The sequence below is a fragment of the Bradyrhizobium sp. 199 genome, from assembly GCF_023073355.1.
Lineage (GTDB): Bacteria > Pseudomonadota > Alphaproteobacteria > Rhizobiales > Xanthobacteraceae > Bradyrhizobium.
Genome location: NZ_JADPJI010000002.1, coordinates 619,345 through 1,073,922 on the forward strand (window position 1 = coordinate 619,345; position 454,578 = coordinate 1,073,922).

At 64.3% G+C, this 454,578-nt stretch carries 424 protein-coding genes, 2 tRNA genes, 1 other RNA gene and 5 pseudogenes (2 of these 432 cut by a window edge); 245 read left to right on the top strand and 187 right to left on the bottom strand.

All coding sequences use genetic code 11. The features are described from left to right. From IVB28_RS02990 to IVB28_RS03005, 4 genes are all read right to left on the bottom strand, one after another. Positions 1-346 carry the start of a long-chain fatty acid--CoA ligase gene (locus IVB28_RS02990; RefSeq protein WP_247524568.1) on the bottom strand. Its footprint begins 1,340 nt before the window's first position, so only the first 346 of its 1,686 coding nucleotides appear in the window; its start codon is at positions 344-346; its stop codon lies off the left edge, out of view. Positions 347-530: 184 nt separating this feature from the next. Continuing rightward, positions 531-2,054 (bottom strand): D-alanyl-D-alanine carboxypeptidase family protein, encoded by a 1,524-nt coding sequence (locus IVB28_RS02995; RefSeq protein WP_247524569.1) that lies wholly within the window; start codon positions 2,052-2,054, stop codon positions 531-533. A gap of 188 nt (positions 2,055-2,242) precedes the next feature. After that, the gene (locus IVB28_RS03000) at positions 2,243-4,051 is read right to left on the bottom strand and encodes a glucan ABC transporter ATP-binding protein/ permease (RefSeq protein WP_247524570.1); all 1,809 of its coding nucleotides are present in this window, start codon (positions 4,049-4,051) and stop codon (positions 2,243-2,245) included. A gap of 90 nt (positions 4,052-4,141) precedes the next feature. Next, positions 4,142-5,191 carry an ABC transporter substrate-binding protein gene (locus IVB28_RS03005; RefSeq protein WP_247524571.1) on the bottom strand — a complete coding sequence of 350 codons (1,050 nt, stop codon included), beginning with the start codon at positions 5,189-5,191 and terminating at the stop codon, positions 4,142-4,144. 224 nt (positions 5,192-5,415) lie between these two features. On the opposite strand from IVB28_RS03005, the gene IVB28_RS03010 reads away from it, so the two are divergent. The 7 genes from IVB28_RS03010 to IVB28_RS03040 all read left to right on the top strand — a co-directional run bounded on the left by IVB28_RS03010 (position 5,416) and on the right by IVB28_RS03040 (position 11,153). After that, entirely contained in the window at positions 5,416-5,784 is a 369-nt protein-coding gene (locus IVB28_RS03010; RefSeq protein WP_247524572.1) for a hypothetical protein, read from the top strand. Positions 5,785-5,900: 116 nt separating this feature from the next. Then, on the top strand, positions 5,901-6,305 hold the full coding sequence (gene hisE / locus IVB28_RS03015; RefSeq protein WP_247524573.1) for a phosphoribosyl-ATP diphosphatase: 405 nt from the start codon (positions 5,901-5,903) through the stop codon (positions 6,303-6,305). A 165-nt stretch (positions 6,306-6,470) separates the two neighbouring features. Then, complete coding sequence (locus IVB28_RS03020) at positions 6,471-7,073, top strand: YqaA family protein (protein ID WP_247524574.1); 603 nt, start codon at positions 6,471-6,473, stop codon at positions 7,071-7,073. A gap of 46 nt (positions 7,074-7,119) precedes the next feature. Beyond that, a complete protein-coding gene (locus IVB28_RS03025; protein ID WP_247524575.1) occupies positions 7,120-7,638 on the top strand; it encodes a hypothetical protein in 519 nt (172 codons plus the stop codon). A gap of 36 nt (positions 7,639-7,674) precedes the next feature. Beyond that, positions 7,675-9,075, top strand: a complete 1,401-nt coding sequence (locus IVB28_RS03030; protein WP_247524576.1) for an aspartate ammonia-lyase — start codon at positions 7,675-7,677, stop codon at positions 9,073-9,075. A gap of 184 nt (positions 9,076-9,259) precedes the next feature. Next, on the top strand, positions 9,260-10,228 hold the full coding sequence (locus IVB28_RS03035) for a nitronate monooxygenase family protein (protein ID WP_247524577.1): 969 nt from the start codon (positions 9,260-9,262) through the stop codon (positions 10,226-10,228). Positions 10,229-10,373: 145 nt separating this feature from the next. Further along, entirely contained in the window at positions 10,374-11,153 is a 780-nt protein-coding gene (locus IVB28_RS03040; RefSeq protein ID WP_247524578.1) for a thioesterase family protein, read from the top strand. 335 nt (positions 11,154-11,488) lie between these two features. Here IVB28_RS03040 and IVB28_RS03045 read toward each other — a convergent pair whose 3' ends face one another. After that, positions 11,489-13,051, bottom strand: a complete 1,563-nt coding sequence (locus IVB28_RS03045) for an AMP-binding protein (protein ID WP_247524579.1) — start codon at positions 13,049-13,051, stop codon at positions 11,489-11,491. A gap of 122 nt (positions 13,052-13,173) precedes the next feature. Here IVB28_RS03045 and IVB28_RS03050 point away from each other — a divergent pair, with 122 nt between their 5' ends. The 4 genes from IVB28_RS03050 (at position 13,174) to IVB28_RS03065 (ending at position 16,167) form a co-directional block, all read left to right on the top strand. Then, positions 13,174-14,148, top strand: coding sequence for a nitronate monooxygenase (locus tag IVB28_RS03050; RefSeq protein WP_247524580.1), 975 nt, complete (start codon positions 13,174-13,176; stop codon positions 14,146-14,148). Positions 14,149-14,288: 140 nt separating this feature from the next. After that, positions 14,289-14,537, top strand: a complete 249-nt coding sequence (locus tag IVB28_RS03055) for a hypothetical protein (protein WP_247524581.1) — start codon at positions 14,289-14,291, stop codon at positions 14,535-14,537. 136 nt (positions 14,538-14,673) lie between these two features. Next, positions 14,674-15,393 (top strand): hypothetical protein, encoded by a 720-nt coding sequence (locus IVB28_RS03060; protein WP_247524582.1) that lies wholly within the window; start codon positions 14,674-14,676, stop codon positions 15,391-15,393. Positions 15,394-15,477: 84 nt separating this feature from the next. After that, entirely contained in the window at positions 15,478-16,167 is a 690-nt protein-coding gene (locus IVB28_RS03065; RefSeq protein ID WP_247524583.1) for a hypothetical protein, read from the top strand. A 127-nt stretch (positions 16,168-16,294) separates the two neighbouring features. Here the strand turns inward: IVB28_RS03065 and IVB28_RS03070 are convergent, their stop codons facing one another. Then, positions 16,295-17,854 (bottom strand): winged helix-turn-helix domain-containing protein, encoded by a 1,560-nt coding sequence (locus IVB28_RS03070; protein WP_247524584.1) that lies wholly within the window; start codon positions 17,852-17,854, stop codon positions 16,295-16,297. A 379-nt stretch (positions 17,855-18,233) separates the two neighbouring features. Here IVB28_RS03070 and pcaB point away from each other — a divergent pair, with 379 nt between their 5' ends. Both pcaB and IVB28_RS03080 read left to right on the top strand, forming a co-directional pair. Continuing rightward, entirely contained in the window at positions 18,234-19,595 is a 1,362-nt protein-coding gene (pcaB, locus tag IVB28_RS03075; protein WP_247524585.1) for a 3-carboxy-cis,cis-muconate cycloisomerase, read from the top strand. 113 nt (positions 19,596-19,708) lie between these two features. Continuing rightward, entirely contained in the window at positions 19,709-20,965 is a 1,257-nt protein-coding gene (locus IVB28_RS03080; protein WP_247524586.1) for an aminopeptidase, read from the top strand. Between the two features lie 173 nt (positions 20,966-21,138). On the opposite strand, the gene IVB28_RS03085 is transcribed toward IVB28_RS03080, so the two are convergent. Next, on the bottom strand, positions 21,139-21,687 hold the full coding sequence (locus tag IVB28_RS03085; RefSeq protein ID WP_247524587.1) for a hypothetical protein: 549 nt from the start codon (positions 21,685-21,687) through the stop codon (positions 21,139-21,141). A 233-nt stretch (positions 21,688-21,920) separates the two neighbouring features. Here IVB28_RS03085 and IVB28_RS03090 point away from each other — a divergent pair, with 233 nt between their 5' ends. Then, complete coding sequence (locus IVB28_RS03090) at positions 21,921-22,376, top strand: cupin domain-containing protein (protein WP_247524588.1); 456 nt, start codon at positions 21,921-21,923, stop codon at positions 22,374-22,376. Between the two features lie 75 nt (positions 22,377-22,451). Here the strand turns inward: IVB28_RS03090 and IVB28_RS03095 are convergent, their stop codons facing one another. The 5 genes from IVB28_RS03095 to IVB28_RS03115 form a co-directional block, all read right to left on the bottom strand. After that, the gene (locus IVB28_RS03095) at positions 22,452-23,504 is read right to left on the bottom strand and encodes an amidohydrolase family protein (protein WP_247524589.1); all 1,053 of its coding nucleotides are present in this window, start codon (positions 23,502-23,504) and stop codon (positions 22,452-22,454) included. Between the two features lie 294 nt (positions 23,505-23,798). Beyond that, entirely contained in the window at positions 23,799-24,320 is a 522-nt protein-coding gene (locus IVB28_RS03100; protein WP_247524590.1) for a hypothetical protein, read from the bottom strand. A 65-nt stretch (positions 24,321-24,385) separates the two neighbouring features. Further along, complete coding sequence (locus tag IVB28_RS03105) at positions 24,386-25,198, bottom strand: MBL fold metallo-hydrolase (RefSeq protein ID WP_247524591.1); 813 nt, start codon at positions 25,196-25,198, stop codon at positions 24,386-24,388. 101 nt (positions 25,199-25,299) lie between these two features. After that, a complete protein-coding gene (locus IVB28_RS03110; RefSeq protein WP_247524592.1) occupies positions 25,300-26,826 on the bottom strand; it encodes a permease in 1,527 nt (508 codons plus the stop codon). Next, complete coding sequence (locus tag IVB28_RS03115; protein WP_247524593.1) at positions 26,823-27,572, bottom strand: ABC transporter ATP-binding protein; 750 nt, start codon at positions 27,570-27,572, stop codon at positions 26,823-26,825. Before IVB28_RS03115 ends, IVB28_RS03110 begins: the two co-directional genes overlap by 4 nt. Before the next feature lie 263 nt (positions 27,573-27,835). Between IVB28_RS03115 and IVB28_RS03120 the strand changes: the two genes are divergently transcribed. From IVB28_RS03120 to IVB28_RS03145, 6 genes are all read left to right on the top strand, one after another. Further along, complete coding sequence (locus IVB28_RS03120; protein ID WP_247524594.1) at positions 27,836-28,711, top strand: branched-chain amino acid ABC transporter permease; 876 nt, start codon at positions 27,836-27,838, stop codon at positions 28,709-28,711. Between the two features lie 5 nt (positions 28,712-28,716). Further along, entirely contained in the window at positions 28,717-29,868 is a 1,152-nt protein-coding gene (locus tag IVB28_RS03125) for a branched-chain amino acid ABC transporter permease (RefSeq protein ID WP_247524595.1), read from the top strand. Continuing rightward, complete coding sequence (locus IVB28_RS03130) at positions 29,865-30,623, top strand: ABC transporter ATP-binding protein (protein WP_038948840.1); 759 nt, start codon at positions 29,865-29,867, stop codon at positions 30,621-30,623. The genes IVB28_RS03125 and IVB28_RS03130 overlap by 4 nt, the downstream gene beginning before the upstream one ends. Before the next feature lie 4 nt (positions 30,624-30,627). After that, positions 30,628-31,416, top strand: a complete 789-nt coding sequence (locus IVB28_RS03135) for an ABC transporter ATP-binding protein (protein WP_247525329.1) — start codon at positions 30,628-30,630, stop codon at positions 31,414-31,416. Between the two features lie 96 nt (positions 31,417-31,512). Next, positions 31,513-33,351 (top strand): AMP-dependent synthetase/ligase, encoded by a 1,839-nt coding sequence (locus tag IVB28_RS03140; protein WP_247524596.1) that lies wholly within the window; start codon positions 31,513-31,515, stop codon positions 33,349-33,351. Positions 33,352-33,432: 81 nt separating this feature from the next. Then, positions 33,433-34,632 carry an ABC transporter substrate-binding protein gene (locus tag IVB28_RS03145; RefSeq protein ID WP_247524597.1) on the top strand — a complete coding sequence of 400 codons (1,200 nt, stop codon included), beginning with the start codon at positions 33,433-33,435 and terminating at the stop codon, positions 34,630-34,632. A gap of 136 nt (positions 34,633-34,768) precedes the next feature. Here the strand turns inward: IVB28_RS03145 and IVB28_RS03150 are convergent, their stop codons facing one another. After that, positions 34,769-35,893, bottom strand: a complete 1,125-nt coding sequence (locus IVB28_RS03150; protein WP_247524598.1) for a DUF1311 domain-containing protein — start codon at positions 35,891-35,893, stop codon at positions 34,769-34,771. Between the two features lie 95 nt (positions 35,894-35,988). Further along, complete coding sequence (locus tag IVB28_RS03155; RefSeq protein ID WP_247524599.1) at positions 35,989-36,720, bottom strand: transglutaminase-like cysteine peptidase; 732 nt, start codon at positions 36,718-36,720, stop codon at positions 35,989-35,991. Positions 36,721-37,448: 728 nt separating this feature from the next. Between IVB28_RS03155 and IVB28_RS03160 the strand changes: the two genes are divergently transcribed. Both IVB28_RS03160 and IVB28_RS03165 read left to right on the top strand, forming a co-directional pair. Next, the gene (locus IVB28_RS03160; RefSeq protein ID WP_247524600.1) at positions 37,449-43,871 is read left to right on the top strand and encodes a VCBS domain-containing protein; all 6,423 of its coding nucleotides are present in this window, start codon (positions 37,449-37,451) and stop codon (positions 43,869-43,871) included. Between the two features lie 77 nt (positions 43,872-43,948). Then, entirely contained in the window at positions 43,949-46,180 is a 2,232-nt protein-coding gene (locus IVB28_RS03165) for an adenylate/guanylate cyclase domain-containing protein (RefSeq protein ID WP_247524601.1), read from the top strand. A gap of 74 nt (positions 46,181-46,254) precedes the next feature. Here IVB28_RS03165 and IVB28_RS03170 read toward each other — a convergent pair. Continuing rightward, a pseudogene (locus IVB28_RS03170) lies at positions 46,255-46,430 on the bottom strand (ABC transporter substrate-binding protein); the annotation flags it as partial. Between IVB28_RS03170 and IVB28_RS03175 the strand changes: the two are divergent. The 10 genes and pseudogenes from IVB28_RS03175 to IVB28_RS03220 form a co-directional block, all read left to right on the top strand. After that, a pseudogene (locus tag IVB28_RS03175) lies at positions 46,425-46,790 on the top strand (oligopeptide/dipeptide ABC transporter ATP-binding protein); the annotation flags it as partial. The pseudogenes IVB28_RS03170 and IVB28_RS03175 overlap by 6 nt on opposite strands. Continuing rightward, positions 46,787-46,984, top strand: a complete 198-nt coding sequence (locus tag IVB28_RS03180) for a hypothetical protein (protein WP_247524602.1) — start codon at positions 46,787-46,789, stop codon at positions 46,982-46,984. The pseudogene IVB28_RS03175 and the gene IVB28_RS03180, both read left to right, overlap by 4 nt. After that, a complete protein-coding gene (locus tag IVB28_RS03185; RefSeq protein ID WP_247524603.1) occupies positions 46,981-48,396 on the top strand; it encodes an amidase in 1,416 nt (471 codons plus the stop codon). The genes IVB28_RS03180 and IVB28_RS03185 overlap by 4 nt, the downstream gene beginning before the upstream one ends. Continuing rightward, positions 48,393-49,101: pseudogene (locus tag IVB28_RS03190) on the top strand (oligopeptide/dipeptide ABC transporter ATP-binding protein). The gene IVB28_RS03185 and the pseudogene IVB28_RS03190 overlap by 4 nt, the downstream one beginning before the upstream one ends. Positions 49,102-49,209: 108 nt before the next feature. Next, entirely contained in the window at positions 49,210-49,479 is a 270-nt protein-coding gene (locus tag IVB28_RS03195; RefSeq protein ID WP_212245815.1) for a GlsB/YeaQ/YmgE family stress response membrane protein, read from the top strand. A 252-nt stretch (positions 49,480-49,731) separates the two neighbouring features. Continuing rightward, positions 49,732-51,480: a type I secretion system permease/ATPase gene (locus tag IVB28_RS03200; protein ID WP_247524604.1), complete on the top strand. Its 1,749-nt coding sequence runs from the start codon at positions 49,732-49,734 to the stop codon at positions 51,478-51,480. Continuing rightward, positions 51,477-52,811, top strand: a complete 1,335-nt coding sequence (locus tag IVB28_RS03205; protein WP_247524605.1) for an HlyD family type I secretion periplasmic adaptor subunit — start codon at positions 51,477-51,479, stop codon at positions 52,809-52,811. The genes IVB28_RS03200 and IVB28_RS03205 overlap by 4 nt, the downstream gene beginning before the upstream one ends. Positions 52,812-52,839: 28 nt before the next feature. Beyond that, positions 52,840-53,127, top strand: a complete 288-nt coding sequence (locus IVB28_RS03210; protein ID WP_247524606.1) for a hypothetical protein — start codon at positions 52,840-52,842, stop codon at positions 53,125-53,127. Positions 53,128-53,188: 61 nt separating this feature from the next. Then, positions 53,189-54,667 carry an AMP nucleosidase gene (locus IVB28_RS03215; RefSeq protein WP_247524607.1) on the top strand — a complete coding sequence of 493 codons (1,479 nt, stop codon included), beginning with the start codon at positions 53,189-53,191 and terminating at the stop codon, positions 54,665-54,667. An 82-nt stretch (positions 54,668-54,749) separates the two neighbouring features. Continuing rightward, entirely contained in the window at positions 54,750-55,025 is a 276-nt protein-coding gene (locus tag IVB28_RS03220) for a DUF1488 family protein (RefSeq protein ID WP_247524608.1), read from the top strand. A gap of 121 nt (positions 55,026-55,146) precedes the next feature. On the opposite strand, the gene IVB28_RS03225 is transcribed toward IVB28_RS03220, so the two are convergent. Further along, the gene (locus IVB28_RS03225; RefSeq protein WP_247524609.1) at positions 55,147-55,647 is read right to left on the bottom strand and encodes a CinA family protein; all 501 of its coding nucleotides are present in this window, start codon (positions 55,645-55,647) and stop codon (positions 55,147-55,149) included. A 141-nt stretch (positions 55,648-55,788) separates the two neighbouring features. Between IVB28_RS03225 and IVB28_RS03230 the strand changes: the two genes are divergently transcribed. From IVB28_RS03230 to IVB28_RS03240, 3 genes are read left to right on the top strand one after another with little or no spacing between them, the layout of a single operon-like run. Continuing rightward, positions 55,789-56,847, top strand: a complete 1,059-nt coding sequence (locus IVB28_RS03230; RefSeq protein WP_247524610.1) for an amidohydrolase family protein — start codon at positions 55,789-55,791, stop codon at positions 56,845-56,847. Between the two features lie 24 nt (positions 56,848-56,871). Continuing rightward, a complete protein-coding gene (locus IVB28_RS03235) occupies positions 56,872-57,981 on the top strand; it encodes an amidohydrolase family protein (RefSeq protein ID WP_247524611.1) in 1,110 nt (369 codons plus the stop codon). Continuing rightward, positions 57,981-58,394, top strand: coding sequence for a Rieske (2Fe-2S) protein (locus tag IVB28_RS03240; RefSeq protein ID WP_247524612.1), 414 nt, complete (start codon positions 57,981-57,983; stop codon positions 58,392-58,394). The genes IVB28_RS03235 and IVB28_RS03240 overlap by 1 nt, the downstream gene beginning before the upstream one ends. A gap of 123 nt (positions 58,395-58,517) precedes the next feature. On the opposite strand, the gene IVB28_RS03245 is transcribed toward IVB28_RS03240, so the two are convergent. Then, positions 58,518-59,417 (bottom strand): transcriptional regulator GcvA, encoded by a 900-nt coding sequence (locus tag IVB28_RS03245; protein ID WP_247524613.1) that lies wholly within the window; start codon positions 59,415-59,417, stop codon positions 58,518-58,520. Between the two features lie 110 nt (positions 59,418-59,527). Here IVB28_RS03245 and IVB28_RS03250 point away from each other — a divergent pair, with 110 nt between their 5' ends. Together IVB28_RS03250 and IVB28_RS03255 are read left to right on the top strand one after the other, a co-directional pair. Further along, positions 59,528-59,731: a DUF1127 domain-containing protein gene (locus tag IVB28_RS03250; protein WP_247524614.1), complete on the top strand. Its 204-nt coding sequence runs from the start codon at positions 59,528-59,530 to the stop codon at positions 59,729-59,731. A 68-nt stretch (positions 59,732-59,799) separates the two neighbouring features. Beyond that, positions 59,800-60,423 (top strand): GNAT family N-acetyltransferase, encoded by a 624-nt coding sequence (locus IVB28_RS03255; protein WP_247524615.1) that lies wholly within the window; start codon positions 59,800-59,802, stop codon positions 60,421-60,423. A gap of 124 nt (positions 60,424-60,547) precedes the next feature. Here the strand turns inward: IVB28_RS03255 and IVB28_RS03260 are convergent, their stop codons facing one another. Continuing rightward, positions 60,548-61,378 carry an enoyl-CoA hydratase gene (locus IVB28_RS03260; RefSeq protein WP_247524616.1) on the bottom strand — a complete coding sequence of 277 codons (831 nt, stop codon included), beginning with the start codon at positions 61,376-61,378 and terminating at the stop codon, positions 60,548-60,550. Positions 61,379-61,446: 68 nt separating this feature from the next. Continuing rightward, positions 61,447-62,148 carry an SDR family oxidoreductase gene (locus IVB28_RS03265; protein WP_247524617.1) on the bottom strand — a complete coding sequence of 234 codons (702 nt, stop codon included), beginning with the start codon at positions 62,146-62,148 and terminating at the stop codon, positions 61,447-61,449. Between the two features lie 229 nt (positions 62,149-62,377). Here IVB28_RS03265 and IVB28_RS03270 point away from each other — a divergent pair, with 229 nt between their 5' ends. Continuing rightward, positions 62,378-64,162 carry an acyl-CoA dehydrogenase family protein gene (locus IVB28_RS03270; RefSeq protein ID WP_247524618.1) on the top strand — a complete coding sequence of 595 codons (1,785 nt, stop codon included), beginning with the start codon at positions 62,378-62,380 and terminating at the stop codon, positions 64,160-64,162. 45 nt (positions 64,163-64,207) lie between these two features. Further along, complete coding sequence (locus IVB28_RS03275) at positions 64,208-65,296, top strand: Zn-dependent alcohol dehydrogenase (protein ID WP_247524619.1); 1,089 nt, start codon at positions 64,208-64,210, stop codon at positions 65,294-65,296. 55 nt (positions 65,297-65,351) lie between these two features. On the opposite strand, the gene IVB28_RS03280 is transcribed toward IVB28_RS03275, so the two are convergent. From IVB28_RS03280 to IVB28_RS03315, 8 genes are all read right to left on the bottom strand, one after another. Beyond that, a complete protein-coding gene (locus IVB28_RS03280) occupies positions 65,352-65,705 on the bottom strand; it encodes a nuclear transport factor 2 family protein (protein WP_247524620.1) in 354 nt (117 codons plus the stop codon). Positions 65,706-65,847: 142 nt separating this feature from the next. Further along, the gene (locus tag IVB28_RS03285; protein WP_247524621.1) at positions 65,848-67,320 is read right to left on the bottom strand and encodes an amidase; all 1,473 of its coding nucleotides are present in this window, start codon (positions 67,318-67,320) and stop codon (positions 65,848-65,850) included. 141 nt (positions 67,321-67,461) lie between these two features. Next, positions 67,462-68,433 carry an iron exporter MbfA gene (gene mbfA, locus IVB28_RS03290; protein WP_247524622.1) on the bottom strand — a complete coding sequence of 324 codons (972 nt, stop codon included), beginning with the start codon at positions 68,431-68,433 and terminating at the stop codon, positions 67,462-67,464. Between the two features lie 67 nt (positions 68,434-68,500). Next, positions 68,501-69,646 carry an alpha/beta hydrolase gene (locus tag IVB28_RS03295; protein WP_276576208.1) on the bottom strand — a complete coding sequence of 382 codons (1,146 nt, stop codon included), beginning with the start codon at positions 69,644-69,646 and terminating at the stop codon, positions 68,501-68,503. A 127-nt stretch (positions 69,647-69,773) separates the two neighbouring features. Then, a complete protein-coding gene (locus IVB28_RS03300) occupies positions 69,774-70,643 on the bottom strand; it encodes an MBL fold metallo-hydrolase (RefSeq protein ID WP_247524623.1) in 870 nt (289 codons plus the stop codon). Between the two features lie 104 nt (positions 70,644-70,747). Further along, a complete protein-coding gene (locus IVB28_RS03305) occupies positions 70,748-71,359 on the bottom strand; it encodes a glutathione S-transferase family protein (RefSeq protein WP_247524624.1) in 612 nt (203 codons plus the stop codon). A gap of 139 nt (positions 71,360-71,498) precedes the next feature. Continuing rightward, complete coding sequence (locus IVB28_RS03310; RefSeq protein ID WP_247524625.1) at positions 71,499-72,341, bottom strand: fumarylacetoacetate hydrolase family protein; 843 nt, start codon at positions 72,339-72,341, stop codon at positions 71,499-71,501. A gap of 86 nt (positions 72,342-72,427) precedes the next feature. Further along, positions 72,428-73,276 carry an MBL fold metallo-hydrolase gene (locus IVB28_RS03315; protein WP_247524626.1) on the bottom strand — a complete coding sequence of 283 codons (849 nt, stop codon included), beginning with the start codon at positions 73,274-73,276 and terminating at the stop codon, positions 72,428-72,430. A 112-nt stretch (positions 73,277-73,388) separates the two neighbouring features. Between IVB28_RS03315 and IVB28_RS03320 the strand changes: the two genes are divergently transcribed. Next, on the top strand, positions 73,389-73,865 hold the full coding sequence (locus IVB28_RS03320; protein WP_247524627.1) for a DUF3775 domain-containing protein: 477 nt from the start codon (positions 73,389-73,391) through the stop codon (positions 73,863-73,865). Positions 73,866-73,924: 59 nt separating this feature from the next. Here the strand turns inward: IVB28_RS03320 and IVB28_RS03325 are convergent, their stop codons facing one another. The 4 genes from IVB28_RS03325 to IVB28_RS03340 form a co-directional block, all read right to left on the bottom strand. Then, positions 73,925-74,707 (bottom strand): SDR family oxidoreductase, encoded by a 783-nt coding sequence (locus tag IVB28_RS03325; RefSeq protein WP_247524628.1) that lies wholly within the window; start codon positions 74,705-74,707, stop codon positions 73,925-73,927. A 201-nt stretch (positions 74,708-74,908) separates the two neighbouring features. Continuing rightward, positions 74,909-75,421 carry a CvpA family protein gene (locus tag IVB28_RS03330; protein WP_247524629.1) on the bottom strand — a complete coding sequence of 171 codons (513 nt, stop codon included), beginning with the start codon at positions 75,419-75,421 and terminating at the stop codon, positions 74,909-74,911. A 277-nt stretch (positions 75,422-75,698) separates the two neighbouring features. Then, positions 75,699-77,291, bottom strand: a complete 1,593-nt coding sequence (locus IVB28_RS03335) for a choline dehydrogenase (protein ID WP_247524630.1) — start codon at positions 77,289-77,291, stop codon at positions 75,699-75,701. A gap of 116 nt (positions 77,292-77,407) precedes the next feature. After that, entirely contained in the window at positions 77,408-78,841 is a 1,434-nt protein-coding gene (locus IVB28_RS03340) for a coniferyl aldehyde dehydrogenase (protein WP_256466976.1), read from the bottom strand. Positions 78,842-79,155: 314 nt separating this feature from the next. Here IVB28_RS03340 and IVB28_RS03345 point away from each other — a divergent pair. Further along, a tRNA-Met gene (locus IVB28_RS03345) sits at positions 79,156-79,232 on the top strand. A 431-nt stretch (positions 79,233-79,663) separates the two neighbouring features. Here the strand turns inward: IVB28_RS03345 and IVB28_RS03350 are convergent. Then, on the bottom strand, positions 79,664-80,869 hold the full coding sequence (locus IVB28_RS03350; RefSeq protein WP_247524632.1) for an ABC transporter substrate-binding protein: 1,206 nt from the start codon (positions 80,867-80,869) through the stop codon (positions 79,664-79,666). A gap of 162 nt (positions 80,870-81,031) precedes the next feature. Here IVB28_RS03350 and IVB28_RS03355 point away from each other — a divergent pair, with 162 nt between their 5' ends. Then, positions 81,032-81,799: an FCD domain-containing protein gene (locus IVB28_RS03355; protein ID WP_247524633.1), complete on the top strand. Its 768-nt coding sequence runs from the start codon at positions 81,032-81,034 to the stop codon at positions 81,797-81,799. Between the two features lie 69 nt (positions 81,800-81,868). After that, positions 81,869-83,482: an acyl-CoA synthetase gene (locus tag IVB28_RS03360; protein ID WP_247524634.1), complete on the top strand. Its 1,614-nt coding sequence runs from the start codon at positions 81,869-81,871 to the stop codon at positions 83,480-83,482. An 87-nt stretch (positions 83,483-83,569) separates the two neighbouring features. Here IVB28_RS03360 and IVB28_RS03365 read toward each other — a convergent pair whose 3' ends face one another. Next, complete coding sequence (locus IVB28_RS03365; protein WP_256466974.1) at positions 83,570-84,772, bottom strand: MFS transporter; 1,203 nt, start codon at positions 84,770-84,772, stop codon at positions 83,570-83,572. A 157-nt stretch (positions 84,773-84,929) separates the two neighbouring features. On the opposite strand from IVB28_RS03365, the gene IVB28_RS03370 reads away from it, so the two are divergent. The 3 genes from IVB28_RS03370 (at position 84,930) to IVB28_RS03380 (ending at position 87,864) form a co-directional block, all read left to right on the top strand. Next, positions 84,930-85,733, top strand: a complete 804-nt coding sequence (locus IVB28_RS03370; RefSeq protein WP_247524636.1) for an MBL fold metallo-hydrolase — start codon at positions 84,930-84,932, stop codon at positions 85,731-85,733. A gap of 157 nt (positions 85,734-85,890) precedes the next feature. After that, the gene (locus IVB28_RS03375; RefSeq protein WP_247525331.1) at positions 85,891-86,901 is read left to right on the top strand and encodes an alpha/beta fold hydrolase; all 1,011 of its coding nucleotides are present in this window, start codon (positions 85,891-85,893) and stop codon (positions 86,899-86,901) included. Positions 86,902-86,916: 15 nt separating this feature from the next. Continuing rightward, positions 86,917-87,864: a fatty acid desaturase gene (locus IVB28_RS03380; RefSeq protein ID WP_247524637.1), complete on the top strand. Its 948-nt coding sequence runs from the start codon at positions 86,917-86,919 to the stop codon at positions 87,862-87,864. Between the two features lie 158 nt (positions 87,865-88,022). Here the strand turns inward: IVB28_RS03380 and IVB28_RS03385 are convergent, their stop codons facing one another. Together IVB28_RS03385 and IVB28_RS03390 are read right to left on the bottom strand one after the other, a co-directional pair. Beyond that, the gene (locus IVB28_RS03385; protein WP_247524638.1) at positions 88,023-88,271 is read right to left on the bottom strand and encodes a hypothetical protein; all 249 of its coding nucleotides are present in this window, start codon (positions 88,269-88,271) and stop codon (positions 88,023-88,025) included. A 135-nt stretch (positions 88,272-88,406) separates the two neighbouring features. Continuing rightward, on the bottom strand, positions 88,407-89,387 hold the full coding sequence (locus tag IVB28_RS03390; protein WP_247524639.1) for a YafY family protein: 981 nt from the start codon (positions 89,385-89,387) through the stop codon (positions 88,407-88,409). Positions 89,388-89,474: 87 nt separating this feature from the next. On the opposite strand from IVB28_RS03390, the gene IVB28_RS03395 reads away from it, so the two are divergent. Together IVB28_RS03395 and IVB28_RS03400 are read left to right on the top strand one after the other, a co-directional pair. Next, positions 89,475-90,122, top strand: a complete 648-nt coding sequence (locus IVB28_RS03395; protein WP_247524640.1) for a glutathione S-transferase family protein — start codon at positions 89,475-89,477, stop codon at positions 90,120-90,122. A gap of 18 nt (positions 90,123-90,140) precedes the next feature. Continuing rightward, the gene (locus tag IVB28_RS03400; protein ID WP_247524641.1) at positions 90,141-90,575 is read left to right on the top strand and encodes a DUF6157 family protein; all 435 of its coding nucleotides are present in this window, start codon (positions 90,141-90,143) and stop codon (positions 90,573-90,575) included. On the opposite strand, the gene IVB28_RS03405 is transcribed toward IVB28_RS03400, so the two are convergent. From IVB28_RS03405 to IVB28_RS03420, 4 genes are all read right to left on the bottom strand, one after another. Next, positions 90,576-91,361, bottom strand: a complete 786-nt coding sequence (locus tag IVB28_RS03405) for an enoyl-CoA hydratase/isomerase family protein (RefSeq protein ID WP_247524642.1) — start codon at positions 91,359-91,361, stop codon at positions 90,576-90,578. It lies immediately after the preceding gene. Between the two features lie 13 nt (positions 91,362-91,374). Continuing rightward, on the bottom strand, positions 91,375-92,481 hold the full coding sequence (locus tag IVB28_RS03410; RefSeq protein ID WP_247524643.1) for a cyclic nucleotide-gated ion channel: 1,107 nt from the start codon (positions 92,479-92,481) through the stop codon (positions 91,375-91,377). Between the two features lie 171 nt (positions 92,482-92,652). Next, on the bottom strand, positions 92,653-92,871 hold the full coding sequence (locus tag IVB28_RS03415; protein WP_247524644.1) for a hypothetical protein: 219 nt from the start codon (positions 92,869-92,871) through the stop codon (positions 92,653-92,655). Between the two features lie 241 nt (positions 92,872-93,112). Further along, positions 93,113-94,558: a TAXI family TRAP transporter solute-binding subunit gene (locus tag IVB28_RS03420; RefSeq protein ID WP_247524645.1), complete on the bottom strand. Its 1,446-nt coding sequence runs from the start codon at positions 94,556-94,558 to the stop codon at positions 93,113-93,115. 416 nt (positions 94,559-94,974) lie between these two features. Between IVB28_RS03420 and IVB28_RS03425 the strand changes: the two genes are divergently transcribed. Both IVB28_RS03425 and IVB28_RS03430 read left to right on the top strand, forming a co-directional pair. Beyond that, on the top strand, positions 94,975-95,322 hold the full coding sequence (locus IVB28_RS03425) for a DUF3307 domain-containing protein (RefSeq protein ID WP_247525332.1): 348 nt from the start codon (positions 94,975-94,977) through the stop codon (positions 95,320-95,322). 220 nt (positions 95,323-95,542) lie between these two features. After that, a complete protein-coding gene (locus IVB28_RS03430; protein ID WP_247524646.1) occupies positions 95,543-95,941 on the top strand; it encodes a hypothetical protein in 399 nt (132 codons plus the stop codon). A 54-nt stretch (positions 95,942-95,995) separates the two neighbouring features. Here IVB28_RS03430 and IVB28_RS03435 read toward each other — a convergent pair whose 3' ends face one another. Together IVB28_RS03435 and IVB28_RS03440 are read right to left on the bottom strand one after the other, a co-directional pair. Further along, the gene (locus tag IVB28_RS03435; RefSeq protein WP_247524647.1) at positions 95,996-96,313 is read right to left on the bottom strand and encodes a YkgJ family cysteine cluster protein; all 318 of its coding nucleotides are present in this window, start codon (positions 96,311-96,313) and stop codon (positions 95,996-95,998) included. A gap of 16 nt (positions 96,314-96,329) precedes the next feature. Next, entirely contained in the window at positions 96,330-97,028 is a 699-nt protein-coding gene (locus IVB28_RS03440; protein WP_247524648.1) for a YafY family protein, read from the bottom strand. Between the two features lie 126 nt (positions 97,029-97,154). On the opposite strand from IVB28_RS03440, the gene IVB28_RS03445 reads away from it, so the two are divergent. Both IVB28_RS03445 and IVB28_RS03450 read left to right on the top strand, forming a co-directional pair. Beyond that, positions 97,155-97,430 (top strand): hypothetical protein, encoded by a 276-nt coding sequence (locus tag IVB28_RS03445; protein ID WP_247524649.1) that lies wholly within the window; start codon positions 97,155-97,157, stop codon positions 97,428-97,430. A gap of 36 nt (positions 97,431-97,466) precedes the next feature. Then, positions 97,467-98,195 (top strand): glutathione S-transferase family protein, encoded by a 729-nt coding sequence (locus IVB28_RS03450; protein WP_247524650.1) that lies wholly within the window; start codon positions 97,467-97,469, stop codon positions 98,193-98,195. 79 nt (positions 98,196-98,274) lie between these two features. Here IVB28_RS03450 and IVB28_RS03455 read toward each other — a convergent pair whose 3' ends face one another. From IVB28_RS03455 to IVB28_RS03495, 9 genes are all read right to left on the bottom strand, one after another. Further along, on the bottom strand, positions 98,275-99,426 hold the full coding sequence (locus tag IVB28_RS03455; RefSeq protein ID WP_247524651.1) for an ABC transporter substrate-binding protein: 1,152 nt from the start codon (positions 99,424-99,426) through the stop codon (positions 98,275-98,277). Positions 99,427-99,504: 78 nt separating this feature from the next. Then, entirely contained in the window at positions 99,505-99,924 is a 420-nt protein-coding gene (locus IVB28_RS03460) for a thioesterase family protein (RefSeq protein WP_247524652.1), read from the bottom strand. 10 nt (positions 99,925-99,934) lie between these two features. After that, positions 99,935-100,696, bottom strand: a complete 762-nt coding sequence (locus tag IVB28_RS03465; RefSeq protein WP_247524653.1) for an SDR family NAD(P)-dependent oxidoreductase — start codon at positions 100,694-100,696, stop codon at positions 99,935-99,937. A gap of 25 nt (positions 100,697-100,721) precedes the next feature. After that, the gene (locus IVB28_RS03470) at positions 100,722-102,605 is read right to left on the bottom strand and encodes a feruloyl-CoA synthase (protein ID WP_247524654.1); all 1,884 of its coding nucleotides are present in this window, start codon (positions 102,603-102,605) and stop codon (positions 100,722-100,724) included. Next, positions 102,602-103,411: a crotonase/enoyl-CoA hydratase family protein gene (locus IVB28_RS03475; RefSeq protein ID WP_247524655.1), complete on the bottom strand. Its 810-nt coding sequence runs from the start codon at positions 103,409-103,411 to the stop codon at positions 102,602-102,604. The genes IVB28_RS03470 and IVB28_RS03475 overlap by 4 nt, the downstream gene beginning before the upstream one ends. A gap of 280 nt (positions 103,412-103,691) precedes the next feature. Beyond that, entirely contained in the window at positions 103,692-104,153 is a 462-nt protein-coding gene (locus IVB28_RS03480; RefSeq protein ID WP_247524656.1) for a DUF3237 domain-containing protein, read from the bottom strand. An 11-nt stretch (positions 104,154-104,164) separates the two neighbouring features. Further along, on the bottom strand, positions 104,165-105,484 hold the full coding sequence (locus IVB28_RS03485; protein ID WP_247524657.1) for a TRAP transporter permease: 1,320 nt from the start codon (positions 105,482-105,484) through the stop codon (positions 104,165-104,167). 2 nt (positions 105,485-105,486) lie between these two features. After that, positions 105,487-105,996 (bottom strand): TRAP transporter small permease, encoded by a 510-nt coding sequence (locus IVB28_RS03490; protein ID WP_247524658.1) that lies wholly within the window; start codon positions 105,994-105,996, stop codon positions 105,487-105,489. 133 nt (positions 105,997-106,129) lie between these two features. Then, complete coding sequence (locus IVB28_RS03495) at positions 106,130-107,146, bottom strand: TRAP transporter substrate-binding protein (RefSeq protein WP_247524659.1); 1,017 nt, start codon at positions 107,144-107,146, stop codon at positions 106,130-106,132. A gap of 263 nt (positions 107,147-107,409) precedes the next feature. Here IVB28_RS03495 and pobA point away from each other — a divergent pair, with 263 nt between their 5' ends. After that, positions 107,410-108,579 carry a 4-hydroxybenzoate 3-monooxygenase gene (gene pobA, locus IVB28_RS03500; RefSeq protein WP_247524660.1) on the top strand — a complete coding sequence of 390 codons (1,170 nt, stop codon included), beginning with the start codon at positions 107,410-107,412 and terminating at the stop codon, positions 108,577-108,579. 215 nt (positions 108,580-108,794) lie between these two features. Continuing rightward, on the top strand, positions 108,795-109,211 hold the full coding sequence (locus IVB28_RS03505; RefSeq protein ID WP_247524661.1) for a PaaI family thioesterase: 417 nt from the start codon (positions 108,795-108,797) through the stop codon (positions 109,209-109,211). Positions 109,212-109,286: 75 nt separating this feature from the next. Here IVB28_RS03505 and IVB28_RS03510 read toward each other — a convergent pair whose 3' ends face one another. Then, positions 109,287-110,171 (bottom strand): LysR family transcriptional regulator, encoded by an 885-nt coding sequence (locus IVB28_RS03510; protein ID WP_247524662.1) that lies wholly within the window; start codon positions 110,169-110,171, stop codon positions 109,287-109,289. Positions 110,172-110,294: 123 nt separating this feature from the next. Between IVB28_RS03510 and IVB28_RS03515 the strand changes: the two genes are divergently transcribed. Beyond that, positions 110,295-110,930, top strand: coding sequence for a pyridoxamine 5'-phosphate oxidase family protein (locus IVB28_RS03515; protein WP_247524663.1), 636 nt, complete (start codon positions 110,295-110,297; stop codon positions 110,928-110,930). A gap of 38 nt (positions 110,931-110,968) precedes the next feature. Here the strand turns inward: IVB28_RS03515 and IVB28_RS03520 are convergent, their stop codons facing one another. The 3 genes from IVB28_RS03520 to IVB28_RS03530 are packed head-to-tail and all read right to left on the bottom strand — an operon-like array spanning position 110,969 to position 114,514. Then, complete coding sequence (locus IVB28_RS03520; protein ID WP_247524664.1) at positions 110,969-111,700, bottom strand: ABC transporter ATP-binding protein; 732 nt, start codon at positions 111,698-111,700, stop codon at positions 110,969-110,971. After that, entirely contained in the window at positions 111,697-113,466 is a 1,770-nt protein-coding gene (locus tag IVB28_RS03525; protein ID WP_247524665.1) for a branched-chain amino acid ABC transporter ATP-binding protein/permease, read from the bottom strand. Before IVB28_RS03525 ends, IVB28_RS03520 begins: the two co-directional genes overlap by 4 nt. A gap of 7 nt (positions 113,467-113,473) precedes the next feature. Continuing rightward, positions 113,474-114,514: a branched-chain amino acid ABC transporter permease gene (locus IVB28_RS03530; protein ID WP_247524666.1), complete on the bottom strand. Its 1,041-nt coding sequence runs from the start codon at positions 114,512-114,514 to the stop codon at positions 113,474-113,476. Positions 114,515-114,694: 180 nt separating this feature from the next. Between IVB28_RS03530 and IVB28_RS03535 the strand changes: the two genes are divergently transcribed. Further along, the gene (locus IVB28_RS03535; RefSeq protein ID WP_247524667.1) at positions 114,695-115,216 is read left to right on the top strand and encodes a MarR family transcriptional regulator; all 522 of its coding nucleotides are present in this window, start codon (positions 114,695-114,697) and stop codon (positions 115,214-115,216) included. A gap of 60 nt (positions 115,217-115,276) precedes the next feature. Here IVB28_RS03535 and IVB28_RS03540 read toward each other — a convergent pair whose 3' ends face one another. The 11 genes from IVB28_RS03540 to IVB28_RS03590 form a co-directional block, all read right to left on the bottom strand. Further along, entirely contained in the window at positions 115,277-117,373 is a 2,097-nt protein-coding gene (locus IVB28_RS03540; RefSeq protein ID WP_247524668.1) for an EAL domain-containing protein, read from the bottom strand. 220 nt (positions 117,374-117,593) lie between these two features. After that, the gene (locus tag IVB28_RS03545; protein WP_247524669.1) at positions 117,594-118,877 is read right to left on the bottom strand and encodes a glycerate kinase; all 1,284 of its coding nucleotides are present in this window, start codon (positions 118,875-118,877) and stop codon (positions 117,594-117,596) included. 189 nt (positions 118,878-119,066) lie between these two features. After that, entirely contained in the window at positions 119,067-120,296 is a 1,230-nt protein-coding gene (locus IVB28_RS03550) for an ABC transporter substrate-binding protein (RefSeq protein WP_247524670.1), read from the bottom strand. A gap of 178 nt (positions 120,297-120,474) precedes the next feature. Next, a complete protein-coding gene (locus IVB28_RS03555; protein WP_247524671.1) occupies positions 120,475-121,704 on the bottom strand; it encodes an ABC transporter substrate-binding protein in 1,230 nt (409 codons plus the stop codon). A gap of 258 nt (positions 121,705-121,962) precedes the next feature. Then, entirely contained in the window at positions 121,963-123,189 is a 1,227-nt protein-coding gene (locus IVB28_RS03560; RefSeq protein WP_247524672.1) for an ABC transporter substrate-binding protein, read from the bottom strand. Between the two features lie 122 nt (positions 123,190-123,311). Beyond that, complete coding sequence (locus IVB28_RS03565; protein ID WP_247524673.1) at positions 123,312-124,547, bottom strand: ABC transporter substrate-binding protein; 1,236 nt, start codon at positions 124,545-124,547, stop codon at positions 123,312-123,314. Positions 124,548-124,575: 28 nt separating this feature from the next. Continuing rightward, positions 124,576-125,595 carry a branched-chain amino acid ABC transporter permease gene (locus IVB28_RS03570; protein WP_247524674.1) on the bottom strand — a complete coding sequence of 340 codons (1,020 nt, stop codon included), beginning with the start codon at positions 125,593-125,595 and terminating at the stop codon, positions 124,576-124,578. 2 nt (positions 125,596-125,597) lie between these two features. Then, entirely contained in the window at positions 125,598-126,476 is an 879-nt protein-coding gene (locus tag IVB28_RS03575; RefSeq protein ID WP_247524675.1) for a branched-chain amino acid ABC transporter permease, read from the bottom strand. Positions 126,477-126,488: 12 nt separating this feature from the next. Beyond that, positions 126,489-127,202: an ABC transporter ATP-binding protein gene (locus tag IVB28_RS03580; RefSeq protein WP_247524676.1), complete on the bottom strand. Its 714-nt coding sequence runs from the start codon at positions 127,200-127,202 to the stop codon at positions 126,489-126,491. After that, complete coding sequence (locus tag IVB28_RS03585) at positions 127,199-127,996, bottom strand: ABC transporter ATP-binding protein (protein ID WP_247524677.1); 798 nt, start codon at positions 127,994-127,996, stop codon at positions 127,199-127,201. The genes IVB28_RS03580 and IVB28_RS03585 overlap by 4 nt, the downstream gene beginning before the upstream one ends. Before the next feature lie 66 nt (positions 127,997-128,062). Next, positions 128,063-128,929, bottom strand: coding sequence for an IclR family transcriptional regulator (locus IVB28_RS03590; RefSeq protein ID WP_247524678.1), 867 nt, complete (start codon positions 128,927-128,929; stop codon positions 128,063-128,065). Between the two features lie 131 nt (positions 128,930-129,060). Here IVB28_RS03590 and IVB28_RS03595 point away from each other — a divergent pair, with 131 nt between their 5' ends. From IVB28_RS03595 to IVB28_RS03615, 5 genes are all read left to right on the top strand, one after another. Next, positions 129,061-131,157 carry a 3-hydroxyacyl-CoA dehydrogenase NAD-binding domain-containing protein gene (locus tag IVB28_RS03595; protein WP_247524679.1) on the top strand — a complete coding sequence of 699 codons (2,097 nt, stop codon included), beginning with the start codon at positions 129,061-129,063 and terminating at the stop codon, positions 131,155-131,157. 214 nt (positions 131,158-131,371) lie between these two features. Beyond that, positions 131,372-133,033 (top strand): dicarboxylate--CoA ligase PimA, encoded by a 1,662-nt coding sequence (pimA, locus tag IVB28_RS03600; protein WP_247524680.1) that lies wholly within the window; start codon positions 131,372-131,374, stop codon positions 133,031-133,033. A 25-nt stretch (positions 133,034-133,058) separates the two neighbouring features. Continuing rightward, positions 133,059-134,249, top strand: a complete 1,191-nt coding sequence (gene pimC, locus IVB28_RS03605) for a pimeloyl-CoA dehydrogenase large subunit (RefSeq protein ID WP_247524681.1) — start codon at positions 133,059-133,061, stop codon at positions 134,247-134,249. A 123-nt stretch (positions 134,250-134,372) separates the two neighbouring features. Next, complete coding sequence (pimD, locus tag IVB28_RS03610) at positions 134,373-135,515, top strand: pimeloyl-CoA dehydrogenase small subunit (protein ID WP_247524682.1); 1,143 nt, start codon at positions 134,373-134,375, stop codon at positions 135,513-135,515. Positions 135,516-135,641: 126 nt separating this feature from the next. After that, positions 135,642-136,415: a glucose 1-dehydrogenase gene (locus IVB28_RS03615; RefSeq protein WP_247524683.1), complete on the top strand. Its 774-nt coding sequence runs from the start codon at positions 135,642-135,644 to the stop codon at positions 136,413-136,415. Between the two features lie 14 nt (positions 136,416-136,429). On the opposite strand, the gene IVB28_RS03620 is transcribed toward IVB28_RS03615, so the two are convergent. Both IVB28_RS03620 and IVB28_RS03625 read right to left on the bottom strand, forming a co-directional pair. After that, positions 136,430-137,407: a hypothetical protein gene (locus IVB28_RS03620; protein ID WP_247524684.1), complete on the bottom strand. Its 978-nt coding sequence runs from the start codon at positions 137,405-137,407 to the stop codon at positions 136,430-136,432. After that, positions 137,337-138,695 (bottom strand): MBOAT family O-acyltransferase, encoded by a 1,359-nt coding sequence (locus tag IVB28_RS03625; protein WP_247524685.1) that lies wholly within the window; start codon positions 138,693-138,695, stop codon positions 137,337-137,339. The genes IVB28_RS03620 and IVB28_RS03625 overlap by 71 nt, the downstream gene beginning before the upstream one ends. 249 nt (positions 138,696-138,944) lie before the next feature. On the opposite strand from IVB28_RS03625, the pseudogene IVB28_RS03630 reads away from it, so the two are divergent. The 4 genes and pseudogenes from IVB28_RS03630 (at position 138,945) to IVB28_RS03645 (ending at position 144,451) form a co-directional block, all read left to right on the top strand. After that, positions 138,945-139,337, top strand: a pseudogene (locus tag IVB28_RS03630) (endonuclease domain-containing protein). A gap of 351 nt (positions 139,338-139,688) precedes the next feature. Then, on the top strand, positions 139,689-141,194 hold the full coding sequence (glpK, locus tag IVB28_RS03635; protein WP_247524686.1) for a glycerol kinase GlpK: 1,506 nt from the start codon (positions 139,689-139,691) through the stop codon (positions 141,192-141,194). A gap of 116 nt (positions 141,195-141,310) precedes the next feature. Next, positions 141,311-143,758 carry a penicillin acylase family protein gene (locus tag IVB28_RS03640; RefSeq protein ID WP_247524687.1) on the top strand — a complete coding sequence of 816 codons (2,448 nt, stop codon included), beginning with the start codon at positions 141,311-141,313 and terminating at the stop codon, positions 143,756-143,758. Positions 143,759-143,857: 99 nt separating this feature from the next. Next, entirely contained in the window at positions 143,858-144,451 is a 594-nt protein-coding gene (locus IVB28_RS03645; protein ID WP_247524688.1) for a GNAT family N-acetyltransferase, read from the top strand. Between the two features lie 172 nt (positions 144,452-144,623). On the opposite strand, the gene IVB28_RS03650 is transcribed toward IVB28_RS03645, so the two are convergent. Together IVB28_RS03650 and IVB28_RS03655 are read right to left on the bottom strand one after the other, a co-directional pair. After that, positions 144,624-145,046, bottom strand: a complete 423-nt coding sequence (locus tag IVB28_RS03650) for a DUF6636 domain-containing protein (RefSeq protein WP_247524689.1) — start codon at positions 145,044-145,046, stop codon at positions 144,624-144,626. A 10-nt stretch (positions 145,047-145,056) separates the two neighbouring features. Next, positions 145,057-146,004: a threonine/serine dehydratase gene (locus tag IVB28_RS03655; protein ID WP_247524690.1), complete on the bottom strand. Its 948-nt coding sequence runs from the start codon at positions 146,002-146,004 to the stop codon at positions 145,057-145,059. Between the two features lie 62 nt (positions 146,005-146,066). Between IVB28_RS03655 and IVB28_RS03660 the strand changes: the two genes are divergently transcribed. Then, a complete protein-coding gene (locus tag IVB28_RS03660) occupies positions 146,067-146,369 on the top strand; it encodes a winged helix-turn-helix domain-containing protein (protein WP_247524691.1) in 303 nt (100 codons plus the stop codon). A 141-nt stretch (positions 146,370-146,510) separates the two neighbouring features. Further along, on the top strand, positions 146,511-147,140 hold the full coding sequence (locus IVB28_RS03665) for a glutathione S-transferase family protein (protein ID WP_247524692.1): 630 nt from the start codon (positions 146,511-146,513) through the stop codon (positions 147,138-147,140). A 217-nt stretch (positions 147,141-147,357) separates the two neighbouring features. On the opposite strand, the gene metH is transcribed toward IVB28_RS03665, so the two are convergent. Further along, positions 147,358-151,215: a methionine synthase gene (metH, locus tag IVB28_RS03670; RefSeq protein WP_247524693.1), complete on the bottom strand. Its 3,858-nt coding sequence runs from the start codon at positions 151,213-151,215 to the stop codon at positions 147,358-147,360. A gap of 6 nt (positions 151,216-151,221) precedes the next feature. Further along, a complete protein-coding gene (metF, locus tag IVB28_RS03675; protein WP_247524694.1) occupies positions 151,222-152,142 on the bottom strand; it encodes a methylenetetrahydrofolate reductase [NAD(P)H] in 921 nt (306 codons plus the stop codon). A gap of 393 nt (positions 152,143-152,535) precedes the next feature. Here metF and IVB28_RS03680 point away from each other — a divergent pair, with 393 nt between their 5' ends. Further along, a complete protein-coding gene (locus IVB28_RS03680; RefSeq protein ID WP_247524695.1) occupies positions 152,536-153,552 on the top strand; it encodes an LLM class flavin-dependent oxidoreductase in 1,017 nt (338 codons plus the stop codon). A gap of 112 nt (positions 153,553-153,664) precedes the next feature. Here IVB28_RS03680 and IVB28_RS03685 read toward each other — a convergent pair whose 3' ends face one another. Both IVB28_RS03685 and IVB28_RS03690 read right to left on the bottom strand, forming a co-directional pair. Beyond that, a complete protein-coding gene (locus IVB28_RS03685; RefSeq protein ID WP_247524696.1) occupies positions 153,665-154,525 on the bottom strand; it encodes a prephenate dehydratase in 861 nt (286 codons plus the stop codon). A gap of 38 nt (positions 154,526-154,563) precedes the next feature. Continuing rightward, complete coding sequence (locus tag IVB28_RS03690; RefSeq protein WP_247524698.1) at positions 154,564-155,304, bottom strand: 3-deoxy-manno-octulosonate cytidylyltransferase; 741 nt, start codon at positions 155,302-155,304, stop codon at positions 154,564-154,566. A 218-nt stretch (positions 155,305-155,522) separates the two neighbouring features. On the opposite strand from IVB28_RS03690, the gene IVB28_RS03695 reads away from it, so the two are divergent. The 6 genes from IVB28_RS03695 (at position 155,523) to IVB28_RS03720 (ending at position 164,037) form a co-directional block, all read left to right on the top strand. Then, positions 155,523-156,077, top strand: a complete 555-nt coding sequence (locus IVB28_RS03695; protein ID WP_247524699.1) for a c-type cytochrome — start codon at positions 155,523-155,525, stop codon at positions 156,075-156,077. A 210-nt stretch (positions 156,078-156,287) separates the two neighbouring features. Continuing rightward, on the top strand, positions 156,288-158,204 hold the full coding sequence (locus IVB28_RS03700; RefSeq protein ID WP_247524700.1) for an extracellular solute-binding protein: 1,917 nt from the start codon (positions 156,288-156,290) through the stop codon (positions 158,202-158,204). A gap of 14 nt (positions 158,205-158,218) precedes the next feature. Further along, positions 158,219-160,105, top strand: coding sequence for an extracellular solute-binding protein (locus IVB28_RS03705; RefSeq protein ID WP_247524701.1), 1,887 nt, complete (start codon positions 158,219-158,221; stop codon positions 160,103-160,105). A 2-nt stretch (positions 160,106-160,107) separates the two neighbouring features. Next, complete coding sequence (locus IVB28_RS03710; RefSeq protein ID WP_247524702.1) at positions 160,108-161,217, top strand: microcin C ABC transporter permease YejB; 1,110 nt, start codon at positions 160,108-160,110, stop codon at positions 161,215-161,217. Next, a complete protein-coding gene (locus IVB28_RS03715) occupies positions 161,217-162,395 on the top strand; it encodes an ABC transporter permease (protein WP_247524703.1) in 1,179 nt (392 codons plus the stop codon). The genes IVB28_RS03710 and IVB28_RS03715 overlap by 1 nt, the downstream gene beginning before the upstream one ends. Before the next feature lie 4 nt (positions 162,396-162,399). Next, positions 162,400-164,037 (top strand): ABC transporter ATP-binding protein, encoded by a 1,638-nt coding sequence (locus IVB28_RS03720; RefSeq protein ID WP_247524704.1) that lies wholly within the window; start codon positions 162,400-162,402, stop codon positions 164,035-164,037. Positions 164,038-164,043: 6 nt separating this feature from the next. On the opposite strand, the gene IVB28_RS03725 is transcribed toward IVB28_RS03720, so the two are convergent. Then, on the bottom strand, positions 164,044-164,886 hold the full coding sequence (locus IVB28_RS03725; RefSeq protein ID WP_247524705.1) for a C40 family peptidase: 843 nt from the start codon (positions 164,884-164,886) through the stop codon (positions 164,044-164,046). After that, the gene (locus IVB28_RS03730; protein ID WP_247524706.1) at positions 164,879-166,252 is read right to left on the bottom strand and encodes a leucyl aminopeptidase family protein; all 1,374 of its coding nucleotides are present in this window, start codon (positions 166,250-166,252) and stop codon (positions 164,879-164,881) included. Before IVB28_RS03730 ends, IVB28_RS03725 begins: the two co-directional genes overlap by 8 nt. Before the next feature lie 198 nt (positions 166,253-166,450). Here IVB28_RS03730 and IVB28_RS03735 point away from each other — a divergent pair, with 198 nt between their 5' ends. The 3 genes from IVB28_RS03735 to IVB28_RS03745 all read left to right on the top strand — a co-directional run bounded on the left by IVB28_RS03735 (position 166,451) and on the right by IVB28_RS03745 (position 169,362). Further along, complete coding sequence (locus IVB28_RS03735) at positions 166,451-166,654, top strand: hypothetical protein (RefSeq protein ID WP_247524707.1); 204 nt, start codon at positions 166,451-166,453, stop codon at positions 166,652-166,654. 291 nt (positions 166,655-166,945) lie between these two features. After that, positions 166,946-168,448, top strand: a complete 1,503-nt coding sequence (locus IVB28_RS03740) for a metallophosphoesterase (protein ID WP_247524708.1) — start codon at positions 166,946-166,948, stop codon at positions 168,446-168,448. A 98-nt stretch (positions 168,449-168,546) separates the two neighbouring features. Beyond that, on the top strand, positions 168,547-169,362 hold the full coding sequence (locus tag IVB28_RS03745; RefSeq protein WP_247524709.1) for a tetratricopeptide repeat protein: 816 nt from the start codon (positions 168,547-168,549) through the stop codon (positions 169,360-169,362). A gap of 51 nt (positions 169,363-169,413) precedes the next feature. Here IVB28_RS03745 and IVB28_RS03750 read toward each other — a convergent pair whose 3' ends face one another. The 10 genes from IVB28_RS03750 to IVB28_RS03795 form a co-directional block, all read right to left on the bottom strand. Next, a complete protein-coding gene (locus IVB28_RS03750; RefSeq protein ID WP_247524710.1) occupies positions 169,414-170,388 on the bottom strand; it encodes a type II secretion system F family protein in 975 nt (324 codons plus the stop codon). Between the two features lie 9 nt (positions 170,389-170,397). Continuing rightward, positions 170,398-171,375, bottom strand: a complete 978-nt coding sequence (locus tag IVB28_RS03755) for a type II secretion system F family protein (protein ID WP_247524711.1) — start codon at positions 171,373-171,375, stop codon at positions 170,398-170,400. A gap of 16 nt (positions 171,376-171,391) precedes the next feature. After that, a complete protein-coding gene (locus IVB28_RS03760) occupies positions 171,392-172,861 on the bottom strand; it encodes a CpaF family protein (protein WP_247524712.1) in 1,470 nt (489 codons plus the stop codon). Between the two features lie 21 nt (positions 172,862-172,882). Beyond that, a complete protein-coding gene (locus IVB28_RS03765; RefSeq protein WP_247524713.1) occupies positions 172,883-174,151 on the bottom strand; it encodes an AAA family ATPase in 1,269 nt (422 codons plus the stop codon). Next, positions 174,148-174,882 carry a CpaD family pilus assembly protein gene (locus IVB28_RS03770; protein WP_247524714.1) on the bottom strand — a complete coding sequence of 245 codons (735 nt, stop codon included), beginning with the start codon at positions 174,880-174,882 and terminating at the stop codon, positions 174,148-174,150. The genes IVB28_RS03765 and IVB28_RS03770 overlap by 4 nt, the downstream gene beginning before the upstream one ends. Positions 174,883-174,901: 19 nt before the next feature. Continuing rightward, complete coding sequence (locus tag IVB28_RS03775; RefSeq protein ID WP_247525333.1) at positions 174,902-176,377, bottom strand: type II and III secretion system protein family protein; 1,476 nt, start codon at positions 176,375-176,377, stop codon at positions 174,902-174,904. An 11-nt stretch (positions 176,378-176,388) separates the two neighbouring features. Continuing rightward, positions 176,389-177,186, bottom strand: a complete 798-nt coding sequence (gene cpaB / locus IVB28_RS03780; protein ID WP_247524715.1) for a Flp pilus assembly protein CpaB — start codon at positions 177,184-177,186, stop codon at positions 176,389-176,391. A gap of 127 nt (positions 177,187-177,313) precedes the next feature. Then, positions 177,314-177,838 (bottom strand): prepilin peptidase, encoded by a 525-nt coding sequence (locus IVB28_RS03785; RefSeq protein ID WP_247524716.1) that lies wholly within the window; start codon positions 177,836-177,838, stop codon positions 177,314-177,316. Positions 177,839-177,960: 122 nt separating this feature from the next. Continuing rightward, positions 177,961-178,101 (bottom strand): hypothetical protein, encoded by a 141-nt coding sequence (locus tag IVB28_RS03790; RefSeq protein ID WP_247525365.1) that lies wholly within the window; start codon positions 178,099-178,101, stop codon positions 177,961-177,963. A 74-nt stretch (positions 178,102-178,175) separates the two neighbouring features. Next, positions 178,176-178,340, bottom strand: coding sequence for a Flp family type IVb pilin (locus IVB28_RS03795; protein ID WP_027544253.1), 165 nt, complete (start codon positions 178,338-178,340; stop codon positions 178,176-178,178). A gap of 270 nt (positions 178,341-178,610) precedes the next feature. Between IVB28_RS03795 and IVB28_RS03800 the strand changes: the two genes are divergently transcribed. The 4 genes from IVB28_RS03800 to IVB28_RS03815 all read left to right on the top strand — a co-directional run bounded on the left by IVB28_RS03800 (position 178,611) and on the right by IVB28_RS03815 (position 181,534). Beyond that, a complete protein-coding gene (locus IVB28_RS03800) occupies positions 178,611-179,438 on the top strand; it encodes a sterol desaturase family protein (protein WP_247524717.1) in 828 nt (275 codons plus the stop codon). Between the two features lie 156 nt (positions 179,439-179,594). Beyond that, complete coding sequence (locus IVB28_RS03805; RefSeq protein ID WP_247524718.1) at positions 179,595-180,092, top strand: pilus assembly protein N-terminal domain-containing protein; 498 nt, start codon at positions 179,595-179,597, stop codon at positions 180,090-180,092. Between the two features lie 222 nt (positions 180,093-180,314). Further along, complete coding sequence (locus IVB28_RS03810) at positions 180,315-180,896, top strand: TadE/TadG family type IV pilus assembly protein (RefSeq protein WP_247524719.1); 582 nt, start codon at positions 180,315-180,317, stop codon at positions 180,894-180,896. 23 nt (positions 180,897-180,919) lie between these two features. Continuing rightward, positions 180,920-181,534 carry a TadE/TadG family type IV pilus assembly protein gene (locus tag IVB28_RS03815; protein ID WP_247524720.1) on the top strand — a complete coding sequence of 205 codons (615 nt, stop codon included), beginning with the start codon at positions 180,920-180,922 and terminating at the stop codon, positions 181,532-181,534. A gap of 102 nt (positions 181,535-181,636) precedes the next feature. Here IVB28_RS03815 and IVB28_RS03820 read toward each other — a convergent pair whose 3' ends face one another. From IVB28_RS03820 to IVB28_RS03830, 3 genes are all read right to left on the bottom strand, one after another. After that, a complete protein-coding gene (locus IVB28_RS03820; protein WP_247440128.1) occupies positions 181,637-181,849 on the bottom strand; it encodes a cold-shock protein in 213 nt (70 codons plus the stop codon). A gap of 262 nt (positions 181,850-182,111) precedes the next feature. Next, on the bottom strand, positions 182,112-182,399 hold the full coding sequence (infA, locus tag IVB28_RS03825; RefSeq protein ID WP_148755275.1) for a translation initiation factor IF-1: 288 nt from the start codon (positions 182,397-182,399) through the stop codon (positions 182,112-182,114). Positions 182,400-182,423: 24 nt separating this feature from the next. Further along, positions 182,424-184,007, bottom strand: coding sequence for a DEAD/DEAH box helicase (locus tag IVB28_RS03830; protein ID WP_247524721.1), 1,584 nt, complete (start codon positions 184,005-184,007; stop codon positions 182,424-182,426). A 478-nt stretch (positions 184,008-184,485) separates the two neighbouring features. Between IVB28_RS03830 and urtA the strand changes: the two genes are divergently transcribed. From urtA to IVB28_RS03910, 16 genes are all read left to right on the top strand, one after another. Next, a complete protein-coding gene (gene urtA / locus IVB28_RS03835; RefSeq protein ID WP_247524722.1) occupies positions 184,486-185,814 on the top strand; it encodes an urea ABC transporter substrate-binding protein in 1,329 nt (442 codons plus the stop codon). Between the two features lie 83 nt (positions 185,815-185,897). Continuing rightward, entirely contained in the window at positions 185,898-187,505 is a 1,608-nt protein-coding gene (gene urtB / locus IVB28_RS03840) for an urea ABC transporter permease subunit UrtB (protein WP_247524723.1), read from the top strand. Beyond that, entirely contained in the window at positions 187,502-188,671 is a 1,170-nt protein-coding gene (urtC, locus tag IVB28_RS03845) for an urea ABC transporter permease subunit UrtC (protein ID WP_247524724.1), read from the top strand. Before urtB ends, urtC begins: the two co-directional genes overlap by 4 nt. A 4-nt stretch (positions 188,672-188,675) precedes the next feature. Next, positions 188,676-189,437, top strand: a complete 762-nt coding sequence (gene urtD / locus IVB28_RS03850; RefSeq protein ID WP_247524725.1) for an urea ABC transporter ATP-binding protein UrtD — start codon at positions 188,676-188,678, stop codon at positions 189,435-189,437. Between the two features lie 3 nt (positions 189,438-189,440). Further along, on the top strand, positions 189,441-190,136 hold the full coding sequence (urtE, locus tag IVB28_RS03855; RefSeq protein WP_247524726.1) for an urea ABC transporter ATP-binding subunit UrtE: 696 nt from the start codon (positions 189,441-189,443) through the stop codon (positions 190,134-190,136). 30 nt (positions 190,137-190,166) lie between these two features. Continuing rightward, positions 190,167-190,997, top strand: coding sequence for an urease accessory protein UreD (locus IVB28_RS03860; RefSeq protein ID WP_247524727.1), 831 nt, complete (start codon positions 190,167-190,169; stop codon positions 190,995-190,997). 37 nt (positions 190,998-191,034) lie between these two features. Next, positions 191,035-191,337, top strand: a complete 303-nt coding sequence (locus tag IVB28_RS03865) for an urease subunit gamma (RefSeq protein WP_007605424.1) — start codon at positions 191,035-191,037, stop codon at positions 191,335-191,337. A gap of 9 nt (positions 191,338-191,346) precedes the next feature. Then, complete coding sequence (locus tag IVB28_RS03870; RefSeq protein WP_061880972.1) at positions 191,347-191,652, top strand: urease subunit beta; 306 nt, start codon at positions 191,347-191,349, stop codon at positions 191,650-191,652. Between the two features lie 68 nt (positions 191,653-191,720). Then, entirely contained in the window at positions 191,721-192,188 is a 468-nt protein-coding gene (locus IVB28_RS03875; protein WP_247524728.1) for a DUF559 domain-containing protein, read from the top strand. A 2-nt stretch (positions 192,189-192,190) separates the two neighbouring features. After that, the gene (locus tag IVB28_RS03880) at positions 192,191-192,730 is read left to right on the top strand and encodes an HD domain-containing protein (protein WP_247524729.1); all 540 of its coding nucleotides are present in this window, start codon (positions 192,191-192,193) and stop codon (positions 192,728-192,730) included. Between the two features lie 34 nt (positions 192,731-192,764). Continuing rightward, positions 192,765-194,480, top strand: a complete 1,716-nt coding sequence (gene ureC / locus IVB28_RS03885) for an urease subunit alpha (protein ID WP_247524730.1) — start codon at positions 192,765-192,767, stop codon at positions 194,478-194,480. Positions 194,481-194,634: 154 nt separating this feature from the next. Then, positions 194,635-194,934, top strand: a complete 300-nt coding sequence (locus IVB28_RS03890) for a putative quinol monooxygenase (RefSeq protein ID WP_018318764.1) — start codon at positions 194,635-194,637, stop codon at positions 194,932-194,934. A 14-nt stretch (positions 194,935-194,948) separates the two neighbouring features. Next, positions 194,949-195,572 (top strand): urease accessory protein UreE, encoded by a 624-nt coding sequence (locus IVB28_RS03895; RefSeq protein WP_247524731.1) that lies wholly within the window; start codon positions 194,949-194,951, stop codon positions 195,570-195,572. Next, positions 195,553-196,281: an urease accessory protein UreF gene (locus tag IVB28_RS03900; RefSeq protein ID WP_247525334.1), complete on the top strand. Its 729-nt coding sequence runs from the start codon at positions 195,553-195,555 to the stop codon at positions 196,279-196,281. Before IVB28_RS03895 ends, IVB28_RS03900 begins: the two co-directional genes overlap by 20 nt. A gap of 41 nt (positions 196,282-196,322) precedes the next feature. Beyond that, positions 196,323-196,946, top strand: coding sequence for an urease accessory protein UreG (gene ureG / locus IVB28_RS03905; protein WP_247524732.1), 624 nt, complete (start codon positions 196,323-196,325; stop codon positions 196,944-196,946). A gap of 295 nt (positions 196,947-197,241) precedes the next feature. After that, positions 197,242-198,900, top strand: a complete 1,659-nt coding sequence (locus IVB28_RS03910; protein WP_247524733.1) for an HWE histidine kinase domain-containing protein — start codon at positions 197,242-197,244, stop codon at positions 198,898-198,900. A gap of 11 nt (positions 198,901-198,911) precedes the next feature. Here IVB28_RS03910 and IVB28_RS03915 read toward each other — a convergent pair whose 3' ends face one another. From IVB28_RS03915 to IVB28_RS03935, 5 genes are all read right to left on the bottom strand, one after another. Then, the gene (locus tag IVB28_RS03915; protein ID WP_247524734.1) at positions 198,912-199,526 is read right to left on the bottom strand and encodes a TetR/AcrR family transcriptional regulator; all 615 of its coding nucleotides are present in this window, start codon (positions 199,524-199,526) and stop codon (positions 198,912-198,914) included. A 142-nt stretch (positions 199,527-199,668) separates the two neighbouring features. Then, the gene (locus IVB28_RS03920; RefSeq protein WP_247524735.1) at positions 199,669-200,811 is read right to left on the bottom strand and encodes an OpgC domain-containing protein; all 1,143 of its coding nucleotides are present in this window, start codon (positions 200,809-200,811) and stop codon (positions 199,669-199,671) included. Positions 200,812-200,994: 183 nt separating this feature from the next. Further along, positions 200,995-201,450 carry a hypothetical protein gene (locus IVB28_RS03925; protein ID WP_247524736.1) on the bottom strand — a complete coding sequence of 152 codons (456 nt, stop codon included), beginning with the start codon at positions 201,448-201,450 and terminating at the stop codon, positions 200,995-200,997. 93 nt (positions 201,451-201,543) lie between these two features. Beyond that, positions 201,544-201,915, bottom strand: coding sequence for a DUF883 family protein (locus IVB28_RS03930; protein WP_247524737.1), 372 nt, complete (start codon positions 201,913-201,915; stop codon positions 201,544-201,546). Positions 201,916-201,992: 77 nt separating this feature from the next. Then, entirely contained in the window at positions 201,993-203,105 is a 1,113-nt protein-coding gene (locus tag IVB28_RS03935) for an AI-2E family transporter (protein ID WP_247524738.1), read from the bottom strand. A gap of 207 nt (positions 203,106-203,312) precedes the next feature. Here IVB28_RS03935 and IVB28_RS03940 point away from each other — a divergent pair, with 207 nt between their 5' ends. The 3 genes from IVB28_RS03940 (at position 203,313) to IVB28_RS29390 (ending at position 205,304) form a co-directional block, all read left to right on the top strand. Next, positions 203,313-204,086 carry a L,D-transpeptidase gene (locus tag IVB28_RS03940; protein ID WP_247524739.1) on the top strand — a complete coding sequence of 258 codons (774 nt, stop codon included), beginning with the start codon at positions 203,313-203,315 and terminating at the stop codon, positions 204,084-204,086. A 16-nt stretch (positions 204,087-204,102) separates the two neighbouring features. After that, positions 204,103-204,756, top strand: coding sequence for a DUF2865 domain-containing protein (locus IVB28_RS03945; protein ID WP_247524740.1), 654 nt, complete (start codon positions 204,103-204,105; stop codon positions 204,754-204,756). A gap of 392 nt (positions 204,757-205,148) precedes the next feature. Further along, positions 205,149-205,304 carry a Thivi_2564 family membrane protein gene (locus IVB28_RS29390; protein WP_007599832.1) on the top strand — a complete coding sequence of 52 codons (156 nt, stop codon included), beginning with the start codon at positions 205,149-205,151 and terminating at the stop codon, positions 205,302-205,304. A gap of 94 nt (positions 205,305-205,398) precedes the next feature. Here the strand turns inward: IVB28_RS29390 and IVB28_RS03950 are convergent, their stop codons facing one another. The 3 genes from IVB28_RS03950 to cysD all read right to left on the bottom strand — a co-directional run bounded on the left by IVB28_RS03950 (position 205,399) and on the right by cysD (position 210,563). Further along, complete coding sequence (locus tag IVB28_RS03950) at positions 205,399-207,564, bottom strand: malate synthase G (RefSeq protein WP_247524741.1); 2,166 nt, start codon at positions 207,562-207,564, stop codon at positions 205,399-205,401. A 265-nt stretch (positions 207,565-207,829) separates the two neighbouring features. Next, on the bottom strand, positions 207,830-209,746 hold the full coding sequence (cysC, locus tag IVB28_RS03955; protein ID WP_247524742.1) for an adenylyl-sulfate kinase: 1,917 nt from the start codon (positions 209,744-209,746) through the stop codon (positions 207,830-207,832). 22 nt (positions 209,747-209,768) lie between these two features. Continuing rightward, positions 209,769-210,563 carry a sulfate adenylyltransferase subunit CysD gene (gene cysD / locus IVB28_RS03960; protein WP_247524743.1) on the bottom strand — a complete coding sequence of 265 codons (795 nt, stop codon included), beginning with the start codon at positions 210,561-210,563 and terminating at the stop codon, positions 209,769-209,771. Positions 210,564-210,806: 243 nt separating this feature from the next. Between cysD and cysG the strand changes: the two genes are divergently transcribed. From cysG to IVB28_RS04020, 12 genes are all read left to right on the top strand, one after another. Beyond that, positions 210,807-212,231, top strand: a complete 1,425-nt coding sequence (gene cysG, locus IVB28_RS03965; RefSeq protein WP_247524744.1) for a siroheme synthase CysG — start codon at positions 210,807-210,809, stop codon at positions 212,229-212,231. After that, positions 212,228-212,545: a DUF2849 domain-containing protein gene (locus IVB28_RS03970; protein ID WP_247524745.1), complete on the top strand. Its 318-nt coding sequence runs from the start codon at positions 212,228-212,230 to the stop codon at positions 212,543-212,545. The genes cysG and IVB28_RS03970 overlap by 4 nt, the downstream gene beginning before the upstream one ends. An 11-nt stretch (positions 212,546-212,556) precedes the next feature. Next, positions 212,557-214,212 (top strand): nitrite/sulfite reductase, encoded by a 1,656-nt coding sequence (locus tag IVB28_RS03975; RefSeq protein ID WP_247524746.1) that lies wholly within the window; start codon positions 212,557-212,559, stop codon positions 214,210-214,212. Then, entirely contained in the window at positions 214,199-214,714 is a 516-nt protein-coding gene (locus IVB28_RS03980) for a DUF934 domain-containing protein (RefSeq protein ID WP_247524747.1), read from the top strand. Before IVB28_RS03975 ends, IVB28_RS03980 begins: the two co-directional genes overlap by 14 nt. Next, positions 214,711-215,442: a phosphoadenylyl-sulfate reductase gene (locus IVB28_RS03985; RefSeq protein ID WP_247524748.1), complete on the top strand. Its 732-nt coding sequence runs from the start codon at positions 214,711-214,713 to the stop codon at positions 215,440-215,442. The genes IVB28_RS03980 and IVB28_RS03985 overlap by 4 nt, the downstream gene beginning before the upstream one ends. A 112-nt stretch (positions 215,443-215,554) precedes the next feature. Then, positions 215,555-216,568, top strand: a complete 1,014-nt coding sequence (locus tag IVB28_RS03990; protein ID WP_247524749.1) for a sulfate ABC transporter substrate-binding protein — start codon at positions 215,555-215,557, stop codon at positions 216,566-216,568. Between the two features lie 87 nt (positions 216,569-216,655). After that, a complete protein-coding gene (gene cysT, locus IVB28_RS03995; RefSeq protein ID WP_247525335.1) occupies positions 216,656-217,441 on the top strand; it encodes a sulfate ABC transporter permease subunit CysT in 786 nt (261 codons plus the stop codon). A gap of 10 nt (positions 217,442-217,451) precedes the next feature. Further along, on the top strand, positions 217,452-218,363 hold the full coding sequence (gene cysW / locus IVB28_RS04000; protein ID WP_247524750.1) for a sulfate ABC transporter permease subunit CysW: 912 nt from the start codon (positions 217,452-217,454) through the stop codon (positions 218,361-218,363). Beyond that, positions 218,353-219,387, top strand: coding sequence for a sulfate ABC transporter ATP-binding protein (locus tag IVB28_RS04005; protein ID WP_247524751.1), 1,035 nt, complete (start codon positions 218,353-218,355; stop codon positions 219,385-219,387). Before cysW ends, IVB28_RS04005 begins: the two co-directional genes overlap by 11 nt. A gap of 198 nt (positions 219,388-219,585) precedes the next feature. Beyond that, positions 219,586-220,089, top strand: coding sequence for a CAP domain-containing protein (locus IVB28_RS04010; RefSeq protein ID WP_247524752.1), 504 nt, complete (start codon positions 219,586-219,588; stop codon positions 220,087-220,089). Positions 220,090-220,166: 77 nt separating this feature from the next. Then, positions 220,167-221,342, top strand: a complete 1,176-nt coding sequence (locus tag IVB28_RS04015; protein ID WP_247524753.1) for a patatin-like phospholipase family protein — start codon at positions 220,167-220,169, stop codon at positions 221,340-221,342. Between the two features lies 1 nt (position 221,343). After that, on the top strand, positions 221,344-222,132 hold the full coding sequence (locus IVB28_RS04020) for a 3-hydroxybutyrate dehydrogenase (protein WP_247524754.1): 789 nt from the start codon (positions 221,344-221,346) through the stop codon (positions 222,130-222,132). Between the two features lie 112 nt (positions 222,133-222,244). Here IVB28_RS04020 and IVB28_RS04025 read toward each other — a convergent pair whose 3' ends face one another. The 3 genes from IVB28_RS04025 to IVB28_RS04035 all read right to left on the bottom strand — a co-directional run bounded on the left by IVB28_RS04025 (position 222,245) and on the right by IVB28_RS04035 (position 226,064). Continuing rightward, a complete protein-coding gene (locus IVB28_RS04025) occupies positions 222,245-223,069 on the bottom strand; it encodes a sulfite exporter TauE/SafE family protein (RefSeq protein WP_247524755.1) in 825 nt (274 codons plus the stop codon). Between the two features lie 197 nt (positions 223,070-223,266). Continuing rightward, the gene (locus tag IVB28_RS04030; RefSeq protein ID WP_247524756.1) at positions 223,267-224,634 is read right to left on the bottom strand and encodes an oligosaccharide flippase family protein; all 1,368 of its coding nucleotides are present in this window, start codon (positions 224,632-224,634) and stop codon (positions 223,267-223,269) included. A 590-nt stretch (positions 224,635-225,224) separates the two neighbouring features. Beyond that, positions 225,225-226,064 (bottom strand): protein-disulfide reductase DsbD domain-containing protein, encoded by an 840-nt coding sequence (locus IVB28_RS04035; protein WP_247524757.1) that lies wholly within the window; start codon positions 226,062-226,064, stop codon positions 225,225-225,227. Positions 226,065-226,206: 142 nt separating this feature from the next. Between IVB28_RS04035 and IVB28_RS04040 the strand changes: the two genes are divergently transcribed. Then, positions 226,207-226,851 carry a YqgE/AlgH family protein gene (locus IVB28_RS04040; protein ID WP_247524758.1) on the top strand — a complete coding sequence of 215 codons (645 nt, stop codon included), beginning with the start codon at positions 226,207-226,209 and terminating at the stop codon, positions 226,849-226,851. Positions 226,852-227,008: 157 nt separating this feature from the next. Here the strand turns inward: IVB28_RS04040 and IVB28_RS04045 are convergent, their stop codons facing one another. Both IVB28_RS04045 and IVB28_RS04050 read right to left on the bottom strand, forming a co-directional pair. After that, positions 227,009-227,896, bottom strand: coding sequence for a TauD/TfdA family dioxygenase (locus tag IVB28_RS04045; protein WP_247524759.1), 888 nt, complete (start codon positions 227,894-227,896; stop codon positions 227,009-227,011). A 153-nt stretch (positions 227,897-228,049) separates the two neighbouring features. Next, positions 228,050-228,829 carry an SDR family NAD(P)-dependent oxidoreductase gene (locus IVB28_RS04050; RefSeq protein WP_247524760.1) on the bottom strand — a complete coding sequence of 260 codons (780 nt, stop codon included), beginning with the start codon at positions 228,827-228,829 and terminating at the stop codon, positions 228,050-228,052. Between the two features lie 99 nt (positions 228,830-228,928). Here IVB28_RS04050 and IVB28_RS04055 point away from each other — a divergent pair, with 99 nt between their 5' ends. Then, the gene (locus tag IVB28_RS04055) at positions 228,929-229,666 is read left to right on the top strand and encodes an SDR family oxidoreductase (protein ID WP_247524761.1); all 738 of its coding nucleotides are present in this window, start codon (positions 228,929-228,931) and stop codon (positions 229,664-229,666) included. 81 nt (positions 229,667-229,747) lie between these two features. Further along, positions 229,748-230,116: a CsbD family protein gene (locus IVB28_RS04060; protein ID WP_247524762.1), complete on the top strand. Its 369-nt coding sequence runs from the start codon at positions 229,748-229,750 to the stop codon at positions 230,114-230,116. Between the two features lie 173 nt (positions 230,117-230,289). Here IVB28_RS04060 and IVB28_RS04065 read toward each other — a convergent pair whose 3' ends face one another. Beyond that, positions 230,290-231,981, bottom strand: a complete 1,692-nt coding sequence (locus tag IVB28_RS04065) for a DUF459 domain-containing protein (RefSeq protein ID WP_247524763.1) — start codon at positions 231,979-231,981, stop codon at positions 230,290-230,292. A gap of 170 nt (positions 231,982-232,151) precedes the next feature. Beyond that, on the bottom strand, positions 232,152-233,549 hold the full coding sequence (locus IVB28_RS04070; RefSeq protein WP_247524764.1) for a lytic murein transglycosylase: 1,398 nt from the start codon (positions 233,547-233,549) through the stop codon (positions 232,152-232,154). A gap of 216 nt (positions 233,550-233,765) precedes the next feature. Between IVB28_RS04070 and IVB28_RS04075 the strand changes: the two genes are divergently transcribed. Then, on the top strand, positions 233,766-234,641 hold the full coding sequence (locus tag IVB28_RS04075; RefSeq protein WP_247524765.1) for a UTP--glucose-1-phosphate uridylyltransferase: 876 nt from the start codon (positions 233,766-233,768) through the stop codon (positions 234,639-234,641). Between the two features lie 105 nt (positions 234,642-234,746). Here IVB28_RS04075 and IVB28_RS04080 read toward each other — a convergent pair whose 3' ends face one another. Next, positions 234,747-236,243, bottom strand: a complete 1,497-nt coding sequence (locus IVB28_RS04080; RefSeq protein WP_247524766.1) for a diguanylate cyclase — start codon at positions 236,241-236,243, stop codon at positions 234,747-234,749. 143 nt (positions 236,244-236,386) lie between these two features. Between IVB28_RS04080 and IVB28_RS04085 the strand changes: the two genes are divergently transcribed. Continuing rightward, positions 236,387-236,650, top strand: coding sequence for a hypothetical protein (locus IVB28_RS04085; RefSeq protein ID WP_247524767.1), 264 nt, complete (start codon positions 236,387-236,389; stop codon positions 236,648-236,650). Between the two features lie 149 nt (positions 236,651-236,799). On the opposite strand, the gene IVB28_RS04090 is transcribed toward IVB28_RS04085, so the two are convergent. Together IVB28_RS04090 and IVB28_RS04095 are read right to left on the bottom strand one after the other, a co-directional pair. Next, the gene (locus tag IVB28_RS04090; RefSeq protein WP_247524768.1) at positions 236,800-239,676 is read right to left on the bottom strand and encodes an EAL domain-containing protein; all 2,877 of its coding nucleotides are present in this window, start codon (positions 239,674-239,676) and stop codon (positions 236,800-236,802) included. A gap of 163 nt (positions 239,677-239,839) precedes the next feature. Next, positions 239,840-240,838, bottom strand: a complete 999-nt coding sequence (locus IVB28_RS04095; protein WP_247524769.1) for an NAD(P)H-quinone oxidoreductase — start codon at positions 240,836-240,838, stop codon at positions 239,840-239,842. A 110-nt stretch (positions 240,839-240,948) separates the two neighbouring features. On the opposite strand from IVB28_RS04095, the gene IVB28_RS04100 reads away from it, so the two are divergent. Both IVB28_RS04100 and IVB28_RS04105 read left to right on the top strand, forming a co-directional pair. Beyond that, positions 240,949-241,140 (top strand): DUF1192 domain-containing protein, encoded by a 192-nt coding sequence (locus tag IVB28_RS04100; RefSeq protein ID WP_247524770.1) that lies wholly within the window; start codon positions 240,949-240,951, stop codon positions 241,138-241,140. 498 nt (positions 241,141-241,638) lie between these two features. Beyond that, a complete protein-coding gene (locus IVB28_RS04105) occupies positions 241,639-242,148 on the top strand; it encodes a DUF1465 family protein (protein WP_247524771.1) in 510 nt (169 codons plus the stop codon). 94 nt (positions 242,149-242,242) lie between these two features. Here the strand turns inward: IVB28_RS04105 and rpmE are convergent, their stop codons facing one another. Continuing rightward, a complete protein-coding gene (gene rpmE / locus IVB28_RS04110) occupies positions 242,243-242,470 on the bottom strand; it encodes a 50S ribosomal protein L31 (protein WP_007599895.1) in 228 nt (75 codons plus the stop codon). Between the two features lie 244 nt (positions 242,471-242,714). Between rpmE and IVB28_RS04115 the strand changes: the two genes are divergently transcribed. Next, positions 242,715-244,553: an ABC transporter ATP-binding protein/permease gene (locus IVB28_RS04115; protein WP_247524772.1), complete on the top strand. Its 1,839-nt coding sequence runs from the start codon at positions 242,715-242,717 to the stop codon at positions 244,551-244,553. Between the two features lie 135 nt (positions 244,554-244,688). Here the strand turns inward: IVB28_RS04115 and IVB28_RS04120 are convergent, their stop codons facing one another. The 4 genes from IVB28_RS04120 to IVB28_RS04135 form a co-directional block, all read right to left on the bottom strand. Continuing rightward, positions 244,689-244,895 (bottom strand): hypothetical protein, encoded by a 207-nt coding sequence (locus IVB28_RS04120; protein WP_247524773.1) that lies wholly within the window; start codon positions 244,893-244,895, stop codon positions 244,689-244,691. 93 nt (positions 244,896-244,988) lie between these two features. Then, complete coding sequence (locus IVB28_RS04125) at positions 244,989-245,429, bottom strand: GNAT family N-acetyltransferase (RefSeq protein ID WP_247524774.1); 441 nt, start codon at positions 245,427-245,429, stop codon at positions 244,989-244,991. 123 nt (positions 245,430-245,552) lie between these two features. Then, positions 245,553-246,581, bottom strand: coding sequence for a peptidoglycan -binding protein (locus IVB28_RS04130; RefSeq protein WP_247525336.1), 1,029 nt, complete (start codon positions 246,579-246,581; stop codon positions 245,553-245,555). Between the two features lie 153 nt (positions 246,582-246,734). After that, positions 246,735-247,751, bottom strand: coding sequence for a flagellar motor protein MotA (locus tag IVB28_RS04135; protein ID WP_247524775.1), 1,017 nt, complete (start codon positions 247,749-247,751; stop codon positions 246,735-246,737). 168 nt (positions 247,752-247,919) lie between these two features. Between IVB28_RS04135 and IVB28_RS04140 the strand changes: the two genes are divergently transcribed. The 4 genes from IVB28_RS04140 (at position 247,920) to IVB28_RS04155 (ending at position 254,824) form a co-directional block, all read left to right on the top strand. Continuing rightward, a complete protein-coding gene (locus IVB28_RS04140) occupies positions 247,920-248,933 on the top strand; it encodes a cyclopropane-fatty-acyl-phospholipid synthase family protein (protein WP_247524776.1) in 1,014 nt (337 codons plus the stop codon). 233 nt (positions 248,934-249,166) lie between these two features. Beyond that, positions 249,167-250,360, top strand: coding sequence for an efflux RND transporter periplasmic adaptor subunit (locus IVB28_RS04145; protein ID WP_247524777.1), 1,194 nt, complete (start codon positions 249,167-249,169; stop codon positions 250,358-250,360). Between the two features lie 6 nt (positions 250,361-250,366). After that, positions 250,367-253,525 carry a multidrug efflux RND transporter permease subunit gene (locus tag IVB28_RS04150; protein ID WP_247524778.1) on the top strand — a complete coding sequence of 1,053 codons (3,159 nt, stop codon included), beginning with the start codon at positions 250,367-250,369 and terminating at the stop codon, positions 253,523-253,525. A gap of 171 nt (positions 253,526-253,696) precedes the next feature. Next, positions 253,697-254,824, top strand: coding sequence for an AAA family ATPase (locus tag IVB28_RS04155; RefSeq protein WP_247524779.1), 1,128 nt, complete (start codon positions 253,697-253,699; stop codon positions 254,822-254,824). A 32-nt stretch (positions 254,825-254,856) separates the two neighbouring features. On the opposite strand, the gene IVB28_RS04160 is transcribed toward IVB28_RS04155, so the two are convergent. From IVB28_RS04160 to tkt, 8 genes are all read right to left on the bottom strand, one after another. Then, the gene (locus IVB28_RS04160) at positions 254,857-255,642 is read right to left on the bottom strand and encodes an inositol monophosphatase family protein (protein WP_247524780.1); all 786 of its coding nucleotides are present in this window, start codon (positions 255,640-255,642) and stop codon (positions 254,857-254,859) included. A gap of 84 nt (positions 255,643-255,726) precedes the next feature. Further along, the gene (locus IVB28_RS04165) at positions 255,727-256,803 is read right to left on the bottom strand and encodes a tetratricopeptide repeat protein (RefSeq protein ID WP_247524781.1); all 1,077 of its coding nucleotides are present in this window, start codon (positions 256,801-256,803) and stop codon (positions 255,727-255,729) included. A gap of 8 nt (positions 256,804-256,811) precedes the next feature. Beyond that, positions 256,812-257,501 (bottom strand): thiamine phosphate synthase, encoded by a 690-nt coding sequence (locus IVB28_RS04170; protein ID WP_247524782.1) that lies wholly within the window; start codon positions 257,499-257,501, stop codon positions 256,812-256,814. A gap of 3 nt (positions 257,502-257,504) precedes the next feature. Continuing rightward, positions 257,505-258,530: a class I fructose-bisphosphate aldolase gene (locus IVB28_RS04175; RefSeq protein WP_247524783.1), complete on the bottom strand. Its 1,026-nt coding sequence runs from the start codon at positions 258,528-258,530 to the stop codon at positions 257,505-257,507. A gap of 277 nt (positions 258,531-258,807) precedes the next feature. Then, complete coding sequence (gene fba / locus IVB28_RS04180) at positions 258,808-259,875, bottom strand: class II fructose-bisphosphate aldolase (RefSeq protein WP_247524784.1); 1,068 nt, start codon at positions 259,873-259,875, stop codon at positions 258,808-258,810. A gap of 56 nt (positions 259,876-259,931) precedes the next feature. Beyond that, entirely contained in the window at positions 259,932-261,128 is a 1,197-nt protein-coding gene (locus IVB28_RS04185) for a phosphoglycerate kinase (RefSeq protein WP_247524785.1), read from the bottom strand. 142 nt (positions 261,129-261,270) lie between these two features. Next, positions 261,271-262,278, bottom strand: coding sequence for a type I glyceraldehyde-3-phosphate dehydrogenase (gene gap, locus IVB28_RS04190; RefSeq protein WP_247524786.1), 1,008 nt, complete (start codon positions 262,276-262,278; stop codon positions 261,271-261,273). A 149-nt stretch (positions 262,279-262,427) separates the two neighbouring features. Continuing rightward, entirely contained in the window at positions 262,428-264,413 is a 1,986-nt protein-coding gene (gene tkt, locus IVB28_RS04195; protein WP_247524787.1) for a transketolase, read from the bottom strand. A gap of 401 nt (positions 264,414-264,814) precedes the next feature. Here tkt and IVB28_RS04200 point away from each other — a divergent pair, with 401 nt between their 5' ends. The 5 genes from IVB28_RS04200 (at position 264,815) to IVB28_RS04220 (ending at position 267,345) form a co-directional block, all read left to right on the top strand. Further along, positions 264,815-265,105 (top strand): DUF4164 domain-containing protein, encoded by a 291-nt coding sequence (locus IVB28_RS04200; RefSeq protein WP_011084341.1) that lies wholly within the window; start codon positions 264,815-264,817, stop codon positions 265,103-265,105. Next, complete coding sequence (locus IVB28_RS04205; RefSeq protein WP_247524788.1) at positions 265,102-265,485, top strand: cell division protein ZapA; 384 nt, start codon at positions 265,102-265,104, stop codon at positions 265,483-265,485. Before IVB28_RS04200 ends, IVB28_RS04205 begins: the two co-directional genes overlap by 4 nt. Positions 265,486-265,597: 112 nt before the next feature. After that, positions 265,598-265,758, top strand: a non-coding RNA gene (gene ssrS, locus IVB28_RS04210) — 6S RNA. A gap of 188 nt (positions 265,759-265,946) precedes the next feature. After that, positions 265,947-266,543, top strand: a complete 597-nt coding sequence (locus IVB28_RS04215) for a 5-formyltetrahydrofolate cyclo-ligase (protein WP_247524789.1) — start codon at positions 265,947-265,949, stop codon at positions 266,541-266,543. Continuing rightward, positions 266,521-267,345, top strand: coding sequence for a TIGR00282 family metallophosphoesterase (locus IVB28_RS04220; protein ID WP_247524790.1), 825 nt, complete (start codon positions 266,521-266,523; stop codon positions 267,343-267,345). The genes IVB28_RS04215 and IVB28_RS04220 overlap by 23 nt, the downstream gene beginning before the upstream one ends. A gap of 492 nt (positions 267,346-267,837) precedes the next feature. Here the strand turns inward: IVB28_RS04220 and IVB28_RS04225 are convergent, their stop codons facing one another. Together IVB28_RS04225 and IVB28_RS04230 are read right to left on the bottom strand one after the other, a co-directional pair. Continuing rightward, positions 267,838-269,262, bottom strand: coding sequence for a methyl-accepting chemotaxis protein (locus tag IVB28_RS04225; protein ID WP_247524791.1), 1,425 nt, complete (start codon positions 269,260-269,262; stop codon positions 267,838-267,840). Positions 269,263-269,370: 108 nt separating this feature from the next. After that, positions 269,371-271,119, bottom strand: a complete 1,749-nt coding sequence (locus IVB28_RS04230) for a methyl-accepting chemotaxis protein (RefSeq protein ID WP_247524792.1) — start codon at positions 271,117-271,119, stop codon at positions 269,371-269,373. Between the two features lie 199 nt (positions 271,120-271,318). Here IVB28_RS04230 and IVB28_RS04235 point away from each other — a divergent pair, with 199 nt between their 5' ends. The 7 genes from IVB28_RS04235 (at position 271,319) to IVB28_RS04265 (ending at position 276,591) form a co-directional block, all read left to right on the top strand. Further along, positions 271,319-272,065, top strand: a complete 747-nt coding sequence (locus IVB28_RS04235; protein ID WP_247524794.1) for a YebC/PmpR family DNA-binding transcriptional regulator — start codon at positions 271,319-271,321, stop codon at positions 272,063-272,065. 213 nt (positions 272,066-272,278) lie between these two features. Then, entirely contained in the window at positions 272,279-272,806 is a 528-nt protein-coding gene (ruvC, locus tag IVB28_RS04240) for a crossover junction endodeoxyribonuclease RuvC (protein WP_247524795.1), read from the top strand. Continuing rightward, on the top strand, positions 272,803-273,420 hold the full coding sequence (ruvA, locus tag IVB28_RS04245) for a Holliday junction branch migration protein RuvA (protein WP_247524796.1): 618 nt from the start codon (positions 272,803-272,805) through the stop codon (positions 273,418-273,420). The genes ruvC and ruvA overlap by 4 nt, the downstream gene beginning before the upstream one ends. Before the next feature lie 20 nt (positions 273,421-273,440). Further along, positions 273,441-274,478 carry a Holliday junction branch migration DNA helicase RuvB gene (gene ruvB / locus IVB28_RS04250; RefSeq protein WP_247525337.1) on the top strand — a complete coding sequence of 346 codons (1,038 nt, stop codon included), beginning with the start codon at positions 273,441-273,443 and terminating at the stop codon, positions 274,476-274,478. A 128-nt stretch (positions 274,479-274,606) separates the two neighbouring features. Then, complete coding sequence (locus IVB28_RS04255) at positions 274,607-275,527, top strand: metallophosphoesterase (protein ID WP_247524797.1); 921 nt, start codon at positions 274,607-274,609, stop codon at positions 275,525-275,527. Between the two features lie 70 nt (positions 275,528-275,597). Further along, complete coding sequence (gene ybgC / locus IVB28_RS04260) at positions 275,598-276,047, top strand: tol-pal system-associated acyl-CoA thioesterase (protein ID WP_247524798.1); 450 nt, start codon at positions 275,598-275,600, stop codon at positions 276,045-276,047. Between the two features lie 76 nt (positions 276,048-276,123). Further along, positions 276,124-276,591 carry a nuclear transport factor 2 family protein gene (locus IVB28_RS04265; protein ID WP_247524799.1) on the top strand — a complete coding sequence of 156 codons (468 nt, stop codon included), beginning with the start codon at positions 276,124-276,126 and terminating at the stop codon, positions 276,589-276,591. Positions 276,592-276,700: 109 nt separating this feature from the next. On the opposite strand, the gene IVB28_RS04270 is transcribed toward IVB28_RS04265, so the two are convergent. Then, complete coding sequence (locus IVB28_RS04270) at positions 276,701-277,420, bottom strand: type 1 glutamine amidotransferase (protein WP_247524800.1); 720 nt, start codon at positions 277,418-277,420, stop codon at positions 276,701-276,703. Positions 277,421-277,472: 52 nt separating this feature from the next. Continuing rightward, on the bottom strand, positions 277,473-278,399 hold the full coding sequence (locus tag IVB28_RS04275) for a LysR substrate-binding domain-containing protein (protein ID WP_247524801.1): 927 nt from the start codon (positions 278,397-278,399) through the stop codon (positions 277,473-277,475). Positions 278,400-278,656: 257 nt separating this feature from the next. Here IVB28_RS04275 and IVB28_RS04280 point away from each other — a divergent pair, with 257 nt between their 5' ends. The 17 genes and pseudogenes from IVB28_RS04280 to IVB28_RS04360 all read left to right on the top strand — a co-directional run bounded on the left by IVB28_RS04280 (position 278,657) and on the right by IVB28_RS04360 (position 296,266). Further along, positions 278,657-279,691, top strand: coding sequence for an ABC transporter substrate-binding protein (locus IVB28_RS04280; protein WP_247524802.1), 1,035 nt, complete (start codon positions 278,657-278,659; stop codon positions 279,689-279,691). Positions 279,692-279,715: 24 nt separating this feature from the next. Further along, a complete protein-coding gene (locus IVB28_RS04285; protein ID WP_247524803.1) occupies positions 279,716-280,756 on the top strand; it encodes an ABC transporter ATP-binding protein in 1,041 nt (346 codons plus the stop codon). Further along, on the top strand, positions 280,753-281,628 hold the full coding sequence (locus IVB28_RS04290; protein WP_247524804.1) for an ABC transporter permease: 876 nt from the start codon (positions 280,753-280,755) through the stop codon (positions 281,626-281,628). The genes IVB28_RS04285 and IVB28_RS04290 overlap by 4 nt, the downstream gene beginning before the upstream one ends. Then, positions 281,625-282,431 (top strand): ABC transporter permease, encoded by an 807-nt coding sequence (locus IVB28_RS04295; protein WP_247524805.1) that lies wholly within the window; start codon positions 281,625-281,627, stop codon positions 282,429-282,431. The genes IVB28_RS04290 and IVB28_RS04295 overlap by 4 nt, the downstream gene beginning before the upstream one ends. A gap of 8 nt (positions 282,432-282,439) precedes the next feature. After that, positions 282,440-283,576 carry an FAD-dependent oxidoreductase gene (locus IVB28_RS04300; protein WP_247524806.1) on the top strand — a complete coding sequence of 379 codons (1,137 nt, stop codon included), beginning with the start codon at positions 282,440-282,442 and terminating at the stop codon, positions 283,574-283,576. Positions 283,577-283,595: 19 nt separating this feature from the next. Beyond that, positions 283,596-283,892, top strand: a complete 297-nt coding sequence (locus IVB28_RS04305) for a (2Fe-2S)-binding protein (protein ID WP_247524807.1) — start codon at positions 283,596-283,598, stop codon at positions 283,890-283,892. After that, a complete protein-coding gene (locus IVB28_RS04310) occupies positions 283,889-285,307 on the top strand; it encodes an NAD(P)/FAD-dependent oxidoreductase (RefSeq protein ID WP_247524808.1) in 1,419 nt (472 codons plus the stop codon). The genes IVB28_RS04305 and IVB28_RS04310 overlap by 4 nt, the downstream gene beginning before the upstream one ends. Continuing rightward, positions 285,304-286,425: an FAD-dependent oxidoreductase gene (locus tag IVB28_RS04315; RefSeq protein ID WP_247524809.1), complete on the top strand. Its 1,122-nt coding sequence runs from the start codon at positions 285,304-285,306 to the stop codon at positions 286,423-286,425. Before IVB28_RS04310 ends, IVB28_RS04315 begins: the two co-directional genes overlap by 4 nt. 15 nt (positions 286,426-286,440) lie before the next feature. After that, positions 286,441-286,788: a RidA family protein gene (locus IVB28_RS04320; RefSeq protein WP_247524810.1), complete on the top strand. Its 348-nt coding sequence runs from the start codon at positions 286,441-286,443 to the stop codon at positions 286,786-286,788. A gap of 480 nt (positions 286,789-287,268) precedes the next feature. Then, positions 287,269-287,627: pseudogene (locus tag IVB28_RS04325) on the top strand (solute carrier family 23 protein); the annotation flags it as partial. Positions 287,628-287,700: 73 nt separating this feature from the next. After that, the gene (locus tag IVB28_RS04330; protein ID WP_247524811.1) at positions 287,701-288,537 is read left to right on the top strand and encodes an SDR family oxidoreductase; all 837 of its coding nucleotides are present in this window, start codon (positions 287,701-287,703) and stop codon (positions 288,535-288,537) included. Between the two features lie 43 nt (positions 288,538-288,580). Continuing rightward, positions 288,581-289,402: an NAD-dependent protein deacetylase gene (locus tag IVB28_RS04335; protein WP_247524812.1), complete on the top strand. Its 822-nt coding sequence runs from the start codon at positions 288,581-288,583 to the stop codon at positions 289,400-289,402. 141 nt (positions 289,403-289,543) lie between these two features. Further along, complete coding sequence (locus tag IVB28_RS04340; protein WP_247524813.1) at positions 289,544-291,625, top strand: hydantoinase/oxoprolinase family protein; 2,082 nt, start codon at positions 289,544-289,546, stop codon at positions 291,623-291,625. A gap of 2 nt (positions 291,626-291,627) precedes the next feature. Further along, positions 291,628-293,286 carry a hydantoinase B/oxoprolinase family protein gene (locus IVB28_RS04345; RefSeq protein WP_247524814.1) on the top strand — a complete coding sequence of 553 codons (1,659 nt, stop codon included), beginning with the start codon at positions 291,628-291,630 and terminating at the stop codon, positions 293,284-293,286. 38 nt (positions 293,287-293,324) lie between these two features. After that, positions 293,325-294,326, top strand: coding sequence for a TRAP transporter substrate-binding protein (locus tag IVB28_RS04350; RefSeq protein WP_247524815.1), 1,002 nt, complete (start codon positions 293,325-293,327; stop codon positions 294,324-294,326). A 10-nt stretch (positions 294,327-294,336) separates the two neighbouring features. Beyond that, positions 294,337-294,930: a TRAP transporter small permease gene (locus IVB28_RS04355; protein ID WP_247525338.1), complete on the top strand. Its 594-nt coding sequence runs from the start codon at positions 294,337-294,339 to the stop codon at positions 294,928-294,930. A 31-nt stretch (positions 294,931-294,961) separates the two neighbouring features. Continuing rightward, entirely contained in the window at positions 294,962-296,266 is a 1,305-nt protein-coding gene (locus tag IVB28_RS04360) for a TRAP transporter large permease subunit (RefSeq protein ID WP_247524816.1), read from the top strand. Between the two features lie 920 nt (positions 296,267-297,186). Here IVB28_RS04360 and IVB28_RS04365 read toward each other — a convergent pair. Further along, a complete protein-coding gene (locus IVB28_RS04365; RefSeq protein ID WP_247524817.1) occupies positions 297,187-297,831 on the bottom strand; it encodes a glutathione binding-like protein in 645 nt (214 codons plus the stop codon). Between the two features lie 103 nt (positions 297,832-297,934). Between IVB28_RS04365 and IVB28_RS04370 the strand changes: the two genes are divergently transcribed. Then, positions 297,935-298,579: a TetR/AcrR family transcriptional regulator gene (locus tag IVB28_RS04370; protein WP_247524818.1), complete on the top strand. Its 645-nt coding sequence runs from the start codon at positions 297,935-297,937 to the stop codon at positions 298,577-298,579. A 40-nt stretch (positions 298,580-298,619) separates the two neighbouring features. Here IVB28_RS04370 and IVB28_RS04375 read toward each other — a convergent pair whose 3' ends face one another. Then, on the bottom strand, positions 298,620-299,585 hold the full coding sequence (locus IVB28_RS04375) for a glyoxylate/hydroxypyruvate reductase A (protein ID WP_247524819.1): 966 nt from the start codon (positions 299,583-299,585) through the stop codon (positions 298,620-298,622). A 139-nt stretch (positions 299,586-299,724) separates the two neighbouring features. Between IVB28_RS04375 and IVB28_RS04380 the strand changes: the two genes are divergently transcribed. From IVB28_RS04380 to IVB28_RS04395, 4 genes are all read left to right on the top strand, one after another. Continuing rightward, the gene (locus IVB28_RS04380) at positions 299,725-300,093 is read left to right on the top strand and encodes a YciI family protein (protein ID WP_247524820.1); all 369 of its coding nucleotides are present in this window, start codon (positions 299,725-299,727) and stop codon (positions 300,091-300,093) included. Beyond that, positions 300,090-301,373: an RNA polymerase sigma factor gene (locus IVB28_RS04385; protein ID WP_247524821.1), complete on the top strand. Its 1,284-nt coding sequence runs from the start codon at positions 300,090-300,092 to the stop codon at positions 301,371-301,373. Before IVB28_RS04380 ends, IVB28_RS04385 begins: the two co-directional genes overlap by 4 nt. Before the next feature lie 170 nt (positions 301,374-301,543). Then, entirely contained in the window at positions 301,544-302,083 is a 540-nt protein-coding gene (locus IVB28_RS04390; RefSeq protein ID WP_247524823.1) for an SRPBCC family protein, read from the top strand. A gap of 30 nt (positions 302,084-302,113) precedes the next feature. Further along, complete coding sequence (locus IVB28_RS04395) at positions 302,114-302,527, top strand: VOC family protein (RefSeq protein WP_247524824.1); 414 nt, start codon at positions 302,114-302,116, stop codon at positions 302,525-302,527. Positions 302,528-302,650: 123 nt separating this feature from the next. Here the strand turns inward: IVB28_RS04395 and IVB28_RS04400 are convergent, their stop codons facing one another. From IVB28_RS04400 to IVB28_RS04410, 3 genes are all read right to left on the bottom strand, one after another. Beyond that, positions 302,651-303,007 (bottom strand): hypothetical protein, encoded by a 357-nt coding sequence (locus tag IVB28_RS04400; protein ID WP_247524825.1) that lies wholly within the window; start codon positions 303,005-303,007, stop codon positions 302,651-302,653. Positions 303,008-303,459: 452 nt separating this feature from the next. Further along, on the bottom strand, positions 303,460-303,897 hold the full coding sequence (locus IVB28_RS04405) for a hypothetical protein (RefSeq protein WP_247524826.1): 438 nt from the start codon (positions 303,895-303,897) through the stop codon (positions 303,460-303,462). 139 nt (positions 303,898-304,036) lie between these two features. Further along, positions 304,037-304,825, bottom strand: coding sequence for an SDR family oxidoreductase (locus IVB28_RS04410; RefSeq protein WP_247524827.1), 789 nt, complete (start codon positions 304,823-304,825; stop codon positions 304,037-304,039). 156 nt (positions 304,826-304,981) lie between these two features. Between IVB28_RS04410 and IVB28_RS04415 the strand changes: the two genes are divergently transcribed. From IVB28_RS04415 to IVB28_RS04435, 5 genes are all read left to right on the top strand, one after another. Beyond that, positions 304,982-305,347 (top strand): nuclear transport factor 2 family protein, encoded by a 366-nt coding sequence (locus tag IVB28_RS04415; RefSeq protein ID WP_247524828.1) that lies wholly within the window; start codon positions 304,982-304,984, stop codon positions 305,345-305,347. Positions 305,348-305,479: 132 nt separating this feature from the next. After that, positions 305,480-305,884 (top strand): YciI family protein, encoded by a 405-nt coding sequence (locus IVB28_RS04420; protein ID WP_247524829.1) that lies wholly within the window; start codon positions 305,480-305,482, stop codon positions 305,882-305,884. A gap of 61 nt (positions 305,885-305,945) precedes the next feature. Further along, the gene (locus tag IVB28_RS04425) at positions 305,946-306,308 is read left to right on the top strand and encodes a hypothetical protein (protein ID WP_247524830.1); all 363 of its coding nucleotides are present in this window, start codon (positions 305,946-305,948) and stop codon (positions 306,306-306,308) included. A gap of 90 nt (positions 306,309-306,398) precedes the next feature. After that, positions 306,399-307,139: a TetR/AcrR family transcriptional regulator gene (locus IVB28_RS04430; RefSeq protein ID WP_247524831.1), complete on the top strand. Its 741-nt coding sequence runs from the start codon at positions 306,399-306,401 to the stop codon at positions 307,137-307,139. Between the two features lie 121 nt (positions 307,140-307,260). Next, complete coding sequence (locus IVB28_RS04435) at positions 307,261-307,746, top strand: DUF2852 domain-containing protein (RefSeq protein ID WP_247524832.1); 486 nt, start codon at positions 307,261-307,263, stop codon at positions 307,744-307,746. A 159-nt stretch (positions 307,747-307,905) separates the two neighbouring features. Here IVB28_RS04435 and IVB28_RS04440 read toward each other — a convergent pair whose 3' ends face one another. Beyond that, the gene (locus IVB28_RS04440) at positions 307,906-309,069 is read right to left on the bottom strand and encodes a fatty acid desaturase (RefSeq protein WP_247524833.1); all 1,164 of its coding nucleotides are present in this window, start codon (positions 309,067-309,069) and stop codon (positions 307,906-307,908) included. A 319-nt stretch (positions 309,070-309,388) separates the two neighbouring features. Here IVB28_RS04440 and IVB28_RS04445 point away from each other — a divergent pair, with 319 nt between their 5' ends. After that, positions 309,389-310,156: a serine acetyltransferase gene (locus IVB28_RS04445; RefSeq protein ID WP_247524834.1), complete on the top strand. Its 768-nt coding sequence runs from the start codon at positions 309,389-309,391 to the stop codon at positions 310,154-310,156. A gap of 87 nt (positions 310,157-310,243) precedes the next feature. Here the strand turns inward: IVB28_RS04445 and IVB28_RS04450 are convergent, their stop codons facing one another. Next, positions 310,244-310,762, bottom strand: a complete 519-nt coding sequence (locus IVB28_RS04450) for a DUF2231 domain-containing protein (protein ID WP_247524835.1) — start codon at positions 310,760-310,762, stop codon at positions 310,244-310,246. Positions 310,763-311,309: 547 nt separating this feature from the next. Here IVB28_RS04450 and tolQ point away from each other — a divergent pair. The 11 genes from tolQ to IVB28_RS04505 all read left to right on the top strand — a co-directional run bounded on the left by tolQ (position 311,310) and on the right by IVB28_RS04505 (position 325,314). Further along, a complete protein-coding gene (gene tolQ, locus IVB28_RS04455) occupies positions 311,310-312,026 on the top strand; it encodes a protein TolQ (protein WP_247524836.1) in 717 nt (238 codons plus the stop codon). 43 nt (positions 312,027-312,069) lie between these two features. Next, positions 312,070-312,519 (top strand): protein TolR, encoded by a 450-nt coding sequence (tolR, locus tag IVB28_RS04460; protein WP_247524837.1) that lies wholly within the window; start codon positions 312,070-312,072, stop codon positions 312,517-312,519. Between the two features lie 3 nt (positions 312,520-312,522). Next, positions 312,523-313,482: a protein TolA gene (locus IVB28_RS04465; protein WP_247524838.1), complete on the top strand. Its 960-nt coding sequence runs from the start codon at positions 312,523-312,525 to the stop codon at positions 313,480-313,482. A gap of 41 nt (positions 313,483-313,523) precedes the next feature. Beyond that, positions 313,524-314,870 (top strand): Tol-Pal system beta propeller repeat protein TolB, encoded by a 1,347-nt coding sequence (gene tolB / locus IVB28_RS04470; protein ID WP_247525339.1) that lies wholly within the window; start codon positions 313,524-313,526, stop codon positions 314,868-314,870. A gap of 239 nt (positions 314,871-315,109) precedes the next feature. Then, positions 315,110-317,431, top strand: a complete 2,322-nt coding sequence (locus IVB28_RS04475; protein WP_247524839.1) for an EAL domain-containing protein — start codon at positions 315,110-315,112, stop codon at positions 317,429-317,431. Between the two features lie 191 nt (positions 317,432-317,622). Then, on the top strand, positions 317,623-318,360 hold the full coding sequence (locus tag IVB28_RS04480) for a hypothetical protein (RefSeq protein ID WP_247524840.1): 738 nt from the start codon (positions 317,623-317,625) through the stop codon (positions 318,358-318,360). Between the two features lie 340 nt (positions 318,361-318,700). Further along, on the top strand, positions 318,701-319,189 hold the full coding sequence (gene pal / locus IVB28_RS04485) for a peptidoglycan-associated lipoprotein Pal (protein ID WP_247524841.1): 489 nt from the start codon (positions 318,701-318,703) through the stop codon (positions 319,187-319,189). A 201-nt stretch (positions 319,190-319,390) separates the two neighbouring features. Then, positions 319,391-320,437 carry a tol-pal system protein YbgF gene (gene ybgF / locus IVB28_RS04490; RefSeq protein WP_247524842.1) on the top strand — a complete coding sequence of 349 codons (1,047 nt, stop codon included), beginning with the start codon at positions 319,391-319,393 and terminating at the stop codon, positions 320,435-320,437. Positions 320,438-320,555: 118 nt separating this feature from the next. Continuing rightward, positions 320,556-321,614 (top strand): tRNA lysidine(34) synthetase TilS, encoded by a 1,059-nt coding sequence (tilS, locus tag IVB28_RS04495; protein ID WP_247524843.1) that lies wholly within the window; start codon positions 320,556-320,558, stop codon positions 321,612-321,614. A gap of 290 nt (positions 321,615-321,904) precedes the next feature. Further along, a complete protein-coding gene (gene ftsH / locus IVB28_RS04500) occupies positions 321,905-323,830 on the top strand; it encodes an ATP-dependent zinc metalloprotease FtsH (RefSeq protein ID WP_247524844.1) in 1,926 nt (641 codons plus the stop codon). Between the two features lie 167 nt (positions 323,831-323,997). Next, complete coding sequence (locus IVB28_RS04505) at positions 323,998-325,314, top strand: serine hydrolase (RefSeq protein WP_247524845.1); 1,317 nt, start codon at positions 323,998-324,000, stop codon at positions 325,312-325,314. Positions 325,315-325,369: 55 nt separating this feature from the next. Here the strand turns inward: IVB28_RS04505 and IVB28_RS04510 are convergent, their stop codons facing one another. Together IVB28_RS04510 and IVB28_RS04515 are read right to left on the bottom strand one after the other, a co-directional pair. Beyond that, positions 325,370-327,175 (bottom strand): hypothetical protein, encoded by a 1,806-nt coding sequence (locus IVB28_RS04510; protein WP_247524846.1) that lies wholly within the window; start codon positions 327,173-327,175, stop codon positions 325,370-325,372. Between the two features lie 11 nt (positions 327,176-327,186). After that, positions 327,187-328,689: a hypothetical protein gene (locus IVB28_RS04515; RefSeq protein ID WP_247524847.1), complete on the bottom strand. Its 1,503-nt coding sequence runs from the start codon at positions 328,687-328,689 to the stop codon at positions 327,187-327,189. Between the two features lie 292 nt (positions 328,690-328,981). Between IVB28_RS04515 and IVB28_RS04520 the strand changes: the two genes are divergently transcribed. Next, positions 328,982-329,146 carry a Flp family type IVb pilin gene (locus tag IVB28_RS04520; protein ID WP_027545569.1) on the top strand — a complete coding sequence of 55 codons (165 nt, stop codon included), beginning with the start codon at positions 328,982-328,984 and terminating at the stop codon, positions 329,144-329,146. A 122-nt stretch (positions 329,147-329,268) separates the two neighbouring features. Here the strand turns inward: IVB28_RS04520 and IVB28_RS04525 are convergent, their stop codons facing one another. Further along, positions 329,269-330,186, bottom strand: a complete 918-nt coding sequence (locus tag IVB28_RS04525) for a phosphatase PAP2 family protein (protein ID WP_247524848.1) — start codon at positions 330,184-330,186, stop codon at positions 329,269-329,271. A 358-nt stretch (positions 330,187-330,544) separates the two neighbouring features. Between IVB28_RS04525 and IVB28_RS04530 the strand changes: the two genes are divergently transcribed. Continuing rightward, positions 330,545-331,225 (top strand): TetR/AcrR family transcriptional regulator, encoded by a 681-nt coding sequence (locus IVB28_RS04530; protein ID WP_247524849.1) that lies wholly within the window; start codon positions 330,545-330,547, stop codon positions 331,223-331,225. 149 nt (positions 331,226-331,374) lie between these two features. Here IVB28_RS04530 and pyk read toward each other — a convergent pair whose 3' ends face one another. Together pyk and IVB28_RS04540 are read right to left on the bottom strand one after the other, a co-directional pair. Then, entirely contained in the window at positions 331,375-332,811 is a 1,437-nt protein-coding gene (gene pyk, locus IVB28_RS04535; protein ID WP_247524850.1) for a pyruvate kinase, read from the bottom strand. After that, entirely contained in the window at positions 332,808-333,401 is a 594-nt protein-coding gene (locus tag IVB28_RS04540) for a DUF1036 domain-containing protein (protein WP_247524851.1), read from the bottom strand. Before IVB28_RS04540 ends, pyk begins: the two co-directional genes overlap by 4 nt. Positions 333,402-333,578: 177 nt before the next feature. Here IVB28_RS04540 and IVB28_RS04545 point away from each other — a divergent pair, with 177 nt between their 5' ends. Both IVB28_RS04545 and IVB28_RS04550 read left to right on the top strand, forming a co-directional pair. After that, positions 333,579-333,884 (top strand): DUF1244 domain-containing protein, encoded by a 306-nt coding sequence (locus IVB28_RS04545; RefSeq protein ID WP_247524852.1) that lies wholly within the window; start codon positions 333,579-333,581, stop codon positions 333,882-333,884. A gap of 202 nt (positions 333,885-334,086) precedes the next feature. Next, positions 334,087-334,359, top strand: coding sequence for a DUF2312 domain-containing protein (locus IVB28_RS04550; protein WP_014492426.1), 273 nt, complete (start codon positions 334,087-334,089; stop codon positions 334,357-334,359). Positions 334,360-334,431: 72 nt separating this feature from the next. Here IVB28_RS04550 and IVB28_RS04555 read toward each other — a convergent pair whose 3' ends face one another. The 3 genes from IVB28_RS04555 to IVB28_RS04565 all read right to left on the bottom strand — a co-directional run bounded on the left by IVB28_RS04555 (position 334,432) and on the right by IVB28_RS04565 (position 340,382). Beyond that, positions 334,432-336,093, bottom strand: coding sequence for a DUF882 domain-containing protein (locus IVB28_RS04555; RefSeq protein ID WP_247524853.1), 1,662 nt, complete (start codon positions 336,091-336,093; stop codon positions 334,432-334,434). A 242-nt stretch (positions 336,094-336,335) separates the two neighbouring features. Then, positions 336,336-338,540, bottom strand: coding sequence for a L,D-transpeptidase family protein (locus IVB28_RS04560; protein ID WP_247524854.1), 2,205 nt, complete (start codon positions 338,538-338,540; stop codon positions 336,336-336,338). A gap of 345 nt (positions 338,541-338,885) precedes the next feature. After that, positions 338,886-340,382 carry a sigma-54 dependent transcriptional regulator gene (locus IVB28_RS04565; protein WP_247524855.1) on the bottom strand — a complete coding sequence of 499 codons (1,497 nt, stop codon included), beginning with the start codon at positions 340,380-340,382 and terminating at the stop codon, positions 338,886-338,888. 127 nt (positions 340,383-340,509) lie between these two features. Here IVB28_RS04565 and IVB28_RS04570 point away from each other — a divergent pair, with 127 nt between their 5' ends. From IVB28_RS04570 to IVB28_RS04615, 10 genes are all read left to right on the top strand, one after another. After that, positions 340,510-342,432, top strand: coding sequence for a M3 family oligoendopeptidase (locus IVB28_RS04570; RefSeq protein ID WP_247524856.1), 1,923 nt, complete (start codon positions 340,510-340,512; stop codon positions 342,430-342,432). Positions 342,433-342,631: 199 nt separating this feature from the next. Next, the gene (locus tag IVB28_RS04575; RefSeq protein ID WP_007596280.1) at positions 342,632-342,784 is read left to right on the top strand and encodes an aa3-type cytochrome c oxidase subunit IV; all 153 of its coding nucleotides are present in this window, start codon (positions 342,632-342,634) and stop codon (positions 342,782-342,784) included. A 137-nt stretch (positions 342,785-342,921) separates the two neighbouring features. Then, positions 342,922-344,049, top strand: a complete 1,128-nt coding sequence (locus IVB28_RS04580; protein WP_247524857.1) for a Re/Si-specific NAD(P)(+) transhydrogenase subunit alpha — start codon at positions 342,922-342,924, stop codon at positions 344,047-344,049. A gap of 11 nt (positions 344,050-344,060) precedes the next feature. Next, positions 344,061-344,378: a proton-translocating transhydrogenase family protein gene (locus tag IVB28_RS04585; RefSeq protein ID WP_024337650.1), complete on the top strand. Its 318-nt coding sequence runs from the start codon at positions 344,061-344,063 to the stop codon at positions 344,376-344,378. Positions 344,379-344,417: 39 nt separating this feature from the next. Beyond that, positions 344,418-345,815, top strand: a complete 1,398-nt coding sequence (locus tag IVB28_RS04590) for an NAD(P)(+) transhydrogenase (Re/Si-specific) subunit beta (protein ID WP_247524858.1) — start codon at positions 344,418-344,420, stop codon at positions 345,813-345,815. A 212-nt stretch (positions 345,816-346,027) separates the two neighbouring features. Next, positions 346,028-346,825 (top strand): alpha/beta hydrolase, encoded by a 798-nt coding sequence (locus IVB28_RS04595; protein WP_247524859.1) that lies wholly within the window; start codon positions 346,028-346,030, stop codon positions 346,823-346,825. 97 nt (positions 346,826-346,922) lie between these two features. Then, positions 346,923-348,257 (top strand): sodium:proton antiporter, encoded by a 1,335-nt coding sequence (locus IVB28_RS04600; protein ID WP_247525340.1) that lies wholly within the window; start codon positions 346,923-346,925, stop codon positions 348,255-348,257. A gap of 49 nt (positions 348,258-348,306) precedes the next feature. Continuing rightward, on the top strand, positions 348,307-349,404 hold the full coding sequence (locus tag IVB28_RS04605; RefSeq protein ID WP_247524860.1) for an ionic transporter y4hA: 1,098 nt from the start codon (positions 348,307-348,309) through the stop codon (positions 349,402-349,404). A 20-nt stretch (positions 349,405-349,424) separates the two neighbouring features. Next, the gene (locus IVB28_RS04610; RefSeq protein WP_247524861.1) at positions 349,425-349,709 is read left to right on the top strand and encodes a cupin domain-containing protein; all 285 of its coding nucleotides are present in this window, start codon (positions 349,425-349,427) and stop codon (positions 349,707-349,709) included. Positions 349,710-349,801: 92 nt separating this feature from the next. Further along, a complete protein-coding gene (locus IVB28_RS04615; protein ID WP_247524862.1) occupies positions 349,802-350,755 on the top strand; it encodes a hypothetical protein in 954 nt (317 codons plus the stop codon). Positions 350,756-350,781: 26 nt separating this feature from the next. Here IVB28_RS04615 and IVB28_RS04620 read toward each other — a convergent pair whose 3' ends face one another. Then, entirely contained in the window at positions 350,782-351,450 is a 669-nt protein-coding gene (locus IVB28_RS04620; protein WP_247524863.1) for a tetratricopeptide repeat protein, read from the bottom strand. Between the two features lie 251 nt (positions 351,451-351,701). Continuing rightward, positions 351,702-352,010 carry a 30S ribosomal protein S21 gene (gene rpsU, locus IVB28_RS04625; RefSeq protein WP_007596265.1) on the bottom strand — a complete coding sequence of 103 codons (309 nt, stop codon included), beginning with the start codon at positions 352,008-352,010 and terminating at the stop codon, positions 351,702-351,704. Positions 352,011-352,270: 260 nt separating this feature from the next. Between rpsU and aqpZ the strand changes: the two genes are divergently transcribed. Together aqpZ and IVB28_RS04635 are read left to right on the top strand one after the other, a co-directional pair. After that, a complete protein-coding gene (aqpZ, locus tag IVB28_RS04630; RefSeq protein WP_247524864.1) occupies positions 352,271-352,993 on the top strand; it encodes an aquaporin Z in 723 nt (240 codons plus the stop codon). Positions 352,994-353,079: 86 nt separating this feature from the next. Next, positions 353,080-354,033 (top strand): hypothetical protein, encoded by a 954-nt coding sequence (locus tag IVB28_RS04635; protein ID WP_247524865.1) that lies wholly within the window; start codon positions 353,080-353,082, stop codon positions 354,031-354,033. Positions 354,034-354,139: 106 nt separating this feature from the next. Here the strand turns inward: IVB28_RS04635 and IVB28_RS04640 are convergent, their stop codons facing one another. Both IVB28_RS04640 and purE read right to left on the bottom strand, forming a co-directional pair. Continuing rightward, the gene (locus IVB28_RS04640; RefSeq protein ID WP_247524866.1) at positions 354,140-355,246 is read right to left on the bottom strand and encodes a 5-(carboxyamino)imidazole ribonucleotide synthase; all 1,107 of its coding nucleotides are present in this window, start codon (positions 355,244-355,246) and stop codon (positions 354,140-354,142) included. Beyond that, entirely contained in the window at positions 355,243-355,731 is a 489-nt protein-coding gene (purE, locus tag IVB28_RS04645; protein ID WP_247524867.1) for a 5-(carboxyamino)imidazole ribonucleotide mutase, read from the bottom strand. Before purE ends, IVB28_RS04640 begins: the two co-directional genes overlap by 4 nt. A gap of 141 nt (positions 355,732-355,872) precedes the next feature. Here purE and IVB28_RS04650 point away from each other — a divergent pair, with 141 nt between their 5' ends. After that, positions 355,873-356,598 (top strand): GGDEF domain-containing protein, encoded by a 726-nt coding sequence (locus IVB28_RS04650; protein ID WP_247524868.1) that lies wholly within the window; start codon positions 355,873-355,875, stop codon positions 356,596-356,598. Here the strand turns inward: IVB28_RS04650 and IVB28_RS04655 are convergent. From IVB28_RS04655 to IVB28_RS04665, 3 genes are all read right to left on the bottom strand, one after another. After that, positions 356,595-356,846: a hypothetical protein gene (locus IVB28_RS04655; RefSeq protein ID WP_247524869.1), complete on the bottom strand. Its 252-nt coding sequence runs from the start codon at positions 356,844-356,846 to the stop codon at positions 356,595-356,597. The two genes, IVB28_RS04650 and IVB28_RS04655, sit on opposite strands and share 4 nt — an antisense overlap. A gap of 23 nt (positions 356,847-356,869) precedes the next feature. Next, positions 356,870-357,088 (bottom strand): hypothetical protein, encoded by a 219-nt coding sequence (locus tag IVB28_RS04660; RefSeq protein ID WP_247524870.1) that lies wholly within the window; start codon positions 357,086-357,088, stop codon positions 356,870-356,872. A 128-nt stretch (positions 357,089-357,216) separates the two neighbouring features. After that, the gene (locus IVB28_RS04665) at positions 357,217-357,423 is read right to left on the bottom strand and encodes a DUF465 domain-containing protein (RefSeq protein ID WP_008546179.1); all 207 of its coding nucleotides are present in this window, start codon (positions 357,421-357,423) and stop codon (positions 357,217-357,219) included. Positions 357,424-357,753: 330 nt separating this feature from the next. Between IVB28_RS04665 and IVB28_RS04670 the strand changes: the two genes are divergently transcribed. Continuing rightward, a complete protein-coding gene (locus tag IVB28_RS04670; protein ID WP_247524871.1) occupies positions 357,754-357,933 on the top strand; it encodes a DUF465 domain-containing protein in 180 nt (59 codons plus the stop codon). A 106-nt stretch (positions 357,934-358,039) separates the two neighbouring features. On the opposite strand, the gene IVB28_RS04675 is transcribed toward IVB28_RS04670, so the two are convergent. Further along, positions 358,040-359,143, bottom strand: coding sequence for an NAD(P)/FAD-dependent oxidoreductase (locus IVB28_RS04675; RefSeq protein ID WP_247524872.1), 1,104 nt, complete (start codon positions 359,141-359,143; stop codon positions 358,040-358,042). A 202-nt stretch (positions 359,144-359,345) separates the two neighbouring features. Between IVB28_RS04675 and IVB28_RS04680 the strand changes: the two genes are divergently transcribed. The 5 genes from IVB28_RS04680 to IVB28_RS04700 all read left to right on the top strand — a co-directional run bounded on the left by IVB28_RS04680 (position 359,346) and on the right by IVB28_RS04700 (position 366,555). Continuing rightward, the gene (locus tag IVB28_RS04680) at positions 359,346-362,033 is read left to right on the top strand and encodes an EAL domain-containing protein (protein ID WP_247524873.1); all 2,688 of its coding nucleotides are present in this window, start codon (positions 359,346-359,348) and stop codon (positions 362,031-362,033) included. Positions 362,034-362,069: 36 nt separating this feature from the next. Further along, the gene (locus tag IVB28_RS04685; RefSeq protein ID WP_247524874.1) at positions 362,070-363,527 is read left to right on the top strand and encodes a glycerol-3-phosphate dehydrogenase; all 1,458 of its coding nucleotides are present in this window, start codon (positions 362,070-362,072) and stop codon (positions 363,525-363,527) included. A gap of 127 nt (positions 363,528-363,654) precedes the next feature. After that, positions 363,655-364,827, top strand: a complete 1,173-nt coding sequence (locus IVB28_RS04690) for an ABC transporter ATP-binding protein (RefSeq protein ID WP_247524875.1) — start codon at positions 363,655-363,657, stop codon at positions 364,825-364,827. Beyond that, complete coding sequence (locus IVB28_RS04695) at positions 364,824-365,738, top strand: ABC transporter permease (RefSeq protein ID WP_247524876.1); 915 nt, start codon at positions 364,824-364,826, stop codon at positions 365,736-365,738. The genes IVB28_RS04690 and IVB28_RS04695 overlap by 4 nt, the downstream gene beginning before the upstream one ends. Before the next feature lie 4 nt (positions 365,739-365,742). Further along, positions 365,743-366,555 carry an ABC transporter permease subunit gene (locus IVB28_RS04700; RefSeq protein WP_247524877.1) on the top strand — a complete coding sequence of 271 codons (813 nt, stop codon included), beginning with the start codon at positions 365,743-365,745 and terminating at the stop codon, positions 366,553-366,555. Here the strand turns inward: IVB28_RS04700 and IVB28_RS04705 are convergent. From IVB28_RS04705 to IVB28_RS04725, 5 genes are all read right to left on the bottom strand, one after another. Beyond that, positions 366,494-367,480 (bottom strand): hypothetical protein, encoded by a 987-nt coding sequence (locus tag IVB28_RS04705; RefSeq protein ID WP_247524878.1) that lies wholly within the window; start codon positions 367,478-367,480, stop codon positions 366,494-366,496. The two genes, IVB28_RS04700 and IVB28_RS04705, sit on opposite strands and share 62 nt — an antisense overlap. A 113-nt stretch (positions 367,481-367,593) precedes the next feature. Continuing rightward, complete coding sequence (locus IVB28_RS04710) at positions 367,594-368,460, bottom strand: carbohydrate ABC transporter permease (protein ID WP_247524879.1); 867 nt, start codon at positions 368,458-368,460, stop codon at positions 367,594-367,596. After that, the gene (locus IVB28_RS04715; protein ID WP_247524880.1) at positions 368,457-369,329 is read right to left on the bottom strand and encodes a sugar ABC transporter permease; all 873 of its coding nucleotides are present in this window, start codon (positions 369,327-369,329) and stop codon (positions 368,457-368,459) included. The genes IVB28_RS04710 and IVB28_RS04715 overlap by 4 nt, the downstream gene beginning before the upstream one ends. A 93-nt stretch (positions 369,330-369,422) precedes the next feature. Continuing rightward, positions 369,423-370,808, bottom strand: coding sequence for an ABC transporter substrate-binding protein (locus IVB28_RS04720; protein WP_247524881.1), 1,386 nt, complete (start codon positions 370,806-370,808; stop codon positions 369,423-369,425). A gap of 206 nt (positions 370,809-371,014) precedes the next feature. Further along, complete coding sequence (locus IVB28_RS04725; protein ID WP_247525341.1) at positions 371,015-372,907, bottom strand: AsmA family protein; 1,893 nt, start codon at positions 372,905-372,907, stop codon at positions 371,015-371,017. Positions 372,908-373,194: 287 nt separating this feature from the next. Here IVB28_RS04725 and IVB28_RS04730 point away from each other — a divergent pair, with 287 nt between their 5' ends. The 4 genes from IVB28_RS04730 to IVB28_RS04745 all read left to right on the top strand — a co-directional run bounded on the left by IVB28_RS04730 (position 373,195) and on the right by IVB28_RS04745 (position 377,159). After that, a complete protein-coding gene (locus IVB28_RS04730) occupies positions 373,195-373,902 on the top strand; it encodes a CoA transferase subunit A (protein WP_018317833.1) in 708 nt (235 codons plus the stop codon). Positions 373,903-373,917: 15 nt separating this feature from the next. Next, the gene (locus IVB28_RS04735; RefSeq protein WP_247524882.1) at positions 373,918-374,568 is read left to right on the top strand and encodes a 3-oxoacid CoA-transferase subunit B; all 651 of its coding nucleotides are present in this window, start codon (positions 373,918-373,920) and stop codon (positions 374,566-374,568) included. Positions 374,569-374,590: 22 nt separating this feature from the next. Beyond that, positions 374,591-375,226 (top strand): GNAT family N-acetyltransferase, encoded by a 636-nt coding sequence (locus tag IVB28_RS04740; RefSeq protein WP_247524883.1) that lies wholly within the window; start codon positions 374,591-374,593, stop codon positions 375,224-375,226. Positions 375,227-375,482: 256 nt separating this feature from the next. Next, the gene (locus IVB28_RS04745) at positions 375,483-377,159 is read left to right on the top strand and encodes a mucoidy inhibitor MuiA family protein (protein ID WP_247524884.1); all 1,677 of its coding nucleotides are present in this window, start codon (positions 375,483-375,485) and stop codon (positions 377,157-377,159) included. Positions 377,160-377,429: 270 nt separating this feature from the next. Here IVB28_RS04745 and IVB28_RS04750 read toward each other — a convergent pair whose 3' ends face one another. The 5 genes from IVB28_RS04750 to IVB28_RS04770 form a co-directional block, all read right to left on the bottom strand. Then, positions 377,430-377,579, bottom strand: a complete 150-nt coding sequence (locus tag IVB28_RS04750; RefSeq protein WP_247524885.1) for a hypothetical protein — start codon at positions 377,577-377,579, stop codon at positions 377,430-377,432. A gap of 36 nt (positions 377,580-377,615) precedes the next feature. Then, positions 377,616-378,515, bottom strand: coding sequence for a carbohydrate ABC transporter permease (locus tag IVB28_RS04755; protein WP_247524886.1), 900 nt, complete (start codon positions 378,513-378,515; stop codon positions 377,616-377,618). Beyond that, positions 378,508-379,464: a sugar ABC transporter permease gene (locus tag IVB28_RS04760; protein ID WP_247524887.1), complete on the bottom strand. Its 957-nt coding sequence runs from the start codon at positions 379,462-379,464 to the stop codon at positions 378,508-378,510. The genes IVB28_RS04755 and IVB28_RS04760 overlap by 8 nt, the downstream gene beginning before the upstream one ends. Positions 379,465-379,631: 167 nt before the next feature. Further along, positions 379,632-380,975, bottom strand: coding sequence for an extracellular solute-binding protein (locus tag IVB28_RS04765; RefSeq protein WP_247524888.1), 1,344 nt, complete (start codon positions 380,973-380,975; stop codon positions 379,632-379,634). An 86-nt stretch (positions 380,976-381,061) separates the two neighbouring features. Next, the gene (locus IVB28_RS04770; protein ID WP_247524889.1) at positions 381,062-382,105 is read right to left on the bottom strand and encodes a C-terminal binding protein; all 1,044 of its coding nucleotides are present in this window, start codon (positions 382,103-382,105) and stop codon (positions 381,062-381,064) included. A 258-nt stretch (positions 382,106-382,363) separates the two neighbouring features. Here IVB28_RS04770 and IVB28_RS04775 point away from each other — a divergent pair, with 258 nt between their 5' ends. Then, positions 382,364-384,049, top strand: coding sequence for a methyl-accepting chemotaxis protein (locus IVB28_RS04775; protein WP_247524890.1), 1,686 nt, complete (start codon positions 382,364-382,366; stop codon positions 384,047-384,049). Between the two features lie 157 nt (positions 384,050-384,206). On the opposite strand, the gene IVB28_RS04780 is transcribed toward IVB28_RS04775, so the two are convergent. After that, positions 384,207-385,184, bottom strand: a complete 978-nt coding sequence (locus tag IVB28_RS04780; protein ID WP_247524891.1) for a tripartite tricarboxylate transporter substrate binding protein — start codon at positions 385,182-385,184, stop codon at positions 384,207-384,209. A gap of 101 nt (positions 385,185-385,285) precedes the next feature. Next, positions 385,286-386,221, bottom strand: coding sequence for a DMT family transporter (locus tag IVB28_RS04785; RefSeq protein ID WP_247524892.1), 936 nt, complete (start codon positions 386,219-386,221; stop codon positions 385,286-385,288). A gap of 105 nt (positions 386,222-386,326) precedes the next feature. Here IVB28_RS04785 and IVB28_RS04790 point away from each other — a divergent pair, with 105 nt between their 5' ends. Continuing rightward, entirely contained in the window at positions 386,327-386,716 is a 390-nt protein-coding gene (locus tag IVB28_RS04790) for a DUF1330 domain-containing protein (RefSeq protein ID WP_247524893.1), read from the top strand. A 105-nt stretch (positions 386,717-386,821) separates the two neighbouring features. On the opposite strand, the gene IVB28_RS04795 is transcribed toward IVB28_RS04790, so the two are convergent. Continuing rightward, entirely contained in the window at positions 386,822-387,754 is a 933-nt protein-coding gene (locus tag IVB28_RS04795) for a DMT family transporter (RefSeq protein ID WP_247524894.1), read from the bottom strand. A 422-nt stretch (positions 387,755-388,176) separates the two neighbouring features. Here IVB28_RS04795 and IVB28_RS04800 point away from each other — a divergent pair, with 422 nt between their 5' ends. Beyond that, a complete protein-coding gene (locus tag IVB28_RS04800; RefSeq protein ID WP_247524895.1) occupies positions 388,177-389,469 on the top strand; it encodes an adenylosuccinate synthase in 1,293 nt (430 codons plus the stop codon). A gap of 37 nt (positions 389,470-389,506) precedes the next feature. After that, positions 389,507-391,099, top strand: a complete 1,593-nt coding sequence (locus IVB28_RS04805) for a hypothetical protein (protein ID WP_247524896.1) — start codon at positions 389,507-389,509, stop codon at positions 391,097-391,099. A 160-nt stretch (positions 391,100-391,259) separates the two neighbouring features. On the opposite strand, the gene IVB28_RS04810 is transcribed toward IVB28_RS04805, so the two are convergent. From IVB28_RS04810 to IVB28_RS04820, 3 genes are all read right to left on the bottom strand, one after another. Then, complete coding sequence (locus IVB28_RS04810) at positions 391,260-391,526, bottom strand: hypothetical protein (RefSeq protein WP_247524897.1); 267 nt, start codon at positions 391,524-391,526, stop codon at positions 391,260-391,262. A gap of 256 nt (positions 391,527-391,782) precedes the next feature. Next, on the bottom strand, positions 391,783-392,013 hold the full coding sequence (locus tag IVB28_RS04815) for a hypothetical protein (protein ID WP_247524898.1): 231 nt from the start codon (positions 392,011-392,013) through the stop codon (positions 391,783-391,785). 37 nt (positions 392,014-392,050) lie between these two features. Further along, complete coding sequence (locus IVB28_RS04820; protein WP_247524899.1) at positions 392,051-392,293, bottom strand: hypothetical protein; 243 nt, start codon at positions 392,291-392,293, stop codon at positions 392,051-392,053. A 142-nt stretch (positions 392,294-392,435) separates the two neighbouring features. On the opposite strand from IVB28_RS04820, the gene IVB28_RS04825 reads away from it, so the two are divergent. Together IVB28_RS04825 and IVB28_RS04830 are read left to right on the top strand one after the other, a co-directional pair. Further along, on the top strand, positions 392,436-392,864 hold the full coding sequence (locus tag IVB28_RS04825; RefSeq protein WP_247524900.1) for a DUF5413 family protein: 429 nt from the start codon (positions 392,436-392,438) through the stop codon (positions 392,862-392,864). 62 nt (positions 392,865-392,926) lie between these two features. Further along, entirely contained in the window at positions 392,927-393,466 is a 540-nt protein-coding gene (locus tag IVB28_RS04830; protein WP_247524901.1) for a DUF4112 domain-containing protein, read from the top strand. 141 nt (positions 393,467-393,607) lie between these two features. Here IVB28_RS04830 and IVB28_RS04835 read toward each other — a convergent pair whose 3' ends face one another. From IVB28_RS04835 to msrA, 4 genes are all read right to left on the bottom strand, one after another. Continuing rightward, positions 393,608-393,898, bottom strand: coding sequence for a hypothetical protein (locus IVB28_RS04835; protein WP_247524902.1), 291 nt, complete (start codon positions 393,896-393,898; stop codon positions 393,608-393,610). A gap of 213 nt (positions 393,899-394,111) precedes the next feature. Beyond that, the gene (locus IVB28_RS04840; RefSeq protein ID WP_247524903.1) at positions 394,112-394,276 is read right to left on the bottom strand and encodes a DUF3309 family protein; all 165 of its coding nucleotides are present in this window, start codon (positions 394,274-394,276) and stop codon (positions 394,112-394,114) included. 109 nt (positions 394,277-394,385) lie between these two features. Next, positions 394,386-394,805 carry a peptide-methionine (R)-S-oxide reductase MsrB gene (gene msrB, locus IVB28_RS04845; protein WP_247524904.1) on the bottom strand — a complete coding sequence of 140 codons (420 nt, stop codon included), beginning with the start codon at positions 394,803-394,805 and terminating at the stop codon, positions 394,386-394,388. 30 nt (positions 394,806-394,835) lie between these two features. After that, on the bottom strand, positions 394,836-395,552 hold the full coding sequence (gene msrA / locus IVB28_RS04850) for a peptide-methionine (S)-S-oxide reductase MsrA (RefSeq protein WP_247524905.1): 717 nt from the start codon (positions 395,550-395,552) through the stop codon (positions 394,836-394,838). Between the two features lie 265 nt (positions 395,553-395,817). Between msrA and IVB28_RS04855 the strand changes: the two genes are divergently transcribed. Then, positions 395,818-397,500 carry a tetratricopeptide repeat protein gene (locus IVB28_RS04855; RefSeq protein WP_247525342.1) on the top strand — a complete coding sequence of 561 codons (1,683 nt, stop codon included), beginning with the start codon at positions 395,818-395,820 and terminating at the stop codon, positions 397,498-397,500. A gap of 141 nt (positions 397,501-397,641) precedes the next feature. Here the strand turns inward: IVB28_RS04855 and IVB28_RS04860 are convergent, their stop codons facing one another. Beyond that, on the bottom strand, positions 397,642-398,757 hold the full coding sequence (locus IVB28_RS04860) for an ATP-dependent RecD-like DNA helicase (protein ID WP_247524906.1): 1,116 nt from the start codon (positions 398,755-398,757) through the stop codon (positions 397,642-397,644). A 390-nt stretch (positions 398,758-399,147) separates the two neighbouring features. Here IVB28_RS04860 and IVB28_RS04865 point away from each other — a divergent pair, with 390 nt between their 5' ends. The 5 genes from IVB28_RS04865 to IVB28_RS04885 all read left to right on the top strand — a co-directional run bounded on the left by IVB28_RS04865 (position 399,148) and on the right by IVB28_RS04885 (position 403,586). Further along, the gene (locus IVB28_RS04865) at positions 399,148-400,353 is read left to right on the top strand and encodes an LLM class flavin-dependent oxidoreductase (protein WP_247524907.1); all 1,206 of its coding nucleotides are present in this window, start codon (positions 399,148-399,150) and stop codon (positions 400,351-400,353) included. Positions 400,354-400,689: 336 nt separating this feature from the next. Next, a complete protein-coding gene (locus IVB28_RS04870) occupies positions 400,690-401,760 on the top strand; it encodes a DUF3618 domain-containing protein (RefSeq protein WP_346730707.1) in 1,071 nt (356 codons plus the stop codon). 10 nt (positions 401,761-401,770) lie between these two features. Beyond that, complete coding sequence (locus IVB28_RS04875; protein ID WP_247524908.1) at positions 401,771-402,451, top strand: hypothetical protein; 681 nt, start codon at positions 401,771-401,773, stop codon at positions 402,449-402,451. Beyond that, positions 402,448-402,864: a phage holin family protein gene (locus IVB28_RS04880; RefSeq protein WP_247524909.1), complete on the top strand. Its 417-nt coding sequence runs from the start codon at positions 402,448-402,450 to the stop codon at positions 402,862-402,864. The genes IVB28_RS04875 and IVB28_RS04880 overlap by 4 nt, the downstream gene beginning before the upstream one ends. Further along, positions 402,861-403,586 (top strand): hypothetical protein, encoded by a 726-nt coding sequence (locus tag IVB28_RS04885; protein ID WP_247524910.1) that lies wholly within the window; start codon positions 402,861-402,863, stop codon positions 403,584-403,586. Before IVB28_RS04880 ends, IVB28_RS04885 begins: the two co-directional genes overlap by 4 nt. 92 nt (positions 403,587-403,678) lie before the next feature. On the opposite strand, the gene IVB28_RS04890 is transcribed toward IVB28_RS04885, so the two are convergent. The 4 genes from IVB28_RS04890 to IVB28_RS04905 all read right to left on the bottom strand — a co-directional run bounded on the left by IVB28_RS04890 (position 403,679) and on the right by IVB28_RS04905 (position 406,307). Next, positions 403,679-403,942 (bottom strand): GlsB/YeaQ/YmgE family stress response membrane protein, encoded by a 264-nt coding sequence (locus tag IVB28_RS04890; protein WP_247524911.1) that lies wholly within the window; start codon positions 403,940-403,942, stop codon positions 403,679-403,681. A 42-nt stretch (positions 403,943-403,984) separates the two neighbouring features. Beyond that, positions 403,985-404,440 (bottom strand): YidB family protein, encoded by a 456-nt coding sequence (locus IVB28_RS04895; RefSeq protein ID WP_247524912.1) that lies wholly within the window; start codon positions 404,438-404,440, stop codon positions 403,985-403,987. Between the two features lie 113 nt (positions 404,441-404,553). Beyond that, positions 404,554-405,033 carry a DUF2269 domain-containing protein gene (locus IVB28_RS04900; protein WP_247524913.1) on the bottom strand — a complete coding sequence of 160 codons (480 nt, stop codon included), beginning with the start codon at positions 405,031-405,033 and terminating at the stop codon, positions 404,554-404,556. Then, positions 405,033-406,307 carry an SDR family oxidoreductase gene (locus IVB28_RS04905; protein ID WP_247524914.1) on the bottom strand — a complete coding sequence of 425 codons (1,275 nt, stop codon included), beginning with the start codon at positions 406,305-406,307 and terminating at the stop codon, positions 405,033-405,035. Before IVB28_RS04905 ends, IVB28_RS04900 begins: the two co-directional genes overlap by 1 nt. Before the next feature lie 763 nt (positions 406,308-407,070). Here IVB28_RS04905 and IVB28_RS04910 point away from each other — a divergent pair. Together IVB28_RS04910 and IVB28_RS04915 are read left to right on the top strand one after the other, a co-directional pair. After that, positions 407,071-407,277 (top strand): hypothetical protein, encoded by a 207-nt coding sequence (locus IVB28_RS04910; protein WP_247524915.1) that lies wholly within the window; start codon positions 407,071-407,073, stop codon positions 407,275-407,277. Between the two features lie 415 nt (positions 407,278-407,692). Continuing rightward, complete coding sequence (locus IVB28_RS04915) at positions 407,693-408,493, top strand: helix-turn-helix transcriptional regulator (protein WP_247524916.1); 801 nt, start codon at positions 407,693-407,695, stop codon at positions 408,491-408,493. Positions 408,494-408,600: 107 nt separating this feature from the next. Here the strand turns inward: IVB28_RS04915 and IVB28_RS04920 are convergent, their stop codons facing one another. After that, positions 408,601-409,251, bottom strand: coding sequence for a uridine kinase (locus tag IVB28_RS04920; protein ID WP_247524917.1), 651 nt, complete (start codon positions 409,249-409,251; stop codon positions 408,601-408,603). A 223-nt stretch (positions 409,252-409,474) separates the two neighbouring features. On the opposite strand from IVB28_RS04920, the gene IVB28_RS04925 reads away from it, so the two are divergent. The 9 genes from IVB28_RS04925 (at position 409,475) to IVB28_RS04965 (ending at position 417,576) form a co-directional block, all read left to right on the top strand. Continuing rightward, the gene (locus IVB28_RS04925) at positions 409,475-410,326 is read left to right on the top strand and encodes a L,D-transpeptidase (protein WP_247524918.1); all 852 of its coding nucleotides are present in this window, start codon (positions 409,475-409,477) and stop codon (positions 410,324-410,326) included. A gap of 92 nt (positions 410,327-410,418) precedes the next feature. Further along, on the top strand, positions 410,419-411,582 hold the full coding sequence (locus tag IVB28_RS04930; RefSeq protein WP_247524919.1) for a cytochrome P450: 1,164 nt from the start codon (positions 410,419-410,421) through the stop codon (positions 411,580-411,582). A gap of 345 nt (positions 411,583-411,927) precedes the next feature. Next, positions 411,928-412,878 (top strand): sulfonate ABC transporter substrate-binding protein, encoded by a 951-nt coding sequence (locus IVB28_RS04935; protein WP_247524920.1) that lies wholly within the window; start codon positions 411,928-411,930, stop codon positions 412,876-412,878. A 38-nt stretch (positions 412,879-412,916) separates the two neighbouring features. Next, positions 412,917-413,870 (top strand): sulfonate ABC transporter substrate-binding protein, encoded by a 954-nt coding sequence (locus tag IVB28_RS04940; RefSeq protein WP_247524921.1) that lies wholly within the window; start codon positions 412,917-412,919, stop codon positions 413,868-413,870. Between the two features lie 8 nt (positions 413,871-413,878). After that, the gene (ssuD, locus tag IVB28_RS04945) at positions 413,879-415,045 is read left to right on the top strand and encodes an FMNH2-dependent alkanesulfonate monooxygenase (protein WP_247524922.1); all 1,167 of its coding nucleotides are present in this window, start codon (positions 413,879-413,881) and stop codon (positions 415,043-415,045) included. Beyond that, positions 415,042-415,848 (top strand): aliphatic sulfonate ABC transporter permease SsuC, encoded by an 807-nt coding sequence (gene ssuC, locus IVB28_RS04950; RefSeq protein ID WP_247524923.1) that lies wholly within the window; start codon positions 415,042-415,044, stop codon positions 415,846-415,848. The genes ssuD and ssuC overlap by 4 nt, the downstream gene beginning before the upstream one ends. A 20-nt stretch (positions 415,849-415,868) precedes the next feature. After that, positions 415,869-416,705 carry an ATP-binding cassette domain-containing protein gene (locus tag IVB28_RS04955; protein ID WP_247524924.1) on the top strand — a complete coding sequence of 279 codons (837 nt, stop codon included), beginning with the start codon at positions 415,869-415,871 and terminating at the stop codon, positions 416,703-416,705. Between the two features lie 33 nt (positions 416,706-416,738). Then, a complete protein-coding gene (locus tag IVB28_RS04960; protein WP_247524925.1) occupies positions 416,739-417,320 on the top strand; it encodes a flavin reductase family protein in 582 nt (193 codons plus the stop codon). Between the two features lie 97 nt (positions 417,321-417,417). After that, complete coding sequence (locus IVB28_RS04965; RefSeq protein WP_164718287.1) at positions 417,418-417,576, top strand: hypothetical protein; 159 nt, start codon at positions 417,418-417,420, stop codon at positions 417,574-417,576. Between the two features lie 112 nt (positions 417,577-417,688). Here IVB28_RS04965 and IVB28_RS04970 read toward each other — a convergent pair whose 3' ends face one another. The 9 genes from IVB28_RS04970 to IVB28_RS05010 all read right to left on the bottom strand — a co-directional run bounded on the left by IVB28_RS04970 (position 417,689) and on the right by IVB28_RS05010 (position 427,448). Continuing rightward, complete coding sequence (locus IVB28_RS04970) at positions 417,689-418,837, bottom strand: M20 family metallopeptidase (RefSeq protein WP_247524926.1); 1,149 nt, start codon at positions 418,835-418,837, stop codon at positions 417,689-417,691. 283 nt (positions 418,838-419,120) lie between these two features. Beyond that, on the bottom strand, positions 419,121-420,506 hold the full coding sequence (locus IVB28_RS04975; protein WP_247524927.1) for a sigma-54 dependent transcriptional regulator: 1,386 nt from the start codon (positions 420,504-420,506) through the stop codon (positions 419,121-419,123). 58 nt (positions 420,507-420,564) lie between these two features. Continuing rightward, entirely contained in the window at positions 420,565-420,915 is a 351-nt protein-coding gene (fliN, locus tag IVB28_RS04980) for a flagellar motor switch protein FliN (protein WP_247524928.1), read from the bottom strand. 3 nt (positions 420,916-420,918) lie between these two features. Continuing rightward, entirely contained in the window at positions 420,919-421,542 is a 624-nt protein-coding gene (locus tag IVB28_RS04985) for a FliH/SctL family protein (RefSeq protein WP_247524929.1), read from the bottom strand. After that, complete coding sequence (fliG, locus tag IVB28_RS04990; RefSeq protein WP_247524930.1) at positions 421,542-422,639, bottom strand: flagellar motor switch protein FliG; 1,098 nt, start codon at positions 422,637-422,639, stop codon at positions 421,542-421,544. Before fliG ends, IVB28_RS04985 begins: the two co-directional genes overlap by 1 nt. 18 nt (positions 422,640-422,657) lie before the next feature. Then, on the bottom strand, positions 422,658-424,268 hold the full coding sequence (gene fliF, locus IVB28_RS04995) for a flagellar basal-body MS-ring/collar protein FliF (protein WP_247524931.1): 1,611 nt from the start codon (positions 424,266-424,268) through the stop codon (positions 422,658-422,660). A 192-nt stretch (positions 424,269-424,460) separates the two neighbouring features. Continuing rightward, entirely contained in the window at positions 424,461-424,736 is a 276-nt protein-coding gene (locus tag IVB28_RS05000; RefSeq protein ID WP_002714638.1) for a DUF1153 domain-containing protein, read from the bottom strand. Between the two features lie 381 nt (positions 424,737-425,117). Beyond that, complete coding sequence (locus tag IVB28_RS05005; protein WP_247524932.1) at positions 425,118-425,825, bottom strand: flagellar hook capping FlgD N-terminal domain-containing protein; 708 nt, start codon at positions 425,823-425,825, stop codon at positions 425,118-425,120. Positions 425,826-425,834: 9 nt separating this feature from the next. Continuing rightward, positions 425,835-427,448, bottom strand: a complete 1,614-nt coding sequence (locus IVB28_RS05010; RefSeq protein WP_346730708.1) for a flagellar hook-length control protein FliK — start codon at positions 427,446-427,448, stop codon at positions 425,835-425,837. 378 nt (positions 427,449-427,826) lie between these two features. Here IVB28_RS05010 and mnmA point away from each other — a divergent pair, with 378 nt between their 5' ends. The 11 genes from mnmA (at position 427,827) to IVB28_RS05065 (ending at position 437,027) form a co-directional block, all read left to right on the top strand. Beyond that, positions 427,827-429,008 carry a tRNA 2-thiouridine(34) synthase MnmA gene (gene mnmA / locus IVB28_RS05015; RefSeq protein WP_247524934.1) on the top strand — a complete coding sequence of 394 codons (1,182 nt, stop codon included), beginning with the start codon at positions 427,827-427,829 and terminating at the stop codon, positions 429,006-429,008. A gap of 211 nt (positions 429,009-429,219) precedes the next feature. Further along, positions 429,220-429,858, top strand: a complete 639-nt coding sequence (locus IVB28_RS05020; protein ID WP_247524935.1) for a class I SAM-dependent methyltransferase — start codon at positions 429,220-429,222, stop codon at positions 429,856-429,858. 46 nt (positions 429,859-429,904) lie between these two features. After that, positions 429,905-430,261 carry a hypothetical protein gene (locus IVB28_RS05025; protein WP_247524936.1) on the top strand — a complete coding sequence of 119 codons (357 nt, stop codon included), beginning with the start codon at positions 429,905-429,907 and terminating at the stop codon, positions 430,259-430,261. A 293-nt stretch (positions 430,262-430,554) separates the two neighbouring features. After that, positions 430,555-430,631, top strand: a tRNA-Met gene (locus IVB28_RS05030). Positions 430,632-430,853: 222 nt separating this feature from the next. After that, complete coding sequence (locus IVB28_RS05035) at positions 430,854-431,015, top strand: DUF2934 domain-containing protein (RefSeq protein ID WP_247524937.1); 162 nt, start codon at positions 430,854-430,856, stop codon at positions 431,013-431,015. Beyond that, positions 431,012-431,197: a hypothetical protein gene (locus IVB28_RS05040; protein WP_247524938.1), complete on the top strand. Its 186-nt coding sequence runs from the start codon at positions 431,012-431,014 to the stop codon at positions 431,195-431,197. Before IVB28_RS05035 ends, IVB28_RS05040 begins: the two co-directional genes overlap by 4 nt. A 201-nt stretch (positions 431,198-431,398) precedes the next feature. Further along, a complete protein-coding gene (locus IVB28_RS05045) occupies positions 431,399-431,686 on the top strand; it encodes a DUF2934 domain-containing protein (protein WP_247524939.1) in 288 nt (95 codons plus the stop codon). 1,013 nt (positions 431,687-432,699) lie between these two features. Continuing rightward, positions 432,700-433,524: a BTAD domain-containing putative transcriptional regulator gene (locus tag IVB28_RS05050; protein ID WP_247524940.1), complete on the top strand. Its 825-nt coding sequence runs from the start codon at positions 432,700-432,702 to the stop codon at positions 433,522-433,524. 88 nt (positions 433,525-433,612) lie between these two features. Next, on the top strand, positions 433,613-434,662 hold the full coding sequence (locus IVB28_RS05055; protein ID WP_247524941.1) for a hypothetical protein: 1,050 nt from the start codon (positions 433,613-433,615) through the stop codon (positions 434,660-434,662). Positions 434,663-434,722: 60 nt separating this feature from the next. Beyond that, positions 434,723-434,953, top strand: a complete 231-nt coding sequence (locus tag IVB28_RS05060) for a hypothetical protein (RefSeq protein ID WP_247524942.1) — start codon at positions 434,723-434,725, stop codon at positions 434,951-434,953. A gap of 46 nt (positions 434,954-434,999) precedes the next feature. After that, on the top strand, positions 435,000-437,027 hold the full coding sequence (locus tag IVB28_RS05065) for a S8 family serine peptidase (protein ID WP_247524943.1): 2,028 nt from the start codon (positions 435,000-435,002) through the stop codon (positions 437,025-437,027). 165 nt (positions 437,028-437,192) lie between these two features. On the opposite strand, the gene IVB28_RS05070 is transcribed toward IVB28_RS05065, so the two are convergent. Further along, on the bottom strand, positions 437,193-438,980 hold the full coding sequence (locus IVB28_RS05070; RefSeq protein WP_247524944.1) for a peptide ABC transporter substrate-binding protein: 1,788 nt from the start codon (positions 438,978-438,980) through the stop codon (positions 437,193-437,195). Between the two features lie 364 nt (positions 438,981-439,344). Here IVB28_RS05070 and IVB28_RS05075 point away from each other — a divergent pair, with 364 nt between their 5' ends. The 8 genes from IVB28_RS05075 to IVB28_RS05110 all read left to right on the top strand — a co-directional run bounded on the left by IVB28_RS05075 (position 439,345) and on the right by IVB28_RS05110 (position 447,228). Continuing rightward, positions 439,345-440,139, top strand: a complete 795-nt coding sequence (locus IVB28_RS05075) for a MetQ/NlpA family ABC transporter substrate-binding protein (protein WP_247524945.1) — start codon at positions 439,345-439,347, stop codon at positions 440,137-440,139. Positions 440,140-440,280: 141 nt separating this feature from the next. Beyond that, positions 440,281-441,315, top strand: coding sequence for a putative FMN-dependent luciferase-like monooxygenase (locus tag IVB28_RS05080; protein ID WP_247524946.1), 1,035 nt, complete (start codon positions 440,281-440,283; stop codon positions 441,313-441,315). Between the two features lie 35 nt (positions 441,316-441,350). Further along, entirely contained in the window at positions 441,351-441,953 is a 603-nt protein-coding gene (locus IVB28_RS05085) for a CMD domain protein (protein ID WP_247524947.1), read from the top strand. A 15-nt stretch (positions 441,954-441,968) separates the two neighbouring features. Further along, positions 441,969-442,547 (top strand): alkylhydroperoxidase domain protein, encoded by a 579-nt coding sequence (locus tag IVB28_RS05090; RefSeq protein ID WP_247524948.1) that lies wholly within the window; start codon positions 441,969-441,971, stop codon positions 442,545-442,547. 59 nt (positions 442,548-442,606) lie between these two features. After that, positions 442,607-443,764, top strand: coding sequence for an ABC transporter substrate-binding protein (locus IVB28_RS05095; protein ID WP_247524949.1), 1,158 nt, complete (start codon positions 442,607-442,609; stop codon positions 443,762-443,764). Positions 443,765-443,825: 61 nt separating this feature from the next. Next, complete coding sequence (locus IVB28_RS05100; RefSeq protein WP_247524950.1) at positions 443,826-445,649, top strand: ABC transporter permease; 1,824 nt, start codon at positions 443,826-443,828, stop codon at positions 445,647-445,649. Then, on the top strand, positions 445,649-446,491 hold the full coding sequence (locus IVB28_RS05105) for an ABC transporter ATP-binding protein (protein WP_247524951.1): 843 nt from the start codon (positions 445,649-445,651) through the stop codon (positions 446,489-446,491). The genes IVB28_RS05100 and IVB28_RS05105 overlap by 1 nt, the downstream gene beginning before the upstream one ends. Then, positions 446,488-447,228, top strand: coding sequence for an ABC transporter ATP-binding protein (locus IVB28_RS05110; RefSeq protein ID WP_247524952.1), 741 nt, complete (start codon positions 446,488-446,490; stop codon positions 447,226-447,228). The genes IVB28_RS05105 and IVB28_RS05110 overlap by 4 nt, the downstream gene beginning before the upstream one ends. 27 nt (positions 447,229-447,255) lie before the next feature. On the opposite strand, the gene IVB28_RS05115 is transcribed toward IVB28_RS05110, so the two are convergent. From IVB28_RS05115 to IVB28_RS05125, 3 genes are all read right to left on the bottom strand, one after another. Beyond that, complete coding sequence (locus tag IVB28_RS05115; protein ID WP_247524953.1) at positions 447,256-448,767, bottom strand: ATP-binding protein; 1,512 nt, start codon at positions 448,765-448,767, stop codon at positions 447,256-447,258. Between the two features lie 103 nt (positions 448,768-448,870). Beyond that, a complete protein-coding gene (locus tag IVB28_RS05120; RefSeq protein ID WP_247524954.1) occupies positions 448,871-449,689 on the bottom strand; it encodes a YkgJ family cysteine cluster protein in 819 nt (272 codons plus the stop codon). Positions 449,690-449,893: 204 nt separating this feature from the next. Beyond that, positions 449,894-450,958 (bottom strand): 2-dehydropantoate 2-reductase, encoded by a 1,065-nt coding sequence (locus tag IVB28_RS05125; protein ID WP_247524955.1) that lies wholly within the window; start codon positions 450,956-450,958, stop codon positions 449,894-449,896. 519 nt (positions 450,959-451,477) lie between these two features. On the opposite strand from IVB28_RS05125, the gene IVB28_RS05130 reads away from it, so the two are divergent. Beyond that, positions 451,478-452,365 carry a dienelactone hydrolase family protein gene (locus IVB28_RS05130; protein WP_247524956.1) on the top strand — a complete coding sequence of 296 codons (888 nt, stop codon included), beginning with the start codon at positions 451,478-451,480 and terminating at the stop codon, positions 452,363-452,365. A 54-nt stretch (positions 452,366-452,419) separates the two neighbouring features. Here IVB28_RS05130 and IVB28_RS05135 read toward each other — a convergent pair whose 3' ends face one another. After that, positions 452,420-453,688, bottom strand: coding sequence for a serine hydrolase domain-containing protein (locus IVB28_RS05135; protein ID WP_247524957.1), 1,269 nt, complete (start codon positions 453,686-453,688; stop codon positions 452,420-452,422). A gap of 125 nt (positions 453,689-453,813) precedes the next feature. Continuing rightward, positions 453,814-454,578: the 3' portion of an SDR family oxidoreductase gene (locus IVB28_RS05140; RefSeq protein ID WP_247524958.1), read on the bottom strand. 84 nt of this gene lie beyond the right edge of the window; 765 of the gene's 849 nt are visible here — the last part of the coding sequence; its start codon lies beyond the right edge, outside the window — the gene reads right to left on this strand; it ends in the stop codon at positions 453,814-453,816.

Consider the following 454,578-nt stretch of genomic DNA (forward strand, 5'->3'; position numbering starts at 1 on the left):
GCTGATGCTCGAGCTCACGCGGGGTGTAGAGCGGGTTGACGTTGACGACCGCAAGACCGGCCCGCAGCACGGCGGCAGTCGCAACCGGATATTGCAGCACGTTCGGCATCATGAGGGCGACGCGCGCGCCGCGCTGCAGTCCTTGGCCCTGCAAATAGCCGGCGAGCGCGACCGACATCTGGTCGAGGTCGCGGTAGCTGATCGACTTGTCCATGCAGATGAACGCCTTGCGGTCGGCGAACTTGGTGAAGCTCTCCTCCAGCAGGTCGACCAGCGATGCGTATTGGGTCGGCTCGATATCGGCAGGCACGCCGGACGGATATTGCTTGAGCCAGATGCGCTCCATGGAAAACTCCCCTCATTGACCAGAGCCCGTTGTGTCTCGGGCTTGCCTCATTGCCGCCAGTATCGAACCTGCCGGAACGGGTGGCAAGCCGAGGCTTAGGGCAAAGGTTGGGGAGGAGCTACTGGAATCCGGCAGACAGCGCTGCCGCAGGTGCGAAGCGCCGGCTCTCGCGGGAGGAGCGCCGTTAACCGTTGTTGGCCGGCTTGGCCGGCTTGGTCGCGGCCTTGGGCTTGGCGGGCTTCGGATCGCCGCTTGCCGCAGGCTTCTCGGCGGGTTTTGCCGCCGTATCGTGCTTGGCGGCAGCATGCTTGGGCGCCGCCGGCTTCGCTGCAGTCTTGCTGTCGCTCTTGCCGTCGTTCTTGCCGGTGTTCTTGGCCGCAGCCGGCTTGGCCTCCGGCTTGGCCGCAGCCGGCTTGGCCTCCGGCTTCGCCGCGGCCGTTTTGGTGTCCTTGTTGGCGTCCTTGCCCGCGTCTTTCGGCCTGTCGGCCGCGTCGGGCTTCCTGGCCACGCGCGACTTCTTGCCACGCGGCTTGGACGCCGTCTGCTGGTCGGCATCCGCTGCGACCGCCGCGATCAGGGCGGTGCCGGTGCGGGTTGGACCGGTATAGACCAGCACGGGCTCGGTCGGCGCCGGAGCCGAGGCCATCAGCTCGGAGGCCCTCATCAGGGGCGGCTGGAGGCCGGCCGTGAAGAAAGTGACCTGGGCTTCGCCGCCGGTGGCCGAGGCCGATCCGGTCGAGGCGCCACTGGCTGCGATCAGCGCATCGTCGTCGTCGCTGGCCGGCCGCTTGCGATGGCCGCCGCACATTTGGTCGCGCAGGTTCGGCGGCGAGGCGTCGACCGGCACGAGGTTGTCGACCGTACCGAGCGAGGGGCGCAGCCAGGTCAGATTGTCCTGGCCGAAGCCGCGCTCGAGCAGTTGCGCCGCCTTCACCGCGCGCGCGGTGCCGGAGCTCGCACCCAGCACCACCGCGATCAGCCGGCGGCCGTTGCGCGTCGCCGACGCCACCAGATTGTAGCCCGAGGCACAGATGAACCCGGTCTTGAAACCGTCGGCGCCGGGATAGCGGCCGATCAGCTTGTTGAAATTGCCGGTGACGCGCTTGCCGAAACGCATTGCCGGGATGTGCACGAAATATTCGTATTCCGGCAGGTCGCGCAGGAACGAGCGCGCCAAGATGCCGAGGTCGCGGGCCGAAGTGATCTGACCGTCGGCGGGCAGGCCGTTCGGATTGACGTAGCTGGTCTGCGTCATGCCGAGCTTCTTGGCAGTGTCGTTCATCATCGCGGAGAAGCCGTCGATCGAGCCGCCGACGCCTTCGGCAAGCACCACGGCCATGTCGTTCGCCGACTTGACCATCATCATCTTCAGCGCGTTGTCGACGGTGAGCTGCGTTCCCGGACGGAACCCCATCTTCGAGGGCGATTGCGAGGCCGCCGTGGGCGATACCGTCAGCAGCGTATCGAGCGCCAGTCTGCCGTCCTTGACCGCCTTCAACGTCACATAGGCGGTCATGATCTTGGTGACGGAGGCCGGATACCAGGGAATGGTCGCGTTCTCCGCCTGCAGCACCTTGCCGCTGTCGGCCTCGATCAGCAGCAGCGCTTCGGCGCTCGCCGCGCGGGGCGCGAGCAATGCGGCGCATGCGAAGCTCGCAGCGAACAGGTTGAACAGGGATTTGCGAAGCAGCGGGCGTAGAGCGTGCACTATCCGATTCCGGTCCTTGGAGACCCGCCGGTTCCGGACGGTTCTCGTGATCTGATGTTCGGTTTTGAAATCCAGCGCCGCCGCTTGCGGCGTCGCAACCTATACCGGCTGGTGCGTCGAGAATAGGGGCATCAGCGGGGTATTCCGCAATGAAATAGGCCGAATTTCGACGATGTTATGAGGAGTTGCTACGGGGATTTGGCAGCCGTCGCGGCAGCCTCAGCCGCCGTCATGCTGGCCCGTGTGCTCGCTTGAGCGGTTTCATGGACCATAAACTGGGCCCTGGCGAGCTCGGCAAAATGGCCGCCTTTTGCCACGAGTTCATCGAAAGTTCCGGTTTCGATCACGCGTCCATTCTCGAACACGAGGATCCGCGTGGCGTTGCGGATGGTGGAGAGACGGTGGGCGATCACGAAGGTGGTGCGGCCCTTCATCACTTCGTCGAGAGCGGCATTCACCTTGGTCTCGGTGACGGCATCGAGCGCGCTGGTGGCTTCGTCCAAGATCAGGATCGGCGGATCCTTCAGCAGCGCGCGGGCGATTGACAGGCGCTGCCGTTCGCCGCCGGACAACATGCGGCCGCGCTCGCCGGCATTGGTCCCGAAACCGCCGCTGCGCTCGATGAAGTCGAGTGCCTGCGCACGCTCGGCCGCCTTGCGCATCTCGGCTTCGGTCGCGTCCGGCTTGCCCACGCGCAAATTCTCCTCGATCGAGCGGTTGAACAGCAGCGCTTCCTGGAACACGACTCCGATATTACGCCGCAGCGACGTCAGCGTCACGCCGCGCACGTCCATGCCGTCGATCCTGATGAAGCCGGATTGCGGGTCGAAGGCGCGATGCAGCAGCGCGATCGCGGTCGATTTGCCGGCGCCGGTCGGGCCGACCAGTGCGATGGTCTGGCCGGGCAGCGCCGTGAAGGTGAGGTCCTCGACCGCCGGCCGCTTGCCGTCATAGGAGAAGGTGACGTCGTTGAACTCGACGAGGCCGGAGAGCCTGCCGGCATCGATCGCGTCGGCTCGGTCGTGCACCGCGGGCACGGCATCGAGCACGCCAAAGAACTCGCGCAGGCGCGGCGCTTCCATGAACACGTTGTTGATGAAGCTGACGACTTGTTCGAGCTTCTGGATCAGCAGCGTCGCAAAGCTCACGAACATCACGATCTCGCCGATCGAGGTGAGCCCCTGGTCGTGCAGCGCGATACCGAGCGTGAAGATCGCGAGCACCGTGATGGTGGTGGACGCGCGCGTGATGACAGTCACGAGCGCCCACCACGACAGCACCGGCATCTGCGCTTCGAGCAATTGATCGGCGACGGAGCGCAAGCCCTTTACCTCGGATTCGACGCGCACGAAACTCTGCACCAGCGCGACGTTGCCGAGGGCGTCGGAAGCGCGCGCCGACAGCTCGCTGTAGTGCTCCTCCACCTCCATCTGCATGCCGAAGGTTCTGCGCACCACGAAGGTCGTCAACCCCGTGAAGACGATGCAGAGCACGAACAGCAGGATCGCCAACCGCCAGTTCAGGTAGAGCGAGAGCGGCAGCAGTACCACGACCGAGAGGATCGCGGCAAAATGCTCTCGAAAGAAGCCGACCCATAATCGCCAAAGCGCATCTGTGCCGTTGAGCATCACCTTCATCAGCCGGCCCGAATGGGTGCCCGAGTGGAAGGTCAGCGGCAGTTGGAGGATATGCTCGAAATAGTCGGTCAGGACCGCCTGACGCTGGCGGTGCGAGAGCCGGTCGGCTTGCAAGGCCACGATCGCGCTGCACATGATGGTGAAGAGCCCGAATGCGACCCAGGCCACCAGGAACGGCCAGGCCGAGTTCGAACCGGCCACCGTCTTGCCGGAGAGCACGTCGACGATCCGGCCGAACAGCACGGGTTCGGCGAATTGCGAACCTGCCAGCAGGAGATTGACGACCGCGAGCAGCCAGCCCAGCCGTGCCTCCTTGCCGAGCAGCTCGAGAACACGGGTGTAGAGACGGAGGATGGACATGGGACGACGAGCTCGGGCGGCTGGAACGGAGTGAGCGCATACTCTAAGCAGGGATCGCCCGCGAGATATAGCGGAAGCTGTCGGTTTTGCTCAGTTGATCAGCCGCCCTGCGACCGGCGGCAGGAAGCTGTCGTCGAAGATATCGCCCGCGGTAGGCCGCTTACGGAATTTGAAGTCCTGCGCGATCTGGCCGATCGAGCGCTCCAGGCGCGCCGGATCGATGCCGCCCACGCCGTTGCGCCTGACCTCGTCGGTCAGGACGTTGTCGGCGAGGACGGTGTGCAGGCGGTCCAGCTCCAATTTGCGGTCGCCGTCGTCGATGCGGCTCGCGGCCTCGTCCGCCGCACGCGTCGGCTCCTTAACCGTCCCGGCGATGCCGGCGATCAAGGCGCGGACGAAGCCCTTCACGGCGTCCGGCTTTGCTGCGGCGAAGGCGGGATTGACAACTACAGCGAAGCCATAGGCCTCGCAGCCGTAGTCGGCATAACGCAGCACGACGAGATCGGCTCCGGGCACGCCGCGGTCGCGCAAGTTCACCGCGGAGAGATAGTTGAAGCCGGCGACCGCATCGACCTGTCCTGCGGACAGGATCGGCTCGCGCACCGCCGCGCCGATCTTGTGAAATTTGGTGCGCGATGTCTTGATGCCGTTCTGCTGCGCCAGCGCCGGCCACAACCGCATCGACAGATCGCCGTCGGCTACTCCGACGGTCTTGCCATCGAGATCTGGCAACACTTGGATGCCTCGGCTCCTGCGCGCGACGATCGCGTAGGGCGCGCGGTTGAATAGCACGAACACCGCCTTGACCGGCGCCGCATCTTCCTTGTCGCGAAAGCGGATCAACTCGTTGATGTCGACGAGCGCAAGCTCGCTGTCGCCCTTGGCGACACGTGCCAGCGCCTCCGGCGATCCGGTTGCGCTGCTGAAGGACACGTTGAGACGCTCGGCGCTGAAGCTGCCGTCTTTCGCCGCAAGGAAGAACGGCGCCATGCTCGCGTCGAGCGGGCGGTCAAAGCTGAAGTGGATCGCAACGGACGGCGCAGCAGTCTCGGCCGCACCGACACCGCGTGCAACGAGCGTTGCAAGCGAGATCGAGAGAGCCAGCAGGCAACGGAGGGCGGTCGTCTTGAATCCTGACATCGATGCGCCGGTCCGTATTGTTATGGTTTCGTGACGCTCGCGGCGCCGGCTGCGGCCAGTCTCTCCGCGCCAATATGAACGGCGGATGAGTGGCGGTTGCGTCACGATCACGCAACCCCGTTCAGCTTGTGTTGGGGTTGGGGAACCCAACATGAGATGCAGGTGTTTGAGAGACATGAGCCTGTCTGCAGGCACCATTCTAGGTCCCAAGGAGGGTCCAGACCATGTTTGAGAGCTTTTCGAAGTTTGCCGGCCGCAAAGCCGTTCTCGCCACCGCCGCGGTGCTGGCGCTGACCTCGGTCGCCCCTACCGCGTCGTTCGCGGGAGGCCGCCACTGGCATGGTGGAGGTGGCGCGGCTCTTGCCGGCGCGGCCATCGCCGGCGCCATCGGCACCGGCCTTGCGATCGCCGCCACCCGTGATGCCTACGCCTACGATGCCCCGGCTTACTATGGCGGCGGCCCGGTCTATTACGACGAGGGTCCGGTCTATTACGGCGGCGACTCCTATACCGGCCCGCGCCCGTTCCACCGTTGCGGTGGCCCGTACCGGTCCGCGCAGGGCGGCCAGGGCAACCTCTCGACCTGCTACTGAGCGGGGCTCCCCAGCTTGACCTGAACAGGCCGTCGCGCTTGCCGCGGCGGCCTGTTTTCTGCTTTATTGGCGCGCGTTAACGCGCTCGACATTGCTTTAGAGTAGTTTTGAGTACCATGAGTGATTCGCTTGAGCGGCTATATCTGGCTGTGCTCGCGGCCAGAGATCTTGATCCGGCAACGTCGCGTACGGCCCGGCTGTTTCAGCGCGGGCCTTCCAAAATGGCGAAGAAGCTGGCCGAAGAGGCCATCGAAGTCGTGATCGATGCGGTCAACGGCGATAGCGATGCCGTGATCCGGGAAAGCGCCGACCTGCTCTACAATCTCACCGTGCTTTGGGCCTCTGCCGGCGTGCGCCCTGAGGATGTCTGGCGCGAGATGACGCGGCGGGAAGACATGCTTGGCATCGCCGAGAAGCTGCCGAAATCCTCGATGAAGCTGCCCAAAGTCGCGTCACCGCGCGTGGCCGCCAGGCGGCCAATTGTCGCGCACGAGGGCCGTGCGGTGCGCAAGCGCCACTAAAGCGCGATGAGACCAGCGTGAATGGTCATCACGCGTTAGCCTCTTGTTTGAGCATGGTCTTTTCGGAAAACCGCGGAACACTTTGCGCTGGCGCGGCCCTTCGGGTCCGGATCATGCTCGAAACGTCATAATTCGCCTCAATCTCGGCATGGACAAATCCATCCCATGGTGCTTCATCGCGGCGCCATGCTGAAACGTATCTACGATTGGTGCATCGACGCCGCCCACAAGCCCTACGCGCTCTGGATCATGGGCGTCGTGTCTTTCGCCGAAAGCTCGTTCTTTCCGGTCCCGCCGGATGTGATGCTGATTCCGATGTCGCTGGCCCGCCCGCAGCGCGCCTGGCTCTATGCAATGGTCTGTACCGTCACCTCGGTGCTCGGCGGCGTCGTCGGCTACGCCATCGGCGCATTGCTGTTTGACTCGGTCGGCCAATGGCTGATCCAGGTCTACGGCCTCGGCGGCAAGGTCGAGGCCTTCCGCGCCTCCTATGCGGAATGGGGTGCGGTGATCATCCTGTTGAAGGGGCTGACGCCGATCCCCTACAAGCTCGTGACAATTACGTCGGGCTTTGCCGGCTACAACATCGTCCTGTTCATCCTGTGCTCGATCGTCGCGCGCGGCGGACGCTTCTTCATCGTCGCGATCCTGCTCAACCGCTACGGAGACTGGATCCGCGTGAAGATCGAGAAGCATCTCGGTCTTGTGGTGGCGGTCGGTGCTGCCGTGCTGGTGCTCGGCTTCGTGGTGGCGATCAAGCTGATCTAAACCTCCGCGCTTTGCCGCAGGGTCGGCTTCGGCTACGGTTGCCGTCATGATGGTTCGATCCGGCAATCCGGCTCTGCGGCTTGTGACGCTGATGTCAGCAGTGCTGATCCTGCTCGCTGCCTGCGGGACCGGGTGGGCGCAATCGGCGCCGCCCTCGCTTGGCTTGCAGGAGCAAGGGCCGCAGGCTCCGCCGCCGCCCTCGACGCCCGCACCCGCAGAAAATTCCGGACTGATCAATGAAATGGGCAAGCTGTTCGACAAGCTGCCCTCGATCCTGCCGCCGATCAAAAGCCCCAGCGAAACCATGAATGACCTGTCGCGGCTGGCAAAGCCCTCGACCATGGTGTCGGGTCGCGTGGCTTGTCCAGCCTCGTCCAACGGTGCGCCCGACTGCAAGCAGGCCGCCGACCAGCTCTGCCAGAGCAAGGGCTACAAGGACGGCAAGAGCCTGAATGCGGACTCCGCGGAGAAATGCTCGGCCAAGGTTCTGATCCCGGGCCGGACCCGCAAACCTGACGATTGCCGCACCGATACTTTCGTGACCAGCGCGCTGTGCCAGAACTGACGTGAAAGCCTCGCACGCATGCAGCAAGGAGCGCCCATGAGCCGTACGGAGCAGGACTTCCTCGGACAGCGTGAGATCGCCGACGACATCTATTACGGCGTTCAGACCATCCGCGGGAAGGAGAACTTCCACATCACCGGCATTCCGATGAACCAGGAGCCTTACTTCGTGAAGGCGCTCGGTTACGTCAAGAAGGCCGCCGCCATGGCCAATCGCGATCTCGGCGCGGTGGATACCAAAGTCGCGGAAGCTATCATCGTGGGCTGCGATCGCGTCATCGCCGGCGACATGATGGATCAGTTCGTGACCGACTTCATCCAGGGCGGCGCCGGCACCTCCACCAACATGAACGCCAACGAGGTAATCGCCAATCTTGCGCTGGAATCGCTCGGCTTTGCCAAGGGCGACTACCAGCATGTCAGCCCCAACGATCACGTTAATTACGGCCAGTCGACCAACGACACCTATCCGACCGCCTTTCGGCTGGCGCTGATCCTGCGGCTCGAGAGCTACATGACGGCGCTGCGCCAGCTCCAGGAGGCCTTCTTCGCCAAGGGCAGGGAGTTCGATCGCGTGCTGAAGATGGGCCGCACCCATTTGCAGGACGCGGTGCCGATGTCGCTGGGCGCGGAATTCCGCGGCTGGGGCACCACCATGGGCGAGGAGGTCGATCGAATTTCCGAGGCCCGCGCGCTGCTGCGCGAGATCAATCTCGGCGCCACCGCGATCGGCACCTCCGTCACCGCGGCGCACGGCTATCCCAAGCTCGCGGTCCGGCATCTGAGCGCGCTCACCGGCGTCGACTTCATCCTCGCAGGCGATCTCGTCGAGGCGACCTCGGACACCGGCGCCTATGTACAGCTCTCCGGCGTCCTCAAGCGCACGGCGAGCAAGCTGACCAAGATCTGCAACGACATCCGCCTGCTCGCCTCCGGCCCGCGCGCCGGTTTCAACGAGATCAACCTGCCGCAGCTGCAGCCGGGATCCTCGATCATGCCCGGCAAGGTCAATCCTGTTATCCCCGAGGTCGTCAACCAGACCAGCTTCCTCGTCATCGGGCTCGACACCACGGTGACGCTCGCGGCCTCGGCCGGCCAGCTCCAGCTCAACGTGATGGAGCCGGTGATCTCGTTCGCGCTCTTCTTCTCGATCCGCACCATGGAGCGCGCGGTCAACAGCCTGCGCGAGAACTGCGTCGTCGGCATCACCGCCAACGATGAGCATACCCGCAACATGGTGCTGAACTCACTCGGCATCGTGACCGTGCTGAAGCCGCTGCTGGGCTACAAGCAATGCGCCGAGATCGCGCGCGAAGGCTACAAGAGCGGCAAATCGCTGCACCAGATCGTCGTGGTCGAGCGCAAGCTGCTGACGCAGGAGAAGTGGGACGAGATGTTCTCGTTCGAGCGGCTGATCAATCCGGATCTGCTCGGGTGACGGCGCTGCCGCGTTGAAGGTGCCACCTCTCCCAACGGCAGAGGTAAAGGTCGAATTCCGCCGGTTGGAATTGCGGTAGCCGATCCGCCACGACTGCAAAACGCAATACTTGACAGTGGAAAGATTGCCTTGTTGGTATGGTGTCCAACCTTCCATTGACCGGCCAACATAGGATCGTCTCGCAATGTCCATGCCTGCCTTGTTCAAGGGACGCCTGTCGATCCCCGTGATCGGCTCGCCGCTCTTCATCATCTCGGTGCCCGATCTTGTGATCGCGCAGTGCAAGGCGGGGGTGGTCGGCTCGTTTCCGTCGCTGAACGCCCGGCCGCCGGAGCTGCTCGACGAATGGCTGGCGCGGATCACGGAAGAACTCGCGGCCTATGACCGCGCCCATCCCGACAAGCCGTCGGCGCCGTTTGCGGTCAACCAGATCGTGCACAAGTCGAACAACCGGCTCGACCACGACATGCAGCTCTGCGCCAAGTACAAGGTGCCGATGATCATCTCCTCACTCGGCGCCCGCGAGGAGCTGAACCAGGCCGTGCATGGCTGGGGTGGCATCGTCTTCCACGACGTGATCAACCAGAAATTCGCGCACAAGGCGATCGAGAAGGGCGCCGACGGCCTGATCCTCGTCGCGGCCGGTGCCGGCGGCCATGCCGGCACCATCTCGCCGCTGGCCTTCGTCGCCGAGACCCGCAAGTGGTTCGACGGTCCAATCGCGCTGTCGGGGGCGATCGGCAACGGCAAGGCGATCCGCGCCGCACGCGTCCTCGGCGCCGACTTCGCCTATATCGGTTCGGCCTTCATCGCGACCAAGGAAGCCAACGCGGTCGAGAAGTACAAGGAGATGATTGCCGGCTCGAGCGCCGACGACATCGTCTATTCCAACCTCTTCACCGGCGTGCACGGCAACTACCTGAAACCTTCGATCCTCGCTGCCGGCATGAATCCAGAGGATCTGCCCACCTCCGATCCCTCCAAGATGAATTTCGGCACCGACGCTTCCGGCGAGCGCGCCAAACCGAAGGCCTGGAAGGAGATCTGGGGCTCGGGCCAGGGCATCGGCAGCGTCGACGGCATCTTGCCCGCCGCCGAACTGATCGCGCGCTTCAAGAAGGAATACGACGAAGCGATCGATCCACCGTTGTAATTCTCATGTCCCGGACGCGGTGCAATGGCTAGCATTGCTCCGCAGAGCCGGGACCCGTCGCCGCAACGAATCGACCCGGATCAGCAGCGCACCGCTACGCGCTGCGCAGCCTCCGGGGACCGTCAACTGAGACTGCTTTGAAACGATGACCGCCATCTACCGCGTCGACCGCAATAGCGTCGTCACCAGCCCTGATGCCGCCGGTCCCTGGGACCAGCGCATGCAGCACGGCTCGGCGCCAGCCTCGCTGGTGACGTGGGCGGCAGAACGCATCCCGACGCCGGTCGCGATGAACATCGCGCGCGTCACCATCGATCTGATGCGCCCGGTACCGGTGGGGCCGCTCACCATCGAGACCGAGGTCCTGCGCGAAGGTCGCAAGATCCAGCTGTGCGAGATCAAGCTGCTCGCCGATGGCGTGCAGGTCGTCGGCGCCACCGTGCTCAAGATCAAGCAGCAGAAGCTGCCGTTGCCCGACGACGTCAAGGATACACCCGTCGAGTTGCCGTCGCCTGAAGATTCCTTCGTCGAGGACGGCCCAGCCGTCACCAGCCCGTTCGTGAGAATAGTGTCGATGCGCGCCGCGCGCGGTCGCTTCGGCCAGGCCGGCCCCGGTGCGATCTGGTTTCGCGTCGACCATCCGCTGATCGCAGGTGAGGCGATTTCGCAGGCGATGCGCGCCGTGGTCGCCGCCGATTTCTCCAACGGCACCGCCTCGATGCTCGACTTCCGCGCCTGGACCTACATCAACGCCGACCTCACCGTGAGCTTCGCACGTCAGCCGATCGGCGAGTGGATCCTGCTCGACGGCGAATCCTGGATCGGCGCTGACGGTGCCGGGCTCGCAATGTCGCGCCTCGCCGACCGCCATGGCTATTTCGGCCGCGCGGTGCAGAGCCTGGTGATAGAGAAGCGGCAGGCGTGACGGCAAGCGCCGCGATTGCTCTTGAAGCCAATTGAACGGCAGGCTTCCGCCGCCGCGGAAGGCATGCTCGGTGGTGTTCGAAGAGGCATCCTGCTGTTCAGATTCCGTAGAAGATCTTGATCTCCCACAGCACCACGATGATAGCCGTGATCAAGGTGACCGCGGCGACTGCACTTTCGAGGGAAGCGACTCTCATCTTACTCTCCGCTTCCCAGCCCTATCAGCGGTCTAGATGATTCTCCGATTCGCCGGCAATTCCGCGGGCGTCACCGCCTGACACTCCGTTGCGCGTTGTGGTGTCGGGGCAACAACGACACCGTAGAATCCCGGGATATTCATCCCACCATCCGATCCCGGCCGCTCCAGAAGCCCGCACGCAGCACCTTCTTGTCGACCTTGCCGACGCCGGTCATTGGCAATTGCTTGACGAACTGGATCTGCTTGGGCGCATGCGCAGAGCCTTTTCGGGTCTTGACCAGGTTGATCAGCTCGTCCGGATCGGGCCGTGCGCCCTCGCGCGGCACCACGATGGCGGTGACGGCTTCGCCCCATTTCTCGTCGGGGATGCCGACGACCGCGACCATGGCGACATCGGCATGTTGCGACAGCACGTCCTCGACCTCGCGCGGGAAGATGTTGAAGCCGCCGGACACGATCATGTCCTTCTTACGGTCAAGGATGAACATGTAGCCGCGCTCGTCCTTCCGCGCGATGTCGCCGGTGTGGACCCAGCCGTTCTTCAGCGTCTCGGCGGTGATGTCAGGCCGCTTCCAGTATTCGGCCATGACATGCGGGGCGCGCACGCAGATCTCGCCGGCCTCGCCCGTTTTCACCTCCTGGTCGTTATCATCGAGGATCTTGACCTCGCAGGCCGCGATCGGGAAGCCGCAGGACAGGAACAGCTCGGGCGTCTTGAGATCGTGATCCGCCTTGCGCAGCACCGAGACCGGGTAGCATTCGGTCTGGCCGTAGAGCTGCGAGAACACCGGTCCGATGCGCTCGATCCCCTCGACCAGCCGGCTCGGCGACATCGCGGACGCGCCGTAGAGCACCAGCTCGAGGGAGGACAGGTCGGTCTTGTCAATCGCGGGGTGGTCGAGCAGCACGTAGATCATGGTCGGCACGAACAGCGTGAAGTTGATGCGCTCGCGCGCGATCGTGGCCAGCACGGCCTCGGGATCGAATCCCTTCAGCATGTGCACGGTGCCGCCGCGCATCAGGGTCGGCAGCACTTTCGTGCCGGCGACATGACTGATCGGGGCGACCGTGAGGTAGCGTGCCGCATCGGGGATCTCGAAATCGGCGAGGATCGCGGCGGCAGCTCCGGCATTCTCGCGGTGATAGCGCAGCGCGCCCTTGGATTTGCCGGTGGTGCCGCCGGTGTAGTTCAGCGTGGAGAGATCGTCGAGGCCGGCGAGGCACTGTGCGCTGGCGTGTCCCGCGCTCTCGATCGCCGCCAGCAGATCGACACCGTAGCCGGCCGGCCCCATGGTGAAGACCGCCTTGAGCAGGCTCGCTTTCGCGGCGAGCTCGCCGCCACGGTCGCGGAAGGCAGCCGCATCCACCACCAGCATCTCCGCTTCGGAATCCTCGAGCTGGAAAAGCTGGTCCTCCAGCGATCCCAACGGATGCAGCCAGGTGATGCAGAGCCGCGATAATTGCGCGGCAACGCCGGCGCACCAGGTGTCGGCACGGTTCGCGGTGAGGAAGGCGACGCGCGCGCCTGTCTGCAGTCCAAGCCGCATGAACACGCCCTGGATGCGTCCGATCAGGTCGATGGTGCCTTGGTAGCTCAGCGATCCCTCAGGCCATGCGAAAGCGGTGCGGCCGGGATAGCGCGACAGCGCCCGTAGCGCCTGAGCGCAAGTCGGGGACGATGCGTGGAGCGGATCGGACATATGTTTCCTCGTTGCTTGTCACCGGCTTGTGGCGTGCCAATGTTGCTGATGACGCTAGCACAGGGACCGCGGCATGAAACGACAAAGCCCGCGCGGGAGCCATGAGTGACAGGGAGATTTGAGTGACATCCGATCGACTGCAACGCTTTCGCGAACGTCTCGCTCTGCCTTTGATTGCAGCACCGATGTTTCTGGTGTCGGGCGTCGAGCTCATGATCGCGGCCTGCCGCAACGGGGTGATCGGCAGCTTCCCCACCGTGAATTGCCGCAGCACGGAGCAGCTCGATGAATGGCTCAGCGCGATCGAGACGCGGCTGCGCCAGCACGAAGATCAAACCGGCCGCAAGCCAGCGCCGCTCTGTCCGAACCTGATCGTGCACCGCTCCAATGCGCGGCTGGAGCAGGATCTCGCCGTGCTGCTGCGGCATAGACCGGAGGTCGTCATCACGTCGGTAGGCTCGCCCGCGCCCGTGTTGAAGCCGCTGCACGATGCCGGTGCGCTGGTGCTGGCGGATGTCGCTTCCATCCGCCATGCCGAACGCGCGGCGGAAGCAGGTGCCGACGGGCTGGTGCTGCTCACCGCGGGCGCCGGCGGCCAGACCGGCTGGCTCAACCCGTTCGCTTTCGTCCGCGCGGTCCGTACATTCTACGACGGCGTCGTCGTGCTCGCAGGCGGCATCAGCGACGGCCATGCGCTGCATGCGGCCGAAGTGCTCGGCTGCGATCTCGCCTATATGGGAACGAAGTTCATCGCGACGCGCGAGAGCATGGCAGACGAACGCCACAAGCGGATGCTGGTCGAGAGCAGCGCCGACGACGTTCTGCTCACCACCGCCTTTACCGGCCTGCAGACCAGCATGCTGAGGCCCTCGATCGTCGCCGCCGGGCTTGACCCCGACGATCTGCCGGCGCGGGGCAGGATCGACATCGCTGAGGATATCGACGTCGCCGCGCGCGAAAACCGGCCGAAGCGCTGGCGCGACATCTGGAGCGGCGGGCACTCCACCTCGGGTGTCACCGATGTGCTCCCTGTCGACCATCTCATTGCGCGGACGGCGCTCGAATATCGAGAGGCGAGAGCACGCCTCTCCCCGTAAAAATGCGGAAACGCCGGGGCTGCTTGTCCCGATCCCAGTTAATCGAGCGCTCGCTCGATAGGCCTCCCTTAACGGCAGATTAACCAAGGCCGGCCAAGAATCCTCTCGCGGTTGCCGATCGGGGCCGAGAGGGACAGGCGATGGACTTCGATTATCTCAACAGCAAGACCGCGGCTTCGTTGGACGAAATCCGCGTTCGGGTCGCTCATGCCCTGGCGCGCCACCCGCTGTGCCGCAACGTTCGTTTCGACATCCTCAGCGTCCCCCGTACCCGGCGTGGCGGCAACTGGACGGTGACGTTGCAATCGGTCGAGCCGCGCGCGGTCTGGGAGGCCTCGGAGATCGTCGCCGACATCCAGGACGCCTACGAGCTGGCCGTAGCTGCCTGATTTCCCTGGATTTTTACGGGGTATGTCGCGCCAAACACACTGATTGTCGCAACGATGGCACACTCAAGCCTTAATTCGTGCCCTTTTCCTCGGCAACGTTAACAAACTCGTGAAGCGTCCGTTCCCGGAGAGACGTTTGTCCAAAGCCATCACCATCGTTGTGCTCACCTGCTTCCTCGTCCTGGGTGCCGCCACAACCGCCATTCTTGGCCGCGACAGCGTGCCCAGTGTCAGCGAAGAGATGATCTCGCAGACCCCTCAGCCCAAGCCCCTCGCAACCAACCGCGCCGCCAAGGCGGACCGCCTGGTCCCGACCCTGGCCCTGGCTTCGGCCGCGATTGAGCCGGTCCAGGTGCCGGCCGACAGGCTTTCGCAGGCGCCCGTGCTGACCGAGCCGCTAAGGCAGGCCTTTGCCGCTGCAACGCCGTCCGATTTCCCGATGCCCAAGGCGTCGAGTTTGTCCGAAGCGCCCGCCACTGCGCAGGTTCCCGCGGTCGAAGTCCCGGCGGCCAAGCCAAAGCTTGTGGCCAAGCCGCAGCCGCAGAAAAATTATTCGCTGCTGTCCGACGCTCAGATCGCAGGTATCAGGGATCGCCTGAAACTGTCGTCCTCGCAGGAATATTATTGGCCCTCGGTGGAGAGTGCGCTCCGCAACGTCGTGCGCAAGATCTCGGCTAACAAGCTCTCCAATCCGAACGCGCCACCCAGCGCGCAGATCGATCCGAATTGCGACGAGGTCCAACAGTTGAAGTCGGCCGCTATGCCGCTGCTGTTCCAGCTGCGTGACGATCAGAAGGAAGAAGTGCGCAAGCTCGCCCGGCTCATCGGGCTTGAGAAGGTCGCGCAGCAGATCTGACCTAAGTTCCTTCGGGAACTGCTTCGACACCAGGAACATCCGGCAATCAACGCGCGTTGCTCGCTCCAAAGAGGGAGTGGATCAATGCGCGCCTCGACAGCCTATTTCGTCGGTGCCGGAACCATCGTCGCAGCCATCGCCATTGGTTTGGGCGGCGGCATCGTTGCCGGCAACATCATGAATCCGGTCGCGTCCAAGCAGGGCCCGGACACCAGCAAATTGGCGCAGCGCGCCGAAACCGCCGGCGCGCCACCGGCCACAAATGCGCCCTCGGAACGCGTCAATTATCTCACCGGTTCGCAAGCCTTCGGCGCGATCGCTGCCGCGCCGGCGCAGGCCGAAGCAAAGCCCGAACCCGCAAAGCCTGACACGCAGTCCACCCAGGCGAACGCCGAACCGGCGGCACCGCCACCTGCGCAGGCAGCCGCGGTCGAGCCGCCCAAGGAGCAGGCCAAGCCAGCAATCGCGTCGTCCTCGAAGGCCATAAAATCGACCGACCAGCAGGCCTCGGCCGATCCGTCTTCTTCCCCCGAGAACGCCTATGCCAAGGCCAGGGAGCCCGACGTGAAACGTGCGGCGTCCGAACGGCGCCGGACGGAGCGCCGTGAGCGCTGGGCCGAGCGCCGCCACTACGACTCTCGCGAGCAGCGCGGCCGGCCCGATTGGGACGATGTCGCACGCAATATCCGCGAAGATTCCGATGCGCGCGATTACGCCGGCCGCCCGCGCGGCGGCTTCCCGCAGATCAGGCTGTTCGGGCCCGACGACGATTAAAAGCATGAGCCGGAAAAGTGCGCAGCGGTTTTTCGGAAAAGATCATGCTTAAACAACAACCTAAAGCGCGATGGGGATTCACGCTTTAGCGCCAGACCGAAGCTGCGCCGTCATTGTTGCGGCGCCGTCATTTCAGTCCCGCGCGGCGAAATCCCTCGAGATAATGCGCACGATCCTCGTCCCGCAGCATCGGCAGCTCGCGCGTGATCCAGGCGAGTGAGACCGCGGGCTGAGCGCGGCGTAGACCTTCCAGGGCGGAGGCCGCGAGCGCCGGATCTCCTGACATCCCGGCGGCGGCCGTCAACACGCGGTGCGCGCCGACGAAATCGCCGCGTTGCCGCATCGACTCCCGCGCCATCTGCACGGCTCCCTCGTAGTCGCGGCCGACGAACCGGGCGTAGGCCGCAACCCCGCAATAGATCGCCGCGAGCGGGTCGCGCGGGCTGAGCCGCAGCGCGCGACGCGCGGCGGCATCGCCATCCTGCCATCGTCCCGCGTAGCACAGCGTCACGCCGTAAAAGGCGTGCGCCATTGCGAAATTTGGATTGAGCTGCAGCGCCAGTTCGAACTCCGCCAGTGCGTCGTCGAAGCGGCGGCGGAACAGATAGGTGTAGGCGAGGCCGTGATGGGCCCAGGCATCCTCGCGATCGGCCTCCACCGCCGCGAGCGCCGCGCGCTCGGCGATCGGCACCGTCGCGGCCATGTCGGTCCAGCCCATATGCGCGCCGAAGATATGGCTGGTCGCGAGCAGGCCCAGCGCCTTGCCATAGGCGGGGTCGATCGCGACGGCCTTTTCGAGCAGCCCTTGCGCGATTGCATTGTCCTCACGCGTGCTGCGCCAATGATGCGACAACGCGCGCATCACGAGGTCCCAGGCGTCGAGACTTCCCGGCGGCTTCTGCTGGGCGCGAAAGCTTTCGGCGGCATAGAGCTGAGGCTCGATCGCAGCGACGATCGCCTCGGTGATTTCGTCCTGCACGGCGAAGATGTCGGCGAGCTCGCGATCGTAGCGCTCGGCCCAGAGATGGCTGCCGGTCGAGACATCGTTCAGCTGGGCCGAGATGCGCAGGCGATCGCCGCTCCGCCGCACGCTGCCTTCGACCACGTAGCGCACCCCGAGCTCGCGCGCGACCTCGTGGATGTGCACGGCCCGGCCCTTGTAGACGAAGGAGGAGTTCCGTGCGACGACGAAGAACCAGCGCAGCTTCGACAGCGCGGTCATGATGTCCTCGCTGATGCCGTCGGAGAAATAATCCTGCTCGTCCTCGCCGCTCATGTTGGTGAAGGGCAGCACGGCGATCGCGGGCCGTTCGGGAAGCGCAAGTGCAGCGCGCGGCACCCAGGCGGCGTGACCAGGTTCCGGCGTGATCGCGCCCCCCTTGGCCTCGACATCGCCGACGAAGCGAAAACCCTTGCGAGCGATGGTGCGGATCAGTGCCTGGTTCGCCCCACTGTCACCGACCGCCTTGCGCGCGGCGTTGATCCGACTGGTCAGGGTGGATTCGGAGACGCTGCGCCCGTGCCAGATCTTGTCGATCAACTCGTCCTTGCTGACCACCCGGTCGCGGTTCTGCACGAGGTGGACGACGAGATCGAAAACCTGCGGCTCCACGGCAACGGGAACCTGCTCGCGGCTCAACTCGCGCAGGTCGGTATCGAGCAGGTGGTCCCTGAACAGAAACTGCACGTCGAAAACTCAGGCCTCGTTACGAAATCGGGCAGGCAAAATGACAAAAATGAAATATGGGTCGAAAGTTGTGAGTCTGCCGAAGGGGATGCTTGGTTCATCGTTTCGCGTGATGGCAGCCATGCCCTTCGCGGAGGGAATACAACCGCGACCGGAATGTTGCGGTGGGCCGATTGCCAACGAGATGATGTTCGCCCATCCAAAGCCGTTATCCTGAGGCGCTGGAGCGTAGCAGAGCCCTAAAGATGACGGAGCACCACGAGACGTGCCGTCATAATGCCGCCGCGCGGTAGATCTGACGAGTGGTGAAGGTCCTTTGCCGAACTGGGCCGACTGCGTAAGCTATCGCCACACAAACACCAACCACGAAGAAACGCCCATGCCCGCCTTTTCCGCATCCACCACCGTGCTCGATTCCATGCTGTTCCGGGACGCCTTCGGCACGCCCGAGATGCGCGAGGTGTTCTCCGACGTCGCGCTGGTGACGCGCTATGCCGAGGTCGAGGTGGCGCTGGCGAAGGCGGAGGCGAGGTGTGGCGTGATCCCGCAGCAGGCGGCCGAGGCGATCGCGGCGCGGACCGACGTCGCCGCGCTCGATTTCGACCTGTTGCGGCAGGAGACCGAAAACGTCGGCTATCCGATCCTCCCCTTGGTGCACCAGATGGTGAAGCAATGCGGCGAGGCCGGCCGCTACGTGCATTGGGGCGCGACCACGCAGGATATCATGGACACCGCCGTGGTGCTGCAGCTGCGCGCTGCGCTGGAGATCGTCGCGCGCGACATCGACGAGCTGCGCGGCATCCTGGCGAGCCTCTCCAAGCGCCATCGCGACACGCCCATGGCTGGCCGCACCCACCTCCAGCAGGCGCTGCCGGTGACCTTCGGCTACAAGACCGCAATCTGGCTTGCCATGTTCGACCGCCATGCCGAGCGGCTGGCGCAGCTGAAGCCGCGCGTGCTGGTCGGCCAGTTCGCCGGCGCCGCGGGCACGCTGGCCTCGCTCGGCGACAAGGGCTTCGAGGTGCAGGAGGCATTCTGCGCCGAGCTGAAGCTCGGCGTTCCCGCCTCGACCTGGCACGTCGCGCGCGACGGCTTTGCCGAGGCCGTGAACTTCCTCGCACTCGTCACCGGCTCGCTCGGCAAGATCGCGCTCGACATCATGATCATGGCCTCGACCGAGTTCGCCGAGGTCTACGAACCCTTCGTCAAGGGGCGCGGCGCCTCCTCGACCATGCCGCAGAAGCGCAACCCGATCTCATCGGAACTGATGCTGGCGGCCTCCAAGGCGGTGCGCCAGCACGCCGGGCTGATGCTTGATGCCATGGTGCAGGATTTCGAGCGCGCCACGGGTCCCTGGCACGCCGAATGGATGGCGATCCCGGAAAGCTTCGTGTTGACCGCCGGCGCGCTGTACCAGGCGAAGTTTGCCCTCGCAGGCCTTATCGTCGACGCGAAGAAGATGAATGACAATCTCGCCATCAGCCGCGGCCTGATCGTGGCCGAGGCGGTCATGATGGGGCTCGCGCCGCAGCTCGGCCGGCAAGAGGCCCATGACGTGGTCTATGACGCCTGCCGTCAGGCCAACGACAAGGGAATGAGCCTGGCCGATGCGCTGTCCGCCGATTCGCGGATCACGAGCCGCATCGATCGCGCCACAATCGAGGCGCTCACCTCACCAAAAAATTACCTCGGGCTTGCGCCTGCCATGGTTGACCGGGTGCTGAAATCGGCAACGCGTTGAAAACCAATATGCGTGAAACTGCGTATCTTCCCAGTGTCGCAAGGTGCTCGCGCACTTGCGCCGCGCGATGCTAGCCTTAGATTGAACGAGAGACTTTCGGCAGAGGGCCCCGCATGACTGATCACCGCAATTCCACCGCTCCCATTGATCCCGCGAAGCTCGACCGGTTGGCCGAGGTGGCGGTGAAGGTGGGCCTGGGCTTGCGGCCGGGACAGGATCTGCTGCTGACGGCGCCCGCGATCGCGCTGCCGCTGGTGCGGCGGATCGCCGTGCATGCGTACAAGGCCGGCGCCGGTATCGTGACGCCGATCCTGTCGGACGAGGAAATGACGCTGGCGCGCTACCGCCACGGCCACGACAGCAGTTTCGATCGTGCCGCCGGCTGGCTCTACGAGGGCATGGCCAAGGCGTTCTCGGACAACACCGCGCGGCTCGCCATCGTCGGCGACAATCCGATGCTGCTGTCGGACCAGGATCCTTCCAAGGTGGCGCGCGCCAGCAAGGCGAATTCGATGGCCTATCAGCCTGCGCTGGAAAAGATCGTCAATTTCGACACCAACTGGAACATCATCGCCTATCCAAGCCCGTCCTGGGCCAAGCAGGTCTTCCCTGATGATCCCGAGGACGTCGCGGTCGGCAAGCTCGCGGATGCGATCTTCGCGGCGTCCCGCGTCGACCGCGAGGACGCGATGGACAATTGGGCGAGCCACAATGCGGTGCTGCGCGAGCGCACCAATTGGCTGAACGGCCAGCGTTTCCGCGCGCTGCAGTATTCGGGGCCGGGCACCGACCTCACCATCGGCCTGGCCGACGGCCATGAATGGGAGGGCGGCGCCTCGCTCTCCAAGAACGGCATCAGCTGCAACGCCAACATCCCGACCGAGGAGGTCTTCACCACGCCGCATTGCCGCCGGGTCTACGGCCATGTCGTGAGCTCGAAGCCGCTGTCCTACCAGGGCACGCTGATCGACAACATCGCCGTGCGGTTCGAGGACGGCAAGATCGTGGACGCAAAAGCCTCGCGCGGCGCGGAGGTGCTGAACAAGGTGCTCGACACCGATGAAGGCGCCCGCCGCCTCGGCGAAGTGGCGCTGGTGCCGCATTCATCGCCGATCTCGCAGAGCGGGCTGTTGTTCTACAACACGCTGTTCGACGAGAATGCAGCGTCTCACATCGCGCTCGGCCAGTGCTATTCGAAGTGCTTCGTCAACGGCGCCCAGCTGAGCCCGCAGCAGATCGCGGCGCAAGGCGGCAACCAGAGCCTGATCCATATCGACTGGATGATCGGTTCGGCCGAGACCGATATCGATGGCATTTTGCCCGATGGCAGCAAGGTGCCGGTGTTCCGCAAGGGTGAGTGGGCGAAGTAAGGCTTCCTGCAGCCATCCTTCGAGACGCCCGCCGCTGGCGGGCTCCTCAGGATGAGCAGGAAGTGCGCGGCAGTCGCTTCAGCGGGCATCGATGTCGATCAGCCTCATCCTGAGGAAACCGCGAAGCGGCCGTCTCGAAGGACGAGGCGCGCGCTCGATCTCTGTCGAACGACTCACGTCGCCGCGTTGCGCAGCCTCGGATTGTTGTCGATGCTGAAACGGTTGAACAGTGTCGTGAACGGGCTGCCGTCGGTGGCCCGCACGACGGCGTCGGAAGCAGCGATCGCTTCGTAGAGCGCGCCGACAGGATCGTCCGCCTCGCCGAGGCGGAGGCTCTTGCGGATCTCTGCGCGGGCTTCGTTGATCTCGTCGTGGAGCGTCGCCTCGAGCGCCTCCGCCGCGCGCCGCATCTCCTGGAGGTCGCCACCACCGGAAAATTTCAGGATGTCGAGCCAATAGGGGCGGGCGACGACGAGCTGGATGAACGACTCGAACGTAGCAGCGATAATTCCCGCGCGGCCCTCCGATGAGACGTAGAGTACATTCTGCGACGGCAGCAGCACGAACGCGCCGCCAGAGCCGTGACTGCCGATCTGCCGTGGGTTTTCAGTGCCGTCGATGGTGAACCAGGGCTCCTCGTCCGGCACGAAGGAGACATCGAGGCTGATGAGCCGGGTGACGACTGCGCGATCGGCTGTCACAACCTCGGGCGTGAGGGGCATCGGCGTGGCTCCGCTTGGTGTTCGCGCACTTTGTCGCACCCCGGAAAGGATCGGTTCATGTGCACGAATTTGCAGGGAAATCGCCGCATTAACCGCGTTGCGTCCGCAACTTCCGGCTGATTTTCGGGGCCGGCGTAAGAAAGAATTAAAAACCGGTGACTAGCGTTCCCGGCATCTTTCTAAATAATCCGGGCCGAGACCCGGCCATATTTATTATATCGCTGGGGAAGAAGATGTCGCGCGCATTGATCGAAATCGGTAGCTGCAATGTCGACCTCGAGCTGCGGCCGATCGAGCCGTCCTGGATCATCGAGGGTAATCCCGTATCGCGCTCGCACATCTTGTCCACCAGCGCCGACGGCACCGCCTCGACCATCATCTGGCAGTGCACCGAAGGCCGCTTCAACTGGTACTACGACATCGACGAGACGATCATGATCATGGAAGGATCGATCGTGCTCGAGAGCGACGGTATGCCGCCGAAGCGCTACGGCCCCGGCGATGTCATTTTCTTCCGCGACGGTGCGCACGCCAAATGGCATGTCGAAGGCCACGTCAAGAAGATCGCCTTCTGCCGGAAAACCAATCCCGTGATGATCGGCTTCCTGATCCGCGTGGTCAACAAGCTCAAGAAGATATTCGCTTTCGGCGGCGAGCGCCGTCCGGCCTCGCTGATGGGTGCCGGCTAGTCTCTAATTCAACGACGCTTCCCAGCGGCTACGACGGAAGAGGGGGCGGGATCAACATCCCGGCTCCTCTTCTCGTCATGACGGCGCCGCGAGCCGGTAGACATCGATTGCGGTCTGCGAAAACAGCGCCGTCTTCTCGGCCTCGCTCAGAGACGAGCTGATGCGCTTGAAGGCGTTGAAGATCACCTGATAGCTGCACTGGCCCTTGTCCGGCGGGAAATTGCTCTCGAACATCGCGCGTCTGGGGCCGAACGCCTCGATGCAGGTCTCGACATAGGGCCGCCAGGCCGTGGCAAGCTCCTCGGACGATGGCGGCCTCTGGCGCAAATGGAAGTCGTAGCCGAGCAGGCACATTGCGAGCCCGCCGAGCTTGACCACGACGTTCTCGCATGTCGCGATCTTGCGGATCGAGGCGCGCCATTGCGCAAACACCTCCTCGCGCCGCCCTGCAAAGCGGCCGATTCCGGCCGGGCCGCCGCAATGGTCGAGCACGATCCTGGTGTCGGGAAAGGCGCGCGCAAGCTCGGTGAGCTCACCGATCTGCGGATGGAATAGCCAGGCATCGAAGCTGAGATTCAGCGGTGCAAGGCAGGCAAATCCCTTGCGGAAGGTCGGGTCCTGCAACAATCCCCTCGGCCTGTTCGCATACATGCCGGCGACGATGGGATCCTCGTCCCAGGCCGAGGAATGCCGGATGCCGCGGAAGCGGCCATTGCCGGCCGCGATCTCGGCTTCCAGCACCCCCTTTGCGCTATCGCCGAGCAGCAGATTGGCGTGGCTGACGATACCGGCGCAGATCGCGGCCTTGCCGTAAGCACCGCTCGCGCTCATCGCGGCAACACCGTTGGCGAACTCGACTTCGCCGACAGGCCGGAATGCCTCGGGCCCATGCGCGCGGTACATCGAGCGGCAATCGACATAGACGGTGGCGACGATGTTGTGGCCGGAAGCGATGTCCGCGGCCATCTCCTCGATCAGATAACGGTGCCCGCGATTCCAGAGGTGGTGATGGGGGTCGACGATCGGCCGCAAGGGATCGATGATTTCCTCCTGCTGCAGCGCGAGCCAGTCCTCGCGCGGCTCGACGAACAGCCCGCTCGTATTGGCGGGCATACCGCTTGCAGCCATCGGCGTTCGCTCCCTTTAGGCTTCTTGTGCCGGGAGCTTAGCACCTCATAATCATGCGCAGCAGCGCGCGTTGTTCAGAGCGCCATCACCGCGGCGCAGGAGGTGCGCTCCCTCTCCCGCTTGCGGGGGAGGGCTGGGGTGGGGGTGTCTCCGCGTCGGGGTTGTTTGAGGTTACAGAGAATGTCCCTAAATGGAGAGAGCCCCCACCCGGCGCTTCGCGCCGACCTCCCCCGCAAGCGGGAGAGGTTGATGGAGCTCGTGGCCCGATTCGATTCAACCAATATTCATCTTGCTCTAAGCTGCCCGCCGCTTCGCCTTCACATCGACGACCAGCCGCCAATCGGTTGCATCGGCCGGTTTGACCTCGCCGAGCCAATGGAAGGAGCCCCTGGTGATCTCCGTAAAGCTCCAGCGCGTCAGCTCGCCCGTTTCGGTCGTGCCTTCCTGCACGATATCCTGTCCATGCGGACGGCCGATCTGCTGGCGGAAGACGCAGCGTGCGGGGTCGAACCAGGAAATCCGCCACGCGTCGATGGTCGGATCGTAAACGCGCATCGTCGTGCCGTACCAATTGCCGGCGATCGGAAAGGCCTGAGAGCCTGCCCGGCGGGGAATGATCCAGACGTCCTGGACGGCGCGGCCTTCCAGCACCCAGCCAAAATGGATCTCTCCGGGCGCGGTATGTTTCGCGCCATCGGAGCCGTGGGCGGTGATCTCGGCCTCCCAGTCGCCGACGAAGCGACCATAGAGCTGGAGCGCCGCCGCATGCTCGGGATTTGGTCCGTCCGCGTGCAAAAGTCTGCCAAACTCGCTCATGTCGGTCTCCTGTTGCGAGGAGATCAGCACGACCGGCCGGCGGCCGGCTTGGAGAAAATTGCGCCTCAGACCCCGTCGAGGATGATCACGGTCGGCTTCGAGGGCAGCGCATCCCGCGACATCCGGAAGGAACGCTCGGCGCGCCGGTCGATCTCGAACTGCTGGCCGATCCGGCGCATGAAGTCGTCGAGCGGGGTGGCGAAGCGGTGCATCGGCAGCACCACCGAGGCCCGCAGGCGCTTGGTGATTTCGGAGACGCCGTCCAGCGACATGGTGTAAGTGCCGTCGATCGGCACCATCACGATATCGAGCCGTCCGATCTGGGCGAAATGGCTGTCGTCGAGCTTGTGATGGAGGTGGCCGAGATGGCCGATGCAGAGGCCCGCGACCTCGAAGATGAAGACCGAATTGCCGTCACGGATCATGTCGGCGCCGGCATCGTCGCCGAAATAGCGGCGGATGTCGGTCGTGACATTGCGGACGAAGGTGTCACTGATACGCTCCGACACGATCGCCGGCTTGCCGTCCTCGCTCCAGCCGTGCAGCACGTGGGGAATGCGCCTGTCAGGAAAGAGAGTGTAGTGGGTGCTGTGGGCCCGGTTCATGGTGGCGACGTCGGGCAGCCGGCCGACCTGATAGGCGCCGCTATAGTCGGTGGCGATGCGCAAGCCCGCGGGCGTGTCGATGTAGTAGGTGGAATGGCCGGCATAAGTGATCTCGACCTCGGCGGAGCTGGCCGCCCGCCGAAATGCGACCGGCATCGCCCGCGGCGCGGTATGGGCCATCGCCAGGCACTCGCTGCGCTGCGGCTGCTGGGCCAGAGCAGGTGCGAAGGATACGCAGAACAGCGCCAGAGCCGCCGAAACCAGTCGCCGCATGTATCCGTCCCCGATGACTTCGGCGGAAGTCTAGCGCGCACGTAGCGCGAGGCCAACAGCTCGCGTTCAACAGCGCGTCAGGTCGCAGCTCCTACTCCCCCTCATTCCCGCCTTGGGCTGAACTTCCAGGTGATAGCAACGAGGCTCGCGGTGATCAGGCCGCTGATGAGGCCCGCGATGGGGAGCGCAAGCAGCAGCGCTGCCGTTGCGGCCCAGCCGATCGAGGAGAAGGCTTCGGCGAAAGTCGCGAGCCGCGACGAGGTCTGGCGGCGGCGGAACTGACTGCGCCGGGCCTGCACCCGGAACCAGAGCTGGATCGCGGTCGCGGAGGCCGCGCTGACGATGACCGTGCCGGCGCTGATCGCGGCCTGGTAGAGCGAGGCGAAAGCGAGCGCGGCGACCAGCGGGCAGAAGATGACCGCGATCGCGATCAGCACCACCTCGATCTTGGCGCGGGTGACGTTGGATGGCGTCAGCGGTGCGGTTGCGACCAAATCGGGGGCGTCCTCGCCCGAGATCGTCAGCCAGGCAAGTCCGCCGGCAAGCTGTCCGGCCGCCATCACGATGACCGGAGTGATCAGCGTCAGCGCGGCGGAGCTGTCGGCAAAATTGCGCCACAGCAGCAGCGCCGGCGGCACGAGATAGAGCAGCTGCATCAATGTCTGCGAGATCAGCCAGGGATCGCGCCAGAGCAGCGAGAATTCCTTGCGCCGCAGCGCCTGCTGCCGCGACCCGCTGCGGAAAGGGCGCGCCTTCGCGCGCTTACTGCCGGAGGTGCCATAGGCTGCGGCGTCGATCGCCGTGTCGGCAAAGCGGTGCGAGAAGATCGCCATGACGCTTCCGAGCAGCACCAAAGCGAGCGCCAGGAGCAGCAGTAGCGCTTCGCTGTCGCCCATCACCGCCCGCGCCGGCCACCACCAGATGCTGTCGACATCGGGAGCATGAGCAGCCACGCTACCCGAGGTCAGGATGGTGAAGCGCGACAGCGTGCCGTAGGACATGATCGCGGCGACTTGGAGCGCGATCACGAAGCCGGCGCCGATGATGGCGGCGAGAATCTGGGCAATGAGGCGCGTCCGCGCCGGGCCGATCAGACGAAACAGCAGGATGGTGACGGCGATCGCGATCGCCGCGGCCGACAGGCCCATGGCGACGACCACCCCGAATGCCGCGAGCCAGCGCGCGCCGCCGCCGATTACGAGCACGTCGACGAAGGGTGTCGAGAACAGCAGCGCCATCACGGTGACGGTCAGCGCGATCGCGGCGATGCGGACCGAGAACAGATTTGCCAGCCTCGCCGGCGAGGACATGATCAGGTCGAGATCGGCGCGGGCGTAGAACACCCGCGTCACCGATTCGATCGCCTGCGACAGCATCAGCGTCCAGGCGAGAAATATCGTCGCCGAGATCACGATCAGCGAGGATTTGTCGAGCGGCAGTTGCAGATCGGCGAAGCGGCCGATCACCGCCCATGCCGGCAGGTGCAGCAGCGCGGCGAAGCAGATCAGGCCGATCACAGCGACGCGCGTCCGCTTGCGGCGTCCGCCGGTCATCATGGCCAGCCATTCGCGCCAGGCGAGCCGGAGCTCGTGGCGGGCAAACCAGGACAGCGCAGTTGCCGAGCTCATGCCGCTTCCGGAAGCGTCACCAGCGCGATGAAGAGATCCTCCAAGCTGGTGTCGGCATGACCGTTCTGCTGGCGCAGCTCGGTCAGCGTGCCTTCGGCGACGAGGCGGCCCGAGGCGATCACGCCGATGCGGTCGGCCATCCGCTCGGCCACTTCGAGAATATGCGTGGTCATGATGACGGTGCAGCCGGCGCGGACGCGCTCGCTGAGAAGACCCTTCACATGGCGGGCAGAGACGGCGTCGAGCCCCGTCAGCGGCTCGTCAAGGATGATGAGGCGGGGATCGTGCACCAGCGCGCCGGCCAGCGCTACCTTCTGGCGCATGCCCTTGGAAAAGCCCTCACAGCGCTCGTGCCGGTGCGGCTCGAGGCCGAGCGAGCCGAGCAGGTCCTGCGCAACCGGTTCCGAGGCCGATGGCGCGATGCCCCAGAGGCCGGCGACGAATTCGAGATATTCGAGCGGGGTCAGCTTGTCGTAGATCATGGGCTCGTCGGAGACCCACGCCATCACCTGCTTGGCGGCGACGGGGTTTTGGAGCGCATCGATGCCGAAGATCGAGACCGCGCCGGCGTCGGGGCGCAGCAGGCCCGCAACCATGCGCAAGCTGGTGGTCTTGCCGGCGCCGTTGGGGCCGACCAGGGCGTAGAATTCGCCGGCGCGGATGGTGAGATCGAGGCCGTCGACCGCCAGCCGGTCAAAACGCTTCGTTAACCCCACCACTTCCAGCGCCGAGCTGTCCGGCTTCATGACGGCCACACCATCCGGTTTTGTATCGCGCCGCGACCATGACTTGAAGATGTTTCGGCGCCGTGAATCGCGCTGCCGCAAATTCCGTCATCCGGATTGGACTAAACGGAAGTCATCGTTTGTTGACAGCGCTGGGCGGTTCAGGCTGAATTGGTTCCGGACAAATGGCGCTAACGCGGCGAAACGACTGCGTAGCGGCTGGACACAAGATGCGGCAAGGCGGTCGGAAAGAGCCGCCGGTTGTATCGGGAGGACGCGCGTCGATGCTGGATTTCGTTCAGCAGCTGGTCAGCGGTGTCGCGCTCGGCTGCGTTTACGGCCTGATCGCGCTCGGTTTCGTGCTCGTCTACAAGGCCACCGAGGTCGTCAATTTCGCCCAGGGCGATCTGATGATGCTCGGAGGTTTCTTCGCCTTCACCTTCATCGGCATGATGGGCCTGAACTACTGGATCGGCTTTGCCGGTGCAGTGGCCGCGATGGCGCTGTTCGGCATGCTGGCGGAGCGCGTGGTGGTGCGGCCGATCCTCGGCTATCCGCAATTCTCGATCATCATGGCCACGATCGGGCTCGGCTATTTCCTGCGCTCGATCGCCGGCATGATCTGGGGCACCGACGATCTGAAGATCGAGACTCCCTTCAGCCAGGGAGTGCTGCGGATCGGGTCGCTGGTGCTCGCCTACGACAAACTGTCGGTGATCGCGGCGACGATGATCCTGTGCACGCTGCTCTATCTCTTCTTCAACAAGACCATCCTGGGCACTGCGATGCGCGCAAGTTCCGAGAACATGCTCGCCGCCTACTACATGGGCATTCCGGTCAAGCGCGTGGTCTCGATCGTCTGGGCGATCAGCGCGGCGGTCGCGACCTGCGCCGGCGTGCTGCTGGCGCCGATCACCTTCATCCATTCCAATGTCGGCCTCGTGCTTGGCCTGAAGGCGTTTCCCGCCGCGGTGCTCGGCGGCTTCGGCTCGATCCCGGGCGCGGTGGTCGGCGGCGTCCTGATCGGTGTGATCGAGAGCATGGCCGGCTTTTACCTGCCCGAAGGCTGGAAGGATGTCGCGCCGTACCTCGTGCTGCTCGCCGTGCTGCTCTTGAAGCCTGAAGGCCTGTTCGGCCATCACGTTCGCAAGAAGGTCTGAACGCCATGCGCTTCCTGTTCAAGACCGACTATGAGGACGACATCAAGCTGTTCCCGCATTCGGGCTATCTGGTCTCGTACGGCATCCTGCTCGCGCTGCTGTTGATCGCGCCGTTCGTGCTCTCCAGCTATGTGATGAGCCAGCTCGTCTTCGTCTGCATCTATGCAACCGTTGGCGTCGGGCTTTTGATCCTGACCGGCTTCACCGGCCAGGCCTCGCTCGGACATGCCGCATTCCTCGCCATCGGGGCCTACACGGCAGCCTATTTGCAGAAATACAACGTGCCGTTCCCGGTCTATTTTCTCGCAGCCGGCGCGTTGACCGGCTTGATCGGCGCTCTGGTCGGATTTCCCGCCCTGCGCCTGACCGGCATCTATCTCGTCATCGCCACCATCTCGTTTGCCCTGATCGTCGAGGAGATCCTGGCGCGCTGGGAAAGCGTTACCCACGGCAACGAGGGCATGCGGGTCAAGACGCTGTCGCTGCTCGGCGTCGCTGTACCGCGCGACAGCCCGACTTTCTATTTCCTCTGTCTCTCGGTGCTGGTGCTGACCATCGTCGGGACGCTGAACCTCTTGCGCTCGCCGACCGGACGCGCCTTCGTCGCGATCCGCGACAGCGAGACGGCGGCGCGCAGCATGGGCGTCAATGTCGCGCTCTACAAGGTCAAGTCCTTTGCGATCTCGGCGGCAATCACCGGCTTTGCCGGCGTGCTGTTCGCCCACAAGCTCTCCTTCATTTCGCCGGAGATGTTCACGCTGCAGCTGTCGATCGAGTTCATCATCGTGATCCTGATCGGCGGCTCATTCAGCCTGCACGGCGCGGTGCTGGGGGCGATCTTCATCGTGATGATCGATCCGTTCCTGACGTATCTGAAGGACGACATGCCTGGCATGATCGCCGGCATCGCCGCGACGTTCGGCGCCGGCACGGCCACCGCAGGAAACATCCAGTCGAAGGTCGCAGCTTTCGCCTCGCTCAACGGCCTGAAGGGCGCGATCTACGGCATCATCATCGTAATGTTCGTGCTGTTCGAGCCGCTCGGGCTCTACGGCCGCTGGCTGAAGATCAAGCTCTTCTTCCAGCTGTTCCCACTCTACAAGCGCGCCACCTTCAAGCGGCAGAAGATCTACGTGAAGTCGGAGCGGAACCGATGAGCTATTTCCGCGCCGAGAACCTGTCGCTGCATTTCGGAGGCCTCAAGGCCGTCGATGCGGTGTCCTTCGCGGTCGAGAAGGGCGAGATCCTCTCGATCATCGGGCCGAACGGCGCGGGCAAGAGCTCGATCTTCAACCTGATCTCGCGCATCTACCGGCCGACCTCGGGCCGCATCTTCTTCGAGGACCAGGACATCACGGAGGAGCCACCCTACGACATCGCAAAACTGGGCATCGCACGGACCTTCCAGAACATCGAGCTGTTCGAGAATGCGACCGTGCTCTCCAACCTCCTGGTCGGCCGCCATCGGCACTCGACGACGCAGCTCTGGCAGGAGCTGCTGTTCCTGCCGAGCGTGCGGGCCAACGAGAAGGTGCATCGGCGCAGGGTCGAGCAGGTCATCGAATTCCTCGATCTCGAACCCTATCGCGACAAGCTGATCTCCGGCCTGCCTTACGGCGTGCGCAAGGTGATTGAGCTGGCACGCGCGCTTTGCTCGGAGCCGAAGCTGATCCTGCTCGATGAGCCGTCGTCCGGCCTCAATGTCGAGGAGACGGACGACATGTCGTTCTGGATCCGCGACATGAAAAGCGAGCTCGGCGTCACCGTGCTGATGGTCGAGCACGACATGTCCCTGGTCAACCGCGTCTCCGATCGCGTCATCGCACTGAATTACGGAAGGGTGCTGGCCATGGGGTCGCCCGCCGACGTGCAGCAGCACCCCGATGTCGTCGCCGCCTATCTGGGAGCCTGAGGCGATGGATGCGATCGCGACACCCGAGACTATCCTGAAGCTCTCCAACATCGAGAGCTATTACGGGCCGATCATGGCGATCCGCGGCATCTCGCTGGAAGTGCCGCGCGGCCGCATCGTCACGCTGCTGGGGGCCAACGGCGCCGGCAAGACCACCGTGCTGAAGACCATCTCGGGCATTCTCGATCCGCAGAAGGGCTCGATCGAATTCCTGGGCAAGCCGATCCAGCGCATGGAAGCCGACAGGATCGTGCGGCTCGGCCTCAGCCATGTGCCGGAAGGACGCGAGGTCTTCCCGTTCCTGTCCGTGCGCGAAAACCTGATGATGGGGGCCTATCCGCGCAAGGATCGCGACGGAGTCGCAGAGGATATCGATCGCGTTTACGGCTATTTCCCGCGCCTGAAGGAGCGCATCAACCAGCCGGCCGGCCAGCTCTCCGGCGGCGAGCAGCAGATGCTGGCGATTGGGCGCGCCCTGATGAACCGGCCGACGCTGCTCTTGCTCGACGAGCCCTCGCTCGGCCTGTCGCCGCTGCTGGTGAAGGAAATCTTCGCCATCATCCGCCGCGTCAATGAGGAGCAGGGCATGTCGATCCTGCTGGTCGAGCAGAACGCCAAGGTCGCGCTGGAGACCGCGCATTACGGCTATGTGCTGGAGATCGGCCGCATCGTGATGAACGACAGCTGCGACCGCTTGATGCATTCACAGGACATCCAGGAGTTCTACCTTGGTGCCAAGGAAGCGGGCGCGCGGGGCGAGCGGCGCTGGAAGAAGAAGAAGACGTGGCGGTGAGGAAGAGCTGGCAGTAAGATGAGATTGCCCATCCGCAAGCAAAGACCGCCGGCAAGGCAGGCAGCGGAGGGCAGAAGCGACAAGGAGGAGAGACGCATGGCCCGGCCGGCGGTGCTGACGGTCGCTGACACGATCGCAAAGAGCTTTTTGCGCGCTACGGAGACGCGGGGCGAGCGGCCGGCGATCCGCGAGAAGAAATTCGGGATATGGCAGCCGACGAGCTGGCGCGAGTGGCTGGAGATATCGAAGGAGATTGCCTACGCGCTTCGCGCCTCCGGCTTCATGCCCGGCGACGTCGCCTCCATCATCGCCAACGCCGTTCCCGAATGGGTCCATGCCGACATGGGCATCCTGTGCGCCGGCGGCGTGGCCTCGGGCATCTACCCGACCGATGCATCGTCCCAGGTTGAATATCTCGTCAACGATTCCAGAACGAAAGTGATCTTCGCCGGGGACGAGGAGCAGCTTGACAAGATCCTCGCCTGCCGCGCTCGCTGCGCGAGCTTGCAGAAGATCATTGTGTTCGACATGGAGGGCCTGAGCGGCTTCTCCGACGACATGGTGATGTCACTCGACGAATTTCGCGCGCTCGGCCGCAATCACATGGTCGGCCGCGAAACGTTGTGGCAGGAGATGATCGACAGCCGCGGCGCCGGAGATCTCGCGATCCTCGTCTATACGTCCGGTACGACCGGTCCGCCCAAGGGCGCGATGCACGCCAACCGCAGCGTCACGCATCAGATGCGGCACGCCAACGACTTCATTCCGGCGCGGGACGACGATGAGCGGTTGCTCTTCCTGCCGCTGTGCCACGTCGCCGAGCGCGTCGGTGGCTACTACATCTCGGTCGCGCTCGGCTCGGTGATGAATTTCGCCGAAAGCACGGAGACCGTGCCGGACAATCTGCGCGAGGTGCAGCCGACCATTTTTCTCGCGGTGCCGCGCATCTGGGAGAAATTCTATTCCGCCATCACCATCGCGCTGAAGGATGCGACCCCGCTCCAGCAATGGGTCTATCGCCGCGCAATGGACATCGGCTATCGCATGGTCGATTGTCGGCTCGAGTGCAAGGCGCCGCCACTGTCGCTGCGCATCGCCAACCGTCTCGCCTATCGCATCGCATTTCGCAACATTCGCCGGATGATCGGGCTCGACCGTTGCCGCGTCGCCTTCACCGGCGCGGCGCCGATCGCGCCGGAGCTGATCCGCTGGTATCTCGCGCTCGGAATCGACATTCACGAAGTCTACGGCCAGACCGAGAATTGCGGCGTGGCCACCATGATGCCGGCGGAGCGGATCAAGCTCGGCTCGGTCGGGACGGCGGTGTCCTGGGGCGAGGTCGCGCTGTCGCCCGACGGCGAGATACTCATCAAGGGCGACTTCCTGTTCATGGGCTATCTGAATCAGCCGGAGAAGACCGCCGAGACCATCGATTCCCGAGGCTGGCTGCACACCGGCGATGTCGGCAGCATCGACAATGAAGGCTTCGTCCGGATCACCGACCGGATGAAGGACATCATCATCACCTCCGGCGGCAAGAACATCACGCCGTCCGAGATCGAGAACCAGCTCAAATTTTCGCCCTACATCTCGGACGCCGTGGTGATCGGCGACAAGCGGCCGTACCTGACCTGCCTCGTGATGATCGACCAGGAGAATGTCGAGAAGTTCGCGCAGGATCACGACATCCCCTTCACCAACTATGCCAGCCTGTGCCGGGCGACGGAGATCCAGGACCTGATCTGGCGCGAGATCGAGCAGGTCAACGGCAATTTTGCCCGCGTCGAAGCCATCAAGAAATTCTACCTGATCGAGCGCCAGCTCACGCCGGAAGACGAAGAACTGACCCCGACCATGAAGCTGAAGCGCGGTTTCGTGAACAAGCGCTACGCTGCCGAGATTGAAGCGATGTATCGCCAGCGCGCGGTGGCGTGAGGCGTCGGACCATTCGGGAAAGCGAAGGAGCGATGGCCCCCGCCCTTCGCGTGACACGGGCCTTTAGGAGAGGAGACGTCAATGTCGAAATCGTTCAGCGCATTCGGCCTCGCTGTGGGTGCCGTGGTGCTCACCTGTCTGCCGGCCACAGCGCAAACCAAGGTCACCAATGACGGTATCTCGGCAACCGAGATCGTCCTCGGCTCGCATCAGGACCTGTCGGGCCCGATCAAGGGCTGGGGCGTCCCGGTCGCAAATGGCATGAAGATGGCAACCGAGGAGGTCAATGCGGCGGGCGGCATCAACGGCCGCAAGATCCGGCTGGTCATCGAGGACAGCGGCTACGATCCCAAGAAGGCCGTACTGGCATCGCAGAAGCTGATCGAGCGCGACAAGATCTTCGCGATGGTGGGACCGATGGGGTCGCCGACCGTACTGGCCGCGCAGGACATCCTGCTCGACGCCGGCGTGCTTCAGCTCTTCCCGCTGACGGCGGCCGAGTTCACCTTCAAGTTCGACCCGGCCAAGCCGCAGGAGCGGCTGAAGTTCAACAACCTCCTGCCCTATGTCGAGAGCACGCGCGCAGCGCTCAAATACATGATCGAGGCAAAGAATTTCAAGAAGCCGTGCATCATGCATCAGGACGACGAGTACGGAAAAAACGTGCTCGATGGTTTTAACCAGCAGCTCGCCGCCATGAAGGTGCAGCCGGCGTCGATCACGAGCTACAAGCGCGGCGCCTCCGACTTCTCGGCGCAGGTCGCCAAGATGAAATCCGACGGCTGCGACCTCGTCGTGCTCGGCGCCGTCCTCCGTGAGCCTATCGGCACCATGGCCGAGGCCAAGAAGCTCGGCTGGGAGGTCACCTTCCTCGGTGCCACGCCCGTTAACGTGCTCGAAGTGCCGGCGCTCGGCAAGGAAGTGGTGGAAGGCTTGTATGCCGCTTCGAACTTCGAAATTCCTTACGAAGACACTGCGAAGGGAAAGGTGAAGGACTGGCTCGTCAATTATAAGAAGACGTTCAACGCCGACGCCAACACCCAGGCCATCATTGGCTACAATGCGGTGATGACGTTCGCGCATTATGCCAACAAGGCTGGCAAGGATCTCACTGGCCAGAAGATGCTCGACGCGCTCGAGTCCGGTGACAAGTTCCAGGATATCTTCAATTCGCCGCCGACCGTGTTCTCGAAGACCAACCATCTCGCCACGACCGTCACCCAGGTGCAGCAGGTGAAGAACGGCCGCTGGGTGCTGGTGAAGGACAATCTGATGTTTTGATGCTTCTGCGCCTCTCCCCGCGTGCGTCCGCGTGCGGGGAGAGGCGGGAATTTGCGATACAATTCCGGGTAAGGGGGAGTATCCGCGAGTCCGTCTTTCACCGTCTGCCCCGTAAGAGCGGGGAGAGAGAGGGAGCCTACGATCCCCCGCTCGCAGTGCCTGAATTCACGGGGGCCAGCTCGTCCTCGCGGCAACGCCAGCCATCGGCGGCTTTCACGAAAGCAAATGTCCGCTGGATCCGGAGCCGGCGCGTGACATTGAAGGCTTCCGCGGAACGCTCCTTGTTGCCGGCTCCCGGCTGCGGACGACCTGTCCTGGCGTCCCAGCAGGTGCCGGTGCAGCTGGAGGCGACCTTGCTGCACATGGTGAAGGGCGCCAGCACGGCCATCTCGATCTCACCCGTGACCTGCGCCTCCTGCTCGGTGACCTGGCTGTCGATCGCGTAGACGCGGTTGATGCGGAGGAAGTTGCCGCACGAATTGGCCGCGTGGATGCGCGCCGCGCAGAAGTCGACCGCGTCGGTGTCGGGGATGCGGGCCGCGACCTGCCGGCCGAACACCTTCTTAGAGTCGCCCTTCGCCGCACGGATCTCGTCCGTCTTGCGCTTTAAATGGTCCGCAAGGCACTCCTCCGCGGTTTCGAGCTCGTGGAGCGGCACATTCTCCTTGTCGACCAGATTGCATTTGCGGTCGCGCTCGCGGGTCCACCTGTCATATTCGGCGAACGCAAAGCGCGCCGCGGTGGGGTCCAGCTTGCCGATCAGGCCGAGCACCTGGCCGTTGAGCTCGGTTTCGGCCAGCGCCAGCGACGGATCCGCACAGATCAGCGCGCCCGCTGCGGTGTTGGTTGCGAGGCAGTCGAAATCAGGATCGCGCAGGATCGCGGCGCGCTCCTCGGTCACCTTGAGCAGGCAGGCCTTCACCTGATCGAAATCGTCCGTGCGGATCGCGGTCTGGCCGACGATGCCGCAACTGAGGTTGCGCTGGCGGATCCAGATCGCATTTTCCTCGATCGCAGGCAGACGATCGGGTAGACGGGCGAGCCGACCCTCGATCGCCGAGCTCAGCTTCTCGGCGGCGGCGGCGAGCGTGACGTCACCGCAGAACATTTGATTGCCGGGATCGCGGATCTGCTGGCAGTTGTTCCTGGCAAACAGCGGCAGCCTGTCGGCCACGGTGCGGTCGGATGGGCCGGATTGCGCCAAGCCCGGAGCCGCCGGCAAGACCAGCAGCGCAAGCACAGTCGGCACGATGAACCGCATTCCAGTCGCCCCCGCATGGAAGGCGCCATGCTAGCGGTTCGGGTCGCGCGGTGGAATGGGTTTGTGACGGACGGTTGGCTACCAGAACGCTACAATCAACGTGCCTCGGGGGCGACCATCGAGAACCGCGCGGGTTCGTCGACATATTTCATCACGGCCGACTGGTACAGTGTGAACAGCGGTTGGTAGCCCCGCACAGCGTCGTCCTCGACCATCGCCATGCGGCGGTTGTCGAGCATCAGCCAGTGCCCGTCGAGCTTTGCGGCGACGACCGCATGCTCTTCGCCGGCCCTGACGTCGCGCACCACGACGATGCGGAGGTCCTCAGGCAGAATGCCGGCAAGCCGCAGCGCGGCCAGCTTGGCAACGGCGTAGTCCTCGCAATCGCCGGCGCCGCGGGCGAAGGTCGCAAGCGGCGAACTCCAGACGTCGTCGATGCCGTCATTGGCGGCCCGAATGGCAAGGTTGATGGCGCGGTTGGTCTCGCCGAGCCGCGCGCGGCCCTCGCGGGCGCGGGCCTGATCGACGATGGCGAGCAGTTTCACGGCGGCAGGCGATGCGCAATTGTCCCGGTCGCCGTCGCAGAGCGCAAGCTGCACCATGTCGTCGTCGAGCCTGTTCTTCAGCGCGGACCATTTCTGCTGCAGGCTGCCGGTCGAGATGGCAAAGGCGAACACGCCGAACGGCTCGGCGGATTTGCGTACGAGAAGGCCTGCTCCAGGCGACAGCAGCGTGCCGGCGCGAAGCTCGGCGGCCGATCCGAGCAGGACCAATCCGCACAGGATAAGGATCGCGCGCCAAGCGCGCGAGCGAGCAGTCGTCTCCATCTGACATCCCCTTCCCGGGCTTCGCCAGGTCCCCCTCGACCTCGACGCGCCGGGCTTTGTTGCTTTCGTGGAGATAGTGCGAGACGGGCCGTTTTGTTCTGCTTAACGCGCCGGGAGGGGTTCCCAAAACCGGGGAATAGGCTGAAACGGGCCTCCCCATATTGCGTAAAATTTTACGATCCGGAGGCTAGGAGGTGTCTGATGCCGCCTAAAGGGGGCAATTGCAGACACAGGTTGTAGGAGAGCCGAATCTGCGTTCCATGGCTAATGACCCCCTATTTCATGGGGTTCTGTTAGTTAGGTCACAGATTTAACTCCGTATTTGCCGCAGGATGCTGCGAGCCCTCGCGAAGGAAAGATGGCACAAGTATCTGCCCGGCGACTATACAGCAGGATACTCTGGATGACTGGAAATGCGTGGAAACAGACCGGATTCGACTTCACAATATTTTAGGTATTACTTTGGTTTCTCTGGACTGGTTCCGACCCGCGGGGCCTTCAGAAGCCAAGTGACGCGAAATCACACAAGCAATAGATGGTATCGCTAAGGACTTGCTAATGGTATGCAAGCATAGACCGTCGATACTTACTTAAATTTTAACCCTTTTTACGGTGCCCGGTTGAATTACGCTGGCCAATTTGACGCCGCGATTCCTTTGGACGGCCAAAGTTCCCGTTCGCTTGGCGATGCGCATGTCGATTCGTTTACAGCGAAAGCGCATGGCCATGTGCCTGAGGGCGCGTTCGTTGTTCCCGACCCCCATCTGATCTTCAACGGCGAGTTCAAGCGCACAGGTCTCGATCTAGTGCTGTCCCACGAGGGGCACGAGTTCGTCGTTCACGATTATTTCAGGGGCGACAAGCGCGCCGCGCTCGCCTCCCCCGATGGCGCCCACCTCAGCGGTGACGTCGTCAACGCGCTCACGGGCTATGTCCAGGTTGCGCAAGCCGCGCCCGGCGCGGCCGCGGCCCAGGTCATCGGCCACGTCACCAAGCTCGTGGGCAGCGCGACCGCGATCCGCAACGGCGTCTCGGTCATCCTGAACAACGGCGACAACGTCGAGAAGGGTGATGTGGTCTCGACCGGCGCCGATTCGACGCTGGGCATCACCTTCATCGACGGCACCGTGTTCGGCCTGTCCTCCAATGCGCGGATGGTGCTGAACGAGATGGTCTACGACCCCAACGGGTCGAGCAATTCCTCTCTGCTCAGCCTGGTCGCGGGCACCATCACCTTCGTCGCCGGCGAGACCGCCAAGCACGGCGACATGAAGATCGACACGCCGGTCGCCACCATGGGCATCCGCGGCACCGCCGTGCTGACCCAGATCAACTTCGTCGTTCCCGCCGGCGGCGGCGATCCGCAGCCGCAGGCGAGCTTCCAGGTGTTGGTCGAGCCGAACGGCACGACGGGCTCCTACATCCTGTTCGACAAGGTCACGCTGCTGCCGATCGCGACGGTCAACCAGGCCGGCCAGATGATCCAGATCAGCGGCGGCAACGTCTCGATCTCCAACGCACTGATGTCGCCGGACGTGCAGAAGCTGATCACCGACGTATTCACGCTGAAGTTCACCGACAACAATACCAACACCAAGCTGACCACGAACTTCACCGACACGCTCACGCCGATCGGCCAGGAGGTGCTGTTGAAGTCGGCGTCCGGCGCCGTCGTGACCGCAACATTCGTCAACCTCAATCCGCAGGGACAGGACAATCCCACCACTTCAACGCCGCTCGTCACCCGCATGCCGGGCCAGCCGCTGGTGCAAAGCCTCGATCTCGGCGGCAATGTGAAGACGGCGTTCGCGCTGACCGAGCGCGCTGACACCACGGGCGATACGGCGCATACCGACACCGTCTCCGGCCGGATCACCTTCGTCGATCAAAATCTCGGCGATCGGCCGACGGTAAGCATCAGCCTCGCCGACGCGCCGAACTATGTCTACAAGAATGCCGGCCAGCAGGACGTTACCGGCTCGCTCTCCGCGCTCCAGAAGCAGGATATTGCGGCGACGCAGATCCAGATCGGCGTCGCCGCCGACGGCGGCAACAACAACAACGGCTCGGCGGTCTGGACCTACACGATCCCAGACAACGTCTTCGACTTCCTCGCGGCCGGCGAAACCCTGACGCTGACCTACATGGTCCGCGTCGACACCAATTTCGCAGTCAACCCGGAGAGCAAGTTCGTCCCGATCACCGTCACGATCACCGGAACGAACGACAAGCCCACGGTGGCGACGTCAGGCGGCGCCGTCATCGAGCAGGTCGGGACCGGCAACGAGGCGCTGGACGTCATCACGGGCACGGTCACCTTCGCCGACGTCGATCTGACGGACCGGCCGATCGTGAGTGCGGAGCTCTCGTCCGTCCAGCCGTTCAAATATCTCGACGCCGAGGGCAACGACATCACGGCGACGTTGACCCCGACGCAACTCGCCGCGATCTCCGCCGTCAAGGTGCCGCTGACGGTGATTCAGGGCGCCGGAAACGGCAACAACGGCTCGGCCACCTGGACCTACAGCGTTCCCGACCATCTGTTCGACTTCCTCGGCGAGAACGAGAAGCTGATCCTGAACTACGTGGTGCAGGTGGATGACGGGCACGGCGGCGTCGTCAGCACGCCGCTCACCGTGTCCATCGACGGCGCGGACGTCAATGTCGAGGGCACCAACGACGTGCCGACCATCGTCGAGGACTCGACCACGCCGACCGGCGCCGTGAAAGAGGACGCCGCGGCGACCCTGCTAGCCAGCGGCACCATCGCCTTCAACGACCCCGATCTCACCGATACGCACGGCGCGAGCTTCGTCCTGAAGTCGACGACGTCGAACGCACATCTGCCCGGCTTTGGCAACGGCACGTCGCATATCGGCACTTTCGCGCTGACGGGAGTGAGCGAGAGCCCGGGTGTCAGCACGCGCGGATCCGTAGGCTGGACCTTCACGCTCAACGACACCGATCCGGTGCTCCAGTCGCTGGCCGAAGGCCAGACCATCACGCAGGTATACACAGTCAAGGTCGACGACCATCACGGTGGCACAGTTACCCGGGATGTCACGGTCACCATCACCGGCACCAACGACGCGCCGACCATCACCAGCGATGCCGACGCTGCAAAGGGGGGCGTCACCGAGGATGCCGGCGCGACACTGTCGACCGGCGGCACGCTGGTGATCCAGGATCTCGACCTGATCGACACGCACACCGCGCAGGCCGTGTTCAAGTCAGCGACATCAAACGCGCATCTGCCGGGCTTCGACGGCAACACGCCGCTCGGGACTTTCACGATCGATCAGTCGGTGACCGAATCCAACGGCGACACCAGCAACGGCGCGACGCTGGGCTGGCACTTCGTGCTCAACGACAACGACCCGGTGCTCCAGTCGCTGGCCGAGGGCCAGACCATCACCCAGGTCTACACCGTCACCTTCACCGACGACCACGGTGCACAGGTTTCGCAGGACGTCACGATCACCATCACCGGCACGAACGATGCGCCGACCATCACCAGCGATGCCGACGCTGCAAAGGGGGGCGTCACCGAGGATGCCGGCGCGACACTGTCGACCGGCGGCACGCTGGTGATCCAGGATCTCGACCTGATCGACACGCACACCGCGCAGGCCGTGTTCAAGTCAGCGACATCAAACGCGCATCTGCCGGGCTTCGACGGCAACACGCCGCTCGGGACTTTCACGATCGATCAGTCGGTGACCGAATCCAACGGCGACACCAGCAACGGCGCGACGCTGGGCTGGCACTTCGTGCTCAACGACAACGACCCGGTGCTCCAGTCGCTGGCCGAGGGCCAGACCATTACCCAGGTCTACACCGTCACCTTCACCGACGATGACGGTGCACAGGTCTCGCAGGACGTCACGATCACCATCACCGGCGCGAATGATGCGCCGATCATCACGAGCGATGCCGACGCTGCAAAGGGGAGCGTCACCGAGGATAGCGGCCTGACACGCTCGATCGCCGGCACGCTGGCGATCCAGGATCTCGACTTGGTCGATACCCATACGGCGCAGGCGGTGTTTACCTCGTCGTCCGTCAGCTCGGCGTTGCCGGGCTTCGGTGCCAACGCGAACATCGGCACCTTCACGATCGATCCGTCGGTCCTGGAATGCAGCACTGACACCAACAACGGCGCGACGCTGGGCTGGCACTTCACGCTCGACAACAACAACGCGGTGCTGCAGTCGCTAGCCGAAGGGCAGACCATCACGCAGGTCTACACCGTCACCTTCACAGACAATCACGGTGCCCACGTCTCGCAGGAAGTCACCGTCACGATCACGGGCGTCAACGACACGCCGATCGTCACCAGCAGCGGGGCGGCGGCAACTGGTCATGTCATCGAGGACGCTGGCTCGACGTTGACGGTTGACGGCACCCTGGCGATCCAGGACCTCGACCTGATCGACACCCATAGCGCGCAGGCGGTGTTCACGTCGTCGTCCGTCAGCTCGCCTCTGCCGGGGTTCGGCGCCAACGCGAACATCGGCACCTTCACGATCGATCCGTTGGTGCTGGAATCCAACACGGACACCAACAACGGCGCTACGCTCAAGTGGCACTTCAGCCTCGACAACAGCAATGCGGTGCTGCAGTCGCTGGCGCAGGGCCAGTCCATCACCCAGGTCTACACGGTCACCTTCAAGGATAATCACAACGCGACTGTCGCGCAGGACGTCACCGTCACGATCACAGGCGTCAACGACGGTCCCACGATCACCAGCGATGCCGACGCGGCAAAGGGAGCGGTCATCGAGGATGATTGCGCAACGCTGACGGCCAGCGGCACGGTGGCGATCCAGGACGTCGACCTGATCGACACCCACACGGCGCAGGCGGTGTTCAAGTCATCGTCGATCAGCTCGGCTCTGCCGGGCTTCGAGACTGATTCGCATATCGGCACCTTCTCGATCGGCTCGCTGTCCGAATCCAACACCGACACCAGCAACGGTGCGTCGCTGAACTGGCAGTTCACGTTGGACAACAGCAATCCGGTGCTGCAGTCCCTGGCCGAAGGCCAGATCATCACCCAGGTCTACACCGTCACCTTCACCGACAATCACGGCGCGCAGGTCTCGCAGGACGTCACGGTCACCATTGCTGGCACCAATGATGCGCCCGCCGTCTCCTATGTCACCTCGGATTACATGAACTTCGATGGTGCGACCATCGCGGTCGGCGAGGTGCCGACGGTCGCCACCGATGACGTGACGCTGGACGGCTGGGTGAACTGGAACGGGAACTCTGCGTCCGCCAGCCAGGTCTTGTTCTACAATGGCAATACCTCGACCGCCGGTTTCGGCCTCATGGGCACCGTCATCACCGGCAAACTGGAGATCGCAATTCTCGAGGGAGGCGTCGAGATCCAGGATACCGGCTTCGCCCTGTCGGCAGGGGAATGGCATAACCTCGCGCTGACGCGCGACGACGGCATCTTCACGCTTTATGTCGATGGCAACGCCGTCTATTCCCACACTGGAGGCGTGAACTCGATCGGTTACGGTGGGGAGCCGTCCTACATGATGATCGGGGCGGCGAGCGACAGATACGCCCCGGGCTTTGGGGCGCAGGGCTTCACCGGCTCTATCTCCGACGTCAGCGTCTGGACCACCGCCCTCACGCAGGCACAGATCCAGTCGATCGACTTCACCGCACTCGCCGGCAACGAAGCGAACCTTGCCGGCTACTATCAGCTGGCCGACGGCAGCGGATCCACGGCCGCCAATGCGGTCAACTCCGCCCAGAGTCTCACCATCCAGGGCGATGCGGACTGGGCCAGCAGCACCGTTGCAAACCTTGTGGAAACCGATGCCGGCCAGCTTGCGCATGCGGTGCTAACGGTCTCCGACGTGGACGCGACCGATCACGTGTTGGTGTCGGTCGACGATGTCCAGGTTAAGCTCGACGGCGTGACGCAGACCGGCAGCGTCGGTGGACTATCGCATGCGAATCTGGTGAGCTATCTCACCGTGCCGTCCGGCGACATCCTCAATGGCGCGGCCACCCACGCCCAGTTTACGTGGCAGTTTAATTCGGCCGACCAGGCCTTCGATTTCCTCGCCGCCGGGCAGACGCTGTCGCTGCAATACACGATCATTCCGTCGGATGCTCACGGAGCCGGCACGAGTGCAATCGTCACCGTCAACATCGCCGGCACCAACGACGCGCCGACGCTGTCCGATCTCCACATCGGTCCGCTCACGGACACCGCCGCGGCAGATACCTTCTCCGATCTCACCGGCCAGTTGGCCGGGACCGACGCCGACAGCGGCGAGACGGCGACCTTGACCTACGCCGTCCTGAATTCGGACCACTACGCGGCGACGACGGTTGCGGGACTCTATGGCTCGCTGACGGTTAACCCCAACGGCAGCTATAGCTACGTTCCGAACGTCCCCGCGATCAACGCGCTGGCGCACGGATCGTATGTCGATACGTTCACCGTCCAGACCAAGGACGCGCATGGTGCGACCGACACGGCAACGCTCACGGTGGACCTGACCGGCACGAACGACGCGCCGGTCATCGACATCACCGAGATCACCGTTGGCCAGGAAGGCGATCAGGTCTTCGTTCACGGCATTTCCGTCGGCGATGCCGACGCGTCGGCCGACGAAACGTTCACGCTCACGGCGACCGCGGATTCGGGCACCTATGTGGACCCCGCATCGACCTCCGACACATTGGACAACGTCAATTCGGCGCTCCAGACGCTGACTTACACCGATGCGAGCCAGAGCGCGTCCACGACGGACACCGTCGCGATCACCGTGACCGACCGCGACGGGGCGACCGATACGGTCAACCTGATCTTCAACCTGAGCGAACAAGGCCCGGTGACCCTCGCGGGCACGCCCGGTAAGGACGTGCTGTTCGGGACCGGGTATCAGGATCAGTTCCTCTTCGCGGCCAATTCAAACCACGACACGATCGTGAACTTTACCTCCGGCACCGACAAGATCGACCTGCCGGCCGTCGTCACGGCTTCCAATACTCAAGATTGGCTGGATGATCACGCGGCTCTGTCAGGCTCAGACACCCTGATCACGATCAATGCGACGGACACCATACTCTTGAAGGGCGTCGCAAGCGTCCAGGCGAACGACTTCATCGTCCACGCCTGATCGCAGCGCGAGGTGCTGCGGTCGCCGTGCACCGATCGGAGCTGCCGCCTGCGACGAAAGCGTGATATTCCACTAGCATGAAGCGTCTGAAAATCCTGCGGCGGTGGTTTGCACGCAAGCTGGGCTTTGCGCGGCTGATGTGCCTTGCGCTGCTGGTCGTGTTCGCCGCCGCTCGGCTCTGGGATCCGCCGCCGATCCAGGAATTGCGGCTGCGTACCTTCGACATGTTCCAGCTGATCGACCCGCGCCACAAGGCGGCGCGGCCGGTCGTTATCGTCGACATCGACGACAAGAGCCTTGCGAGGCTCGGCCAGTGGCCGTGGCCGCGCACACGGATCGCCGATCTGATCCAGAACCTCACCAGCAGCGGCGCGGTGGCGATCGGCTTCGACGTGGTGTTCTCCGAACCCGACCGGCTCAACCCGGATCTGGTTGCGAGTCAGATGCGTTATCTGGATGACGCCACCCGCACCAAGCTGCGCGAGCTGCCGAGCAACGACCAGGTCCTCGCCGATGCCATCAAGCGCTCGCGCGTCGTGCTGGGCGAGACCGGGCTTCCGGAGGTCTTGTCCGAACTCGATAAATCGCTTCCGTTCACGGGGGTGGCGACTCTCGGCGAGGACGGGGCTGAGCGCTTCCTGTTCGAATTCCCCGGCCTGCTCCGCAACGTCCCTGTGATCGAGAAGGTTGCCGCCGGCCGCGGCCTGTTCTCGATCAGGACCGAGCGTGACGGATTGATCCGCCGCGTGCCCATGATCATGCGCGCCCAGGGCAACATCATGCCCTCGCTTAGCCTCGAGATCCTGCGGGTCGTCACTGGCACGCCGACATTGCTTGTCCGCACAGACAAGGCGGGCATCAGGTCGATCCGCCTCAAAGGCGTGGAAGTTCCGACCGACAAGAACGGTCAGCTTTGGGTGCACTATGCGCGCCGGGACCCTTCGATCTACGTTTCCGCGGCCGACGTGCTCGACAACAGCGTGCCGCCTTCCAAGCTTGCCGGCAAGCTGGTGCTTGTCGGCACCTCCGCGGGGGGATTGAACGACATCAAGACCACGCCGGTGTCCCGGGCCATGCCGGGGGTCGAGATCCATGCCCAGGTCCTCGAAAGCGTGCTGAGCGGCGCTGTGATCTCGCAACCGAACTACGCGCTTGGCGTCGAATTACTGGCCGCACTGGTCATCGGCCTGCTCGTCATCATCTTCACGCCGAACCTCGGACCGGTGCGCCTGGTGCTCGTGGGTGCGACCTTCGCCGCCATCCTGGTCGGCGTATCCTGGTTCTTCTATGCGCAATACCGCTACCTCATCGATTTCACCTATCCGCTGCTCTCGACCACGGCGATCTATTTGACCCTGATCTTTGCCAGCTTCGTGCGCGAGCAGCGCCAGCGCGTCCAGATCCGCGGGCAGTTCGCGCAATATATGTCGCCGGTTTTGGTCGAGCAGCTGGCGCAGTCGCCGGAAAAGCTCGTGCTCGGCGGCGAAGAGCGCCAGATGACGATCATGTTCTCGGACGTGCGCGGCTTCACTACGATCTCCGAGAGCTACAAGCACGATCCGCAGGGTCTGATCGCGCTGATGAACCGCTTCCTGACGCCGCTGACCGACGTGATCATCGATCAGAAGGGCTATATCGACAAATACATGGGCGACGCCATCATGGCGTTCTGGAATGCGCCGCTCGACGATGCCGAGCACGAGATCAACGCCTGCGAGGCGGCGATCCAGATGCTGGAGCAGATCGATGCGGTCAACAAGGAGCGCGAGGAGGAGGCCGCCGAGGGCGGCCATGTCTATATTCCGCTCAATGTCGGCATCGGCCTCAACACCGGCATTGGCGTCGTCGGCAACATGGGCTCCGATCTGAAGAAGAACTATTCGGTGCTTGGCGATAGTGTGAACCTCGCCTCACGCCTCGAAGGCCAGTCGAAGGAGTACGGCTTTCCCATCATCGTGGGATCCAGGACCGCGCTCGCCGCCAAGGACAAGTTCGCGATCCTCGAGCTCGACTTCATCATGGTCAAGGGCAAGACCGAGCCGGAGGTGATCTATGCCATCGCCGGCCGCGAGGACGTGATGCATTCGGCCGCCTTCCAGCGCCTGCGCAACATCACCATCGAGATGCTCGGCTGTTACCGCGGCCGTGACTGGCAGGGCGCGCTGGATGCGATCGAACGCGGCCGTTGCAGCGAAGACGCCGACACGCTGGAAAAGCTGTTCAGGCTCTATGAGGCCCGCATCAAGGATTTCCAGCTCGATCCGCCGGCCGAGGGCTGGACCGGAGCGTATGCGCTGCTGACGAAGTAGGGCGGGTGTGGGGTTGTAGGGTGGGTTACGCCTTCGGCCGACCCGCGCTGCGATGAGCCCCCCTCACTCCATCCGGCGTTGATCTCGTCGGCCGCGCCCTTGCGCCAGTGCGTGTAAAGCGTCTCGAGCTCGACGATCTCGAAGCCGATCTCGATGCCCATCTCCTTGAAGCTCTGCTGCAAAATTCGTTCATCCGCAGCGACAGCATCTGGCCGGTGCCGCCTTGCGCAATGATGAAGGTGGCCTCAACATCGTCCGCTACATCAGCGATCGCGTGCTGGTGATGTATCTCGGCGCGGTCGTCGAGCTCGGCCCGGTCGACCAAGTTTGTACCGGCCGGCGCATCCCTACACGCGCGCTTCTAGCTGCGATGCCGTCTTCCGACCCTGACAGGCGCACCGAAACACCGCCGATCACGGGCGATCCGCCCAATCCGATCGATCGGTCCCCGGGCTGCCGCTTCCATACCCGCTGCCCGTTTGCGGAGCCGCTCTGCGCAAATGCAACACCAAAGCTCACCGCGCTCGATAGAATGGGCCACGACGCCGCGTGCTACATGGCTGTGCCGGGTTCGGCTCATAGCCGCGCGCCCAGGGAGAAGACCGCATGACGAGACCGTTGCCCAAAGAGATCAAGTCCATCGCGCAAATCGCCGGTGTCCCCGTGGATGACGAGATCGCCACCCGCATCTCCAATTCCATCGGACCTGCCTTCGAAGGCTTCGCGACGATCGCCGGCACGCTGCCGTTCGACCTCGAGCCCGCGCTCTATGCGATCGCGCAGACTGCGAAGGTCTCGAGATGAGCACGGAACCGGAATTGATGACGCTTACCGAGGTCGCGCGCGCGATCGCGATGAAGCAGATGTCCTCGCATGAGGTGACGCGCGCGCTGCTGCACCGCGTTGCGCAGTGGCAGCCGCATCTCAATGCTTTCATGTCGATCGAGTCGGAGAAGGCTCTGAAGGCCGCCGATGCCGCTGATGCCGAGCTGGCCAAGGGCGAAGTCCGCGGCCCGCTGCATGGCGTGCCGCTCGCGCACAAGGATATGTATTACGATGCCGGCCACGTCGCGACCTGCGGCTCGTTGATCCGCCGGGATTTCGTGCCGACCGTCACCTCCACCGCCTTGCAGCGGCTGAAGGATGCCGGCCAGGTCCGCCTCGGCACGCTGCATCTCGCCGAATTCGCCTATGGCCCGACCGGCCATAACGCCCATTACGGTCCGGTTCGCAATCCCTGGAACGTCGCGCACATCACCGGCGGCTCGTCGTCGGGCTCGGGCTCGGCGGTCGCGGCACGATTGACCTATGCCGCGCTCGGCTCCGACACCGGCGGTTCGATCCGCATGCCCGCGCATTTCTGCGGCGTCACGGGATTGAAGACCACCGTTGGCCGCGTCAGCCGCGCCGGCGCAATGCCGCTGTCGCAATCGCTCGACACCGTCGGCCCGCTCGCCCGCACCGCCGAGGATTGCGCGCTGCTGCTGGCGCTGATGGCAGGCCCTGATCCCGAGGATACCACCTGCAGCCACGAGCCGCTGTCTGACTATGTTGGCGCGACCAAGGGCTCGCTGAAGGGCCTCAAGATAGGCGTGCCTGCGTCTTACTATGTCGATGATCTCGAGGGCGAGGTCGCGCGCGTGCTGGACGAGACCATCGCGGTGCTCAAGCGCGAGGGCGCCGACATCGTCACGGTTGAGCTGCCTGACCAGCGACAATTGTCCGCAGCCAACCTGCTTGTGCTTGCGGCCGAAGCCGCCGCCTTCCACAAGCGCTGGATGATCGAGCGGCCGCAGGATTATGGCCCACAGGTGTTGATGCGGCTTCAGAACGGGCTCGCGGTCCCCGCGATTACCTATCTCGAGGCAATGCGCTGGCGCGGACCTGCGCTCGCCGCCCACAACGCTGCGACATCAGGCGTCGACGCGGTGATCGCGCCGGCGTCCCCGGTGCCGGCGCCGACGATCGAGGAGAGCGACGTCGGTGGCGGGCCAAACGCGCCGGCGCTGTTGCAGCGGCTGACGCTGTTCACCCGTCCGGTGAACTACCTCGGCCTGCCGTCGCTCACGGTACCCTCTGGCTTCACCAAAGGCGGTCTTCCGATCGGCATGCAGCTGATCGGCCGGTCCTTCGATGAGGCGACCTTGCTCACCATTGGCGCCGCGTTCCAGCGCGCCACCGATTACCACGACCGGGTACCAAAACTGCCGGCATGACAAAGCTCGTCGAGATCTCAGGCCTCAACATCCGCTTCACGAGCGAACGCACAGTCTCTGCCGTGAACGACCTCAGCTTCTCGCTCGCTGATGGCGAGGTGTTGGGCCTGCTCGGCGAGTCCGGCTCGGGCAAGAGCGTGACCTTGCGCGCGCTGATGCGGCCATTGCCGAAGAAGCGCACGCAGATTTCGGGCGAGGTCAACGTCATGGGCCGCGACATGCTCGCCATGAACGACGAGGAACCGTCGTCCTTCCGCGGGCAGGCCGTCTCGAGGATCTTCCAGGAGCCCGCGCTCGCGCTCGACCCGGTTTATGCCAGCGCGCGCAGATCGCCGAAGGCGTCGTGCGCTACGAAGGCAAGAGTTGCGCGGGGAGCAGGGCGAGTGCGTTGGAGACCGCGTCGCAGTGATCTATGTCGGCCAGATCGTGGAGCAGGGCAGCTTGCGCGATATCGTCCGCTCGCCCGCGCACCCCTACGCCAAGGGCCTGCTCGCCTCGACCATCCACGGCGCCAAGCGGGGACAACGTCTCGAAACCATCCCCGGCACGCCGCCCTCGCTTGGCGAAAAGCCCCACAACTGCTCCTTCGCCCCTCGCTGCGCCATGACGCAGCCCCGCTGCCTGGAGCAATTGCCTGCCAAGGTCGAAGTCGGGCCGGGCCGGGCCGCGCGATGTGTGCTGGCCGAGCAGGCGTTCGCGAGGTAGCCGGTGCGCTCCCTCCCGGCTCTTGGAGCCGGGCGAAGTGGTGGCATTCACACCTCATTCATCCCGGTTCCCGTTCCATGGCTCCGTTCACGGAGAGGGACTTCACTTATGCACATTTCCAATGAAGGCCTGCTTGTCATCCTGTTCGTCGGCCTGGTTGCCGGCTGGCTCGCCGGCAAGGTGGTGCGCGGGACCGGGTTCGGGATCATCGGCGACATCGTGGTCGGCATCGCCGGCGCGCTGGTGGCGAGCTTCCTGTTTCCGAAGCTCGGCATTCGTATCGGCACGGGCCTGGTGTCGGAGATCGTCTATTCCGCCATCGGAGCGGTCATCCTGCTGCTGGTGGTGCGGCTGGTGCGTGGCGGGGGCCGGTTCTAGCCCGCGCCCGGACTGGAACTTTCGGGCTCTCGCTTTTCCGGGAAGAGCCTGAAACCCCGCAAGAAAAAGCCGCAAGCCTGTGAAATTCCGGACTTGCGCGCGAGGCCATCAGGGGTAGATGTGGCTCATGGAGGCCTGGATTAGGTCGACCGCGTTGGACGAGCGGAAAACGCGATATTAATCCGGGTCAAGTACTCCTGATTCGCCTTTGAGATCAGGGGCTTTGCCTCTCACCGGAAAGAGATCAGACTGATGGCAGCCATCCCTGGCGTCCGCCGTTCAGAGCTCGGTGACGCCTTGCGCGCTTGTCGCACGGCGTTCGTCGGCGTCGGCTTGATGAGCTGCATGATCAACCTGCTCTATCTGACCGGGTCGATCTTCATGCTGGAGGTCTACGATCGGGTGCTGCCGAGCCGCAGCATTCCCACCCTGATCGGCCTCATCATCCTCGCCAGTTTTCTCTATATGGCGCAGGGCGTGCTCGACATGATCCGCAATCGGATCCTGGGGCGGGTCGGTACCGCGCTGGATGAAGCCCTCAACAGGCGCGTGTTCGACACCATCGTGCGCCTGCCGCTCCTGGTCGGCAGCCGCAACGAAGGGCTCCAGCCGCTGCGTGATCTCGACAACGTCCGCTCCTTCCTCGGCGGCATGGGTCCGAGCGCGTTCTTCGACCTGCCCTGGCTGCCGCTCTATCTCGCCATCTGTTTCGCGTTTCACGTCATGATCGGCGTCACCGCGCTGGTCGGCGCCATCATCCTGGTCGGCCTGACGCTGGTCACCGAATTCATGTCCCGCCAGCCGGCGCGCGAGGCGATGGGCCTTGCCGCCCAGCGCAACGATCTCGCCCAGGCCAGCCGCCGCAACGCCGAAGTCATGGTGTCGATGGGCATGGCCGGCCGGATGAACCAGCGCTGGAGCGAGGCCAACGAAAAATATCTCGCCGGCAATCAGCGTGCGAGCGACGTTGCCGGCGGTCTCGGCGCGGTCGCAAAGGTGCTGCGCATGATGCTGCAATCGGCGGTGCTCGCGGTCGGCGCCTATCTCGTCATCCACCAGGAGGCGACCGCCGGCATCATCATCGCCGGTTCGATCCTCTCCGCCCGCGCGCTTGCCCCGGTCGATCTCGCCATTGCGCACTGGAGATCCTTCGTCGCCGCACGGCAGAGCTGGCATCGCCTCACCCGGCTGCTGGAGCAGATGCCGGCGCAGACGATGCCGACCCAGTTGCAGCCGCCCACGAGCCGGCTCTCGGTCGAAGGCGTCGCCATGGTGCCGCCCGGCGACCAGCGCCTCATCGTGCAGGACATCACTTTCGCGCTCGCCGCGGGCAACGGACTCGGCGTGATCGGCCCGAGCGGCTCCGGTAAATCGTCATTGATCCGCGCGTTGGTCGGGGTCTGGCAGCCGGTGCGCGGCAAGGTGCGGCTCGACGGCGCGGCGCTCGATCAATGGTCGTCCGACATGCTGGGCCGCCACATCGGCTATCTGCCGCAGGACGTCGAACTGTTCGGCGGCACCATCGCGCAGAACATCAGCCGGTTCGACCCCGAGGCGACCTCCGACGGCATCATCGCGGCGGCGAAAGAAGCCGGCGTGCACGAGATGATCATCAAGATGCGCGAGGGCTACAACACGCAAGTCGGCGAGCAGGGCGCTGCGCTTTCCGCAGGCCAGGCGCAGCGTGTGGCGCTGGCGCGTGCGCTCTATGGCAACCCGTTCCTGATCGTGCTCGACGAGCCCAACTCCAATCTCGACACCGAAGGCGACGAGGCGCTGACCCGCGCCGTCCGCGCGGCGCGCGAGCGCGGCGCCATCGTCGTCGTGGTGGCGCACCGCCCGATCGGAGTCGAGGCGGTCGACCAGGTCCTGGTGCTGCGCGACGGCCGTATGCAGGCGTTCGGGCCGAAGGAGCAGGTGCTCGCCCAGGTGCTGCAGCCGCGCGTGACGCCGCCGGCACCGATCAAGATCGTCAGCGAAGGCGGAGTGGCCAAGCCATGAGTACGATGGCCATCGGCGGCCCGAAGCCTGCCGCGAAGAAGACCGTGCGCGAGTCCATCAAGTTTCACCTGATCCTCGGTCTCGTGATCGTGCTGGTCCTGGTCGTCGGTCTTGGCGGCTGGGCGTCCACGGTTTTGATCTCGGGCGCGCTGATTGCGCCGGGGCAGATCGTGGTCGAATCCAACGTCAAGAAGGTGCAGCATCCGACCGGCGGCGTGGTTGGCGAGGTGCGCGCCCGCGACGGCGACCTGGTCAAGGCCGGCGATATCGTGGTTCGGCTCGACGACACCGTCACCAAGGCGAATCTTGCCATTGTCACCAAGAATCTCGACGCCGCGCAGGCGCGCGCAGCGCGATTGCAGGCCGAGCAGCGCGGTGTCGACAGAATCGAATTTCCGCAGGTCCTGCTCGATCGCGCCGGCGATCCCGACGTCAAGCTGCTGCTCTCCGCCGAAACCAAGCTGTTCGACGTCCGCGTCAACGGCCGCACCGGCCAGAAGGCGCAGCTCCGCGAGCGCATCACGCAGCTCAACGAGGAAATCTCCGGCCTCAGCGCCCAGGAGAAGGCCAAGGACCAGGAGATCGCGCTGGTGCAGAACGAGCTCACCGGCGTGCGGGAGCTCTACGACAAGCGCCTGGTGCAGATCTCGCGCCTGACCCAGCTCGAACGCGACTCGGCGCGCCTCAACGGCGAGCGCGCGCAGTACATCGCCTCGCGCGCCCAGGCCAAGGGCAAGATCACCGAGATCGAGTTGCAGATCATCCAGGTCGACAAGGACGTGGTGAGCGAAGTCTCCAAGGACCTGCGCGAGACCAACGACAAGATCGGCGAACTGATCGAACGCAAGGTTGCCGCCGAGGACCAGCTTCGGCGCATCGACATCCGCGCGCCGCAGGACGGCATGGTGCTGCAATCCAACGTGCACACCGTCGGCGGCGTCGTCACCGCCGGTGATGCGCTGATGCTGATCGTGCCGCAGGCCGACGATCTCCAGGTCGAGGCCAAGGTCAATCCGGTCGACATCGACAAACTGCAGATCGGCCAGAAGACGCTGCTGCGCCTCTCCGCCTTCAACCAGCGCACCACGCCCGAGCTCAGCGGCCTCGTCAGCCGCGTCTCGCCCGACGTCACCACCGACCAGCGCACCGGTCAGAGCTACTACACCATCCGCGTCTCGATGCCGGCCGCAGAGATCGCCCGCCTCGGCGACGTCAAGATGATTCCCGGCATGCCTGTGGAAGCCTTCGTCCAGACCGGTGACCGCACCATGCTGTCCTATCTGATGAAGCCGCTGCACGACCAGCTGATGCGGGCGTTCCGCGAGAAGTGACGGGCGGTGCTATTCCTAGGCTGTCGAAATGCTGCAGACTGTCTTGTCGGTGCTGACGAGCATTCTCTTCTTGGCCGCAATCCCAGTCTTTGTGGTCGGAGCTTACCAGCAACACAAGTTTTTCGAAGAATGGCGTGAGCATCACGCTCAATCGCTGGATTGGTTCACCAAGGGTCAACGCTCTGTTGTGGCCGTTCTATCGAACAAGCTCTCGCACCGATGTCGCGACCGTCGTCGTAAGCTCTTCATGGCCGTGGGAGCATTTTTCGGACTTCTTCTAGCCATGGCTCTCCTGATTGCTTTTCAGCGCTCGTAATGACGACCTGTTTCTGTTCTTGTTATAATCGGAGTCAGCCCCAGCAACCCGGCGTCCAATCATGCAATCCACCCAGACCCCGCCCCCCATCGCCACCGACTCCTTCGCCGATGCGGCCGCGGCCGTTGCCCGCCTTGAAGAGATCTACGAGCGCAACACGAAGTTCCTGCGCGGTCGGTTCGAAGCCTATGTGGGCGGCGAGGTGATCACGACGCGGGTGCGGTCCTATTATCCGTTCGTCCGCGTCACCACCGCGACGCATGCGCGGCTGGATTCGCGTCTCGCCTATGGCTTCGTCGCGGGCCCCGGCGTGCACGAGACCAGCGTCACGCGGCCGGATCTGTTTCGCAGCTATCTCATCGAACAGATCGGGCTGCTGATCCAGAACCACGGCGTGCCCGTCGAGATCGGGGAATCGTCCGAGCCGATCCCGATCCACTTCGCCTACCGCCGCGACATCAACATCGAGGCCGCCATCACGACCAGCGAGAATTCGCTTGTGACGCGGTCGCTGCGCGATGCGTTCGACGTGCCTGACCTCGCAACAATGGACGATTCCATCGCCGACGGCACGTTTGAGCTCCAGCCCGGCGCGCCCGAGCCGCTGTCGCTGTTTCGGGCGGCTCGCGTCGATTACTCGCTGCGCCGGCTCTATCATTACACCGGCACCGACCCCGAATATTTCCAGAACTTTGTGATCTTCACCAACTACCAGTTCTATGTCGACGCATTCGCGCAATCCTGCCAGCAGCGGCTCCAGTCCGGCGAGACCGGCCTCGAAGCCTTCGTCGGGCCCGGCAACGTCATGACGCGCAGCGGCGGCGCGATCAGCGGCGCCGCCCCTGTACGCACGCCGCAGATGCCGGCCTTCCACCTGGTCGCGCCGGGCTATCGCGGCATCAGCCTGATCAATATCGGAACCGGTCCGTCCAATGCGCGCAACGTCACCGACCACGTTGCGGTGCTGCGTCCGCATGCCTGGTTGATGCTCGGCCATTGCGCGGGCCTGCGGAATACGCAGCGGCTCGGCGACTACGTGCTCGCGCATGGCTATGTACGCGAGGACCACGTGCTGGACCGTGAGCTGCCGCTGTGGGTGCCGATCCCGGCGCTGGCCGAGATGCAGGTCGCGCTCGAGGAGGCAGTCGAGGACGTCACCGGGCTCGAAGGCTTCGAGCTCAAGCGCCTGATGCGCACCGGGACCGTGGCGAGCGTCGACAACCGCAATTGGGAGATCTCCGGGCCTGAGGTGATCCGCCGGCTGTCGCAGTCGCGCGCGGTCGCGCTCGACATGGAATCGGCCGCGATCGCCGCTAACGGCTATCGTTTCCGCGTTCCCTACGGCACCCTGCTCTGCGTCTCCGACAAGCCGCTGCACGGCGAGATCAAGCTCGCCGGCATGGCCAGCGAATTCTACCGCCGCCGCGTCGGCCAACATCTCGAGATCGGCCTGAAGGCGCTGGAGCGGCTCAAGCAGCAGGAATCGGAGCGGCTGCATTCGCGAAAGCTCCGCAGTTTCGCCGAAGTCGCGTTCCAGTAGGACGCATCCCCCACTCTTTGCTGCTGACAAGGCGGCGGATTTTCAGCATTGTCGGCGCGGGGGGCGACCGGATCGTTTTTCAATGCCGCTGATGCGTGACAAGATCATTGGCCATGATCTCGAACGGCTGGCCTTTCGCTTCACCATGCTGAGCGAGACCGAGTCCGTGCAGTGCCAGATCAGCGACGCCGCGATGGACGAGCTCGCGGGCATGCAGGGCACCGAAAGCAGCGCGCGGCAGGCGCAGTTCCTGTCGCTGCGCGAGACCATCGAGCGGATCGCGTCGGATCTCTACGACGAAGCACCGCGTTTCCAGGGCTACGTGGTGCGGATCTTCATGCGCCATCTGGCGCGTTGACGTCGCGATACCCTCCGCTGCAATGCCTCACTCTCTGCTGTCATTCCCCGCGAATGCGGGGGGATCCAGTACGCCGCGGCCTATGATCTCTTCACGGCCGCCTCCGACTGCCCCGTCTCATTCAGGTCGCGTCGGCCAGCTCACCCCCCAGCTTCCTCAACAATAATCTCAGCGCCGTCGCGGCAAACACCTGCATGTTGGCGAATCGGTCGTTGCTCCCCGTCTCCAGCGTCATCACCTCCGCGGCGGGGCCTGCGACTGCCATGCAGCTATGCCCCGCGGCGTCGCCATAGCGGTTGCCGGTGGGGCCGGCTGCGCCGGTCTCGGACAGGGCCCAGTCGCTGTTGAAGCGGGTTCGCATCTGCTCGGCGAGCAGTTGCGCGTAGGGCTCCGAGGAGGAGCGAAAGCCCTTCATTCCTTCATCCGAAATATCCATCAATACGCGTCTGGCATCGCGGGTGTAGACCACCGCGCCGCCGAGGAAATAGGCGGAGGCGCCGGGCACCGCGAGCAGGCTGGCCGCGAGCAGGCCGCCGGTCGAGGATTCCGCTACGGCGATGGTCTGTTTGCGTGCGATCAGTCTGGCAGCGATCTGTTCCGCAATGCCGACGAGCTCTTTCATGTCCTGAACCTCTCATGTCCCCGCAACTAAGCTCAGCCTTCCTAGCATATGCCAGCGGCCCTGGCCGAGTTGCGGGCGGCGGGCAGGCCTGCTTGAATGGCGGGCGCGAGACAAAAGCGACGATGAAACCAAGGAGACGTCATGGCGTCCCTGATCGCGGGCGGGGTGGATTGCGATGTGCATCCGGCCGTGCCGCATCTGACCAGCTTGCTGCCGTATCTGAACGATTACTGGCGCGATCAGGTGACGACGCGCGGCATGGTCGATCTCGTCTCGCAATCCTATCCCGAGAGGTCGCCGATCGTGGCGCGGCCCGATTGGCGCCCCGAAAGCGGCAAGCCGGGCGAGAGCCTGGCGGATATGCAGCGCCATGTGCTCGATCCCTTACAGCTCGAGCTCGCCATCTGCAATCCGCTCTACGGTGTGCAGATGATCTTCTCCGAGGATATGCAGGCGGCCTTCTGCCGCGCGCTGAACGATTGGCTCGCCAAGGAATGGCTCGATCGCGACAAGCGGCTGCGCGGCTCGATCGTGATCCCGACGCAAAGCGTCGAGAAGGCCGTCGCCGAGATCGAGCGCTGCGCGCAGGACAAGCGCTTCGTTCAGGTGCTGATGCTGGTCATGGGCGACACGCCGCTGGGCAAGCGCGCGCTGTGGCCGATCTATGAAGCCGCGCAGCGGCTCGGACTGCCGGTCGGCATCCACGCAGGTTCCGCCTATCACAATCCGCCGACCGCCGTGGGATGGGGTTCCTATCACATCGAGGATTATGTCGGGCAGGCCCAGGCATTCCAGACCCAGCTTACCAGCCTGATCGTCGAGGGGGTGTTCGCTAAATATCCGCGCCTGAAGATGGTGATGCTGGAGTCAGGCGTCTCCTGGATCTCCCCCTATCTCTGGCGGCTGCACAAGTTCTGGCGCGGGGTGCGGATGGAAACGCCTTGGGTCGATCGTGCGCCGCTGGAGATTGTGCGCAGCAACATCCGCTTCTCGTTGCAGCCATTTGATGCACCGCCAGATGACGCGACATTAATTCGCCTGTTTGATCATATGCAGTCGGACGAATTGGTCCTATTCTCCACGGACTATCCGCACTGGCAGTTCGACGGCCAGGACGCGCTGCCCGAAGGTCTGTCCCCCGATCTCGTGCGCAAGATCATGATCGACAATCCGCATGCGACCTATCCCCGCCTGACTTAGCCCGCTGCCAAAGGAGGCAAGGCGATGAATATCCAGTTCCGCGAGAACCAAGAAGCCGCGTCCCCCCTGACCGTCAAAACCGCGATTGCGGATTGCGACATCCATCCGGCCCGCGCCACCCGCACCGAACTTTACCCCTATCTCGCCAAACGCTGGCAGCATCATCTCGAAGTCTACGGCGTCCATGCCTATCAGGGCATGATGGACGGCCCGCCCTATCCCAAGGCCCAGCCCAATGCCTCGCGCCGCGATGCCTATCCGCCCGAAGGCGGGCCGCAGGGCTCCTCGCTTTCCTTCATGCAGAAGCAGCTGCTCGACCCCAACAATGTGCAGTTGGGGGTGCTCAATCCGCTCAACACCGGGCAGGGCATCCGCAATCACGAACTCGCGGGCGCCTTGTGCTCGGCCATCAACGACTGGCAGATCGACAAATGGACCAGCAGGGACAAGCGGCTGAAGGCGTCCATCGTCGTCGCTAACGAGGATGGTTTGTCGGCCGCCGCCGAGATCCGCGAGCGCGCCGGCGACAAGAATTTCGTGCAAGTGCTGCTGCTCAGCCGCAATGTCGAGCCGCTCGGCCAGCGCCGCTACTGGCCGATCTATCAGGCCGCGGAAGAAGCCGGGCTGCCCGTCGGTGTCCACGCCTTCGGCTTCGGCGGCAACCCGATCACGCCCTCGGGCTGGCCTTCTTATTACATCGAAGAGATGGTGGGGCATTCGCAGTGCCAGCAATCGGCGCTGGCCAGTCTTGTTTTGGAAGGCGTGTTCGAGCGCTTCCCGAAGCTGAAGATGGTGATGATCGAGGCCGGCTTCGGCTGGGCGCCGTCGCTGGCGTGGCGGCTGGACAAGGTGTGGCAGCGCCTGCGCAGCGAGGTGCCGCATGTGAAGCGTCGGCCGTCGGAATATATCCGCGAGCAGGTATGGTGGACCACACAGCCGATGGAGGATCCGGAGCGGCGCGAAGATCTGTTCGACGTCATCAACTGGATCGGCTGGGACCGCCTGCTGTTCGCCACAGACTATCCGCATTGGGATTATGACGAGCCCTCGCGCGTCCTGCCGGCCGGTGTCAGCGAGGCCAATCGCGAGGCGTTCTATCTCGGCAATGCGAAGAAGCTTTACGGGCTGGCTTGATGGCGCGGCATGTGATCGCCGCGGTCGACGAGCTTCCGCCGGGCACGCGAAAACTCCTCGAGATCGACGGGCGGCCGATTGCGGTCTTCAACATCAAGGGCGAATATTTCGGCCTGATGAACCGCTGCCCGCATCAGGGCGCCGCGCTGTGCGAGGGTCCGCTGATCGGGCTCGCGCAATCCAGGGAACCTGGCGAGATTGAGTACACCAAGTTAGGGGAGATCATCCGCTGCCCCTGGCACGGCTGGGAGTTCGACATCCGCACCGGCCAGTCCTATTGCGACCCCCGCCGCTTCCGCGTGAAGGCTTATCCCGCCCAAGTCGAGCCGGGTGCCAGCGTGGTGAAGGGGCCGTATGTCGCCGAGACCGTTACGGTCAGGATCGAGAGCGATTACGTGGTGGTGGAGCTGTAGTCCCCCTGTCATTCCGGCAGCGGCAGGGCTTCCATCGTGCAACAGGAATGCTGGGAATGGACTCCGGGCTCGCCTCCTCAAGGCACTCCGGAAAGACATCCGGGCGCGGGACGCTGTTGATTGTCAGGCTTTATTTTGCGTTGCAGCGATCATCCAGTCGCGGAACGCGACCAGTTTCGGTGCCTCGCGGCGCCCCTCCGGCGAGACCAGGTAGAAGCCGGCATCCGCCGGCAGCGCGATCTTGAAGGGGACTACGAGGCGCCCCTTGGCGATGTCGTCCTGGACGTAGGACGTCCGCCCCATCGCCACGCCGATGCCGTCGATCGCGGCCTGGATGGTCATGAAGATCATGTCGAAGGTGATGCCGGGATGCCTGGCAATGTCGGCCGGCAGGCCCGCCGCGGTCAGCCACAGCCGCCAATCGTCGCTGTTGGCGTTGGAAGTGTGCAGCAGCGGATGGTGCCGCAGGTCTTCAGGCCGGCGCAGCGGCTTGTCGCCGCGTAGCAGCGACGGGCTGCACACCGGAAACAGCTCATCCGCCATCAGCCAGTCGGCGCGCAGGCCGGGCCACTGGCCGCGGCCGTAGCGGATCGCCGCATCGACATTGTCGCGCTGGAAATCGACGAGGGTAGTGGAGGTGGTGATGCGGACATCGATGCCCGGATGCTGCTCCTGGAAATCCGTCAGCCGCGGCAGCAGCCATTTCGCCGCGAGCGAGGCCAGCGTCGAGACCGTCAGCACCTTGTCATCGTCCTTGCGCAGCAACCGGTCGGTCGCGAGCCGGAGGTCATTGAAGGCGGCACGGACGCCCGGCAGATAGTCGCGGGCTTCCGGCGTCAGCGCCAGCGCGCGGTTCTGCCGGATGAACAGGCGGATGCCGAGCTCCTCTTCGAGCCTTCGGATCTGATGGCTGATCGCGGTCTGCGTCACGTTCAGCTCGCTGGCGGCCAGCGTGAAGCTGAGATGGCGCGCGGCGGCCTCGAATGCCCGCAATCCGTTCAGGGAGGGCAATCTGGCAGTCATTTGGCAGCAGGATACATGACGTTATTTCATGCGAAAGGGTACAAATTGTCGTTTGTCGCGGTGCACTAGGAAGCAGATATTGGCGGTCAAGTTAGCTCCAGGAGCTTAAAATGTCTACTTTGACCCACAACTCGATGACAAATCATCATGCGCCAGGCCTGCTCCAGCAGGTCGGTGAGATGCTTCACGTCTGGCACGAGCGCTACCGCACCCGCCGCGAGCTCACGCACTGGACCGCCCGGGATCTCCAGGACGTCGGCCTGTCCTGGTCCGACATCGCCTATGAGGCCGACAAACCCTTCTGGCGGGCCTGATTGGCCGCCAGGCCGGCGCCGCCTGACTGTGGGGGCGCCGGCGGTCCTTTTTTCGCTTGGCATGTGTCATGAGCACTCTTCGCCTCGAAGACCTGAAGCAATATTCGGACAGGCTGCGCACCCGCCGCGGCGAGGCGCTCAACGTGCGCTTCGTCGGGCCGCGCGATGCCGACGAACTCCAGCACTATTTCCGCTCGCTCTCGACGCGCTCCCGCTACAACCGCTTCTTCGGCGCGATCAGCGAGCTGCCAAAGGGACTACTGCACGACTTCCTCGAGGTCGGTGAGCGCCAACGCTTTACCGTGGTCGCGACCATGATGGTCGACGGCTTCGAGACCATCGTGGCCGAGGCGCGCTATGCGCTGCACGCCGAATCCGCGACATTGGAATTCGGTCTGTCGGTCGATGATCGCTGGCAGGGCCACGGCATTGCCACGGCGCTGCTGAAGAACCTCGAATGCCGCGCCGCAGCGCTGGGCGCCGAGCACATCTTCGGCGACACGCTGCGCTCCAACGAAACCATGCTCTCGCTCGCGCGCAAATCCGGTTTCGCCTTCGTCAATCATCCTGATGATTGGAAGCTGGTGCGCTTCGACAAGGAGATCTCGGTCGCACCGAATGACATTCCGTGCGCGAGCTGGCGCCTCGCCGCCCTTTCCCGTCAGGCCGATAGCCCCTCAGCCTCGGTCTGACACAACTGCAAGCCCGGCTCTGGTGAAACAGCGCCGGGCTTTTTTTTATTCTCCGCGGTCTCTTTCCCAAGTCACTCCGGCGCGCGTAGCGCGAACCCGGAATGACGCCGTGAGCGTTTAGTTGCTACTTCCCCGCAAACACCGCTTTGCGCTTCTCGATGAAGGCCTGCACAGCTTCCTTGTGATCGGCGGTTGTGGTGAGGCGGATCAGCCGTTCGGCCTCGTGGTCACGCGCCGTCTCGAAATCGAACAGCACGGCTTCGTCGAGATTGTCCTTCATGTAGCGCAGCGCCAGGCGCGGGCCATCGGCGAGCGATTTCGCAAGTGCAAAGGCTTCGGCTTGAAGTTTGTCGTCAGGCACGACGCGATTGACGAGGCCGATCGCCTCGCACCTGGCAGCATCCACCCGATCGCCCGTGAACATCAATTCGCGCGCCCGCGCGGTGCCGACCAGCCGCGTCAACAGCCAGGCGATGCCGTAGTCGCCGCTGAGCGCAATGCGGGCATAGCCGGTGGAGACGAAGGCAGATTGCGCTGCGATGCGGATGTCGCAGGCCATGGCGATGGCGAGCCCGGCGCCGACCGCGGGGCCGGGCAGCGCGGCGATAGTCGGCTTGCGCACCGACATCAGCGCGCCGGTGAGCAGTCGCTGCCGCTCCTGGAGGTCGGCGACTTTGTCCTCAAAGGGCATCTCGAGCTTCGCCTTGTCGCGATGCGCACCCATGCCCTTGACGTTGCCGCCGGCGCAGAACGCCTCGCCTGCGCCGGTCAGCAGCAGCGCGCCGACATCGGGATTTTCACCGCAGGTGCGGATCATTGTGCGCAGCGCCGGGGTCAGTGCGTCCGACAGAGAATTGCGCGCCTCCGGCCGGTTCAGCGTGATCACCGCGACGCGGTCGCGGATGACGCAGAGGAGTTCGTTGGTGCCGGTATCGATGGTGGTTTCCATGGTCATGTCGCTCCCCGTTTTTGCTGTCATTCCGGGGCGGTGCGAAGCATCGTACCCGGAATGACGAACTGAACTCAAAACTTCTCTACCCAGGGCCGCAGCTCGAGCTCCCAGCTCCAGGCGCTGCGCGGCTGCTGCAACACGTTCCAGTAGCTCTCGGCGATCGCATCGGGATCGAGCATCGAGTCCGGCTTGTCATCCGGCTCACTCCGCACAGCGCTGCGAATGCCGCCATCGATCACGAAATGCGCGATATGGATGCCTTGCGGCGACAGCTCCCGCGCCAGGCTCTGCGCCAGTCCCCGCAACGCGAACTTGCCCATCGCGAACGAGGCCGATTGCGCATAGCCCTTGACGCTGGCGGAGGCGCCGGTGAACAGGATCGCACCGTGTTTGTTCGGCAGCATGCGCTTGGCCGCCTGCTGCGCCACCAGGAAGCCGCCATAGGCACTGACCGCGATCGCTTGCGCCACATCGGCCGGAACGAGATCCACGACCGGCCCGCGGGTGCGGCCGCTGGCGTTGTAGACGACGAGGTCGGGCGTGCCGATCTCGCGCTCGACGAGACCGAACAGGCGTTCGACCTCGTCGGGTTCGGTGGCGTTGCAGGAATAGGCTTTCGCGCCCGTCTCAGTGCAGAGCGCGCCAAGCTTCTCGATCTTTCGGGCGGCCAGCGCAACGCGAATGCCTTGCGCGGCGAGCAAGCGCGCCAGCGAGGCGCTGAGGCCCTCGCCGGCACCGACGATGAGAGCGATCTTGTATTTCGGATGTTCCATGGCGTGATCTCTTGGGACAGGGAGAGCTTGATCTATGCACGGGCCGCGCGGGCAACCAGCCGGCGCGGTCACAATTCCGCAGGGCGAATTGCTCCCTCACGGCGGTCATGCCTCCCTGACAATTTGCGGCTTTATCGCGATCCGCGGCTGGAGCATGATCGACATCATCCAACGCGGCAAGCGCCAAATCAGCGCAAAGTCCGCATGGCGGGAACGATAGAGGACGATCATGCACAAGCCGGTCACAGCACAGCCGAAAAACGTCGCGGCCGAGCAACCCGGCCTGCTGGCGCCCGATACATCGGGTATGAATTTCTACCGCGCCGATCCCGCGCTCGCCGACCTCCTGCGCATTCATCTGCCGGACGCGCTATTCCGCCACATCGAGCCGCATCTCGACCGTCTCGGCGAACTCGCCGGTGGCCGTCTCGACGAGTGCGCGCGCCTCGCAGACCGGCACACGCCGATGCTGCACCAGCGCGACAAGTTCGGCCGTGACGTGCAGTGGATCGAGTATCATCCGGCCTATCGCGAGTTGGAGAATGCAGCGTTCGGCGAATTCGGCATCCATGCGCTCTCGCTCCGCAAGGGCATCATGGGCTGGCCGGACAAATACCCTGTCGTGGCCAAACACGCTTTCACCTTCCTGTTCAACCAGACCGAATTCGGCATGGGCTGTCCGATCAACGTCACCGACGGTTGCGCCAAGCTGCTGGCGAATTTCGGCAGCGAGGCGCTGAAGGCGAAATATCTCGACGGCCTGACCTCGACCGACATGAGCAAGCTGACGCAGGGCGGCCAGTTCATGACCGAGAAGGAGGGCGGCTCCGATGTCGGCACGCTGACGACGCGAGCGGTGCAGGAGGGCGATCATTGGCGCCTCACTGGCGAAAAATGGTTCTGCTCGAATGCCGATGCCAAGGTCGTGATGCTGCTGGCCCGGCCCGAAGGCGCCGGCCCCGGCACGCGCGGCGTCGGCCTGTTCCTGATGCCGCGCTTCCTCGACGACGGCTCGCAGAACCACTACCGGATCGTCCGTCTCAAGGACAAGCTCGGGACACGTTCGATGGCCTCCGGCGAGATCAAGCTGGAAGGCGCGATCGCCTACGCCGTCGGCAAGCTTGACCGGGGCTTCGTGCAGATGGCCGAGATGGTGAACTCGTCGCGGCTCTCCAACGGCGTCAAGTCCACCGCGCTGATGCGCCGCGCCTATCATGACGGGATGACGGTCGCGACCAACCGTGTCGTGTTCGGCCAGCGCATCATCGACCTGCCGCTCGGCCGACGGCAGATGCTGAAAATCATGCTGCCGGTCGAGCAAGCGCTGTCGATGAGCTTTCTCACGGCCGATGCGCTCGATCGCGCCGAAGCCGGCAGCCAGGATGCGGCAGCGCTGTTGCGCATCCTCACCCCGACGCTGAAATTCCGCGCCACGCGCGATGCCCGGAAGGTCTGCGGCGATGCGCTCGAGATGCGCGGCGGCATCGGCTATATCGAGGAGTTCGCCACGGCCCGCCTGCTGCGCGATGCGCATCTCGGCTCGGTCTGGGAAGGCACCGGCAACATCGTCGCCATCGATGCACTGCGACGCGCGGTCGGCCGTCACGGCGCCGAATCCGCGCTAACGGCCGATCTGCACGCCCGGCTCGACGACAGCGCCTCCGTGCCGCAGGCCTGGCGCGACCGTTTGCGCGGTCTGGTCGACCGCGCCGTCGGCTTCGCACGCGAAGTGGCGGGCAACGCCGACAACGAGTCCGATGCGCGGCGTGCCACCAGCCTGCTCTATCATGTCGCAAGCGCGGTCGCGCTCGCCTGGGAGGCGCACCGTATCGACGAGATGCGCGGCGATGCGCGCCGGCTGCTTTTGTCGCGGCTGGTGGTTGATCACCGGGTGTCAGCGAGCGATCCGTTCCGGCTCACGGAAAATGTCGTGCAGCAAGAGATCGCGGCGCTGCTGCTCGGCGATCGCGCCGCAGGCATGAGCGAGGTTGGCGAACTGGTCCTGGCGGCGTAGGCTGCTGCCACGCTCAAACCAAAGAAGCGCGATAGGGAGTGCTCGATGAAGGCCGCCGTCCTCTACGAAGTCAACCAGCCGCTGGTCATCGAGGATGTCAGCCTGCCGAAGCCGGGGCCACGCGAAGTGCTGATCCGCACGGCGGTCGCCGGGCTCTGTCATTCCGACCTGCACTTCATGGAAGGGCTCTACCCGCATCCGCTGCCGGCGGTGCTCGGCCACGAGTCAGCCGGCATCGTCGAGCAGGTCGGCTCCGACGTCACTTACGTCAAGCCGGGCGACCATGTCGTGACTTGCCTTTCGGTCTTTTGCGGCACTTGCGACAACTGCACCACGGGCCGTACTGTGCTCTGCACCGACACCACCGTGAAGTTGCTGCCGGGCGTCTCCAACCGGATGCAATGGTCGAGGCCCGAGAAGCTGCACCAGTTCCTCAATCTCTCGTCCTTCGCCGAGCAGATGCTCGTGCACGAAAATGCGATCGTCAAAATCCGGAAGGAGATGCCGCTCGATCTCGCCGCGCTGATCGGCTGCGGCGTCATCACAGGCTACGGCGCGGTGGTGAACACCGCCAAGGTGACGGCCGGCGAGACCGTCGCCGTGATCGGCTGCGGCGGCGTCGGTATGGCCGCGATCAACGGTGCGCAGATCGCAGGCGCCGGCCGCATCATCGCCATCGACACCAATCCGGCAAAGCTCCAGCTCGCAACCAAGCTGGGCGCGACCGACATCATCAATCCCGCCGACGGCGACGTCGTGAAGCAAGTGCGCGACCTCACCAATGGCGGCGTGCATCATTCCTTCGAGGTGCTCGGCCGCAAGGAAACCGCGGAGCAGGCGTTCGCCATGCTCGCCTCCGGCGGTACCGCCACCATCGTCGGCATGATTCCGTTCGGCCAGAAGATCGAGCTGCACGGCTTCGACTTCCTGCGCGAGCGCAAGATCCAGGGCTCCTCGATGGGCTCGAACCACTTTCGCGTCGACATGCCGCGGCTGGTCGATTTCTACCTGCGGGGACGGCTGCACCTGGAAGACTGGATCTCGGCCAAGCTGAAGCTGAGCGAGATCAACGACGGCTTTGCCAACATGAAAGCCGGCAAGACGCTGCGCAGCGTGATCATGTTTGACAGTTGAGCGCTTTCACCTCTCCCCGCATTGCGGGGAGAGATGAAAACCTCACCGCGACACCTCACCGCGACACGTGGGCCGATACCGCGAGCCATCTGCCGTTCAGCTTCGCCCAGCAATCGGTATACCGTCCCGTAGCCTGCTGCCCGTCCGCCGTGGTGTAGCTCGTCGCTGCATGAATGATCGCGAAGTCGCCCATGATGCGGATGACGACGTCGTGCTCATGTAAATTGCGGATCGCGATCGGCCGCGCCGTTTGCTGGAGGAAGGCTGCGCGGTCGACCAGCGTCTTGTCGGGATTGGAACAGTAGAACTCCGGCGCCAGGATTTCGTCGAAACGCTCGACGTCGCGGTTCTGCACGGCGGCGACGTAGTCGCGGTTGAGTGCGGTGAGTTGATCGAGGTCGTTTCTCATGGTGTTCCTTCCTCCCTGTCACTGCGAGGAGCTCGCGACAGATTGTGCAGCAATTTGCGCTGATGCGACCAAGCACTCCAGATGGTTCCGCGGCGACAGTCTGGATTGCTTCGCTGGCGCTCGCAATGACGCGCGGCGAAAGCTAATCGTCAAACATCTTTGGCGGCACGAACCCGCCGAGCTCGCGCTCGATCAGCTCGGCGAGTTTGAGCGGCGTGCGGTCCTCGAGGAAGGGCCCGATGATTTGCACGCCCACCGGCAGGCCGTCCTTCGACAAACCGAGCGGAATAGCCGTTGCCGGCAGGCCGGTCAGGGTGGCGATGCCGGGCCAGGCAAGCTGGTCCGGATAGGCAAAGTCCTTGCCGTCGATGTTGATCCGGCGCGCCTCCTGCTGGGGCGAATGATCATGCGGATAAGCCGGCGTGGGCATGATCGGGCAGATCACCGCGTCGAATGTCCTGAACAAGTGCCGCCATTGCGCGCGCAGGCCGGCGCGAGCGCCCTCGTCGAACACCCAGGCCTGATGTGTGCTGGTCATGCCGCGCAGCCGCTCGGCAGACAGGCTCTTGTCCTCTGGCGAGAGCTGCGCCGCCCCGGCACGCGCGCCGGCGAGAATGTCCGGCGGAAGGAAGGCGCCGAGAAAGCCCATCAGCATGCGCATGTAGAGGCGAGAGGCCTCCGTGAAGTCGGGAAACAGCGGGCTTACGCGGGCTATGCTTGCACCTGCGCGCGACAGTTGTTCCGCCAGCTGCTCAATCCCGCTGCGAATGTCGGCATTCGCAGGCAGCAACGGATGGTTGTCGATCACCAGAACGCGGAAATCCTTCAGCGCGCGGTGTCGCGCCTCTGGCAGCGCGAGCTTGTATCCGATGCCCAGATCCAACGGATCGGGGCCTGCCATCACGTCCAGGAGCAGGGACAGATCTGCTGCACTCCGCGCCATCGGACCGATCACTGCCATATCGCGCTCCATCGGGATGGCTGGGAATGGCGGCGGCGTGTGGCCACGTGTTGGACAGAGATTGTAGGTCGGCTTGTGCGCATAGACCCCGCAATGGAAGGCGGGGACGCGCAGCGAGCCGCCGATGTCGGACCCGAGCGAGAGCGGTCCGTAGCCTGCTGCGAGCGCTGCAGACGAGCCGCCCGACGAGCCACCAGGCGTGCGGCCGAGATCGAATGGATTGTTGGTCGTGCCGTAGATTTCGTTGTAGCTCTGCCAATCCCCGAGCCCAACGGGAACGTTGGTTTTGCCGAGGATAACGCCGCCCGCGTTCTTCACCCGGGTGATCGACAGCGCGTCCTCCGCCGGCTTGAAATCCTTCTGCGGCGTCCAGCCCCAGGTCGTGGGCAGGCCGGCGACGTTGTAGGATTCCTTCACCGTGATGGGCAGGCCGAGCAGCGGTTTGCGCTCGCCGCGCGCCAATGCGGCGTCCGCCTCGCGCGCGGCGCCAAGCGCGCGATCAAAGTCCCGGACGCAGATCGCATTGACCTTGCCGTCGTGACGTTCGATGCGGTCGATCGCATCCTGGGTGAGCTCGACCGCGGAGACCTTCTTTGCGGTCAACGCGGCCGACAGCTCGACCGCGCTCTTGAAACTCCATTGCGATTTGGCCACGGCATGCTCCTGGTCATATTGCCGGAGGATGATGCGCAGTTTGGCCGAACCTCGCAACCGCCGTTTGACGTGTCAGCTATGTCTCCGAACACCTGTCAGTGATCTGTCCCGGCTAAATACTTCACGGGGCATGACAGCGACCTACGCCGCTCCGATCAAGATGCCCACCGCCAGCACGATCGCGCCGCCGAGCACGATCTGGAACACGGCCTGGAGGAATGGCGTGTCCATGTAGCGTGAGCGGATAAAAGCGATCGCCCACAACTCGAAGAACACGACGATTCCGGCGATTCCCGTCGCGATCCAGAATGCGTTCGGCCAGCGATCCGGGACGAGATAGGGCAGAGTGTGTCCAAGCCCGCCGAGCGTCGTCATCAAGCCGCAGGTGAGTCCGCGCAGCCAGGGCGAGCCGCGGCCGGTCAGCGAGCCGTCGTCCGACAGTGCTTCTGCAAAGCCCATGCTAATGCCGGCGCCGATGGAGGCGGCAAGACCGACCAGAAACGTTTGCCAGTTCTGATGCGTGGCGAAGGCCGCGGCAAACAGCGGCGCCAGCGTCGAAACCGAGCCGTCCATCAGACCTGCGAGGCCGGGCTGCACATACTGCAGCACGAACATGCGGCGGTTGGTGCGATCCTCCTCGGCGCGGACGTCGGAACTCAGGATCTCGCCGGTCAGCTTTGCGGCGGTCTCCTCGTGACCTTTCTCGGCTTCGGCGAGATCGCCGAGCAGGCGGCGCACGCCGACGTCCTCGGCCTGTTCGGCGGCCTTCACGTAGAAGCGCTCCGCCTGCATCTCCATGGTCTCGACTTCCCTGCGGATGGCATCGAGCGACAGGTTCTTGGTCAGCCAGACGGGGCGGCGGCGCAGGAATCCCTTGACGTCCTCGCGGCGGATTGGCGGCAGATGCGGGCCGAAGCGCTGCTCATACAATTCCAGCAACATGTGCCGGTGGCCGCGCTCCTCCTCGGCCATCTGCTCGAACAGCTTTGCCGAGTCCGGATAGCGCTCCTTCAGGTCCTCGGCGAAGCTCATGTAGATGCGGCTGTCCTCCTCTTCGGAGGAGATCGCGACCGCAAGCACCTCGCGCTCGGTCAGATCGGCAAAATTCTTCACAGCAGCCCTGTCTATATAGTTTAGAATAATTCTAAACTATATAGAGCGCCGAAGTTTCCGGGTCAAATCACGCGCGGCTCTTCGCAAGGAAATCCAGCAGCAGACGGCTCACCTCGGCCGGCTGCTCCTGCTGCACCCAATGACCGGCGCCGTCGACGAGATGGCAGCCGAGCAGCGTCGTGCAGGTCCGCGCCTGCATCGCTTCGAACACGCCGGGACGCTGGTAGGTGCCCCAATCCTGCTTGCCCGAGATGAAGCAGGAGGGCACGTCGATGCTGCGGCCGGAGAACAATTGCAGTTCAGGGTGGAAAGCGCCTGAGGTGCCGCAGCGATACCATTGCAAGCCGCCCTGGAATCCGGTGCGGCCATATTCGGCGCTGTAGTAAGCGAGCTCCCGGTCCGGCAGCCATTGGTTGGCTGCGATCGCAGCCGGCGACGGCATTTCCTTGGCGACTGTCTGCGCCATCGTCTCATTCAGGTCCATCACATAGTAGGTCGGCAGCTTTGCCAGCTCGTTCGCCGACCACGATGCCAGCGGAGTGGGCTTGTTGTCGGTCCAGTCCGCGCTTTTGTGATGATAATAGGCGCGCAGGAAATCATGCACGCCCTGCGGCGCGCGGTGCATGTCGGCGTTCGCCGCGCGCGTCGCGTAGTACCATTGATAATGTTTTCGCGGCTGCGGCAGCGCGGCGAGCTCGCGATGTACGGGGTCTTCGGCGGGGGGCTTTGCCGGCGTGTCGACGGTGCCAAACGGCAGCGGCGGCGGTCCGCCGAACGGCGCGCTCATCATCGTCACCGAACGAAACACGTCAGGCCGTATCAAGGCGCACCAGGATGCAACCGGGCTGCCGAAATCATGCCCGACCACGTCGACTTGCCTGTAACCGAACGCTGACACCAGGGCGAGCGCATCGCGCACCAGGTTGAGGAGCGAGAACGGCGCGAGATCGCCGTCGTAGTCCGCGGTCCACCCCGTGGTCCGTCCGTAGCCGCGTTGGTCCGGCGCGATCACGTGATAGCCGGCCGCGGCGAGCGTCGGCATCACCTTGCGCCAGGAGAAAGCCAGCTCCGGAAAGCCATGCAGCAGCAGGATGCAGGACCGGCCCGGGGTCTCGAAGCCGGCCTCGAGCACATGCATGCGCAGGCCGTTGATGCCGTCGACATAACGCGAGCGGATGCCGGCGGGGAGCGGAATGTCCGGGAGATCGGCCATGATGTTTCCTCGTCATGGCCGGGCTTGTCCCGGCCATCCACGTTCTTTGTTGCCGTGGATTGTAAGAACGTGGATGCCCGGGACAAGCACGGGCATGACGAAAACCGAGAGCGTTGATCGCGATGCGTTAAACCGCCGCGCACACGAACGCGTTGCCCTTGCGCCGGATCTTGCCGACCGACGGCGAGGGGAAATGCGCGGTGCAGCACAGCGTGTCGGTGTCGCAATAGCGTTCGAGGAAGCCGCGGCGCGTCGTCGCCGCCCTGGCGGGATCGACGTCGAACTTGATCGACAGCTCCGGATAGAGCGTCTGCAACGGCGAGTGCATCAGGTCGCCCGAGAACACCGCGTCGTCCTTGCCGCGGCCCATCGTAATGGCGATATGGCCCGGCGTATGGCCGGGCGTCGGCAGGATGCGGACGTGGTCGCCGATCTGATGATCATTGCCGACGAGCTCGTGGCGTTTCGCCTCGACCACCGGCAGCACGCTGTCGGCAAAGGGTGGGATCTCCGCTTTCGCATTCTGCGCGAACCAGTGATCGTATTCCTGCCTGGCGAACAAATAGCGCGCCTTGGGGAAGGTCGGCACCCAGCGGCCGTTCTCCAGCCGCGTGTTCCAGCCGACATGGTCGACATGCAGATGCGTGCACATCACGAAGTCGATGTCGTCGACCGAGAACCCAGCGGCGTTCAACGCGTGCAAATAAGTGTCGTCGGTCTTCATGTTCCACTTGGGGCGTTGCGGCCGCGGCTTGTCGTTGCCGATGCAGCTGTCGATCAAAATGGTGTGGTGCGGCGTCTTCACCACATAGGACTGGAAGCACAGCAGCAGGACATCCTGCTCGTCCAGCGCCTTCGCTTCGCGCATCCATGCGCGGTTCTCGGCAAGCACGTCGCTCGTCAGTCCCGGCAGCATCTCCAGCGCTGGGACGAACGAGGTTTCCTGCTCGATGACGCGATGGATGGTGAGATCGCCGACCGAGAATTTGAGGCTCATGAGAACTCCCGCGATTACAGCACGATCCGGAAAAGTGTGCTGCGGCTTTCCGACAAGATCATGCTCAAACAACAAGCCTAAAGCGCGATGATCTTCATCGCGTTTTAGCCGGCCGGCGGCACCGAGATCTTGACCGAGGGCCGCTCCAGCATCTTCTGGTGGAAGGCGTCAAGCTTCGGGTGGGCCTTGCGCCAGCCGCAATCGGCGAAGCGGAAGTCGGCATAGCCGAGCACGCAAACGAGGCCGATCTGCGAGATATCGAACGGGCCGTCCAGGACCTCAGGCATGTTCTCGAACCGCGCCATGCCGGTCCAGGCCCGGTTCCAGTGATCGTCGGACCATGCCTGCCATTGCAAGCCTTGCGGCCGCACCATCTTCTCGTAGCGGCACAGCAGCATGGAATCGAGCATGCCGTTGATCAGGGAATGATTGGTCTTGGCCTTCCAGCGCCGCGGGCCGTAATCCGGGACCAGGCTGCCGCCGGCCATCTCGTTGAGATATTCGACGATGACGTAGGAGTCCAAGATGACGTCGCCGTCATTGGTAATCAGCACCGGCAGCTTCTTCAGCGGCGTGATCTTCGAATAGTCCTCGTTGGCCGTGCCCGGCGCGACGGTCGCGGGCGTGAGCTCGATTTTGTCGATCAGCCCAAGCTCGATCGCAGCGATGCGCACCTTGCGGGCGAAGGGCGAGGCGGGGGAGAAGGTGAGCTTCATGGCGGAATGTCCTACGGGGTGACCGGCAATTGGTTTCCGTCATTGCGAGCGAAGCGAAGCAATCCAGTCCCTCTCCTTGGAAATAGTCTGGATTGCTTCGTCGCTTCGCTCCTCGCAATGACGGGGAGAGGGCAACGGCTTATGCCGCCACGATATCCTGGCGCTGCTCGCCGAGGCCCTCGATGCCGAGCGTGATGACGTCGCCGACATTGAGGAAGGTCGGTGGCTTCATGCCGAGGCCGACGCCGGGCGGGGTGCCGGTGGTGATGACGTCGCCGGGCAGCAGCGTCATGAATTGCGAGACATAGGAAATGCACTTGGCCATGGAGAAGATCATGGTCTTGGTCGAACCGGTCTGGCGACGCTGGCCGTTGACGTCCAGCCACATCGACAGGTTCTGGACGTCCTTGATCTCGTCCTTGGTGGCGAGCCACGGTCCGAGCGGGCCGAACGTGTCGTGCGACTTGCCCTTGGTCCATTGTCCAAGGCGCTCGATCTGGAAGGCGCGCTCGGAGACGTCGTTGCAGACGCAATAGCCGGCGACGTGGTTCAGCGCGTCGGCTTCCGAGACATATTTCGCACGGCTGCCGATGATCGCGGCGATCTCGACCTCCCAGTCGAGCTTGGTCGAGCCGCGCGGCTTCTCTACTGCGTCGTTCGGGCCGGACAGCGATGTGTTGGCCTTCATGAAAATGATCGGCTCGCTCGGAATATCGGCGCCGGTCTCCTTGGCATGGTCGGAGTAGTTGAGGCCGATCGCGACGAATTTCGAAATGCCGGTGACGGGAGCGCCGAAGCGCGGCTTGCCGGAGACCGCGGGCAGCGAGGCGGGATCGAGGCTTGCCAGCTTCTTCAGGCTCTCCGGCAAATAGGCCTCGCCCGTGAAGTCCTTCACATGCGCCGACAGGTCGCGCAACTGGCCGGATTTGTCGATCAGGCCGGGCTTTTCCGCACCCTTCTCGCCATAGCGAACAAGCTTCATTTTCGTTTCTCCCTGAGAATGGACCGATCGGTTGAATAGCTTCATGGAACAGGGCGGCAGGAAATTCAACCGCCCAAAAACGGAGATCACCCCAGCGCCACGAACCTGAACGCGTCTCCGTCCCGCCTGATATGCCCGGCCGAGAAATGGCCGCCGATCACCAGCGTCGGCGTGTCGGCAAAGCGGGCGAACAGTTCGCGCCGCGTCGCGGCAGACTGCGTCTGGTCGGAATCCGCCGTCGAGGACCAGTCGAGATGCGCCATCTGGCAGGGGTGATGGGCGACGTCTCCGGTGAGCAGACCCTGTTCGCCGTCCGATCGGATGAGAATGCTCATATGGCCGGGACTATGGCCCGGGGTCGGGATCATGCTGATCTCTTCGCAGAGCCGGTGGTCGCTCGGGATCAGATCGGCCCTGCCGGCATCGACGATTGGTTTGACGGAATCGTCAAACACGGCCCGCTTGTCCGGTTCGGTCGAATTCGCCTGCCAGTGCTCGTATTCGGTCTCGCCGAAGACGTAGCGTGCCTTGGGAAATGTCGGCACCCATCGACCGTCGACCAGCTTTGTATTCCAGCCGACATGATCGACATGAAGATGCGTGCACAACACCGTATCGATGCTGTCGGGCGCAAAGCCTGCCGCCATCATCGTCGCCAGAAACGGGCTGGTGCGGTTGTTCCAGGTCGGAACGTTGCGGCCCTGCTTGTCGTTGCCAAGACCGGTGTCGACTAGGATGCGTCGCGAAGGCGTCTCAACCACCAGCGAGTGGATCGACATTTTCAGCCGGCCCTCTTGGGTTGCGAAATGCGGAATAAGCCAGGGCAGCTTCTGGATCTCTTCATTGCCCGCGAGCGGCAGGATGAAACGGGTCGATCCGACCGTCTCCAGCTCTACCATTTTGGTGATTTTGACCTGGCCGACCTTCCACTGCATGCCGCGCGTTCCCATGTGCTTTTTTCGTGGCGAAACATGCGGTTTTCCGCCCTCGAGCGCAATGGATCATCTGACGCAATGCGGCGTTATCGCGGGAACTGGAGGAGGAGCCATGCCAGAGCTTGCGATTTCTGCGGAGAAAGTCGCCTTCATCATCGAGAAGGCGCGCGAATTCGACGTCAAGGAGGGGGATTCCGATCCGGATTCCGGCTCGAACCCCTCCGACGACGATGCGGTTGACGTCCTCTCCGATGACGGCTCCGATCCTGTCGTCAACGAGCTTGGAAGCTTCATGATCGCGTTGAACGAGGACGAGCAGATTGATCTCGTCACGCTGACCTGGCTTGGTCGCGGCGACGGCACGATCGATGACTGGAACGATTTGCGCGCACGCGCGGCCGAGGCGCGCACCGAATATCGCAGCCCGCGCCGCGAAACGGTGCACTACCTGCTCGGCGAGCCGATGCTCGGCGATCTGCTCGCGGACGGGCTCGACGAATTCGCCATCGACTGGGCCGGTGAGCGCACGACGGCCGATTCCTCCGGCCCGAGTCAGCAGGACGAAGACGAGCCGACCAAACAGCGGTGACCCCCATTTGAGAGTTCTTCGCCTCTCCCCGTAAGGACGGGGAGAGGGAGAAGACCAATCTACAACGTCCCCGGGAACGCACCCCCATCCAGCAGAATGTTCTGCCCGGTGATGAAGCCGGCCTTGGCGCCGCACAGGAAGGCGCAGGCATAGCCGAACTCGTCGGGCTGGCCGAAACGGCCGGCGGGGTTGAGCTTGGCGCGCTCGGTCAGGATCTGCTCCGCCGAGACGCCGCGCTTGTCGGCCTCGGCCTTGGCGGTGCCGGTCAGACGATCGGTTTCGAACGGGCCCGGCAGCAGGCCGTTGATGGTGACGTTGTTGATCACGGTCTTGCGCGATAGGCCGGCGATGAAACCGGTGAGGCCGGCGCGCGCACCGTTGGACAGGCCGAGGATGTCGATCGGCGCCTTCACCGCGGCCGAGGTGATGTTGACGATGCGGCCGAACTTGCGCGCCATCATGCCGTCCACGGTCGCCTTGATCAGCTCGATCGGCGTCAGCATGTTGGCGTCGATCGCCTTGATCCAGTCGTCGCGGGTCCAGTTGCGGAAATCGCCGGGCGGCGGGCCGCCGGCATTGTTGATCAGGATGTCGGGCTCGGGGCACGCCTTCAGCACGGCTTCGCGGCCCGCCGGCGTCGTGATGTCACCGACGATCTCGGTGACCGTCACCTCGGGAGAAGCCTTGCGGATGTCGTCCGCCGTCTTCTTCAGAGCCTCGGCGCCGCGCGCGGTCAGCGTGACGTGAACGCCGGCGTCGGCGAGCGAGATGGCGCAGGCACGGCCGAGGCCCTTGCTGGATGCGCAGACGATGGCGCGGCGACCTTTGATCCCAAGATCCACTGTTTCACTCCCGTAATGTCAGGCAGGTTTTGAATAGCGGCATTCTAGCCAATCGTGGCGTTGCTGATAAGGGACGGGCTCGCATCAAAATGCATGCGCAGGGCGCTAGCGATGCAAATGCGCAGGCATGATCCGGAAAAGTTGCGCGGCGGTTTTCCGAAAAGACCATGCCCAAACCAAAAAGCGCGGTCTTATCGCGCTTCAGATTCGCCGTTCCTGCTTGAGGCGGTCGATCGCGGAGGCCGCTTCCGGCGGCAGCGACTTGAACCCCATCTGGCCTGCCGTCGAGAACAGCGGCCGCAGATGCGAGCCGGCGAGAAACGGCGGCTGGCGATTGACCGGCACGATCTGGTCGAACACCAGGACCAGCGTGGTGGCGACGAGCCCGACCCTGATGGCGCCGAGCGCCGCGCCGCCGAGCCGGTCGCCGATGCCGGCCTCGCCGATGGTGTCGTTCAGCGCGATGCGGCCGATATGCCCGAACAGCATGCCGACAACGACGAAGATGCCGAAGAACCAGGTCCAGTTCTGCAACTGCGGTGAATTCGGGTTGCCTGCAATTTGCGGCGCGATCAGCGGCATCAGCGCAACCGCGATCGGGGCGGCGAGGAGATAGGCGAGGATGGTCATGGCGCTGCGCAGCAGGCCGGTCCTGAAGCCGAAGCCGACCGCGATGGCGAGCGCGGCATAGACTGCGAGATCGAAACTGTTCATGCGCAAAAGCCCTGCCTCGATGGAACGAATGAACGCCGGACCGATCATTCGGTTTCAGATCGATAAAATCGTCTGTACTGGTGTCTCCAGGAGCTCAGGGTTGCGCCCAGGGAAAGGCCAGGGGATCGTCATGCCAGACCTATTCGATGTCAGTAAAGAAACTGTCCTCGTCACTTTGCCTATAGGTCCCGGATCGGCGCTTATGCTCGTCCGGACCGACAGCGCAGAATGAGGTCGCGGCTGCTCTCTTGCGACAGTGGACAATGACGCGGCGGCGCTACCTTTTCTCCGTCCTGATCATATCCGCCGCCTTCTCCCCGATCATGATGGTCGGCGCATTGGTGTTGCCGCCGATCAGGGTCGGCATGATGGAGGCATCGACGACCCGCAAAGCTTCAACCCCGTGCACCTTCAGTGCGGAATCGACCACGGCCATCGCATCCGTCCCCATCTTGCAGGTGCCGACCGGGTGATAGACGGTGTCGACGCGCTCGCGAAGGATGGCGCGGATGTCGTCGTCCGTTTTGACGTTCGCCGTGAACATGTCCTTCTTTTGCAACGCGCGTAGCGCAGGCGTTTCCATCAGCCGCTGCGTGGTCTTGAAGCCCGCGACCAGGGCCTCGAGATCCTCCTCCTCGCCCAGAAAGTTCGGATCGATCATGGGCGGTGCGAGCGGATCTGCGCTTTTGAGCCAGACGCTGCCACGGCTCTTCGGTCTGAGCAGGCAGACATGGCATGAAAATCCCGCCTCCTTGTGCTTTTTGCGGCCATGGTCGTCGAGCATGGCGATGACGAAGTGCAATTGAATGTCGGGCACATCGAGGTCGGGCCGGGTTTTCAGGAAGCCGCCACATTCGGCGAAATTGGTGGTCATCAGGCCGCGTCGCTCGCGGCGGTACCGCTGGATGGCGCGGAGCAGAGATGGCAATCGACTGATCGACGAGTGCACGAGATGCGGATAGTCGGAGGCGTAGACGAAAACGAAGTCCGGATGATCCTGCAGGTTGCGCCCGACGCCCGGCAAATGATGCATGACGCCAATGCCGTGCGAACGAAGTGCATCGCCATCGCCGATGCCCGACAGCATCAGCAATTGCGGTGACTGGAAGGCGCCGGCAGCGAGAATCACCTCGCGCCGGGCACGCAGCTGCTTTGTCTGCTTCCCCTGCACATATTCGATGCCGACCGCACGGCCAGCTTCGAACAGGATCTTCGTGGCCTGTGCTGCCGTCTCGACGCACAGATTGGGACGTTTGTTCATGTAGGGATGCAGATAGGCACGCGCTGCGCTCCAGCGCTCGCCATTGTGCTGCGTCACCTGGTAACTGCCGAGCCCTTCGTGGTCCTCCTCATTGAAGTCCTCGCGGACCCGGAACTGCGCCTCGCGCGCGGCCTGATGGAAGACGTCATGGATCGGATTATCCGAGCGCAGCTTGTTGACATGCAGGGGGCCGCCCTTGCCATGATGCGCGCCGTCGAAATCGGCGTTGTTCTCGGAAGCCTTGAAATAGGGCAGCACGTCCGCATACGACCAGCCGGTGTTGCCGAGGGCAGCCCAGTGATCGTAGTCCCATTTGTTGCCGCGGATGTAGACCATGGCGTTGATCGCCGAGGAGCCGCCGAGACCCTTGCCGCGCGGCTGATAGCCGATGCGGCCGTTCAGTCCCTTCTGCGGCACGGTATCGAAGGCCCAGTTGGCCGCGCTGTAGGGCAAAGCGAGCCCGAACGGCGTGGTGATCCGCCAATGGTCGTTCCGTCCACCCGCATCGAGCAGCGCGACCGACGTCGCCGCATCCTCCGAGAGCCGGCCCGCGATGGTGCAGCCGCCGGAGCCCGCGCCCACGACGATGAAATCGAATGTGTCAGTCAATGTTGCCCCTTGCATTTTCCTTTCGTCATTGCGAGCGCAGCGAAGCAATCCAGACTGTCACCGCAACGGGATTCTGGATTGCTTCGCTGCGCTCGCAATGACGGGTGTTTGACGATCTACGACATGAACCGCATCAACTTCTCCAGCCGCGCGATCTTGCCACCATAGGGCGGATAGAGGTCGGCGAGGCGGTTGAACTTGGAGCGATAGAACACCGGCTTTAGCTTGCTGAAGGTGCGAAAGCCCCATTCGCCGTGATAAGCCCCGGTGCCGGATGCACCGACGCCGCCCATCGGCTGGTTGATTTGCGTGAAGTGAAACAGGCAGTCGTTGATTGTGACGCCGCCCGAGGTGGTGCGCGCCAGCACCTCGTCGCGCGCGGCGCCGTCCTTGCCGAACCAGTACAGCGCCAGCGGCCGGTCGCGGTGGTTGATGAAGGCGATAGCCTCGGCGGGATCGCGATAGCCCAGAATGGGGAGCACCGGGCCAAAGATCTCCTCCTGCATCGCCGCCATCGGTTCGCTCGCACCGACGATCAGCGTCGGCGGGAACTTGCGGTGTGCTTTCCAGTTTGGATCGTCCGCCTTCGCGGGCTGCAGGATCTTCCCGCCGCGCTGCGCCGCGTCCGCGACGAGGCCTTCGAGTCGCGCATAATGCCGGTCCGAGATGATCGAGGTGTAGTCCTTGTTGGCGGGATCAGTGCCGAACATCCGCCGCATCTGGGCGCGCAGTTTTTCGGCGAAGGCCTGCAACGAGCGCTCCGGCACCAGCACGTAATCAGGCGCAATGCAGGTCTGCCCTGCATTGAGCAGCTTGCCGTAGGCAATGCGCTCGGCCGCTTCATGGAGATCGGCCGAGGCGTCGATGATCGCGGGGGACTTGCCGCCGAGCTCGAGCGTGACAGGCGTCAGGTTGCGCCCAGCGGCCTCCGCGACCAGCCGCCCGACCCGGGTCGAGCCGGTGAACACGAGGTGATCGAACGGCAGGTGCGCAAAGGCCTCGGCGATCTCCTCTTCGACACCGGTGACCCGCATTTCCGTGGCCTCAAATCTCGCGGCAACCGCCTCCTTCAGCAGCGCCGAGAGGTGCGGCGTGAGCTCGCTCGGCTTGATGAGGACGCGATTGCCGGCGGCGATCGCGCCGATCGCGGGTGCGAGCGTGAGCTGGAGCGGATAATTCCAGGGCGCGATGATGCCGACAACACCGAGCGGCTGCGGCATCAGCCGGTTGCGGGCGGGGAGGAATTGCAGCGCGGTGGCGACCCGCTGCGGTGCCATCCAGCTCTTCAGGTGCTTTGTGGCATGCCGGATCTCGGAGAACAGCAGCATGGTCTCGGCGATTGTGGTCTCCACGGCCGAGCGGTGGCCGAAATCGGCCGAGATCGCCTGCCGGAAACGCTCTTCGTTGTCGGCGACGACGCTGCGCAGCCGCGCCAGCCGGTCGAGCCGCTCGGCAAGGCCGGCCGCCGGCTCGTCCCGCGACCGCGCGACCATGGCGTGGAAGGCCTCCTCCAGCGCCTGCAGCGGGGCGCTCCTCAGGGATTTGTCCAGGGGCGTTCCTCCCTCAAGGGCGCGTTTTCGGCCTCAAGCTTGTTGCCGCAAGCTGGCCCTTTGTGGAACTTCTGGCAAGACCGCGCGGAATGGCGCCGAAATCGGTCGCTTCTCCTGTCATAAAGTCGAAAAAAACGTTCCCGCAGCCCTTTCCAAAGCCGACTTGCCTTGATACATACGCCCCGCACCCGATGGGCTTTGTCCCGGGGTTGCCTTCCAAGGAAGCCTTTGGGACGGACGAGGAAAGCCACGCGAACAGCGCCGGCCTCAACCGATCGTCCCCAGAGATCTAACGGAAGGCGTGCAAGTGTTAACGCGGGGTGGAGCAGCCCGGTAGCTCGTCAGGCTCATAACCTGAAGGTCATAGGTTCAAATCCTATCCCCGCAACCAAATTCGGACCTTACCGGTTCCGATACGAAAATGGCCCGCGCTAAGCGGGCCATTTTTGTTTGGCCCGCGATCGCGCGTGCTTACCGAGCAATTCACCGTGGTCTGCGCCGATCTTGGCAGATATGGGCGCAGCGCTTGCTTGGTGCGTTGCATGTTGGCGATGGTGTAGTCGATCGCTGCGCCGACGAATCCGAGAATCGGGGACGGGCGCCAGGGCAAAGAGGACGGCGATGTTGCCGCGATCGTCGCGGCGGAACGCGCGGAGGACGCTGAAATGCGACGGGCAGAACTCACACTGGTAGGAAATTAAATCTGCGCGTGCGTGTGTCGTCCGCACGCGCAGCTCATACCTAAGGCATGTTTGAATTTGGAACGCTGCACTATCCCCGTATGAAGTATGTTACCGGCACCGGTGCCCATTCCAGTGCCCGTTATTTTACCAGCGGGCAGCCGCCATCCTTCAGCGGCCGAAATGCCTGGTCGGCGGGCACCTCGGCGAGCAACTTATAGTAATCCCAAGGCCCCTTGGATTCCTCCGGCTTCTTCACTTGAAACAGGTACATGCTGTGCACCATCCGGCCGTCCTCGCGCAGGGTGCCGTTGTCGGTGAAGGCGTCGCGCACCGGCAGCTCGCGCATCTTCGCCATCACCGTCTTGGTGTCCTTGGTGCCGGCAGCCTGCACGGCCTTGAGGTAATGCAGGGTCGCGCTGTAGGTCGCGGCCTGGTTCATCGTCGGCATGCGCTTGACGCGCTCCATGAAGCGCTTGCCGAAGGCGCGGGTCTTTTCGTTGAGATCCCAGTAATAAGCCTCGGTGATGATCAGGCCTTGCGCGAGCTTCAGGCCCAGGCTGTGCACGTCGGAGATGAACATCACGATCGCAGCCAGGTTCTGGCCGCCGGCGACGATGCCGAACTCGCCGGCCTGCTTGATCGCGTTGATGGTGTCGCCGCCGCCATTGGCGAGGCCAATGATCTTGGACTTGGACGCCTGCGCCTGCAGCAAGAATGACGAGAAATCCGCCGTATTCAGCGGATGCTTGACGCTGCCGAGCACCTTGCCGCCCGCGGCCTTCACGACATCGCCGGTGTCGCGCTCGACCGAATGGCCGAAGACGTAGTCGGCGGTGAGGAAGAACCAGCTGTCGCCGCCGTTCTTAACGATGGCGCTGCCGACGGTGTGGGCGTTGGCGTAGGTGTCGTAGGTCCAGTGCGCGGTGTAGGGCGAACAGGATTTCCCCGTGATGTCGGAGCTGGCCGCATCCGTCACGATCATGATCTTCTCGTACTGCTTCGACAGCTCCATGACGGCGAGCGCGGTCGCCGACGTCGGCAGGTCGATGATCATGTCGACGCCTTCGGTCTCCCACCATTTGCGGGCGATGGTGGAGGCGACGTCGGGCTTGTTGAGCACGTCGGCCGAGACCATGTCGATAGGCTTGCCGAACATCTGGCCGCCGAAATCCTCGATCGCCATTTTGGTCGCCTCGACATTCCCCATGCCGCCGATGTCGGAATAGACGGAGGAGAAGTCGGAGAGCACGCCGATCTTGAGCGGCGCCTGCTGGGCGGAAGCGGGGATGGTCAAGGCAGCCGACAGCAAGCCGGCCGCGGACACGAGCGCTGCGATAGGTCTCATGGATACGTTTCCTCTATTAGGGACTATTCTGTCCCTTGTCCGACAAAGTTAGAGCTCGGTTCCAGAGGAGTCAATTTCTTGCCAATCAGGCCAAATTGCCGTAATTGACGCGTCCTGGGACGGCTCCTATAGTTTGTCGGACAATCGCCATTGGAGGCCGATTTGCCCCTCGCGCCGCTCTTCCGACCGATCGATGTCGCGCCGGCCTATCAGAAGGTCGCCGACGCCATCGAACGCGAGATCGTCAATGGCCGCATCAAACCTGGCGATCCCATTGGCACCGAGCACGATTTGGTCCGCCAGTTCGGCGTCAATCGCTCGACCATCCGCGAGGGCATCCGTGTGCTGGAGGAGGGCGGACTGATCCGGCGCGATTCCTCGCGGCGTCTGCACGCCTGCCTGCCGCGCTACAGACAGCTCGCGAGCCGTCTCAGCCGTGCGCTGGTCCTGCACGAGGTCACCTTCCGCGAGCTCTACGAGGCCTCCATGACACTGGAGGTCGCGAGCATCGAGGGCGCCGTGGAGCGAGGGACCGGGGAGAATCTCGCCGAACTCGCCGACAATCTTGCACGCAGCGAGGCCGTGGTCGGCGATCCCGCGATGCTCGCCGAATGCGACGCCGAATTCCACGTTCTGATCGCCAAGGCCTCGCAGAACCGCGTGCTCCAACTCGCGCGCGAGCCGGCAGCGCAATTGTTCTATCCAACCACCGAAATGATCGTGACCGGTGTCGCCGAAGGCGGTCCGCGTCTCGTCGCAGCGCATCGCCATCTCATCGACGCGATCCGCCATCGCGACCGCGAGGCCGGCGTGCTCTGGACGCGCCGGCATTTGCAGGACTGGCGCCGGGGCTTCGAGAAGATCGCCTCGCTCGACCGTTCGGTCGAGCACATGTACATGGAGCACGCACAGGCGGCTCGCCGCAGATAGCGCAAACAAACAAGACGCAAGATACCAAGCAATAAATCCAGCAAACAAAGACATTACATGGAGGGACACATGACCGGCGAGACCTCAGCCACCATCGCGAAAGCCCGCGAGCATTCCATCGGCGACCTCCTGCGCCGCTCGGCAGGCCGCGAGCCGAACAAGCTTGCGGTGAGCTGCGGGGACGTGAGCTGGAGCTTCGCCGAGATGGACGCGATCTGCAACCGGCTCGGCCGCGGCCTGCTCGGCCTCGGCGTCAAGAAGGGTGATCGCATCGCGGTGCTCTCGCGCAATTCGCACGCCTTCGCCGCGCTGCGATTTGCGGTGGCGCGGATCGGCGCGGTGCTGGTGCCGATCAATTTCATGCTCAATCCGGACGAGATCAATTTCATCCTGAAGAGCTCCGGGGCAAAATTGCTCGCGACTGGTCCGGATTTCGTCGAGCCCGCGCGCGCAGCCAGCGCCAAGGATTGCGCGGTCGAGAAGATGATCTGGCTGCCGGGCGAGGATCCTGCGTCCGCGCCTGCGGGCCTCACCACCTTCAACGATCTGCTTCATGCCGACCGCTCGTTCCTGGAAGCGTCGGTCGACAGCCGAGACCTCGCCCAGATCGTCTACACCAGCGGCACGGAATCGCTGCCCAAGGGCGCGATGCTGACCCATGAAGCCGTGATGTGGCAGTATGTCAGCTGCATCATCGATGGCGGCATGAGCGTGGAGGACAAGTTCCTGCACGCCCTGCCGCTCTATCACTGCGCCCAGCTCGACGTCTTCCTGGGGCCGCAAGTCTATCTCGGCGCCTCCGGCGTGATCACGGGCAAGCCTACGGCGGACGGCATTTTGGCGCTGATCCAGGCGCACAAGATCACGTCGTTCTTCGCGCCGCCGACGATCTGGATCGCGATGCTGCGCTCGCCGAATTTCGACAAGACCGATCTGTCGACGCTGGAGAAGGGCTATTACGGCGCCTCGATCATGCCGGTGGAGGTGCTGCTCGAGCTTCAGCGCCGCCTGCCCAACGTCAAGTTCTGGAACTTCTACGGCCAGACCGAGATCGCGCCGCTCGCGACCGTGCTGCGGCCGCAAGACCAGCTGCGCAAAGCGGGCTCGGCGGGCAAGCCCGTGCTCAATGTCGAGACGCGCGTGGTCAACAATTCGATGGAGGACGTGAAGGTGGGGGAGGTCGGCGAGATCGTGCACCGCTCGCCGCATCTGCTCTCCGGCTATTACAATGATCCCGTGAAGACCGCAGCCGCGTTCTCGGGTGGCTGGTTTCACTCCGGTGATCTCGCCACCGTCGACGAGGAGGGCCACATCACGGTGGTCGATCGCGTCAAGGACATGATCAAGACCGGCGGCGAGAACGTCGCGAGCCGCGAGGTCGAGGAGATGGTCTACCGCATCCCCGCCGTCTCCGAGGTCGCCGTGGTCGGCCTGCCCGATCCGCGCTGGATCGAGGCGGTCACCGCCATCGTCGTCGTCAAGAGCGGTGAAAAGCTGGACGAGGCCGCCGTCATCAAGCACTGCGCCGGCCAGATGGCGCACTTCAAGGTGCCCAAGCGCGTCATTTTCGTCGACGCCTTGCCGAAGAATCCGAGCGGCAAACTGCTCAAGCGCGAGCTACGCCAACGCTTCGTCGGCGACGAGACGCTGGACAAGGCGATCCAGAAAAATTTTGCGACATAGAACCGGGTGGCGTTTCGGCAGCGTCGCCGCGAAGACGACTGCTTGCAGCCTACGTCGTCGCCGTGACATCCGTGACGGCGATGAAGTTCAATACTTCTTCACCGTCGCCCCGAACGCGAACCACAGCGCCATCGATGCGAGCCCGAAGCTGCCGAGCAGCAGGAAGGTCGGACCGTAGCCGATCCATTGCGCGATCCAGCCGCCGAGCGCGGGACTGAGGCTGGCGCCGACACCCTGCACCGTGATCACGGCGCCCTGGCCGAGATTGATGCGGCCGCTGCCGTTGAGCGCGCGCGCGACCATGCCGGGAACGGCAACGGTCTGCAGACCCGTGCCGATGCCGTCGAGTACCTGCATTGGCACGACGCCCCACCATCCCGTGACGAAAAACGCGAGCACGCCGCGGATGGGCAGGAACATGAAAGACACCAGGATCACCGGCCAGTAATTGCGCTTGCTCGCGGCTTTCATCGCGATCAGCGACGTCACCACCATCACGCCTTGTGCAATCACCACGGTGGTCGCGACGAAGCTCGGGCCGTTGGCCTGTCCCTCGGCTACCGCCGCAAGCCCGTAGAGTGGAACGATCGCGGCATTGCCGAGGTGGAATAGAGCCAGCGCGAGCGCCAGGACGAGCAGTGGCTTGTGCTTGAGCAGCATCGTCATCGCATCCGGCGCAGCCTTGGAGTCATCCTCCTTGCTGCCGCGCGCGGCCCGGTCATCGATCGCCTTGGCCGGGATCATCAGCACGCAAGCGATCGCGATGGCACCGAACACGGCCGCCAGCACGAACACGGCGACATAGCCGTATTTGTAGCCGAGGTAGCCCGACAGCGCGGCGCCGACCATGTTGCCGGCGTGGTTGTACGCCTGGTTGCGGCCGTTGAGTGCGTTGAAGCCCTTCTGCTTGGCGATGCCCAGCGTGATTCCCGTCACCGCCGGCACGATCGCGGCGCTCGCCAGCGATTGCGCGACTTGCGAGAACGTCACCGCCCAGAAATTTTGCGAGATCAGGATGATGGCGGAGGCGAGAACGACGCAGATGCCGGGAATGACGACCCACATTCGTTTGTTGCGGCTGGCATCGATGAAGCCGCCGATCGGCGTCGTGATCAGCATGCCCGCGACATTGCCGATCGTCAGCGCAGTGCCGATCAGCCCGGTCGCCCAGCCGCGCTCCTGGAGGAATACGCCGACGAACGGACCGATGCCCGACTGCATGTCGGCCATGAAGAAGTTAAGAGCGAACAGAGGCCAGATTCGGGACGAGGAGGGGGACCGCGATGTCATCGATACCTAAACACGCTCCACGTGACACTTTAGCCAATCGCTTCCGCGTGGACCTGAACGTAACGGGCGCTCGCCGCGTTGGTTCCCTCCCGCCACCGACCTTGCCGAGCGCTTCTTCGCGATGTCATCCTGCGATCGTCCCCACGGAGCTCGAGTCATGCCTCTCTGGACCTGCGAAACCTGCGGCGCACAATTCCCGAATGGCGGAAATCCGCCCGCCTCCTGCCTGGTTTGCCAGGACGAGCGGCAGTTCGTGAACTGGAAAGGACAGAGCTTCCTCACGCGCGAGGAGCTCATGCGGGGGCACCGGTTGGTTGGACGTGACGATCTTGGCCTCACCGGCATCGGCATGGAGCCGAGCTTCGCCATCGGGCAGCGCGCGCTGTTGGTGCCTCAAGGCGACGGCTGCGTGATGTGGGATTGCGTTCCCCTCGCGACCGATGAAGCCATCCAATACATTGCAGCACTCGGCGGACTGAAGGCGATCGCGATCTCGCATCCGCACTACTACGGCGCGGTCGCAGACTGGAGCGACGCCTTCGGCGGCGTGCCGGTGTATCTGCATGCCGATGATCGTGCCTTCGTCACCCGGTCGCATCCCTCGATCGTGCACTGGACCGGCGATAGCCACCGCATCTCCGACGATTTGCTGCTGCTGCGCACCGGTGGTCATTTTGCCGGCGCCACCATGCTGCACGCTGCGCGGGGCGCGGACGGCAGGGGCGCGCTGCTCACCGGCGACATTGCTCAGGTGACGATGGACCGCCGCTTCGTCAGCTTCATGTACTCCTACCCCAACTACATGCCGCTCAATGCCGCCGCGGTGCGGCGGATCGCGGCAGCCGTCGAGCCGCTCGCCTTTGATCGGATCTATGGCGCATGGTGGGGACGCAACATTGCCACTGGGGCCAAGGCCGCCTTCGCAGCGTCGGTGGAGCGTTATATCGCCTCCATCGTCTGAGCCGGTAAGGTCGTTGGATTTGTCTTGCCGGCCTAAAATAACTGTACTAAAAGTACAGTTATTGAGCGCGGCGCAACGGCGCGTCTGTGGGCTCGGCATGATCGATGCATCGTCGCGTCAGCCGCGCATTCTGGGCCGCGAGCGGGAGTTTCGGTTCATGACGGCGCAGTACGACATCTTCGAGGCCGGCGACGTTACCCTCCAGTCCGGGACCGTCTTCTCCTCCCTGAAGCTCGCCTACAAGACCTACGGCACGCTGAGCCCGGCGAAGGACAACGTCATCCTCTATCCGACGTCGTTCAGCGCGCAGCATTTTGACACCGAGTGGCTGATTGGCCTGGACGGCGTGCTGGACCCCAAGCGCTACTTCATCATCATCCCGAACCTGTTCGGCAACGGTCTGTCGTCCTCGCCGTCGAATACCGCGGCGCAGTTTCCCGAGCTGACCTATCACGATGCGATCGCGGTCCAGCACCGGCTCCTCACCGAGCGCTTAGGCATCGCAAAGCTTGCCCTCGTCTACGGCTGGTCGATGGGCGGCATGCAGGCGTATCATTGGGCGGCGCTGCATCCCGATATGGTCGCGCGCGCGGCCGTGGTCTGCGGCAGTGCACGTTGCGCGCCCTACAATTGCGTCTTCCTTGAGAGCGTCAAGGCCGCGCTCGCCGCCGATCCCGCCTTCCGCGACGGCCGCTTCGCCGAGAAGCCCGTCGCCGGCTTTCGCGCCATGGGGCGCGTCTATGCAGGATGGGCGATGTCGCACGGCTTCTATCGCGACGAACTCTGGCGCGAGGCGGGGTTCACCTCGCTGGAGGACTATCTTGTCCGTGTCTGGGACGCGACGTTTGCCCGGCGCGACGCCAATGATCTCCTGGCGCAGATCGGCATCTGGCAGCGCGGTGACATCAGTCGCTGCCCGGCATTCGGCGGCAATCTCGATCGGGCGCTGGCGGCGATCGAGGCGCACATGCTGCTGATGCCGGGGGCGACCGATCGCTATTTTGACGTCCGCGACAACGAAGACGAGCTTGGCCGGCTGACCAACGCGAAATCGGCCGTGCTGCGTCCGATCCCGTCCCTGCACGGCCATCGCGCCGGCAACCCCGCTGGCAATCCGCGCGATCAGGCCTTCATCAAGGCTGAGATCGCAGCCCTTCTCGCCAAGTGACATAGGCATCCGACCATGACTGACGCGACCGTTTCAGACACCGGCCACCGCCTGAAGCCCCTGACGCCGGCGATGCTGCGCGAACTGTCGGTCCGTTCCGATCTCAGGGGCGCGGCGCAGAGCCTCGGCCATTATGGCGCGATCGTGCTGGTGGGCGCGCTGATCTGGACGGTCGCTTCCCGCCATGGCGTGCTCTGGGCGCTGCCACTGATCGCAGTGCAGGGCTATGTCGTCGCCTTCCTGTTCATGGCGGTGCACGAGACCGCGCACAAGACCGCCTTCAGGAGCCGCGGCTTCAATCTCGTCGTCGGCCATCTCTCGGCCTTCATCATCGGATTGCCCTACGAATATTACTGCCTGTTTCACTGGGACCATCACCGCTACACCCAGGATCCGGACAAGGATCCCGAGCTGATCGTGGGGGTAAAGCCGACATCCGACACGCAGCTCGCGATCGCCTATAGCGGCCTGCTCCAGGTCGCCGGGCGGCTGCGGCTGATGCTCGGCCATGCGGTCAGCGGTAAGGTTACCATGCCCTGGATCCCCGAGGGCAAGCGCGCCACCATCGTCGTCGAGGCGCGCGCCTATGTCGCGCTCTATGTTCTGCTGCTCGCGCTCTCGCTGTGGTTCTCGTCGGCGTTGCTGCTTTGGGTCTGGATCGTTCCGCTTGTCATCGGGCAGTTCTTTCTGCGGCCCTATCTCTATGCCGAGCATACCGGCTGCGACCGGACCCGCAGCGCGTTTCAGAACACCCGCACCACCTACACCGGCGCGGTCGTCAAATGGTTCGCGTGGAACATGCCCTACCATGTCGAGCACCACGCCTATCCCTCGATCCCCTTCCATGCGCTGCCGAAGCTGAACGAGATCGTCGACGGCGAGATCGTCCACCGCGGCCGCGGCTACATCAGAACGACGCGCGAGACCTGGGCCTGGTTTCGCCGGCAGCGGCAGGCCGGCTAAAGCATGATCCGGAAAAGTGCGCAGCGGTTTTCCGAAAAGAACATGCTTTGAACAACAACCTAAAGCGCGATGGCGATTCATCCTGATCGCATCCCGCTTTAGTCAAATGCAAAGCCCCGATCGCGGTGCGATCGGGGCTTTTTGGAAGCGGCGAGATATCAGTACATCCCGTAGGCGCAGACGTTCACGACGCGCACGCGCAGGCCGTGACGAGTCTGGATCAGGCGCTCCTGGTAGCAATTGCTGACGCCGGTGTTGAGGTAGATGCCGCCAACGCCCCAGCCGGGACCCCAGTGGTGATGACCGTGATGGTAATGGAAACCACCGGCCGAGGCGGCGGTGGGCGCGAGAGCGGCAACGCCGAGCGAACCGGCGGCGATCAGGCCAAGAGCAAGCTTACGAAACATTTTCATTCTCCAGTATGGCGTTAGGGCCGTTGTTGTGTCCCTGCATCTCGGTCGAGCCGAGATGCGATCGCGTTCACCTGGGATGAGGAGAATCGTGTTTCAGGATTGTTTCGTGGCGTGCGAAATGTGTCGTCGTCAGGCTTTTGGCACAGCGGGATAGCGCGCGGCCATTGCCTGCGTCAGCTCCATCATCTTGTCGCGAAGATCGGCCGGCTCCAACACTTCGGCCTCGGGCCCGAGCCGCAACAATTCGGCGGCGGCGTGCCAGGATGTCTTGCCAACAGGCACGCGCGCAATGCGCCAGCCGTCAGTATCAGTGCTCTCTTGGAGCTGCGTGCGTGCCTTAACGTAAGGCTGGCTCAGCGCATCGAGCAGCTTGACACCGAGCGGCGACAGCCGCACGACCGCGACATTGGGATGCATCTCGGCCTCGAGGCGAAGTGTCGCGGCCTGCCAATAGGCGGCGAGATCGAAATCGGCGGGGCGATCGAAGCGATCGTCGAGCGCTGTACAGTCGAGCACGCGCGCGACGCGATAGGTGCGTACGCTGGCGTCGACCTGGCCCGCGAGATACCAGTTCCCACCCTTCAGCACGAGGCCGAGCGGCGCGAGGCGGCGCTGCTTCTCGGACCGCCAGCTCTGGTAGCGGATCCTGATCAGCGTCCCCCGCAGCAGCGCGTCGGCAATCGCGCGCAGATGCTTCGGCTCTTCCGCCTCGCCGAACCAGCCCGGCGCGTCCAGATGAAAGCGCTCCTGCATCCGGCTGGCATCCTGGCGCAGGTGGACTGGCAGCGCCGCCATCAGCTTGTTTCGGGCGGCGATCATCGCCGCATCGAGCCCGAGCGCCGCGGCGGGGCCCGGCAATCCGGCCAGGAAAAGCGCGCCTGCCTCGGTCTGCGACAGGCCGTTCAGCCGCACGCGATAGCCGTCGAGCAGCCGGTAGCCGCCCTCCGCGCCGCGATCGGCGTAAACGGGAATGCCGGACGCGGCGAGCGCATCGATGTCGCGATAGATCGTGCGCACCGAGACCTCGCAGGCCTCCGCGAGCTCGGGCGCGGTGACCTGTCCCCTGGCCTGTAGGGTGGTGAGGATCGACAGCATCCGGCTCGCGCGCATGATTGCTTAAACCATACCTGACACAAGATGTCAGGTATGGTTAACTACAAGATGCACCCAGCAGACGGCGCCTGAGGGAGACCTGCCATGACCGATCCGAACCGCATCACGCTGTATTATTCGCCGCAAAGTCGCGCCACCGGCACGCGCGTGCTGCTGGAGGAGCTGGGGGCGCCCTACGATCTTCATGTCCTCAACATGAAGGCCGGGGAGCAGCGTCAGTCCGACTATCTCGCTATCAATCCACTCGGCAAGGTTCCGGCGGTCCGTCACGGCGACGCCCTGGTGACCGAACAGGTCGCGATCACCATCTATCTCGCCGATCTGTTTCCGCAGGCTGGGCTGACGCCCGCGCTGAACGATCCCTTGCGCGGCCCTTATCTGCGCTGGATCGCCTATTACGGCTCATCTTTCGAGCCCGCGCTGATCGACAAATTCATGCAGCGCGAGCCGGCGCCGATCACGCAGTCGCCCTATGCCGACTACGACACCATGCTCGGCGCGCTCGAAGCCCAGCTGTCGAAGGGGCCGTATCTGCTCGGCGAGCGCATGACAGCTGCCGATGTGCTATGGGGCGTCGCGTTCAACTGGACCATGATGTTCGGCATCGTGCCGAAGAAGGACGTCTTCGTCCGCTATGCCGAGCGCATGACCGCGCGGCCGGCCTTCCAGCACATCACTGCGGCGGACGCCGAGATGGCGGCGCAGCATGCCGCGGCGGCTGGTGGAGGGTGAGTGATCGAGGGTTTGCAGATGACCAAGCCGATGCACACGACCAACTGCTTCAATACTTTCATCCAGGTTGCTGAAGATTGTCCTGCGCGCACCGGGGAAGAGCCGCCGCTCCGCGCGGGAAAGCCGACAGTGGCGTACCTGCAATACGAGATGATCGCCAAGGCGCCTTACAAATATAGGTCCGACGACGTGATCTTTGCGACGTCTGCGCCGGGGCGGGAGCTCGATGGGAAGACGACGAAAGCGGAGCAGCAAGCGGCCCGTGAAGCGTTCTTCTCCCGGGGACGGGCATGCATGAGGGCGTCGAGCCTGGGCAAGCGCTTCGGCTGGGGCGTTCATGCCGATAATGAGGGCCGTATCGCGATCCACGCGATCGATAGCAAACGTTACCAGGCGCTCGCCCGCGATCCCAAGCTGACGCAGGTGCGCGCGATGAGGTCGAAGCGGGCGTGATCAGAATTTTGGCGGCCGTTTCTCCGCGAACGCCTTGATGCCTTCCTTGATCTCGTCGCCGCGCATGCTGTCCCGATGGCGCTGGTCGGTGGCGCGATCATCGAGCTCGCCGCGGGCGAATTCGTTGATCGCACGCTTCATGCCGCGCATGGCCTGCGGCGCGTTGCCGGCGAGGACGCCAGCGAGCTTGTCGACTTCCTCGTCCAGAAATTCCACTGGTACCATCGCGGTGAGATAACCGATGCGCAGCATCTCCGGCGCGCTGATCTTTTGCGCGGTCAGGAACAGCTTTTTAGCGTTGTCGAGGCCAAGCCGGGTGACGTAGCGTTTGATGCCGCTCCGGTAATAATGCAGCCCGAGCCGTGCCGCCGGCATGAACATCTCGGCGGTGTCAACACCGATGCGGAAATCGCAGGCGAGCGCGAGGTCGGTCGAGCCTCCGTAGACGCCGCCGTTGAGCCGGCAGATCGTCGGCACGCCCAAATCCTCCAGCCGGTTGACGACCACCTCGAAGGCGGAGCCCGCGCTCTGCTGCTCGTTTGCGCTGACGGCGCGCTCGGCGACGGAATTGAGGTCATAACCGGCGGAGAAGGCACGGCCGGTGCCGGTCAGCACCAGCACGCGGATGGCTGCATCCGCCTCGATCAGGTCGAACAGCTTGACGAGCTCGTCGAGGTCCTCGGCCTGGAGCCGGTTGAGATACTTGGGCCGGTTGAGGCGGATAGTGGCGCGTGCGCCGTCGCGTTCGAGCAGGGGGCCGCTGGCTGCGTCGGTGAGGTCCGACATTCTTTGTCTCCATTTAGCTGTTTTCGCGCGCGCGGCGTTTCGCTTCGGCGTCGATGGTCTCGGCGAGATCCGGGTGCCGTGCCATCAGCACGCGGAAGTCGACGAGGTCGAGCACCAGAAGCCGCGATACTTTCGTGGTCGAAACATTGGCGCCCCGCTTGTTGTTGCCGAGCAGCGCCATCTCGCCGAAGAAGGCGCCTTCGCCGAGCTGAACCTTCTTGCCGGGCAGGTCGACCTCGACCTCGCCGGCGGCGATGAAATACATGCAATCGCCCTGCGCCCCCTTGCGGATGATCATGGTGCGCGCCGGCAGCTCCATGCTCCGCAGCATGTGGGTGACATCGGCAATGGCGGCGGGTCCGAGCGCCGCGAAGAACGGCACCTTGCTGACGGATTCCCAGGTCTTGAGGAAATTGTCCCGCCGGGTCTCGGCGGCAAATCCGGTGGCCAGAATACCGGTCCAAAGGCCGAACACGCCGAGGCCGGAGATCATCACCGCAGCCGCAACCAAGCGCCCGAGCGGCGTGACCGGCACGACGTCGCCGTAGCCTGTCGTCGTCAGGGTCACCACCGCCCACCACAGCGCGGCAGGCACGCTGCCGAAGGTCTGCGGCTGCACGTCCCGCTCCAGGAGATATTCGGCGACGGAGGCGAGGAAGACCACCGTCAGGAAGATCACGAGCACGCTGACCAGCGGCCCCGATTCGAGCACCAGCACGCGGCGGAGCTGCCGCAGGCCGGGAATGCCGGGAATGACCTTCAACACCCAGAGCACGGTGAGTAACCAGGCTGTCTTGGGCTCGACGCCGAGAACCAGCGCGACCGGCACCGCCAAGGCCCCGATCGCGTCGACCAGCCCGGCAGAGGAGGACATGTAGAGCGAAAGCCGCCCCTGCTGCGCCATGTGGCGCAGCCGGACCAGCCATTCGAACGCAAAATAGACGAGGCAAGCCCAGAGCAGACCGTTGATCCAGCCGTGCGCGTCATAGGCCCGCTTGTCCGTCAGCAACACCATGCCGAGCAGGCCGACGGTCACCGCGACGTATGCCGCCTTGGTCATGTTGCGGCCGGCCGTGGCGGCCGCGAACTGGGCCAGAGCAGAAATCGGCGGCTTGGACATGCGGGAAAGCGGCTCGGGATTGGCACAAGTCTTCGGGGTCCCGGCTGGGACGTCGGCACAAAGTGCCCGCCCGCGCGGGGGCCGTCAACGACGGGGCGAGGGGGCGGGTAGCTTCATCGGCGCTGCTGCACGGGCCCCGCGGATCGGCGCGGCTATCGCTGGCGAGCTTGTCTACCGGAAATGCGGCGGCTCGTCGTAACCGCGGCGGCTGCTGAAGAACAGCAGCACCATCAGCCCGACGCCGACAATGATGGAAAACCCCGCGCCCAGTGCCAGCGCCACATAGCCTTGCGTCGGAATCGCCTCATCTTCGATCGCAATTGCGGAATAAGCGAAGTAGCCGGCCGCCGCCAGCATTCCCAGGAGGAGGATAATGAGGAGTGCACGCATGCGGCGGTCTCCGGTTGTAACCTGGAACCAACGGTTGCAGATCGCGCCGGTTCCCGAGGATCGGACGTCGATCCGGGTCTCGTGCCCCGGACGCAAGCGCAGCACGCAGTGGTGCGCTGCAGAGCCGGCGCCCATGGAGCAGCGCTTCGTGCGGCTTCCTGGGGTCTGGCTCAGCGCTGCCACGCCTTGGCATTGCAACTTGTCCGGCACACGAGAGCGGTGGGTTGCTCAGCCGACCCCGTCAGGCGCTCTGGGCGGTCTTCACCACCACGACATTGCTGTCGTCGTTCTGGGCAGGGCTCACCTCGCACGCGGCCTTTTCGATCTCGCCGGCATGACGTTTCAGATAGTCGCGGCGCATGCCGATCTCGTCGCGGACGAGTTCGTAGCCCAATTTGAAGGTGTCGAGCCCGTCGGTACTGATGGTGCCGTCTCGCAGCCCGATGACAGCGCCACGCAAGATGCCCTCCAGCTCGTCCTGGAGACATTCGAGCTGATCCAGAGATTGGGCGTGCTCGATCCGCTCGCCGATGTCGAGGATGGCGGTGGAGAGCTCGCTCGCCTTCTCTGGCGCGATGCGGGTGATCTTGGCGTAGATCGCGGCGAAGATCGAGCCGATGACGCTGAGCGCGGCGGCGCCCAGATACATCAAGTCGCTGTACTTATCCATGAACGACTTGGTGTCGTCGTTGATGTAGTCGGCCGCGCCCTGGTGCGCCATCACGAAGGCGTCCTTCTCGACGGAGGCCGGCTCTATCCTGGTGGCAAAGCTGTTGTCGAGCCCGAGCGCTGATTTGTTCTCATAGACGGTGCGTGCCAGCTCGCCTGCCGTGCTCGGGGACATTCTGGATTGCGCGACCAGCAGCCATTCGAGCCCGATCGTGTCGAGATCGTCGTCGGGAATTTGCGGCGAGGTCGACAGCGTGCCCGCCGTTAGCGTCTCGCTGGAAATGCCCGGGACTCTGCGCGCCAGCGCCTTGGCCTCGTCGATCGCGTTGAGCGTGAAGCCGCTGCGTTTGGCGACTTGCTCATAGGTCTTGTCCCGCACAGCCCTGGAGGCATGGACGATGGCGATCACCGCGCCGAAGCCGTTTGACGGCGCAAACAGCTTGTCGAGCGTTGCGCCCTGCGGCGCCATCTGGATTCTGGCGGCGTCCGGACCGTCGGGAATGTCGAGGATGCTGCGGACGAAGGCGAGGGAGGACTCGTTCTCGGCGAGAACGGCGACCTTCTTCTTCTTCAATTCGGCGATTGATTTGATCTTCTTGTTGCCGGGACCGAGCAGAAGCACGAGATCATGATCCAGGATCGCGAGTGTGCGCGCTCGCAGCGGTACCTTTGCGTCGGTGCGCAGGACGGTAAGGTCAGCCTGCTTGCGGTCGAACTGTGCGAGCGCCTTGGCGTTGTCTGCGTTGTTGACGATCTTGATTCGGAAGCGCGAGGCGTTGGTCTTCAGCACGGTGGCGAGCTTGGCCGCGAACAGCGCCTCGTCGCTGTTGGGGGTGCCGACGGCGAAGGTCAGCGTTTCCGAATTGTGCAGCATGGCGCGGCCGCCCCAGACGGTGGCGAGCGACAACAGCAGGGTCAGCACGACGTAAAGCAAGACCTGCTGCTGATTGGTCTTGATCACCTTGGGGCGCCGGGGCGGCGGCTCGGTCGGAGATGAAACGGGGCCTTCAGTACTCATGGCAGCACTCTGGCCTTATTCTTGGGGGGACGGGCTGCTCGCGGAAATGATCGCGGCGGGCGCCCTGCAATTCCTAAACGTCTGAAAAAAGAACGATATTCTCTGCGGGCAATGATAGCGCGAAGGTCACGGAATGCAAATTCCGAGCCGGAGGTAACCTTACGCGATGCGGCCGCGGTGATCGGTCGTCCTATCACCGGTTAGCCACAGTTGGCGATTTTCCGGTTCCCCCCGGCTGCATTCCGCCGCGGGAGATGTCATAAATCGTAGTCCCGGCGATTTGACCGGTCCAAGAACCGGTCCAAGAAGAAGTTGCGCTGAACGCTCCAATTTTTCTTGTCACGTCAATGAGGGCGTCAGCTTTGTCGTTTCCAACCATGTCATCGGCGGTTCCGGCCGAAGCGCTTATTGGCTGGATGTTGCTGCTCACCTTCAAGCACATCATCGCCGATTTCGTCCTCCAGACCGCCTGGATGGCGCATGGCAAGGACCAGAAGCACGGCTGGGCCCTTCCGCTGCTGGTGCACTGCCTCGTTCACCTTGCGGTTGCGCTGCCGTTGATCCTGATCGTGGCGCCCAAATTCTGGTTTGTGGCGCTGATCGACTTCGTGATCCACATCACGATCGACCGCGCCAAAGGGTTCGTCTCGGCCAATTTCGGGGTCGATCTTGCGCATCCCTGGTTCTGGACCTTGATCGGCATCGACCAGGCCCTCCACCATCTTACCGGCTTCGGCCTCTCCATCTTCATGGCGGCGAACTGACTGCTGCGCAGTCATTCCGTGGCTCGCCAAGCGAGAACCCGGATTCTCGAGATTCCGGGTCGGTCTGCGGACCGTCCCGGAACGGGGGCACACAGACTAAGTCCCGCCGTGCCCCCTGATTCGCGGCAAGGGCGCAATGACCCCGGGTGACTACCGGGCAGCGTGGTTAACCTTTCATTAGAGAATTGCACTGCATCTTCCCGCATGAGGGAGAACTGCAATGTTTTCAAGCCGCGATACCTTTGAAGGCGATTTGTGCCCGGTCCGCGACGAACTCCTTGGCGAGATGTATCGCGCCAGCGAGAGTGGCCTGCCGAGATTGGTTGAGAGTGTTTCCCCTGACGCGCGCGCCAGGTTGGCGCTGTTCTGCTATCGCCGCAGCCATTTGCACTCGCTGGCGGTCGCGATCGCCGGAAGCTGTAACGAGCGCGACCTGATCGAGAACGGCGGCCGCGTCGGTTCGACGCTCTATGCGTTGTCGCGCGAAGGCGCGGCGAAATCCTCGCCGTCGCTGTCGGGCGGGCGCAAGCCGATCACGCTGTCGACCAAGCCGCTCTCGGTGCTCGCGCCGCTGGATGACGAGATCGACGACGAGATCGGCGAAGTCGTTCCGGCCTAAGCGCAATTTGTCGGCGCATGATCTTGACGGAAAACCGCTTCACGCTTTTCCGGATCATGCGCTAGCGATCACCGGCAGCCCGAACTTCCGCCGCGCCATCGCGCATTCGGCATCGCCCGGCATGCAGGTGCGGCACACCTCCGGCCGCATCGCATAGATGCCGCACGCGGTCGCTTTCCCAATTTCCCCCTGCAAGGCGGAGCAGCGATCGCCCTCGCAACGCATGCCGGATTGGCGTTCGTTGACCAGCGTCTCCGGAATCGCGGCAAGCTCCTCGTCGCTCTCGATCGAGAAGCGCGGCCAGTTGGCCGAATAGCCACAGCACGCGCCGCAATTCTGGCAACAGCTCGACGGATCGGTGCTCTCTTCCATCATCGTCACCTGTTCTTCAGGTATCTTTGGGAGTGCCCCAGACCAGGCTCTGCCGCCATCTTGCGCGCAACACGTCGCGTCGTTCCGGATATTTCTCGTCGAGATAGTTCGCCTCCACGACGCGGTCGGTGCGGAAGCTGCGGAAGTCGCCGCGTAGCTCGCACCAGGCTGCGAGCAGCCGCACGGCTTCGAGATAGCCGACCGAGATCGGCCAGATCATGCGCTCGCTGGCGCGGCCCTGCTCATCGCGGTAGCGCAGCATGATCTTTCTGCCCTCGTGGATCTGAGTGCGGGTGCGAACCATGTCCAGACGGTCCGGCTCCCTGTTCCAGCTCGGCCGCGCACGGCTCGCCGGCTCCAGCACGAAGGGACGCAGGCGCTCAGGCACGGTGTCGGCGATCTTGGCCATCAGGTCTTCCGCCGCGCGTGCCAGTGCCGAATCGGCATGGCCGGCAACCCATTGTGCGCCCAGCACAGCCGCCTCGATCTCGTCGGGTGTCAGCATCAGCGGCGGCAGGTCAAAACCCTTTTCCAGGATGTAGCCCATGCCGGCTTCACCGCGGATCGGTACGCGTTGACCGATAAGCGTCGCGATATCGCGATAGATCGTGCGCTTCGAGGTCTCGAGTTCGGCCGCGATGGCATCCGCCGTCAGCGGCTTACGCGTGCGCCTCAGCACCTGGATGATTTGAAACAGCCGGTCGGCGCGTCTCATGAGGGGTCCCTTGTCGCTGCTTTTTTCTCAGGGTCTTTTCAGAAGGCGGCCGGCGGCTGCTGACAGGATGCTGGCAGCAGGGGGGTTCTATACCGGGACAACACATCGACTGAAGAGGATTTGTCCATGATCATTCCAACCCATTTCGGCCCGGCCGTTCCGTTGTGGCGCGCCCAGATGTGGCAGGCCCAGATTTGGCAAGCATTGGCGCTCAGCCGCCTCGTTTCGCTCGATCTCATGGCCATTGACCTCCGATTGGCGCTCGCAAGCGTGGTGACACGCTCACTGGTCCAGGCCGCGGACGCTCTGGTCCGCCATGTGATGGGCCGTGCCTGGCAGGGGGCCCGCTTCGCAGAAGATATCACGGCTGCTGCCACCATGGTGGCAGCAGCCGGTCGCTAGGTTCCGTCAACTTTCGAGAGGTCCAGGAGAGCTCGCATGATCACGCTTTACGGCTTTGGCACCGGCTTTGGCTTGCCTGAAATCAGCCCCTTCGTCACCAAGACGGAGGTGCAGCTCAAGATGGCGGGACTGCCCTACCGGAAGGAGCGGGCGATGCCGCCGGCCTCCCCCAAGGGGCAGCTGCCTTTCATCGACGACGGCGGTGAGGCGGTGGCCGATTCCACCTTCATCCGCGCCCATATCGAGCGCCGCTACGGCTTCGATTTCGACGCAGGCCTGTCGCTGGCCGAGCGTGCGCAGGCCTGGGCGTTCGAACGGATGCTCGAGCACCACGTCTACTGGGGACTGGTCGGGGCGCGCTGGGTCGATCCGGTCAATTTTGCCAAGGGTCCCGCGCATTTCTTCGATGGCGCACCGGAGCACAACCGGGAGAAGCTGCGCGAGGACGCGCAATTCCGCGTCGCCGAGAACTATTTGCTCTCGGGCCTCGGCCGCCACGCGCCCGACGACGACGTCGACCTCGCCGTGCGCTCGCTGTTCGCGCTCTCGGTGCAGCTCGGCGACAAGTCCTATCTGATGGGCAACAAGCCCTGCGGCGTCGATGCCACCGCCTTTGGTATGCTCGCCGGTATCCTCTCGCCCTTCTTCGAATCGGCCTTGCGCCAGCGCGCCGAGGGATTTCCGAACCTCACGGCTTACGTCGACCGCATGATGGACGCGTATTATCCGGAGTTCGCCTGGATTCCGCTGCGGCAGGCGGCTTAGGACGGCTCATAAGCATCGCCAAAACGAAAGAGCCGGCCCATCTGGCCGGCTCTCGTCGTCTTAATCCTGGCTGCTGCGTCTACTTCACCAGCGTGTACTTGCCGTTCTTCACCGTGAGCAGGATGCGCGAACGGTCGTCGACGCCGTAGCGGTCCTTTTCGGTGAAATTGTAGACGCCCTGGCTTGCCGCCAGCTCCCTCTCCGTCAGGAGCGCCTGGCGGATCGCTTCGCGGAATTCCGGCGTGCCGGGTTTTGCGGTCTTCAGGGCCGCCGGGATGATGCGCTTCAGAATCTCGAACGCGTCATAGGAATGGCCGGCGAACTGACTGCGGCTGTTCGGACCGTACTTGCCTTCATAGGCGGCGTTGAGCGCGAGGCCGGGCTTCTTGGTGGCTGCCTCGTCCGGCTGGTCTTCCGGATCCATCACCGGACCCGCTGCCATCAGCACGCCCTCGGCGGCCTTACCCGCGATGCGGATGAAGTCCATGCTGGCCGCGCCATGGGTCTGGTAGATCAGGCCCTGATAGCCACGCTCACGCAGCTCAGTCTGCGGCAGCGCGGCCGCGGTGCCGGAAGCGCCGACCAGGATGGCGTCGGGATTGGCGGCGACGAGCTTGAGCACCTGACCGGTCACTGACGTGTCAGGACGGGCAAACCGCTCCTCATCGGCGATGGTCATGCCCATCGGCACGCCCTGGGCCTTGAAGTCGTTGAACCAGAGGTCGCCATAGGAGTCGGAATAGCCGATATAGCCGACTGTCTTCACGCCCTTCGACTTCATGTGCTCGTAGAGCACCTTGCCCATGATCGGGATCGGCTGCGGCATCGCCACCGACCACTTCATGCGTTCCGGAGTGATCGGGAAGGGTGCGAGGCCGAAATGCGGAATGCCGGCTTCGTTGGCGACGTTGGACACCGCGATGGTCGGCGGCGTCAGCGCCGAGCCCATGATGATGTCGGCCTTGGATTCGGTCACGAAGCGGCGGGCGTTGGTGGTCGCGGTGGTGGGATCGCCGCCGTCGTCGAGCACGATCACCTTCAGCGGCACGCCGCCGATCTCCTTCGGCACGAATTCCAGCGCATTGCGCTCGGGAATGCCGAGTGCTGCGCCGGGGCCGGTCGTGGTGGTGGTGATGCCGATCGTGACTTCGGTGGTCTGGGCCAGTGCTGGCAGGGCCGGCAGCGCAAGCGCGGCCGCGGTGACGGCAGCGGTCAGGTAAAAGCGTTTCATCTATTCCTCCCTTTACGTGTTTCTTTGAAAGCAGAAATCGGGGGGTAATTCAGCCCCCTCTTTTGGTGATGCGGCGATTTAGCTTCCCGTGAGTTTGGCTACCATTTCCGCCGGGAATGGTGCCGATTTCAGCTTGTCGGGGTTAACGGGATCGCGGCCGACCAGCACGCGGGTCTCGAAACCCTCGAGAGCCAGCGCCTCACCCTTGTAGACGCTGTGCTTCACCTCGAAGCTCGAGCGCTTGATGCTCTCGATCTTCGTTTCGATGGTGATCCAGTCGCCATAGGTCGAGGGGATGTAGAACTTGGCCCGCGTGTCCACCATCGGGATGCCCACGAGGCCGTATTTGCGAACCAGATCCTGCTTGGAGAATCCGGCGACCTCGAACAGGGTCGAGGTCGAATCGTCGAACATCGCGAAATAGCGCGGGTAGTAGACGATGTTAGCGGGGTCGCAATCGCCCCACTGGATCTGTACGTCGCGCCGGTTCACGAACATGTGTCGCGTCCTATTTCGGCGCCATGCGCAGCGAGCCGTCGAGGCGCACCACCTCGCCGTTCAGGTACGTATTCTCGACCATGTGCAGCGCAAGCGCGGCGAACTCGTCCGCTTGGCCGAGCCGGCGCGGGAACGGGATCGCGGCCGCGAGCGAGTCCTGGGCTTCCTGCGGCAGGTTCGCGAGCAGCGGCGTCAGGAACAGGCCGGGCGCGATCGTCAGCACGCGGACGCCGAACTGCGCCAGCTCGCGCGCGATCGGCAGCGTCATGCCGACGATGCCGCCCTTCGAGGCCGAATAGGCGGACTGGCCGATCTGGCCGTCATAGGCGGCAACGGATGCGGTGTTGATGATGACGCCGCGCTCGCCGGTCGCCTGCGGCTCCAGCTTCGACATTTCGGTGGCGGCAAGGCGCAGCATGTTGAAGGTGCCGATCAGATTGACCTTGATCACTTTGTCGAAATCGGCGAGTGCCATCGGGCCGTCGCGGCCGACCACGCGCTTGGCAACGCCGATGCCTGCGCAATTGACCAGCACGCGCGCCGGGCCGTGGGCTTTTGCAGCCTGCGCGACCGCGGCCTCGGCGGAGGCGGCATCGGAGACGTCGCAAGTCACGGCGACGCCCTTGATCTCGGCCGCAACGGTTTCAGCGAGCTTGGCATTGAGATCGCACACCGCGACCTTGGCACCCTGCGCCGCCAGCTTTCGCGCGGTCGCCGCGCCCAGTCCCGATGCGCCGCCGGTGACGATGACTGCCTGATCCTTCAACAACATGGCGTTCTCCCTTGGCGATGATTTCTTAAGCGACCGATATCACACGGTCCGACGGATTGGCAGCGTAGAGCTCTTCGATCAGGAGGCTGCGATGCTCGAGCACCGCGCGCTGGTTGATCGAGCCCTTGTCGGTGACTTCGCCCTTATCGATCGAGAGCGGCGCGTCCATCAGGATCGCGCGCGTGATCCGCGTCGACGATCCCGTGGCTTGGCTGAGGAAAGCGGTCAGGCGCTCGCGAAACGCTTCGCGCACCAGCCGGTCACGCGTCGCGGCGACGAGGTCGTCGGTCGGCAGCGTCGGATTGATCAGCCGGCAACCGTCGAGGTCGAGCACGACCAGCGCGGAGACCTCGTCGCGGTTGATGCCGGCGATGACGACGTCGCGCACCAGCGGTGCGCAGGCTGCTGTGAGGCGCGCGCGCAGCGGGCCGACGCTGACCCAGGTGCCGCTGGCGAGCTTGAAGTCTTCACCGACACGGCCGTCGAAATCGAACCCTGCGTTTAGATCGTCAGGATCGGCAGGCTTGAGCGCATCCCCCATCATATAAAATCCTTCCTCGTCGAAGGATTTCGCGCTGATGTCGGGCTGGCGCCAGTAGCCGGGCATCACGTTCGGCCCCTTGGCGCGCACTTCCAGCTTGCCGTTGTTCGGCACCAGTTTTGCGTCGTTACCCGAAACGGGCAGGCCGACATGGCCGGAACGGCTGGTGCGCGGATTGACCGACATGAAGAACGGCGCGGTCTCGGTTGCACCTAAGCCGGTCAGCATCGGCACGCGATAACCCTTTTCCTTCACGGCGAGTTCGTCGAGGCTGTCCCAGATGAAGGGCGACAGCGCGGCGCCCGAGAAGAACATCGCGTGCAGCCGGTCGAAGAATTTTGCGCGCAGGCCCTGATCGTCGCGCAAATAGGGCAGCAGCGATTCATAGCCCTTGGGCACGTTGAAATAGACCGTCGGCGAGATCTCCTGGAGATTGCGCACGGTCTCCTCGATGCCGCCGGGCATCGGCTTGCCGGCGTCCAGATACATCGAGCCGCCATTGTAGAGCGTCAGCCCGACATTGTGGTTGCCGCCGAAGGTGTGATTCCAGGGCAGCCAGTCGATGATGACCGGCGGCTCGTCTTTGAGGAAGGCGAGCGTCTCGCGCAGCATCACCTGGTTGGCGCAGATCATGCGCTGGGTGTTGATGACGGCCTTGGGATTGCCGGTCGAGCCCGAGGTCAGCAGGAATTTCGCGATCGTGTCGGGGCCGATCTTGCCGTGCACCGCGTCGAGATCGCTGCGGATCGGGGTCGCCATCAAGTCGGCGAGCAGGGTGACATCGCGGCCCGGTACCTTGCCAAAGGATACGGCGATCTCGGTGCCGAGCGAGACATTGGCGGCGAGCGCATCGGCGAACTTGTCGGCGTCCTCGGCGAAGACGAGGCCGGGCGTCAGCAGCTTCATCAGATGGGACAGCTTGCCGTAATCCTTCGACACCAGCGAATAAGCCGGCGACACCGGGCAGAACGGAATGCCGGCATAGAACGCGCCGAACGCGAGCAAAGCGTGGTCGATCGAATTACCGGAGAGGATGACGACCGGCCGCTCCGCCGACAGGCCGCGCGCGATCAGGCTTGAAGCGATGTGCCGGCTCGCGACGAGCAGCTCGGCGTAAGTGATCTTGCGCCAGCCGCGGCCGCCTTCGCGCTCGGCCATGAAGACGCGATCGGGTGTCGTCGTCGCCCAGTGATGCAGGCGATCGGTGATGCGGACGGGATAGTCGCCGAGCGGCTGCTTTGGTCGCAGGTAAATCGTGCCGTCGTCGCGCCGCTCGACGTTGACGACGGGATCGCCGAACGAAATGGGCCGCAGCGGAAAAGTGCTCGCGCCGCGCTCCATGCTGAAAGAGGACGGCTGCGCGCTCATGATTTCGGTTTTACCTTTGCGGTCTTGTGTTCGAGGAATTCGCGGATCCTGCGTTTTGCCTCTTTGTCGCTCTGCGCCACGGTCGCCATCAGCGATTCCATCAAGAGGCCGGTCTGCGGATTGGCCTCTGCGATCATCGGCAGCGCCTGGAGCACGGCGAAATTCGTCAGCGGCGCGTTGGAGGCGACCTTGGTTGCGAACTCCAGCGCCTTGCCGAGCGCGTTGCCGGCTTCCGTCACATATTGCGCGAAGCCGTAGGAGGCACCTTCGGTCGCGCTATAGACGCGACCCGTCAACATCATGTCCATCATTCTGGCGACGCCGATCAGCCGCGGCAGCCGCACCGAGCCGCCGCCGCCGACGAAGATGCCGCGCTGTCCCTCCGGAAGCGCGAAATAGGCCGAGGGCTCCGCGACGCGGATATGCGCCGAGCAGGCAAGTTCCAGCCCGCCGCCGATCACCGCGCCGCTGAGGGCTGCGATCACAGGCACGCGGCTGTACTGGATGCGGTCGAACACCCGGTGCCACATCTGGGAATGGAGCAGGCCGCCAGTGGCGTCATGCTCGGTCAGCTCGGAGAGGTCCAGGCCACTGGAGAAATGATCGCCGATGCCGTGGATGACGACCGCGCCGATATCCTCGGGCAGGTTCGCGAAACACTCGCCGATTTCCAGGATGATGCCGTCGTTGAGCGCATTACGCTTGGCCGGCCGGTTCAGACCCACGGTCAGAACCCGGTCCGCCCGCTCGATCTTCAATAGCCCGGAGGTACCCGCGTCAGCGGTCTCGGCGTTTCCCTGTCTCATTTGCGTCCTTGTCAGAATAGTTATGTTGTATAACGAATTTGGAGGGAGTCAAGATGGGGCGGGCAGCGAGTTGCGGATGGGCGGAAAGGGGCCAAGATCGTTCCAGACCCGGTGTCGTCCCTACGCACGCAGGGATCCAGAATCCCCGGGAGTAGTTTGGCAAAGACTCGCGGTTCGGTACTCCTACCGGCCGCAATTGACAGATGACGCGGTATGGGTCCCGGCGTTCGCCGGGAGGACGAGCGGAGTTTGCGGAGCCGGCGGAGATTTGCAGCTGCCCTTACATCACCTGATGCACGTCGATGACCACCCGATCCGCATGCCGTGCCGCTGAGCCGACGAAAATGTGCTCCATCAGCCAACGATACTTGTCGTGCCCGGTTTCGAATTTCGGCACGGTGCGAAAATAGATAAGCTTCGGATCGACCGGCTCGCCGCGCTTGAGCTTCTGCAGCAGCTCGACCGGCCCGAAACGCATGCCCTTGTTCTCGACATAGACGATTGCGCCGTCACCGGTCTCGAAGGCGTACTTCGCCTCGAGGTCGATCAGCTCGTTCGGACGGATGGTCTGGAAATCGGCCCCGAACGGCAGCACCTTGCCTGATATCGCGCCCGTCACCTCGCCGCCGATGATCGGAATGATGCGGCGGACGCCGATCCCGGTCTCGCCGGCGGTGACGACCTCGCCGATGCGGGCGGTGACGGTGAAGACGTATTTGGTCTGGAGCGTCGGTGTGGTCATCGTTTCACCGCTCAATGCGCCATCATGCGGGTCGGCAGCCATGTCGCCAGCAGCGGGAAGGCGATCAGGATCACGAGGCGGATCAGGTCCGTGACGACGAACGGAATTACGCCCTTGAAGATCGTGGAGAAGGAGACGTCCTTCACTACACTTTTTATGACGAAGACGTTCATGCCGACCGGCGGGTGGATCAGGCCGAGCTCGACCGTCATCACGATGATGACGCCGAACCAGATCGGGTCGAAGCCGAGATGCGTGATCACGGGGAAGATGATCGGCACGGTGAGGATGATCATCGCCATGGCGTCCATCAGGCAGCCGAGCACGAGATACATCACCATGATCAGCGCCAGCACGCCATAGCTGCCGAGGCCCAGGCCGGTGAGGAATTCGGTCACTTTCTGCGGCGTCTGCGTCACCGTCAGGAAATAGCCGAAGATCAGCGCGCCGATCAGCACGGTGAAGACCGCGGCCGCGGTGCGCGTCGCCTGCAGCAGCGAAGCCAGGATCTTCTCGCGGTCGAGGCGGCCTGTGAGCACGCCGATGATGAACGCGCCGGCGGCACCGACGCCGCCGGCTTCCGTCGGCGTGAAGCGCGGCAGATAGGGCAGGCCGTAGAGACCGCCGATCACGAACACGAACAGCAGCACCGGTGCCCAGATCTCCTTCAGCCCGGCGAAGCGCTCGCGCCACGGTGTCACCTTGCCCTTGGGCAGGAAATCGGGGCGGAAATAACCGATCAGGAAGATCGTGATCATGTACATGCTCATCGCCAGCAAACCCGGAATGATGCCGGCGATGAAGAGCTTTCCGATGTCCTGCTCGGTGATGATGCCGTACACCGCGAGCACGGTGGAGGGCGGCAGCATCGCGCCCAGCGTGCCGCCGGCCGCAATCACGCCGGTGGCAAAGGACTGCGGATAGCCGAAGCGGCGCATCTCGGGATAGGCCACGGCGGAGAAGGTTGCGGCGGTCGCGACCGACGAGCCGCAGATCGCGGCAAAGCCGCCGCAGGCGCCGACCGTCGCGATGCCGAGCCCGCCGCGCAAGTGTCCGACGAAGCCGTTGGCGGCGCGGAACAGCTCGCGGCTCATGCCGGAATTGCTGACGAACGAGCCCATCAGCAGGAACATCGGGATGACGCCGAAGGTGTAGTCGGTCACCGTGCGCATCGAGGTCTGGCCGACCAGCTTCAGCGCCGCGTTCCCGTTGACGAGATAGGCGAAGCCGGAGACGCCGACGAGGCCCATGGCCATGCCGACCGGCACGCGCAGCAGCATCAGGGCGAACAGGGAAACGAAGCCGATTACGGCGACGGCATCGGTGCTCATGATTACTCCGTCGCCTTCAATTTGGGGTCATGCATCTCTTCGGGATGGAAGATCAGCCGGTAGGTGCGGATCGCGATCAGCAGCACGGCGCAGACGTCACCGATCCAGGCGACCGCGAAGAACGGCCAGGTCGGCATGTGCATGTCGAAGGTCTGGACGTTGTCGTTGTAGGTGCCGCGCACCTTGTCGAACAGCGTCCAGGTCTGCACGGTCACGACGAACAGCAGCACCAGAGTTGCGAACACGTCGATCCAGCGCTGATGGCGCGGTCCGACATTGCCCCAGACCAGATCCACCGTGATGTGGGTGCCGCGATAGGAGGTCGCCGCGATGCCCCAGAAAATGAGGATGCCGAGCAGCATGCGGCCGATGTCGAAGCTGTCGGGGATCGAGTAGTTCAGCGTGTTGCGCAGCAGCACCGACAGGAAGATGTCGAGCGCGACGATGCCGACGAAGCCGGCCGCGATCCATTCGATCGTGTCGATCACGCGATCCATCCAGCTGCGCTTCATGGGAGCTTCCTAAAACATGTCATCCTCAGCGGCGAGAGGGGGAGAACGCGCGGTGCGCTCCTCACGTCTCGGCCCGCTTGCAGAACAACGGCGGCGAGATGTATCCCGCCGCCGCATGTGTTTCGACGAAGAGCTACTCCGCCAACGCGTTGTACTTCTTCAGCGAGGCCTTGAGCTCCGCGAGCGCGGCGTCAGCATCGGCGCCGGCCTTCTTGGCGCCCTCACTCCAGGTCTTCACCAGCGGCTCGGCGGCCTTCTTCCATGCGGCGGTCTGCTCCGGTGTCAGCTTGTAGACCTCGTGGCCGGATTCCGCCTTCACCTTGTCGATGCCGGCATCCTCGAACTTGCCCCAGTGCTCGCCGACCACGCCCGCCGTTTCGACCGAGCAGTTCTTGTCGATCGCGGCCTTCTGCTTGTCGGACATCGCGTTGTACTTGTCCTTGTTGATCACGAACACGAATGTCGTGGTGTAGAGCGGCGCCTCCATGTCGTATTTGGTCACCTTGTCGATGCCGAACAGCACCAGGGAGCCCCACGGGAAGGTAACGCCGTCAGCGACGCCGCGCTCGATGATGTCGCGCACTTCCGGCGCCGAGGACTGCACATTGGTGCCGCCGAGCGAGGTAACGAAGTTCGCCATGGTGGCGTGAGCCGGGCGGATCTTCATCCCCTTCACGTCCTCAGGGCTGACGATCTTCTTGGTTTTGGAATGGAAGGAGGAAGGCGAGTGGACGAAGGCGAGGCAGTATTTGACGTCCTTCATCTCCTTCTCGGCATATTTGCGATACCAGGCGTCCAGCCCCATCGAGCCGCCCTTGGCGTCGGAGATCAGGAAGGGCAGCTCGCCGGCGCCGACGATCGGGAAGCGGCCGGGCTGATAGCCGGGATTGACGTAGGTGACGTCGGCGATGCCGTCGCGTGCCATGTCGTAATGGTCGAACGCCTTGCCGAGCTGCTGGGCCGGAAACACCTTGCCCTTGATGGTGCCGCCGGAATCCTTCTCAACCGCCGCGGCCCAGTCTTCCAGCGATTTTTGCAGGGGATGCGAGGCCGGCACCCAGTGCGAGATCTTCAAATCGAAGGTCTTGTCCTGCGCGACGGCAGGCGTCACGCTCGCGGCCAGCAGCAATGCCAGACAGGCTTTTCTCATCACGCGTCTCTCCCTGTTTTCGACGGCGGGCTTCGATCGCCCGGTCTCGTTAATTAACATGTTATCTAATTGGCCGGCGCGTTCAAGCCGGAACTGGCGCGCGCCTCGTCGCGCCGTCTACGTCAGCCATCCTGCATGGATTTGTCGCTGCCCGGGCGACGACCGCTCCCTTTTGCCCAAACGTTATATGATATAATTATCGTCTACGGGCCGGTGCGGCAACCAGCCCGCGCGGAAGCCTACAGGATCGGAAGGAGCAAGTATTGCGGACAAAAGTCGCAATCATCGGGGCCGGGCCCGCCGGATTGTTGCTCGGGCAACTGCTGCATGTTTACGGCATCGACAATGTCATCCTGGAGCGGCAGAGCCCGGACTATGTGCTCGGCCGCATCCGCGCCGGCCTCCTGGAGGAGGGAACTGTCGCGCTGCTCGACCAGATCGGCGCCGGCGCGCGGGCGCATGCCGAGGGCCTCGTGCATGAAGGCATCGAGCTCGCCTTTTCCGGGCGCCGTCACCGCGTCGACATGAAGGGCGCGACCGGCAAGACGGTGATGATCTACGGCCAGACCGAGGTCACGCTCGACCTGATGAACGCGCGCAAGGCCGCCGGTCTCGTCTCGGTCTATGAGGCCAGCGACGTGCAGCCGCATGATTTCGACGGCAGTCACCCGCGCGTAACCTACTTCAAGGACGGCGTCACCCACACGATCGACTGCGACTTCATCGCCGGCTGTGACGGTTTTCACGGCGTCAGCCGCGCCAGCGTTCCGGCCACGTCGATCGAGGAATTCGAGCGGGTCTATCCGTTCGGCTGGCTCGGCATTTTGTCCGATACGCCGCCGGTCAGCCACGAGCTGATCTATTCCAACCACGCGCGCGGCTTTGCGCTCTGCACCATGCGCTCGACCAGACGCAGCCGCTACTATGTGCAGTGCGCGCTCGACGACCATGTCGACCAATGGCCCGACGACCGCTTCTGGGACGAATTGAAACGCCGGCTCGACCGGGAGGCGGCCGAAAGCCTCGTCACCGGACCCTCGATCGAGAAGAGCATCGCGCCCTTGCGCAGCTTCGTCGCCGAGCCGATGCGCTTCGGCCGGATGTTCTTGTGCGGCGACGCCGCGCACATCGTGCCGCCGACCGGCGCCAAGGGCCTGAACCTCGCTGCTTCCGACGCACACTATCTGTCGAGCGCGTTGCGCGAGTTCTACGACGAGAATTCCAGCGCCGGGATCGACGCCTATTCCGCCACCGCGCTGGCGCGGGTGTGGAAGGCCGTGCGCTTCTCCTGGTGGATGACATCGATGCTGCACAAATTTCCCGACACCGGCACCATCGGTGCCCGCATCCAGCTCGCCGAGCTCGACTACGTCACCCGGTCGCAGGCCGCGATGACGTCGCTGTCGGAGAATTATGTCGGGCTGCCGTTTTAGGACGGTGTCGACGCCATATGCTCCGTCATTGCGAGCGAAGCAATCCAGGAGTCCCTCCGCGGTGACAGTCTGGATTGCTTCGTCGCAAGGGCTCCTCGCAATGACGGCGGAGGCCTTATTCAAACACCCGCGCAAATTCCGTTTAAAACTTTGTAGGTGGTGCATCTGTTGCGCTCGGCGCGTTCAATGGCGGCAGCCAGCATCGTGAGACAGTCATGACCAGCTCCGACATTCCTCCCGGCTTCGAGCCGCATTTCCGCAAAGCTCCGCTCACCGATCCCTGGGAGCCGCTCTACTCCAGGAAGACCGACAAGGGCGTCACCGTGGGATTGCGGCTGGCGACGCCGCACACCAATGCGCGCGGGCTGATCCATGGCGGCCTGATCGCGGCGCTGGCCGATGCTGCCATGGGCTACAGCTGCGCGCATGCGACGGGCTGGACGACCTCGCTCGTCACGATCTCGCTGTCGGTTGATTATGTCGGCGCGGCGGAGATCGGCCAATGGCTCGCGGTCGAGGGCGAGGCGATCAAGACCGGCTCTACGATCTGTTTCGCACAATGCCTGGCGAGGGCCGACGACGCCGTGATCGCGCGGGCGAGCGGAACGTTTCGTGTGGTGCCGAAGAAGTAGTTGTCTCGTGCCCCGGACCCAGCGCAGCGCCTCTTCGGCTGTGCGCCGCTCCGCGGCGCGTCCGGTAACACGCACCTAGCCAAACCGCCACGCGGTCGTCTCCACCACGAGGTCGATGAACGCGCGGACCTTGGCCGAGAGCAGGCGCGACGTCGGATAGACGATGTGGATCGGAAGCGCCGGCTGTTCGTATGCCGCGAGCACGATTTTGAGCCGCCCGCGCTTTAGGCCGTCGGCGGCCTGATAAGCCAGCACCCGCGTTACGCCCCCGCCGGCCTCGGCATATTGCAGCGCCGCGTCGGCGCTGTTGCTGATGAAACGGGGCGACGGCTTCACCTCCATGTCGCGGCCCTCGCGCAGGAAGCGCCATTCGGACCAGGGGCCGAACTGGATGGTCTGATGTGCGGGGAGGGCTTCCGGCGTTTTGGGCTCGCCGTGGCGCTTGAGATAGCCGGGCGAGGCCACCACGATCCGCCGCATTTCGCCAACCTGGCGCGCCACCAGGGAGGAATCGGCGAGGTGACCGATCCGCACAGCGGCGTCAACGGCGTCCTCCACGAGATTGACGAGATGGTCGGAGAGCCGCAATTCGCAGGCGACCTCGGGATAGCGCTTGAGATAGGCCGTCATGACCGGCCCGACATGCAGACGGCCGAAGCCGACCGGGGCCGATACCACGAGCCGTCCGCTCGGCCGGTTGCGCTCGTCCCGCGCGGAGCCGTCGGCCTCCTCGACATCGGCGAGGATGCGCCGCGCGCGTTCCAGATAGCGCGTGCCGACATCGGTCAATCTCACCTGCCGCGTGGTCCGCTGCAGCAGCCGCGCGCCGAGATGCTCCTCCAGCGCCGCGATCAGCCGCGTCACTGCCGACGGCGACAGCCGCAGCTTGCGCGCCGCCGGCGCAAAGCCGCGCAGATCGGCGACGGCGACGAACACGTGCATGGCTTCGAGGCGGTCCATAGCACTATTGCATATACTGCAACAATGAAGTGTCAAGCCGAATGATTGTTCGAGGCTCGTTGCAAGCCCATATTGGCTAGCGAAAGACGCAGCAGTGCGCCGGAATTTTCAGGAGACGTTCCGATGACGACCGCATCCCACATCTATGCGAGTGACGTGGCCTTCTCGCCCGCGGTGAAGGCGATCCAGGGGCGCAAGGGTTCGCGCGAGGCTTATGCGGGCAACGAGCAGCGCGGCTGGCGCACCGAGGTCGACGAGAACCTCGAAACCTTCCTCACCGAATCCAACAGCTTCTATTTCGCCACCGCATCAGGGGACGGCCAGCCCTATATCCAGCACCGCGGCGGTCCCAAGGGCTTTCTCAAGGTGCTGGATAAGCAGACGCTTGCCTTCGCCGACTATGCCGGCAACCAGCAGTTCATCACCCAGGGGAATCTCTCGGAGAATCCCAAGGCGTACATCTTCGTGATGGACTACGCCCATCGTCGCCGCGTGAAGATCTGGGGCGAGGCGCGCGTCGTTGAGGACGATGAGGCGCTGACGATGTCGCTGATGCCGAAAGGCTATCGCGCGCGGCCCGAGCAGGTGATCCTGTTCAAGATCGCCGCCTGGGACACCAACTGCCCGCAGCACATCCCGCAGAAGTTCGAGGCGGGCGACGTTGCCGCGGCGCTGGCGATGAGGGATGCGAGGATTGCGGAGCTGGAGGCGGAACTGGCGTCGCTGAAGGGCGAGCAGGCAGTGCGTGTAGCTCCGTAATGCGCGGCTCGCTTACCCTCCAGGGGAGGGTAAGAGCATCAGATCGCGCTCTCGCCTTCGTGCTGGAAGCCGAGATAGCTCGCCGCGACCCGCTCATTCGCCGCGATGTCGCTGGCTTTGCCGCTGAGCACGAACTCGCCGAGCTCCATGACATAGGCCTGGTCCGCGATCTTCAGCGCGGCCTGCGCGTTCTGCTCGACCAGCAGGACGGAAACGCCGCTGGCGCGCAGCTCGGTGACGATACGGAAGATATCGGCGACGATGATCGGCGCGAGGCCGAGGCTGGGTTCGTCCAGCATCAGGAGCTTCGGCTCGCCCATCAGCGCGCGGCCCATCGCGAGCATCTGCTGCTCGCCGCCGGAGAGCGTGCCGGCGAGCTGCTTGCGGCGCTCCTTCAGCCGCGGGAACAGCGCGTAGACGCGCTCCATCGAGGCTTTGGCCTTGCTTCGCTCGATGCGGAAGGCACCTAACTCGAGATTGTCCTCGACATTCATGGTCACGAACAATTCGCGGTGCTCCGGAACGAGGCCGAGCCCCATCGCGACGCGATCCTCGATGTCGAGCCGGGCGAGATCCTGGCCGGCAAAGCTGACGCGGCCCCTCAGCGGCAGGATGCCGATGATGGCGGAGAGCAGTGTGGTCTTGCCGGCGCCGTTGGCGCCGACGATGGTGACGATCTCGTTGGCGCCCACCTCGAGCGAGACCGAGCGCACGGCCTCGACCTTGCCATAGGCGACATGGGCGTCGCTGACCGACAACAGCGCGCTCATGCTGCCACTCCGAGATAGGCCTTGATCACTTCAGGGTTGGTCTTGATCGTGGCGGGGGTGCCTTCAGCGATCTTGGTGCCGAAATCCAGCACCACGATGCGGTCGGCGAGGTTCATCACGAAGCCCATGTCGTGCTCGACCAGCAGCACGCTCATGCCACCGTCGCGCAAATCCCGCAGCAACTTGGCGAGCTGCTGTTTTTCCATGTGGCGCAGGCCGGCGGCCGGCTCGTCGAGCAGCAGCAGCATCGGATCGACGCAGAGCGCGCGGGCGATCTCGACGATGCGCTGCTGGCCAAGCGAGAGACTGCCCGCGAACTGATGCATCTGCTCAGTGAGGCCGACACGCTCGATCTGGCGGGCGGCCTCCGCGAGCAGTTTGGCTTCATCAGCGCGGTCGAGCCGCAGCATCGAGGCGATCGGCCCGGAATGGCCGCGCAGGTGCGCCCCGATCGCGACGTTTTCCAGCACGGTCATGTCAGGGACCAACTTCACATGCTGGAAGGTCCTGCTGATACCGAGCTTGACGATCTCCTGCGGCGGCGCCTTGTCGACCTTCCTGCCGAGCACCGAGACCGAGCCTGACGAGGCCGACAGCACGCCGGTGATCAGGTTGAACGTCGTGCTCTTGCCGGCGCCGTTCGGGCCGATCAGCGCGACGATCTCGCGGGTCTGGACGTCGAAGGAGACGTTGTTGACGGCGACGACGCCGCCGAACTGTTTTCGCGCTTTATCGACCTGGAGCAGGATGCTGGACTGGCCGGCCGAACGGGTGCGCTGCTCCAGCTTCAGCGAGGTGTCCGGCTTCCTGCCACTGGTACGCTCCGGCAGGAACGACATCAACCACGGCCAGAGGCCGCCGGGCGCGAGCTGCAACAGGGCCACCAGCATGATGCCGAACACGATGGTCTCGACCTGTCCGGAGCCGGGCAGGATCAGCGGCAGGTAGCTTTGCAGCACCTCCTTCAGGACCACGACGATCGCTGCGCCCAGGACCCCTCCCCAGACATAGCCGGCACCGCCGACCACCGCGATGAACAGATATTCGATGCCGGCCTGGGCGCCGAACGGCGTCGGGTTCACCGCGCGCTGAAGATGTGCGTAGAGCCAACCGGAGAGGCCGGCGAGCACCGCGGCATGGATGAACACCAGCAATTTGGCGCGCGGCGTGTGCACGCCGAACGCTTCGGCGGCGACATGACCCCGGCGCAGCGCACGGATGGCGCGGCCGGTGCGGGAATCCAGCAGGTTCATCGTCAGCAGCGCCGACACGATCACGGCGACCCAGATCGCGTAATAGATCGAGCCGGGCGAGAGCATCTTGAATGTGCCGATCGACAGCGGCGGGATCGCCGAGATGCCGTCGTTCCTCCCCAGGAATTCCAGCTTGCTGAAGAGATAGAACAGCCCGAGCCCCCAGGCGAGGGTGCCGAGCGGCAGATAATGGCCGGAGAGGCGGACTGTGATCAGCCCGAGCAGTACCGCCAGCGAACCGCTGACGACGAGCGACAGCGGCAGCGTCAGCCAGGGCGACAGGCCATAGGCCGTCGACAGCACCGCGGTGGTGTAGGCGCCGAAGCCGACGAAGGCTGCCTGTCCGAACGAGGTCAGGCCCCCGACGCCGGTCAGCAGCACGAGGCCCATCGCAACCAGGGCCGCGAGACCGACATTGTCGAGCAGCACGATCCAGAACGGCGGCATGCCGGGGACGAACGGGATCGCCGCCATGACGAGTGCGAAGACGAGAATGGGAAGCCGGCTCTGCATCTTGGCGTCAGTCCTTGTCTTCCTCGACCGCCGGCGCGGCGAGCGAGCGCAGCAGCAGCACGGGGATCAGCAGCATGAAAACGATCACCTCCTTGTAGTTGGAGGCATAGAAGGACGAGAACGCCTCGACGAGGCCGACGACCAGCGCCGCGACGGCGGTCAAGGGGTAGCTGACTAGGCCGCCGATGATCGCGGCGACGAAACCCTTCAGGCCGATCAGGAAGCCGCTGTCATAGTAGAGCGTCGTGATCGGCACGATCATGATGCCCGACAGCGCGCCGATGACGGATGCCAGCAGAAAGGCGATCTGCCCCGACAGCGTGGTGCGGATGCCGACGAGCCGCGCCCCTAACCGGTTCACGGCGGTCGCGCGCAGCGCCTTGCCGTAGAGCGTCAGGCCGAAGAACAGCCAGAGCCCGACGATGAAGGCGATGGTGATGCCGTAGACGGTGAGGCTCTGGCCGGTGAAGCGCAGCGAGCCCGCGGTGAAAGCGCCGGACAGCACGGCTGGTCCACGCTGGCCTTCGGCGCCGAAGAACAGGAGGCCCAGCCCCTGCAGCGCGAGATGGACGCCCACGGATGCGATCAGCAGCACCAGCACGGAGGTGTGGGCCAGCGGCTGGAATGCGACGCGATAGAGATAGAGACCGATCATCGCCACGATCACCAGCGACAGCGCGATGCTGACGACGACCGGCGGCTTCTGGGCGGTGAAATACACGGTCAGCGCCAATACGATGGCCGGCAGCGCGATGTTGGTGATAGCGCTACGCAGGATCAGCCGCCCGTGCAGCGCCTTGCGCGCCACGAACAGGTCGAAGGCGAAGGCGCCGATGCCCAGCGCAAGCGCGAGCTTTGCCGTGCCCGGCATCTGGCCCGCGGCCAGCGAGGCATAGGTCAGCGCGCCGTAGGTGACGAATTCGCCCTGGGGAATGAGGATCACCCGGGTGACGGCGAACACCAGCACCAGCGCGAGGCCGAGCAGGGCATAGATCGCGCCATTGGTGATGCCATCCTGCACCAGGAACAGCATGATGGTGGTATTCAAGACTGGACGCTCCCCCTTAAAGATTACGGACCGGTCCCCTCGATTGCGGTGGACGGTCCGCTCACAGCCATTGAAAAACGCATGCGAGATTTGATATGGTCCATAACAATTATCAAATATAACATCAAGGGCGGGACGGACGACCTGTCCCGAATTTAGCGGGATTACGAGCACGAGGCGATGACCGTTTCCAAAGCCGCTGGAAAGTCCTCTGAAAAGCCTGCCGAGACGGCCAAGGGCCGCAAGGACGTGGCCGAGGCGCAACCGGAGGCGCTCCAGCTCGGCGAGCTCTCCGAACAGCTCGGCTATATCCTGAAGCGGGCGCAGCTCAAGGTGTTCGAGAACTTCCTGCGCTGCATGGCCTCGCTCCAGCTGACGCCGGCGCAATTCTCCGTTCTGCTGCTGGTCGAGAAGAATCCCGGCCGTAACCAGACCGAGATCGCCTCCACCCTCGGCATCCTCAGGCCGAACTTCGTGGCAATGCTCGACAATCTCGAGAGCCGCGACCTTTGCGCCCGGATCCGCTCCACCAACGACCGCCGCTCGCACATCCTGGTGCTGACGGACAAGGGCAAGGCCGTGCTGGCCCGCGCTAGGAAGCTCGCCGCCACCAAGCACGAGGCCCGGTTGAACGATTTGCTCGGCCAGGCCAACCGCGAAGCCCTCATTGCGATGCTCTCGAAGATCGCCAGCGAATTCTGAGAGGTTTCCTGAGCGGACGGCGGCACATCGAAGCCGGAAGCCCGCGCAGGCCGAAGGCAGCTAAGCCGCAGCGAACCGATCCGGCATGGCAGGCGCTTCCGCGCTCAGGAAGCGGCGCTCGATCTCTGCTGCGGGCAGGGGAGGGCTGAACAGGTAGCCCTGCATTTCCGTGCAGCCTTCCGCTGCGATCCGATCCCGTTGCTCCTCGGTCTCCACGCCTTCCGCCGTGGTGGTCATGCCCATCCCGCGCGCCAGCGCCGCCACCGCCCGCACGATGCTGAGAGATCCCGCGTCGTTTGCCACGCCGCTGACGAATGACCGGTCGATCTTGATCTTGTCGAAGGGGAAGCATTGCAGATAGGTCAGCGAGGAATAGCCGGTGCCGAAATCGTCCATCGCGATCCTGATGCCCAGCGCGCGAAGCTGATGCAGCGTCGCCAGGGTGGCATTGCGGTCCTGCAGCAGAACGCTTTCCGTGATCTCGATCTCCAGCCGCTGCGGATCGAGGCCGGAGGCGGCCAGCGCGCCCACGATCACCTCCGTCAGGCCGGGCTGGCGGAATTGCACCGCCGAGATGTTGACGGCGACCTGCAGATGGCACGGCCACCGGCTCGCGGTGGCACACGCCTGCCGGATCACCCATTCTCCGATCGGCACGATCAGGCCGATCTCTTCGGCCAACGGGATGAAGCTGCTCGGTGCGACCAGTCCGCGCCGTGGATGTCGCCAGCGGATCAAGGCTTCGACCCCACAGATCTCGCGGCCGCTGGTCTTCACGATCGGCTGGTAGTGCAGCTCGAACGCGCCCGCCGCAAGGCCCTCGCGCAGATCCTGCTCCAGCGCGCGACGGCTTTGCGCCTCCGCATCCATGGCCGGTTCGAAGAAGCGGTGCATGCCGCGACCGTCGCTCTTGGCGCGATACAAAGCGAGATCGGCATTGTGCAGGAGCTGCTCTGGCGTGGACCCGTCGCCCGGCGCAATGGAGATCCCGATGCTCGCGCTGGCAACGGCCTGGTGTCCACCGAGCCCGAATGGCGCACCCAGTCCGCTCACGACGCGATGCGCCAGCAGATCCGCTTCGCTCCGGTCGGAAATCGGCGTCTGCAGGATGACGAATTCATCGCCGCCCATGCGGGCGATCGTGTCGCTGTCGCGCGTTAGCTGCCTGAGGCGGCGAGCGACATCCTGCAGCAGGATGTCGCCGGCCTGGTGGCCCAGCGTGTCGTTGACCGCCTTGAACTTGTCGAGGTCGATGTGATGGACCGCGAACATCCAGCCCTGTTCGAACGCCTGCTTGAGGCGCTGGCCGAGCAGGGCGCGATTGGCGAGGTCCGTCAGCGCGTCGTGGTGCGCCATATGCGCGATCCGCAATTCCGCCTTGCGCTGCTCGGTGATGTCTTCGTGGGTCGCGACCCACCCGAGATCCGGCATCGGCCGGTGCCTGATCTTGAAAGTCCGCCCGTTTCGCATCTCGACGATGCTATCCATGGCCTCGGCTGACGTGGCGACATCGGTACGCCATTTGGCGTATTCCTCCCGAGACATCGCGGGCACGCTGCCGACTTCGAAACGCAGGTCCAGGATCTCCTGGAGTGGCGTGCCCGGACGAACGCGGTCCGGCGGCAGGCCGTACATCTCGATGAAGTGCGTATTGCAGACCAGCAGCCGATGGCCGGCGTCGAAGAAGCAGAGCCCGTGCGACATGTTGTTGATCGCGATGTCGAACTGGAAATTGCGCTCCTGAAGCCGCGCACTGAGCTCTTCGCGCTCGGTAATGTCCTCGTGGGTCGCCATGCCGCCGCCGCCGGGCAGGGGATGGATGGTGTAGGCGATGATCCTTCCGTCCGCGAATTGCTGCACCGTCTTTTCGCGGGCGACCGCACCTTGCGTGCGTGCGCGCACATAGGCACCGGCGTCGCCGCGGACGCTCAGTCCCAATTTGAGCCGATGCTCGATCAGATCCTTGATCGGCGTGCCCGGCCGCACCTGCTCGGGCGAGAGCGCGTACATCTCGATGTAGCGCGGATTGCAGAAAATGACCTTGCGGTCGCTGCCAAAGAGGATGATCCCGAGCCACAGATTATTGGCGGCGCACTTGAGCAGCTCGCCGAGCACGAGCGGATCAATGCCTGCGACCTCCTGATCACTCTGCGCCATGCGCGTTGCCTCCGGAACGACGCGATTAGAGCAGGCGGTGGTGAATGAGCCCAATAATTCGCCCAATTTCGGGGCACATTCCTGAAAGTGCGGCCAACGCGAGGTTAAGGCGCGGCCATGCCGCTCCCGGAAAAACAAGGGCGTCGGTGCGACTTCAGGAATCGTTAACCATGGCGTCCGGCGGAGCCGTGCGCGGAGCCGGCGGAGTGCTGCCGCCGTGTCAGTCGACCAGGATGACCCTGATGTCGTTCACGTTAGTCAGCGTCGGGCCCGGCAGCAGCAGGTCTCCCGTCGCCTCGAAGAACGCGGTGGCGTCGTTGTTGTCCAGATACGCCTGCGGCTGGAGCGCCAGCGTCTTCATCTTCGCGAACGTCGCCGCGTCGATCAGCGCGCCGGCGGGATCGGTGGGGTTGCCGGCGCCGCCGTCGGCACCATCGGTATCGCCAGCCAGCGCCGAGATATCCGGCGTGTCCTTCAGCAGGCTGGCGAGCGCCAGCGCGTATTCCTGGTTCGGCCCGCCGCGCCCATTGCCTCGCACTGTCACCGTGAGCTCGCCGCCGGAGAGGATCGCCAGACGCTTGCCTTGCGCGCGCGCTTGCAGCGCCAGCCTGGCGTGCGCGGCGGCGACCTCGCGCGCCTCCCCTTCCAGATCGGCACCGAGATCGATCGTCTCGTAGCCGGCCTCGCGCGCGAGCTTCACCGCGGCGTCGAGCGATTGCTTGGGCCGCGCGATCAGTTCGAAGGACGCGCGCGCGAAGGCGGCATCATCGGGCTTGCAGCTTTCGTTGCGTTCGTCCTCGAGCGCGCGGCGCACGGCGTCGTCGATGTCGAGCTTGCATTTCGCAACGATCGCGCGCGCATCGGCCAGCGTGGTCGGATCGGCGACCGTGGGACCGGAGGCGATGGCGGAGGGATCGTCATGCGGCACGTCCGAGATCGCGAGCGTCACGATCTCGGCGGCATTCCTGCCGGCGCGGGCAAGACGGCCACCCTTGATCCGCGACAGATGTTTCCTCACCGTGTTCATTTCGCCGATCGGTGCGCCCGAGCGCAGCAGCGCCTTGTTGACCGCCTGCTTCTGCGCGAAGCTGATGCCGTCGCTAGGCGCGATCCAGTTCGCCGAGCCGCCGCCGGTCAGCAGCACCAGGAGCAGATCGTCCGGTCCCGCCTCGCATGCAAGCGCGAGCGTGTCGGCCGCGCCTTTCAGGCCAGCCTCATCCGGCACGGGATGTCCGGCTTCGACCACGCGGATGCGGCGCGTCGGCACGCCGTAGCCATGGCGGGTGGTGGCGATGCCGACGATGCGTTCCGGTGCGAGCTGGAGCGTGTCGAGATAATGCCGCTCGGCCGCTGCGGCCATGGCGCCGGCGCCCTTGCCGGCCGCGAGGCAGATCACGCGTCCTTTGGGCGCGCGCGGCAAGTGCGGCGCCAGCACCACATTGGGATGGGCGGCGGCGACGGCAGCGTCGTAGAGCGCGCGGAGCAGGGGACGACGGTCGGTCATGACGATGGCCTTCGGCAGACAGAAGAAACTGGCGGCGAACGCCGCCGCTCACCTGCCTACCGCATCGGGCGTCAAAGCGTAAGCCGGCTTTGCCATCATTCGATTATGCAATCGCGTGATCACAATAGGCGGGCAAGCAAAAGCCCCCTGCGAGGGTCTCGCAGGGGGCTGGTTTCTTGCTCGAGACCGCTAGCCGCCGGCTTCGGCGTTGATCACGTCGCCGAACAGCTCCCATCGCTCGCCCTTGAAGCGCTGCAGCTGCAGTGAGCTGATCGGTGCGAAATCGGTCGGCGAGGTGTTGATCATGATGCCGGGCAGCAGCACCTCGGTGCGGAAGTCCTTCAGGCTGGCCGCCTGCTTCATGACGTTCGCGCGCGTGAGGTCGTCGCCGCAGTTCTTGAGCACCTGGACCAGTGTCTGCGCCACGCCGTACCCGACGATCGTGCCGTTATCGGTCTTGTCGCCTTCGGGGAAGTATTTCGTCATGAACTCGACGAATGTCTTCATGCCTGCGTCATTGGCCCATTGCGCGTCGGTAGTGTCTTTCAGATACGCGGCCGAGATGATGCCTTGTGCATTCTCGAATCCGGCGGGCTTGATCACGCTGCCGACCGAGGCCGAGACGTTGTTGAGGAAATGAATCGGCTTCCAGCCGATCTCGGCATTCTTCTTGATCGCCTGGGCCGCAAACTTCGGAGTGGTGATATTGACGAAGACGTCTGCGCCCGTCGACTTGAGCTTTACGATGTGGTTGTCGATCGTCGGCTCGGATGTCTCGTAGCTTTCCTCCATCACGATCATGCTGGCGGCCTTTGCGCCCAGACCGTCTTTCAGACCCTTGAGATAGTCCTTGCCGTAATCGTCGTTCTGGAACAGCACGGCGATCTTCGCGTTTGGCATCTCCTTCAGGATGTATTTCGCGTAGATCTGCGTTTCACTCTGGTAGTTGGGCTGCCAGCCCATCGTCCATGGGAAGTCCTTCGGATCGTTCCACTTGGTGGCGCCGGTGGCGACGAACAGCTGCGGCACCTTCTTGGAGTTCATGTACTTCTGGATCGCCGAGTTCGGCGGCGTACCCAGCGAATTGAAGATCAGCAGCACTTCGTCGCTTTCGACCAGCTTGCGCGCCTGCTCGACGGTCTTCGGCGGCGAATAGCCGTCGTCATAGGAGATGAAGTTGATCTTGCGGCCGTTGATGCCGCCCTCTTCGTTGATCTTCTTGAAATAGGCGGCCTCGGTCCGCCCGATGATGCCGTAGGCGGAGGCCGGTCCGCTGTAGGGCATGATGTTGCCGATCTTGATCTCGGTATCGGTCGCGCCGGTATCGTATTTCTTCTGGGCCGACGCAGTGGAGGTCGTGGCCGCAATGAGGGCGAGCGCCAGTGAGGCGACCGCAAGCTTGCCGGTGACAGCGGGCATTCCTATCTCCCTATTTTTCTTGGTGTATGCGTCCTTGTTCTTGTCTTGATGGTTTTGTTGACGCGGGCGCAATTCAATACGATTTGCTCGAGAGCTTCAAGGAAAAGCCCCTGCGACAGGGCCGCAGGGGCTGCGTCTTTAGTCGATTGAGGCGAACATCTTTAGCAGCTGTTCAACGTCAACCGCCGACGTCCCCGCTCAGGATTTCTCCAAATCGCTCCCAGTGCTCACCCTTGAAGCGGATCAGTTGCAGCTGCGAGAGCGGCGCGAAGTCCGTGGCCGAGGTATTGACCTTGATGCCGGGAAGCAGGCCGGCCGGGTCGAAATCCTTCAGGTTGGCCGCCTGCTTCATGACGTTTTCGCGGGTAAGATCGTCACCGCAGGCCTTGAGCACCTGCACGAGGCCCTGGCTCACGATGTAGGCATACATCACGGAGGCATCTGCGCGATTTGCTTCGGGATAGTACTTATCCAGGAACTGATTCCAGGCGATCATCGCCGGGTCATTCTTCCATTGCGCATCGGTCGGATCTTTGAAGTATTGCGACGAGATGATATCCTGCGCGTTCTCGAACCCGGCCGGCTTGATGACGCTGCCGATCGACGCCGAGACGTTGTTGAGGAAATGCAGCGGCTTCCAGCCGAGTTCGCCGTTCTTCTTGATCGCCTGCGCCGCGAATTTCGGCGTAGTGATGTTCATGAAGACGTCGGCGCCTGAGGCCTTCAGCTTCACGATGTGCGAATCGATGGTCGGCTCGGAGACTTCATAGCTGTCCTCGACAACGATCAGCGAGGCCGCCTTGGCGCCAAGCCCGTCCTTGAAGCCCTTCAGATAATCCTTGCCGTAATCGTCGTTCTGATAAAGCACCGCGATCTTGGCGTCGGGTTTGTTCTTCAGGATGTACTTGGCGTAGATGACGGTCTCGCTCTGGTAGTTCGGCTGCCACCCCATCGTCCAGGGGAAGCTCTGCGGATCGTTCCACTTGGTGGCACCGGTGGCGACGAACAGCTGCGGCACCTTCTTCTGGTTCATGTATTTCTGGATCGCCGAGTTCGGGGGCGTGCCGAGCGGATTGAAGATCAGCAGCACCTCGTCGCTCTCGACCAGCTTGCGCGCCTGCTCCACGGTCTTCGGCGGCGAATAGGCGTCGTCATAGGAGACGAAGTTGATCTTGCGGCCGTTGATGCCACCTTCCGCGTTGATCTTCCGGAAAAACGCTTCCTCGGTCTTGCCGATCACGCCGTAGGCGGAAGCGGGTCCGCTGTAGGGCATGATGTTGCCGATCTTGATTTCGCTGTCGGATGCGCCGGTGTCGTATTTCTTCTGCGCGAACACCGCCGTGGACAGCGTGGCGGCCAGCACGAGGGCAGCCGAGAAGGCCCCCAATCGCACATGCATTGCAGGCATCTTGATCTCCCTGGGTGGGTTTGAATGTGTCGCGTTCTTGATTGGGAGCGATCATTGCGCGTCGCTCCGGCACGCATTGAACACCCTTCCCGGGCGGGCAGCAAGGAAAACGCCGCGCGGGTGCTGTCGCAGCAAGGCGCTCTTTTTTCGAGAGGATGCGGAATATTCCGGCGCGCGAGATGAGACGTGCCCGCACTCAGCCGCGGAGAAGTTGTCTGGTGAGATGCCGCTATTTTGAATTGCGCGCTTGCGCGGGGTTCAATGCCCGATCTCGCTGGAGATGATGTCGCCGAACAGCTCCCATTTGCGACCCTTGAAACGCATCATCTGGAGCTGCTCGATCGGGGCAAAATGATCCGGCGCGGTGTTGATCTTGATGCCCGGCAGCAGCGTGTCGGTTTCGAAATCCTTCAGGCTGGCGGCCTGCTTCATGACGTTCTCGCGGGTGAGATCGTCGCCGCACATCTGCAGCACCTTCACCATGGTTTGAGCTGCGGCATAGCCGAACACGACGCCGGCATCGAGCTTGTTGGCCTTGGGATCGTATTGCGCGAGGAAGTTATAGAACCTCTTCATGCCGTCGTCGGCATTCCACTGCGGATCGGAGCCGTCCTTGAGGTAGCTCGCCGACAGGACGCCCTGGGAGATCTCGAGCCCGGCCGGCTCGATCACGCCGCCGACCGAGGCCGAGACGTTGGACACGATGTGGACCGGATGCCAGTTGATTTCCGCCGCCTTCTTGATCGCCTGCGCGGCGAACTTCGGCGTGGTGATGCTGATGAAGACGTCGGCGCCGGAGGCCTTCAGCTTCACGACGTGCTCGTCGATCGCGGGCTCGGAGGTGTCGTAGGCCTCCTGCAGCACGATCATCGAGGCCTTGGCGCCGAGACCGTCCTTCAGCCCCTTCAGATAGTCCTTGCCGAAGTCGTCGTTCTGGTAGAGCACGCCGACCTTTCCGCCGGGCTTTTCCTTCATGATGTACTTGGCGTAGATGCGCGCCTCGCTCGCGTAGCTCGGCTGCCAGCCCATGGTCCACGGATATTGCTTGGGGTCATTCCACTTCGAGGCGCCGCTCGCCACGAACAATTGCGGCACCTTCTTCTCGTTCATGTATTTGCGGATGGCGCCGTTGGTGGACGTGCCGAGCGAACCGAAGATCAGGAGGACTCCGTCGCTCTCGACCAGCTTGCGTGCCTGCTCCACGCTCTTCGGCGGTGAATAGGCGTCGTCATAGGAGATGAACCTGATCTTGCGGCCGTTGACGCCGCCCTCGGCATTGACCTTGTTGAAGTATGCTTCCTCGGCCTTGCCGATCGCGGCATAGGCCGAGGCCGGGCCGCTATAGGGCATGATGTTGCCTATTCTGATCTCGGTATCGGAGGCGCCGCTGTCGTACTTCTTCTGCGCCAGTGCCGGGTTGCTTATCGCAGTGCACAAGGCGAGCGCGGTCCAGAGGGCCGCAACCTGAAAACGAACGGCGGTCATTGTTCTCCTACCCCGGAGGTGGATCGGCGCCGCATTGAACAAGATTGACGCCAGCCGTCAACAAAAAGCCCCCGCGATCGCTCGCGGGGGCTTCTCGAGGGCCGGACTATTGCGTCAGCGTGTCACTCGGACTTGAGGTCGCCGCTGATGATCTCGCCGAACAGTTCCCACTTCTCGCCCTTGAAGCGCATCATCTGGAGTTGCGCAATCGGTGCGAAGTCGGTGGCGCTGGTGTTGATCTTGACGCCGGGCAGCAGCGTGTCCGGCTCGAAGTCCTTCAACGAGGCCGCCTGCTTCATGATGTTGGCGCGGGTGAGATCGTCGCCGCACATTTCCAGCACTTTGGCGAGCGTCGAGGCGGCGCCATAGCCATAGACCATGCTGGTGTCCGACTTGTCGGCGCCCGGCATGTACTTGTCGACGAACTCGTTCCACTTCTTCATGCCGGGGTCGTTGGCCCACTGCGGATCCGTCGAATCCTTGGCATAGGCCGCCGACAGCACGCCCTGCGCGTTCTCGAAGCCGGCCGGCTTCATCACGCTGCCGACCGAGATCGACACGTTGGTGAGGATCTGGAGCGGCTTCCAGCTGAGTTCGGCGGTCTTCTTGATGGTCTGGGCTGCGAACTTCGGCGTGGTGTAGATCAGCAGCACGTCGGGATTGGCGGCCTTGATCTTGACGATATGGCCGTCGATCGAAGGCTCGGACACCTCGTAGCTCTCCTCCATGATGATCATGGACGAGGCCTTGGCGCCGAGGCCGTCCTTGGTGCCCTTGAGGTAGTCTTTGCCGAAATCGTCGTTCTGGTAGAGGATCGCGACCTTGGCGTCCGGCTTCTCCTTCAGCAGCCATTTCGCGTAGATCTGCGCTTCGCTCTGGTAGGAGGGCTGCCAGCCCATGGTCCAGGGGAAGTTCTTCGGGTCGTTCCACTTGGTGGCGCCCGTCGCGACGAAGAGCTGCGGAATCTTCTTGGCGTTGAGGTATTTCTGGATCGCGGTGTTCGAAGGCGTGCCGAGCGGATTGAAAACGACCAGGACCTCGTCGCTCTCGACCAGCTTGCGGACCTGCTCGACGGCCTTCGGCGGCGAATAGCCGTCGTCATAGGTGACGAAGTTGATCTTGCGGCCGTTGATGCCGCCCTTGTCGTTGATCATCTTGAAATAGGCTTCTTCGGTCTTGCCGATGATGCCGTAGGCCGACGCCGGACCGCTGTACGGCATGATGTTGCCGATCTTGATCTCGGTATCGGAGGCGCCGGTGTCGTATTTCTTTTGGGCGAGTGCAGCGCCGGAGGTGAGCACAATGGCCGCCGTTGCCGTGACCAGCGCGGCGGCTCGCAGTGTTCTTCCAAATCGCAATTCGATCTCCTTGGTTAAAGTAGGGGGTTCAGTTTTTCCTGAGTTTACCGACGAATTGCTGGCCCAGGATCGCGATCTGCCTCGCGCCATGCGGCACGAGGTAGATAACGAGGAACAGCAGCACGCCGAATACTGCGCCGGAGAGGCCCTTGGAGATGCTCTCCGCCATGTTCGGCACGAAGATGATGAAGGCAGCACCGACGAACGAGCCGGGCAGCCAGCCGACGCCGCCGACGACCATGCCGAGGAACAGCGAGATCGCCAGGGTAATGGTGTAGCTGTCGGGCGCGACGAACTGCACGGCGATGGCGCCAAGCGAGCCGGCGACGCCGGTGATGCCGGCGGACACGCCGAAGGCAAGCGTCTTGTAAAGCGAGACGTTGACGCCCATCGAGGAGGCCGCGATCTCGTTGTCGCGGATGGCCATGAAGGCGCGGCCGGAGCGGGAGCGCAGCAGGTTGACCGAGAAGATGTAGATCGCGAGCGTGACGGCGAGCGTGAAATAGTACAGCCACATGTCCTGCGACATCGGCAGGCCGAACGGCGCGTCCGGCTTGGTAACAACGAGGCCCTGCACGCCGCCGGTCCAGTGCTCGAGGAAATTGAGCTTTAGCAACTGCGGCATCGCGGTGGCGAGCGCGAAGGTTGCGAGCGCGAGATAGACGCCCGACAACCGCAGCGCCGGCTTGCCGAACAGGTAGCCGAATCCGAAGCAGACCGTCGCGGAAATCGGAATTGTGAGCGCGTAATTGACGTTGAAGTACTCCATCAGCACCGCAGACGTATAGGCGCCGACGGCGTAGAACGCGCTCTGGCCGAGCGAGAACTGGCCGGAACCGCCGGTCAGGATGTTCAGCGCCAGCACCGCGAGCCCGTAGATCAGGAGCATCGTCATCTGGAAGATGATGAAGTTCTTGACGAAGACGGGCGCGATGAGCAGGGCCGCGAGCACCACCAGCGAGGTGCCCATGCCGAGCGTCATGGCCCGCTTCGGAACCGCCTCGACCGCCTGGTGGCCTTCGCCAACGACTTCTTCTGCAGCGCTCATGATCAAACTCGCTTGACGATTTGCCGGCCGAACAGGCCAGCGGGTTTGACGACCAGGACGGAGATGATCAGCGCGAGCGCGATCGGGAGTTTCAGCTCGTTGCCGACGCCGGGGATGTAGGTGCCGGCGAGGTTCTCGAAGACGCCGACCAGGAAGCCGCCGACCACGGCGCCGAACGGGCTGGTGAGGCCGCCGAGCACCGCGGCGGCGAAGCCGTAGATCAGCACGCCACCCATCATGTTGGGCTCGAGAAACACCACCGGCGCGATCAGCATGCCGGCGATCGAGCCGATCGCGGTTGCCATGCCCCAGCCTAGTGCGATCATCCAGCTCGTGTTGATGCCGACGAGGCGGGCCGATTCAGGCACCGAGGCGGCCGCGCGCATGGCGAGACCGATGCGGGTGTATTGGAAGAAGAAATAGAGCCCGAGCAATAGGAGCACGGTGACGCCGATCATGCCGGCCTGGTGGGTCGAGATCAGCTGGCTGCCCAGGAACGGCGAGGAGCCGAACGGGGTCGGATACTGCTTGATGGTGAAGTCCCAGATCAGGCCCGCCGAGGAGTTGATGATCGCAAACAGCGCGATGAAGCCGGCGACGTTGGTCAGCACCGGTGCCTTGACGAGCGGCTTGAACAGGATGCGCTCTATCGCGATGCCTGCGACAAAGGAGAATGCGAGCGTGATGATGAAGGCGGCCCAATAGGACACGCCCCACTGCATCAGCTGCCAGGAGATGAAGGTCGAGAACATCGCCATCTCGCCTTGCGCGAAGTTGAGATGGTCGATGGCCTGGTAGATCATGACCACGGCGAGCGCCATGCAGGCGTAGATCGCGCCCGTGGCGATGCCGGCCAGGACCTGGTTGGTGAACAGCTCCATTGTCCGGCTCCCTCAATAACCCAGATAGGATTTGCGGATTTCTTCGTTGTTCGCGATGTCCGTGGCTTTGCCCGACATCACGATGCGGCCAGTCTCGATCACATAGGCCTGGTCGGCCAGCTCGAGCGCGAGCTGGGCGTTCTGCTCGACCACCAGGATCGACACCTTGTCCTCGCGGTTGATCTTGCCGAGGATGCCGAACAGGTCGCGCACCACCAGCGGCGCGAGGCCGAAGGACGGCTCGTCCAGCAACATCAGCCGCGGCCGCAGCATCAGCGCGCGGGCAACCGCAAGCATCTGCTGCTCGCCGCCGGAGAGCGTGCCGGCCTGCTGGGTGTGGCGCTGCTTCAGCACCGGGAAATGCGCGTACATCCGCTCGATGTCGGAGACGATGCCGGCGCTGTCCTTGCGGGTGATGGCCCCGAGTTGGAGGTTCTCCTCCACCGTCATGGTGGTGAAGGTGCCGCGGCCCTGCGGCACATGGGCGATGCCGAACCGTACGATGTTCTCGGTCGAGCGGTTGTTCAGCGGCTTGCCGTCGAACTCGATCGCGCCGGTCGAGCGCACCATGTTGCAGATCGCGCGCAGCGTGGTGGTCTTGCCGGCGCCGTTGGCACCCAGCAGCGTCACAAGCGAGCCCTCGTTGAGCGAGAAGGACAGGCCATGGAGCGCCTGGACCTGGCCGTAATAGGCGCGCAGGTCCTTGACGTTGAGCAGCGTCGTCATTGGTCCTTGCTCCCGAGATAGGCCTTGATGACGTCGGGGTCGGCCTGCACCTGGGCGGGCGTGCCTTCCGCGAGCTTCTTGCCGAAATTCAGCGCGACGACGTGGTCGGCGATCGACATCACCAGGCCCATATGGTGCTCGACCAGCAGCACGGTCATGTGGCGCTCGTCGCGGATGCGGCGAATGAGGTCGCCGAGCACATGGACTTCCTCATGGTTGAGGCCGCCGGCCGGCTCGTCGAGCAGCAGGATCTTCGGATCCGCCGCGAGCGCGCGCGCCAGCTCGACGCGCTTCTGCGTACCGAAGGGCAGGCCGGACACAACGGTGTGTGCGACGTCCTCGAGATCGAGATAGGCGAGGATCTCGTGCACCTTCTTGTTGATGCTGGTCTCGCTGCGCCGGACCCAGGCAAGCTTCAGGGAGTCGCTGATGATGTCGCTGGAGGTCTTGGAATGGGCGCCGACGCGGACGTTGTCCATCACCGACAAGTTCGGAAACAGCGCGACGTTCTGGAATGTGCGGCCAATGCCGATCTCGGCGATCCGGTGCGGCGGCCGCGTCAGGATGCTTGCGCCTTCCATCAGGATGTCGCCGGACGACGGCTGATAAAGCCGCGAGAGGCAGTTGAAGAGCGTGGTCTTGCCGGCGCCGTTGGGGCCGATCAAGCCAAGGATCTGGCCCTTGTGCATGTCAAAGGACACGCCGTTGAGCGCAATGATGCCGCCGAACACGACGCTGACGTCGCGAACCGCGAGCAGGGGCGATGTCCCCTGCGCGAGCTGTGCCTGCGTCATCTCGTCTCGCTCACATCGTTCAGTGAGCGAAGGAGCGATGCGAACCGCTCCCGATGATGACAAAGGCTATCTGAATCCCTCGGCCACACGCGCAACTTTCCCTCCTGATTTCAGCTTTTTGCTGACTTCTTTTTTGGAATGCGGCATCAGACCCCCGAGCGCCGCTTCGATGTTCCTTACCATCGCCAAGAGACGCGGTCCAATGTCGTTGATCAAATGCTCTTCCGTGAAACGGAATGCGGGCGCGCCGCAATTGAACGCGTAAGGACCGGTTCCGTCGTTGAGCCTGAGCGCGACCCCGGCGGCGCCGATGTCGTCGTGCCAATCGCCGACGGAAATCGCAAAGCCGTATTTCGCGACGGTGTCACCGGAACGTTCCAGCCCTTCGCGCATCTTCGGCCAGCGGCTGCCGTAATGCTCTCGCAGCATACGGGAGAGCTCTGCGCGATCTGTGTCGTCGAGCGCCCAGAAATAGGCGCGACCCATCGCACTGGTTGCAATCGGCACACGGGAGCCGACGTCAAGTTGAACGCCGACCGTCTCGCTGCCGCGGCTCTGGCCGAAATAGATCATGCTGTGACGGTCGCGGCCGCCGACGGCGACGGCGCCGCCGGTCGCACGCATCACGTCCTCGCGAAACGGTTCGGACAAATGCCGAACGCCGAGATTGGCGAGCGCTGCGTAGCCGAGCGACATTGCGGCAGGCGTGAGCTGGTACTTCTCGAAGCGAGGAACCGGCGTCAGATAGCCGAGCTTGGTCAGCGTATAGGTCAGCCGCGATACGGTCGGCTTCGGCAGGTTGGTCCGCGCCGCGATCTCCTGATTGCCGAGAAGGCCGTCATTGGGTTCGAATGCGCGCAATACGTCCAGTCCGCGGGAAAGCGCGACGACGAAGTTCCGATCGGTCGCGGTCTTCTTTCCTGTACGCTTCATCCCTGATCTGCTTCTTGCGCGGAGTCGTTGACAACGTGCGTGCTTCAAAATAACCCTGCCGTCAAGATGCGGAATTAAATTCCGCACCGCGAAATCGACAAAAGTATATAGCCCCACCAAGGAGGGACACCGTGAGCGAAGTGGTCAAGCTTGAGCGTCATGACGAAGTCGGGATCGTCACGGTCAACAGCCCTCCGGTCAATGCGCTGAGTGCCGCAGTCCGCGGGGGCATCCTGGAATGCGTCAAGGCCGCAATCGCCGATCCCGCCATCAAGGGCATCGTTCTGACCTGTGCCGGCCGCACCTTCATTGCGGGTGCCGACATCACCGAATTCGGCAAGCCGCCGAAGCCTCCCGGCCTCAACGATGTGCTGTCCGAGATCGAGAACTCGCCGAAGCCGGTCGTCGCTGCGATCCATGGCACGGCGCTCGGCGGCGGCCTCGAGGTCGCGCTCGCCTGTCATTTCCGCGTCGCCGTCAAGGAAGCCAAGCTCGGCTTGCCGGAGGTGAAGCTCGGTCTTCTGCCGGGCGCCGGCGGCACCCAGCGTCTGCCGCGCGCGGTTGGTCCTGAACTCGCGGTCAAGATGATCGTCGGCGGTGACCCGATCGGTGCCGCGGAAGCGCTGAAGCACGGCCTGATCGAGGAAATCGTCGAGGGACCGGCCTCCGGTGGCGAAGCCTTCGTGCGAAAACTGCTTGCAGAGAAGCGTCCGCTGCGCCGCCTGCGTGATGACGATTCCAAGATCGCGGCGGCCAAGGCCGACCGTTCGATCTTCACCAATGCGGTCGCAGCCATGACCAAGAAGTCGCGCGGCCTGGAGGCGCCGTTCGCCGCCGCCGACGCGGTGGGCTACGCCATTGACCTACCTTTCGATGAAGGCTTGAAGAAGGAACGCGAGGGCTTCCTGAAGCTTGTCGCCAGCGACCAGTCCAAGGCGCAGCGCTATGCCTTCTTCGCCGAGCGCGAAGCCAGCAAGATCGCCGGCGTCCCTGAAGGCACCAAGTCGCGTCCCGTGAACCGCGTCGCCATCCTCGGCGCCGGCACCATGGGCGGCGGCATCGCGATGTCCTTTGCCAATGCCGGCGTTCCGGTCACCCTGATCGAGACCGGTGAGGAGCAGCTCAAGCGCGGCATGGGTATCATGCAGAAGAACTGGGAAGCGACAGCGGCGCGCGGCGGCATCCCGGCTGACGCGCCCGCCAAGCGCATGGCGCTGATCAACGGCGTCGTCGGCATCGAGAATGTCGGCGATGCCGACCTCGTCATCGAGGCGGTGTTCGAGACCATGGCGGTGAAGAAGGAAGTGTTCGGTAAGCTCGACCAATACGCCAAGCCGGGCGCCGTGCTCGCCTCCAACACCTCGTACCTGAACATCGACGAGATCGCGAAGTCGACCAAGCGTCCGCAGGACGTGCTCGGGATGCACTTCTTCTCCCCGGCCAACGTCATGAAGCTGTGCGAGATCGTGCGCGCCGACAAGACCGCGCCCGATGCCCTGGTCACGGCCGTGACCATCGCGCGCAAGATTGCAAAAGTGCCGGCCGTGGTCGGCGTCTGCGACGGCTTCGTCGGCAACCGCATGCTGGCGCAGCGCGGCAAACAGTCGGAGAAGCTGTTGTTCGAAGGTGCCCTGCCGCAGCAGGTCGATGCCGTGGTGACGAAGTTCGGCATGCCGATGGGCCCGTTCGCGATGAGCGACCTCGCCGGCCTCGACATCGGCTGGCGCTCGCGCAAGGATCGCGGCATCAAGTCGGAGATCGCGGACGCGCTCTGCGAAGCCGGCCGGTTCGGTCAGAAGACCGGCAAGGGCTACTACAAGTACGAGGCAGGCTCGCGCTCGGCACTGCCCGATCCCGAGGTCGAGAAGCTGATCGACGAGACGCTGCTGCGTCTCGGCCGCAAGAAGCGCGTCGTCAGCGACGACGAGATCCTCGAGCGCATGATGTATCCGATGATCAACGAGGGCGCGAAGATACTGGAAGAGGGCATCGCCGCGCGTCCGTCCGACATCGACGTGGTCTGGCTCTACGGCTATGGCTGGCCGATCTATCGGGGCGGCCCGATGTTCTGGGCCGACAGCGTCGGCCTCAAGCACATCGCCGACCGCCTGGCCTTCTACGCCAAGGAGACCAACGACCCCAGCCTCGAGCCCGCCCCGCTGCTGAAGAAACTCGCGGCCGAAGGCAAGACGTTCGCCTCGCTGGCGGCGGCGTCGAAGGCGGCGTGAGGGAGGCTGCCTTCATGGGCATCATTCCGGGAATGCTCCCTCCATTCCCTCCCCCCTTGTGGGGGAGGGGCAGGGAGGGGGGTAGCCCCGGGCGAGGTCCGAGTTCGTGGCGCCCCCTTCCCCAACCCTTCCCCACAAGGGGGACGGGAGCCTGTCCGTTCGTGCCCGCGTTACAGGGAAATGCTGCCCAGGCAGCGCAGAGCATCGATCGTCAATGACCCATCCCGGTGAACAGTTTTATCCCGAAGGCGTGCGGTGGGACGATACCATCGTCCAGGGCACGCTGCCTGACCTGCTGTCGAAAGCCGCGGCCGACTACGGCCCGCGCACCGCGCTGGAATTCCGGGATCGTCCGATCACCTACACCGAGCTCGCTGCGATGGCCGAGCGCGCCGCGGCGGCGTTCCTGCGTGCCGGTTGCGGCAAGGGCACGTCAGTCGCGCTGTTCCTGGGCAATTCGCCGGATCACCCCGTCAACTTCTTCGGCGCGCTGAAGGCCGGCGCCCGCATTGCGCATCTATCGCCGCTCGACGGCGAGATCGCACTGACGCACAAGGTCTCCGACTCCGGCTCGCGCCTGCTCGTCACGTCCAATCTCGCCGCGCTGCTGCCGACCGCGCTGAAATTTCTGCAGAAGGGGCTGATCGATAGGCTCGTCGTCTGCGAGGACGATGATTGGGGCAAAGTCGGCACGCCGCAGGCGGCGATCCCCAATGATCCCCGCATCATGACCTTCAAGTCCTTCGTCGAGGGTGCGCCCGCGCCGGCGGAATGGCCTGCCGTGACGGCCGACGATGTCGCGCTGCTGCAATATACCGGCGGCACCACCGGCCTGCCCAAGGGCGCGATGCTGACGCACGGCAATCTCACCTCAGCAGTGTCGATCTACGATGTCTGGGGCAAGCCGTCGCGCGCCGCGCGCGGCGACGTGATCGAGCGCGTGATCTGCGTGCTGCCGCTGTTCCACATCTATGCGCTCACTGTCGTGCTGCTGTCCTCGCTCAGCCGCGGCAACCTGATCTCGCTGCATCAGCGCTTCGACGTCGAAGCCGTCATGCGCGACATCGAAGTCAAGCGCGCGACGTATTTTCCGGGCGTGCCGACGATGTGGATCGCGATCGCGGCGCTCCCTGATCTGGACAAGCGCGACTTCTCCTCCCTCGCTGTGATCGGCTCCGGCGGCGCACCGCTGCCGGTGGAAATCGCGAATTTCTTCGAGCGCAAGGTCGGCAAGAAGCTGCGCAGCGGCTGGGGCATGACCGAGACCTGCTCGCCCGGCACCGGCCATCCGCCCACGGGTCCCGACAAGCCGGGCTCGATCGGCCTGATGCTGCCCGGCATCGAGCTCGATGTGGTCGCGCTGGACGATCCGACACGCGTGTTGCCGCCAGGCGAGGTCGGCGAGATCCGCATCAAGGGCCCGAACGTCACCAAGGGATACTGGAACAAGCCGGAGGGCTCCGCGCAGGCCTTCGTCGACGGCCGCTTCCTCACGGGCGATATCGGCTATGTCGACACCGACGGCTATTTCTTCCTGGTCGATCGCAAGAAGGACATGATCATCTCCGGCGGCTTCAACGTTTATCCGCAGATGATCGAGCAAGCGATCTACACCATACCAGGCGTGCACGAGGTGATCGTGCTCGGCATTCCCGACCCCTATCGCGGCGAGGCCGCAAAGGCCTTCATCAAGCTGAGGCCCGACGCAAAGCCGTTCTCGCTGGACGAGCTGCGCGCGCAGCTGGCCGGCAAGCTCGGCAAGCATGAATTACCGGCCGCGCTCGAATTCGTCGACGATCTGCCGCGTACGCCGGTCGGAAAATTGTCGCGCCACGAATTGCGCCAGCAGCAAAAACCGGCACAATCCAAGCCATAGATTAGGTAGTTCACAGGAGGATCCGATGGATCTCGCATTCACGAAAGAAGAGCAGGCGTTTCGCCAGGAAGTGCGGTCGTTCTTGCGCGACAACGTGCCGCCGGATACGCGGCGCAAACTGGTCGAGGGCCGCCACCTCTCGAAGGACGAGATGGTGACGTGGTGGCGCATCCTCAACAAGAAGGGCTGGGGCGTCAGCCATTGGCCCAAGCAATATGGCGGCACCGGCTGGACCTCCGTGCAGCACTACATCTTCAATGAGGAGCTGCAGTCCTATCCGGCGCCGCAGCCGCTCGCCTTTGGCGTCAGCATGGTCGGTCCCGTCATCTACACCTTCGGCAATGAGGAGCAGAAGAAGCAATATCTGCCGCGCATCGCCAATGTCGACGATTGGTGGTGCCAGGGCTTCTCCGAGCCCGGCTCCGGCTCCGACCTCGCTTCGCTCAAGACCAAGGCCGAGCGCAAGGGCGACAAGTGGATCATCAACGGCCAGAAGACCTGGACCACGCTCGCCCAGCACGCCGACATGATCTTCTGCCTGTGCCGCACCGATCCCAGCGCCAAGAAGCAGATGGGCATCTCCTTTATCGTGTTCTCGATGAAGTCGAAGGGCGTCACCGTGCGCCCGATCCAGACCATCGACGGCGGCGCCGAGGTCAACGAAGTGTTCTTCGACGACGTCGAGGTGCCCATCGAGAACCTGATCGGCGAGGAGAACAAGGGCTGGGACTACGCCAAATTCCTGCTCGGCAATGAGCGCACCGGCATCGCGCGCGTCGGCGTCTCCAAGGAGCGGCTGCGCCGTATCCGCGATCTCGCCGGCAAGGTCGAATCCGGCGGCAAGCCGATCATCCAGGACGCGGCCTTTCGGGAGAAGCTCGCGGCGTGCGAGATCGAGCTCAAGGCGCTCGAGCTCACCCAGCTGCGCGTCGTCGCCGACGAGGGCAAGCACGGCAAGGGCAAGCCCAATCCGGCCTCCTCGGTGCTGAAAATCAAGGGCTCCGAGATCCAGCAGACCACCACCGAGCTGCTCATGGAGGTGATCGGCCCGTTCGCCGCGCCCTACGATGTGCACGGCGACGACGGCTCCAACGAAGCCATGGACTGGACCGCGCAGATCGCGCCGAGCTATTTCAACAACCGCAAGGTCTCGATCTACGGCGGCTCCAACGAGATCCAGCGCAACATCATCGCCAAGGCAGTGCTGGGGCTTTGATCGCGCCCCTATCACCACACACTCGCCGTCTGGCCGGGCTTGACCCGGCCATCCACGCCTAGCGCGTGGATGCCTGTCACAAGGCCGGGCATGACGAAATCAATACCGGGAGAGTAGAGAATTATGGATTTTGATCTGAACGAGGAGCAGCGGCTTCTCAAGGAAAGCATCGACGGCCTGCTGACCGATTCCTACGATTTCGAGAGCCGCAAGAAATACATGAAGGAGAAGGGCGGCTGGAGCAAAACGGTCTGGCTCAAGCTCGCCGAGCAGGGCCTGCTCGGCCTGCCCTTCGCGGAGGCCGATGGCGGCTTCGGCGGCGGCGGCGTCGAGACCATGATCGTGATGGAGGCGCTCGGCAAGGCGCTGGTGCTGGAGCCTTATCTCGCAACGGTGGTGATCGGCGGCGGCTTCCTGCGCCATGCCGGCACCGATGCGCAGAAGACCGCGCATGTGCCTGCCATCATCGACGGAAGCAAGACGCTGGCGTTCGCCCAGCTCGAGAAGAATTCGCGCTACGATCTGTTCGACGTCACCACGACGGCGAAGAAGAAGGGCGACGGCTGGGTGATCGACGGCGAGAAGTTCGTCGTGCTGAACGGCGAGAACGCCGACACGCTTGTCGTCACCGCCCGCACCAAGGGCGATCGTCGCGACAAGGCAGGCATCGGCGTGTTCCTGGTGCCGGCCGATGCCAAGGGCGTCAGCAAGAAGGGCTATCCGACCCAGGACGGCCTGCATGCCGCCGACATCACCTTCACCGGCGTCGAGGTCGGCCCGGATGCGGTGCTCGGCAATCCCGAGGATTCGCTCGCGCTGATCGAGCGGGTGGTCGATGAAGCCCGCATCGCGCTCTGCGCCGAGGCGGTCGGTCTGATGGACGAGTCGCTTAAGACCACGGTCGAGTACATCAAGACCCGAAAGCAGTTCGGCGTCCCGATCGGCTCGTTCCAGTCGCTGCAGCACCGCGCCTCCGACATGTTCGTCGCCGCTGAACAGGCGCGATCGATGTCGATGTTCGCGACCATGGCGGGCGATTTCGAGAACGTGCAGGAGCGATCCAACGCCGTCGCCGCGGCCAAGGTGCAGATCGGCAAGTCGCTGAAATTCGTGGGACAGCAGGCCATCCAGCTGCACGGCGGCATCGGCATGACCATGGAGGCCAAGATCGGCCACTACTTCAAGCGCCTCACCATGATCGAGAACAGTTTCGGCGACACGGACTACCACCAGCGCCGCGTTGCTGATGGGGGCGGGTTGATCTAAGCGCCGCCACCGTCATTGCGAGGAGTCCTTGCGACGAAGCAATCCAGACTTTCTCCGCCGAAAGATCCTGGATTGCCTCGCTGCGCTCGCAATGACGAAGCAAATGGAATCAGCGAGGCAACACCAATGAAAAACACCCCGTTCGATCTCACCGGCAAGGTCGCCGTGGTCACCGGCTCCAGCCGCGGCATCGGCCGCTCCTCCGCCGAACTGCTGGCAAAGCTCGGGGCCAAGGTCGTTGTCTCCTCGCGCAAGGCGGACGCCTGCAAGGAAGTCGCCGACGGCATCGTCGCTTCCGGCGGCGAGGCCACCGTCATCGCCTGCAACATCGCGCGCAAAGCCGAGGTCGAGGCGCTGATCGCGGGTGCGACCAGGCATTACGGCAAGATCGACATCCTCGTCTGCAACGCCGCGGTGAATCCTTACTACGGCCCGCTGCTCGACATCACCGACGAGGCCTTCGAAAAGATCATGGGCTCCAACGTCAAGAGCAACATCTGGCTCTCCGCGCTCACGATCCCACAGATGGCCGAGCGCGGCGGCGGCTCCGTGATCATCATCTCCTCGATCGGCGGCTTGCGCGGCTCCACCGTGATCGGCGCCTACGGCATCTCGAAGGCGGCCGACTTCGCGCTGTGCCGCTCGCTCGCCGGCGAATGGGGGCCGAAAGGCGTCCGCGTCAACTGCATCGCGCCCGGTCTGGTCAAGACCGATTTCGCCCGCGCGCTCTGGGAAGACGAGGCCAATTTGAAGCGCCGCACCGCCACCACGCCGCTGCGCCGCATCGGCGAGCCCGACGAGATCGCCGGCGCGGTGGCCTACCTCGCCTCGGATGCGTCGAGCTTCATGACCGGACAGACCATCGTCATCGACGGCGGCGTGACCACGGCGGCGGTGTAGCCGCCGGTCCTCAGTTACGGCCGGCGCGCGCTGTCTCGCTCGGCCAAGGAGCTATCGATCGCGCTTTCGATGGCGCGCACGACGATCAGGGCTGAGCGTTCGTCGAGGTGCACGCCGTCGTCCCAACGCAGCTCGCTTCGCGGCGGATCGATAGGGAGCCAAAGCCCGCGATCCGGGAAGGCTTTGTTGAGGATTTCGTCGGTCGTCCGGACCATGCGGGAGCCTTCGATCTCCGGCGCAAAGGGAACGTGGATCAGAAACGCGCGGGCGCCGCGCCGCTGCAGCTCCTCGATGAGCTGCCCGATGCGGACCACATTCGCGCGTGCCGGCACGATGGGATCGGCTTCGTTCATCTGCTCCAGGGCGCGGTTGAGATAGACCTTGTTGTCGAACGTGCTTGGCGGCCGGCTGAGCAGGCGATCCCGCTCGACGCGCGCCCGGGCTGGATCGGGTTCACCGTGTTTCCACGTTTCATAGCCCGCGACCGCTGTTCGCACCGGCCGCAACAGCAGCGCTTCCGTACGCGCGCCACCGGAAAACCGCTCGATCAGCGCGTTGTCGGGCTCGCGCGTCAGAATATTCGTCTCGATCAGCACGATCTTCGGCGAGTTCGGCCGGTTCGCAACGATCTCGAGACCTGTCAACGGCGAGCCACCCGCCAGCGAAAGATTGCGGACGCGCGGAGGCGAGAAATACTCCTCCTTGAGGCGCCAGGCGACCGAACTGCCGACCAGCACGATATCAGGCGTGGGTTCCCGCACATAGCGGTTGAGGCTGATCAGGCTGCCGCCGCGGGTCGTGACCGCCGGCTGCTGTAGGGCCGAGCCGAAGCGCGCCGTGGTGAGGGCGCAGGCCAGCAGCAGCGCGGCTGCAGCCACCGCGCACTTGACCAGCCATGAAAGCGTCAGATCCTGCTGCATGTCAGAACTGGAAGTAGATGAAGGCGCTGTCGGGCCCGGCTTCGAGATAAGCGAGCGCCGCCAGCGCACCATAGAGATACGGCTCCCACCGCCGCAACCGGCCCCCGACCAGCACGCCGACGCCCACATGCTGCAGGATCACCGGCAAGGCGTAGAGCAAAGCGAGATTGGTGAACAGCTTTGGCGGATTGGGCACGTCCGTTGCCACGAACATCCCCTTGAGGTAGCCGAGCGCATGATCGAAGTTCGGCAGCTTGAAAAAGATCCAAAGCATCGTGACGCAGAAGAACACGATGCCCATCCGGATCACCCGCACCGCAGGATTCTCATCGCCGAGAAGCCTCAGGAACGGCCGCTCGAGGACGAGCAGCAGCCCGTGCGCCATGCCCCACAGCGCGTAGCTGAGGCTCGCGCCATGCCACAGCCCGCCGAGCGTCATCACGATCATCAGGTTGAGAGTGGTTCGTGCAGGTCCATGGCGATTGCCGCCGAGGGGAATGTAGAGATAGGTCCTGAGCCAGCTCGACAGGGAGATATGCCAGCGCGTCCAGAACTCCGAGAACGAGATCGAGATATAGGGCAGGTTGAAGTTCACGGGCAGGCGATAGCCGAACAGCAGGCCGAGGCCGAGCGCGATGGCCGAGTAGCCGAAGAAGTCGGCGTAGATCTGGTAGCTGTAGAGGAACACCAGCAGCCAGCGATCCTGCGTGCGCAGCGTCTCGTAGAGCGGGAAGTCCATGTAGGACGTCATCTCGTTCAGATTGTTCGCCACGTACAGCTTGAAGAAATAGCCCACCAGAATCCACTTCGCCGCCTCGATGAAGGCAACGTCACCGATCCGCTTGGGAACGATCTGCGGCATGAACTGCGCGGCGCGCGTGATCGGCCCCGAGACGAGCTGCGGGAAGAAGATGATGTAGAGGAACACGTCGCGCAGGGGCGCGGTGCGTTTCTCCCGCGTCAAGTCGACCAGCAGGCTGATGTTGTGGAACACGAAGAAGGAAATGCCGATCGGCAGCGGCAGCCGCAGCAGGAAGTCGATCGGTGCCGCGCCGGTCAATTCGGCCGCGCCAGCGCCGACGAACAGGAATTTGTATTTGAAGAACGCCAACAGGCCAAGATTGAAGACGATGCCTGCCGGCATCCAGACGGAGCGGTTCTCGAACGCGAGCACCAGGCAAGCGTAGGTCCCCAGCACGGCAACGAGCAACAGCGGCAGCAGCTCGGGCTGGCCGAAGCCGTAGAAGAACACGCTCGCGGCCACCAGCAGCTGCACCTGGAAACGGCGCAGAGGCGGCAGGTAGTAGGCGCCGAACACGACCGCGACGAAGATGCCGAACTGAAAAGAGGTGAAAGTCATGCCGCCCCGTTTGCCCGGTCCGGCATGTAGCATTTTTGCGGGAGCGGTCCTAGTCGTGCGCGGAGGTGCGAGGAGGCGATGCGGCTGGGCCGCTTAGGCCGGGTGCGACGACGACAGCGGTATGGCAGGCGCGACTGGAGATTGCGTTGAAGTCACGCTTCACCTACGCTCCCTGGACGGGCCGGACGAGCGTAACTCGTCTCGTGGGTCGTTCGCGCCAAGCGCGAGCGGAGTGGTGAAGCCGCGCAAATGATCTCGACATCAATTCGGCGCGCTGCCGCAAAGAGGCTGAGAGCGAACACCACCCCACACGAGCGGATATTGTGGCGTGCCCTCAAAGAACTCCCGATCGAGGGTTCACATTTTCGCCGGCAGGCGCCGATCGGCCCTTAGGTCGTTGACTTCTTCTGTCCAGCCAAGCGGCTCATTGTTGAGCTCGATGGCGGACATCACAACGAGGACGACACGGCGGCGCGGGACCTCGAACGCCAACACTGGCTCGAACTTGAAGGTTATCGCGTCATCCGCTTCTGGAATTCGGACATCGCCGGCGATCTGACCTCCGTGCTCGAGCGCATCTATATCGAGCTGTACGGTTCGCGCGAGTCGCAAGCGACACCCCTAAAGCACCGCAGAACCTAGTTCCCGGCCCGGCTGTCGTCTTACCCTCCCCTGGAGGGGGAGGGTCGCTACGCATGGAGCGTAGCGAAATGCGTAGCGGGGTGGGGTGACAGACTATCCGCGAATCCGATCGTTGTGGATTCGTGGCGAAAGCTCGTTGAGTAGAACGAGAGACTGCCGTTGTGGCTTCACCCCACCCCGCTCGCGCTGCGCGCGATCGACCCTCCCCCTCCAGGGGAGGGTAAGGGGCCCCGCTCATCCAATCTTGACCTTCCGCCTCCAATCCGCTCCCTTTGGCGCGACAAGATCCCCTCCGGGACGACGCCAGGAAACCGCCAGAAATACGCCGACATACGCCAAGGGTAAGCCGCCATGTCTTTCGTCCTCGCCATCGACCAGGGCACCACCTCCTCGCGCGCGATCGTGTTTCGCAGCGACATTTCCATTGCGGCAAAGGCCCAGGCCGAGTTTCCGCAGCATTTCCCGGCCTCGGGCTGGGTCGAGCACGAGCCGGAGGACATCTGGACCTCGACCGTGACGGTCTGCCGCGATGCGATCGCGCAGGCCGGCATCACCGCAAAGGACATCGCCGCGATCGGCATCACCAATCAGCGCGAGACCACGGTGGTGTGGGACCGCGCGACGGGGCAGGCCGTGCACCGCGCCATCGTCTGGCAGGACCGCCGCACCGCCGACATCTGCGCGAAACTCAAGGCGGCAGGCCGGGAGCCCGTGATCTCGCAGAAAACCGGCCTGATCATCGATCCCTATTTCTCCGGCACCAAGGTCGCCTGGATTCTCGACCACGTCCCCGGCGCGCGGGCGCGCGCCGCGCGCGGCGAGCTGATGTTCGGCACCGTTGATTGCTATCTGCTCTGGCGCCTCACCGGCGGCAAGGTGCACGCCACCGATGCCACCAACGCCTCCCGCACGCTGCTGTTCAACATCCACACCGGCGCGTGGGACGACGAGCTGCTCGAGATCATCGGCGTGCCGCGCTCGATGCTGCCGGAGGTGAAGGATTCTTCCGCCCGCTTCGGCGAGAGTACGCCCGATCTGTTCGGCGGCGCGATTGCCATCTCGGGCATCGCCGGCGACCAGCAGGCCGCGACCATCGGCCAGGCCTGCTTCCGTCCGGGCATGATGAAGTCCACCTACGGCACCGGCTGCTTCGCCCTGCTCAACACCGGCACCACGCCGGTCGCCTCGAAGAACAAGCTGCTCACCACCGTCGCCTATCAGCTCGATGGCAAGCGCACCTACGCGCTCGAAGGCTCGATCTTCGTCGCTGGCTCGGCGGTGCAGTGGCTGCGCGACGGCCTCGGCATCATCAAGCACGCCGCCGAAACCGGCCCGCTTGCCGACCAGTCGGACTCGATGCAGAGCGTCTATCTCGTCCCCGCCTTCGTCGGCATGGGCGCGCCCTACTGGAATCCGCGCGTGCGCGGCGCACTGTTCGGCCTCACCCGCAACACCGGCCCGGCCGAGCTCGCCCATGCCGCGCTGGAAAGCGTCTGCTACCAGACGTTTGACCTCTGGGCCGCGATGCGTGCCGACTGGCCGAGCTCGGAAACCGCCAGCGTCGTGCTGCGCGTCGACGGCGGCATGACCGCATCGGACTGGACCATGCAGCGTCTCGCCGATTTGCTCGATGCGCCCGTCGACCGTCCCGTGATCCAGGAGACGACAGCGCTGGGCGCCGCCTATCTCGCCGGCCTCAATGCGGGCGTCTATCCCGAGCCGACAAAATTCGCCGACAACTGGCGCCTGGAGCACCGCTTCAAGCCGAACATGAGCCAGGCGACGCGAGAGCGGAAGCTGGCGGGCTGGGCAAGGGCCGTGAAGGGCGTGCTGGCGAGCGACGAGGGGGAAGGGTAAGCGGATCTCGTAGCCCGGATGGAGCGCGGCGCAATCCGGGTTCTTTCCACGGGCACGGTTCCCGGATTACGCTTCGCTCCATCCGGGCTACAAGAAACAACATCGGAGGAACAACAATGAACACGGATTTCAACCGGGTCATCCAGAAGCTCTGCGGCGCAGCGATCTGTGCCGCGCTGCTCACCTCGGCGGCCATCGCGCGCGACAAGCCGGACCCGCTCTCGAGCGCGCGTCAGCTCAAGACCGACGTCGCCGGCCTCAAAGCCCCCGCCCAGATCCTGGTCGATGTCTGGGGCATCCCCCACATCTATGCCGGCAACGAGCATGACCTGTTCTTCCTGCAAGGCTTCAACGCCGCGCGCGACCGGCTCTGGCAGATCGATCTCTGGCGCAAGCGCGGACTCGGCCTGCTCGCGCGCGACTTCGGTCCGGCCTATGCCCAGCAGGACAAGGCGCTGCGGCTGTTTCTCTATCGCGGCGACATGAACGCGGAGTGGGCGGCTTACGGCCCGAAGGCGAAAACCTATGCCGAGGCGTTCGTCGCAGGCGTCAACGCCTATGTTGCCGATGTCCGCGCCAGCAGGCGGCCGCTGCCGATCGAGTTCAGGATCGCCGGCACCATGCCGGATCCCTGGACGGCGGACGACGTTGTCCGCATCCGCAGCCACGGCCTGACGCGCAACGTCGCCTCCGAAGTCAAGCGCTCGCTTGTCGCCTGCACGGCAGGGCTCGATGCCGATCGCTTCCGCGTCAAGCTCGAGCCGGCCTGGACGACGAAAATCCCTGACGGTCTCGATCCCTGCAGCGTCCCGAAGGCGGTGCTGGCGGCCTACGATCTGGCCACGCGTCCCGTGGCCTTTGCCGCGCCGAAAGATCGCCAGGCCGCGCTCGCGCACGATCCGGACAAGTACCTCACCGAGGCCGACCAGCAACGCGACACCGTCGGCTCCAACAACTGGGTGATCGCTGCCTCGCGCACGGCGACAGGCCGCCCGATCCTCGCCAACGATCCGCATCGCGAGCACAGTGTGCCCTCGCTGCGTTACATTGTCGGCCTCAATGCGCCCGGTCTGTCCGTGATCGGCGCGGGCGAGCCGGCACTCCCCGGCATTTCGATCGGCCACAACGGCACCATCGCGTTCGGGCTCACCATCTTCAACGTCGACCAGGAAGACCTCTACGTCTACGAGGTCAATCCGCAGAATCCCAACCAGTACCGCTACGGCACTGGCTGGGAAGACATGCGCATCGTCCACGAGAAGGAGCAGGTGAAAGGGGAAGGCGATCGCGATCTCGAACTGAAATTCACTCGACACGGTCCGGTGATCCATGTCGACGACGCCAACAAGCGCGCCTTCGCCGTGCGCTCGATCTGGTTCGAGCCCGGCACCTCGGCCTATTTCGGCTCCTCGGACTACATGACGGCGAAGGATTGGAACGGATTCCTCGCGGCCATGCGGCGCTGGGGCGCCCCGTCGGAGAATCAGGTCTATGCGGACACCAAGGGCAATATCGGCTGGGTTGCCGCCGGCAAGACGCCGCGGCGCGTCAGTTATGACGGCCTGATGCCGGTACCCGGCGACGGCCGCTATGAATGGCAGGGTTTTCTCTCGCTGGACGATCTGCCCAAGACCTATCAGCCCAAGCAGGGCTTTTTCGCCACCGCCAACCAGATGAATCTTCCGCCCGACTATCCCGTCAGCGAACGCAAGGTCGGGTTCGAATGGGCGGACAGTGCGCGTTGGCAGCGCATCATCGAGGTGCTGCAGGCCAACAGCAAGGTGACGCTCGCCGACGCCATGGACCTGCAGAACGACGACACCACGATGCTGGGGCGGCGGCTGGTCAAGCTGTTGCAGCAGCTCAGCTCGGACGATGCCAATGTGAAGAAGGGCCTCGAACTGCTCAAACCGTGGGACGCCCGTGATGCCGCCGATAGCGCCGCGGCTGCATTGTTCGAGGTCTGGATCGCCAATCATCTCGGACCGGTGCTTCTGAAGACCACGGCGCCCAAGGCCGCCGACCTGATCGCGCCCGAAGCATCCAGCATTTCAGCTCTCGTCGCCGCTCTGGAATCGCCGGATGCGTCGTTCGGTTCGGACCCCGCCGCCGCGCGCGACCAGATCCTGCGCGACAGTCTGGGAGCGGCCGTCGCCGATGTCACAGCCAAACTCGGCGCTGACTCATCCACCTGGCGCTGGGGCCGGCTACATGTCGCAAAATTCGACCACGCACTGATGCCACTCGCCGACAAGGCGACGGCCGCTCAGCTCTCGGTCGGGCCGCTGGCTTACGGCGGCGCCGCCAACGTGCCGCGCGCCGCCACCTATCGCCGCTCCGATTACCAGCTGCTTTCCGGCGCCTCGTTCCGCATGGTGCTCGATGTCGGCAATTGGGATGCGAGCCGCACGATCAACACGCCAGGCCAATCCGGCGATCCCTTCAACGGCCACTATCGCGATCTCGCGCCGCTGTGGGCGACCGGCCAATATGTGCCGCTGCTCTACAGTCGCGGCGCGGTGGAGGCGGCGACAGCGGAGGCGATCACGCTGACGCCGAGGTGAAAATGCCGGGATGGTTATTCCGACGCCGGGAAGAAGCGCGCGTTTCGGACTCTCTCTCCCGCAAGCGGGAGTCCCCGGCTAACTCTCCAGTGAGGCCCCATGATCCTCCCCGACGGCTACTCCGACGTCCCCCCTGGCAAGATCGCCGCCGTCGTCACGCATCTGGAAATGACCGCGCCTCCAGTCCGCCGCGACGATCCCACCGGCGCGTGGGCCCTGCGCAAAGTCGACGCCCCCGCGCTTCCTTGGTACCGCGATCTCTTCCGCCGCGTCGGCGAGGATTGGCTGTGGTTCTCGCGCGCCCGCATGACCGGCACCGAGCTCGCCGCAACCATTCATGCACCGGGTATCGAAATCTACGCGCTCTCCGCGGACGGCAGCGACGAAGGCCTGCTGGAGCTCGACTTCCGCAAAGCCGGCCAGTGCGAGCTGGTCTATTTCGGCGTCACTGCACCCTTGATCGGCACCGGCGCCGCCCGCTTCCTGATGAACCGCGCGCTGGAGATCGCGTGGTCACGCGATCTGTCCCGTGTCTGGGTGCACACCTGCACCTTCGACCATGCCTCGGCTATCGCGTTCTACCAGCGCTCTGGATTTCGCCCATTCCGCCGCCAGATCGAGATCGCCGACGATCCGCGCCTCGACGGGACGCTGCCGCGGACCGCGGCGAAGCATGTGCCGATCATCGAGTAGCTTGCGAGAGGGCTACACGGCTGCCTTCACACCCTCATTGCGAGGAGCCCTCGCGACGAAGCAATCCAGACTGCTTCTACGGAAAATACTGGATTGATTTGCTACTCTCGCAATGACGGATTGTGGTGCTGCAGTCATCCCTTAAGTCGACGCAACGGCATGCGGCTACTCCTCAAAACACCTTCTGCTCTGCCCTCGCCAACGTAAACCCGTGCTGCATCGCATTGAAACACGTCAGCCCACTCTGCTCCGACCGGCACGTGAACCCCGCGCGCTGCCAAACCTCGCCGTAGGCGAGCACGGGCAGGGACGGGTCCATGATGGTGTCGCCGGCGCAGATGCGCCCCGCGGCTCCTTTCGTGCTCATCTCGAACGCGTTGCCCCATTCGAGCTCGCAATCGGTGGGCCGGCGCGGGCGCGTGTCCAGGTTCATGATGTCGCAGCGGAGCGAGCCCTGTCCGTTCCCGGTGAAGAACTGGCAGGCGATGTTCTTCGACGGGGTCTGAAAGCCGATCGGGCGGTCTTGGGCGTGGGCGCCGTTGCCGGTCAGAGGAAGCAGGATCAACGTCAGGATAAGTTTGCGATACCTGATCATGCGACGCTTTCTAGCTGTTGAAGTTCACCGCCGTAGTGTTGGCGCCGCATAGCAGTACCGCGACCCGCTCGCCCGGTTTGGGACGATAGCGACCGGAGAGCAAGGCGGCAAATGCGGTCGCACCACCGGGCTCGGCCACGACACGCAAGCTCGACCACAATGCCGCCTGCGCATGCCGGATGGCCTCGTCGGCGACCAGGACGACCCTCTCGACATGGGCTCGCGCGATCGGAAACATCAATTGCCCGACGCGTCGCGGAGCGAGACTGTCGGCGGCGATGCCGCCCGCGGGAGCATCGACCGGCTCACCTGCCGCGAAGGCGGCATGCAGCGTCGGCGATTGCTCCGGCTCCACCGCCACGATGCGCGTCCTGCCGGCGCTCCAGGCTGCCATACCACCGATCAGGCCGCCGCCGCCGACTGCAATCAGCACCGTGTCGATGCCCGCTGCGTCCTGCTCCAGCTCCATTCCGACGCTGCCTTGACCGAGCAGGGTTTCTGCCTGGTCGTAGGCATGAACGGCAAGCGCGCCAGTCTGCGCGACATGGATTTCGCTCGCGGCGAGCGCGTCGGCATAGCGCGCGCCCGCCACCACAAGCTGCGCGCCGCAGCCTTTGATGCGTTCGGCCTTGGCCGGCGAGGTGATGTCAGGCACGAAAATCGTGGCCGGGATGCCGAGCCGTTGCGCGGCGTAGGCAACCGCCGCGCCGTGATTGCCGCCGGATGCCGCGACGACGCCGGCTTGCGGCACATGCCGCAGCAGCAGATTGGCAAAGGCGCCCCGCGCCTTGAACGACCCCGAATGCTGCAGCATCTCCAGCTTGAAAACGACCGGCGCGGACGGCAGGCCAAAATCGGCGAGATCAGTCTGAACGAGCGGCGTGCGCCTGATGTGCGGGCGGATGACGGCCTCAGTCGCCGCAATCTTCTCGCGCGTAACGTCTGATGTCTCGGTCATGATACCACCTTGATAGCGCATCCCGCAGTTGACATCAATTAGGTAATTAGCAAAATGGCTAAATGAAGTTTGCCGTCGCATTGCGGGCGCTCGCCAACGAACGCCGCCTCCAGATCCTGGATTGGCTGCGGGATCCACGTAAGCATTTCCGCGATCAGGCCGACGGGGACCTGGTCGAGGACGGCGTTTGCGGGCTGCTGATCGCCGAGAAGCTCGGCGTCAGCGCGCCGACCCTGAGCGAGCACATGCGGGTGCTGACAGCGGCAAAGCTGGTGCGCGCCAAGCGGATCAAGCAGTGGACGATGTACAAGCGCAATGAGATCGCGATCGCAGCCATCAAGCGCTCGATCCAGGATGGGCTTTGAACACGGGGGTGCGCGTGATGCCGCCAGGAGCGCCGTTGCATTCGGCGCAATGCTCCAATTCAAAAGTTTTTCTTGCGCGGCGCCGATCTTCCCGTCGAAACTGATCGGCCCTGCCGGAAAAACGACAAGAGAGCGCGAACCATGTTCCTGATCGGCCAATACGACTCCCCCTTCGTCCGCCGCGTCGCGATTGCGCTGAAGCTTTATGGCCTGGCCTTCGAGCACCGGCCGTGGTCGACTTTCGGCGACGCCGACAAGATCGCGCCCTACAATCCGCTGCGCCGCGTACCGACCCTGGTCCTCGACGACGGTGAAGCGCTGATCGAGAGCACGATCATCCTGGATTATCTCGACGAGCGCGTCGGACCCGACAAGGCGATGCTGCCGCGCAGCGGCGCGGAGCGGCGGCGTCACCTGCGCATCTGCGCGCTCGGCTCCGGCCTCGGCGACAAGGCGGTCAGCCTGCTCTACGAGCGCGTGCTGCGGAAGGAGCAGCTCACGCTCTGGGTCGAGCGCTGCCAGGCGCAGATTGTTGACGTGCTCGGCGTGCTGGAAGCCGAGCGCGCCGAAGTGACAACGCCGTACTGGCTGGGCGACCGTATCGGCCACGCCGACGTCGCGGTGGCCTGCGTCGTCCGCTTCACCCGCGAAGCGCATCCGCAGCTGTTCGATGCGCCACGCTATCCGGCACTGAGCGCGCATGCCGAGCGCTGCGAGGCGCTGGCGCCGTTCCAGGAGATCGTGCAGCCGCTGGCGCCGCCAAAGGGGTGAAAGCGCGCATCACGGAGTGCGAGACTGGCGCGGTGGGCGACTATGGAACGTTACAGGTGTTTTGCCCGACGGTTCAACGATGCCGGCGGTCGTGCCCCAGACGGCCGCCGACGATCTCGCGTCCGCGCGCCGCTCTGGAGCAAAAAAATTGTTCAGGCTTTTCAACCCCATCGCTACTGTGCATGGGGTTGTTTTTCAGGTTTGGCTTTTAGAGGGCCTATCCCGCCCCCGCGCGCTTCTTCTGCCAGACGAGATGCACGGCGCAGGTGCAGCCCGGCGGATGCGAGGCGAGATCCTTCGAGGTCTCGTCGTTCGCGGGTGTTGCCGCAAACGCCTTGCCGGGCTCCTCTCGTGCCGGAATGTAGTTCAGCACCGGCGCGAGCCAGCGCTCGGCCTCCGCCACCGTCATGCCCTTGCGCGCGGCATAGTCCTCGACCTGGTCGCGTTCGATCTTGCCGACGCCGAAATAATAGCTCTCGGGGTTGGCGAAATAGAGCCCGGATACGGACGAGCCCGGCCACATCGCAAAGCTCTCGGTCAGCTTCACCCCGGCGGTGATCTCAGCGTCGAGCAGCTCGAACAGTGTCGCCTTTTCGGTGTGATCGGGCTGCGCGGGATAGCCGGGGGCGGGGCGGATGCCCTGGTACTTCTCCAGGATCAACTCGTCGATGGAGAGCGCCTCGTCCGGCGCATAGGCCCAGAACTCGCGGCGCACGCGGGCATGCATGCGCTCGGCAAAGGCTTCGGCGAGGCGGTCGGCCAGCGCCTTGCACAGGATCGAGGAATAGTCGTCATTGGCCATCTTGAAGCGGTCGGCGACCACATCCTCGCCGATGCCTGCGGTGACGACGAAGCCGCCGACATAATCGGGCACGCCGGTGCCGGCAGGCGCGACGAAGTCAGCGAGCGCCGCGTTGAACCGGCCCTCGCGCTTCTCGAGCTGCTGGCGCAGCGTGTGCAGCGTGGCGATGCTCTTGGTCCGGCTCTCGTCGGCATAGAGTACGATGTCGTCGCCTTCAGCGTTCGCCGGCCAGAAGCCGATCGTCGCGCGCGCCCGGAACCACTTTTCCTTCACGATGGTGTCCAGCATCTTGCGCGCGTCGTCATAGAGCGAGCGCGCGACCTCGCCGACCTTGGCGTCGTCGAGGATGGCGGGGAAGCGCCCCGCGAGCTCCCAGGTCTGGAAGAACGGCGTCCAGTCGATATAGGGCACCAGCTCGGCGAGATCGTAATCGTCGAAGCTCCGGGTGCCGAGGAAGGTCGGCTTCACCGGCTTGCTCTTGGCGAAATCGACCGGCACGCGGTTGGCACGGGCGGTCGCAAGCTTCAGGCGCTTCTTGTCGGCCTGGGCGCGCAGATGCGCCTCCGAGATCTTTGCGTATTCGGCGCGCACCTCCGCGGCATAGGCCTCGCGCTTCTCGGGGGAGAGCAGCGCGGAAGCAACGCCGACCGCGCGGCTGGCGTCGTTGACATGCACGACCGGGCCAGCGCGATAGCTCGGGTCGATCTTGACGGCGGTATGGACGCGGCTCGTGGTGGCGCCGCCGATCAAAAGCGGCAGCTTGAGGCCTTCGCGCTGCAATTCGGCGGCGAAGAATGCCATCTCGTCGAGCGAGGGCGTGATCAGGCCTGATAGCCCGACGATGTCGGCCTTCTCCGCCTTTACCGTCTCGACGATCTTGGCGGCGGGCACCATCACGCCGAGGTCGATGACCTCGAAATTATTGCACTGGAGCACGATGCCGACGATGTTCTTGCCGATGTCGTGGACGTCGCCCTTGACGGTCGCGAGCACGATCTTGCCGGCGGACGAGGAGCTCTCGGTGCCGATCCCGTTGGCAAGATTGCGCGCCTTCTCTTCCTCCATGAACGGCATCAGCCAGGCCACCGCCTGCTTCATGACGCGGGCGGACTTCACCACCTGCGGCAAAAACATCTTGCCGTCGCCGAAGAGATCGCCGACCACGTTCATGCCGGCCATCAGCGGTCCCTCGATCACGTCGAGCGGACGCGATGAGGCCTTGCGGGCTTCCTCCGTGTCCTGCTCGATGAATTCCGTGATGCCGTGCACCAGCGAATGCGATAGGCGCTTCGCCACCGGCCATTCGCGCCAGGCGAGATCGGCTTCCTTGGTCTGGGTCTTGTTGCCACGGAATTTCTCGGCCAGCGCCAGCAGACGCTCGGATGCGCCCGCGTCGCGGTTGAGGACAACGTCCTCGCAAGTTTGGCGCAGCTCGGGGTCAATGTCGTCATAGACGATCATCTGCCCGGCATTGACGATGCCCATGTCCATGCCCGCCTTGATGGCGTGATACAGGAACACCGAGTGCATGGCCTCGCGCACCGGCTCGTTGCCCCGGAACGAGAACGAGAGATTGGAGACGCCGCCGGAGATGTGCGCGCCCGGCAGGTTCTGCCGGATCCAGCGCGTCGCCTCGATGAAGTCGACGCCGTAATTGTTGTGCTCCTCGATGCCGGTCGCGATCGCAAAAATATTCGGATCGAAGATGATGTCCTCAGGCGGGAAGCCGACCTTGTTCACCAGGATATCGTAGGCGCGCTTGCAGATCTCGGTCTTGCGCGCGAACGTGTCGGCCTGGCCGACCTCGTCGAATGCCATCACCACAACGGCCGCGCCGTGTCGGCGGGCGATCCTGGCCTCGTGGATGAACTTCTCCTCGCCTTCCTTCATCGAGATCGAGTTGACGACCGGCTTGCCCTGCACGCATTTCAGGCCGGCTTCGATCACGGAGAATTTCGAGGAGTCCACCATCACGGGGACGCGGGCGATGTCAGGCTCGGCGGCGACGAGGTTGAGGAAGGTCACGATCGCGGCTTCGGAATCGAGCAGGCCCTCGTCCATGTTGACGTCGATGATCTGAGCGCCGTTCTCGACCTGGTCGCGCGCCACTTGTAATGCGGCGGTGTAGTCGCCGGCGGTCACCAGCTTGCGGAAGCGGGCGGAGCCGGTGACGTTGGTGCGCTCGCCGACGTTCACGAACGGAATCGCGTCGGTCAGGATGAACGGCTCGAGGCCGGAGAGCCGCAAGCGAGGTTCGATCTCCGGCACGATGCGCGGCTTGTGCGGCGCGACCGCAGCCGCAATCGCGGCGATATGGTCCGGCGTGGTGCCGCAGCAGCCGCCGACGATGTTGACCAGACCATCACGCGCGAACTCGCCGACCAGGCGGGCCATGTATTCCGGGGTCTCGTCATACTGGCCGAATTCGTTGGGCAGGCCGGCATTGGGATAAGCACAAACAAGCGTGTCCGCGACGCGGCCGATATCGGCGATATGCGCGCGCAGATCTTCGGCGCCGAGCGCGCAGTTGAAGCCGATGGTGACAGGCTTTGCGTGCTGCACCGAATACCAGAACGCCTCCGGCATCTGGCCCGAGAGCAGACGGCCGGATTTGTCGGTGATGGTGCCCGAGACCATCACCGGCATGTCGATGCCGCGCGCTTCGGTGATCTCGGCGATCGCATAGAGCGCCGCCTTGGCGTTCAGCGTGTCGAAGATGGTCTCGACCAGCAGCAGATCGACGCCGCCGTCGAGCATGCCGTTGATCTGCTCGCCATAGGATTTGCGCAAATCGTCGAAGGTGACGGCGCGGTAGCCGGGACTGGACACGTCGGGCGAGATCGAGGCGGTGCGGTTGGTCGGGCCGATGGCACCCGCCACGAAGCGCGGCTTGCCGTCTTCGGCCTCGATGCGGCGTGCGGCATTGCTTGCGAGGCGGGCGCCTTCGCGCGCCATCTCGTAGACGATGCCGGTGAGGTCGTAATCGGCTTGCGCGATCGAGGTCGTCGAGAAGGTGTTGGTTGCGACGATGTCCGCGCCGGCACGCAAATAGGCGGCGTGGATGTCCTCGATCGCCTGCGGCTGGGTCAGGATCAACAGATCGTTGTTGCCACGCAGGTCGCGATGGAAATTCTTGAAACGCTCGCCGCGGAAGGCGGCCTCGTCGAACTGGAGATTCTGGATCATCGTGCCCATCGCGCCGTCGAGCACGAGGATGCGCTCGCGGGCGGCGTTGAGCAGGGCAGTTCGCTTGGGAGAGGTGGGTACGGTCATGTTGTCTTAAGCCGCCTTCTGCGCGCTCTTGGCGCGGATGCCGAGCAAATGGCTGATCGCGAACACGAGATCGGCGCGGTTCATGGTGTAGAAATGGAAGGTGTCGACGCCGTGCTTAGCCAGCTTCTGAACCTGGCCGGCGGCAACGGTGGCCGCCACCAGCTTGCGGGTCTCGGCATCGTCGTCGAGGCCCTCGAATTTCGCTGCGAACCAGTCCGGCACGGACGTGCCGGCGCGGGTGACGAAATTGCGAGCCTGCTTGAAATTGTGCATGGGCATGATGCCCGGCACGATCGGGATGTTGATCCCGCGGGCGCGGACGCGGTCGAGATAGCGGAAATAGAGGTCGTTATCGAAGAACACCTGGGTGATCGCGCGGCTCGCGCCGGCATCGACCTTGGCCTTCAGCGTGTCGATATCATCGTCGAAGTCGCGCGCCTCGGGGTGCTTCTCGGGATAGGCCGAGACCGACACCTCGATATCGGCATGCCGCTTCTTGATGCCGGCGACGAGGTCGGCGGAGCTCTGGTAGCCGTCGGGATGGCTGGCATAGGCAGTACCGATGCCGCCGGCGGGGTCGCCACGCAGCCCCACGATGTGGCGCACGCCGACTTCATGATAGCGGTCGACGATCTCATCGATCTCGCCGCGCGAGGCTCCAACGCAGGTCAGATGCGCCGCCGGCAGCAGCGCGGTCTCTTTCAGGATGCGCGAGATGGTGGAGTGGGTCCGTTCCCGGGTCGAACCGCCGGCGCCGTAGGTCACCGAGACGAATTTCGGGTCGAGCGGGGCGAGCCGGTTGATGGTCTCCCAGAGATTGCGCTCCATATCTTCCGTCTTCGGCGGAAAGAACTCGAAGGAGATCGCAGGCCGCTTCAGGTGCCCGTCTTGCCCGTCGGCTCGGGCAGGCGTTGTCAGATCGCTCATGGCACCATTCACTCCAGATTTGTCGCCAGGTTTCGGCGGCCGCAGTCAGGCCTCGCTCGGAAGCCGAAGATAAGCCAAAGGCGGGCGGATCGACAGCCCATCGGCGATGGGAAATGGCCCACTTATGGCAACAATTCTGGAATTACTGGTTGTGATTGGATTCGAGTGGGATATGCGGATCTTCAAGAAAGATAATAAATTCAGCGGCTTATGGAATTGGTGGGTCGATTTTGGTGGATCAAGAGAGGTGGGCAAACGGGGAAAGAAGTTATCTAGACGTTAATTGGCCCATCAGCCCGGCTCGAGCAGCCGTGTCGGCTCTCGCCCGGCACACGTCAGACCTGCGCAGCCGACCCATTGTCGCCGCGCAGCCCTCCATTAGGTTAGCGCGCCATGATCCCGCTTTCAGTCCTCGACCTCTCGGTCGTCACATCAGGCACCAAACCCGCCGCTGCGCTGCGCAACAGCATCGATCTGGCGCGCCATGTCGACGGGCTCGGCTATGTCCGTTACTGGCTCGCTGAACACCACAACCTCGCCTCGGTCGCGAGCCCGGCGCCCGACGTCATGATCGGGCAGATCGCAGCGGTGACGAAGCATATCCGCGTCGGCTCAGGCGGGGTGATGCTGCCCAATCACGCCCCGCTGGTGGTGGCCGAGCGCTTCAAGATGCTGGAGGCGCTGTTTCCCGGCCGCATCGACCTTGGTCTCGGCCGTGCGCCCGGCACCGACGGCGCGACCGCTTACGCGCTGCGCAGCCGGCTCGACCGTCGCGAGGGCGACGACTTTCTGGAGCGGCTGCACGAACTGATTCTGTGGCAGACGCGCGAATTCCCTGCAGGGCACCCGTACAACAACGTCGTCGCCATGCCCGACGACACCGCCTTGCCGCCGATCTGGCTGCTCGGCTCCAGCGATTATTCTTCGGAGCTGGCCGCGCAAGTCGGCATGGGCTTCGCCTTCGCCCATCATTTCGCGTCCCACGATGCGGTCGATGCGATGGTGCATTATCGTAACCGCTTCCAGCCCTCGTCCTGGCGTGCGAGTCCGCAAGCGATCCTCGCGGTCGCGGCAATCGCGGCCGATACCGATGAGGAGGCCGAACGGCTCGCCAGCTCGTTCGACCTCAACCGGCTGCGCCGCGACCGCGGCCAGTATCTGCCGTTGCCGAGCGTCGAGGAGGCGCTGGCCTATCCTTATACCGACGCCGAGCGCACCTCGATCCTCCGCAACCGCTCGCGCCTGTTCGTCGGAAGCCCAGTGACGGTGCTGAAGAAGCTGCAGCCGCTGATCGGTGCGAGCAAGCCCGACGAGCTGATGGTGATCACCGCCGTGTATGACCACGAGGCGCGAAAGAAGTCGTATTCGCTGCTGGCGGAGGCGTTTGGGCGGGCGAAAAGCGCGGGTTAGTCATTAATTGTCATTCCGGGGCGATGCGAAGCATCGAACTATGGTGCGCGCTTGCGCACCGGAGAATCTCGAGTTTCCGGGTTCGCGCTTCGCGTGCCCCGAAACGACGGCATCAATCCTGCTGCGCTTCGCTGAACGTCGCGCGGAACGGATGGCCCGGATAGACGCCGACGATGCGGAATTCGCGCGAGAAAAATTTCAGCTCGTCGATCGCGAACGCAAGACCCTTGTCATCGGGGTGGCCGTCGACGTCCGCGTAAAACTGCGTGGCGAAGAAATTGCCGTCGACCATGTAGCTCTCGAGCTTGGTCATGTTGACGCCGTTGGTGGCAAAGCCGCCGAGCGCCTTGTAGAGCGCGGCGGGCAAATTGCGCACCCGGAACACAAAAGTCGTGACCAGCGGGCCGGAGCCCTGCGCCGCCCATTTCGGCTCGCGCGCTAGCACAACGAAGCGCGTGGTGTTGTGGGCTTCATCCTCGATGTCCTCGGCGAGAATGTCGAGGCCGTAAATCTGCGCGGCGAGGCGCGAGGCGATCGCGGCGACCGTCTTGTCCTTGCGTTCTGAGATGTCGCGGGCACTGCCGGCGGTATCGGCGTGCACGATCGGCTTGATGCCGAGCTTGCGGATGATGCGGCGGCACTGGCCGAGCGCATGCACATGGCTCTCGACGCTCTTGATGTCGTCGAGCTTGGTTCCCTTCACCGCCATCAGCTGATGCCGAACCGGGAGAAACCACTCACCGATGATGAAGAGACCGGAGGCTGGCAAGAGATGATGGATATCGGCGACGCGGCCAGCGACCGAGTTCTCGATCGGGATCATGCCGAGGTCGGCCTCGCCCGACGAGATAGCCGATAGCGCGTCCTCGAAGGTGGCACAGGGCATCGGCTCGGCGTCTGGATAGGCCTCGACGATGGCGATGTGGGAATTGGCTCCGGGCTCGCCCTGGAATGCGATTTTCAGCTTGCTCATGTCTTAAAAGTGCTCCTGCGGCGCCTTGTAGCAGCCGCTCAGGATTTGGAAAGGATGCTGCGCGCGGTTTCCAGATCGGGCGGCGTGTCGACGCCGCGGGGCACGCTGTCGACGATCATGATGTCGATACGCATTCCGGCTTCTACCGCCCGGAGCTGCTCCAGGCTTTCCTGACGCTCCAGCGGCGAAGGCGGCAGCGCCACGAACCGCTCCAGCGCGGCGCGGCGATAAGCATAGAGGCCGATGTGGTGGTAACGCGGTCCATTGCCGTAAGGGGCCGTGGCGCGCGTAAAATAAAGTGCCCGTAGCCGCCGCGGCCCGATCGGCGAGCCGATGGCTTTCACGACGCTCGGGGCGAGGTCCTCTTCCTCGGTGTGGATCAGCGAAGCCAGCGTCACGATGTCGACCGCCGGATCGGCAAAGGGCGGCAGCACCTCCCGGATGGTTGCTGGCGTGATCGTCGGGAAATCGCCCTGGAGGTTGATCACGATCTCCGCCTTGCCGTCTGGGTCGAGCTTCTGCATGGCCTCGTGGATGCGGTCCGAACCTGAGGGATGGTCGCCGCGCGTCATCACGGCTTCGCCGCCATGGGCCGTCACGACCGAGGCGATCTCCGGCGTATCGGTCGCGACCGCGACCCGGCCTATGCCGGCCGCCTCGGCGCGGCGCAGCACATGCACGATCATCGGCTGGCCCGCGATATCGGCGAGCGGCTTGCCGGGCAGTCGGGTGGCGGCCATGCGGGCTGGGATCAGCACCAGGATGCGAGGATCGATCATCGGGTCAAGAGCCTGCAAACAGGGCGTTTTCCGCGCCGAGAAATGGAGTGGGGACGGGTTGAAAGCCGGGTCGCTTATACGGGTTGCCAGACCCCGGGCAAACCGATATCTCATTGGCAAAACTCGGGGAAACAATAGGGAACGTTTGATTCCCCCGAGGCTCGTCCTGGCGGCCGATTGCGCCGCTGTTTCCTTGTTGCGGTGGGGCCTGGCCGGAAATGGACTCTTTTGAACTCAATAAAATCATGGGTGCCGTGCTTGGTACCTGTCTCCTTCTCTTGGTGACCAGCTTTACCGCCCAGGCTCTTTTCTCGCCCAAGATGCCGGAAAAACCTGGCTTCGAGATCGCCGTGAAGGAAGATGCCGGCCACGGCAAGGAAGGCGGCGCTGCCGCGGCCGCTTCTGAACCGATCGAGAAGCTGCTCCAGACCGCCTCCGTCGAAAAGGGCGCTGCAGCTGCCAAGAAGTGCGGCGCCTGCCACACCTTCGAAAAGGGTGGCCCGAATCGCGTTGGTCCGAACCTCTATGGCGTTGTCGGCGAGAAGAGGGGCGAGGGCCGCGGCGGCTTCAACTTCTCGGCTGCCATGAAGGCCAAGGGCGGCACCTGGACGTTCGAGGACCTCAACAAGTTCATCGCCAATCCGAAGGGCTTCATCCCGGGCACTGCCATGGGCTTTGCCGGTATCCCCAAGGATTCCGAGCGCGCCGACGTTATTGCCTATCTGAATTCGCTGTCGGAGCATCCTCAACCGCTGCCGACCGCGTCGAAGTAAGGCCTCAAGAACCTGTGTTGGATATGCGGCCAGGCTGAAAAGCCTGGCCGTTTTCTTATCCGGGCCTCGCGGCGAATTTATCGAGGCGATTGGCCGCATCCGAGAGGCCATCGGGCCTTTCAAGATGAGGAAAAAGCAACATATTCGGTCGAAACCTCGCCTATATTGGGAACTTAAAGGAGTAGCCTCCTTCAAGACAGGGATGTTGATTTGGCCATTACCCGACGCGATCTCCTGCTCACCGGCACTGCTGCCGGAGCGCTTCCCGCTTTCGGTTCCATCGCGGGCATCCCCGTCATCGGCACCGCTCATGCTCAATCTGCCGGCGAGGCTGCTTCAAATGCGCTGCCTTGGCGCCATGCCTTGTCGCTGTTCGGAAAGGTCAAGTACCCCGCCGACTTCAAGCACTTCGACTATGTCAATCCGGAAGCGCCCAAAGGCGGCGTCGCGCGCCAGATCGCCGTCGGCACCTTCGACAATTTCAACATCGTCGTGGCAGGCGTGAAGGGGCAGGTCGCCGGTGCCGTCGCATTCATCTACGAAGCCCTGACGACGCCCTCGCTCGACGAAGTCTCGACCGAATACGGCGCGCTGGCCGAGGCCATCAGCCATCCGGATGATTTCTCCTTCGTCACGTACCGCTTGCGGCCGCAAGCCAAATGGCACGATGGCAAGCCTGTTACCGCGGAGGACGTGATCTTCTCGCTCGACGCGTTCAAGAAGCACCACCCGATGTACTCGGCCTATTACAGCCATGTGGTGAAGGCCGACAAGGTCAGCGAGCGCGAGGTGAGGTTCGTATTCGACGCGCCGGGCAACCGCGAGCTGCCGCAGATCGTGGGTCAACTCACGGTTCTGCCGAAGCATTGGTGGGAGGGGACGGACGCGCAGGGCCGCAAGCGCGATGTCTCGGCCACCACGCTTGAAGTGCCGCTCGGCTCCGGTCCCTACAGGGTCAAGGACTTCGTCGCCGGACGGTCGATCGCGCTGGAGCGCGTGAAGGACTATTGGGGCCGCGACCTGCCTGCCAATCTGGGTCGCAACAATTTCGACGAGCTGCGCTACGAATTTTTCCGCGATGCCACCGTGGCGATCGAGGCCTTCAAGGCCGACCAGGTCGACTGGCGCACGGAGAACAGCGCGAAGAATTGGGCGACTGCCTACGACTTCCCGGCCGTGACCGAAAAACGTGTGATCCTCGAGGAATTCGCCAATCGCAGCTCGGGCGTGATGCAAGCCTTCGTGCCCAACCTGCGCCGCGCCAAGTTCAGCGATCCCCGCGTGCGGCGTGCGCTCAATTACGCGTTCGACTTCGAGGAGATGAACAAGCAGATCTTCTTCGGTCAGTATAAGCGCATCAGCAGCTATTTCGACGGCATCGAAGATCTGATGGCAAGCGGCGTGCCGCAAGGGAAAGAGCTGGAGATCCTCGAGACGGTCCGTGCTCAGGTCCCACCCGAAGTCTTCACAACGGCCTACAGCAATCCGGTCGGCGGCAGTCCGGAAGCCGTGCGCGACAACCTGCGCGAGGCGCTGCGCCTGTTCAAGGAGGCCGGCTACGAGGTGCGCGACCGCAAGCTGATCGACGTCAAGACCGGCACCCAGTTCTCCCTGGAATTGCTGAACTCGGATCCGAGCTTCGAGCGGATCACGCTGTTCTACAAGCCGTCCCTGGAACGGCTCGGCATCGCCGTCAGCGTGCGGACGGTCGATCCGACCCAATACGAGAACAGGACACGCGAGTGGGATTTCGACATCGTCACCAACTCGTGGGGCGAGTCGCAGTCTCCGGGCAACGAGCAGCGCGAGTTCTGGTCCTCCAAGACGGCTGACATCGCCGGCTCGCGCAACATTGCCGGCATCAAGAATCCCGCGATCGACAAGTTGATCGAGCGGGTCATCTACGCTACCGATCGCGACGATCTGGTCGCCGCAACCAAGGCGCTCGACCGCGTGCTGCTGTGGAATCACTACGTCGTGCCGCAGTGGACCTATACGAAGGTGCGCACCGCGCGCTGGGACCGCTTCGGTCGGCGCGCCGAGTTGCCCCGATATGGCCAGTCCGGCTTCCCGTTCATCTGGTGGTACGACGCAGACAAGGCGGCACGGATCGCAAAGAAATCGTGAAGGACATCCCCCGCATGACGCAGATGTCACGCCGCCATGTGCTGGCCTTGGGTGTCGGCGGCACCATTGGGATGTCGCTGGGCGCGCAGCCGTTATGTGGCGCGCATGCATCGGAGGCCGGAACCGAGGCCCACGGCATCTCCGCGTTCGGCGATCTCAAATATCCGGCCGATTTCCACTATTTCGACTATGTCAATCCCGGTGCCCCGAAGGGCGGCACGTTCTCGCTGATTCCGTCGACAAGATCGCATAACCAGTCCTACCAGACCTTCAACTCGCTCAACGCCTTCATTCTGAAGGGCGATGGCGCGCAAGGCATGGACATGACGTTTTCGCCGCTGATGGTGCGGGCAAGCGACGAACCCGACGCGATGTATGGGCTTGCTGCCAAATCCGTGCAGATATCGCCGGACAGGCTGGTCTATCGCTTCTCGATGCGGCCTGAGGCGAAATTCCACGATGGCACCAAGCTCACTGCGCATGATGCTGCGTTCTCGCTGACGACGCTAAAGGGCAAGGGCCATCCGCTGATCGTCGTGAACATGCGCGACTTCGTGAGCGCGGAAGCGATTGATGATGCGACGCTCACTGTCACGTTTGCCAAGGGACGCGCCCGCGACGTGCCGCTCTATGTCGCCGGGCTTCCGATCTTTTCGAAAGCCTATTACACGTCGCGGCCGTTCGATGAATCGACGTTGGATATTCCGCTCGGCTCTGGTCCGTACAGGGTCGGGAAGTTCGAGGTCAATCGCTACATCGAATTCGAGCGGGTCAAGGACTGGTGGGCCGCCGATCTCCCGCCCTGCCGCGGCAGCTACAATTTCGACGTCGTGCGCTATGAATTCTACCGCGACCGCGACGTCGCCTTCGAAGGGTTCACCGGCAAGAGCTATCTCTACCGCGAGGAGTTCACCTCGCGCATCTGGGCAACGCGCTATGATTTCCCGGCCGTCAAGGACGGCCGCGTCAAGATGGAGGTCGTGCCCGACGACACGCCCTCCGGTGCGCAAGGCTGGTTCATCAATACAAGGCGCGACAAGTTCAAAGACCCGCGCGTGCGCGAGGCCCTGATCAACGCTTTCGATTTCGAGTGGACCAACAAGACCATCATGTACGGCGCCTACGCCCGTACGGTGTCGCCATTCCAGAATTCGGACCTCATGGCGGGCGGTGCACCGCCTTCGCCGGAAGAGCTGAAACTGCTGGAGCCGTTTCGCGGTCAGGTTCCCGAGGACGTTTTCACCGCACCGTTCACGCCACCGATCACGGACGGATCCGGACAGGACCGCAGCCTGTTGCGCAAGGCGCAACAACTGCTCAACGAGGCAGGTGTGCCGATCAAGGACGGCAAGCGGATGCTGCCGAACGGCGAGGTATTCAGGATCGAGTTCCTGCTGGATGAGCCGTCCTTCCAGCCGCATCACGCGCCCTACATCAAGAATCTGGGCACACTCGGCATCGAGGCGAACGTGCGCCTCGTCGACGCCGTGCAATACAGGGCGCGCCAGGACGAGTTCGATTTCGACATGACAATCCAGCGCTTCAGCATGTCGGCGACGCCGGGCGATGCCATGCGCTCGTTCTTCTCCTCGCAGGTCGCGAATACCAAGGGCTCGTACAATCTCGCGGGCATTGCCAATCCGGCCATTGACGCCATGATCGAGAAGATCATGGCGGCCGACAGCCGCGAGGAACTGACCGTCGCCTGTCGTGCATTCGACCGCCTGTTCCGCGCCGGCCGCTACTGGGTGCCGCAATGGTACAACAAGACGCACCGGCTGGCTTATTGGGATCAATTCGCTCATCCACCGAGGCTGCCGCGTTATGCCAACGGCGTCGGCGCGCCCGACATCTGGTGGCATGAACCCGCCAAGGCCGCCAAGCTCGAGCAGGCGAGATAACCATGAGCGCCTATATCGCCCGCCGCATCCTGCTGATGATCCCGACCTTGCTCGGGATACTCTTCGTTTCCTTCATCGTCGTGCAGTTCGCGCCGGGCGGCCCGGTCGAGCGCGTGATCGCGCAGCTCTCGGGCGCCGACACTGGCGGCACTTCGCGGATTTCGGGCGGCAGCGACTTTGCGCAGCGCGCGCCCGGGCAAGTCGGGGCCGGTGGCGATGCCATCAACTCGAAATATCGCGGCGCGCAGGGTCTTGATCCCGACTTCATCAAGAAGCTCGAGGTGCAGTTCGGCTTCGACAAGCCGGCACCGGAACGCTTCGCGCTGATGGTGTGGAATTTCGCCCGATTCGATTTCGGCAAGAGCTATTTCCGCGACGTCAGCGTTCTGCAACTCATCAAGGAGAAGCTGCCGGTTTCGATCTCACTCGGGATCTGGCTGACGCTGATCACCTATCTGATCTCGATTCCGCTCGGCATCCGCAAGGCGGTGAAGGACGGCACGCGCTTCGACACCTGGACATCGACCATTCTCGTGCTGGGCTATGCCATTCCCGGCTTCCTGTTCGCAATCCTGCTCATCATCCTGTTTGCCGGCGGCTCCTTTTTCAACTGGTTCCCGCTGCGCGGGCTGACCTCCGACGGCTGGGCGCAGTTTCCCTGGTACTGGAAGATCATCGATTATTTCTGGCATCTGACGCTGCCGTTGATCGCCATGGGGCTAGGTGCCTTCACCACCATGACGTTCCTGACCAAGAACTCGTTCCTGGACGAGATTCGCAAGCAATACGTGATGACCGCGCGCGCCAAGGGCTGTAGCGAGGGCCGGGTGCTTTACGGCCATGTCTTCCGCAATGCCATGCTGATCGTGATCGCCGGCTTCCCCGGGACCTTCATCCACGCCTTCTTTTCCGGCTCGCTGCTGATCGAGACCATCTTCTCGCTGGACGGATTGGGACTGCTCAGTTTCGAGAGCGTGCTCAACCGCGACTATCCCGTGGTGTTCGGCACGCTCTATATCTTCTCGTTGGTCGGCCTCGTGATCAACCTGGTCTCCGACCTGACCTACATGTGGATCGACCCCCGGATCGATTTCGAGGCGCGGGAGGTCTGATGACGATTACCGCACCGACGCCGATCGAGACCACGACCCAGTCCCCGCTGGGCGAGGTCGTTCCGATCACGCGCAAGCCGTTCGCTCCTTCGCCGCTCAACAGGCGGCGCTGGCAGAATTTCAAGGCGAACCGCCGCGGCTACTGGTCGTTCTGGATCTTCATCGCCCTGTTCGTGGTCTCGCTGCTCGCGGAGCTGATCGCCAACGATCGTCCATTCCTGATCAAGTTCGATGGCCGTCTCTACTGGCCCGCCTTCGTGACCTATTCGGAAACCACCTTCGGCGGCGACTTCGAAACCGCGGCGGACTATCGCGATCCCTATTTGCAGAAGCTGATCAAGGAGAAGAACGGCAGCATCGTCTGGCCGCTGATCCGTTATTCTTACGACACGCACAATCTCGACTTGCCGACGCCTGCGCCATCGCCACCGACCTGGATGCTGACCGAGAAGCAATGCAAGCCGGTGGTGGAGAAGAAGGGGCTGAAGGGCTGCCGCGATCTCGAATACAACTGGCTCGGCACCGACGATCAGGGGCGTGACGTGGTCGCGCGGCTGATCTACGGCTTCCGCATCTCGGTGCTGTTCGGCCTTTGTCTCACCATCGTCTCGTCCGTCATCGGAATCGCGGCAGGCGCGGTGCAGGGTTATTTCGGCGGTCGGGTCGATCTCATCTTCCAGCGTTTCATCGAGATCTGGACGGCGATCCCCTCGCTCTATCTTCTCCTGATCCTGTCCTCGGTGCTCGTGCCGGGCTTCTTCGTGCTGCTCGGCATCCTCTTGCTGTTCTCCTGGGTCTCGCTGGTCGGTCTCGTGCGGGCCGAATTCCTGCGCGGGCGCAACTTCGAATACATCCAGGCGGCGCGGGCGCTCGGTGTCTCCAACCCGATCATCATGTTCCGCCACCTGCTGCCGAACGCGATGGTCGCGACCATGACGTTCCTGCCCTTCATCGTGTCAAGTTCGGTGATGACGCTGACGGCGCTGGATTTTCTGGGCTTCGGCCTGCCGCCGGGATCGCCTTCGCTCGGCGAGTTGCTGTCGCAGGCCAAGTCCAATGTGCAGGCGCCCTGGCTCGGCTTCTCCGGCTTCTTCTCGGTCGCGATCATGCTGTCGCTCTTGATCTTCACCGGCGAAGCCGTGCGCGACGCCTTCGATCCGCGCAAGACCTTCAGGTAAGCCAATGGACGCGATCAACCAGCCCCTGCTTGCCGTTCGCGACCTCTCAGTGGCCTTCCACCAAGGCGGCGCCACCACGCTTGCGGTCGACAAGGTCTCGTTCCAGATCAAGCGCGGCGAATGCCTCGCACTGGTCGGTGAATCCGGCTCCGGCAAATCCGTCAGCGCGCTCTCGATCCTCAAGCTCTTGCCCTATCCGAACGCCTCGCACCCCTCGGGCAGCATCCGCTTCAAGGGGCAGGAACTGATCGGCCGGTCCGAGCGGGAGATGCGGGAGATTCGCGGCAGCGATATCTCCATCATCTTCCAGGAGCCGATGACCTCGCTCAATCCGTTGCACACGATCGAGGCGCAGATCGGCGAGATTATCCAGCTGCACAATCCAACCAGCAATGCCGAGGCGCGCAGACGGACGCTGGAATTGCTGACGCAGGTCGGCATCCCTGAGCCCGAGACGCGGCTGAAGAGCTATCCGCATCAGCTCTCCGGCGGTCAGCGCCAGCGCGTGATGATCGCGATGGCGCTCGCCAACGAGCCGGATCTGTTGATCGCCGACGAGCCGACGACGGCGCTCGATGTCACCGTGCAGGCGCAGATCCTGACGTTGCTCGCCGAGATCCGCTCGCGGCTTGGCATGAGCCTGCTGTTCATCACCCACGATCTCGGCATCGTGCGCCGCATCGCCGAAACCGTCTGTGTCATGAAGAGCGGCGAGATCGTCGAGCAGGGGCCGGTCGAGCAGGTCTTCAAGTCGCCGACACATCCCTATACGCGCGATCTGCTTGCCGCGGAGCCGAAGCCGGATCCGGCGCCTCCGCAGCCGGACGCGCCGGTCGTGATGTCGGCCGATGATCTCAAGGTCTGGTTTCCGATCAAGCGCGGCCTGATGCGCAAGACAGTCGGCCACATCAAGGCGGTCGACGGCGTCAGCATCGCCGTGCGCAAGGGCGAGACGCTTGGGGTCGTCGGCGAATCCGGCTCGGGCAAGACCACGCTGGGACTGGCGCTGATGCGGCTGATCTCCTCGAACGGGCGCATCGTGTTCTTGGGAAAGGACATCCAGGGCCTGCGTTTCAAGGAGATGCGGCCTTTCCGGCGCGACATGCAGATCGTGTTCCAGGACCCGTTCGGCTCGCTCTCACCGCGCATGTCGGTTGCCGACATCATCGCCGAAGGTCTTTCCGTGCATCAGCCGAAGCTGTCGCGCGAAGAACGCGAGGCGCGCGTCGTCAAGGCGCTGGAAGACGTCGGGCTGAAGCCCGATACCCGCTACCGCTATCCACATGAATTCTCTGGCGGCCAGCGCCAGCGCATCAGCATCGCGCGGGCGGTCGTGCTCGAGCCCGATTTCGTCGTGCTGGACGAGCCGACCAGCGCGCTCGACATGCTGTTCCAGGCGCAGATGGTCGATCTGCTGCGCGAGCTGCAGCGCAAGCGCGAGCTCACCTACATGTTCATCTCGCACGATCTGCGCGTCGTCGCCTCGCTCGCGAGCCACCTGATCGTGATGCGCGGCGGCAAGGTCGTCGAAGAGGGACAGGCCGCCGAGCTGTTCAAGACCCCGAAGACGGATTACACGCGGGCGCTGTTCGCGGCGGCGTTCCGGCTGGAGACCGCCGGCAACGGCTCGGTGGCGACGTAAGCCCCGTCAGAGCCGCTTGATCGCAACGACCTCGCTGCCGGCCTGCCTGATCCGCGCGATGGCCGGTTCGATCGGCTCGATCACGGTCGCCATGTGATGCGCGTTGGCGTGAACCATGGTGCTGCCATCGCGTACGATCGCGACATGGCCCTTCCAGAAGATCAGATCGCCGCGCTGCAAGCTGCTCCGTTCATGCGCCTCCAGGGCGCGACCGAGTCCGGCCTGCTGCATGTCGCTGTCGCGCGGGCAGCCGGTGCCCGCAGATGCCAGTGAGACCTGGACGAGGCCGGAGCAATCGATGCCAAGACTGCTCTTGCCGCCCCACAGATAGGGCGTGCCGACGAAGCGCTCAGCGGCGGCGACGAAATCCGGCTCGCGATGATCGAGCGGCGCGAGATGCGACTTCGGCAGATATCTGCCGTCGCGCGTCACGGCGAAGCTGCCGTCTTCGCGCGCCACCGTGAGCTTGGATCCCATCACGAGCGTCTCGGCCGGCGGCAGCTTGATCGACGGGCCGGGAAAAGCAAACGTCCGCAGCGCGCCGACCATGTGAGTTGGGGCGGCCGATGGCTTGATGAGGACGGCGTCCGGCAGCCAGCCGACATAGCCGTCGCCGGCAAGCTGGCCCCAGGCCCAGCCCTCGCCGTTGCGGTCGTAGACCGTGACGCGTTCGCCGCGCAGTGCCTCCGTCATCAGCATCGCGTTCGAAGACGGCTGCTCGCGCACCGGCGCGATCGGTTCGACCACCTCGAATTCCTCGCCTGTGACGAAGCGATCCGCCTCAACCTTGCCTTCGAGATATTTCGCGGCGAGGTCGCCTCGCGCCGGTGTTATTCGCGGATCAAGCATATCGCTCGCTCAGCAAGGTGTAGATGGCGCGCGCGGCCTGGCACTCGCCGCCCTCCGGGCGTGCCGGTTTTGCCGACGGCGTCCAGCCGTAGATGTCGACATGCAGCCAGCTCTTGGCCTGCTCGACGAAGCGTTGCAGGAACAGCGCGCAGGTGATCGAGCCGGCAAAGCCGCCTGATGGCGCGTTGGTGATGGTGGCGGTCTTGGAGTCCAGCCACGCATCGTAAGGCGGCCACAGCGGCATGCGCCACAACGGATCGTTCTCCTTCACCGCGCAACGCGCAAGGTCGGCGGCAAGGGTCTCATCATTGGTGTAAAAGGGCGGTAAATCCGGCCCCAGCGCGACCCGTGCCGCGCCGGTCAGCGTGCCGAGATCAATCAGCAGATCGGGCTTCTCTTCGTCGGCCAGCGCCAGTGCGTCGGCGAGAACCAAACGGCCTTCCGCATCGGTATTGCCGATCTCGACCGTGATGCCCTTGCGCGAGGTGAAGATGTCGAGCGGGCGGAAGGCGTTGCCCGCGATCGCGTTCTCGACGGCCGGGATCAGCACGCGCAGGCGGATCCTGAGCTTCGAATCCATCACCATGCGCGCAAGCGCCAGCACGTTGGCGGCGCCGCCCATGTCCTTCTTCATGATCAGCATGCCGCTTGACGGCTTCAGGTCGAGCCCGCCGGTGTCGAAGCAGACGCCCTTGCCGACCAGCGTCACCTTGGGATGATCAGGATTGCCCCAGCCGATGTCGATCAGCCGCGGGGCGCGACAGGATGCCATGCCGACGGCGTGGATCAGCGGAAAACTAGTCTTCAAATCCTCACCGATGGTGCAGGCGTAGCTTGCGCCGAACTCCGCGGCGAGATCTTGCGCGGCGGCGGCGAGCTCCGCCGGCCCCATGTCGTTGGACGGCGTGTTGATGAGGTCGCGCGCGAGCATTGCTGCATCGGCGATCCGCTCCATCCGGGCCGCATCGACGCCATCAGGCGGCACCAGCCGGACGTCGGGGCGATCAGCCTTGCGGTAGCGCGCGAAGCGGTAGCACCCCAGTGCGAAGGCGAGCGCCGCCAGCCGTGCATCGTGGGGGGCATTGGCAAAGCGATAAGTGCCCGGCGGCAGAAGTCCCGGCAGGGCGCCAGGCCGGAACAGATCGCGGGATCTTGCACCCTCGTCCTCGAGCCCGAACAGCACCTGCTCAATCGCACCGTCAGGCGCAGGCAACGCGAGATAGGCGCCCGGCTTGGCAGTAAAGGCGCATGCCGTGGCGAACGCGCGTTGCGGCGGCGGTAGCGCCTCGGCGACCTGATCCCAGCTCGATTTGGTGACGAAGGTGATCGGGATCGCGGTGGACGATGTCTCGAAGACAGAAGGCATTGGCGGGTCCCGATCGTCGGATCAAACGGGTCATACGGACGGACGAGACTTCGCAGAGTTTGGCCGCTGCTGCAATCGGCTTTGCTGTCACCGTTCAGCGAGCCGCTACTCGCGGCAAGGGGGCCGTGCTAGGTTCCGGCAACGGTCGCCAGATGGAAATCGGTCGACCGACGACAAAGCCCGCCGGGAGGAAGTGCAATGGAATTTGTGTGGAGCGTGGTCACATTTGTCGGCCAAGCCGTCGGGGCGATTTTTGGCTATGTCGAGCACCACCATTGGATCTTCGCGCTCCTTGCCGGCGGCTACGTCTTTTATCTCCATGACCGATCCGTCCACGCGCGGTTCGATGCGCTGGACAAGCGCGTCGACGAAATCCGCAAGCGGCTTGCCATCGAATTTTGATCGGGCGAGACGAAACCGTTGCACGGCAAGTCTCGTATCTCTCATGCTGAGAACGGACATTCGCGCGAGCGCGGACGGAGGGCTTTACTAGCGCCACGGTTGTGGCATGTTAGGTGAATATTTTAGATTGTGTCGCGCGCCTCTGCACGGATCGGGAGCATGGACGCGGCGGCACGCAATTGATACTTGCCCGAGGTCACCTTGCCCGGGCTGCGACCGGACTCAACCTGTTCGTCCACGCATTTCTCGCATCGTCTTGGGCGGCGCAGCATTGGCAAATGAGCGGCGCAAATGGATAGATCTTTCGTCATTGCGCAGATTTCCGACCTGCATCTGGACGGGTCGGGTCGGCTGCTTGCGACGATCGAGGCGCTCACTGCCGCTCTCCGCGAAAGAATGGCGGACCTCGCCGATGTCCCCGATCGCATCCTGCTGATCACGGGGGATCTCGTGGACGATCCGACGCCGCGCGCGCTCGACGAAACGCTCGCCGTCATGGCGTCTCTCCGGCAGACCGGTGTGTTCACCGACATTCAGGCTGTGGCCGGCAATCACGACGTCAAGCGGCCCAGCCAGCGGGCCGGCCGTCACGACGTCTACGATTACCTGCATCTGCCGCGGACCTCGAAGAGCGTCTATTACCGGCAGGCCGGTCTCGACCTGGTGTTGCTGGATTCCAACCGCGCTAGCCTGACGACGCTTGCGAGCGGCAATATCGATGAGGGCACCTACAAGGCGATAGTCGCAGATTCCGCCCGGCTGAGCGTCGAGCTCGCGAGCAGCATGGGTTCTGCGGGGCGTGCCGATTATGCCGAGCCGACGGAAAACCTCGTGCGCGTGCTGGCCCTGCATCATCATCCGCTGCCGCAGGCGACCGGAGAGGGAAAGCGCTTTCTTGGCGTTCCCGACGAGCCGCTGATGTATCTGGCAGCGCCCGCAACCTTCCTCGAAGCGGCAACCTCCCTCAACGTCGATCTGGTGCTGCATGGTCACCGGCATGTCGAGGGACTGACCCGCTATTCCATCCCTGATCCACGCGCAACCTCGAGCGAGAGCGGCGAAGCGTTCTGGCGCACGATCTACGTGCTCTCCTGTCCATCCTCGACCGGGCAGGCCGGCGACGATGCAGGCTTCAACATCATCCATTTTGGTCCCACGTCCAATGCCGGCCGCACGGACTACCGCTTCGCGATCGCGCGCTATTCCAGGCCGCGCAACCACGGCGCTTTCAGGTTGCTCGACTCGAACTTGCCCGACGGCGCCATCAGGCTGCCGGCAGGGCGGGACTTTTCCCGTGATCCGGGGGTCCAGTCGGCGATCGAGATCGCCTCATGCGGCTCGCTGAAGCGGGATCAGGTCGCAGTGATCGCGCGCCGATTGTTCATGCGCCGCAGCTTTTACGATGAAGCCGAGCCGGACTGGGCGAACGCGTTCTACACTTATGTCGTCTCGTCCCGTGCATGGACGGACCTCGAAGGTAAGTTCGCGAGGTCCGGACCCAGGTCTGACATCGACGCATGGTTCGCCGTGAGAACACTGCTCGGCCGATTGATCGCGCAATCCGCCGAAATGCTCGGCGTCGATCGCGCTCAGCTCGACGAGCTCTCCGGCAGGCGCTTGATCAACTGCGATGATTTCCTGCGCCAACTGCCGAGGCTGTCCGGCGAGGGCTTAGGTGCCCAGCAGCCGGCGAGGCAGAGGCGGCGATTGTTGCGGGACCTGAACGAGCAGGTGAAGGCGCTCGGCCTCGACCTTGATCTCGGCGGTGAGGCGCCGCCGCAAACGTCGCCGTGAAAGGTAGGGCCCGGAAAGTGGCATTAACCGGCCGTTAGGGTTAACAGTCTATTGCTGGCGCGTTCGGCTCGATCAATCGGCTCGAGAGTCAAGGCGTCATGCGTCAACGGTTCAGTTTTGCCAGGCTTCTTGCGTCTACGTCGGTGGTCGCGGCATTGGCCATGGGCCTCGCCGGCTGCACGGCGATGCCGAACCTCTCGGACGTGACGGGCTCGGTCGGCGGTCCGCGGGCGGAGGCGGCTCCCAGCGATCCGGTTCGCGCCGTCGAGGTCTATGGCGATCGCTACCGCGCCAATCCCAAGGACGCCGACGCAGCGCTTGCCTACGGTCAGGCCTTACGTGCCAACGGTCAGCGCGCCCAGGCCGCCGCCGTGCTCGAGCAGGCGACCATCGCCAATCCGGGCAACAAGGCGCTGCTCGCCCTGTACGGTCGCGCCCTCGCCGACAACGGCAATTTCCAGCAGGCCCACGACGTCCTGTCGAAAGCGCATTCGCCTGATAATCCGGACTGGCGCCTGCTCTCGGTGCAGGGCACTGCGCTGGATCAGATGGGCCGTCACGAGGAGGCGCGTTCCTACTATTCGAGCGCGCTCAAGATCGCGCCGGGTGATCCCGGCGTACTTTCCAACCTCGGTCTGTCCTACATGTTGTCGCGAGACTTGCCGAAGGCCGAAGACGCGCTGCGCCAGGCCTACGCTTCGCCGCGCGCGAGCACCCGCGTGCGACAGAATCTCGGCCTCGTCGTCGGTCTTCAGGGTCGCTTTGCGGAAGCCGAGACCATCGTGAAGGCAGATCTGCCACCTGACCAGGCCGCTGCCAATGTCGCCTATCTCAAGGAGATGCTCAGCCGCAGTGAGGGCCCGCGCGGCGCACCGAAGCGGACGCCGGTCGCCTCGCTCAGCCAGCCCGACTGATCAGATCCACAGGCCTTGACGTCAGGGGCGAACCGCGGGTCGGGCCCCGTCTCAGTGCAGCTCGGTGATCTTGATGCCGGTCGGCCCGAGAATGACGACGAACAGCACGGGAAGGAAGAACAGAATCATCGGCACGGTCAGCTTCGGCGGCAGGGCGGCCGCCTTCTTCTCGGCCTCGTTCATGCGCATGTCGCGGTTTTCCTGCGCCATGACGCGCAAGGAATGCCCGAGCGGGGTGCCGTAACGCTCCGCCTGCTGAAGCGCGAGACACACCGACTTGACGCCTTCGAGCCCGGTGCGCCGCGCCAGGTTCTCATAGGCAACCTTGCGATCCTGCAGATAGGACAATTCAGCCGTGGTCAGCGTGAACTCTTCCGACAGTGCGATCGATTGTCCCACGATCTCGGTGGCGACTTTCCGGAATGCCATCTCGACCGACATGCCGGATTCGATGCAGATCAGGAGCAGGTCGAGCGCATCGGGAAAGGCGCGCTTGATCGAGAGCTGACGCTTGGAAATCGCGTTCCTGAGGAACAGCATCGGTGCCTGGAGGCCGAGATAGGCGGCGCCGACGCACATGCCGATCTTGATCGGCAACGACTGCTCCATATGCGCGATGCCGAAAACGTAGACGACCGAGCCGATGAACAGCACGATCGGCGCGACCATGCGGGCAAACAGGAAGGTGATGTAGGGCGCATGGCCGCGGTAACCAGCCATGATGAGCTTGTTCCGGGCGGCCTCCTGCGCGAGCCATTTGGTGAGGTTGAAGTCCTCGACGACCCTGGAGACGAGCTGTTTCGGGGTCTGGCGCAGCGTGACCTTTTCGTTCTTGTTGAGGCGCTCGCGCTCGCGCTGTCGGATGCGTTCGCGTTCGCTCGCCACCGCCTTCATGCGCTTGGAGAGGCCTTCGCCGGCAAATAGCGGCATCACCAACGTATATACCGTGGCGCTGGCGGCGATGGCCGCCAGCATCATGGTCATGAAGCGAACGTCGTGCAGTTTCGAGACGAGGAAATCGACCATACGGCACCGTCAGAAATCGAAATTGATCATCTTCTTCATCACCATGATGCCGACCGACATCCAGACGACGCAGCCGACCAGCATCAGCTGGCCGGTGGGATGGGTCCAAAGCAGCGAGATGTATTGCGGTGTCGTGAGATAGACCAGGAACATCACGATCGGCGGCAGCGAGCCGATGATGCCGGCCGAAGCCTTGGCCTCCATCGACATCGCCTGGATCTTCTCTTTCATCTTCTTGCGGTCGCGCAGCACCTTGGAGAGGTTGCCGAGCGCTTCGGAAAGGTTGCCGCCGGACTTCTGCTGGATCGAGATGACGATGCCAAAGAAGTTGGCCTCCGGCAGCGGCATGCGGTCGTAGAGGCGCGCGCAGGCCTCGCCGAGCGGCATGCCGATCGCCTGCGTCTCGATGATCGACAGGAACTCGCTGCGCAGCGGCTCCGGCGCGTCGGCGGCGACGACCTTGATCGATTCGAACAGCGGCAGGCCCGCCTTGATGCCGCGGACGATGACGTCGACCGCGTCGGGCAGCGCCGCCAGGAATTTGGATTCGCGTCGTTTCTTCAGGAAGCCGAGCGCCCACCGTGGGAGGCCGAAGCCGCCGGCAAAAGCGAGGCCGGCGGCACCGAGCAGGCCGCCCCCGACAAACAGGGCGGCCGCGAACAGTACGCCCGCCACGACGGCGGACACGACCCAGAACTTCTGCGGCGTCCAGTCGAGCCCAGCCTGCGACAGGCGCACGTTGAGCGGGACGCTCTTCTCCTGCTGGCGCCGCGCCTCAAGGTCCTTGAGTGAGGTCTCGACCTGCTCGCGGCGCGTTCGCTGGCTCTTGTCGGTCTGCTTGGCCGCGGGCGCGTCGGCACGCGAGATCGAGGCGCGACGGCTTTCCGCCTTTCGTTCGCCGGACAGGAGCGGATAAAGAAAGACCCAGGCCATGCCGCCGACGGCGGCGGTGGCGAGAAAGGCGAGGGCGAGGACCTGGATGTTCATGTCTTTGCTGACCTGCTCACGTAGTCGGCGCGACTTCCGCCGCATCCAGCGCGGCGGCAAGGCGCTTCTCGTCGCCGTAATAGCGGGCGCGTTCCCAGAATCTCGGACGGCCGATGCCGGTCGAGCGGTGCCGGCCGATGATCTTGCCGTTGGCGTCCTCGCCGATCATGTCATAGAGGAAGACGTCCTGGGTGATGATGGTGTCGCCTTCCATGCCCATCACCTCGGTGATGTGGGTGATGCGGCGCGAGCCGTCGCGCAGGCGCGCGGCCTGGACGATGACGTCGATCGAGGCGCAGATCATCTCGCGTATGGTGCGCGAGGGCAGCGAGAAGCCGCCCATCGTGATCATGGATTCGCAGCGCGACAGCGCCTCGCGCGGATTGTTGGCGTGCAGCGTCCCCATCGACCCGTCATGGCCGGTGTTCATGGCCTGGAGCAGGTCGAACGCCTCCGGGCCGCGGACTTCGCCGACGATGATGCGTTCAGGACGCATACGCAGGCAGTTGCGCACCAGCTCGCGCATGGTGACCTGGCCTTCGCCCTCGATGTTGGGCGGACGGGTTTCAAGCCGCACCACGTGAGGCTGCTGCAGTTGCAGTTCGGCCGCGTCCTCGCAGGTGATGATGCGCTCGTCATGCTCGATATAGTTGGTCAGACAGTTGAGCAGCGTGGTCTTGCCCGAGCCGGTACCGCCGGAAATCAGCACGTTGCAGCGGACGCGGCCGATGATCTGGAGGATTTCCGCGCCTTCCGGCGAGATCGCGCCGAACTTGACGAGCTGATCCAGCGTCAGCTTGTCCTTCTTGAATTTACGGATGGTGAGCGTCGGCCCGTCGATCGACAGCGGCGGCACGATGGCGTTGACGCGGGAACCGTCGGCGAGGCGTGCGTCGCAGATCGGCGAGGATTCGTCGACGCGCCGACCGACCTGGCTGACGATGCGCTGGCAGATGTTGAGGAGCTGCTGGTTGTCACGGAAGCGAATTCCCGTGCGCTGGATCTTGCCGGCCACTTCGATGTAGACGGTATTGGCGCCGTTGACCATGATGTCGGCGATGTCGTCGCGCGACAGCAGCGGCTCGAGCGGCCCATAGCCGAGAACGTCGTTGCAGATGTCGTCGAGCAGTTCCTCCTGCTCGGCGATCGACATCACGATGTTCTTGATCGCGATGATCTCGTTGACGATGTCGCGGATTTCCTCGCGCGCGGACTCCGAATCGAGCTTGGCGAGCTGGGCCAGGTCGATCGCCTCGATCAGCGCGCCGAAGATGGTCGCCTTGACGTCGTAATAATTGTCCGAACGCCGGCTCTCCATGGCCGGAGGCGGCGGGGCCTTGGCAGGAGCAAGCGGCGGGGAGGCGACAGCCGGCGGAGGCGGGGCGCGCGACACCGTCGGCGCCGGAGCCTGGGCAGGCTCGGGCGACACGGCGCCGGGCTTGGGAGCCCGAAGGTCGGTGTCTGTTCCGCTACGCTTACCGAACACTTAACAACTCCATGCGGCGGCTTATTTTCCCCGCAACTTGTCAATCAGGGGTGAAAACAGGGACGATTTTTGTTTCTTGGTCTCGCTGCGGCCGGTCAGGCGCTGGGCGATCTGAAGGAACATCTCGATCGATTTGTGGTTGGCCGAGATCTCCGCGATCATCTGGCCGTTATTGGCTGCTGAGCCGAAAATCTGCGGCTCGAACGGGATCGAGACGATCGGCTGGCTCTCGATCGCCTTGGCGAACTCCGCGGCGGCGATTTCGGGTCGCTTCGGCACGCCAACCTGGTTCAGGCAGTAGAGCGGCGGCCGGTCGTTGGGACGCGCGGCCTTCAGCAGATCGAACAGGTTCTTGGTATTGCGCAAATTGGCGAGGTCCGGCGCGGCCACGATCAGGATGTCATCCGCTCCGATCAAGGCACGCTTGGTCCAGCCCGACCATTGATGCGGAATGTCGAGCACGATGCAGGGCATGGTGGAGCGCAGCGTGTCGAACACGGAGTCGAATGCGTCGCTGCCGAAATCATAGACACGGTCCAGCGTCGCCGGCGCCGCGAGCAGGCTGAGATGGTCGGTGCATTTCGACAGCAGGCGGTCGATGAAGGCGGTGTCGACGCGATCGGGTGAGAACACGGCGTCGGCAATGCCCTGCGGCGGATCCTGGTTGTAGTCGAGCCCGGCGGTGCCGAAGGCGAGGTCGAGATCGGCGACGACGGCGTCCATTGCGAGGTCGCGCGCGATCGCCCAGGCGACATTGTGGGAGATGGTGGAAGACCCGACGCCGCCCTTGGCGCCGACGACGGCGATGATGCGGCCGACCGCCTTGGCTTCCGGCGCCGAGAACAGGTTGCAGATCGAGCGTACGACGTCGATCGCGCCGACCGGCGCGAGCACATAGTCGCTGACGCCGCGGCGCACCAGTTCGCGGTAGAGCATGACGTCGTTGATGCGGCCGATCACGACCACGCGGGTCCCGGCGTCGCAGACGGTGGCGAGCTGGTCGAGCCCGCTCAAGAGATCGTTGCGGCCGTCGCTCTCGAGCACGATCACGTTCGGGGTGGGAGCCGAGCGGTAGGCTTCGACCGCGGCCGCCATGCCGCCCATCTGGATCTTCAGATGGGCCTTGCCGAGGCGGCGATCCTCGCCGGCCGACTGGACCGCGGCAGCGGTTTCCACGGTCTCGCAAAAGGCCTGGACCGAGACGCGCGGCGCGGGCGCAATATGCTCCTCGGCCGGCGGAGGACCTGCTTCCGGCTGCTCTTCGTGTGTCTGGCGAGCGTAGCTGATCATTTGCCGGTGTCGCTGAGTTTGGCCTTGTCGGCGTCGGAATAGGTGGTCGCCGTCGAGAGTCCCTTGCGATACTTCTCGAGACCGGTGATGCGTCGGGCCGTGTAGGTCGGCGTTTCGGGGCGCGGCTGCTCGAGGTCCGACGGATTGTCGACCATCGCCGCGAGGTTACGCTGGTAGGCGCAACCGTGATTGTAATAGTCCTTGTTCTCGAACCAGCTCTTGTTCTTCATCGATGGGCCGATGTCCTCCGGCCACAGGCCGCAGGGGCCCGCGACCGCGGCGATCTTGGAATAGGTCAGCCGGATCGGCGGCAGGAAACGCTTGTCTTCCGGCTGGTAGGGGCGGACGTTGACGCCGCGCGGCGGAACGCCTGCCGCTGCCAGCATCGCCTGGATTTCTCGCATCGTGTCCGCAACCGGACGCGCGTTGGGCGTGCCGGACGGCATGTCGATACGGATGGCGCCTGTGCCTTCGTGCAACCAGGCCGACGCGACGCCCATCACGTCGGCGCGCTGGGCGGCGGTCAAGCCGCCGCGGGCATGGCCGACGAACACGACGATCGAGCGGTTCTGCTCCTCGATGGCGATCGGATGGCGCTGCTTGTAGTCGTCGGGAACGGAGGCGGTGACGACTTCGTCGTGCTGGCAGCCGCAGAGCGCCAGCGCTACGCCGACGAGCGCGCCACCGAGGCGGATGGCGCGCTTGCGAAGCTGGGGTGGTCTTGTGATCATCGTGAAGTCCCCGTTCCGCTCAGTCGGTGATGAAGCCGTAAGTGCCGCGGTAGTTCTTGGCCGGTTCGCTCCGGCCAGGCACGCCGTAGATGCGGTTGATGTTGCCGATCAGCTGTGCCTGCGGATCCGCGGACGGGGCAAAGCCGTCATCCGGTCGCGACAGGTCCTTTGGCGACACCGCGCGAACGACGTAAGGCGTCACGATCAGGACCAGCTCGGTCGCGTTATTGACGAAGTCGCGGCTGCGGAACAGCGTGCCGAGGATCGGGAGCTGCATCAGTCCGGGCAGGCCGCTGACCGCCTGCTTGGTCTGCTGGTGGATCAGGCCGGCCATCGCCATTGCGCCGCCGGAGGGAATTTCCAGCGAGGTCTCCGCGCGGCGGGTCCTGATCGAGGGCACCGTCAGCGAGTTCACCGAGGTCGAGGTCACGGCCTGCGACAACGTGATCGCATTTTCGTTCGACAGCTCGGAAACCTCGGTCATCACCCTCAGGCTGATCTTGCCTTCGCTCAGCACCACGGGGGTAAAGTTGAGCGAGATGCCGAACTTCTTGAAGCTGATCTGGGTGTTACAGACATGCGTGGTGGGGTCGCACGCATAGCCTGCCGGGACCGGAAATTCACCGCCGGCAAGGAACGTTGCCGATTCACCGGAGATCGCGGTCAAGTTCGGTTCGGCCAGCGTGCGGATCACACCCGCGGTTTCCATCGCGCGCAGGGTGGCCTGCACCGACGGCGCGCCGCCGAACTTCGTGGTCAGACTGTTGCCGTCCACGAGGTTCTTGCCGAAAGCCGTGAACGGATTCGAGTTGGAGAAGGTCACCACGGAGGTGCCGTAGCTGAGGTTGGCGGTCAGGTCGATTCCGAGCTGCTTGACGATGTTGCGCTGGACCTCGGCCACCGTCACCTTGAGCATGACCTGGTCGCGGCCGCGGACCACGATCGAATTCACCACCTTGTCGGCGCCTCCGGCCAGGCGCGCGGCGAGATCGTTGGCCTGCTGCGCTTCCAAGGGGTTCGCCGCCGTTCCGGTCAGGACGATGCCGTCGCCGAGTCCGTCGATCTGGATGTCTGAATTGGGCAGGACCTGCTTCAGCGCGGCCCGCACGCCGTTGAGGTCGCGCTTGACCGCGATGTCATAGGCCGCGATCTGCTGACCGGCGGAATCGAAGAACACGATATTGGTCTGGCCGACAGCGGCGCCGATGATGTAGGCGCGTTGTGCGGAGCGTACCACCGCATTGGCGATCTTGGGATCGGCGACCAGTACGTCCTTGATGTCCCGCGGCAGGTCGATCACGATGGACTTGCCGACGCCGAGCGAGAGGAAGCGCGCGTTCATCTGGCCGTCCGCGGTGGCCGACGCCACGGGGCGGTAATCGGCGGCGACAACGGGGGTCAGCACCGGATTGAGCGCCAGCGCGACAGCGGCCGAAAACGACAGGGCGCGGACCACGGAGGTTCGCATCGTCGCCATATCCACCCTGCATCTCATATCGACTGTCTTCATCGTGCTTTCGCCGTCTGACTTGGAATGCCGTAGCGAATGATCGAAACACCGTCGCGCTTCTGGGCGGATTCATCGAGCGTGATTTCGCTCATCTTGACGTCGACGATGCTGCGCAGCGCCAGCGACAGCGTGCCGCTCTGGCGGGCCGCCGAAAGCGTCGCGGTCTGCGCGGGATTGAGCTCGAGGGTGACGGTCTTCCCGACCACCGCGTTCTGGCCGTCCTTCTCCTTCGGCGCCTGATCGATGGCCAGGACACGGATATTGGCCAGGATGATCTCGGAGGTGACGACGTCGGGGGCGCCGCTGCTCTGGTCCGGGTTCTTCAACCGGCGTGTGAGAAGGACGTCGACGCGATCGTTGGGCAGGATGAAGCCGCCTGCACCGGTCTCCGGCGAGATCTCGGTCGAGATCGCCCGCATGCCGGTGGGCAGGATTGCCGCCATGAATCCGGAGCCTTCGGCCTTGACCAGCTTCTGGTCGCGAATCGGTTCACCCTGAATGAAGGGAGCGCGCGCGATCGAGCCGGTGACCTGGGTCGCCCCTTCGGGACGCTCGTTGCGGCGGATGAAAGTGGCGCTGGCGGTCGCGGCCGGCCAGGTTTGCCATTGCACGTCTTCCAGCTTCACGGTCTGGCCGAGGCCGATGTCGTTCTTGGCGACGAGAACGTCGACGGTGGGAAGCTGCGCGACCGGGGCCGGAGGCGGCGCAGAATTGTCAGAGCCGCTCGCCAGATACGCGGCGACGCCGCCGGCGCAGATGGCGACCGTCAGGACGACAATGCGTGCCCTATTCATACGCTTCACTTTCCAACAAACGCCGCGACGCTGCCGCCGCCGTAATCGGCAGTTGACCAGCTATTCGTCAAAGCATGGTTAATGAGGCGTATCTAAATCGCCTTAACGCCGGGTTTACCCCGTGCGTTCAGCGCAGTGCGACGTGGGCGAGGTCGATGGCCTTCACCCATTCGGTCTCCGGGTAGACCATCAACGCGCTCAGGGCGAGCGCGATGCCATAGGGGATGCCGCTCTCCTTGGCGTGCAGGCGCGCAAGCCAGGCCTGACCCGCCAGCCCGTAGGGCAGCGGCCATTGCCGGAACTGGAGCAGGAGCAGCGTCAGCGCGCCGCCGAACAGCGAGGCATAGAGCAGAAAGTTCATCAACTGCGCGAACCCGAACCAGAGCGCGACCGAGGCCGCGACCTTGGCGTCGCCGCCGCCGACCCAGCCCATCGCAAAGCAGGTAAAGGCCACGACCAGGACAAGCGCGCCGGCGCCGACATGACTGAGCATCTCGTAAGGTGCCATGCCACCGGCGAGGGCAAGTGCGAAGAAGCCTGCGACCAGCGCCAGCGACACACGGTTCGAGATCGTCATCGTGAAGAGATCGCTCGCGGCGGCGAACGCCATCAGGGCCGGGAAGAGCAGAAGGCGCGCAAGGTCGAGGATCATGGGCTGCGTCTTGAGGCCAGGGTTTGCCGCGGGAACCGGCGTCGGGCGATGCTAGCCGGCAGTGCTAAACAAACCGACAACGGCAGCGAGGCTCGCGGGCGGCAAAGCCGCAGAACGCGCGCTCACCAGAGGCTGGCAATGCGCGCGGCGAGCACGGTTGTTGCAAGCAGCAGCGCAAGGCAGACCCAATACACCGGCGAGCCGGCCTGCGCCGCCCCTGCCTCGTTCGCCGCGAGCGCGGCATCGGTTCTGTACTCGCGCAACGCCACTGGAACTCGCCGTCTTCAAAAACAAAGGCCCCGGAGATCCGGGGCTTTTGCCGTCGTTCTTCGGTCGCTTACTTCAGCGACGTGCTGATCGAGGTGAACTTGGTGTTCAGCGTGGTGCCGAGATTGTTGACGACGGTGATGATGGCGAGCGCGATGCCGGCGGCGATCAAACCGTATTCGATGGCGGTGGCGCCGGATTCATCCTTCGCGAAACGTGCAATCAAGTTCTTCATGAACAAAACTCCATCTGGGGTGAAGATCGCCTCGTTCGGCGCCGTCTTTGACCTCGTGACCATGAGAGCCGAGCTCTTTCGGTAGAGTTAATTCGATCAAGCAAACCCCATTCTGGCGCGATGCTTTCGCCCAGAGTGAATTTCGCCTTAAGGCAGCGGCTGCAATTCGCTCCGGTTCCAGATGCATCGTCAGCGCGGCGGCGACTTCACCCTCCCTTAAATTTAGCGGTGTAGGGGTAAGAGAACCGGAATCCGCGGAGAGAGGCGACGATGTCGAGCCTGCCCATGCTAGTCGCCCTGATGCTCGGCGAGACCATCGTGAAGGTGATCCCCGTCACCTTCGTGCTCGCGGCCGTCTTCACCGTGCTCGAGCATTTCTGGGCCTGCAATCCCGGCAAGCCGTGGTGGCGCAAGCGGGAGATCATCACCGATATCTGTTACTGGTTCTTCGTTCCGGTGTTCGCCCGCACCATGCGGATCGGACTTCTGATCGTCGGCGCCAGCGCAATCTTCAACATCCACGATGCCGACGGGCTCATCGCCTTCTACGACAACGGCCATGGTCCGCTGGCGCAGCTGCCCCTGTGGCTGCAGGCCGTGCTATTCCTGATGCTGTCTGATTTCATGCTGTATTGGCTGCACCGGCTTTTCCATGACGGCGGCTTCTGGAAGTACCACGCGGTCCATCACTCCTCGGAGGAAATCGGGTGGATTTCCGCGGCCCGCTTCCATCCCGTCAATCTCATGCTCGGGACGATCAGCGTCGACGTCGTGCTGCTGATGGCCGGCATCTCACCGAACGTCATGATCTGGGTCGGCCCGTTCACCACCTTCCATTCGGCCTTCGTGCACGCCAACCTGAACTGGACCTTCGGACCGTTCAAATATTTGCTGGCAACGCCGGTTTTCCACCGTTGGCACCACACCTCGCTCCAGGAGGGTGGCAACACCAATTTCGCGGGAACGTTCCCCATTTGGGACGTGCTGTTCGGCACCTTCCGGATGCCGGAGGGACGGCTGCCGCAGGACTACGGCAAGGACGAAGCCACCATGCCGAAGGAGTTCGGGGGCCAACTGGCCTATCCGTTCCGCCGCTAGCATTGGAATATCGGGCCGCAAACGCCGGTCCGTTCAAACAATAGTCGGCGAGTTTGCGGAACGTTCACGAATTAAAGGCAGGTTACCCGGGTCGGGCACTGGCTCCGCTTGTTTCTGGTCGCTTCTGCCGGTTTGTGTCGTCCCGGGGGTAAGAGTATGCGTAAAGAATTGCTGCGCCGTCATGCGCGCGTCTGTCTTCTGGTTGCCGCCGCAGTGCTGGCATCGCCGGTTGCCGGCCTCGCCGAGCCCACCGCCGACACCATCGCCGTCAATGTCGACCAGGCCAAGCTGGTGCGGCTGCCCGGCAAGGTAGCCACCATCGTGGTCGGCAATCCCCTGATCGCGGACGTCACCCTTCAACCCGGCGGCATGATCGTCGTGACCGGCAAGGGCTATGGTGCCACCAATTTCATCGCGCTCGACCGGAGCGGCGAGATTTTGGTCGACCGCCAGATCCAGGTCGAAGGTCCGAGCGACCGGCTCGTCACCGTCTATCGCGGAGTCGAGCGCGAGTCCTACAGCTGCGTACCGCTTTGCCAGCGTCGCGTGACGCTCGGCGACAGTGACACCTACTTCAACAACACGATGAGCCAGGCCGGTTCGCTGAGCAGCAGTGCCAGCGGCAACGCCAGTGCGGGCACCAAACCTAACTAGCCAGGTCGATTGCGGGGCTGACCCGGGCAGGATCGCCTGGTCCGGCCTCGGGCATTTTCGGATGTCAGGCGAGGTCTCCGCGCGCGGTCTTTGCGGGCCTCGCATGGCTAACGCATCCTTAACGATGCGGTTCGCCGGGCCTGAACCGCCGGCAACACTTAAACAATCAGTTTTAGCTATTGAATGAAGCAGAGGATCGCCGCTGCTGGGGAATTTGTCGCGATGGCATCGCTTCCACCTACGAGGTTCACGCTCCGCAAAGTGCTGTCCCGGTTTCGGGGCAGCCGCCGCGGCTCCGCCGCCGTCGAGTTCGCGCTGGTCGCTCCGATTTTCTTCGCGCTGCTGTTCGCCATCATCGAGACGGCGCTGGTGTTCTTCGCAGGCCAGGTGCTGGAGACCGTCACCCAGAATTCTGCGCGTGCCATTCTGACCGGCCAGGCGCAAGCGCAGGGCGGCTCGGTTGCAGCCTGTCAGACGACGCCCAACGTGGTCGCGGCGTGCGATCAGACCACGTTCAAGACCTATGTCTGCAGCCAGATCCCGGCGCTCTTCGATTGCAGCAAGCTTTACGTCGACGTGGTGAGTACCAGTTCCTTCACGACGCTGAGCCTCGCCAGTTACGGTGATTCCTGCAACTTCAATCCGGTCGGCGTGCAATACAACCCCGGCAACTCCAGCCAGGTCGTCGTCGTGCGGCTGTTCTATCAGTGGCCGCTCTTCGTCACCGGCCTCGGCTACAACATCGGTTGCAGCAGCAAGCGACTGCTGGTGGCGACCGCAGCCTTCAAGAACGAACCCTTCTGACGCAGATGGATCTGAGCGGACCAATGCAGGCGATTGCGAATTTCTTGAAGAATGCCCGCTGCTCGGTGCGCGACTTCGTCGCCGACAGGCGCGCGCTGGCGGCGACTGAATTCGCGGTCATCGTGCCGCTGATGCTGGTGATGTTCTTCGGTACGGTCGAATTCTCGTCGGCCGTGGCGATTGATCGCAAAGTCACATTGATTGCGCGGACACTGTCCGATCTGACTTCGCAGTCGACGACGCTGACCGATTCAGACATGCAGAACACGTTCACGGCAAGCATCTCGATCATCATGCCTTACGACGCTACGCTCGTGAAAGGCTCGATCTCCCAGATCTATATCGATGCCAACAGCATTGCCACCGTCCAGTGGAGCAAGGCCGGCACCATTGCGAGCGGCGCGACGCAAGCGACGCTGGCGACCTCGGTTCGGAAGGCCGGCGACAAGGTGACAAGTGAGCTTCCCTCGACGCTGTTGATTCCGTCGACCTACCTCATCCTCAGCGAGGCGAGCTACATTTACAAACCTTCCGTGGGCTACGTGCTGAAGGCGAGCATCCCGCTGAGCGATCTCTCCTACACGCGGCCGCGCCAGGTCACCTGCGTCCCCTACAACAATGTGCCGTCCTCGTGCTGACATCCGCGAGCAGGCCCCCACAATGAAAAAGGCCGTGCGTCGCGCACGGCCTTTTTGTTTTCGTGGGTTGGCGCAAGCCGATCGGGCCAAGCGCCCGGCGGTTCAGCCTGCGTCGCGCAGGTTGTCCGCTGCCGACTTGCCGGAACGGCGGTCGGCCACGATCTCGTAGGAGACCTTCTGACCTTCACGCAGCGTGCCGAGGCCTGCGCGCTCGACAGCGCTGATGTGGACGAACACGTCCTGGCCGCCATCGTCGGGCTGAATGAAGCCGAAGCCTTTGGTCGCGTTAAACCACTTCACGGTTCCCATGCTCACGGGGGTAGTCCCTTCTCAGATAACACAATGTTGGAGCCCGCTCGCGCAGGCCGGTTAGATCGAATTTTTGGAAGGGTCGTCAGCGTGTCTGAACCGGCTGTACCGGTGGATGCTAATGTCGTCCGGCCGAAAATCGATAATTCATTTTATCGGAATTGAGGCCCTAAAACAATCCGGCCTTGCACGATTTTTTGATCCGCCGCGGGGTCCACGGCGGATCGACAGGCAGATCGGAATCTGCCGCACTCACGCCAGCAACCGCCTAGCGACGGCGGAACTGGCCGCCGCGCTGGCCCGGACGAGGCGGTCCACCCGCCCCGCTGGGACGTTCGTCCTTGTGGCGGAAAATCAGCCGGCCCTTCTCGAGGTCATAGGGCGACATCTCCACCGTCACGCGGTCGCCCGCCAGCGTCTTGATGCGGTTCTTCTTCATCTTGCCGGCGGTATAGGCCACGATCTCGTGTCCGGCGTCGAGTTGCACGCGGTAGCGGGCGTCGGGGAGGATTTCGGTGACCAGTCCTTCAAACTGGATCAGCTCTTCCTTAGCCATGTGGGGGTCTCCAGTCGTGGACTGTTAGTTCGAATGAGGGTTGCGGTTCGGTCGGCCGTTGGGGCGGCTCTCGCGACGCAAAAAGGCAACGCCTTGTATTCCATCAGGCCTGCCGGCGCTATGAGCGGGACGCTGTTCCGACCGATCGGCGGGTGAGGCGTTCATCTTACCACCGGCACCGCGGTGGCGGCGAGACCCCTTGGAGGCGTTGTGGCCTTCACCGAGCCTGCCATCAACAGGTCTGCCCTCGTTATGGCGGCCTTCGCCGGGCCGTCCATCGCCCTGCCTGCCGGCGCTGTGATGGCGCCCCTCGGCATGCCGTTCGTCGGCACGTCGTCCGTCACCGTGCCGGGCGCCCTGGGAGCGCTGGCCCGGGCGGCCGGACCGGCCCTGTCGCTGCTGCGGCGGGGGAGCGCCGGCGTCGCGGCGGCCGGCGTCGGTGCGATGGTCCTCACGCGGCAGCGTCACTTTGATCAGCCGCTCGATGTCGCGGAGATAGCTGAGTTCCTCGCCGCCTGCGACCAGCGAGATCGCGGTGCCCTCGGCGCCAGCGCGCGCGGTGCGGCCGATGCGGTGAACATAAGTCTCGGGCACGTTGGGGAGGTCGAAATTGATGACGTGGGTGATGCCGTCGACGTCGATGCCGCGAGCAGCGATATCGGTAGCAACCAGCGTGCGGATTTCACCGGTACGGAACTGGGCAAGCGTCCGTTCGCGATGGTTCTGCGATTTGTTGCCATGGATGGCGCTGGCGGGGATGCCCGCCTTCTCGAGTGTCTTAACGACCTTGTCGGCGCCGTGCTTGGTGCGCGTGAAGACCAGGGCCCGATTGACCTGCTCGTCCTTCAGCAGCTTGGCAAGGAAGCCGGGTTTCGAAGAGAAGTCGACCTGGATGATACGCTGCTGGATGCGCTCCACCGTCGAGGAAACCGGGGTGACCGCAACGCGGGCCGGGTCCCGCAGCATGGCGTCGGCGAGCTCGGCGATGTCCTTTGGCATGGTGGCCGAGAAGAACAGCGTCTGCCGCTTGATCGGCAGCTTGGCGACGATTTTGCGGATATCGTTGATGAAGCCCATGTCGAGCATGCGGTCGGCCTCGTCGAGCACGAGGAACTCGACGCTGGAAAGCCTCAAGCCATTGCTCTGCACGAGGTCGAGCAGGCGGCCGGGGGTGGCGACCAGAACGTCCACGCCCTGCATCAGTGCGCGGACCTGACGGCCCATCGGCACGCCGCCGATGGCGAGCGTCGAAGATAGGCGGACGTGGCGGCCGTAGGCGTTGAAGCTGTCCATGATCTGGCCGGACAGTTCGCGGGTCGGAGAGAGCACCAGGACACGGCAGGTCTTGGGCTGCGGCTTGATGCGGTTCTCGAGCAGGCGGTGCAGAATCGGCAGCGCGAAGGACGCGGTCTTGCCGGTTCCGGTCTGGGCGATGCCGACGACGTCGCGGCCGGTCAGCGCGGTCGGAATCGTCTGGACCTGGATGGGGGTGGGGGTGACGTAGTTCTCTTCAGCGAGAGCACGCGCGATGGGTTCGGCGAGGCCGAAATCCTGAAACGAAGTCAAAAGATGGGTTCTTTCCATGTCAAAAGCGGGCGCCCGGCGCATTCAGCGCGGCGCGCGCAAGAGGGTGTCGAGAAGACACCTGCGTGTTTAGGGTGTCGGACGGCTTGGGAGATGGGGCAAGCCAGAGGCCCGTAGGGGCTTAAGAACACGCGGCTCGCAACGACCTGCTGATTCGCAAGAGGTCTCGGCTGCTCATATGGAACATCGAGCGGGCGGTTTCAAGGCAGCCGCGCTTGAAATTGCGATTGCGGTGCAGAAATAGTTATGCCGGAAATTTAGCCAGATTTGACGATGCGCTCAAAAAATAGACAGTCTGCCGCTTTGGCATACATCTGGAATGCTCAAGATTTGAGCTCATTGTTGATGGCGAAAGTTTGATTTCAGGCGATTAGTTCAATGAAAACAGGTCGTTAATGGGTGTCCAGTCCATGGCACGGTTCTTGCGAATCCGTTAATCGCAGGCGGCCGTGGGGCCGTTTCGCAGCGTTTTTCACGTCTGCGTCAGGGAGAAGAGACACTCATGCTTAGCAAATCCATTCACGATATAGCGGCGTCATTTAGCCGCCGCGGCGTTCTCGCTGCGAGCGCCAGCCTGATGCTCGGCCTGGCTCCATTGACCGGCGCGAAAGCCGCCGACGACACCATCAAGGTCGGCGTGCTGCACTCCCTTTCCGGCACCATGGCCATCAGCGAAACCACGCTGAAGGACACCATCCTTTTCCTGATCGACCAGCAGAACAAGAAGGGCGGCGTGAACGGCAAGAAGCTTGAGGCCGTCGTCGTCGATCCCGCCTCCAACTGGCCGCTGTTCGCCGAGAAAGCGCGTGAGCTGATCACCAAGGACAAGGTCTCGGTGGTGTTCGGCTGCTGGACCTCGGTGTCGCGCAAGTCGGTGCTCCCGGTGTTCAAGGAGCTGAACAGCGTCCTGTTCTATCCCGTGCAGTACGAGGGTGAGGAAAGCGAGCGCAACGTGTTCTACACGGGTGCGGCGCCGAACCAGCAGGCGATCCCCGCCGTCGACTACCTGATGAAGGAAGAGAAGGTGAAGCGTTGGGTGCTCGCGGGCACCGACTACGTCTATCCACGCACCACCAACAAGATTCTGGAAGCCTATCTGAAGTCCAAGGGTGTCGCCCAGGAAGACATCATGATCAATTACACGCCGTTCGGTCACTCCGACTGGCAGACGATCGTGGCCGACATCAAGAAGTTCGGCTCGGCCGGCAAGAAGACCGCGGTGGTCTCGACCATCAACGGCGACGCCAACGTTCCTTTCTACAAGGAGCTCGGCAACCAGGGCATCAAGGCGAAGGACATCCCGGTCGTCGCGTTCTCGGTGGGTGAGGAAGAGCTCGCCGGCATCGACACCAAGCCGCTGGTCGGCCATCTCGCCGCCTGGAACTACTTCGAGTCGATCAAGACCAAGGACGGATCGAACGAGAAGTTCATCAAGGACTGGCAGGCCTACACCAAGAATCCGAAGCGCGTGACCAACGATCCGATGGAAGCGCACGTGATCGGCTTCAACATGTGGGTCAAGGCGGTCGAGAAGGTGAAGTCGACCGATCCGGACAAGGTGATCGACGCGCTTCCCGGCATCGAAGCCCCGAACCTGACCGGCGGCGTGTCGAAGATGCTGCCGAACCACCACATCACCAAGCCGGTGTTCATCGGCGAGATCAAGGGCAACGGCCAGTTCGACGTGGTCTGGAAGACCCCCGGCCTCGTCGCGGGCGATGCCTGGTCAAAGGAGCTCGACGGTTCCAAGGACCTGGTCGGCGACTGGGTCGGCAAGAAGTGCGGCAACTTCAACACCAAATCGAACAAGTGCCTCGGTTCCGGCTCCTGATCCGCATCTGACACTCCATTGCACGATCGGAGAAGGCGGCGATCCCGCCGCCTTCTCCACTCATTCCGCCGGGGTCATTCACAGTGCTAGCCTATTTGTCCGCGCGCCTCTGCTCGCTTGCGCTCTCGTTGTTGCTGATCGCGTTCGCGCCGCCGGCCCTCGCCGGTCCGTTCGAGGATGGGGTCGCCAAATTCGCCAATGACGATTATTCCGACACGGAAGAGGCAATCGGCGTAGTGGCGGGCAGCGGCAATCCACTGGCTTTCCCCATCATCAGCGCGCTCCAGGACGGCCGCCTCATGGCCGACCCCGACAGCAAGAAGGTTTACGTCACCGGCACCGACGGCAAGTCGATCGATGCCGCGACCGGTCAGCCGGTGGCCAGCGTTCCCGACAGCGCGAGCGCGGTCCGCCTCAACAACCGCCTGCGCCGCAGTGTCGATGCCGCGGTTGGCGGCCTGACGCTCCAATCGCCGGACGTCGGGACGCGGCTTCAGGCGGCGCAGTCCGTCTTCAAGTCGCATGAGGAGACCGCGCTCGAGGCGGTCGACGCCGCGCTTGCCAAGGAAACCAGCAGATCCGTCAAGACGGCGCTGGGCGAGGCCCGCGCAGCCATTCTGCTGTTCAAGGCGGATGCCTCCGAGGTCGAGAAGCTCGAGGCGGTCGCGACGCTCAAGGTCCGCGGCGACCAGGAGGTGATGGCGCTGCTCACCGGCCTGGGCGACCAGCCGCCTTCGGTGACCAAGGCCGCCGCGAGCGCGATCGGATCGATCCAGTCTTCGCTCGCCATCTGGTCCATGGTTCAGAATGCCTGGTACGGCCTCTCGCTCGGTTCGGTGTTGCTGCTCGCCGCAATCGGGCTCGCCATCACTTTCGGCGTGATGGGCGTGATCAACATGGCGCATGGCGAAATGGTCATGATCGGGGCCTACACCACTTTCGTAGTGCAGGAGGTGATCCGCACCCGCTATCCCGGCCTGTTCGACTATTCGCTGCTGATCGCCGTGCCGCTCGCCTTTGTCGTCGCCGGCGCGATCGGCGTATTGATCGAGCGCAGCATCATCCGCTTCCTCTACGGCCGTCCGCTGGAGACGCTGCTGGCGACCTGGGGCCTGTCGCTGGTGCTGCAGCAGGCGGTGCGCACCATGTTCGGCCCGACCAACCGCGAGGTCGGCAACCCCTCCTGGATGAGCGGCGCGTTCGAGTTCGGCCAGATCACCATCACCTATAACCGGCTCTGGATCCTCGTGTTCACGCTCGCCGTGTTCGCGATCCTGCTCGCGATGCTGCGCTACACCGCGCTGGGCCTCGAGATGCGCGCGGTGACGCAGAACCGCCGCATGGCGGCCTCGATGGGCATCGCCACCTCGCGCGTCGATGCGCTCACATTTGGACTCGGTTCCGGCATTGCCGGCATCGCCGGGGTGGCGCTGTCGCAGATCGACAATGTCAGCCCCAATCTTGGCCAGAGCTACGTCATCGACAGTTTCATGGTCGTGGTGTTCGGCGGCGTGGGCAATCTCTGGGGCACGCTGGTCGGCGCCTTCACGCTCGGCATCGCCAACAAATTCCTGGAGCCGGTCGCCGGCGCGGTGCTCGGCAAGATCGCCATCCTCGTTCTGATCATCCTGTTCATTCAAAAGCGGCCGCGCGGTCTGTTCGCGCTCAAGGGCCGTGCGGTGGAAGCATGACCCCTCACATGCTGACGCGATCGCTGGATCGCAGCGCGACGATCTTCCTTGCCGTCGTCGCGGCCTGCGGCATTCTCATCCCGCTCTCCAACCTCCTGTTGCCTGCAGGGTCGTTCCTGCAAGTGCCGACCTATCTCGTCGCGCTGTGGGGCAAATACGTCTGCTATGCCATCCTCGCGCTCGCGATCGATTTGATTTGGGGCTATTGCGGCATCCTCTCGCTCGGCCACGGCGCGTTCTTCGCGCTCGGCGGCTACGCCATGGGCATGTATCTGATGCGGCAGATCGGCAGCCGCGGCGTCTACGGCAACCCGATCCTGCCCGACTTCATGGTGTTCCTGAACTATTCGAAGCTGCCCTGGTACTGGTACGGCTTCGACATGTTCTGGTTCGCCGCGCTGATGGTGCTGGTCGTGCCGGGCCTGCTCGCCTTCTGCTTCGGCTGGCTCGCGTTCCGCTCCCGTGTCACCGGCGTGTATCTCTCGATCATCACGCAGGCGATGACCTATGCGCTGCTGCTCGCCTTCTTCCGCAACGATTTCGGCTTCGGCGGCAACAATGGCCTGACCGACTTCAAGGACATCCTCGGCTTCAACGTCCAGGCCGAGGGCACGCGTGCCGCATTGTTCGCGCTGAGTTGCCTCGCGCTGATCGTCTGCTTCCTGATCTGCCGCGCCATCGTTTCCTCGAAGCTGGGCAAGGTCTTGATCGCCGTGCGTGACGCGGAATCGCGCACCCGCTTCCTCGGCTACCGCGTCGAATCCTACAAGCTGTTCGTGTTCACGGTGTCGGCCTGCATGGCCGGCGTTGCCGGCGCGCTCTACGTGCCCCAGGTCGGCATCATCAATCCATCCGAATTCGCGCCGGGCAATTCGATCGAGGCGGTGATCTGGGTCGCGGTCGGCGGCCGCGGCACGCTGGTCGGCGCTGCGCTCGGCGCCGTCGTCGTCAACTACGCCAAGACGTTCTTCACCTCCGGCATGCTGGCGCCGTACTGGCTGTTCATGCTCGGCGCATTGTTCATCCTGGTGACGCTGCTGCTGCCGAAGGGTATCGTCGGCACCTTCAACACCTGGTGGGATTCGTCCAAGGAAAAGCGCAACGCCGCAACCCTGGCGAGCGCTGCGGCCGAAGACGGCGTTATCGAACCCAAAATGGCGGAGTAGCGCGATGAACGTCATGGACACTCGCACAACATCTGCGATGCTCTATCTCGACGGCGTGCACGTCTCGTTCGACGGATTCCATGCCATCAACAATCTGTCGCTGACGCTCGAGCCCGGCGAGATGCGCGCCATCATCGGCCCGAACGGCGCTGGCAAGACCACGATGATGGACATCATCACCGGCAAGACCAAGCCGGACGAGGGCACCGTCCTGTTCGACGGCGTCACTGATCTCACGCGGCTCGACGAGACCCGCATCGCCGAGCTCGGCATCGGCCGCAAATTCCAGAAGCCGACCGTGTTCGAGAGCCAGACCGTGCAGGACAACCTCCTGCTCGCGCTCAATGTCGATCACAGCGTCAAGGGCACGCTGTTCTGGCGCGGCAGCAAGGCCGAGTCCGAGCGCATCGACAAGGTGCTGGAGACGATCCGTCTCACTGACGCCCGCAACCGTCTTGCCGGCAGCCTCAGCCACGGCCAGAAGCAGTGGCTGGAGATCGGCATGCTGCTCGCGCAGGATCCGAAGCTCCTGCTCGTCGACGAGCCGGTCGCAGGGATGACCGACGTCGAGACGCATCTCACCGCCGAGTTACTCAAGGAAATCAACAAGACCCACACCGTGATGGTGGTCGAGCACGACATGACGTTCGTGCGCGAGCTCGGCGTCAAGGTCACCTGCCTGCACGAAGGCACCGTGCTCGCGGAAGGAACCATCGACCAGGTCTCGTCCAACGAGCGGGTCATCGAAGTTTATCTGGGACGCTGAGCCATGCTTGAGGTCAAGGACATCAACCTGTTCTACGGCGCGGCGCAGGCACTGCGCGGCGTCTCGATCGCGGCCGAGCCGGGCAAGGTCACTTGCGTGCTCGGGCGCAACGGCGTCGGCAAGACGTCGCTCCTGCGTGCGATGGTCGGGCAATATCCGATCTCCTCGGGTGCGATCGTGCTCAACGGCAGCGACATCACGGCCCTGAAGCCCTATGAGCGCGCGCGCAAGGGCATCGGCTTCGTGCCGCAGGGCCGCGAGATCTTTCCGCTGCTGACGGTCGAGGAGAACCTCAAGACCGGCTTTGGTCCGCTCAAGCGCGAGGACAGGCACATTCCGGACGACGTGTTCTCGCTATTCCCGGTGCTGCAGTCCATGCTTGGTCGGCGCGGGGGCGATCTCTCCGGCGGTCAGCAACAACAGCTGGCAATCGGCCGCGCACTGGTGATGCGGCCAAAACTGTTGCTGCTCGACGAGCCGACCGAAGGCATCCAGCCCTCGATCATCAAGGACATCGGCCGCGCCATCTCCTATTTGCGCAATCTCGGCAACATCGCGATCGTGCTGGTGGAACAATATCTCGACTTTGCCTGCGAACTCGGCGACAGTTTCGCCGTGATGGATCGCGGCGCGGTGAAGTTCACCTGCGATCGCTCTAATCTCGATCCGGGCGAGATCAGCCGCCAGATGGCGCTGTAAGCCATCTGCAGCGACCGGCTGGGGAGGCGGATGCGCAGCGATTTTTCAGTCACGTCCGGGGTTTTCGAGGCGAACCGGGCTCGCGGCGCGGTGCGCTTCGACGTGCATGCGCGCGATGGTGTGACCCGGCGCGGCGTCTTGCATGAATCCGGCTCGCTGCGCGTGCGCTTTCCTTCGCCGGAAAGCGATGGACTCTCCGGCGTGTTCGTCAACACGGCCGGCGGGATCGCCGGTGGGGACAGTTTCGATATCGACATCACAGCGGGCCAGGGTTCGCGCCTGACATTGACGACGGCGGCCGCCGAAAAGGTCTATCGTGCGCCCGGGGCGGCGGCCCGCCTCGGTGTTGGATTGAAGGTCGATGAGGGCGCGCATCTCGCCTGGCTGCCTCAGGAAACCATCCTGTTCGACCGCGCCAAGATCCACCGTCGCTTTGACATCGCGCTCGACGAGAACGCCTCGCTCCTGCTTTGCGAAATCGTCGTATTCGGCCGCACCGCCATGGGCGAACGGATGGAGCAGGGCGAGTTCGTCGATCGCTGGCGGCTGCGTCGTGGCGGCAGGCTGGTGTTTGCCGAGACGATCCGGCTCGACGGCAATATCGGCGCAAAGCTCGACCGATCGGCCGTTGCCAAAGGCGGCGCCGCGATCGGCACAGCCTTGATCGTCCCCGGCGACGAGACCCTCATCGAGCGCCTTCGCGAGGCCTCGGATGCATTCTCGGGTGAGGTCGGAATCTCGGCGTGGAATGGCTTTGCAATGGCGCGGTTCTGTGCCCAAGATGCGGCGCGCTTGCGCGCCGACATGATGGCGGTGCTGGCGCGTACCGGTGCGACTCTGCCGCGGCTCTGGCTGAATTGACTGGCTGAATTGACGTGTTGAACGGAAGAGATGTCGCATGAACCTGTCTCCGCGCGAAAAGGACAAGCTTCTAATCTCGATGGCAGCCATTGTGGCGCGCCGCCGGCTGGATCGCGGCGTCAAGCTCAACCATCCCGAGGCGATCGCGATCATCTCTGATTTCATCCTGGAAGGCGCGCGCGACGGCCGCACCGTCGCCGAGTTGATGCAATCCGGCGCGCAGGTCCTCACTCGCGACCAGGTGATGCCGGGAATCCCAGAGATGATCCACGACATCCAGGTCGAGGCGACCTTTCCGGACGGCACCAAGCTCGTCACCGTGCACGAACCGATCAGGTAGGAGAGAAGCATGATCCCCGGCGAACTCTTCATTCAGGACGGCGAGATCGAGCTCAATGCCGGCCGCAAGACCGTGACGCTGACGGTGGCCAACACCGGTGACCGCCCGATCCAGGTCGGCTCGCACTATCATTTCTTCGAGACCAACCCGGCGCTGAAGTTCGACCGTAAGAAGGCCCGCGGCATGCGCCTCGACATCGCGGCCGGCACCGCCGTCCGCTTCGAGCCCGGCCAGACTCGCGACGTGCAACTCGTCGCCATGGCCGGGAAGAAGACCATCTACGGCTTCCGCGGCGAAGTCATGGGGAAGCTTTGAAGCGATGTGAGGTGAGCACGCCGGTCAGGCTCCCTCCCCCCTTGCGGGGGAGGGTTGGGGAGAGGGGTATGCCAAACGACGAAGTCTCTCCGCTTCAAAGGACTCGCGCCAAACGCTTGAGGCGCGAGATGACTCGCGCGGAGACGCTGCTCTGGCGTTACCTGAAAGCCGATCGTCTCGCGGGTTTGGCCTTTCGTCGCCAGACCCCCATGGGCGGCTACATCGCCGATTTCGTCGCGCATTCCTGCAAGCTTATCGTTGAACTCGATGGCGAGAGTCACGACTTCGAAGAACGTATCCGGCATGATGAGCGCCGCGATCAATGGTTCGCATCTCGCGGTTATCGCGTGCTGCGTTTCAGCAATGAAGACATGATGAAAAATCTCGAGGGCGTTGTTCTTTCCATTCTCGAGGCGGCGGAGCAAGCGGCACCCCTCTCCCTAACCCTCCCCCGCAAGGGGGGAGGGAACCCTTCCAGCGATGCGCCCCTGACTCATGGCGAGGGTGGTGCGTCTCACGGTTCCGAGGAGGCATGATCATGCTGTCCCCAATCCGCCTCGTTTCCGAAGCCGCCGAATTCGCTGCGCATCGCCACAACGGAATGGCGCGCAAGGGGCGCGGCAACGAGCCCTACATCAATCATCTTGCCGAAGTCGCGAACCTGCTTGCGACGGCGACGGATGGTGTCGACGCCGAGCTGGTCGCCGCCGGCTGGCTGCATGATTGCGTCGAGGACACCGACACCACCCGCGAGGAGCTCGCGCAGCTGTTTTCCGAGCGTGTTGCCTCGCTCGTCGCGGAATGCACTGACGACATGAGCCTGCCGAAGGCCGAGCGGCGGCGGAAGCAGATCGAAGACGCTCCGCACAAATCTCCGGGCGCAAAACTGATCAAGATCGCCGACAAGATCAGCAATACAGGGGCGCGCATTCAGACCGACCCGAGTGCCGAGGAGCGCGACGATCTCGCAGATTACGTCGGATGGGCCACGCAAGTGGTCGCGGGCTGCCGCGGCGGCAATGCCTGGCTTGAAGAGAAATTCGATGATGCCGTGAAAGCAGCGAGGGCCTTGCTGTGACGCACCAAACATTCAAACGCAAACGGGGCTTGTGATGTCCGTCAAGATGAAGCGTTCCGTCTATGCCGACATGTTCGGCCCGACCACCGGCGACAAGGTGCGGCTGGCCGACACCGATCTCATCATCGAGGTCGAGAAGGATTTCACCACCTATGGCGAGGAGGTGAAGTTCGGCGGCGGCAAGGTGATCCGCGACGGCATGGGGCAGTCGCAGGTCACCAACAAGCAGGGCGCGGCCGACACCGTCATCACCAATGCGCTGATCGTCGATCACTGGGGCATCGTGAAGGCCGATGTCGCCATCAAGGACGGCATGATCGCTGGCATCGGCAAGGCCGGCAATCCCGACATCCAGCCCGGCGTCACCATCATCATCGGTCCCGGCACCGATGTGATCGCAGGCGAAGGCAAGATCCTCACCGCCGGCGGCTTCGACAGCCACATCCATTTTATCTGCCCGCAGCAGATCGAGCACGCGCTCATGAGCGGGGTGACCTCGATGTTGGGCGGCGGCACCGGCCCCTCGCATGGCACCTTCGCCACCACCTGCACGCCAGGTCCCTGGCACATCGCGCGGATGATCCAGTCGTTCGACGCCTTTCCGGTCAATCTCGGCATTTCCGGCAAGGGCAACGCCTCGCGGCCTGCCGCGTTGGTCGAGATGATCAAGGCCGGCGCCTGCGCGCTGAAGCTGCACGAGGATTGGGGCACGACGCCGGCGGCGATCGACAACTGCCTGTCGGTTGCCGACGCTCACGACATCCAGGTGATGATCCACACCGATACGCTGAACGAATCCGGCTTCGTCGAGGACACGATCAAGGCGTTCAAGGGCCGCACCATCCATGCCTTCCACACCGAGGGCGCCGGCGGCGGTCACGCGCCTGACATCATCAAGGTCGCCGGCCTGAAGAACGTGCTGCCGTCCTCGACCAACCCGACGCGGCCCTTCACCCGGAACACCATCGACGAGCATCTGGACATGCTGATGGTGTGCCACCACCTCGATCCCTCGATCGCGGAAGATCTGGCCTTCGCCGAGAGCCGGATTCGCAAGGAAACCATCGCCGCCGAGGACATCCTGCACGACCTCGGCGCGCTCTCGATGATGTCCTCGGACTCGCAGGCCATGGGCCGGCTCGGCGAGGTCATCATCCGGACCTGGCAGACCGCGGACAAGATGAAGAAGCAGCGCGGGGCATTGCCGCAGGACAAGGGCAAGGACAACGACAATTTTCGCGTCAAGCGCTACATCGCCAAATACACCATCAATCCGGCGATCGCGCACGGCGTGTCGAAGCTGATCGGCTCCGTCGAGAAGGGCAAGCTTGCCGATCTCGTGCTGTGGTCGCCGGCCTTCTTCGGCGTCAAGCCGGACTGCATCGTCAAGGGCGGCAGCATCGTCGCCGCGCCCATGGGCGATCCCAACGCCTCGATCCCGACGCCGCAGCCGGTGCACTACCAGCCCATGTTCGGTGCCTACGGCAAGGCGCGCACGGCATCCTCCGTGGTGTTCACCTCGAAAGCGGCGATCACCGGCGGCCTCGCGCGAAAGCTCGGCATCGAGAAGAAGCTCTATGCCGTCCAGAACACCCGCGGCAAGATCTCCAAGAAGAGCATGATCCACAACGACGCCACGCCTGACATCGAGGTCGATCCGGAGACCTATGAGGTGCGCGCCGATGGCGAGCTGCTCACCTGCGCGCCTGCCGAGGTGCTTCCGATGGCGCAGCGATATTTCATGTACTGAAAATAGCGCCTCAACGCATGTCCCAAGAATATGTCCCAAGAACATGTTCTAAGCGCATGCCCGGGAGAGGCTTTTGCGGTTTTGCGTTCGATCCCGCCTGGTCTAATGTCGGCCCGGTATCGTACCTTCAAAAGAAAAGCCGGGAGGATTTCTCGTGATCTACGTCGTCGCCACCTTGACCATCAAGCCTGAAACACGCGCCGAATTCATTGCTGCGGCCACCGCCTGCATCAAGGAGACGCGGAAAGAGCCCGGCAATATCGCCTATGATCTGCATGAGAGCGTCACCGACCCCGCCAAGATGGTATTCGTCGAGCAGTGGGAGAATGCCGAGGCGCTGGTGCCGCATCGTGGCATGGAACATATGAAGACGTTCGGCCGCGTGGCGGTAAAGTGCTTCACGGCACCGCCGAAGATCGAAGTGATCACGCCCGAGAAGGTCGAGACACGGTAACAGGGTAAAAGCGCATGATCCGGGCGACGCAGGTTCAGGGACAGCACCGCTTCACGGAAGCGCCAGCGGATACGGTTGTGCTCGATTTCGACGATCGGCACCGGCGCCGCATGGCGATGACGGGGACGCGGGGGCTCGAATTCCTGCTCGACTTGGAGAATGCCGTCGCGCTGCGCGGCGGTGATGCGCTGGTGCTGGAGGACGGCCGGCTGGTCGAAGTGGTGGCGGCACCCGAGCCGCTGCTCGAGATCCGCGGCCGCGATCCGCACCACCTCATTCGCGTCGGCTGGCACCTCGGCAACCGCCATCTGCCGACCCAGATCATGGCCAAAGCCTTGCGCATCCGCCGCGACCACGTCATCGAAGCCATGGTGACGGGGCTCGGTGCGCGCGTGATCGAGATCGAGGCGCCGTTCGATCCGGAAGGGGGCGCCTATGCCGATGCCGGCCACGCGCATGGGCACGACGACCATGTGCATCCCGAACGCGGTCATCATGATCACCATGATCATCACGGCCACGATCATCACGGCCATACCGCGCATGACCACGGTCACGATCACCACCATCACCACGACGAGCATTGCGACCACCCCGACCATCAGCACGGCCACACGCATGCTCATGACCACAAATGAGCCGGTCCGTGCCGGTGACCTCGCCGAGCGCGAGGCGGCGGCGCTGTACCGGTTGATGACCTGGTTGTCGCCGGCATTCCCGGTCGGCGGTTTCTCCTATTCCAGCGGCATCGAATGGGCGGTCGAGGCCGGCGACATCACCGATACCGCGAGCCTGGCCGACTGGCTCGACGCCATGCTCGGCGACGGCTCCGGCTTCTGCGATGCGACGTTCCTGGTCCATGCGTATCGCGCGACCGAGGCGGGCGAGGAGGCCACTTTGAGCGATATCGCCGAGCTCGCTGCCGCCTTCGTGCCCTCGCGCGAGCGGCAGCTGGAGACGAGCTCGCAGGGCCGCGCCTTCATCGACATCGCCCGGGCCGCCTGGGATGCCGACGGGCTGGATGCCATGGTCGCGGCATGCCGCACGCCACTGGTCTATCCGGTCGCGGTCGGCGTGGTCGCAGCTAAGCACGGTGTGTCCCTGGCGCCGACGTTGCACGCCTTCCTGCATGCGCTGGTCTCGAACTGGATTTCTGCAGCCAGCCGGCTCATTCCGCTCGGCCAGACGGACAGCCAGCGCGTGCTGGTAATGCTGGAAGCCGCAGTGGCCGCGACCGCCAATCGTGCGCTGAATGCAACATTGGACGATCTCGGCAGCGCGAGTTTCCGCGCCGATCTCGCCAGCCTGCGGCACGAGACGCAATATACGCGGCTGTTCCGATCGTGAGAGCGAGGCGGCCTTCAACCCAGCGAGAGCGAGCGAATTCCATGTCGAAATCTCACGGCCCTTTGCGTGTCGGCATCGGCGGTCCGGTCGGATCGGGCAAGACCGCGCTGATGGACCTGCTCTGCAAGACCATGCGCGAACGCTATGACATCGCCGCGATCACCAACGACATCTATACCAAATGGGATGCGGAGTTCCTCGTGCGTTCGGGCTCGCTGACGCCGGACCGCATTGCCGGCGTCGAGACCGGCGGCTGCCCTCACACGGCGATCCGCGAGGATGCCTCGATGAACCTCGCCGCGGTCGCGGACATGCGCGCCAAATTTCCCGGGCTCGATCTCGTGCTGATCGAGTCTGGCGGCGACAATCTGGCTGCTACATTTTCCCCGGAGCTGGCCGACCTGACCATCTACGTCATCGACGTGGCGGCCGGCGACAAGATCCCGTCCAAGGGCGGCCCCGGCATCACCCGGTCCGACCTTCTGGTCATCAACAAGATCGACCTCGCCCCCCATGTCGGTGCCTCCCTGGAAAAGATGGACACGGATGCCAGGCGCATGCGCGGCGAGCGCCCTTTCGTCATGACCAATCTGAAGAAGAGCGAGGGACTTGACCGCATCGTCGGCTTCATCGAGGCCAAAGGCGGCTTGAGACGGGCAGGCTGACGGCGCGACGACTTGGCGCACGCGTTTTTCGCCGTCAACCCTGGGGTCGAGCCGCAGCTACGGAACAAATTTCGGACACGGCGATTGATTACCTCCGGCGCCCGGGCAATCCATCCCCGGCCAGACCATAGGCCGGATGGATTAAGCTTTTCAGGCGACCTACGTTGCGTACCGATGTCTCCTCCGCCATTATCTCTGCCACTGGGATTCACCCTGTTTCGGCACGTAGCCGTTCGAGCGGCGTTCATATGCTCCTTGTTTATTGCCGACCTCCTGCTTTCGCCTGAGTAGTCGCGTGGTCCGGCTGGGTTTCATCATCGGCTTCATTGCCCTGCTCGGAGCCTTGCTCTCCGGGCTCGCGGCCTATCGCGTCCACGACCAGGAGCTGGCGCTGGATCGGATCGCGCTTGCGCGTGCGATCGACGTTCACGCGAGCCTGGTCCAGGATCGTCTCACCGAGCGCGAACTGCTCGCGCGTGTCGCCTCAGGCCTGTTCCGCACGCCATCCGTGATCAAGCCGAACATGCTGGAGCCGCTGCGCTCGGCCATCTACGCCTTCAAGACGGATTTCGTGGTGGCCGGCTGGGTTGCGCGGCTGAAGCCGAACGAGCTTACGGCGGCGCAGGCTGCCATTGGCGGCGCCGGCTTCCCGAATCCGAAGATCCGCGCCTATGACGACAAGCCGATCGATCCGGCCGAGATCACACAGCCGATCGACGTGCTGTTGGATCTCGAGCCGCGCAGCGACGAGACCAAGGCTCTGCCGGGCCGCAGTTACGATCAGGACCCGGTTCGCAGCGCCATGTTGACGCGCGCACGGATCGCGAAGAGGTCGGTGGCTTCGGACCCGGTTCCGCTGTTGCGCGCAGACGGGCCAGTCGGCCTCATCGTGGCCGCACCCGTCATTCCGGAGGGGGCAACCGAGCCGGCCGGGTTCGTCACGTTCTCCTACGAGCTTGCCTCGCTGATGTTGACCAATGACGACATGTCATTGTTCTCGGTCGCGCTCAGGGATCCGCGCAAGGAAGGCGGCGAGCTGATCGCCAACGACCAGGGCGTGGTTTCGACGCGCACGGGCTTGGTGGACGGACCGGCGCCGTCGGCAACCCGAACGATGAGCTTCGGTGGCCGTGATTGGCAGCTCGGCTACTACGCGAAAAGCAACTCGGTGCGCCGCGCCGAGCAGACCGCGATCATCGTGGCGGCGATCGGCTTTGCGATCACTGCGATGGTGTGCGGCCTGTTCGGCTATGTCGCCTACAACAATCTGCGGCTCAGCCGGGAAATCCAGGTCAGAATCGGCTTTGAGCGCCGGCTGACCGCGGTGATCGACGAGCTCAACCATCGGGTCAAGAACATCCTTGCGGTCATCCAGTCGATCGTGACGCGCACCTTGCGTCACGGCGCGGACATCGACGTCGCCCGCGAACTCCTGATCGGCCGCATCCACGCCATGTCGAACGTGGTCTCTCTGCTCAGCGAGAGCCAGTGGCAGGGGGTCAAGCTGAAGGGCCTGTTCGAGGCACGCGCCATTCCGCATGCCGATCGCATCGCCGTGACCGGTCCCGACATCGCCGTCAGCGCGCGCGCGGCGCAGAGCCTCTCACTGCTGTTCTTCGAACTGGCCTCGCATTCCGACGAGGGCCTGTCGCTGGTCGGAAAGCATCCGCACATCACCGCCAGCTGGACCGTGACGGGCGAGAGGACTGAGGAGGTCTTCCATTTCCGCTGGGAGGAGCTCAACACCAGCGAGGCGACGCGCCGCCCCGATTCGGATTTCGGCCTGATCCTGCTCGACCGTGTCGCCCCCGAGGCGCTCGGCGGCACCGCCAAGCGCTACTTCACCGAGGCCTCCTACGTCTATGAGCTGACCGCGCCCATGGAGACGGTGGTCGACATGACCGAACGCGATCGCACGGACAAGATCTCTGCGCCGGTGAGGTCTGCGCGATAAACGTCGTACGGCTAAGTCTTCGGTCGCAACACCAGGTCGACCAGATGGCGGGCATAAGCTGGTGTGATCGGCGCGATGCCGAAGACGTAGCGATAGAACAGCCCGCCGTAGATCGCGTCGTAGAGATCCTCGGCCGCCCCATCGGCCAGGATGCTGCCGTCGTTCTGGCCTTCCGCAATCATCTCCACCAGTGCGTCGCGACGGAATTGCAGATAGCGGGCGTAGAACATTTCGGCGGAGCCGGTCTTGGATATGCATTCGGAGATGACGGCGAGTTGAACCTTTCCGAACTCGCCCTGGAGTGCCTCGGCATAGGCCGCGGCATGGCGGCGCGCGCGCGCCGCGGGGTTGCCGGAACTCACCGGGGGCAGCGGCAGCATCTGCGCGGCATGTTGGAGGAAGGCGTCGATCAAGAGCGCCTCGCGCGACGGCCACCATTTGTAGATCGTCATCTTGGAGACGCTGGAGTGGCGGGCGACCGCGTCGATGGTGGTGGCGGCAAGGCCGGTGGAAGCCATCAGCGCATAGGCGCTGTCGAGAATGGCGTTGCTGGTCTCGATCGACCGTGGCCGGCCGCGCCGAGGAGCGCTGTCGGCCCCGTCACCCCCGCCATTCGCCGTCACCACGCCCGGTCCCCTCACGCAACCCGCTGCTGCTCCGGGATAGCGCAGCGGCGGCGGCTAACCTAGCGGAATCGCGACGGCCAAAGCATGATGCTCAAACAACAGCCTAAAGCGCGATGATGATGCATGCTGATCACATCGCGTTTTAGGCCTGCTGCCGCAAGGCGGCGGGCAGATCCTGCCATTTCGACCAGGCGACATAGTAGGCCACCGCGGTCATCGCGGCGAATCCGGCGAGGCTCACGACGATCTGCATCACCACCAGATTGGCGCTGGTGATCAGGATGAGATGGCCGGCAAAGGACAGGAACACCCCGACGCAAAAGACGGCGAGCCATTCCTCGCCGCATCGGATGACCGCCTGCAGTGGCCTCAGCCGCAGTCCAGGATGATCGGCCGGAATGAGATGGGTCGCGAGGAAGGCGAGCGCGAGGAAGTGAACCACGCGATAGGGGGCAAGGTTTTCCTTGTCCGTCGGCGCGATGCTGTCGAGCAGAAGGTCCGGCAAATATGCCGACAATGCCGGCGAATGGCGCAGCAAGGTGACGGCCATCGCGAATAGGAGATAGGCCCCGGCGAGTATCCGCAGCCAGGGCATGTCGCGCAATGCGCGGCCGGGCGCGTCTGTCACGGCGAACCAACCCCCGAGCACCATCAGCATCTGCCAGCACAGCGGATTGAAGGTCCACTCCTGGTCCGGATAGACCCGAAAATTCCAGTCGAACCAGCGTGCGGCTAGATACAGCCCGATCGATGCCGCCAACGTCGGGTTCGGCCACCGCAACAGCCCCCACAGCGCGATCGGAAAAAAGGCCATCAGCGGGATCATCAACTGCAGCAGATCGAGGTTCAGCGGCTCCTCCTGGAGCACGAGGCCGCGGACCAGGATGCGCAGCGGATGCTCGAGAATCCCCGAGATATTGTATTCATGGATGATTTCCGGCGCCATCGACTGCGAGGCGACGTAGGCGATGGTGTCGATATAGATCACGAACAGCACGACATAGGCGGCATAGAGCCGCCAGACGCGACGGAGAATGCGCGTCGCGGCAACGACATAGCCGCGCTCCAGCGCGATCCGGCCGTGGATGATCGCGACGCCATAACCCACCACGAACACAAACAGGTCGGCGGCGCCGCTGAAACCGAAGTTACGCAGCGTCAGCAGGTTGACGACGTTGTTCGGGATGTGATCGACGAACACCGACCAATTGGCGATGCCAAGCGTCAAATACAGCCTGGCGTCGTGCTGGAACGCGGAGAGGTTCGCCTTGACCGAAGGTTTCATTGAGTAAAATAGCTTTGGGAATCAGGGTGATGCTTTTACCGGCAACTGCCTGCCCATCCGAGTAGCGTTTGCGTGAGTGGGAGCATTCGTGCCGCCTGGCGAAAAATTGCGCGGCGTCGCCTGTGTCGAGCTAGGGGAGGTGCTCGCAGTACTTAGAACGAAATTTTCGGTTCGATCGGGCCGTTACTCGGCCGGTTCGGCCGCTACCTCGTCGGACACGCCGCCCCGGCTCGCCATGATGCCCAGGGCGACTCCGCCGATCGCCAGGATGGGCAGCAGCCGTTTGACGCCGATGGCACGAACGATCTGGAGCCCCGTGGCGAGCAGCATGGGGTCCGCGAGCATGCTCTGCGCCGCTGACTTCGCGGTCCGCTCGGCCGCGATCTCGGCTTGCTTGCGCAACTGGCGCCTATAGGCCCAGTAACTCACCGCCGCAGCCAGGGTCAGCAGAAAGAAAACGCCGGCACCCGCGAGGCAGGCTTGCACCGGACCATACTTATTGAGCACGGAGATGAACGCCGCGGCGCACAGGAAGCACGTGGTGATGAACAGCGCGAATGCCGCGCCAGCGGCCAGGGAGGTCAGCCGTACAGTCGTGCCGGTGGATGCACTGAGCCCGTCGATGATGCGCTGAAACATGGCCTTGCTCCTCAAATTCCCACAAGCCGAATCGTCCACAAGCCGGCATCGGCGGCGCGGTAGCGCCGCCGTCTCAATATCCGTTCGCGCTGCCTACCGGCGCCAGGCGGCGCCGATCAGGAAGCCAATGCCGAGCGCGAGCCCGACTGTCGCGAGCGGCCGCTGTGTGATCGCGTCTTCGAGCGTCTCCTCGATCGATCCGTAGGCCTCCTGGGCCGCGCCCATCATTGCGCTGCCGCGCTCCGACATGTCGTCCATCGCGGAATCCACGTTCTCGCGCGCCTGGCGATAGCCGCGGCGGGCCTGTTTGCCGGTGGAGTTGGCGAACGTGTTGAGCACGTCGGTGATCTGGTCGGTGAGGGCGGCGATATCGCTTTTCACGGCTGCTACATCCTTCTCGAGGCGTTCTCTGGTGGCTTTGTCGGTCCAGTCTCTCATCCCGGCTTCGGCGTTGGGCGTGGACATCAGGAGCTCGAACGGTTGACGGCTGAGATAGCCGGAGAACGTTTCGTCATCGGGGAAGTTCCGGTTGCGGAAACCGGTCAGTCCTGCGGCAGCTGCGGCGCATCCGCCGGCAACAGATGCTCCTTGAGGATCAGGGCCACGATCAGCAGCGGCGATGAGAGGAAAGCGCCCATCGGGCCCCACATCCAGGTCCAGAATGCCAGCGCAAGCAGAACCGCAAGTGCGTTCAGCGCCAGCCGCCGGCCGATGATGGTCGGGGTGATGAAATGTCCTTCCAGGAAGGTGAGGCCGCCGAAGGCGAGCGCGGCCATGAGGCCCCCGCTGAGGGTTGGGAAGGCGACCAGCCCTACCACGACCAGTACTGCGAACATCGCCACCGGCCCGATGATCGGGATAAAATTGAGCGTTGCCGCGAGCGCGCCGAGCCCCGCCGGATTGGGCATGCCGGTGAGCGCGCAGATGATGCCGGTGGCAACACCGACGCCGATATTGATGACGGTGACCATCAACAGGTAATTGCCGAGATGAACCTCGATCTCGTTGAGAATCCGCAGCGCCCGCAGCCGCGCGTCATGATTGCTGAAGGTCATGATCATGGCCCGCCGCAGGTCGCGCCAGCTTGCGATGAACAGAATGAGGGTGACGAAGAACAGCAGGAATTCGGTAAAGGTCGGCGACAGGAATTCCAGCGTCGGCTGCACCCACTCGACCTTCGGCATCTGGAAGCTGGGCAATCCTTCCGAGCCGCCGAGCATGCCTTGCATGTCGCGCCACAGCGAAAGTGGCCTGTCGAACACGTGCAGCTTGTCTTTCAACTGCGCGCCGAGCTCCGGCAGGCGCGTGCTCCACTCCATCACGGGCGAGGCGATCAGCGCAACCACGAAGGCGACCACCGTGGCCACCGCGACCACGATCAGGACGGCGCCGAGGCTCCGTGGGACTTTGCTGCGCTCAAGCAAGCTCGCCGCCGGCGACAGCATGGTGCCGGTGACGAAGGCCATCACCACGGGCAGGAAGAACGCCCTGCCGACATAGAGTACGGTGACGATGGCAATCAGCAAGAGGCCGGCGAGCGCGAACGTGACGAACTCGGTGCGGCGGATCACCGGCGGCAGCTCGGTATGGCTCTCAGGAAGCGGGGCGCCCTCGCCGTTGCCGGAAATCACCCGTTCGCTGGGAAGGACGCGCACAATCTCTCTCCCGCACGGAAGTCTCGATCCGCGCGCCACTCACCGCTGTTAATGCGCGAGCGTCGCGGCGGTTCCATCGCGGCTTCGTGAATACGTGCTCGCTTGACTGTGACAAGGCTGCCGCGCACGGCGCCGGAACTTGGACCGCATCTGCGGAGTTCATTGGGACGCGCATCACCCTGATGCACACATCCAACGGGGCAGCACATGACAACGTTCTCTGCAGTCCACCGCAGCTTTTCGCCGCGCGCCGCCACCGCATTTGCCTTCGCAATCGCTTTGGCCACGGTGCCCTTCGGCGGCGCGAGCGGGCAAACCCTCGGCTATGCGGCGATGCAGCCGCAGGGCTACCCGCAGGACCAGGTTTACTCGCAGGGCTACGTGAGTGAGGCGCCGCAGGCGGCCGACGAGGATGCCCAGCTGCCCGATCGCCTGCGCAAGCAGATCGTTGGCTTCGACCGCAGCGAGCCGGCCGGCACCATCGTGATCGATACCAACAACACCTATCTCTACTACGTGCTCGGCAATGGCCGTGCGATCCGCTATGGCGTCGGCGTCGGACGCGAAGGCTTCACTTGGTCCGGTGTGCAGAGCGTCAGCCGCAAGGCGGAGTGGCCGGACTGGCATCCGCCGGCCGAGATGATCGCGCGTCAGCCCTATCTGCCGCGCTTCGTCGCCGGCGGCCCCGGGAATCCACTCGGGGCGCGGGCGATGTATCTCGGTTCGAGCCAATATCGCATCCACGGCACCAACGATCCTACTACGATCGGCAAGTTCGTCTCGTCCGGCTGCATCCGCATGACCAATGAGGACGTCACCGACCTGTTCAGCCGCGTCAACGTCGGTGCCAAGGTTGTTGTGCTGCCAAAGAACGCGCCGCTGATGGCGAAAGGCAGTGATCCCGTGCGCAAGCGTCCGGCGGTGACGGCGCTGCCCTCAGGTCGGCAGGCGCTGAACATGTCGACGTCGGCCCTAAACTAGAGCCGAGTGAGGTCACATGAAGAGACGTTCGATCGGCAAATTCGGCGGTGGCGCGGCGGCGTTCTTCGCCGTCGCCTCCTTCGGCTTCGCGATGGCGCCATCGGCGCATGCAGAGGACTTTTTCTCGGCGCTGTTCGGCGGCTTCCGCGGCCGGCCGGCGCCGGAAATTCGTATGCCCTTCCAAACCGATGACACTCCGCGCTACGACACTCCGCGCCGACGCGCTTCCTATGGCGGCGGCACGGCCTATTGCGTGCGCGGCTGCGACGGACGTTATTTTCCCGCACAGGGAGACGATGCCGAGAGCAAAGCGCAGTCGTGCAAGAGCTTCTGCCCGACCTCGGAAACTTCGCTGGTCTACGGCAGCAATATCGACGACGCCGCGACGGACAAGGGAAAATCCTATTCCGACTTGCCCAACGCGTTCCGCTATCGCAACGAGATCGTCGCAGGCTGCACCTGCAACGGAAAGGATCCCGTCGGTCTCGCCCAGGTCAAAGTCGACGACGATCCCACTTTGCGCAAGGGCGACATCGTCGCCGGCGCCGACGGCCTCGTGGTCGCCAGCCGCAATGCCAACGACCGCCGCGGCGTCGCGATGAACTTCTCGCCGCTGCCGGACTCGGTGCGCGCCAGATTCCGCCAGGTGCCGGTGGTGGCGAAGGAGTAGGGCGGGCTTTGCCGCGTTGCCACGCTCGCGGCTGCATAAACACTGTCCTCCCGGACGCGCGAATCGGGGCTCCGGGCCCCTAAACACAGGAAGTAGTTTGGCGGAGACCCGTGCTTACCGGCTCGCGTCAAACCAGTCCCTGTTGCCGCGGGCCCCGCGTTCGCGGCGACACTGAAGGTGTGGCTGCAGTTCTCTCCCAACCCTCTTTCCCTACTCCGCGCGGATCTTGCCCAGGAAGTCACTGACTCTTGGCCGAGATGGTGGCTCTGGGTCCGGCGTCTCGGAGGACGCTTGACGATTCAGTATAATCTGCAACGGGTTGCAGCGATGGAACCGGTGCGCGCGGCGGGCGTTAGAGTAGCGATCGCAATTTGTCTGAAGGGGGTCTCGCGATGCTGGTGGGTGTACTCGTCACTTTTTTGGTCGTTATTCTCGTACTTTATCTCATCAACATGCTGCCGATGGACGGCCGTGCCAAACAGATCGCACGCGTTGTCGTCATCATCATCGGTATCGTGTCGCTGCTGAAGTATCTGGCAGTGTTCTAGCGCGCGCGGTGCTGCCGCAAACGAAAAGGCCCCGGCGCGAGCCGGGGCTTTTGGTGTTTCCAGCCGGGTGGGCTAGTAGCAGCCGGCCGCCTGGTCAGCCGAGGGCTTTGGCCTCGCGGCGGCGGGCGGTGAGGATGTATTCGGTGTAGCCGTTCGGCTGCTCGCGCCCCTTGAAGATGAGGTCGCAAGCGGCCTTGAAGGCGACGCCGTCGAAGGCGGGCGCCATCGGCTTGTAGATGGCATCGCCGGCGTTCTGCTTGTCGACCACGACCGCCATGCGCTTGAGCGATTCCATCACCTGAGCCTCGGTGATCACGCCCTGGTGTAGCCAATTGGCGAGATGCTGGCTGGAGATGCGCAAGGTCGCGCGGTCTTCCATCAGGCCGACATCGTGGATGTCGGGCACCTTGGAGCAGCCGACGCCCTGGTCGATCCAGCGCACAACATAGCCGAGGATGCCCTGGCAGTTGTTGTTGATCTCCTGCTTGACGTCATCAGGGGCCCAGTTCGACTTCGACACCGGAATGGTGAGGATGTCCGAGAGCTTGGCGCGCGGTCCGCCCTTGGTCAGCTCCTGCTGGCGCGCGGCGACGTTGATCTGGTGGTAGTGCAGCGCGTGCAGCGTCGCGGCGGTCGGGGAGGGCACCCAGGCGGTGGTGGCGCCGGCCTGCGGATGGCCAAGCTTCTGCGTAAGCATGTCCGCCATCTTGTCGGGGGCGGCCCACATGCCCTTGCCGATCTGGGCATGGCCGGGCAGGCCACAGGTCAGGCCCATGTCGACGTTCCAGTCCTCGTAGGCCTTGATCCAGGCCTGCGCCTTCATCTCGTTCTTGCGGATCATCGGGCCCGCTTCCATCGAGGTGTGGATCTCGTCTCCGGTGCGATCGAGGAAGCCGGTGTTGATGAACATGATGCGCTTGGAGGCGCGCTGGATGCAGGCTTTGAGGTTGACGGTGGTACGCCGCTCCTCGTCCATGATGCCGACCTTGAGCGTGTTCTCGGGTAGCGACAACATCTTCTCGACGTGGTCGAATATCTCGCAGGTCAGCGACACCTCGTCCGGGCCGTGCATCTTTGGCTTGACGATATAGGCCGAGCCGGTGCGGCTGTTCTTGACCTTGGAGTTGCCCTTGAGATCGTGAATGGCGAGCAGGCCCGAGACGGCGGCATCCAGCAGGCCTTCCGGAATCTCCTCGCCCTCCTCGTCCAGCACCGCGTCGGTGAACATGTGGTGACCGCAATTGCGCATCAGCAGCAGGCTGCGGCCGTGCAGCTTGACCTCGCCCTTGCCGTCGGGCGTCTTGTAGCTGCGATCGGTATTGAGCGAACGCGTCAGCGTCTTGCCGCCCTTCTCGAAATCGGCCGACAGCGTGCCGTTCATCAGGCCGAGCGTGTTGCGGTAGACCAGCACCTTGTCTTCGGCATCGACGGCTGCGACCGAATCCTCCATGTCGAGGATGGTGGAGACCGCGGACTCCATGATCATGTCGGCGACGCCGGCCGGATCGTCTTTGCCGATCGCGCTGCTGCGGTCGATCTTCACCTCGACATGCAGGCCGTTGTTGGCGAGCAGCACCGCGCTCGGTGCGGCCGCATCGCCCTGGAAGCCGGCGAACTGCGCGGCATTCTTCAGTGCGGTGGCGTTACCGCTCTTCAGCTTCACCGCGAGCTGGCCCGCGACGACGCTGTAGGCGGTGACGTCGGTGTGGCTGCCCGTTGCCAGCGGCACCGCCGCATCGAGGAAGGCTTTTGCTTTCGCGATCACCTTGTCGCCGCGTGCCTTGTTGTAACCCTTGCCGCCTTCGGACGGATCATGCGGGATCGCGTCGGTGCCGTAGAAGGCGTCGTAGAGCGAGCCCCAGCGCGCATTCGCCGCGTTGAGCGCGTAACGTGCATTGGTGAGGGGCACGACCAGCTGCGGCCCGCAGATCTTGCCGATTTCATCGTCGACATTGGCGGTCTCGACCTTCTGCGTCGCCGGCTCCGGGACGAGATAGCCGATCTCCTTCAGGAAGGCGGTATAGGCGTTGAGGTCGAACGCCTTGCCCTTGTTGGCACGGTGCCAGTCGTCGATCTTGGCCTGCAGCGTGTCGCGGAATGCGAGCAGCGACCTGTTCTTCGGCCCCAGCTCCTTGATGATGGCGGCAAGCCCGGCCCAGAACGCATCCGGCGCGATCCCCGTTTTTGGGGCCGCTTCCTTGGCGATGAAATCGAACAGGATGGGAGCGATCTTCAATCCGTGGGCGTCGACGCGTTTCATGGTGGGCTTTCTTGTTGGAAATGGCTGTTTTTGGCTGCTTTTGACCCGGCAGCAGCAAAATGGGCCCATAGAGGGCGGTTTTCGGGGCCCTATTAGCCCCAAAAAGGGGGCGGTGAGAAGACCCCGGACGCCTGTCAAAATGTCAAGGCGAGGCGGCGTGAGCTCGTTCTACAAACGTTTGAGCCTGGTCCCGCGCCACGTGCACAAGTGCGCTCCCTCCCCCAGAAGGGGGAGGGAACGCACCGCATGCGCGGATGCATTGTCCTCAAATATTCGCGGCGAGGTCCACGACTTCGTCGAACAGCACGCCGGTCGTCTTCAGCATCTGCTCGATCTCGTCGGCGGCCTCGGCCACGGTCTGTGCCGAGGTGTCGATCACGAGCTCGGCAGCCTGCGGCGCCTCGTAGTCGTTGCCGATGCCGGTGAACGAAGCCAGAGCGCCGGCTCTCGCCTTCTTGTAATGGCCTTTGGGGTCGCGCTCCTCGCACACTTCAGCAGGCGTCGCGACATGGATCTCGCGGAATGCGGTGTCGGCGATGCGGCGCGCGGTCGCGCGATCCTCGCGGGCCGGCGAGACCGCGGCCACGATGGCGATGTGGCCGTTACGCGCAAGATGCGTCGCGACTTCTGCGAGGCGGCGGATATTCTCGCTGCGATCGGCGGTGGAGAAGCCGAGATCGCTGTTGAGGCCGGCGCGCAGCGTGTCGCCGTCCAGCAGGATCGGCGAGCCGCCATTGGTGAACAACCGGCGTTCCAGCGCTTTTGCCAGCGTCGACTTGCCGGAGGCCGGCAGGCCGGTGAGCCAGACCACGGCGCCATTGTGCTGATAGCGCGCGGAGCGTTCGTCGGGACGCAGCGCAGATTCCACCGGCACGATGTCGACGGGCACGGCGCGCTGGCCGGCATCGACCGACAGCACGAGACCACCGCCGGCGATGCGCCCGGAGACCTCGATCACGAGGCGACCGGTGCGCGGGTTCTCGGTATAGGGATCGGTGGCAATCGGATTCGACAGAGAAATATCGATCTCGCCGACATGGTTGCGGCCGATCGCTTTGTTCTCGACGCTCGAGAGCTCGCCCGGATCGACCGCCTTCTCGATCGCGACCACGGTCGCGCGGCTTTCCTTCGGCCCGCAGCGGACCAGGAGCTGGTCGCCCTTGGCGAGCGGCTTGTCGTGCAGCCAGAAGATCCGCGCACGCAGCCGGCGCGTCTCGCGCGGCGCGCTGCTCGCATGCGCGATGATGTCGCCGCGCTCAATGAACAATTCGCGGTCGAGGGTGATGCCGACCGAGCGGCCCGCGCCCTGTCGGCCCGCGACCGGCGTCGCCGGCCAGCTCTCGACCGTCTTGATCTTGGCGATCTTGCCGGCCGGCATGATCACGATCTCGTCGCCGGCAATCAGGCTGCCGGATTCGATCCGGCCCGCCACGATGCGGCGGTCGTCGAACTTGTAGATCGCCTGCACCGGCAGGCGCAGCGCCAGCGCTTCCAGCGGGCGCGCCGGCTCGAGCTGGTCCAGCGCCTCGACCACCGTCGGTCCCTGGTACCAGCCGATCCGGCCGGTGCGCTCCGCGACACCGTCGCCGTCACGGGCGGAAATCGGAATTACGGCCGTGGGCTTCACGCCGAGGCCTTGCAGATGCGCCGAGATCTCGGCGCTGATCTCCTTGAAGCGATCGGCGGAGAAGTCGACGCGGTCCATCTTGTTGACGACGATCGCGACCTGCTTCACGCCGAGCAGATGCAGGAGATAGCCGTGCCGCCTGGTCTGGTCGCGCACGCCTTCCAGCGCGTCGATGATCAGCACCGCGCCGTCGGCTTGCGAGGCGCCGGTGATCATGTTGCGGAGGAATTCGGCGTGGCCGGGCGCGTCGATCAGCACGATGTCGCGCGAATTGGTGCGAAAACGGATCTGCGTGGTGTCGATGGTGATGCCCTGGTCGCGCTCGGTCTGGAGCGCATCGAGCAGGAACGACCATTCGAACGGCATGCCGCGCCGCGCGCTGACGGCTTTCAGCATTTCCAGCTTGCCGTCGGGAAGGCTGCCGGTCTCGTGCAGCAGGCGGCCGACCAGCGTCGACTTGCCGTGGTCGACATGACCGACGATGACGATGCGCACCTGCGGACGCGTGGTGCCGTTCGGGGTCGCAGGCGAAGCGGGGGTGACGATCATGTTCATGGCCGCGTTGCGTCCTCAGGAATCAGAGATAGCCGGCGACACGCAGGCGCTCGAAAGCGTCCTCGGTCTCGTGGTCGAGCGCGCGGCCGGAACGTTCCGGCACCTTGGTCTGCTCGAGCTCGATCAGGATCTCGTCGATGTTCGAGGCCGTCGACGCGACCGGGTTCGTGATGTCCTGATCACCCAGCGAGCGATAGCGCTTGCCGTTTTGCGATAGATAGAGCGGGATGATCGGAATGTTCTCGCGCTTGGTGTAGGCCCAGATGTCGGCCTCGGTCCAATGCAGGATCGGGTGGATGCGCAAATGCGCGCCTTGCGGCGGCGAGGCGTTGAAATGGTCCCAGAACTCCGGCGGCTGGTCGCGCACGTCCCAATTCCCTTCCAGACCGCGCGGCGAGAACACGCGCTCCTTGGCCCGCGTGGCCTCCTCGTCGCGGCGAATGCCGGCGATCAGGCCGTCGAAGCCATATTTGCCGAGCGCCATCTTGAGGCCTTCGGTCTTGCGCGCAGCCGAGCGGGCCGCCGGCGGCAGCGTCGGATCGACAGCATCGATCGGCGGACAGGGCTCGACACGCAAATCGAGATCCCACTCCTTGCCGTAGCGATCGCGAAACCGATACATCTCCGGAAACTTCTTGCCGGTGTCGACATGAAGGGCGGGGAACGGCATCTTGCCGAAGAAGGCCTTCCGCGCCAGCCAGATCATGACGTTGGAGTCCTTGCCAAGCGACCACAGCAGCGCGATCTTCTTGAGCCGGGCGAAGGCCTCGCGGAAGATGTAGATGCTCTGCGCCTCAAGCTGGTCGAGATGGTCCATGCTGGGCGCAACATCAGCAGAAAATTCTTGCGAGCCCGCGCGGCTGACGGGGGCCGGGCTGCTCACTCCGGCTGCTGCGGAATCGTCCTTGAGAAGATGCATCTCTGGCACTTTGCGTTGGAAGCCGAAAATTCTATAGTCGCTGCGCAGAGTAGAAGAAAAAATTTTCTCTTTGCGCGCTCGGAACGACACATATATAGAAAATAATTCCAGTCAACCCCGTATCGGGGAAGCGAGTGTCGTATGCGGTTCTTGCCGGTGTTTCTCGATCTCAAGACCGGTCCGGTGGTCCTCATCGGCACGGGCGAGCTTTTGCGCGCCAAGCTGCGCGTGCTCGCCGCCGCCGGCGCGCGCATCCGCGTGCATGCGATCGACGGCAATCTGGATCTGGGGCTGAGCTCCGAGGACGCAGCCCGTATCGAAATCGTGTCCGTCGATCCGCTCACCGCTGACCTCTCGGGCGTCATCGCCATCGTCTGCGCAGGTGCGGGCGATGTTGGCGTTGCGATGTCCGTTCGCACCAAGGCGCTCGGCCTGCCCGTCAACGTCATGGACGATCTCGAGCATTCGAGCTTCATCTTCCCGGCAATCGTCGATCGCGGCGATGTCGTGGTCGCGGTCGGCACCGGCGGCACTTCTCCGGTGGTGGCGCGGCGCGTGCGCGAGAAGATCGAGGCGCTGCTGCCGGCCCGCATCGGCGAACTCGCCGAGTTCATCGGCGGCTTCCGCAAAGCCATCAACGAGCGCATCGCCGAATTTCCGCTGCGTCGCCGGTTCTGGGAGCGCGTGATCGACGGTCCGATCGGCGCCGCCGTGCTCGCCGGCCGCAGGGCCGAGGCTGACGCCTCGCTCAAGGCGATTGCTGATCCTTCCGAATTCGCACGTGCAGACAAGCCGGAAGGCTCGGTCGCGCTGGTCGGCGCCGGTCCCGGCGACCCCGATCTCCTCACCATCAAGGCGCTACGCGCATTGCAGGACGCCGACATCGTCTTCCATGACGAACTGGTCTCGGGCGAAATTCTCGACCGTATCCGCCGCGACACGACGCGCGTTGCGGTCGGCCGCCGCGTCGGCAAGCCCGGTATCGGCCAGGACGCCATCAACAAACGCATGATCGAGGCCGCGCAATCCGGCCAGCGTGTGGTGCGGCTGAAGGGTGGCGATCCCTTCGTGTTCGGCCGCGGCGGCGAAGAGGTGGAAGCCCTGCGCGCCGCAGGTGTCGCCTATTCGATCATTCCCGGCATCACCGCAGGGCTTGGCGGCGCCGCCGATTTCGAGGTGCCGCTCACTTATCGTCACGAAGCGACCCGCATCACCTTCCTCACCGCGCACAAGGCGCGCGACGCGGAAGTCGTGGACTGGTCGACGCTGACCGACACCAAAATGACCGTCGTGGTCTACATGGGCATGACCGCGGCGCCCGCGATACGCGCCGGCTTGTTTGCGGCCGGCCGTTCGCCGGAGACGCCGGTGGGCGTGTTCGCCCGCGTCACGCGTCCCGACGCGCAAGGTGCCGTCGGCACGCTGCGCGATCTGCCGGAACTGGTGCGGCGGACCCAAGGCGGTCCTGCCATCCTCATTATCGGCGAGGTGGTCCGGCATGCCGGCTCGCTTTACCGCCAATCCCCAAAGCAAATCATCTCTGACCTCCTGGATGCAGCCGAATGACCTCCCCGCTTGAACAGAAGAAGATCAAGATCGCCGGCCCCTCGATCGTGACCGCCAACCGGACCTGGGACGGCATCGTGGTTTATCGTACCGCCGCCAAGAGCTGGTCTGCGGACCTCTCGGAAGCCGCGATCGTGCGCAACTCCGACGAGGCCAAGGCGTTGCTTGCGGAGTCCGTCGCCGATGACGTTGGCGCGATCGGACCCTATATCGCTCCGGTGCAGGTCGGGGCGGACGGCAAGATCGAACCCGGCAATCTGCGCGAACAGATCCGCCGCACCGGCGTCACCATCGGACAGCCGGCCCAGGTTTAAGGCACGCACTTATGTACGCTTACGACGAAATCGACCGCACGCTCGTCAACGAGCGCGTCTCGGAGTTCCGCGACCAGGTGAAGCGGCGCCTCTCCGGCGAGCTCACCGAGGATGAGTTCAAGATCCTGCGCCTGCAGAACGGCGTCTATCTTCAGCTGCACGCCTACATGTTCCGCGTGGCCATCCCGTATGGGACGCTGGCGACCAACCAGTTGCGGGCGCTCGCCCATGTCGCGCGCAAATACGACCGCGGCTACGGCCATTTCACCACGCGGCAGAACATCCAGTTCAACTGGATCAAACTGGCCGAGCTGCCGGACGCGCTCGAAGATCTTGCCAAGGTCGGCATCCATGCGATGCAGACCTCCGGCAACAACATGCGCAACGTCACCTCGGACCAGTGGGCCGGCGTCGCGCCGGGCGAGATCGAGGATCCCCGCATCTGGTCGGAGCTGATCCGCCAGCACACCACGCTGCATCCGGAATTCTCGTTCCTGCCGCGCAAGTTCAAGATCGCGATCACCGCGTCGGACCACGACCGCGCCGCGATCAAGATCCACGACATCGGTCTCAGGCTGATCAAGAACGAGAAGGGCGAGACCGGCTTCGAGGTGCTGGTCGGCGGCGGTCTCGGCCGCACGCCGTTCATCGCCAAGACCATCAAGCACTTCGTGCATGGCCGCGACATCCTCAGCTATATCGAGGCGATCCTGCGCGTCTACAACCAGTACGGCCGGCGCGACAACATCTACAAGGCGCGTATCAAGATCCTGGTGCACGAACTCGGGATCGAGAAGTTCTCCCGCGAGGTCGAGGAGGAGTGGCAGCATATCCGCAACTCCTCGCTCCAGATCGACGACGAGGTGATCGAGGACATTCGCTCGCGCTTCACCTATCCGGCCTACGAAAAGCTCCCGCACATGCCGGACGAGCTGCGGCAAGCCGCGGCCGATCCGGATTTCGAGGCGTGGCGCAAGAACTCGGTGGCGCCGCACAAGGTGCAGGGCTACTCCATCGTCACGATCTCGCTGAAGCCGATCGGTGCGCCTCCGGGCGACGCCACCGCCGAGCAGATGGATGCGCTGGCTGATCTCGCCGATAAATATTCCTTCGGTGAGATCCGCGTCGGCCATGAGCAGAACCTGGCGCTGCCGCATGTCGCCAAGCGCGACCTGCCGGCGCTGTGGAAGGCGCTCGACAAGCTTGGGCTGGCGACGCCGAACGTCAACCTGATCACCGACATCATCGCCTGCCCCGGGCTCGATTATTGCTCGCTGGCGAATGCGCGCTCGATCCCGATCGCGCAGGAGCTGACGCGGCGCTTCGCCAATCACGAGCTGGCGAATTTGATCGGCCGGCTTCACATCAACATCTCCGGCTGCATCAACGCCTGCGGCCATCACCATGTCGGCCATATCGGCATTCTCGGCGTCGAGAAGAACGGCGAGGAGGTCTATCAGATCACCATCGGCGGCCGCGCCGACGAGAACGCCGCGCTGGGGACCCTGATCGGGCCGGGCGTCAAATTCGACGAAGTCGCCGATGTCATCGAAGACGTCGTGGAAGCCTATCTGGCGCTGCGCGAGCGGCCCGAAGAGCTGTTCATGGACACGGTGAAGCGTCTGGGTGTCGAACCGTTCAAGGAGCGCGTCTATGCCACTCGTTAACGGCGGAAAGATCGCCGACGACAGCTTCGTCAAGCTGGCCGTCGACACGCCGCTGCCGGAGGGCGGCGATATCCTGGTGCCGGCCGAGCGGTTCCTCGGCGAGGCGGATGCCCTGGTCAAGCGCGCCGGCAAGCTCGGTGTGATCTGGCCGAACAGTCGCGACATCGCCGAACTTGTGCCCTATCTCGGCAAGATCGCCGTCGTCGCGCTGGTGTTCCCGACTTTCCGTGATGGCCGTGCCTACAGCCAGGCCCGCCTGCTGCGCGAACGCTACAACTACCGCGGCGAATTGCGCGCGACCGGCCAGGTGCTGCGCGACCAGTTCGTGTTCATGCTGCGCGCCGGCTTCGATTCCTTCGACGTCAAGAAGCAGGCGGACGCGGAAGCTTTCATGCACACCGCCAAGCGCTATTCGGTGTTTTATCAGCCGACCGGCGACGGCCGAATCACGGCGCTGCACCGGCGCATGCAGCTGCGTCACTCCGAAGGTGTCGGCACGTGAACGCGATCGCGCCTCAGCTCTCGCCGACATCCGTGTCCGCGTTGCCTTCTGCGGACGAGCTCGATCGCGCCCTGCGCGATGCCTCGCCTGGTGAGATCATCGCTGCGGCGCTGAAGACGGTCGGGCGCGACAAGCTCGCTCTGGTCTCGTCCTTCGGCACGGAATCGGCCACGCTGCTCAAGGTCATGGCGGACGTCGATCCGGCAATCCCCGTGGTCTTCCTCGACACCGGCTGGCTGTTCGAGGAGACGCTCGCCTATCGCGACACGCTGATCGCGACGCTGGGCCTGAAAGACGTCCGTTCAATCAAGCCCGCGGAGGAAACGCTATCGCGCGAGGATCCCGATCGAGACCTCTGGTTCTCCGATCCCGACGCCTGCTGCCGCATCCGCAAGGTGGAGCCCCTGGCGCGTGCGCTCAAGCCGTTCTCGGCTTGGATCAACGGCCGCAAGCGTTTCCAGGGCAATGCACGCGCCGACATTCCGGTCGTCGAGGACGACGGCGCGCGGTTGAAGTTCAACCCGTTCGCCAACGTCTCGCGCGAGGAACTCGAGGCGATCTTCGTCCGCGCCAAATTGCCGCGTCATCCGCTGGTTGCGTCAGGATTCCTGTCGGTTGGGTGTATGCCTTGCACGAGCAGAACGACCGACGGCGAGGATGAGCGCGCGGGTCGCTGGCGCGGCCGGGCCAAGACAGAATGCGGCATCCACACGATGAAGGCTTCGTAGCACAGCCACGCTGCCACGCTGCGAACAAGAAAATCCGGTTCCGTTGACTTAAGCGCGTTTCGCCCCGAGTTATGCCTGCACTTCTTCGCTGACACCGACGTCAGCGAAGTGAATGGAGATGGACATGATGCGCCGTATCGTTCCGCTCGCTGCAGGCCTCGTCTTGACGGGTTTCTTGGCAAGCTCGGCTCTCGCTGCTGATATCAATCTATTGAACGTGTCGTACGATCCGACGCGCGAACTCTACGGCGAGTTCAACAAGGCGTTCGCGAGCGCCTATCAGAAAGAGACTGGCAAGAGCGTCGAGATCAAGCAGTCGCATGGCGGAAGCGGTTCGCAGGCGCGCGCGGTGATCGACGGCTTGCAGGCGGATGTGGTGACCCTCGCGCTCGCCTATGACATCGATGTCATCGCCGGCAAAGGCCTCACCGCGGCGGACTGGCAGAAGCGGTTGCCGCAGAATTCATCGCCCTACACCTCGACGATCGTCTTCCTGGTACGCAAGGGCAATCCCAAGGCCATCAAGGACTGGGACGATCTGATCAAGCCGGGCGTCGCCGTCATCACGCCCAACCCGAAAACGTCGGGTGGTGCGCGCTGGAATTATCTGGCGGCTTGGGGGTTTGCGCAGAAGAAATACGGCTCGGCCGACATGGCCAAGGATTTCATCGGAAAACTCTACCAGCAGGTGCCGGTGCTCGATACCGGCGCGCGCGGCGCGACCGTCACTTTCGTCGAGCGCGGCGTCGGCGATGTGCTGCTGGCCTGGGAGAACGAGGCGTTCCTGGCGCTGAAGGAGTTCGGCGCGAACAAGTTCGAGATCGTGGCGCCGCCGCAATCGATCCTCGCCGAGCCGCCGGTCACCATCGTCGACAAGGTTGCCGATAAAAAAGGCACCCGCAACGCCGCCGATGCCTATCTCCAGTACTGGTACACCAAAGAGGGGCAGGAAATTGCCGCGCGCAATTTCTACCGCCCGCGCGATGCCGAGATCGCCAAGAACTATGAAAATTCCTTCGCCAAGGTCGAACTATTCACCATCGACGACGTTTTTGGTGGTTGGACCAAGGCTCAGAAGGAGCATTTTGCCGACGGCGGTGTCTTTGACCGGATCTACAAGAACTGATCTGGCGCCGTCTTAAGGCTTTTAGCAGGGGGCCTGGTGAGCGCATTCGCAGCACGACGCCGGACGTTGCCGGGCTTCGGTCTCACGATGGGACTGACGCTTTCCTGGCTGTCCGTCATCATCCTGATTCCGCTCGCCGGGCTGTTCCTGAAATCGCTCGAGCTCAGTCCCGAGCAGTTCTGGAATATCCTCACCAGCCGCCGCACCCTCAATGCCTTGCGCGTCTCGTTCGGTCTCGCCTTTGCGGCGGCCTGCGTCAATCTCGTAATGGGCAGCATCATCGTCTGGGCGCTGGTGCGCTACCGCTTCCCGGGCCGCCGCCTGTTCGACGCCATCGTCGATGTGCCGTTCGCGCTGCCGACGGCGGTCGCCGGTGTGGCGCTGACTGCGCTGTTCGCAGAGAAGGGCTGGCTGGGCGCGCCGCTTGCCGCGGCCGGCATCAAGGTCGCGTTCACACCGGTCGGCATCTTCGTCGCCATGATCTTCATCGGCATTCCCTTCGTGGTTCGCACCGTGCAGCCGGTGCTGCAGGATCTCGACCCCGAGATCGAGGAGGCCGCGGGCAGCCTGGGCGCCAGCCGCTGGCAGACCATCATCCGCGTGATCCTGCCCTCGCTCGCACCGGCGCTGCTCACCGGGCTCGCGCTCGCATTCGCCCGCGCGGTTGGTGAATACGGCTCGGTGATCTTCATTGCCGGCAATCTGCCCAACGTGTCCGAGATCGCGCCGCTGCTGATCGTGATCCGCCTGTCCGAGTTCCGCTACGCCGACGCGACCGCCATTGCGGTGGTCATGCTCGTCGTGTCCTTCGTCATCATCTTCGCCGTCAACCGGCTCCAGCGCTGGGCGCAGAGCCGGATCCCGGCGCGCTGAGGAGGATGCCATGACGATGCAGATCGCAGATTCCGTCTCGCTTTCGGCGCCGGACGCCAAGGCCCGCGCACATGCGGCGGCTGCGCGCGACAATCTCCGCACCGAGCCGCGCGCGGTGCGCATCACCATCATTGCGCTGGCGATGATCTTTCTTTCAGTGTTCGTCGTGCTGCCGCTGGTGATTGTGTTCGCCCAGGCGTTCTCGAAGGGGATCCTCGCCTTTTTCGCCGCGCTCGCCGAGCCGGAAGCGCTGGCCGCGATCAAGCTGACGCTGCTGGTTGCGGCGATCTCGGTCGGCCTCAATCTCGTGTTCGGCCTCGTCGCCGCCTGGGCGATTGCGAAATTCGAATTCCAGGGCAAGACCTTCCTGATCACGCTGATCGACCTGCCGTTCTCGGTGAGCCCGGTGATCTCGGGCCTCGTGTTCGTGCTGCTGTTCGGTGCGCAGGGCTATTTCGGCGGCTGGCTTAGGGATCACGACATCCAGATCCTGTTCGCGGTGCCCGGCATCGCGCTCGCCACCACCTTCGTCACCTTCCCCTTCGTGGCGCGTGCCCTGATTCCGCTGATGCAGGAGCAGGGTACGCAGGAGGAGGAGGCCGCGGTCTCGCTCGGCGCCTCGGGCCTGCAGACCTTCTTCCGTGTCACGCTGCCTAACATCAAATGGGGCGTGCTGTATGGCGTCCTGCTCTGCAACGCGCGCGCGATGGGCGAATTCGGCGCGGTCTCCGTGGTCTCCGGCCATATTCGCGGCGAGACCAACACGATGCCGCTGCTGGTCGAGATTCTCTATAACGAATATCAGTTCGTCGCCGCCTTCGCGATTGCCTCGCTGCTGGCGATGCTGGCGCTGATCACACTGATCGCCAAGACCGTTCTTGAACGTCATCTCGACGAAGGACACGACGCAAGTGACCATTGAAGTCAGAAATCTCGTCAAGAAGTTCGGCGGCTTTGCAGCCCTCGACGGCGTCGGCCTCAAGGTCAATGACGGCGAGTTGCTCGCGCTGCTCGGGCCCTCCGGCTCCGGCAAAACCACGCTGCTGCGGATTATCGCGGGCCTCGACTGGCCTGATGCCGGCGAGGTCTCCTTCAACGGTGAGGACGCGCTGGCGCAGGGTGCGCGCGAGCGGCATGTCGGCTTCGTATTCCAGCACTACGCGCTGTTCCGCCACATGACCGTGTTCGAGAACGTCGCCTTCGGCCTGCGCGTGCAGCCGCGCGCGATACGGAAAGACGAGGCGACGATCCGTGTGCGGGTAAAAGAGCTGCTCGATCTCGTCCAGCTCGATTGGCTTTCCGATCGCTATCCGAGCCAGCTCTCCGGCGGCCAGCGCCAGCGCATCGCGCTTGCCCGCGCGTTGGCGATCGAGCCACGCATCCTGCTGCTCGACGAGCCGTTCGGCGCGCTCGACGCCAAGGTGCGCAAGGAGCTGCGCAAATGGCTGCGCTCGCTGCACCACGAGATCAACGTCACCTCGATCTTTGTCACCCACGACCAGGAGGAGGCGCTGGAAGTCGCCAACCGCGTCGTGGTGATGGACAAGGGCAGGATCGAGCAAATCGGCTCGCCTGACGACGTCTATGAGAGGCCGGCAAGCGCGTTCGTCCACGGCTTCATCGGCGAATCCATCGAGCTGCCGGTTCAGGTCGAAGGTGGCGTCGTCAGGCTCGGCGACCAGCCGCTGCGGCTGGCGGCCGACGGGCTTGCGCCTGGCGCGTCAAGACTGTTCGTGCGGCGACATGACATGCTGGTCGGCCCATCCGGCAGCGGCGCCTTCGAGGGCGCCGTGCAGCATGTTCGCAATTTCGGCCCCGTGCAGCGCGCCGAAATTGCGCTGTCGGGCGGCGAGACCATCGAGATCGATGCCCCCCGCGGCCGGGAACTGCGCGCCGGCGATACGATCGGCCTTGAGCCTCGCCGTTACCGGATATTTGCGGGGTAAGGCCCCCCTCATTCGGGGCGCGCGTCAGCGCAAACCCGGAATCCCGAGGTTGTAGCGCGAGATTCTCAGATGCGCGATTGCGCACCATAGCTCGATGCTGCGCATCGCCCCGGAATGACGGCTACGATTTTCCTCAAAATTCACCTTTCAGCCACGGTTGGTATGCAACAACGGCCCTTCCTTTGGGGGCCCCGATTCATGCGCGCTGCGGCCGCAACACTCCTCACTTTGCTTCTCGCAGGCTGCGCCGGCAGCGAGTCGCCAATCCAGCAGCAGCCCTCGATGTATGCCGACATGGCGGTCCCGGGCTCCAAGCTCGATGCGCAGGCGGCCGCGATCATGATCTCGCAATACCGCCAGAACAACGCCCTCGGTACCGTCGTGATCGACCCCGACCTGATGCGGCTTGCCGAATCCCAGTCCCAGGCCATGGCGGCCGCCAACAAGATGGACCATGACGTCCGCGCGCCGCTAGCCAAGCGGCTCGCCACCGGCGGCTATCCCGCAACTGTAGCGGTCGAGAATGTCTCGGCCGGCTATCATACGCTGGCGGAAGCCTTTTCCGGCTGGCGCGACTCGCCGCCCCATCGTGCCAACATGCTCAAGAGCGGTGTCACAAAATTGGGCATCGCAGCGGCCTATGCTCCCGGCACCAAATACAAGGTGTTCTGGACCATGATCCTGGCCTCAACCGAGCGATAAGCCAGACTTGATCCGGCATGCATTGACGCCGTGGCGGAGTGTGGCCACGGTGGCGCGCCATTTGCTATTGTTCCCCCATGACAGATCGTAGCCCGGAGTCCCCCAGCATCCCCGCGAATGCGCAACGCGTCCTGGTCCTGCAGGGCGGCGGCGCGCTTGGCTCCTATCAGGCGGGCGCCCATCAAGCGCTGTGCGGCCACGGCTTCGAGCCGGAATGGGTCGCCGGCATCTCGATCGGCGCGGTCAACGCCGCCATCATCGCCGGCAATGAGGGCCCGACGCGCGTCAAGCGGCTCAAGGAGTTCTGGGAAATGGTCTCCGCGCCCGTGCCGTGGAAACCGATCGGCAAGAGCGACCACAGCCGCGAGCTGTTCAATTCGACCAGTGCCGCGCTGATCGCGACCTTCGGTGTGCCCGGCTTCTTCACGCCGCGCATTCCGCCGGCGCCGCTCTGGCCGCCCGGCAGTCCGCAGGCCGAGAGCTACTACGACACCGCACCGTTGAAGAAGACGCTGGAGCGTCTGGTCGATTTCGACCGCATCAACGACCTGAAGACCCGCCTGTCGGTCGGCGCGGTCGGCGTCACCTCCGGCAACTTCAGATATTTCGATAATTACGAGTTCAAGAAGCTCGGCAAGGCCATCGGTCCCGAGCACATCATGGCCTCCGGCGCGCTGCCGCCCGGCTTTCCGTCCGTTGTGATCGAGGGCGAGCATTATTGGGACGGCGGCATCGCCTCCAACACCCCGCTCGACTATGTGCTCGATGCCGAGACCGATCGCGACATGCTGATCTTCCAGGTCGACCTGTTTTCCGCGCGCGGCGATCTGCCGACATCGCTGCTGGAGGCCGCCGAGCGCGAGAAGGACATCCGCTTTTCCAGCCGCACGCGGATGAACACCGACAAGAACAAGCAGCTGCACAACGCCCGCAGGGCGGTGCGCGACCTGATCGGCAAATTGCCGGATTATCTGAAGAGTGATCCTTCCGTCGAATTCCTCGCGAAGGTGTCGCGCGAAAGCACCGTCACCGTGGTGCATCTGATCTACCGCAGCAAGAACTACGAATCCTCGTCAAAGGATTACGACTTCTCGCACGTCGCCATGGTCGAGCACTGGGAAGCCGGCGTGAACGACGTGCATCTGTCGATGCGCCACAAGGACTGGCTCGAGCGGCCGCAGTCCGGCGAGACCATGGTGACCTACGATCTCACGGGGGACGTCTCCGCGCCCCCGGCAAAAAGGAGCGAATAGAATGGGTAGTCTGTCAGGCAAGAACGCCGTCGTGACCGGGTCCACCAGCGGCATCGGGCTCGCCTATGCGCGTGCGTTCGCCGGCGCCGGCGCCAACGTCGTCATCAACGGCTTCGGCTCGCCGGAGGACATCGAGAAGGAGCGGGCCAAGATCGAACAGGACTTCAAGGTGAAGGCGATCTATTCGCCGGCCGACATGACCAAGCCCGCCGAGATCGCCGGGATGATAGCGCTCGGCGAGAAGACCTTCGGCTCGGTCGACATCCTGGTCAACAATGCCGGCATCCAGTTCGTTTCGCCGATCGAGGAGTTTCCGCTGGAGAAGTGGGACCAGATCATCGCGATCAATCTGTCCTCGGCGTTCCATGGCATCCGTGCCGCCGTGCCCGGCATGAAGAAGAAGGGGTGGGGCCGCATCATCAACACCGCGTCGGCCCATTCGCTGGTCGCTTCGCCGTTCAAATCGGCCTATGTCTCGGCCAAGCACGGCATCGCCGGTCTCACCAAGACCGTGGCCCTGGAAGTTGCGACCCATAAGATCACGTGCAACTGCATCAGCCCCGGCTATGTCTGGACGCCGCTGGTGGAGAGGCAGATTCCCGACACGATGAAGGCGCGCAACCTGACGCGCGAGCAGGTTATCAACGACGTGCTGCTCGATGCGCAGCCAACCAAGGAGTTCGTCACCTCCGAGCAGGTCGCCGCGCTGGCGCTGTTCCTGTGCGGCGATGACGCCGCCCAGATCACCGGCACCAACCTGTCGATCGACGGCGGCTGGACCGCGGGGTAGGGCGCGGTGCCCTAAAGCGCGATGCGATTAGGATGAATTGCCATCGCGCTTTAGGTTGTTGTTTAAGCATGGTCTTTTCGGAAAACCGCTGGGCACTTTTCCGGATCAGGCTTTAATGCCCCCAGGCCAGCGCGGTCACGAACGCCGAGGAGAGGTGCAGCTCGGCAAACAAGATCTTGCCGGCGACCACGAACAGGACGCACGCAAGCGTCAGGCGCAGCACCGTCTCGGGCACGCGCGTGGCGCTGAAGCTGCCGACGATGATGCCGGGCAGCGAGCCCGTCAGCAGCACGCCCATCAAGGCCCAATCCACATCCCCGAGCGCCCAGTGCCCGATCCCGGCGACCAGCGTCAGCGGCACCGCATGGGCGATATCGGAGCCGACGATGGTGGCCATCGGCAGGCGAGGGTAAAGCAGCAGCAGCACGGTCACGCCAACCGCACCGGCACCGACCGAGGAAATCGACACCAACACGCCGAGCACGATGCCGGTGACGACGGTCGCAATCGCGGTGGTGCGCTCGTTGACCCGTTCGAGCCGGCCGCGATAGCGCTCCATGATGGACTTGCGGAAGATCAGCGACGTCGCGGTCAGCAGCAGCGCGAAGCACAGCACCAGATTGATCAGGTTGCGCTCGGAATCGCTTTTGAGGTCGAGCTTCCACAGCACCAGCAGCGTCAGCGCGCTCGCCGGAATGCTGCCGCAGGCGAGCCGCAGCACCGCGGGCCAGTGCACGCTGCGCGACCAGCCATGCACCACGCTGCCGCCGGTCTTGGTGGCGGCGGCATAGAGCAGGTCGGTTCCGACCGCTGTGGAGGGATGAATACCGAACAGCAGGATCAAGAGCGGCGTCATCAACGAGCCGCCGCCCACGCCGGTCATCCCGACAAGCAGGCCGACGCCGAATCCAGAGGCGACGTAGAGTGGATCGAACATATCAGGGGAATCTTAGGTTGATCTCGCCGGCGAGGCAATACGGCGTAGAATAAAGTTCCCCTAGTGCGCAACTGCCTTGGCCGAAGAAGAAAAATTTTCCATCGGGTTAAAAAAGGCGAGGCGTTTTGCCTCGTTCCCTCGCGTGCTCTGATAGAGCCATTCCCCACAAACCAGCGAGCACGTCAGGCGCGCGGCGCCTATTTGCCGAACGGCAGCACGTGCAGTCCGAGCCGCTGCCGTACGATCCAGAACAAGAGCACCGTCTCGAAGGTGAGGGAAATCGAGGTTGCGGCCGCGGCGCCGTGGCCCCCGTAGCGCGGTACCAGCGCGATGCAGAGCAGGAGGTTCATCATGAAGGCCAGTGCATAAGCGAGCGCGCAGATCTTCTGCTGACCGAGCATGTTGAGCAGCCGCTCGACCGGCCCGATCGCAGAGCGCACCACGAGGCCAATCGCGGCGACGAACATGATGTCGTAGCCGATCACGAATTGCGGCCCGAACAGCCAGAGCAGCGGCTTGCCGAGCGCGAGCAGCACGATGGTCGCCGCCAGCGACGGCCAGAACGTCCAGCCGATCGCATGCGCGACATAGGCCGATAGCCGTGCCTTGTCGCCGCTTGCGTTATATTCGGCGAAGCGGTGCGCCGTCGTTGCCGACATCGCGTAGTGGATGAAGGAGACCAGCGCCAGCGTCTTCACGACGGCGAAATAGACGCCGACCTCGTCGGAGGGGCGGAATTGCTGCAGCACCAGTACGTCGGTGTAGGACAGCAGCAGATAGAAGCTCTCCACCAGAAGGATCGGCAGCGAGACGGCGAGCCAGCCGCCGATGTCGTAGGTCTTGGGGCCGGGCACGATGTGATCGGCGAGCTTGCGGTTCAGCACCACCATCTGCCCGGTCATCGCGATCCAGACCGCGCCGGCGCTCGCGGCCATCGCGGCGACCGCGCCGAGATGAAAGCCAAGCAGGAAGGCGATAGCCGTGATGCCGATGATCAGCGCCTGGCGGATAACGAATTGCGGCATCAGGCCAAGCTGCATCCAGTCATGCGAGCGCGCGATGCCGTCCTGGGTGTTGGCAACGACGAAGGCCGGCAGCGTCATGCACCCGATATAGAGCGGCAGCTGCTCGGCCGGGTCAATCCAGGGCGACAGCAGCTTGACGGTGCCGGCAAGGGCGAGCGAGACCAGCGTGGACACCGCAAAGGTCAGCCAGCGGCTGCCGGAGAGAAAGCCGCGCAGCAGCGCCTGCTCGCCGCTGGCGCGGTACTCCGGAATGATCTTTTGCGCGGAGGCCGAGATGCCAAAATCCATCATGCTGCCGAGCAGCAGCACCCAGGTCCAGACATAGACATAGATGCCGTAGTCGGACGTGCCCATCCAGCGCGCGAGCAGGACCTGCGAGAAGTATGCAAGACCCGCGCTGATCACGCGAATGACGAAGATGGTGCCGGCCAGCCGCCGCGTCAGCGAGGCCTCGCTCGGCCCGCCCGTCAGCTTGGTACGCAGCCGCGCGATCAGTCCGGCCGGTTCGGTCGTTGCGGGTTCTGCGTCCATCACGGCCAATTTGAACGGTCCCCGGGGCGCGCGCGCGTGCTGCGGCAGGCCTGGGACTTAGCAACCATTCGTTAAGATTCGGTTGGAACGCCTCTGGCCGCGTCCCGCCAAAGCCGGCGCGGAAATCATTTCGCTCGCCGGGTCGGGCGGCGTTGTCGCTTTATCCAGGGAGTGTCCATCCTCCTTTTTGGAGGGGTGACGTCCTACACCGCTTCGAACTATGCTCGCGGCATAGTGGATCCATTTGGAATATGTGCGGGCTGGTATGCTCGCGTGCCGCGACGGGCGGGAACCAGAACAGCTCGCGGTCTCGGCCAGACGCTTGCGTTGAACGTCATTTCAGACGGAGCGATTGATGTCTCGATTTATGACGTGCGTGACCGTGCTCGCCGCAATGGCCTGCTTCGATCTCTATTCCATGACACCCGCGCGGGCGGATGCGTGGGGATGCTCATACGAGAAGTGCCTGGCCTACTGCACCAAGGTCGGCGGTCAGCGATGCAGCCTGTATTGCACGAAGAAGTTGCAGGAAAAGCAGGCCTCGAAGGTTTGCCCTGCATCCTGATCCTGGCCGGCTCCGCTATTCGGTCCGGGACGATCTACTCCAAATTCGCATTGAACTCGTACGACTTCTCCGCACCCACCAGCGTGAACTTCAGCGCTGCGCCGTCGGGCTTGGCGCCCGGCGGCAATCCATCGAGCTCGAAGGAAAACCGCTTCACGTCCGGGGGGCCGTTTGGGACCAGCGCGGGGATCGGCAACGCCCAATCGAGCGTCGGACCTTCCACGAACAGATTGACGTTGCGGCTGTCGGGCGTCACCACGTCGACGATCACATTCTTAGGGCCGTCGCGTCTGACGGCGCGGATGGTGAGCGGATTGGGATCACCGATATTAGCGGGCTTGGGCACGGTGTCGAGCGCGGCACGCAAATTGGCATCCTCGGTCGAGGCGACGCCGTTGAAGCTGAGCTCGGCATTCGCTTCGACCGGAATGCAGAGCTTCTCGCACACCGCGTAATTGATCTCGGCGCGCAAGGTCACCGGTTTGTCGGCCGCCTTGGCGACGATGCGCAGGGGCAACACGATCTGGTTGTGATAGCCGATCGAATGGCCGCCCGCGCCATCCTCGAATTTCAGCGGCGCAGGCCACATCACGGTCACCGCCTCGACATTCTCCGACTTCGAGAAGTCGAACCGCGGCGGCACCCCGGAATCCCCGGGGGTGCGCCAGTAGGTCTTCCAGCCCTGCTGAAGCTGGAAGGCGATACCGCCGAGCAGCACGGCGCCGCTGCGCGATCCCGCCAATAGCCGCACCGCGGAATGTCCATCGCGCTCCCACGGCGAAGCGTCGTCGGCGCGGGCTGCGATGGCCAGCGACGACGCAAGCAGGGTAGTCACGACGCCAATCGCCGCACGCAGGGGAACTCTTGTGAGCATTGCACGTCTTTACAGGGTCGCCCCGGGGCAAACCATTGAATTGCTTGTGATGGATGCACTTGAACCCAGTCCCTGCAAGCCTTGATTTGACAGTGGCCCGGCCCGACATCAGGATAGGAATTGAAACCGGAGTGCTTTACCGATGGCTCCAACAGGCAAGAGAACGGGCGAAAGCACCCGCAGCGCAGGCCCCGCTCTTCCCAATTCGGCCGGTTATCTCGACGGCCAGCTGCTGATCGCGATGCCGGTTATGGGCGATTCCCGCTTCGAGCGTTCGGTGATCTATCTCTGCGCCCATTCGGCGGAGGGAGCGATGGGCATCATCGTGAACCACCCGGCCGGCAGCATCGACTTCCCCGAGCTCTTGCAGCAGCTCGGCATCATCAAGAAAGGCGAGCACATCAAGCTGCCGGAGAATGCCGAAAGCATGAAGGTGCTGCGTGGCGGCCCCGTCGATACCGGTCGCGGCTTCGTGCTGCATTCCAGCGACTTCTACATCGAAAATGCCACGCTGCGGATCGATGACGGCGTCTGCCTCACGGCGACCGTCGACATCCTGCGAGCCATCGCCAACGGCTCCGGCCCCAAGCACGCCATTCTTGCGCTGGGTTATGCTGGCTGGGCGCCGGGCCAGCTCGAGACCGAGATCCAGAGCAATGGCTGGCTGCATTGCGATGCGGACGCGGATTTGATTTTCGGCGACGACGTCGACGACAAGTACGGACGCGCCTTGCGCAAGATCGGCATCGATCCCGGCATGCTCTCGAACGAGGCCGGGCACGCGTAGCTTTAGGCTCCGCTGTATTTGCCTCGCCCACCGCTGTCGTCGCCCGGCTTGACCGGGCGACCGAGTACGCCGCAGCCTCTCGGTTCAATCACAGCCGTCTTTGGAATACTGGATCGCCCAGTGAAGCCGGGCGATGACACCATTTCCTGAGTAGATTTTACTCCGCCGCCTGCTGCTGCACCGTCGGCTCCGTCCCCGCCACGGTGGCGCGGCGCATGTCGCGAGGCTGAGACTGGTCGTAGCGGCGGACGCGGTGCATGGTCTGGCGGTTGTCCCACATCACGAGGTCATGCAGCTTCCATTTGTGGACGTAGACGAACTCGGCCTGCGTCGCGTGCTCGTTGAGATCGCGCAGCAGCAGCCGGCCTTCGGGGACGCTCATACCGACGATCTTGCCGGCATGCGATGACAGATAGAGCGACTTGCGGCGATGCACGGGATGGGTGCGCACCAGCCGTTGCAGCACCGGCTTGAACATCTCCTTTTCCTCGTCGGTGTATTCGGTGAAGCCGAGCGATCCCCGCGAATACATCAGCGAGTGTTCGCAGACGAGGTCATCGATCTCCGCCTTGGTCTCGTCGTCGAGCGCGTCATAGGCGGCGCGCATGTCTGCGAATTCGGTGTTGCCGCCCTTCGGGTTCACCACCCGCGCCGAGAGCAGCGAGAACTTTGCCGGGATGGGGCGGAACGAGCTGTCGGAGTGCCACAGGCAATTGCCGAGATTGAACAGATTGGCGCGGCTGTCCTTCGGCAGCGGCTTGCCGTCCTTGCCGAGGTTGGAGACGTCGTTCAGGCCCGAGGTGAGGCGGTATTCCTCCGCTTTGGTGATGTTGCCGCCGCGGGCTTCCTCGCGCTGGCCGAAGTTGAGCGCAAAGGCCATCTGCTGCTCGTCGGTGATGTCCTGGTCGTGGAACACCAGCACCGCATATTTGTCCATGGCGGCCTCGACCTCGCGCGCTTCGGCCTCGGTGAGAGGCTTTCGCAGATCGAGGCCGGAAACCTCGCCGACAAAATGCTTCTGAACCTGCCGGATGGCGATCGTCATGGCGTTTCTCCCATAGCTCGCGAGCGGTTGGTCCCGCTCTGTCGAGGAAAAAGCTACTCCCGCGCTCGTACTTGTCAACGCTCGCCGCGCATAGCTCCTCGGTAGCCCGGATGGAGCGCAGCGCCATCCGGGGTTACGCACCTCCGATGCCTCTTACGCGTTCCGCGCCATCAGCCCGCCGTCGACCGGGATCACCGCGCCGGTGAGGAAGGATGCGGCCGGCAGGCACAGGCTCAACGTCATATGCGCGACCTCCTCGGGATCGCCGTAGCGGCCGAGTGCGGTGCGGCGCTTGGCGTAGATCGTCTTGTGCTCCTCCGAGATGCGGTCGGTGATTGCGGTGCGGATCGGGCCCGGACAGATGCAGTTGACGGTGATGCCCTCGCGGCCGAGCTCCACCGCGAGCGAGCGGGTGAGGCTCGCCACGCCACCCTTCGCGGCCGAATACGGGCTGTGCAATGCGGTTGCGCCTAGGGCCTCGGTCGAAGCAATGTTGACGATGCGCGGGCTGTTCGACTTTCGTAAGTGCGGCAGCGCGGCGCGGATGATGCGCGGATGCGCCGTCAGCATCACCGTGATGCCCCTGGCCCAGGCGTCCTCATAGCCCTCGTCGTCGATCGCAACCCGCACGGAGATGCCGGCATTGTTGACGATAACGTCGATTGCGCCGAAATGCGCGGCGACCTCGCCGACCACGCGCTTGATCTCGTTACCGTCGGCAACGTCGAGCTTCCACGCCTTTCCTGTGCCGCCGCTCGCGGCAATCTCCTTGGCAACCGCATGCGCGCCTGGCCCGTCGAAATCGGTGACGGCGACGTTTGCGCCTTCAGCGGCGAACAAGCGCGCGGTCGCGCGGCCCATGCCGCTGGCCGAGCCCGTGACGAGAACGGTCAAACCATCGACGGACCGGCTGAGCTGCTTGAACTCGGACATGTTGTTTCCTTCGGAAGCCGCTTGTTCTTGTTATGATTGACAAGGCTGGCATCGAACCGCAGACAGGTCAAACAAGTAAGACAAAATAGGAGGCCCGCGATGGCGAACGAGCTCGATTTCTCAGGCAAGCAGGTGCTGGTCGTCGGCGGTTCGAGCGGGATCGGCAACGGCATCGCACAGGCTTTTCGCACAAGGGGCGCGCTTGTCGCAGTATGCGGCACGCGGGCACAGCCGCAGGATTATTCGATTGAGGAGGGCTCTGATCTCACGGGCCTCTCCTATGCGCAGCTGGACGTCAGCAACTCCAGTGCGATCGAGGCGTTCAAGCCGTCCTTCGACAGGCTCGACGTGCTCGTGCTCGCGCAAGGCGCGGTGCTCTATCGCCGCGGCGAATTCGAGATGAGCGGCTTCCGAAAGGTGGTCGAGGTCAATCTCATGAGCCTGATGGCCTGCGCCACGCGATTTCATTCCATGTTGCGGGATTCCAGGGGCGCGTTGATCATGGTGTCCTCGACCGCGGCCTATCATTCCACCATGGGCAATCCCGCTTACAACGCGTCGAAGACCGGCGCGGTCGGACTGACGCGGACACTGGGCGAGGCCTGGGCCGAGGACGGCATCCGTGTCAACGGCATCGCGCCGGGGCTCGTCGACACCAAGATGACGAAGGTGACGACGGACAATCCGAAGCGGCTCGAAGGCGCGCTCGCGCGCATCCCGTTGCGGCGATTGGGCACGCCGGCCGACATGGCGGGCGCGGCGCTGTTCCTGGCCTCGCCGCTGTCGTCCTACATCATCGGCCAGACGCTGGTCGTCGATGGCGGGCTTATCTTGTAGCCAACCGCTACACTTTCGTCATGGCATGGAACTGCGCCGCGCCTGATCGGTTACTCCGGCTGATCACCGAGGAGGATCATCATGGACACGGATCGGATAGTTGGATCGGCCAAGGAATATGCCGGGCGCGCGGAAGGCGCGATCGGAGACATGGCAGGCGATGCCAAGACGCAGGCATCGGGCAAGGCCCGGGAAGCTGCGGGCAGCGTGCAGAATCTCTACGGCCAGGCCAAGGACGCCGTCCGCGACGCCACGGACACCGCCGCCGGCTACGCCAAGGACGCCTATGAGAACAGTGGCGAGACTTTCCGCGATGGGACACAGGCGCTGACGAAGAAGGTGCAGGACAATCCGCTCGGCTCGCTGCTGGTCGCCGGCGGCATCGGATTTGCGCTCGCGCTGCTGATGTCGCGACCGGCCCGCCGTCCGCAGCCGCGCTGGCGCTATTAAGGCTGAGATAGAGTCTCGTCTCTCGTGCCCCGGACGCAGCGCGCCACGCAGTGGTGCGCTGCTGAGCCGGGGCCGAATCTTTTCTGAACGTGGTGAGAGGAACTGGGTCCCGGCTCTGCGCAGCAACGTTCTACGCTGCTGCGCGTCCGGGACATGAGAACCTGCTCCAGCGACTACCGGATCACTTCCGCCGAGCGTCCGACGTTTCCAGGCGGACGCGGGGCCCCTGGATTGGGATTCGGATTGCGCGGCCCGGGCGCCGGCGTCAGCTGACGCGGCGGCGGTGGCTGCGGAGAGCCGAACCCGAAGAAATCGCGGAATGAGGGCGTCGCCTGTGCCGGCTGCTGCGTCGGTGGCTTCTTCGGCGCGAGCTTCGGCGATGTCATCGCAGCCGCGGCACCCGGCGTGCCCGAAGCAACACCGCCCTCAGGCGTCGTCGCCGCAACAGGCGTATCGCCCTTGGCCTGCTCGCGCCCGACTTCGCGGCGCGGCCAGGCATAATCGTCGGCACGGCCAGCCGGGGCCGACAGCGGTTCGCCCTTCACCATCGTCTTCGCCGCGAGCGCATCGACGGCGGCGGGACGCGATCCCGGTCCGCCCAGCAATTGATCGGTCGAGATCGAGGCTGCAACCAGCGGCACGATCGGCCCTGCCAGCGGCCGCGGCGCCGGTTTGCCGGGCTCCGCGCTGGTGTCGGGCGTCGCCGGTTCGCTCGGCAGCGCGATCGGACCGGAGCGTCCCGCAAGCAGGCGCGTGATCTCGCGCTCGACATAGTGCGCCAGCTTGCGCGCGCCGGGTTTGGTGAAAAAGACGCCGTCAGAGCTGCGGAGCTGTCGGATCTGGCCTTCGAAGTCAGGACCCTTCTGAAGGAAGCGGCCGGCCTCGTCGACAAAGCCGTCCCAGACATCGACATAGGTAATGCCGGCCTTGGCCGCGCCTTCGCGATAGAGCGAATCCAGGAACAGCATGTCCGCCGTTCCCTTCTGTCCGCGAATCGCGGGCAGGCCGACCCAGAGCACCGGCACGCCCTTGGACTTGAGCACGCCTGCCAGCTCCTCGATCTTCTTGCCGTAGAGCTCGACCCAGCGGTCGTCGCGGAATTCGTAGAGGCCGTTCGGATTGCGGGCCGTCTTTTCGGGTGCGGCCACAGGCGTATCGGCGTTGTCGGCATCGTCCTGCGGCAGATCGGCATCGGCAGGCTTGTCGTCAGGCTTGGCGGCACTATCCGTGCCGGGTTTGGTCTCTCCGGGCTTGCTTGGCTGCTTGGCGCGGGCGCCCTTGTCGTTCTTCTTGTCCTTGTCCTTATCGGTCGCCTTGTCCGGCTTGTCGGCGATAGGCTCGCGGATCGCGGCGCGGTCGTTGAGACCGAGCATAACGACGATGACATCAGGCTTCTCGGTCTCGAGGATGCCCTTCGCCGCTGCCGCCCAATCCGAAGGCTCACCCTTCGGCTGGTACTTGATCAGCCCCGACGTCGTCTTGTGCTTGCGGATCACGCCCATATCGGGCTGCTCGGTGTAGGCGTCTTCCAAGCCGTAGGCGAGCCAGTCGGCCATGGCGTCGCCGATCACCAGCACGTTCTTCTCAGGGATGGTGTCGCGCTTGGCTGGTGCCGGCGCGCGCGAAAAATCCTGGCGCGGTGCCTGCTGCTGCTGCTGGAATGGTGCAAAGAAGTCGCCGCCGAACCAGCCGCCGCCCCGTTGTGGCGGTGGTGCCGAGCGCTGCGGCGGACCGCCAAAGCCGGGGAAGTTGAAGAACTGCGCCGAGGCGGGCCCTGCAACCGAAACCAGAATCGCAAGCGCCGTCCCCAGCGCGATCAACGGGCCGGTCTCGGTCAGCGCCTTGAACAGGGACTTTTTCGACATGCGATCTCGGGCACGCGCAACGGGGTCGGAAGCAGCCTAATATAACAACTGAATCGGGCGCCAAACAGGCAAATTCCGTTGCAGATTCTTGGCGCCATACACCGGGGAACAGCCGCCTCCGTCAAGGCGGCCTGCCAAAATCCCTGTTCAGGGTTACTTTCGAGGCGATTTTACCGCCCGCGCAGCCGATCCAGCACGTCGGAGGAGGCAAATCCGTCGGCGGGCGCCCCGACGGAGGCCTGGAAGTTGCGCAGGGCTTCCCTTGTCTGGCCGCCGAACTGGCCGTCCGGGGTGCCCTTGTAGAAGCCGCGCTGGGCCAGCAGTTGCTGGAGTTCCAGCCGCTCGCTGCGCGACAGCTCCCGCTCCTGCCGCGGCCAGGGCTGCACGAAGGGCTGTCCCCCGCGCAGGCGGTCGGCGAAATGTCCGATCGCCAGCGCATAGGCCTCGGCCGGGTTGTACTTCATGATGACGCGGTAGTTCTGGAGCATCAGGAAGCCTGGCCCCTGCGCGCCGGCGGGGGCCAGCAAATAGGCCTTCTCGGCCGGATACGGGAAGGGCTGCCCCGTTGGGCGCTTCAGCCCGAGCTTCTCCCATTGCGCGATCGTCATCGCCTTGGCGCGATCGGCCAGCATGTAGTTGAATCCCCGGGGCACCACGACCTCAAAACCCCAGGTCTGGCCGGCCTGCCAGCCGTCTTTCTTCAGATTGTTCGCAGTCGAGGCGATCAGGTCGGTAGGATTGTCGACGACGTCGCGCCGGCCGTCGCCGTCGCCATCGACCGCAAAGCGCTTGAACGCGGTCGGCATGAACTGGGTCGGGCCGAAGGCGCCGGCCCAGGAGCCGCGCATCTGCTCCGGCCTGAGATCGCCGCGGTTGACGATCTCCAGCGCGGACAGGAACTCGTCCTTGAAATAGGCCTGGCGGCGGCCGATGCAGGCGAGCGTCGCGGTCGATTGCAGGACGCTGCGGTCGCCCATCTGCGTCGAGTAATTGGACTCGATGCCCCAGATCGAGGCGATGATGTAGCGGTCGACGCCGGTGGCCTTTTCGGTGGCGTCGAACTGCGCCTTGTATTTGGCGAGGACCTCGCGGCCCTTGGCGAGGCGGTTCTCGTTCACGAGAATGTCGAGATAGTCCCAGATGGATTTGGTGAACTCTGGCTGCGAGTCCATCAGGTCCATGATGCGCAAGTCGGGTGAGAGCCCGGCCGTGAAGCGCCGAAAATTCTCCTGCGTAATGCCGCGTCGTGCGGCATCCGGCCACATCCCCGCGACGCAATTTCCAAAATTGCCGGCGGCCTCGCGGATCGCCGCGGCCGTCATGAGCGGGTGGCCCGAAGCGCCGTCCTCGCCGCTCCAAGGGAGCGCTCCCGTTGGCGCGCCGCCCGGGCTCGGCGCGGCTTGCGAAGGTGCCGGGTTTGAACCCGAGAAGATGCCGCCGAACAGGTTGGACAGGCCGTTCTGCGCCTGGGCGTGCGCGCTGACGGGTAGCAGCAAAGCCGCCGCAATCACCATTGCGCCGGTCACTGATGCCGCCCGTCCTGCCTGCCCTGCCACCGGTTGCATCATGTCCCACTCGTCGGCTCGAGAATCCGCCATCAGGAGGCCTGGTCACGGTTGCCAATAGCTTAACAAAGGTGAAATTTTGGTGGCGGCCTTTTTCTTAACTCTGCGCGGATGAGGCCCCACAACCGCCTTTGTTGGCGGCTGCAAACAGGCTAGCAAGATGCCATTGCTCCGTCCCCAGCTCCGTTCCCATGTGCCCTCAGGTATTCGAACAATCACATGAAAATTCGCAAAGCCGTATTCCCCGTCGCCGGCCTCGGCACCCGTGTCCTGCCCGCCACCAAGGCGATGCCGAAAGAAATGCTGACCATCGTCGACAAGCCGCTGATCCAGTACGTCTATGACGAGGCGAGGGAGGCAGGCATCGAGCATTTCATCTTCGTCACCGGCCGCAACAAAAACGTCATCGAAGATCATTTCGACCGGATGTTCGAGCTCGACGCCACGCTGGCGGCGCGCGGCAAGAAGGCCGAGCAGGACATCCTGGCGCAGAACCAGCCCGAAGCCGGCGCGGTCAGCTTCACCCGCCAACAGGCGCCGCTCGGCCTCGGTCACGCGGTCTGGTGCGCACGCGACATCGTGGGCAACGAGCCGTTCGCGGTCGTGCTGCCCGACGAGCTCGTGCTCAACAGCCCTGGCTGTCTCAAACAGATGATCGAGATGGCATCCTCGCTCGGCGAGAAATCCAATCTGGTCGCGGTCGAGGCGGTGCCCGACCATCTCACTCATCAATACGGCATCTGTGGCGTCGGCAAGCGTAGCGGCAAGATGTTCGAGGTCGACGGCATGGTCGAGAAGCCGGCCAAGGGCACCGCGCCCTCCAACCTCTCGATCACCGGCCGCTACATCCTCCAGCCCGAGATCTTCAAGATCCTGGAGACGCAGGAGCGCGGTGCCGGCGGCGAGATCCAACTCACCGACGCCATGATCGGGCTCGCTAAGTCGCAGAAATTCTACGGCGTCGAGTTCGAGGGCGAGCGCCACGATTGCGGCTCCAAGCCGGGCTTCCTGCGCGCCAACATCGCCTACGGCCTGAAGCGTCCGGAGCTGCGGGACGGACTGATCGCGGAGATGAAGAAGTATCTGGGGCAGTAGTGTCCGCTCGTCATTGCGAGGAGCGAAGCGACGAAGCAATCCAGGCTGCCTCCGCGTAGAAAGTCTGGATTGCTTCGCTCTGCTCGCAAGGACGGAGGGAACCCCTCACGCCACCAGCGACAGCGTCGGCAAGCTCGCGACCACCGACTGGTTGCGGCCGCCGGCCTTGGCGGCGTAGAGCGCCTTGTCGGCGGCGGCGACCAGAACGGGCCAGTCCATGCCGGCGGTGGGAACGAGGCTGGCGACGCCGCAGGAGACCGTCGACGTCACGGGGTCGTCGGACCAGCCCTGCACCTTGAGGCGGATCTTCTCAGCGACCTTGAAGGCGTCGCTGCCCGAAACGTTCGGCAGCAGCACGGCGAACTCCTCGCCGCCATAGCGTGCGGCGCAGTCGCCGGCTCGGCTCACCGAATCGGAGATGCAGATGGCGATGCCGACCAGCACCTGGTCGCCCGCCTGATGGCCGAATGTGTCGTTGTAGGCCTTGAAGTGATCGGCATCGATCATTAGCAGCGCGAGCGGGGTCTTCTGGCGCATCGCGCGGCGCCATTCGACGTCCATGACGGAATCGAACTTGCGGCGGTTCTTCAGGCCGGTGAGCGCGTCCGTCGTCGCCATCTCCTCGAGCTTGCGCTCGGCCTCGGCGCGTCGGCCGATCTCGCGCGCCAGCACCAGCGTCGATCCCAACACGAACAACGCGAGCGCCAGCACCACGGCGCCGATCCGAAACGCCTCTTTCTGCCACAGCGCGAAAACCGCGGTCAGGGGCTTGCCCGCCACCACGAACAGAGGTCCGGTGTCGCCGCTGCGGACATAGAGCCGCGGCGTCGGATCGACCGGGCCTTGTCCCGAATAGGAGGCGCCGACTGTGAGGTTGTCGGCCTTCCAGGCCCGGCGGTCGTTCAGGTTCGTACCGATGACCTCGAGGTCGAATGGCCGCCGCATCATGATGGTGCGATCGCGTTTAAGCACCGTGATGGTGTCTTGGGGATCGAGTTTCAGCCGCTCGAACAATTCGTGAAAATAGCTGAAGCGGATCGAGCCGGCGACGACGCCGAGGAAGCCGCCGTCGGTATCGCTGATGCGGCGGCTCAGCACGATGGCGTAGGCGCCGCGGAACAGCATCGGGCGACTGATGAAGAGCCCGACCTCGGGGTTGTCGCGATGAACCCTGAAATAGTCCTCCTCGCTCCGGTTCACTGTGACGGGATCGAGCGTGGAGGCGTCGATGGCCAGCCCTCCCTCGGCATCGAACACCTGGACGGCGCCGAAATGCCGTGCCGTCGTCGCATGGTCGAACAGGATCAGGTGCCGGATCGGCTTCGACACTGTCGCGAGCTCGGGCAGCAGCATGTTGCCGGCGACCGCCTTCAGCGCCAGGTCGTAGATCTCGATATTACGACTGACGTCGGACTGGATACTCGTCGCCAAATTCTCCAGCGTCTGGCGGGCGAGCGCCTCCTCGCCCCGGCGCATGTCGAGCATGACGTTGACGCAAATGGCGGAAAAGCCGATCACCGTCACCACGGACGAGATGATCAGCAGCTTCGCCGAAATCCGCCAAGGCCGGAGGGCCGTGACGTCGCGCCATCGAGACAGCATCGTTTGCTCCGACATGAGTGAATGCGCCCGAAAGCTTGAGTAGTGTTTAAACCGGGACGGCGCTGCCGGAATGAGTTAAAAATTGGTTTCCGCGGCGCACGTTTTTGGGCAAAGCGGGCCTTCGACCAGCGAAGAGGACAGCGGTGAACGACTACGACGCGTTGCGAGACTATCTGATGCGGCAGAAGCAGGCCGAATTCGTCCTGAGCTTCGAACAGATCGAGGAGATCATCGGCGCGGCGCTGCCGCGCGCGGCCAATCGTGCCTCATGGTGGGACAGCCTGCGCAGCCCCGACATCCAGATGCCGCAGCGCGAAGCCTGCCTCGCCGCGGGCTTCGTGGCGACACGGCTGCCGGATGGTCAGAGCGTGCGGTTCACGAAGAAGAAGAGCGACCGGCGACGCTAAAGCGCGATGCGATTAGGATGAATCGCCATCGCGCTTTAGGTTGTTATTTAAGCATGATCTTTTCGGAAAACCGCTGCGCACTTTTCCGGATCATGCTTTAGCGCTTGCGGCGCGCTGCCACCCTCCATGGGAGGGTAAGAGGAGCGTGCCTAGCTCGCCGCTTCCAGCCGCACTTCCGTCAGCAGCCGCATCGCGGCGTCGGCGTCCATGGGTTCGCCGAAGGCAAAGCCTTGCGCGTATTCGCAGCCCATCTGGTAGAGCTCGACCGCATCTGAATCGGTCTCGGCACCTTCGGCGACGACGTCCATGCCGAGGTCGTGCGCGAGCGCGATGATCGACTTCAGGATCACCGGACGGGTGCCGCGATTGCCGGTGCGCACGAAGGACTGGTCGATCTTGATGGTGTCGAACGGGAAGCGCTGCAGATAGGCCAGCGAGGAATGGCCGGTGCCGAAATCGTCGAGCGACAATCCGGTGCCGAGCTCGCGGATCCGCGTCAGCATCTGTGCCGCGTGCTCCGGATTCTCCATCACCAGCGATTCCGTCAATTCGAGCTTGAGCGTGCCGCGCGCCACCGAGGAGCGCGACAGCACGGTGCGGATGTCGTGGATCAAATCATGGCGCAGCAATTGCCGTGACGACACGTTGACGGAGGCGAAGATCGGCTCGCGCGAGCGCATCGCGCGCTGCCAGATCGAGAGCTGCTTGGCGGTCTGGTCCAGCACGAACATGCCGAGGTCGATGATCAGGCCGGTCTCTTCCGCGATGGTGATGAACTCCGACGGCGCCATGCGTCCGAGCTTGGGGTGATCCCAGCGCACCAGCGCCTCGAACCCGGCGACCGAACGATCCTCCAGCCGCACGATCGGCTGGTACAGGATCGTCAGCTCCTGGCGCTCGATCGCGCGGCGCAGCTCGCTCTCCAGTGTCAGGCGGTCCGTCTTCCGCGCCCGCATCGCGGGCTTGTAGACGTCGATACGGTCGCCGCCGATGCGCTTGGAGTGATACATCGCCAGCTCGGCGTCCTTGATGATCTCGTCCGTGAGCTGAACTTGCGGATCGGACAGCGCGAGACCGATCGAGGCCGTGAGGAAGATCTCACGGTCGTTGAAGGCGATCGGCGCGCGGATGGTCTTGCGGATGGTTTCGGCAAAGGCGGTGATGCGGGCGGGGTCCTGCTCCGACAGCAGGATCAGGCCGAACTGATCGCCGGCCATGCGGGCCAGCGTGTCCTGCGGCTTCAGGATGCGAGTAAGGCGGCGGGCCAGCGTCAGCAGGATCGAATCGCCGACCGCGATCCCGACGGAATCGTTGACCTGCTTGAAGCGGTCGAGATCGATGACCATCAGCGTCGGCCGCAGCGTCGGCATGGTCTTGGCGAAATGCGCGACCGCGCCGAGCCGGTCCATGAACAGTTTCCGATTGGGCAGGCCGGTGAGGTTGTCATGCACGGAATCGTGCAGCAGGCGTTCCTCGGCATTGCGCAGCTCGGTGACGTCGGTGAGCGTGCCGACGACGCGGGAGACCTCGCCGTCGGAGCCGACCACCGGACGCGCCTTCAGCGCGAACCACATGAAATGGCCGTCCGGGGTACGGAGGCGGAAATCCTGCACCAGGCGGCCGCGGCGCTGGTCGAGCACGCTGTCGAGCGCGGCGCGGAAACGGTCCTGGTCGAGCGGATGCAGCACTTCGAGCCACGAGGCCGCGGGCCCTTCGAGCGTACCGCGCTTGAGGCCGAGCAGGGCTTCGGTCTCGGGGCTGGTAAAAACCTTGTCGGCAGAGACGTCCCAGTCCCAGATCAGATCGCCGGAGCCGGCCAGCGCCAGCGCCCGCCGCTCGACGTCGGAGACGACGCCGGTGCTGGCGCCGCCGCCGGCAAAGGCGTGCTGCATCACCGTGAAGCCGATCAGCATCACGATCAGCACGAGGCCGCCGAGCAGGGCAGGGCCGACGATGTCGTTGGTGACGGAGCCCGCGACTGCCATGCCGGCCGCGACCACCCAGACCACGAGGAGGAACCAGGTCGGGATCAAAAGCACGGCGCGGTCGAAGCCGTGGGTGGAGAGATAGACGATCAGCGCGAAGCCGGCGAAGGCGATCAGCACCAGCGATATGCGCGCGATGCCGGAGGCCACCGCCGGATCGAACAGCGCGAGCGCAACCAGTGACCCCAGGAACGCGAGCCAGCCCACAGTGATGTGCGAGTAGCGCACATGCCACCGACTGAGGTTGAGATAGGCGAACAGGAATACGAGGAGCGTCGCCGCCAGGATCGCTTCACCCGCCGCGCGCCAGATGCGCTCGGCGTTGTTCGACATGTCGAGCACCTTGCCCCAGAAGCCGAAATCGACGCCGATATAGACCAGCACCGCCCAGGCCAGCGCCGCGGCGGCCGGAAACATGATGCTGCCCTTGACCACGAACAGGATCGTCAGCACCAGCGCGAGCAAGCCGGAGATGCCGATGACGATGCCCTGGTACAGCGTGAACGAGTTGACCTTGTCCTTGTAGGCTTCCGGCTCCCACAGATAGAGCTGCGGCAGCTTGTCGGTGCGCAGCTCCGCGACGAAGGTGATGACGGCGCCGGGGTCGAGCGTGACGCGGAAGACGTCGGCGGTCGGGCTTTCCTGCCGCTCCGGACGGTCGCCGGTCGAGGGCGTGATGGTCGCAATGCGCGACAGGCCGAGGTCGGGCCACAGCAGCCCCGAGGAGACGATGCGGTAATGCGGAGCGACGATCAGGCGGTCGAGCTGGTCGTCGGTATTGTTGGCGAGCGCGAACACGACCCAATTCTGGCCGCCCTCGCGGGCGCGCACCTCGATGCGGCGCACGATGCCGTCAGTGCCGGGCGCGGTCGAGACCTGGATGCGATCGGCGTCGCTACGCTGATGCTCGATCACGCCGGTGAGGTCGATCGCGGGCGCGTCACCGCGAACGCTGACAGCGTCCAGCGCGCGCGCGGGAGACGCGGCAACGAGCATCATGAGGCCCAGCGCGATGGGCGCGAGGCACCTGATCAGACGCAAGGTCAGTTCTCCGCGTTCGACGCAAACTTCGAGTGCAAGGCAACTCTACAAGGCGATTTTAAAAGGCGATCTCAGACCGAACGAAGCGGTTCGGTGCGTCGCGATAGATGCCACGAAAGCAAGGAGAATCAAAGGGTTTCCGCCCGCCCGCTGGGCCGGCGGCCTATACCTCCAACACAATTTTGCCAATATGTGCGCTGGTTTCCATGCGCCGATGCGCGTCGGCTGCCTTTTCCAGCGGGAAACTGCTGTCCATCAGCGGCTTGACGCGGCCTTCGCGCAAAAGCGGCAACACTTTCTGTTCGATCGCCGCCACCATCGCCGCCTTGTCCGCATTACTACGGGGACGCAGCGTCGAGCCGGTATGAGTGAGGCGCTTCACCATCACCTTGGCGATGTTGACGCTGACCTTGGGGCCATTCAGCGTCGCGATCTGGACGATGCGGCCGTCGACCGCGGCGGCATCATAGTTGCGGTCGACATAGTCGCCTGCGACCATGTCGAGGATCAGATTGACGCCTTCCTTGTTGGTCTCTTCCTTGACCACGGCGACGAAGTCTTCGGTCTTGTAGTTGATGGCGCGGTCGGCACCGAGCTTGAGGCAGGCGTCGATCTTGTCCTGTGATCCCACGGTGACGAACACCTTCGCACCGAACGCCTTCGCCAGTTGGATCGCCATGGTGCCGATGCCGGAGGAGCCGCCATGGATCAGCAGCGTCTCGCCGGCCTTCAGGCCGCCGCGCTCGAACACATTGTGCCAGACCGTCATCAGCGTTTCCGGCAGCGCGCCGGCTTCCTTGATCGACAGCGCCGGCGGCACGCTCATCGCCTGGGCGTCCTGCGCGATGCAGTACTGCGCGTAACCACCGCCCGCGACCAGCGACATCACCTTGTCGCCGATCTTGTGCCGCTTGGCGTTGCTGCCGACCGCAACCACTTCGCCTGCAATCTCCAGGCCGGGCAGGTCGCTGGCGCCGGGCGGCGGCGGATAGGCGCCGGAGCGTTGCGCGACATCGGGCCGGTTGACGCCGGCGGCCTCGACCTTGACCAGAATCTCGTCGGGGCCAGGCTGCGGCAGCGCGCGCTGTTCCGGAACCAGCACCTCCGGTCCGCCGGGCTTGGAGATGGCGACCACGGTCATTTGCGCGGGCAGCTTGTCCATGATGTGTCCTTGAGCAAAGGTGCGGGGAGGAACGAGGCCTTTGCTTAGCCAGCGCGGCCCACGCTGGCAACCGCCTCAACATTGTGCCCGTGAACGCAGGAGGAACGAGCATGGCGACGGAAGACGACGACCGCCCGCGCAAGAAGATCACACATGAAATCGGACAGGATCTCTCATTGCTGTCGGTGGAGGAACTGACCGAGCGCGTCCTCCTGCTCAAGACCGAGATCGCAAGACTGGAAGAAGCCGCCACCAAGAAGCGCGCCTCGCGTGATGCGGCGAACAGCATTTTCAAGTCGTAGAGCTCTTGTCTCGTGTCCCGGGCGCGCTGCGGCGCGTCAGCGCTGCTGCGCAGAATCGGGACCCATGCTCTGCAAAGTCCTCGGCCGAAGAACCAGGCCCGGCTCTGCAGCGCATCGCTACGGCGCTGCACTGCGTCCGGGGCACGAAAGCGCACTCGGCCACTGGCCGATATGGCTAACGAACTCTCAAAAAATTCGCTCGTTTACCGTCGATTAAGCTTTCGGGTTTATGACTGGAACTGTCCTCGTTTGGACACCGAGTGGCTCCTGTCCACTCTGTTTGACGCCTCCCTGTTATCAACTTTCAAAGCCGCCGGTCTCCGGCGGCTCTTTTTTTGCGTTTTTGGGATCGCGTTGCGGTTGAATTCCCGGGAATGACCCGCGGAAACCATATCCGCGCTTGTCACTGGACTCGGCGTCCCGCCCGCGCAATGATTTGTTCATCATAAGCCGGCGCCAAAGCCGGATCGTCAAACAGTTGCGTAAGAGGCGTTAACCATGGAACGTTTGCAGGCCGACGGCGCTCTCGTTCAACTCAGCGAGCGGTTCACCAATTCTGCGGCGTTCGGCGTCCTGTTCCGCGAGGGCATGGACCTCGTCGAAGAGACCGCCGCCTATCTCGACGGCGACGGCCGCACCGAGGCCAAGGCGCTCGACCGTGCCGTCAGCCTCACCTACGCGACCGAGAGCATGCGTCTTACCACCCGCCTGATGCAGCTCGCCTCGTGGCTGCTGCTGCACCGCGCGGTGAAGGAAGGCGAGATGACGCTGAGCCAGGCCAATCGCGAGAAGACCAAGGTCAAGCTCAGCGCGGCCGATCCCGGCCCCACCGACACCATCGAGAAGCTGCCCTCGCAGCTCCAGGACCTGATCAATCGCTCGATGAGCCTGCAGACCCGCGTGCGCCGCCTCGACACCACCATCCACACCCCGCCGGCCGAGCACCTCGCGATTGGCAACCCGCTGGTGCCCCATCTCAACGCGCTGAAGGCGGCGTTCGAGCGGTAAGCTCCACCCGTCCGTCATTGCAATGACGAGGCCCCAAAGAAAAACGCCCCCGGCTCTCCGGGGGCGTTTTTCGTCTCCAGCCGCGAGGGCCGGATCAATCCTTTTTGAGGAAGCCCGAAAACTTCTTCTGGAAGCGCGAAACGCGGCCGCCGCGATCCATCAGCTGGGCGTTGCCGCCGGTCCAGGCCGGGTGCGACTTCGGGTCGATGTCGAGGTTCAGCGTGTCGCCTTCCTTGCCCCAGGTCGAGCGGGTCAGGTACTCTGTTCCGTCGGTCATCACGACCTTAATCGTATGATAGTTCGGGTGAATTTCGGCTTTCATGGCAATTCCTCGGCGCCCCGGCGCCCTCTTGGGTGGCTAACGAATGACGGATTTGGGCGGCTCTATACCTCACGATATCAGGTAAAACAAGCTATCCCGGGCGGTGAACCGGACTTCCCCCTAAGGGACACCCCGGATTTGCCACTACTCTTGCCCCGGCCTATTGGGAGCAAACGAATGCAATGGGTCGGATCTCATGAGCGCAGTGGAACGGCTTGATGGCCAGTATGTCGATCGGCCCGGAATGAATTCCCAAGTGAATTCCCAAGTGAATTCCCAAGTGAATTCGACCGACGCCCCCTCGATCGAAGCCGAGTTGATCGAAGAGCCGGCCAAGGGCCGCGCCAAGCTGCGGCCGCTGCTCGCGCTCGCGCCTTATGTCATCCGCTATCGCGGCCGCGCCGCACTCGCCTTTGTCGCACTCACGGTGGCGGCGCTGACCACGCTGCTGGTGCCCGTCGCGGTGCGCCGAATGATCGATTTCGGCCTGACGCCCGAGGGTATCGAGCTGATCAACAGCTACTTCTCGGTGATGCTCGCGGTGGTCGCCGTGCTCGCGCTCGCCAGCGCCGCGCGCTACTACCTCGTGATGACGATCGGCGAGCGCATCGTTGCCGACCTCCGGCGCGACGTCTTCGCTCATCTGCTCTCGCTCTCTCCCGCCTTCTTCGATTCCGCGCGCAGCGGCGAGCTGATCTCGCGGCTCACCGCCGACACCACCCAGCTCAAATCGGCCGTCGGCGCCTCGGTGTCGATCGCGCTGCGCAATTTGATGATGTTCCTCGGCGCCGCGGCGATGATGGTGATCACGAGCCCGAAGCTGTCGGGCTTCGTGCTGCTGGCCATTCCCTTGATCGTGCTGCCGCTGGTCGCCTTCGGGCGCTGGGTGCGGCGGCTGTCGCGCAATGCGCAGGACACGCTCGCCGAGGCCTCGGCCTATGCGGGCGAGCTGGTCGGCGCGATCCGCACCGTGCAGGCCTATACCAGCGAGCCATTCGCCGAGAAGCGTTTCGGCGGCGAGGTCGAGCAGGCCTATGAGGCGGCGCGCACCTCGACCCAGGCCCGCTCGGTGCTCACGGCCATCATCATCTTCATCGTGTTCGCAAGCGTGGTCGCGATCCTGTGGATCGGCTCCCATGACGTGCTCACTGGCGCGATTTCGCCGGGCCGGCTCGGTCAGTTCGTGCTTTACGCGGTGTTCGCCGCAGCGGGCCTCGGTCAGCTCAGCGAGGTCTGGGGCGAGGTCTCGACGGCATCAGGCGCGGCCGAGCGCCTGTTCGAGATTTTGCACGTGGAGCCCGACATCAAGGCGCCCGGGTCGCCCCGCGCGCTGCCGGTGCCGGCACGCGGCGAGGTCGGCTTCGACCGGGTCAGCTTTGCCTATCCGGCGCGGCGCGACGTCAATGTGCTCGATGCCGTTTCCTTCACGGTGCGCCCCGGCGAGAAAGTTGCGATCGTCGGTCCGTCCGGGGCCGGCAAGAGCACAATCTTCCACCTGTTGCTGCGCTTCTACGACCCGCGCAGCGGTGCGGTCTCGCTCGACGGCGTCCCGGTCAAGTCCGCCGATCCTCGCGAATTCCGCGCCCGCATCGCGCTGGTGCCGCAGGAATCCAACGTGTTCGCCGCAAGTGCCCGCGACAATATCCGCTTCGGCCGGCCCGATGCGACCGATGCCGAGGTCGAGCGCGCCGCCGAGCTCGCCCATGCCGCCGAATTCATCCGCCGCCTGCCCGAAGGTTTCGACACCCCGCTCGGCGAGCGCGGCGTGACGCTGTCAGGCGGCCAGCGCCAGCGCATCGCGATCGCCCGCGCCATCCTGCGCGATGCGCCATTGCTGCTGCTCGATGAAGCCACCTCCGCGCTCGATGCCGAGAGCGAGACGCTGGTGCAGACCGCGCTCGAAGAGCTGATGCGCCACCGCACCACGCTGGTGATCGCGCATCGCCTCGCAACCGTGCTCTCCTGCGACCGCATCCTGGTGATGGACCAGGGCAAGATCGTCGAGCAGGGCACGCATGCCGAGCTCGTGGCTGCGAACGGGCTTTATGCGCGGCTCGCGAGGTTGCAGTTCGAGGGGGCGTGAGGCGCTTCGATTGGCGTGAGGCGTCGCCGCACTCACGTCATTGCGAGCGCAGCGAAGCAATCCAGGCTGCCTCGGCGGAAATACTCTGGATTGCTTCGCTGCGCTCGCAATGACGTGTGGAGGGAGCTTCGGACGTCATCGGCACTTCGGGGAGAGCGCCGGCACGTTCGGCCATGGCCAGTTCTTCCAGCTGCCGTCCTCGCCGACGCAGGCCGATGACGCAGGGGTGCTCGTCTCGAGTTGTGTCGCAAAGCGCTGGTCGACATAGATCGTCGAAAAATATCCGGCGACGATGACGCCCAGGAAGACCGAGGACCCCTTGGCCAGATCGCGCAGCTTCATCGATCGTCTCCATCCGCTGTCATCGCTGCTCCGGCACCAACGATTAGCAGACGTGCTGGGATCCCGACGTGATGGGCCTCACGCCCGCCAGAATCAAACGCGCCATGCCATCTTCAGCACCGGCCGCCCGGAGGTCGGGTTCACCTCGTCGCCGGCATGGGCAAAGCCGTTCCGCTCGTAGAAGCGGATGGCGCGGCTGTTGTCCTTGTTGACGAGCAGCGTGACGCCCGACGGTGACAGGCGCTTGGCCTCTCCGACCAGCAGCTTCGCTGCTTCCGATCCCCAGTGATCGGGATCGACCACAAGCTGGTCGAGATAGCCTTCGCCGTCGATCGTGACGAAGCCGATCAGCGCGCCATTCAGTTCCGCCACCACCACCTGGGCCTTCGGCACCAGATCCTTGCGCCAGCGCTCGCGCCACCATTCCAGGCGGGCTGCGAAGTCGATCTGCGGATAGGCGTGCTGCCAGGTGCGATGCCAGAGGTCGACCGAGGCGGCTTCGTCGTCGGGACGATAGGGGCGAAGACGGATCATGAGGCCGTCATGCCCGGGCTTGTGCCGAGCATCCACGAAACGCGATATGCAAGGAAGCCAAGACGTGGATGGCCGGGACGAGCCCGGCCATGACGGTGGGGTGAGCAGCGCGCGCTCTTCAAACTACCGCTCCGTCAGCTTCAGCTCGATGCGGCGATTGCGCTTGTAGGCCTCTTCCGTGTTGCCGGGGTCGAGCGGCTGGAATTCGCCGAAGCCGGCCGCGACGAGGCGCTGGGCCGGCACGCCGAGCGAGACCAGATATTGCACTACCGAGATCGAGCGCGCTGCCGACAGGTCCCAGTTCGACTTGAAGTTCGCACCGCTCACCGGACGCACATCGGTATGGCCGTCGACCCGCAGCACCCAGGGGATTTCGTTCGGGATCTTCTTGTCGAGTTCGATCAGCGCGGCCGCCAACGTGTCGAGCTCCGCGCGGCCCTCGGGCAGGAGCATTGCCTGGCCGGTGTCGAAGAACACTTCGGACTGGAACACGAAGCGGTCGCCGACGATCCGGATGTCGGGCCGGTTGCCGAGGATGGTGCGCAGCCGGCCGAAGAACTCCGAGCGGTAGCGCGACAATTCCTGCACACGCTGCGCCAATGCGACATTCAGGCGAGAACCGAGATCGGCGATCCGGTTTTGCGATTCCTTGTCGCGCTTCTCGGATACGTCGAGCGCCTCTTCCAGCGCGGCCAATTGCCTGCGCAGCGCGCTGATCTGCTGGTTCAGCACCTCGATCTGCGCCAGCGCCCGTGCCGAAACCGCCTTCTCCGAATCCAGCGCCTTGCCGAGCTCGGAGGACTTGCCTTGCGCGTCATTTCCGGCGGCAGCTAAGCCGTCATAGAGGCCCTTGATGCGGTCGCGCTCGGTCTCGGCCGAGGCGAGGCCGGCTTTCAGTTGCGAGACCTGGTCGTCGAGCGTGAGCTTCCCGAGCTTCTCCAGCGACAACAGCTCGTTGAGCTGCGCGATCTTGGCATTGAGCTGCTCCAGCGCCTTGTCCTTGCCGGTGACCTCCTGCGACAGGAAGAACTGCACCACCAGGAATACCGACAGCAGGAACACGATCGACAGCACCAGCGTCGACAGCGCGTCGACGAAGCCGGGCCAGTAATTGAAGGAGGTATCGCCGCGGCGGCCGCGCGCCAGTGCCATGTCATCGATCTCCACTTTCGTGTCCCGGACGCACTGCAGCGTGCAACGCTGCTGCGCAGAGCCGGGACCCATTCTTCGTTTCTCGAGGCCCCGGCTCAGCAGCGCATCAGTGCGTGCTACGCTGCGTCCGGGGCACGATGCCTCTTGCGGGGCTCAACTCTTCTCGGGCTGGCGGGCGATGCGTTCCAGCAGGCGCCGGATCTCGCGGTTCTGCTCGCCCTGGCCGTCGGCCCATTCGCGGATCATCTGCTGCTCGGTGCGCATGTGCGAAACCAGCGCCTGGATCGCTTCGGCAAGGCTCGCCATCGCCGCGGTGGTGCCGCGGCTGGCGCTGCCTTCCTCGAGCACGGAGCGCAACCGTTCGACCGCGGCCTGGAGCTCGCCGCTGGCAACCCCGCCGCCGCCGGAAGCGACAGCGACTTCGCCGCTGCCATATTCGCGCACGGTGGTGGCAAGCCAGTCCTCGAGGTCGGTGTAGAAGCGATTCTGCGCCTGGCTCGATTGCAAATCGAGGAAGCCGAGGATCAGCGAGCCGGCGAGGCCGAACAGCGAGCTGGAGAACGAGATGCCCATGCCGCCGAGCGGGGCTGCAAGGCCCTCCTTCAACGTGTCGAACAATGCGCCGGAATCGCCGCCGACCTTGAGCCCGTCGATCACCTTGCCGACCGAGCCGACCGTCTCGATCAGGCCCCAGAACGTGCCGAGCAGGCCGAGGAAGACCAAGAGGCCGGTCATATAGCGCGAGATGTCGCGGGCTTCATCCAGGCGGGTCGCGATCGAATCGAGCAGGTGCCGCATGGTGGTCTGCGTGATCGACATTCGCCCGGAGCGCTCGCCGCCGAGGATCGCCGCCATCGGCGCCAGCAGTTTCGGGTGCCGGGCCGGCGCCAGGCCGGGATCGGCGATGCGGAAATTGTTGACCCAGGAGACCTCAGGATAGAGCCGGATGACCTGACGGAAGGCCAGGATGATGCCGATGAACAGCACCGCCCCGATCAGGGCATTGAGCCCCGGATTGGCGAAGAAGGCCTGGATGATCTGCTTGTAGAGCACCACGCCGACCAGCGTGCACAGCACCAGGAAGACCAGCATCCGCACCAGAAAGACGCTCGGCGAGGACAGTTTGGTGTACTCGATATCCATGGTGGAGCGGGAAGTGCCTGACGGCATGGCCGGTATCATCCATTGCGAAAGCTTGCTTGCGGTGCGCACTATGGCACAGCGCCAGCTCAAAAAAAGCGCCCGATGTGCCGATTTCGGGGACGGCTCAGGGAACCCGGAGCGGAAGCGGCGCTTTGATACCCAGGTAACTGCAGAAGCTCGCCATTCGGGGGGCGCATGAGCGTCGTTTCCGCGATCATCGGGACTGCCGAACGCGTGCCGCTGCCTGACGTGGTGATCCGTGCCGCGATCCAGCGCCTGTGCTCCCGCAGCGCAACCCGCCTCGCCGCGCATGACGCGGTCGCCGATGCTGCCTTCGCCGGTCGGATGATGCTGCGGCCGATCGCCGAAGAGGCCGGGGGTGGCGACGTGCCCGCTTCGGTCTTCGCTGAAATGCTCGGCCCCAGCCGCAAATATTCCTGCTGCTTCTACAAGACCGATGCGACCACCCTCCAGGAGGCGGAGGAGGAGGCGCTACGCCAGACGGTCGAGCATGCCGGTCTCGCCGACGGCCAGACCATCCTCGAGCTCGGCTGCGGCTGGGGTTCGCTGTCGCTGTGGATGGCGCGGCAGTTTCCGCACGCCAAGGTGACGGCGGTGTCGACCTCGCAGGCGCAGCGCGCCTATGTCGAGGAGCAGGCGCAGCAGCGCGGCTTGCTGAACCTGCGCGTGGTCACGGCGGACATGAACGTGTTCGCGCCCGACGGCCAGTTCGACCGCATCGTCTCGGTCGAGATGTTCGAGCGGATGACGAACTGGCGCAAGCTGATGACGCGGCTGCGATCATGGCTCGCGCCCGAGGGACGCTTCTTCATGCAGATCGTCACCCATCGCTCCGGCTCGCAGCTGTTCGACCGGCGCAATCGCGACGACTGGATCGCGCAGCATGTCTTCACGGGCGGGCTGATGCCGAGCCATCACCTCGTCAGGCAATTCGACGACATCTTCACGGTCGAGAAGGAATGGTGCTGGAGCGGCACACATTATCAGCGCACCGCAAACGACTGGCTGGCCAATTTCGATACGCATCGCGACGCTATCGAGGCGTCGTTGCGCAAGGTCCATGGCGAGGAGACTGCACTTTGGCTGCGGCGCTGGCGCTGGGTCCTGCTCGCGACATCCGGCCTGTTCGGCTACGCCGATGGGACCGAATGGGGCATCAGCCACTATCGCATGAAAGCCGCCGAGTGATTGCGCTGTTCCGTCGCAGCACGCGGCGATGGAACCACGACTCACGATCAAGTGACACGGCAAAAGACGTCTGAACTCAGTGTCATACGCCGTGTGACAATGAGCCGCCCGCGTCATGCGTTGCATCGCAGCAGATGCATTCTATTTTGGCGGCATCAACCGCGTTTGAGCGGCCCAGAACGGGCCTCGCGCGGAGCGTGATCAGTTTCAACAATATCGGGGCACCCCACTTCATGTCAGGACTTCGTGCGCGATCGGCATGCGTTGCAATGATGCTCGCGGCCATTGCGCCGCTGCTCGCGGGCTGTGACGACTCCGGCTCCGCCGTCTCCGCCGCTCCGCCGGCCCACCCTGACGTCAGCATCGTGATCGTCAAGCCGCAGTCACGCGCCGTGGTGCGCGAGCTGCCGGGCCGCATCGCGCCCACGCGCGTCTCCGAGGTGCGGCCGCGCGTCTCCGGCATCGTGGTCGAACGTCTGTTCCGCCAGGGCAGCGAAGTGAAGGCGGGCGATCCTCTCTACCGCATCGATCCGCGCCCATTCGAGGTCGAGGTGATGGCAAACGAAGCTGCGCTCGCGAAGGCGGAGGCCGCGTTGATGCAGGCGAAGCAGCAGGCGCACCGTATCGCCACCCTCACCAAGGATCGCGCTGCTCCGGAAGCCGAGAACGAGAAGGCGATTGCGGCCGAACGCCAGGCCCATGCCGAGGTAGAAGGTCGTAAGGCCGACCTCTCTCGGGCAAAACTCAATCTCGACTACGCGACCGTGCGCGCGCCGATCGACGGCGTGGTCGGCGCGGCTCTCGTCAGCGAGGGCGCCCTCGCGGTGCAGAACGAGACCAATCTCGCCACCATCCAGCAGCTCGATCCCATCTATGCCGACTTCACCCAGTCGGTGACCGAGCTCAACCAGCTCCGCCGCGCCTTCGAGACTGGCGACCTCGAACGCATCGCCGCCGATGCCGCCAAGGTCCGCCTGGTGCTCGACGACAACACCATCTATTCGCTCGACGGCAAGCTGCTGTTCTCCGATGCCAAGGTCGACGCCCACACCGGGCAGGTGACGCTGCGCGGCGAGTTCCCCAATCCCAAGCGCGAATTGCTGCCGGGCATGTATGTCCGCGTCCGCATCGACCAGGGTCTCGATTCCGACGCGATCGCGGTGCCGCAGCAGGCGATCCAGCGCAATGGCGGTGGCGGCAGCGAGGTGTTCATCGTCAAGGACGACAACCACATCGCAGTGCAGCCGGTGCGCACAGGATCTGTGCAGGACGGAGTCTGGTTCATCACTGAAGGTCTGAAGGCCGGCGACAAGGTCGTGGTCGAAGGTTTCCAGAAGTTCGCGGCCGGCGACAAGGTCAAGCCGCAATCCTGGTCGGAAGCGGACGCCACCGCCGACAACCGGCACGCTCAGAAGCTCACGCGGTAACGCGCCATGGCGAGCTTCTTCATCGACAGGCCAATCTTCGCCTGGGTGGTCGCGCTGTTCATCTGCTTGATCGGCGCGATCGCCGTGCCGCTGCTGCCGATCGCGCAATATCCGATCATCGCGCCGCCCTCGATCTCGATCTCGACCAGCTATCCCGGCGCCTCGCCTGAAAACCTCTACAACAGCGTCACGCGGCTGATCGAGGAGGAGCTCAACGGCGCCGCCAACATCCTCAACTTCGAATCGACCAGCGACTCGCTCGGCCAGGTCGAGATCATCGCCAACTTCCAACCCGGCACCGATACCAGCGCCGCTTCGGTCGAGGTGCAGAACCGAATCAAGCGCGTCGAGGCGCGCCTGCCGCGCGCGGTGATGCAGCAGGGCATCCTGATCGAGGAAGCCTCGAGCGCCGTGCTGCAGATCATCACGCTGAACTCGACCGATGGCAGCCTGGATGAGGTCGGCCTCGGCGACTTCATGATCCGCAACGTGCTGGGCGAGATCCGCCGCATTCCCGGCGTGGGCCGCGCCACGCTGTACTCGACCGAGCGCAGCTTGCGCGTCTGGGTCGATCCGGCCAAGCTCGTCGGTTATGGACTGACCGCCGACGACGTCAACAAGGCCATTGCCGCGCAGAACGCGCAGGTCGCCTCGGGCAGCATCGGCGCCGAGCCGTCGACGTCCAACCAGCGCACCTCCGCACTGGTGCTGGTCAAAGGCCAGCTCTCCTCGCCGGATGAATTCGGTGCCATCATCCTGCGCGCCAATGCGGACGGTTCGACCGTCCGCTTGCGCGACGTCGCGCGCGTCGAGGTCGGTGGTCTGAGCTACCAGTTCAACACGCGGCTCGACGGCAAGCCGACTGCGGGTCTCTCCGTCCTGATGTCGCCGACCGGCAACGCGCTGGCGACCGCGGGCGCGGTCGAAGAGAAGATGAAGGAGCTGTCGCGCTTCTTCCCGGCCAACATCTCCTACGAGATTCCCTACAACATCACGCCTGTGGTCGAGGCCTCGATCAAGAAGGTGCTGACGACGCTGGTCGAAGCCGTGGTGCTGGTGTTCGTGGTGATGTTCCTGTTCCTCCAGAACATCCGCTACACCATCATCCCGACCATCGTGGTGCCCGTGGCGCTTCTGGGCGCCTGCACCACGCTTCTGCTCGCCGGCTACTCCATCAACATGCTCTCGATGTTCGGCATGGTGCTCGCCGTCGGCATCCTTGTCGACGACGCCATCGTCGTGGTCGAGAACGTCGAGCGCATCATGTCGGAGGAAGGGCTGCCGCCGAAGGAAGCGACGCGCAAGGCGATGTCGCAGATATCGGGGGCCATCATCGGCATCACCCTGGTGCTGATGGCCGTGTTCGTGCCGATGGCATTCTTCCCGGGCTCGGTCGGCATCATCTATCGCCAGTTCTCGGTGACCATGGTCGCCGCGATCGGCTTCTCCGCCTTCCTTGCGCTCTCGTTGACGCCGGCGCTGTGCGCGACCCTGCTCAAGCCCGTCGCGGCCGGTCACGGTCACGCGAAGAAGGGCGTGTTCGGCTGGTTCAACCGCGTGCTCGAAGGCGTCAAGGAACGCTATTCGCGCACCGTCGGGCTCTCGCTGAACCGCACCGGCCGCCTGATGCTGGTCTATGCCGCGCTGCTGGCAGGCCTGTCCTGGGCCTTCGTCAACCTGCCCGGTGGCTTCCTGCCGATCGACGACCAGGGCTTCGTCACCACCGACGTGCAGACGCCGTCGGATTCGTCCTATGCCCGCACCGAGGCCGTGATCGAGAAGGTGGAAAAATACCTGGCGCAGCGGCCGGGGGTCGACAACGTCACCTTCCTCACCGGCTTCAGCTTCTCCGGCCAGGGCATGAACACCGCGCAGGCCTTCATCACGCTGAAGGACTGGGCGGAACGCGGGCCGAAGGATTCCGCTTCGGCGATCGTCAACGACATCAACCGCGATCTGTCGTCTTCCATTCGTGACGCAAAGATCTCGGCGCTGCAGCCGCCGCCGATCGACAACCTCGGCAACTCCTCGGGCTTCTCGTTCCGCCTCCAGGATCGTGGCCAGAAGGGCTATCAGCAATTGATACGCGCCGCCGATCAACTGATCGCGGAGGCCAATGCGAGCCCCGTGCTGCAGAAGGTCTATGTCGAAGGCCTGCCTGAGGCAGGCGTGGTCAATCTCGCGATCGACCGCGAGAAGGCCGGCGCCTTCGGCGTCACTTTCGAGGACATCAACAACACGATCTCGACCAATCTCGGCTCGAACTACATCAACGACTTCCCGAACCGCGGCCGCATGCAGCGTGTCGTGGTGCAGGCCGATGCCCGCGACCGCATGCGGACCGAGGACATCCTCAACTACAACGTCAAGAACAGCCGCGGCCAGCTGGTGCCGTTCTCGTCCTTTGCCACGGTGGAATGGGCGCGCGGGCCGACGCAGATCGCCGGCTTCAACTACTATCCCGCGGTGCGCATCTCCGGTGAAGCGAAACCCGGCTTCACCTCGGGCGACGCCATCGCCGAGATGGAGCGGCTCGCCGGCAGGCTGCCGCGCGGCTTCGGCTATGAATGGACCGGGCAGTCGCTCCAGGAGAAGCTCTCGGGCTCGCAGGCGCCGTTCCTGCTGGCGCTGTCGGTATTCGTGGTATTCCTGTGTCTCGCCGCACTCTACGAGAGCTGGACCATCCCGCTTGCGGTGCTGCTCACCGTGCCGCTGGGTATCGTCGGCGCGGTGGTCGCGGCGATGCTGCGCGGCCTGCCCAACGACGTCTATTTCACCGTCGGGCTGATCACTATCATCGGCCTTGCGGCAAAGGACGCGATCCTGATCATCGAGTTCGCCAAGGATCTGCGAAAGGAAGGCAAGCCGCTGGTGGAAGCCACCATCGAAGCCTGCCGCCTGCGCTTCCGCCCCATTCTGATGACCGGTCTCGCCTTCATCTGCGGCGTGCTGCCGATGGCGATTGCGCATGGCGCCGGCGGTGCCAGCCAGCAGGCGCTCGGCAGCGTCGTGATGGGCGGCATGATCGCGGTGGTGATCCTGGCGCTCTTGATGGTGCCGGTGTTCTTCGTCTCGGTACAGCGCGTGCTGGCGGGGGATCGGGAGAAGGTGGCGGAGGGGGCCGAGATGTATGGGCCGCCAGCGCCGGCAAGGGCCGGCCACTAAACGCCAGGTTGGTCCTGATTGAATCAATCAGGACGGGACGGCTTCGCGCGTCAAATTAGCTTCGGCTTGCTTTCTCGGGATTGGCAATTCAGACTGCATCTCTGGATTGAACAAACATGTATTCGCACGGCAGTGCGAATGCACATGCCGCCGGCCGATTGAGAGCGTGTGATGCGTCCGACCGACATTGCGATCTCGAACTATCGCTCCATTCGGCGGCTCTCGCTACCCATCCATCCGTTGTCGGTGTTTGTGGGCGAGAACGGTGTCGGCAAATCCAATCTCTACAAGTCCTTGTCGCTGTTGCGCGACGCGGCGGCCGGTCAAATCACGCGCACGATCGCCGATGAAGGCGGATTGAGTTCGGTCTGCTGGTCCGGCATTCGCAAGCGAGGCGAAGACGGGCGGCTGCGGCTGTCGGCCACATTCGACAGCATGAGGTATTCCATCGAGCTGGGGTTTCCCAGCCCGCTTCAGGCCGCGTTTTCCGGTGAGCCGATGATCAAGGCCGAAAGTATCGAAACGACTCGCGGCAAACGAAGGGTTCAGCTGATGGAGCGGGTGAATTCGCTCATCAGCGTCCGCGGCGAGAGTGGCGCCTGGAACGCTCACAAGGATGCGGTGCTGCCGTCAGAGACTGCACTTGCGGCTTTTTTCGACAGCAAGGAATGTCCCGAAATCGACCTGATCAGAAATGCGATGCTGGGCTGGCGCTTCTATCATGACTTTCGCACGGATCCGGCGTCACCGATACGAAAGCCATGTCTGGCGATCGCAACGCCCTCGCTCAGCGCCGATGGAAGCGATTTGGCTGCGGCCCTGGCCACTCTCTATGTCATTCGGGAAGACGCGAGCGACCTGCAGGACGCAATCCAGGATGCACTCCCGGGCGCCGAACTCCGCGCATGGGAAGAAAATGGCAGGTGTGAATTCGATCTGCAGCTGGCCGACATGCCGCGGCCGTTCAAGGCTCACGAATTATCCGATGGGACGCTCAAATACATCTGCCTGCTCGCAGTGTTCATGGGTTACCGGCTGCCGCCTTTCATCGCGCTGAACGAACCCGAGACAAGCCTGCATCCCTCGCTGCTGGCGCCGCTGGCCCGGCTCATCGCCAAGGCATCACGCCGCGCCGACATCTGGATTGTTACCCATTCGGAACAGCTGATGGAGGCACTGCGAAGCGAGAGTTCGGTCCCACTTCGCCGGGTGATCAAGTCGAAAGGCGCCACGACTATCGAGGGTCTGACGATTGGCGGTGAATATCGCGACGACGAATCCGAAGAGGACGACGATTAGCCGCAGCAGATCGAGCCATCGTGCTACTATGCCTACTTCCGCAAAATCTTCACCAGCTCCCCGTGCACGAATTCATTTCCGCACACGACGTGCCCCGTCACCAGCGCATCGCCCGGGGTGTCGATGTCGGTGATCGTGCCACCCGCCTCGCGCACCATGATCTGCCCCGCGGCGATGTCCCAGGATTGCAGATCGCGCTCCCAATAGCCGTCGAGGCGGCCGGCGGCGACGAAGGCGAGGTCGAGCGAGGCGGCGCCGAAGCGGCGCAGGCCAGCGACGCGATCCTGGATCGCGGTCATCTCGCGGCGGAATTCCTCGTGGTCGCCGCGGCCGATATGGGGCAGGCCGCAGGCCACCACGCATTCGTTGAGCTGGCGGCGCCCGGCCACCCGCAACCGCTGGTCGTTGAGGAAGGCGCCCTTGCCGCGCTCGGCGATGTAGAGCTCGTCGTTGGCGGGGTTGTAGATCACGCCGGCGATCACCGTGCCCTCGCGCGCAAGACCGATCGAGATCGCAAATTGCGGAATGCCGTGCAGGAAGTTGGTGGTGCCGTCGAGCGGGTCGACGATCCAGGTGTGGCTCTTGTCGCTGCCCTCGCGCCTGCCGCCTTCCTCGCCGATGAAGCCGTAGCCGGGGCGGGCCTTGGCGAGGTCCTGATAGACGATCTCCTCGGCGCGCTTGTCGGCGAGCGAGACGAAGTTGGCCGGCCCTTTCATCGAGACCTGGAGATGCTCGATCTCGCCGAGATCGCGCTTGAGACTGCGGCCGGCACGGCGCGCAGCCTTGACCATGACGTTGATAGTTGCGGAATACAGCATGAGCTCTGGACGTGATCGGGGGAAATGGCGGGAAATCGCGCCTGTTTGAGAGATTGGGTGCCCTGCAAGGGCCCTCAGGTCAAGTCATTTGCTCCCGAGCCATTTTTTGGCGGCGGCCTCCGCCTTGGCCCGGTCCTCGGCCGGAAGGTCGGATAATTGTTTGTCGAGCTCCGGGTCGCCCTTGCCGGCGGTTTTGGCCACCAGGTGCCATTTGAAACCCTCGACCTTGTCCGCGGATACGCCCACGCCGTTGATCAGGACCCACGCCAGCCGGTTCTGCGCGATCGCGCTGCCCTGGCGCGATGCCTTGCGAAGCAGGGCGACGGCGGCCGGCTGGTTCTTCGGCGTGCCGGTGCCGTTGAACATGGCGATGGCATATTCGACCTCGGCGTCGACATTGTCGGCGAGCGAGGCGGCCTGCAGCAGCCGCACCGCGCGCTCCGGGTCCTTCGGCACGCCGGTGCCTTCCTTGTAGAAGGTCGCGAGCGCGTATTGCGCCTCGGGCAGGCCGGCATCGGCGGCCTGGCGCAGCAGCTCGGCGGAGCGCCTGACGTCTTGCGGCAGGCTCTGGCCGTCGAGATAGAGCAAAGCGAGGTTATAAGCCGCCTTGGGCTCGCCGAGCTTGGCGGCGGACGCCATCAGCTTGACCGCCTCGCCCTTGTCGACCGAGCCGCCGCGGCCCGAAATGCGCAGCATGGCGAGCGCGAACATTGCCTCGCGGTCGCCGGCATCGGCGGCGCGCTTGTACCATTCGGCCGCCTTGGCGTAGTCGCGCCGGATGCCCATGGCGTTGGAATAGAGCTCGCCGAGCATGGTCATCGCCTTGGGATCGCCTGCTTGCGCGCGGGCGGTGGCGAGTTCGAACGCCGACTTGTACTGGCCGCGCTGATAGGCGCCGTACACCAGATCGGCACTGGAATTGTCGGTCGGCGGCGCCGGGATCACGGTCGGGGTTGGCGTCGGCTTGGAGGAGGGGGACGGCTTGGGCGAGGCCGAAGGCTTCGGCGCCGGCTCCTTCTTCTTGGCGGGTGGTGCCGGCTTGAGCTTTTGCTTCTCGACCGGCGTGCTCGGCGTTGTCGCCGGCGGGGTGATCTGGAGCTGCGCGGCCGCGGGCAGCGTGAGCAGCAGCGTAGCCAATATGGTGATGCAGGGGAGCTTCATGTCAGGCGCTAGCCGTGCTCGCTGCCTGCGGGATTCTGGCTCGCCGTCACCGTCGCATGGGCTTTCTTGATCGCAGCGTCCGCCTCGATCAGCGCGGCCTTGGGCCCGCGCGGATCGGACCAGATGAAGTCGCCGACCAGCACGAAATCGGCGCCGCTGGTGGCGAAGTCGTGGGCTTCTTCCAGCGACATGGCAAAGCCGACGCAGGGCGGCTCGAACAGCTCGGCCCACCAGTCCAACCGCTCCGCGATCGCTTGTGCCGAGGGACGCTGGCCTTTCGCGTCGGGCTCGCCGAACAGCACGTAATCCGCCCCCATCTCGCCCGCGTCCATGGAATGGTGCCGCGTCGTCAGCCCGCCGACACCGGCGATGCGATCGGGCTTGAGCGACGGCAGCGCCTCTTTCAGCGCAGCGATGCCGGGCAGGTGCGCGCCGTCGGCGCCGCCGCGCGCGACCAGCTCGGCGTGGCCGTCGACCAGCAGCGCGGCACCCGCCTTCTGAACTGGCGGTGCGAGCGCCTTGATGCGCGTGATCATGGTGCGCTGATCGGTCTCCTTCAGCCGCAGCAGCACGGCCGCGACATCGGCGGCGGCGAGCAGGCCCGGCAGCTCGGCAAGAAGCGAAGCGGGGTCATCGACGACAGGGGTCGCGAGATAGAGGCGGGGCGCCGGGCGGGGCGGAGGTGGTTTGTTCGACAAGATCTAGGCTGCCTTCTTTTCCAGGCTGCTTTGCCATTCGCCCTTGGAGGCTAATCCGTTCATTCGCGCGCGGTGGCTGAAGGCGCGCTGTCCGGCCGCGACGTTCTCGGCCTTGCCGGACCAGGCCTTCTGCGGCGCGGCCTGGAGCGCGCGGCCGTAGGAGAAAGTCAGGCCCCAGGGTAGCGGGCCGAGCTTGTGCATGGCGTTGAGATGGGCGGTTGCCTCCTCATCCGACTGGCCGCCGGAGAGGAAGGCAATGCCGGGCACGGCCGCGGGCACGCAGGCCTTCAGCAGCCGTATTGTCTTTTCCGCGACCTCTTCGACCGAGGCCTGTCTTGCGCACTTCTTGCCTGAGATCGCCATGTTGGGCTTGAGCACCATGCCTTCGAGCGCAACGCGCTGCACCCGCAATTCCTGAAACGTCTTGTTGAGCACGCGTTGCGTCACCTCATAGCAGCGGTCGATGTCGTGGTCGCCGTCCATCAGCACCTCAGGCTCGACGATCGGCACGATCTGGGCGGCCTGGCACAGCGCAGCATAGCGCGCCAGCGCGTGCGCGTTGACGCTGATCGCGGTCATCGAGGGGATCCCGCTGCCGATGTCGATCACCGCGCGCCATTTGGCAAAGCGTGCGCCGCGCTCGTAATATTTCTTCAGCCGCTCGGCGAGCTTGTCGAGCCCGGCGGTGACTGTTTCGCCCGGGCACATCGGCAGCGCTTGCGTGCCTTCGTCGACCTTGATCCCCGGAATGGCGCCGCTCTGTTCGATCAGCCTGACCAGCGGCGTGCCGTCCTTGGCATCCTGCCAGATCGTCTCGTCGTAGAGGATCACGCCGGAAATATACTGGCTCATGGCCTCCTTGGAGCGGAACAGCATCTCGCGGTAGTCGCGGCGGTTCTCTTCGGTCGATTCCACGCCGATCGCGTCAAAGCGCTTCTTGATGGTGCCGGAGGATTCGTCGGCGGCAAGGATGCCCTTGCCTGATGCGACCATGGCGGTCGCGATCCCGTTGAGCTCAGTCAGATCCATCGAGAGGTCCTCCCAAAACGATTCTGCCCTTGCCCGGGAAAATAGACCGTTCTCGGGCAATTGCCGAGTTAACGTTCGTCGCAGGGTAAAGGGAGATCGGCTGAGTAAGCGTCGGGCCAGCGGGGCGACCCTTCACCTCGCCCCGCCTGCGGGGAGAGGTCGGATCGCGAAGCGATCCGGGTGAGGGGGTACAGGTCTATCGAGAGGACACAACCCGTTGAGAGAGCCCCTCACCCCGATCCTCTCCCCGCGAAAGAGCGGGGAGAGGGAGGGAAAGTTACGCCACCTTCGGGTCGAGCTCGCCCTTGGCGTAGCGCTTGGCCATCTCGGCCGTGGTCAGGACCCGCTTGATCTTGGAGGCTTGGCCCGCGGTGTTGAACTCCTGGAGCCGCTGCTTGCACAGCTTGGTCATCGCTTCCATCGCCGGCTTCAGGTATTTGCGCGGATCGAATTCTTCCGGGCTGTCCTTGAGCACTTTGCGGATTTGACCGGTCATGGCCATGCGGTTGTCGGTGTCGATGTTGATCTTGCGCACGCCGTTCTTGATGCCGCGCTGGATCTCGGCCACCGGCACGCCCCAGGTCGGCTTCATCTTGCCGCCATTGGCGTTGATGATCTCCTGCAGCTCCTGCGGCACCGACGACGAGCCGTGCATGACGAGATGCATGTTCGGCAGCTTGCGGTGGATCTCCTCGATCACGTTCATGGCGAGGATGTCGCCGTCGGGCTTGCGGGTGAACTTGTAGGCGCCGTGCGAGGTGCCCATCGCGATCGCGAGCGCGTCGACCTTGGTCTCCTGGACGAACTTCACAGCCTCGTCCGGGTTGGTCAGGAGCTGGTCGTGGCTGAGCTTGCCCTCGGCGCCGTGGCCGTCTTCCTTGTCGCCCATGCCGGTCTCGAGCGAGCCGAGCACGCCGAGCTCGCCCTCCACCGAGATGCCGCCGAGATGGGCCATGTCGGTCACGGTCTTGGTGACGCCGACATTGTAGCCCCAGTCGCCTGGGGTCTTGCCGTCGGCCTTCAGCGAGCCGTCCATCATGACGGAGGTGAAGCCGGCCTGGATCGCGGTCATGCAGGTTGCCGGCTCGTTGCCGTGGTCGAGATGCACGCAAACCGGGATGTGCGGATAGATTTCGGTGACCGCGTCCATCATGTGCTTGAGCATGATGTCGTTGGCGTAGGAGCGTGCGCCGCGCGAGGCCTGGATGATGACGGGCGCGTCGACCTGGTTGGCCGCGTCCATGATCGCCAGCGCCTGCTCCATGTTGTTGATGTTGAAGGCCGGTACGCCGTAATCGTTCTCTGCCGCGTGGTCGAGCAATTGACGTAACGTGATCCGAGCCATCTGTCTTTTTCTCCCGTTGGGGGCCTGTAAGGCCGCTAATTACTCGCCGCTCTGGCTTACTTGATGCGCAAAACCTCAACGCCGGGCAGGGGCTTGCCTTCCATCCATTCAAGGAATGCGCCACCGGCGGTCGAGACATAGGTGAAACTGCCGGCGACGCCGGCCTGGTTGAGCGCTGCGACGGTGTCGCCGCCGCCCGCGATCGAGATCAGCTTCTTGGCCTTGGTGCGCTCGGCAGCGTGCTTGGCGGCCGCGACCGTGCCGCGGTCGAACGGCTGCATCTCGAACGCGCCCAGCGGTCCGTTCCAGACCAGGGTGGCCGCATCGTCGATCGCGGCATGGACACGGGCGATCGACTGCGGACCGACGTCGAGGATCATGCCGTCGGCCGGGATCGCGTCGAGCCCATAGGCATGCGAGGGCGCGTTGGCGGCGAAATGGTAAGCGACGGTGGCATCCACCGGCAGGATGATGGCGCAGTTGGCGGCTTCCGCCTTCTCCATGATGCGCAGCGCGGTGGCGGCGAGATCCTTCTCGGCCAGCGACTTGCCGACGCCGACGCCCTGGGCGTGCAGGAAAGTGTTGGCCATGCCGCCGCCGATCACCAGCGCATCGACCTTGCTGACGAGATTTTCGAGCAGGTCGATCTTGGTCGAGACCTTGGCGCCGCCGATGATGGCGATAACGGGCTTGGCCGGCGAGCCCAGCGCCTTCTCCAGCGCGACGAGCTCGGCCTGCATGGTGCGGCCGGCATAGGCGGGCAGCTTGTGGCCGAGGCCTTCGGTCGAGGCATGGGCGCGGTGCGCCGCCGAGAACGCGTCATTGACCCAGATGTCGCCGAGCTTTGCCAGCTCCGCGACGAAGGCGGGATCGTTCTTTTCCTCTTCCTTGTGGAAGCGGGTGTTTTCGAGACAGAGAATGTCGCCGTCGTTCAGGCTGGCGACCGCCTTGGCCGCGGGCTCACCGATGCAATCCTCAGCGAAGGCGACGGGCTTCTTCACGACCCTCGACAGCGCTTCGGCGACCGGCTTGAGCGACTCCTTGGCATCGCGCCCCTTGGGCCGGCCGAAATGCGCGAGCAGGATGACCTTGCCGCCCTTGTTGGAGATTTCGGTGATGGTCGGCGCCACGCGCTCGAGCCGGGTCGTGTCGCTGACGCGGCCATTGTCCATGGGCACGTTGAGATCGACGCGCAGCAGCACGCGCTTGCCCTTCAATTCGACGTCGTCGAGGGTGCGGAATTTGTTGGTCATCGGACACTCTCTCTTGTCCCGGGCGCACTGCGGCGCGAAGTGCCGCTGTGCAGAACCGGGACCTACGCGGGGAGACATGGGTCCCGGCTCTGCGGAGCAGCGCAAGCGCGCTGCACCGCGTCCGGGACACGAGACCTGCTACTCAGATCACCTTCGCGATCGCAACGGCGGTATCCGCCATGCGGTTCGAGAAGCCCCACTCGTTGTCATACCAGGACATCACGCGCACCAGCGTGCCGTTCTGCACCTTGGTCTGGTCCTCGTGGAAGGTCGAGGAGTGCGGGTCGTGGTTGAAGTCGATCGAGACGTTCGGCGCGGAGGTGTAGCCGAGGATGCCCTTGAGCTGCTGCTCGGAGGCACGCTTCATCGCCGCGTTGATTTCCTTGGCGTCGGTGGCGCGCTTGGCGACGATCTTGAGGTCGACGACCGAGACGTTCGGGGTCGGCACGCGGATCGCGACACCGTCGAGCTTGCCCTTCAGCTCGGGCAGCACGAGGCCGATCGCCTTCGCCGCACCGGTCGAGGTCGGGATCATCGACATCGCAGCCGCACGGCCGCGATAGAGATCCTTGTGCATCGTATCGAGCGTCGGCTGGTCGCCGGTATAGGCGTGGATCGTGGTCATGAAGCCGGTCTCGATGCCGACGAGATCGTTCAGCACCTTGGCCACCGGCGCGAGGCAGTTGGTGGTGCAGGAACCGTTCGAGATGACCAGATGATCCCTGGTCAGCGTCTCGTGATTGACGCCGTAGACGATGGTGGCATCGGCGCCGTCGGCGGGCGCGGAGACCAGCACCCGCTTGGCGCCGGCGGTCAGATGCGCGGAAGCCTTGTCCTTCGAGGTGAAGATGCCGGTGCATTCCATCGCGATGTCGACGCCGAGATCCTTCCAGGGCAGCTTCGAGGGATCGCGCTCGGCGGTCACCTTGATCTTGCCGCCGCCGAGACTGATCGTGTCGCCATCGACGGTCACGGTGCCGGGGAAGCGGCCATGGACGCTGTCGAAACGGAGCAGATGGGCGTTGGTCTCGACCGGACCGAGGTCGTTGATGCCGACGACCTCGATGTCCTTGCGGCCGGACTCGGCGATAGCCCGCAGGATGTTGCGGCCGATGCGGCCAAAACCGTTAATTCCAACGCGGACTGCCATGCTTCATCTCCTTCAATGACTGTTGTCATCCCGCACAACGCGCTACGACGCGCCTGCGAGGGTTTTTCAGGGTTGGGCGCCCGGTTCGGCCGGGCGGTGCTTGATCATATGAGAGATTACGTAGTCCTTTTTTGGGGCAATCTCAACTCTCAGGAAACGCGCTTCAGCACAGCGTTAACCGCGGCCTCGGAGGTAATGCCAAAATGCTGAAAGACCTTGTTGAGAGGCGCGCTGGCACCGAACGAATGCATGCCCACGAATTCGCCATCCTGGCCGATCACAGCGTCCCAGCCCCAGCGCACGGCCGCCTCGATCGCGACCTTGATCGGCGCGTTGCCGATGATCGCGTCGCGGCGTTCCTTTGGTTGCGCTAACAAGAGCTCGAGCGAGGGCACCGAGACCACCCGTGTCGGAATGCCGCGTTCGGCAAGCTGCTTTTGCGCGGCGACTGCCATCTCCACTTCGGAACCCGAGGCGAACAGCGTCGCCTTGGCTTCGCCCTGGGGTGCCACCAACTCGTAGGCGCCGTGCTGGCACGGATTGTCGTTCGGCGCGGTGGTGCGTAGCTGCGGCAGGTTCTGCCGCGTCAGTGCCAGCACGGTCGGACCGTCGATGCGGTTGAGCGCGAGCTCCCAGCACTCGGCGACCTCGATGGAATCGCACGGACGGAAGACTCGCATGTTGGGAATGGCGCGAAGCGCGGCGAGATGCTCGACCGGCTGATGGGTCGGGCCGTCTTCGCCGAGGCCGATGGAGTCGTGCGTCATCACGTAGACAACGCCGGCGCCCATCAGCGCCGCCAGCCGCATCGCGGGCCGCGCATAGTCAGTGAAGACGAGGAAGGTCGCGCCGTTCGGCGCAAAGCCGCCGTGCAGGAAGATGCCGTTCATCGCGGCGGCCATGCCGTGCTCGCGAATGCCGTAGTGGATGAAGCGGCCCTTCGGTGTTTTGGCCGAGAAGGCTGTGGCCGATTTCGCCTTGTTGTTGTTGGAGCCGGTGAGATCCGCCGAGCCGGCCAGGAATTCCATCGGCATCGCGCCGGCGATCACTTCGATCACGGCCTCCGACGATTTGCGGGTGGCCGCAGTCATCGGCTTTTCCAGCAGCTCCTTCTTGTAAGCTTTGAACGCCTTCGCGAGTGCCGCCGGACGCTCGTGACGCAGGCGGCGCTCGAACTCGGCGCGCTTGCGGCTGCCGAGCTCGCCGAGCCGTGTCTCCCATTCCTGGCGAACCGAAGCGCCGCGGCTGCCGGCTGCGCGCCATGCCTTCAGTACGTCCTCCGGCACCGAGAACGGCTCGAGCGAGATGCCGAGATTTTCCTTGGCGGCCTTGAGCTCGTCGGCCCCTAACGCCTCGCCGTGCACCTTGTTGGTGCCGGCCTTGTGCGGCGCGCCGAAGCCGATGGTGGTGCGGCAGGCGATCAGCGTCGGCTTGCTGGATTTCTGCGCGCGCGTGATCGCGGCTGATATCGCGGCCTGGTCGTGTCCGTCGATCTTCTCGGCGGCCCAGCCGGCCGACTTGAAGCGCTTCACCTGGTCCACGGAATCGCTCATCGAGGTCGGGCCGTCGATCGAGATGCCGTTGTCGTCATAGAGCACGACCAGCTTGTTGAGCTTCCAGTGCCCGGCCATCGCGATCGCTTCCTGCGAGACGCCTTCCATCAGGTCGCCGTCGGAGGCCAGCACATAGGTGTGATGGTCGACGATCTTCTTGCCGAACTCGGCAGCGAGCATCTTCTCGGCCAGTGCCATGCCGACGGCGGTCGAAATGCCCTGGCCGAGCGGGCCGGTCGTGGTCTCGATGCCCTTGGTGTGGCCGTGCTCGGGATGTCCCGGCGTCAGCGATCCCAACTGGCGGAAGTCCTTGAGCTGGTCGATCGTCATCTCGGGGCTGCCGATGAGATACAGCAGGGAGTAGAGCAGCATCGAGCCGTGGCCGGCCGAGAGCACGAAGCGGTCGCGGTCCGGCCATTCGGTCGCAGCGATGTCGAACTTCAGGAACTGCGTGAACAGCACCGTGGCGATGTCGGCGGCACCCATCGGCAGGCCGGGATGACCCGATTTCGCCTTCTCGACAGCATCCATCGAAAGGCCGCGGATCGCGTTGGCCATACGGGAGTGATCGACCTGCGTCATGTCTGAAAATCCGTCTGAAATGAGGCGCTTGGCGATGCACGCCCGCGCGGGAAGAGCCTGGCGGCCACTGAAGGTCGGGGCTGGGATAGCACCTCGGTTCCGGGAGTCCAAGGCAATCAAACGCCGGTTTGGCCGCAAAAGTTGCCTCTGTGGAGATCGGTTTCCGCTGGGCTCGCAGGGGGGAGGAATGGACGATTCGGGACGACCTCCTTCCGATCTATCGGTGCATAGTTTCGCGGCGACGTTGCGCTCCCCTAGCTTGCCACGTAAATTTCTGCTTCTAACCGCTTGCCGAACCGAGTCTTTTGCCGGGCGGCAAGCCCCAGGAAAAGGCCACTGGGCAAAGGCCGCCAGGTTCCACCGCTGACTGCATGAACGATCGCGTGTCCAACAGTTCTGCCATGACGGAGTCCTCCGCGGTCGAGATCGAGATCGCGACCCGTAGGCTGATGGCGGCGCTCGACGCGCTTGAAAGCGCGGTGGAGCGGCGGCGCGATGCCGATCGCGACGAGAACGAACTCGCGGCGCGGATTCAGGCGCTCGGCGCCGACCGTTCGCGGCTTGCCGATGAGCTCGATGGCGCGCTGGTGAAGGCGCGCAAGCTCGAGCGCACCAATCGCGAGATCTCCGACCGGCTGGATTCCGCGATCGTCACGATACGTTCGGTGCTCGATACCGGAGAGGATGGATGAGCCACATCAACGTCACCATCAACGGCCGGCAATACCGCATGGCCTGCGAGGAGGGCCAGGAGGTGCGGCTGCTCAAGCTCGCCGAAAGCCTGGAGACGCGGATACAGTCGCTGCGCGGAAAGTTCGGCGAGATCGGTGATGCCAGGCTCACCGTGATGGCGGCGCTGACCGTCTGCGACGAACTGGTCGATGTCGGCAACCGTGTCCGCAGCATGGAGCAGGAGCTGACCGAGCTCAGGGATTTCCGCAATGCCGCCGTCGAGCGCGCCAGGATGACGCAGACCGCGGTGGTGAACGCCCTGAACGCGGCCGCCGAACGCATCGAGAAGTCGACCCAGGTCCTGAACCGGACGGTGGGCAACGGCGTCGCGATCGGGTGACGGCCACCTCCCCTGGGAGGGCCCCTCCAGGGGAGGGTGGCGCCGCGAGCCTTCGAGAACGAGGTCGCCGGTCAGACTAGCGATTCGTCAGCATCGTTGTTACATTGCGAAGGCGAGGCTGCGACGCGCGTCAGGAGCCATATATCCCCGGGGCCTTATCGATCCTTTAGGGAACTGTCCCTGGCCGGGCCCGTGGGCCCGGACATATGGTGCCCACCTACTTTCGTAGGGAACTCCGGGATCGAGTGCTTCAACGGCGTCCGCGGCTTCGCACTTTTGTTTGCTTGGTTTCTGCTTGTTGAAACTAACTGCGGCCTGTTCAACAGGTGTCATGCCCCCCTGGTGCGCACCGGCGCTCGAGGGCTGGGCATCCAGTACGCCGCGGCCCTTGTGTGAATCACCACCGCCTCTGGAATACTGGATCACCCGCATCCGCGAGTGATGACGTGGGGACCAAGCGCATGACCAACACGAAAGCCGAACTCCGTGCCAAAGCCCTCGCGGCGCGCGACGCGCTGAGCGACAAGAAGCGCGCCGCCGCCGCTGCAAAGCTCGCGAAGCGCGGGCTGCCGTTCGACCTGCTGCCCGGCAGCATCGTCTCCGGCTATTCGCCGATCCGCAGCGAGATCGATCCGATGCCGCTGCTCACGAGGCTGGCGGAGGAGGGCGCAAGGCTGGCCCTGCCTTGCGTCACCGCACGGGGGCAATCGCTGATCTTCCGCATCTTCCATCCCAACGACCGGCTGATGCTTGGTCCGCTCGGTATTCCCGAGCCGTCGCCCGGGGCCGCCGAAGTCATCCCCGACATCATGCTGACACCGCTCGCCGCATTCGATCGTCTCGGCCATCGCATCGGCTATGGCGCGGGACACTACGACCACACCTTCGCGCATCTGCGAAAAGCCAAGAACATCGTCGGCATCGGGCTCGCTTTTGCAGCGCAGGAGATCAAGGCGGTTCCGGCACTATCGCACGACGTCGCGCTGGATTATGTGCTAACGGAATCGGACGTGTTCGATTTCCGGAGTTCTGAAGTTGCGCATTCTCTTCGTGGGTGATGTCGTCGGCCGCAGCGGGCGGAACGCGATCGCCGAATATCTGCCCGGCATGGTCAAGGACTGGTCGCTCGATTTCGTCGTCGTCAACGGCGAGAATTCCGCCGGCGGCTTCGGCATCACGGAAGCGATCTATCAGGAGTTTCTCGATGCTGGCGCCGATGCAGTGACGCTCGGCAACCATTCCTGGGACCAGCGTGAAGCCCTGGTGTTCATCGAGCGCGCCGAGCGCCTGGTACGTCCCGCGAACTATCCGCGTGGCACGCCGGGCCGCGGTGCCGCATTGGTCGAGACCAAGAACGGCAAGCATGCGCTTGTCGTCAACGCGCTCGGCCGCGTCTTCATGACCCCGTTCGACGATCCCTTCGCAGCGCTGGAACGCGAGTTAGGGGCCTGTCCGCTCGGCGTTGCCGCCGATGCCATCGTCGTCGATTTCCATTGCGAGGCGAGCAGCGAGAAGCAGGGCATCGGCTTCTTCTGCGACGGCCGCGCCAGCCTGGTCGTCGGCACGCACACCCACGTGCCGACCGCCGACCACCAGATCCTGTCGGGCGGCACCGCCTACATGACCGATGCCGGCATGACCGGCGACTACGATTCCATCATCGGCATGCAGAAGGAAGAACCGCTGCGGCGGTTCACGTCGGGGATTCCGTCAGGACGTTTCGAGCCAGCAGCGGGCGCGGCGACGCTGAGCGGCGTCGCCGTGGAGACCGATGACGCGACGGGGCTTGCGCTGCGGATTGCGCCGGTGCGTGCGGGCGGCCGGCTGGAGCCGACGACGCCGAAATTCTGGTTGAGCTGAACAACGCGGCAATCGCTAATGCACCTTCTCCCCTTGTGGGAGAAGGTGGCTTCGCGAAGCGAAGCCGGATGAGGGGTCTCTCTACGCCCATGTAACTTGGGCAGCTGAGTTCGCTGATAGAAGCCCTCATCCGGCGCTTCGCGCCACCTTCTCCCGCAAGGGGAGAAGGGGCAGTGGTGTTTGCGGCGAGACTGCTCCGCCGTCTACTCCGGCATCGACGGCGCACCATCACGCCTGGTGCCTGACATAGAGGGCCGCCCAGCCATTTCGGAATATTCCCGGTGCTCCTGTTTTGCCCGGCGGGTCAAGCGTGGGCGCATCGGTGTGCTCGAATGATCTCTCCGTCGGGAGGTGGGGAAACGCGGACAGCCGACTGCGTCTGATGTCACCGCCCAGGCGCATGCGCCTAAGCCATTGATTCTACTCGCCCCGGCTACTGTGCATGGGGTTGTTTTCAAACTTTTTATTTCAGGGATGCCGTCGCGCCGGCCGTCAGCTCTGCCGAAAACCCATCCGGAAGGCGCCCCAGTGCTTGCCTCGGATCATGATCGGTGACGACAGATCCTTCATCAGCACGAACTGCCCGCCGCCCATGTCGCGGCGGTAGGTCTGCAGCAGGAATGGCTTGGTGTTCGCCGCGACCTTCTTCACCGCGCGATCGGTGAACAGGCGGCGGTTGCGGCAGTTGGCATTGTTCCAGACCGGGTCCTTGCCCTGCGGCAGGCGGTAGTTGGGGTTGTGGGTCGGCAGGTAGCCGCCCTTGGCCCAGGCGACGCAGAACACGATGCGGGGATCGGATTTCTGGATCGGGTCCTGGATCGCGGGCAGCACGCGGTCGGTGAAGTCGACGTAGCTGGTGTGGTACTGCTTTGGATCGGTGCCGGGGATCTCCCGGTAGTTCTCGTCCATGAGCCGATCGAGCGTGATGTCGCCGCGGTCGATCGCGGCCTCGAACTCGGCCGAGATCCGCTTCGCGGTCTCGACGACGACGCGGATCAGCGGCGCGTCCGATGTCTCCACGCCACTGTCTGCGATCAGCGCGATCAGGCCTTCGGAGGTGTCGAGCAGCTTTGTCACCCGCTGATCGGCGCTCTTGAGATCGCGAGAGGAGAGGTCGACGCCCTTGGCGAGTTCGCTCAGCTCGCTGATGACGGTGTCGCAATGTCCGAGATTGGAGGTCGCCGCGCGCGTGACGCTGCCGATCTCCGCTTCCACGGAGGCAAAGCCCTGCTGGACCCGCGAGATGATGCCGGAGATCTGCTGGGCGCCTTCGCCGGCGGTCTTCGCGCGCTGCGATGCGTCGCTGCTTTCGCCGATCAGGCCTTCGATCTGGCCGTCGAGATCGCGCACGGTGTCGGAGATCTGATGCGTGGCCTGGCGGGTGGCTTCCGCAAGGTTCTTCACCTCGCTTGCGACCACCGCAAAGCCGCGGCCGGCGTCGCCGGCGCGTGCTGCCTCGATGGTGGCATTGAGTGCGAGCAGATTGGTCTGCTTCGCGATCGCCTCGATCGAGCCGGAGACTTTGGCGACCTGCACCAGCGCCGAGCCGACGGCACTGAGGCGCGCTTCGATGCGCTCCACCGCTGCGACCAGCTCGGAGATGTGGCTGACCGCGGTATCGACGGCGCTGCGCGACTGCGCGATCTCGCTGGCCGCCGTGGACGTGGTCGTTTGCACCGCCTGCGACGCGTTGGCGATGTCGTGGTTGGCCGAGACCATTATCTCGGCCGTCTTCTGAAGATGGTGGAACCGTTCCGACTGGCCTGCGACGCGGTTTGCGACTTCCTGGACGTTGCCGGCAATATCGGCAAGCTCCACGCCGAGGCCGCCGATGCGGTCGGCAAGCTGATCAATCAGCCGTTCGGCCAGCGTGCGATTGGAGCCGGTGTCCATGACGGCAAGTTGTGCGACGGACATGTTCGGTGAGTCCTCCAGTCAGAGCCGTACGCCAGCTCACGGCGGCATTCCCATTCCAATTTCGATCTTAAAGGATGATTCGCGCTCGGCGTCTTGCCTGAGCGTGCACTACAGTTTGTAGGCCGTCCTGAATCCACCCCAGTGACGGCCCTGCACGCGGATCGCGACGTCGATCTCGCGCATCATCACCGTATTTCCGTTGCCCATGTCGCGCGCATAGCTCTGGACCAGATACGATCGCAGGTTGCGTGCGGCCGCCAGCCCCGCCGGATCGTTGAATATCCGCCGGTTGCGGCTGTTGGCCGTGTTCCAGGCTGCGTCGCCCGGCCGCTGCGGATGCGAATAGATCTTGTTGTGCACCGGCAGGAAGCCATTGCGGTCGACCATGGCGCAGAACGCCATGCGCTGGTCCTTCGCCAGGAATGCCTCCTGGAACGGCGGCAGGGCGCGGTCGGCCCAGTCGAGATATTTCGTGCGGTATTGCTGGGGATCGGTTCCGGCGATTTCGACATAGTCGGTATCGAAGAGGTCGTCGATCTTGACCTCGCCGCGCGCAACCGCCTGTTCAAATATCTTCGTCACCGCGTTGCCGGCTTCCATGGCGCGGGTGACGAACTCCGTGTTCTCTTCGTGGATCGACCAGAGCCTGTCCTCGATCTTTTCGCGGAGCTCGGCGTTAGGGCTGGCGAATTGCGCGCGGGCGCCGGCCTTGGATTGCTCGACCACGCGCAGGCGGCAGGCGCCGACGTTTTCGAGCGTGCCTTCGATCATCGCTTGCGGTGCGAGCCGGCCGGCGTCCGCGCCGCCGATCAACACGCCGTCCATCGAGATTTCATAAACCGGCATCACGCCGCGTGCGCTCTCGAACGTGAGATGGCAGGGCAGCCGTTCGGTCTTGCGGCGGTCGTCGTGCTCGCTCTGGCGCAGCAGCACGGCGCAGCGCGACTTCAGCTTTTGAGCAAAGGTGGTAACGGCCTTGCCGGCGCTGGCAACGCTTTCGCCGTGGCTCTCGGCCGCCTTGGTCGCGGCATCGATCTCGGCCGCGCTCTCGCCGACCGAGACGATGAATTCCGAGGCGCTGGCGGCATTGCCGGAGACTTCGCTGGTGGTGGCGTTCTGCTCGGCCACCGCGCCGTTGACGGTCTCGAACACCGGGCGGATCGCCTCGATCGCCTGCGAAATGCGGTGCACGGCATCCGCAGAGCCGGCGGCGTCGCGCTGCAGTGCGTCGATCTTCTTTGTGATCTCTTCCGTCGCGCCCTGGGTCTGCACCGCAAGGGCCTTGACCTCGGTGGCGACGACCGCAAAGCCTCTTCCCGCTGCGCCCGCGCGCGCGGCCTCGATCGTCGAGTTGAGCGCGAGCAGCGTCGTCTGCCGCGCGATCTGTGCGATCAGATTGACGACGTTGCCGATGGCGGCGGAGGATTCGCGCAAGCGATCGACATTGGCGCGCGCTTCCTGCGCCGCGGCGCTGGCCTCGTCCGCAAGCTTGCCGGCTTCACGGACCTGCGCCCCGATGCCTTGGGCGGACTGGGTGAACTTGTCGGCGGCATGGGCGAAGGTCGAGGCGTTCGATTGCGCGGCATTGGTGCGGCCGGTCAGGGCATCGGTGCGGTCCCGAATGGCGGCCAGCGTCGTGGCGGTCGCCTCGGCGCCGCCAGCCACCGAATTGGCGGCGCGCTCGAGCTGGCGGATCATGGCGCCGAGCTCGAGTTCCAGCAATTCGAGGATTTCCCGGGCCGAATCAGTTTCGGCCGCGGCAACGGGCTCGGAATTGGCCACCGGCTGCGCAGCCTGCGTGGCTGGGGCAGGCGCAGCCGCCTCCGGCAGACGCTTCCGAAATAGTCCGAACGCCATCAGGTCTCTCTTGTCGGGGAACGGTCGGACGCTATTTTCGCAGACTGGAATGAAATCAGGGTTAACGATGCCCGACCTTTAGGCACGCACCAATACGGTGTTACCTTAAAGTCGTAGAGCCTCTTTCTTTCCAGTGGGGTGGCGGCCTATAAGGCCGCGCTTCCCACGCTCACCTGGCGCTCCCTAGAGAAGATCACGCATGGCCGGACATTCCCAATTCAAGAACATCATGCACCGCAAGGGGCGGCAGGATGCGCAGAAGTCGAAGCTGTTCGGCAAGCTGGCGCGGGAAATCACCGTCGCTGCCAAGCTGGGCACGCCCGACCCCAATATGAATCCGCGCCTGCGTGCAGCCATCATCGCGGCGCGCCAGGAGAACATGCCGAAGGACAACATCGAGCGCGCCGTCAAGAAAGCGCTCGGTACTGAGGGCGAGAACTATGACGAGATCCGCTACGAGGGATATGGCCCCGGTGGGGTCGCCGTCATCGTCGAGGCGCTGACCGACAACCGCAACCGCGCCGCCTCCGACATCCGCTCCTTCTTTACCAAATCGGGCGGCAATCTCGGCGAAACCGGCTCAGTCTCCTTCATGTTCGACCGTACCGGAATCATCGAATACGACCGCGCCGTGGCCTCCGACGACGCCGTGCTGGATGCCGCGATCGAGGCCGGCGCCGACGACGTCGTCTCCGGCGAAGGCGGCCACGAGATCTACGCCTCGACCGAAGGCTACCGCGACGTTGCCAAGGCGCTGGAAGCCAAGTTCGGCGAGCCGCGCAAGGCCGCGCTGATCTGGAAGCCGCAGAACACGGTCGCGGTCGATGACGAGACCGGCGAGAAGCTGATCAAGCTGATGGATCTGCTCAACGAGCATGACGACGTCCAGCACGTCTACACCAATTTCGAGGTGTCGGACGCGCTGATGGCGAAAATGGGCGGGTAGGGCAGCTCTCGTGTCCCGGACGCGCTGCAGCGTGAAACGCTGCTGCGCAGAGCCGGGACCCACGGCGCCTCAAGGACCGGTCGCAACATGGGCCACGGTTCTGCGACGCATCACTTCGTGCTGCGTCGCGCCCGGGGCACGCCCCCGCCACTCCCCTGTTACTTCCGTTCTGTTTCTGTTTCGCTTCGAGCGGCCAGCCGCTATCACTGGCCCATGACTGCGCTCCCGATTCGTGGCCCCGTTCGCATCATCGGCATCGACCCCGGCCTGCGCCGTACCGGCTGGGGCGTGATCGAGGCCGAAGGCAATCGCCTGATCTACGTCGCCTGCGGCTCGGTGGAACCGGCGGACGATCTGCCGCTGGCGAGCCGGCTGCTCGCGATCCACGAGGGGCTTGCGGCCGTGCTGTCCGCCCACCAGCCGATGGAGGCCGCGGTCGAGCAGACCTTCGTCAACAAGGACGGCGTTGCGACGCTGAAGCTCGGCCAGGCCCGCGGCGTCGCCATGCTGGCGCCCGCGATGTTCGGCATCTCTGTCGCCGAATACGCGCCGAACCAGGTCAAGAAGACGGTAGTCGGCGCCGGCCACGCCGACAAGCACCAGATCGCGATGATGCTCAAGATTTTGCTGCCGAAGGCCGAGCCGCCGTCCGCGGATGCCGCCGACGCGCTCGCCGTCGCCATCACCCACGCCCATCACCGCCAGAGCACCGCACTCAGGCTGAAGGTCGCGGGACTATGATCGGCAAGCTCAAGGGCCTGATCGATTCCTACGGCGAGGATTTCGTCCTCCTCGATGTCGGCGGTGTCGGTTACCAGGTGCATTGCTCCTCGCGCACGCTGCAGCATCTGCCCTCGCCTGGTGAAGCCGCCGTGCTATCGATCGAGACCTATGTGCGCGAGGACCAGATCAAGCTGTTCGGCTTCCGCACCGATCACGAGCGCGAATGGTTTCGCCTGCTCCAGACTGTGCAGGGCGTCGGCGCCAAGGTCGCGCTCGCCGTGCTCGGCACCCTGGCGCCGTCCGATCTGGCCAACGCCATCGCGCTACGCGACAAGGCGGCCGTGGCACGCACGCCCGGGGTCGGGCCAAAAGTTGCCGAGCGCATCGTTACCGAGTTGAAGGACAAGGCGCCGGCCTTCGCCAATGTCGATCCCGCCGTCGTACACCTCGCCGGCGCCGTCGACGACCAGCGGGCGCCGCGGCCCGTTGCGGACGCGATCTCCGCCCTGGTCAATCTCGGCTATGGCCAGCCGCAGGCGGCCGCAGCCATCGCATCGGCATCGCGCAACGCAGGTGAGAATGCCGGGACAGCGCAGCTCATTCGGCTGGGATTGAAGGAACTGGCTAAGTGAGCGATCCCAAGGCCAACCGCATGGTCTCGCCCGAGCGCCGCAGCGACGATGTCGGCGACACCGCATTGCGGCCGCAATCGCTGTCCGACTTCGTCGGCCAGCAGCAGGCGCGCAAGAATCTCTCCATCTTCATCGAGGCGGCGCGCAAGCGCGGCGAGGCGCTGGATCACGTGCTGTTCGTCGGCCCGCCCGGTCTCGGCAAGACCACGCTGGCGCAGATCGTCGCCAAGGAGCTCGGCGTGGGCTTTCGCGCCACATCGGGGCCCGTCATCGCCAAGGCCGGGGATCTTGCCGCGTTGCTGACCAATCTCGAAGAACGCGACGTGCTCTTCATCGACGAGATCCATCGCCTGAGCCCGGCGGTGGAAGAGGTGCTCTATCCCGCCATGGAGGACTTTCAGCTCGACCTCATCATCGGCGAGGGCCCGGCGGCGCGCTCGGTGAAGATCGAGCTGTCGAAATTCACCCTTGTCGGCGCCACGACGCGCGCCGGGCTGCTCACCAATCCCTTGCGCGATCGCTTCGGCATTCCGGTTCGGCTGAATTTCTACACCATCGAGGAGTTGGAGAGCATCGTCAGCCGCGGCGCGCGCGTGCTCAATGTCGGCATGAGCGCGGACGGCGCCAACGAGATCGCGCGCCGCGCCCGTGGCACGCCGCGCATCGCTGGCCGTCTGCTCCGCCGCGTGCGCGATTTTGCTTCGGCAGCCGATGCCGACACGATCGACCGCAAGATCGCCGACCACGCGCTGAGCGCGCTCGAGGTCGACGCCGCAGGGCTCGACGCTATGGACCGCCGCTATCTCACGACCATCGCGATGAATTATGGCGGCGGTCCCGTCGGCGTCGAGACGATGGCCGCCGCGTTGTCCGAGCCCCGCGATGCGATCGAGGACATCATCGAACCCTATCTGATCCAGTGCGGCTATCTGCAGCGCACTCCGCGCGGCCGCCTGCTGACCTCGCATGCCTTCCGTCATCTCGGCATCGCCGAGCCCTCGCGCGATGCGGCGACACAATTCGGATTGTTCGGCACCGACCAGGCCGAGGACGACTGATCTGCGCCAACGTTGCGCGCTCCGCTACCATGAATTTCCGGTAATCTCGTGCAGACGATCTGCACGAGCGCACCCCAATTCCGCTCCAATCGGATCGCATCGAGAAGCTGCATCAGAAACGGGCTTCCATGATCACCCGCCGTCATCTCATCCGTTCCATCGGGGGCCTGTCCGCTCTCGGCGTCTCGACGGCTGCCTATGGCGTTGCCGTCGAGCCGGTGCTGCGGCTTCGCGTCACCCGCTATCATCCGACGCCGCGGCAGTGGCCAGCGGATCTTCCGCTGAAGATCGCGGTCATTGCCGACATCCATGCCTGCGATCCCTGGATGCCGCTGGATCGGATCGAGGCCATCGTCGACCGCACCAACGCGCTGAATGCTGACATCATCGTGCTGCTTGGCGACTATGTCGCGGGCCTGCATCAGGTCACGCGCATCATTCCATCGAGCGAATGGGCCCGCGTGTTGGCCGGGCTCAAGGCGCCGCTGGGCGTCCATGCCGTCATGGGCAACCACGATTATTGGGACGACAGCACGGTGCAGCGGACCGGGCACGGGCCAACCATCGCGCATCGTGCGCTGGAAGCCGCGGGCATTCCCGTCTACGAGAACGACGTTGTACGTCTCACCAAGGACGGCCGTCCGTTCTGGCTCGCCGGCTTAGGCGATCAACTCGCCTTCCTGCCGGCGCGCCGGTTTCGGAGCATGGTGCACTTCGGCGCCGACGATCTCAGCGCGACGCTTGCCAAGGTCACCGACGACGCACCGATCATCCTGCTCGCGCATGAACCCAACATCGCGCCGCGCGTGCCCGCACGCGTCGCGCTGCAACTGTCCGGCCACACCCATGGCGGTCAGGTCCGCTTGCTGGGCTGGTCGCCGGCGGTGCCGCCGCAGCACGGCATTCGGCTCGCTTATGGTCATGTCAGGCTGAAATGCGACGTCATCATCTCCGGCGGCCTCGGCTGCAGCATCTTGCCGCTCCGCGTCGGCATGCCGCCGGAGATCGTCGAGGTAACGCTGGGCCGGACGGGACCATTCGTGTCCTAGCCAACGCTTGCGCGGCAGGCCGTTTTTGCGCAAAACGGGCAGGTTGCCGACAAGCGAAGAGGCCCGCGACGTGACTGCCCATCTCGATGGCGAGATCCGTGATGGTCGCCACCACATGCAGGTCCGCGTCTACTACGAGGACACGGATTTCTCGGGGATCGTCTATCACGCCAATTATCTGCGTTACATGGAACGCGGACGGACCAATCATCTGCGGCTGATGGGCGCCGAGCAGCAGGCGCTGTTCGAACAGGCCGAGACCGACAGCGCCGGCTTCGCGTTCGTGGTGCGCTCGATGCATCTGGATTTCCTCAAGCCCGCGCGGATGGACGACGTGCTCGACGTCGTGACCTGGCCGATCGCGGTGAAGGGCGCCTCCATCATGCTGGCGCAGGAGGTGAAGCGGGGTGAGGATGTGCTGGTGAAAGCCGAGGTGCGCGTCGCCTTCATCAGCGGCGGCCGCGCCCAGCCGATCCCGAAATCGATCCGGACCTTGATGAAAGCCGATCTGATTTCGTGATCGGCCGATAGGGGATCGCCACTCGACTCCACCTTGCGCAGCGATAGATTGCGGCTCCAACCAATCGAGGCTCATCATGTCGCGCCCGCCGCTTCCGCCCTTCACCCGTGAGACCGCCGCGCAAAAGGCGCGCATGGCCGAGGACGCCTGGAATTCGCGCGATCCAGTGCGCGTCTCGCTCGCCTATACCGAGGACAGCCGCTGGCGCAATCGTTCGGAAGTGCTCCAGGGCCGTGAGGCCATCGTCGCGTTCCTCAGCCGGAAATGGGAGAAGGAGCAGGACTACCGCCTGATCAAGGACCTCTGGGCATTCGATGAGAACCGCATCGCCGTGCGCTTCCAATACGAATGGCACGATGCCGGCGGCCAGTGGTATCGCTCCTACGGCAACGAACAATGGGAGTTCGACGAGCACGGCCTGATGAAGCGGCGGGAGGCTTCGATCAACGATATCGCGATCGCGGAGAAGGATCGCCGGTTTCACTGGGCAGCGCCGGGGCCGCGGCCGGCGGATGTGGCGGGACTGGGACGCGATCCGTTTTGAGGTCTTAGTCCTCATGGTGATGAGCCGCGAAGCGGCGTCTCGAACCATGCAGGCCCCGCTGCTGCAGTTGTGGCCTCGATCCTTCGAGACGCGCGCGAGAGCGCGCTCCTCAGGACGAGGGGATGGATTTGCCCGCCAAGAACCTCGTGATCGCTCCACCAAGCTTTGCGCTGTCCATCGGCTCGCCCAGTGACGTCCTCGCTGTTGCGACGACGTCATCCGGCGCTTTGCCGTCGCGCAGGTCGCAGCACACTTTCGCAAACTCCACGTCGAACTCCGGATGCGGCTGCACCGTCAGCGTGGCGCCGTTGGCGTAGAGCAGGCCGGCGTGCGGGGTGAAGTCGGACGAGAGGATTGTCAGCGCATCATTCGGGGGCTCGATCACCTGGTCCTGATGCGAGGCGGCGATGGCGACCTCCTCGCCGGCAATGACGCCGTTCTCCGGCAGCACCTGGTAGACATGCCGTCCGATGGCCCAACCCTTCTCCGACTTGCGCACGGTGCCGCCGAGCGCCTGTGCGATCAGCTGATGGCCGAAGCAGACGCCGACCATCGGCGTCTTGTTTGCGTAAGCCCTGCGCACGAAATCTTCCAGCGGCGCGATCCAGTCGAGCCCGTCATAGACGCCGGCCGCAGCCCCGGTGATCAGCACCGCCTCGAGCTTGCGCGGATCGGGCAGTGCATCGCCGTCAGGGATGCTGACGACATCCACGGTGATCGCCGGATCCTCGGCGCGGACCATGCGTTCGAACATGTCGGGAAATGAGCCGTGACGCTCTCGATGGTTTTGAGGAACGAGCCCGGTCTCGATGATGGTGATGCGCGCCATGTGCTACCTGCGGGAACGCAAAGGATACAGCAGGAATCGCAAGGCGTCCAAGTCAACCGGGCGCAAAATCCCGCGTCGACTCCTGCTCGAGTTCGGCGAGCGCCTTGCGCATGGTCTCGACCAGATCCAGCGCCACCGGTGAAGGACTGCGCTGTGCCGGAAAGACGGCGGAGAATTCGAAGTCGATGCGCGGCAGGAACCGACGCGCGACCACGCCGCGGGTAGAGAATTCCCTCGCGGTGAAAGGATCGCAGATGGCGACGCCAAGTCCCGACGACACCATGCCGCACATGATTTCCGACAACGTGGTCTCGACCCTGAGCACGCGGCGGACCTCGTGACGATCAAAGACCTGGTCGAGGAGATGCCGGCTCGATGATCCCGCCGACAGCGAGATGAAGGTCTCGCCCTCGAAATCGCGCGGCTCCAAAACCTGCTTTTCCGTGAGGCGGTGTCCGGTCGGCAGCACTGCGACGCGCGCGGGCGCCGGCAGTCGCAGGCTTGGCAGGCCGGAATGGGCGATCGGCACCTCGGCAAAGCCGATGTCGCACTGGTTGTTCAACACCCAGTCGACCACGATCGGCGAGATCACCCCGAAGAAGGCGAGGTTGAGGTTGGGCCGTTCTTTCAAGAAGTGTCCGGCCAGCCGCGGCAGATAGCCGTTCGCCAGCGCCGGCAGCGCGGCGATGCGCAGCGAGCCGGTGCGGCGGCCGCGGATCTCCTCGGCAGCTGCGGTGATGCGTTCGAGACCGACGAAGGAGCGCTCCACTTCGGTATAAAGCGCCATCGCCGCGGCGGTCGGCACGAGGCCGGTGCCGCGCCGCTCGAACAGCTCCATCTTCAGCAGCGCCTGGAAGTCGCGCAGCAAGCGGCTGACCGCGGGCTGCGTCACCGCCATCAGCTTCGCCGCCTCGGTGACGCTGCCGGTCAGCATCGTCGCGCGGAAGGCCTCCACCTGCCGCGAATTAATCCGCGCCATCTCGAATTCCATTCATAACATTTCAGCATGCAGAGGGTGCCATTATTCATTGGACGATGGAAGCTTGGGTCTGCGATCTTTTTCATCAGAGCTGGAGCCAGCCCGCTTTTTTGGCAGATTGAGGGGTTCAGACCTCCAAATCGCGTCAAAACCCGCCGAACAGGGGCCGGAGCCCTGGTCGGGAAGGAAATGCGGAAGGCGCTCTGGCCGGAGATTTGTCGGCACGTCACCTCATTCCGGTATGGAGATCGGTCCAAATGAAGACTTTTCGCCTTCTGACCGCGGTCAGCATCGCAGCGGTCATCGCCTTCCCGTCGGCTGCCGCGGCCCAGCAAAAGACGCTCTACGTCGCCGGCTACGGCGGCTCGTTCGAGAAGACGATCCGCGACGAGGTGATCCCGGCCTTCGAGAAGGACAACAGCGTCAAGGTGGAGTATGTCGCCGGCAACTCCACCGACACGCTGGCCAAGCTCCAGGCGCAGAAGGGCAATCAGCAGATCGATCTTGCCATCGTCGATGACGGCCCGATGTACCAGGCGATCCAGCTCGGCTTCTGCGGCAAGCTCGAGGGACTGCCGGCCGATCTCTATGACACCGCGCGCTTCAAGGATGATCGCGCGGTCGCGATCGGCATCGTCGCGACGGGCCTGATGTACAACACCAAGGTGTTCAAAGAGAAAGGCTGGGCGCCGCCGACCTCGTGGAACGACCTGAAGGACACGAAATACGCCAAGCAGCTGGTGATCCCGCCGATCAACAACACTTATGGCCTGGAGGCGCTTGTGATGTTGTCGAAGATGAACGGCGGCGGCGAGACCAATGTCGATTCCGGCTTCAAGATCTTCAAGGAAGAGGTCAATCCGAACGTGCTCGCCTATGAGCCCTCGCCCGGCAAGATGACCGAGCTATTCCAGTCGGGTCAGGCCGTGATCGCGGTGTGGGGCACCGGCCGCGTGCAGAGCTTTGCCAATACCGGCTTCCCCGTCGACTTCGTCTACCCGAAGGAAGGCGCGGCGACACTGCTGACGACGGCGTGCCCGATCAACAAGCCGAACGCCTCGCCGCTCGCGGCGAGCTTCATCAAGATGCTGCTCGATCCCAAGGTTCAGCTCGTGCTGCTGAAGGATTACGGCTACGGCCCAGTGCTGAAATCGCTGGTGATCCCGCCCGACCTCGGCAAGATGGCACCGATCGGCGAGCGCGCGGCAAAGCTCTACAATCCGGACTGGACCGTCATCAACGAGAAGCGCGAGGAGTGGACCAAGCGCTGGAATCGCGAGGTCGAGCGCTGATCTGATCGTTCGCGGAGACAGCGCATGGCCTATCTCGAACTCGACCGGGTCGCAAAACAGTTCGGCGCGCAGACTGTGGTCGACGACTTCAGTCTGTCGGTAGGGAAGGGGGAGTTCATCTCCTTCCTCGGTCCGTCCGGCTGCGGCAAGACCACGACGTTGCAGATGATCGCGGGCTTCCTTGATCCCACGCGCGGCGCGATCCGCCTCGAGGGCAAGGATCTGACCGCGATCCACCCGGCCAAGCGCGGGCTCGGCATTGTGTTCCAGAGCTACGCGCTGTTTCCGCACATGACCGCTGCGGAGAACGTCGCTTTCGGTCTCGAAATGCGCAATGTGCCGCGCAGCGAACGGGCCGAACGCGTGCGTGCCGCGCTCGCGATGGTCGGCCTCGCCGGCTACGAGGACCGGCATCCCCGGCGCATGTCGGGCGGCCAGCAGCAGCGCGTGGCGCTGGCGCGTGCGCTGGTGATCAAGCCGAGCGTACTCTTGCTCGACGAGCCGCTGTCCAATCTCGACGCGAAACTGCGCGAGGAGATGCAGATCGAGCTGCGCCAGATCCAGCGCACCATCGGCACCACCACGATCCTGGTCACCCACGACCAGAACGAGGCGATGTCGTTGTCCGACCGCATCGTGGTGATGAGCCAGGGCCGTATCGAGCAGATCGGTTCGCCGCAGGAGACTTATGAAAAGCCGGCGTCGGCCTTCGTCTCGCAATTCCTCGGCAGGACCAACGACTTTGCCGCGGCGATCGACCGGAGCGTCGCGCCGGCGCAGCTCATGGCGGGCTCCTGGAGCACGCCGGCGCCGGCCGGTCTCAATGGTCCCGTGACCGTCAGCATCCGCCCCGAGCGCATCGGCTTTGGCGATGCCGGCCTCGGCGCGAAAATCGTCACGCGCATCTTCCAGGGCAACCACTGGCTGTTCCAGTGCGAGAGCGAATGCGGCGTGGCGATCGTGATCCGCCAGAATGACGGCAAGGCGCAGCCGGTCGAGGGCGAGGCGGTTCGCCTCACCTGGCGGCCCGAGGACATGAGCGTGCGCGCGAGGGCCATCGCATGAGTGCCGGCGCCGAGGAACGTGAGGCGCGTACGCCCTGGGCGCTGACGGCACCCGCCCTGTTGCTATTCGTCGGCGTGCTGCTGATCCCGCTCGCGATGACGGTGATGCTGTCGTTTCACGATTGGGGCCAGTACAAGGGCATCGAGCCGGTCTTCATCCTCAAGAACTGGCACGAGGTCGCGACCGATCCCTATTTCGCAGAAATGTTCTGGCGGACGTTTCGGATCGCGATCCTGACCACGCTACTCACCGCTCTGTTGGGTGCGCCCGAAGCCTACATCCTCAACCGCATGAGCGGCCGCTGGAAGAGCTTCTTCCTGCTGATCATTCTCGGGCCGCTGCTGATCTCCGTGGTCGCGCGGACGCTCGGCTGGGCGCTGCTGTTTGGCGGCAACAACGGGCTCGTGAACAAGCTCTTGATGTCGGTCGGCCTGATCCACGCGCCCATCCCCTTCATGTTCACCGAAACCGGCATGGTCGTCGCGCTCGCGCATGTCATGATGCCGTTCATGGTGCTCTCGGTGTGGGCGGCGCTGCAGCGGCTCGATCCGCAGATCGAGAATGCCGCGATGTCGCTCGGCGCGGGCCCAGCCACCATCATCCGCCGCATCATCATGCCGCAGATCATGCCGGGCGTGCTATCCGGCGCCATCATCGTGTTCTCGCTCTCGGCCAGCGCCTTTGCGACGCCCGCGATCATCGGCGGTCGCCGGCTCAAGGTCGCGGCGACGCTCGCCTATGACGAGTTTCTCAACACGTTGAACTGGCCGCTGGGGGCGGCCGTCGCCACGCTCCTGCTGGTCGCCCTGGTCTTTATCGTCGTCGGCAGCAACGCGCTGATCGAGCGCCGCTATGCGGAGGTGTTCCGATGAGACGGAACGGCCCGCTCGCGCTGATCTTCCACGCCGTGTTCGTTACCGTCATGGTGGCGCCGATCCTGGTGGTCTGCCTGGTCGCGTTCACACCGGAAGGTTTTCTCTCGCTACCGACCAACGGCTTCTCGCTGCGCTGGTTCAGGACGATCTTGAACTATCCGGAATTCATTCACGCCTTCTGGGTCAGCCTCGGGCTCGGCGCGCTGTCGTCCCTGGTGGCGGTGTTGTTTGCCGTGCCGGCAGCGTTGGCAATCGCGCGCCATCGGTTTCGCGGCCGCGACGCGCTGGCGGCGCTGTTCCTGTCGCCGCTGATGATCCCGCATGTCGTGCTTGGCATCGCCTTCCTGCGCTTCTTCACCTCGGCCGGCCTCGGCGGCAGCTTCGCGGCGCTGATCATAGCCCATGTCATCATCGTGTTTCCGTTCGCGCTGCGGCTGACCCTGGCGGCAGCGACCGGCATGGACCGAACGGTCGAGATGGCTGCGGTCTCGCTCGGTGCCAACGGCTGGACGCTGTTCCGCCGGGTGACCTTGCCGCTGATCCTGCCCGGCGTCATCAGCGGCTGGGCGCTCGCCTTCATCCAGTCCTTCGACGATCTGACCATGACCGTCTTCCTTGCGGCACCCGGCACCGAGACGTTGCCGGTGCGCATGTTCCTTTATATCCAGGACAACATCGATCCGCTGGTGACGTCGGTCTCGGCCTGCGTGATCGCGATCACGATGACCGCCCTCATTCTGCTCGACCGCTTCTACGGGCTCGACCGCGTGCTCGCCGGCAAGGGCGATACCGGACGATAGGAGAACTCATGTCAGGGGAATACGACGTCGCCGTGGTCGGCGGCGGCCTGCTCGGCTCCGCGATTGCCTGGGGCCTCGGCCGGCTCGGCAAGCGCGTGGCCGTGCTCGACGAAGGCGACATCACCAAGCGCGCCTCGCGGGCAAACTTTGCGCTGGTCTGGGTCCAGAGCAAGGGCCTCGGCATGCCCGCCTATACGGTCTGGACCGTGCAGGCGTCGCAGGCCTGGGGCCGGCTTGCGTCCGAGCTGAAGCAGCAGACAGGGCTCGACGTTTCGCTGCAGCAGAACGGCGGCTTCCATCTCACCCTCGGCGAGGACGAATTCGGCCAGCGGACCGAGCTGGTCAAGCGCATGCACAACCAGGCTGGCGCGGCCGACTACAAGATGGAGATGCTCTTCGCATCCGAGGTGAAGAAGTCGCTGCCGCTGATCGGGCCGGAGGTCTCCGGCGGCAGCTATTGTCCGCTCGACGGGCACGTCAATTCGCTGCGCACGTTCCGTGCCTTCCACACCGGCTTCAAGGCATTCGGCATCGACTATCTTCCGGAGCGCCCGGTCTCGGCGATCAGCAAGAGCGGCGGCGAATTCCGCCTGACCACCCCGACGGGCGAGCTGCGCGCCGCCAAGATCGTGCTCGCGGCCGGCAATGCCAACCAGACGCTGGCGCCGATGGTCGGCCTCTTTGCGCCGATGGGCCCGACCCGCGGCCAGATCGTGGTGACCGAACGCACCATGCCGTTCCTGCCGCATCCGCTGACGACGATCCGCCAGACCGACGAGGGCACGGTGATGATCGGCGACAGCAAGGAAGACGAGCTGGACGACCGCGCGCTGAAGCACTCCATCAGCGCGGTGATGACCGATCGCGCCCAGCGCATGTTCCCGCATTTGTCGCGGCTCAACGTGGTCCGAAGCTGGGCCGGGATCCGCGTCATGCCGCAGGACGGCTTTCCGATCTACGACCAGTCGGAAACGCATCCCGGCGCCTTCGTCGCCTGCTGCCATTCCGGTGTGACGCTCGCCTCCAACCACGCCTTCGAGATCGCGCGCATGGTGGCAGAGGGCGCGCTCGAGCCGGAGCTGGTCGGCGCGTTCTCGGCAAGCCGCTTCGGCGGCGCGGGTGCGGTGAACGACAGCGGTTATTAGAGATATTGAGGAAGCCAGGATGTTTAAACGATCCGAGCAGGACAAACGGCCACCGGTGCAGATCTTCGTCGACGGCGTTGCCGTCACGGCGCGGCAGGGCGACACCGTCTCTGCGGCGCTGCTGGCATCCAGCTGCGATGCACGGCGCTCGACTGCGGTCAGCGGCGCGCCGCGTCTGCCCTATTGCATGATGGGCGTGTGCTTCGATTGCCTCGTTACCATCGACGGCGTCGGCAACCGCCAGGGCTGTCTCGTGCCGGTCGCCGATGGCATGCAAATCGAGATCCAGAAGGGCAAGCGGGAGATCGGAAGATGACTGTGGCTCCCAAGCGCGAAGCCTATGACGTCGTGGTGATCGGCGCCGGACCCGCCGGCCTCGCCGCCGCTGCGACCTCCGCCGAAGCCGGCCTGTCGACGCTGCTGCTCGACGAGAATGTCGGCCCTGGCGGACAGGTGTTCCGCGCCATCTCGTCTACGCCGGTCACCGAGCGCGATCAGCTCGGCGCCGATTATTGGGCCGGCGCCGAGCTCGTGCAGGCGCTGCGTGCGAGCAGCGCCGAGGTCATTCATCGTGCCACCGTGTGGAGTCTCGATCGCAACCTCGATATCGCCGTCTCGATCGGCGGCGCGTCCGCCTTCGTCAAGGCGAAGCGCGTGATCCTTGCGACCGGCGCGCTGGAGCGGCCGTTTCCGATTTCCGGCTGGACGCTGCCGGGCGTGATGACCGCGGGTGCGGCTCAGACGATGCTGAAATCGTCGGCGCTCGTGCCCGACGGAAGCACGGTCATCGCAGGGCAGGGGCCGCTGCTGTGGTTGCTTGCCGCGCAGATCCTGCGCCTCGGCGGCCGCATCGACCGTATTCTCGATACGACAGAACGCGGCAATTATTTCGCGGCGCTGCCGCACGCATTCGCCTTCCTGACCTCGCCCTATTTCGCCAAGGGCCTTGCAATGATGCGCGAGGTGAAGGCCAAGGTGCAAATTGTCTCCGGCGTCACGGAGCTCTTTGCATCCGGTGACGGCCAGCTCGGGAGCGTGAGCTATGTTGCGGGCGGCAAGCGGGAGGCCATTCCTGCCGATCTGTTGCTGCTGCATCAGGGCGTCGTGCCCAACGTCAATCTGGCGATGGCGGCAGGTGTCGAGCATCGCTGGGACGATCTGCAGCTGTGCTGGTCGCCGGTGCTCGATGCGAGCGGCAATTCGACCGTTCCCGGCATTGCTATCGCCGGCGACGGCGCCGGCATTGCCGGAGCGAACGCCGCAATGGTACGTGGCCGCATCGCGGCACGCGCGGCGGTGGAAGCGTTGGCGCCTGCGGCTGCCGCGAAGCTTGCACCGATGGCAGCGCTTCGTTCCGATCTCGCCAAGGCTGAACGTGGTCGCATCTTCCTCGATGCGCTGTTTCGTCCGTCGCCGCAGTTCCGCATTCCCTCGGGCGACACCATCGTCTGTCGCTGCGAGGAGGTCACCGCCAAAGACATTCTCGATGCCGTCGCGATCGGCGCGACCGGGCCGAACCAGCTCAAGGCCTATCGCCGCACCGGCATGGGGCCGTGCCAGGGCCGGCTGTGCGGCCTCACCGTCACCGAGCTGATGGCGCAGGCGCGCGGAAAGACGGCGCAGGAGATCGGTTATTACCGGCTGCGCGCGCCGGTGAAGCCGATCACGCTCGCCGAGCTCGCCGCCGTTCCCAAGAGCGAGGCGGACGTCAAGGCGGTGGTGCGCGGATGACCAGAAACGTGGATGCGATCGTCGTCGGCGGCGGCATCCACGGCTGCTCGACTGCGCTGCATCTTTGCCTTGCCGGGCTGAAGCCGGTGCTGATCGAGAAGGACTATGCCGGCCGCCACGCTTCGGGCGTCAATGCCGGCGGCGTCCGCCAGCTCGCGCGGCACATTCCGGAGATTCCGCTCTCGATCCGCTCGATGGGGATATGGGAGAGGATTTCAGATCTCCTCGACGACGATTGCAGCTTCGAGAGCCACGGTCAGGTGCTGGTTGCCGAAAACGAAGAGGAGCTCGCGGTCTGCCGTACGCGCGTGGCCGAGCTCAACGCGCTCGGCTTCACCCATGAAGAGCTGATCGATGCGACTGAACTGCGGCGCCTTGTGCCGGCGGTCGCCGAGACCTGCCCCGGTGGCGTGGTCTCGCGCCGCGACGGTGCGGCCAACCCGGCTCAGGCGACGACCGCATTCCGCCGCAAGGCCGAGCAGCTTGGCACGACGGTGCGTGAGGGCGTGGCGGCCAGTAATATCCGGCACGGCGATGGCCTCTGGCATGTCGACGTCGGCTCGGACACCTACGCCGCGCCGGTGCTGGTCAACGCCGCCGGTGCCTGGGCCGGCAAGATCGCAGCTGCCCTCGGCGAGCCCGTGCCGGTCGAGACCGTGGCGCCGATGCTGATGATCACCTCGCGCGTGCCGCATTTCATCGACCCCGTCGTGATCCTGCGCGGGCGAAAGCTCTCCTTCAAGCAATTCTCCAACGGCACCGTGCTGATCGGCGGCGGCCATCTGGCAATTCCGTACCAGGATCGCAACGAGACGGTGCTGGACTGGAAGAGCCTTGCGACCAGCGCCCGCACGGTGTTCGAGCTGTTCCCGGTGATGCGCAGCGCCACCATCGTGCGCGCCTGGGCTGGCATCGAGGCGAAGATGAAGGACGATATCCCCGTGTTCGGTCCGAGCAGCCGCCACAAGGGGCTCTATCACCAGTTCGGATTCTCGTTGCACGGCTTCCAGCTCGGCCCCGGCGCCGGCGCCGTCATGGCCGAGCTGATCGTCAACGGCGGCACCCAGACCCGTATCGGTGAACTCGGCATCGACCGCTTCCATCCCACGACGCTCTAGCAACAAGAGGACATCATGAGCATCACCCGCAGCATCCGCACGCCCATCATGCACCGCGCCGTCGAAGCAGGCGGCTTCGTCTTCCTCGGCGGCACGATCGCCGACGACACCTCGGTCTCGATGGGCGACCAGACCCGCAACATCCTCGGCAAGATCGCCGGCTATCTGAAGGAAGCGGGAACCGACAAGAGCCGGGTCGTCAGCGCTTCGATCTTCGTCACGGATCTATCCAAGAAGAAGGAGATGGACGCGGCCTGGACCGAGTTCTTCGGCGACAATCTGCCGACCCGCGCCACCGTCGGCGTCGCCGATCTCGGCGCTGGCGCGCTGATCGAAGTGGTGGTCACCGCCGTGAAGGGCTGATCGCATGCCGATCGGGACGTCGGCGCCCCTCGCGCTGTCGCCCCCTCGGGTGGTGCCTTGATCGCGCCCTTCGAAGGGAATACTTGGAAATTTCCTCAATCAGGAACATCGCAGCCATGGATTTTACGGTGCGGCGTTCGTCGTCAGCCGCGACGAAGCGTTCCTGCAGGCGATTGGGATGACACGACGGCTCGATCTTGCCGTCAAGATGCCGGGCGCCAATGGCGGGATCACGCGATCCCCGTCCGGTCGATTATGCAGAGATTTTCAAAAGCTCGACGCCCTGCCCCCAGCGCGTCGAGCAAAAAATAAGCCAGTATTCCATTCGTGATCACAACGTGATTGTTCTGACTCCTGGCTCGGACAATTGCTACTCCGGTAAACTACCGCAAGGAACCGGGCGTACTTGCCGCTATTGGGCCAGAGCCGGTGCGTCAGGTGCAGCGCCAAGGGAATCCTCCACCCGGCTCCAGCGCTTCGCTGTTCGCGAACGGTCTCGGCTTCGGCAAGCCGGTCGACTTCGCGCAACTGGCGGCCGCGCCGTGGTTCGGGCCGAGCTTCACCACGCCGACGTTCCAGGCCGATGCGATATTCCTGATCGCGCCGGTTGCGGTCATCCTCGTCGCCGAGAACCTCGGGCACATCAAGGCTGTCGGCGCGATGACGGGCCGGAGCCTCGTTGCCTATCTCGGCCGCACCCTGTTCGCCGACAGCCTCGCGACGATCGTCGCACACTCAAATTCGGTGCATTCACGATCGGCGGGATCGGCACCGCAACCTTTGGCGCCATCATCCTCTCTCAGATCCTGACCTCGCCGCTGGCGAGGCGCGCGGAATGAGTCCCAGCGATGCGCTGAACGGGTGGAACAAAAAGCGCCTTCCGCCGATGATGAGGCACTTCGGAGACAACCCATGCCGCAATCCGATCACTCGACTTCGTTTCCCTCGCGCCTTGTCGGCCAATACGCGCTGGTGACCGGCGCCTCACAAGGCATCGGCCGCGCCGTCGCTATCAGGCTCGCCCAGGAAGGCGCGACGGTCGCCATCAATTATCTCGGCAGCCCTGAAGGGGCTGAGGAGACGCTGGCGCTCGCACGAACGGCATCCGCCGGCCGCGGCCATGGCGAGATCGATCACATCATGGTCAAGGCCGATGTCGCCAGCGAACAGGACGTCGGCGCAATGTTCGAGACGATCCTCTCGCGCTGGAAGCGCCTCGACTGTCTCGTCAACAATGCCGGCTTCCAGCGGGAGTCGCCCAGCGAAGCGCTCGACATCGAAACCTATCGCCGCATCATCGACGTCAATCTCAACGGCGCCGTGCTCTGCGCGCAGCAGGCGCTCGCCCATTTCGTCGCGCGCGGCGGAGGCGGCAGCATCATCAACTGCTCCAGCGTCCATCAGATCATTCCAAAGCCCGGCTATCTCGCTTACTCGATCAGCAAGGGCGGCATGGCCAATTTGACGCGCACGCTCGCGCTGGAGTTCGCCGGCCGCGGCATTCGCGTCAATGCGGTCGGCCCGGGCGCGATCGACACGCCGATCAACGCGGCCTGGACCGGCGATCCCCAGAAACGCGGCGTCGTCACCAGCCACATTCCCATGGGGCGCGTCGGCACGCCGGAAGAGATCGCCGCCGTGTTCGCCTTCCTCGCCTCCGACGACGCAAGCTACATCACCGGGCAGACTCTCTACGCCTGTGGCGGCCTGACGCTGTTCCCGGAATTCCGGGACAATTGGGCAAGCTGAACGGGATCTGGCAAAGCCGGCCCGCGTAGACTACATCTGCGCCATGGCAGACGCTCCGCTGGCAAGCTCACCCCTCGAGGATTTCGTCGACCGGCACGAACGGCTGTTCGTGCTGACCGGCGCCGGCTGCAGCACCAATTCGGGCATTCCCGATTATCGCGACAGAAACGGCAACTGGAAGCGAACCCAGCCGGTGAACTTTCAGTCCTTCATGTCGGACGAGCAGACGCGCCGGCGCTATTGGGCGCGCAGCCTGATCGGGTGGCGGCGGTTCGGCCGGGCAAAGCCGAACGATGCGCATCACGCGCTGGCCCGGCTCGAGGCGAGCGGGCGGTGCCGGATGCTGCTGACCCAGAACGTCGACCGGCTGCATCAATCCGCCGGTCACCGGCAGGTGATCGACCTGCACGGCCGGCTCGACCTGGTCCGCTGCATGGGCTGCGGGGCGAAGACGCCGCGCGATGAGTTTCAGCACGCGCTTGGCCGCGCCAATGCGGCGTGGTTGAAGCTCGACGCCGCCGATGCACCGGATGGCGACGCCGATCTGGAGCACGAGGATTTTTCGTCCTTCGAAGTGCCGGTCTGCGAAGCCTGCGGCGGCATCCTCAAGCCCGACGTCGTGTTCTTCGGCGAGAACGTCCCGCGTGACATCGTCGCTAGCGCGCAGGACCATATATCGCAGGCCGACGCGATGCTCATCGTCGGCTCCTCGCTGATGGTCTACTCCGGATTCCGCTTCGTGCAGGCTGCCGCGCAGCGCAATATTCCGATTGCGGCTGTCAATCTCGGCCGCACCCGCGCCGACGATCTCCTCACGCTCAAGGTCGAGGAGCGTTGCGAAGCGGCGCTTGCATTCCTGCTCTGATCGCGCAGGCGGTGAACACGCCTTGCCTATTGCATAGGTGCCAAGCAGAATGGCCGGACGCGGCGTTGTCCTCGTCGTCCATGGCATGGAAATTGCCTCGTTTTTTGAACCGGTCTTGACGATCAGCGCGGAGAATTTGGAATGCTTGAGGGAGCCGAGGTGCGGCTTGCCGTCGACATCGGTGGCACGTTCACCGACATCGTGCTGGACGTGGGCGAGGTACGGAAGACGCGCAAGCTGCTGACAACGCAGCGGCCCGAACAGGCGGTGCTGGACGGCATGCGCCTCATTCTCACTGACGCGGGCGCGCATATCAGCGACATCGACGTTTTCATTCACGGCACAACGCTCGCGACCAACGCGATCATCGAGCGCCGCGGTGCCAGGACGGCGCTGATCGCGACCGAAGGCTTTCGCGACGTGCTCGATATCGGCACCGAGAGCCGCTACGACCAGTACGATCTCGGCATCGACAAGCCCAGGCCGCTGACGCCGCGCAGTCTTCGTTTCACCGTGCCCGAGCGCATCGACGCCCATGGCGTCGTGCGCCTTCCGCTCGATGAGATTTCGGTGCGCGCACTCGCGCCGAAATTGCGTGAGCTGGGCGTCGAGAGCGTCGCGATCGCCTTCCTGCATTCCTACGCCAATCCCGAGCACGAGCGGCGTGCAGCCGCGATTCTGGCCGAGGAGATGCCTGGCATCTCCGTGACCGTGTCCTCCGCCGTGTGTCCCGAGATCCGCGAGTATGAGCGCACATCGACTGCGGTTGCGAACGCCTATGTGCAGCCCCTGATCGACGGTTATCTCGCCCGCATGTCCGATGCCTTGCAGGTCGAGCAGTACCGCGGCGCGATCTACCTCGTCACCTCTGGCGGAGGCGTGACGTCAATCGAGACGGCGCGACGCTTTCCGGTGCGCCTCGTCGAATCCGGCCCCGCCGGCGGCGCGATTTTCGCGGCGCAGATCGCAGCGCGGCTAGGCGAGAGCAAGGTGCTGTCCTTCGACATGGGCGGCACCACGGCAAAGATCTGCCTGATTGAGAAATACCAGCCCGAGACTTCACGCGTGTTCGAGGTCGATCGCGCTGCACGCTTCCTGAAAGGCTCCGGTCTGCCGGTGCGGATTCCCGTGATCGAGATGGTCGAGATCGGCGCCGGTGGCGGCTCGATCGCCCATGTCGACGCCATGAAGCGCGTTACGGTTGGTCCCGAGAGTGCCTCGTCGGAACCCGGGCCCGCCTGCTATGGCCGCGGCGGCCTGCGTCCGGCCGTGACGGATGCCGACGTTGCGCTCGGCCTGATCGATCCAAACGCCTTTGCGGGTGGAACGATCAAGCTCGACCCTGAACTCTCCAAGCAGGCGCTGCTGCGCAGCGTTGGCGAGCCGCTCGGTCTGTCGGCGGAAACCGCGGCCTACGCCGTGCACGAGGTCGTCTGCGAGAACATGGCGAGCGCGGCGCGCGTGCATGCGGTCGAGCGCGGCGAGATTGTCGGCCAGCACACGTTGATCGCCTTCGGCGGTGCCGCACCGCTGCACGCGGCGCGCGTCGCCGAGAAGATCGGCGTCTCCCGGGTCATCGTGCCCTCCAATGCCGGCGTCGGCTCGGCTGTCGGGTTCCTGGCCGCTCCGATCGCCTATGAACTGGTGCGAAGCCGCCATGTCCGGCTCGACGATTTTGATACCGAAGCGGTCTCCGACCTCTTGCAGGAGATGGTGACCGAAGCGCGCGCACTGGTCGAGCCGGGCGCGGCCGGCGCGCCGGTCCGCGAGCGCCGCGCCGCCTTCATGCGCTATGTCGGCCAGGGTCATGAGATCTCGGTCGAGCTGCCGATCCGGCGGCTGACGACGGCCGATCTCGCCGGCCTGCGCCGGAAGTTCGAGGCGGATTATGCGGCGATGTTCGAGCGGTCGATCCCGGGCGCTGCGATCGAGGTGCTGAGCTGGTCCGTGCTCGCGACCACCGACGCGCGCAATCCGCCGCGTGTGGCCGAGGTGACGCGCATGCCCGCCGGCAAGGCGTCGGGCAGCCGCAAATTCTTCGACGGCCGTGCCGGCGAACTGATGGATATTCCGCTCTACCGCCGCGAAGACATGGCGCCGGGCGCGACCATCGCGGGCCCGGCCGTGATCGCCGAGGACGAAACCTCGACCTTCGTCTCTACCAGTTTTGACGCCCATATCGACGGTGCCGGCAGCATCGTCATGGAACGAAAGGCGGCCTGATCATGAGCAAGGCAAGTGGCGCGAGCCTGATCGACCTTCAGATCATGTGGCACCGGCTGATCGCGGTGGTCGAGGAGCAGGCGCAGGTGCTGCTGCGCACCGCCTTCAGCCCGATCGTGCGCGAATGCGGCGATCTCTCGGCAGGCGTGTTCGACCTCAGGGGACGCATGCTGGCGCAGGCGGTGACCGGCACGCCCGGACACGTCAACTCGATGGCGGAATCGGTCAAGCACTTCATCGCCCACTTTCCGATCGAGACGATGAAGGAGGGCGATGCCTACATCACCAACGATCCCTGGATGGGCACCGGCCACCTCAACGATTTCGTCGTCACCACGCCCTGCTTCAAGGACGGCAAGCCGGTAGCGCTGTTCTCCTGCACCAGCCATCTCATGGACATCGGCGGCATCGGCTTCGGGCCCGACGCCACCGACGTGTTCATGGAGGGGCTCTACATCCCCATGCTGAAGTTGATCGACCAGGGCGTCGTCAACGAGACGCTGATGGCGATGATCCGCACCAACACGCGGCTGCCGATCGATACCGAGGGCGACACCTATTCGCTCGCCGGCTGCAACGACGTCGGCTGCGAACGTCTGGTCGAGATGATGACCGAGTTCGGCATCGACACGCTCGACGAGCTTGGTGACTACATCTGCGAACGCTCGCGCGAAGCCGTGCTGGCCGAAATCGCCAAGCTGCCGAAGGGCAGCTGGCGCAACACCATGGTGGTCGACGGCTATGATGCCCCGGTGACGCTGGCCGCGATGCTGACGATTTCGGATACGGGCATTCACGTCGATTTCGCCGGCACCTCGCTCGCCTCGCAGTTCGGCATCAACGTGCCTCTTTCATACACCACGGCCTACACCGTGTTCGGGCTCGGCTGCGTCGTCGCCTCGCAGATTCCGAACAATGCCGGCTCGCTCTCGCCGCTGACGGTGTCGGCTCCCGCAGGCGCGATCCTCAATGCGCCCAAGCCCGCGCCGGTCGCCTCGCGCCATATCATCGGCCAGATGCTGCCCGACGTGGTGTTCGGCTGCCTGCGCCAGATCATTCCGGAGCGCGTGCCGGCGGAGGGCACCTCGTGCCTGTGGAATCTCAACGTGCGCGGCCAGACCCGCTCGGGCGTCGGCGGCAATTACGGGTTCTCGATGGCGGTGACGTCCAATGGCGGCACCGGCGCGCGCTTTGCGAAGGACGGGCTGTCGGCCACCGCCTATCCCAGCGGCGTGCGCGGCACGCCGGTCGAGATCGCCGAGACGCAGACGCCTTTGATCTTCTGGCGCAAGGAGCTGCGTCCGGATTCCGGTGGGGCAGGGCGCACCCGCGGCGGCCTCGGCCAGATCATCGAGGTCGGTAGCGGCGTCGACGCGCCGTTCGATATCCTGGCGGCGTTCGACCGCATCGATCATCCGCCGCGCGGCCGCGATGGCGGCCAGAACGGCGAGGCCGGCTATGTCGGGCTGAAGTCCGGAAAGAAGCTGCGCGGCAAGGGCTTTCAGCAGGTGCCGCCGGATGATCGCCTCGTGGTGCTGACGCCCGGCGGCGCCGGCATCGGTGCGCCAGCCGAGCGCGATCGGGCGGCCGTCAAGGACGATATCGAAAGCGGCCTCGTGTCCGCCGACAATGCGGCTGCAGTTTATGGTTATGCGCGGTGACGCCATCCGGCGTCGGGCACACCGAACGGAGGGGAGCAATGATCACGCGACGGAACTTCACCGCGGGCGCAGCGACGCTGTTTGCCGCGGGCCACATCTCCACCCGTGCGCGGGCGGCCACGACGAGCTGGGACATGTCGACGGTGTGGCCCGACGGCAATTTTCACACCCAGAACGCGGTGGCCTTCGCGGAAGAGGTGAAGAAGCAGAGCGGCGGTGCGGTCGCCATCACGGTGAAAGCCGGTGGCCAGCTCGGCTTCAAGGGACCCGAGCACTTACGCGCCGTGCGCGACGGCCTGGTGCCGCTCGCCGACGTCCTCAACATCCAGCAGGTCGGCGATGAGCCCTTCATGGGCGTCGAGAGCATCCCGTTTCTCTGCGGCTCCGTGGACGAATTGAAGGTGCTGCACAAATACGTGCGGCCCGAATACGACAAGATTGCCGCGCGCAACAACCAGAAGATCCTCTACATCGTGCCGTGGCCGACCCAGTATCTGCACCTCAAGGCGAAGGTCGCCGACGTCGAGGGCCTGAAGAACATCAAGATTCGCGTGCCCGACAAGAATGCGGTCGAGATGCTGAATGCGGTCGGCATGGCGGCGGTGATGATTCCCTGGGGCGAAACGATTCCCGCGCTCGCCTCCGGCGCGGTGGCCGGCGTCTCCACCTCCTCGGTGTCGGGCGTCGACGGCAAGTTCTGGGAGTTCCTCAAATATGTCTACCCGACCAACCACGTCTGGTCGTCGCAGATGCTCACCGTCAATCTCGATTCCTGGAAGTCGATCGGCGCCGATCAGCAGAAGCTCGTCGCGGATGTCGCCGCGAAGATGGAGCCGGGTTTCTGGGCGAACTCGCTCAAGGCCGACGTCGACAGCCTCAACCGCCTCAAGGAAGGCGGCATGGAGGTGGTGCCGGTCTCGGATGCGATGATGACGGATATCCGGGCCAAGACTGCGCCGCAGTTGGATGCCTTCCTCAAGCGCGTGCCGGCGGCGGACAAGCCGGTGCGGGCCTATCTCGCCGACATGAAGCGTGGCTGAGGGCGGAGCCGTGGTGAGCGTCTCGCCCGAAGCTCCGCAGAGCCTCAACGCAGCGGCACCAGTGCCGCTGCGCATTCTGCTCGACGGCATCGACCGTCTCGGCCGGCTCGACGGCTGGATCGGCGGTGGCTGTCTCCTGGCGCTGACGCTGCTGATGCTGTGCGAGGTCGCAACGCGCTTCCTGTCGAACTTCCTGCCGTTCTTCCCGCCGACCATCTCGATCGCCTGGGAATATTCTTCCTATCTGATGGCGGCGTCCTTCACCTTCGGCGCCGCCATGACGCTGCGGGTCGGCGGGCACATCCGTGTCGTGCTGCTGCTCAAGAACGCGCCGGCCTTGGTGCAGCGCGCGCTCGAGATTCTCTCCGCTGCGGTCGGCTTCGCCTTCATGGCGTTCCTGAGCTCGGCGATGGCGAAGTTCGCCTTCGGCGCCTATGTGCGCGGCCAGGTCTCGACCTCGAGCGACACGCCGCTGTGGTTTCCACAAGCCGTGGTCACCTTCGGCATGCTGCTGCTGACATTGCAGTTCCTGGCGCGCGCGATCCAGGCGGTGCTCGGCCTGCCGCTGGAAGATCACCGCATGAAGGCCTCGCCCGTCGAATGACCGCTTCGCTCGCTCCAGGATTCAGGACCGCATGACCATCGAAGTGGTTGCCTTGTTCGCGATGCTGTTTGCTTTGCTGGCCTGCGGCGTGTGGATCGGTCTGACCCTTGCGCTTACTGCGACGCTTCTGCTCGCGATGTTCCGCTCGATCCCGCTCGACAAGCTGTTACCGCAATACGCCTGGAATATCCTGACCACGCAGGAGCTGCTGGCGCTGCCGCTGTTCATCCTGATGGGGGAGCTGCTGTTTCGCACCCGCCTGTCGCGCTCGTTGTTCCAGGGCCTCGCGCCATGGGCGGGCTTGCTGCCCGGCCGGCTGCTGCATGTGAACGTGATCGGCTGCACGATCTTCGCGGCGATCTCGGGCTCGTCGGCGGCGACGACGCAGGTGATCGGCCGCATGTCGCTGAACGAGCTCTTGCGCCGCGGCTATTCCCGCGACATCGCGATCGGATCGCTCGCCGGCGCCGGCACGCTCGGCTTCCTGATCCCGCCGTCCAACATCATGATCATCTACGGCGTGCTCGGCGACGTCTCCATTCTCAAGCTCTTCACCGCCGGCGTGCTGCCGGGGTTCCTGCTTGCCGGGACCTTCATGGCCTGGGTGATGCTGCACACCAGCCTCAAGCCCGCGATGGTGCCGGAGGCGGAAGCCAAGCTTTCGCAGGTGCCGTGGAGCCAGCGCTTCGCCGCGCTCAAGGATCTCGCGCCGGCGCTGTTCCTGATCGCCTGCGTGCTCGGCTCGATGTATGGCGGGCTCGCGACGCCTTCGGAGGCCGCCGCCGTCGGCGTGCTCGGCGCCGCGCTGGTCGCATGGGCGCAGGGATCGATGTCGCAGCAGGTGATGCGCGATGTATTGATCGGCTCGGTCGTGACCTGCTCGATGATCGCGCTGATCGTGTTAGGGGCCTCGATCCTCGGCAACGCCGCCGCCTTCCTCGGCATCCCGCAGGCGGTGGCGGCCTTCGTCAAGGGGCTCGGCCTGTCGCCCTTCATGCTGATCGTGGCGCTGATCGTCTTCTACCTGATCCTCGGCTGCTTCCTCGACGGCTTCTCCATGATCGTGATGACGCTGCCGATCGTGCTGCCGATCGTGAAGGGGGCCGGCTTCGACGAGATCTGGTTCGGCGTGTTCCTGGTGCTCGCCGTCGAGATGGCGCAGATCACCCCGCCGGTCGGCTTCAACCTGTTCGTGATCCAGGGCCTGACAGAGGATGGCCTCGGCTACATCGCGCGCGTCACGATGCCGTATCTGATGATCATGATGGGCTTCGTGCTGCTGCTGACGCTGTGGCCCGGCATCGTCACGATACTGCCGCGGGTGCTGTACGGGTAGTTGATGTCTCGGCCGCCGACATTTTGAAGCCCGTCCACCTACCATCCCTTGTATTGCCCGACGGGCAAAACACGCCAGCGCAGGGTCGATCGCCCTCGACAAAAATATTCGAATTTACAGAAGTTCGGGTTTGCCGTACAAGCCTGACATCCCGCCCGCCGCAAGGGGCGTTTCGCGATCGTCACGGGACGCGGGCCGGGATGCGGTGGCCGCGACGGCGTCGGCGCGCGATGTTGATTGCAGGGCGGGGAGACCCGTGAGCAGTGACAGGCGCGATACGACACGGCGCTGACAGCGTCTTCGAATGGTCTCGACGGTGAGCGCACGCCAGCCGTGGAGAACCCAGCGAGGATGTGCGCGGACGGAGAAGTCGTGTGGTCCTGACGCCCGGGGTCTGTCCGTCAAGTCCTGCGGAGATGTGGCGGCCAACTGGTGCGCGCATCGATCATCCGCAAGGCGACGGGGGCAATAGTGCATCGCTCCCCGAGGAGAGCACGAAGGACACCGTGAAAACCATCGCGCAGGGAAGGCCGGGACGTTCCGGCGTCACCTGTCGTCCACCCCGTGCGCGTTTACTCGCACACGCGGGACTTCGGGTGCCAGCCGGCGCCCGGCCCTCCCTGCGCCCTTGCTTCAGTTAGGGGCGAAAGAAGACAACAAAGCTCGGGCGAACACGCCGCGAGAATGCGAAGGTATGGCCGCTATCCCAAAACGATCTCGATGCCTGTGCCCCGTACGCAGCGCAGCGTCCCTTCGACGATGTGCTGCAGAGCCGGGCCCATGTCTCCGCGCGACGATCGGAAACGTGGGTCCCGGCTCTGCGCTGCAACGTGAAGGACGTTGCAGCGCGTCCGGGACACGGGATCGTTGTCGACAGGGACGACGTCTTGATCGTCAAGGCGATGCGGCGTTCAACCGAACTATGCCGCCGCCTTTTTCCGTGCCTGCTCGGCCTTGTACAACTCGAACTCCTCCGCAATCGCCTTGGCAAAAGAGGGCCGCTGGCGCATCCGTTCATAATACGCCTTCACGTTCGGCCATTTCGCAAGCTCGATCGGCGGCGTCGCCATCGTCCAGTTGATGACCGTGACGAGATAGGCGTCCGCCACGCTGAACCGGTCGAGCAGGAAGTCGCGCCCCTTCAGGTAATTGTCGAGATAGTCGAGCCGCGACAGATTCTTCTCCAGCGCATAGGCCTTGGCTTCCTGCGGCGCCTTGCGGTCGAGCACGGGAATGAACAGGCCCTTGTGCAGCTCGGTGCCGATGAAGCACAGCCATTGATGCAGGCGCGTTCGCTCGACGCCCTCTGCGGCGCCGAGCCCGGATTGCGGAAAACGGTCGGCGATATACTGCAGGATCGCGGCGTTCTCGGTCAGCACGACACCATCGTCGGTGCGCAGCGTCGGCACCAGACCGATCGGATTGACGGCGCGGAAGTCGGAGCCGTCGCTCAGCACTGTCTTGGTCGGCGGGTCGACTTCGAGATAGTTCGCCTCGGCGCCGGCTTCATACAGCGCAACGCGTGTTGCCATGGAACAGGCGAGGGGCGAGAAATAGAGATCCATCTGTAGCCTCCTTGGGGGCAATTCTTGAGTTTCGCTCAACCTGGCCAGATTGATTTTTGTACTGTCTTGCATAATATGGAGTCGGTCAAGGATTATTTGCGAAATGGTACAAAAATCGAAGCCGCCAGTTTTTGCCAATGAGCCCAAGCGCCGCGGCCGCCCGCGCGCCTACGAGCCAGATGTCGCACTCGGCAAGGCACTCGACCTGTTCCGCAGGCAGGGTTTTGCCGCGACTTCGCTGGACGATCTCAGCGAGGCCACCGGCATGAACCGCCCCAGCCTCTATGGCGCCTTCGGTGACAAGCGCGAACTCTACATCAAGAGCTATCAGCGCTACCGGGAGGAAGCGCGGGCATCGATGGCTACGATCTTTCGCGAGGAAATGCCGCTGCGCCAGCGGTTGGAGCGCATCTTCGCCTCGGCGCTGAACATCTATCTGTCCGGCGACACCGGCCCGCGCGGCTGCTTCACGGTGGTGACCGCGGCGTCGGAAGCCGTCGGCGATCCCGAGATCCGCGCCATGGTGCTCGATGGGCTCAGCGAACTCGACAAGGCCTTTGCGAGCTGCTTCCGCCGCGCCAGGGAGAAGGGCGAGTTGCCGGAGAGCGCCGATCCGGCCGTGCTGGCACAGCTCGCATCAGCCACCGTGCACAGCATCGCCATCCGCTCGCGCGCGCGCGTGTCGCGAAAGGATCTCGAAGCCATCGTGAAGGGGGCGATCGATGTGATGGCGGGGGCCAAACCCTAGTTGTCCAGAAAGGGACGACACCAAGTAGCGCTGGCGCAGTCTAATATCCCCTTGCCCGATCCACCACATTCTCCAACGCACCGCCGGCCTCGAACCGCACGATCTGCTCGGCGACATAGGCCGAGATCGCGTCGGCGTCGGTGTCGGCGGCGTTGTGCGGCGTCAGCACCACCTTGGGATGGGTCCAGAACCTGCTGTCCGCTGGCTGCGGCTCCTGCACGAAGACGTCGAGCGAGGCGGCGCCCAGCGTGCCGTCGTCGAGGCAGGCGAGGATGTCGGCTTCGTTCTGAAGGCCGCCGCGGCCGGCATTGATCAGGACCGGCGCGCCGAGCGGGCCGTTGCGGTTGAGCCTGGTGAAGACATCGCGGTTGAGGATGCCGTGCGTGTCGGACGTCAGCGGCAACAGGCTGACAAGGATGTCGGTCTTGCGCAGGAAGGCATCCATTCCGTCCGTGCCGTGGAAGCACTCGATGCCCTTGATCGTGCGCGGGCTGCGGCTCCAGCCCGTGACACGGAAGCCGAGCCGCCGCAGCACTTCGGCGGCATCCGCCCCTAACGTGCCAAGCCCCATGACGCCGACCGTGACGGCACTCGCAGGCCATTGATATTTCGGCTCCCAGCGTTTTGCGCGCTGCGAGTCCCGCAAATAAAGCTCCTGACGATGGTGCATCAGCACATGCAGAACGACATATTCGGTCATGCGGTTGGTCAGATCGGGCACGGCGACGCGGACCAGCGGCACATTTGGCAGGCTCTTGTCCGCCATCAGCGCATCGACGCCGGCGCCGAGATTAAAGATCGCCCGCAGATTGGGGAAGGCAGCGAGATCGCCGGGCAGCGGCTTCCACACCGTGGCATAGTGCACCTCGGCAGGATCGAGCCCGGAATCCGGCAGCAGCACCACGCGGCGGCCGCCGCAGACCGCGTCGAACCGGGCCTTCCAGCGCGTCGGCAGCCAGTTCTGCTGCGTGCTGTTGATCAGGACGGCGAGTGAGCCCATGGTCATTCGAAGTGCCTCGTCGGGTTCCGCTAAGAAGGGCCTCCTTGGCACGATCCCACGGTTTTTTCTTGCAAATTCTTTCCGCAGCCCTGTCGGGGCGAGGCATATTGGCGCGTCTTTAGAACAGACGAGGAAAGTGTCGCCTATGCTTTATGCCATCCTTTGCTATCACGATGAGGACTTCGTCGGCTCCTGGAGCAAGGAGCAGGACGAGGCGGTGATGAAGAAGCTCGCCGTGGTGCAGGAGAAGCTCACCAAACAAGGCCGGCTCGGGCCGGTCGCGCGGCTGCTGCCGACCACGGCGGCGGCGACCTTGCGCAAGGAAGACCCGCCGCTGGTGCTCGACGGCCCCTATGCCGAAACCAAGGAGCAACTGCTCGGCTTCTACATCGTCGACTGCAAGAATCTCGACGAGGCGCTCGACGTCGCACGAGATCTCGGCGCGGCCAATCCAGGCGGCGCCTATGAGGTGCGGCCCGTCGGCGTGTTCCAGCGCGGAGGGAATCTGACGTGAGCGAGGCCGACACCGGCTGGATCGAAACCGCGCTGACATCGGCGCGACCCCAGGCGGTCGGCGCGCTGCTACGCTATTTCCGCGATCTCGACACCGCCGAGGAGGCGTTCCAGAACGCGTCCCTGCGCGCACTCAAGACTTGGCCGCAGAACGGGCCTCCGCGCGATCCTGCGGCCTGGTTGATCATGGTCGGCCGCAATGCCGCCATCGACGAGGTGCGCCGGACCCGCAAGCAGCAGCCGCTGCCGGAGGACGACCAGGCGATCTCCGATCTCGACGACGCTGAAGGCGCGCTGGCCGAGCGGCTGGACGGGTCGCACTACCGCGACGACATCTTGCGGCTCATGTTCATCTGCTGCCATCCGCAATTGCCGGCGACGCAGCAGATCGCGCTGGCGCTGCGCATTGTCTCGGGCCTTACCGTGAAGCAGATCGCGCGCGCCTTCCTGGTTTCGGACGCCGCGATGGAGCAGCGCATCACCCGCGCCAAGGCGAAGGTCGCGGAGGCGGGAACGCCGTTCGAAGCGCCCGGCGCGCTCGAGCGCTCCGAGCGGCTCGCCGGTGTCGCGGCGATGATTTATCTGATCTTCAACGAGGGCTATTCGGCGAGCGGCGACACCGCCGAGATCCGCAAACCGCTCTGCGAGGAGGCGATCCGGTTGGGGCGCTTGCTGCTCAGGCTGTTTCCGAGCGAGCCGGAGATCATGGGGCTCACGGCGCTCATGTTGCTGCAGCATGCGCGCAGCGCCGCGCGCTTTGCCGCGGACGGCTCGCTGATCCTGCTGGACGATCAGGACCGTTCGCTGTGGAATGGCACCATGATCGCGGAAGGGCTTGCGCTGATCGACAAGGCGATGCGCCACCGCCGCAGCGGACCCTATCAGATCCAGGCCGCGGTCGCCGCGCTGCATGCGCGCGCAGCGACGCCGGAAGAGACCGACTGGGCACAGATCGACCTGCTCTACGGCGCGCTCGAGCTCGTTCAGCCGTCTCCCGTGGTGACGCTCAACCGCGCGGTTGCGGTCTCCAAGGTGCAGGGCCCGCAAGCCGCGCTCGAATTGATTGAGCCCTTGGCGCAGAAACTCGCCAACTACTTTCATTTCTACGGCGTGCGAGGCGCCTTCCTGATGCAGCTCGGCCGCAACGACGAGGCGCGCGTCGCCTTCGACCGCGCCATCGCCCTCGCCAACACGTCCGCAGAGGCCGCCCACATCCGCATGCATCTCGACCGCCTGATCCGGGACAGCCAGCCCAAGAAGGAAAGTGCGAAGGCTAAGTGACGGTTCGCCGTCATTCCGCGATGGTCCAAGGACCAGACCTCAGGTGCGCAATTGCGCACCGGAGTTCGGTGCTGCGCACCGCCCCGGAATGACGATCGAAAATTCATTCCCATCAATTGTCGGCCCCAGCCATCCCGCTTCGTCTTAATCCCGTATCCAGGGAGTCATCCATGCTGAAAGCCATTGCCGTCATTGCCATCGTCCTCGCGGCCGGACTGGCGGGCATCCTCGTCTTTGCCCTGACGAAACCCGACACATTCCGCGTCGAGCGCAGTCTCGCCATGAAAGCGCCGACTGACGCGGTCTATCCCCTGGTCGCCGATTTCCACCGCTGGACCGCCTGGTCACCCTACGAGAATCGCGATCCCGCCATGAAGCGGACCTTCGGAGGAACTGCGATCGGCAAGGGCGCGACCTACGGCTGGGACGGCAACAACAATGTCGGCGCCGGCCACATGGAGATCCTCGAGGCGAACTCGCCGTCGAAACTCCGCATCAAGCTCGATTTCGCGCGACCTTTCGAAGGCCACAACACCGCCGAGTTCACCTTTGTGCCGCAAGGCGATGCCACAGTGGTCACATGGGCGATGTATGGTCCGGCCCCGTTCCTGTCGAAAGTCATGCAGGTGTTCATCAACATGGACAGCATGATCGGCAAGGATTTCGAGTCCGGCCTCGCCAGCCTGAAGAAGCTCACCGAGAAGCAATAAGCCTCACTGCAAACGAAGAGGAGAGAAACGATGATCAATCCCTATCTGTTCTATCAGGACAATTGCGAAGCAGCGTTCAACTATTACGCCAAGGTTCTCGGCGGCAAGATCGATGCGATGATGCGCGCCTCGGACGCACCGCCGGAGGTGCCCGCCACGCCCGGGCGCGAAAAAATGATCATGCACGCGCGGATGTCGCTGCCCGACGGCAGCGTGCTTATGGCTTCCGATGCCCCGCCTGAGCATTTTCACAAGCCGCAGGGCTTTTCGATCTCGCTCACGGTCAAGGATCCCGCGGATGGCGAGCGCAAGTTCAACGCGCTCGCCGACGGCGGCGCCGTCAACATGCCGTTCAGCAAGACATTCTGGGCCAAGGGTTTTGGCATGTGCGTCGACAAGTTCGGCATTCCCTGGATGGTGAACTGCCCGGCGGAAGGAATGTGACGGTCGCGACCGCCTGCATGATCCAGTGAGTCGCAGTTCCCTCTCTCCATTTTGCGGGAGAGGGGACGCACATATTCGACGCACATATTCAATGCGTCATGTCCGGATCAGTCGTGAGCTCGCTCAGCGGAGCGATCCGGTGACGTCTTCGCCTTGCTGTGGCGAATGAATGCAGCTGGGGCAGATCACGAGCTTGGTGCCGAGCTGCTTGTCGTTCTCCGCTTCGATCTCGTCATGCACCGCCCACCACGCCTCTGAGTATGGCCGCAAGGTGCCGAGCACTCTCTCCCGCTCCTGATTGGCATCGCTTGTTGCTGCTGCGCGATTCGTCACGCGCTGCTTTGTGACATGCGGGCGGTTCGGCGCTGTGTTGGGATTTTGGCCGAGGCCGTCCCATGCGATCGGACGACGCTCCTGCGCGACTGCGCATCCCATGAGCGCTGCGCAAAAAGTGAGCAAGATGAAGCCGTGTCGCATCATGCCGAACCCTTGCCGCGGTACGCGACGCGCAAAATGCGCGTGAGAAGGTTGCGTCGCGTCGGTTGAAATGGAACTCAAGGGAAAACGGCGTGGCCGGCACGGCTGAATATGCTGACTTGCTCTCGCATCACTATGCGAGCGCAGTGAGGCCGCTTCGTGAAATGAAGCGGATCGCAGCGCACAACAACTGGCGTAATATTAGGCTGTGAACCCCGCGTCAGAATCGGTAGTTCTATTCACAATAAGTACAAACCGGGGTGGACGTGACTTGGAAGGGAGCGACCGATGGCGGCGGCGCTACAAATCAACTTTGCTCTTTGGGGAATGCTCATCTGCGTCAGCATGAAGCTTGCGCCGGTGGTCCAGGTTCTTTTCTAGACGCGGTTCCCTCGTTGAATCGTGCAGCGGGTCCGGTCGATGATCGTCACCGGCGGCGATGGGGCGTGATGTCGTCACCGGCAACGCGGATAGATTACGGCGAGATCGCGCCCCTTCAACAGTAGCAGCCGGGAGCTCAGGCCGCCGCGGCGGCTGATCCAGTCGCGCACCGCGCCGGGATAGGCGGCAAGCACCGCCTCGGATGCCTCGGGCTCGGCATAGAAGCGCCCGCGCCGGTCCACTGAACGTGCCGCATGGAAGCCGAGCACGGCGCGCTTGGTGACGCAGATGCGCTCGCCGGGGACGATGCTCAGCACCAACGTGCAGGCAGACAGGCAGGGGCCGTCGATCACCACGCGCTCGCCGCTCTCGCGCACCTTTTCGAACAGATCGAGGAACGGCCCGACCTGCCCGCCCGGAGACTGGATGATGCGGATTTCGGCGGCGGCGGGCGTGATGGCCAGCAGCGCGACTGCAAGCATGAGGCCTTTGAGCAAAGAGATGCGTCGCATGAAGCACTCCACAAGTTCGGTTTCGTAGGGTGCGCAAAGCCTAGCGTGCTCACCATCGTCACCGCAAACCCCGAGAAATGGTGGGCACGGCGCTCGCGCGCCTTTGCCCGCCCTACCATCCTGCCCCACCCTGCATGGTCTACCCGTTGCGGCGCTGACCGCGTAGCGTCGGCAGGCCGATGCCTGCCGCATCGAAACCGCCATCGACGGCCAAAATTTGTCCGGTGATGTAGCTCGCGTTTGCCGAGCAAAGAAAGTAGATCGCTTCCGCAAGCTCCTCCTCGAGGCCGTAGCGGTTGAGCGGAATCGCGTCATGATAGTCCGCGCGGATCTCCTTGGTGTGCACCTGCTTCGCCATCGCCGTGTCGACCGGCCCCGGCGCGACTGCATTGACGCGGATGTTGAGGGAGGCGAGCTCGACCGCGAGCTGCTTGGTGAGGTGCGCGAGGCCCGCTTTGCTGGTGCCGTAGGCCGAGCGCAGCGTCGAGGCGCGCACGGCCGAGATCGAGGTGATGTTGACGATGGCGCCGCCATTGCCCTCGCGCATCAAGGGCACCGCCGCCTTGGTGCAGAGGAACGGGCCGGTGAGGTTGACCTCGAGCACACGCCGCCAATCGGCCTCCGACGTCTCCATCAGCGGCGCGAACACCGCGATGCCGGCATTGTTGACGAGCGCATCGAGTCGGCCGAAGCGCCGCTTGACCGCCGTCATCGCAGCGCTCACTGCGGCTGGGTCCGAAACGTCGCAGGTCAGCGCCAGCGTCGCCTCGCTTTGGTCGATTTCGGCGACCGCACGGCCGAGCAACTCGCCCTCGATGTCGAGCAGCGCCACGCGCCATCCCTCGGCCAAGAATTTCTTCGCGGTCGCAAGCCCGATGCCGCGCGCGGCTCCGGTGACCAGGGCGACGTGGTGCGGGGCAGGTGGCATTGGCTGATCGATCCTGTGTGAAGGGTTGGTCGCGCGGGCGCGAGCTCCTTTTACTTCGCTTTCGTTCCGACGAGGAAGGCCTTAAGTCGAAGGCACGATGTCGGGGCGGTCCCCGCTGGATCGTCTTCCAGGGGATCATTGCCGAGGAGACCCGCAATGTCCGATGACAGCGAACGACTGATCCGCGACCTCTTCGCTGCCTATCTTGCCAATGACAGGCAGCGGATCGCCGACGCAATCGCCGACGATTTCCGCTTCACCAGCCCGTTCGACGACGACCTCGACAAGGCGAGCTATTTCGAGCGCTGCTGGGGCGACAGCGGCTGGATCGCGCACCATGACATCGAGCGGATCTTCGTCCGGGGCGAGGAAGCATTCGTCACTTATCGCTGCCTTGCGACAGATGGCCGGAGTTTTCGCAACACGGAGTTCTTCACCTTCGCGGGCAGCAAGATCCGGCGCATCGACGTCTATTTCGGCGCTGCCCGGCAGGACGGCCAGTTCCTGCCGCAGGCGCGCTAGGCCGGGCGATGATCGCCCGAATTATTTTCGCCGGCGTGTCGGTTCCGTGAGAGTTCGTTCGTCTTGAAGGCGAGCGCGGGGCTGCGCCTCAGGGCGCATCCCGGAACGACCGCAGGAGCCAGGACACGACCCATGCGATTCATGATGCTGATGATCCCGCTCGGTTACGAGACGGCGCCGCCGGACGTTCAACTCGATCCCGAGCGCGTGGCGGCGATGATGCGCTACAACGAGGCGCTGAAGGACGCGGGCGTGTTGATCACGCTCGACGGCCTGCATCCGCCATCGGTGGGCGCACGGATTTCGTTTGCGACCGGTGAGCCCATCGTCACCGACGGCCCATTTGCGGAGGCCAAGGAAGTCCTGGGCGGATATTGGATGATCGAGGTTGCCTCGCGGGCCGAGGCGATTGCCTGGGCAAAGCAGTGCCCGGCCGCCCCAAACGAGATCATCGAGATCCGGCAGGTGCAGGAGATCAGCGATTTTCCACCTGACGTACAGGAGGCCGCCGCCGGCTTCGACAGCCTGAAGACATAACCGAGACCGTCCGCGGATCAATTCGCGGCTCTGGCCAATCCATCAACAAGGGAGAGAACCGATGAGCACCGAAACCTATCTCGCCGTTTTCCTCGGCAGCAAAACCAGCCCGAAATGGGCTGCGTGGAACGCGCTGTCCGAAGCCGAGCGCAAGGCGAAGGAGCAGGAGGGCATGGCGGCCTGGAAGGGCTGGGTCGAGAAGCATCAAGGTGCGATCCAGGCCATGGGCGGCCCGCTCGGCAAGACCAAGAAGGTCGACGGCAAAGGCGTCGCCGACATCGCCAACGAGATGGGCGCTTTCACCGTGGTCCGGGCCGCGTCGCATGAGGCCGCGGCAAGAATGTTCGAGAACCACGCGCATTTCGCGATCTTCCCGGGCGAGCGCGTCGAAATCATGCCGGTGCTGCCGATCCCCGGCGGTTAGGCCTTGTGGCTCCGATCGCGGGAAATACGGGTTAACCAATCCGGCCGCCGCTAGTGACCTTCACGGCCGGCTCATGTAAAAGTCGTTCACATGAGCTGGCGCAAGGAGCAACGCCGCGCCGAGCGCGGCTATCATCACGGCAATCTAAAGGAAGCGCTGTTGCAGGCCGCTCTCGGACTGATTGCCGAGAAGGGCGCGGCCGGCTTCACCTTTGCCGATGCCGCGCGCATGGCCGGCGTCAGCGCGGCGGCGCCCTACCGGCATTTCCGTGACCGCGACGAGCTGTTGTCCTCGATCGCCCAGCGCGGTTTCGAGCAGTTCGAGGCGCGCCTCACCGCGGCCTGGGACGATGGGCGGCCCGATACGGTCACCGCGTTCGAGCGCGTCGGCAGGGCCTATCTTGCTTTCGCCCGCGAGGAGCCCGCCTTCTACAACGCGATGTTCGAATCGGGTCTGCCGGTCGACGCCAATCCGGCGCTGCAGGCCGCGAGCGAGCGCGCTTTCAACATCATTCGCGCCGCGGCCGAGCGGCTCGCGGCGCTGGCGCCGCCCGGCATGCCGCGTCCGCCGGCGATGATGATGGCGCTGCACATCTGGTCGATGGCGCACGGCGTGGCCTCGCTATTCTCGCGTGGGGATGCCGCGCGACGAAAGCTGCCGATGTCGCCGGATGAGCTGTTGGAGGCCGAGGTGCTGATCTATCTGCGTGGCCTCGGCTTCCCGACCGATCGCCGTCCGCCAGGCAGGAGCGCCGAGCCGCCGCCGGTGCCGCCGGAGGCGTCCTCCGGTTCGGCTGTGCCGCCGGGCGGGCCCTGGGGCAAGCCGAAATAAAATTACGCAAATAATCACGCGGGCGTGTCAGGCGGCCGGCTTGACAAAATCGCGGGATGATCTAGCTATGTAAATGTTATTTACATTCACAACGGCGCAGATGCCGCGATGGAGATGGGAAATGGCCTACACCGCTGATGTCAATCGATGGCGCGGCCCTTCGGATCAAAACTACGAGCGCCCCCGCATGCTCGATACGCCCTGGCATCCCGGCTGGATCGCCGTGACCATCCTCGGCTTCATCATCTGGTGGCCGATCGGACTTGCCCTTCTCTTTTTCACACTCGGGAGCAGAAGAATGTCGTGCTGGAGCAACCAGGATCGCTGGCAGAACAAGATGGAGCGGATGCAGTACAAGATGGATCGCATGCGCGGCCGCATGGAGCGCCGTGGCTTCGGCTTTGGCTTTGGCCCGCCGTCCTCCGGCAACCGTGCTTTCGACGAATACCGCTCTGAGACGCTGCAGCGCCTCGAAGAGGAGCAAGTCGAGTTCAGGAACTTCCTCGACCGTCTGCGTCACGCCAAGGACAAGGAAGAGTTCGACCAGTTCATGGCGCAGCACAAGACGCGTCCGACCCCGCCGCCGACCGATCAGCAGCAGGGTTGACCTTCAAGGCTGACACCTCAAAGCCTTCAGGCGCATGCCCCCAAAGTCCTGATGGCCCCGAACCGCCCGTCTGCGCAACCCGCAGGCGGGCGGTTTGGTTTTTGGGAATGCGAGGCCGGCACCGTCAGGTTGGACGACCTTGGTCTGGATTTGTTTTGGTCAGCGCGCCGTGGCGAGCTGCGCGCGAAGCGAAGCCAGGAAGTGTTCGTAGGCGTGATCCACGATCTCGTTGAGTGACCGCGTTCGCGCGAAGATCGCCTTGGCCTCGGCGAGAAACTCCTCGCGGGTCGGTATCTTCGGCAGATGCAGATGGGTCAGCGCGTCGACCCCGTCATGCGCGCGATTGAGGATCTCGTGCAGCGTCGGCAGTTGCAGCTGGGTCGGGTCGGCCCGGTGCAGTGCCGATGAGATCGCGTGGGCCAGGGCCTTCGCATCGAACCGTCCGGCGAGCTGATGGGCTGCCCGATTGATCACCCGCGCGCCGAGCGGCTGCTCGTTGCGCAGCACCTGTTCGGGCGGCGCCTTCATGTTCCAGACGATTCCGAACCAGGACAGCACCTTCAGGACGTAATAGGTGATGTCGATCTCCCACCAGCGAAAGCCCTGCCGCGCGCTGCTCTGGTAGGCGTGGTGATTATTGTGCCAGCCCTCACCCAGGGTGAACAGCGCCAGCAGCCAGTTGTTGCGGGAATCATCGCCCGTCACGTAGCGCTTGCGTCCGTGCACATGGGCGAGCGAATTGATGCAGAAGGTCGCATGATAGACCAGCACGGTGCTCCACAGGAAGCCGACGACCAGACCCGACCATCCCGCAACCAGGAAGCACAGCGTCGCAAGCACAAAGGCCGGCAGAAGCTCGAGCCGATGCAGCCACATCAACTCCGGATAGGCCGCGAAATCGCCGACTTTCACGAGGTCGGTCGCGTCGTGCTGCCGGTCGAAAATCCAGCCGAGATGGCTGTACAGGAAGCCGCGATGACGCGGTGAATGCACGTCGTTTTCGGTATCGGAATGGAGATGATGGTGCCGGTGCTTGGCCGCCCACCACAACACGCTCTTCTGCGCGGTGCTTTGCGCAAGGCAGGCCAGGATGAACTGAAACACCCGGCCTGTTGCGAACGCCCGATGCGAGAAGTAGCGGTGATAACCCGCCCCGATCGCAAACATCCGCAAGCAATAGAGCGACACGCAGAGCGCGACGGCCTGCCACGTGACGCCCGTCCAGATCGCCGCAAAGCACCCGAGATGAACCAGCAGGAACGGCACGGCAGAGGGGTACATGATGTCGTCGTGGTGATCGTCGGCGGGCGCGTTAGGCGACATGTTTCAGCGTGACCTTAGGTAGCGGGATCCGGGATTCGCGTCGGCAGCACTGATGGCCGCCGGGTACGAAAAACCCGCGGATGGCGGACCACCGCGGGGGTTGAACGAGATGCTTGCCTGCGCATCTCCGGCCAAAGCAGCGTCGGCCGAAAACTCGACTGACTATATGGTTGCGGATGCCCGGCACGCAAGCTCGTAGCCTCACGGGGGAACTGCGGCACGATGCTCCGGTAGGGCCGTGCCGCCCGCGGCGTGGTGCGCGGGGTGGTCACAGGCTATAGTTGAGACTTAAAGGAGCCCCAAAACACGGGAGGCCGGGATGACGACAGCTGTGAGCGCGACGAACGATCGCCTCTGGCAGAAGATACGCGATGAGGCGCGGCGTGCGGTCGCATCGGATCCCGTCTTCGGCAAGTCGCTCGCCGAAGCGGTCCTCGCCCATGACGGCTTTGCGGCGGCTCTGGCCGATCTCATCGGACGCAGGCTGGGCGGCAACGTCGCCGAGCAAGCGCGTTTCATGGCCTATTCGCGCGACGCCTTTCGGCACTCGCCGGAATTGATCGAAGCGTCCGGCCGCGACTTGCAGGCCATCGTGCGCAGCGATCCGGCCATCGCCGGGCTGTTGGCGCCGCTGCTGCATTTCAAGGGCTATGTCGCGCTGCAAGCCTGGCGTGTCTCGAATTGGCTCTGGCAGCATGATCATCGCGATGCAGCGCTGCTGTTTCAGAACGAGGCGTCGAACGTGTTGCAGGTCAGCATTCATCCGGCCGCGAGCATCGGCTCGTCCGTCTATCTCGACCACGCCACGGGTATCGTGATCGGCGCAAATGTCGTGATCGGCGACGAGGTCACCATCCTTCAAAACGTCAGCATCGGCCGCAGCAGCGAACTGCCGACGCGCTCGCCGCGCATCGGTCGCGGCGTCTTCATCGGCGCGGGCGGGACCATTTTGGGCGACATAAGGATCGGCGATTTCGCCAGGATCGGCGCCGACACGGTCGTGACCTCCGACGTTCCCGCTGGCAGCACCGCGGTCGGAAATCCTGCACGATTGACCAACTGCCCCAAGCCTGCCTCGGCGGCCTGATGCGCATCACGTGATGGGATGCGGCCGGGCGCGGCCGATCAGCACCATATGTTCGCCGGGGGGCACCCCCGGCGACATGCCGTTGCCTCAAGCGGCGCGGCGATGGCTCTCGCCGCCACGGTGGGGCGTGACCGGCTCCGAACTGGTCTGGCCCGGTGCATCCAGCACCGCGACGTGATGCCGGTAGACCATCTCCCAGCCCTTCCATCCCGTGAACAGGAGGATTCCGACCACGATCAGGGAGAGCGTCAAGCCCCACGGCTTGATCGCAGCCTCTGCGCCTTGCGCGTAGCGGAGGCAGAAATTGACCAGGGCCAGCACGACCGCCGCGAGATTGCCGACCATGTGGTACCAGGCATCGTTGAGGCGGCGGATGCGGGGCTCGCTGAAGAAGTCCGTAAAGCCGGCCGCGGCTGCAACGAGCGCCGTGACGATACCGGCGCCGATCAGCCAGATCGCGGCTCTGGCCCAGAAATTGTCGCCGGTTCCGATAAAGGCCAGATCGGCGATGGGCGCGCCGACCAGAAATGCGACGGGGAACGGGATGAGCATGGGGTGGAGCGGGTGATCGCCGACAGCGGCGGTCGTCTTGGGGTTGATGGTCATGGCAGGACCTCGCGCGAAGTGATTTTCGGGACAATTTTCCGGAGGAGGGGTGGTTCCTCAGCGCGCTCCATGCACGCGGACTCTCGTGCCCGGACGCAAAGCAGCGCCCCTTTGGCGGTGCTTGCAGAGCCGGGGCCCATCGGTCCCGCACGAGAACCTGCTTCTGGGTTCCGGCTCTGCAACGCGAACAGCGCTGCGCTGCGTCCGGGGCACAAACCACCCTCAAACGCCTGCGCTGCCTACCTTTCCCGCAGCCTAATTCACCCCTGGTAACCTCGCATTAACCAACGGCGGGCTCTGGTAAGGGTGGACAATCGCGCCCAAAGCCTGAAGCCAGGCCCGTCAAGGCCCGGGGCCAAAGGCTCATAGTTTTGACATCTTGGCAGGGAATGCAGACGGCCGGCTTTGGACGAGCCCCTGCACCCCCAAAAAGACAAGGCTTTGAGCGGGCTTGCCGGCCGCGCCGGTGCTAGCGGGGCTATTGGGAACCGGCAGCCATTTGCTGGCCGGCACGTCAGGTAACGATCGCCTTGAGAGGATACTGCTTATGAATCCGGCCGACGTGGCTCAGTCAGCCCTTCCGGTTGCCGCTTCCGCGGACGTGTCGCTGATCGCGCTGTTCTGGCAGGCTCACTGGATCGTGAAAGCGGTGATGCTCGGGCTTCTGGCGTGCTCGGTCTGGGTCTGGGCGATCGCCATCGACAAGATATTCCTGTTCGCCCGCACCCGCCGCTCGATGGACCGTTTCGAGCAGGCGTTCTGGTCCGGCGAATCGATCGAGGAGCTCTATCGCACGCTCTCGGCCAAGCCGACGCACTCCATGGCCGCCTGTTTCGTCGCAGCGATGCGCGAGTGGAAGCGGTCGTTCGAGAGCCAAGCCCGCTCGGTCGCGGGTCTGCAGATGCGCATCGACAAGGTGATGAACGTCTCGATCGCGCGCGAGGTGGAACGGCTGGAACGCCGCCTGCTGGTGCTCGCCACGGTCGGCTCCGCCGGCCCCTTCGTCGGCCTGTTCGGCACGGTCTGGGGCATCATGTCGAGCTTCCAGTCGATCGCGGCGTCGAAAAATACCTCTCTGGCAGTGGTGGCGCCGGGCATCGCGGAGGCGCTGTTTGCGACTGCCGTCGGCCTTATCGCCGCCATTCCCGCCACTATCTTCTACAATAAGTTCACGTCCGAGGTGAACCGGCAGGCCCAGCGGCTCGAAGGCTTCGCCGACGAATTTTCCGCCATCCTGTCGCGTCAGATCGACGAGCGGGGCTGACGGGCGGCATGTATAGTCTGAAGGGCAATTTGGGCACGCGATCATGGCGATGAACGTTGCGAGTTCGTCCGGAGGCGGCGGGCGCCGAGGCCGGCGCAAGCCCGTCGTGGCCGAGATCAACGTCACGCCGATGGTCGACGTGATGCTGGTGCTGCTCATCATCTTCATGGTGTCGGCGCCGATGCTGACGGTCGGCGTGCCGCTCGACCTGCCGCAGACCCAGGCCAAGAGCCTCGAAAACAACGACCAGAAGCCGATCCAGATGTCGGTCGACATCAAGGGCAAGGTCTTCATCAATGACGCCGAGATCGCGATCAACGAACTGGTGCCCAAGCTGAAGGCGATCACGGACGCGCGCAGCGGGCTCGAGGAGCGCATCTACCTGCGCGCCGACAAGAAGGCGGATTACGGCACGGTCGCCAAGGTGATGGGCCTGTTGTCCGGCGCCGGGTTCAAGAAGCTCGCCCTCGTCACGGAAGCGGATCAGGGGTAAGCCGTGAAGGTGAACTTCGACAAGACACTCGTTGCGTCGATTGCCCTCCATGTCCTCGTGCTGGGTTGGGGGCTCGTCACCTTCAGCAGCAAAGCCTACGTCGCACCGGAAGAGTCGCTCCCGATCGACATCATCTCCACCGACCAGCTCGCCAAGATGATGGCGGGGCAGAAGACGGGCGAGAAGGACAAGCCGAAGCCGAAGGTCGAGAAGATTGCGGAGCCCAAGCCCGAGGAAGACGCCGTCGGCAAGGTCACCGAGAAGAAAGAGCTGATCAAGACCAATTCGCAGCCGGAGCCACCACCGAAGCCCGTCGAGAAGCCGGTCGAGAAGAAGCCCGAGCCGCCGAAGCCGGTCGCCGAGGCCAAGCCGAAGGAAGAGCCGAAGCCGCAGGAAAAGAAGCCTGATCCGGCCAAGGAAGATCCGATCGCCGAGCTGCAGAAGAAGCTGGACACCAAGAAGCCGCCGCCCAAGCCGGTGGAGCAGAAGGTCGCGGCGGTGCAGCCGCAGCAGCAGCCCAAGCCGAAGGAGCGCAGCTTCGATCCCGCGCAGATCCAGCGCGACCTCGACAAGCGCGCCGCGACCCGGCACGAGCTCACTGGCTCGGCGCTGAACGCGTCGGCGGCACTGGGAGCGGCAACCGGGACTGCCGCCAACAACGTCGCGACCTGGCGTGGTGCATTCCAGGGCGCGGTCAAGCGCTGCTTCACGCCGACCTATAACGGGCAGGATGCCGATCAGTACGAGGCTGACATCGACATTCCCATGAAGATCGATGGATCGCTGGCGTCCGAGCCGATCGTCGTCGCGGTGCGAGGACCGTCGCGACCGATCGCGCAGGCGGTGGCGGAGAGCGCCAAGCGCGCCATCGTGCAGTGTCAGGTCTACTCGTTCATGCCAAAGCCGCAGTACGAGAGCTGGAAGCTCATTCCCATGACTTTCGGCCTGAAAGATATGTTGTGACATCCGAACAAAAGAATTTCGCAATGAATGACGCCCGATCGATGAACCGCCGCCGCTTCATGACCCTGACCGGATCGACGCTCGCGATGCTCGGGGGCGGACAGACCTTCGCGCAGGGGCAGCCGCGAATTCGTATCGATCCGACCGAGTTTCAGCCGATCCCGATCGCGATCACCAACTTCCTGCCGGGCTCGCCGTCCGATGGCGAGGTCGGCAACGGTGTCACGCAGGTCATCACCAACAATCTGAAGCGCTCGGGCCTGTTCGCCCCGATCGACCAGGCCGCCTTCATCGAGCGCATCAACAACATCGACGTCGCGCCGCAATTCCAGAACTGGAAAACCATCAACGCGCAGGCGCTGGTCACCGGCCGCATGACGCGGCAGCCGGACGGCCGGCTCAAGGCCGAATTCCGCCTGTGGGACGTGGTGTCCGGCCAGCAGCTCGCCGGCCAGCAGTATTTCACCTCGCCGGAATATTGGCGCCGCATCGCCCACATCATCTCCGACCAGATCTACGAGCGGATGACCGGCGAGAAGGGTTATTTCGACAGCCGTGTGGTGTTCGTGGACGAAAGCGGCCCGAAGGAGCGCCGTGTCAAGCGGCTCGCGATGATGGATCAGGACGGCGCCAATGTGCGCTATCTGACCCGCGGCTCCGACCTGGTGCTAACGCCGCGCTTCTCGCCGAACTCGCAAGAGATCACCTATATGGAGTTCGGCCAGGGCGATCCGAAGGTCTATCTCTTCAACATCGAGACCGGCCAGCGCGAGATCGTCGGCAACTTCCCGGGCATGACCTTTGCGCCGCGCTTCTCGCCGGATGGCCAGCGCGTCATCATGAGCTTGCAGCAGGGCGGCAATTCCAACCTGTTCGTGATGGATCTGCGCTCGCGATCGACCACGCGCCTCACCGACACGCCGGCGATCGACACGTCTCCTTCTTATTCTCCGGATGGCGCCCGCATCTGCTTCGAATCCGATCGCGGAGGGCGGTCCCAGATCTACGTGATGGCCGCCAGCGGTGGGCAGGCGCAGCGCATCTCCTTCTCCAAGGACGACACCAACGCCAGCTATTCGACGCCGGTGTGGTCGCCGAAGGGCGACTACATTGCCTTCACCAGGCAGGGCGGCGGCCAGTTCTCGATCGGCGTCATGAAGCCCGATGGCAGCGGCGAGCGGCTGCTCACCTCCGGTTTCCACAACGAAGGCCCGACCTTCTCGCCGAACGGCCGCGTGCTGATGTTCTTCCGCGATCCCGGCGGCAACGGCGGGCCCTCGCTGTACAGCGTCGACATTTCGGGACGCAACGAGCTGAAGGTGCCAACGCCGGGCTTCGCCTCCGACCCGGCATGGTCGCCGCTATTGTCCTCGACCGCGGGCCAATAAATCCCGCGCTCGCAACGCGCGATGTTGTCGAAAAAAAATGCACAGATTTTTTCGGGTTGGGGGAGGAAAGCAAGCCTTTCTTCACCTTGAGCCCGGCAGTACTTGCCTAGTTGCTTGAAATATCAGCAGAAACAGGTTCGCGATTGCCGAAAAACAACTCGACTTTAACGATGTTCCCTCAGAAAGACTTCACTAGGGCTGGGTAAAAGTACGCGCCAAACAGGACGCGTAACAAGCCAATGCAGCTGGCCGACCAGAAGCAGAGTGATCGAGACGAGCTGGAGCCGATTCTCTACGCCGCTCTCATCAACTCCATGGTGCAGAATTTCTGGGCGATCTTCCTCGGCTCGGCCTCTGCGGCCGTGGCCGCGGTGATGACTGCGTTGAAGACCGGCGACGTCTGGCTGTGGCCGCTCGCCTTCCTGCTGATTGCGATCGGCACCGCGCGTGCATTCCAGATGCGCGGATACGAAAACCGCACCAGGCCGCTGTCATTCGAAGAGGCCAAGCACCTGGAGCCGCGTTACTGGTTCGGCGCGCTGAGCTATGCGGCGGTGCTCGGCGTGTGGGCCTTCGTCGTCATCTACAACAACAACGATCCGGTCACCGACATGCTCTGTGTCGCCATCGGCATCGGCTACACCGCGGGCGGCGCCGCCCGCAATTACGGACAGCCCCGGGTGATCCAGTGGCACATCGCGCTGGCCTGCGGTCCGATGTCGCTCGCCCTGCTGCTGCACGGCGGGTTCTACCACATCGGTCTTGCCATCCTGCTCGTGTTCTTCTTCATCGGGCTCAAGAACATCAACCTCACCCTGCACGCCATTTTCGTCAAGGCGTTGACCTCGAGCTTCCGCGAATCCGCGCTGGCGAGCCAGTTCGACACCGCCCTCAATAACATGCCGCACGGCCTGTGCATGGTCCGCGCCGATGGCCGCCTTGCGGTGATGAACCACCGCTTCGGCGAGCTGATGAGCTTGCCCGAGGACCTCGTCAAGCGCGGCGCAACTGCCGCCGATGTCATGTCGGCCTGCGTGACCGCCGGGTCGATCTCGGCGGAGAGCGGCGAGCAGATCCTGGCCGGGATCGAGCACGGGCGGGTTCGCGAGATCATCACTGCCGATCCGGATTCTTCGCGCGACCGTACGCTGGCCTGGACGTTCCAGCCGATGGCCCGCGGCGGCACGGTGCTGCTGCTGGAAGACATCACCGAACGTACCAATGCGGAAGCCCGCATCAGCCATCTGGCTCGTTACGACGAGCTCACGGCGCTGCCCAACCGGGTCAGCTTCCACGACGAGATCGAGCGGCTGCTGAAGAATTCGCATCATGCCGAGTGCCTCTCCGCGCTGCTCTTCGTCGACCTCGACCAGTTCAAGCAGGTCAACGACACGCTCGGCCATCCCTGCGGCGACCAGCTGCTGTGTGCCGTCGCCAACCGTCTGCGCGAGATGCTGCGCCCGGAAGATTTCGTCGCCCGCTTCGGCGGCGACGAGTTCGTCGTGTTCCAGCAGAACATCTCTTCGCCGGAGGACGCCGCAGCGCTTGCCCGCCGCATCGTCGAACGGTTGAGCGAGCGCTACCGTATTGACAATCACCTGGTCGAGATCGGCGCCAGCGTCGGCATCGCGCTGACCTCGCCGGAAGGCCTCAGTGTCGACACGCTGCTCAAGAATGCCGACATGGCGCTGTATCGCGCCAAGGCGGACGGCCGCGGCACCTTCTGCTTCTTCCGAGACGAGATGGCGGCGACCGTCGAGGCGCGCCGCATCCTTGAGCTCGATCTGCGCAAGGCGCTCGCCAACGAGGAGTTCGAGCTGTTCTATCAGCCGCTGGTCAATCTGAAGTCCGGCAAGATCACCACCTGCGAGGCGCTGCTGCGCTGGAATCATCCGGTGCGCGGCACGGTCTCGCCGATCGACATCATTCCGGTCGCCGAGGACATGGGCCTGATCGTCGATCTCGGCCGCTGGATCCTGCGCCGCGCCTGCATGGAATGCATGAAGTGGCCTGAGGCTGTCAGCGTCGCTGTCAACTTCTCGCCGCAGCAATTCCACCAGCGCGACGTGCTGAGCGAAATCCGCTACGCGCTCGAAGTCTCGGGCCTGCCGGCGCATCGGCTGGAGATCGAGATCACCGAGTCCTCGCTGCTGCGCAACACCCAGCTCACCCACGACATCCTGTCGCAACTGCACACGCTCGGCGTGCGCATCTCGCTCGACGATTTCGGCACCGGCTATTCCAGCCTCAGCTACCTGCACAATTTCCCGATGCAGAAGGTGAAGATCGACCGCTCCTTCCTCGAAGGGATCGACACCGACCGCCCGCTGACGCTGCTGCGCGGCGTGGCGCGGCTATCGGCCGATCTCGGCATGGCGGTCGTGGTCGAGGGCATCGAGACCAACGAGCAGCTCGATCTCATCAGCGCCGACGGCACCGTCTCGGAGGCGCAAGGCTATCTGTTCAGCCGCCCCGTGCCCGCCGTGCGCATGCGCCAGCTGCTCAACGCCTCCCATGGACGGCGCGGCGAAAGCCAGCTTCAGGTGGTCGGCTTCGCTTAAGTCCATTTCGAAACGTGCCATGATTTCAGGCTGTTGCAGGCTCACCGTAGTGCTACGGAGGTTAACCCTAACACTTCGATTGCTTTGCAAACTTCTTAAGGAGGTGTTAATAAATCGTCGCGCCCGCGCAAGTTGTCTTGCAAGGAATTGGCTTCGAATGTCGTGGGCGTGAGTGTGGGTAAGGAGTTGGAATGCAGTCCTCAGCCAGATCTGTCATTTCGGCTGTTGGACGGGGAGCTGAGCTCCTGACCGACGTCGATTATCATCTTGCCGAAACCGCCGCGGAGAAAGAGGAGATCTACAATCTCCGCTACCGCGCCTATCTGCGGGAAGGCGCCGTCAAGCCGTCGGCGGACGCGCGGGTCACCGACCGCTACGACGAGCTGCCGAACGCCTGGACCTTCGGCGTCTATCTCCACGGCGAGCTCTGCAGCTCGGTACGCATCAGCGTGCTGACATCGGAATGGCAGGAATCCACCTCGGCCGACGTCTTCCAGGACATCCTGCTGCCGCGGCTCGATCGCGGCGAGGTCATGATCGACCCGACCCGCTTCGTCGCCGATCCCGACCAGATCAAGCGGGTTCCGGAACTGCCCTATCTGACGACCCGTCTCGCCTACATGGCCTGCGAACATTTCAATGCCGATCTCGGCCTCGCCATCGTGCGCTCCGAGCATCAGGCCTTCTACCGGCGGGTGTTCCTGCACGAAACCATCGCCGAGCCGCGGCTCGTTCCGGGCCTCACCAAGCCGTTCGGATTGATGGCGGCGGACTTCCCGACCTTCCGCAAGAAGGTGTTCGAGCGCTATCCGATCATGCGCTCGACCGCCTTCGAACGGCGGATGCTGTTCGGGCGCGGCAGTCAGCATCAGGTCCCGCAGCGGCCCGTCCCGCAGCCGGTGCTCGTGGCGGACGCCGCTCACGCCTGAGTCGGCGCCGGCCCGTCTTGGATGCAAACCCGGTTTCGGGCTTGGGCCGGGACAGGGGTCCCGGACTTGGCTTGGCTGTGAGCCGAGTGCTTCCGTTCACCACGCATCAGGTCCTGGCCCTAAAATTCAGGCAAAGGCCGGCGCTTTTGCCGGTTGGCGCGGCTTGCCTTCACCCTCGCGCCACATTTACAACCCATTAACCATGACGGTTGCTTTTCGCTGGTTGGGGGCATTTGACCGGCTGTGGCAAGGTTCCATCAAGGTTGACGGAACGTTCGCTTAACCAACCCCCTGTAGACCGGACAGCAGTGGACGAAAACGTGAGCGTGGAGGCTCCGGAATGAAACATCCTATGCGTATCCTCCAGGGATTGAAGCTGGTCGCAGTGCTCGCCGTCGCGCTGTCGATGGGCGCCTGCGCCAACAAGAATGCCGCGACGGATGCGATGGCCAATGCGGCAACGCCTGGCAGCCAGCAGGATTTCGTGGTGAACGTGGGCGACCGCGTGTTCTTCGAAAGCGACCAGACCGATCTGACTCCGCAGGCGATCGTGACCCTGGAGAAGCAGGCGCAGTGGCTGCAGAGCTATCCGCGCTACAGCTTCACCGTCGAAGGTCATGCCGACGAGCGCGGCACCCGCGAATACAACATTGCGCTCGGCGCCCGGAGAGCCCAGTCGGTGCGTTCGTTCCTCGCCTCGCGCGGCATCGATCCGAACCGCATGCGCACGATCTCCTACGGCAAGGAGCGGCCGGTCGCCGTCTGTAACGACATCTCCTGCTGGTCGCAGAACCGTCGTGCCGTCACCGTGCTGAACGCGAGCTCCTGACGCCGGGATACTGACACTCAGTCAGCCGCCGTTCATCTTCCAAAACCGAATATGCCGGCGCCCTCTCGGGCGCCGGTTTCGTTTCAGCAATCCGTGACAGAAACCCGGTGGTGCCAGTCACAGTTTTGGCGTACTCCCCTTCAATGTGTGGCGCGTCGAATGTTCCGTCGCAGGCCATTTCGCTTTCGTCGTCAGGACAAGATGTCATCCAGATTTAAGGTCTTTACCGGCACCGTGGCGATGGCCACGCTGCTCTCTTTCGGCTCGCCCGCACTCGCGCAGTCGGACGATGATCCAGAGATGCGGATCGAGCGGCTGGAGAACCAGCTGCGCCAGCTCACCGGCCAGAACGAGGAGCTGCAATACCGCAACCGCCAGCTCGAAGACCGGCTGCGGGCGCTCGAAGGCGGCGCGCAAGTTGCGCCCGGACAGGCGCCCAATGTCGCGGCGATGCCGCCCGCCCAGCTCGCACCAGGTCAGGTCGCACCGGGCTATCGCCAGCCGCCGCAGCAGCAGGCCGTGCAGCCGAACTACGAGCAGCCGCAGATCGCCGGCCCTGCGCCGATCATCCAGGAGCAGCCCGCGCCCGGTGCCCCCGGCACGCGCCGCCGCGGCGATGCCTTCGATCCGAACCAGAACCCGAGCGCGCCGGGCGCGCCGCGCGCGCTCGGCGGCGGCCAGCAGCCGATGCAGGCAGGCGCTCCCGGCGGCCGCGGCGCCGGCGAGCCGCTCGACCTCGCCAACACCAGCCCCCGTTATCAGCCGCAGGCGGCGCCTCCGGCCGCGCAGCCCGGCTATCCGCCGGCTCAGTCCGGACATCCTGCGCCATCAGGCGGCACTGGCCTTGCCACCCTGCCGCCGTCGGCAACGCCGCGCGACGAGTTCGACCTCGGCATCGGCTACATGCAGCGCAAGGACTATGCGCTGGCCGAGCAGACCATGAAGAATTTCACGCAGAAATATCCGAGCGACCCGCTGCTCGGGGATGCGCAATACTGGCTCGGCGAGAGCTTTTTCCAGCGCCAGCAATATCGCGACTCCGCGGAAGCCTTCCTCGCCGTCACCACCAAATACGAGAAATCGGCCAAGGCGCCGGATGCGCTGCTGCGACTCGGGCAGTCGCTCGCCGCCTTGAAGGAGAAGGAGGCCGCCTGCGCCGCGTTCGGCGAGGTCGGCCGCAAATATCCGCGCGCCTCGGCCGGTGTCAAAGCCGCGGTCGACCGCGAGCAGAAGCGGGTGAAGTGCTAAAGCGTGAGGCTCCGTCTTTCACCTCTCCCTCCAGGAGAAATGCAGGCGACCGCGTCTAGGCGCTGACAACGGGGACGGCGCTGCGTTAAACAGTCTGACGACGGTCAGGGCCCGCGTCATGTCAGACGACGACAATTCTCCAATCTCGGCGCGCGAGGCGAGGCGGCTCTTTGCCGGCCTCAAGGCTGCGCCGGCGCTGGTGCTCGCCGTCTCCGGCGGACCCGACTCGGTCGCGCTGATGTGGCTCGCGGCACGCTGGCAGCGCAGCCTCACGCGCGGCCCGCGTCTCACCGTCGCCACGGTCGATCACGGCCTGCGCCGCGAGGCGGCGCGCGAGGCGCGCGAGGTCAGGCGGCTCGCCTCTGAGCTCGGACTCCCGCACCGGACCCTGCGCTGGCGCGAGGCAAAGCCGAAGACGGGGCTGCCTGCGGCAGCGCGCGAGGCTCGCTATCGCCTGCTCGCGCAGGCCGCGCGCGCCGTCGGCGCGAGCCATGTGCTGACCGCCCATACCCGCGACGACCAGGCCGAGACCCTGTTGATGCGGCTGTTGCGCGGCAGCGGACTTGCCGGGCTGTCCGCAATGGCGTCCCTCAGCGAGCGCGACGGGATCGTGCTGGCGCGTCCGCTGCTCGACGTCACGAAGGCGCAGCTGATCGCGACCCTGAAGCGGGCCAGGATCGGCTTTGCCGACGACCCCACCAACCGCGACACCGCCTTTACCCGGCCGCGGCTGCGCGCGCTGCTGCCGCTTCTCGCGGCCGAGGGCGGCGATATCAGAAACCTGGCGCGGCTCGCGACAAGGCTGGCACGGGCCAATGCGGCGGTCGAGGTGCTGGCCGACGGCGCCGAGCGCTTCCTCCGTTTGCGGGATAGCGACGTTGCGCCGCAGGCGGGCGTTCGAAGCTTCGAGGCCTCGCGCTTTGCCGTCCTGCCGGAGGAGGTCCGGCTGCGGCTGCTGCTGCGGGCCATCAATGTGCTCGGACATGAAGGGCCCGCGGAACTCGGCAAGGTGGAAACCCTCCTGACCGCACTCGATCAGGCCATCGCTGCGGGTCCTCGCGCTGCCGCAAACGGTCGGCCAGCCCTGCGGCAGACCCTTGCGGGAGCCTTGATCAGCCTTGCCGGCGGGCATATCCAGATCACCGCGGCGCCGGCCCGGCGGCGCAAGCGCGGATGAAGGCCGCTCCAGGGGCCGCATCAAGTCGGATCATGACACCGGCCATTTCGGCCCCGTGCCGTCAGGACACCTTAACCAGGCAGGAAAAACCCCGCTTCGCTCGCCATTATTTCAGCGGGAATTGCTCTAAGATGGGCTAAATAGTCCCATCTCGTTCCCTTGGCAGCGACCGGGGCGGCACCTAAATTGTATGCGTCTAACCGAGAGGATTCCTTGGGGATTTTCTCGAGCCTGCCCAAGTAACTCCTGAAGGACCAGGGCGCGATCCGCGCGACCACGAAGGAAGATCGATGAACGCCAATCTGCGCAATTTCGCCCTCTGGGTCATCATTGTTTTGCTGCTGTTGGCGTTGTTCACGCTCTTCCAGAATCCGGGTCAGCGGGCCTCCTCGCAGGACATCGCGTTCTCGCAGCTCCTGAGCGAGGTTGACCGAGGCAATGTGCGCGACGTCGTGATCCAGGGCCCGGACATCCACGGCACCTTCACCAATGGCTCCAGCTTCCAGACCTATGCGCCGAGCGATCCGACGCTGGTGAAGCGCCTCTATGACAGCAAGGTGCAGATCACCGCGAAGCCGCCGGGCGACAACGTGCCGTGGTTCGTCTCGCTGCTGGTCTCCTGGTTGCCCTTCATCGCGCTGATCGGCGTGTGGATCTTCCTGTCGCGCCAGATGCAGGGCGGCGCCGGCAAGGCGATGGGCTTTGGCAAGTCGCGCGCCAAAATGCTGACCGAAGCGCATGGCCGCGTCACCTTCGAGGACGTCGCCGGCGTCGACGAGGCCAAGCAGGACCTTCAGGAAATCGTCGAATTCCTCCGCGACCCCGGCAAATTCCAGCGCCTCGGCGGCCGCATTCCGCGCGGCGTGCTGCTGGTCGGCCCTCCCGGCACCGGCAAGACCCTGATCGCGCGCGCGGTCGCGGGCGAAGCCAACGTGCCGTTCTTCACCATCTCCGGTTCGGACTTCGTCGAGATGTTCGTCGGCGTCGGCGCGAGCCGCGTCCGTGACATGTTCGAGCAGGCCAAGAAGAACGCGCCTTGCATCATCTTCATCGACGAAATCGATGCCGTCGGTCGTCACCGTGGCGCCGGTCTCGGCGGCGGCAATGACGAGCGCGAGCAGACGCTGAACCAGTTGCTGGTCGAGATGGACGGCTTCGAGGCGAACGAGGGTGTGATCCTGATCGCCGCCACCAACCGCCCCGACGTGCTCGATCCCGCACTGCTGCGTCCCGGCCGCTTCGACCGTCAGGTCGTGGTGCCGAATCCCGACGTCGTCGGCCGCGAGCAGATCCTCAAGGTTCACGTTCGCAAGGTGCCCTTGGCGCCGGATATCAACCTCAAGACCATCGCGCGGGGCACGCCGGGCTTCTCCGGTGCCGACCTGATGAACCTCGTCAACGAGGCTGCTCTCACCGCCGCCCGCCGCAACAAGCGGATGGTGACTCAGTCCGAGTTCGAGGAAGCCAAGGACAAGGTGATGATGGGCGCCGAGCGCAAGTCGCTCGTCATGACCGAGGAAGAGAAGCTGCTGACGGCCTATCACGAGGGCGGCCACGCTATCGTCGGCCTCAACGTCGTCGCGACCGATCCGATCCACAAGGCGACCATCATTCCGCGTGGCCGTGCGCTGGGCATGGTCATGCAGCTCCCCGAGCGCGACAAGCTTTCGATGTCGCTGGAGCAGATGACCTCGCGCCTTGCGATCATGATGGGCGGCCGTGTTGCCGAAGAGCTGGTTTTCGGCCGCGAGAAGGTGACCTCGGGCGCGTCCTCCGACATCGAGCAGGCCACACGTCTGGCCCGGATGATGGTGACCCGCTGGGGCCTGTCCGAGGCACTCGGCACCGTGTCCTATGGCGAGAACCAGGACGAGGTTTTCCTCGGCATGTCGGTGTCGCGCACCCAGAACGCATCGGAGGCGACGGTCCAGAAGATCGACACCGAGATCCGGCGTTTCGTGGAGGAGGGCTACAACGAAGCGACGCGTATTCTCACCGAGAAGCGCGCCGATCTCGAAGCTCTCGCCAAGGGCCTGCTCGAGTTCGAGACGCTGAGCGGAGACGAGATCATCGACCTGCTCAAGGGCAAGAAGCCGAACCGCGAATCCGTGCTCGAGCCGACCACGCCGCGCGCCTCCGCGGTGCCCCCGGCCGGCAAGTCGCCGCGCCCGCGGCCGGATGCGGATCCTGGCCTGGAGCCGCAGCCGCAGGCGTAATCGCGGAGCGGCAGATCAGGCGGCAGATCAGATTGAAAAACGCGGCGGAAACGCCGCGTTTTTTGTTGAGACGACGTGCTTTACGCGCAGTGATGGCAAGTATCTCTTCACAGGCCCAAGAGGTTGTCCTAGAAAACGGACAGCCAAAACGTGGGAGGGCAGGTGCCATGGGTTGGGAAGCGCTCTGCAAGCCGCGCGCGCGAGGCAGGCTTTTTCTGGCTATCATTCTCGTCGGCGCGGTATCGGCACTGCCATCATACGCGCAGGACGCCCGCAGCTCGGCTGACGCGGGTGGGGCACGCGAACCGGGGCCGGTGTTTTCGGACAGCGGCCCCGATGCGGCGGCATATGGCTCGGCTTCGGGCTACCCCGTCGGCACGCGCGGGTCCGCCACCGAACGCGACAAACTCGTCGGAGCCTACAGTCATTTCGACGAGCTCTATACGTCGCGTCCGATACGCCGCGCTGCGACACCCTGGCAGTTCAAACGCGCACCAGAGCCGACCATCGCCTACAGTTTCGGCCCGGATCGGCTGACCATTGCCGATTATCTCAAGCGCAACCCGGTGACGGGGCTCCTGATCGCCCTGGACGACACCATCCTGTACGAGCACTATCAATATGCGCGGACCGATCGCGACCGCTTTCTCTCGCAGTCCATGGCCAAGACCATGGTCGCCATGCTGATCGGCATCGCGGTCTCGGAAGGGCGAATCAAGTCGATCGACGATCCGGTCTCGGCCTACGTCGCCGGTCTTGCAGGAAAGGAATATGGAAACACATCCATCCGGGCCTTGCTGAACATGGCCTCGGGTGTGGAGTTTTCCGAAGTCTATGACGGGCACGACGACATTGCCCGGCTGGGAAGAGCGCTGTTCGTCGGAGAGGCGAAAGATCCTGCCGCGACCATCGCGCAATTCAACACGCGGGGCGCGCCGCCGAACACCAGATGGCACTACGCCAGCGTGGAAACCGAGATCCTCGGCTTGGTGCTCCGGTCCGCTACGGCGACCCCGGTTGCCGACTATCTCCACGACCGGGTCTGGGGCGCGATCGGCACCGAGGCCGACGCCTCATGGGCGATCGACGGCAGCGGGCAGGAGATTGCTTTCTGCTGCGTCAACGCAACCTTGCGCGACTACGCGCGCTTCGCCCGGTTGCTCGCGCATGACGGCAGTTGGGAAGGTCGCCAGTTGATCCCGCGGCAGTGGCTTTTGGATGCGACGACCGTCAGGTCAGCTGATGCTCACCTCGCGCCGGGCGTGGCCACATCCTATTTCGGCTACGGCTATCAGGTCTGGCTTCTTCCCGGCGAGCAGCGCAGGTTTGCCCTGCTCGGGATTCGCGGGCAGATCATCCTGGTCGATCCGGCCTCGAAGCTCGTCATGGTGCACACGGCCGTCCGCCCAACACCGTCCGAGCCGGGAGCCCTGAGGGAGCCGCTTGCGTTGTGGTTCGCCGTGCTTCAACAGCTCGGGAAATGATGATCTGCGGTTTGTTGAAGTTTGATGCCGGCGGATCTGCTTCTCCGTCCCGCTCTCATTTGCGCACGCGCCAAACTGTCCAGCCGGGTTTTGACACGGCCTCTATTCGCTCCAGAAAGTCCGGATCTCCGCCGCGCCCGAGCTGCGCCGCGAGACCCTCCGGAGCGATGCGGACAAGGTCTTCCTGGTCGGCAGAGTGGTTGCAGGTCAGGACGTAGTCGACCTGTCGCTCGCGAAGCATTGCGCGCGCGGCGTCCGGCGTTGCCGTCAGCGTCTGCACCATGGCAAGGTTGCCGTCATTGTTGCGGTGATAGGGACCAGCGAACACGGAATGGCTCGTCGCAGCCAGAATGGCGGGGCCCGAATCGATCGGCGCCATCACCCGCCCCGGCGACAGGGCGGCGAGGGGCGCGGCGCTGGAGATGGTCTGGCAGGAAACGGCAGGATCGGGCGCCGCGATGGTGTGGCCGGCGGTCCCCGCGGCGAGTGCCGGCCAGATCGCAAAGCCGATGCCGCCAAGTGTGGCGGGCGATACGAGCAGTGCGGCACGTACCAGCCCCCAATTGGCAACGGCACGGTTGCGAAGCGCGACGATTCCCATGACGCAGAGCGGAGCGGCGACAATGTTGGCGGCGGCGGCGCCGCGCAATTCCCACAGGCTGACGCCGTACAGCGCTGCAAGCGTGACGGTCGAGACGGTCCAGCGAAAGCGCGTCTGCGGCATGTCGCGGACGATGGCGGCAAGGCACAGGCCGAGCGTCAGCAACGGAAACGCGTAATACCCGAGCAGCTTCTGCGGTTGCATTCGCGCCAGCTGTGTCACCGGCATGGTCTCGGTGACCCGGTCGAGCCAGAAGCTGACGAGCAGGGGATCGACCTGCGCATAGGGCGAGGCAACGCAGCTCGGATAGGATTTGAAAAATGCGCCCAAAAGGAGTGCGCCCGCCGTTGCAGCCGCCGCAAGACGCGTCCGCAAGGAGCCGTGCAGAGAGCTGACGCCGGCCACTGCGAGCAACGCGATGCCGCCGCCCGCGGACAAGAGCAGGATCGGGCCGCCGAAGGCATCGCAGACCGGCCTCGCAAGATTGTTCGTCGGGAGCAGCAGCAGTGCCAGCAGCAGCGCCGATCCGGCGAGACCCGCACCGAAGGCGCAGGCGGAGCGCAGGACTTCAGGGCCCTTCCAGATCAGGAGCCCGACCACGGCCGCGCTCGCCACGGCGATGGCAGGCAGCATTTCCAATCCGACCGCCAGCGAAAGCGCCGCGAGACATCCGGCCAAGCCCGCCCTCGCGGCCGAATGTTCGAGATCGATGATGCAGAGCATGAAGCCGAGCAGCAGCACGATCTGCACATTGTGATGGTCGATCGCGCCGGCGCGGAAGTGGATCAGGGCAGGAACCGACAGCGCCGTGACCAGAATAGTAGCAAGCTGTATCCGCGGCCGTTCGGCCGGGGCGCTTGCCTGACAGGCGATCGCCGCTGTGAGCCAGAGCGCGACGCCCAACAACACCGAGGGCCATACGACCAGTGTGAGCGCTTCCGAAGCATGCTGGCCGAGCAAAGGGCGAAACAAGAGGATCAGCAAGGCCAGGGGCGCATCGACGATGCGGGACCAATGCATCGCAATTCCGGGCGGATCGAGTCGGTACTGGGTCAGGTCGAACCAGCCTTGGCCGTCCAGGAGATCGCGCACCTCGACCAGTCGCATCGCATCGTCGGTCGACAACGTGTCGAACACGCCGGCCTTGATCGCGGGAATACCCAGCGCCACCACGATCGCCGCCCAGACCATCGTGAGCACGAGCGCGGGATTCGCCGTCGCGCTGGATGCTCGCTCGGTCGGCAGCAGCAGGGCCGGCACTGTCCCGCGCCTCAATTTGAGGCCGCGGGTGTGGACCTGCTATCCGCGCTCTGCCCATCCTCGCGCACATGGATCACTGCGATGTCGTCCGCATAGATCCGCTTCCAGCCCTTGAGCTGGTCGAGGATCTGCGGGCCCGGCGCATCAGCAACCAGGAGCGTCGCGTCGATCTTGTACTCGTCGAGCAGGCGCGGCAGCAATTCTGGCTTCCTGCCCTCCGTCGCCTTGAAGAAGTCCATGACGAATTTCTCGCCGTAGAGCTCGGCGCGGCCGTCGACGAAGACCGGAATGTCGCGCGAAATCAGATAGCCGCCGAACTGATAGGCGTTGAAGATGCGCTGCACCTTGCGTTGCTCGAGCAGGTCGACCGCCGCAACCGGCGTCTGCGCCATCGTGAAGGTGAAGCGGTGATGCCCCATATAGAGCGACGTCGAGGTCCAGCTCGCCGCCACGATCATCAGCGCCCCAAGCGCTGTGACATAGCGCGCCGGCCAGCGGTCGGCACCGCTGGCGTCAGGCGCCGGGCGCGGGAACATCTGGCCGAGCGGCTTGGCCAGCACCAGCGGCACCACGAACGCAAATGCCTCGATGCTCCTGACATGGGTCAGTGCGCTCCAGGTCAGGAACAGGATCAGGACGATCCGGGGCGCCGACAGCACCAGGCCGCGATAATAGCCGAATGCGATCAGGGCGAGCAGGGCGCCTTCGAAGGAGGTGAAATTGGCGAAGTTCGCCGGCGCCCATTCGAAGATCAGCGACAGCAGCTCGCCGAGGCCGAGGATGTTGGTCGCGCCCAGCAGCGTCCGCCAGCCATAGGGCGTGCAGCAGCTCGCGACCAGCGCGCCGATTCCGAACAGGACCCAGCGCATGAACAGCCGAAGGCGTTGTCCCTTCTCGGCATGCTCGACCGCCTCCAGCGAGATCGGGCCGATCAGGGCCAGGCCCAGCACGAAGCCGCCGTGCAAATTGGCCCAGAGCGCCATCAGCGGCAGCCAGGTCCAGGACGGCGCGCTCCTGCGGTCGGCAGCCGCCATCAGCATGCCGACCCACGCCACCATGACGGGCAGCGCCAGGATGTGCGGACGCGCCAGCACGTGATGGATCGAAAGCAGCAGCGCCAGCATCGCGAACAGCACGGCGCGCGGGGCCTCGATCTGCGCGTCGAGCAGATAGACGAAGATTGCGAGCGTGAGCGCAACCGCGACCGCGGTGAGGATGACGGGACCTGCCCAGCCCCATTGCGCATGGGAGAAGGCGAACAGCACCTGCGACAGCCATGACGTCGAAATCCACGGCGCGCCCGTTCGCGTGAAGGAATAGACGTCGGTGGTGGGCATGGCGCCGTGATCGAGGATCCATTGCCCGATCTTGATCTGCCAGAACGAGTCGGAATCCTGAAGCAGCGTGTCGCCGAGATAGAGGTAGAACAGGTAGGCGCCGGCACCGACGCACAGCGGCACCAGGGCCCTCGCGCGGCTCTGCACCGCGATGCTGTTGGCAAAGGAAAGGGACATGCCGCCTCGTCGTCCTGTGGTTCTTGTCCGAGCGGCCGGCATTGGACCACGGGCGGTCATAACTTCGGGTAAACCGGCCGCGCCATGCCGGTTTCATGTCCCGACAGTTTAACGGATTGTTTTAGTTCTCAATTTACCATCGGCGAATACACGTAACCCGCTCAGTGTTTACGCAGTCGAATTAACTGCGGCGCAATTCTTTGCCTCTACGTTCCGTTTCATGGTCGGGCGGCGCTGGGAAGCCGAAAAGACCAGATCATTGTAAGCCTCGTGTACTTATTTGGAGCACTCTATGAAGAACCTCGTTGCGCGTTTCGTGAAGGATGAATCCGGCGCCACCGCCATTGAATACGGTCTGATCGCAGCCGGCATCGCGCTGGCGATCATCACCGTCGTCAACAACCTCGGCACCACCCTGAACACCAAGTTCACCTCGATCTCGACCAGCCTCAAGTAAGGCCGGACGAACCAGGAAGTTCAAAGAGCCCCGTCCTTGACGGGGCTCTTTTCTTTTGGGGCGAGGCTTGTCCGTCCAGCTGGTCGGTTCAGCTTCTCAGTTCGCCTTCTCAGTTCGCCTTCTCAGTTCTCTTGGGCGAGGCTTGCCAGTCCCGTCGAGGAAGCCGGCACGGCAGACCCGTGCGGCGCGCGGCTCCGCTCGAGGTAGAATTTAGCGGCCCAAATCGAGGCTGCGGCGAGCGCGATGCCGGCCGCGACGTCGATGATGTAATGCGCGCCGATCACCGGCGTCGCCGCAATCATCAACAGGTTGAGCGCGGCCACGATGCCGCCGAGGCCACGCACCGGCCACAGCGCCCACATGTAGAGCACGGCCGATGCCGCGTGAAAGCTCGGAAACGAGACGATGCCGGAAAGAGAGAACAGCCGGAGCTGGTGCAGGCTGCCGTCCCGGAGCGCGAGGATGTCGCGCAGCTGGCCGGCGTAGACCGCGGTGTTGATCTCGGGGAAATGCGCGGCCGGCAAATTCAGTGCGTAATAGGTGCCGATCGCGGGCACCACCGCGGAGATCGTGATGGTGACCGCGAGCGCAAGGCTCATCGCGAGCATGAACAATTGCAGCCGCACATAGCGCGCCGTCAGTGCCAGCACGACGGGAATGCCGAGCAACGGAAGCTTGATCAGTCCGTAGGCGCGCGCGAGGCAGGTGGCGAGCCAGGGATGATCGTTGACGTAGCGCGCGATGGGTTCCGGATCGAGGCCGAGCGCCCGGTCGATCGCCAGCAGTCCTTGGTCCTGGAGCGGCCAATTCAACTTGCCCGCCACGTAACTCAGAGGTCCGACAATGGCGCAGGTGAGAATGACCTGTCCGATGGTGCCAAGCGAGAACACCAGCTTCGGGTCCGCAAGCTCGCCTTTGACGATCCAATGGCCATAGGCGACCGCGAGCAACGCCGCGGCGATCGCCACGGTCACGCCGTAGGCGACCGGCTCGAGACCAAGTCCAGTGGCGGGAAGGCCGAGCGCCAACAGGGTCCCCATCCCGAGAATCGGAAACCAGTTGAGGTGGAAAAGCTGCCAGGCGGTTCGGGAGTCCGTGTCGTGCATGGTGCACCGAGATGGAATTGCGTTGCCTCCGTACAGTTACGGACCGGCTTTAAGGCCGCGATAAAAAGTGTGGTTATCGAATTTACAACCTCTGCGTCCTGCTTTTAGATGTTTGCCGCGCGGCCTCTCCGGATTGGAGCTCCAGTCCGGCCGCAGTGACGCGTCACGCATTTCTCATCTTGTCATTCACCCTGAATAGTTGTTCAGTCCTTGCGGGGCGATTTGCATTTTTTGCGTGACGAAGCGTTCGGCCGCAGCGCGTGCGGCGGGCGTGAGGGACAGGAAGCGCGCCATGGTTTATCGGCGGACGCATCAAGTGGTTAAGCGCCTCGCGGCGCGGCGCAGCGCGATTCTAACGGCGGCGCGGGAGACGGCGGCGGAAGGCGGGATGGCGGCGGTGCAGATCGCGCCGGTCGCGGTCCGGGCCAATGTCGCGGCCGGCACGGTCTACCGCTACTTCCCCTCCAAGGCCGAGCTGATCTCTGAACTCATTGCCGAGGTCTCCCGCGACGAGCTGACGGCGATCCGCCGGGCGGCCGATGCCGCCCCGGGGCCATCCTCCGCGTTGGCCGCGGCCGTGACCACCGTGGCGGTCCATACGCTGTCGCAGCGCCGGCTGGCCTGGGGCATCCTGGCCGAGCCGGTCGATGTCGATGTCAGCGCCTCCAGGCTTGCCAGCCGGCGCGAGATCGCGGGCGAGATCGCATCCCGGATCGACGCTGCGGTGCGTGCCGGCCACCTGCCGGCGCAGGACACCGCGCTCGCGGCCACTGCACTGCTCGGCGCGCTGCATGAATCCCTGGTCGGGCCGCTCGCGCCCGACAATCTCGACGATCCCATCAAGATGCGCGACGCGGTGCAGACCGTCACGCTGTTGGCGCTGCGCGCGGTCGGCGTCATGGACGCCCGCGCCCGTGGTCTGGTGGTGCAGCAGACCCTGCTGCCGACGGCGAAGGCGCTGGTTGGCGCGTAAAATCGGACGCGCGAGGGACGCGGCGGCCTGACCGGCTCGAGTCGTTGAGGGGGCAGGCCTTTCCGCAAAACGCAGCAAGCTCGCCGGAGGCTCCGGCTACTTTGCATGGGGTTGTTTTTCGACTTTTGGTTTGGCCGGTCCTGCGGACCCTACATGTTCGCGTCGCCCTCGGCGCCGACCGAGGCGATGCGTACCATGTTGGTGGTGCCGGGGATGCCGAGCGGCACGCCGGCAACGATGATCACGCGCTGACCGGCGCGGACGAAGCCGTCGCGGAACGCGATCTGGCCGGCGCGGCGGACCATGTCATCCTGGTCGCGCGCGTCCTCCGCCACCACGCAATGCACACCCCAGACAACCGCGAGCCGTCGGCCGGCGGTGATGTTCGGCGTGATCGCAACGATCGGCGGCTTCGGCCGTTCGCGCGCGACGCGCACGGCGGTCGAGCCTGAGCTGGTCCAGCAGATCAAGGCGGGCAGGTCGAGCGTTTCGGCGATCTGCCGTGCGGCATCCGCGATCGCATCGCCCGCGGTCGATTCCGGCGCCGGGCGCTGCGCCATGATCACCGAGCGGTAGATCGGGTCGCGCTCGACCTCCTCGCCGATGCGGTTCATGGTCGAGACCGCCTCGACCGGGAATTTGCCGGCCGCTGATTCCGCCGACAGCATGATGGCATCGGCGCCCTCATAGACGGCGGTGGCGACGTCGGAGACTTCGGCGCGGGTGGGGACCGGCGACTGGATCATGGATTCCAGCATCTGGGTCGCGACCACCACCGGCTTGCCGGCACGGCGCGCCATCCGCGTCATCTGCTTCTGCAGGCTCGGCACGCGCTCCAGCGGTAATTCGACGCCGAGGTCGCCGCGCGCCACCATCAGCGCATCGGAGGCCTCGATGATGTCGGCGAGGCGGTCGATCGCCTGCGGCTTCTCGATCTTGGCCATCACAGCGGCGCGGCCGCGGATCATCTTCTTGGCTTCCAGCACGTCGTCGGCGCGCTGCACGAAGGACAGCGCGATCCAGTCGACGCCGGTGACGAGGGCCGCCTCGAGGTCGGCGCGATCCTTCGACGTCATGGCGGAGACCGGCAGGTCAGTATCGGGCAGGCTGACGCCCTTGCGGTCGCTCATCTTGCCGCCGACCACGACACGCGTCACCGCGTGCTCCTTCGAGGTCTCCTCTGCGATCAGGCGGACCTTGCCGTCGTCGAGCAGCAGTGCATGGCCGGGCCGCAGTGCCGCCAGGATCTCCGGATGCGGCAGGTGGACGCGCGTGGTATCGCCGGGCGCCTTGTCCGAATCGAGCGTGAAGGTCTGGCCGTTCTGGAGCTGGACCGAGCCTTCGGCGAAGGCGCCTAACCTGAGCTTCGGGCCCTGGAGGTCGACCAGGATGCCGATCGGCCGGCCGTAGCTGCTCTCGACGTTGCGGATCGTCGCCACCAGCTCACGCATCTTGTCATGCGAGGTGTGGCTCATGTTGATGCGAAACAGGTCGGCGCCGGCCTCGAACAGGCGGCGGATCATCGCGAGATCCGAAGAGGCAGGTCCCAAGGTCGCGAGAATCTTGATACGGCGAAGACGCCTCATGGCTTATTTCCAGACGGTGGCGAGGGAGCTGGCGGGAGGCCAGGCGCGGCGGGGGGCGTACCACCGGGTGGGCTATTGGGCAAACCCGGAACCCCACCCGGGCCAACCGGACCGGGCAGGCCGGGTACGCGTTGCTGCGCCGGCTGTTCGTTGGCGTCGGTCAGCTGCACCGTCCACGCTCGCTGCTCACCGGTGTCGACCTCGAAATAGCCGGTCCGGTCATAGCCGCGCGCGAGGCAATCCTCGGTGCCGCGGATGGTGAACTCCTTGTCGCGCGAGCACATGAAGGCCTGCCCCGACCACTCGCCGCCGCGGTCATAGTCGATTGCGTAGATGTAATAGTACCGGGCGACCAGCGTTCCCCGCAGCAGGGTCTCGCAGGAGCGGGACGAGATGTTCCACCAGCCTTCGGTGGTCCAGCCCTCGGCGTCCTTGTAGCCGAGCGCAATTCCGACCCGGCTCGAGGTGTTGTTGCAGAGACGGAAATCGGCCGATGCCGGACTGGCGCAAAGGCACAGCAAGGCGATCACCAGCACCGGGACCAACCGGGCGAGCAGGCGAAGCGGGGGGCGGGGAGATTCGGCAATCATTGTCGCGCTAGCTATACCAGATCATTGACGATTTGGCGTAGGGGCGGGGAACGGCCCCAACAGAGCGGCAATTCCGCCGTCGGGCCGGTTTGCGCCGGGATATGGCAAAATCTGTGACAGCGCCCACCTGATCCCGTAAGGGTGACCTCCATCAGGTCAGGCCCAAGGGATACAGCCATGGCAATCGACGACAAAACCAGAACGGAGCTCGAGGCGGCCGCTTTCCGGCGTCTGGTCGATCATCTGAAGATGCGGACGGATGTGCAGAACATCGACCTGATGAATCTCGCCGGCTTCTGCCGCAACTGCCTGTCCAACTGGCTCAAGGAAGCTGCGGACGCCCAAGGCGTCGCCTTAACCAAGGACGAGAGCCGAGAGGCCGTCTACGGCATGCCGTATGAGACCTGGAAGTCGAAATACCAGGGCACGGCCACGCCCGAGCAGCTGGATACGATGAAGAAGGTCCATCCCCACGGGCATTGAGCAGTCTCGGCCCGAGTCGCCGCGCGCTGAGTCGCAGCACACAACAGGTTTCTTCAAGCGCCGCAGGAAGGTGTGGGCGCGCTGTGGACGAGCGCGATGCTTGCTTGAACGCGGTCCGCACCAACCCTAAGGGTTTTACCCAGCACGCGCGGTGGGGATACCGGCGTCACCTCGTTTTGCCAGTTCCATTGGGAGTACCTAGATGGCCACCTCCGCCGCTGTCCGCGACGACGAGCCCGCGACGAAATTTGCCAAGGACCAGCTCAAATCCATCATCGAGCGCATCGAGCGGCTGGAGGAAGAGAAGAAGGCGATCTCCGACGACATCCGTGACGTCTATGCCGAGAGCAAAGGCAACGGCTACGACGTCAAGGCGCTGCGCACCATCGTGCGAATGCGCAAGCAGGACCCGAACGAGCGCGCCGAGGCCGAGACCATTCTCGAGACCTACATGCAGGCGCTGGGGATGCTCTGAGGCGCTTACTGTCGTCCTGGCGCTTCGCCGGGACGACAGCGGAGATTTTGGAAGCAGTGAAGGCTACGAAGCTCAGCGCAGCGCGGCGGTGCGCACGACGAACGACGTTGTTTGAAGCTTCGCGGTCGCGCTGCCCGAGAAGCTGTCGCAAGACAGGCCCTGCATCGGATCGTCGACAAAGCCCATCGCGACCACGGCGCGTGGCTTGACGAAATAGGCGCGGAGTGCGGCCGTATCGAGTTCGCCCATCAGCGTGACCGACATCGCGCGGCTCGCGCTCGGTGACAGCATCACGATCTTTAGCCAGACGCTCTCGCTTTTGGCGGCGGAGAGGCGGGTCGCGGTCGCGACCGCGCCGTCGACGCTCTTGCCGACCACCGTATTGATCTCCGTTGCCTGAGCCATGCTGCGCGAAGCGGCGGGACGGGTCGAACGCGGGACCGGTGCGGAGGCGGCGACGACATTGGCGCGATCGACAGGAGAGGCGGCGGCCGGCGCGTAGGCCAGCGCCTGAAGCGCCGTATTGGACACACTGGCGGTTGGTTGCGGATCGGTGGCGGCGGCAAGGGCCTGCCGCGCCTTCAATGCGGCGACCTGGGCTGGCGTCGCCTGCTGCGGCGCGGCCGGGACGTCATCCCAGAAGCCGCGGGCATTGATGATGTCGGCCGGGGTCTCCGGCTTGCCGTCAACAGACTTGCCGGAGGCCGGCTTGTCAGCCACCACCGCGGGCTTCGGCTTGGGCGGCGCGACGAGCTGCGCATCGGCGGAGGCGAGCTGGATCGTCGCGGCCATTTGCGGCTTGGCGCGGGGCGTCGGCACCGGTTCGGCGGGCTTGGCTGCGGCTGCGACGACGGCCGGTGCCGCTGGCTTCGCCGCCGGTTTCGCGGCCGGGGCGGACGCGCCCTCGTCATCCTCGTCGCTGCTGCTGGCCGGAGCTGCCGACTTGCCCTTGAACAGGGCGGCAAAGAAATTCGGCTTGCTGCTGGAATCCTCGCCGCTGCCGCGCCGCTCGATCTCGGCCTTGGCGAACTCATAGTTCTTTAGCGGAACGCCGTCGGTCGGCAGATGCACCGTCTTTCCATCCGGGAAGACGCGGGCGAGTTGGTCATGCGTCATGCGCGGCCAGTGCCGGACGCTCCCGGTATCAAGATGCACGAAGGGCGAGCCGGAGGTCGGGTAGAAGCCGACGCCGCCGCGCTGAAGGCGCAGGCCGGCGAAGCGGATCTGCTCCAGCGGCACGCCGGGAATGTAGAAGTCCATCGCATGACCCAGCATGTGCTGGCTGGCGCGCGCCACGCCGGAGGAGCGGCGGCGGAGCATGGCGTTGGTAGCGGGGGAGCGGTAGGAGGAGATAATCTGGATCGGCTGCTTGGCGTCGACGTCGCGGTAGACTTCCCAGAGGATGTCGAAGAGGCGACGGTCCATGACCGTCTCGTCCTGGGTGCGCCAGTCGCGCAGGAAGTGGTTGAGCTGCTTCAGCGCGCCTTCGTCATAGCGGCCGTCGCGCTTGAAGGTGACAGTGAGGTCTTCGCCGGAATGGGTGTGGTGGAACGAGAGCGTCTTGGTCTCGTTCAGCGCGGCGGCGTTATGAACCGAACCTGCGGCAGCAAGCAGCAATGCGGCAGCAAGGCCGATCCTGGATCCGGCCTTCACTCCCGCATGGGACAACGACAGCACAGCGAATTGGCGTGCGAGACCAGTCAGCACGTATGAGCCCACCCAGTCGACGAGCATTCAAATTGGACTCTCCCGCTAACCCCGTTAGCGCGCGAAAGAGGATGAACGCTTTGTTAAAGCGAGAAGGTTAATTCGAGGTTGACCTTCCCGCCCCCAAACCAAGTCAGAATACAAACCTAACCGGTTGACTGTGGCAAAAAAACGCCCGCGCACGGGCCCAGGTGGACAATGGTTAACGTTAAGCGGCTCCATCCATGAGACGGGGCCGCTGATTTCGTTGCAGAATTCGCCAAATGGGCTTAGCGGGTGAACACCCGCTGCTGCTGGGACCGGCGGCCGACCGGGGCCGGCGGCGGCGTCGGGGCTCCGCCTCCGAACAGCCGCTCGAAGAAGTTCGGGCCGGACGAGCCGAAGCCACCGCCATTGTTGGCCACCGCCACGCCGTTCGGAAGCGTCGTCGCCGGGCGCGAATAGCTCGGCTGCGAGTGTGCCACGACGGCCTCGAGGTCCTTGCCGCGGTTGTTCTTCAGGATGTTGATCATGGTCGCGTCGCGGCCATAGACGTCCTTGCGGAATTGCAGCTTGCCGGCGTCATCCACGAAGGCGGTCTGATAGGTGATGTTGACCGGGACCGGCGTCGGGAATTTCAGGTCGATCTCGCTCTTGCCGTACATGCTGCGCACGCGCTCGGGCGTGTACTTCTCGTTCGGCATGGCGATGTTGAGCAGCACGGAGGCATACTGATCCGGATTTTGCACGCGCATGCAGCCATGGCTGAAGGCGCGGTCTTCCCTCGCGAACAGGTTCTTGTCCGGCGTGTCGTGCTGATAGACCAGGAACTTGTTCGGGAAGTTGAAGCGGATGCGGCCGAGCGCGTTGGCTTCACCGGGCGGCTGCGAGATGTGCACCGAGCCGTCGCGGTTCTGTTCGAGCTTGAGTCCCATGCGCTGGAGCACGGTCGGGTCTTGCTGAAGCGCCGGCAGGTACTCGTTGTAGACGATCGACGGCGGCACGTTCCAGGTCGGATTGACCGTGATGTACTTCATCGTCTCGGTGAGCAGCGGGGTCGCATGCGAGCCGGGCTTGCCGGTGACGACGCGGGTGGTCCAGACCTGCTGGCCGCGCTGCATCACCTTCAACGTGTAGTCGGGAATATTGAGGATCACATAGGCATCACCCAGGGCGGGCGCGCCGAGGTCGCGCGGCAGCCAGCGCCAGCGCTCCATGTTGACCAGCACGACGTCGATCTGCTTGTCGCGCTTCGGGGTGTTGAGCGCCTTGACCGTCTTGTCGTCGAGGATGCCGGTCGCCTTCATCTCGGCGCTGCTCTGGAATTTGCGCACGGCGTCGGCGACCGCCGCGTCATAGCGGGTGTCGTTGGCGTTCTCGGCGAGGCCGAGCTTGGCGCGCAGCTGCGGCACGCGCGGATCTTCCACGACGATCTCTGCCTGCTTCTTGCCGGCCGGGGTGTATTTCAGCGCCGGACCGTCGGCGATCTCGATCACGGGGCCGTTGCCCTGGCCGCGAAGCTCCGCGAGCTTCGCCTTCAGCTCCTTGTAGAGCTTGTGCGGCGGGTTGTAGCTGTCGAGCGCTGCGGAGGCGTCGGTCGCGGTCGTGACCTTGGCGAGCACCTCGTTCGGATCGACCGGATGCTCGGGATAGAGGATGTCGCCGCTGGCCTGCGACCAATGCATGCGGCCACTCTGGGCCTGGCGCGCATAGTCGAACATGCTGGCGGTGAGCTTCAGCTCGGCATCGGCGAGCGCATCGGGCGAAGTGGCGCTGGCGAAATCCGGCACCGGATAGTCGGCCGGATTGAGGCCGTCGGAGGCCGCATCCTTCAGCCGCGCGATGACGCCCTTGGCCGTAGCGGTCAGGCTGCCGCCTTGGGTCCAGACCGGCGCGAAGTCGCGTGCGCCATAAAACTTCTCGATCGCCGCGCGCTCGTTCTTGCGGTCGAAATAGCGCGACGTCTTGGCGCCGATGATATCCTTGAGCTTGTCGGCCACCGGCTGGTCGGCGGCGGGAACATTGGTTGCGGCCTTCACCGGCTCGGCGGCCGGAGCCGCAGCCGTCGCGGGTGCCACAGGCGCCGCCGGCGTTGCTGTCGCGGTGTCGGCCTTTGCGGGCTCGGTCTTTGCCGGCTCGGTTTTTGCTGTTTCGCTCTTCGGCGCCTCGGTGGCGGGCGTGGTGGCGAGGTCGGACGCCTTAGTCTCGACCTTGTCCGGGGCCGGGGCAACGTCAGCCTTCATAGGCTCCCTTGCCGGCTCCTTGGCGGAATCCTGAACCGTGGCGGTGGTGTCGAGCTTGATGTCGGATGCGGTCGGCGGCGGGACGTTGGCCGGCTCGGGACGCGGGATCGCAGCTTCGATCGCGAGTTCGGCCGCGCTGCTGCGCGCCTGATCCTGCGCCAGGGCCGAACTGGCCGACACCGTGAGGAAGGTTGCCGCGACCGTCATCAAGACACGGTCAAAGCCCGCACGGTGGTTCAAACAGTCACGCATTGTGTCGCACCCCTCGGGTGAACTGTCCCTCTTGGAACAGCTTCGTTATCGCTTATGAGCTTCGGCTAAATCGCGCCGGCCTCTCGAAAGTTGCACGCCTGCACGCAACGATTCCTACGCCGACGATATACAGGGCCCGGTTTTGCAGCCAGCGCCAACCGAGACAACTCACGCCAAACTGACTTCAAGGCAGCCTTTTGGCAACGGATTATGCGCTTGCCCCACGCGCTTTCCCTGTGTCTGTCACTTCCAAGTCACGGTTCGGGAAGCAGTCGAATTCTTTCGTCATGCGAGCGGCTTACAGCCGGTCTCGCATCGTCCCGCGAGCCTCCGTTCGCATGAGGCTCAGTGCGTCTCTTCGCCGCTTTTCCCGCCATGTCCGGGAACCACGGCCTCATCGAGTTTGCGGTAGAGGGTGGACCGGCCGATTTTGAGGCGGCGGGCCACCTCGGACATCTGGCCGCGATAATGCGAGATCGCGAAGCGGATGATCTCGTTCTCCATGTCCTCGAGGGCGCGGACATCGCCCGTCGGGGTCAGCATGGCGAGAGTTCCCGCGGCCGCAAGCGGCACGATAGGTATTTCACTACCTGATACCATCGAAGGAGTCGCCGCCGGCTCGAGCATCAGGGGCGCGGTCGGAATCTCCGTTACGGGATGCGGCTGCGAGGCGAGCAGAGGGAAGTCGCTGAGGCCGAGCTGGTCGCCCTCGCTCATCACCACCGCACGGTAGACCGCGTTTTCGAGCTGGCGGATGTTGCCGGGCCAGTCGAGCTGAGCGAGATGCGCCATGGCCTCGCCACTGATGCCGGTGATCTGGCGGTTCTCCTCGGCGGCAAAGCGCGCCAGGAAATGCCGGAGCAGATGCGGGATGTCCTCCCGCCGCGCCCGGAGCGATGGGATCGTCAGCGGCAGCACGTGCAGGCGATAGAACAGGTCTTCGCGGAAGTGCCCCTGTTTCACCCGCTCCAGCAGCCGGCGATTGGTTGCCGAGACGATGCGGACGTCGACCTTGACGGGCTTGCGACCGCCGACTGCCTCGACTGCGCCTTCCTGGAGCGCCCGTAGCAGCTTGACCTGCGCGGTCAGCGGCAGCTCGCTGACCTCGTCCAGAAACAGAGTGCCGCCATGGGCTTCGACGAACTTGCCCATGTGCCGCTCGGTGGCGCCGGTGAAAGCACCCTTTTCGTGGCCGAACAGAATGGACTCGACGAGGTTGTCGGGAATCGCGCCGCAATTGACGGCGACGAACGGCTTTGCCTTGCGCTCGCCGCTGCCATGGATGGCGCGCGCGAACAGCTCCTTGCCGACGCCGGACTCGCCTTCGATCAGAACGGGAATCGCGGAGTTCGCCGCCTTCTGCGCCGTGCGCATCACACCTGCCATTGCTTCCGAGCGGGTGACGATGTCGGAGAAAGTCAACCGGCCTTCGCGGCTGTGCCGGATGCGCTGCAACTCGCCCTTGAGCGCGGAGGCGTTGAGAGCATTGCGCAAGGAGACCTGGAGCCGCTCCACGCCGACCGGCTTGACCACGAAATCGGCCGCACCGGCGCGCATCGCCGAGATCACGTTGTCGATGCCGCCATGGGCGGTCTGCACGATGACGGGGACGCTGAGGCCGGCTTCGCGGATTTTCGCCAGCACGCCCATGCCGTCGAGGCCGGGCATCACGAGATCGAGGATGACGGCATCGATCGCCGGTGCATCCGGGGCGGTGAGGGCGGCGATCGCGGCGTCGCCGGAATCCACGACGACCGTCTCATAGCCGCATTTCTGCACCATATTCTCGACCAGCCGGCGAGCTACGGCGTCGTCGTCGGCGATCAAAATACTGGCAGCCATGGTGTTCCCCGCACGCTACTACTATCTGTCTCGAATCGGGGCACTCTGGCCGAAGCCGATTAACGCACTCTTAAACCTTGATGCCCCAGCCCGCCGCCGCGATTGTTGAACACAGGTTTCCCACACAATGAATTCGCGCTCCAAGAATGCTCTCCGCAAGCCTGCCGCCAAAACGTCTGCCCTCAAGAAATCTGCCGCCAAGAAAAATGTAGCCAAGGCAAAGTCCTCCAAAACGTCACTCGCCAAATCTTCGTCCGCAAAACCGGCGAGCAAGACCGGCAAGCTTCCGGAGTGGAACCTGGCCGATCTCTATTCCGGGATCGATGCGCCGGAAGTGGCGCGCGATCTCGAAAAGATGGACGCCGACTGTGTCGCGTTCGAGACGGACTACAAGGGCAAGCTGGCGACAGGGACAGCAAACGAAGATGGCGGAAAATGGCTCGCGGAGGCGGTGCGACGCTATGAGGCGATCGACGATCTCGCCGGCCGCCTCGGCTCCTATGCCGGTCTCGTTCATGCCGGTGACAGCGTGGATCCCAAGATTTCAAAGTTTTACGGCGATGTCTCCGAGCGGCTGACGGCGGCGTCCACGCATCTGTTGTTTTTCGCGCTCGAGCTCAATCGCGTCGATGACGATATTTTGAACCGTGCCATGCAAGCCCCCGAGCTCGCGCATTACCGTCCCTGGATCGAGGATCTGCGCAAGGAGAAGCCGTATCAGCTCGACGATAAGCTCGAGCAGCTTTTTCTGGAGAAGGCGCAGACCGGCTATTCCGCCTTCAACCGGCTGTTCGACCAGACCATCTCCAGCCTGCGCTTCAAGGTCGGGTCCAGGGAGCTGGCAATCGAGCCGACGCTCAATCTGTTACAGGACCGCGACGGCTCAAAGCGCAAGGCGGCAGCGGAGGCGCTGGCAAAGACCTTCAAGGCCAATGAGCGCACCTTTGCGCTGATCACCAATACGCTTGCCAAGGACAAGGACATCTCCGACCACTGGCGCGGCTTCAAGGACGTCGCGGATTCCCGGCACCTCAACAACCGCGTCGAGCGCGAGGTGGTGGATGCGCTGGTCGCTTCCGTGCGCGCCGCCTATCCAAAATTGTCGCATCGCTATTACGCGCTGAAGGCGAAGTGGTTCGGCAGGAAACGGCTCGCCTACTGGGACCGCAACGCGCCGCTGCCCTTTGCCGCGACCGACGTCATTGGCTGGCCCGATGCACGCAACATGGTGCTGACCGCCTATCGCGGCTTCTCGCCTGAAATGGCTGACATCGCCGAGCGCTTCTTCACCGATCGCTGGATCGACGCGCCGGTGCGGCCGGGCAAGGCGCCGGGCGCGTTCTCGCATCCGACCACGCCGTCAGCGCACCCTTATGTGCTGATGAACTACCAGGGCAAGCCGCGCGACGTGATGACGCTCGCGCATGAGCTCGGCCATGGCGTGCATCAGGTGCTGGCGGCGAAGAACGGAGCGCTGATGGCGCCGACGCCGCTGACGCTGGCCGAGACCGCAAGCGTGTTCGGGGAGATGCTGACCTTCCGGCGGCTGCTGGCGCAGACCAAGAGCGCCAAGCAGCGCCAGGCGCTGCTGGCCGGCAAGGTCGAGGACATGATCAACACCGTGGTGCGGCAGATCGCGTTCTATTCGTTCGAGCGCGCGGTCCACACCGAGCGCAAGAACGGCGAACTCACCGCGACGCGGCTCGGCGAGATCTGGTTGTCGGTGCAGGGCGAAAGCCTGGGGCCGGCGATCGAAATCAAGGCGGGCTACGAGAATTACTGGATGTACATCCCGCACTTCATCCACTCGCCGTTCTACGTCTACGCCTACGCCTTCGGCGACTGTCTGGTGAACTCGCTCTATGCCGTCTACGAGAACGCGGCCGAGGGTTTTGCCGAGCGCTATCTCGGCATGCTCGCGGCCGGTGGCACCAAGCACTATTCCGAGCTGCTGCGGCCGTTCGGCTTGGATGCCAAGGACCCGAAGTTCTGGGATGGTGGCTTGAGCGTCATTGCCGGGATGATCGACGAGCTGGAGGCGATGGGCTGAGGCTTCGCGCTCCGGCGACGGGTCGTGAGTGCCGCCGCCACGGTGATCGATCAGGGCTGAGCGGCGCGCGCGCCGGATTCCCGTCAATCGGAATCCCAAATGACCTGATTTGCGGGAAACCGCGCCCCGGCGCCGTTGCCCTGCCCGAAGCTTTGCGGTATCCCAGCCCAAGAATTCGACTTTCGACTGGGGACAATCCATGGCTGATCATAGCGAAGTGGCGTACAGCACCGCCGACGGCAACGACTACGTTGCCCACGAGCAGACCTACGAGGGCTTCATCAAGCTGGTGAAGTACGGCACGGTCTCGGTCGCGCTCATCGTGATTCTGATGGCGATCTTCCTGACCTGATCTATCGGCGGCTGCACACGCCAGCGGCAGCAGCTGCCCACAATATTTGCATCCAAGCCGGTCCCAAAACCGGTATCGAACGCTGCGGGAGTAACGCTTAGTTTGCGCGCGCGCTGTCCCGCGCCGCCGGAGGGCCTATGAAGATCGCCGTTGCCAAGGAAATCGATCCGTCGGAGCCGCGGGTCGCCGCGTCGCCTGATACGGTGAAGAAGTTTAAGGCGTTGGGCGCCGAGATCGCCGTCGAGCCAGGCGCCGGCCTCAAGTCGGGCCTGCCGGATTCCGAATTCACCGCCGTGGGCGCCACCGTCAGCGCAGACGCGCTGAAAGATGCCGACATCATCATCAAGGTGAAGCGTCCTGAAGCCTCCGAGCTGTCGCAGTACAAGCGCGGGGCGCTCGTCATCGCCATCATGGACCCCTATGGCAACGAGGCCGCGCTGAAGACGATCGCCGATGCCGGCGTCTCCGCCTTCGCGATGGAGCTGATGCCGCGCATCACGCGCGCGCAGGTTATGGACGTGCTGTCCTCGCAGGCGAACCTTGCCGGTTACCGCGCCGTGATCGAGGGCGCCGAGGCCTTCGGCCGGGCTTTCCCGATGATGATGACGGCGGCCGGCACCGTGCCTGCCGCAAAAGTGTTCGTGATGGGCGTCGGCGTCGCCGGCCTGCAGGCGATCGCGACCGCGCGCCGTCTCGGCGCCGTCGTCACCGCGACTGACGTGCGGCCTGCGACCAAGGAGCAGGTCGAATCGCTTGGCGCGAAATTCCTCGCCGTGGAGGACGAGGAATTCAAGAACGCGCAGACCGCCGGCGGCTACGCCAAGGAAATGTCCAAGGAGTACCAGGCCAAGCAGGCCGCGCTCACCGCCGAGCACATCAAGAAGCAGGACATCGTGATCACCACCGCGCTGATTCCGGGCCGGCCGGCGCCGAAGCTGGTCAGCGCCGACATGGTCAAGTCGATGAAGCCGGGTTCGGTGCTGGTCGATCTCGCCGTCGAGCGCGGCGGCAATGTCGAAGGTGCGAAGCCGGGCGAAGTCGTCGACCTCGATGGCATCAAGATCGTCGGCTACACCAACGTTGCCGGCCGCGTCGCGGCCTCGGCCTCCAGCCTCTACGCGCGCAATTTGTTCAACTTCATCGAAACGATGGTCGACAAGACCAGCAAGGCGCTGGCCGTGAACTGGGACGACGAACTCGTCAAAGCGACCGCACTGACCCGGGACGGCGCTGTGATCCACCCGAACTTCCAGCCGAAGGTTTAAGGAGAGCTGCCATGGAGCATGCTGCACAGGTCGTCGACCCCTTCATCTTCCGGCTGTCGATTTTCGTCCTCGCCGTTTTTGTCGGTTATTTCGTGGTGTGGTCGGTGACGCCGGCGCTGCATACGCCGCTGATGAGCGTGACCAACGCGATTTCATCGGTGATCGTGGTCGGTGCGCTGCTCGCGGTCGGCGTCGGCATGGTTTCGAGCGGCTCGGGCTGGGCGCGCGGCTTCGGCTTCGTCGCGCTGATCTTTGCCTGCGTGAACATCTTTGGCGGCTTCCTTGTCACCCAGCGCATGCTGGCGATGTACAAGAAGAAGTCTAAGTAAGCGGCCAGCTCGGGCTGAAGGGATTAATGGGGACCTGAGATGAGCGCCAATCTCTCTGCATTCTTGTATCTCGTGGCGGGGGTGCTGTTCATCCTGTCGCTGCGCGGGCTGTCGAGCCCGGCATCGTCGCGCCAGGGCAATTTGTTCGGCATGATCGGCATGGGCATCGCGGTCGCCACCACGCTGGCGAGCCATCCGCCGGCCGACGGCGTGGCCTGGGTCCTCGTGATCCTCGGGATCGCGATCGGCGGTGCGATCGGCGCGGTGATCGCCCGCCGCGTGCCGATGACCTCGATGCCGGAACTGGTCGCCGCCTTCCACTCGCTGGTCGGCATGGCCGCGGTGCTGGTGGCCGCCGGCGCGTTCTACGCGCCCGAGGCCTTCGACATCGGCACTCCCGGCAACATCCATCCGCAGAGCCTGATCGAGATGTCGCTCGGCGTCGCCATCGGCGCGCTGACCTTCACCGGCTCGGTGATCGCGTTCCTGAAGCTGTCGGCGCGCATGAGCGGCGCTCCGATCATCCTGCCGTTCCGCCACATCATCAACATCGGGCTCGCATTGGCGCTGGTGTTCTTCGTGGTCGGGCTGGTGCTTTCCGGCAGTGCGATCGACTTCTGGCTGATCGTCATCATCGCACTGGCGCTTGGCGTGCTCATGATCATCCCGATCGGCGGCGCCGACATGCCGGTCGTGATCTCGATGCTGAACTCCTACTCCGGCTGGGCCGCCGCGGGCATCGGCTTCACGCTCGGCAATTCCGCGCTGATCATCACCGGTGCGCTGGTTGGTTCATCCGGCGCGATCCTGTCCTACATCATGTGCCACGCGATGAACCGGTCCTTTATCTCGGTCATCCTCGGCGGCTTCGGCGGTGAGACCGCCGCTGCGGGCGCTGGCGGCGGCGAGCAGAAGCCGGTCAAGCTCGGCTCGGCCGATGATGCGGCCTTCATCATGAAGAACGCGCAGAAGGTCATTATCGTGCCCGGCTACGGCATGGCGGTGGCGCAGGCGCAGCATGCGCTGCGCGAGATGGGCGACATCCTGAAGAAGGAAGGCGTGGAGGTGAAATACGCCATTCACCCGGTTGCCGGCCGCATGCCCGGCCACATGAACGTGCTGCTGGCCGAAGCCAACGTGCCCTATGACGAGGTGTTCGAACTTGAGGACATCAACTCCGAATTCGCGCAGGCCGACATCGCCTTCGTGATCGGCGCCAACGACGTCACCAATCCGGCGGCCGAAGAGGACAAGACCTCGCCGATCTACGGCATGCCCGTGCTTCAGGTCTGGAAGGCCGGCACCGTGATGTTCATCAAGCGCTCGCTCGCCTCAGGTTATGCCGGTATCGACAATCCGCTGTTCTATCGCGACAACACCATGATGCTGCTCGGCGACGCCAAGAAGGTCACCGAGAGCATCGTCAAGGCGATGTAGCCCGCGAGGGAAACGGACCGTGGCCATCAACAGGGAATGGCACCGGTCTCATCGCATGCCACTGAAGGCGACGTGCGAACAGCGCGTTGCACGACACGCCGCCCACAAGGCGGCGTGCGGCTGTCGCGATGTTCCGGCGAGCCTTCGGCCGGAGGTCATGAAATTGCTGCGGAGCCGTCGCAAGCCCTGAGCCGAAAGGCTTGCTGCGCATCATGACCATCTTCAAGTGGATCGCCATCCTCCTGGTGACCGTCTATGGCGCCGGTCTCGTCGTGCTCTATGTCCGCCAGCGCGGGATGCTGTTTCCGATTCCGCCCGTTGGTCGCACCGCGCCGGATGCCGCGGGCCTGCCCGAGGCGGAAGAGAATATCCTGACGACGCGGGACGACGAGAAGGTCATCGTCTGGCATGTGCCGGCAAAGCCCGGCCGTCCCGTCATCCTGTACTTTCCGGGCAACGGTGATTTTCTCGCCGGCCGGGTCAGTCGCTTCAAGGCGATGACGGCGGACGGCACCGGCCTCGTCGCGCTGTCCTATCGCGGCTATGCCGGCTCGAGCGGCGCCCCGAGCGAGCAGGGCGTGCTGCAGGACGCGGCCGCCGCGTATGCCTTCACCACCGCGCGCTATGGAGCGGAACGAATCGTCGCCTGGGGCTTTTCGCTCGGGACAGGCGTGGCAGTTGCGGTCGCCTCGGAGCATCCTGTTGGAAAACTCATCCTGGAGGCACCCTATACGTCGACGGCCGACATCGCGGCTTTATCGTTCTGGTTCGTTCCGGTGCGGCTTCTGATGCGCGATCCATTTCATTCGGACGAGCGCATCGCGCGCGTCACTGTGCCGCTCCTCGTGATGCATGGCACCAATGATCTTGCCATTCCGATCGCGTTCGGAGAGCGTCTGTTCGCACTCGCGCATGAGCCCAAGCGGTTCGTTCGCATGGCGGGCGGTGGGCACGACAATCTCGATCAGTATGGCGCAATCGAAACGGCGAGAAATTTTATTGGCGATTAACGGTTTGTTTGCACGTCGGGGTTCCGCGGTCGTCGTCTCCTGCTTGACGCTTTTGCCGCAGAATGCGTTTGCGGCGAGCGGGCTCGACGGCGCGGCGATGCGCTGGCCCTATGCGCTGCCGTTTGCCGGCCTGTTGCTGTCGATCGCGCTGGGGCCGCTGCTGTTTCCAAAGATCTGGCACCATCATTACGGCAAGATCAGTGCGGCCTGGTCGCTGCTGGCGCTCGCCGCGCTCGTCGTCTTTGCCGGCACCATGGCCACGCTGGCGGCCTTCATTCACGCCATGCTCGCCGAATATCTCGGCTTCATCGTGCTGCTGTTCGCGCTCTATGTCGTGGCCGGCGGCATCCTCATCACCGGCGACATCAGGGCCACGCCGGCGACCAATTTGGGCATCCTCGCGCTCGGCACTGCGGGGGCGAGCATCGTCGGAACCACGGGCGCCGCGATGATCCTGATCCGTCCCCTGATCCGTGCCAACCGGGCGCGGCGCCACAACGCCCATGTCATCGTCTTCTTCATCATCCTGGTCGCCAATGTCGGCGGCGCGCTCAGCCCGCTTGGCGATCCCCCGCTATTCGTCGGCTTCCTGCACGGCATCGACTTCTTCTGGACCACGCGAACCATCTGGTTGCAGACCGCGATGGTGGCCGGACTGCTGCTCGCCATCTTCGCCGTCATCGATCTCTGGCGCTTCCGCAGCGAGCCACCGCCCGGCGAGGCCGGTCCCGCGCAGCCGGTCCGCATCCGCGGCCTCGTCAATCTGGTGCTGATCGCGGCCATCGTCGCGAGCTTGCTGGCGTCGGCGGTGTGGAAGCCCGGCATTGCGTTCGACATTCTCGGTACCAAGCTGGAGCTGGAGGACGTTGTGCGCAATCTGGCGCTGCTGGCCATCGCGACGCTGTCGGTGTGGCTCACGCCCGACGAGCACAGGCAGGCCAACGGCTTCACCTGGGAGCCGATCCGCGAGGTCGCAAAGCTGTTCGCGGGCATTTTCGTCGCCATCATCCCGGTCATTGCCATGCTCAATGCCGGCCATCGTGGCGCCTTCGCCTGGCTGCTCTCCGCGGTGACGGGACCGGACGGTGCGCCGCGCGAGGTCGCCTATTTCTGGTTCACGGGCCTGATGTCCGCGTTCCTCGACAATGCGCCGACCTATCTGTTGTTCTTCGAACTCGCCGGCGGCCAGCCGCAAGTGCTGATGCACCAGCTCTCGGGCACGCTCGCTTCGATCTCCATGGGGGCCGTCTACATGGGGGCGCTGACCTATATCGGCAATGCGCCGAACTTCATGGTGAGCAGCATTGCCAGCGAGAACGGCATCAAAATGCCGAGCTTCTTCGGCTATCTCCTGCGCGCCGGCGCCGTGCTGATCCCCCTGTTCCTGCTGCTGACGCTGCTGCCGGTGGCGCCGATCCTGCACTGGCATTGAATCTCGCGCCTGATTTGCTACTGCTCGTTGAAGCAAATGGAAGCGGTGGATGAGCGCGCATAATCCCATGCCCCGGTCGGCCTGGATCTTTCCGGCGCTCGCCGTGCTGTTGTTCGCAGCCGTCAGCGCGACAAACTACGTGTTCACGCTCTCGCCCAGCGGGCTCGTCTTCGCCATCGTCCTGCTGGTCGTCCTGTTCGGCGCGGTGTTCGCCGCGGTTCATCACGCCGAGATGATCGCGGAGCGGGTCGGCGAACCCTATGGCACGCTGGTGCTGACGCTCTCGGTGACCATCATCGAGGTGGCGCTGATCACCACGATCATGCTGGGCGACAAGCCGGCGCCGGCACTGGCGCGCGATACCGTGTTCGCCGTGGTCATGATCGTCTGCAACGGCCTCGTCGGGCTTTGCATCTTCATCGGCGGCCTGCGCTATCGCGAGCAGGGCTTTCAGCTCTCCGGCGCCAACGTCTATCTCAGCGTCCTGTTCGCGCTCGCGACCATCACGCTGATCATGCCGAACTACACCACAACCACGCCCGGCCCGGTCTATTCGACGATTCAACTCGGTTTCGTCGACGTGGTCACGCTCGCACTGTACGGGGTGTTTCTCTACACCCAGACCGTCCTGCACAAGGATTACTTCGTTCACGAGCGGCCGGACGGCGGCAGCGGCGAGGCGCATCAGTCGGGCAGGATGCTGGTGCTCAGCGTCGTGCTGCTGCTGGTTGCGCTGCTGGCGGTCGTGCTGCTCGCCAAGAAATTCTCGCTGGTGGTCGATGCCGTCGCGGCCAAGATCGGGGCGCCGCCGGCCTTTACGGGACTTCTGGTCGCGCTCCTGATCCTGATGCCGGAAGGCCTCGCGGCCGTCTCGGCGGCCCGCAAGAACGACCTGCAGAAGAGCATCAACCTGGCGCTGGGCTCGTCGCTGGCGACAATCGGGCTGACCATCCCAGCAGTCGGCGTCGCCACCTACGCGCTCGACAAGGAGCTCGAGCTCGGCCTCAACGCCCAGGGCAGCGTGCTTTTGCTCCTGACCTTCTTCCTGAGCATGCTGACCTTCGGCACGGGCAGGACCAATGTCCTGTTCGGACTGGTCCATATGGTGGTATTTGCGGTCTACGTGTTCATGGTCTTCGTGCCCTGAAACGCATAGGGGGAGTTCCGATGCTTGCCGCCAAGTCCGAGGTTCAGATCGAAAATGAGGAGGTCCGGGTGACGGAATGGCGCCTTCCGCCCGGCGGGGCCACCGGGCATCACACCCATGGCATGGACTACGTCATTGTTCCCGTCGTCGCGGGAGAGATGACCATCGTAGCGCCGGGCGGCGAGCGTTCCAAGGCACAGCTTGCGGCCGGTAAATCCTATTTCCGCAAAGCCGGCGTCCAGCATGACGTACTTAACGAAACCTCAACCGAGATCGTGTTCCTTGAGATCGAGCTGAAGCCGTAAGTCCGGCCTTTCCACTTGCCATCGATCCGTCGCAGTTGATCCCTTACAATGCCCCAAAGTTCCCGCATCAGATCGCGCGGGGAGTGGCCGGAATGCTGAAATACTTCGCTAAAATCTCGATGGATATTTTGCCCTCGGTGCTCGCCACGATCATCGGGGCGTATATCGTTAACCACTACATCAACGCCAAGCCGGCGGCTGATGCCCCTGCGGCCGTCATGGCCCCCGCTGAAGCCGGCAAGACCGGCAAGCCCGCCGATGTCGCCAATCTCCCGGCCCCTGGCGTCAAGGCCAAAGGCATTCCCGAGAAGAGCGTGACCGACAAGCCGGCTGAAAAGGCTGCCGATCAGCCGATCGTCGAGCACAAGGCTGCGGATGTGACGCCAGCCGAGACCAGTCCGCGCGGCAAGCCGTCGGCGCGCGAGAAGGCGGCCGCCAAGTCGACGCCGACGTCGACCCCGGCCGTCGCTGCGGCCGCTCCCGCTGCCCCGGTGGCGGAGGCCAATTCGGCCCCGGCTGCGACCCCCGACGCCAACGATCTCGTGCGGGCCGCGATCGAGCGCCTGCGCAAGTCGCCTGAGATCAAGTCGTCCGAAGGCAAATCCGCTGAGGCCAGGTCTTCCGAAACCAAGCCTGCCGAGGTGCGGCCGTCCGAGCCCAAATCGGCCGAGAGGTCGCCAGAGCCTGCGGTGCGGGAAGCCGCGCGCACGCCCGAGGCCCCGCGGGTCATCAGCATGGAGCCGGCGACGGTCCGTCCGCTGCCGCCGCCGATCACGGTATCGACGCCCTCATCCGAGGCCTATGGCAATGATGCCTCCTCGTCGGCCAATCCGCCCTACACCGCCTCGGTCAGCAACAGCGATCCGAATCGGATGACGCCGCCGGCTGACATTCCCGTGCCGGTGATCGCGCCGCCGCTCGATCTGCGCGCCGACGCCGGCGCCTCCTTGCCGCGGCCGAAGAAGACCAACGTCGCCGACGAGATGCTCTCGGGCATGAAGTCGATGTTCCACTCCGTTCTGCCGAAGAGCCCCACCCCCGACTAAGACAGCGCCTGCGCTGCGTCAGATCGTCAGCCGCCGACGCGGGCAAGGCCGCTGCGCGCGGCGTCGTCGCGTGGGCGAAGCGAGACAGCCCTGGTGTAGGACGCCGCCGCCTTGGCCTTGTCGCCCAGCCGTTCATAGGCCTGTCCGCGCGTGGTCCAGACCTGCGCGTTGTGCGGATCGGCCTCGGAGGCCTCATCCAGATCGGCTGCGGCCTCCTTGACCTTGCCGAGCGCGAGATAGCTGGTGGCGCGGCCGAGCAGGGGCTCGACCTTCTGCGGGTTGAGCCCGCTTGCAGCGGTGAAATCGGCGATCGCGAAGTCGTGCTGGTTATTGCCCTGATAGATCAGGGCGCGGCCATAGAGGGCCTGGGCATTATAGGGATCCAGCCCGACCGCGCGATTGAACTCGTCGAGCGCTGCCGCGGTCTCGCCTGACTTCACCAGGGCTTGCGCTTTTGCGGTGTGGGCCTGAGCTTCGGTGACGCTGCCGGCGCTCACCGCGCTCTCGGCGGGCGCTGCCGCCTTGGGTGCGTCCTGAGGCTTGTCCTTTTCCGGCATCAGCGATCCCAGATCGAAGGAGCAGCCGCACAGCGCAATCCCCATCAAAGCCAGCGCGAACGGCCGCTGCCAGATCCGGCATCGCCGCGCCAAGCCGCGCTCGGGGAAAGAGCCGCGCTCGGGGAAAGGGGAGGCCATCTACGGTTCGCTCGCGCTAGAGCATGATCCGGACCCGAAGGGCCGCGTTAGCGAAAAGTGTGCAGCGGTTTTCCGAAGAGACCATGCTCGGACAACAAACTAAAGCGCGATGATGCTTTGTCCTAAATCGTCGCGCTTTAGCGCCGCATCGGGAGTGCCCCGTCCCAGAAAAGGCACCGCTCACAAACAATAACGCGGGCCAGCGGCCCGCGTCATCGGAAACTGAAATCTTGCTAAATGCGCCAGGTAGATCAGCGCGGTCCGCGCGGACCCGCACTTGCACCTGCACCTGGGCCACCGCGACCGCCACGATCACCGCCGGGGCCGGCGCCGAACACCGGCTTCGGCTTCATCGGCAGCAGGCCTTCGCGCTGCAGCTTCTTGCGGGCCAGCTTGCGCGCGCGGCGCACGGCTTCGGCCTTTTCGCGGGCCTTCTTCTCGGAGGGCTTTTCGTAGTGACCGCGGAGCTTCATCTCGCGGAAAATTCCCTCGCGCTGCATCTTCTTCTTCAGCGCCTTGAGGGCTTGATCGACATTGTTATCGCGAACGAGAACCTGCACGCGGCATCCTCTTCAGTGGATCGGATTTGAATTCTGGTAAGACGAAGGGGATGGCGAAACGCACAAGCCCTTAACCTTGAGGGCGCGGATGTATCAGACAAAAGCGGGGATGTCCACCGGCCAAGCGGGGATTTAGGCCAAGTTCAGCCACTAAATAAGGCAGAATACCATCGTGCGGCCCTGATTTGGGGGATTTGACGCCAAGGCTGGGGCCGTTTCCGGAGCCTTGTTCCGGAAAATTTGAAAGTAGGGGACGACACATGGATATCAAGAAATACGCCGCTGAAGCCATCGGCACTTTTTGGCTCACATTCGCAGGTTGCGGGAGCGCGGTCATCGCCGCCGGCTTTCCTCAGGTCGGGATCGGCCTGGTCGGTGTCTCCCTCGCGTTCGGCTTGAGCGTCGTCACGATGGCCTATGCCATAGGCCATATCTCGGGTTGCCATCTCAACCCGGCGGTCACGGTTGGTCTTGCTGCCGGCGGCCGTTTTCCCGCCGGGCAGATCCTGCCCTATGTGATCGCCCAGGTGGCCGGTGCGATCGTGGCGGCGTGGCTGCTCTATGTCATCGCCAGCGGTGCGCCCGGATTCGACGTCAGCAAGGGCTTCGCATCCAACGGCTATGATACGCATTCTCCGGGCCAGTACAGCATGATCGTGTGCTTCCTCACCGAGGTGGTGATGACCATGATGTTCCTGTTCATCATCATGGGGTCCACTCATGGCCGCGCGCCCGCAGGCTTCGCGCCGCTCGCGATCGGGCTCGCGCTGGTGATGATCCATCTCGTCAGCATCCCCGTTACCAACACGTCGGTGAACCCGGCGCGCAGCACAGGCCCGGCGCTGTTCGTCGGCGGCTGGGCGACGGCTCAGCTGTGGCTGTTCTGGGTCGCGCCGCTGATCGGCGGGGCCCTCGGCGGGGTGATCTATCGCTGGCTCAGCGAGGAGCCGGCTGGCGTCGTCGCGGGCGCGAAGACGGCGTAGAGAGCGTTTTCGAGCGAAGTGGATACCGGTTCGCGTCAAGAAAACGCGTCGAAACAGAAATCGCGGAACGGGATCGCAGCTGGAGCATGATCTGGACCCGAAGGGCGGCGTTAGCGCAAAGTCTGGAGCTGTTTTCCGAGAAGATCATGCGCAACGACAGTCAAAGCTGCGGTCCCGGAACTCCTCTACGCGCGCGCGTGTCGCTCGAAGGCACGGAGATGCAGGTCGAGGACAAAATGGTCAATCTCGCGCCCGGCATGGCGGTGACGTCGAGATCAAGACGGGGCGGCGAAGGAATCATCGAGTGCGATGTCGCCGTTGTTAAGATATCGGCAGGAGAGCTTGAGAGAGCGATGAGAGCACGCGCGACGAACAACGCCTATGGCCTGTTTGCGAGTTTCCGCAGTCAGTTTCAACTGGCGACTCAGGGCTTATTTATCGAATGCGCAAAGGTGATTCTCCTTGTTGCTCCGCTTTCAGCATTTTGCGAGCAGTCCAGGGCAGAGGACGCGAGCAGGTCGTTGATGAGTCTGCATTTTGGAGAGACGACGATTGTCTTCGAAAAGAAGACGCTCAATTGGATCAGCGGCTATCAAAAGAGGCCGGATCAATTAGCAGAATCAACAATAAACCTTCGCAACAACGCGTCCGTTTTCTTCACGCCCCCATTTGCGATTCCGGCGTGCCTTGAAATTGGACAGGTGGTCTTGAGCTATGAGACGATCGCGCCGATCCTGCGTCAGCCGCTCTTCATCAGCTATGCTCCGACAGCTACTGAATACCAAGGGATCTCGCAACTCAAGCCACCATCCGGACGACCTGTACTGGATCTGTATCAATTCGAGGCCAGCGACTTGAAGGATTTCTGGGGGCAGCAAATAACCTTCTATCGCGAACCTCCAACGACAAACGTCAAAATACAACTGACGCGCGACACTCATCTTCGCGTCCCCGCCACAACTGGACGCTGCTTCTTTGAACGTGGCGAGGCGACGATCAGGCAATTGATCTCGTCCATAAGCGACAAGATTAAGCAATAGGAGTAGGGGCGACGTACGGGCTACACGCTGACCACAACGGAACTCGCTCAACTCAAGGAGCTAAAAGCGCGCATCGATCCGAGCGAGACGCCCATCTACTGTCCCGCTACTTGCTCTTCGTCGGCCTGACTTCGGTGACGTGGCCCATCTTGCGGCCGGGGCGGGGCGCTCCCTTGCCGTAGATGTGCACCGTGGCGCCGGGGACGGTCAGCCATTTTTCGTAGTCGTTGATCTCGTCGCCGATCAGATTGGTCATGGTGACGATGTCACCGTGGCGCACCGGCTTGCCGAGCGGCCAGCCCGCGATGGCGCGGATATGCTGCTCGAACTGCGAGACGGACGCGCCGTCGAGCGTCCAGTGCCCGGAATTGTGCACGCGCGGGGCGATCTCGTTGACCAGCACCTTCGGTCCGGTGCCATTGGCGAGCACGAACATCTCGACGGCGAGTACGCCGACATAGTCGAGCGCGCTCGCGATCTTGCCGGCGATGCTGCGCGCCTCCTCGGCGAGCGAATCCGGGATCGGCGCGGGCGCGCGCGATATCTTCAGGATATGGTCGCGGTGTTCGTTTTCGGTGACGTCGAAGCATTCGACCTGGCCCGTGATCGATCGTGCGGCGATCACGGAGATCTCGCGCTCGTAGGGCACGAAGGCTTCCAGGATCGCCGATTTCGTGGTGAGGCTGGTCCACACTTTGGCGATGTCGTCGCCCTGGCGAATGATGGCCTGGCCCTTGCCGTCATAACCGAAGCGGCGGGTCTTGAGCACGGCCGGCAGTCCGATCCTGACGATCGCCTCGCGCAATGAAGCCACTGAGGTGACATCGGCGTAGGCTGCGGTGCCGATGCCGAGCCGCGTCACGAAATCCTTCTCGGCGAGCCGGTCCTGGGTGGTCTCGAGAATCTTGCGGTTGGGGAGCACGGGCCGGCGCGCATCGAGCACCATCGCGGCCGCGGCGGGCACGTTCTCGAATTCGTACGTGATCACGTCGACGTCGTTGGCAAACAATTCGAGCGCTTCGACATCGGCATATTCGGCGCAGGTCGCGTTCAAGACGACGTCGAAGGCCGGCGAGTCCGGATCGGGCGAGAACACCTGGCAGCGCAGCCCGAGCCGCGCCGCAGCCGTGGCCAGCATCCGGCCCAATTGTCCGCCGCCGAGGATTCCGATGGTGTCACCGGGCTTCAGCTTCACGAGCCTGGTGTCGGTCACGCCTTGCCCTCCGGGCGCTCGGCGACAGCCTCGGTCTGAGCCTTGCGCCAGGCGGCGAGGCGATTGGACAAGGCCGGGTCGGACAATGCCAGGACAGAGGCTGCGAGCAGCGCGGCGTTGATCGCGCCGGCCTTGCCGATGGCGAGGGTGCCGACCGGGATCCCGGCGGGCATCTGGACGATGGAATAGAGCGAATCCAGGCCCTTGAGCGTCTTGGATTCGACGGGAACGCCGAATACCGGGAGTTCGGTCAACGCCGCCGCCATGCCGGGCAGATGTGCAGCGCCTCCAGCGCCGGCGATGATGACCTTGTAACCCGCGGCCTTGGCCCCCTTGGCGAAAGTAAACAGCCGGTCGGGGGTGCGGTGGGCCGAAACGATGCGGGTGTCGGCGGCAACGCCGAGCGCGGCAAGCGTGTCGGCGGCATGCCGCATCGTGTCCCAGTCCGACTGGCTTCCCATGATGATGGCGATCGGCGCGGTCATGACGTTAATTGTGCCTGAAAAACAGAAGGATAGGCCAGATTAGCGGTTCCGGCCGGCGGCTCGCAAGGCGGTGGCAAGGAGAAGGGAATCCACTATCCTGTCTTGGTGAATCCCCGCAAGCCTTCATTGAGCAGGATGCCCATGAAGAAACCAACACGGGCGAGCGCTGCGAAGGCCAAAAAGGGCTGGAAGACCAGCGCCGGCCGATCCAAAGCTCCTCCAAAGCGTCTGACCAAGCGTCCGGCGAAGCCGCCGGCACCGGGCGCCTCGCGCGATGACGGAGCCAAGGACAGCGTCAGGGCGACGATCCGGAACTTGCGGGCCAAGCTCAAGGAGGCGCAGCGCCGGGTCGCGGAACTGGAAGCCGCGGCCGACACCGATTTCCTGCTCGAGATTCCGAATCGGCGCGGCTTCGAGCGCGAACTGGCGCGCGCCATCGCCTACATGAAGCGCTACCGCGCCAGCGGGGCGCTGATCGTGCTCGACGTCGACCGGTTGAAGCCGATCAACGATTCGTTCGGTCATGGTGCCGGCGACGAGGTGCTCAAGGCGATTGCCGCCACGCTGACGCGGCAGGTCCGCGCCTCCGACGTGGTCGGCCGGCTCGGCGGCGACGAGTTCGCGCTGTTGCTCTGGAATCTCAGCGAGACCGACGCCAAGGCGAAGGCGGCGGCGTTTGAACAGGCGGTCGACGAATTGTCCTTTGTCTTTCGCGGCCAGCACGTAACCGCGGGCGCCTCCGCAGGGGTCGCGCTGCTGGGGGCGCAGTCCGATGCAAGCCGCGCCCTGGAGGAGGCGGATGCCGCCATGTATGTGCGCAAGGCACACCGGCGGCACGAGCCGCGGATTAGGCTGGTCAGCAGCTAAAGCGCGCTGAGATCGTGCGGTACGTTGCCGAATGTCCGCAGCAATTTTGCGTCGCCGAACTCGCCGGTCAGGGGATCGCCGCTGCGGCTGAACGCGACAGCGCCGATATGGCCGGCGCCGTGCGCCAGCATTTCCGCACGACGCAGGGCGGCAGCCGAAGTCTGACATTCCTCGGCCGCACCTGCGACCGGCGAGCCGTCGTCGTCGGTCAGGAATGGCAATGCAACGTAGTAGGTGACGTCGGGCATGGTCGGCTCCGATGGCTGACAGTTCAGGCGGCGCTGCTCTTGCTCCGCATCTTGCCGCGCGAGCTGTCAGGAATGCAGCCGGCGGAAATCGCCGCCTGCAATTCTTCCAGTTCGGCTTCCAGATATTCGTTGGCCATGATCAGCGCCTTGATGGTGCTGCGCAGATTGCCGTCGCACATCGCGATCGCCTGATCGCAGGCCTGTTCATAGCGGCTGTTGTCGAGAAGGGTGGTTGGCGACATCTGCAGTGTCCTTGTCAGTTGCCTTTGAGCGTTTCCTGGGGGCGTCGGGGTGCTCAATTGTTCCTATTTTGTTCTTTTGGAGTCAAGCGGATTCATGTGGTGAGCCACTGCACCAAGCGGCGCACGGATCAGGCGATGATGTCCGGGGTGATCTGGTCTTCGATGAACGCGATACGGTCCCGCAACAACAGCTTGCGCTTCTTCAACCGCTGTAACCGCAACAGGTCGGGGGCGGGCGATTGATGCAGTGCATCGATCGCCGCATCTAGATCTCGGTGTTCCTGCTGCAACCGGGTGAGCTCGGCTTCGAGCTCACGCTCGTCTTCATTGGTCATGTCTGCGGTGGCCGAAAACCGATAGGCGTGAGACTTAAGGCTGTGGATGCCCTGTGGAAATTATCGTCCTTGCGCGGCGTGATCGCAAGCGATCTGCGACCACCGTCCGCCGATCTCCAGCGACATATTTCCGATGATCGCAGCGGCGCCGCGCAAGCGCATTGATATCATGGATTTTTCCCGCGTGGTTCCTTTACTCACGCTTCGTTACATATGAATTTTCAAAAATGAAGCTGCGACGACGGATACCCATCGACAGAACGAATCGGTGATGTAAACTTCCTTGTCCGGATCGAATCCTGAGGTTCAACCCTACCGAGGAGGTTTCGAATGACAATTCAGGCACATCTGGTTGAATTGGAGCGGAAGCACAAACTTCTCGAAAGCGAATTGCACGAAGCTCTCGTGCACCTTTCAACAGACGACCTGCAAATTGTTGAGTTGAAGCGCCGGAAGTTGATGGTCAAGGACCAGATCGAGCGTCTCAGGCACGGCGACACGCTCCACTAGTAACCCCGTAACAGCGTAGAGTTGATCGTACCCTTATCCCGCAGGGATGAGAGCCTTTGCGCTCATCTCTGCGGGCAGGGTGCGCACGTGCAAAGATGCTTGCGATCTAGATGCTTGCGAGCTCTGCGACGTGATCCGCGATCGCGAGCGACGACGTCAGCCCCGGCGATTCGATGCCGAACAGGTTGACCAGGCCTGCGACGCCGTGATCGCGTGGGCCCTGCATCAGGAAGTCCTGGGTCGCGACCGCGGGCGGCACGATCTTCGGCCGGATTCCCGAATAGCTCGGCATCAACGCGCCGTCAGGCAGTGTCGGCCAGTATTTGCGGATCGCCGGATAGAAGCGCTCGGCGCGCGACGGGTCGACCTCGTAGTTGATCGCCTCGATCCACTCGACGTCGGGGCCGAAGCGCGCTTGGCCTGCCATGTCCAGCGTCAGATGCACCCCTAACCCGCCGGGTTCGGGCACCGGGTAGATCAGGCGCGAGAACGGCGCCTTGGCATTGCAGCTGAAGTAGTTTCCCTTGGCGAGATAGGCCGGCGGAATCCGGTCCAGCGGCATGCCGTCGATGTTGCGTGCCACTTTCGTCGCCGAGAGCCCCGCGGCGTTGACGAGCAGGCTGCATTGCAGCGTCATTGGCGCCTCGCCGCCGGCGTCGATTTCGATGAAGCCGTTCGCCGCCTTGGCGCGGATCAGGGGAGTGTGAAACGCGAAGGCCGCGCCTGATGCCTCGGCTTCGCCGCGCAGCGAGAGCATGTAGGCGTGGCTGTCGATGATGCCCGTCGACGGCGACAGCAGCGCGGCGTCGCAGGCGAGCGCCGGCTCCAGCGCGCGTGCCGCCTCGCCCGTGAGCAGCTGCATGTCGAGCACGCCATTGGCCTCGGCATGCGCCTTGATCGATTGCAGCTTCTCGGTCTCCTGCGGGCTGGTCGCGACGATCAGCTTGCCGCTATTCCGGTGCGGAATGCCGCGCTCGGCACAGTAGCGGTAGAGCGCGTGCTTGCCGTCGATGCACATGCGCGCCATCCAGCTCCCGGCGCGATAGTAGATGCCCGCGTGGATCACCTCGCTGTTGCGCGAGGAGGTGATGGTGCCGATCGCCTCGGCCTCCTCGAGCACGATGACCTCGCGCCCGGACTGCGCGAGCTTCCGGGCCACCGCGAGCCCGATCACGCCGGCTCCGATGACGACGCAATCGACCCTATCCATGGCTGTGCAGGATGTCCGCTGGAAGCGCCGGTGGCATCAGGCTTGGGAAGCGTAGCGCGAGGCCATTTCCCGTTAAGGAAGAATTTATCATGTCAGGGCAATTGCCGTATTTCACGTCACATTTTTCTGTTGCGCGTACAGGCGTTTACCCGATCCAAACCCGTGAAGCCAGACAATCCGACGTTGAAATCGCGGGTGGCTGATGGCTGAGAAGAACTGGCACGAGGGCAGCACGCTTCCGATTGCTGTGCAGGCCGTCGTGTGCCTGGCCGGCACGGTTGCGCCCGCGCGCGCCTTTGCGCTGTCGGACGGCTTCGCCCCGCCGAGCTATCTCGGCCAGCTGGATCCCAACGTGGTCTGGGAAGTCCTGATCGCGGGTATCGTCGTCTGCGCGTTCCTCGCTGCGATCGTGCTGTGGATCCATTCCTCGCTGCGCCGGACCAGGCGTTTGCAGTTGCGGCGCAACGCCTTCGTCTCCTCCGCCATGAACAATCTCAATCAGGGCGTGGTGATGACGGATGCGCAGCGACGCATCATCTTCTGCAACGACCGCTATCTCGAGATCTACGGGCTGACCCGCTCGGAAGTCTGGGCCAACATGAGCGGCCATGAACTCCTCGAGCTGCGACGCAACCGCGGCGTGCTGGACCTCGCCTCCGACGACGAGTTCTACGAGAAGGCGGCGAGCGCCAACGGTCTGATCACGGAACTGCCGGACGGACGGGCCATCCTGGTGAAATATTTCGTGCTGCCGAACGGCGGCTCGGTGGCGACCCATCTCGACGTCAGCGAGCAGCGCAGGCTGTCGCGACAGCTCGCCTCGACCAAGCAGTTCCTCGAAACGGTGCTGGACAACGTGCCGGCCTGCGTGGCCGCGAAGAACATCGAGGACGGCCGCTATATCTTCGCCAACAGCGCCTACGAGCGGTTCTGGGGCTTCTCGCGCGATTATGTCGTCGGCAAGAATGCGCGCGAGCTGTTCGCGTCCGTCTCGGCTGACAGCATCGAGGCGACTGACCAGGCGGCGCTCAACTCGCCGGACGGCCAATTCCGTAATGAATTCGAGGTCGATCGTGGCGGCGAGCGGCGCATGGTCGCCTCGATCCGGATCGTGGTCCGCAACGAGAGCAACAAGCCCGAATTCCTGATGCTGGTGTTCGAGGACATCACCGACCGCCGCTCGCTGTCGAAGGAGCTGGAGAGCGCCAAGAAGTTCCTCGATCTGGTGGTCGACAACATTCCGGTGGCGCTGATCGTCGAGCAGGTCAAGGACGGCCGCTACCTGCTCGCCAATCGCAGCGCGGAGACGATCCTCAACCGCCGGCGCGAGGACGCCACGGGCCTGACCGCGTCCGACATCTTCAATCCCAAGGAAGCCAAGCTGATCATCGCGCGCGACGAGGCCGCGATCAAGAAACGCGGGATGATCACCGAGGAGCATCCGATCTCGACCAAGGACGGTCTGCGGCTGTTCCTGACCCGCCGCGCCACCCTGCTCAATGATGCCGGCGAGCCGCAATATCTGATCAAGACCCACGAGGACGTCACCGATCGCCGGCAGACCGAGTCGCGCATGGCGCACATGGCCTACCACGACGGCCTCACCGATTTGCCGAACCGTGCCGCCTTCCTTCAGGCACTGACCCAGATGATCGAGGCCTGCGAAGGCACCGGCGAGGAGTTCGCCGTCCTCTGTGTCGACCTCGACGGCCTCAAGGAGGTCAACGACGTCTTCGGCCATGCGCTCGGCGACAAGCTCCTGATCGAGGTGGCCCAGCGGCTTCAGGACTCCGCCCGTGGCGGCGTGGTGGCGCGCCTGTCCGGCGACGAATTCGGCCTCATCATCGACGGCAAGCAGCCGGACGCGGGCCTTGCGCTGGCGCAGCAGCTCGGCGAGGCCGTGGCAAAGGAATTCCAGATCGATGGCCGGGCGGTCCGCGCCGGCGCCACCACCGGCATGGCGGTCTTCCCGCACAATGGCAGCGATGGCGCCTCGCTGCTCGCCAATGCCGGTGCGGCGCTGTTCCGCGCCAAGCAGAAATCACGCGGCACGATCGGCCTCTATCAGCCCGAGATGGACCAGCAGATCCGCGATCGCCGCGTGCTGCACCAGGACCTGTCGATGGCCATCAAGAACGGCGAGCTCTCGCTCGCCTTCCAGCCGCAGGGGGCCGCGGGCCATAGCGTCGCCGAGAGCGAGATCATCGGCTTCGAGGCGCTGGCGCGCTGGCAGCACCCGGTGCGCGGTCAGGTCTCGCCGGCCGAATTCATCCCGATCGCCGAAGAGAGCGGCCTGATCGTCGAGATGGGCGAGTGGATCCTGCGCGAGGCCTGCCGCGAGGCGGCGTCCTGGCCGAAGCCGCTCCAGGTCGCGGTCAATCTGTCGCCGGCGCAGTTCATGCACGGCGACGTGGTTGGCCTCGTCCATTCGATCCTGATCGAGACCGGCCTTGCACCCGGCCGGCTCGAGCTTGAGATCACCGAGGGCGTGCTGATCGAAGATTTCGATCGGGGACTTGCGTTGCTGCGCCGCTTGAAGGCGCTCGGCGTGCGGATCTCGATGGACGATTTCGGCAGCGGCTACTCTTCGCTGAGCTACCTCCAGGCGTTCCCCTTCGACAAGATCAAGATCGATCGCGCCTTCATCATCAACCTCGGACGCAACCCGCAATCGGCGGCGATCGTTCGCGCGGTGATCGATCTCGGCCACGGCCTCGACATGTCGATCATCGCCGAGGGCGTCGAGACGATCGAGCAACTCGCCTTTCTCGCCAAGGAGGGCTGTGACGGCGTACAGGGGTATCTGCTCGGCAAGCCCTTGCCGATCGGGAAATATGCCGGGCTCGTCGGCCACGCCGAGGTCATGGAGCTTGCGCTCAAGACCGGCTAATGAAGAGGGGGCGCTTCGCTCCTTCTCGACGGCTTCATGGCGGATTACGACCTCGCGATCATCGGCGGCGGCCTGAACGGTGTCAGCCTTGCGCGCGATGCGGCGGGCCGCGGCCTGCGGGTTATCCTGTTCGAGCAGGGCGATCTCGGCGGCGCGGCGTCGTCGGCAACGCCGCGTCTGATCCACGGCGATCTGTCGGTGCTGGAGCGGCGCGGGTTCCGGCGCGTGCGCCGGGCCTTGGCGGAGCGCCGGATCTGGCTCCGGATCGCGCCGCATCTGGTCCGGCCGATGCGGTTCGTGATCCCCGCGCATGCCGAGGAACGTCCGCCATGGCTGCTGCGTGCCGGCCTGTTGCTCTATGACAGCCTCACCAGCCGGAGCGGCCTGCCCGGATCGGTGACCCTCGACATCACCCATCATCCGGTCGGCAACGCGCTGAAGCGCCCGTTCGGCACGGCGTTCGAATATTCGGACTGCGTCGTGGATGATTCCCGACTGGTGGTGCTCACGGCGCTCGACGCCGCCGAACGTGGCGCGGTGATCCGGACCGGGGCGCGCTGCGTCCGCGCCGATCGAACCGACACCTGGCGGCTCGCGGTGGTCGATCGCGGCCATCGCCGCACCATCACGGCTCGGGCGCTCGCCAACACCACCGGGGCCTGGATGCCGATGGTCGCGGAGACGGTGCTGCGCCAGCCGCAGCCCGCAATGGCGGCCATGCAGATGAGCCAGATCATCGTGCCCAAGCTGTTCGATTCAGACAACGTCTACGTCTTCCAGAACAGCGATGGACGACTGATCTTCGCATCCCCCTTCGAACGCGACTTCACCCTGATCGGCACGGTCACGCATGATTTCACCGGCGATCCCGCAATCGTCGCGGTGCCTGGGGCCGACGTCAGCTACCTCTGCGCGGCGGCCAGCCGCTATTTCCGCGAGCGCGTCGCTCCGGCCGACGTGGTCCGGACGGTTTCCGGCGTCAATTTGACGCCGGCGTCCGCACGGCGAGGTGACGGCACGACCCTGTTCCACGCGCGCCGGCGCAAGGCGCCGTTGCTCTCGATGTTCGGCGGCGACGTCACCACCTCGCGCGTGCGCGCGGAGCGGGCAGTGACGAAGTTGACGCGGTTCTACCCGATGTCGCCGCCATGGACCGCCGGTGCAGCGCTGCCCGGGGGAGATTTCGCCTGGGACCGTTTCGATACCGAGGTCGATCTTGCGCGCGACCGCTGGCGCTTTCTGAGGGAGACGCAGGCCCAGCGGCTGGTTGCGGCCTATGGCTCGCGCCTGTCGGCAGTGCTCGGCCAGGCGAAGACGCGCGAAGAGCTTGGCCCCGGCTTCGGTCCCGAGCTGACCGGCGCCGAAGTGCGCCATCTCATGACCCACGAATGGGCGCGCTTTCCGGATGACGTCCTGTGGCGCCGGTCCAAGCTTGGCCTGACAATGTCGGCCGCGGACCGCGACGCGCTGGCGGCGTTCATGGCGGGGAGCTAGTGATTGGTGTAGACGGCATTATGCTGACGCTCCATCCGGCTGCGGGGCTGCAATGGAAGTTGTCCGAACCGGTTGAGCAAAGCCCGATCGGCCGCTAGCGTGCGGCGGAATCGGGTTGGCAGGGACCATGACGGACGAATTGCACAGAACAGACGCCGCGGCCGATGCGGTCGGCAGAGATCCGCATCCTTCGGCGGGCCAGCCGTTGCTGCGCATCGAGGGCGTTGCCAAGGCCTTTGGGACGTTCCGCGCCGTGGATGGCGTCTCGCTCGACATCAAGTCCGGCGAGTTCTTCGCGCTGCTTGGTCCGAGCGGCTGCGGCAAGACCACGCTTTTGCGCATGCTCGCTGGCTTCGAGGCGCCGGCCGAGGGACGCATCCTGCTCGGCGGCAAGGACATCGCGCATGCGCTGCCGCACCAGCGCCCGGTCAACATGATGTTCCAGAATTACGCGCTGTTTCCGCATCTGTCGGTACGCGACAACATCGCCTTCGGCCTGAAGCGCGCAGGTTTGGCGCGCGACGACATCGCCAGGCGTGTTGCGGAGATGGTTGCGCTGGTGAAACTCGACGGACTGGAGCAGCGCAAGCCCGACCAGCTCTCCGGCGGCCAGCGCCAGCGTGTGGCGCTGGCGCGCGCGCTGGCACGGCGGCCGCAGCTCCTGCTGCTCGACGAGCCGCTCGCGGCGCTGGACAAGAAGCTGCGCGAAAGCACGCAAGCCGAGCTGATGGAGCTGCAGCGCCGGCTCGGCACGACTTTCATCATCGTCACCCACGACCAGGAGGAGGCGATGACGATGGCGAGCCGCATCGGCGTGATGAAATCAGGCAAGCTAGCGCAGGTTGCGAGCCCTCGCGAACTTTATGAGGCGCCGCGTTCGCGCTGGATCGCCGAGTTCGTCGGCGACGTCAATGTGTTCGAGGGCGAGTTCAAGCTGCGCGACGGTCATCGCCTGGTGATTGCCACGCGCGAAGCGGGCACGCTGGTGACGGCCGAGCCGCGCGAGCCGGTCGGCGGGACAAAATTAGCGGTTGCGATCCGGCCCGAGAAGGTCAAGCTCGCGCGCCGGGCGCCGGTGTCCGAAACCGGTCGCGAAGCGGCGATCAACAGTCTGGACGGCGTGATCGCCGACATCTGCTATCTCGGCGGCTCCACCACCTACAAAGTGAAGCTCGATGCCGGCGGAACGGTGCAGGCTTCGGTCGTCAACAGCGCGCGCCTCGACGTCGACGCCTACAGCGTGAACCAGAACGTGGTCGCATGGTTCACACCCGACGATTGCGTGGTGCTGCAATCATGAGCTCCCGTCGTATCTTTGCCCGGCCGGCGCGCTTTGCCGCGATCGCGCCTTACCTCTGGATGATGCTGTTCTTCCTGGTACCGTTCGCCTTCGTGCTGAAGATCAGCCTGTCGCAGACGGCGATCGCACAGCCGCCCTACGATCCGGTGTTCGATCTGACGGCGGGATGGGACGCGCTGAAGACGGCTTTTGCCGCGCTGTCGATCGACAATTTCAGGCTGCTGGTTTCCGACGACATCTATGTGTTCGCCTATTTGCGCAGCCTCACCGTCGCCGTCACCGCGACGGCGCTGTTGCTGTTGATCGGCTATCCCATCGCCTATGGCATGGCGCGGCTGCCGAAGAGTTGGCAGGCGGTGGCGATGGTGCTGGTGATCGTGCCGTTCTGGACCTCGTTCCTGATCCGCATCTATGCCTGGATCAACATCCTCCAGCACGACGGCCTGCTCAACCAGATCCTGCTGGCGCTGCATCTGGTCAGCCAGCCCGTGGTGTGGCTTTCCACGGATAGCGCGATGTATATCGGCATCGTCTATTCCTATTTACCGTTCATGATCCTGCCGCTCTACGCCACGCTCGCCAAGATGGAGCCGGCGCTCGAGGAGGCTGCCGGTGACCTCGGCGCGCCGCCCTGGCAGGTGTTCTGGCTCGTCACCTTCCCGCTGTCGCTGCCCGGCGTCGGTGCCGGTGTGCTGCTGTGCTTCATTCCCATCGTCGGCGAATTCGTCATTCCGGACCTTCTGGCCGGCTCCAACTCGCTGATGATCGGCCAGACGCTGTGGCTCGAATTCTTCACCAACAAGGACTGGCCGGTCGCTTCTGCTGCGGCGATCGTGTTGCTGATGGTGCTGCTGCTGCCGCTGTTGCTGTATGAGCGGCTGCAAAAGCGGCAGTTGGAACAGGGGCACTGAGCCGATGCGCAAGGCCCTTCGTCTCTCCCGCTTCAACATCGCCTCGCTTGCGCTCGGGCTGGCGTTCCTCTATTTGCCGATTCTCATCCTCGTCATCTATTCATTCAACGCCTCGCGCCTGGTGACCGTGTGGGGCGGCTGGTCGCTGCGCTGGTATCACGAGTTCTTCAATGACCGCGCCATGATCGACGCGGCCTGGATGAGCCTGCGGGTCGCGGTCTCCTCAGCCACCATCGCCACGCTGCTCGGCACGCTCGCGGCGGTCGCCCTGTCGCGCGGCGAGCGGTTTCGCGGCCGGACGCTGTTTTCCGGCATGCTCTATGCGCCGCTGGTGATGCCGGAGGTGATCACGGGATTGTCGCTGCTGCTGCTGTTCGTCGCGCTGAACGCCGAGCGCGGTTTCTGGACCGTGACGATCGCCCACACCACGCTGACGATGTGCTTCGTCGCCGTCGTCGTGCAGTCCCGGCTCGGCTCGCTCGATCGCTCGCTGGAGGAGGCTGCGATGGACCTCGGCTGCGACCCGGTCCGCGCTTTTCTTTCGGTGACGCTGCCGCTGATCGCCCCCGCAATCATCGCGGGCTGGATGCTGGCGTTCACGCTGTCGCTTGACGATCTGGTGATTGCGAGCTTTACCACCGGTCCCGGCTCCGCCACGCTGCCGATCCGGATCTACTCGGAGGTGCGGCTCGGCGTGAAGCCCGAGATCAACGCGATCTGCACGCTGGTCATTGCCCTGATCGCGGTCGTCATCGTCATCGCCTCGCTCGCTTCGAAGCTGTCGAGCTCGCAGGGCGAGAGCGCGGCGCCGTTGTAGTCGCTCGCGCCGCGAACCGCGCTCGGGTTGCGTCCTGGACGGCCGCGCCGAGTTGCCGCAGCGCCAGCGCATCGAGCGGAAACTCCAGCAGGATATGGATCAGGCTCAGCGCCAGCAGGAAGGTGAAGCCGAACGCATAGTCGTAGAAATAGAGCGCGGTGGCAGCTGCACTGGCGGCGGCCATCGCCGCCAGCCGCGCCTTCGGCACCGCGGTCCAGCGGATCACGTCGGCTTTGATGAACCAGTTGAGGTAGTGATAGGTGTAGACGAAGGCGAGCAGGCTGGTCAGCCTGGCGTCGAGAACGAGGCCGGGCACGCCGAACAGCCGGCCGAGGGCCGGGCCGACATTGCCGAAATAATCCTGTCCAACGCGGGCAAAGCTCGCAACGCGGATTTCGGCGGTTGGCGGCAGCAACAGGATCGTGGCGATGGCGACGAGGTAGGCCACCACCAGCGCAGCCTGCACCCGGCTTCCGGACCGGTAGGCGCCCAGCACCATGAAGATCAGCGTGAACAACGACACGTGGATCAGGGTCGGAATCAGGATGCCGATGACGGCGAGCGAGGACCCGCTCGAATACATGATCGCGGACAGGGCGATCGCCGCCATGAACAGCAGCATGCTCTCGATCGCCGAATTCGTTGCCGCCAGCATGGCGCACGCGATCAGCGCTGCCCACATCGCAAAACCGAACCACGAGGCGCTGTCGATCAGGGCGGCAACCACGGCCACGATGGCGAGGGCCGCGGCAATCCCGCGATGGGGCAGATAGTAGCTGCGGTCATGCAGCCACGAGATCTCGGTGAAGTAATGCGCCGGACCGAGCACGACATAGGCCAGCAGCAGCAGCTCGAACGGCACCAGATAGGCGGCCGCGAGCGCCAGCAGCATCAGGCCGAGATGGATCGCGTCGTTGCTGCGCATGATGCCGGGCCCTCGCCTAGGGCCCGGAGGTTAGAGCAGACGTGGACAATCTTCAATTGCCCACGCTGTCACGCAAACGTCCTGCTTGCAGCGCCGCACTGCGTCCTGCAGCGTCAGGACTTCACCGCACCCGCGGTGAGCCCGCCCACCATGTAGCGGCGGAAGGCGTAGTAGATCGCGGCCGGCGGCAGCGCGTAGATGAAGCCGGTCGTCATCAACAGCTCCCAGGGCGAATCGTCGGCAGCAAGGAAGTTGCCGAGCGCGACGGGGAGGGTGATCTCGCGGTCGTTGGAGAGCAGCAGGAACGCGTAGAGATATTCGTTCCAGGCCAGCAGCACCGCATAGGTACCGATCGCAACCAGCGAGGGCATCATCAGCGGCACGTAGACCAGGCGGAAGATCTGCAGCGTGGTGGCGCCGTCCATCACGGCGGCTTCGTCGAGCTCAACCGGCAGCTTGTCGGAGGCCTGCTTGAGCACCCAGATCGCGTAGGGGCTCGCGATCGTCACCATGGCCAGGATCAGCGACCAATGATTGTTGAGCAATCCGTAATTGCCCATGGTGCGGTACATCGGCACGGCGAGGAACGCCGCCGGGATGAAGTAGGTGAAGAGCGCGAGGTTCATCACGGCGCGCCCGCCCGGCACCTTCAGACGCGAGATCGAGAACGCGGCTCCAGTCGCGATGACCAGCGTCAGCACACCGACGGAGACCGCGATCACCGTTGAATTCCAGAACTGGATGTAGAAGTCGCGCAGGAAGTAATGCTGCTGCTTGAACACGATCTCGAAGTTGTGCAGCGTCGGATGATCCGGCCACAGCTTGCCCGAGAAGGCGTCCTCCTTCGGGGAGATCGCGAACAGGAACATGTGATAGATCGGGATCATCGTCCAGAGAAAGACGGGAATGCCGATCAGCAGGAGCCGCGCTTCGGTCGCGACGTCGCGCCAGGAAAATTCGCTTACGCCGGGGAGCTTCATCGCGACAACCGTTTCATCATGAAGTACACGAGGGGCAGGACGAATGGCATCGCGCAGACGATCGATGCCATGGCCAGCGAGAGCTGGTCGAGCCGGAGATAGCGGATGCCGAGCGTCGCCAGCACGTGCGTGAGATCGGCCGGGCCGCCGCCGGTGAGCAGGTAGACGCTGTTGAAGTCACCGAGCGTCCAGATCATCGAGAGCAGCGTGCAGGTGATATAGAGCGTCTGCATCGACGGCCAGGTGATGTAGCGGAATTTCTGCCACCAGCTCGCGCCGTCGACCTCGGCGGCCTCGAACAGATCGTGCGAGATCGCGAGGCGGCCGGTGATCAGGATCAACGTCCAGAACGGCAGCGACTTCCAAATGTGCACACCGATCGCCATGGTCAGCGCAACGGTCGGATCGTTCAGCCAATTCGGGCCGTCCTCGCCGGTGAGAGAGAAGATGAAGTGGTTGACCATGCCCCATTCGGGATTGAACATGAACCGGACCGACAGGATGGTCGGGATCGACGGCACCGCCCAGGGCAGGATGAAGATCACCGAGAGCCACTTGATCCAGGGGCGCTGCACGGCGAAGAAGCCGGACAGGAACAGCGCGATCAGCATCTTGATGTTGATGCCGATGACCAGGAAGATCAGCGTGTTGACTGCGGCGCGCGCGAAGATCGGGTCGTTGTAGAGAGCGACATAGTTCGCCGGGGCCCGCGCCAGCCACAGCCCGTAGCAGACGGGATAGACGACGAAGGCAAGGAAAACGAGCAGATAGGGCGCGAGCAGGATGATGCCCCAGACCTGCGCCGGGGTCAGCCGCGACGACAAGGGCGGGCCGGGGAGTGCCTGATCGCCAGAGAGCGTGATCGCCATTCTTTTCGGACTCTTCAAAGAGAAGCCGGCCGCAAAATGCGGCCGGTGTTGTTCTATACCTCTCCCCGCCGAGCGGGGAGAGGGAAAGGTGACTTAGCCCGCGACCTGCTTGATGCGGGCAATCAGCTCGTCGACCGCCTTGTCCACCGGAACCTTCTCGCTGACGACGCGGTTCATCGCCTTCGCCCACACGTTCTCGTTGTTGAGGATCGTAAACTTCCAGTTCTTGGTGAAGTCGAACGCCGCGGTGCCGCCCTTGAACTGCGTGTAGACGGCCTTGCGGTGCTTGTCAGCCTGCCAGAACGGGCTTTCCTGGCTTTCCTTCGTCACCGGGAACCAGCGGCCGAGCGCGCCCTCGATATAGGGGCGGACGTTCTCTTCCTGGAGCAGGAAGCTGATGAACTGCTTGGCCTCGGCCTTGTTCTTGGCCGCGGTGAAGACCAGCCCGGTCTTGACGTCGGAGCGGTAGCGGATGGTCGAACCATCCGGCCCCTTGGGGAAGGACGCGGTGATGATGTCCTGCTCATAGGCCTTCTTGCCAGCCTCGCGCTGCTCCGGCGTCAGCGCCTGGTTGGATGAATCCTCAAACCACTTCGCCGCGATTGAGATCGTGAAGTTGTGGGTCATCACGATGGTTTTGTTGTGGAAGGCGACGTTGTTGTCCGGATCCTTCCAGGTCGTCGAGGACGGCGGCGTGCAGCCCTTGATGTAGGTGTCGGTGTAGTCCTTCATCGCCTTGATCAGGTTCTCGCGAACCGTGGGATCGTCGACAGTGAGCTTGCCGTCGTCGTCGACCAGCTTGACGTGGTAGGCGTCCATGAAGGTGTAGAACGACTGGAAGGCATCGGTGGATTCCACGCCCATCGGCTGGCCGACGGCATAGATGCGCTGGCCGGTGGCCTTGCGGATCGCCGGCTGCACCTTGTCGCACCAGAACGTCCAGTAGCCCGTCCAGTCGTTCGGGATATCGGCCAGCTTGAAACCGGCCTTCTCCAGCATGTCGTTCCAGATCTGGACGTGCATGCTCTGCTGCTTCAGCGGGAAGCCGTAATAGGCCTTCTTCTTGGCGACGTCGTTGTAGAGGATCGACGCATCGAGCGTGTTCTGCACGAACCGGCCCTTGATCGGCTCCATGACTTCGGAGAGATCCTCGAGCTTGCCCTCATAGGCCCACTTGCCCTGCGCCTGGACGTCGTAGGAATCGGAATAGGCGACGTCGGGCACGGTGCCGGCGTCGAGCGCGGCGACCGTCTTGGGAATCATGTCCTGGATCGCGTATTGCGACAATTCGACCTTGATGCCGGTCTTGGCTTCGAACTTCTTGATCGTCTCGATCAGTGCGTCGTCTTCGGAGCGATAGAAGCCCTTGCCCCACCAGACCGTGATCGTCTTCTGCTGCGCAAATGCGGGTGCAGCGGCTGCAAACAGCCCGGCCGCAGCGACCGCGAGTGATACTGCGCCAATAACCTTGGATTTCACGTTTTTCTCCCTCAAACGGCCGGTGTTTTTAACCGGTCGTATAAAACACTAGCGCATGGCCGTGGTACGATCTAGCGGCTTGTTGTCAGACATAGGTCGTGGGGTGTCGGCCTGTGGGATGCTTAACGCGTGCATCGATCCAATCGCCGCATCAATTCGCCCTGATCAATTCGCGATCGTCGGACAGCGGCAGAGGAATGCGCTCCTCAATTGGACTTCGCGTTCTCTTTGGCATTCTCCGCCGTCGGCGATCCATCCTGCGCGGGCCGCTTTCCGCCTCCGGTAATGCGCTGCTTCAGGAGATCGAGGAAGGGAGACGCCGCAGGCGATTGCCGGATCAGGCTTTCAGGGTCGGGGAAAACCAGCGGATCGTCCCAGGGGCCCTGTACCATGAAGGGCAATTGAAAGCCGGACGTCGTGTTGAGGCTCGCAACGCCCTTCATGTCGTATTCGCGCGTCGGCACCGAGGCGGTGCCGGTCAGCGTGATCTTGGCCGCGGGCCCTTCGATGCGGATGTCCTCGGCGGTGGCGATCCCGTCGGCGAATTTCACCGCGATGGTGAGATTGTTATATGGCGTCGAACCGTTGCGGAAATTGCCGCCGCCCGACAGCGGCCGCCGCTCCAGGCGCTTCAGGAGCTGTTCGGCGTTGAACCCCGAGATCGCGCCGTTATGCCCGGTGACGGTGGCGCTGCCGTCGAGCGACTGCACGAGGCCGAACGGGCTGGAGCCGGAGGCGAACAGCGACACGTTGATGTTGCCGCGACCGGACACCTTGTTGAGGCCGAACAGTTCGGTGGCACAGGCCTGGAGATCGACGTCGGTGAACTGAAATTGCGCCTTGATGTCGGCGACGTTGTCGGAGCGTGCGATCCCGAACGAGCCCCTGGCGATGCCGCCGTAGATCTGCGCTTCGCCGACCGAGAGCGCCAGCGTGCCGTTGCGCAAACTGGCGCCGATCGCGGTGCGGCCGAGCTTGGTTGAGCCGACCGTCAGCTTTGCTGCCGACAGGCGCATGTCGAGGTCGGTGGTCGACAATCCGTTGAGATCGAACAGCTGCCTGTTCCAGTCGCGCGCGCCGCTGGCGAGCAGGCGGAAGGTGGAGATATAAGGTGTGAAGTCGAGCGCGTCGGCGGCAAGCGTCGCCTGCAGCGTCTGCCGGCCGTTATTGGCGTAGGTCATGACGCCCTCGGCGGCATTGCCGTCGAGTTCGACATTGACATTGGTGAGCGCGATCGAGGCCCCGACGACGTTGGCGCGCGCCTTCAGCACGAAGCGGCCGAAGCCGCCGCTGCCAGGCTGCGGCTGCCCGGTCCAGCGCAGCGCGTTGCGCAAGGAGGGGCTGTCGATCGTGACCGTGCCTTCCATCATCGGGCTGGTGCGGTTGGCGACGCTGCCGTCGAAGGCGAGCTTGAGCGGTGCGCTGGCGATCCGGGCCTTCAAGCCCGAGCGCTCGCCGGAGAGGGCGGCGGCGAAATCAGAGAAGCTGATCGTGCCGTCGACGCGCTCGCCGCGCCAGTCGAACTGTCCGGTCGCGGCGAAGGAACGCGAGATCGACGGCCAGGCCAGCGACAGGTCGATGTCGCTGAATTGCTCGGTGGCGTGCGTGGCGGCATCCTCGTAGTCGAGCACGCCGTCCTGGAGCCGGATTTCGGAGAACGAGATCTGGTTCTCGGCCCCGGGCTTCATCGTGCGCGCGATGGTCTGGATGAAGGGCGTCCAGTTGCTCTCGCCGTCCGGCTTCAGGCTGACATGGATGCGCGGCCGCAGCAGCGTCAGGTCGGCGATCTCGAACCGTTGCAGCAGCAAGGGGAGCAGCCGCAGATTGGCGGTGAGCACGTCGACACGGAGCGCGGGATCGCTGGTGCCGCCGCCCTTGAGGCCGACGTCACGGAAGGAGATGTAGCTTGCCGGCAGCAGCGAAATGTCGATGCTGCCCGCGACATTGAGCTCGAGCCCGGTGACTTCGCGGATCTGCGCTTCGACCGCCTTGCGCAGCGCGTCGCGGTTGATGAGCCAGGAGGTCGCGATCAGGGCGATCAGCGCCAGGCCGAGCAGCGCCGCGATCGGCGTCCCGAGGCGCTTCATTCCTTGGGCCATGGTCAATGGCATGTCCTGATCGGGTTGGTCGCTGGAGCCAGGAGGGCGGGCCGGGAAACCTGCATGCCCACGCCCAAGCCCTATTGTGTTAAGTCCCGCAACTTGATGGGTTTTCTTGTCGCTTTCAAGGCCGCTGACGGTTCTGCCCACGGTGTGGGCAGCTTCCTATCACCCAGGCGCGGTGCGGAGAACCCCGTATCATTGACGGCTTTAGAGGATTTCGCCTAATAATCGCCGCCAATAGGGCGCGACGCCTCCAAGCCGAAGGTTCAGTCGAAGGTTTTTGCATGAACAAGGTCTATCCCGACGCCAAGTCGGCTCTGTCAGGCATTTTAAAAGACAACATGATGATCATGTCGGGAGGTTTCGGCCTCTGCGGCATCGCCGAGGAGCTGTCGGACGCGATCCGCGAGTCCGGCGTCAAGGGCCTGACGGTGGTCTCCAACAATGCCGGCGTCGACGGCATCGGGCTCAGCCGTCTCCTGGAAACCCGGCAGATCAAGAAGATGATCTCGTCCTATGTCGGCGAGAACAAGCTGTTCGCCCAGCAATTCCTCGCCGGCGAGCTGGAACTTGAATTCAATCCGCAGGGCACGCTGGCCGAGCGCATCCGCGCCGGCGGCGCCGGCATCCCGGCCTTCTACACCAAGACCGGCGTCGGCACGCTGATCGCCGAAGGCAAGGAAGTGAAGGAGTTCGACGGCGAGAAGTACCTGATGGAGCGCGGCCTGTTCGCCGACCTCGCCATCGTGCACGCCTGGAAGGGCGACACTGCCGGCAACCTCATCTACCGCAAGACCGCGCGTAACTTTAACCCGATGATGGCGACCGCCGCCAAGATCACGGTAGCCGAAGTCGAGCATCTGGTTCCGGCCGGTGAACTCAATCCCGACCACATCCACACGCCCGGCATTTTCGTGAAGCGCATCGTCGAGGTCGGCACGGCCAAGAAGCGCATCGAATTCCGCAACACCCGCCCGCGCACGGCAGCTTAAGATCAGGAGAGCCTCATGGCCTGGACCCGTGAACAGATGGCCGCGCGCGCCGCAAAGGAATTGCGTGACGGCTACTACGTCAATCTCGGCATCGGCATCCCGACGCTGGTCTCGAACTACATTCCGGATGGCGTCGACGTCAGCCTCCAGAGCGAGAACGGCATGCTCGGCATGGGACCGTTCCCCTATGAGGACGAGGTGGATGCCGATCTCATCAATGCCGGCAAGCAAACCGTGAGCGAGCTGCCCTCGACCTCCTATTTCTCGAGCGCGGATTCCTTCGGCATGATCCGCGGCGGCCACATGGATCTGTCGATCCTCGGCGCCATGCAGGTGGCCCAGAACGGCGATCTCGCCAACTGGATGATCCCCGGCAAGATGGTCAAGGGCATGGGCGGTGCGATGGACCTCGTTGCCGGCGTCAAGCGCGTCGTCGTGGTGATGGAGCATTCGGCCAAGGACGGCGCAAAGCTGCTGAAGCAGTGCAACCTGCCGCTAACCGGCGAGCGCGTGGTCGACATGGTCGTCACCGATCTCGCCGTCTTCACCATCGACAAGCACGGCGACGGTGGCATGGCCTTGATCGAGCTCGCCGATGGCGTCTCGCTCGACGAGGTCAAGGCCAAGACCGAAGCCGAATTCCGCGTCGCGCTGAAGAACACCTAGCGTCTCGCGGAAGGGGGCGCGCATGACGATACGGTCTGCGCGTCCCGAAGACGCCGATTTCATCGCAAGAACCATCCTGTCATCGCAGCGGGGTTACCGGCCGCGCGGATGGTTCGACGTCGCTCTCGGCTGGCCCGAACAGCAATGCCTCGATTTCATCGCGCGCATCGCGGTCGCAGACGCGGTGTCGATGTGGCACGTCTCGCAATTCCTGGTCGCCGAGATCGACGGCAGGCCGGCGGCGGCGCTTTGCGCCTTGCCTGCAGCCGGTACAGGACCTGCGGCCTGGCGTGCGATCGAGCAGATCGCGGCCGCGGCGGGGGTCGCCGCGCCAGAGCTCGAGGCCATCCGCCGACGCGGCGCCTACACCCGCGCCTGCTGGGTTCAGGGCGGCGAGGGCGACTGGATGATCGAGTATGTCGCAACCGATCCGGCCTATCGCGGCCGCGGCCTGGTGCAGGCGCTGATCGCGCATGCGCTCGACAAGGGGCGAGCGGCTGGATTTGCCCGGGCGACGATATCGTTCCTGATCGGCAACGAAGCCGCCGAGCGCGCCTACACCAAGGCCGGTTTCGTCTTCGCGGAGGAGAAACGCGATCCCGCCTTCGAGGCGATCATCGGCGCGCCCGGTTTTCGCATGTTCGCACGCAAGATTTGAGGCTTCGCGACCGGTGAGGGTTCAGCGTGAGCGCTCCAGTCGTGCTCCGGCGCATGTTCGGCCAGGGGCTCGCCAACCCAGGCGTGAGGCTGCCGCGGGACTGTGAGACGGTCCGCGGCCTTGGTGCCGCCGCAGCCACGCCCCACGGAAACCCCAATCGAACCAGTTCCTTCGCTACCGCGTCCAACCATGTTGGCGAGGCATTTGATCGCGCGCGTCCGGCGGGCGGCGCGGCGATATCGGCAGGAGGGACTTTATGCGCATCACCGCAAGATGTTTGGCGACAACGAGCCTGGTTTTGGTGACCATGGCGACGGCATCGCCGTCATGGGCCGCCGAATTGGACACCAATTCGGCGATCGACACTGTCACCGTCTATCCCGATGGCGCCACCGTCACCCGCGTCATCACGCTCGACCTCCCATCGGGGGACTCGACGCTGGTTGCGAAGGACTTTCCGCTGGCCCTCGATACGTCCTCCATCCGGGTCGAGGGTGAAGGCGGAGCCAAACTCACCATCGGCACGATCGATGCGCGGGCGCCGCGCGCGGCACCGGTCAATCTGCCTGAGCTGGAAAAGCGGCTCGAAGCCCTGAACGACCAGCGTGCCGACCTGCAAGGCGCGATCGATTCGGCCAATGCGCGGCGCAAGTTCGCGGAGCACTTTGCGGAAGCGGCCCCCGTTGGCATCGGCGAGAAGGGCGAGGCGCGGCCGATCGCCGAATGGCGCACGGCCTTTGCCGCGGTCGGCGAGGAAATCGCGAGCGCCGATACGGCTGTCCGTGACGCGACGCGCAAATTGCGCGAGATCGATCGGCAGATCGTCCTGCTCGACGTCGAGCGCAAGGCCAAGCCGGCGAGCAAGCTCGAGGTCCGCATGGACATTGCCGCGCCGACTGCGACCAAGGCGACGTTGCGAGTCACCTACAATGTGCGCAATGCGCGCTGGATGCCGCTCTACGACGCGCGGCTTGATACCGGAGCCAAGGACCGCAAGCCGCAACTAGAACTGGTCCGTCGCGCCGAGATCACGCAATCGACCGGGGAGGACTGGTCGAACGTCACGCTCGGCGTCTCCACGGTGCGCATCAGCCGCGGCGGCAGCGCGCCGGAGCTGCATTCGCTGCTGGCGCAATATCCGCAACCGCAGAGGCCAATGGCACTCGGTGCGGCCTCCGATCTGGCGCGGCCCGCGCCGATGACGCGTCAGGCACAATCGCCCGCGATGGCCAAGGTTGCGGAGTCGGCCGAGCCCCGTGAACGCGCCGAAGAACAGCAGGCAATTGCCGAGATCGGCGACTTCCAGGCCACCTTCAAAATTCCGGGCCGCGTCAGCCTCGGCGCCGCCGAGGGCGCCAAGAGCCTCCGCATCGCGGCAATGACCGTGCCTGCCGACCTGGCCGTGCGCGCCGCGCCGGTGATCGACCCGACCGCTTTCCTCGAAGCCAGCTTCAAGCAGACGGATGACACAACTCTGCTGCCCGGCAAGGTCGCGATCTATCGTGACGGCGTCTTTGTCGGTCGCGGCAAGATCTCGGCCTCTGCCAAGGACGACATCGTGCGGCTCGGCTTCGGCGCCGACGACAAGGTCAGGATCGAGCGCGCCGTGCTCAAGCGCAATGAAGGCTCGGCAGGCCTGCTGGTCACGACCTCCAAGACCGACGAGCGTTCGTTCAAGACCACCATCCGCAACGGCCACGATTTCCAGATCAAGGTCGCGATCGAGGATCAATTGCCGGTCAGCGAGAGCGAGGACATCGTCGTCGAGATGCTGCCCGCGACCACGCCGCCGACGGCAAGAGATATCCGTGACAAGCGCGGCGTGCTTGAATGGTCATTCGACGCCAAGCCCGGCGAGGTCAAGGATATCAACTTTGCCTGGCGCGTCCGCTGGCCGAAGGACAAGAGTATGGTGATCGTCCCGGCGGGGTAGGCATTGCGGATTTCTTCACCTCTCCCGTAGGCAGAGATCGGATTGCATCGAAGGTGCAATCCGGGTGACGGCGAAACAGCGCGAGTCCGTCTCTCACGGTGATCGTGGAAGCAGCCCCTCACCCAACCCTCTCCCCGTGAGGAACCAGTTCTATCGCATATGGGAGCGCTTGCTGTGTGGCCATCCTTCGAGACGCCCGCCGTTGGCGGGCCCTCAGGATGAGGACCGAGTGTGCGGCAGCGGTTTCAACGGGCTCGGTGCCGCTTAGCCTCATCCTGAGGAGACCGCGAAGCGGGAAGGTGTAGACGCCGGGCAGGCCTTGTCGGCCGTGCCTTCGCCGTTGTCGCGTTCGATGATGAGGCCTGGAGACCTGATCATCATGTTGAAGCCGCCGACGGCATTGGCGTTCTGCTCGAACACATACTGCTACTAGGGACCAAACGCCGCAGCTGCGGTCTACTCCTTTACCGCGCCGGTCAGGGAGGACACGTAGTAATCCACAAACAGCGAGTAGAAGACCGCAACCGGCAGCGATCCCAGCAGCGATCCCGCCATTAGCGCGCCCCACTGGTAGACGTCGCCGGTGACGAGCTCGGTCAGGATCGCAACCGGTACGGTCTTGTTGGCGCCGCTCTGGATGAAGGCGAGCGCATAGATGAACTCGTTCCAGGACAGCGTGAAGGAGAAGATGCCGGCCGAGATCAGCCCGGGCACGGCGAGCGGCAGCGTGATCCGCCGCAGGATCTGGAGCCGGGTGGCGCCGTCGACCAGCGCGCATTCCTCGAGCTCGTAGGGAATCGACTTGAAATAGCCGATCAGGAGCCAGGTGCAGAACGGCACCAGGAAGGTCGGATAGACCAGGATCAGCGCAAGCGGGGAGTCGAACAGGCCGAACTGCACCACGACAGTAGCGAGCGGAATGAACAGGATCGACGGCGGCACGAGATAGGCGAGGTAAATGCCGAGGCCGACATAGGGGCTGCCGCGGAAGCGCAGGCGCTCGATGGCATAGGCGGCGAGCGTGCTCGCGATCAAGGACAGCGTGGTCGATCCGATTGCCACCCACATCGTCGTCCACAGCCAGCGCGGATAGGCGGTGTCGAACAACAGATGCTTGATGTGGGCGAGCGTCGGCGAGGAGATCCAGAACGGGTTGTGCTGTTTGTAGTTCAACAGCTCTGCGTTCGGCTTGAACGAGGTGATCGCCATCCAATAGAATGGAAACAGCAGGATCAGCACGAAGCAGCCGAGCGGCAGGTAGATCATCATCAGCCGCCGCAGCCCGGAATCCCAGGCCATGGTGTCGGGCGCGGCCTTGGCGTCGGCGACAGCCGGTTGGGCGACGGTATCAGTCATTGCTCTCTCCCTGCTGCCATTTGCGGCGCGCCAGGCCGAAATATGAGAACAGCGTCGCGAACACCAGGAAGGGGATCATCGACACCGCGATCGCGGCACCTTCGCCGAGCTCACCGCCGGCGATGCCGCGCTGGAAGGCCAGCGTGGCGAGCAGATGGGTCGAGTTCACCGGCCCGCCGCGGGTGATGGCGTAGACCAGCTGGAAGTCGGTGAAGGTGAAGATGATCGAGAAGGTCATGACGATGGCGAGGATCGGCATCATCATCGGGAAGGTGATGTAGCGGAAGCGCTGCCAGGCGCTGGCCCCATCCAGCATCGCGGCCTCGTAGAGCGAGGGCGAGATGGTCTGAAGCCCTGCCAGCAGCGAGATCGCGACGAAAGGAATGCCGCGCCAGATATTGGCGGCGATCAGCGAGAAACGGGCCGGCCAGGCTGAGCCGAGGAAGTCGATATTGCTCGAGCGCCAATGCAGCACGTCGACGAGGAGATAGGAGATGATCGAGAACTGCGGATCGTAGATCCACCAGAACGCCAACGCCGAGAGCACGGTCGGCACGATCCAGGGCAGCAGGATGATGGCCCGCAACAGGCTCTTGAACGGGAAATGGTTGTTGAGCAGCAGCGCGAGCCAGAAGCCGAGCGCGAACTTCCCGAAGGTCGCGATTCCCGTATAGACCACGCTGTAGAACACAGCGTTCCACCACAGGGGATCGGTGAGCAGATACTGGAAGTTCTCCAGGCCGACATAGACGCCCTTGCGGCCGATCGTGGTGTCGGTGAAGGCGAGCCAGATGCCGAGGCCGAGCGGATAGGTCAGGAACACCGTGAGCAGCCCGATCGCCGGCGCCAGGCACATCACGATCAGGAACGGCTTGTAATCGAACAGCCGCACCAGCCAGGACGGCTGCCGCTGCGCCAATGCGGGGGAGGAGAGGGTGGTCACGGACATCAGTTTGTTGTCCTGTCGTTGAAGGTCACCACACCGTCATTGCGAGCGAAGCGACTTGCCCGCCAAAGCCTCGGCGACGGCGGAAGCAATCCAGTCTGGTTCTGCGGTGGCAGTCTGGATTGCTTCGTCGCAAGTGCTCCTCGCAATGACGGCGGCCTCGTCGATGCCTACCGGCCCTGCCGCCGGAAGTACCGTTTGCAGCGCTGCTCCGCTTCCGCGGCCGCGGCTTCCGGCGTCGCCGCCCCGGTCGCGACCGAGGCGAACATCTGCACCGTGACATAATCCGCACGAACAGCGCCGGTGGCGGTCGAGATCGGACCCTTGTAGCCGGCGTAGTACCTGCTGTTCATGGTGTCCTTGAAGATCGCGACCTTGGGATCGCCCTTCCACACTGCCGCATCCGCGTAAGCCGCGAGGGCTTGCGACCAGTAGCCGCTGTTAGCGTTCAGCCACGGCTCGTACTGTTCCTTCTCCAGCATGAATTGCAGGAAGGCCTTCGCGGCGTTCGGATATTGGCTGTGCTTGAACACCATGGCGTTCAGCGTCAGTCCCGACATTGGGGAAGCCTGTGCGTAGAACTTCGGCAACAATTGATGTTCTGAATCTTCGGCGATCGAAGCCGTGGCCGGATCGTTCTTCAGCGAAAAATAGAGCGAGACGCCGTTTGCGGTCAGTGCGATCTCTTGCGAAGAATAGGCGCGGTTGTTGCTGACGTCGTTCCACGACGGTGTGCCGGCGATGAAGGTTGGATAGAGCTCTTTCACGTATTTCAGCGCCGCGATAGTTTCCTTGCTGTTGATGGTGACATTGCCTTCCTCATCCAGCAGCGCGGCGTTGTGCGACCACATCATCCAGTCCGCAAAGCCGTTCCCGTCCCCGACTGCATTGCCGAGCGCAAAGCCGGCCGGTTTGCCGGCCTGCTGCAGCTTCTTGCACAGATCAAGAAAGCCGGCAGGGTCTTCCGGTACCTTGTCGAACCCAACGGATTTCAGGACCGACTTGCGATAGATGAGAGGCCCGGCGGTAGCCCCGAACGGGATCCCGATCCAAGTGTCGCTCTTGGCCTTCTTGCCATAGGCCATCGCAAGATTTTGCCAGCCGCCATACTTCTTGCCGAGATAGTCGGCGACGTCGCTCAACTCGATCAGCTTGTCGACATAGATATGGGGCGCGTCGGAGAAGCCGATGATGATGTCGGGGCCCGCGCCGGAGTTCGAGGTGACGGCGGTCTGCTGGTTGATGTCCTCCCAGCCGACAAAGTCGACCTTGACCTCGACCCCGGTCTCCTTGGAGAACTTTGCCGCATTGGCGCGGAACACGTCTTCATCGGCCTGGACGAAGCGGACCGGGCGCAGCATGCGCAGGGATGCGCCCTTCTCGATCTCGCGTTTCGGCGCTGCCACCTCGGCAGCCTTGATATTGGATGTTTGCGCTGCAGCACCGGTGGCGGCGAACGTTGCAGCGGATAGGCCCAGCGCCAAGGCATCACGACGGGTGATGTCGTTCCTCATCAGTTCCTCCCTATGATGTCTCCCTTCCCGGCGTTGATCGCCGGTGAAGGGTCGTTTCGGTCGTTGGCGCCTTGGGCGCCGGCCGCCTAGCTGTTCGGTCCGCGATCCATGCTGACGGGCTGCCAGCGGCGGAGCGTGGTGTTCTGCAGCACCGACGGATTGACGCAGCTTACCGGCCACATGCCCTGCAGCACCAGTGACAATTCGTAGCCCACCCGGCGCTTGCGCGCTTCGTCAAACCGTGCCGAGGCCGAGGCGACGTGGGCGGTCAGGGTCACGTTCTCCATGCCAAGCAAGGGATTGTTGTGCGAGGGCGGTTCCTTCTCCAGCACGTCGAGGGCGGCGTGCGCGATCCAGCCCTCCTGCAGCGCCTTGATCAGGCTCTCCTCGTCCACGGTGGCGCCGCGCCCGGTGTTGATGAAGATCGAACCCTTCTTCATCTGCCGGAAGTGCTTCTCGGTCAGCATGTGATGCACCTCGGGTCTTGCCGGGGCATGCATCGAGACGAAGTCCGATTGCGACAGCACCTCGTTCAGCGTCGCCGGGACCACGCCGTGGTCGTACATCAGCGTTTCCTGGATGAAGGGATCGTAGGCCATCATGCGCAGGCCGAACGGAGCCGCGCGCTTGGCAACGGCACGCGCCACGCGCCCGAACGAGATGAAGCCGAGCGTCTGGCCCATAAGCCGGGGGACCTTGAGCAGCGCCGGCCGGCCCTCCGCCCAGCGGCCGTCACGCACCATGCGGTCCTGCTCGACCAGGCGGCGGAAGCCCGCCAGCAGCAGCATCATGGCGTGGTCGGCGACCTCCTCGATGAAGGTGTCGGGGATGTTGGTGACGGGAATGCCGCGCGCCGTGGCGGCCTTGATGTCGACGCTGTCGACGCCGACGGAGCCGAGCGTGATCACCTTGCAGCTCTCCAGCGCGTCTATGATGGTCTTGGTGATGGGAATGCCCTTGGCGTAGATCGCGTCGGCATTCTTGGCGGCGGCAATGAACCCTGCTTCATCGGCGGGCGCCTCGACGATCTCGGCGTCGATCGGATCGAGCGCTTCGCTCTCAAAGGAATAGTCGCTGCCCGCGACCGTGAAGCTCGCGCCCTTCGGCGTCACCACCCTGTATTTCGGCATTTTCTCGCTCCCGATTTGTTTGTCGGTTCTTGTTGCGGCCCGCCTCCGCGGGCGCGCCTTTGCGTCTTTTACGCGAAACCGAGGTGAGGGCGTACAATTCCGGTCGTCGGACCGGACATAATTGCCGATTTTCGCGGCTGCGTCCGGGCTTCTACGGAGGCGCGTAAGTAACTTGCTAAGGGGTCGGCCACTAAAAGTCGATTCGATTTTGATCAATCTGGTCGCGTGCCCGTATCCCATTATTGCCGGAGCCATCCTGTGAAGTTGAGCAATCTGAAGATCGCATCGAAGCTCGGCATTCTTGTCGGCGTGGCCATGCTCGGCCTGTGCGTCGCCGGGGCGTTGGCCGCGTACCTGATGCAACGGGAATTGCTCGATGCCCGCTTCGAGCAGACCAGGGCCATGGTCGAAATGTCGCGCAACATGGCGTTGGGTCTGCAAAAGCAGGTCGACGCTGGGCAGCTGACCAAGGACGCGGCCATTGCGGAGTTCGTCCGCCGCGGCAGTTCGATGACCTATGACAAGGGATCGGGCTACATATTCGCCTATACGATGGATGGCGTCGCCGTGCTGACGCCCGACCCGAAGCAGTACGGCACCAACCGTCTCGACATCGAAACAAATGGCCGCAAGCTCACGCGTGAGCTGCGCGACGGTATCGCTGCCAAAGGCGACGTCACGCTGCGCTACGAGTATTTCCGGCCGGGCGAGAAGGACGTTACCCGCAAGCTGTCCTATGCTGTCGCGATTCCCGGCTGGAACATGTTCGTTGGCACCGGGGTGTATCTCGACGACCTTGATGCCAAGCTGGGGCCGGTGGCCTGGCTGCTCGGCCTCTCCCTGGTCGGCATCATGCTCGTGGCCGGCGGCGCGGCTTGGCTGATCGGTCGCAGCATCAGCCGGCCGTTGAGCATGCTCGGCACGCGCATGAAGGAGCTCGCCGACGGCAGGCTCGAGGGCGACATCCCCGGCGTCGGCCGCGGCGACGAGGTCGGCGCGATGGCCGCTACCGTGCAGATCTTCAAGTCCAGCGCGGAGAAGATTCGCGAGCTCGAGCAGACCGACGCAGCTGCGCAGCAGCGCGCTGCGGCGGAACGCCGCAACGCAATGGAAGAACTGGCCAACGACTTCGAGCGCAGCGTCAACGGCATCGTCCGCTCGGTCTCCTCGGCCGCGGCCGGCATGCAGAGCACGGCGCAGTCGATGAGCGCGACCGCGAGCGATGCCTCCTCGCGCGCAGCGACGGTCGGCGCTGCCTCGCAAAAGGCCTCCGGCAATGTCGGCACGGTCGCGGCGGCCGCCGAAGAGCTGTCGAGCTCGGTTGCGGAAATCTCCCGCCAGGTCACGCGTTCGACCGAAGTGGCGAGCCGCGCCGTCAGCGACGCCGAGCGTACCAACGCCACCGTGCAGGTGCTCTCGACCGGTGCCGAGAAAATCGGCGAGGTCGTCAAGTTGATTCACTCGATCGCTGCGCAGACCAACCTGCTCGCGCTCAACGCTACCATCGAAGCGGCTCGCGCCGGTGAATCGGGCCGCGGCTTCGCGGTCGTCGCCTCCGAGGTCAAGGCGCTGGCCAACCAGACCGCCAAGGCGACCGAAGAAATCTCCGCGCAGGTCGCGGCGATGCAGACCTCGACCAGCGACGCCGTCACGGCCATCTCCGGCATCACGCAGACGATCGCCGAGATGAGCGAGATCACTGCGGGCATTTCCGTCTCGATCGAGCAGCAAGGTGAGGCGACCCGCGAGATCGCCCGCAACATCCAGTCGGTCGCGGCCGGCTCGAGCGAGATCAACGCCAATATCGGCAGCGTCACCACGGCGGCGGAGGCGACTGGCAACGCGGCCACCGACGTGCTCACCAACGCACGCGAGCTGGACAGCCAGTCCGGCGCGCTGCGCAGCGCGGTGGACGGCTTCCTCGCCAAGGTGCGCGCGGCGTAGAGTCGTCACACCAAAGCGAGACCATCTACTCCATCGTCATGCCCGGGCTCGTCCCGGGCATCCACGTTCTTGAACACGTTAGGCGTGGATAGGCGTGGATGGCCGGGACAAGCCCGGCCATGACGGAGAATGCGGAGCGCGCAGGTTTCGCGAGCCCCTACTGCTTCTCGATCTTCGCGTTGGTGATCAGCTTCTCCCACAGCACCAGCTGCTCGTTGACGAACGTTCCGAGCTGCTCCGGCGTGCCCGAGAAGGCGTCCATGCCGAGGTTGGCGAGCTGGGCCTTGATCTCCGGCTTCTCGATAATCTTCCGGATCTCGGCGTTGAGCCGCGTCACGATCTCCTTGGGCAGGCCGGCGGGCCCGAAATAGCCCTGCCAGGACGAGATGTCGAAATCAGGCACGCCGGCCTCCTGCATCGAGGGCAGGCTCGGCACCAGCGGCGAGCGCTCCCTGGTGGTGACGGCGAGCGCGCGCAGCGCGTTGCCCTGGACATGCGGCAGGCCAGTGAGGATGTCGACGAACATCATTGAGACGCGGCCGCCCATGACGTCGTTGAGCGCCGGCGGCGAGCTCTTGTAGGGCACGTGCAGCAGGTCGAGCCCGGCATTGTGCGCAAAGGTCGCGCCCGACACGATCGCGGAGGACGATCCCGAGGCGTAGCTCAGCTTGCCTGGATTGGCCTTGCCATAGGCGACGAGCTCGCCGACGGTCTTGGCGGGCACTTCGGGATGGACCACCAGCATGAAAGGCAGATCGCCCGTGCGCGCGATCGGCGTGAAATCCTTGACCGGATCGTAAGTCAGGTTCTTGAGCAGATAGGGATTGGCCGAATGCGTGGTGTTGGTGGTCACCAGCAGCGTGTAGCCGTCCGGCGCGGCCTTGGCGACATAGGTGGCGGCGAGCATGCCGTTGGCGCCTGCCTTGTTCTCGATCACGATGCCGACGCCGAGCGCCTGCGACAGATGCTGTGAAATCAGCCGCGTGGTGGTGTCGGTGCCGCTGCCGGCTGCGAACGGCAAGACCAGCGTGATGTTGCGGCTGGGGTAATTGTCGGCTTGGGCCGTGGATACGGCGGCGAAGCACAATGCAGCTGCGCTGATGTTGCGCAGGTTTCGGATCAGCGCTGAAATCATGTCTGGACGTTCCCTGTTTTTTCGTTGGCCGGGAACCTAGCTTGTTCGGATCGAAACCGAAAGACGACTTAAAGACGGCACTCGTCGCCCGCAGCGCGGAATTACTTCACCGCCGAACCCTGGCGCGAGGCGATCACGACGCCGGCGAGCACCAGCGCGTAGCCGATCAGGTGGAATGGCTGCAGCGTTTCGCCGAGCAGCAGGATCGCCATCGCCGAGCCGAACACCGGCACCAGGTGGAAGAACGGCGCAGCCCGGTTCGGCCCGATCAGCGCCACGCCGCGGTTGAAGAAGAGATAGGCCAGCGTCGAGGGAAAGATCAGGAGGTAGCCCAGTGTCGCCAGCGTCATCGTATCCAACTGCAGGACGCGGCCGCTTGCCGCCTCCCAGATCGCCGCGGGCAGCAGCATCGTCGCGCCGCAGCAGGTGGTGAAGGACAGGAACGACAGCTGATGGATCTTGGGCCGGCGCGGGATGAAGGCGGAGTAGATCCCGAACGCCACAAGCGATGAGGCGAACATGATGTCGCCCCTGTTTAAGCTGATGCTCGCCAGCGCAGCGAGATCGCCGCGCAGGATGATGATCAAGACGCCGAGAAGCGAGATCGCGATGCCGGCGAACTGCGCACCCGTCAGCCGCACGCCGAACAGCACCAGCGACCACAGCGCCACGAACAGGGGACCTGCCGACTGGATCAGCAGCGCGTTCAGCGCTTCGGTGTACTGCATCGCCCAGTACGAGATCGCATTGTTGAAAGCAAAGCCCACCAGCGACAGGAACAGCATCAGGGGCAGGCTCCTGCGCAAGGCAGGCCAGTCGCGCTTCAGATGCGGCCAGGCGAACGGCAGCAGGATCAGGAACACGCCGAACCAGCGGATCGTGGTCACGGTCAGCGGCGGCACATGCGCGCCGACATGGCGCGCGAGCACGATGTTGCCGGCCCAGAACAGCGAGCTCAGGCTGAGCAGCAGATAAGGCTGGTTGTTGAGCCAACTGGCCGGATTGGCGGCCTTTGGCGCGGGCGAAGCGATCGTCATTGGCGTTGCCCGCGAGCTTGCGCCGGATCGGCGTCATGGCACAAGTCACAGCGCCGCAATGCTACAATGCAGGCACGACCCGAGGAGGCGTCTTTGGCGGTTAATATGTTGAACATCGAGGGGCTGGAGCGGCTCGATCCACAGGCACCCGTGGTGATGCTGAACCTGATGCGCTTCCACGCGCGCTCGCGTGACGGCAATGGCTCCGGCTGGGACGCCTATCTGCGCTACAGCGCCGTGACGGTGCCGATGATCAAGGCGCGCGGCGGCACCTTGCTCTGGACCGGCGAGGCCAAGGCCATCGTGCTCGGACCACACGGCGGCAACGACTGGGATTTCGTCGCGCTGGTCCATTATCCGACCGTCGCGGCCTTCCGCGACATGATGACATCGGAAGCCTACGAGCGCGAGGCCGACCCGCACCGCGTCAACGGCTGCGCCGAGCATGTGATCAACGCGACCAGCGAGGCCTACAGCAAGTTCAAGACGAAGTAGATTTGTAGGGTGGGCAAAGGCGCGCGCTCTTCACGCGCCGTGCCACTGCCTTCTCCGTGCCAGCTGGCATGGTGGGCACGCTTCGCTTTGCCCACCTCCGAGGAATTAACTCGCCTGCTTCCTCGACGCCACGAACACGCCGGACAGCACCAATGCGAATCCGATGAAGTGGAACGCCTGCGGGTGTTCGCCGAGGAAGGCCATCGCCATGATCGAGCCGAACACCGGCACCACGTGGAAGAACGGCGCGGCGCGGTTGGCGCCGATCAGGCGCACGCCGCGATTGAAGCAGAGATAGGCGAGCGTCGATGGGAACACCGCGACGTAGAACAGCGTCAGGAGGTTCGGCACGTCGAGCTTCATGACCGGGCGTGCGGACAATTCCCAGATCTCCAGCGGAATGAGACAGGCCGCCCCGATCCCGAAGGTGAAGGCGAGGAAGGACAGGCCGTGCATTGGCGGCCGCTTCAAGGTCAGCACCGAATACAGCGCGAAGATGATGAGCGCGACCATGAAGATAAGGTCGCCCTTGTTGAAATCGATGTTCGACAGCGTTGTGAAATCGCCGTGCAGCAGGATCGTCAGCACGCCGCACATCGACAGCAGCACGCCGAACGCCTGCGCCCCGGTGAGGCGGATGCCGAGGATGGCCAGCGACCACAGTGCCACGACCAGCGGCGCGGCCGACTGCAGCAGCAGCGTGTTGAGCGCCTGGGTATGTTCCAGCGCCCAATATTGCAGCGTGTTGAAGGCGCCGATGCCGGTGATCGAGAGCGTGACCATCAGGCCGAGCTTGCCGCGGATCGCGGGCCAGTCCTGGGCAAGATGCTTCCAGGCGAACGGCAGCACCAGCAGGAAGGCGAAGAACCAGCGCAGGAACGACAGCGTGACCGGCGGAATGTGGCCAGCGGCGAGCCGCCCGACGATGGCGTTGCCGGCCCAGCACAGTGCGGTGATGCTGAGCAGCAGATAGGGCTGGTTCGCGATCCAGCTGTGGCCGGACGTTTCCGCGCTGGTGGTCTGACCGCTGGCGGACATGGTGATTGGTGTGGCCCCGCGTGCACCGAGGCTTCCGGCCCGGCGGGATCCGGGCCGGCTGATCGCCCGGCGCTGTCCAAAGACACGGAAATCGAGGTTGCATCAACGGGGGGCCGACGCATCGCGACCATGCAGCCGCGGAGTGAGCCTCTCACGCTTTGGTCGAAGCCATTGCGCCGGTCATGAAGGTTGCAAGATTTTTAGGGGATATCAAGGGCTTGGGCCGCGCTTTGGGCCCTGAAAATGCCCCCTTCTTGCTTGCCTAGAGAGGCCGCTTCCTTTATCCGGTTGGGCTGCCTCGCGTGCGAACGGCCTTGTGCCGGGAATTGGGCTGGGCGCAGGCATGATCCCGGAAAAGTGGGTCCCGGTTTTCTGTTCGGATCATGTCACTTACAGAGAAATCTTCGAAGGATTACCCGCGAATGGCCAATGTTGTCGTCGTCGGCGCCCAATGGGGCGACGAAGGGAAGGGCAAGATCGTCGACTGGTTGTCGGAGCAGGCGGACATCGTCATCCGCTTCCAGGGCGGCCATAACGCCGGCCACACGCTGGTGATCAACGGCAAGACCTACAAGCTCGCGCTGTTGCCCTCCGGCGTGCTGCGCGAGGGCAAGCTGTCGGTGATCGGCAATGGCGTGGTGTTCGATCCCACCGCCTTCCTCGACGAGGTCGGCAAGCTCAGGGGCCTGGGCGTCGCGATCTCCCCGGACAACCTGCGGATCGCTGAGAACGTCACGCTGATCCTGCCGCTGCACCGTGAGCTCGATGCGCACCGCGAATCCGCCAGCGCGGCGACCGCGATCGGCACCACCCGCCGCGGCATTGGCCCGGCCTATGAGGACAAGGTCGGCCGCCGCGCCATCCGTCTGATGGACCTTGCCGACCTCGACACCCTTCCGCACAAGATCGACCGGCTGCTGGCGCACCACAATGCGCTGCGCCGCGGCCTCGGCCTGCCGGAATTCGACGGCAAGGAGATCGTGAAGGAATTGACTGCGCTCGCGCCGCAGCTGTTGCCCTATGCCGAGACGGTGTGGCGGCTGCTCGACATCAAGCGTCGCGAAGGCAAGCGCATGCTGTTCGAGGGCGCGCAAGGTGCACTGCTCGACGTCGACCACGGCACCTATCCCTACGTCACCTCGTCCAACACGGTGGCGGCGCAGGCGGCGACCGGCTCGGGCCTCGGCCCCGCCGCGGTCGGCTATGTGCTCGGCCTGTGCAAGGCCTATACGACCCGCGTCGGGCAGGGCCCGTTCCCGACCGAACAGGACAACGAGACCGGGCGCCGGATCGGCGAGCGTGGCCGCGAGTTCGGCACCAATACCGGGCGTCCGCGCCGCTGCGGCTGGTTCGACGCCGTGCTGGTCCGCCAGGCGGTCCGGACCTGCGGCATCAACGGGCTGGCCCTGACCAAGCTCGACATCCTCGACGGCTTCGACACGATCGAGGTCTGCACCGGCTACAAGCTCGACGGCAAGGAGATCGACCATTTCCCCGCCGGCGAGGGCGCGCAGGCCCGGGTCGAGCCGATCTACGAGACCATCGAGGGCTGGAAGGAGCCGACCGCCAGTGCGCGGTCCTGGGCCGACCTGCCGGCCCAGGCCATCAAATATGTCCGGCGGATCGAGGAATTGGTGGGGTGCCCGGTCGCACTGCTTTCCACCAGCCCCGAACGCGAGGATACTATCCTGGTGCAAAATCCGTTTGAGGCTTAACGATATCTTACCGGGACGCGCGTATAGTTGAGTTGAAATGGCTGATTACTATCCATTGATCGCCCGCGCTATTGCCGCCCTGGATCCCAACGCTCCCGGCGAAAGCCGTCGCGCGCTCTACGAGCGGGCGCGCACGGCCCTGATCGCGCAATTGCGCAGCGTGCAGCCGCCGCTCTCCGAATCCGAGATCACCCGCGAAAGGCTGTCGCTCGAGGAGGCCGTCCGCAAGGTCGAATCGGAGGCGGCCCAGCGTGCCCGCGAGGCCTCGCGCCCCGGTGGGGGCACCCGCAGCGGCAGCAGCGGCGATGCTTTTCGCCGCGCCAGCACAAGAGCCACTGAAGGTAACGCGGCTGCGGCCCCGCCGCGTACGCGTCCGGCTCCGCCACCGCCGCGGGCTGACCGTCCGTCCTTCAACGTCGACGACCAGGGCGATGCGCAGCGTCCGCCGCGCGCGCCCCGTTTCGACGCCCCCCGCCAACCGGGACCGTCTGCCCCGCCGCCGATGCAGGAGCCGCCGGCGGCCGGACGAGATCGCGCCGGTGCGCGCCGTCCGGCTGACGTCGGGCCGCCGCTGCCGCCGGCACCGGGCGTGCGCGGCTTCCGCGACATCACGGCCGATGCCAATGATCTCGGCGGCGCTGCCGCGCAGGCTAGCCGCGCCGCGCGCCGCACCTATGCCAACGTGCCTTCGCCCACGCCGGAATTCGACCGGCTGGAGCCGAGCCTGGAAAACCGCGCCGGCGAGTCCGAGGCGCCCTATTCCTACGACGAGTCGATCGAGGAGGCGGAGCGCTACACGCCGCAGCCGCCTTCGCCGCGTCCGCGCATCGCGCCCGAGCGCGCGCCTAAGAAGCGCGTCCGCACCGGCTCCGCCTTTCCGTTCAAGAGCGCGATCGCCGTCGGCATCGTGCTCATTCTGGTGGGTGCCGGCATCCTCTGGGGCAAGCCCCTGGTTCAGATCGTCAATGGCTTTCTCAAGCCGTCCGCGACACAAGTGGCGGACACGCCGACCCCGACGCAGCCGCAGAGCAAGCCGAAGATCCCCGATCGCGTCGGTCAGCCTTCGGCCAGCGACCAGCCGGTCGCGCCGGTGGCGCAGAAGGTCGTGCTCTATGACGAGGATCCGTCCGATCCGAAGGGCAAGCAATATGTCGGCTCGGTGGTGTGGCGGCTGGAGCCGATCAAGGCGTCGGGCGCCCAGAAGGCCGACGTCGCCGTGCGCGCCGACATCGAAATCCCCGACCGCAAGTTCAAGATGACGATGTCGTTCCGCCGCAACACCGATTCGTCGCTGCCGGCGAGCCACACGGCGGAACTGACCTTCATCCTGCCGCCGGATTTTCCGGGCGGCAGCGTCTCCAACGTGCCGGGCGTCCTGATGAAGTCGAACGAGCAGGCGCGCGGCACGCCGCTCGCAGGCCTCGCGGTCAAGGTCACCGACGGCTTCTTCCTGGTCGGCCTGTCCAATGTCGACGCCGACCGTTCCCGCAACGTCCAGCTCCTGAAGGAGCGCTCGTGGTTCGACGTGCCGCTGGTCTATGCCAACCAGCGCCGCGCCATCATCGCCATTGAGAAGGGCGCCCCCGGCGAGCGCGCCTTCAACGACGCTTTCGCGCAGTGGGGCGATTAACTGGTCTCCAGTAGTCCTTCGTCATTCCGGGGCGCGCGTAGCGCGAACTACCATGCGCGATTGCGCATCTGAGTATCCATCGCACACCACGTGACGTAGAGAAACGGATTCCGGGTTCGGTGCTACGCACCGCCCCGGAATGACGGCCTGGATGGCCGACTTACTGCGCCGTCGCTTGCCGCTTGCGCGAGGCGACCGCCTCGCGGTCCATCACGGCACGGCAGCCGGGGCTGACCTGCGCCTTGTTCCTCACCATGCAGGCTCTCACCCGCGGGATGTCAGGGATTTCACTGGAGCACAGCCGCATCGCATCGCCCGTGCACATCTGCTGCGCTTCGGACGAGAAGGCGAGGCCGGGTGAGGTCTGGAGTGCGATGGCGGCGGTTGCGACGGCGAAGAGCGAAGCGATTGTCTGAGTGCGTGTCATGCAGAATGGGTCCCCGATTTCCCTGGGCTTGAGCCACTTGGTTTTGGGGCGCCGCACGCGACTTGATCTGCCGCATGTCACAGCCTTCACGCCGGGAGCCTTGGTCCCGCATGTGGTCGCTCGATTTCTTGATGTTCGAATCGAAAAGTGCTGCGCCGCCCGAGCGAAGTATGCGCCATTGCGACGCGGCTGCAATGGTCAGCGCAAAGGAATTTGCAGCTGTTGCGTGGACGTCACGCACAACGCGTGCGCGAGGTCAGATCGGCCGATCGACGGAGGCTCTTGCTGGTTCCGCATCGCTTGCGCCGAGCGCGGCGGCGTGTTCCTCGACGGCGGTGACGCCCTTGGCGGTGAGCTCGAACAGGTCGCCGTCCTTCATTACGTAACCGTCCGCGATCAGTTGTCCCATCTTGCCTTGCGAGTCGTCGGCGAAGGCAACGGATTGGCTGATGTCCCGCAGGATCGAGAGTTCTTCGTCGTGCAACATGGCTTCACTCTCCGTTCGCTGGGGATGGTTTTGGCCCTCACATACCGTGGCTCTGAAAGACCTTGCTGCAAGAGCGCGACAGCTTGGCCCGGTTGGCTTGCAGGCAGCCCTGCACGGCCATGTCGTTGCCAAGGTCCTTGCGACAGAAGCGCGATGCGTCGCGCGAGCAGGCCTGCTGTTCCTGCGGCGAGCCCATATGGCCTTGCGCAAGGGCGGGCGCGTTCGACAGCCCGGTCAGTGCCGTCAGCGTGATTGTCGCCAGAAGAAATTTACGGACCATCGGCGGCTCCAATATGACAGGGTCATTCAGGTCCTGTCTGAACTCGTCGCCTTGCCACTTGTTCCCCCAAAGGCGCAGGCCGCCCTGCTATTCAAGGTTCCCGCGGCGCTGCTATAACACTGGAGAAGTGTGAGGATGTTTGATGAAACGCTATCTGGTGTTTGCGCTGGTTGGTCCGTTCGTCGGCGGGTTCCTGTTGCTGCTGACGACGACCTATCAGTCCGGCTATTGGGCCCAGACCAATCTCGGCGAGGTCGGCAAGCTATTCGCAGTGTTCTTCAAGACCCTGCAATACAGCTATCTATTCGGCATCCTGCCCTCGCTGATGATCGGCGCGGTCGACGACATCCTGGTCCATATCAGGCGGATCGGCCCGGGCTTGCGGATGCTGCTGGTCGGCCTGTTCGCCTTCGTGCTGGCCTCGCTCACCTACAGCTCGCGCGGGCCGGATTCGGGCGCGGTGCAGTTCATCCTATACGGCCTCGTCGGGTTCGTACCGGCGGTGATTTCGTCCTGGCTCGTGCATAGATATGTCAAGGAGCCGCAAGTAGCAGCGGCGGCGCCGACCTGAGCGCGCGACCTTAAAGCGCGGCGCAGCAACCTTTGGCCGCGCCGGCGCGTTTTCGAAGGGCCATGACCATGTCCGACGACGATATCCTTGCTCCGCGCCGCTCCCGTTCGGGCAGCGGCCCGCGTGCGACCTCAGGCAAGGCGGCGCCCGGCCCGATCATCGATCAGGAGGGCCATGAGATCCGCCCGGAAACGCCGGAGCAGGGATTTCGCCAGTTTCGCTTCGATTTCGGGCAAGGCAATCCATTCGGCAATCTGACGCGCGAGCAGCGGATCGCGCGGATCGAGGCGATCGCAAAGCTGCTCGACATCGCCTTCGTCCTGCCCGGCACCAACATCCGCTACGGCATCGACGGGCTGATCGGCCTGATTCCCGTCGTCGGCGACATCATCACCACGGCGATCTCGCTGTGGCTGGTGCGCGAGGCCCGCGCGCTGGGCGCGCCCTGGTACATTACCACGCGCATGCTGGGCAATGTCGCGCTCGACGGCGTGGTCGGCATCGTCCCGTTCGCGGGCGACGCTTTCGACGTCATGTTCCGCGCCAACATGCGCAACGTGCGTCTGCTCCGCCGCTGGCTGGAGAAGCAGCCGCGGATGTAGGTGCGCTCCCTTTCCGCAATTGCCTGAGTGTTGTCATGTCCGGGCACGACGCTGTGCAAGCACGACAGCCCCCAAACGCAAAAAGCGCGACGACCATTCGGCCATCGCGCTTTTTGCGCAGATCGTAAGGCTGAGCGAAACTTACGCCGCGTCGGCGTCGGCGCTGGCCTCCACCGGCTTGGGGCGCCGGGGCAGCGGGAAGGCTTCGCTCTCGTAGAGGGAGCGGATGCCGTTCTGGTCGAAACGCGCTTCCTCGACCTGGAGATAGGCGCCGTTCAGCGAATCCGTCGGCAACTGCTCCATCGCGAACTGCACGGCTTCGGCCGCGGTGCCAAACCGGCGATAGGTGAAGCCTGCGCGCTTCTTCTTGCGGATCGCGGCGGGGAAGAGCTCGGCGGAGGTGTTGAAGTTGAACGGACGCAGTGGACGCATGGTCAAAGACCTCGTGATCTTGTCTGGGGCTTTAAGCGCGTGGGGTTTGGGAGGGCAGGGGCCGCAATCGAGCGGGCCCCCCGCACATGCCATTTCGACCTCTAATATAGGCCGTTTTGACAAAAATGCGACCCCCGCGATGGGAGATGATGAATCCACGCATGGCAGCCCCGCGACCGCGATAAACGGTGTAATTCCAATATGTTGAATGGCTTACAACTTGCCAAGAAGCAGCAGGACGACCAGCACCGCGAGCACGACGCCGCCGATCCCCATGCCGGAATGGCCCAGGCCATAGCCATAACCGCCCACGCGGCCGGACAGGCCCCCGAGCAGATAAATGATCACCAGAATGATCAGGATGGCCCCGAGCGACATGGCTTCCTCCCTGGCGGCCGCCCAAATGCGATGTTCGGCCGCACCGCCAGAGAAGAAAAGCACATCGCGGGGTCGGCTTCCATGAAGGAACCCCAACCCCGCGAGCCGATTATTTCGGCTCCAGCTTCAGCGCCGCCGAGTTGATGCAGTAGCGCAGGCCGGTCGGTCCGGGGCCGTCGGGGAAGACGTGGCCGAGATGACCGCTGCACTTGGAGCAGAGCACCTCGGTGCGGATCATGCCGTGGCTGACGTCCCGCTCCTCGTCGATATGGCTCTCGGCGGCGGGCTGGGTGAAGCTCGGCCAGCCGCAACCGGAATCGAACTTGGCGTCAGACTCGAACAGCACGTTGCCGCAGCCGGCGCAGAGATAGGTGCCGGCGCGCTGGTCGTGCTCATATTCGCCCGAGAAGGGACGCTCGGTCGCCTTCTCGCGCAGCACGGCGTACTGCATCGGTGACAATTCGCGCCGCCACTGCTCTTCGCTCTTGATAACCTTGTCGTCCGTGGTTTTCGTTTTGGTGTCGGGCATGGGTCTCCCGTTCTTTAGATGATTTCGCGATCAGTTGGTGGCCTTGCTGGCACTGACCAGCGTCGGCTTTTCAATGTAGTTATCCGCGAACAGCTTTTTCAGGTTCTCGACCTTCGGCAGGTCGTTATAGGCGATGTAAGGCTGGTTCGGGTGCAGCGTCAGATAGTCCTGGTGGTAGGCCTCCGCCGGGTAGAACGCCTCCAGTGCGCCGACCTTGGTCACGATCGGCTTGCTGAAGACCTTGGCGCCGTTGAGCTGAGCGATATAGGCCTCCGCCACCTTCTTCTGCTCGTCCGAGGTGGTGAAGACGGCCGAGCGATATTGCGTGCCGACGTCGGGGCCTTGGCGGTTGAGCTGGGTCGGGTCGTGCGCCACCGAGAAGTAGATCTGGAGGATCTTGCCGTAGGAGATCTTCTTCGGATCGTACTTGATCTCGACGGCCTCGGCGTGGCCGGACCGGCCGCTCGAGACCGTCTGGTAGTCGGCGGTGGCCTTGGTGCCGCCGGCATAGCCGGAGACCGCGTTGACGACGCCTGCGGTGTGCTGGAAGACGCCCTGCACGCCCCAGAAGCAGCCGCCGGCGATCACGGCGGTCTGGATCCCGCTCGCTTGTGCCGTGTCCATGGCAGGGGCGGGGATCACGACCGCATCCTCCGCAGCCCGGGACGGCGTGGCAAAGGCCAGCGCAAAGGTGATCGAGAGGGCGGTGGTTGCGGCCAGCAGGGAGGCGAGGGCAGGTCGGCGCATGGCGGATCCTCTTTCGGAAGGTCTGACAGTCTAAAGCGATCGCGGCCGGACGAACAGTTGTGACGGCCGCCTTTTCGCATCATCCGAGCTACGGACGCAGCCGCCGATTGTTACGGCGGGACGGACACGAGTCCGTGAAATGAGCCGCGCGGCACCGTCCGGCGAGCGCCGCGCTTGGCGAGACAGGGAACTCCGCGCTAGATGAACCGGGGCGATCGACGATCGACTCAACATGAAATCCGGTGGCTGGAGCAGGCCTGACAACATGCTGGGCGTCGTTTCACTGGTCCTCGTCATTCTGGCCGCCGGCGTGTCGAGCGCCGCGGCCGACCCGCTAGCCGACGACCTCGCCACCTGCCGCGACCGCCAGGCGGACGTGCAGGCCCGCGCCAATGCCTGCGAAAACCTGCTGAAAGCCGACAAGGTCGTCGGCAAGGACAAGGCGATCGCGCTCTCCGCGCGCGGCAACACGCTGATCAACAAGCGCGATTACGACCACGCCATCGAGACTCTGACCATCGCGCTCGATCTTGATCCGGACAACGTCATCGCCCTCAACCTGCGCGGCCTCGCCTATGAGCGCAAGGGCCAGGATGACCTCGCCATGGCGGACTATAACCTCGCGCTCGAGAAGCGCCCCACCTACGGTGTGCCCTACAACAATCGCGGCGTTATCCACGCACGCAGGGGCGCGGTGCAAAGTGCGGTCGACGATTTCAGCCTGTCGATCAAGTACACGCCGAAATTCCTGCTCGGCTGGACCAATCGCGCCCGCGCGCGCACGCTGCTGAAGGATTTCGACGGCGCGATCGCCGACTTCGCGGAGGCCGAGAAGATCGATCCGGCCGCCCCGCAGATCGCCGGCAACCGCTGCATCACTTACGGCATGATGAGGCAATTCGATCGGGCCTTTGCCGACTGCAACCGCCTGATCGAGAAACAGCCGAAGAACGTGTTCGTGATCAACAATCGGGCAGATGTCAGCATGATGAAGGGCGACTTCGATGCCGCCCTGAAGGACTACAACACAGTGATCCAGATCAACCCCAACAATGTTCGCGCCCATTCCGGCCGCGGCCAGATCTACGAGCGTCGGAAGGAGCTGGCGCAAGCCCGCGCCGACTATCGCGCCGCGGCCTATTCGCTGACGAAGTTCGACTACACCGAGGTCGCGCACGCCCGTGCCATTGCGCAGGAGCGGCTCGCCGCGCTAATGCCGCAGAGGCCGGGGGCCGCGCCCGGCCGCCGCGTCGCGCTGGTGATCGGCAATGGCGCCTACAAGAACGCCCACGCGCTGCCGAATCCGCCGCGCGATGCGAAGCTGATCGCAAGCGTGCTGCGCGATCTCGGCTTCCAGAGCGTGATGGATACGAACGACCTCACCCGCGACAAGTTCTTCCAGACGCTGAAAGCCTTCGCCGAGGAAGCGGAAAAGGCCGATTGGGCGGTGGTGTATTACGCTGGCCACGGTTTCGAGATCGGCGGGGTGAACTATCTGGTTCCGGTCGACGCCAAGCTCACCGCCGACAAGGACGCCGAGACCGAGGCCGTCGCTCTGGAGCAGGTGATCGCCGCCGTCGGAGCCGCCCGAAAGCTGCGTCTCGTCGTGCTGGATGCCTGCCGCGACAATCCGTTCGCGCCGGCCATGCAGCGCACGCTGTCGCTGAAGCTGGTCGACAAGGGCTTTTCCAACATCGAGCCCGGCGCCGGCTTCATGGTGGTCTACGCCGCCAAGCATGGCGAGACCGCGATGGACGGCGACGGTAGCGCCAACAGCCCGTTCGCCACTGCGCTCGCCCGCGAGATCAAGCAGCCCCGCATCGAGATCCGAAAACTGTTCGACATCATCCGCGACGACGTCTGGGCCGCCACCAGGCATGGCCAGCAGCCGTTCACTTACGGCTCGCCGCCGGGACGCGAGGATTTTTATTTTGCGGCAGGGAAGTAGCTGCGGTTGGGATGCGACGACAGCGCCTCATTTGCAGTGCCGTAGGGGGCAAGGGCGCAACGCGCCTGCCCACGATCTCTCCCTATAAGGAATAAAGCGCGTGGGCACGCTTCGCTTTGTCCACCTTACGGCAGCGGTGTTCTAAACAACGATGCTCAGCCGCTTCGCCGCCCGCGTGATCCCCGTGTAAAGCCACCGTGCCCGGCTCTCCTGAAACGCAAAGCTCTCGTCGAACAGCACGACGTCGTCCCATTGCGAGCCCTGCGACTTGTGCACGGTGAGCACGTAGCCGTAGTCAAACTCGTCATAGGGCTTGCGCTGCTCCCAGGCGATCTGCTCGACGCCGCCCTCGAAGCAATCGGCGCGCACCGAGACCTTGGTCACCTTGTGGCCGAAATCCTCGTCCGGCGACAGTCGCATGGACAGAATGCGCGATTTCGAGCGCGAGGTGTTGCGCGACTTCACCCGCCACAGGCCGCCGTTGAACAGGCCTTTCTTGCGGTTGTTGCGCAGGCACACCAGCTTGTCGCCGGCGACCGGAAAGACGTCCTCGATGTTCTGGCGCTGGCGCACGCGCATATTGTAGGCGCGCCGGGTATTGTTGCGGCCGACCAGGACCTGGTCCGCGCTCATGACCCGGTCAGGGTCGAGCTCTTTGCGCGACACCACCTCGCTCTCGCCGTAGCGGCCGATGTCGAGCTCGCGGCCCTCGCGGACATCCATCGACATCCGTACGATCGGATCGTCCTGGGCCTGGCGGTGCACCTCGGTCAGCATCGCGTCCGGTTCGGTATTGGTGAAGAAGCCGCCGCCCTGGATCGGCGGCAGCTGCGCGGGATCGCCCAACACCAGCAGCGGACAGTCGAACGACATCAGGTCGCGCCCGAGTTCTGCGTCGACCATCGAGCATTCGTCGATCACGATCAGCTTCGCCTTCGAGGCGGGCGCGTCGTCCCACAATTCGAAGCTCGGCTGCTCCTCGCCGGATTCGCGGGTACGGTAGATCAGCGAATGGATGGTGGAGGCCTCGTCGCAACCCTTGTTGCGCATGACCAGGGCGGCCTTGCCGGTGAAGGCGGCAAATTTCACCTCGCCGTCGACACCGTCGGCGATATGCCGCGCCAGCGTGGTCTTGCCCGTGCCGGCAAAGCCGAACAGCCGGAACACCGGCGGCGTGCCGTTGCGGCCGGGTTTTGCCTTGAGCCAGTCGCCAACGGCTTTGAGCGCGGCATCCTGATGCGGGGTGAATGTGGCCATGTCTGCTTTGAGAAAGGGCGAAATCGACCGATTCGCCATCCCCAAAGCTAACCATTCGCACCATGGGTTCAAGCGCAGGGACGCCGTATCTCTTGGCCATCCTTCGAGACGCCCGCCTTCGGCGGCCCCTCAGGATGAGGACGGAGTTCGGGCTGCAGTTTCAGAAGGCCAAAATGCCGCTTTGCCTCACCCTTCAGGAGGACGCGGTCCAGCTGCCTTGATTAGATCAACCGGGTCCGGAGCGAACGCAGTTGCCCGCCGCACCATCAGCGTTGCGTTGATCGTGCGCGAGCCCAGGCGATGTCCGCGCGGCGGAATTGGGACTTCGTAGACAGCGCCGACGCGCGCATTAAGATGGCGTCAACAACAATAATGCGGGAGAGCGACGCCATGAAGTTCGGCATCTTCTACGAGCTGCAACTGCCGCGGCCCTGGGTGGCCGGCGACGAGCTCGCCCTCTACCAGAACGCGCTGTCGCAGATGGAGCTCGCCGACAAGCTCGGCTACGACCATGCCTGGGTGGTCGAGCATCACTTCCTCGAGGAATATTCGCACTCGCCGTCGCCGGAATCCTTCCTCGCCGCGGCGAGCCAGCGCACCAAGACCATCCGGCTCGGCCACGGCATCCTCCAGCTCACCACCAATCATCCGGCCCGGGTCGCCGAGCGTGTCGCGGTGCTGGATCTGCTCTCGAACGGCCGCTGCGAGTTCGGTATGGGCGAGAGCGCGTCCATTACCGAACTCACCCCGTTCGGCCGCGACATGGAGACCAAGAAGGAGGTGTTCGAGGAGGCCGTGGCGGCGATCTTCCCGATGTTCAGGGACGCCGGCTCCGAGCATCACGGCAAATATTTCGACATCCCCTTGCGCAACGTGGTGCCCAAGCCCGTGCAGAAGCCGCATCCGCCGCTCTGGATGGCCTGCTCGCAATTGCCGACCATCGAGCGCGCCGGCCGCCACGGTTTTGGCGCGCTCGGCTTCCAGTTCGTCAGCGCCGACGCCGCCCATGCCTGGGTGCACGCCTATTACAACGCCATGACCAAGCGGCTCCACAAGCTCGCGGACTACGAGATCAACCCGAACATGGCGCTGGTGTCGTTCTTCATGTGCGCCAGGACCGACGAGGAGGCGCGTGCGCGTGCCGACGGCGCCACCTTCTTCCAGTTCGCGCTGCGCTTCTACGGCGCCTCGCAGAACCGCCAGCGGCCCGCGCCCTACACCGTCAACATGTGGGACGAGTACAACAAGTGGAAGCGCGACAATCCCCAGGCGCAGGAGGCGGCCCTGCGCGGCGGCCTGATCGGCTCGCCCGAGACGATCCGAAAGAAGCTGAAGCGGTTCCAGTCCTCGCACATCGACCAGGTCATCTTGCTCAACCAGGCCGGCAAGAACAGCCACGAGCACATCTGCGAATCGCTCGAGCTGTTCGGCCGCGAGGTGATGCCGGAGTTCCAGAACGACCCGGCGCAGGAAGCGTGGAAGAGGAGCGTGATGAGCGGCGAGACCAAGCTGGAGGAGATCGACACCGAGGCTTTTACGGATCGCTACGGCAAGCTGGCCATCAACGTCGCGGAGGGCAAGGCGGCGGTGGGGTAGGGCGTGGACGCGTCGGCGAACGACGCCAGCCTATGCAGCTGTAAGCCGCCACCGATGATCAACGCATCCATGCGGCGGTCTGCCGCGGAGCAGACGAGCTTTCTCGGCTTCAAACATTGATCTGACAACCATTGCAACGTTTTCCCACTTTCCGCGTTCGGGAAGAGGTGGTGCCATCTGCGTCCTCTGACGCAATTGCGCGTGAGCCTGCCGCGATCAAGTCGCAGGCGGCACTGTCGGGGCGGCGATGATGCCCCGTGGCCTGATTACGGCCGGTACACACGCGCCGCGCATGATCGCCCCATACGCATATCCGGCTGTCACCTTCGCTCTGCATTGCCCCTCCTGCTCGCTCGTCGCCACCAGCAGCCGCAAGCTGCGAGGAACGATTCACCAAAGCGTGAGTTCGTCTTCGAAATCCAAGAAGCGCAGCAAGAGGGTATTGCGATGACACGATCAGTGGAGGAGTTAAGGCGCGAGTCCGAGCGCAGCCGCGCCGAACTGGCATCAACGGTAAGCCGATTGAAGGACCAGATTTCGGACACCGCCGACGACATTCGCCACAAGGTGTCGCCGCAGCACATCAAAACCGAAGTCAGCGAATATGTCAGCCACAAGACCCAGAGTTGGGTCGAAGGACTGAAGCAACAGATCATGGACAATCCGATGGGCGCAGTGGCTGCGGGCGCCGCGGTGGGAGTTCCGTTGCTGCGGATGGCGCGAGGTGTGCCGTTGCCACTTCTCATGATCGGGGCCGGGCTTGCCTTGACGTCCAAGACGGTGCGCGATCGCGCTGTAGACGCCGCCGGCCCAGTCATGGACCAAGCGGGCCGGATGCTCGAGGAGGTGACCGAGGGCGCCCGAGATATGCAGGGCGACGCCAGAGAGAGGCTATCTTCCGTTCAAAGCCGAGCCGCAGGGATGGCTGGTGATGTGCAGGAGCAGGCTGCCGGTCTCGCCGCAGATCTGCGGGAGAGCGCGGCGCGGGCCGCCAATTTCGCAAGTGAAAAGCTCAGGAGCGGCATGGATGCAACCAAGGATGCCGCTGCGAGCGCGCCCGATCAGGCGCGTCAGACCATCGGCGACAATGCCGCCCTGATCGGAGGGCTGGGCATCGCGATCGGCGCCATCCTCGCCGCAGCTCTGCCGGCGACGAAGGCTGAAGCGAAGGTGATGGGCCGGGCGAGCGATGGGGTGAAGCAGGCTGCGGCCGCTGCGGCGCAATCCGGATTCGAGGCCGCGAAGGACATGACACATTCGGCAGCCGATGCTGCGTCGCAGAAGGTGGCCGGTGCCGATCTCGGCGAACATGCCAGCCGCATGACGCAGAACATGGCTGACACGATGAAAGAGGCTGCCGACGAGGTGGTCAAAGCTGCCTTTAGCCCTTCCCAAACCAACACTTGAAGGAAACATCATGAGCGATTTAGACCCCCACAACGTCACGCAATTTGCAAAGAACCAGGACAAAGGCGCCGCGAAGGACATCAAGGAACAGATTGGAGATGCCGGCGCGGAGATGAAGCAGCGCGCGGGTGACGCTTTCCGCGCATCGGCCGATCTTGCGCGAGACAAGTTCGGCGAGGCCGCAGATGCAGCAAAGGGCGTCGCGGACGGCACCGTCGACCAGATCCAGAGCCAGGCGCGCGAGCAGCAGCGATCGGGTGCCGATTTCGTCGAGCGCCTCGCGGACAACATCCGGGAGGCCGGCCGGGCTTTCGAGAGCGACGTGCCATTCGCGGCACGCGGCATCGATTCCGCCGCGGACTATGTCGAGGATGCCGCGCAGAAGATCCGGGACGGAAGCTTCCGGGACATCCTCGAAGGCGCAACCGATTTCGCCAAACGTCAGCCCGCGGCCTTTCTCGGTCTGTCTGTGCTCGCTGGTTTTGCCGCCGTGCGTTTCCTGAAAGCATCGGGTGGGCCATCGTCGTCCCCAGGGCAGCGCGACACCACTGGCAGTTCGTCACCGGGAAGCGGTCAGAAGGCGGGCGGGACCTCGTTTTCGGCCGGAGAACAACCCTGGTCTCAGGAGCCCGGGGGCCGCAACCCGCAGACGCAGCAAGCCTCAACCTCTCAGGGCAGCACCATACCATGAGCATCGAGCGCGATATCACAACCAGCAAAAGTGAGTTCAGCGAGATCTCGACGTTGCTTGGCGATGCCATGTCGCAGTTCGCCAAGCTCTTCCAGAACGAGATGGACCTGGCAAAGGCGGAGTTTGGTGACAAGCTTCAGAAGATCGGCGGCGCGCTCGGCCTGATCGTAGGCGGGGCCGTTTTGGTGATCCCGGCTATCGTCATGGCCCTGTTCGCCCTGTCCGCCGCATTGATATCCGCGGGATGGTCGCAGCCGCTGTCATATCTGACGTCGGCAATCATCGCTGCGGCCATTGCCGCGGCGCTCGTCGCTGTCGGCATCAACCGGCTTGATATGCGTCAGCTGACCCCCCGCGAAACGATCGGGCAGCTCCAAAAAGACAGGGACACCGTGAAGGGAATGGTGCGATGAGCAGCACAAAAACCGGCTTTATCGACAACCTGGTGACGGCTGCCCGGGACAACCCCCTCGCCGCCGCGCTGATCGGAGGCGGAGCGCTCTGGCTCTTGACCGGCGATCAGAGGCTGAAGACCGTGGCGCGGTCGGCGGCGGAGGCCGTCGCGCCTGTTGCCGATATCGGGACGAGTGGTTTCAGGTCCGCAGCATCTGCCGTCAAGCAGACCGTGGCGCCTCCGACCGCACCCGATATGGACGAGGACGGCTCGCTGGGTGTCGGAGAGACTCTGCGCGGCGCGAGCGCCGCCGCTTCCGACGCGGTCTCGCAAGCTGCCGACAGCGTCAGGGATAGGTTCGACGAGGGCGTCGCCTTCGCGCAGGAGCAGTTCAGCAAGCTTGGTAACAAGGACGCCATGAACAGCGCGAAATCGTCACTCGCAGACATGCTGGAACGGCAACCGCTCGTGCTTGGTGTCGTGGGCGTCGCGATTGGTGCCGCCGTCGCAGGCGCATTTCGCACCTCCGGGATCGAGAACCAGTATATCGGCGAAGTCAGCGACGAGGTGAAGGCTGACCTGAGCCGGCGCGCCGGTGCGGTCTCGCAGGCCCTGCGCGAAGCCTCGGACACGGTCGTCGCTGAAATCAGCGACACCGGCGCCGAGGTCGTGGACCGGGTCAAGCAAGCCGGCATGGATGCCGCGGCAGCTGCCCGGGCGGAGGTGAAGTCTCCCCAGTGAGACGACAAAAAGGGGCGCGCTGACAGCGCGCCCCTTTTGCTTGAGCGTGATCAGGCAGGCTTGCAAGCAAGCCGCTGCGCAGAAGTCGGCGTTTAGATCGCGCGCCGTTGTCGTCCGACGAAGAAACCATACACAAAGAGCACGATGATGGCGCCGACGACGGCACCAATGAGCCCCGCGCCCTCCCCGGGACGGTACCAGCCAAGTGCTTGGCCAAGGTAGGTGGCAACAAAGGCGCCGACGATTCCGAGGATGGTCGTCAGGATGAACCCTGAGGGTTCGTTGTCACCAGGCATGATGAACTTGGCGATCACCCCCGCGATAAAACCGATAATGATAGTCCAGATGATACTCATTCTCCGCTCCTTCTGAATAAAACGACGGCGACGACACCAAGGCTACGAGCTCGGTATACGCCCCTCAGGCGTGTACTTGTCGACGGCCTGGGGAAGCTCGCGCGATAGCCTTGCGAGGATTTCCTCCTGCGAAAGCCCGGTTTCCTTCTCGAGCTTGTCCAGCACGTCGGGGCCGATGGCTTCCCGCAGCTGCGGGGGCGCGATATCCTTGTTGGGCCCTGAGCCCACCCAGGACTGAGCTGCGTCCCCTTGGCCATTTTGGTTGAATTTCTCCAGCAGCTCGCCGATTCCTCCCTGCAGGAGTCCTCCGACACCTGCCCCGCTCAGCATACCCGTGAGATTGCCGAGCAGGCCGCCCAGCGGCTGTTGGGCATTGGCGGGTTCGAGAGATCCGGATCCCGGGCCTTTGAGCAATTCCGCCAGCTTGTCTCGATTCTGATAACCGGCGATAGCGAGCAGTCCGAGAAGGGCGGTCATGGACGGCATTCCACGGCTCATCTGTCACTCCGTTAAAGATTGGACAGTTGGAACTCGGCTGATGCGGTTCTGTTCCCGGCGGCCTTCTCAGCTTGCCGATCTGGCCAGTCAAATCGAATGGAAGACGCACGAACCTAGTCCCAATATGGAATGGCCGGGCGGGCGATCATCAGCCAGAAGATCATCAGCACGGCTGCGAACGCCGGAAAGCCGAAGGCGAACCACGATCGGAAGAGATGGTGATACCGGGCAGGCAGCTTGGTGTTTGTCGCAACCGCTGCGACGGCAAGATCGCGCATCTGCATCTGCATCCATACCACCGGCAGCCAGAAGGCGCCGGTCACCAGATAGAGCGCGATGGAGGCCGCAACCCAGCCCTCGCCGAGGGAATACCCGCTCGACCAGGCAAGCCATGTGCCGGTGATCGGCTGCAGGATCACGGCGCTCGCCGTGAACAGGAAGTCAGCCAGCACCACGGTCCGCGCGACCCCCGCGATCTCGCGCGGGTCGCCGCGCAGATGCGCCACCAGCATGAAGAATGCGATGCCGGCACCAGTGCCGAGCAGGACGGCCGCACCGATGATGTGCGCCATCTTCACGAGGAAGTAGAGCATCAGCGATCCTCCCGGATCGCCATGGCGACCAGGTTGAGCATGATGACCGGCCATATCTTCAGCATGGGTCCGAGCGGATCGGCCCACAGCCGCGGCACCAGCGCCGTCCCGATTACGGCATAGGTGAGCGAGATGATCAGTGCTGCCCACAACCCGTAGCGGCTCAGTGGGCGCCAAAGGATGGCGAGGCCAATGACGAGGTCGGCGAGGGCGCCTGCGGTGACGGTGACCGCCGCGAATCTCTCCTGCAGCCCGCCCTCCCGCAGCAACGACATGCCGATATTCCAGCCCGGGCCGAGCGAGATGATGCCGGTGCCGATCCAGAACAGGCCGAAGATGCCGAAGATCAGCGGCTTGAGCGCATACAGCCGCGCGAACCAGCGCTCCTGCACCGAGGCGGGCTCGCGTGCGAGTTCATCTGCAAGTTCGCGGGGGCTCACGCCAGTCATTTGGCGCCAAGGCTCGGGATCTCCGGTTGCGCCGCGCCGCATCTCCGCCTGCGCGGTCGAATTGATGGGTGTTTTCCAACCCAGCATCTGCGCGACGTCACCCGCGCGGTAAGCGGCCGAAGCTGCCCAGGACGGCAGGTGCAGGCGGTAGGCCGGCCTCCAACGCAACCAGCCGCGAAGCAGCGCGACCGCGTCGCTGAAGGCAATCCGCTCTGGGCCGGCCAGCTCAAGCGCGACGCGCGAGGGAGCGCCCGGTCGCAGAAAGAACACCACCGTCTCAACCACGTCGTCGAGATGCACCGGTTGAATCGCTGCCGTGTCCGGCATGACGGGCAGAATCGGCAGTGCTGCCAGTCCGCGCAGCAGCGCGCTGCCACCATAGGCGGGCCGGCCAACTACGACCGAAGGCCGCAATACGATCCAATCAAGGTCCCGCGCCATCAAGGCGGCTTCGCCCTCTTGCTTGGTGCGGGAGAAATCGCTGCGGGCATCGCGATCGACGCCGATCGCCGAGAACAGGATGACACGGCGGACGCCCATGCTTTCACAGGCCGCATAAAGCGCCGCGCTGCCGGCGACGTGGACCCCTCGCATGTCCTGTCCCTGCAGGGCGCCCGCCGCGTTGATGACGGCATCGACGCCCGCAAGAACGCCCTTCCATTCCGAACTGTCCGTGTTGCGCGCGAGATCGAGGGTGATGTGGTGCCTGCCGGCCGCCGTTACCGGGTGGCGGGACGCCAATACGCATTCATGTCCTTCGGCGGACAGTCTGCCGTAGATTGCGGACCCGATGAGCCCCGTACCCCCAACGAGAAGGATGCGCATTGATTGGGTCCCTCGAGGCAACGGGTATAGGGAAGCGTCTGATCAGAACTGAGATGCAGGCGAACAAGGCGGAGCCGACGCAATCGTTCCTCGCCGCGGAACCGGCGGATTCGGCTAAAGCCGCGCCCTTGTTTGGGAAAAGGTACGGTCCGAGGGTGAATTAGCGCCCCCAAGTGTTCACTTTGTAACACAAGTAAACGACATGGGAGGTGTTCCAGCATACAGTCAGTCCATGCATGCAGGATCTCAGTCTTATCGGTCCCTCGAAGCGCTCTGCCGCGCTCAAGCTGCCCTTACGTCTACGCCGGCGGCAAAGCTGGAGCTGGAGCAGATGGCGCTTGAGTATAGGCGGCTGGCGGAACGGCTCGAACGTCAGCCCCCGGAGGCTTGATCCCCGAAGTGAGACGGCGTTATTCCGGGCCGAGATCAAAGCCGGGATGGATGATGATGTCCCGCGGCCCACCCGGGTTCTGGCTCTGAGCCTCGGTCCTTCTTGTGCTCCCTTTCAGGATGCCCGCACGTGCACACCGCGCGATGCGTGTTCCGCCGCTGAGCACTGCAGCTTGCCGCGGCTGCCGGTTTGACCTGCCAAGGGTAGGCGACCTTACACGAGATCATCGAAGCTCTGTCGCGTCGGCGCTTGCGCCCTCTGCGTCGAAGAATGTGCGGCGCAGCGGACGAAAATTGATGCCGTTTTTAACAATGTAAATGTCTGAGCTGGTCCTTCCCGGCTACAGCAGGTCATCCATCGTGAGAGGGGCCCATGTTTGATCTACAAACGACGGCAATGCTGCGTCTGGTCCTTGATGAGGTCTGTGCCGACGTGGGCCAGTATGAAAATTCAGTTCGGGCGCACGTCGCCTCCAAGCTGCTCGAAGCAGCGGCCCTGCCGGATCTGACGATTGAAGATCTCAAATTGACGGGGCGCGAGGCGCTCAGTCGCGCTCCGACGATGTGGCGCCGATGCTGACGGTCGAGATGAAGTTCATCACGGGGCACGCGTTCGCTGCTGCCTGATCGTCAACCCATTTCGGGGCCGCACCGCAAAGAGCTTTTTTTTTGAAAGCGTAACGATGCAAGATCGCACCCAGAGACGCCGACGTGTCAAACAGACGCACAGCTTGACAGAACGCCTGCTTGCGTCCGCCGCCCTCGCCAAGTCCAGGGCGCAACAGATGGCGCCCGGTCAAGACCGCGACCTCCTGTTGCGCAAGGCCCGCGAAGCGGAAGCCGCCGTCGCCCTTGAAAGCTGGATTCGCGGGAATGGCTCGCCTCACTGATCGGGAAGGTTTCTTGCCTCTCCGCTGATTGCGACCCGGCAATACGCGTCTTCCGGTCCCCCGCACTTGCTGCTAGAAACAGGCACAAAGCTGAGGGAGGAAACGATGCGGTCCCACGGGACAGGCTCAGGCTTGGGCTCGGGCTTGACGGCCGGCGATATCACGCCCGCGGTGCTCGCCATCGGCCGCTCCGATTTCCCGAACATCCTCATCGACACGCTGCGCCGGCAGGCCGATGTCGGCCATTGCATGGTGTTCGCGCTGAAGCGCGCGGGTGCCGCGACCTGCCTGCTCGATGCCGGCAATATCCCGATCGGCGGCGATCTCGGGGCGGCCTATGCCGGCCAGTTCCACCAATCCGACCCCAACCGCGACGTGCTGTTCGAAGCCGAGGGCGGCGCCCCGATCATGCTGCCGTCCTTCGCGCCCCGCATGTACGGGGCGCGCTACCGCAAGATCTTCTTCCACGATTCCGGCATCGTCGACAAATGCGCGACCGCGATCTGGACCGGCGACACCTGCTTCTACGTCAACTTCTATCGCATCACGGCCCAGGGCCGCTTCAGCGATGCCGAGCGTGCGCGGCTTCAAACAATCGCGCCGGCGATCGGTGCCAGCGTCGCACGTCATTTCCAGCAGGATTCGACCGCGACGCCCGACCAGAACCTCGCCGCCCTGTTCACGGCACGCGCGCCGCTCTCCGCGCTGACGCCGCGCGAGCAGGAGGTCTGCCGCCGCATCTTGCTCGGCTTCAGCTCCGAAGCGATCTCACAAGCGCTCGGCATTAGCCTGCATTCCACCCTGACCTACCGCAAGCGCGCCTATGAGCGGCTCGGTATCTCCTCGCAGAACGAATTGTTCTCGATCGTCCTGGGTCTGCTCGCGAGTCCGCGTGGCCTGAACTGAGGGGACTCGAAGTCCGCAATGTCTGCTTGCGAGATCAAAGCGGACACGTGGCCCGCCCGCCAGGATCGTCGCCTGTTGACCCACCGCCGACCTTTCGCTTGAACTCCTCAGATGACCAGCAAGGGCACGGAAAGGTCGTTATAATCAATCACGATCGTAGCCTTCGCTTCCGGTCGACAGCTCCGAAGATAAAGCCGCTGTCCCTCGACGTAGCGTCGGTTCGATGGAGCCGCAGGATCGGCTGATGAGCCGTCGCGCGAAGCGCAGCGCGCAACGGACACGGCAAAGTCTGTTCGGAGGAATACTGAAATGTCCCAGTAGGTGAGCAGGTCGGGCCGATGCAGGAAGATCCCGTCTATCAGCAAAATGGAAGAGGGCAGCGCCTCCGACTCATGGGCAGGTACAATGTCATCAGTCACGTGATCGAAGATGGCCCGACAATACCTGCAGGAACCACCAGGGCTGAGCGGGTCTAACAGGTATCGCTTCAACGCCGAATAATTGTACGAGTCCTCGAAAAAACCTTCCGGTGAATGTCTGCCCCGCTGATATCTGACCGCCTTGGGATTATGAAATCCGTCCACTGATGCTCGAATAAGAGGTCGCCCCCGGGCCGCGACGAGACTTCCGAGCTCATCGGCGAATGTAGTCTTTCCAGCCCCGTCGACGCCATCGATGGCCACGCGGAGCGTTCGACCCGGCGACGTCGCTACAAGGCGATCGGCCAACTCGTTTAAAAGCTTCTCTCTCTTTGCCATCTGGATCGATGCGCTGAGTGTTACTGGAGCCTACAGGGAAGCGGTTCGCTTCGGCAATTGGCCCTTCGCTTCCGCTGACGCGGCGTAGCCAAATCCGGCTTCATAGCTCGGATCGGAAGTTTGCGTTAACCATCGTTGACGCTCCAGCCTTAGCCGCAATCGCTTCGAAGTTTCTTAAATTTTGCCGGGTACCTCTCTCGGGTATGGTGACCTGGAGAAGGGTATGAGTAAGCGGCCCAAGCGCGGCAAGAAGGTAGAGACGCTCGCACTACCGATGGTCGCGAGAGTTGGAATTGGCGCCGTGGCCGTCGCCGCATTGGGCTACGGTTTGCTGTCGAGCCCGGCGAGCGTGCAGCCGACACGGAAGCCGTCCGCGCTCCAGGCCCAGGCGTCGTCAACGCCGGTTTACGTGGCACCTCCGGTCCATGCAGCAGCGTCGGCTCCGGCTCCGATTGCGCCTCTGGTCGAACCGCCAAAAGCCGCTGACGGTCCCGGAGCATTGGTCCGGCAAGTGGTTGACTACGCGAGCCACCAGGCGCCGGGCACCGTGATCATCGATACCAAAAACACGTTCCTCTATTTCGTTCTGAACGACACGCAGGCGCTGCGCTACGGCATCGGTGTCGGCCGCGAAGGTTTCACATGGTCCGGTGAGCAGACCGTGGCCCGCAAGGCGGAATGGCCGGATTGGCATCCGCCCGCGGAGATGGTCACGCGTCAGCCCTATCTGCCACGGTTCATGGCAGGCGGTCCCGGCAACCCGCTTGGTGCCCGCGCGATGTATCTCGGCGAGACCGAATATCGAATTCACGGCACCAACAACCCCGATACGATCGGGAAACGGGTGTCGTCCGGCTGCATCCGGCTGACCAATGAGGACGTCATGGACCTCTATGAGCGGGTGAAGGTCGGCGCGAAAGTGATCGTGCTTCCGGCGACCGCCCGTCGGCCCTCCCAGGGCGCGCCGGCCGACGCCGCTTTGCGATTGCCGGACCCGACATCGGCATCGAAGCGGCCGTTGGCGGCCAACGCGCAGATGCTGCCGTCCGGAGCGAAGATCGCCGAGGTGCAGTAATTCGGTTGGGTCCGTCCCTATCGCTAGGGACAGACGCTGCCACCGCATTTCGCTAGTCTGTCCTGAATCACGAGATCCCAGGGGAGACCGTCTTGAGCACCGCGCCGCGCATCGACATCGACCCGGCCGAATTCTGGGCCGATCCCTATCCGATGCTCGCGAAAATGCGCAAGCAGGCGCCGATCGCCTTCGTGCCGCAGCTTGGCTCGACGCTGCTGACCAGCCGCGACGACATCTCGATCTCCGAGAAGCAGATCGACGTGTTCTCCTCGCACCAGCCCGCCGGCCTGATGAACCGGCTGATGGGCCACAACATGATGCGCAAGGACGGCGAGGCGCATCAGGTCGAGCGCCGCGCGATGTTTCCGACGGTGTCGCCGAGGACGGTGAAGGCGCACTGGACCGCGCTGTTTCAGGCCCATGCCGACCGCATTCTCGAGGCGATCGAGCCGGGGCGGATCGATTTCATGCGCGACTTCGCGCTGCCGTTCTCCGGCGAATGCCTGAAATCGATCACCGGCCTCACCAATATCGGCTTTGAGGACATGGATGCGTGGTCGCAGGGCATGATCGAGGGCATCGCCAATTATGCCGGCGATCCCGCGGTCGAGGCACGCTGCCATGCGGCGACCTCAGGCATCGATGCCGCGATCGACGATATCCTGCCGGTGATGCGCAAGAATCCCGACCAGAGCATCCTCGGCGTGCTGCTCGCCTCCGGCATGGCGATGGAGAGCGTGCGCGCAAATGTAAAACTCGCGATCTCCGGCGGCCAGAACGAGCCGCGCAAGGCGATCGCCGGCACCGTCTGGGCGCTGCTGACCCATCCCGAGCAGCTCGATCTCGTGCGCAAGGGCGAGGTGACCTGGCTGCAGGCATTCGAGGAATACGTCCGCTGGATCTCGCCGATCGGCATGTCGCCGCGCCGCATCGCCAAGCCGTGGATGATCCGCGACGTGTCGTTCGAGCTCGACGAGCGCGTGTTCCTGATGTTCGGCTCGGCCAATCGCGACGAGAAGCATTTTGACGGCGCCGATCAGTTCGATGTGCGGCGTGATACGACGAAGAGTGTCGCGTTCGGCGCCGGTCCGCATTTCTGCGCCGGCGCCTGGGCCTCCCGCGCCATGATCGCGGACGTCGCCCTGCCGACCGTGTTCGCCCGCGCCAGGCAGCTTGCGTTGGCCGATGATGAGGAGGTGCGGATCGGCGGCTGGGCGTTCCGCGGGCTGCAGAATTTGCCGGTGCGGTGGCATTAGCTGGTGAGCCGCCGCCCTTTCCCTCATGATGGCATCCTGCCACTGTGTTGCCCAATGGGTCAAGCCAAAATTCGCAAAAAGAGAAATTCGTTCTGAGCCAAGCGCTTGGCTACTGTGCATGGGGTTGTTTTCACAATTTTGAGTTTCCGGCCCCTGATATTGCGATTGTCACATTCGCGTGCAGAAAAAATTCGCGCTGTGCTGGCCCCACCGATTGAAATATTAGTCATGCGCGCTGCCTCGTGCGCAGTGCGCGCGTCGCTATTTTTCCGCGCGTCTCGACACCTCCGATAGACCGCACCATCATTCCCGACGCGACTGAAGAATGTCGCGCGGGAGTGTTGAATGCAGCGTCGAGACTTTCTGAAACTTTCTGTTGGAACTGCAGCCGCCGCTGCATTCACCTCGCGCGGCAGTGCGCAGAGTGCGGTGAAGGAAATTCGTATCGGCTATCAGAAGACTGGCGTGCTGGTCATCGCGCGTCAGCAAGCTTCGCTGGAAAAACATTTCACTGCCTTGGGCATCGACGTGAAATGGATCGAGTTCTCCTCGGGCCCGCCGATGATGGAGGCGATGAACGTCGGCAGCGTCGATTTCGGCGCGGTCGGCGATTCTCCGCCGGTGTTCGCCCAGGCCGCGGGCGCGGCCATCGTCTATGCCGCCGGCCAGCCCATCACCAACGGTCAGGGCATTCTGGTGCCGAAGGATTCGCCGATCCGCACGATCGCCGATTTGAAGGGCAAGCGCATCGGCTTCACCAAGGGCTCCAGCGCCCACAATATCGTGGTGCAGACCCTGGAGAAGGCGGGTCTCACCTACGCCGACATCACGCCGGTCTATCTGACGCCGCCGGACGCAGGTCCCGCCTTTGCCAACGGCAGCATCGAGGCCTGGGCGATCTGGGATCCGTATTTCGCGATCGGCGAGACCAAGCAGGGCGGCCGCATCCTTATCAATTCGCGCGAGGTCACCAAGACCAATTCCTTCTACATCGCCAATCGCGAGTTCGCCAGGAATCACGGCGCGATCCTGCAACAAATCGTCGACGTCACGGCCGCTGCCGGCAGATGGGCCGAACAGCACCGCGACGAGGTCGCCAAATCGCTCGCCGCGATCACCGGAGTGCCGCTGGACATTCAGGCTGTCGCTGCCAAACGCGCGAACTTCGTGGTCGGGCCCGTCACTGACGACATCGTCGCGACCCAGCAGGGCGTCGCCGACCGCTTCTACAAGCTCGGTTTGATCCCGGAGCCGATTCAGATCCGCGACATCGTCTGGCGCAACCCGGCAGCCTGATCGTGCCCACCACTCTTCCCATCCACAAGGGTTTGAACATGAGGCGTATCATTCAGCGTCTGATCGCAGCCATCGTGCTGTCGATCGGCATCGTCGCCGCGGCGGTCGGCACCTCCTATGGTCAGGACAAGGTGGTCCGCATCGGCTACCAGAAATACGGCAAGCTGGTGCTGCTCAAGAGCAAGGGCACGCTGGAGCCGAAGCTCGCGGCCGATGGCTACAAGGTGGTGTGGACCGAATTCCCGTCAGGTCCGCCGTTGCTCGAGGCGCTCAATGTCGGCGCCATCGATTTCGGCAACACCGGCGAAGCCCCTCCGATCTTCGCGCAGGCCGCCGGCGCGCCGATCCAGTATGTCGCCTATGAGCCGCCGGCCCCGAAGGGCGAGGCGATCCTGGTGCCGAAGGACAGTCCGCTCAAATCAGTCGCGGACCTCAGGGGTAAGAAGGTCGCGCTCAACAAGGGCTCCAACGTCCACTACCTCCTGGTCAAGGCGCTGGAGAAGGCCGGCGTAAAATATTCGGACATCGAGCCGGTGTTCCTGGCTCCCGCCGATGCCCGCGCCGCCTTCGAGCGCGGCGCGGTCGACGCCTGGGTGATCTGGGATCCGTTCCAGGCCGCGGCCGAAGCCGCCACCGGCGCGCGCACGCTGGCCGACGGCAGCGGCATCGTCGCGAACTACCAGTTCTATTTCTCCTCGAAGAAGTTTCTCGATGCCAACCCGGCAGTGGTTGACGCCGTGCTCGCCGAGCTGAGCGCGGTCGACGATTGGGCCAAGGGCGACATCCATGCGGTGGCTGAACAGCTGGCGCCGTCGATCGGATTGCCGGTCCCCGTGGTCGAGGTGGCCTTGAGGCGGCAGTCCTACGGCATCAAGCCGATCACCGATGCCGTCATCGCCGACCAGCAGCAGGTTGCCGACGCGTTCTTCGCGCTGGGCCTGATTCCCAAATCCATCAAGATCTCCGACGTCGCGCGGAAGTCAGGATCGTGAGCAAAGTCATGACCAAGCCAAGCAACCCTAACATCCTTTGGTTCCTGCCGACCCACGGCGACGGCCGCTATCTCGGCACCGGCATCGGCGGCCGCGAGGTCAACTTCAACTATCTGCGCCAGATCGCGCAGGCTGCCGACCAGCTCGGCTATTTCGGCGTGCTGCTGCCGACCGGACGATCTTGCGAGGATTCCTGGATCGTCGCATCCTCGGTCGCACCGTTTACCGAGCGGCTGCGCTACCTCGTGGCTGTCAGGCCTGGCCTGCAATCGCCGAGCGTGGCCGCGCGCATGACGGCGACGCTCGACCGCATCACGAACGGTCGGCTCCTCGTCAACGTCGTCACCGGCGGCGATCCCGTCGAGAACAAGGGCGACGGCATCTTCCTGTCCCATGACGAGCGTTACGAGGTCACCCGCGAGTTCCTGGGCGTCTATAGCGACCTGCTCGCCGGCAAGACCGTCGACGTCGAAGGCAAGCACATCCATGTCGAGGGCGGCAAGCTCTTGTTCCCGCCGGTGCAATCGCCGCGGCCTCCATTGTATTTCGGCGGCTCGTCCGATGCCGGTATCGACGTCGCGGTCGACACCGTCGACAACTATCTCACCTGGGGCGAGCCGCCGGCGCTGGTGGCCGAGAAGATCGCGAAGGTGAGGGAGGCAGCCAGCCAGCGCGGCAGAAAACTCTCCTTCGGCATTCGCCTTCATGTGATCGTCCGCGAGAGCAATGAAGCGGCCTGGCGCGCGGCGAACGAGCTGATCAAGCATGTCAGTGACGACACCATTGCGCTCGCGCAGAAGAACTTTGCCCGCATGGACTCCGTCGGCCAGCAGCGCATGGCGCAGCTGCATGGCGGCAAGCGCGACAAGCTCGAGATTGCCCCGAACCTGTGGGCCGGCGTCGGTCTCGTGCGCGGCGGCGCCGGCACGGCGCTGGTCGGCGATGCCGAGACGGTCGCGGCGCGCATCAGGGAGTATCAGGAGATCGGTATCGATACCTTCATCATGTCCGGCTATCCGCATCTCGAGGAAGCCTATCGCTTCGCCGAGCTGGTGTTCCCGCTGCTCGCGCTGGAGCAACCGAGCAACGTGACCAAGCTGCATTTCAACGGCGGTCCGTTCGGCGAGACGGTCGGCAGCGATTTCCGTCCTCAGCACCGGGTGTCACAGTCATGAGCCTGATCGACAGCATCCCGCTTCCGCGCCGCGTTCGCCTGCCGCGGGTCGACGGCCTGATCCAGTGGATCGTGCCGCTGGCCATCATAGCGATCTGGCAGGTCGCGAGCGTCACCGGTTTCGTGCCGACCCGCGTGCTGCCGGCGCCGAGCGACGTCCTGCTCGCCGGCTGGAAGCTGCTGCTCTCCGGCGAGCTCGTTCGCAACATCTGGGTCTCGTTCTGGCGGGCATCGATCGGCTTTCTGATCGGCGGCAGCATCGGCTTCGCCTTCGGCCTCGCCAACGGCCTGTCGCAGCTCTCGGCCAAGCTCACGGACACCACGCTGCAGATGGTGCGCAACGTGCCGCATCTGGCGCTGATCCCGCTGGTCATTCTGTGGTTCGGCATCGACGAGAGTGCAAAGCTGTTTTTGGTGGCGCTTGGGGTGTTCTTCCCGATCTATCTCAACACGCTGCACGGTATTCGTACCGTCGATCCGCAGTTGATCGAGATGGGCCGCATCTACGGCATGAGAGACGGCGAACTGTTCCGCCGCGTGATCTTCCCGGGCGCGCTGCCCTCGATCTTCGTCGGCATCCGCTTCGCGCTCGGCATCATGTGGCTGACCCTGATTGTCGCCGAGACCATCGCGGCATCCTCAGGGCTTGGCTACATGGCGATGCAGGCGCGCGAATTCATGCTGATCGACGTCGTCGTGCTCTCGATCCTGATCTACGCCCTGCTCGGCAAGCTTGCCGACAGCGCCTCCCGCGTGCTGGAGCGTTTGACGCTCTCCTGGCACCCCGCCTTTCAGAAACGTTGAGCAGAAATACTGGGAATCCCATGCAGACAGCCGTTCGTAGCTCCCTTCCGGAAACCGAGTTCACCAGTCGCGCCAATTTCGCGCCTCACGCCCGCGTGGTGCGCGAGGAGCGGGCAGCGCAAACCACCGGCCTGCCGCTCAGCATCCGCGGCTTGCGCAAATCCTTCGGCGACAATGAGGTGCTGCGCGGCATCGACCTGCACATCCCGGCGGGCCAGTTCGTGGCCATCGTCGGCAAGAGCGGTTGCGGCAAGAGCACGCTGCTCCGCCTCATCGCCGGCCTGGACAGGATCGACGCCGGCAGCATCAGCTTCGGGCAGGATATCCAGCCCGAGGACATCCGCGTGATGTTCCAGGAGCCGCGGCTCTTGCCCTGGGCGCGCGTACTGGCGAATGTCGAGGTTGGTCTTGGTCGCGATCGCGCCTCGGCTGATGCGCATGCACGCGCCGAGAAGGCGCTGATCGAGGTGGGGCTCGCCGACAAGCGCGACCAGTGGCCGTCGGTGTTGTCCGGCGGCCAGAAGCAGCGCGTCGCGCTCGGACGTGCGCTGGTCTCCCGTCCGCGTGTGCTCGCCTTCGACGAGCCGCTGGGCGCGCTGGACGCACTGACCCGGATCTCGATGCAGCGCCTGCTGGAGCGCGTCTGGCGCGACCAGGGCTTTACCGCGATCCTCGTTACCCACGATGTCTCCGAAGCGGTCGCGTTGGCGGATCGCGTGCTCGTCATCGAGGACGGCCGCATCGCCCACGACGTCACGGTTAACGCAGGCAGGCCGCGGCAGCGCGGTTCGGCCGAGCTTGCCGGCCTCGAAGGCTCGATCCTGAGCCACCTGTTGTCGGCGGACGATCGTACCTAAATACAGGGAACCCCGTCCTGGGGGAGCAACGCCATGAATGTAGTGCCCCGCGATCTCATGACTGAAATCCCCGTCTCGCCCGCCGATTTCCGCGGCGCCATGCGCCATCTCACCGGCGGCGTCAGCGTCATCACCGCCGGGCGGGGCAAGGACATCACCGGCATGACGGTGACCTCGGTGACCTCGCTGTCGGTCGAGCCGCCGACGCTGCTGGTCAGCATCAATCGCGACGCCTCGTCCTTTCCGCTGATCCGCCGCTACGGTGCTTTCGGCGTGAACATGCTCAATGCCGATCAGCTTGAAATCGCCGAGCGCTTTGCTGGCAAGGGCGGGCTGAAAGGTGCTGATCGTTTCGCGGGTGCCAAATGGGTAACGGCGGTCTCGGGTGTGCCGCTCCTGGTCGGCGCGCTGTCGGCCTTCGATTGCGAAGTCGAGGAGATCGTCGAACGCCACTCGCACGGCATCGTCATCGGTCGTGTCAGAGACATCAAGAGTTCGACCCGCACCGCTGCGCTGGCCTATTGGCACGGCCAGTATGTCGCGGTCGACCAGGATGAGGACGCGGCCAGGCTCGCCGATGTCAGCCTTCCCGCGCGCGGCCGGCGCGGCGTCTGATCGCCGCCCGAAGCGGGCGCAGAGGCTGGCCTTTTCCCCGTCATCGCTCTAGAAGCGCCCTGAGCCTTCCCGTTCGGGGCGGCCATGGAGCGGATCGATGAAGCGCATCGCGACCTTCGCCTTCTACGCCGTCGGCGCGCTCGCGATCGCCTATCTCGCGCTCTATGCCTACGCGATGTTCTCAGGTCAGCCCGTGATCATTCCCGGCGACCCCATCCACATCTTCCGCAAGCCCGACGCACCGAGTTATTCGTGACGTCTCGGGCGGTCTCGTCGGGTGGGCAAAAGCGCACTTGCGCCGTGCCCACCATCTTCGGCAATGACCGCTGTGGTGGGCATGCTTCGCTTTGCCCCTAGGGCACCTGTGGTTACCCCCTCAAAATCGCCAGCGCCAGCGTCTGCGCGCGCGGCACGATGCTGTCGAGTTCGAGATATTCCTCCGGTGTGTGCGCGAGCCCGCCGACGGGACCGAGGCCGCAGATGGTCGGCGTGCCCACGGCGGCGGTGAAGCCGGAATCGGCGCAGCCACCGGAGAACTCGCCCTGGAGCGTGGTGAGGCCGGCCTGCCTTGCAGCCGTCTGGTAGCTTTCGAACAGTGCTTTCGACTCCGCGCTCTGCACCACCGGCACGAACTCGCCCTTGATCGTCAGCGTTGCGCTCGTGCCCGGCACGTAAGATGTCGCGACGATCGTCTCGATCGCTTCCATCACCCTCGCGCGATCCGTCGGATCGACATAACGCAGGTCGATCTGGCCTTCGGCGGAGGGCGCCGTGGTGTTGACGGACTGCCCGCCCGAGACGAGACCGACATTCAGCGTAATGCCCTTGTCGAGATCGGTGAGCGCGTGGATCTGGACGATCTTGTGCGCGAGCTCGCCGATCGCGCTGACGCCCGCGGCGAAATTGGCGCCCGAATGCGCGGCTTTGCCGGTGATCGCCAAATGCATGAAAATGCCGCCCTTGCGCCCCGTCACGACGTTGCCGGTGGGGCGGCCCGGCTCGGAATTGAACACGGCGCGGGCGGCGCGGCCTTCGCGCTCGATCACAGGCCGGGAGGAGGGCGAGCCGATCTCCTCGTCCGAGGTGATCAGCAGCTTGATCGGATGCGGGTTGCCGCCGAACTTGTGGAAGGCGGTTGCGACGAACACGTTCATGACGAGACCGGATTTCATGTCGGCGACACCAGGGCCATAGGCGCGGCCATCCCTAATGGTGAACGGACGGCGACCGGCCTCGCCCTTGCCGAACACGGTGTCACGATGCCCCATCAACAGCACCGGCCTTTCGTTGCTGCCGGGCTTTGCCACCTCGGCATGGATCGCGTCGCCGAAGGCGTCGTGGCTCTCGCGCCGGAACGGAATGCCGTGCTCGGCAAAATGCCGCTCGAACCGCGCCCCGACCGTATCGACGCCTTCCTTGTCGTAGGAGCCGGAATCGATGTTCACGACATCGCGGAGCAGATCGATCATCGCCTGCCGCTGTGCCGCCAGCCAGTCCGTGATTTGAGCTTCAGACATGTGGTCCCTTGCGTGGTTGTCGCGCGGGGTTATAGGGCCTCGCGCGGGCACGACCTAGTCGGAGAATGCGGTGCCGCCATGTGTTCGGCCCGTAGCCCGGAAAAGAGCGCAGCGATATCCGCAGCCACAATGCGGCGCTGCCCGCATATCGCTGCGCTCATGCGGGCTACCGGGTTCAAAAAGTCAGCCGGCTTAGCGGCTCGGCCTTCGCCTTTAGCACTACCCGCAAGGAAAATGCCCGGGACCGGCCCGGGCATCGCATCCTCAATAATGTCAGAAGCCTTTACACTCCGACCATCGGCATCCGCGGATACTCACCCGGCGTGCCCGCCGGCGGGATCGGGATGCCGCCGTCGGAATATTCGTTGAGCTTGTTGCGCAGCGTGCGGATCGAAATCCCCAGGATGTTGGCGGCATGGGTGCGATTGCCGAGGCAATGCTTCAGCGTCTCCAGGATCAGGTCGCGCTCGACATCGGCGACGGTGCGTCCCACCAGTGCGCGCGTCACCTGCTCGGCAGCCATGGTGGCATGCGCCACCGCCGGAGCCGTCTTGGCGAGGTCGAGGCGGTCGCCGTCCGGCGTGATGATCGCGTCGGCCCCGATCTCGTCGCCCTGCGCCATCAGCACCGCGCGGTGCATGGTGTTTTCGAGCTCGCGAACGTTGCCCTGCCAGCGGTTGGCCGAGAGAACGCGGCGCGCTTCCGCCGAAACAGGGCGCATCGGCACGCCGTTGGCCTCGGCATATTTCTTCACGAAATGCTGGGCGAGCTCCAGAATGTCGGCGGGCCGCTCGCGCAGCGGCGGGATCTTGAGGTTCACGACGTTGAGGCGGAACAGGAGGTCCTCGCGGAACGTGCCTTCGCGCACGGCCTCGACGAGGTTACGGTTCGAGGTCGCGATGATGCGGATGTCGACCGGCACGGGCTTGGTGCCGCCGACGCGGTCGATCACACGCTCCTGGATCGCGCGCAGCAGCTTCGATTGCAGGCGGACGTCCATTTCCGAGATTTCGTCGAGCAGCAGCGTGCCGCCGGTCGCCTCCTCGAACTTGCCGATGCGGCGCGCGATTGCACCGGTGAAGGCGCCCTTCTCGTGGCCGAACAATTCGGATTCCAGGAGATGCTCAGGGATCGCGGCGCAGTTGATCGAGATGAAGGGACGCTTGGCGCGCGCCGAGCGGGTGTGGACGTAGCGGGCCAGCACCTCCTTGCCGGTGCCGGACTCGCCGGTGATCATCACTGAGGCGTCGGAGCCCGCGATCTGCTGCGCCAGCTTGATCACCTTCGCCATCGCCTCGTCGCGATAGACCAGCTCGCGGGAATCATTGGCGACGGCAGCGAGCACCGCGGCGATCAGCTCGGGGTCGGGCGGCAGCGGGATGTATTCCTTGGCGCCGGCATGGATCGCGGCGACTGCCGCGCGGGCGTCGTTGGTGATGCCGCAGGCGACGATCGGGGCATGGATGTGCTCGGCTTCGAGCCGCATCACGAGGTCGCGGATGTCGAGGGCGACGTCGACCAGCAGGAGGTCGGCGCCCTTTCCGCCGCGCAGCACGCGCATCGCCTGCTCGTGATCCTCGGCATGGGTCACGGTGGCGCCGTTGTCCATCGCGATCTTGGTGGCGGTGGTGAGCTGGCCCTTCAGTGTGCCAACGATGAGAAGCCGCATGTCAGTCTCCTGTCCGTCTGGTCGCGCTGCCGCGCGTCATTCCCTGTTCGCGTAATTATTACGTGCGTTCGGTCTTGATGATTTCCGTCATGGTCACGCCGAGCTTGTCCTCGACCAGGACGACTTCGCCGCGGGCGACCAGCTTGTTGTTGACGTAGATGTCGATGGCCTCGCCCACGCGGCGGTCGAGCTCGAGCACGGTGCCGGGCCCGAGCTTCAGGAGCTCACTGACATCCATTTTGGAGCGGCCGAGCACCGCCGAGACCTGGACCGGCACGTCGAACACGGCCTCGAGGTCGGCGGCGGCGCGCGCCGCATATTCGTCCTCGTTGTAGCCGATGTCCGTGCCGGCAGGCGGCATCGGGCCGTTGAGATCGGGCAGCGGGACCTGTCCGTCGGTGTCGCTCATGGGTTAACTCCCCCTGCGGGACGCGACATAGCGTCCGACCATTTCGTCGATCTTGGCCGCGATGGCGCCGCGCTCCAGCACGACGCCGCCATCGGCCCATTCGATCCGGCAGTCGCCGGTGGCAATCTCCGGCTCGGCCAGGATCACCAGCCGCCCCTCGAAGCCGCTCTGCTTGGCCAGCCGCTCGATCTTTTCGCGGGCGGCCTCGTAGAGCGCATCGTTGATGCGGACGACGAGATGCGGCGTCGCGACCAGATGCGAGAAGCAGTCCTTGACCAGCGCGACGATCTCGCCGAGCGGCTCGGCGGCGACGAGGTCGGCGCACAGTTTGCGCGCGACCGCCACCGCGACGTCGACCGCCTCGGTTTCCATCTTGGATTCGATGTTGCCGATACCGGCCGCGATGCCGCGGATGCCGATGTTGATTTCTTCGATGGCGAGCGCGACGCGGCGGTCGCTCTCGGCCTTGGCTTCGTGCTGGCCGGCGGCAAAGCCTTCCTGATAGGCGCGCGCTTCGGCTTCCGCGATCTTCTGGGCGATCTCGGCGGCGGTCGCGGCCTTCTCGCGCGTCGCCCGCTCGGGCGCCGCGAAGTCGGTATCGAACAGGAATTTCGCCGGAGCGGCCATCAATACACCAGTTCGTCGTCGGCGCGGTTCTTGGTCAGCATGATCTCGCCCTTGGCGGCGAGGTCCTTGGCGAGGTTGACCAGAAGCGCCTGGGCCTCGTCGACGTCGCGCAGGCGCACGGGGCCCATCGCTGCCATGTCGTCCTGGAGCATCTTGGCCGCGCGCGAGGACATGTTGCCGAAGAAGAAGTTGCGGACGTCCTCGTTAGCGCTCTTGAGTGCGACGCCGAGCTTGTCCTTGTCGACGTTGCGCATCAAGGTCTGGGCCGATCCGGAATCGAGCTTCACGAGGTCGTCGAAGGTGAACATCAGCGCCTTGATGCGCTCGGCCGATTCGCGGTTGTCCTCTTCCAGCGAGGTGATGAAGCGGGTTTCCGTCTGGCGGTCGAAATTGTTGAAGATTTCAGCCATCACCTCGTGGGCATCGCGGCGGCGGGTCTGGGACAGATTGGACATGAATTCGGTGCGCAGCGTCTTCTCCACGCTCTCGATCACCTCTTTCTGTACCGCTTCCATCTTCAGCATGCGGTTGACGACGTCGAGCGCGAGCTCCTCGGGGAAGATGCCGAGCACGCGCGCGGCGTGCTCGGGCTTCAGCTTCGACAGCACCACCGCGATGGTTTGCGGATATTCGTTCTTGAGGTAGTTGGCGAGGACCTCTTCCTGCACGTTGGAGAGTTTCTCCCACATGTTGCGCCCGGCAGGGCCGCGGATCTCGTCCATGATGCCATTGACGCGCTCCGGCGGCAGGTATTGCTGCAACAGCCGCTCGGTGGCGTCGAAATTGCCCATCAGGGCACCGGAGGCCGACATGCGCGAGACGAATTCGAGCAGCATGTCCTCCACGGTGTCGACCTCGACGGTGCCGAGCGTCGACATTTCCAGCGAAAGCTGTCGCACCTCGTCGTCGTCGAGCAGGCCCCAGATCTTGCCGCCATATTGCTCGCCGAGCGCGAGCATCAGGATGGCGGCGCGCTTCGGTCCGGCCAATTGTTCGGCCGGCTTGCCATCCTTTGCCCGGGTGTTGGCACGTTGACCGAGCGTGGAGATCACGCTGGTGATGTCGTTGCTGTTGGCGTTTTGCAAGGCGGCGGCCATGTCAGATCACTTCTCGTACTATTTTGCGGATTCGCTCAGCCATTGGCGGACGATGGCGACGGTTTCGTTGGGGTTGCGCTCGGCGAGCTCGCCGACGCGATGAACGGACTGGGCGTGGACCTGGCCCTGGATGGTGGCGACGTCGATCGCGCTGGCGGCGCCGCTCGGCAGGAGCGGCTGGGCGGCCGGCGCGGCCTCTTCGGAAGCAGCCGGGCCGGTGAGGACGCCGGAGATGGCGGCGGCGACCTCGTCGGAGGCGAGGATGCGCTTGACCAGCGGGCGGATCACCAGGAACAGCACGATCAGGCCGAGCAGCATCATCACGCCCAGCTCGACGAAGTACATGACGTCGTCCTTGGTGAACTGGAGCATGCCGAGGAAGCCGCCAGGTTCGCTGATCGGGGCGGTGGAGGGCGCATCGGCAAAGCGCAGATTGACCACCTCGACCTGGTCGCCGCGCTTCTGGTCGAAGCCGATCGCCGAGCGGACCAGCGCGGAGATGCGATCGAGCTGCTCCTTGGTGCGGTCCTGATAGGCCAGCTCGCCCTTGTCGTTCTTGGAATAGATGCCGTCGACCAGCACCGCGACCGAGATGCGGTTGACCCGGCCGGCCTCGGTCACCTCGGTCTTGGTGGTGCGGGAAATCTCGTAATTGTTGGTCTCTTCGGTCTTCTTGCTTTGGTCCTTGGCCGCGACGCCGTTGTTCTGCTGGTTGCCGGGCAGCTCGTTGTTGACGGTGACCTGGCCGTTGTTGTCGGCGGTCATGCTCTGCTCTTCGCGGGTCTGGCTCGAGCGCAGCACCCGGCCTTCGGGATCGTACTTGTCGGAGGTCTGGGTCACCTTGTTGAAGTCGAAATCGGCGGAGAGCTGCACGCGGGCGCGGCCCGAGCCGACCACGGAGGAGACGATGTCCTCGACCTGCTTGCGGATCCGCTTCTCGAACGAGATGCGGCGCTCCTCGCCGACCGCCTGCTCCGGATCGGCCGCCGCACCGTCGGCGAGCAGCTGGCCGGCCTCGTCGACGATCGAGACCCGCTGCGGCTTCAGGCCGTTGACGGCGGAGGCGACGAGATGGCGGATGGCGCGGATCTGCTGGGCTTCCAGCGCGCCGCGGACGCGGACCACGATCGAGGCCGACGGCTCCGGCGCCTCGCGCGCAAACAGCGGGCGCTCGGGCAGCACCAGATGGACGCGGGCGGCCTGGATGCGGTCGATGGCGCGGATGGTGCGGGCGAGTTCGCCTTCCAGCGCGCGAAGGTGATTGATGTTCTGGACGAAAGAGGTGGTGCCGAGCGCATCCGACTTGTCGAACACCTCGTAGCCGACGCCGCCGCCCTTGGGCAGGCCGCCCTCGGCGAGCTTCATCCGCAGCCGCGTGACCTTGTCCTTGGGCACCATGATGATGGAGCCCTCATTGCGGATCTCGAACTGGATGCCCTGGCGTTCCAGGTCCTTGATGATGCCGGAGGAGTCCTCGACGGTGAGATCGGTGAACAGCGTCGTCATCTGCGGCGTGGTGACGCGCATGATGACGAACGCGAAAAAGCCGACGAGCGCGGCGGTGACCGCGATCATCGCCCCGAACCGGGCGGCGCCGATACTCTTCAAGAAGTCCGCAAGACCTTGCAAGCAACCGCCCCAACAGATTCGGCCGCTTTCACCGGAAAGGCCGACTGGGCAATTATTGCCTAGGGGATGGTTTCGATATGGTTAACGAAGGTTAAGAGGTCGGACAAAAGTAGCGCGAAAGAGCGATATGAAAAAAATCGGCCTCGCAGGGCGAGGCCGATTTTTGTCAAAAGCCGCAGATTTCCGGATTGCCTACTGGCGATATTGCTGGATACGGGTGGTGCGAAGCCCCGCCAGACCATGCTGGTCGATGGAAAACTGCCAGGAGAGGAATTCGTCGACCGTCAGGGTGTAACGGCTGCAGGCCTCCTCGAGCGAAAGAAGTCCACCACGGACAGCGGCGACGACTTCGGCCTTGCGGCGGATAACCCAGCGTTTGGTGCCGGGTGCTGGCAGATCCGCGATCGTCAACGGACTACCGTCCGGCCCGATGACGTATTTTACCCTCGGGCGATGGGGTTCTGTCATGGCGTACTCACAAACTCTCAACCACTGAACTCACGCCGTAACCCTACGCCCGGCGGCTTAAAAATCCGCTAAGCCTAAGGCTTCAATACAATTCTCGTTGAAAATGGCTGGAACGCGCTCGTCTCGGCCGGCATCCAGGCCGGTCGAGGGGGACTTCGTAAATACTTTACTAGCGAATGGAGCCTGTAAGCGGTGTCGCAAGGCCCACAATTGTCGTCCCGGCGAACGCCGGGGCGCATACTGCGTGAATCTATCGATGGACGCAGGTCGCAGTACCAAGAATGACTGCTAAACCACCAATCTTCGTCAAATTTCCTTTTGGGGTTATGGATCCCCGCGTTCGCGGGGATGACACTGAATCTGTTGCCGCAGGTTTCCCGATCAATTGCTGCTGGTGGCGATGATGCTCTTCACCTGGCTCAGGGTGTAGCTGGCGCCGTCGATGGTGAGCAGCGGCGGCGACTGGGTCAGGTCGACCGACGACACCACGCCCTGCACCTGCGCGGCGATGCCGACATTGTTGTTCGCGACATCCTTGCCCGTGGCCGAGATCGTGTACTTGCCGTCGGGCCATTGCGTGCCGTCATTGCCCAGGCCGTTCCAGGTGAAGGGAATGTCGGTGCCGGCGCCGGCGGTGTATTTGCCGGTGAACACGGTCTGGCCGCTGGCATTGGCGATGGTGATGTCGACCGTGGAGTCGCTGGGCACGTTCAGATGCCAAGTCGCCGACGACTTCGCCATGGTCGCGGTCGAGCCGTCGACCAGGGCGGTCTTGCCGACGAAGCCCAGCGCCTGGGTCGCCTGCGTGGTCTGCTGCAGGGTGACGAGCTGGGACAGCGCATCGTTGGTCTTGAGCTGCTGCTCGACGCCGGCGAACTGCACCAGCTGCTGGGTGAACTGGTTGGTGTCGAGCGGATCCAGCGGGTTCTGGTTCTGCAGCTGCGTCGTCAGCAGCGTCAGGAAGGTCTGGAAGTTGCCGGCGAGCGTCGATCCCGTGGTCGAGCCCAGCGAGTTCGACGAGGAGGATTTCGGGAGATCGGTCGTCCCGGAGACGACGGAAGGGGCCGTGGCGCCAGTCGTGGTGGTCATGTCGAACTCCTACACTCTGATGTCGACGCCGCTGCTCGGCCCGTACATGCGGCCGTAGCCGCGCCCGACGGGTGCGGCAGCAACGGTGTCGTCCTCGCTGATGATCAGCCGGCGGGCATTGCCGCCATTGTCGTCGTTCTGGCCGGAGTTCTGGCCCGATGAATTCTGGTCGCGCAGGCTGAAGGACAGCCCGTTGCTGCCGGACTTGAGGCCGGCATCGTCGAGCGCGCGCTGCAATTGCGGCGCGTCCTGGCGCAGCATCTGCAGCGTCTCCGGCTTCTCCACGGTGAGATGCGAGGTGACGTTGCCGTGGCGGTCGACATTGATGCGGACGTCGATGCGGCCGAGCTCGGCCGGATCGAGGCTGATGTCGAAGCGGGACCTGCCGGAGCGGATGGCGGCCGCGATCTCGACCGGAATGCCGTTGATCGGCACCGCCGTCGCGGTGGCCGCGGTCGCGGTCAGCGTCGCCGTCGATGCGGAGGCGGTCGAGGTCGTATTGGTCAGCGGCGCCTGCATGGTGGAGGTAGCCTGCGCGCTGGGATCGGGGGCGTTGAAAGCAGCCTGCGCATTGGTATTGGCATTGGCTTGGGCGACCGGTGCGGCCGGGATCGCGTCGGGCGTACGCTCCGCGGCGCCGGGCTTCGCCTCGGCCTGGCTGCCATCTGCCTGCGGCTGCGCGCTTTGCGGATGTGCGGCGGCGTTGGCGGTCGCAGCGACCGGCGCCGCCGGCGTGGTGACGGCGTCCGCCTTGCCGGTGTCCTGGCCGATATTGGAGACGTCGGCCTGTCCTTGCGCGGCGGCGACGGCCTGGAACGAGGTCTTCGGCGTGCCGGGATTGACGGGGATCAGTCCGGCGGTCGGCTCGACCTCGGTCGCGGCTGCGTCGGTTGCCCCGGTCGCAGCATCGGCCAGCGTCGCCGAGATGTCGGCATCGACCTTGGCGCCGGCGGTCTTGACGATCTTGGCGCTCTTGTCGCCCGGAGTGGCGGTGTCGGTCTTGGGGCTCGCGATCTGGGCCGCGATCGAGGCACTGGCGGCAATGCCGGCGGCGGCGATCGTCAGCGGCGAGGAGGTGGCGGCCTGCTTCGCGGTCGCGTTCGGATCGGCCGGGACGACCGGCGCGGCCACGACGATCGCGTTGGGATCGAACAACGCGACCTGCACGGCGTCGGTCGGCACGGTCGCCGCGGCATCGGCGGCGGCGAGCCCATCGGTGGCCTCGGTCGTGTCGCCCTTGGTCTCATCGGACGTCTCAGCCGATTTGGCGTCGGATGTCTCGGACTTGTCCTTGACCTTGTCTTCGGCCTTGCCGGCGTCCTTGGCCGGATCGGTGGTGGTATCGCTCGTCTTGTCGTTCCTGGTGGGCTCGGACGTGTCGGTGTCGTCGCTCGCCTTGCTCTGCGAGGAGGGGTCCGTGGAGGAGGTGTCGCGCGGGCCCTGGTCCGCGGAGGACGAGGACGAAGCGCTGCGCCGCGGCGCGCTATCCTGGGCCTGCGCGGCCGCATTGGTGCTGATCGCCTGGGTGTTGCTGTCGACCAGCGACCCGAAGGCGTCGTTCGAGGAGGGCTCTTTGGTGCTCTGCGATCGGGCAGGCTTTGGCGGCGTGCTCGAAATCTGCACGCTTGCTACGACATCTGACGTACGACCGACCACAGGCGACCCCTCGGAAACATCTTCGGCATAAGAGTAGCAAGGAGCGGGCCAGCGTCGCTTTTCGAACATTAATACAGCATAATCAACGGCTTGAAGAATTGGCGCCGACGCCGCCGGGCCCGCGGCGACCCCGCCATTTCTGCCTCCCCGGCAAGAATTGCCCTAAGCGGCCGCCCCTGTGATTGCTTCACCGGAATGCCGCCTATATTAAAGAGGTTACTCTCAGCCGCTTTCGACGGGGCAGCCGTGCCTTTCGGGAACTGAAGTTCCCGGGGATCGCCGATGTCCCGCGAGAAGCATGAAATCGCGGATCGCCGCACGCCGCCGCCACAACCCTTAAGGCCCATGCTCAACAGTCTGGATCTCGAAGGCCGTCCTAAGGACACCAGGGTCGTTGTCGCCATGTCGGGCGGCGTCGATTCCTCGACGACGGCCGCGCTCTTGAAGGCGGAAGGCTACGATGTCGTCGGCATCACGCTGCAGCTCTACGACCATGGCGCGGCGACCCATCGCAAGGGCGCCTGCTGCGCCGGCCAGGACATCCACGACGCGCGCGACGTCGCGGCCAAACTCGGCATTCCTCATTACGTGCTCGACTACGAGGATCGCTTCCGCGAATCCGTCATCGACAATTTCGCCGACAGCTATGCGCTTGGTGAAACGCCGGTGCCGTGCATCGAGTGCAACCGCTCGGTCAAGTTTCGCGATCTCCTGAAGACCGCGCGCGAGCTCGGCGCGACCGCACTCGCCACCGGCCATTACGTCGCCTCGCGCCGTCTCGACAACGGTTCGCGCGCGCTGGTATGCGCGGCCGACGCCGATCGCGACCAGAGCTATTTCCTGTTCGCGACCACGCGCCAGCAGCTCGACTTCCTGCGCTTCCCGCTCGGCGACATGACCAAGCCGGAGACGCGCGAGCTGGCGCGGCGCTACGGCCTCAGCGTCGCCGACAAGCACGACAGCCAGGACATCTGCTTCGTGCCGACAGGCCGCTACACCGACATCATCACGCGTCTGCGGCCGAACGCGATGGACCCCGGCGACATCGTCGATCTCGACGGGCGCGTGCTCGGCCGGCACAACGGCATCGCCAATTTCACCATCGGCCAGCGCCGCGGCCTCGGCATCGCAGCTCACGCGCCGCTGTTCGTGGTGCGGCTGGAGGCAGCTAACCGCCGCGTCGTCGTCGGCCCGCGCGATGCCTTGAAGATGCACCGCATCTCCTTGCGGGACGTCAACTGGATCGGCGACGGTGACATCGATCGCGCCATCGGCGGCGGCCTCGAGCTGTTCGTGCGCGTGCGCTCGACCCGCAGCCCGCAGCCGGCCTGGCTGCGCGGCGGCAATGGCCATTACGAGGTCGAGCTCGTCGCCGGCGAAGAGGGCGTCTCGCCCGGCCAGGCCTGCGTGTTCTACGACGCGCCCTCAGGGCAGGCGCGCGTGCTCGGCGGCGGCTTTATTCAAAGCGCCGCCGCGAAGGTCGCGAGCGACACGGCAAGGCCGCTCGCGGAAGCCGTGCGCGGCTGAGGATGACGAGATCAGGCACAGGTGATTGGGCTGGGTTCACCTCTCCCGTAGAGAGAGGTCGGATCACATCGCGAGATGCGATCCGGGTGAGGGCTTACGGTCTCACCGATAGCTGCGGCCCCTCACCCGGATTGCTCTGGGACGATGCTTCGCATCGCCGTCGCAATCCGACCTCTCCCCGTTGGGGAGAGGTGAAGTAAGGGCAGGGGGCATGGCAGCAGACATCTCGCGGGCCGGGGTCGAGAAGGCCTATGGCCGCTGGGCGCCGATCTATGATCTCGTGTTCGGCAAGGTGTTCGACGCCGGCCGGCAGTCGACCATCGCCGAGGCCGACCGCATCGGCGGCCGCATCCTCGACGTCGGCGTCGGCACCGGGCTTTCTCTGTCGGACTATGCGCGCACCACGAAGATCTGCGGCGTCGACATTTCCGAGCCGATGCTGCGCAAGGCGCAGGCCCGCGTGCGCACGCTTCGCCTCTCCAATGTCGAGGTACTCTCGGTGATGGACGCGAAAAACCTCGCCTTCCCGGAAAACTTCTTCGACGCGGTGGTGGCGCAATATGTCATCACGGCCGTGCCCGATCCCGAAGGCACGCTCGACGAATTCGTGCGCGTGCTCAAGCCGGGGGGCGAGCTGATCCTCGTCAACCACATCGGCGCGGAGACGGGTGCGCGAAAACTGTTCGAGCTCGCCTTCGCGCCCATCGCCCGCCGCCTCGGCTGGCGCCCGGAATTCCCCTGGGCCCGCCTTGAGGGCTGGGCCGCGAGACACGGCGGCATCACGCTGGCTGAGCGCCGCCCGATGCCGCCGATGGGGCACTTTTCGCTGATCCGCTATCGCAAATCGTGATCATGGGGGCAGGGAACGAGGCGCGCGAGGTGCGCGTTTCCCTCCCATGCGCACGACATCAAACATCGTTCTGGCTGGCCTCCTGATCGCCGCTTCGGGCAGCGCGATCGCGCAGGCCCCGCCCGCCCCGGCGACGCCGCCGCAACAGACCGCGCCGCCATCCCCGCAACATGCCGCGAACTGCACCCCGCAGGACCGGCCGAACCGCCAGGCCGATGGCACCACCACCGGCCAGTCCCGGGAACCGCTCGGCGACAAATTGGCAAAGTCCGACGGCGTGCTCTGCCCGCCCTCCGGCGTCGACCCCGAGATGCACGCCCCGGCCCCCGACACCGGCGGCAACACCCCGGTGATCCCGCCTCCGGGCAGCCCCGGCGGCGATCCGACCGTGCGGCCGAAATAGGACCTTGTCTCGCCGCAGACATCGACATATCCGGGCAGAAGCGCGAAGCGCGTCGTCGTGCCAGATGTCCCGGGCATCCAGTTCTTGAGGTTGCAGCGAAGGCCGTGGATGGCCGGGACAAGCCCGGCTGATGAACTCATTGAAAAAGAGGCCGTATTCACAAGGCGGCTTGTCCCGCCATAGCATTGGGGAAGGCGGAAAAGGCGGACCGCTTTGCTTGACTTCCCGCCGCCCCCTTCTTTATATGCCGCGCGTTCGCGAGATAGGCCGTTTCAGGCGGTTCGCGGCCCTGTGGCGGGGTAGCTCAGCTGGTTAGAGCACGGGAATCATAATCCTGGGGTCGGGGGTTCGAGTCCCTCTCCCGCTACCATTTCAATCTCCTCACGTCCGATATGTCAGGCACGCCAAGCCGCACGGAGCACGTTGTCCGTCGCGTCGTCGCTTGGCGCATCCGGGACTAGGAACTCCCGCGCATGATCAAAGCTTGAATCGGTGGGCCAGCCTAGCCGCCGATCGCTGGCCTGCGCGGCCCCGCCTCCAAGCCCCCCATACCCCCCAGGGTGGGGCCGCGCTTCACAAGCAGGAGATGCAATTGTCCGAGCCGACCGAGCAAGAGATTAGAGAACGCGCGCACCGCTTGTGGGAGCAAGCCGGCAAGCCCGAAGGCCGCGAGCACGAATTTTGGCACGCCGCCGAGCAGGAACTGCGCAACGAGGACAAGTCGAACACGTTGCGGACGCCGGATACGTTGTGACCGACAAGAATTGCCCATTCTGCCAGGGTCTGGGTTGGGTCTGCGAAAACCATCCGCTCCGGGTCTGGAGCGAAAAGCTCGGGGGCTGCCGCTGCGGTGAGGGCATGCCTTGCACCTGCAACACGACCGAAGATCCCGAGACGCGCGTGGTGATCGTCGAAGCCGACACGACGTGGCACTAGCGGCGCCGATGCGATGGTGCGTTGGATGGGTAGAGCCCTTGCGAAACCGATCATGCCTCTACGTCGCCCGGACTTGATGGGTGTCGCTTCGCTTCCCATCCTACGCGCTGCTGTCGAGGGAACAGACCATCCCCGGAAGGAATTCATTGTCTGACCAGTACGGGCTCTGAAAACAATCCTTATGCCACGGCAGTGTCGGCGGTGGACGAGCAGAAAAAGATCGAGCACCAGATCGAACTCGCAACGCGAGCGGCCGCGCTCGTCAGGGACGAAACCACGGGACAGCGCTTCCGAAGCTTTGCTGAGGACCTGAGGCGAAAGCTCCGTCGCATGATGCGGCGCGGCCAGGTGCGCGCGCGTGCGTATGATCTCTGGGAGCAGGCCGGCCGGCCAGCCGGCCGCGAACTGGACTTCTGGCTCGAAGCGGAACGGCAGCTCGAGGACGAACGCGAGGATCGGAAGTCGCCCGATGTGTCCTCGAAACGATAGAAGCGAGCCTTGCAAGACGTCGTCTTGCCTGGGCGATCCACGTCCCAGTGCCGCGTGCAATCAAGAAAAAAGCCGCCGGGTTCTTCACCCTGGCGGCTTGGAAAAGTCCGTAGCTGTTGATCGCCTCCGCAGCCTCGCGCGTACCGCCGTTACCTTGTTTGCGGCCATGCTCACCGTTTGTAGGCGGAGGCGCGTGATTCTGCTGTGACCTGGACCACACAGTGGAAAAGATGATGGCGGGGGTTGGACAGTGCCGCGCGAGAACTCGGGACAGTAGGATGGTTGAGCCCTTGCGAAACCCATCATGCTGCGAGCAGCGGAAATCTCGATCGGTTTCGCTTCGCTCTACCCATCCGACGATTCGTGCCCGGACGCAGCGCAGTGCCCCGGCGATGCGTAGCATTGGGCCGGTGCGTGATGCTACTTGGGGCGCCAAGGTTCGCGACTGTGTTCTGGAATGGTGGAACTCCTCCCCCTCTATTGTCGTCCGAGTTTCCGTCCAGAAAAAATCGGTGACTGTAGCTGACGCACGCGCAGCGTCTTTCTGACGCACGCCCTGGTGCGCGGGTCCGTCTCCGCCGTTCAAGCCCCAGCACGGCAGGTGCACGAAGCTCGCGTGCCTCGAACAACTCATGCAACCTTCGCAGCGACGTAACGACATTTGCGTGGCGTTCAACGTGACATTTCATGCAAACTTGCGCAGCTGTCCCGTCATCGTCGTCGAAGAACGCATCAAATGCGAGCGATCGCCGCGCCTGCAATTTCGCATTCTGCCTATGGGCTACCTCACACATTGAAAATGAGTGGTCTCACAATTTGCTGACACGTTGCCAAAGCGACTTACGTTGCTTTGTCTAATTCAGGTTGTATGGTGGCGATGAGAGCATTTCGGCTTGGTCGATGACGTGTGGGCGGTGGGTGCTGTCTACATCGTTGCTGATCATGATCAGAAGAAGAGTGCTCGCCAGTGGATGACATGAGGGACGGAAGACAATGACCGAAGGATAAGGACAATGTCGCTGCTCCACATCAATCTCTTCGGCGGTGTCGAGGTTATTTCTGCTTCCGGTGACTCGGTATCGATCCCCAGCCGCAAGGCTGCAACCCTTCTGGGCTATGTCGCGCTCAGTTCCCCACGGGCCATTTCACGCGGCAAGCTCGCCACCCTGTTATGGGACGGTCACTTCAGCGATCGCGCGCGCGCCAGCCTTCGACAAGCTCTGCTCACATTGCGGCGCGTTCTGCCGCAATATCCTGATGTGATCTCGGCCGATCGCGACGACATCCGTATCCGCCCGGCCACCATAAGTACCGATGTGGGAGAATTTGAGCGCCTGCTGAGGGAGGGCCATCCCGAACGGTTGGCCCGTGCGGCGGTGCTTTATCGAGGCGAGCTTCTCGAGAGCATCGGCTCGACGTCTTGCCAATTCGAGGCCTGGCTATCTGCCGAGCGCCAACGACTGAGAACACAAGCGATGCAGGCGCTTGCCGGCCTGTTGGACGCCGACGGGCGCGAACACATGGATATCGCGGTCGCTCTCGGGCTACGTATTCTCGCCATCGACCCGCTTCAGGAGAGTGTCCATCGCATATTGATGCGCTGTTATGCGCAGCAAGGTCGCTGTGCCGACGCGTTGCGTCAGTATGACCTTTGCCGCTCCGTGCTGTGGCGGGACGTTCGCGCAACGCCGGAGCAGGAGACCGAACAGCTGCAGCGCGAAATTCGTCGCATGTTCTGCGCGTCGCCGACATCTGCCTCCCTCAAATTGCCGCGCACCAGAAACTTTGACGCAACTTTCACGCTCGACGTGACGCCTGCATCACGGTCCCTGTCGTAGCTTTAGCCGCTCGCACAGTGATCCCGACTCCCTCTGGGGCAACGCGTGTCGCTTGCGGGTCAGGCACTTCACCCAGGAGACTTTGATCATGACTGGAACACAGCAGCAGTATGAGGACTATGGCCAATTGGACCCGCAGGGGATATTCGGCTCCATCCTCGGCGGTGCGGCCGGACGAGTTATCGGTAATCTTCTCGGCGGCAAGACGGGTAAGACCATCGGCGGCGTCGTAGGAAACATCGGCGGAGGTTTCCTGCCGTTTTCGGCCGGTGCCGAAATGCCGCAAGGTTCGGTGCAGGTCTCCGACATGGAGCTGCAGAGTTTCTGGAGCGTGCTGAAGAAGATCGGTCAGGGTGTCCAGACCGGTGTGAACATCGGCCACCAGCTCGGTGTATTCAGCGCCGGCCAGCCCGGCCAGCAGCCGGCTGCCGCCGCGCCGCCGACCGACATGGAGCTGCAGAGTTTCTGGAGCGTGCTGAAGAAGATCGGTCAGGGTGTCCAGACCGGTGTGAACATCGGGCACCAGCTCGGTGTGTTCAGCGCCGGCCAGCCCGGCCAGCAGCCGGCTGCCGCCGCGCCGCCGACCGACATGGAGCTGCAGAGTTTCTGGAGCGTGCTGAAGAAGATCGGCCAGGGCGTCCAGACCGGTGTGAATATCGGTCACCAGCTCGGCGTCTTCAGCGCCGGCCAGCCCGGCCTGCAGCCGGCTGCCGCCGCGCCGCCGACCGACATGGAGCTGCAGAGCTTCTGGAGCGTGCTGAAGAAGATCGGCCAGGGCGTGCAGACCGGTGTGAATATCGGTCACCAGCTCGGCGTCTTCAGCGCCGGCCAGCCTGGTCTGCAGCCGGCCGCGGCAGCACCGCCGACCGACATGGAGCTGCAGAGCTTCTGGAGCGTGCTGAAGAAGATCGGTCAGGGCGTCCAGACCGGTGTGAATATCGGCCACCAGCTCGGTGTGTTCAGCGCCGGCCAGCCCGGTCTGGAGCCGGCCGCGGCAGCAACACCGCCGACCGACATGGAGCTGCAGAGCTTCTGGAGTGTGCTGAAGAAGATCGGCCAGGGTGCCCAGACGGGCCTGGATATCGGCCGCCAGCTCGGCGTCTTCAACGCTGGCCAGCCCGGTGGCACGATGCACTAAATCCAACACGCAGAGGGCGGGCGCAAGCCCGCCTCTGCGCACAGAATGAATGGAAGCCAGATGGCGGATTCAAACACGTCGCAGCAATTCATCGTGCAGGGAGACCCGGTCCGATCCGGTCAGCTCAACGAGCACCTGCTGCGTGAAACCGGTGTGACGCGAGTCGCGCAGGTCGCTCCCGACGTCGTCATCCTTTCGATGACGACGACACAGGCCGATCGCCTGAAATCGACGTTTGCCACTCTCGTGGTCGAGCCGAATTCAGCGCTGAAGCCATTCGATGCCGACTGATTTCGGTGGGTAAACATTGGACACGCAAAACATCAAGGAGGCTGCAATGGCCACGAGAGGCAAATCAGGGACTTCCGGGCAGGGCGAGCACGGTGCGACCGAAGCGGCGGCAAACGGCAACGGCGCGCTTCCCGGTCACGATGCCGGCCCGTCGCCGGCACCAGGGCAGGGGCCCGCAACGATCGTATCGCGCCGATCGCAATTCATGATCGCGCCGCAGCAGCAGCCCGGGCTTGCGACCTTCAGCGTCGATTTTCTGACCCAACAGCTCACCAACAGCCCCGACATCGAAGTGGTGAAGACGGTCTCTCCGCCGCGCCTGTTCGGATTTCAGAGCGCGGACCTTGGACAAGCGCCGCTCAGTCCCCTGGTTCTCGCCAAGATGACTCCCGACAAGGCAAAGTTGCTGCAGACCCAGGCACAAGGGCGATGCGCGGTGGAGCGTGACGAGCGGCTGACCTACATGCTCGACCCGACCACGCCGCAGCTTCCCAATCCGGGGGTGCTGACGCCGCTGGCTGACGGCTTCACTACGACGATCGAAGTATTGGGCCAGGACGGCCCGCTGGCGGAAGCCGAGGTCTATGTGTTGGGCAGCATGTGGCCGGCACAGGGCATCACAGACGCCACCGGCCGTGCGACGGTGACCCTCCAGGGCGAAACGCCGGAGACCATCCGCTCGATCCTGGTCAAACCGAAGATCGACTACTGGACCTTCTGGCTCGATCGTCCGCAGCTCGTCGCGAACGGTGTCAACCGGATCGTCGTGAGGGCGCTCGGCGCAGTTCTACGCAACTTCCCCGGCCAGCAATTGATGGGTTGGGGTGAGCGCGCGATGGGCCTCGATCGTCTGCCGCCGTCTTTTGACGGCGCCGGCATCAGGATCGCGGTCATCGATTCCGGCCTGGCGCCGACCCATCGCAACCTGCACGGCATCACAGTAGGCACCAGCATCGTCGGCAATGACAAAGCAGCGTGGACCGTCGACACGATCGGCCATGGCTCGCATTGCGCTGGAATCATCGCCGGCGGTCCGGTCGGCCCCGGTGGCGGAATTCGCGGCTTCGCTCCCGCGGCGGAAATCCATGTTTGCCGCATCTTCCCAGGCGGCCGGTTCAGCGATCTCGTCTCCGCGCTCGATTACTGCATGGAGCATGGCATCGACGTCGCCAATATGAGCCTGGGTGGTGGCGAGCCATCGCAAATCATCGAGGAACGCATCATCCGGGCCAAGCAAATGGGCATGGCCTGCATCATTGCTGCGGGCAATTCCTCGGGGCCGGTGCAGTTTCCTGCTTCGACGCCGCATTGCCTGGCGGTTGCCGCGTTGGGCAAGTGGGGCGAGTTCCCCGATGACAGCTATCATTCGCAGCAAGCCCTCGACGGCTTCCAGAGCCGCGACGGATATTTCCCGGCAAAGTTCTCCTGCTTCGGACCGGAGGTCGACGTCTGCGCGCCCGGTGTCGGGATCGTCTCGTCGCTTCCCGCCGATGGTTTCGGTGCATGGGACGGTACCTCAATGGCGACGCCACACGTCACGGGGCTGGCCGCGCTCGTGCTGGCGCACCATCCGGACTTCACCAAAGGCAACTTCCAGAATCGCGATGCACGTCGTGTCGAGCGGCTGTTCCAGATCCTGAAGGAAACCGCGACGCCGCTGCAATTCGGTGACCCGAATCGTACCGGCGCGGGACTGCCGAACGCGATGCGGGCGCTCGGCCTCGAAACCGGCGTCGCCCCGGTTGCCGCCGCTGCGTCCGCAACCGATCCTGCGCTGGCAACGCTGCGTCGTCTGCTCGGATTGCCGCCGGCCGAAGCACCAAGCGTGGTTCCGGCGGGCGCTCCAGCGCCGCAGTCCGCCAATCCAGTGCCAGCCAGTGCTGGTTACGTGGCGCGCGGTCCGGCACAAACGGCAGGCGCGATGACGCTACAGTCCGTCGATCCGATGCAAAGCGGTTCGAGCTACGTCGCCCGCGGTCCTGCACAGACCGCCAGCGCGACATTCGTCCCCACGATGATGGATCCTGATCCAGCTCAGATCCGGCAGATCATGCACAAGGTCGGATTGCTATAACGCGCGGCCTTTCGACCTGTGAAAAGGGGCACAGCTGCAGTAGCCGCTGTGCCCCGAGTGTTTACCGCGCCGTGGCAATCACCGCGACGGCGTGCTTTCGCTGTGATCAAAGCAAACAGCGGAAGGGTGATGGGGAGTTTGGAAGAGCGCCGGTCTTCGCTCCCCTCAGGCCCGATACCACGCCGCCAGATTCCACGTGATGGTGTCCCAGCCCGAGATGTCGATCATCAGGTTGTTGGCGCCGGCGTTGACGATATGGCGCGAGAGCAGCGGCAGGAACACGTTGGCTCCGCAGAAGATCTCGTCCACCTTCATCAGCAGCGCGGCGCGCTTGACGGGATCGAGCTCGTTCTGCGCGGCCTTGTAGGCCTTGTCGGCTTCGGGGTCGGAATAGCGCGAATTGTTGCGGCCGAGCCATTTATTGTCCTTGGTGGCGATCTCCCAGGACACGCACTGATTCAGCAAGCGCTCCGGATCGGGCTGCGGCTGCGTGGTGTTGTACATCTCCATGTCGGCATAGAACTTCGAATAGGTATCGGGATTGCCGACGTCGGAGGAGAAGAACACCGAGGCGGTGACCGCTTTGATCTCGATGTCGATGCCGGCCTTCTCACAGGCCTGCTTGATGATAGCCTGGGTCTTCTGGCGCGGGGCGTTGGTCGAGGTCTGGAACACATATTTGAGTTTCTTGCCGTCCTTCTCGCGGATGCCGTCCGCGCCTTTCTTCCAGCCGGCCTCGTCGAGGATCTTGTTGGCCTTATCGATGCTGAACTCGTATGTGAGCTTGGGCGACTTGAACTGCTTGGGTGCGTTGACGAAGCTCGCGGTCGCGACGGCGCCGCGGCCATAGATGAATTTCTGGATTGAATCGCGATCGACCAGGAGGTTGATCGCCCGCCGCACGGCGGGGTCGGACAGCGTCGGATGCTTGGTCTTGAGGCTCGAGCGTTCGCCGTCGACCTCGGTCCAGGGGTCGGTGGTGTTGAGGATGATGAACTCGACATTGCCGGACGGCGTGATGTCGAGCTTACCCTTGCCGCCCGCCTCCATGCGCTTGAGCACCTCCTCCTCCACCTGCATGTTCCAGGCGAAGTCATATTCGCCGGTCTGCAGCACGGCGCGCGCCGCGGACACCGCATCGCCACCGCCCTTGATCTCGAGCGTGTCAAAATGCGGCTGGTTCTTGATGTGATAGTCGGGATTGCGTTCGGCCTTGATCAGGTCGCCGGGCTTGAACTCGACGAATTTGTACGGGCCGGTGCCGACCGGCTTCAGATTGCCCGGCGCTTCGCGCGACTTGGCGCCGACATAGTCGCCGAAAAGATGTTTTGGCAGGATCTGGCCGACCGAGCCGACGAACGGATCGGCCCAGAACGGCGTCGGCGCCTTGAAGATCACCTTGACGGTGTAGTCGTCGATCTTCTCGACATTGATGTCCTTGTAGGAGCCGGTGGTGTAGGCCGCGGTGGCGAGGTCGGCGGCATACTGCCACGTGAAGACGACGTCGTCGGCGGTGAAGGGCTTGCCGTCATGCCACTTCACGCCCTGCTTCAGCTTCCAGACCACGCTCATGCCGTCGGCCGCGAGGCCGCCATTGGCCTTGGTCGGGGCCTCTGCGGCAAGGCAGGGGATGAGATTGCCGTCCTTGTCCCAGCCGGCGAGCGGCTCGAAGAAGACGCGCGAGGCGATCTGGTCCTTGGTGCCGAGCGCGAAATGCGGATTGAGCAGGGTCGGGGCCTGCCAGAGCAGCATCTTCAGCGGGCCGCCGCCGCCCGCCTTGGTCGGCTTGTATGGCAACGTGGCATCCGCCATTGCCACGTCATTCCAGACCAGGATCTGGCTCGCGATGGGAGCGGCGATTCCGACCGCGGCCACCTTCTGGATGAACGAGCGCCGCGACAGCGTGCCTTGCTTCACCTGTCCGACCAGATTCTGGATTTCGTTCTCGTTCATCAGATAACCCTCCACCTCGAAGACATCACTCGCCGGCATCATGTTGCATCATGCACGAGGCGGCAATGCCGGTGTGGCCGCAAGGCCATGCGACGAAATGACGATGGGAGGAGCCCTTGCGGGCCACGACCCGGACCGCCGCCCAAGGGACCCAAGCGGCGATCCAGTCCAACTTAACTGAACTCGAGGAGTTTTAAGGCCGCGCCGGAACGCGCAGGAGACCTGGCCATCCCCTGAGAATTCATTTCGCGTTTGCTTCCGAATGGAGAAAGCGCGCCCGCCATCGACACTCAATTTGGATATCCATTTCATTGATTTCGGCCTACGGAGAAGCGAATACGGTTCCAATTATTCTCGCCGTGCCATGGAGACCAAGATGTCGTTTCGCCTTCCCCTGATCCTTGCAACCATCCTCGCCGCATGGTCGGCAGCCGCTGCGGCCGAGACCATCAAGATCGGCGTGACACCGGGCCCGCATGCGCAGATCTTCGAGGCGGTGAAGCCGATCGCGGCCAAGCAGGGGCTCGACATCCAGCTCATCGAGTTCTCGGACTATGTCGTGCCGAACGCCGCGCTCGATGCCGGCGACATCCAGGCTAATTCGTTCCAGAACCAGCCTTACCTGGACAACCAGAAGGCCGACCGCGGCTACAAGATCGAGGCCGTCGGCCTGACCGTGAATTTCCCGATCGGCGTCTATTCGAAGAAGCACAAGGCCTTCGCTGACATTCCGGAGGGCGGCAAGGTCTCGATCCCGAACGATCCGACCAATGGCGGCCGCGTGCTGCTGCTGCTGCGCGACAAGGGCGTGATCAAGCTGAAGGACGGCACCGGCTTCAAGCCGACGGTGCTCGACATCACCGAGAATCCCAAGAAGCTGAAATTCATCGAGGTCGACGCGGCGCAGGCGCCGCGCGCGCTCGACGATGTCGATGCAGCCGCGATCAACACCAATTATGCAACCCAGGCTGGCCTCGATCCGGTCAAGGATCCGATCCTGCGCGAGGATCCGAAGGGCCCCTATGTCAACCTGATCGCCGTGCGCGCCGCCGACAAGGACAAGCCCTGGGTCAAGACCCTCGTCGACAGCTATCACACGCCGGAGGTCAAGGAGTTCGTCCTGAGCAAGTTCAAGGGCGCGGTGCTGCCGAGCTGGTAGGCAATCTGCCCAGCCAAGTTTCAGCGCAGGGATGATCCGGCGGGCAGCGTTGCGCATGAGCCTTGCGCAATGCCCGCTTGTCTGGAGCAGCAGTAACCGACATCATCGCCAGTCTGGCCATCCTCGCCCGACAGGGGTCGTATGAAACGCTTTGCAAATCTCAAACGCCTGGGCTTCTTCACGCGGTTGCTCGACGAGGCGTCCCCCTCCGAGCGCTACCGCTTCGCGGCCGAGCAGATCGTGCGCGCGGAGAAGGCGGGCCTCGATTCCGCGTGGATCGCGCAGCATCATTTCCACGAGCGTGAAGGCGGCCTGCCGTCACCCTTCACGTTCCTCGGCTATGTCGCAGCCCAAACCTCACGCATCCGCCTCGGCACCGGCATCGTCACGCTGCCGCTTGAGAACGCGGTGCGGGTGGCGGAGGACGCCGCGGTGCTGGATCTGCTTTGCAACGGCCGCTTCGAGCTCGGCGTCGGCACGGGCGGCAATCCGTCGGCCTTCGCCGCCTTCGGCCTCGACAGCGCCCAGCGCAACGAAATCTTTGCGCGCAATCTGGAGATCGTCCGCACGGCGCTGGTCGGCAAGCCGCTCGATGGCGGCGATACGATCTACCCGCAGCGGCGGCAACTGGACAAGCGGATTTGGCAGGCGACGTTCTCGGTCGCGGGCGGCGCCCGTGCCGGCAAGGCGGGCGATGGCCTGTTGCTGTCGCGCACCCAGCCGCGAACCAGGGAGGCGCCGAAGGCTACGCTCGCCGAGATCCAGAATCCGGTGATCGACGCCTATCTGGAAGCGCTGCCCAAGGGAGCCGAGCCGCGCATCATGGCTTCGCGTAGCGTCTTCGTCGCCGACGACCACGGCGAGGCCCTGCGCCTTGCCGATATCGGGCTGCGCCGCGCGCTGCCACAGTTCCTCAAAGGCGGCCACGCCAAGCCGGGCGAGACACTGGAGGAGATGATCGCGGCGTTCGACACCCATGTCGGCGATGCCGACCACGTCATCGCCTCGCTCCGCAGCGACGCCACGTTGGAGCGGGTGACCGATCTCGTCTTCCAGGTGCATTCGGTCGATGCGCCACATCCCCATGTCCTGCGCTCGATCGATCTGGTCGCGGAGAAGGTCGCGCCGGCGCTGGGCTGGATCCGGACCGCACCCGATGTGGCGCTGGCGGGTTGATCGGACATGAAGAGCATCGCGTTGCACGAGGCTGAATGATGAGCACGCAGGATATCATCGACACGCTCGCCGGGATCGAACCAGGCTCGGCTCTGGACGCCATCCGCGCCCGCCGCTTGCAGGCGCGCGAGAACGCGCAGAAGAGTTATCTCTCACTGTTCGAGCCGACCGACGCGAGTGACTTCTCGCTTGCCGAACGTGCCGCGGTCGCCGCCTTCGTGACCGGGCTCCATGGCGAGTCGCCCGTTGCCGCCTTCTATCGCGAGAAGCTCGCAGCGAACGCGCATGGTGCGCGCCTGTTGGAGGCGATTGGGGCCGAGATCGCGCGCGGCAGGACCTCGGGGCCGTATGGCTCGTATCCTGCCGGTCCGCTGTCGATCGAGAACACCGCCGGCCTGATTTATCGCGTGAGCGCGGCGAGCAAGCCGGCGCTTGGCGCCAGACTCGCGGCCGTGCTCGAACATGCGCATCTCCTGGTGTTTCGGCCGCGGGATGCCGCGTCCGCCGACATGAAGGCGCTGCTGGACGCCGGCTGGTCGAACAGCGGCATCGTCACCTTCTCCCAACTCGTCGCGTTCCTGTCGTTTCAGCTGCGCGTCGTCAGCGGCCTGCGCACGCTCGCCGCAGCGAACGCTTAAGAGGAGGCCGCAATCATGAGCGCCACCGTCAATCCCCCCCTCGTCTTCACCCAGGATGAATTGGGCTGGGTGTCATGGATCGACCCGCTGCCCGAGGCCGAGCTGACCGAACGGCACTTTAATGGCTTGGTCGATCGCGCCCGCGCCAAGTCGGAGTATTTCCGCCTCCTGGTGCGCGATCCCGAAGTGCTGGAAGCCCGCACCAAGACCGACAAGGATATCTTCTACAATGTCGCCGACGGCCTGCCGCGCGCCGAGCGCGAGCTCGCAGCGGCTGCGACGTCGCGTTACAATGGCTGCATCTATTGCGCCTCCGTGCATGCGCGCTTTGCCAGCACCTATTCGAAGCGCCGCGAGGATGTGCAGCGCCTGCTCGACGAGGGCGTCAGTGCCGATCTCGGTGAGCGCTGGAATGCCATCGTCAAGGCTTCGGTGGCGCTGGCCGCGACGCCGATTGCCTTCGGTCCTGACAACGTCGCCGAACTGCGCCGCGCCGGTCTCGACGATGCCGAGATCGTCGACGTCATCAATGGCGCCTCGTTCTTCAACTGGGCGAACCGGCTGATGCTGTCGCTCGGCGAGCCCTCGACATAGGCAGTCTCACCGGCATGGGAATTGCTATTTGTTCAACACCTGAGTGGATGGAGCCGTGCATGAGCAACATCGATCGTCGTACCCTGGTCAAGGGCTCGCTTGCCGCCATGATGGCGGGAGCAGCCTTCTCGCGCGCCGCCTTCGCACAATCGTCCGAACCGATCCTGCTCGGCGTCAGCGGTCCGCTCACGGGACCGAATGCACAATATGGCATGCAGTGGAAGCAGGGTTTTGATCTCGCGCTCGACGAGATCATGGCCGCCGGCGGCATCAACGGCCGCAAGCTCGCCTACCAATTTGAGGACAGCCAGAGCGATCCGCGTCAGTCGGTGGCGATCGCCCAGAAGTTCGTGTCCGATCCCCGCATCGTCATGGAGCTCGGCGACTTCTCGAGCCCGGCGTCAATGGCGGCCTCGCCGATCTACCAGCGCGGCGGCCTCGTGCAATTCGGCTTTACCAACTCGCATCCCGACTTCACCAAGGGCGGTGACTTCATGTGGAGCACCTCGGTCAGCCAAGCTGACGAGCAGCCGCTGCTGGCCGCCTATGCCGTGAAGCGCCTCGGCCTCAAGAAGCTTGCGGTGCTGCACCTCAACACCGATTGGGGCCGCACCAGCCGCGACTATTTCATCAAGGCGGCGAAGGAATACGGCGCCGAAATCGCGGTGACCGAGGGCTACATCGCGGAGGAGCGCGACTTCCGCTCCACCCTGGTGCGCGTGCGCGACGCCAGTCCGGACGGGCTGATCCTGATCTCCTATTATTCCGACGGCGCGCTGATTGCGCGTCAGGCGCGCCAGGTCGGCCTCAAGCAGGTGATCTGCGCCGCAAGTTCGGTCTATTCACCGAAATTCATCGAGCTCGGCGGCGAGGCGGTCGAGGACGTCCATCTCGGCACCCGCTACTTCCCCGAGGATCCCAGGCCGGAGGTGAAGAAGTTCATCGCGGGCTTCAAGGCGAAGTATGGCGGGCAAGAGCCCGATGCCTTCAACGCCTATTCCTATGATGCGATGCACATGGCGGCCGCTGTGGTGAAGATCGGTGGCTCCGATCGCCGCGCCATCCGCGATGCTTTCGCCAAGGTGAAGGACGTCTCCAGCGTCATCTTCGGCTCGGCGACGTTCGACGTCGAGAGCCGCCGCGTCAAGGGCGCCATGAACGCCGAACTCGTCGTCCGCAAGGGCCAGTTCGCGCTCTGGGACGGCAAGCCGACCTGACCTGATGGCCGGAGCATCCGCTTCGGCCGCTTCTCACTCTCTCGCTCCCTGGGGCCATCGCGTGTCTTCCTGGCTCGACTACACCATCAACGGGCTGATCGTCGGCAATGTCTACGCCCTGGTTGCGGTCGGGCTCGCGCTGATCTTCGGCGTCAGCCGGCTAATCAACTTTGCGCAGGGCTCGATCTATCTCGTCGGTGCCTATATCGGCTGGGTCGCGGTGGTGCAGCTGCATACGCCGCTGCCGCTCACCATCATCGTGGTCGCGGTGGCTGCCGCGGTCGTCGGATTGATCATCGAGCGGTTCGGGCTGCGTCCGCTGCAGAACTCGGTGCGCATCGCGCCGCTGCTGGCGACCATCGGCATCAGCTTCGTGCTCGATCAGCTGGTGATGCTGACCTTCTCGCCCAATCCCCGCGCGCTGCCGAGCCAGTTGCCGGACGTCCGCTTCCAGGTCGGCGGCGGCACAATCGGACCGCTCGACCTGCTGATTGCCGGCGTCGGCCTCACCAGCGCGCTGCTGCTGTTCGCGTTCCTGCGTTACTCCAAGCTCGGCTGGGCGGTGCGCGCCACCGCGCAGGATCGCGACGCCGCGATGCAGATGGGCGTCGACGTCAACCGCGTCAATCAGGCCGTGTTCGGCATCGCGGCTGCGCTCGGCGGCGTCTCGGGCATGCTGGTCGGCATGTACTACAACCAGATCGACACCGCGATGAGCCTTCAGGCGACGCTGAAGGGCGTCGTCGCCGAAGTCGTCGGCGGCGCCGGCAACGTGCCGGGCGCGGTGATCGGCAGCCTGTTGTTGGGACTGGTGGAAAGCTACGGCGTCGCCGTGTTCGGCACCAGCTACCGCAATCTGTTCGCGTTCCTGCTGCTCGTCGTCGTGCTCGTGCTGCGCCCGAACGGCCTGTTCGCCAGCGCGCGGCAGGCGCCGCCCGAGCCGCTCACCGGCACGTTCATCGCGCCAAGCCGGCCGGTGCGCATTCCGCGCTGGGCCTTGGCTGTTGCGGCCGGCGGTTTCGCGGTCCTGCCATTCTTCCCGGTCTCGTTCTACGTGCTCCAGACCCTGATCAATGCCTGGCTGCTCGGCATGCTCGCACTCAGCCTGACGCTGGTCGCGGGCACGATCGGCCAGGTCTCGCTCGGACATGCCGCGCTGCTTGCGATCGGCGCCTATAGCTCTGCGTTGCTGTCGCTGACGTTTTCGGTGCCGGTTGGCCTCGCCATCATCGGTGGTGGCCTGATGAGCGCTGCGCTCGGCACCGCGTTGATCTCGCCGTCGTTCCGCCTGCGCGGGCACTATGTGTCGATCGCGACGCTCGCCATCGGCGAGATTGTCTCGCTGGTGATCCTGAATTGGGAAAGCGTCACGCGGGGGCCGATCGGCATTTCCGGTATCCCGCCGCTGTCGCTGTTCGGCTACGATCTGATCAGCCCGCCTTCGATCTATTGGTTCAGTTTCGCCGTCATGGTCGTGCTGGCGCTGCTGCAGGCACGGTTGCTCACCTCGCATCTCGGCCGCAGCTTCCGTGCCATCCGCGACGACGACGTCGCCGCGCGCGCCTATGGCCTCAGCCTGAACCGCTACAAGTCGCTCGCCTTCATCTTCGGCGGGTTCGCCGCCGGCGTCAGCGGCGGCATCGCGGCGCATCTGTACTCCTACATCAACCACGAGACCTTCAACACGCAGCAATCGATCCTGGCGCTGACCGTCGTCATCCTCGGCGGCCTCGGCAACGTCGTTGGCGCGATTCTCGGATCGGTCGCGCTGGTCGGCCTGCCAGAGGTCTTCCGGATTGCGGCGGAATATCGCATCCTGATCTACGGCATCGTGCTGCTGCTGCTCGTGCGGTTCAGGCCGCAGGGCCTGTTGGGGACGATCTGATGGCGGAGCGGAGCACGCTGATGCTGTCCCTGCGCGGACTGACGCGGCGCTTCGGCGGCCTCACCGCGGTCGACGCGATCGATCTCGATCTTGCCAGTGGCGAGCTCATCAGCATCATCGGCCCGAACGGCGCCGGCAAGACGACCTTGTTCAATCTTGTGACCGGGCTCGATCGGCCCGATGACGGCGCTGTCAGCTTCGAAGGCCAGGATGTCACGGGCCTGTCGCCGGAGCGGCTCGCGGCCGAAGGCATCGCGCGTACGTTCCAGCTCGGCCGCGTCTTCGGCAATCTCAGCGTCATGGACAACGTCCTGATCGGCGCCCATACGCGGCTGCGCGCAGTGAAGCCGGCCGTGCCGGTGATTGGCCCGCTGCTCGAACTGGGGCTGGCACTGCTGCGGCCCGCGAGCGTGAAGGCGGAGGAAGAGCGGCTGCGGGAAGAGCTGAAAGCCATTCTCGCCCGATTCGGCGAGCGGCTGCTGCCGCGCATCGACCAGCCGGCCTATAGTCTCTCCTACGCCAACCGCCGCCGTGTCGAGATCGCGCGTGCGCTCGCGCTGAAGCCGCGCCTGCTGCTGCTCGACGAGCCGACCGCCGGCATGAACCCGACCGAGACCGCGGAGATGCAGGGTCTCGTCGCCGAGCTCAAGGCGGAAGGGCTGACCATCCTCCTGATCGAGCACAAGCTGGAGATGGTGATGCGCCTGTCTGACCGCGTCATCGTCATGGACGAGGGCAAGAAGATCGCCGAAGGGCCGGGCGAACAGGTGCGGGGCGATCCCAAGGTGATCGAGGCCTATCTTGGCCACGGCTTGGCGACGGAGCGGGAGAGCGCGGCATGACCAACGCTTCTGGCGAACCGCTGCTCGCACTCACGGGCGTCAACACCTTTTACGGGCAGGCCCAGGTGCATTTCGACCTGTCGATATCGGTGGCGCGCGGCCATATCGTCTGCTTGCTCGGCGGCAATGCCAGCGGCAAATCGACCACGATGAAGATCATTCTGGGGCTGGTGAAGCCGCGCTCCGGCGAGGTGAGCTTCGATGGCGCCTCGCTGCTCGGACTCTCCACGCCGCAGATCGTCCGCCGCGGTATCGCCTCGGTGCCGGAGGCGCGGCGGCTGTTCGCGGACATGAGCGTGCGCGAGAACATCCTGATGGGCGCCTTCGTGCGCAATGATCGCGACGCGGTGGCGCAGGATCTCGACAAGATGCTGACGCTCTTCCCAAAGCTCGGCCAGCGGCTGTCGCAGCGCGCCGGCTCGCTCTCCGGCGGCGAGCAGCAGATGGTGGCGATGGCGCGGGCGCTGATGAGCAGGCCGCGCATGATCGTCATGGACGAGCCGACCATGGGCCTGTCGCCGCTCTATGTCGATCGCGTGCTGGAGCTGATCAGGACGATCAACCAGGAGGGCGTCTCGGTGTTCATGGTCGAGCAGAACGCCAGCCTCGCGCTCGAGATCGCGCATGAAGCCTATGTGCTCCAGACCGGCAAGATCGTGCTGTCAGGCCCGGCGCGGGCGCTGAAGGACGACCCCCGAATCCGCGACGCCTATCTCGGCGGCTCCGAGGCTGCGTAGCGATCTAAACTTTCTACCGGGTAACGCTCAGGCCGAAGCCGCTCTCGCGACCTGCTCGGCCGGCAGATCATCGCCGTTGGGATCGCCGGGCGCCGTGGCCCAGGCCAGCTCGACCAGCGTCACGATCCGGCGCCCGCCGCCGTCGAGCTGGACGACGATCAGCCCCTGCTCCTCCATGTAGCCGAGCAGCCGCTGCGCCCGGCGCAGCGAATGCGAGCCATAGGCCCGCGCGATTGCGGCATCGCCTGGACAGGGCCAGCCTTCCTTCGCCGCACGTGCGATCATCATGAACACGCCCTGCATGTCGTCAGGCAAAATGGATGCGCGCAGCGACACGTCCTGCCAGGCGTCGTCCCCGGCGATGTCGGCGCCAAGCCCGGCGCGCGCATGCGTCAGCATGCGGCGAAACTCGTTGAGATCAGGCACCGCCGAACCGAGGCCTTCGATGCGGCAGCGGACCACGAACTCCTGATAGAGCACGCCGACGGCGCGGAAGCCGGCGTCGGGCTCGGCGAGCACGGCGCGCAGCGTACGATCCACGCGTTCGCGACGCTCGGCGAGCTGCTCGGCGCTGACGACCACCTCCACAACGTCCGGCCGAATCTCCGGCACCGCGGCCGTCTTCGCGGCGCGGAGCTGCTCAAGCAGATCTGGCGCCGGCCGTCGCTGCGGCCGGCTGGCATCGGGCGGCGGCGCAGCCAGGATCACGGCGCGCATATCCTCAAGCGCCTCCGGCAACGGCATCAGCCGCGGCGTGGAATTGCGCGGCTGGGTGTCGGTCGGGCCGATATGCAAACGCAGGGGACGGCGTGACAGCGCAGGTCCCAGCGCCATGAACTGCCCGCGCTCCAGGTCGCGAAAGGCTTCGGCCTGCCGTCGCTCCATGCCGAGCAGATCGGCGGCGCGGGCCATGTCGATGTCGAGGAAGGTCCGGCCCATCAGGAAGTTGGAGGCTTCCGCCGCGACGTTCTTGGCGAGCTTCGCCAGCCGCTGGGTCGCGATGATGCCGGCAAGACCGCGCTTGCGGCCGCGGCACATCAGATTGGTCATCGCGCCGAGCGAGAGTTTTCGCGCTTCGTCCGAGACCTCGCCTGCAACCGCCGGCGCGAACAGTTGGGCCTCGTCGACGACGACGAGCATCGGATACCAATGGTCGCGGTTGACATCGAACAGCCCGCCAAGAAACGCGGCCGCACGGCGCATCTGGTTCTCGGCGTCGAGGCCTTCGAGATTGAGCACGGTGGAGACGCGATGCAGCCGCGCCCGCTCGCCGGCGACCTGAAGGCCGCGCTCGGTGTGATCCTCGGCCTCTATTACGAGATGGCCGAACCGCTCTGCCAGCGTGACGAAATCGCCTTCGGGGTCGATGATGGCCTGCTGCACCCAGGGCGCGCTCTGTTCCAGCAGCCGTCGCAAGAGATGCGATTTGCCGGAGCCCGAATTGCCCTGCACCAGGAGGCGCGTCGCCAGGAGTTCCTCGAGGTCCATGGCGGCCGGGGCGCCTGCCGTGGTCTGCCCCATCTCGATCGCAACCGTCATGTCCGACTCAAGTCCCCGTCATTCGCGGACAGGGGCTTATCAATCTCGTCGCGGCGCGTCGAGCGGCACGGGGCTGATCGTGCCGCGTTGCCCACGGTGGAGTTCAAGCGTGATTGGATTGCCGCAGAAGGGCGGGACGATAGGGCGGCTGCGGATCGTCGTCGTCGTTCTCGGGGATGACGCAGGAGCCGAATTCCTGCCTGATCCGCTCGATCTCGGCGATCCGCTCATGCAGTCGCTGCAAATGCTCCGGCGATGTCGCCCGCCAGAACCGGAACGTGTCGGCCGTGAGCGGCAGGAATGCCGTGCCGAACAGCGTCGGCTCGGGAACAATGGTCTGTCCGAGCAGCAGGAAGCGGTTGGCGCCGGAGACGACGAGGGTGGCATAGCCCCGGTTTCCGATCCGCCTGATCCCGTTCAGCGACCATTCGGCGAGCTTGCTGAAATACGGCTCCTCGCGCCAGCGATCGGGGCAATGGTCGTCCACCGTAACGTTCACGGCATCCTGGCTGAAATGGACGATGATGCCGGACTTCGCCGGGAACCAGTCGTCGTCGAGATGGCCTTGCAGCCAGGCGCAGACGAAGGAGCGGCACATCTGGGGGCGGCGGTCGTAGATGGTGCAGCCGGTCCCGGTCTCCCAGTGCTTGCAGAGATGGTTCACCGGCTTGTCGACGGCGGCCACTTCGAGAACATCGCAGCAGGCGTTGCACGATCCGCATTGTCGGACCAGCGGCGCCGCCTTCGGCACGCCCGTCGCGCGAAAGCCCTGGCCGTCGCGAACCAGCAGCTTCTGCTTCTCCAGCGCGTTCAACGCACGTTCGATCTTGAGACGGGACAGCCCGGTGGCGTCGATCACGCCTTTCATGGTCGTCGCGCCTGCCTCGACCGCGCGGACGACGCTCAGCATCGTCTGATCCATTACTTCTGCTTCTCTGCGTCCTGGATCCCGATGCAGGCACGGTCCATCCATGCCGGAAAGTGCCGTGTAACACAGACGCTTTTACAAGGCTATGTTGCTCACGCTCGGACCGGAGGGATCATTGTCGGATGACGGAAGCGAAGTCTCCCGCGGGAACCCAGCACTTGCCTGCGCATTCCGATCCGGTCACACGCACCAGCGCGCTTACTGCGCGCCGGATCCGCCCTGCACGATCTTCTCATTCAGCTTCTGGTCCACGATCTCGACCGTGCGGTCGATCTCGGAATTGGGCGCGCCGAGCTGATGCGAGATCAGCTTCACCAGGAGGTCGACGCGCTCGATGAAGGGCGCGCCGCTCGCGACCGCGCGCGCGGCCGATGACGGCTTGAGCAGGCTTTCGGCTGCCTTGGCGTACTTCGCGAACGGCACCTGGTCCTGCGGATCGGCGCCGAGGCGGCGCGCGATCGCGTCGACATGCTCGTAGATCGTCTGCGAACGCTGGAGGTCGCCGTGCACGGCATCGCGGATCGACTGCGGCTCGCTCGGCGTGATGCAGCGGTAGTTGCCGGTCAGCAGCATCGACCATTTCGCCAGCGGCACGAACAGGGAGTCGAACACTTTCAGCTTCACCGGCACGTCGTGGCCGTCGAGCGTCACAGCGTCGATGTCGGCCTCCAACTCGCGCAGTACCTTGTTGTGCTTCTCGTCGGCGAAGACCGACGCCTTGAAGTTGGTGGGCAGGCCGACATGCAGCACGTTCGCAGCTTCTTCCGGCGGCCGGAACGCCTGCGGGTCGGGCGAGCACAGCGTCACGAGGCCCGGCTCGAACCGCTCCCACACCTGCGCATTGGTGTATGCCTCTTCCAGATCCAAGTCGGCGAGCGCCGGGATGCGCTTGAGATAGGGCAGGGGCGGCATGTTCATGATCGACAGGCACGGCAGCTTCGCCGCGGCGATCTTGACCATGAGAACGCGCACCGTGTGGTTGGTGTATTGCGGCTCCTGCATCGCAAGACCCACCAGATCGTAGCGGGAGAGGTCGACATTGGCCGGGGTCACGGCGTCGAGCTTGCCGGGCAGGTTGCGCGAGAAGATCGCCCGGTGCACCGCCTCGTCACGCAATTTGATGCGCACCTCGGTACCTTCGCGGTTGATCAGCTCCGCGGTCTTGGCGCGGCAGACCAGGGTCACGTTGTGCCCCGCCATCAAGAGCTTCGTGCCGAGCAGGGAGCCGTAAGAAGCCCCGAGAATCAATATGTTACGCGCCATGCTCCGTCCCTTTGACAAGGTGTGGGTTTTTGAGCCCGGGCGTCATCCGCGGGCGAGTTGCCGGCATGTAAAGCGAAGTGCGAGGGGATGGCAACTGGGATAATGCATACAAGGTGCCGTCCGCCGGCGAGAACCGCCGGCTTGCGCAGCGCGCCTCCTACCCCCCTCGTTTGTCGCCGGGGGTCAACGCGCGCCGGATCCGATCGCGCAGCATCCGGACAACATGATGCATCTTTGCGGCCGCCACCCCATTTGTTGCGGGAGGCCGTTCGAATTGCGCGAAGGAGGGAAGTATCCGCAACGTCTGACCCTGCGGGGTGCGGCGGAAGAACCCCCATTTTCGGTCAATGGATTTGCGTCGCGGCGCAGCCACGCGGTTCAATTGGACACACGATCAATCCGGAAATCTGGCGCATGGCCAAGGCCGCTTGCTCGCAGGCTGATGACTTGCGTTTCCCCGGCAACTATTGGCGAATGCGTCGCCCTCGGAGGCACGATAGGCAGCAGCAAGGGACTACGATGAGTTTCGAAACCACCATGACGTCCGACGTCGTCGGATTGACAAAAGTCGCCCCGGTCTCGCGCCGCGGATTCATGAGCGCCACCGCGGCCGTCACCGCCGGCTACACGCTTGCAGCCGGTCCCGTCCGTGCCGAGGTGATCGCGACCGACGCCATTGGTCTTCAGGCTGGCGACGCCAAGATCAAGGTCGGCTCCGAAGAGATGCCCGCCTATTTCGCCCGTCCTGCCGGCAACACCAAGGCGCCAGTGATCGTCGTGGCGATGGAAATTTTCGGCCTGCATGAATACATCAAGGACGTGACGCGGCGCCTCGCCAAGCTCGGCGCCTTCGCAATCGCGCCCGATTATTATTTCCGCAAGGGCGTCGATCTCACCAAGGTCACCGAGATCAAGGACCTTTTGCCCGTCGTCAATGCCAAGCCGGACGCCGAGCTGCTGTCCGATCTCGACGCGACAGTAGCGTGGGCGGGATCGCAGGGCGGTGACACGGCGAAGCTCGGCATCATCGGTTTCTGCCGCGGCGGCCGCACGGTCTGGGAATACGCCGCCCATAGCGGCAGCCTCAAGGCCGGTGTTGCCTTCTACGGGACTGTGGTCGATCCCGCCAATCCGCTGTGGCCGAAGAGCCCGATCCAGCTCGCGCCGGAGATGAAGGCGCCGGTGCTCGGCCTCTATGGTGGTGCCGATACCGGCATTCCCGTCGCGCAGGTCGAGCAGATGAAGGCCGCGCTCGAGCAGAACAAGAAGACGGCCGAATTCAAGATCTACCCCGAAGCGCCGCACGGCTTCCATGCCGACTATCGCGGCAGCTACCGCAAGGACGCGGCGGAAGATGCCTGGAAGCAGGCGGAGGCCTGGTTCAAGAAGTACGGCGTGTTGAGCTGACTGGATTTAAAGGGCGGCCCGCGTGGCCGCCCTTTCGCCTAAATAGCGCAGGTCTCACTTCGTCATCGCGCCATAGACGATATCCTGAACCTGCTCACGATAGTATTTCCTGAGCTCGCCCGGCGCAGCCGTCCCCACGACGACGACGAGGCGTTCCTTCGGGTCGCAGAAGAACTGCGTTCCGAAGGCACCATTCCAGGTGAACTCGCCGGGATTGCCGGGGACCGATGAGAGCCCCTCGCTGGTGCGAACTGCGACCGAAAGGCCAAAGCCGAAGCCGCCGCGATGCGGCTCGACATTGGCCACGTTGTTCTTGATCTCGGGGCCAAGGTGGTTGGTCGTCATGTGATGCACGGTCTTCGGACCGAGGATGCGCTGGCCGTCGAGCTCTCCGCCGTTGAGCAGCATCTGTCCGAAGCGGAGATAGTCGCCGATCGTCGCGAACGAGCAGGCGCCGCCGCAGTCGAACTTGGTCGGTGTGTCCAAGAGCTTGATGACTTGCGGCTTGCCGGTCAGCGGATCGTTGCCAAAGGGACGGGCGAGGCGAGGGCGCTGCGCGTCGGTCGGGTGGAAGGTCGCGTCCGTCATGCCGAGCGGCTGCCAGACATTGGCGGCGAGATAGTCGCCGAGCTTCTGCTCGCTCACCTTCTCGATGACGGCGCCGAGCACGTCGATCGAAAAGCCGTATTCGAACGCTGTCGAGGGTTGATGCGCCAGCGGCAGTTTGGTGATGCGATCGATGAAGGCCTGGGTGTCGCCTTCGATCGCCGGCGCGATGCCATCGGGGTATTGCCGCGCCACCGGGCTCGATGAGTCCGGGCGGCCGCCATACATCAATCCGGACGTGTGCCGGTAGAGATCGTGGATGAAGATCGGCGAGGCCTGCGGCTCGAGCTTGAGCGAGCCGTCAGCCTGAGCCGTGCCGACCTTCATGTCGGCGAAGCCGGAATAGTAGTCGGACAGCTTGGCCTGAAGCGGCAACTGGCCTTTTTCCATCAGCGTCAGACCTGCGACCGCCGCCATCGGCTTCGTCATCGAAGCCAGCGCGAAGATCGCGTCGATCGGCATCGGCGTGCCCTTGTCGGGATCGAGCAGGCCGTAGGCCTTGTGGTGCACCAGCTTGCCGTCGCGCGCAACGGCGACCACCGCGCCGGGCACGCGCTTGGCGGCGATCTCGCGCGCAAAGAAGCTATCGAGACGTGCAAGGCCCTGACTGGAGAAGCCGACATCATCAGGGTTGGCTTCCGGCAGCGGTGCGGCGCGCGCTGCACTGAGCGTGATGACGGCAGCAGCCGCCGCGATCATGGCGATCGTCTTGTTCATTGCGTCCTCCCAGGGCGCGGGCGCGTTGTGTGAGTGGCTCGCGCGATGCCTAGCTCACGTCCGCACTGACGCGAAGTCAAGCGCGGGCGGGGCATGACTGGGACGCGCCGGGGATTTCCGGAACCCTATCGTCCTTCGCCTGCGCGCCACAACGCATCGAGGCCGTGCCGATAGGTCGGACACTCCAGCGTGATGCCGAGCTCGCGCTTCAATTTCGCGTTGGAGACACGGGCGCTGCTGGCATAGAAGCTGCGGGCCATCGCCGACATCTCGGCCGTCGCGAAAGGCTCTTCCGGGGGTGGCGCAACACCCATCAGCTCAGCCGCATAGGCAATCACGTCCTGCGGCGGCACGGGCTCGTCGTCGCAGACGTTCCAGATTCCGCCGCTTCCGTGGTGAAGGGCGGCCATGATCGCGCTCGCGATATCGTCGACATGGATGCGGTTGAAAACCTGGCCGGGCTTGATGATGCGCCGGGCCGTGCCCGCCCGCAGCGTCGCCAGTGCGTTGCGGCCCGGGCCGTAGATGCCCGCAAGCCGCAGGATCGCGGCCTCGCCGCGCGCCGCGTTCATCCATGCCTGTTCGGCAGCAACCCGCATGCGCGCGCGCTCGAGGGTCGCCTGTGGCGGCGTGCTCTCGTCGACCCAGCCACCGCCGTGATCGCCGTAGACGCCAATGGTGGAGAGATAGACGATCTTGCGGCGGCGCGCCGCCAGCACGTCGCCGAACGCTACGATGGCGGGGTCGCCGGCGCTACCGGGCGGGATCGACACCAGAACGACGTCTGCGTCGCGAACCTGATCGATCGTCTCGCGCGACGGGTGGCTGCCGGAAAAGGCATGCATCTCGACGCCGGCAAGCGCATCCCCCTGCGCACGATCCCGCACGGT

Excerpts from the sequence above, each read along its gene's own strand:
- IVB28_RS04970 (WP_247524926.1), bottom strand. The coding sequence starts at position 418,837 with ATGTCTGAAGCTCAAATCACGGACTGGCTGGCGGCACAGCGGCAGGCG.
- IVB28_RS04730 (WP_018317833.1), top strand. The coding sequence starts at position 373,195 with ATGAACAAGGTCTATCCCGACGCCAAGTCGGCTCTGTCAGGCATTTTA.
- mnmA (WP_247524934.1), top strand. The coding sequence starts at position 427,827 with ATGCTCAACAGTCTGGATCTCGAAGGCCGTCCTAAGGACACCAGGGTC.
- IVB28_RS04145 (WP_247524777.1), top strand. The coding sequence starts at position 249,167 with ATGTCAGGACTTCGTGCGCGATCGGCATGCGTTGCAATGATGCTCGCG.
- IVB28_RS04785 (WP_247524892.1), bottom strand. The coding sequence starts at position 386,221 with ATGACGATCGCTTCGCCCGCGCCAAAGGCCGCCAATCCGGCCAGTTGG.
- IVB28_RS04285 (WP_247524803.1), top strand. The coding sequence starts at position 279,716 with ATGGCCTATCTCGAACTCGACCGGGTCGCAAAACAGTTCGGCGCGCAG.
- IVB28_RS03270 (WP_247524618.1), top strand. The coding sequence starts at position 62,378 with ATGCACAAGCCGGTCACAGCACAGCCGAAAAACGTCGCGGCCGAGCAA.
- IVB28_RS04375 (WP_247524819.1), bottom strand. The coding sequence starts at position 299,585 with ATGACCATGGGCTCACTCGCCGTCCTGATCAACAGCACGCAGCAGAAC.
- tkt (WP_247524787.1), bottom strand. The coding sequence starts at position 264,413 with ATGACGCAGGTCGATCACTCCCGTATGGCCAACGCGATCCGCGGCCTT.
- IVB28_RS04800 (WP_247524895.1), top strand. The coding sequence starts at position 388,177 with ATGGCCAATGTTGTCGTCGTCGGCGCCCAATGGGGCGACGAAGGGAAG.
- IVB28_RS03315 (WP_247524626.1), bottom strand. The coding sequence starts at position 73,276 with ATGCAGTGGAAGGTCGGCCAGGTCAAAATCACCAAAATGGTAGAGCTG.
- tolR (WP_247524837.1), top strand. The coding sequence starts at position 312,070 with ATGGCGATGAACGTTGCGAGTTCGTCCGGAGGCGGCGGGCGCCGAGGC.
- IVB28_RS04765 (WP_247524888.1), bottom strand. The coding sequence starts at position 380,975 with ATGAGGAACGACATCACCCGTCGTGATGCCTTGGCGCTGGGCCTATCC.
- IVB28_RS03275 (WP_247524619.1), top strand. The coding sequence starts at position 64,208 with ATGAAGGCCGCCGTCCTCTACGAAGTCAACCAGCCGCTGGTCATCGAG.
- IVB28_RS03180 (WP_247524602.1), top strand. The coding sequence starts at position 46,787 with ATGACGAGACCGTTGCCCAAAGAGATCAAGTCCATCGCGCAAATCGCC.
- IVB28_RS04280 (WP_247524802.1), top strand. The coding sequence starts at position 278,657 with ATGAAGACTTTTCGCCTTCTGACCGCGGTCAGCATCGCAGCGGTCATC.
- IVB28_RS05075 (WP_247524945.1), top strand. The coding sequence starts at position 439,345 with ATGGAGACCAAGATGTCGTTTCGCCTTCCCCTGATCCTTGCAACCATC.
- IVB28_RS04795 (WP_247524894.1), bottom strand. The coding sequence starts at position 387,754 with ATGTCCGCCAGCGGTCAGACCACCAGCGCGGAAACGTCCGGCCACAGC.
- IVB28_RS04610 (WP_247524861.1), top strand. The coding sequence starts at position 349,425 with ATGCTTGCCGCCAAGTCCGAGGTTCAGATCGAAAATGAGGAGGTCCGG.
- IVB28_RS05110 (WP_247524952.1), top strand. The coding sequence starts at position 446,488 with ATGACCAACGCTTCTGGCGAACCGCTGCTCGCACTCACGGGCGTCAAC.
- IVB28_RS03200 (WP_247524604.1), top strand. The coding sequence starts at position 49,732 with ATGGCAGCCATCCCTGGCGTCCGCCGTTCAGAGCTCGGTGACGCCTTG.
- IVB28_RS05105 (WP_247524951.1), top strand. The coding sequence starts at position 445,649 with ATGGCGGAGCGGAGCACGCTGATGCTGTCCCTGCGCGGACTGACGCGG.
- ssuD (WP_247524922.1), top strand. The coding sequence starts at position 413,879 with ATGACCAAGCCAAGCAACCCTAACATCCTTTGGTTCCTGCCGACCCAC.
- IVB28_RS03005 (WP_247524571.1), bottom strand. The coding sequence starts at position 5,191 with ATGTCAGGATTCAAGACGACCGCCCTCCGTTGCCTGCTGGCTCTCTCG.
- IVB28_RS04205 (WP_247524788.1), top strand. The coding sequence starts at position 265,102 with ATGAGCCACATCAACGTCACCATCAACGGCCGGCAATACCGCATGGCC.
- IVB28_RS03140 (WP_247524596.1), top strand. The coding sequence starts at position 31,513 with ATGGCCCGGCCGGCGGTGCTGACGGTCGCTGACACGATCGCAAAGAGC.
- IVB28_RS04345 (WP_247524814.1), top strand. The coding sequence starts at position 291,628 with ATGAGCAAGGCAAGTGGCGCGAGCCTGATCGACCTTCAGATCATGTGG.
- pimA (WP_247524680.1), top strand. The coding sequence starts at position 131,372 with ATGACCCATCCCGGTGAACAGTTTTATCCCGAAGGCGTGCGGTGGGAC.
- IVB28_RS04595 (WP_247524859.1), top strand. The coding sequence starts at position 346,028 with ATGACCATCTTCAAGTGGATCGCCATCCTCCTGGTGACCGTCTATGGC.
- IVB28_RS03330 (WP_247524629.1), bottom strand. The coding sequence starts at position 75,421 with ATGAACAGTTTCGATCTCGCAGTCTATGCCGCGCTCGCCATCGCGGTC.
- IVB28_RS04830 (WP_247524901.1), top strand. The coding sequence starts at position 392,927 with ATGACCATGTCCGACGACGATATCCTTGCTCCGCGCCGCTCCCGTTCG.
- ssuC (WP_247524923.1), top strand. The coding sequence starts at position 415,042 with ATGAGCCTGATCGACAGCATCCCGCTTCCGCGCCGCGTTCGCCTGCCG.
- IVB28_RS03525 (WP_247524665.1), bottom strand. The coding sequence starts at position 113,466 with ATGCAGAGCCGGCTTCCCATTCTCGTCTTCGCACTCGTCATGGCGGCG.
- IVB28_RS03385 (WP_247524638.1), bottom strand. The coding sequence starts at position 88,271 with ATGTTTCGTAAGCTTGCTCTTGGCCTGATCGCCGCCGGTTCGCTCGGC.
- IVB28_RS04555 (WP_247524853.1), bottom strand. The coding sequence starts at position 336,093 with ATGCTCGTCGACTGGGTGGGCTCATACGTGCTGACTGGTCTCGCACGC.
- IVB28_RS04270 (WP_247524800.1), bottom strand. The coding sequence starts at position 277,420 with ATGGCGCGCATCACCATCATCGAGACCGGGCTCGTTCCTCAAAACCAT.
- IVB28_RS04705 (WP_247524878.1), bottom strand. The coding sequence starts at position 367,480 with ATGCGCAGCAACGACGCGATCCATCTCGGCCTGATGCTGCTGGCGCTC.
- IVB28_RS03945 (WP_247524740.1), top strand. The coding sequence starts at position 204,103 with ATGAAGAGACGTTCGATCGGCAAATTCGGCGGTGGCGCGGCGGCGTTC.
- IVB28_RS05125 (WP_247524955.1), bottom strand. The coding sequence starts at position 450,958 with ATGGCGCGTAACATATTGATTCTCGGGGCTTCTTACGGCTCCCTGCTC.
- IVB28_RS04635 (WP_247524865.1), top strand. The coding sequence starts at position 353,080 with ATGATCTGGACCCGAAGGGCGGCGTTAGCGCAAAGTCTGGAGCTGTTT.
- IVB28_RS03255 (WP_247524615.1), top strand. The coding sequence starts at position 59,800 with ATGAGCACTCTTCGCCTCGAAGACCTGAAGCAATATTCGGACAGGCTG.
- IVB28_RS04415 (WP_247524828.1), top strand. The coding sequence starts at position 304,982 with ATGTCCGATGACAGCGAACGACTGATCCGCGACCTCTTCGCTGCCTAT.
- IVB28_RS05080 (WP_247524946.1), top strand. The coding sequence starts at position 440,281 with ATGAAACGCTTTGCAAATCTCAAACGCCTGGGCTTCTTCACGCGGTTG.
- IVB28_RS04025 (WP_247524755.1), bottom strand. The coding sequence starts at position 223,069 with ATGTTCGATCCACTCTACGTCGCCTCTGGATTCGGCGTCGGCCTGCTT.
- urtD (WP_247524725.1), top strand. The coding sequence starts at position 188,676 with ATGAACGTCATGGACACTCGCACAACATCTGCGATGCTCTATCTCGAC.
- IVB28_RS04370 (WP_247524818.1), top strand. The coding sequence starts at position 297,935 with ATGGTACAAAAATCGAAGCCGCCAGTTTTTGCCAATGAGCCCAAGCGC.
- IVB28_RS03040 (WP_247524578.1), top strand. The coding sequence starts at position 10,374 with ATGACCGCCATCTACCGCGTCGACCGCAATAGCGTCGTCACCAGCCCT.
- IVB28_RS04125 (WP_247524774.1), bottom strand. The coding sequence starts at position 245,429 with ATGATCCGTCTTCGCCCCTATCGTCCCGACGACGAAGCCGCCTCGGTC.
- IVB28_RS04235 (WP_247524794.1), top strand. The coding sequence starts at position 271,319 with ATGGCCGGACATTCCCAATTCAAGAACATCATGCACCGCAAGGGGCGG.
- IVB28_RS04015 (WP_247524753.1), top strand. The coding sequence starts at position 220,167 with ATGACAGATCGTAGCCCGGAGTCCCCCAGCATCCCCGCGAATGCGCAA.
- IVB28_RS04565 (WP_247524855.1), bottom strand. The coding sequence starts at position 340,382 with ATGGCTGCCAGTATTTTGATCGCCGACGACGACGCCGTAGCTCGCCGG.
- IVB28_RS05120 (WP_247524954.1), bottom strand. The coding sequence starts at position 449,689 with ATGGATCAGACGATGCTGAGCGTCGTCCGCGCGGTCGAGGCAGGCGCG.
- IVB28_RS03395 (WP_247524640.1), top strand. The coding sequence starts at position 89,475 with ATGACCGATCCGAACCGCATCACGCTGTATTATTCGCCGCAAAGTCGC.
- IVB28_RS04175 (WP_247524783.1), bottom strand. The coding sequence starts at position 258,530 with ATGGATCTGACTGAGCTCAACGGGATCGCGACCGCCATGGTCGCATCA.
- IVB28_RS04200 (WP_011084341.1), top strand. The coding sequence starts at position 264,815 with ATGACGGAGTCCTCCGCGGTCGAGATCGAGATCGCGACCCGTAGGCTG.
- IVB28_RS03465 (WP_247524653.1), bottom strand. The coding sequence starts at position 100,696 with ATGTTGTTGAAGGATCAGGCAGTCATCGTCACCGGCGGCGCATCGGGA.
- IVB28_RS03710 (WP_247524702.1), top strand. The coding sequence starts at position 160,108 with ATGAGCGCCTATATCGCCCGCCGCATCCTGCTGATGATCCCGACCTTG.
- IVB28_RS03420 (WP_247524645.1), bottom strand. The coding sequence starts at position 94,558 with ATGAGTACTGAAGGCCCCGTTTCATCTCCGACCGAGCCGCCGCCCCGG.
- IVB28_RS03065 (WP_247524583.1), top strand. The coding sequence starts at position 15,478 with ATGCGCGCCTCGACAGCCTATTTCGTCGGTGCCGGAACCATCGTCGCA.
- IVB28_RS03185 (WP_247524603.1), top strand. The coding sequence starts at position 46,981 with ATGAGCACGGAACCGGAATTGATGACGCTTACCGAGGTCGCGCGCGCG.
- IVB28_RS04360 (WP_247524816.1), top strand. The coding sequence starts at position 294,962 with ATGACCATCGAAGTGGTTGCCTTGTTCGCGATGCTGTTTGCTTTGCTG.
- IVB28_RS04650 (WP_247524868.1), top strand. The coding sequence starts at position 355,873 with ATGAAGAAACCAACACGGGCGAGCGCTGCGAAGGCCAAAAAGGGCTGG.
- IVB28_RS04135 (WP_247524775.1), bottom strand. The coding sequence starts at position 247,751 with ATGCCGTCAGGCACTTCCCGCTCCACCATGGATATCGAGTACACCAAA.
- IVB28_RS03400 (WP_247524641.1), top strand. The coding sequence starts at position 90,141 with ATGACCAAGCCGATGCACACGACCAACTGCTTCAATACTTTCATCCAG.
- IVB28_RS04020 (WP_247524754.1), top strand. The coding sequence starts at position 221,344 with ATGGGTAGTCTGTCAGGCAAGAACGCCGTCGTGACCGGGTCCACCAGC.
- IVB28_RS03690 (WP_247524698.1), bottom strand. The coding sequence starts at position 155,304 with ATGATCGATCCTCGCATCCTGGTGCTGATCCCAGCCCGCATGGCCGCC.
- IVB28_RS03545 (WP_247524669.1), bottom strand. The coding sequence starts at position 118,877 with ATGACCGACCGTCGTCCCCTGCTCCGCGCGCTCTACGACGCTGCCGTC.
- IVB28_RS04835 (WP_247524902.1), bottom strand. The coding sequence starts at position 393,898 with ATGCGTCCACTGCGTCCGTTCAACTTCAACACCTCCGCCGAGCTCTTC.
- IVB28_RS04525 (WP_247524848.1), bottom strand. The coding sequence starts at position 330,186 with ATGGGGACCCTGTTGGCGCTCGGCCTTCCCGCCACTGGACTTGGTCTC.
- IVB28_RS03940 (WP_247524739.1), top strand. The coding sequence starts at position 203,313 with ATGACAACGTTCTCTGCAGTCCACCGCAGCTTTTCGCCGCGCGCCGCC.
- IVB28_RS03230 (WP_247524610.1), top strand. The coding sequence starts at position 55,789 with ATGGCGTCCCTGATCGCGGGCGGGGTGGATTGCGATGTGCATCCGGCC.
- IVB28_RS03110 (WP_247524592.1), bottom strand. The coding sequence starts at position 26,826 with ATGAGCTCGGCAACTGCGCTGTCCTGGTTTGCCCGCCACGAGCTCCGG.
- IVB28_RS03970 (WP_247524745.1), top strand. The coding sequence starts at position 212,228 with ATGACCTCCCCGCTTGAACAGAAGAAGATCAAGATCGCCGGCCCCTCG.
- IVB28_RS04690 (WP_247524875.1), top strand. The coding sequence starts at position 363,655 with ATGACGGACGAATTGCACAGAACAGACGCCGCGGCCGATGCGGTCGGC.
- IVB28_RS04410 (WP_247524827.1), bottom strand. The coding sequence starts at position 304,825 with ATGCCACCTGCCCCGCACCACGTCGCCCTGGTCACCGGAGCCGCGCGC.
- IVB28_RS03210 (WP_247524606.1), top strand. The coding sequence starts at position 52,840 with ATGCTGCAGACTGTCTTGTCGGTGCTGACGAGCATTCTCTTCTTGGCC.
- IVB28_RS04100 (WP_247524770.1), top strand. The coding sequence starts at position 240,949 with ATGGCGACGGAAGACGACGACCGCCCGCGCAAGAAGATCACACATGAA.
- IVB28_RS03715 (WP_247524703.1), top strand. The coding sequence starts at position 161,217 with ATGACGATTACCGCACCGACGCCGATCGAGACCACGACCCAGTCCCCG.
- IVB28_RS04165 (WP_247524781.1), bottom strand. The coding sequence starts at position 256,803 with ATGAAGCTCCCCTGCATCACCATATTGGCTACGCTGCTGCTCACGCTG.
- IVB28_RS04575 (WP_007596280.1), top strand. The coding sequence starts at position 342,632 with ATGGCTGATCATAGCGAAGTGGCGTACAGCACCGCCGACGGCAACGAC.
- IVB28_RS04045 (WP_247524759.1), bottom strand. The coding sequence starts at position 227,896 with ATGACGATCGCCATCCGGCAGGTTCAGAAGCATTTTGTCGGCGAGGTT.
- ureG (WP_247524732.1), top strand. The coding sequence starts at position 196,323 with ATGTCGAAATCTCACGGCCCTTTGCGTGTCGGCATCGGCGGTCCGGTC.
- IVB28_RS03695 (WP_247524699.1), top strand. The coding sequence starts at position 155,523 with ATGGACTCTTTTGAACTCAATAAAATCATGGGTGCCGTGCTTGGTACC.
- IVB28_RS04275 (WP_247524801.1), bottom strand. The coding sequence starts at position 278,399 with ATGGCGCGGATTAATTCGCGGCAGGTGGAGGCCTTCCGCGCGACGATG.
- IVB28_RS03810 (WP_247524719.1), top strand. The coding sequence starts at position 180,315 with ATGGCATCGCTTCCACCTACGAGGTTCACGCTCCGCAAAGTGCTGTCC.
- IVB28_RS04115 (WP_247524772.1), top strand. The coding sequence starts at position 242,715 with ATGAATTCCCAAGTGAATTCCCAAGTGAATTCCCAAGTGAATTCGACC.
- IVB28_RS03560 (WP_247524672.1), bottom strand. The coding sequence starts at position 123,189 with ATGACCGCCGTTCGTTTTCAGGTTGCGGCCCTCTGGACCGCGCTCGCC.
- IVB28_RS03125 (WP_247524595.1), top strand. The coding sequence starts at position 28,717 with ATGCGCTTCCTGTTCAAGACCGACTATGAGGACGACATCAAGCTGTTC.
- glpK (WP_247524686.1), top strand. The coding sequence starts at position 139,689 with ATGTCTTTCGTCCTCGCCATCGACCAGGGCACCACCTCCTCGCGCGCG.
- IVB28_RS04300 (WP_247524806.1), top strand. The coding sequence starts at position 282,440 with ATGTCAGGGGAATACGACGTCGCCGTGGTCGGCGGCGGCCTGCTCGGC.
- IVB28_RS03580 (WP_247524676.1), bottom strand. The coding sequence starts at position 127,202 with ATGACGACGCTGCTCAACGTCAAGGACCTGCGCGCCTATTACGGCCAG.
- IVB28_RS03435 (WP_247524647.1), bottom strand. The coding sequence starts at position 96,313 with ATGGAAGAGAGCACCGATCCGTCGAGCTGTTGCCAGAATTGCGGCGCG.
- IVB28_RS03310 (WP_247524625.1), bottom strand. The coding sequence starts at position 72,341 with ATGAAGCTTGTTCGCTATGGCGAGAAGGGTGCGGAAAAGCCCGGCCTG.
- IVB28_RS04380 (WP_247524820.1), top strand. The coding sequence starts at position 299,725 with ATGCTTTATGCCATCCTTTGCTATCACGATGAGGACTTCGTCGGCTCC.
- IVB28_RS03410 (WP_247524643.1), bottom strand. The coding sequence starts at position 92,481 with ATGTCCAAGCCGCCGATTTCTGCTCTGGCCCAGTTCGCGGCCGCCACG.
- IVB28_RS03590 (WP_247524678.1), bottom strand. The coding sequence starts at position 128,929 with ATGAAGCGTACAGGAAAGAAGACCGCGACCGATCGGAACTTCGTCGTC.
- IVB28_RS03570 (WP_247524674.1), bottom strand. The coding sequence starts at position 125,595 with ATGAGCGCTGCAGAAGAAGTCGTTGGCGAAGGCCACCAGGCGGTCGAG.
- IVB28_RS04805 (WP_247524896.1), top strand. The coding sequence starts at position 389,507 with ATGGCTGATTACTATCCATTGATCGCCCGCGCTATTGCCGCCCTGGAT.
- IVB28_RS03215 (WP_247524607.1), top strand. The coding sequence starts at position 53,189 with ATGCAATCCACCCAGACCCCGCCCCCCATCGCCACCGACTCCTTCGCC.
- IVB28_RS03295 (WP_276576208.1), bottom strand. The coding sequence starts at position 69,646 with ATGGCCGATCTCCCGGACATTCCGCTCCCCGCCGGCATCCGCTCGCGT.
- IVB28_RS03425 (WP_247525332.1), top strand. The coding sequence starts at position 94,975 with ATGTTGCTGCTCACCTTCAAGCACATCATCGCCGATTTCGTCCTCCAG.
- IVB28_RS03225 (WP_247524609.1), bottom strand. The coding sequence starts at position 55,647 with ATGAAAGAGCTCGTCGGCATTGCGGAACAGATCGCTGCCAGACTGATC.
- IVB28_RS04985 (WP_247524929.1), bottom strand. The coding sequence starts at position 421,542 with ATGGCCGCTCCGGCGAAATTCCTGTTCGATACCGACTTCGCGGCGCCC.
- IVB28_RS04940 (WP_247524921.1), top strand. The coding sequence starts at position 412,917 with ATGAGGCGTATCATTCAGCGTCTGATCGCAGCCATCGTGCTGTCGATC.
- msrB (WP_247524904.1), bottom strand. The coding sequence starts at position 394,805 with ATGCCCGACACCAAAACGAAAACCACGGACGACAAGGTTATCAAGAGC.
- IVB28_RS03280 (WP_247524620.1), bottom strand. The coding sequence starts at position 65,705 with ATGAGAAACGACCTCGATCAACTCACCGCACTCAACCGCGACTACGTC.
- IVB28_RS04400 (WP_247524825.1), bottom strand. The coding sequence starts at position 303,007 with ATGATGCGACACGGCTTCATCTTGCTCACTTTTTGCGCAGCGCTCATG.
- IVB28_RS03000 (WP_247524570.1), bottom strand. The coding sequence starts at position 4,051 with ATGTCCATCCTCCGTCTCTACACCCGTGTTCTCGAGCTGCTCGGCAAG.
- IVB28_RS03035 (WP_247524577.1), top strand. The coding sequence starts at position 9,260 with ATGTCCATGCCTGCCTTGTTCAAGGGACGCCTGTCGATCCCCGTGATC.
- IVB28_RS03575 (WP_247524675.1), bottom strand. The coding sequence starts at position 126,476 with ATGGAGCTGTTCACCAACCAGGTCCTGGCCGGCATCGCCACGGGCGCG.
- IVB28_RS04910 (WP_247524915.1), top strand. The coding sequence starts at position 407,071 with ATGTTTGATCTACAAACGACGGCAATGCTGCGTCTGGTCCTTGATGAG.
- IVB28_RS04295 (WP_247524805.1), top strand. The coding sequence starts at position 281,625 with ATGAGACGGAACGGCCCGCTCGCGCTGATCTTCCACGCCGTGTTCGTT.
- IVB28_RS04505 (WP_247524845.1), top strand. The coding sequence starts at position 323,998 with ATGGGTTGGGAAGCGCTCTGCAAGCCGCGCGCGCGAGGCAGGCTTTTT.
- IVB28_RS04715 (WP_247524880.1), bottom strand. The coding sequence starts at position 369,329 with ATGGCGATCACGCTCTCTGGCGATCAGGCACTCCCCGGCCCGCCCTTG.
- tolQ (WP_247524836.1), top strand. The coding sequence starts at position 311,310 with ATGAATCCGGCCGACGTGGCTCAGTCAGCCCTTCCGGTTGCCGCTTCC.
- IVB28_RS03135 (WP_247525329.1), top strand. The coding sequence starts at position 30,628 with ATGGATGCGATCGCGACACCCGAGACTATCCTGAAGCTCTCCAACATC.
- IVB28_RS03115 (WP_247524593.1), bottom strand. The coding sequence starts at position 27,572 with ATGAAGCCGGACAGCTCGGCGCTGGAAGTGGTGGGGTTAACGAAGCGT.
- IVB28_RS03555 (WP_247524671.1), bottom strand. The coding sequence starts at position 121,704 with ATGCCTGCAATGCATGTGCGATTGGGGGCCTTCTCGGCTGCCCTCGTG.
- IVB28_RS03785 (WP_247524716.1), bottom strand. The coding sequence starts at position 177,838 with ATGATCCTCGACCTTGCGCGCCTTCTGCTCTTCCCGGCCCTGATGGCG.
- IVB28_RS03390 (WP_247524639.1), bottom strand. The coding sequence starts at position 89,387 with ATGCGCGCGAGCCGGATGCTGTCGATCCTCACCACCCTACAGGCCAGG.
- IVB28_RS03320 (WP_247524627.1), top strand. The coding sequence starts at position 73,389 with ATGCCAGAGCTTGCGATTTCTGCGGAGAAAGTCGCCTTCATCATCGAG.
- IVB28_RS04450 (WP_247524835.1), bottom strand. The coding sequence starts at position 310,762 with ATGACCATCAACCCCAAGACGACCGCCGCTGTCGGCGATCACCCGCTC.
- IVB28_RS03830 (WP_247524721.1), bottom strand. The coding sequence starts at position 184,007 with ATGCGCCGGGCGCCCGCTTTTGACATGGAAAGAACCCATCTTTTGACT.
- IVB28_RS03490 (WP_247524658.1), bottom strand. The coding sequence starts at position 105,996 with ATGAAGCGCAGCTGGATGGATCGCGTGATCGACACGATCGAATGGATC.
- IVB28_RS03880 (WP_247524729.1), top strand. The coding sequence starts at position 192,191 with ATGCTGTCCCCAATCCGCCTCGTTTCCGAAGCCGCCGAATTCGCTGCG.
- fliN (WP_247524928.1), bottom strand. The coding sequence starts at position 420,915 with ATGAGCGACACCGACGGACAGGTCCCGCTGCCCGATCTCAACGGCCCG.
- IVB28_RS03350 (WP_247524632.1), bottom strand. The coding sequence starts at position 80,869 with ATGAGACCTATCGCAGCGCTCGTGTCCGCGGCCGGCTTGCTGTCGGCT.
- IVB28_RS04710 (WP_247524879.1), bottom strand. The coding sequence starts at position 368,460 with ATGAAGCTCCCCGGCGTAAGCGAATTTTCCTGGCGCGACGTCGCGACC.
- ftsH (WP_247524844.1), top strand. The coding sequence starts at position 321,905 with ATGAACGCCAATCTGCGCAATTTCGCCCTCTGGGTCATCATTGTTTTG.
- IVB28_RS04655 (WP_247524869.1), bottom strand. The coding sequence starts at position 356,846 with ATGCCCGACGTCACCTACTACGTTGCATTGCCATTCCTGACCGACGAC.
- IVB28_RS04050 (WP_247524760.1), bottom strand. The coding sequence starts at position 228,829 with ATGTCCGAGTTCAAGCAGCTCAGCCGGTCCGTCGATGGTTTGACCGTT.
- IVB28_RS04440 (WP_247524833.1), bottom strand. The coding sequence starts at position 309,069 with ATGTCGCCTAACGCGCCCGCCGACGATCACCACGACGACATCATGTAC.
- cysC (WP_247524742.1), bottom strand. The coding sequence starts at position 209,746 with ATGAACATGATCGTCACCCCCGCTTCGCCTGCGACCCCGAACGGCACC.
- IVB28_RS03795 (WP_027544253.1), bottom strand. The coding sequence starts at position 178,340 with ATGAAGAACTTGATTGCACGTTTCGCGAAGGATGAATCCGGCGCCACC.
- IVB28_RS04060 (WP_247524762.1), top strand. The coding sequence starts at position 229,748 with ATGGACACGGATCGGATAGTTGGATCGGCCAAGGAATATGCCGGGCGC.
- IVB28_RS04070 (WP_247524764.1), bottom strand. The coding sequence starts at position 233,549 with ATGATGCAACCGGTGGCAGGGCAGGCAGGACGGGCGGCATCAGTGACC.
- IVB28_RS03450 (WP_247524650.1), top strand. The coding sequence starts at position 97,467 with ATGATCACGCTTTACGGCTTTGGCACCGGCTTTGGCTTGCCTGAAATC.
- IVB28_RS04425 (WP_247524830.1), top strand. The coding sequence starts at position 305,946 with ATGAGCACCGAAACCTATCTCGCCGTTTTCCTCGGCAGCAAAACCAGC.
- IVB28_RS04675 (WP_247524872.1), bottom strand. The coding sequence starts at position 359,143 with ATGGATAGGGTCGATTGCGTCGTCATCGGAGCCGGCGTGATCGGGCTC.
- IVB28_RS03775 (WP_247525333.1), bottom strand. The coding sequence starts at position 176,377 with ATGAGATGCAGGGTGGATATGGCGACGATGCGAACCTCCGTGGTCCGC.
- IVB28_RS04905 (WP_247524914.1), bottom strand. The coding sequence starts at position 406,307 with ATGCGCATCCTTCTCGTTGGGGGTACGGGGCTCATCGGGTCCGCAATC.
- IVB28_RS03030 (WP_247524576.1), top strand. The coding sequence starts at position 7,675 with ATGAGCCGTACGGAGCAGGACTTCCTCGGACAGCGTGAGATCGCCGAC.
- IVB28_RS04035 (WP_247524757.1), bottom strand. The coding sequence starts at position 226,064 with ATGCTCACAAGAGTTCCCCTGCGTGCGGCGATTGGCGTCGTGACTACC.
- purE (WP_247524867.1), bottom strand. The coding sequence starts at position 355,731 with ATGACCGCGCCGATCGCCATCATCATGGGAAGCCAGTCGGACTGGGAC.
- IVB28_RS03445 (WP_247524649.1), top strand. The coding sequence starts at position 97,155 with ATGATCATTCCAACCCATTTCGGCCCGGCCGTTCCGTTGTGGCGCGCC.
- IVB28_RS04815 (WP_247524898.1), bottom strand. The coding sequence starts at position 392,013 with ATGTTGCACGACGAAGAACTCTCGATCCTGCGGGACATCAGCCAATCC.
- IVB28_RS03750 (WP_247524710.1), bottom strand. The coding sequence starts at position 170,388 with ATGGTCGATTTCCTCGTCTCGAAACTGCACGACGTTCGCTTCATGACC.
- IVB28_RS03120 (WP_247524594.1), top strand. The coding sequence starts at position 27,836 with ATGCTGGATTTCGTTCAGCAGCTGGTCAGCGGTGTCGCGCTCGGCTGC.
- IVB28_RS03430 (WP_247524646.1), top strand. The coding sequence starts at position 95,543 with ATGTTTTCAAGCCGCGATACCTTTGAAGGCGATTTGTGCCCGGTCCGC.
- IVB28_RS03130 (WP_038948840.1), top strand. The coding sequence starts at position 29,865 with ATGAGCTATTTCCGCGCCGAGAACCTGTCGCTGCATTTCGGAGGCCTC.
- IVB28_RS03625 (WP_247524685.1), bottom strand. The coding sequence starts at position 138,695 with ATGACTTTCACCTCTTTTCAGTTCGGCATCTTCGTCGCGGTCGTGTTC.
- IVB28_RS04620 (WP_247524863.1), bottom strand. The coding sequence starts at position 351,450 with ATGGCCTCCCCTTTCCCCGAGCGCGGCTCTTTCCCCGAGCGCGGCTTG.
- IVB28_RS04890 (WP_247524911.1), bottom strand. The coding sequence starts at position 403,942 with ATGAGTATCATCTGGACTATCATTATCGGTTTTATCGCGGGGGTGATC.
- IVB28_RS05070 (WP_247524944.1), bottom strand. The coding sequence starts at position 438,980 with ATGAACGAGAACGAAATCCAGAATCTGGTCGGACAGGTGAAGCAAGGC.
- IVB28_RS04840 (WP_247524903.1), bottom strand. The coding sequence starts at position 394,276 with ATGTCGCTCGGGGCCATCCTGATCATTCTGGTGATCATTTATCTGCTC.
- cysD (WP_247524743.1), bottom strand. The coding sequence starts at position 210,563 with ATGGACCATCTCGACCAGCTTGAGGCGCAGAGCATCTACATCTTCCGC.
- pimD (WP_247524682.1), top strand. The coding sequence starts at position 134,373 with ATGGATTTTGATCTGAACGAGGAGCAGCGGCTTCTCAAGGAAAGCATC.
- IVB28_RS03655 (WP_247524690.1), bottom strand. The coding sequence starts at position 146,004 with ATGACCGAGACATCAGACGTTACGCGCGAGAAGATTGCGGCGACTGAG.
- IVB28_RS04405 (WP_247524826.1), bottom strand. The coding sequence starts at position 303,897 with ATGCGACGCATCTCTTTGCTCAAAGGCCTCATGCTTGCAGTCGCGCTG.
- IVB28_RS03900 (WP_247525334.1), top strand. The coding sequence starts at position 195,553 with ATGCTCATGACCACAAATGAGCCGGTCCGTGCCGGTGACCTCGCCGAG.
- msrA (WP_247524905.1), bottom strand. The coding sequence starts at position 395,552 with ATGCGCCGACCTGCCCTCGCCTCCCTGCTGGCCGCAACCACCGCCCTC.
- IVB28_RS04435 (WP_247524832.1), top strand. The coding sequence starts at position 307,261 with ATGGCCTACACCGCTGATGTCAATCGATGGCGCGGCCCTTCGGATCAA.
- IVB28_RS04700 (WP_247524877.1), top strand. The coding sequence starts at position 365,743 with ATGCGCAAGGCCCTTCGTCTCTCCCGCTTCAACATCGCCTCGCTTGCG.
- IVB28_RS03195 (WP_212245815.1), top strand. The coding sequence starts at position 49,210 with ATGCACATTTCCAATGAAGGCCTGCTTGTCATCCTGTTCGTCGGCCTG.
- IVB28_RS03460 (WP_247524652.1), bottom strand. The coding sequence starts at position 99,924 with ATGTTCGTGAACCGGCGCGACGTACAGATCCAGTGGGGCGATTGCGAC.
- IVB28_RS03645 (WP_247524688.1), top strand. The coding sequence starts at position 143,858 with ATGATCCTCCCCGACGGCTACTCCGACGTCCCCCCTGGCAAGATCGCC.
- IVB28_RS04680 (WP_247524873.1), top strand. The coding sequence starts at position 359,346 with ATGGCTGAGAAGAACTGGCACGAGGGCAGCACGCTTCCGATTGCTGTG.
- IVB28_RS03745 (WP_247524709.1), top strand. The coding sequence starts at position 168,547 with ATGCGTCAACGGTTCAGTTTTGCCAGGCTTCTTGCGTCTACGTCGGTG.
- IVB28_RS04920 (WP_247524917.1), bottom strand. The coding sequence starts at position 409,251 with ATGGCAAAGAGAGAGAAGCTTTTAAACGAGTTGGCCGATCGCCTTGTA.
- IVB28_RS03100 (WP_247524590.1), bottom strand. The coding sequence starts at position 24,320 with ATGAGCGAGTTTGGCAGACTTTTGCACGCGGACGGACCAAATCCCGAG.
- IVB28_RS03640 (WP_247524687.1), top strand. The coding sequence starts at position 141,311 with ATGAACACGGATTTCAACCGGGTCATCCAGAAGCTCTGCGGCGCAGCG.
- IVB28_RS04670 (WP_247524871.1), top strand. The coding sequence starts at position 357,754 with ATGACAATTCAGGCACATCTGGTTGAATTGGAGCGGAAGCACAAACTT.
- IVB28_RS04080 (WP_247524766.1), bottom strand. The coding sequence starts at position 236,243 with ATGCTGTCTCGATGGCGCGACGTCACGGCCCTCCGGCCTTGGCGGATT.
- IVB28_RS03770 (WP_247524714.1), bottom strand. The coding sequence starts at position 174,882 with ATGATCACAAGACCACCCCAGCTTCGCAAGCGCGCCATCCGCCTCGGT.
- IVB28_RS03950 (WP_247524741.1), bottom strand. The coding sequence starts at position 207,564 with ATGAAACGCGTCGACGCCCACGGATTGAAGATCGCTCCCATCCTGTTC.
- IVB28_RS04550 (WP_014492426.1), top strand. The coding sequence starts at position 334,087 with ATGGCCACCTCCGCCGCTGTCCGCGACGACGAGCCCGCGACGAAATTT.
- IVB28_RS03620 (WP_247524684.1), bottom strand. The coding sequence starts at position 137,407 with ATGGTGCGCTGGCGGCGCTCGCTTATCTCGAAGCCGGGCCCGACAGCG.
- pyk (WP_247524850.1), bottom strand. The coding sequence starts at position 332,811 with ATGAGGCGTCTTCGCCGTATCAAGATTCTCGCGACCTTGGGACCTGCC.
- IVB28_RS03105 (WP_247524591.1), bottom strand. The coding sequence starts at position 25,198 with ATGCGGCGACTGGTTTCGGCGGCTCTGGCGCTGTTCTGCGTATCCTTC.
- IVB28_RS04570 (WP_247524856.1), top strand. The coding sequence starts at position 340,510 with ATGAATTCGCGCTCCAAGAATGCTCTCCGCAAGCCTGCCGCCAAAACG.
- IVB28_RS03730 (WP_247524706.1), bottom strand. The coding sequence starts at position 166,252 with ATGCCTTCTGTCTTCGAGACATCGTCCACCGCGATCCCGATCACCTTC.
- IVB28_RS03055 (WP_247524581.1), top strand. The coding sequence starts at position 14,289 with ATGGACTTCGATTATCTCAACAGCAAGACCGCGGCTTCGTTGGACGAA.
- IVB28_RS03365 (WP_256466974.1), bottom strand. The coding sequence starts at position 84,772 with ATGACATCGCGGTCCCCCTCCTCGTCCCGAATCTGGCCTCTGTTCGCT.
- IVB28_RS03660 (WP_247524691.1), top strand. The coding sequence starts at position 146,067 with ATGAAGTTTGCCGTCGCATTGCGGGCGCTCGCCAACGAACGCCGCCTC.
- ruvB (WP_247525337.1), top strand. The coding sequence starts at position 273,441 with ATGGTCTCGCCCGAGCGCCGCAGCGACGATGTCGGCGACACCGCATTG.
- IVB28_RS04585 (WP_024337650.1), top strand. The coding sequence starts at position 344,061 with ATGGAGCATGCTGCACAGGTCGTCGACCCCTTCATCTTCCGGCTGTCG.
- IVB28_RS04975 (WP_247524927.1), bottom strand. The coding sequence starts at position 420,506 with ATGCGGCTTCTCATCGTTGGCACACTGAAGGGCCAGCTCACCACCGCC.
- IVB28_RS03045 (WP_247524579.1), bottom strand. The coding sequence starts at position 13,051 with ATGTCCGATCCGCTCCACGCATCGTCCCCGACTTGCGCTCAGGCGCTA.
- IVB28_RS03540 (WP_247524668.1), bottom strand. The coding sequence starts at position 117,373 with ATGGCGCAGAGTGATCAGGAGGTCGCAGGCATTGATCCGCTCGTGCTC.
- IVB28_RS04395 (WP_247524824.1), top strand. The coding sequence starts at position 302,114 with ATGATCAATCCCTATCTGTTCTATCAGGACAATTGCGAAGCAGCGTTC.
- IVB28_RS03240 (WP_247524612.1), top strand. The coding sequence starts at position 57,981 with ATGGCGCGGCATGTGATCGCCGCGGTCGACGAGCTTCCGCCGGGCACG.
- IVB28_RS04335 (WP_247524812.1), top strand. The coding sequence starts at position 288,581 with ATGGCAGACGCTCCGCTGGCAAGCTCACCCCTCGAGGATTTCGTCGAC.
- IVB28_RS04615 (WP_247524862.1), top strand. The coding sequence starts at position 349,802 with ATGCTGAAATACTTCGCTAAAATCTCGATGGATATTTTGCCCTCGGTG.
- IVB28_RS04855 (WP_247525342.1), top strand. The coding sequence starts at position 395,818 with ATGCTGGGCGTCGTTTCACTGGTCCTCGTCATTCTGGCCGCCGGCGTG.
- IVB28_RS04310 (WP_247524808.1), top strand. The coding sequence starts at position 283,889 with ATGACTGTGGCTCCCAAGCGCGAAGCCTATGACGTCGTGGTGATCGGC.
- IVB28_RS03205 (WP_247524605.1), top strand. The coding sequence starts at position 51,477 with ATGAGTACGATGGCCATCGGCGGCCCGAAGCCTGCCGCGAAGAAGACC.
- IVB28_RS04745 (WP_247524884.1), top strand. The coding sequence starts at position 375,483 with ATGCGCATCACCGCAAGATGTTTGGCGACAACGAGCCTGGTTTTGGTG.
- IVB28_RS03020 (WP_247524574.1), top strand. The coding sequence starts at position 6,471 with ATGGTGCTTCATCGCGGCGCCATGCTGAAACGTATCTACGATTGGTGC.
- IVB28_RS04515 (WP_247524847.1), bottom strand. The coding sequence starts at position 328,689 with ATGTCCCTTTCCTTTGCCAACAGCATCGCGGTGCAGAGCCGCGCGAGG.
- IVB28_RS03440 (WP_247524648.1), bottom strand. The coding sequence starts at position 97,028 with ATGAGACGCGCCGACCGGCTGTTTCAAATCATCCAGGTGCTGAGGCGC.
- IVB28_RS03930 (WP_247524737.1), bottom strand. The coding sequence starts at position 201,915 with ATGTCCACGCCCAACGCCGAAGCCGGGATGAGAGACTGGACCGACAAA.
- fliG (WP_247524930.1), bottom strand. The coding sequence starts at position 422,639 with ATGGCCGCCGCCTTGCAAAACGCCAACAGCAACGACATCACCAGCGTG.
- IVB28_RS05055 (WP_247524941.1), top strand. The coding sequence starts at position 433,613 with ATGACTGGAACACAGCAGCAGTATGAGGACTATGGCCAATTGGACCCG.
- IVB28_RS03455 (WP_247524651.1), bottom strand. The coding sequence starts at position 99,426 with ATGAAACGCTTTTACCTGACCGCTGCCGTCACCGCGGCCGCGCTTGCG.
- pal (WP_247524841.1), top strand. The coding sequence starts at position 318,701 with ATGAAACATCCTATGCGTATCCTCCAGGGATTGAAGCTGGTCGCAGTG.
- metH (WP_247524693.1), bottom strand. The coding sequence starts at position 151,215 with ATGACCGTACCCACCTCTCCCAAGCGAACTGCCCTGCTCAACGCCGCC.
- IVB28_RS04010 (WP_247524752.1), top strand. The coding sequence starts at position 219,586 with ATGCGCGCTGCGGCCGCAACACTCCTCACTTTGCTTCTCGCAGGCTGC.
- IVB28_RS05130 (WP_247524956.1), top strand. The coding sequence starts at position 451,478 with ATGAGTTTCGAAACCACCATGACGTCCGACGTCGTCGGATTGACAAAA.
- IVB28_RS03405 (WP_247524642.1), bottom strand. The coding sequence starts at position 91,361 with ATGTCGGACCTCACCGACGCAGCCAGCGGCCCCCTGCTCGAACGCGAC.
- IVB28_RS04790 (WP_247524893.1), top strand. The coding sequence starts at position 386,327 with ATGTTGAACATCGAGGGGCTGGAGCGGCTCGATCCACAGGCACCCGTG.
- IVB28_RS03815 (WP_247524720.1), top strand. The coding sequence starts at position 180,920 with ATGCAGGCGATTGCGAATTTCTTGAAGAATGCCCGCTGCTCGGTGCGC.
- IVB28_RS04560 (WP_247524854.1), bottom strand. The coding sequence starts at position 338,540 with ATGCGTGACTGTTTGAACCACCGTGCGGGCTTTGACCGTGTCTTGATG.
- cysG (WP_247524744.1), top strand. The coding sequence starts at position 210,807 with ATGCGGTTCTTGCCGGTGTTTCTCGATCTCAAGACCGGTCCGGTGGTC.
- ureC (WP_247524730.1), top strand. The coding sequence starts at position 192,765 with ATGTCCGTCAAGATGAAGCGTTCCGTCTATGCCGACATGTTCGGCCCG.
- tilS (WP_247524843.1), top strand. The coding sequence starts at position 320,556 with ATGTCAGACGACGACAATTCTCCAATCTCGGCGCGCGAGGCGAGGCGG.
- IVB28_RS04215 (WP_247524789.1), top strand. The coding sequence starts at position 265,947 with ATGACCAACACGAAAGCCGAACTCCGTGCCAAAGCCCTCGCGGCGCGC.
- IVB28_RS03980 (WP_247524747.1), top strand. The coding sequence starts at position 214,199 with ATGCCACTCGTTAACGGCGGAAAGATCGCCGACGACAGCTTCGTCAAG.
- cysW (WP_247524750.1), top strand. The coding sequence starts at position 217,452 with ATGACGATGCAGATCGCAGATTCCGTCTCGCTTTCGGCGCCGGACGCC.
- IVB28_RS04430 (WP_247524831.1), top strand. The coding sequence starts at position 306,399 with ATGAGCTGGCGCAAGGAGCAACGCCGCGCCGAGCGCGGCTATCATCAC.
- IVB28_RS04155 (WP_247524779.1), top strand. The coding sequence starts at position 253,697 with ATGCGTCCGACCGACATTGCGATCTCGAACTATCGCTCCATTCGGCGG.
- IVB28_RS05115 (WP_247524953.1), bottom strand. The coding sequence starts at position 448,767 with ATGACGGTTGCGATCGAGATGGGGCAGACCACGGCAGGCGCCCCGGCC.
- IVB28_RS04900 (WP_247524913.1), bottom strand. The coding sequence starts at position 405,033 with ATGCTCTACTTCCTCGTGAAGATGGCGCACATCATCGGTGCGGCCGTC.
- IVB28_RS03010 (WP_247524572.1), top strand. The coding sequence starts at position 5,416 with ATGTTTGAGAGCTTTTCGAAGTTTGCCGGCCGCAAAGCCGTTCTCGCC.
- IVB28_RS03800 (WP_247524717.1), top strand. The coding sequence starts at position 178,611 with ATGTCGAGCCTGCCCATGCTAGTCGCCCTGATGCTCGGCGAGACCATC.
- IVB28_RS03860 (WP_247524727.1), top strand. The coding sequence starts at position 190,167 with ATGCGCAGCGATTTTTCAGTCACGTCCGGGGTTTTCGAGGCGAACCGG.
- IVB28_RS04760 (WP_247524887.1), bottom strand. The coding sequence starts at position 379,464 with ATGTCCGTGACCACCCTCTCCTCCCCCGCATTGGCGCAGCGGCAGCCG.
- IVB28_RS04820 (WP_247524899.1), bottom strand. The coding sequence starts at position 392,293 with ATGGTCCGTAAATTTCTTCTGGCGACAATCACGCTGACGGCACTGACC.
- IVB28_RS03480 (WP_247524656.1), bottom strand. The coding sequence starts at position 104,153 with ATGACCACACCGACGCTCCAGACCAAATACGTCTTCACCGTCACCGCC.
- IVB28_RS29390 (WP_007599832.1), top strand. The coding sequence starts at position 205,149 with ATGCTGGTGGGTGTACTCGTCACTTTTTTGGTCGTTATTCTCGTACTT.
- IVB28_RS03705 (WP_247524701.1), top strand. The coding sequence starts at position 158,219 with ATGACGCAGATGTCACGCCGCCATGTGCTGGCCTTGGGTGTCGGCGGC.
- IVB28_RS04350 (WP_247524815.1), top strand. The coding sequence starts at position 293,325 with ATGATCACGCGACGGAACTTCACCGCGGGCGCAGCGACGCTGTTTGCC.
- IVB28_RS03380 (WP_247524637.1), top strand. The coding sequence starts at position 86,917 with ATGACTGACGCGACCGTTTCAGACACCGGCCACCGCCTGAAGCCCCTG.
- IVB28_RS03585 (WP_247524677.1), bottom strand. The coding sequence starts at position 127,996 with ATGACGCAGGCACAGCTCGCGCAGGGGACATCGCCCCTGCTCGCGGTT.
- IVB28_RS04265 (WP_247524799.1), top strand. The coding sequence starts at position 276,124 with ATGTCGCGCCCGCCGCTTCCGCCCTTCACCCGTGAGACCGCCGCGCAA.
- IVB28_RS04130 (WP_247525336.1), bottom strand. The coding sequence starts at position 246,581 with ATGGCACTGGCGCGCGGCCGCCGCGGCGATACCTCCTTCAATTACTGG.
- IVB28_RS04095 (WP_247524769.1), bottom strand. The coding sequence starts at position 240,838 with ATGGACAAGCTGCCCGCGCAAATGACCGTGGTCGCCATCTCCAAGCCC.
- gap (WP_247524786.1), bottom strand. The coding sequence starts at position 262,278 with ATGGCAGTCCGCGTTGGAATTAACGGTTTTGGCCGCATCGGCCGCAAC.
- IVB28_RS03145 (WP_247524597.1), top strand. The coding sequence starts at position 33,433 with ATGTCGAAATCGTTCAGCGCATTCGGCCTCGCTGTGGGTGCCGTGGTG.
- IVB28_RS03550 (WP_247524670.1), bottom strand. The coding sequence starts at position 120,296 with ATGCCCGCTGTCACCGGCAAGCTTGCGGTCGCCTCACTGGCGCTCGCC.
- urtA (WP_247524722.1), top strand. The coding sequence starts at position 184,486 with ATGCTTAGCAAATCCATTCACGATATAGCGGCGTCATTTAGCCGCCGC.
- metF (WP_247524694.1), bottom strand. The coding sequence starts at position 152,142 with ATGAGCGATCTGACAACGCCTGCCCGAGCCGACGGGCAAGACGGGCAC.
- IVB28_RS03765 (WP_247524713.1), bottom strand. The coding sequence starts at position 174,151 with ATGATCAGCTACGCTCGCCAGACACACGAAGAGCAGCCGGAAGCAGGT.
- IVB28_RS04875 (WP_247524908.1), top strand. The coding sequence starts at position 401,771 with ATGAGCGATTTAGACCCCCACAACGTCACGCAATTTGCAAAGAACCAG.
- IVB28_RS05020 (WP_247524935.1), top strand. The coding sequence starts at position 429,220 with ATGGCAGCAGACATCTCGCGGGCCGGGGTCGAGAAGGCCTATGGCCGC.
- IVB28_RS04740 (WP_247524883.1), top strand. The coding sequence starts at position 374,591 with ATGACGATACGGTCTGCGCGTCCCGAAGACGCCGATTTCATCGCAAGA.
- rpmE (WP_007599895.1), bottom strand. The coding sequence starts at position 242,470 with ATGAAAGCCGAAATTCACCCGAACTATCATACGATTAAGGTCGTGATG.
- IVB28_RS04935 (WP_247524920.1), top strand. The coding sequence starts at position 411,928 with ATGCAGCGTCGAGACTTTCTGAAACTTTCTGTTGGAACTGCAGCCGCC.
- pimC (WP_247524681.1), top strand. The coding sequence starts at position 133,059 with ATGGATCTCGCATTCACGAAAGAAGAGCAGGCGTTTCGCCAGGAAGTG.
- IVB28_RS03805 (WP_247524718.1), top strand. The coding sequence starts at position 179,595 with ATGCGTAAAGAATTGCTGCGCCGTCATGCGCGCGTCTGTCTTCTGGTT.
- IVB28_RS04075 (WP_247524765.1), top strand. The coding sequence starts at position 233,766 with ATGAAAATTCGCAAAGCCGTATTCCCCGTCGCCGGCCTCGGCACCCGT.
- IVB28_RS03300 (WP_247524623.1), bottom strand. The coding sequence starts at position 70,643 with ATGAGCCTCAAATTCTCGGTCGGCGATCTCACCATCCATCGCGTCATC.
- IVB28_RS04340 (WP_247524813.1), top strand. The coding sequence starts at position 289,544 with ATGCTTGAGGGAGCCGAGGTGCGGCTTGCCGTCGACATCGGTGGCACG.
- IVB28_RS03025 (WP_247524575.1), top strand. The coding sequence starts at position 7,120 with ATGATGGTTCGATCCGGCAATCCGGCTCTGCGGCTTGTGACGCTGATG.
- IVB28_RS03665 (WP_247524692.1), top strand. The coding sequence starts at position 146,511 with ATGTTCCTGATCGGCCAATACGACTCCCCCTTCGTCCGCCGCGTCGCG.
- IVB28_RS03265 (WP_247524617.1), bottom strand. The coding sequence starts at position 62,148 with ATGGAACATCCGAAATACAAGATCGCTCTCATCGTCGGTGCCGGCGAG.
- fba (WP_247524784.1), bottom strand. The coding sequence starts at position 259,875 with ATGGCTCGGATCACGTTACGTCAATTGCTCGACCACGCGGCAGAGAAC.
- IVB28_RS04825 (WP_247524900.1), top strand. The coding sequence starts at position 392,436 with ATGAAACGCTATCTGGTGTTTGCGCTGGTTGGTCCGTTCGTCGGCGGG.
- IVB28_RS03475 (WP_247524655.1), bottom strand. The coding sequence starts at position 103,411 with ATGAGACAGGGAAACGCCGAGACCGCTGACGCGGGTACCTCCGGGCTA.
- IVB28_RS04545 (WP_247524852.1), top strand. The coding sequence starts at position 333,579 with ATGGCAATCGACGACAAAACCAGAACGGAGCTCGAGGCGGCCGCTTTC.
- IVB28_RS03155 (WP_247524599.1), bottom strand. The coding sequence starts at position 36,720 with ATGGAGACGACTGCTCGCTCGCGCGCTTGGCGCGCGATCCTTATCCTG.
- IVB28_RS03485 (WP_247524657.1), bottom strand. The coding sequence starts at position 105,484 with ATGAGCACCGATGCCGTCGCCGTAATCGGCTTCGTTTCCCTGTTCGCC.
- ruvC (WP_247524795.1), top strand. The coding sequence starts at position 272,279 with ATGACTGCGCTCCCGATTCGTGGCCCCGTTCGCATCATCGGCATCGAC.
- IVB28_RS03515 (WP_247524663.1), top strand. The coding sequence starts at position 110,295 with ATGACGACCGCATCCCACATCTATGCGAGTGACGTGGCCTTCTCGCCC.
- IVB28_RS05065 (WP_247524943.1), top strand. The coding sequence starts at position 435,000 with ATGGCCACGAGAGGCAAATCAGGGACTTCCGGGCAGGGCGAGCACGGT.
- IVB28_RS05060 (WP_247524942.1), top strand. The coding sequence starts at position 434,723 with ATGGCGGATTCAAACACGTCGCAGCAATTCATCGTGCAGGGAGACCCG.
- tolB (WP_247525339.1), top strand. The coding sequence starts at position 313,524 with ATGAACCGCCGCCGCTTCATGACCCTGACCGGATCGACGCTCGCGATG.
- IVB28_RS03975 (WP_247524746.1), top strand. The coding sequence starts at position 212,557 with ATGTACGCTTACGACGAAATCGACCGCACGCTCGTCAACGAGCGCGTC.
- IVB28_RS03250 (WP_247524614.1), top strand. The coding sequence starts at position 59,528 with ATGTCTACTTTGACCCACAACTCGATGACAAATCATCATGCGCCAGGC.
- IVB28_RS04150 (WP_247524778.1), top strand. The coding sequence starts at position 250,367 with ATGGCGAGCTTCTTCATCGACAGGCCAATCTTCGCCTGGGTGGTCGCG.
- aqpZ (WP_247524864.1), top strand. The coding sequence starts at position 352,271 with ATGGATATCAAGAAATACGCCGCTGAAGCCATCGGCACTTTTTGGCTC.
- IVB28_RS03875 (WP_247524728.1), top strand. The coding sequence starts at position 191,721 with ATGCCAAACGACGAAGTCTCTCCGCTTCAAAGGACTCGCGCCAAACGC.
- IVB28_RS03165 (WP_247524601.1), top strand. The coding sequence starts at position 43,949 with ATGAAGCGTCTGAAAATCCTGCGGCGGTGGTTTGCACGCAAGCTGGGC.
- IVB28_RS03870 (WP_061880972.1), top strand. The coding sequence starts at position 191,347 with ATGATCCCCGGCGAACTCTTCATTCAGGACGGCGAGATCGAGCTCAAT.
- IVB28_RS03495 (WP_247524659.1), bottom strand. The coding sequence starts at position 107,146 with ATGAGAAAAGCCTGTCTGGCATTGCTGCTGGCCGCGAGCGTGACGCCT.
- IVB28_RS03085 (WP_247524587.1), bottom strand. The coding sequence starts at position 21,687 with ATGCCCCTCACGCCCGAGGTTGTGACAGCCGATCGCGCAGTCGTCACC.
- IVB28_RS04865 (WP_247524907.1), top strand. The coding sequence starts at position 399,148 with ATGAAGTTCGGCATCTTCTACGAGCTGCAACTGCCGCGGCCCTGGGTG.
- IVB28_RS04685 (WP_247524874.1), top strand. The coding sequence starts at position 362,070 with ATGGCGGATTACGACCTCGCGATCATCGGCGGCGGCCTGAACGGTGTC.
- IVB28_RS04445 (WP_247524834.1), top strand. The coding sequence starts at position 309,389 with ATGACGACAGCTGTGAGCGCGACGAACGATCGCCTCTGGCAGAAGATA.
- IVB28_RS04040 (WP_247524758.1), top strand. The coding sequence starts at position 226,207 with ATGGCTCCAACAGGCAAGAGAACGGGCGAAAGCACCCGCAGCGCAGGC.
- IVB28_RS04365 (WP_247524817.1), bottom strand. The coding sequence starts at position 297,831 with ATGGATCTCTATTTCTCGCCCCTCGCCTGTTCCATGGCAACACGCGTT.
- IVB28_RS04160 (WP_247524780.1), bottom strand. The coding sequence starts at position 255,642 with ATGCTGTATTCCGCAACTATCAACGTCATGGTCAAGGCTGCGCGCCGT.
- IVB28_RS04530 (WP_247524849.1), top strand. The coding sequence starts at position 330,545 with ATGGTTTATCGGCGGACGCATCAAGTGGTTAAGCGCCTCGCGGCGCGG.
- IVB28_RS04230 (WP_247524792.1), bottom strand. The coding sequence starts at position 271,119 with ATGGCGTTCGGACTATTTCGGAAGCGTCTGCCGGAGGCGGCTGCGCCT.
- IVB28_RS04780 (WP_247524891.1), bottom strand. The coding sequence starts at position 385,184 with ATGATTTCAGCGCTGATCCGAAACCTGCGCAACATCAGCGCAGCTGCA.
- IVB28_RS05135 (WP_247524957.1), bottom strand. The coding sequence starts at position 453,688 with ATGAACAAGACGATCGCCATGATCGCGGCGGCTGCTGCCGTCATCACG.
- cpaB (WP_247524715.1), bottom strand. The coding sequence starts at position 177,186 with ATGAATAGGGCACGCATTGTCGTCCTGACGGTCGCCATCTGCGCCGGC.
- IVB28_RS04915 (WP_247524916.1), top strand. The coding sequence starts at position 407,693 with ATGCGGTCCCACGGGACAGGCTCAGGCTTGGGCTCGGGCTTGACGGCC.
- IVB28_RS04225 (WP_247524791.1), bottom strand. The coding sequence starts at position 269,262 with ATGTCCGTCGCACAACTTGCCGTCATGGACACCGGCTCCAATCGCACG.
- IVB28_RS04065 (WP_247524763.1), bottom strand. The coding sequence starts at position 231,981 with ATGTCGAAAAAGTCCCTGTTCAAGGCGCTGACCGAGACCGGCCCGTTG.
- IVB28_RS04315 (WP_247524809.1), top strand. The coding sequence starts at position 285,304 with ATGACCAGAAACGTGGATGCGATCGTCGTCGGCGGCGGCATCCACGGC.
- IVB28_RS04255 (WP_247524797.1), top strand. The coding sequence starts at position 274,607 with ATGATCACCCGCCGTCATCTCATCCGTTCCATCGGGGGCCTGTCCGCT.
- IVB28_RS03865 (WP_007605424.1), top strand. The coding sequence starts at position 191,035 with ATGAACCTGTCTCCGCGCGAAAAGGACAAGCTTCTAATCTCGATGGCA.
- IVB28_RS03520 (WP_247524664.1), bottom strand. The coding sequence starts at position 111,700 with ATGAGCGCGCTGTTGTCGGTCAGCGACGCCCATGTCGCCTATGGCAAG.
- IVB28_RS04965 (WP_164718287.1), top strand. The coding sequence starts at position 417,418 with ATGAAGCGCATCGCGACCTTCGCCTTCTACGCCGTCGGCGCGCTCGCG.
- IVB28_RS04475 (WP_247524839.1), top strand. The coding sequence starts at position 315,110 with ATGCAGCTGGCCGACCAGAAGCAGAGTGATCGAGACGAGCTGGAGCCG.
- IVB28_RS04290 (WP_247524804.1), top strand. The coding sequence starts at position 280,753 with ATGAGTGCCGGCGCCGAGGAACGTGAGGCGCGTACGCCCTGGGCGCTG.
- IVB28_RS04540 (WP_247524851.1), bottom strand. The coding sequence starts at position 333,401 with ATGATTGCCGAATCTCCCCGCCCCCCGCTTCGCCTGCTCGCCCGGTTG.
- IVB28_RS03080 (WP_247524586.1), top strand. The coding sequence starts at position 19,709 with ATGACTGATCACCGCAATTCCACCGCTCCCATTGATCCCGCGAAGCTC.
- IVB28_RS04735 (WP_247524882.1), top strand. The coding sequence starts at position 373,918 with ATGGCCTGGACCCGTGAACAGATGGCCGCGCGCGCCGCAAAGGAATTG.
- IVB28_RS04925 (WP_247524918.1), top strand. The coding sequence starts at position 409,475 with ATGAGTAAGCGGCCCAAGCGCGGCAAGAAGGTAGAGACGCTCGCACTA.
- IVB28_RS03360 (WP_247524634.1), top strand. The coding sequence starts at position 81,869 with ATGACCGGCGAGACCTCAGCCACCATCGCGAAAGCCCGCGAGCATTCC.
- IVB28_RS03735 (WP_247524707.1), top strand. The coding sequence starts at position 166,451 with ATGGAATTTGTGTGGAGCGTGGTCACATTTGTCGGCCAAGCCGTCGGG.
- IVB28_RS03615 (WP_247524683.1), top strand. The coding sequence starts at position 135,642 with ATGAAAAACACCCCGTTCGATCTCACCGGCAAGGTCGCCGTGGTCACC.
- IVB28_RS05000 (WP_002714638.1), bottom strand. The coding sequence starts at position 424,736 with ATGACAGAACCCCATCGCCCGAGGGTAAAATACGTCATCGGGCCGGAC.
- IVB28_RS04810 (WP_247524897.1), bottom strand. The coding sequence starts at position 391,526 with ATGACACGCACTCAGACAATCGCTTCGCTCTTCGCCGTCGCAACCGCC.
- IVB28_RS04755 (WP_247524886.1), bottom strand. The coding sequence starts at position 378,515 with ATGACTGATACCGTCGCCCAACCGGCTGTCGCCGACGCCAAGGCCGCG.
- IVB28_RS03535 (WP_247524667.1), top strand. The coding sequence starts at position 114,695 with ATGACCGTTTCCAAAGCCGCTGGAAAGTCCTCTGAAAAGCCTGCCGAG.
- IVB28_RS03680 (WP_247524695.1), top strand. The coding sequence starts at position 152,536 with ATGATCCCGCTTTCAGTCCTCGACCTCTCGGTCGTCACATCAGGCACC.
- IVB28_RS03740 (WP_247524708.1), top strand. The coding sequence starts at position 166,946 with ATGGATAGATCTTTCGTCATTGCGCAGATTTCCGACCTGCATCTGGAC.
- IVB28_RS04895 (WP_247524912.1), bottom strand. The coding sequence starts at position 404,440 with ATGAGCCGTGGAATGCCGTCCATGACCGCCCTTCTCGGACTGCTCGCT.
- IVB28_RS04600 (WP_247525340.1), top strand. The coding sequence starts at position 346,923 with ATGCGCTGGCCCTATGCGCTGCCGTTTGCCGGCCTGTTGCTGTCGATC.
- IVB28_RS04330 (WP_247524811.1), top strand. The coding sequence starts at position 287,701 with ATGCCGCAATCCGATCACTCGACTTCGTTTCCCTCGCGCCTTGTCGGC.
- IVB28_RS04725 (WP_247525341.1), bottom strand. The coding sequence starts at position 372,907 with ATGGCCCAAGGAATGAAGCGCCTCGGGACGCCGATCGCGGCGCTGCTC.
- IVB28_RS04695 (WP_247524876.1), top strand. The coding sequence starts at position 364,824 with ATGAGCTCCCGTCGTATCTTTGCCCGGCCGGCGCGCTTTGCCGCGATC.
- IVB28_RS03235 (WP_247524611.1), top strand. The coding sequence starts at position 56,872 with ATGAATATCCAGTTCCGCGAGAACCAAGAAGCCGCGTCCCCCCTGACC.
- IVB28_RS05050 (WP_247524940.1), top strand. The coding sequence starts at position 432,700 with ATGTCGCTGCTCCACATCAATCTCTTCGGCGGTGTCGAGGTTATTTCT.
- IVB28_RS04880 (WP_247524909.1), top strand. The coding sequence starts at position 402,448 with ATGAGCATCGAGCGCGATATCACAACCAGCAAAAGTGAGTTCAGCGAG.
- IVB28_RS04660 (WP_247524870.1), bottom strand. The coding sequence starts at position 357,088 with ATGTCGCCAACCACCCTTCTCGACAACAGCCGCTATGAACAGGCCTGC.
- IVB28_RS03505 (WP_247524661.1), top strand. The coding sequence starts at position 108,795 with ATGACCAGCTCCGACATTCCTCCCGGCTTCGAGCCGCATTTCCGCAAA.
- IVB28_RS03755 (WP_247524711.1), bottom strand. The coding sequence starts at position 171,375 with ATGAACATCCAGGTCCTCGCCCTCGCCTTTCTCGCCACCGCCGCCGTC.
- IVB28_RS03245 (WP_247524613.1), bottom strand. The coding sequence starts at position 59,417 with ATGACTGCCAGATTGCCCTCCCTGAACGGATTGCGGGCATTCGAGGCC.
- ruvA (WP_247524796.1), top strand. The coding sequence starts at position 272,803 with ATGATCGGCAAGCTCAAGGGCCTGATCGATTCCTACGGCGAGGATTTC.
- IVB28_RS03090 (WP_247524588.1), top strand. The coding sequence starts at position 21,921 with ATGTCGCGCGCATTGATCGAAATCGGTAGCTGCAATGTCGACCTCGAG.
- IVB28_RS03095 (WP_247524589.1), bottom strand. The coding sequence starts at position 23,504 with ATGGCTGCAAGCGGTATGCCCGCCAATACGAGCGGGCTGTTCGTCGAG.
- IVB28_RS03725 (WP_247524705.1), bottom strand. The coding sequence starts at position 164,886 with ATGCTTGATCCGCGAATAACACCGGCGCGAGGCGACCTCGCCGCGAAA.
- IVB28_RS05090 (WP_247524948.1), top strand. The coding sequence starts at position 441,969 with ATGAGCGCCACCGTCAATCCCCCCCTCGTCTTCACCCAGGATGAATTG.
- IVB28_RS03470 (WP_247524654.1), bottom strand. The coding sequence starts at position 102,605 with ATGAGCGCGCAGCCGTCCTCTTTCAGCATGGAGCGCGGCGCGAGCACT.
- IVB28_RS04590 (WP_247524858.1), top strand. The coding sequence starts at position 344,418 with ATGAGCGCCAATCTCTCTGCATTCTTGTATCTCGTGGCGGGGGTGCTG.
- hisE (WP_247524573.1), top strand. The coding sequence starts at position 5,901 with ATGAGTGATTCGCTTGAGCGGCTATATCTGGCTGTGCTCGCGGCCAGA.
- IVB28_RS03650 (WP_247524689.1), bottom strand. The coding sequence starts at position 145,046 with ATGATCAGGTATCGCAAACTTATCCTGACGTTGATCCTGCTTCCTCTG.
- IVB28_RS04140 (WP_247524776.1), top strand. The coding sequence starts at position 247,920 with ATGAGCGTCGTTTCCGCGATCATCGGGACTGCCGAACGCGTGCCGCTG.
- IVB28_RS03990 (WP_247524749.1), top strand. The coding sequence starts at position 215,555 with ATGGAGATGGACATGATGCGCCGTATCGTTCCGCTCGCTGCAGGCCTC.
- urtC (WP_247524724.1), top strand. The coding sequence starts at position 187,502 with ATGACCCCTCACATGCTGACGCGATCGCTGGATCGCAGCGCGACGATC.
- IVB28_RS04770 (WP_247524889.1), bottom strand. The coding sequence starts at position 382,105 with ATGCCGAAATACAGGGTGGTGACGCCGAAGGGCGCGAGCTTCACGGTC.
- IVB28_RS05005 (WP_247524932.1), bottom strand. The coding sequence starts at position 425,825 with ATGACCACCACGACTGGCGCCACGGCCCCTTCCGTCGTCTCCGGGACG.
- IVB28_RS03150 (WP_247524598.1), bottom strand. The coding sequence starts at position 35,893 with ATGCGGTTCATCGTGCCGACTGTGCTTGCGCTGCTGGTCTTGCCGGCG.
- IVB28_RS05025 (WP_247524936.1), top strand. The coding sequence starts at position 429,905 with ATGCGCACGACATCAAACATCGTTCTGGCTGGCCTCCTGATCGCCGCT.
- IVB28_RS04960 (WP_247524925.1), top strand. The coding sequence starts at position 416,739 with ATGAATGTAGTGCCCCGCGATCTCATGACTGAAATCCCCGTCTCGCCC.
- IVB28_RS03685 (WP_247524696.1), bottom strand. The coding sequence starts at position 154,525 with ATGAGCAAGCTGAAAATCGCATTCCAGGGCGAGCCCGGAGCCAATTCC.
- ybgF (WP_247524842.1), top strand. The coding sequence starts at position 319,391 with ATGTCATCCAGATTTAAGGTCTTTACCGGCACCGTGGCGATGGCCACG.
- urtE (WP_247524726.1), top strand. The coding sequence starts at position 189,441 with ATGCTTGAGGTCAAGGACATCAACCTGTTCTACGGCGCGGCGCAGGCA.
- IVB28_RS04860 (WP_247524906.1), bottom strand. The coding sequence starts at position 398,757 with ATGGCCACATTCACCCCGCATCAGGATGCCGCGCTCAAAGCCGTTGGC.
- pcaB (WP_247524585.1), top strand. The coding sequence starts at position 18,234 with ATGCCCGCCTTTTCCGCATCCACCACCGTGCTCGATTCCATGCTGTTC.
- IVB28_RS03260 (WP_247524616.1), bottom strand. The coding sequence starts at position 61,378 with ATGACCATGGAAACCACCATCGATACCGGCACCAACGAACTCCTCTGC.
- IVB28_RS04055 (WP_247524761.1), top strand. The coding sequence starts at position 228,929 with ATGGCGAACGAGCTCGATTTCTCAGGCAAGCAGGTGCTGGTCGTCGGC.
- IVB28_RS04320 (WP_247524810.1), top strand. The coding sequence starts at position 286,441 with ATGAGCATCACCCGCAGCATCCGCACGCCCATCATGCACCGCGCCGTC.
- IVB28_RS03720 (WP_247524704.1), top strand. The coding sequence starts at position 162,400 with ATGGACGCGATCAACCAGCCCCTGCTTGCCGTTCGCGACCTCTCAGTG.
- cysT (WP_247525335.1), top strand. The coding sequence starts at position 216,656 with ATGGGACTGACGCTTTCCTGGCTGTCCGTCATCATCCTGATTCCGCTC.
- IVB28_RS03920 (WP_247524735.1), bottom strand. The coding sequence starts at position 200,811 with ATGAAACCTTCGGTCAAGGCGAACCTCTCCGCGTTCCAGCACGACGCC.
- IVB28_RS04665 (WP_008546179.1), bottom strand. The coding sequence starts at position 357,423 with ATGACCAATGAAGACGAGCGTGAGCTCGAAGCCGAGCTCACCCGGTTG.
- IVB28_RS04480 (WP_247524840.1), top strand. The coding sequence starts at position 317,623 with ATGCAGTCCTCAGCCAGATCTGTCATTTCGGCTGTTGGACGGGGAGCT.
- IVB28_RS04885 (WP_247524910.1), top strand. The coding sequence starts at position 402,861 with ATGAGCAGCACAAAAACCGGCTTTATCGACAACCTGGTGACGGCTGCC.
- IVB28_RS03370 (WP_247524636.1), top strand. The coding sequence starts at position 84,930 with ATGCCTCTCTGGACCTGCGAAACCTGCGGCGCACAATTCCCGAATGGC.
- IVB28_RS03415 (WP_247524644.1), bottom strand. The coding sequence starts at position 92,871 with ATGCGTGCACTCCTCATTATCCTCCTCCTGGGAATGCTGGCGGCGGCC.
- IVB28_RS04185 (WP_247524785.1), bottom strand. The coding sequence starts at position 261,128 with ATGACCAACAAATTCCGCACCCTCGACGACGTCGAATTGAAGGGCAAG.
- IVB28_RS05095 (WP_247524949.1), top strand. The coding sequence starts at position 442,607 with ATGAGCAACATCGATCGTCGTACCCTGGTCAAGGGCTCGCTTGCCGCC.
- IVB28_RS03925 (WP_247524736.1), bottom strand. The coding sequence starts at position 201,450 with ATGTTTCAGCGCATCATCGACGGGCTCAGTGCATCCACCGGCACGACT.
- IVB28_RS03305 (WP_247524624.1), bottom strand. The coding sequence starts at position 71,359 with ATGAAGCTCACCTTCTCCCCCGCCTCGCCCTTCGCCCGCAAGGTGCGC.
- IVB28_RS04520 (WP_027545569.1), top strand. The coding sequence starts at position 328,982 with ATGAAGAACCTCGTTGCGCGTTTCGTGAAGGATGAATCCGGCGCCACC.
- IVB28_RS04605 (WP_247524860.1), top strand. The coding sequence starts at position 348,307 with ATGAGCGCGCATAATCCCATGCCCCGGTCGGCCTGGATCTTTCCGGCG.
- IVB28_RS03220 (WP_247524608.1), top strand. The coding sequence starts at position 54,750 with ATGCCGCTGATGCGTGACAAGATCATTGGCCATGATCTCGAACGGCTG.
- IVB28_RS04105 (WP_247524771.1), top strand. The coding sequence starts at position 241,639 with ATGGAACGTTTGCAGGCCGACGGCGCTCTCGTTCAACTCAGCGAGCGG.
- IVB28_RS04955 (WP_247524924.1), top strand. The coding sequence starts at position 415,869 with ATGCAGACAGCCGTTCGTAGCTCCCTTCCGGAAACCGAGTTCACCAGT.
- IVB28_RS03895 (WP_247524731.1), top strand. The coding sequence starts at position 194,949 with ATGATCCGGGCGACGCAGGTTCAGGGACAGCACCGCTTCACGGAAGCG.
- IVB28_RS04120 (WP_247524773.1), bottom strand. The coding sequence starts at position 244,895 with ATGAAGCTGCGCGATCTGGCCAAGGGGTCCTCGGTCTTCCTGGGCGTC.
- IVB28_RS05085 (WP_247524947.1), top strand. The coding sequence starts at position 441,351 with ATGATGAGCACGCAGGATATCATCGACACGCTCGCCGGGATCGAACCA.
- IVB28_RS04580 (WP_247524857.1), top strand. The coding sequence starts at position 342,922 with ATGAAGATCGCCGTTGCCAAGGAAATCGATCCGTCGGAGCCGCGGGTC.
- infA (WP_148755275.1), bottom strand. The coding sequence starts at position 182,399 with ATGGCTAAGGAAGAGCTGATCCAGTTTGAAGGACTGGTCACCGAAATC.
- IVB28_RS03375 (WP_247525331.1), top strand. The coding sequence starts at position 85,891 with ATGACGGCGCAGTACGACATCTTCGAGGCCGGCGACGTTACCCTCCAG.
- IVB28_RS04390 (WP_247524823.1), top strand. The coding sequence starts at position 301,544 with ATGCTGAAAGCCATTGCCGTCATTGCCATCGTCCTCGCGGCCGGACTG.
- IVB28_RS03510 (WP_247524662.1), bottom strand. The coding sequence starts at position 110,171 with ATGGACCGCCTCGAAGCCATGCACGTGTTCGTCGCCGTCGCCGATCTG.
- IVB28_RS04305 (WP_247524807.1), top strand. The coding sequence starts at position 283,596 with ATGTTTAAACGATCCGAGCAGGACAAACGGCCACCGGTGCAGATCTTC.
- IVB28_RS04420 (WP_247524829.1), top strand. The coding sequence starts at position 305,480 with ATGCGATTCATGATGCTGATGATCCCGCTCGGTTACGAGACGGCGCCG.